This window comes from Neptuniibacter halophilus (assembly GCF_030295765.1).
GTDB classification, from domain to species: Bacteria; Pseudomonadota; Gammaproteobacteria; order Pseudomonadales; family Balneatricaceae; genus Neptuniibacter; species Neptuniibacter halophilus.
Window position 1 is genome coordinate 2419376 of sequence record NZ_AP027292.1, and the last position, 461373, is coordinate 2880748.

General features: G+C 53.6%; 415 protein-coding genes, 11 tRNA genes, 3 rRNA genes, 2 other RNA genes, 2 pseudogenes and 1 riboswitch (1 of these 434 running past the window's edge). Of the genes and pseudogenes, 250 read left to right on the forward strand and 183 right to left on the reverse strand.

All coding sequences use genetic code 11. From position 1 onward, the window contains the following. Together QUD59_RS11265 and QUD59_RS11270 are read right to left on the reverse strand one after the other, a co-directional pair. A protein-coding gene (locus tag QUD59_RS11265) for a MarR family winged helix-turn-helix transcriptional regulator (protein ID WP_286237104.1) crosses the window boundary here: on the reverse strand, positions 1-92 show its 5' end (the start). 394 nt of this gene lie to the left of the window's left edge; the window shows 92 of its 486 coding nt (coding positions 1-92); it begins with the start codon at positions 90-92; the stop codon falls past the left edge of the window. Positions 93-320: 228 nt separating this feature from the next. Then, a riboswitch (cyclic di-GMP riboswitch) is annotated at positions 321-395 on the forward strand. A 10-nt stretch (positions 396-405) separates the two neighbouring features. After that, a complete protein-coding gene (locus QUD59_RS11270; protein ID WP_286237105.1) occupies positions 406-669 on the reverse strand; it encodes a DUF5062 family protein in 264 nt (87 codons plus the stop codon). Positions 670-747: 78 nt separating this feature from the next. Here QUD59_RS11270 and QUD59_RS11275 point away from each other — a divergent pair, with 78 nt between their 5' ends. Both QUD59_RS11275 and QUD59_RS11280 read left to right on the forward strand, forming a co-directional pair. Beyond that, positions 748-1524, forward strand: a complete 777-nt coding sequence (locus QUD59_RS11275) for a CHAD domain-containing protein (protein WP_286237107.1) — start codon at positions 748-750, stop codon at positions 1522-1524. 39 nt (positions 1525-1563) lie between these two features. Then, positions 1564-2193: an MBL fold metallo-hydrolase gene (locus QUD59_RS11280; RefSeq protein ID WP_286237108.1), complete on the forward strand. Its 630-nt coding sequence runs from the start codon at positions 1564-1566 to the stop codon at positions 2191-2193. On the opposite strand, the gene zapE is transcribed toward QUD59_RS11280, so the two are convergent. Together zapE and pfkA are read right to left on the reverse strand one after the other, a co-directional pair. Beyond that, positions 2126-3331 carry a cell division protein ZapE gene (zapE, locus tag QUD59_RS11285; protein ID WP_286237109.1) on the reverse strand — a complete coding sequence of 402 codons (1206 nt, stop codon included), beginning with the start codon at positions 3329-3331 and terminating at the stop codon, positions 2126-2128. The two genes, QUD59_RS11280 and zapE, sit on opposite strands and share 68 nt — an antisense overlap. Positions 3332-3391: 60 nt before the next feature. After that, positions 3392-4399, reverse strand: coding sequence for a 6-phosphofructokinase (gene pfkA, locus QUD59_RS11290; RefSeq protein WP_286237110.1), 1008 nt, complete (start codon positions 4397-4399; stop codon positions 3392-3394). Between the two features lie 140 nt (positions 4400-4539). Between pfkA and aceK the strand changes: the two genes are divergently transcribed. From aceK to QUD59_RS11345, 11 genes are all read left to right on the forward strand, one after another. Next, complete coding sequence (gene aceK, locus QUD59_RS11295) at positions 4540-6273, forward strand: bifunctional isocitrate dehydrogenase kinase/phosphatase (protein WP_286237111.1); 1734 nt, start codon at positions 4540-4542, stop codon at positions 6271-6273. Positions 6274-6462: 189 nt separating this feature from the next. Further along, entirely contained in the window at positions 6463-7443 is a 981-nt protein-coding gene (locus tag QUD59_RS11300) for a TAXI family TRAP transporter solute-binding subunit (RefSeq protein ID WP_286237112.1), read from the forward strand. A 150-nt stretch (positions 7444-7593) separates the two neighbouring features. Further along, entirely contained in the window at positions 7594-10119 is a 2526-nt protein-coding gene (locus QUD59_RS11305) for a TRAP transporter permease (protein ID WP_286241024.1), read from the forward strand. A gap of 11 nt (positions 10120-10130) precedes the next feature. Beyond that, positions 10131-10556 (forward strand): universal stress protein, encoded by a 426-nt coding sequence (locus QUD59_RS11310; protein ID WP_286237114.1) that lies wholly within the window; start codon positions 10131-10133, stop codon positions 10554-10556. A 604-nt stretch (positions 10557-11160) separates the two neighbouring features. Further along, positions 11161-12701, forward strand: a 16S ribosomal RNA gene (locus QUD59_RS11315). Positions 12702-12921: 220 nt separating this feature from the next. Beyond that, a tRNA-Ile gene (locus QUD59_RS11320) sits at positions 12922-12998 on the forward strand. An 89-nt stretch (positions 12999-13087) separates the two neighbouring features. Beyond that, positions 13088-13163, forward strand: a tRNA-Ala gene (locus tag QUD59_RS11325). A gap of 196 nt (positions 13164-13359) precedes the next feature. After that, positions 13360-16244: ribosomal RNA gene (locus QUD59_RS11330) — 23S ribosomal RNA — on the forward strand. Between the two features lie 141 nt (positions 16245-16385). Then, positions 16386-16501: ribosomal RNA gene (rrf, locus tag QUD59_RS11335) — 5S ribosomal RNA — on the forward strand. The 16S, 23S and 5S rRNA genes sit together here with 2 tRNA genes alongside, the layout of an rRNA operon. Before the next feature lie 470 nt (positions 16502-16971). After that, a complete protein-coding gene (locus QUD59_RS11340; RefSeq protein ID WP_286237115.1) occupies positions 16972-17226 on the forward strand; it encodes an FAD assembly factor SdhE in 255 nt (84 codons plus the stop codon). Beyond that, positions 17210-17647, forward strand: a complete 438-nt coding sequence (locus QUD59_RS11345; protein ID WP_286237116.1) for a protein YgfX — start codon at positions 17210-17212, stop codon at positions 17645-17647. Before QUD59_RS11340 ends, QUD59_RS11345 begins: the two co-directional genes overlap by 17 nt. Here QUD59_RS11345 and nadB read toward each other — a convergent pair. Continuing rightward, positions 17644-19239: an L-aspartate oxidase gene (gene nadB, locus QUD59_RS11350; RefSeq protein WP_286237117.1), complete on the reverse strand. Its 1596-nt coding sequence runs from the start codon at positions 19237-19239 to the stop codon at positions 17644-17646. The two genes, QUD59_RS11345 and nadB, sit on opposite strands and share 4 nt — an antisense overlap. Before the next feature lie 283 nt (positions 19240-19522). Between nadB and rpoE the strand changes: the two genes are divergently transcribed. From rpoE to QUD59_RS11420, 14 genes are all read left to right on the forward strand, one after another. Beyond that, positions 19523-20104, forward strand: a complete 582-nt coding sequence (gene rpoE / locus QUD59_RS11355; protein ID WP_286237118.1) for an RNA polymerase sigma factor RpoE — start codon at positions 19523-19525, stop codon at positions 20102-20104. A gap of 30 nt (positions 20105-20134) precedes the next feature. Next, a complete protein-coding gene (locus QUD59_RS11360) occupies positions 20135-20968 on the forward strand; it encodes a MucB/RseB C-terminal domain-containing protein (protein ID WP_286237119.1) in 834 nt (277 codons plus the stop codon). Then, the gene (locus QUD59_RS11365; RefSeq protein WP_286237120.1) at positions 20965-21399 is read left to right on the forward strand and encodes a SoxR reducing system RseC family protein; all 435 of its coding nucleotides are present in this window, start codon (positions 20965-20967) and stop codon (positions 21397-21399) included. The genes QUD59_RS11360 and QUD59_RS11365 overlap by 4 nt, the downstream gene beginning before the upstream one ends. Positions 21400-21432: 33 nt before the next feature. Then, positions 21433-22842 (forward strand): DegQ family serine endoprotease, encoded by a 1410-nt coding sequence (locus tag QUD59_RS11370; protein ID WP_286237121.1) that lies wholly within the window; start codon positions 21433-21435, stop codon positions 22840-22842. A 105-nt stretch (positions 22843-22947) separates the two neighbouring features. Beyond that, complete coding sequence (gene lepA / locus QUD59_RS11375) at positions 22948-24747, forward strand: translation elongation factor 4 (RefSeq protein ID WP_286237122.1); 1800 nt, start codon at positions 22948-22950, stop codon at positions 24745-24747. Between the two features lie 25 nt (positions 24748-24772). Further along, positions 24773-25585 (forward strand): signal peptidase I, encoded by an 813-nt coding sequence (lepB, locus tag QUD59_RS11380; protein ID WP_286237123.1) that lies wholly within the window; start codon positions 24773-24775, stop codon positions 25583-25585. A gap of 12 nt (positions 25586-25597) precedes the next feature. Further along, complete coding sequence (locus tag QUD59_RS11385; RefSeq protein ID WP_286237124.1) at positions 25598-25975, forward strand: DUF4845 domain-containing protein; 378 nt, start codon at positions 25598-25600, stop codon at positions 25973-25975. Then, entirely contained in the window at positions 25972-26652 is a 681-nt protein-coding gene (gene rnc / locus QUD59_RS11390) for a ribonuclease III (RefSeq protein ID WP_286237125.1), read from the forward strand. The genes QUD59_RS11385 and rnc overlap by 4 nt, the downstream gene beginning before the upstream one ends. Before the next feature lie 2 nt (positions 26653-26654). Then, entirely contained in the window at positions 26655-27590 is a 936-nt protein-coding gene (gene era, locus QUD59_RS11395) for a GTPase Era (protein ID WP_286237126.1), read from the forward strand. Positions 27591-27598: 8 nt separating this feature from the next. Then, on the forward strand, positions 27599-28288 hold the full coding sequence (gene recO, locus QUD59_RS11400; protein WP_286237127.1) for a DNA repair protein RecO: 690 nt from the start codon (positions 27599-27601) through the stop codon (positions 28286-28288). A gap of 13 nt (positions 28289-28301) precedes the next feature. Beyond that, the gene (gene pdxJ / locus QUD59_RS11405) at positions 28302-29072 is read left to right on the forward strand and encodes a pyridoxine 5'-phosphate synthase (RefSeq protein WP_286241025.1); all 771 of its coding nucleotides are present in this window, start codon (positions 28302-28304) and stop codon (positions 29070-29072) included. Then, positions 29069-29443 carry a holo-ACP synthase gene (gene acpS / locus QUD59_RS11410; RefSeq protein WP_286237128.1) on the forward strand — a complete coding sequence of 125 codons (375 nt, stop codon included), beginning with the start codon at positions 29069-29071 and terminating at the stop codon, positions 29441-29443. The genes pdxJ and acpS overlap by 4 nt, the downstream gene beginning before the upstream one ends. 14 nt (positions 29444-29457) lie before the next feature. Beyond that, the gene (locus tag QUD59_RS11415) at positions 29458-30186 is read left to right on the forward strand and encodes an SDR family NAD(P)-dependent oxidoreductase (RefSeq protein WP_286237129.1); all 729 of its coding nucleotides are present in this window, start codon (positions 29458-29460) and stop codon (positions 30184-30186) included. Positions 30187-30227: 41 nt separating this feature from the next. Next, entirely contained in the window at positions 30228-31076 is an 849-nt protein-coding gene (locus QUD59_RS11420; RefSeq protein WP_286237130.1) for an amidohydrolase family protein, read from the forward strand. 45 nt (positions 31077-31121) lie between these two features. Here the strand turns inward: QUD59_RS11420 and QUD59_RS11425 are convergent, their stop codons facing one another. From QUD59_RS11425 to QUD59_RS11440, 4 genes are all read right to left on the reverse strand, one after another. Beyond that, entirely contained in the window at positions 31122-32297 is a 1176-nt protein-coding gene (locus QUD59_RS11425) for a mandelate racemase/muconate lactonizing enzyme family protein (protein ID WP_286237131.1), read from the reverse strand. Positions 32298-32331: 34 nt separating this feature from the next. Beyond that, positions 32332-33099 carry a class II aldolase/adducin family protein gene (locus QUD59_RS11430; protein ID WP_286237132.1) on the reverse strand — a complete coding sequence of 256 codons (768 nt, stop codon included), beginning with the start codon at positions 33097-33099 and terminating at the stop codon, positions 32332-32334. Between the two features lie 254 nt (positions 33100-33353). Then, a complete protein-coding gene (locus QUD59_RS11435) occupies positions 33354-34175 on the reverse strand; it encodes a helix-turn-helix transcriptional regulator (protein WP_286237133.1) in 822 nt (273 codons plus the stop codon). A 16-nt stretch (positions 34176-34191) separates the two neighbouring features. Further along, complete coding sequence (locus QUD59_RS11440; RefSeq protein WP_286237134.1) at positions 34192-34791, reverse strand: LysE family translocator; 600 nt, start codon at positions 34789-34791, stop codon at positions 34192-34194. A 214-nt stretch (positions 34792-35005) separates the two neighbouring features. Between QUD59_RS11440 and cysM the strand changes: the two genes are divergently transcribed. The 9 genes from cysM to QUD59_RS11485 all read left to right on the forward strand — a co-directional run bounded on the left by cysM (position 35006) and on the right by QUD59_RS11485 (position 46710). Beyond that, complete coding sequence (gene cysM, locus QUD59_RS11445) at positions 35006-35899, forward strand: cysteine synthase CysM (protein WP_286237135.1); 894 nt, start codon at positions 35006-35008, stop codon at positions 35897-35899. A gap of 238 nt (positions 35900-36137) precedes the next feature. After that, positions 36138-38402 (forward strand): GTP diphosphokinase, encoded by a 2265-nt coding sequence (gene relA / locus QUD59_RS11450; RefSeq protein ID WP_286237136.1) that lies wholly within the window; start codon positions 36138-36140, stop codon positions 38400-38402. 18 nt (positions 38403-38420) lie between these two features. Then, on the forward strand, positions 38421-39242 hold the full coding sequence (gene mazG / locus QUD59_RS11455) for a nucleoside triphosphate pyrophosphohydrolase (RefSeq protein ID WP_286237137.1): 822 nt from the start codon (positions 38421-38423) through the stop codon (positions 39240-39242). Between the two features lie 62 nt (positions 39243-39304). Next, entirely contained in the window at positions 39305-39688 is a 384-nt protein-coding gene (locus QUD59_RS11460) for a hypothetical protein (protein ID WP_286237138.1), read from the forward strand. A 115-nt stretch (positions 39689-39803) separates the two neighbouring features. Beyond that, positions 39804-42413 (forward strand): phosphoenolpyruvate carboxylase, encoded by a 2610-nt coding sequence (gene ppc, locus QUD59_RS11465; RefSeq protein ID WP_286237139.1) that lies wholly within the window; start codon positions 39804-39806, stop codon positions 42411-42413. A gap of 449 nt (positions 42414-42862) precedes the next feature. Further along, complete coding sequence (gene adk, locus QUD59_RS11470) at positions 42863-43522, forward strand: adenylate kinase (RefSeq protein WP_286237140.1); 660 nt, start codon at positions 42863-42865, stop codon at positions 43520-43522. 157 nt (positions 43523-43679) lie between these two features. Continuing rightward, the gene (gene hemH, locus QUD59_RS11475) at positions 43680-44690 is read left to right on the forward strand and encodes a ferrochelatase (protein ID WP_286237141.1); all 1011 of its coding nucleotides are present in this window, start codon (positions 43680-43682) and stop codon (positions 44688-44690) included. Next, complete coding sequence (rlmB, locus tag QUD59_RS11480) at positions 44690-45427, forward strand: 23S rRNA (guanosine(2251)-2'-O)-methyltransferase RlmB (protein WP_286237142.1); 738 nt, start codon at positions 44690-44692, stop codon at positions 45425-45427. Before hemH ends, rlmB begins: the two co-directional genes overlap by 1 nt. A gap of 53 nt (positions 45428-45480) precedes the next feature. Then, positions 45481-46710: a DEAD/DEAH box helicase gene (locus QUD59_RS11485; RefSeq protein WP_286237143.1), complete on the forward strand. Its 1230-nt coding sequence runs from the start codon at positions 45481-45483 to the stop codon at positions 46708-46710. A 48-nt stretch (positions 46711-46758) separates the two neighbouring features. On the opposite strand, the gene QUD59_RS11490 is transcribed toward QUD59_RS11485, so the two are convergent. After that, complete coding sequence (locus tag QUD59_RS11490) at positions 46759-47940, reverse strand: acetate/propionate family kinase (protein ID WP_286237144.1); 1182 nt, start codon at positions 47938-47940, stop codon at positions 46759-46761. A 3-nt stretch (positions 47941-47943) separates the two neighbouring features. After that, on the reverse strand, positions 47944-48915 hold the full coding sequence (locus QUD59_RS11495) for a bifunctional enoyl-CoA hydratase/phosphate acetyltransferase (protein WP_286237145.1): 972 nt from the start codon (positions 48913-48915) through the stop codon (positions 47944-47946). Between the two features lie 281 nt (positions 48916-49196). Between QUD59_RS11495 and QUD59_RS11500 the strand changes: the two genes are divergently transcribed. After that, a complete protein-coding gene (locus QUD59_RS11500; protein ID WP_286237146.1) occupies positions 49197-50672 on the forward strand; it encodes a response regulator in 1476 nt (491 codons plus the stop codon). Between the two features lie 19 nt (positions 50673-50691). Here QUD59_RS11500 and QUD59_RS11505 read toward each other — a convergent pair whose 3' ends face one another. Continuing rightward, positions 50692-53349, reverse strand: coding sequence for a putative bifunctional diguanylate cyclase/phosphodiesterase (locus QUD59_RS11505; RefSeq protein ID WP_286237147.1), 2658 nt, complete (start codon positions 53347-53349; stop codon positions 50692-50694). A gap of 300 nt (positions 53350-53649) precedes the next feature. Between QUD59_RS11505 and QUD59_RS11510 the strand changes: the two genes are divergently transcribed. After that, positions 53650-54684: a DUF2333 family protein gene (locus QUD59_RS11510; RefSeq protein ID WP_286237148.1), complete on the forward strand. Its 1035-nt coding sequence runs from the start codon at positions 53650-53652 to the stop codon at positions 54682-54684. Positions 54685-54836: 152 nt separating this feature from the next. Next, the gene (locus tag QUD59_RS11515; protein ID WP_286237149.1) at positions 54837-55268 is read left to right on the forward strand and encodes a PilZ domain-containing protein; all 432 of its coding nucleotides are present in this window, start codon (positions 54837-54839) and stop codon (positions 55266-55268) included. Between the two features lie 10 nt (positions 55269-55278). On the opposite strand, the gene QUD59_RS11520 is transcribed toward QUD59_RS11515, so the two are convergent. The 9 genes from QUD59_RS11520 to QUD59_RS11560 all read right to left on the reverse strand — a co-directional run bounded on the left by QUD59_RS11520 (position 55279) and on the right by QUD59_RS11560 (position 66571). Then, positions 55279-56781: a L,D-transpeptidase Cds6 family protein gene (locus QUD59_RS11520; protein WP_286237151.1), complete on the reverse strand. Its 1503-nt coding sequence runs from the start codon at positions 56779-56781 to the stop codon at positions 55279-55281. 82 nt (positions 56782-56863) lie between these two features. Beyond that, positions 56864-57235 (reverse strand): histidine triad nucleotide-binding protein, encoded by a 372-nt coding sequence (locus QUD59_RS11525; protein ID WP_286237152.1) that lies wholly within the window; start codon positions 57233-57235, stop codon positions 56864-56866. A gap of 105 nt (positions 57236-57340) precedes the next feature. Next, complete coding sequence (locus tag QUD59_RS11530) at positions 57341-58867, reverse strand: SpoVR family protein (RefSeq protein WP_286237154.1); 1527 nt, start codon at positions 58865-58867, stop codon at positions 57341-57343. Beyond that, complete coding sequence (locus QUD59_RS11535; protein ID WP_286237155.1) at positions 58864-60150, reverse strand: YeaH/YhbH family protein; 1287 nt, start codon at positions 60148-60150, stop codon at positions 58864-58866. Before QUD59_RS11535 ends, QUD59_RS11530 begins: the two co-directional genes overlap by 4 nt. Positions 60151-60246: 96 nt before the next feature. Next, the gene (locus QUD59_RS11540) at positions 60247-62169 is read right to left on the reverse strand and encodes a PrkA family serine protein kinase (RefSeq protein WP_286237156.1); all 1923 of its coding nucleotides are present in this window, start codon (positions 62167-62169) and stop codon (positions 60247-60249) included. 158 nt (positions 62170-62327) lie between these two features. Next, complete coding sequence (locus tag QUD59_RS11545) at positions 62328-63452, reverse strand: dihydrolipoamide acetyltransferase family protein (RefSeq protein WP_286237159.1); 1125 nt, start codon at positions 63450-63452, stop codon at positions 62328-62330. Beyond that, on the reverse strand, positions 63449-64435 hold the full coding sequence (locus QUD59_RS11550; protein WP_286237161.1) for an alpha-ketoacid dehydrogenase subunit beta: 987 nt from the start codon (positions 64433-64435) through the stop codon (positions 63449-63451). The genes QUD59_RS11545 and QUD59_RS11550 overlap by 4 nt, the downstream gene beginning before the upstream one ends. Continuing rightward, positions 64432-65514, reverse strand: coding sequence for a pyruvate dehydrogenase (acetyl-transferring) E1 component subunit alpha (gene pdhA / locus QUD59_RS11555; protein ID WP_286237162.1), 1083 nt, complete (start codon positions 65512-65514; stop codon positions 64432-64434). Before pdhA ends, QUD59_RS11550 begins: the two co-directional genes overlap by 4 nt. Positions 65515-65530: 16 nt before the next feature. Next, a complete protein-coding gene (locus QUD59_RS11560; RefSeq protein WP_286237163.1) occupies positions 65531-66571 on the reverse strand; it encodes a Leu/Phe/Val dehydrogenase in 1041 nt (346 codons plus the stop codon). 404 nt (positions 66572-66975) lie between these two features. On the opposite strand from QUD59_RS11560, the gene QUD59_RS11565 reads away from it, so the two are divergent. Both QUD59_RS11565 and QUD59_RS11570 read left to right on the forward strand, forming a co-directional pair. Then, positions 66976-68184 (forward strand): L,D-transpeptidase family protein, encoded by a 1209-nt coding sequence (locus QUD59_RS11565; RefSeq protein ID WP_286237164.1) that lies wholly within the window; start codon positions 66976-66978, stop codon positions 68182-68184. Between the two features lie 17 nt (positions 68185-68201). Beyond that, positions 68202-69581, forward strand: coding sequence for a L,D-transpeptidase Cds6 family protein (locus QUD59_RS11570; RefSeq protein WP_286237165.1), 1380 nt, complete (start codon positions 68202-68204; stop codon positions 69579-69581). Positions 69582-69693: 112 nt separating this feature from the next. Here QUD59_RS11570 and QUD59_RS11575 read toward each other — a convergent pair whose 3' ends face one another. Beyond that, entirely contained in the window at positions 69694-70974 is a 1281-nt protein-coding gene (locus tag QUD59_RS11575) for a tetratricopeptide repeat protein (RefSeq protein WP_286237166.1), read from the reverse strand. 159 nt (positions 70975-71133) lie between these two features. On the opposite strand from QUD59_RS11575, the gene QUD59_RS11580 reads away from it, so the two are divergent. Both QUD59_RS11580 and QUD59_RS11585 read left to right on the forward strand, forming a co-directional pair. After that, entirely contained in the window at positions 71134-72783 is a 1650-nt protein-coding gene (locus QUD59_RS11580) for a FecR domain-containing protein (RefSeq protein WP_286237167.1), read from the forward strand. Beyond that, positions 72783-73898 carry a CHASE2 domain-containing protein gene (locus QUD59_RS11585; protein WP_286237168.1) on the forward strand — a complete coding sequence of 372 codons (1116 nt, stop codon included), beginning with the start codon at positions 72783-72785 and terminating at the stop codon, positions 73896-73898. The genes QUD59_RS11580 and QUD59_RS11585 overlap by 1 nt, the downstream gene beginning before the upstream one ends. Before the next feature lie 28 nt (positions 73899-73926). Here QUD59_RS11585 and purD read toward each other — a convergent pair whose 3' ends face one another. The 9 genes from purD to aroQ all read right to left on the reverse strand — a co-directional run bounded on the left by purD (position 73927) and on the right by aroQ (position 82618). Beyond that, positions 73927-75213: a phosphoribosylamine--glycine ligase gene (gene purD / locus QUD59_RS11590; RefSeq protein ID WP_286237169.1), complete on the reverse strand. Its 1287-nt coding sequence runs from the start codon at positions 75211-75213 to the stop codon at positions 73927-73929. Positions 75214-75325: 112 nt separating this feature from the next. Further along, the gene (purH, locus tag QUD59_RS11595) at positions 75326-76906 is read right to left on the reverse strand and encodes a bifunctional phosphoribosylaminoimidazolecarboxamide formyltransferase/IMP cyclohydrolase (RefSeq protein ID WP_286237170.1); all 1581 of its coding nucleotides are present in this window, start codon (positions 76904-76906) and stop codon (positions 75326-75328) included. A 35-nt stretch (positions 76907-76941) separates the two neighbouring features. Next, positions 76942-77226 carry a DNA-binding transcriptional regulator Fis gene (fis, locus tag QUD59_RS11600; protein ID WP_286237171.1) on the reverse strand — a complete coding sequence of 95 codons (285 nt, stop codon included), beginning with the start codon at positions 77224-77226 and terminating at the stop codon, positions 76942-76944. A gap of 21 nt (positions 77227-77247) precedes the next feature. After that, positions 77248-78234 carry a tRNA dihydrouridine synthase DusB gene (gene dusB / locus QUD59_RS11605; RefSeq protein WP_286237172.1) on the reverse strand — a complete coding sequence of 329 codons (987 nt, stop codon included), beginning with the start codon at positions 78232-78234 and terminating at the stop codon, positions 77248-77250. A gap of 150 nt (positions 78235-78384) precedes the next feature. Continuing rightward, complete coding sequence (locus QUD59_RS11610) at positions 78385-79278, reverse strand: zinc-ribbon and DUF3426 domain-containing protein (protein ID WP_286237173.1); 894 nt, start codon at positions 79276-79278, stop codon at positions 78385-78387. Next, a complete protein-coding gene (prmA, locus tag QUD59_RS11615; RefSeq protein WP_286237174.1) occupies positions 79278-80174 on the reverse strand; it encodes a 50S ribosomal protein L11 methyltransferase in 897 nt (298 codons plus the stop codon). The genes QUD59_RS11610 and prmA overlap by 1 nt, the downstream gene beginning before the upstream one ends. 132 nt (positions 80175-80306) lie before the next feature. Further along, on the reverse strand, positions 80307-81647 hold the full coding sequence (accC, locus tag QUD59_RS11620) for an acetyl-CoA carboxylase biotin carboxylase subunit (protein ID WP_286237175.1): 1341 nt from the start codon (positions 81645-81647) through the stop codon (positions 80307-80309). 38 nt (positions 81648-81685) lie between these two features. Further along, the gene (accB, locus tag QUD59_RS11625) at positions 81686-82138 is read right to left on the reverse strand and encodes an acetyl-CoA carboxylase biotin carboxyl carrier protein (protein WP_286237176.1); all 453 of its coding nucleotides are present in this window, start codon (positions 82136-82138) and stop codon (positions 81686-81688) included. 39 nt (positions 82139-82177) lie between these two features. Next, a complete protein-coding gene (aroQ, locus tag QUD59_RS11630; protein WP_286237177.1) occupies positions 82178-82618 on the reverse strand; it encodes a type II 3-dehydroquinate dehydratase in 441 nt (146 codons plus the stop codon). A gap of 321 nt (positions 82619-82939) precedes the next feature. Here aroQ and QUD59_RS11635 point away from each other — a divergent pair, with 321 nt between their 5' ends. Then, entirely contained in the window at positions 82940-83707 is a 768-nt protein-coding gene (locus tag QUD59_RS11635; RefSeq protein WP_286241026.1) for a ParA family protein, read from the forward strand. A gap of 278 nt (positions 83708-83985) precedes the next feature. On the opposite strand, the gene QUD59_RS11640 is transcribed toward QUD59_RS11635, so the two are convergent. From QUD59_RS11640 to QUD59_RS11650, 3 genes are all read right to left on the reverse strand, one after another. Next, positions 83986-84471, reverse strand: coding sequence for a hypothetical protein (locus tag QUD59_RS11640; protein ID WP_286237178.1), 486 nt, complete (start codon positions 84469-84471; stop codon positions 83986-83988). 139 nt (positions 84472-84610) lie between these two features. Then, complete coding sequence (gene ppa / locus QUD59_RS11645) at positions 84611-85144, reverse strand: inorganic diphosphatase (protein WP_286237180.1); 534 nt, start codon at positions 85142-85144, stop codon at positions 84611-84613. A gap of 105 nt (positions 85145-85249) precedes the next feature. Next, positions 85250-86251, reverse strand: a complete 1002-nt coding sequence (locus QUD59_RS11650) for a class 1 fructose-bisphosphatase (protein WP_286237181.1) — start codon at positions 86249-86251, stop codon at positions 85250-85252. A 190-nt stretch (positions 86252-86441) separates the two neighbouring features. Between QUD59_RS11650 and mpl the strand changes: the two genes are divergently transcribed. The 5 genes from mpl to QUD59_RS11675 all read left to right on the forward strand — a co-directional run bounded on the left by mpl (position 86442) and on the right by QUD59_RS11675 (position 90877). Further along, entirely contained in the window at positions 86442-87830 is a 1389-nt protein-coding gene (mpl, locus tag QUD59_RS11655; RefSeq protein WP_286237182.1) for a UDP-N-acetylmuramate:L-alanyl-gamma-D-glutamyl-meso-diaminopimelate ligase, read from the forward strand. Between the two features lie 4 nt (positions 87831-87834). Next, positions 87835-88461 (forward strand): flavin prenyltransferase UbiX, encoded by a 627-nt coding sequence (locus QUD59_RS11660; protein ID WP_286237183.1) that lies wholly within the window; start codon positions 87835-87837, stop codon positions 88459-88461. A 114-nt stretch (positions 88462-88575) separates the two neighbouring features. Further along, the gene (gene tsaB, locus QUD59_RS11665; protein WP_286237184.1) at positions 88576-89259 is read left to right on the forward strand and encodes a tRNA (adenosine(37)-N6)-threonylcarbamoyltransferase complex dimerization subunit type 1 TsaB; all 684 of its coding nucleotides are present in this window, start codon (positions 88576-88578) and stop codon (positions 89257-89259) included. Beyond that, positions 89260-90069: an undecaprenyl-diphosphate phosphatase gene (locus tag QUD59_RS11670; protein WP_286237185.1), complete on the forward strand. Its 810-nt coding sequence runs from the start codon at positions 89260-89262 to the stop codon at positions 90067-90069. Positions 90070-90076: 7 nt separating this feature from the next. After that, a complete protein-coding gene (locus QUD59_RS11675; protein ID WP_286237187.1) occupies positions 90077-90877 on the forward strand; it encodes a class I SAM-dependent methyltransferase in 801 nt (266 codons plus the stop codon). 30 nt (positions 90878-90907) lie between these two features. Here QUD59_RS11675 and plsB read toward each other — a convergent pair whose 3' ends face one another. Both plsB and QUD59_RS11685 read right to left on the reverse strand, forming a co-directional pair. Further along, positions 90908-93220 carry a glycerol-3-phosphate 1-O-acyltransferase PlsB gene (plsB, locus tag QUD59_RS11680; RefSeq protein WP_286237188.1) on the reverse strand — a complete coding sequence of 771 codons (2313 nt, stop codon included), beginning with the start codon at positions 93218-93220 and terminating at the stop codon, positions 90908-90910. A 14-nt stretch (positions 93221-93234) separates the two neighbouring features. Then, positions 93235-93447 carry a SlyX family protein gene (locus tag QUD59_RS11685; RefSeq protein ID WP_286237190.1) on the reverse strand — a complete coding sequence of 71 codons (213 nt, stop codon included), beginning with the start codon at positions 93445-93447 and terminating at the stop codon, positions 93235-93237. A 200-nt stretch (positions 93448-93647) separates the two neighbouring features. On the opposite strand from QUD59_RS11685, the gene QUD59_RS11690 reads away from it, so the two are divergent. Further along, a complete protein-coding gene (locus QUD59_RS11690) occupies positions 93648-94094 on the forward strand; it encodes a cold-shock protein (RefSeq protein WP_286237191.1) in 447 nt (148 codons plus the stop codon). A 43-nt stretch (positions 94095-94137) separates the two neighbouring features. Here QUD59_RS11690 and QUD59_RS11695 read toward each other — a convergent pair whose 3' ends face one another. Next, complete coding sequence (locus tag QUD59_RS11695) at positions 94138-94776, reverse strand: DsbA family protein (RefSeq protein ID WP_286237192.1); 639 nt, start codon at positions 94774-94776, stop codon at positions 94138-94140. A gap of 131 nt (positions 94777-94907) precedes the next feature. Here QUD59_RS11695 and QUD59_RS11700 point away from each other — a divergent pair, with 131 nt between their 5' ends. The 4 genes from QUD59_RS11700 (at position 94908) to QUD59_RS11715 (ending at position 99630) form a co-directional block, all read left to right on the forward strand. Then, entirely contained in the window at positions 94908-95795 is an 888-nt protein-coding gene (locus QUD59_RS11700) for a DMT family transporter (RefSeq protein WP_286237193.1), read from the forward strand. A gap of 107 nt (positions 95796-95902) precedes the next feature. Further along, complete coding sequence (locus QUD59_RS11705) at positions 95903-96952, forward strand: NAD(P)H-dependent flavin oxidoreductase (protein ID WP_286237194.1); 1050 nt, start codon at positions 95903-95905, stop codon at positions 96950-96952. A gap of 129 nt (positions 96953-97081) precedes the next feature. Beyond that, entirely contained in the window at positions 97082-97669 is a 588-nt protein-coding gene (locus QUD59_RS11710) for a LemA family protein (protein WP_286237195.1), read from the forward strand. A gap of 20 nt (positions 97670-97689) precedes the next feature. Further along, entirely contained in the window at positions 97690-99630 is a 1941-nt protein-coding gene (locus tag QUD59_RS11715; protein WP_286237196.1) for a M48 family metallopeptidase, read from the forward strand. A gap of 4 nt (positions 99631-99634) precedes the next feature. Here the strand turns inward: QUD59_RS11715 and QUD59_RS11720 are convergent, their stop codons facing one another. Together QUD59_RS11720 and folX are read right to left on the reverse strand one after the other, a co-directional pair. Next, positions 99635-100144 carry a hypothetical protein gene (locus QUD59_RS11720; RefSeq protein ID WP_286237197.1) on the reverse strand — a complete coding sequence of 170 codons (510 nt, stop codon included), beginning with the start codon at positions 100142-100144 and terminating at the stop codon, positions 99635-99637. A gap of 173 nt (positions 100145-100317) precedes the next feature. After that, positions 100318-100695: a dihydroneopterin triphosphate 2'-epimerase gene (folX, locus tag QUD59_RS11725; protein WP_286237198.1), complete on the reverse strand. Its 378-nt coding sequence runs from the start codon at positions 100693-100695 to the stop codon at positions 100318-100320. Positions 100696-100962: 267 nt separating this feature from the next. Between folX and QUD59_RS11730 the strand changes: the two genes are divergently transcribed. Genes QUD59_RS11730 through nosR form a run of 5 tightly spaced genes read left to right on the forward strand, consistent with a single transcriptional unit; the run spans position 100963 to position 106471 of the window. Continuing rightward, the gene (locus QUD59_RS11730; protein WP_286237199.1) at positions 100963-101583 is read left to right on the forward strand and encodes a response regulator; all 621 of its coding nucleotides are present in this window, start codon (positions 100963-100965) and stop codon (positions 101581-101583) included. Next, complete coding sequence (locus QUD59_RS11735; protein WP_286237200.1) at positions 101583-102677, forward strand: HDOD domain-containing protein; 1095 nt, start codon at positions 101583-101585, stop codon at positions 102675-102677. The genes QUD59_RS11730 and QUD59_RS11735 overlap by 1 nt, the downstream gene beginning before the upstream one ends. Before the next feature lie 2 nt (positions 102678-102679). Beyond that, a complete protein-coding gene (locus QUD59_RS11740) occupies positions 102680-103498 on the forward strand; it encodes a phosphate/phosphite/phosphonate ABC transporter substrate-binding protein (RefSeq protein WP_286237201.1) in 819 nt (272 codons plus the stop codon). Between the two features lie 43 nt (positions 103499-103541). Next, on the forward strand, positions 103542-105179 hold the full coding sequence (locus tag QUD59_RS11745; RefSeq protein WP_286237202.1) for a HAMP domain-containing sensor histidine kinase: 1638 nt from the start codon (positions 103542-103544) through the stop codon (positions 105177-105179). A gap of 11 nt (positions 105180-105190) precedes the next feature. Beyond that, entirely contained in the window at positions 105191-106471 is a 1281-nt protein-coding gene (gene nosR / locus QUD59_RS11750; protein WP_286237203.1) for a response regulator c-di-GMP phosphodiesterase, NosR family, read from the forward strand. Between the two features lie 17 nt (positions 106472-106488). Here the strand turns inward: nosR and QUD59_RS11755 are convergent, their stop codons facing one another. Next, entirely contained in the window at positions 106489-107622 is a 1134-nt protein-coding gene (locus QUD59_RS11755) for a beta-ketoacyl-ACP synthase III (protein WP_286237204.1), read from the reverse strand. Between the two features lie 164 nt (positions 107623-107786). Beyond that, positions 107787-108803 (reverse strand): sensor domain-containing diguanylate cyclase, encoded by a 1017-nt coding sequence (locus QUD59_RS11760; protein ID WP_286237206.1) that lies wholly within the window; start codon positions 108801-108803, stop codon positions 107787-107789. A gap of 187 nt (positions 108804-108990) precedes the next feature. Between QUD59_RS11760 and QUD59_RS11765 the strand changes: the two genes are divergently transcribed. Next, positions 108991-109479: a hypothetical protein gene (locus QUD59_RS11765; protein ID WP_286237207.1), complete on the forward strand. Its 489-nt coding sequence runs from the start codon at positions 108991-108993 to the stop codon at positions 109477-109479. Here QUD59_RS11765 and QUD59_RS11770 read toward each other — a convergent pair. Beyond that, positions 109464-109952 carry an Lrp/AsnC family transcriptional regulator gene (locus QUD59_RS11770; RefSeq protein WP_286237208.1) on the reverse strand — a complete coding sequence of 163 codons (489 nt, stop codon included), beginning with the start codon at positions 109950-109952 and terminating at the stop codon, positions 109464-109466. The two genes, QUD59_RS11765 and QUD59_RS11770, sit on opposite strands and share 16 nt — an antisense overlap. Before the next feature lie 349 nt (positions 109953-110301). On the opposite strand from QUD59_RS11770, the gene leuA reads away from it, so the two are divergent. After that, positions 110302-111960: a 2-isopropylmalate synthase gene (gene leuA, locus QUD59_RS11775; protein ID WP_286237209.1), complete on the forward strand. Its 1659-nt coding sequence runs from the start codon at positions 110302-110304 to the stop codon at positions 111958-111960. Positions 111961-112002: 42 nt separating this feature from the next. Here the strand turns inward: leuA and QUD59_RS11780 are convergent, their stop codons facing one another. Continuing rightward, entirely contained in the window at positions 112003-112476 is a 474-nt protein-coding gene (locus QUD59_RS11780; RefSeq protein ID WP_286237210.1) for a LabA-like NYN domain-containing protein, read from the reverse strand. Between the two features lie 169 nt (positions 112477-112645). Between QUD59_RS11780 and QUD59_RS11785 the strand changes: the two genes are divergently transcribed. Beyond that, positions 112646-114055 (forward strand): GGDEF domain-containing protein, encoded by a 1410-nt coding sequence (locus tag QUD59_RS11785; RefSeq protein WP_286237211.1) that lies wholly within the window; start codon positions 112646-112648, stop codon positions 114053-114055. Positions 114056-114127: 72 nt separating this feature from the next. Then, a complete protein-coding gene (locus QUD59_RS11790; protein ID WP_286237212.1) occupies positions 114128-116332 on the forward strand; it encodes a tRNA(Met) cytidine acetyltransferase TmcA in 2205 nt (734 codons plus the stop codon). Here QUD59_RS11790 and QUD59_RS11795 read toward each other — a convergent pair. The 3 genes from QUD59_RS11795 to QUD59_RS11805 form a co-directional block, all read right to left on the reverse strand. Then, positions 116295-116798 (reverse strand): retropepsin-like aspartic protease family protein, encoded by a 504-nt coding sequence (locus QUD59_RS11795; protein ID WP_286237213.1) that lies wholly within the window; start codon positions 116796-116798, stop codon positions 116295-116297. The genes QUD59_RS11790 and QUD59_RS11795 overlap by 38 nt on opposite strands. Positions 116799-116864: 66 nt before the next feature. Next, the gene (locus tag QUD59_RS11800; protein ID WP_286237214.1) at positions 116865-117623 is read right to left on the reverse strand and encodes a hypothetical protein; all 759 of its coding nucleotides are present in this window, start codon (positions 117621-117623) and stop codon (positions 116865-116867) included. Continuing rightward, positions 117620-118777: a methyl-accepting chemotaxis protein gene (locus QUD59_RS11805; protein WP_286237215.1), complete on the reverse strand. Its 1158-nt coding sequence runs from the start codon at positions 118775-118777 to the stop codon at positions 117620-117622. The genes QUD59_RS11800 and QUD59_RS11805 overlap by 4 nt, the downstream gene beginning before the upstream one ends. Before the next feature lie 238 nt (positions 118778-119015). Between QUD59_RS11805 and QUD59_RS11810 the strand changes: the two genes are divergently transcribed. After that, the gene (locus QUD59_RS11810; protein WP_286237216.1) at positions 119016-119465 is read left to right on the forward strand and encodes a YaiI/YqxD family protein; all 450 of its coding nucleotides are present in this window, start codon (positions 119016-119018) and stop codon (positions 119463-119465) included. Positions 119466-119577: 112 nt separating this feature from the next. Further along, positions 119578-119979, forward strand: a complete 402-nt coding sequence (locus tag QUD59_RS11815; RefSeq protein ID WP_286237217.1) for a phasin family protein — start codon at positions 119578-119580, stop codon at positions 119977-119979. Between the two features lie 86 nt (positions 119980-120065). On the opposite strand, the gene QUD59_RS11820 is transcribed toward QUD59_RS11815, so the two are convergent. Beyond that, on the reverse strand, positions 120066-121949 hold the full coding sequence (locus QUD59_RS11820; RefSeq protein WP_286237219.1) for a hybrid-cluster NAD(P)-dependent oxidoreductase: 1884 nt from the start codon (positions 121947-121949) through the stop codon (positions 120066-120068). A gap of 36 nt (positions 121950-121985) precedes the next feature. Further along, positions 121986-122228 (reverse strand): Rho-binding antiterminator, encoded by a 243-nt coding sequence (locus QUD59_RS11825; protein ID WP_286237220.1) that lies wholly within the window; start codon positions 122226-122228, stop codon positions 121986-121988. Between the two features lie 85 nt (positions 122229-122313). Between QUD59_RS11825 and QUD59_RS11830 the strand changes: the two genes are divergently transcribed. The 5 genes from QUD59_RS11830 (at position 122314) to QUD59_RS11850 (ending at position 125036) form a co-directional block, all read left to right on the forward strand. Then, the gene (locus tag QUD59_RS11830; protein ID WP_286241027.1) at positions 122314-122550 is read left to right on the forward strand and encodes a DUF3820 family protein; all 237 of its coding nucleotides are present in this window, start codon (positions 122314-122316) and stop codon (positions 122548-122550) included. A 72-nt stretch (positions 122551-122622) separates the two neighbouring features. Further along, complete coding sequence (locus QUD59_RS11835) at positions 122623-123156, forward strand: lipid-binding SYLF domain-containing protein (RefSeq protein WP_286237223.1); 534 nt, start codon at positions 122623-122625, stop codon at positions 123154-123156. 9 nt (positions 123157-123165) lie between these two features. After that, entirely contained in the window at positions 123166-123756 is a 591-nt protein-coding gene (locus QUD59_RS11840; protein WP_286237225.1) for a hypothetical protein, read from the forward strand. A gap of 80 nt (positions 123757-123836) precedes the next feature. Further along, positions 123837-124310 carry a Cys-tRNA(Pro) deacylase gene (gene ybaK, locus QUD59_RS11845; RefSeq protein WP_286237226.1) on the forward strand — a complete coding sequence of 158 codons (474 nt, stop codon included), beginning with the start codon at positions 123837-123839 and terminating at the stop codon, positions 124308-124310. Positions 124311-124481: 171 nt separating this feature from the next. Continuing rightward, complete coding sequence (locus tag QUD59_RS11850; protein ID WP_286237227.1) at positions 124482-125036, forward strand: 3'-5' exonuclease; 555 nt, start codon at positions 124482-124484, stop codon at positions 125034-125036. Here QUD59_RS11850 and QUD59_RS11855 read toward each other — a convergent pair. From QUD59_RS11855 to gcvA, 6 genes are all read right to left on the reverse strand, one after another. Continuing rightward, the gene (locus tag QUD59_RS11855; RefSeq protein ID WP_286237229.1) at positions 125033-126088 is read right to left on the reverse strand and encodes a DUF3549 family protein; all 1056 of its coding nucleotides are present in this window, start codon (positions 126086-126088) and stop codon (positions 125033-125035) included. The two genes, QUD59_RS11850 and QUD59_RS11855, sit on opposite strands and share 4 nt — an antisense overlap. A 122-nt stretch (positions 126089-126210) precedes the next feature. After that, a complete protein-coding gene (locus tag QUD59_RS11860) occupies positions 126211-126822 on the reverse strand; it encodes a DNA-3-methyladenine glycosylase family protein (RefSeq protein ID WP_286237230.1) in 612 nt (203 codons plus the stop codon). A 100-nt stretch (positions 126823-126922) separates the two neighbouring features. Further along, the gene (locus QUD59_RS11865; protein ID WP_286237231.1) at positions 126923-128206 is read right to left on the reverse strand and encodes a TolC family outer membrane protein; all 1284 of its coding nucleotides are present in this window, start codon (positions 128204-128206) and stop codon (positions 126923-126925) included. 6 nt (positions 128207-128212) lie between these two features. After that, positions 128213-131275 (reverse strand): efflux RND transporter permease subunit, encoded by a 3063-nt coding sequence (locus QUD59_RS11870; protein ID WP_286237232.1) that lies wholly within the window; start codon positions 131273-131275, stop codon positions 128213-128215. A gap of 2 nt (positions 131276-131277) precedes the next feature. Next, a complete protein-coding gene (locus tag QUD59_RS11875) occupies positions 131278-132345 on the reverse strand; it encodes an efflux RND transporter periplasmic adaptor subunit (RefSeq protein ID WP_286237234.1) in 1068 nt (355 codons plus the stop codon). A gap of 149 nt (positions 132346-132494) precedes the next feature. Then, complete coding sequence (gene gcvA / locus QUD59_RS11880) at positions 132495-133421, reverse strand: transcriptional regulator GcvA (RefSeq protein ID WP_286237236.1); 927 nt, start codon at positions 133419-133421, stop codon at positions 132495-132497. 230 nt (positions 133422-133651) lie between these two features. Here gcvA and QUD59_RS11885 point away from each other — a divergent pair, with 230 nt between their 5' ends. Then, positions 133652-133846 carry an RSP_7527 family protein gene (locus tag QUD59_RS11885; RefSeq protein ID WP_286237237.1) on the forward strand — a complete coding sequence of 65 codons (195 nt, stop codon included), beginning with the start codon at positions 133652-133654 and terminating at the stop codon, positions 133844-133846. 69 nt (positions 133847-133915) lie between these two features. On the opposite strand, the gene QUD59_RS11890 is transcribed toward QUD59_RS11885, so the two are convergent. The 3 genes from QUD59_RS11890 to QUD59_RS11900 all read right to left on the reverse strand — a co-directional run bounded on the left by QUD59_RS11890 (position 133916) and on the right by QUD59_RS11900 (position 136280). Beyond that, the gene (locus QUD59_RS11890; protein WP_286237239.1) at positions 133916-134377 is read right to left on the reverse strand and encodes a DUF4442 domain-containing protein; all 462 of its coding nucleotides are present in this window, start codon (positions 134375-134377) and stop codon (positions 133916-133918) included. Between the two features lie 97 nt (positions 134378-134474). Then, positions 134475-134981: a disulfide bond formation protein B gene (locus QUD59_RS11895; protein WP_286237240.1), complete on the reverse strand. Its 507-nt coding sequence runs from the start codon at positions 134979-134981 to the stop codon at positions 134475-134477. 111 nt (positions 134982-135092) lie between these two features. Beyond that, the gene (locus tag QUD59_RS11900; RefSeq protein WP_286237241.1) at positions 135093-136280 is read right to left on the reverse strand and encodes a pyridoxal phosphate-dependent aminotransferase; all 1188 of its coding nucleotides are present in this window, start codon (positions 136278-136280) and stop codon (positions 135093-135095) included. A gap of 392 nt (positions 136281-136672) precedes the next feature. Between QUD59_RS11900 and uvrB the strand changes: the two genes are divergently transcribed. The 4 genes from uvrB to QUD59_RS11920 all read left to right on the forward strand — a co-directional run bounded on the left by uvrB (position 136673) and on the right by QUD59_RS11920 (position 142711). Then, positions 136673-138694, forward strand: a complete 2022-nt coding sequence (gene uvrB / locus QUD59_RS11905) for an excinuclease ABC subunit UvrB (RefSeq protein WP_286237242.1) — start codon at positions 136673-136675, stop codon at positions 138692-138694. A 32-nt stretch (positions 138695-138726) separates the two neighbouring features. Further along, complete coding sequence (locus QUD59_RS11910) at positions 138727-139518, forward strand: FecR family protein (protein WP_286237243.1); 792 nt, start codon at positions 138727-138729, stop codon at positions 139516-139518. Positions 139519-139736: 218 nt separating this feature from the next. Next, positions 139737-141002: a surface lipoprotein assembly modifier gene (locus QUD59_RS11915; protein ID WP_286237244.1), complete on the forward strand. Its 1266-nt coding sequence runs from the start codon at positions 139737-139739 to the stop codon at positions 141000-141002. Positions 141003-141010: 8 nt separating this feature from the next. Further along, complete coding sequence (locus tag QUD59_RS11920; protein ID WP_286237246.1) at positions 141011-142711, forward strand: FecR family protein; 1701 nt, start codon at positions 141011-141013, stop codon at positions 142709-142711. 8 nt (positions 142712-142719) lie between these two features. On the opposite strand, the gene QUD59_RS11925 is transcribed toward QUD59_RS11920, so the two are convergent. Continuing rightward, positions 142720-143478 carry an MBL fold metallo-hydrolase gene (locus QUD59_RS11925; protein ID WP_286237248.1) on the reverse strand — a complete coding sequence of 253 codons (759 nt, stop codon included), beginning with the start codon at positions 143476-143478 and terminating at the stop codon, positions 142720-142722. A gap of 63 nt (positions 143479-143541) precedes the next feature. Here QUD59_RS11925 and QUD59_RS11930 point away from each other — a divergent pair, with 63 nt between their 5' ends. Continuing rightward, on the forward strand, positions 143542-145794 hold the full coding sequence (locus QUD59_RS11930; protein ID WP_286237250.1) for a GspE/PulE family protein: 2253 nt from the start codon (positions 143542-143544) through the stop codon (positions 145792-145794). Positions 145795-145797: 3 nt separating this feature from the next. Continuing rightward, the gene (locus QUD59_RS11935) at positions 145798-147990 is read left to right on the forward strand and encodes a CHASE2 domain-containing protein (RefSeq protein ID WP_286237251.1); all 2193 of its coding nucleotides are present in this window, start codon (positions 145798-145800) and stop codon (positions 147988-147990) included. Positions 147991-148000: 10 nt separating this feature from the next. On the opposite strand, the gene QUD59_RS11940 is transcribed toward QUD59_RS11935, so the two are convergent. The 3 genes from QUD59_RS11940 to QUD59_RS11950 form a co-directional block, all read right to left on the reverse strand. Further along, complete coding sequence (locus QUD59_RS11940; RefSeq protein ID WP_286237252.1) at positions 148001-149593, reverse strand: HD domain-containing phosphohydrolase; 1593 nt, start codon at positions 149591-149593, stop codon at positions 148001-148003. A gap of 88 nt (positions 149594-149681) precedes the next feature. Then, entirely contained in the window at positions 149682-150857 is a 1176-nt protein-coding gene (locus QUD59_RS11945; RefSeq protein ID WP_286241028.1) for a vWA domain-containing protein, read from the reverse strand. Positions 150858-150870: 13 nt separating this feature from the next. Continuing rightward, positions 150871-151716, reverse strand: a complete 846-nt coding sequence (locus tag QUD59_RS11950) for an AAA family ATPase (RefSeq protein WP_286237253.1) — start codon at positions 151714-151716, stop codon at positions 150871-150873. Between the two features lie 273 nt (positions 151717-151989). On the opposite strand from QUD59_RS11950, the gene QUD59_RS11955 reads away from it, so the two are divergent. The 7 genes from QUD59_RS11955 to QUD59_RS11985 all read left to right on the forward strand — a co-directional run bounded on the left by QUD59_RS11955 (position 151990) and on the right by QUD59_RS11985 (position 159029). After that, the gene (locus tag QUD59_RS11955) at positions 151990-152277 is read left to right on the forward strand and encodes an HlyU family transcriptional regulator (protein ID WP_286237255.1); all 288 of its coding nucleotides are present in this window, start codon (positions 151990-151992) and stop codon (positions 152275-152277) included. Between the two features lie 174 nt (positions 152278-152451). After that, entirely contained in the window at positions 152452-153816 is a 1365-nt protein-coding gene (locus tag QUD59_RS11960) for a DegQ family serine endoprotease (protein WP_286237256.1), read from the forward strand. A 618-nt stretch (positions 153817-154434) separates the two neighbouring features. After that, positions 154435-154893, forward strand: a complete 459-nt coding sequence (ectA, locus tag QUD59_RS11965) for a diaminobutyrate acetyltransferase (protein ID WP_286237257.1) — start codon at positions 154435-154437, stop codon at positions 154891-154893. A 41-nt stretch (positions 154894-154934) separates the two neighbouring features. Beyond that, on the forward strand, positions 154935-156248 hold the full coding sequence (ectB, locus tag QUD59_RS11970; protein ID WP_286237259.1) for a diaminobutyrate--2-oxoglutarate transaminase: 1314 nt from the start codon (positions 154935-154937) through the stop codon (positions 156246-156248). Between the two features lie 10 nt (positions 156249-156258). Further along, a complete protein-coding gene (locus QUD59_RS11975) occupies positions 156259-156654 on the forward strand; it encodes an ectoine synthase (RefSeq protein ID WP_286237260.1) in 396 nt (131 codons plus the stop codon). A gap of 18 nt (positions 156655-156672) precedes the next feature. Continuing rightward, on the forward strand, positions 156673-157557 hold the full coding sequence (thpD, locus tag QUD59_RS11980) for an ectoine hydroxylase (protein WP_286237261.1): 885 nt from the start codon (positions 156673-156675) through the stop codon (positions 157555-157557). Positions 157558-157595: 38 nt separating this feature from the next. Continuing rightward, the gene (locus QUD59_RS11985) at positions 157596-159029 is read left to right on the forward strand and encodes an aspartate kinase (protein WP_286237262.1); all 1434 of its coding nucleotides are present in this window, start codon (positions 157596-157598) and stop codon (positions 159027-159029) included. Positions 159030-159321: 292 nt separating this feature from the next. Here QUD59_RS11985 and QUD59_RS11990 read toward each other — a convergent pair whose 3' ends face one another. The 5 genes from QUD59_RS11990 to QUD59_RS12010 form a co-directional block, all read right to left on the reverse strand. Continuing rightward, complete coding sequence (locus tag QUD59_RS11990) at positions 159322-159852, reverse strand: GNAT family N-acetyltransferase (RefSeq protein WP_286237263.1); 531 nt, start codon at positions 159850-159852, stop codon at positions 159322-159324. Between the two features lie 107 nt (positions 159853-159959). Continuing rightward, positions 159960-160472: a hypothetical protein gene (locus QUD59_RS11995; RefSeq protein WP_286237264.1), complete on the reverse strand. Its 513-nt coding sequence runs from the start codon at positions 160470-160472 to the stop codon at positions 159960-159962. 1031 nt (positions 160473-161503) lie between these two features. Next, complete coding sequence (locus QUD59_RS12000; protein ID WP_286237265.1) at positions 161504-162916, reverse strand: sodium-dependent transporter; 1413 nt, start codon at positions 162914-162916, stop codon at positions 161504-161506. Between the two features lie 76 nt (positions 162917-162992). Beyond that, a complete protein-coding gene (locus QUD59_RS12005) occupies positions 162993-164045 on the reverse strand; it encodes a Glu/Leu/Phe/Val dehydrogenase dimerization domain-containing protein (protein ID WP_286237266.1) in 1053 nt (350 codons plus the stop codon). A 14-nt stretch (positions 164046-164059) separates the two neighbouring features. Next, positions 164060-167575 (reverse strand): indolepyruvate ferredoxin oxidoreductase family protein, encoded by a 3516-nt coding sequence (locus QUD59_RS12010; RefSeq protein ID WP_286237268.1) that lies wholly within the window; start codon positions 167573-167575, stop codon positions 164060-164062. A 582-nt stretch (positions 167576-168157) separates the two neighbouring features. Here QUD59_RS12010 and QUD59_RS12015 point away from each other — a divergent pair. Further along, positions 168158-168622, forward strand: coding sequence for a methyltransferase family protein (locus QUD59_RS12015; protein WP_286237269.1), 465 nt, complete (start codon positions 168158-168160; stop codon positions 168620-168622). Between the two features lies 1 nt (position 168623). Here QUD59_RS12015 and QUD59_RS19255 read toward each other — a convergent pair whose 3' ends face one another. Both QUD59_RS19255 and msrA read right to left on the reverse strand, forming a co-directional pair. Beyond that, positions 168624-169127, reverse strand: a complete 504-nt coding sequence (locus tag QUD59_RS19255) for a GNAT family N-acetyltransferase (protein ID WP_350227806.1) — start codon at positions 169125-169127, stop codon at positions 168624-168626. Beyond that, positions 169061-169531, reverse strand: coding sequence for a peptide-methionine (S)-S-oxide reductase MsrA (gene msrA / locus QUD59_RS12020; protein WP_286237270.1), 471 nt, complete (start codon positions 169529-169531; stop codon positions 169061-169063). Before msrA ends, QUD59_RS19255 begins: the two co-directional genes overlap by 67 nt. A 251-nt stretch (positions 169532-169782) precedes the next feature. Here msrA and QUD59_RS12025 point away from each other — a divergent pair, with 251 nt between their 5' ends. Then, positions 169783-170412, forward strand: coding sequence for a TorF family putative porin (locus tag QUD59_RS12025; protein ID WP_286237272.1), 630 nt, complete (start codon positions 169783-169785; stop codon positions 170410-170412). A 102-nt stretch (positions 170413-170514) separates the two neighbouring features. Here QUD59_RS12025 and gatB read toward each other — a convergent pair whose 3' ends face one another. The 3 genes from gatB to gatC are packed head-to-tail and all read right to left on the reverse strand — an operon-like array spanning position 170515 to position 173757. Further along, positions 170515-171966 (reverse strand): Asp-tRNA(Asn)/Glu-tRNA(Gln) amidotransferase subunit GatB, encoded by a 1452-nt coding sequence (gene gatB, locus QUD59_RS12030; protein WP_286237273.1) that lies wholly within the window; start codon positions 171964-171966, stop codon positions 170515-170517. 12 nt (positions 171967-171978) lie between these two features. Next, positions 171979-173430: an Asp-tRNA(Asn)/Glu-tRNA(Gln) amidotransferase subunit GatA gene (gene gatA, locus QUD59_RS12035; protein WP_286237274.1), complete on the reverse strand. Its 1452-nt coding sequence runs from the start codon at positions 173428-173430 to the stop codon at positions 171979-171981. Positions 173431-173469: 39 nt separating this feature from the next. After that, positions 173470-173757 (reverse strand): Asp-tRNA(Asn)/Glu-tRNA(Gln) amidotransferase subunit GatC, encoded by a 288-nt coding sequence (gene gatC / locus QUD59_RS12040; RefSeq protein WP_286237275.1) that lies wholly within the window; start codon positions 173755-173757, stop codon positions 173470-173472. Between the two features lie 222 nt (positions 173758-173979). Between gatC and QUD59_RS12045 the strand changes: the two genes are divergently transcribed. The 7 genes from QUD59_RS12045 to QUD59_RS12075 are packed head-to-tail and all read left to right on the forward strand — an operon-like array spanning position 173980 to position 183254. Beyond that, the gene (locus QUD59_RS12045) at positions 173980-175017 is read left to right on the forward strand and encodes a rod shape-determining protein (RefSeq protein ID WP_286237276.1); all 1038 of its coding nucleotides are present in this window, start codon (positions 173980-173982) and stop codon (positions 175015-175017) included. 49 nt (positions 175018-175066) lie between these two features. Next, the gene (gene mreC / locus QUD59_RS12050) at positions 175067-175954 is read left to right on the forward strand and encodes a rod shape-determining protein MreC (RefSeq protein ID WP_286237277.1); all 888 of its coding nucleotides are present in this window, start codon (positions 175067-175069) and stop codon (positions 175952-175954) included. Next, a complete protein-coding gene (gene mreD / locus QUD59_RS12055; RefSeq protein ID WP_286237278.1) occupies positions 175951-176451 on the forward strand; it encodes a rod shape-determining protein MreD in 501 nt (166 codons plus the stop codon). Before mreC ends, mreD begins: the two co-directional genes overlap by 4 nt. A 15-nt stretch (positions 176452-176466) precedes the next feature. Next, complete coding sequence (locus tag QUD59_RS12060) at positions 176467-177045, forward strand: Maf family protein (protein WP_286237279.1); 579 nt, start codon at positions 176467-176469, stop codon at positions 177043-177045. Between the two features lie 15 nt (positions 177046-177060). Beyond that, positions 177061-178527, forward strand: a complete 1467-nt coding sequence (gene rng / locus QUD59_RS12065) for a ribonuclease G (RefSeq protein ID WP_286237280.1) — start codon at positions 177061-177063, stop codon at positions 178525-178527. Between the two features lie 9 nt (positions 178528-178536). Further along, positions 178537-182427, forward strand: a complete 3891-nt coding sequence (locus QUD59_RS12070; protein ID WP_286237282.1) for a YhdP family protein — start codon at positions 178537-178539, stop codon at positions 182425-182427. Continuing rightward, positions 182427-183254, forward strand: coding sequence for a carbon-nitrogen hydrolase family protein (locus QUD59_RS12075; protein ID WP_286237283.1), 828 nt, complete (start codon positions 182427-182429; stop codon positions 183252-183254). The genes QUD59_RS12070 and QUD59_RS12075 overlap by 1 nt, the downstream gene beginning before the upstream one ends. Here QUD59_RS12075 and yjgA read toward each other — a convergent pair. The 13 genes from yjgA to QUD59_RS12140 all read right to left on the reverse strand — a co-directional run bounded on the left by yjgA (position 183251) and on the right by QUD59_RS12140 (position 193058). Continuing rightward, a complete protein-coding gene (gene yjgA / locus QUD59_RS12080; protein WP_286237285.1) occupies positions 183251-183775 on the reverse strand; it encodes a ribosome biogenesis factor YjgA in 525 nt (174 codons plus the stop codon). The genes QUD59_RS12075 and yjgA overlap by 4 nt on opposite strands. Before the next feature lie 8 nt (positions 183776-183783). After that, positions 183784-185133 (reverse strand): magnesium transporter, encoded by a 1350-nt coding sequence (gene mgtE, locus QUD59_RS12085; protein WP_286237287.1) that lies wholly within the window; start codon positions 185131-185133, stop codon positions 183784-183786. A 117-nt stretch (positions 185134-185250) separates the two neighbouring features. Then, a complete protein-coding gene (locus QUD59_RS12090; RefSeq protein ID WP_286237288.1) occupies positions 185251-185520 on the reverse strand; it encodes an HPr family phosphocarrier protein in 270 nt (89 codons plus the stop codon). 5 nt (positions 185521-185525) lie between these two features. Continuing rightward, positions 185526-186383: an RNase adapter RapZ gene (rapZ, locus tag QUD59_RS12095; protein WP_286237289.1), complete on the reverse strand. Its 858-nt coding sequence runs from the start codon at positions 186381-186383 to the stop codon at positions 185526-185528. 11 nt (positions 186384-186394) lie between these two features. Continuing rightward, positions 186395-186850: a PTS IIA-like nitrogen regulatory protein PtsN gene (gene ptsN, locus QUD59_RS12100; protein ID WP_286237291.1), complete on the reverse strand. Its 456-nt coding sequence runs from the start codon at positions 186848-186850 to the stop codon at positions 186395-186397. A gap of 19 nt (positions 186851-186869) precedes the next feature. Then, positions 186870-187160, reverse strand: a complete 291-nt coding sequence (gene hpf / locus QUD59_RS12105) for a ribosome hibernation-promoting factor, HPF/YfiA family (protein ID WP_286237292.1) — start codon at positions 187158-187160, stop codon at positions 186870-186872. 56 nt (positions 187161-187216) lie between these two features. Next, positions 187217-188719, reverse strand: coding sequence for an RNA polymerase factor sigma-54 (locus QUD59_RS12110; protein ID WP_286237293.1), 1503 nt, complete (start codon positions 188717-188719; stop codon positions 187217-187219). 46 nt (positions 188720-188765) lie between these two features. Next, positions 188766-189491, reverse strand: coding sequence for an LPS export ABC transporter ATP-binding protein (lptB, locus tag QUD59_RS12115; RefSeq protein ID WP_286237294.1), 726 nt, complete (start codon positions 189489-189491; stop codon positions 188766-188768). A gap of 3 nt (positions 189492-189494) precedes the next feature. Then, the gene (gene lptA, locus QUD59_RS12120; RefSeq protein ID WP_286237295.1) at positions 189495-190016 is read right to left on the reverse strand and encodes a lipopolysaccharide transport periplasmic protein LptA; all 522 of its coding nucleotides are present in this window, start codon (positions 190014-190016) and stop codon (positions 189495-189497) included. Continuing rightward, a complete protein-coding gene (gene lptC, locus QUD59_RS12125) occupies positions 190006-190575 on the reverse strand; it encodes an LPS export ABC transporter periplasmic protein LptC (protein WP_286237297.1) in 570 nt (189 codons plus the stop codon). Before lptC ends, lptA begins: the two co-directional genes overlap by 11 nt. Beyond that, the gene (locus tag QUD59_RS12130; protein ID WP_286237299.1) at positions 190575-191111 is read right to left on the reverse strand and encodes a KdsC family phosphatase; all 537 of its coding nucleotides are present in this window, start codon (positions 191109-191111) and stop codon (positions 190575-190577) included. The genes lptC and QUD59_RS12130 overlap by 1 nt, the downstream gene beginning before the upstream one ends. Beyond that, positions 191111-192082 carry a KpsF/GutQ family sugar-phosphate isomerase gene (locus QUD59_RS12135; protein WP_286237300.1) on the reverse strand — a complete coding sequence of 324 codons (972 nt, stop codon included), beginning with the start codon at positions 192080-192082 and terminating at the stop codon, positions 191111-191113. Before QUD59_RS12135 ends, QUD59_RS12130 begins: the two co-directional genes overlap by 1 nt. 16 nt (positions 192083-192098) lie before the next feature. Further along, positions 192099-193058 (reverse strand): calcium/sodium antiporter, encoded by a 960-nt coding sequence (locus QUD59_RS12140; RefSeq protein ID WP_286237302.1) that lies wholly within the window; start codon positions 193056-193058, stop codon positions 192099-192101. Positions 193059-193253: 195 nt separating this feature from the next. Here QUD59_RS12140 and QUD59_RS12145 point away from each other — a divergent pair, with 195 nt between their 5' ends. The 9 genes from QUD59_RS12145 (at position 193254) to hisD (ending at position 199866) form a co-directional block, all read left to right on the forward strand. Further along, positions 193254-194066 (forward strand): ATP-binding cassette domain-containing protein, encoded by an 813-nt coding sequence (locus tag QUD59_RS12145; RefSeq protein WP_286237303.1) that lies wholly within the window; start codon positions 193254-193256, stop codon positions 194064-194066. Beyond that, positions 194066-194845, forward strand: a complete 780-nt coding sequence (gene mlaE, locus QUD59_RS12150; RefSeq protein ID WP_286237305.1) for a lipid asymmetry maintenance ABC transporter permease subunit MlaE — start codon at positions 194066-194068, stop codon at positions 194843-194845. Before QUD59_RS12145 ends, mlaE begins: the two co-directional genes overlap by 1 nt. A 1-nt stretch (position 194846) precedes the next feature. Continuing rightward, on the forward strand, positions 194847-195305 hold the full coding sequence (gene mlaD, locus QUD59_RS12155; protein ID WP_286237306.1) for an outer membrane lipid asymmetry maintenance protein MlaD: 459 nt from the start codon (positions 194847-194849) through the stop codon (positions 195303-195305). Positions 195306-195307: 2 nt separating this feature from the next. Next, positions 195308-195958: an MlaC/ttg2D family ABC transporter substrate-binding protein gene (locus QUD59_RS12160; protein ID WP_286237308.1), complete on the forward strand. Its 651-nt coding sequence runs from the start codon at positions 195308-195310 to the stop codon at positions 195956-195958. Beyond that, on the forward strand, positions 195958-196248 hold the full coding sequence (locus QUD59_RS12165) for an STAS domain-containing protein (RefSeq protein ID WP_286237310.1): 291 nt from the start codon (positions 195958-195960) through the stop codon (positions 196246-196248). The genes QUD59_RS12160 and QUD59_RS12165 overlap by 1 nt, the downstream gene beginning before the upstream one ends. 110 nt (positions 196249-196358) lie before the next feature. Beyond that, the gene (locus QUD59_RS12170) at positions 196359-196601 is read left to right on the forward strand and encodes a BolA family protein (RefSeq protein WP_286237311.1); all 243 of its coding nucleotides are present in this window, start codon (positions 196359-196361) and stop codon (positions 196599-196601) included. Between the two features lie 21 nt (positions 196602-196622). Beyond that, positions 196623-197888, forward strand: coding sequence for a UDP-N-acetylglucosamine 1-carboxyvinyltransferase (gene murA / locus QUD59_RS12175; RefSeq protein ID WP_286237312.1), 1266 nt, complete (start codon positions 196623-196625; stop codon positions 197886-197888). A 20-nt stretch (positions 197889-197908) separates the two neighbouring features. Beyond that, positions 197909-198562: an ATP phosphoribosyltransferase gene (gene hisG, locus QUD59_RS12180; protein ID WP_286237313.1), complete on the forward strand. Its 654-nt coding sequence runs from the start codon at positions 197909-197911 to the stop codon at positions 198560-198562. Further along, complete coding sequence (hisD, locus tag QUD59_RS12185; RefSeq protein ID WP_286237314.1) at positions 198559-199866, forward strand: histidinol dehydrogenase; 1308 nt, start codon at positions 198559-198561, stop codon at positions 199864-199866. The genes hisG and hisD overlap by 4 nt, the downstream gene beginning before the upstream one ends. A gap of 28 nt (positions 199867-199894) precedes the next feature. Here the strand turns inward: hisD and QUD59_RS12190 are convergent, their stop codons facing one another. The 4 genes from QUD59_RS12190 to QUD59_RS12205 all read right to left on the reverse strand — a co-directional run bounded on the left by QUD59_RS12190 (position 199895) and on the right by QUD59_RS12205 (position 203541). After that, on the reverse strand, positions 199895-201247 hold the full coding sequence (locus QUD59_RS12190; RefSeq protein WP_286237315.1) for a diguanylate cyclase domain-containing protein: 1353 nt from the start codon (positions 201245-201247) through the stop codon (positions 199895-199897). A 4-nt stretch (positions 201248-201251) separates the two neighbouring features. Next, complete coding sequence (locus QUD59_RS12195; RefSeq protein ID WP_286237316.1) at positions 201252-201872, reverse strand: chemotaxis protein CheX; 621 nt, start codon at positions 201870-201872, stop codon at positions 201252-201254. Between the two features lie 3 nt (positions 201873-201875). Further along, entirely contained in the window at positions 201876-202235 is a 360-nt protein-coding gene (locus tag QUD59_RS12200; protein ID WP_286237317.1) for a response regulator transcription factor, read from the reverse strand. Between the two features lie 160 nt (positions 202236-202395). Further along, positions 202396-203541, reverse strand: coding sequence for a Do family serine endopeptidase (locus QUD59_RS12205; RefSeq protein ID WP_286237318.1), 1146 nt, complete (start codon positions 203539-203541; stop codon positions 202396-202398). 61 nt (positions 203542-203602) lie between these two features. Between QUD59_RS12205 and QUD59_RS12210 the strand changes: the two genes are divergently transcribed. Continuing rightward, positions 203603-204379, forward strand: coding sequence for a Nif3-like dinuclear metal center hexameric protein (locus QUD59_RS12210; protein WP_286237320.1), 777 nt, complete (start codon positions 203603-203605; stop codon positions 204377-204379). 70 nt (positions 204380-204449) lie between these two features. Here QUD59_RS12210 and QUD59_RS12215 read toward each other — a convergent pair whose 3' ends face one another. Both QUD59_RS12215 and QUD59_RS12220 read right to left on the reverse strand, forming a co-directional pair. Beyond that, positions 204450-204983 carry a Z-ring associated ZapG family protein gene (locus tag QUD59_RS12215; protein ID WP_286237321.1) on the reverse strand — a complete coding sequence of 178 codons (534 nt, stop codon included), beginning with the start codon at positions 204981-204983 and terminating at the stop codon, positions 204450-204452. A 128-nt stretch (positions 204984-205111) separates the two neighbouring features. Then, positions 205112-205852 carry a FadR/GntR family transcriptional regulator gene (locus tag QUD59_RS12220; RefSeq protein WP_286237322.1) on the reverse strand — a complete coding sequence of 247 codons (741 nt, stop codon included), beginning with the start codon at positions 205850-205852 and terminating at the stop codon, positions 205112-205114. Positions 205853-205991: 139 nt separating this feature from the next. Between QUD59_RS12220 and acuI the strand changes: the two genes are divergently transcribed. Further along, positions 205992-206981 (forward strand): acrylyl-CoA reductase (NADPH), encoded by a 990-nt coding sequence (gene acuI, locus QUD59_RS12225; RefSeq protein WP_286237323.1) that lies wholly within the window; start codon positions 205992-205994, stop codon positions 206979-206981. Positions 206982-207020: 39 nt separating this feature from the next. Here acuI and QUD59_RS12230 read toward each other — a convergent pair whose 3' ends face one another. Then, the gene (locus QUD59_RS12230) at positions 207021-208199 is read right to left on the reverse strand and encodes an NnrS family protein (RefSeq protein WP_286237324.1); all 1179 of its coding nucleotides are present in this window, start codon (positions 208197-208199) and stop codon (positions 207021-207023) included. A 129-nt stretch (positions 208200-208328) separates the two neighbouring features. Between QUD59_RS12230 and cobU the strand changes: the two genes are divergently transcribed. From cobU to QUD59_RS12250, 4 genes are read left to right on the forward strand one after another with little or no spacing between them, the layout of a single operon-like run. Further along, complete coding sequence (gene cobU, locus QUD59_RS12235) at positions 208329-208844, forward strand: bifunctional adenosylcobinamide kinase/adenosylcobinamide-phosphate guanylyltransferase (RefSeq protein WP_286237325.1); 516 nt, start codon at positions 208329-208331, stop codon at positions 208842-208844. After that, positions 208844-209905 (forward strand): nicotinate-nucleotide--dimethylbenzimidazole phosphoribosyltransferase, encoded by a 1062-nt coding sequence (gene cobT, locus QUD59_RS12240; RefSeq protein ID WP_286237326.1) that lies wholly within the window; start codon positions 208844-208846, stop codon positions 209903-209905. The genes cobU and cobT overlap by 1 nt, the downstream gene beginning before the upstream one ends. Next, the gene (locus QUD59_RS12245; RefSeq protein WP_286237327.1) at positions 209898-210509 is read left to right on the forward strand and encodes a histidine phosphatase family protein; all 612 of its coding nucleotides are present in this window, start codon (positions 209898-209900) and stop codon (positions 210507-210509) included. Before cobT ends, QUD59_RS12245 begins: the two co-directional genes overlap by 8 nt. A 13-nt stretch (positions 210510-210522) precedes the next feature. Continuing rightward, positions 210523-212070 carry an HDOD domain-containing protein gene (locus QUD59_RS12250; protein WP_286237328.1) on the forward strand — a complete coding sequence of 516 codons (1548 nt, stop codon included), beginning with the start codon at positions 210523-210525 and terminating at the stop codon, positions 212068-212070. A 10-nt stretch (positions 212071-212080) separates the two neighbouring features. Here the strand turns inward: QUD59_RS12250 and QUD59_RS12255 are convergent, their stop codons facing one another. From QUD59_RS12255 to QUD59_RS12265, 3 genes are read right to left on the reverse strand one after another with little or no spacing between them, the layout of a single operon-like run. Continuing rightward, positions 212081-212374, reverse strand: coding sequence for a hypothetical protein (locus QUD59_RS12255; protein ID WP_286237329.1), 294 nt, complete (start codon positions 212372-212374; stop codon positions 212081-212083). A 51-nt stretch (positions 212375-212425) separates the two neighbouring features. Beyond that, on the reverse strand, positions 212426-212992 hold the full coding sequence (locus QUD59_RS12260; protein ID WP_286237331.1) for a cob(I)yrinic acid a,c-diamide adenosyltransferase: 567 nt from the start codon (positions 212990-212992) through the stop codon (positions 212426-212428). A gap of 46 nt (positions 212993-213038) precedes the next feature. Continuing rightward, the gene (locus tag QUD59_RS12265) at positions 213039-213953 is read right to left on the reverse strand and encodes a 2-dehydropantoate 2-reductase (protein ID WP_286237333.1); all 915 of its coding nucleotides are present in this window, start codon (positions 213951-213953) and stop codon (positions 213039-213041) included. A gap of 82 nt (positions 213954-214035) precedes the next feature. Between QUD59_RS12265 and QUD59_RS12270 the strand changes: the two genes are divergently transcribed. Then, positions 214036-214518 carry a YajQ family cyclic di-GMP-binding protein gene (locus QUD59_RS12270; RefSeq protein ID WP_286237334.1) on the forward strand — a complete coding sequence of 161 codons (483 nt, stop codon included), beginning with the start codon at positions 214036-214038 and terminating at the stop codon, positions 214516-214518. Between the two features lie 30 nt (positions 214519-214548). Here the strand turns inward: QUD59_RS12270 and QUD59_RS12275 are convergent, their stop codons facing one another. After that, positions 214549-214764, reverse strand: a complete 216-nt coding sequence (locus QUD59_RS12275) for a PA4570 family protein (RefSeq protein WP_286237335.1) — start codon at positions 214762-214764, stop codon at positions 214549-214551. A 74-nt stretch (positions 214765-214838) separates the two neighbouring features. Further along, positions 214839-216272 (reverse strand): AmpG family muropeptide MFS transporter, encoded by a 1434-nt coding sequence (locus QUD59_RS12280; RefSeq protein ID WP_286241029.1) that lies wholly within the window; start codon positions 216270-216272, stop codon positions 214839-214841. Positions 216273-216467: 195 nt separating this feature from the next. Here QUD59_RS12280 and QUD59_RS12285 point away from each other — a divergent pair, with 195 nt between their 5' ends. Further along, complete coding sequence (locus tag QUD59_RS12285) at positions 216468-218420, forward strand: PhoX family protein (RefSeq protein WP_286237337.1); 1953 nt, start codon at positions 216468-216470, stop codon at positions 218418-218420. Between the two features lie 98 nt (positions 218421-218518). Here QUD59_RS12285 and QUD59_RS12290 read toward each other — a convergent pair whose 3' ends face one another. Continuing rightward, on the reverse strand, positions 218519-219286 hold the full coding sequence (locus QUD59_RS12290; protein WP_286237338.1) for an SDR family oxidoreductase: 768 nt from the start codon (positions 219284-219286) through the stop codon (positions 218519-218521). Between the two features lie 393 nt (positions 219287-219679). On the opposite strand from QUD59_RS12290, the gene QUD59_RS12295 reads away from it, so the two are divergent. The 9 genes from QUD59_RS12295 to QUD59_RS12335 all read left to right on the forward strand — a co-directional run bounded on the left by QUD59_RS12295 (position 219680) and on the right by QUD59_RS12335 (position 228607). Further along, entirely contained in the window at positions 219680-220180 is a 501-nt protein-coding gene (locus QUD59_RS12295) for an FxsA family protein (RefSeq protein WP_286237339.1), read from the forward strand. A 205-nt stretch (positions 220181-220385) separates the two neighbouring features. Further along, positions 220386-220673 (forward strand): co-chaperone GroES, encoded by a 288-nt coding sequence (locus QUD59_RS12300; RefSeq protein ID WP_286237340.1) that lies wholly within the window; start codon positions 220386-220388, stop codon positions 220671-220673. Positions 220674-220736: 63 nt separating this feature from the next. After that, positions 220737-222380, forward strand: a complete 1644-nt coding sequence (groL, locus tag QUD59_RS12305; protein WP_286237341.1) for a chaperonin GroEL — start codon at positions 220737-220739, stop codon at positions 222378-222380. Between the two features lie 103 nt (positions 222381-222483). Continuing rightward, a complete protein-coding gene (locus QUD59_RS12310) occupies positions 222484-223374 on the forward strand; it encodes a coiled-coil domain-containing protein (RefSeq protein WP_286237342.1) in 891 nt (296 codons plus the stop codon). Positions 223375-223477: 103 nt separating this feature from the next. Beyond that, a complete protein-coding gene (thpR, locus tag QUD59_RS12315) occupies positions 223478-224038 on the forward strand; it encodes an RNA 2',3'-cyclic phosphodiesterase (RefSeq protein WP_286237343.1) in 561 nt (186 codons plus the stop codon). A 52-nt stretch (positions 224039-224090) separates the two neighbouring features. Beyond that, complete coding sequence (gene trhP, locus QUD59_RS12320) at positions 224091-225461, forward strand: prephenate-dependent tRNA uridine(34) hydroxylase TrhP (protein ID WP_286237344.1); 1371 nt, start codon at positions 224091-224093, stop codon at positions 225459-225461. A gap of 9 nt (positions 225462-225470) precedes the next feature. Continuing rightward, positions 225471-226316 carry a prenyltransferase gene (locus QUD59_RS12325; RefSeq protein WP_286237346.1) on the forward strand — a complete coding sequence of 282 codons (846 nt, stop codon included), beginning with the start codon at positions 225471-225473 and terminating at the stop codon, positions 226314-226316. Between the two features lie 208 nt (positions 226317-226524). Beyond that, positions 226525-228030, forward strand: a complete 1506-nt coding sequence (locus QUD59_RS12330) for a fumarate hydratase (RefSeq protein ID WP_286237348.1) — start codon at positions 226525-226527, stop codon at positions 228028-228030. A 199-nt stretch (positions 228031-228229) separates the two neighbouring features. Then, a complete protein-coding gene (locus QUD59_RS12335) occupies positions 228230-228607 on the forward strand; it encodes a c-type cytochrome (RefSeq protein WP_286237349.1) in 378 nt (125 codons plus the stop codon). Between the two features lie 64 nt (positions 228608-228671). Here the strand turns inward: QUD59_RS12335 and QUD59_RS12340 are convergent, their stop codons facing one another. Next, positions 228672-228992, reverse strand: coding sequence for a hypothetical protein (locus QUD59_RS12340; protein WP_286237350.1), 321 nt, complete (start codon positions 228990-228992; stop codon positions 228672-228674). Positions 228993-229143: 151 nt separating this feature from the next. On the opposite strand from QUD59_RS12340, the gene QUD59_RS12345 reads away from it, so the two are divergent. Continuing rightward, on the forward strand, positions 229144-229599 hold the full coding sequence (locus QUD59_RS12345; protein ID WP_286237352.1) for a flavodoxin: 456 nt from the start codon (positions 229144-229146) through the stop codon (positions 229597-229599). Here QUD59_RS12345 and QUD59_RS12350 read toward each other — a convergent pair. From QUD59_RS12350 to QUD59_RS12365, 4 genes are all read right to left on the reverse strand, one after another. Further along, positions 229596-231692 (reverse strand): putative bifunctional diguanylate cyclase/phosphodiesterase, encoded by a 2097-nt coding sequence (locus QUD59_RS12350; RefSeq protein ID WP_286237353.1) that lies wholly within the window; start codon positions 231690-231692, stop codon positions 229596-229598. The genes QUD59_RS12345 and QUD59_RS12350 overlap by 4 nt on opposite strands. A 126-nt stretch (positions 231693-231818) precedes the next feature. Beyond that, on the reverse strand, positions 231819-232406 hold the full coding sequence (locus QUD59_RS12355; protein ID WP_286237354.1) for an alpha-ketoglutarate-dependent dioxygenase AlkB family protein: 588 nt from the start codon (positions 232404-232406) through the stop codon (positions 231819-231821). Continuing rightward, on the reverse strand, positions 232403-233281 hold the full coding sequence (locus QUD59_RS12360) for a ribose-phosphate pyrophosphokinase (protein ID WP_286237355.1): 879 nt from the start codon (positions 233279-233281) through the stop codon (positions 232403-232405). The genes QUD59_RS12355 and QUD59_RS12360 overlap by 4 nt, the downstream gene beginning before the upstream one ends. Beyond that, the gene (locus QUD59_RS12365; RefSeq protein WP_286237356.1) at positions 233278-234807 is read right to left on the reverse strand and encodes a thymidine phosphorylase family protein; all 1530 of its coding nucleotides are present in this window, start codon (positions 234805-234807) and stop codon (positions 233278-233280) included. The genes QUD59_RS12360 and QUD59_RS12365 overlap by 4 nt, the downstream gene beginning before the upstream one ends. Positions 234808-234899: 92 nt before the next feature. Here QUD59_RS12365 and QUD59_RS12370 point away from each other — a divergent pair, with 92 nt between their 5' ends. From QUD59_RS12370 to QUD59_RS12390, 5 genes are all read left to right on the forward strand, one after another. Next, positions 234900-235259, forward strand: coding sequence for a 4a-hydroxytetrahydrobiopterin dehydratase (locus tag QUD59_RS12370; RefSeq protein WP_286237357.1), 360 nt, complete (start codon positions 234900-234902; stop codon positions 235257-235259). A gap of 57 nt (positions 235260-235316) precedes the next feature. Then, positions 235317-236171: a formyltetrahydrofolate deformylase gene (purU, locus tag QUD59_RS12375; protein WP_286237358.1), complete on the forward strand. Its 855-nt coding sequence runs from the start codon at positions 235317-235319 to the stop codon at positions 236169-236171. A gap of 142 nt (positions 236172-236313) precedes the next feature. Beyond that, positions 236314-236721, forward strand: coding sequence for a CBS domain-containing protein (locus QUD59_RS12380; RefSeq protein WP_286237359.1), 408 nt, complete (start codon positions 236314-236316; stop codon positions 236719-236721). Positions 236722-236818: 97 nt separating this feature from the next. Then, the gene (locus QUD59_RS12385; protein WP_286237360.1) at positions 236819-237754 is read left to right on the forward strand and encodes a DnaT-like ssDNA-binding domain-containing protein; all 936 of its coding nucleotides are present in this window, start codon (positions 236819-236821) and stop codon (positions 237752-237754) included. Further along, positions 237672-238472 (forward strand): replication protein P, encoded by an 801-nt coding sequence (locus QUD59_RS12390; protein ID WP_286237361.1) that lies wholly within the window; start codon positions 237672-237674, stop codon positions 238470-238472. Before QUD59_RS12385 ends, QUD59_RS12390 begins: the two co-directional genes overlap by 83 nt. A 3-nt stretch (positions 238473-238475) precedes the next feature. On the opposite strand, the gene QUD59_RS12395 is transcribed toward QUD59_RS12390, so the two are convergent. The 5 genes from QUD59_RS12395 to QUD59_RS12415 form a co-directional block, all read right to left on the reverse strand. Continuing rightward, positions 238476-239798 carry a sigma 54-interacting transcriptional regulator gene (locus QUD59_RS12395; protein WP_286237363.1) on the reverse strand — a complete coding sequence of 441 codons (1323 nt, stop codon included), beginning with the start codon at positions 239796-239798 and terminating at the stop codon, positions 238476-238478. Beyond that, the gene (locus QUD59_RS12400) at positions 239795-240307 is read right to left on the reverse strand and encodes a hypothetical protein (protein WP_286237365.1); all 513 of its coding nucleotides are present in this window, start codon (positions 240305-240307) and stop codon (positions 239795-239797) included. Before QUD59_RS12400 ends, QUD59_RS12395 begins: the two co-directional genes overlap by 4 nt. Then, complete coding sequence (locus tag QUD59_RS12405; protein ID WP_286237367.1) at positions 240255-241664, reverse strand: sensor histidine kinase; 1410 nt, start codon at positions 241662-241664, stop codon at positions 240255-240257. The genes QUD59_RS12400 and QUD59_RS12405 overlap by 53 nt, the downstream gene beginning before the upstream one ends. 259 nt (positions 241665-241923) lie before the next feature. Next, complete coding sequence (locus QUD59_RS12410; protein ID WP_286237368.1) at positions 241924-242250, reverse strand: EF-hand domain-containing protein; 327 nt, start codon at positions 242248-242250, stop codon at positions 241924-241926. 468 nt (positions 242251-242718) lie between these two features. Then, positions 242719-243303 carry a TetR/AcrR family transcriptional regulator gene (locus tag QUD59_RS12415; RefSeq protein WP_286237369.1) on the reverse strand — a complete coding sequence of 195 codons (585 nt, stop codon included), beginning with the start codon at positions 243301-243303 and terminating at the stop codon, positions 242719-242721. Positions 243304-243368: 65 nt separating this feature from the next. Here QUD59_RS12415 and QUD59_RS12420 point away from each other — a divergent pair, with 65 nt between their 5' ends. Further along, positions 243369-244379 carry a hypothetical protein gene (locus QUD59_RS12420; protein WP_286237370.1) on the forward strand — a complete coding sequence of 337 codons (1011 nt, stop codon included), beginning with the start codon at positions 243369-243371 and terminating at the stop codon, positions 244377-244379. On the opposite strand, the gene QUD59_RS12425 is transcribed toward QUD59_RS12420, so the two are convergent. Both QUD59_RS12425 and QUD59_RS12430 read right to left on the reverse strand, forming a co-directional pair. Continuing rightward, positions 244366-245028, reverse strand: a complete 663-nt coding sequence (locus tag QUD59_RS12425) for a DnaJ domain-containing protein (protein ID WP_286237371.1) — start codon at positions 245026-245028, stop codon at positions 244366-244368. The two genes, QUD59_RS12420 and QUD59_RS12425, sit on opposite strands and share 14 nt — an antisense overlap. Positions 245029-245131: 103 nt before the next feature. Next, positions 245132-245839, reverse strand: a complete 708-nt coding sequence (locus tag QUD59_RS12430; RefSeq protein ID WP_286237372.1) for a VWA domain-containing protein — start codon at positions 245837-245839, stop codon at positions 245132-245134. Positions 245840-246022: 183 nt separating this feature from the next. Here QUD59_RS12430 and QUD59_RS12435 point away from each other — a divergent pair, with 183 nt between their 5' ends. Together QUD59_RS12435 and QUD59_RS12440 are read left to right on the forward strand one after the other, a co-directional pair. Further along, positions 246023-247771, forward strand: coding sequence for a hypothetical protein (locus tag QUD59_RS12435; protein WP_286237373.1), 1749 nt, complete (start codon positions 246023-246025; stop codon positions 247769-247771). A gap of 109 nt (positions 247772-247880) precedes the next feature. Continuing rightward, positions 247881-248753 carry a type 2 periplasmic-binding domain-containing protein gene (locus QUD59_RS12440; protein ID WP_286237374.1) on the forward strand — a complete coding sequence of 291 codons (873 nt, stop codon included), beginning with the start codon at positions 247881-247883 and terminating at the stop codon, positions 248751-248753. Positions 248754-248784: 31 nt separating this feature from the next. On the opposite strand, the gene olsF is transcribed toward QUD59_RS12440, so the two are convergent. Together olsF and QUD59_RS12450 are read right to left on the reverse strand one after the other, a co-directional pair. Continuing rightward, the gene (olsF, locus tag QUD59_RS12445; protein ID WP_286237375.1) at positions 248785-250563 is read right to left on the reverse strand and encodes a bifunctional ornithine lipid synthase OlsF; all 1779 of its coding nucleotides are present in this window, start codon (positions 250561-250563) and stop codon (positions 248785-248787) included. Positions 250564-250666: 103 nt separating this feature from the next. Beyond that, complete coding sequence (locus tag QUD59_RS12450; protein ID WP_286237378.1) at positions 250667-250852, reverse strand: hypothetical protein; 186 nt, start codon at positions 250850-250852, stop codon at positions 250667-250669. A 262-nt stretch (positions 250853-251114) separates the two neighbouring features. On the opposite strand from QUD59_RS12450, the gene dinB reads away from it, so the two are divergent. The 4 genes from dinB (at position 251115) to QUD59_RS12470 (ending at position 260645) form a co-directional block, all read left to right on the forward strand. After that, positions 251115-252125, forward strand: a complete 1011-nt coding sequence (dinB, locus tag QUD59_RS12455) for a DNA polymerase IV (protein WP_286237380.1) — start codon at positions 251115-251117, stop codon at positions 252123-252125. A 43-nt stretch (positions 252126-252168) separates the two neighbouring features. After that, complete coding sequence (locus tag QUD59_RS12460; protein WP_286237381.1) at positions 252169-252747, forward strand: nucleoside deaminase; 579 nt, start codon at positions 252169-252171, stop codon at positions 252745-252747. An 81-nt stretch (positions 252748-252828) separates the two neighbouring features. Further along, the gene (locus tag QUD59_RS12465) at positions 252829-254382 is read left to right on the forward strand and encodes a SulP family inorganic anion transporter (protein ID WP_286237382.1); all 1554 of its coding nucleotides are present in this window, start codon (positions 252829-252831) and stop codon (positions 254380-254382) included. A 389-nt stretch (positions 254383-254771) separates the two neighbouring features. After that, entirely contained in the window at positions 254772-260645 is a 5874-nt protein-coding gene (locus QUD59_RS12470; RefSeq protein WP_286237383.1) for a retention module-containing protein, read from the forward strand. A 75-nt stretch (positions 260646-260720) separates the two neighbouring features. Here the strand turns inward: QUD59_RS12470 and QUD59_RS12475 are convergent, their stop codons facing one another. Further along, a complete protein-coding gene (locus QUD59_RS12475) occupies positions 260721-261053 on the reverse strand; it encodes a HopJ type III effector protein (RefSeq protein WP_286237384.1) in 333 nt (110 codons plus the stop codon). A 197-nt stretch (positions 261054-261250) separates the two neighbouring features. Between QUD59_RS12475 and QUD59_RS12480 the strand changes: the two genes are divergently transcribed. Beyond that, a complete protein-coding gene (locus QUD59_RS12480; RefSeq protein ID WP_286237385.1) occupies positions 261251-261514 on the forward strand; it encodes a hypothetical protein in 264 nt (87 codons plus the stop codon). Positions 261515-261556: 42 nt separating this feature from the next. On the opposite strand, the gene QUD59_RS12485 is transcribed toward QUD59_RS12480, so the two are convergent. Together QUD59_RS12485 and metG are read right to left on the reverse strand one after the other, a co-directional pair. After that, the gene (locus tag QUD59_RS12485) at positions 261557-261802 is read right to left on the reverse strand and encodes a TIGR02647 family protein (protein WP_286237386.1); all 246 of its coding nucleotides are present in this window, start codon (positions 261800-261802) and stop codon (positions 261557-261559) included. A gap of 449 nt (positions 261803-262251) precedes the next feature. Next, complete coding sequence (gene metG, locus QUD59_RS12490; protein ID WP_286237387.1) at positions 262252-264288, reverse strand: methionine--tRNA ligase; 2037 nt, start codon at positions 264286-264288, stop codon at positions 262252-262254. A 193-nt stretch (positions 264289-264481) separates the two neighbouring features. On the opposite strand from metG, the gene trmA reads away from it, so the two are divergent. The 7 genes from trmA to QUD59_RS12525 all read left to right on the forward strand — a co-directional run bounded on the left by trmA (position 264482) and on the right by QUD59_RS12525 (position 273414). Then, the gene (gene trmA, locus QUD59_RS12495; protein WP_286237388.1) at positions 264482-265570 is read left to right on the forward strand and encodes a tRNA (uridine(54)-C5)-methyltransferase TrmA; all 1089 of its coding nucleotides are present in this window, start codon (positions 264482-264484) and stop codon (positions 265568-265570) included. 269 nt (positions 265571-265839) lie between these two features. After that, a complete protein-coding gene (locus QUD59_RS12500; protein ID WP_286237389.1) occupies positions 265840-269298 on the forward strand; it encodes an acyl-[ACP]--phospholipid O-acyltransferase in 3459 nt (1152 codons plus the stop codon). A gap of 172 nt (positions 269299-269470) precedes the next feature. After that, positions 269471-270565, forward strand: coding sequence for an iron-sulfur cluster carrier protein ApbC (gene apbC, locus QUD59_RS12505; protein WP_286237390.1), 1095 nt, complete (start codon positions 269471-269473; stop codon positions 270563-270565). A gap of 184 nt (positions 270566-270749) precedes the next feature. Continuing rightward, complete coding sequence (locus QUD59_RS12510; protein WP_286237391.1) at positions 270750-270929, forward strand: hypothetical protein; 180 nt, start codon at positions 270750-270752, stop codon at positions 270927-270929. A 144-nt stretch (positions 270930-271073) separates the two neighbouring features. Further along, positions 271074-271640, forward strand: coding sequence for a dCTP deaminase (gene dcd / locus QUD59_RS12515; protein WP_286237393.1), 567 nt, complete (start codon positions 271074-271076; stop codon positions 271638-271640). A gap of 30 nt (positions 271641-271670) precedes the next feature. After that, positions 271671-272315 carry a hypothetical protein gene (locus QUD59_RS12520; RefSeq protein WP_286237394.1) on the forward strand — a complete coding sequence of 215 codons (645 nt, stop codon included), beginning with the start codon at positions 271671-271673 and terminating at the stop codon, positions 272313-272315. A gap of 292 nt (positions 272316-272607) precedes the next feature. Beyond that, positions 272608-273414 (forward strand): hypothetical protein, encoded by an 807-nt coding sequence (locus QUD59_RS12525; protein ID WP_286237396.1) that lies wholly within the window; start codon positions 272608-272610, stop codon positions 273412-273414. Between the two features lie 41 nt (positions 273415-273455). Here the strand turns inward: QUD59_RS12525 and QUD59_RS12530 are convergent, their stop codons facing one another. The 4 genes from QUD59_RS12530 to QUD59_RS12545 form a co-directional block, all read right to left on the reverse strand. Beyond that, positions 273456-274811 (reverse strand): class II 3-deoxy-7-phosphoheptulonate synthase, encoded by a 1356-nt coding sequence (locus tag QUD59_RS12530; protein ID WP_286237397.1) that lies wholly within the window; start codon positions 274809-274811, stop codon positions 273456-273458. Positions 274812-275089: 278 nt separating this feature from the next. Continuing rightward, complete coding sequence (locus QUD59_RS12535; RefSeq protein ID WP_286237399.1) at positions 275090-276004, reverse strand: LysR family transcriptional regulator; 915 nt, start codon at positions 276002-276004, stop codon at positions 275090-275092. Between the two features lie 99 nt (positions 276005-276103). Beyond that, positions 276104-277009, reverse strand: coding sequence for an ornithine carbamoyltransferase (gene argF / locus QUD59_RS12540; RefSeq protein WP_286237400.1), 906 nt, complete (start codon positions 277007-277009; stop codon positions 276104-276106). Beyond that, positions 277006-278244 carry an aspartate aminotransferase family protein gene (locus QUD59_RS12545; protein WP_286237401.1) on the reverse strand — a complete coding sequence of 413 codons (1239 nt, stop codon included), beginning with the start codon at positions 278242-278244 and terminating at the stop codon, positions 277006-277008. The genes argF and QUD59_RS12545 overlap by 4 nt, the downstream gene beginning before the upstream one ends. Positions 278245-278524: 280 nt before the next feature. Here QUD59_RS12545 and grxD point away from each other — a divergent pair, with 280 nt between their 5' ends. Then, a complete protein-coding gene (gene grxD, locus QUD59_RS12550; RefSeq protein WP_286237402.1) occupies positions 278525-278860 on the forward strand; it encodes a Grx4 family monothiol glutaredoxin in 336 nt (111 codons plus the stop codon). A 90-nt stretch (positions 278861-278950) separates the two neighbouring features. Continuing rightward, positions 278951-279553: a peroxiredoxin gene (locus tag QUD59_RS12555; protein WP_286237403.1), complete on the forward strand. Its 603-nt coding sequence runs from the start codon at positions 278951-278953 to the stop codon at positions 279551-279553. 56 nt (positions 279554-279609) lie between these two features. Here the strand turns inward: QUD59_RS12555 and rnt are convergent, their stop codons facing one another. Further along, on the reverse strand, positions 279610-280236 hold the full coding sequence (rnt, locus tag QUD59_RS12560) for a ribonuclease T (RefSeq protein WP_286237404.1): 627 nt from the start codon (positions 280234-280236) through the stop codon (positions 279610-279612). Between the two features lie 176 nt (positions 280237-280412). Here rnt and QUD59_RS12565 point away from each other — a divergent pair, with 176 nt between their 5' ends. The 3 genes from QUD59_RS12565 to QUD59_RS12575 all read left to right on the forward strand — a co-directional run bounded on the left by QUD59_RS12565 (position 280413) and on the right by QUD59_RS12575 (position 284363). Then, the gene (locus QUD59_RS12565) at positions 280413-281273 is read left to right on the forward strand and encodes a flagellar protein MotY (protein WP_286237405.1); all 861 of its coding nucleotides are present in this window, start codon (positions 280413-280415) and stop codon (positions 281271-281273) included. 138 nt (positions 281274-281411) lie between these two features. Continuing rightward, entirely contained in the window at positions 281412-282638 is a 1227-nt protein-coding gene (locus tag QUD59_RS12570) for an argininosuccinate synthase (RefSeq protein ID WP_286237406.1), read from the forward strand. A 129-nt stretch (positions 282639-282767) separates the two neighbouring features. After that, positions 282768-284363 (forward strand): tetratricopeptide repeat protein, encoded by a 1596-nt coding sequence (locus QUD59_RS12575; RefSeq protein ID WP_286237407.1) that lies wholly within the window; start codon positions 282768-282770, stop codon positions 284361-284363. Between the two features lie 24 nt (positions 284364-284387). Here the strand turns inward: QUD59_RS12575 and QUD59_RS12580 are convergent, their stop codons facing one another. After that, a complete protein-coding gene (locus tag QUD59_RS12580) occupies positions 284388-284753 on the reverse strand; it encodes a hypothetical protein (protein WP_286237408.1) in 366 nt (121 codons plus the stop codon). Positions 284754-284842: 89 nt separating this feature from the next. On the opposite strand from QUD59_RS12580, the gene QUD59_RS12585 reads away from it, so the two are divergent. Continuing rightward, positions 284843-286963, forward strand: coding sequence for a type I secretion system permease/ATPase (locus QUD59_RS12585; RefSeq protein ID WP_286237410.1), 2121 nt, complete (start codon positions 284843-284845; stop codon positions 286961-286963). A gap of 8 nt (positions 286964-286971) precedes the next feature. After that, positions 286972-288294 carry an HlyD family type I secretion periplasmic adaptor subunit gene (locus tag QUD59_RS12590; RefSeq protein WP_286237412.1) on the forward strand — a complete coding sequence of 441 codons (1323 nt, stop codon included), beginning with the start codon at positions 286972-286974 and terminating at the stop codon, positions 288292-288294. Positions 288295-288369: 75 nt separating this feature from the next. On the opposite strand, the gene QUD59_RS12595 is transcribed toward QUD59_RS12590, so the two are convergent. After that, complete coding sequence (locus tag QUD59_RS12595; protein WP_286237413.1) at positions 288370-288498, reverse strand: hypothetical protein; 129 nt, start codon at positions 288496-288498, stop codon at positions 288370-288372. Between QUD59_RS12595 and QUD59_RS12600 the strand changes: the two genes are divergently transcribed. The 9 genes from QUD59_RS12600 to QUD59_RS12640 all read left to right on the forward strand — a co-directional run bounded on the left by QUD59_RS12600 (position 288497) and on the right by QUD59_RS12640 (position 299176). Beyond that, on the forward strand, positions 288497-289138 hold the full coding sequence (locus tag QUD59_RS12600) for a response regulator transcription factor (protein WP_286237416.1): 642 nt from the start codon (positions 288497-288499) through the stop codon (positions 289136-289138). The two genes, QUD59_RS12595 and QUD59_RS12600, sit on opposite strands and share 2 nt — an antisense overlap. Positions 289139-289247: 109 nt before the next feature. Beyond that, the gene (locus QUD59_RS12605) at positions 289248-290573 is read left to right on the forward strand and encodes a TolC family outer membrane protein (RefSeq protein WP_286237417.1); all 1326 of its coding nucleotides are present in this window, start codon (positions 289248-289250) and stop codon (positions 290571-290573) included. Between the two features lie 108 nt (positions 290574-290681). Then, positions 290682-291716, forward strand: coding sequence for a hydroxymethylglutaryl-CoA reductase (locus QUD59_RS12610; RefSeq protein WP_286237418.1), 1035 nt, complete (start codon positions 290682-290684; stop codon positions 291714-291716). Continuing rightward, a complete protein-coding gene (gene fni, locus QUD59_RS12615) occupies positions 291716-292744 on the forward strand; it encodes a type 2 isopentenyl-diphosphate Delta-isomerase (RefSeq protein WP_286237420.1) in 1029 nt (342 codons plus the stop codon). Before QUD59_RS12610 ends, fni begins: the two co-directional genes overlap by 1 nt. 13 nt (positions 292745-292757) lie before the next feature. After that, complete coding sequence (locus tag QUD59_RS12620) at positions 292758-293924, forward strand: hydroxymethylglutaryl-CoA synthase (protein WP_286237421.1); 1167 nt, start codon at positions 292758-292760, stop codon at positions 293922-293924. Beyond that, positions 293924-294916, forward strand: coding sequence for a mevalonate kinase family protein (locus QUD59_RS12625; RefSeq protein ID WP_286237422.1), 993 nt, complete (start codon positions 293924-293926; stop codon positions 294914-294916). Before QUD59_RS12620 ends, QUD59_RS12625 begins: the two co-directional genes overlap by 1 nt. Beyond that, complete coding sequence (locus QUD59_RS12630; protein ID WP_286237423.1) at positions 294903-295832, forward strand: mevalonate kinase family protein; 930 nt, start codon at positions 294903-294905, stop codon at positions 295830-295832. The genes QUD59_RS12625 and QUD59_RS12630 overlap by 14 nt, the downstream gene beginning before the upstream one ends. Beyond that, the gene (mvaD, locus tag QUD59_RS12635; RefSeq protein ID WP_286237424.1) at positions 295819-296823 is read left to right on the forward strand and encodes a diphosphomevalonate decarboxylase; all 1005 of its coding nucleotides are present in this window, start codon (positions 295819-295821) and stop codon (positions 296821-296823) included. Before QUD59_RS12630 ends, mvaD begins: the two co-directional genes overlap by 14 nt. A 7-nt stretch (positions 296824-296830) precedes the next feature. Beyond that, on the forward strand, positions 296831-299176 hold the full coding sequence (locus QUD59_RS12640; protein WP_286237426.1) for a DNA polymerase II: 2346 nt from the start codon (positions 296831-296833) through the stop codon (positions 299174-299176). Between the two features lie 14 nt (positions 299177-299190). Here QUD59_RS12640 and QUD59_RS12645 read toward each other — a convergent pair whose 3' ends face one another. The 4 genes from QUD59_RS12645 to QUD59_RS12660 all read right to left on the reverse strand — a co-directional run bounded on the left by QUD59_RS12645 (position 299191) and on the right by QUD59_RS12660 (position 302469). Continuing rightward, a complete protein-coding gene (locus QUD59_RS12645; protein WP_286237428.1) occupies positions 299191-299403 on the reverse strand; it encodes a putative motility protein in 213 nt (70 codons plus the stop codon). Between the two features lie 172 nt (positions 299404-299575). Further along, positions 299576-300244 carry a LutC/YkgG family protein gene (locus QUD59_RS12650; RefSeq protein WP_286237429.1) on the reverse strand — a complete coding sequence of 223 codons (669 nt, stop codon included), beginning with the start codon at positions 300242-300244 and terminating at the stop codon, positions 299576-299578. Between the two features lie 2 nt (positions 300245-300246). Continuing rightward, positions 300247-301659 carry a LutB/LldF family L-lactate oxidation iron-sulfur protein gene (locus QUD59_RS12655; RefSeq protein WP_286237430.1) on the reverse strand — a complete coding sequence of 471 codons (1413 nt, stop codon included), beginning with the start codon at positions 301657-301659 and terminating at the stop codon, positions 300247-300249. Between the two features lie 12 nt (positions 301660-301671). Next, positions 301672-302469, reverse strand: coding sequence for a (Fe-S)-binding protein (locus tag QUD59_RS12660; RefSeq protein ID WP_286237431.1), 798 nt, complete (start codon positions 302467-302469; stop codon positions 301672-301674). A gap of 171 nt (positions 302470-302640) precedes the next feature. On the opposite strand from QUD59_RS12660, the gene QUD59_RS12665 reads away from it, so the two are divergent. Both QUD59_RS12665 and QUD59_RS12670 read left to right on the forward strand, forming a co-directional pair. Next, the gene (locus QUD59_RS12665; RefSeq protein ID WP_286237432.1) at positions 302641-303342 is read left to right on the forward strand and encodes a FadR/GntR family transcriptional regulator; all 702 of its coding nucleotides are present in this window, start codon (positions 302641-302643) and stop codon (positions 303340-303342) included. Between the two features lie 40 nt (positions 303343-303382). Continuing rightward, on the forward strand, positions 303383-306601 hold the full coding sequence (locus tag QUD59_RS12670) for a mechanosensitive ion channel domain-containing protein (RefSeq protein WP_286237433.1): 3219 nt from the start codon (positions 303383-303385) through the stop codon (positions 306599-306601). A 45-nt stretch (positions 306602-306646) separates the two neighbouring features. On the opposite strand, the gene QUD59_RS12675 is transcribed toward QUD59_RS12670, so the two are convergent. Then, positions 306647-306835, reverse strand: a complete 189-nt coding sequence (locus tag QUD59_RS12675) for a YgaP family membrane protein (protein ID WP_286237435.1) — start codon at positions 306833-306835, stop codon at positions 306647-306649. Positions 306836-307133: 298 nt separating this feature from the next. On the opposite strand from QUD59_RS12675, the gene thrS reads away from it, so the two are divergent. The 11 genes from thrS to QUD59_RS12730 all read left to right on the forward strand — a co-directional run bounded on the left by thrS (position 307134) and on the right by QUD59_RS12730 (position 315037). Then, positions 307134-309050, forward strand: a complete 1917-nt coding sequence (gene thrS / locus QUD59_RS12680; RefSeq protein WP_286237436.1) for a threonine--tRNA ligase — start codon at positions 307134-307136, stop codon at positions 309048-309050. Positions 309051-309122: 72 nt separating this feature from the next. Then, positions 309123-309626: a translation initiation factor IF-3 gene (gene infC / locus QUD59_RS12685; protein ID WP_286237437.1), complete on the forward strand. Its 504-nt coding sequence runs from the start codon at positions 309123-309125 to the stop codon at positions 309624-309626. Positions 309627-309730: 104 nt separating this feature from the next. Next, positions 309731-309925 (forward strand): 50S ribosomal protein L35, encoded by a 195-nt coding sequence (gene rpmI, locus QUD59_RS12690; RefSeq protein WP_275816201.1) that lies wholly within the window; start codon positions 309731-309733, stop codon positions 309923-309925. Between the two features lie 38 nt (positions 309926-309963). After that, a complete protein-coding gene (gene rplT / locus QUD59_RS12695; protein ID WP_286237440.1) occupies positions 309964-310320 on the forward strand; it encodes a 50S ribosomal protein L20 in 357 nt (118 codons plus the stop codon). 155 nt (positions 310321-310475) lie between these two features. Then, entirely contained in the window at positions 310476-311459 is a 984-nt protein-coding gene (gene pheS / locus QUD59_RS12700; protein ID WP_286237441.1) for a phenylalanine--tRNA ligase subunit alpha, read from the forward strand. Positions 311460-311508: 49 nt separating this feature from the next. Continuing rightward, a complete protein-coding gene (gene pheT, locus QUD59_RS12705; RefSeq protein ID WP_286237442.1) occupies positions 311509-313905 on the forward strand; it encodes a phenylalanine--tRNA ligase subunit beta in 2397 nt (798 codons plus the stop codon). A 19-nt stretch (positions 313906-313924) separates the two neighbouring features. Beyond that, entirely contained in the window at positions 313925-314230 is a 306-nt protein-coding gene (gene ihfA, locus QUD59_RS12710; RefSeq protein ID WP_286237443.1) for an integration host factor subunit alpha, read from the forward strand. After that, a complete protein-coding gene (locus tag QUD59_RS12715) occupies positions 314208-314564 on the forward strand; it encodes a MerR family transcriptional regulator (protein ID WP_286241030.1) in 357 nt (118 codons plus the stop codon). The genes ihfA and QUD59_RS12715 overlap by 23 nt, the downstream gene beginning before the upstream one ends. 93 nt (positions 314565-314657) lie before the next feature. Continuing rightward, positions 314658-314734 (forward strand) — tRNA-Pro (locus QUD59_RS12720). A gap of 36 nt (positions 314735-314770) precedes the next feature. Beyond that, a non-coding RNA gene (locus tag QUD59_RS12725) (RtT sRNA) lies at positions 314771-314885 on the forward strand. A 37-nt stretch (positions 314886-314922) separates the two neighbouring features. Next, positions 314923-315037: non-coding RNA, RtT sRNA (locus tag QUD59_RS12730), on the forward strand. Positions 315038-315282: 245 nt separating this feature from the next. Here the strand turns inward: QUD59_RS12730 and ubiM are convergent. Then, positions 315283-316611: a 5-demethoxyubiquinol-8 5-hydroxylase UbiM gene (ubiM, locus tag QUD59_RS12735; RefSeq protein WP_286237444.1), complete on the reverse strand. Its 1329-nt coding sequence runs from the start codon at positions 316609-316611 to the stop codon at positions 315283-315285. Positions 316612-316750: 139 nt separating this feature from the next. On the opposite strand from ubiM, the gene QUD59_RS12740 reads away from it, so the two are divergent. Continuing rightward, positions 316751-317392 carry a class I SAM-dependent DNA methyltransferase gene (locus tag QUD59_RS12740; RefSeq protein ID WP_286237445.1) on the forward strand — a complete coding sequence of 214 codons (642 nt, stop codon included), beginning with the start codon at positions 316751-316753 and terminating at the stop codon, positions 317390-317392. A 2-nt stretch (positions 317393-317394) separates the two neighbouring features. Here QUD59_RS12740 and QUD59_RS12745 read toward each other — a convergent pair whose 3' ends face one another. Both QUD59_RS12745 and QUD59_RS12750 read right to left on the reverse strand, forming a co-directional pair. Then, the gene (locus tag QUD59_RS12745) at positions 317395-318735 is read right to left on the reverse strand and encodes a glycosyltransferase family 2 protein (RefSeq protein ID WP_286237446.1); all 1341 of its coding nucleotides are present in this window, start codon (positions 318733-318735) and stop codon (positions 317395-317397) included. A gap of 170 nt (positions 318736-318905) precedes the next feature. Then, entirely contained in the window at positions 318906-320228 is a 1323-nt protein-coding gene (locus QUD59_RS12750) for a Na+/H+ antiporter family protein (RefSeq protein ID WP_286237448.1), read from the reverse strand. Positions 320229-320515: 287 nt separating this feature from the next. On the opposite strand from QUD59_RS12750, the gene QUD59_RS12755 reads away from it, so the two are divergent. Next, positions 320516-320914 carry a response regulator gene (locus QUD59_RS12755; protein WP_286237449.1) on the forward strand — a complete coding sequence of 133 codons (399 nt, stop codon included), beginning with the start codon at positions 320516-320518 and terminating at the stop codon, positions 320912-320914. Positions 320915-320925: 11 nt separating this feature from the next. Further along, positions 320926-321516: a molybdenum cofactor guanylyltransferase MobA gene (gene mobA, locus QUD59_RS12760; protein WP_286237450.1), complete on the forward strand. Its 591-nt coding sequence runs from the start codon at positions 320926-320928 to the stop codon at positions 321514-321516. A gap of 66 nt (positions 321517-321582) precedes the next feature. Here the strand turns inward: mobA and QUD59_RS12765 are convergent, their stop codons facing one another. Then, complete coding sequence (locus tag QUD59_RS12765; protein WP_286237452.1) at positions 321583-322323, reverse strand: hypothetical protein; 741 nt, start codon at positions 322321-322323, stop codon at positions 321583-321585. A gap of 192 nt (positions 322324-322515) precedes the next feature. On the opposite strand from QUD59_RS12765, the gene QUD59_RS12770 reads away from it, so the two are divergent. From QUD59_RS12770 to QUD59_RS12815, 10 genes are all read left to right on the forward strand, one after another. After that, positions 322516-322591 (forward strand) — tRNA-Glu (locus QUD59_RS12770). Between the two features lie 20 nt (positions 322592-322611). Beyond that, positions 322612-322686, forward strand: a tRNA-Gly gene (locus QUD59_RS12775). Between the two features lie 324 nt (positions 322687-323010). After that, positions 323011-323086, forward strand: a tRNA-Glu gene (locus QUD59_RS12780). A 19-nt stretch (positions 323087-323105) separates the two neighbouring features. After that, positions 323106-323180, forward strand: a tRNA-Gly gene (locus QUD59_RS12785). Positions 323181-323207: 27 nt separating this feature from the next. Continuing rightward, positions 323208-323283, forward strand: a tRNA-Glu gene (locus QUD59_RS12790). Positions 323284-323302: 19 nt separating this feature from the next. Further along, positions 323303-323377, forward strand: a tRNA-Gly gene (locus QUD59_RS12795). 27 nt (positions 323378-323404) lie between these two features. Continuing rightward, positions 323405-323480 (forward strand) — tRNA-Glu (locus tag QUD59_RS12800). Between the two features lie 151 nt (positions 323481-323631). After that, positions 323632-324039, forward strand: coding sequence for a type 2 periplasmic-binding domain-containing protein (locus tag QUD59_RS12805; protein ID WP_286237453.1), 408 nt, complete (start codon positions 323632-323634; stop codon positions 324037-324039). Continuing rightward, a complete protein-coding gene (locus QUD59_RS12810; RefSeq protein WP_286237454.1) occupies positions 324014-325198 on the forward strand; it encodes a TonB-dependent receptor in 1185 nt (394 codons plus the stop codon). Before QUD59_RS12805 ends, QUD59_RS12810 begins: the two co-directional genes overlap by 26 nt. 53 nt (positions 325199-325251) lie before the next feature. After that, on the forward strand, positions 325252-328047 hold the full coding sequence (locus QUD59_RS12815; protein ID WP_286237456.1) for a bifunctional diguanylate cyclase/phosphodiesterase: 2796 nt from the start codon (positions 325252-325254) through the stop codon (positions 328045-328047). A 20-nt stretch (positions 328048-328067) separates the two neighbouring features. On the opposite strand, the gene QUD59_RS12820 is transcribed toward QUD59_RS12815, so the two are convergent. Continuing rightward, positions 328068-328463 (reverse strand): PA2817 family protein, encoded by a 396-nt coding sequence (locus QUD59_RS12820; RefSeq protein ID WP_286237457.1) that lies wholly within the window; start codon positions 328461-328463, stop codon positions 328068-328070. Positions 328464-328704: 241 nt separating this feature from the next. Between QUD59_RS12820 and QUD59_RS12825 the strand changes: the two genes are divergently transcribed. From QUD59_RS12825 to QUD59_RS12850, 6 genes are all read left to right on the forward strand, one after another. Then, positions 328705-329637, forward strand: a complete 933-nt coding sequence (locus QUD59_RS12825; RefSeq protein WP_286237458.1) for an ABC transporter ATP-binding protein — start codon at positions 328705-328707, stop codon at positions 329635-329637. After that, positions 329634-330407, forward strand: a complete 774-nt coding sequence (locus QUD59_RS12830; RefSeq protein WP_286237459.1) for an ABC transporter permease — start codon at positions 329634-329636, stop codon at positions 330405-330407. The genes QUD59_RS12825 and QUD59_RS12830 overlap by 4 nt, the downstream gene beginning before the upstream one ends. Next, positions 330407-331231 carry an NADPH-dependent 7-cyano-7-deazaguanine reductase QueF gene (queF, locus tag QUD59_RS12835; protein ID WP_286237460.1) on the forward strand — a complete coding sequence of 275 codons (825 nt, stop codon included), beginning with the start codon at positions 330407-330409 and terminating at the stop codon, positions 331229-331231. Before QUD59_RS12830 ends, queF begins: the two co-directional genes overlap by 1 nt. Before the next feature lie 9 nt (positions 331232-331240). Continuing rightward, complete coding sequence (locus QUD59_RS12840) at positions 331241-331798, forward strand: nitroreductase family protein (RefSeq protein ID WP_286237461.1); 558 nt, start codon at positions 331241-331243, stop codon at positions 331796-331798. A gap of 13 nt (positions 331799-331811) precedes the next feature. Then, positions 331812-332288 (forward strand): YiiD C-terminal domain-containing protein, encoded by a 477-nt coding sequence (locus QUD59_RS12845; RefSeq protein WP_286237462.1) that lies wholly within the window; start codon positions 331812-331814, stop codon positions 332286-332288. 120 nt (positions 332289-332408) lie between these two features. Then, complete coding sequence (locus QUD59_RS12850) at positions 332409-334625, forward strand: heavy metal translocating P-type ATPase (RefSeq protein WP_286237463.1); 2217 nt, start codon at positions 332409-332411, stop codon at positions 334623-334625. Positions 334626-334649: 24 nt separating this feature from the next. Here QUD59_RS12850 and QUD59_RS12855 read toward each other — a convergent pair whose 3' ends face one another. Beyond that, complete coding sequence (locus QUD59_RS12855) at positions 334650-335219, reverse strand: peptidylprolyl isomerase (RefSeq protein ID WP_286237464.1); 570 nt, start codon at positions 335217-335219, stop codon at positions 334650-334652. A gap of 220 nt (positions 335220-335439) precedes the next feature. On the opposite strand from QUD59_RS12855, the gene QUD59_RS12860 reads away from it, so the two are divergent. Both QUD59_RS12860 and QUD59_RS12865 read left to right on the forward strand, forming a co-directional pair. Continuing rightward, on the forward strand, positions 335440-335811 hold the full coding sequence (locus QUD59_RS12860; protein WP_286237466.1) for a VOC family protein: 372 nt from the start codon (positions 335440-335442) through the stop codon (positions 335809-335811). Positions 335812-336060: 249 nt separating this feature from the next. Continuing rightward, complete coding sequence (locus QUD59_RS12865) at positions 336061-337749, forward strand: methyl-accepting chemotaxis protein (protein ID WP_286237467.1); 1689 nt, start codon at positions 336061-336063, stop codon at positions 337747-337749. 77 nt (positions 337750-337826) lie between these two features. On the opposite strand, the gene QUD59_RS12870 is transcribed toward QUD59_RS12865, so the two are convergent. Beyond that, positions 337827-338225 carry a hypothetical protein gene (locus QUD59_RS12870; protein WP_286237468.1) on the reverse strand — a complete coding sequence of 133 codons (399 nt, stop codon included), beginning with the start codon at positions 338223-338225 and terminating at the stop codon, positions 337827-337829. A gap of 229 nt (positions 338226-338454) precedes the next feature. Between QUD59_RS12870 and QUD59_RS12875 the strand changes: the two genes are divergently transcribed. Then, on the forward strand, positions 338455-339873 hold the full coding sequence (locus tag QUD59_RS12875) for an aminotransferase-like domain-containing protein (protein ID WP_286237470.1): 1419 nt from the start codon (positions 338455-338457) through the stop codon (positions 339871-339873). Positions 339874-339925: 52 nt separating this feature from the next. Here QUD59_RS12875 and QUD59_RS12880 read toward each other — a convergent pair whose 3' ends face one another. The 3 genes and pseudogenes from QUD59_RS12880 to QUD59_RS12895 form a co-directional block, all read right to left on the reverse strand. Next, positions 339926-340150, reverse strand: a complete 225-nt coding sequence (locus QUD59_RS12880) for a BrnA antitoxin family protein (protein ID WP_286237472.1) — start codon at positions 340148-340150, stop codon at positions 339926-339928. A 1-nt stretch (position 340151) separates the two neighbouring features. Continuing rightward, positions 340152-340420, reverse strand: a pseudogene (locus tag QUD59_RS19260) (BrnT family toxin). 80 nt (positions 340421-340500) lie between these two features. Then, positions 340501-341247: a spermidine synthase gene (locus tag QUD59_RS12895; protein ID WP_286237475.1), complete on the reverse strand. Its 747-nt coding sequence runs from the start codon at positions 341245-341247 to the stop codon at positions 340501-340503. A 121-nt stretch (positions 341248-341368) separates the two neighbouring features. Between QUD59_RS12895 and QUD59_RS12900 the strand changes: the two genes are divergently transcribed. From QUD59_RS12900 to QUD59_RS12910, 3 genes are all read left to right on the forward strand, one after another. Continuing rightward, a complete protein-coding gene (locus QUD59_RS12900) occupies positions 341369-342688 on the forward strand; it encodes a deoxyguanosinetriphosphate triphosphohydrolase (protein WP_286237476.1) in 1320 nt (439 codons plus the stop codon). 93 nt (positions 342689-342781) lie between these two features. Continuing rightward, the gene (locus QUD59_RS12905) at positions 342782-343156 is read left to right on the forward strand and encodes a translation initiation factor Sui1 (RefSeq protein WP_286237477.1); all 375 of its coding nucleotides are present in this window, start codon (positions 342782-342784) and stop codon (positions 343154-343156) included. Positions 343157-343293: 137 nt separating this feature from the next. After that, entirely contained in the window at positions 343294-344061 is a 768-nt protein-coding gene (locus QUD59_RS12910) for a retropepsin-like aspartic protease (RefSeq protein WP_286237481.1), read from the forward strand. Between the two features lie 18 nt (positions 344062-344079). On the opposite strand, the gene QUD59_RS12915 is transcribed toward QUD59_RS12910, so the two are convergent. From QUD59_RS12915 to QUD59_RS12935, 5 genes are all read right to left on the reverse strand, one after another. Beyond that, a complete protein-coding gene (locus QUD59_RS12915; RefSeq protein ID WP_286237483.1) occupies positions 344080-345288 on the reverse strand; it encodes a TonB-dependent receptor in 1209 nt (402 codons plus the stop codon). Between the two features lies 1 nt (position 345289). Continuing rightward, entirely contained in the window at positions 345290-346087 is a 798-nt protein-coding gene (locus tag QUD59_RS12920) for an outer membrane lipoprotein-sorting protein (RefSeq protein ID WP_286237484.1), read from the reverse strand. Then, a complete protein-coding gene (locus QUD59_RS12925; RefSeq protein WP_286237485.1) occupies positions 346062-348440 on the reverse strand; it encodes an efflux RND transporter permease subunit in 2379 nt (792 codons plus the stop codon). The genes QUD59_RS12920 and QUD59_RS12925 overlap by 26 nt, the downstream gene beginning before the upstream one ends. A 104-nt stretch (positions 348441-348544) precedes the next feature. Then, positions 348545-349285, reverse strand: coding sequence for a TetR/AcrR family transcriptional regulator (locus tag QUD59_RS12930; protein ID WP_286237486.1), 741 nt, complete (start codon positions 349283-349285; stop codon positions 348545-348547). 211 nt (positions 349286-349496) lie between these two features. Continuing rightward, positions 349497-350450 (reverse strand): methylenetetrahydrofolate reductase, encoded by a 954-nt coding sequence (locus tag QUD59_RS12935; protein WP_286237487.1) that lies wholly within the window; start codon positions 350448-350450, stop codon positions 349497-349499. A gap of 143 nt (positions 350451-350593) precedes the next feature. On the opposite strand from QUD59_RS12935, the gene QUD59_RS12940 reads away from it, so the two are divergent. The 4 genes from QUD59_RS12940 (at position 350594) to QUD59_RS12955 (ending at position 355471) form a co-directional block, all read left to right on the forward strand. Beyond that, positions 350594-351163: a DUF1285 domain-containing protein gene (locus QUD59_RS12940; protein ID WP_286237488.1), complete on the forward strand. Its 570-nt coding sequence runs from the start codon at positions 350594-350596 to the stop codon at positions 351161-351163. 163 nt (positions 351164-351326) lie between these two features. Continuing rightward, on the forward strand, positions 351327-353387 hold the full coding sequence (locus QUD59_RS12945) for a TonB-dependent siderophore receptor (RefSeq protein ID WP_286237490.1): 2061 nt from the start codon (positions 351327-351329) through the stop codon (positions 353385-353387). A 73-nt stretch (positions 353388-353460) separates the two neighbouring features. Then, on the forward strand, positions 353461-355176 hold the full coding sequence (locus QUD59_RS12950) for a PepSY-associated TM helix domain-containing protein (RefSeq protein ID WP_286237492.1): 1716 nt from the start codon (positions 353461-353463) through the stop codon (positions 355174-355176). After that, positions 355166-355471, forward strand: coding sequence for a hypothetical protein (locus tag QUD59_RS12955; RefSeq protein WP_286237494.1), 306 nt, complete (start codon positions 355166-355168; stop codon positions 355469-355471). The genes QUD59_RS12950 and QUD59_RS12955 overlap by 11 nt, the downstream gene beginning before the upstream one ends. A 135-nt stretch (positions 355472-355606) precedes the next feature. On the opposite strand, the gene nirD is transcribed toward QUD59_RS12955, so the two are convergent. The 3 genes and pseudogenes from nirD to QUD59_RS12970 form a co-directional block, all read right to left on the reverse strand. Beyond that, entirely contained in the window at positions 355607-355954 is a 348-nt protein-coding gene (nirD, locus tag QUD59_RS12960; RefSeq protein ID WP_286237496.1) for a nitrite reductase small subunit NirD, read from the reverse strand. Between the two features lie 27 nt (positions 355955-355981). Then, positions 355982-358489 (reverse strand): nitrite reductase large subunit NirB, encoded by a 2508-nt coding sequence (gene nirB / locus QUD59_RS12965; RefSeq protein WP_286241032.1) that lies wholly within the window; start codon positions 358487-358489, stop codon positions 355982-355984. A gap of 159 nt (positions 358490-358648) precedes the next feature. Then, a pseudogene (locus QUD59_RS12970) lies at positions 358649-359824 on the reverse strand (NAD(P)/FAD-dependent oxidoreductase); the annotation flags it as partial. A gap of 268 nt (positions 359825-360092) precedes the next feature. On the opposite strand from QUD59_RS12970, the gene QUD59_RS12975 reads away from it, so the two are divergent. After that, entirely contained in the window at positions 360093-360491 is a 399-nt protein-coding gene (locus QUD59_RS12975) for a DUF2750 domain-containing protein (RefSeq protein WP_286237497.1), read from the forward strand. Between the two features lie 13 nt (positions 360492-360504). Further along, entirely contained in the window at positions 360505-360657 is a 153-nt protein-coding gene (locus QUD59_RS12980) for a DUF2986 domain-containing protein (RefSeq protein ID WP_286237498.1), read from the forward strand. A gap of 106 nt (positions 360658-360763) precedes the next feature. Here the strand turns inward: QUD59_RS12980 and QUD59_RS12985 are convergent, their stop codons facing one another. The 9 genes from QUD59_RS12985 to QUD59_RS13025 all read right to left on the reverse strand — a co-directional run bounded on the left by QUD59_RS12985 (position 360764) and on the right by QUD59_RS13025 (position 373575). Beyond that, on the reverse strand, positions 360764-361759 hold the full coding sequence (locus QUD59_RS12985) for a sensor domain-containing diguanylate cyclase (protein WP_286237499.1): 996 nt from the start codon (positions 361757-361759) through the stop codon (positions 360764-360766). Between the two features lie 986 nt (positions 361760-362745). Continuing rightward, a complete protein-coding gene (locus tag QUD59_RS12990) occupies positions 362746-363597 on the reverse strand; it encodes a hypothetical protein (RefSeq protein ID WP_286237500.1) in 852 nt (283 codons plus the stop codon). Between the two features lie 950 nt (positions 363598-364547). Further along, positions 364548-366293: a bifunctional protein-serine/threonine kinase/phosphatase gene (locus QUD59_RS12995; protein WP_286237501.1), complete on the reverse strand. Its 1746-nt coding sequence runs from the start codon at positions 366291-366293 to the stop codon at positions 364548-364550. A 55-nt stretch (positions 366294-366348) separates the two neighbouring features. Then, positions 366349-367818: a NarK family nitrate/nitrite MFS transporter gene (locus tag QUD59_RS13000; RefSeq protein ID WP_286237503.1), complete on the reverse strand. Its 1470-nt coding sequence runs from the start codon at positions 367816-367818 to the stop codon at positions 366349-366351. A 442-nt stretch (positions 367819-368260) separates the two neighbouring features. Beyond that, entirely contained in the window at positions 368261-369145 is an 885-nt protein-coding gene (locus QUD59_RS13005) for an ABC transporter ATP-binding protein (RefSeq protein ID WP_286237504.1), read from the reverse strand. A 48-nt stretch (positions 369146-369193) separates the two neighbouring features. Continuing rightward, complete coding sequence (locus QUD59_RS13010; protein ID WP_286237505.1) at positions 369194-370180, reverse strand: ABC transporter permease; 987 nt, start codon at positions 370178-370180, stop codon at positions 369194-369196. A 67-nt stretch (positions 370181-370247) separates the two neighbouring features. Continuing rightward, on the reverse strand, positions 370248-371627 hold the full coding sequence (locus QUD59_RS13015; protein ID WP_286237506.1) for a CmpA/NrtA family ABC transporter substrate-binding protein: 1380 nt from the start codon (positions 371625-371627) through the stop codon (positions 370248-370250). Between the two features lie 303 nt (positions 371628-371930). After that, entirely contained in the window at positions 371931-372953 is a 1023-nt protein-coding gene (locus QUD59_RS13020; RefSeq protein ID WP_286237507.1) for a CmpA/NrtA family ABC transporter substrate-binding protein, read from the reverse strand. Positions 372954-372969: 16 nt separating this feature from the next. Beyond that, positions 372970-373575, reverse strand: coding sequence for an ANTAR domain-containing response regulator (locus QUD59_RS13025; RefSeq protein ID WP_286237508.1), 606 nt, complete (start codon positions 373573-373575; stop codon positions 372970-372972). Positions 373576-373823: 248 nt separating this feature from the next. Here QUD59_RS13025 and QUD59_RS13030 point away from each other — a divergent pair, with 248 nt between their 5' ends. From QUD59_RS13030 to rlmF, 4 genes are all read left to right on the forward strand, one after another. Then, a complete protein-coding gene (locus QUD59_RS13030) occupies positions 373824-376457 on the forward strand; it encodes a nitrate reductase (protein ID WP_286237510.1) in 2634 nt (877 codons plus the stop codon). Positions 376458-376656: 199 nt separating this feature from the next. Further along, entirely contained in the window at positions 376657-377088 is a 432-nt protein-coding gene (locus QUD59_RS13035; protein ID WP_286237511.1) for a YbaN family protein, read from the forward strand. Positions 377089-377453: 365 nt separating this feature from the next. Further along, positions 377454-378701 carry an HDOD domain-containing protein gene (locus QUD59_RS13040; protein WP_286237512.1) on the forward strand — a complete coding sequence of 416 codons (1248 nt, stop codon included), beginning with the start codon at positions 377454-377456 and terminating at the stop codon, positions 378699-378701. 157 nt (positions 378702-378858) lie between these two features. Further along, positions 378859-379839: a 23S rRNA (adenine(1618)-N(6))-methyltransferase RlmF gene (gene rlmF / locus QUD59_RS13045; protein ID WP_286237513.1), complete on the forward strand. Its 981-nt coding sequence runs from the start codon at positions 378859-378861 to the stop codon at positions 379837-379839. Here the strand turns inward: rlmF and QUD59_RS13050 are convergent. Beyond that, positions 379821-380861 carry a PLP-dependent cysteine synthase family protein gene (locus QUD59_RS13050; RefSeq protein WP_286237514.1) on the reverse strand — a complete coding sequence of 347 codons (1041 nt, stop codon included), beginning with the start codon at positions 380859-380861 and terminating at the stop codon, positions 379821-379823. The two genes, rlmF and QUD59_RS13050, sit on opposite strands and share 19 nt — an antisense overlap. A gap of 134 nt (positions 380862-380995) precedes the next feature. Here QUD59_RS13050 and QUD59_RS13055 point away from each other — a divergent pair, with 134 nt between their 5' ends. Both QUD59_RS13055 and QUD59_RS13060 read left to right on the forward strand, forming a co-directional pair. Then, a complete protein-coding gene (locus QUD59_RS13055; protein WP_286237515.1) occupies positions 380996-381451 on the forward strand; it encodes an Lrp/AsnC family transcriptional regulator in 456 nt (151 codons plus the stop codon). Between the two features lie 85 nt (positions 381452-381536). Further along, on the forward strand, positions 381537-382442 hold the full coding sequence (locus QUD59_RS13060; protein ID WP_286237516.1) for an MBL fold metallo-hydrolase: 906 nt from the start codon (positions 381537-381539) through the stop codon (positions 382440-382442). 9 nt (positions 382443-382451) lie between these two features. Here the strand turns inward: QUD59_RS13060 and QUD59_RS13065 are convergent, their stop codons facing one another. Continuing rightward, a complete protein-coding gene (locus QUD59_RS13065; RefSeq protein WP_286237517.1) occupies positions 382452-383456 on the reverse strand; it encodes an AraC family transcriptional regulator in 1005 nt (334 codons plus the stop codon). A 214-nt stretch (positions 383457-383670) separates the two neighbouring features. Here QUD59_RS13065 and bktB point away from each other — a divergent pair, with 214 nt between their 5' ends. The 5 genes from bktB (at position 383671) to QUD59_RS13090 (ending at position 390436) form a co-directional block, all read left to right on the forward strand. Then, the gene (gene bktB / locus QUD59_RS13070) at positions 383671-384855 is read left to right on the forward strand and encodes a beta-ketothiolase BktB (protein WP_286237518.1); all 1185 of its coding nucleotides are present in this window, start codon (positions 383671-383673) and stop codon (positions 384853-384855) included. A 218-nt stretch (positions 384856-385073) separates the two neighbouring features. Further along, positions 385074-386852: an acyl-CoA dehydrogenase family protein gene (locus QUD59_RS13075; protein ID WP_286237519.1), complete on the forward strand. Its 1779-nt coding sequence runs from the start codon at positions 385074-385076 to the stop codon at positions 386850-386852. A 140-nt stretch (positions 386853-386992) separates the two neighbouring features. Further along, positions 386993-387742, forward strand: a complete 750-nt coding sequence (locus QUD59_RS13080; RefSeq protein WP_286237520.1) for an electron transfer flavoprotein subunit beta/FixA family protein — start codon at positions 386993-386995, stop codon at positions 387740-387742. 11 nt (positions 387743-387753) lie between these two features. Then, entirely contained in the window at positions 387754-388683 is a 930-nt protein-coding gene (locus tag QUD59_RS13085) for an electron transfer flavoprotein subunit alpha/FixB family protein (RefSeq protein ID WP_286237521.1), read from the forward strand. Positions 388684-388783: 100 nt separating this feature from the next. Continuing rightward, positions 388784-390436, forward strand: coding sequence for an electron transfer flavoprotein-ubiquinone oxidoreductase (locus tag QUD59_RS13090; protein ID WP_286237522.1), 1653 nt, complete (start codon positions 388784-388786; stop codon positions 390434-390436). 268 nt (positions 390437-390704) lie between these two features. Here QUD59_RS13090 and QUD59_RS13095 read toward each other — a convergent pair whose 3' ends face one another. Further along, entirely contained in the window at positions 390705-391460 is a 756-nt protein-coding gene (locus QUD59_RS13095; protein ID WP_286237523.1) for an IclR family transcriptional regulator, read from the reverse strand. 607 nt (positions 391461-392067) lie between these two features. After that, complete coding sequence (locus QUD59_RS13100) at positions 392068-392889, reverse strand: fumarylacetoacetate hydrolase family protein (protein ID WP_286237525.1); 822 nt, start codon at positions 392887-392889, stop codon at positions 392068-392070. Between the two features lie 281 nt (positions 392890-393170). Here QUD59_RS13100 and QUD59_RS13105 point away from each other — a divergent pair, with 281 nt between their 5' ends. Then, complete coding sequence (locus tag QUD59_RS13105; RefSeq protein WP_286237526.1) at positions 393171-393821, forward strand: glycine-rich domain-containing protein; 651 nt, start codon at positions 393171-393173, stop codon at positions 393819-393821. Between the two features lie 29 nt (positions 393822-393850). Here QUD59_RS13105 and QUD59_RS13110 read toward each other — a convergent pair whose 3' ends face one another. Then, positions 393851-395191, reverse strand: coding sequence for an aminotransferase-like domain-containing protein (locus QUD59_RS13110; protein ID WP_286237527.1), 1341 nt, complete (start codon positions 395189-395191; stop codon positions 393851-393853). 91 nt (positions 395192-395282) lie between these two features. Here QUD59_RS13110 and QUD59_RS13115 point away from each other — a divergent pair, with 91 nt between their 5' ends. Together QUD59_RS13115 and QUD59_RS13120 are read left to right on the forward strand one after the other, a co-directional pair. Next, a complete protein-coding gene (locus tag QUD59_RS13115) occupies positions 395283-395888 on the forward strand; it encodes a DJ-1/PfpI family protein (RefSeq protein WP_286237528.1) in 606 nt (201 codons plus the stop codon). Between the two features lie 236 nt (positions 395889-396124). Next, positions 396125-396340: a hypothetical protein gene (locus QUD59_RS13120; protein WP_286237529.1), complete on the forward strand. Its 216-nt coding sequence runs from the start codon at positions 396125-396127 to the stop codon at positions 396338-396340. Positions 396341-396429: 89 nt separating this feature from the next. On the opposite strand, the gene QUD59_RS13125 is transcribed toward QUD59_RS13120, so the two are convergent. The 6 genes from QUD59_RS13125 to QUD59_RS13150 form a co-directional block, all read right to left on the reverse strand. Further along, on the reverse strand, positions 396430-397104 hold the full coding sequence (locus tag QUD59_RS13125; protein WP_286237531.1) for a 2OG-Fe(II) oxygenase: 675 nt from the start codon (positions 397102-397104) through the stop codon (positions 396430-396432). A gap of 131 nt (positions 397105-397235) precedes the next feature. Further along, positions 397236-397436 carry a hypothetical protein gene (locus tag QUD59_RS13130; RefSeq protein WP_286237532.1) on the reverse strand — a complete coding sequence of 67 codons (201 nt, stop codon included), beginning with the start codon at positions 397434-397436 and terminating at the stop codon, positions 397236-397238. A gap of 302 nt (positions 397437-397738) precedes the next feature. After that, the gene (locus tag QUD59_RS13135; RefSeq protein WP_286237533.1) at positions 397739-398689 is read right to left on the reverse strand and encodes a porin; all 951 of its coding nucleotides are present in this window, start codon (positions 398687-398689) and stop codon (positions 397739-397741) included. Positions 398690-399046: 357 nt separating this feature from the next. Then, positions 399047-399247, reverse strand: a complete 201-nt coding sequence (locus tag QUD59_RS13140) for a hypothetical protein (RefSeq protein WP_286237535.1) — start codon at positions 399245-399247, stop codon at positions 399047-399049. 252 nt (positions 399248-399499) lie between these two features. Next, positions 399500-401530, reverse strand: coding sequence for a methyl-accepting chemotaxis protein (locus QUD59_RS13145; RefSeq protein ID WP_286237537.1), 2031 nt, complete (start codon positions 401528-401530; stop codon positions 399500-399502). A gap of 215 nt (positions 401531-401745) precedes the next feature. Beyond that, a complete protein-coding gene (locus QUD59_RS13150) occupies positions 401746-403683 on the reverse strand; it encodes a putative bifunctional diguanylate cyclase/phosphodiesterase (RefSeq protein WP_286237538.1) in 1938 nt (645 codons plus the stop codon). A gap of 311 nt (positions 403684-403994) precedes the next feature. Here QUD59_RS13150 and QUD59_RS13155 point away from each other — a divergent pair, with 311 nt between their 5' ends. The 11 genes from QUD59_RS13155 (at position 403995) to QUD59_RS13205 (ending at position 412542) form a co-directional block, all read left to right on the forward strand. Further along, entirely contained in the window at positions 403995-404729 is a 735-nt protein-coding gene (locus QUD59_RS13155; RefSeq protein WP_286237539.1) for a pyridoxine 5'-phosphate synthase, read from the forward strand. A gap of 297 nt (positions 404730-405026) precedes the next feature. Next, entirely contained in the window at positions 405027-406277 is a 1251-nt protein-coding gene (gene phnA, locus QUD59_RS13160) for a phosphonoacetate hydrolase (RefSeq protein ID WP_286237540.1), read from the forward strand. Between the two features lie 22 nt (positions 406278-406299). Further along, on the forward strand, positions 406300-407751 hold the full coding sequence (gene phnY, locus QUD59_RS13165; RefSeq protein WP_286237541.1) for a phosphonoacetaldehyde dehydrogenase: 1452 nt from the start codon (positions 406300-406302) through the stop codon (positions 407749-407751). A gap of 194 nt (positions 407752-407945) precedes the next feature. Beyond that, positions 407946-409091, forward strand: a complete 1146-nt coding sequence (phnW, locus tag QUD59_RS13170) for a 2-aminoethylphosphonate--pyruvate transaminase (RefSeq protein ID WP_286237543.1) — start codon at positions 407946-407948, stop codon at positions 409089-409091. A 68-nt stretch (positions 409092-409159) separates the two neighbouring features. After that, positions 409160-409357 (forward strand): hypothetical protein, encoded by a 198-nt coding sequence (locus tag QUD59_RS13175; RefSeq protein WP_286237545.1) that lies wholly within the window; start codon positions 409160-409162, stop codon positions 409355-409357. A gap of 129 nt (positions 409358-409486) precedes the next feature. Further along, the gene (locus QUD59_RS13180; RefSeq protein WP_286237546.1) at positions 409487-410224 is read left to right on the forward strand and encodes a helix-turn-helix transcriptional regulator; all 738 of its coding nucleotides are present in this window, start codon (positions 409487-409489) and stop codon (positions 410222-410224) included. Positions 410225-410253: 29 nt separating this feature from the next. Continuing rightward, the gene (locus QUD59_RS13185) at positions 410254-410625 is read left to right on the forward strand and encodes a BrnT family toxin (RefSeq protein WP_286237547.1); all 372 of its coding nucleotides are present in this window, start codon (positions 410254-410256) and stop codon (positions 410623-410625) included. Beyond that, positions 410615-410854 (forward strand): type II toxin-antitoxin system BrnA family antitoxin, encoded by a 240-nt coding sequence (gene brnA / locus QUD59_RS13190; protein ID WP_286237548.1) that lies wholly within the window; start codon positions 410615-410617, stop codon positions 410852-410854. The genes QUD59_RS13185 and brnA overlap by 11 nt, the downstream gene beginning before the upstream one ends. A 176-nt stretch (positions 410855-411030) precedes the next feature. After that, entirely contained in the window at positions 411031-411246 is a 216-nt protein-coding gene (locus QUD59_RS13195; RefSeq protein ID WP_286237549.1) for a TIGR02450 family Trp-rich protein, read from the forward strand. A gap of 126 nt (positions 411247-411372) precedes the next feature. Beyond that, the gene (locus QUD59_RS13200) at positions 411373-411780 is read left to right on the forward strand and encodes an OsmC family protein (protein WP_286237550.1); all 408 of its coding nucleotides are present in this window, start codon (positions 411373-411375) and stop codon (positions 411778-411780) included. A 165-nt stretch (positions 411781-411945) separates the two neighbouring features. Next, on the forward strand, positions 411946-412542 hold the full coding sequence (locus QUD59_RS13205) for a 3'-5' exonuclease (protein ID WP_286237551.1): 597 nt from the start codon (positions 411946-411948) through the stop codon (positions 412540-412542). A 148-nt stretch (positions 412543-412690) separates the two neighbouring features. Here QUD59_RS13205 and QUD59_RS13210 read toward each other — a convergent pair whose 3' ends face one another. After that, on the reverse strand, positions 412691-414043 hold the full coding sequence (locus tag QUD59_RS13210) for an MFS transporter (RefSeq protein WP_286237552.1): 1353 nt from the start codon (positions 414041-414043) through the stop codon (positions 412691-412693). Positions 414044-414633: 590 nt separating this feature from the next. Here QUD59_RS13210 and QUD59_RS13215 point away from each other — a divergent pair. From QUD59_RS13215 to QUD59_RS13230, 4 genes are all read left to right on the forward strand, one after another. Further along, on the forward strand, positions 414634-415677 hold the full coding sequence (locus QUD59_RS13215; protein WP_286237553.1) for a putative 2-aminoethylphosphonate ABC transporter substrate-binding protein: 1044 nt from the start codon (positions 414634-414636) through the stop codon (positions 415675-415677). Positions 415678-415751: 74 nt separating this feature from the next. After that, positions 415752-416903: a putative 2-aminoethylphosphonate ABC transporter ATP-binding protein gene (locus tag QUD59_RS13220; RefSeq protein ID WP_286237554.1), complete on the forward strand. Its 1152-nt coding sequence runs from the start codon at positions 415752-415754 to the stop codon at positions 416901-416903. A gap of 27 nt (positions 416904-416930) precedes the next feature. Beyond that, a complete protein-coding gene (locus tag QUD59_RS13225) occupies positions 416931-418649 on the forward strand; it encodes a putative 2-aminoethylphosphonate ABC transporter permease subunit (protein WP_286237555.1) in 1719 nt (572 codons plus the stop codon). Positions 418650-418733: 84 nt separating this feature from the next. Continuing rightward, on the forward strand, positions 418734-419606 hold the full coding sequence (locus tag QUD59_RS13230) for a LysR substrate-binding domain-containing protein (RefSeq protein ID WP_286237556.1): 873 nt from the start codon (positions 418734-418736) through the stop codon (positions 419604-419606). Positions 419607-419646: 40 nt separating this feature from the next. Here QUD59_RS13230 and QUD59_RS13235 read toward each other — a convergent pair whose 3' ends face one another. Both QUD59_RS13235 and QUD59_RS13240 read right to left on the reverse strand, forming a co-directional pair. Beyond that, on the reverse strand, positions 419647-420438 hold the full coding sequence (locus QUD59_RS13235; RefSeq protein WP_286237557.1) for an aminotransferase class III-fold pyridoxal phosphate-dependent enzyme: 792 nt from the start codon (positions 420436-420438) through the stop codon (positions 419647-419649). A gap of 51 nt (positions 420439-420489) precedes the next feature. Continuing rightward, entirely contained in the window at positions 420490-421044 is a 555-nt protein-coding gene (locus QUD59_RS13240; RefSeq protein WP_286237558.1) for an aminotransferase class III-fold pyridoxal phosphate-dependent enzyme, read from the reverse strand. Between the two features lie 210 nt (positions 421045-421254). Here QUD59_RS13240 and QUD59_RS13245 point away from each other — a divergent pair, with 210 nt between their 5' ends. The 3 genes from QUD59_RS13245 to QUD59_RS13255 all read left to right on the forward strand — a co-directional run bounded on the left by QUD59_RS13245 (position 421255) and on the right by QUD59_RS13255 (position 422798). Beyond that, entirely contained in the window at positions 421255-422139 is an 885-nt protein-coding gene (locus QUD59_RS13245) for a LysR substrate-binding domain-containing protein (protein ID WP_286237559.1), read from the forward strand. A 96-nt stretch (positions 422140-422235) separates the two neighbouring features. Further along, positions 422236-422481 carry a type II toxin-antitoxin system CcdA family antitoxin gene (locus tag QUD59_RS13250; protein WP_286237560.1) on the forward strand — a complete coding sequence of 82 codons (246 nt, stop codon included), beginning with the start codon at positions 422236-422238 and terminating at the stop codon, positions 422479-422481. After that, positions 422481-422798: a CcdB family protein gene (locus tag QUD59_RS13255; protein ID WP_286237562.1), complete on the forward strand. Its 318-nt coding sequence runs from the start codon at positions 422481-422483 to the stop codon at positions 422796-422798. Before QUD59_RS13250 ends, QUD59_RS13255 begins: the two co-directional genes overlap by 1 nt. A 66-nt stretch (positions 422799-422864) precedes the next feature. Here the strand turns inward: QUD59_RS13255 and QUD59_RS13260 are convergent, their stop codons facing one another. From QUD59_RS13260 to QUD59_RS13270, 3 genes are all read right to left on the reverse strand, one after another. Beyond that, a complete protein-coding gene (locus QUD59_RS13260; protein ID WP_286237563.1) occupies positions 422865-423221 on the reverse strand; it encodes a cupin domain-containing protein in 357 nt (118 codons plus the stop codon). 45 nt (positions 423222-423266) lie between these two features. Beyond that, on the reverse strand, positions 423267-424673 hold the full coding sequence (locus QUD59_RS13265) for an FAD-dependent oxidoreductase (protein WP_286237564.1): 1407 nt from the start codon (positions 424671-424673) through the stop codon (positions 423267-423269). A gap of 262 nt (positions 424674-424935) precedes the next feature. Then, the gene (locus tag QUD59_RS13270; RefSeq protein ID WP_286237565.1) at positions 424936-425841 is read right to left on the reverse strand and encodes an EamA family transporter; all 906 of its coding nucleotides are present in this window, start codon (positions 425839-425841) and stop codon (positions 424936-424938) included. Positions 425842-426086: 245 nt separating this feature from the next. Between QUD59_RS13270 and QUD59_RS13275 the strand changes: the two genes are divergently transcribed. Further along, positions 426087-426941: a LuxR C-terminal-related transcriptional regulator gene (locus tag QUD59_RS13275; protein WP_286237567.1), complete on the forward strand. Its 855-nt coding sequence runs from the start codon at positions 426087-426089 to the stop codon at positions 426939-426941. Between the two features lie 100 nt (positions 426942-427041). Continuing rightward, positions 427042-428097: an Ldh family oxidoreductase gene (locus QUD59_RS13280; protein ID WP_286237568.1), complete on the forward strand. Its 1056-nt coding sequence runs from the start codon at positions 427042-427044 to the stop codon at positions 428095-428097. 166 nt (positions 428098-428263) lie between these two features. Here QUD59_RS13280 and QUD59_RS13285 read toward each other — a convergent pair whose 3' ends face one another. Both QUD59_RS13285 and gcvP read right to left on the reverse strand, forming a co-directional pair. After that, a complete protein-coding gene (locus QUD59_RS13285; RefSeq protein ID WP_286237569.1) occupies positions 428264-428962 on the reverse strand; it encodes a substrate-binding periplasmic protein in 699 nt (232 codons plus the stop codon). Positions 428963-429175: 213 nt separating this feature from the next. Continuing rightward, complete coding sequence (gcvP, locus tag QUD59_RS13290; protein WP_286237570.1) at positions 429176-432076, reverse strand: aminomethyl-transferring glycine dehydrogenase; 2901 nt, start codon at positions 432074-432076, stop codon at positions 429176-429178. 330 nt (positions 432077-432406) lie between these two features. Here gcvP and QUD59_RS13295 point away from each other — a divergent pair, with 330 nt between their 5' ends. Then, a complete protein-coding gene (locus tag QUD59_RS13295; protein WP_286237572.1) occupies positions 432407-434401 on the forward strand; it encodes a TonB-dependent copper receptor in 1995 nt (664 codons plus the stop codon). Positions 434402-434448: 47 nt separating this feature from the next. On the opposite strand, the gene QUD59_RS13300 is transcribed toward QUD59_RS13295, so the two are convergent. After that, complete coding sequence (locus QUD59_RS13300) at positions 434449-436140, reverse strand: diguanylate cyclase (RefSeq protein ID WP_286237573.1); 1692 nt, start codon at positions 436138-436140, stop codon at positions 434449-434451. Positions 436141-436399: 259 nt separating this feature from the next. On the opposite strand from QUD59_RS13300, the gene QUD59_RS13305 reads away from it, so the two are divergent. After that, complete coding sequence (locus QUD59_RS13305) at positions 436400-438193, forward strand: sensor domain-containing phosphodiesterase (protein WP_286237574.1); 1794 nt, start codon at positions 436400-436402, stop codon at positions 438191-438193. Here the strand turns inward: QUD59_RS13305 and QUD59_RS13310 are convergent, their stop codons facing one another. The 7 genes from QUD59_RS13310 to QUD59_RS13340 form a co-directional block, all read right to left on the reverse strand. Further along, the gene (locus QUD59_RS13310; protein WP_286237575.1) at positions 438194-439243 is read right to left on the reverse strand and encodes a lipid A deacylase LpxR family protein; all 1050 of its coding nucleotides are present in this window, start codon (positions 439241-439243) and stop codon (positions 438194-438196) included. Positions 439244-439307: 64 nt separating this feature from the next. Further along, complete coding sequence (locus QUD59_RS13315; protein ID WP_286237577.1) at positions 439308-439643, reverse strand: YdbL family probable chaperone protein; 336 nt, start codon at positions 439641-439643, stop codon at positions 439308-439310. 13 nt (positions 439644-439656) lie between these two features. After that, a complete protein-coding gene (locus tag QUD59_RS13320; protein WP_286237579.1) occupies positions 439657-439857 on the reverse strand; it encodes a YnbE family lipoprotein in 201 nt (66 codons plus the stop codon). Between the two features lie 30 nt (positions 439858-439887). Then, positions 439888-442203, reverse strand: coding sequence for an intermembrane phospholipid transport YdbH family protein (locus QUD59_RS13325; RefSeq protein ID WP_286237580.1), 2316 nt, complete (start codon positions 442201-442203; stop codon positions 439888-439890). Between the two features lie 28 nt (positions 442204-442231). Next, the gene (locus QUD59_RS13330; RefSeq protein WP_286237583.1) at positions 442232-442636 is read right to left on the reverse strand and encodes a hypothetical protein; all 405 of its coding nucleotides are present in this window, start codon (positions 442634-442636) and stop codon (positions 442232-442234) included. After that, positions 442636-443274: an O-methyltransferase gene (locus tag QUD59_RS13335; RefSeq protein ID WP_286237584.1), complete on the reverse strand. Its 639-nt coding sequence runs from the start codon at positions 443272-443274 to the stop codon at positions 442636-442638. The genes QUD59_RS13330 and QUD59_RS13335 overlap by 1 nt, the downstream gene beginning before the upstream one ends. A 211-nt stretch (positions 443275-443485) precedes the next feature. Beyond that, positions 443486-444532, reverse strand: coding sequence for an ion channel (locus QUD59_RS13340; protein ID WP_286237585.1), 1047 nt, complete (start codon positions 444530-444532; stop codon positions 443486-443488). Positions 444533-444659: 127 nt separating this feature from the next. On the opposite strand from QUD59_RS13340, the gene QUD59_RS13345 reads away from it, so the two are divergent. From QUD59_RS13345 to ftsZ, 5 genes are all read left to right on the forward strand, one after another. Next, complete coding sequence (locus QUD59_RS13345; protein WP_286237586.1) at positions 444660-445019, forward strand: hypothetical protein; 360 nt, start codon at positions 444660-444662, stop codon at positions 445017-445019. A 6-nt stretch (positions 445020-445025) separates the two neighbouring features. After that, positions 445026-446495 carry a DNA recombination protein RmuC gene (locus tag QUD59_RS13350; RefSeq protein WP_286237587.1) on the forward strand — a complete coding sequence of 490 codons (1470 nt, stop codon included), beginning with the start codon at positions 445026-445028 and terminating at the stop codon, positions 446493-446495. Continuing rightward, on the forward strand, positions 446492-447124 hold the full coding sequence (locus QUD59_RS13355; protein WP_286237588.1) for a gamma-glutamylcyclotransferase: 633 nt from the start codon (positions 446492-446494) through the stop codon (positions 447122-447124). Before QUD59_RS13350 ends, QUD59_RS13355 begins: the two co-directional genes overlap by 4 nt. 525 nt (positions 447125-447649) lie before the next feature. Then, a complete protein-coding gene (gene ftsA / locus QUD59_RS13360) occupies positions 447650-448888 on the forward strand; it encodes a cell division protein FtsA (protein WP_286237589.1) in 1239 nt (412 codons plus the stop codon). Positions 448889-448965: 77 nt separating this feature from the next. After that, positions 448966-450186: a cell division protein FtsZ gene (ftsZ, locus tag QUD59_RS13365; protein ID WP_286237590.1), complete on the forward strand. Its 1221-nt coding sequence runs from the start codon at positions 448966-448968 to the stop codon at positions 450184-450186. A 155-nt stretch (positions 450187-450341) separates the two neighbouring features. Here ftsZ and QUD59_RS13370 read toward each other — a convergent pair whose 3' ends face one another. Then, complete coding sequence (locus QUD59_RS13370) at positions 450342-451595, reverse strand: GGDEF domain-containing protein (RefSeq protein ID WP_286237592.1); 1254 nt, start codon at positions 451593-451595, stop codon at positions 450342-450344. Between the two features lie 268 nt (positions 451596-451863). On the opposite strand from QUD59_RS13370, the gene QUD59_RS13375 reads away from it, so the two are divergent. From QUD59_RS13375 to QUD59_RS13405, 7 genes are all read left to right on the forward strand, one after another. Then, positions 451864-451951: transfer RNA gene (locus tag QUD59_RS13375), tRNA-Ser, on the forward strand. A gap of 165 nt (positions 451952-452116) precedes the next feature. Continuing rightward, the gene (locus tag QUD59_RS13380; protein ID WP_286237593.1) at positions 452117-453322 is read left to right on the forward strand and encodes an integrase domain-containing protein; all 1206 of its coding nucleotides are present in this window, start codon (positions 452117-452119) and stop codon (positions 453320-453322) included. Between the two features lie 565 nt (positions 453323-453887). Next, the gene (locus QUD59_RS13385) at positions 453888-454418 is read left to right on the forward strand and encodes a hypothetical protein (protein ID WP_286237594.1); all 531 of its coding nucleotides are present in this window, start codon (positions 453888-453890) and stop codon (positions 454416-454418) included. A gap of 93 nt (positions 454419-454511) precedes the next feature. Next, positions 454512-454718 carry a helix-turn-helix transcriptional regulator gene (locus tag QUD59_RS13390; RefSeq protein ID WP_286237596.1) on the forward strand — a complete coding sequence of 69 codons (207 nt, stop codon included), beginning with the start codon at positions 454512-454514 and terminating at the stop codon, positions 454716-454718. A gap of 279 nt (positions 454719-454997) precedes the next feature. Then, positions 454998-455582 carry a YagK/YfjJ domain-containing protein gene (locus tag QUD59_RS13395; protein WP_286237597.1) on the forward strand — a complete coding sequence of 195 codons (585 nt, stop codon included), beginning with the start codon at positions 454998-455000 and terminating at the stop codon, positions 455580-455582. Between the two features lie 31 nt (positions 455583-455613). Then, positions 455614-456153, forward strand: coding sequence for a hypothetical protein (locus QUD59_RS13400; RefSeq protein WP_286237598.1), 540 nt, complete (start codon positions 455614-455616; stop codon positions 456151-456153). Between the two features lie 16 nt (positions 456154-456169). Then, entirely contained in the window at positions 456170-456412 is a 243-nt protein-coding gene (locus QUD59_RS13405) for a hypothetical protein (protein WP_286237599.1), read from the forward strand. Between the two features lie 4 nt (positions 456413-456416). Here the strand turns inward: QUD59_RS13405 and QUD59_RS13410 are convergent, their stop codons facing one another. Beyond that, complete coding sequence (locus QUD59_RS13410) at positions 456417-457184, reverse strand: NYN domain-containing protein (protein ID WP_286237600.1); 768 nt, start codon at positions 457182-457184, stop codon at positions 456417-456419. A 124-nt stretch (positions 457185-457308) separates the two neighbouring features. Beyond that, positions 457309-457695, reverse strand: a complete 387-nt coding sequence (locus QUD59_RS13415; RefSeq protein WP_286237602.1) for a hypothetical protein — start codon at positions 457693-457695, stop codon at positions 457309-457311. A 253-nt stretch (positions 457696-457948) separates the two neighbouring features. On the opposite strand from QUD59_RS13415, the gene QUD59_RS13420 reads away from it, so the two are divergent. Continuing rightward, positions 457949-458869: a restriction endonuclease gene (locus QUD59_RS13420; protein WP_286237603.1), complete on the forward strand. Its 921-nt coding sequence runs from the start codon at positions 457949-457951 to the stop codon at positions 458867-458869. A gap of 33 nt (positions 458870-458902) precedes the next feature. Beyond that, entirely contained in the window at positions 458903-461326 is a 2424-nt protein-coding gene (hsdR, locus tag QUD59_RS13425) for an EcoAI/FtnUII family type I restriction enzme subunit R (RefSeq protein ID WP_286237604.1), read from the forward strand. Positions 461327-461373: the final 47 nt, after the last annotated feature.

Here is a 461373-nt window from a genome sequence, read left to right on the forward strand (position 1 = left end):
AGAATACGCCGGTGCAGGCGCTCAATCAGGCGCAGGCACTCAAGGAAATCGGTGCGCTGGTTCTGCGCATCGTCAGTGTTATCAAGATCCATTCGTTTCCAGCTCTTTGTAACTTCAGGGCTGCCCCATATTAAGCCTGATAGGATTGAAAAGGGGAAGGGATCTCAGGTCGTTTGAATCGTATTGTTCCTGTAATAACGAATCAATCTATGCCAATCCTGAAAAATGCTGCTACTATTAGTTCTAGGTCTGTTTGAAAAGGGCTCGGCATCGCATGCTGAGCCGCTGATTGAACAGCCTATTCCAGCGAATAGATCCTCTCTCGATAATGGCAAACCTGGAGCAATCCGGGGACGCAAAGTCACAGATCCCCTGTGGATGGCTGGGCTACCGAAGGAGAGACATCTACTTTTTAATCAGAGGATGCCCTTCTGGCAACTGGCGCTCAATCCATAGAGCCAGCTTGTGTTTCATATTGGGCTCGCTGTCCTGATCTTTCGCCAGTGGCTGAATCAACCCGTCCTTCACCAGTAAACGGTAAATCGCTTTGATCTTGTTTGAAGCACTGTCGGTGGGTTCAAACTTTCCGGCTCCCCGTTTCTCAAAGTAGAGAGCTCCGACCCTGAGGGCCTCCTTTACCAACTCAGCTTCATGCTTGTGTTTTTTCATGATTAAAGGCCCACGCGTCTATGCTTAGTTCATTGCCTGAATGGCTTCAGATCTAACATAGCAGGAAACTTCCGGACCATGCAGTTACAAATTGCCCCCTTGCATAAAAAACTGCGGAAACTCCGGCGTCGGCTTCGACGTGGCAAAGGAAGACTGGATGAGGAGTCCATCCATCGCTTGCGCCTTTTGAGTAAACAGGTCAGGGCAGAATGGGTTTTATGGCCAGCGGAGAAGACCCGGTACAAGTCTGGCCGACAGGCTAAAAAGCTCGCGCGTGCTCTGGCGCCTTTGAGGGATTCGCAGGTCCTGCTCAGTACGCTGGAGCAGCTTTTCGCGGGGCGATCTGATAACCCGCAGGTAGAGCGTGTTCGCCGTTATCTGCTTTCCCGGAGCCGGCAACAAGGGCCCTCTCGCAGATGGGTGCTGAAACGTCTGGATAAGCTCGAGGCTGAGCTGGAACCGGCGAATGTGGCCGGCGCCGTGCAGGTGGACATCGTATTAGAGCACAGCAGGCAGGCAGAGCTTGCATCTGCCCGCCTGCTTGATCCGCTGCAAGCGGAAACGTTTCATGACTGGCGCAAGCGGGTGAAGTCGCATCTGTTTATATTAAAACGCCTGAAACCGGATCAGACAGATGAATTGAAACAGACTCGCCATCTCGCAGAGCAGTTGGGTTTGCTGCACGATCTGTGTCTGCTCCGGGAGTGCTTTGATGCGCTTGGTGCCTGTTCAGTTGAGACAGACTCAGTTTTTCAGCAACGGGAGTGTGAGATTCTGCAGCAGGTTCGACGGCGAGGGATAAAAGCGGGGTTGCTGGTATCGGCTGCTGAAGGTTTTCAGGCGGCTGAGGACTGATATAATTCCCGCAATCCCATCTGGCCTGTCGAGAGTCTTATGAAGTACAGAATTATTCCGGTAACCCCGTTTCAGCAAAACTGCTCCCTGATCTGCTGTGAAAAAACCAACAAAGCGGCAGTCGTCGACCCCGGTGGTGATCTGGATAAGATTCTTTCGGTGGTGGCCGAGGAGGGGGTTGAGTTGGAGAAGATTCTGCTGACCCATGCGCATATTGACCACGCCGGCGGTACTTCAGAGTTGGCAGAACGTCAGGGGCTGCCGATTGAGGGGCCACATAAAGGCGATCAATTCTGGATTGATGGTTTGGCTCAGCAGAGCCAGATGTTTAATTTCCCCCCTTGCGAGGTTTTTACCCCGGGCCGCTGGCTTGAAGATGGTGATAAGGTCGTGGTGGGCGAAACTGAGCTGGCGGTTATCCACTGCCCAGGCCATACGCCGGGGCATGTGGTGTTTTATAATCCGGAAGATCAGGTCGCACTGGTTGGCGATGTGTTGTTTAACGGCTCAATCGGCCGAACCGATTTCCCGCAGGGTAATCATCAGGAGCTGATCGACTCGATCAAAAATAAGCTTTTTCCTCTGGGGCCAGATGTGGAGTTTATTCCGGGGCATGGCCCGGGTTCCACGTTTGGTCAGGAGATGCAGTCGAACCCTTATGTTCGCTGAATATGCGCCGGGGTTCGGATTGATACTGCAGTGAGTTCATTTCCTGCAAGCGACTCAGCGTGCGTTGAAAGGGCTGGTTCAGCAGCCGGCCCTGATAAAGTTGATCCGCAGCAACATCAGCGTTGATATACAGGTTAACCCGACAGTCGTAGAGCTCATCGACCAGAGCGATAAAGCGACGTGCTCCGTCATCACTGCGGTTCTGAACAATCGCCCGCATCCCGGTCGGATTAACGCTGCCGGAGCCGTCTTCTGTTCCGCGGGCCTTGATCTGTTCCTGATCGGGCCCCCGAAAGCAGGGCACGCTATCCAGCAGAACATGCTCATAGCGCTCCGCCAGTGCCATGTAGTCAGCAGAACTGCGCGGACCGGCACAGAGTTGTTCAAAGCTGAACCAGATACTGTCGGAGCCTGCCGCGTGACACGGCAGGCGGCGGTTACAGAGGTCAATAAACGTCGCGGAATCCTGATGCAGGGGCTCAAGCTGATGATAGAGCCTGTGCAGGGCGTCCGGCTGATTTACGTGATAGGCCTTGCGCTGGGTCTGCTCCCGCCGACGGTGATCAATCCCTCCATCCAGAGGGTAGATCTCCATGCAGGTTTTAATCATATCTATGGCGGGAATAAAGCGGTCTCTGTGCAGGCCATCTGCATAGAGTTGATCCGGTTCACAATTGGAGGTGCTGACAATTGCAATCTGTTGTTCAAACAGGGCGCGGAAAAGCCGGCCCAGCAGCATCGCATCTCCGATATCCGCCACATAAAATTCATCGAAGCAGATGACCCGGTAGCGTCGCCCCAGTTGTCCGGCGATATGCTTCAGTGGGTCTGGCTGTCCGCTGTGAATAAACAGTTGCTGGTGGATCATGTGCATAAACCGGTGAAAGTGCAGCCGGAGCAGCGTATCGGGCAGAGAGTCGCAAAACAGATCCATCAGCATGGTTTTTCCACGTCCTACTGGTCCCCACAGGTAGAGGCTGCCGGGGGTGGGTTTGCGGCGAAACAGGGAGGGGCGCTGCTGTAATTGATCATGCAGTTGCTGCAATCGATCGACGGCAGCCTGCTGAGCAGGGTCAGGCTGCCAGCCTTCGTGGGTAAGTCTGGCCTGATAGCGGGCCAGCAGTGAGGTTTTTTTCATGGCGCCAGTATAGGTAGTGTCATAGTGGCTGACAATTACCGGCTAAGGCGTTGTTCCGGTTTATTTATGCAGTAACAGAGCCCGCTGAAATAAAGCAGGATCGAGTTGTTTACCCTTTTCAATAACCTGCTGCAGCGGGGTCTCCGTGATTTTTCCCTGACGTACGCCGATCATTATGTCGTTGTAGCCAGCGCACAGGTAATCCACAGCCGATGCGCCAAGGCAGGAAGCCAGGATGCGGTCGTGTCCTGAAGGGCTTCCGCCTCGTTGAATATGCCCCAGAATACACACCTTGGGTTTCTGCTCATGTTGTTCCAGCTGACGCGCAAGGTTATAGGTAAGCCCGGGAACCGGCCCTTCTGCTACGACGATGATGCCGCTGGAACCTTTCCCCTGTGCCCGGTTATTGGCCAGTTGGAAGGAAATTGCATCGACCTGAACTTCATATTCCGGAACCACGATCATCTCTGCGCCGCAGGCGATACCCACATGGGTGGCGATAAAGCCCGAATTGCGCCCCATCACTTCAACCAGAAACAGGCTCTCATGGGAAAGGGCGGTGTCACGAATCTTATCGATCGCTTCCAGTGCGGTATTCACGGCGGTATCAAAGCCGATCGTGTCATCCGTACCGTAAATGTCATTATCGATGGTGCCGGGCAGGCCGAGCACGCGGATATCACTTTCACGGGCCAGCAGGTGAGCCCCGGTCAGTGAGCCATCGCCACCGATGACCAGCAGGGCTTCTATGCCTTTTTCGCGGAGAATCTCTGCTGCCTGATGGCGAACAGCCGGGTCTTTGAAGGCCAGGCAGCGATCGCTTTTAAGCAGGGTGCCGCCGCGCTGAACGATATTGGTGACCGAGGCTGAGTTCATCTCCCACATGTCACCGATGATCAGCCCGCTGTAGCCTTTGTTGATTCCGAATACTTTGATGCCCTGATGCAATGCAGCCCTGACCACACCACGAATCGCCGGGTTCATGCCGGGGGAATCTCCGCCGCTGGTGAGGACGGCTATCGCTGCCGGCTTCTGATAACTGGTATCCAGTGTTGGAATCTCGTACATCTCAGTCGCTTCCCATGCTGCTCACTACACTTACATTAAATATATAGCGGATCGCTGACAATATTGTTTCAACCCATGACCCATGACAGGCCCTGCTGGCTGCCGCATAATGCAGGGTATTCTCAGCTTCCGGTGTATTTATGAGACGTCAGACACATCAACGTATCGCTGCTCAGGTCATGGTGTTTTTTGCCGAGTACCGGCTCAGCTTTCAGGAGATAACTGCCTGCGCTCAGGGCTATTTTGAACAGGCTGAGTGGAGTGAGTTGCAGGCACTGGCAGCGGAGCGCATCGATCTTTATGGTGAAATGGTGGCTGAGACCGCGGCGGCACTGGAGCAGCAGTTAGGCGATGTGGTCTATCAGCCTGCGCTCTGGCATCAGGCAAAGGCTTACTACAGTAAGCTGATTCGGCAGAGGACTGACCCGGAGCTGGCTGAGACCTTCTATAACTCGGTCTACTGTTATCTTTTTCAGCACCATCTGATCGATAACGAAAATATTTTTATCCGCTCAACACGCGCCGGTAAAGAGATCCGTTCCGGCGATGAGACATTCCGCTCTTATTCCTTAAAAGATTCCGGGCTGGTGCAGTTGCTGTCGCGGATGCTGGACGATTTCAGCTTTGCGATTCCCTGGGAAAACAAGCGCCGGGATATCAGGAATCTGGTCAATTACATCCGCAATAAATATCCCCAGTCATTGTTCCGGGAAGAGGATACCCGGGTGGATGTGATCGAAAGCGTGTTTTACCGGAACAAGGCGGCTTATCTGGTGGGGCGGGTTCATCTGGCGAGTGGTAGTCAGCCTTTTGTCTTGCCGATACTGAATAATGAACAGGGTGGGGTCTATATCGATACAGCCCTCAGTGATGAGAGTGACGTTTCGGTGGTGTTTAGCTTTACCCGCTCCTATTTTCTGGTGGATGTGGATGTGCCATCGGAGTTTATTCGCTTCCTGCATACACTGATTCCGCAAAAGTCTCTGGCTGAACTGTACAGCTCAATCGGCTTTTATAAACAGGGAAAAGCTGAATTCTATCGGGATTTTATTGACCATATGGAGAGTGCGAAGGATCAGTTTATCGCCGCACCCGGCGTCAAAGGCATGGTGATGACGGTCTTCACGCTGCCGAGCTACCCTGTGGTCTTTAAAGTGATTAAAGATCGCTTTTCGTCGTCAAAAAATGTGACCCGTGAAGTGGTTAAAGAGAAATACCAGTTAGTTAAAAAACATGATCGGGTCGGGCGTATGGCCGACACTCAGGAGTTCACCAATTTCTCTTTCCCCCGTGAACGCTTTTCAGAAGAGCTGATAACTGAGTTGCTTGCGGTGGCCGGCTCATCCGTTTATCTCTCCGAGCATGAGGTGGTTATTCGTCATCTGTGGATTGAGCGGTACATGACGCCTCTGAATATCCATATCGAACAGGTGCTGGAGAGCAACGATAAGGAGGCGCTGTTTCATGCGATCAATGAATACGGAAAAGCGATCAAACAACTGGCGGCGGCGAATATTTTTGCCGGTGATATGCTGTTTAAGAACTTCGGCATCACCCGTCACGGCAGGGTTGTGTTCTATGACTACGATGAGATTCTCTATCTGACCGAATGCAATTTCCGGAAGATTCCGGAACCCCTCTACCCTGAACAGGAGATGGCCGGAGAGCCCTGGTACTCCGTTGCGGCCAATGATGTCTTTCCGGAGGAGTTCAGTATGCTGACCTCCTGTGATCCACAAATCCGTACATTGTTTAATGAGCTGCATGCGGATCTGCTGGGGGTCGAGTTCTGGCAGGCGATGCAGCAAACCGTATTGAGGGGTGTTGTGGTTGATGTATTTCCTTATCGGAAAATACACCGGTTTCTCCGATAAGACGTGTGTTACCCAGGGGGCAGAAGCCTGCGTAGAACAAATATCCTTTTTATTTCAAAGGGATTGCCCGGTATTTATTACTCCACAAATTTGTAACCTTGCCCTTATTGGGTCTAGTATTCCTTGTGATAACACAAATATTGAGACGATCAGGTTCTCAATAAAATAATAAAGCACAGGGAGTTTACTATGACATTTCGAAAAACCCTTACCTCTGGGTTGTTAGCTGCTGGTGTTGGTATTGCGGCTATGGGAGGCGCAACAACAGCTTCTGCTCAGGACTTCATCACCATTGGTACCGGCGGTGTAACGGGGGTTTATTATCCTACCGGTGGTGCGATCTGCCGTCTGGTAAATAAAAACCGCAAAGAGCACGGTATCCGCTGTTCAGTGGAGTCAACCGGGGGTTCTGTTTACAACCTGAATACCATTCGCGCGGGCGAACTGGACATGGGCGTGGCTCAGTCAGACTGGCAGTTCCATGCCTACAATGGTACGAGCAAATTTGAAGAAGTGGGCGCCAATAAAGATCTGCGCGCGGTCTTCTCTATTCACCCTGAGCCTTTCACGGTAGTTGCCAGAGCCGACAGTGGTATCAAAAACTTTGATGATATCAAAGGCAAGCGAGTCAATATCGGTAACCCGGGATCCGGTCAGCGTGGCACGATGGAAGTGCTGATGGGGGCGATGGGCTGGACGGTTGATGACTTTGCCCTGACTTCAGAGCTGAAAGCCTCTGAGCAGGCCAGTGCCCTGTGTGATAACAAGATCGATGTCATGATCTACACCGTGGGTCACCCCAGTGGTGCAATCAAAGAAGCAACCACCTCATGCGACAGCCAGCTGGTTAATGTGACCGGTGCTGCTGTGGATAAGTTGATTGCAGATAACAGCTATTACCGTACAGCGACGATTCCAGCGGGCATGTACCGTGGCAACGACGCTGACACCACCACATTTGGTGTGGGCGCAACCTTCGTTTCCTCTACTGCAGTACCTGAAAAAGTAGTGTACGAAGTGGTTAAAGCTGTTTTCGAGAACTTTGATACCTTCCGCAAACTGCACCCTGCTTTTGCTAACCTGAAGAAAGAGCAGATGATTAAAGATGGTCTGTCTGCACCACTGCACCCGGGTGCGGCAAAATACTACAAAGAAGCGGGCCTGATGTAATCGGTCTGTACAATGATAACGGGGGCCCAGTGTCCCCGTTTTCGTTGCTGAACAGTTCTCACGTTAATCTCCTCGTAAACATGGAACGGTGATCTTGTGACGGATAATCAACAAAAAACAACCGCCTCGGTTTCACAGGAAGTTCAGGAGATGGTTGCGCAGTCCGATTCGGGGGCGCGTTCGCCACAGGGGTTCCCCGGCAAATTTCTCTGGGGCGTTGCCCTGGCCTGGGCGCTCTTTCAACTGTGGTACGCATCTCCGCTGCCATTTATCCTTAACTTTGCTGTATTTAACGATACCGAAGCCAGAGCTATCCATCTGAGCTTTGCGATCTTTCTGGCTTTTACTGCTTTCCCGGCCTTTAAGTCATCTTCGGTCGATAGCATCCCCTGGCATGACTGGTTATTTGCCCTGTTCGGGGCGTTCAGTGCCAGTTATCTGGTCCTGTTTCACAGTCAGTTGGCTGACCGTGCCGGTGCGCCGATCACCATGGATGTGGTAACGGCCGTATGCGGTATTGTACTGTTGCTGGAAGCAACACGGCGCGCTCTGGGGCCTCCGTTGATGGTGGTCGCAGGTATCTTCCTGCTCTACACCTTCGCCGGGCCATATATGCCGGAGGTAATCTCCCATAAAGGCGCGAGCCTGAACAAGGCGATGTCCCATCAGTGGCTGACGACAGAAGGGGTGTTTGGTGTTGCTCTGGGTGTTTCAACCAGCTTTGTATTCTTGTTTGTGCTGTTTGGCGCGCTTTTGGATAAAGCCGGAGCGGGTAACTACTTCACCCAGGTAGCCTTTTCGCTGCTCGGGCATATGCGCGGCGGACCGGCTAAAGCTGCCGTGGTTTCATCGGGTCTCAGTGGATTGGTATCGGGCTCTTCGATTGCCAATGTCGTGACGACCGGTACGTTTACTATCCCTCTGATGAAGCGTGTTGGTTTTCCCGGCTATAAAGCTGGCGCGGTAGAGGTAGCTGCATCAACCAATGGTCAGTTGACGCCACCCATTATGGGGGCCGCTGCATTTCTGATGGTGGAGTATGTGGGAATCTCCTATATCGAGGTGATCAAGCATGCCATCCTCCCTGCGCTGATTTCGTACATAGCGCTCATCTATATTGTGCATCTGGAAGCGATGAAAGCAGGCATGCAGGGCCTGCCAACCCGGAATAAGGCGACACTGGCGCAAAAGCTATCTGTCTGGGCGATGATTATTGTTGGCGTATGCGTGGTATCTCTGGCTGTTTACTATGGCCTGGGATGGAGTAAGGCCTATATGGGCAATGCTTCCTATATCATTGCCGGTCTGGTCATTCTTGCCGCCTATATTGCTCTGGTGAAATACTCCGCCGGTTATCCTGACCTGCATATGGATGATCCGAATTCAGATATCGTGGTTTTGCCGGAAACGGGGCCAACGGTCAAATCGGGTCTTTACTACCTGCTGCCTGTGGTGGTGCTGGTGTGGTGTCTGACCGTGGAGCGTTTTTCACCGGGTCTGTCAGCTTTCTGGGCAACGGTCTTTATGGTCTTTATTGTGTTAACGCACAAGCCGATTAAAGCGTTTTTCCGTGCAGGTGAAGACTGGGGCGACTGCCTGACGCACGGAGTAGAGGACCTGTTTAACGGCCTGGTTTCCGGTTCGCGCAATATGATTGGTATCGGTGTGGCCACAGCGGCGGCAGGTGTAGTTGTCGGTACCGTGACCCTGACGGGAATCGGACTGGTAATGACCGAATTCGTCGAGTTTATATCCGGTGGCAGTGTGTTGCTGATGTTGCTGTTCACGGCGATTATCAGCCTGATACTTGGGATGGGGCTGCCAACCACAGCAAACTATATCGTAGTGTCTACCTTGATGGCGCCAGTGATAGTCACGCTGGGGGCAGAACACGGACTGATTGTTCCGCTCATTGCGGTGCATCTGTTTGTGTTCTACTTCGGCATTCTGGCTGACGATACACCGCCGGTGGGTCTTGCTGCCTTTGCTGCAGCGGCCATTGCCAGATCGGATCCGATTCGTACAGGTATTCAGGGTTTTACTTACGATATCAGGACTGCGGTATTGCCGTTCATGTTTATCTTTAATACCGAGTTAATCCTTATCGGTATACAGGGTCCTGTACATCTTCTGATGACGATCTTCGGTGCGCTGGTGGCGATGCTGGTGTTTGCTGCGGCAACCCAGGGCTTCTGGCTGGTCAAAAATCGCTGGTATGAAACGGTGTTTCTACTGCTGGTGGCATTCCTGATGTTCCGGCCCGGATTCGTCTGGGACGAGATATTCGAGCCAACTGAATACCTTGAACCGACCCGGATCGAAGCGATTGCTGAGGCCCTGCCTCAGGGGGCACCGCTGCGACTCAGGGTGGCAGGCGAAACGATTGATGGTGATTTTGTAGATAAAACCATTGAACTGACGTTGCCGGCTGAAGGGAGTGGTAGTGAAAAGCTCGAAAGTACAGGCTTAAGCCTGAGACAGGAAGAGAGCAGAGTTATTGTAGATATGGTTGCGTTTGACAGTGAGGCGCAGAAGGCTGGTCTGGATTTTGACTGGGAGATAAAGCAGATCGAGCGCGAAGCGGAGCGACCACCTAAACAGTTGTTGTGGATACCTGTGCTGGCACTGCTGTTCTTCATGGGCATGCTCCAGAAACGACGCAGAGAAGTGAGCTGACAGGAGGGAATATGTTTAAAAAAGTACTCGTACCTATAGACCTTCAGGACCCGGCCGGGGCAAAACGCTCACTGACCACCGTTGCCGAATACAGCAGTGATGATGTAGAGCTTCATCTGATGTCCGTGTTACCGGGGTATCAGATGCCGATGGTTGCATCCTACTTCCCAAAAGAGGCGGTGGCGAAGGCCCTGTCAGCTATGAAGCAGGAGCTGAAAACGCTGGCGGGCAATATATTGGGAGACCGGGAGTTCAGTGTCGAGGTGTGTGAAGGTAAAGCGCATCAGGCAATCGTAAAGCATGCAGGGGAGATCGGAGCTGATCTGATTATCATTGGCGCGCAGAAACACGGTGCGGTTGAAAAAATGATGCTGGGTACGGTCACAGCAAAAGTAACAGAGAGAGCCAAATGCTCGGTACTGGTACTGAAAAGCTGAAATAGCATGGGGTAATCAAAGGCGCCGTCAGGCGCCTTTTCTGTATCTGCCCGCCACAAAACGACCCGTTCTGTACAGATAACGAACAGCGCTGATGGTTTAATGATCAAAAAGAGCCGTGATGGCACTTTTTTACGGTTTTTTTCAGTTTTTTTACGACAGGGTGTTGACCCTTTTTCAGAACGCTGTAGAATTCGCCGTCCTTGCTTAGGGAGGCCGCCGAAACGGGGCTGATTGAACTAAGCAAGGTGCTTAGTAAGTGCTTGAATCCATTGGATTTTGACGGTGCTTACGGAGCAGGATTCAAAGTCCGGTTGCTGAGTAAAAAATTTTACAAAATTGCAAAATAAACGGTTGACTTTGAATGAGCGCAAAGTAGAATATGCGCCTCGCTTGAGACGAAACATCAAGCAACGCTCTTTAACAATTTGATCAGATAATTCGTGTGGGCGCTTGTTGAGACAACGCAACATTTACTTGTCTAGACAAGCAACCAAGTGAATTCATTTAAGCGATTTACAAATAGGTTTAACGTTCTTAAGAATGTTATCCGGTTGTTTAGTACTAGAGCCCGTTACCACATTCCTGGTAACACATATGATTTAAACTGAAGAGTTTGATCATGGCTCAGATTGAACGCTGGCGGCAGGCCTAACACATGCAAGTCGAACGGTAACAGGACTAGCTTGCTAGTTGCTGACGAGTGGCGGACGGGTGAGTAACGCGTAGGAATCTACCAAGTAGTGGGGGATAAGCCAGAGAAATTTGGTCTAATACCGCATACGTCCTTCGGGAGAAAGCAGGGGCTCTTCGGACCTTGTGCTATTTGATGAGCCTGCGTGAGATTAGCTTGTTGGTGAGGTAATGGCTCACCAAGGCAACGATCTCTAGCTGGTCTGAGAGGATGATCAGCCACACTGGGACTGAGACACGGCCCAGACTCCTACGGGAGGCAGCAGTGGGGAATATTGCACAATGGGCGCAAGCCTGATGCAGCCATGCCGCGTGTGTGAAGAAGGCCCTAGGGTTGTAAAGCACTTTCAGCAGTGAGGAAAGGGGTGTAGTTAATACCTGCATCCTGTGACGTTAACTGCAGAAGAAGCACCGGCTAACTCCGTGCCAGCAGCCGCGGTAATACGGAGGGTGCGAGCGTTAATCGGAATTACTGGGCGTAAAGCGCGCGTAGGTGGATTGGTCAGTCAGATGTGAAAGCCCCGGGCTCAACCTGGGAACTGCACCTGATACTGCCAGTCTAGAGTACGGTAGAGGGTAGTGGAATTTCCTGTGTAGCGGTGAAATGCGTAGATATAGGAAGGAACACCAGTGGCGAAGGCGACTACCTGGACCGATACTGACACTGAGGTGCGAAAGCGTGGGGAGCAAACAGGATTAGATACCCTGGTAGTCCACGCCGTAAACGATGTCTACTAGCCGTTGGGGGACTTGATCTTTTAGTGGCGCAGCTAACGCGATAAGTAGACCGCCTGGGGAGTACGGCCGCAAGGTTAAAACTCAAATGAATTGACGGGGGCCCGCACAAGCGGTGGAGCATGTGGTTTAATTCGAAGCAACGCGAAGAACCTTACCAACTCTTGACATCCTGCGAACTTGCTAGAGATAGCTTGGTGCCTTCGGGAACGCAGAGACAGGTGCTGCATGGCTGTCGTCAGCTCGTGTTGTGAAATGTTGGGTTAAGTCCCGTAACGAGCGCAACCCTTGTCCTTATTTGCCAGCACGTAATGGTGGGAACTCTAAGGAGACTGCCGGTGACAAACCGGAGGAAGGTGGGGACGACGTCAAGTCATCATGGCCCTTACGAGTTGGGCTACACACGTGCTACAATGGCCGGTACAGAGGGCCGCGAACCTGCGAGGGTAAGCTAATCTCAGAAAACCGGTCGTAGTCCGGATTGGAGTCTGCAACTCGACTCCATGAAGTCGGAATCGCTAGTAATCGCGAATCAGAATGTCGCGGTGAATACGTTCCCGGGCCTTGTACACACCGCCCGTCACACCATGGGAGTGGATTGCACCAGAAGTAGCTAGCTTAACCTTCGGGAGGGCGGTTACCACGGTGTGGTTCATGACTGGGGTGAAGTCGTAACAAGGTAGCCCTAGGGGAACCTGGGGCTGGATCACCTCCTTAACGAATGCCGCGTCTCGGCAAGCGTTCACACGAATTATCTGATCAGAAAGTGAAGAGAGCGGAAAGGTAGCTACTAAGTCTGTAGGCTAAGTGGTTTATTTGCCTGGATTTTTGCGAAGAGCAAGGCGCGGGCTGAGCGAATGAGGGAGTGTACATAAGTACATGACCGAATGAGCGAAGGCAGCAACGCCGCACTGCGTAAAAAGACACGCAAAGAAATAGGCTTGTAGCTCAGCTGGTTAGAGCGCACCCCTGATAAGGGTGAGGTCGGTGGTTCAAGTCCACTCAGGCCTACCAAATTTCCACAATGCTGCGTTGTGGCACGACTCGCATAGTACACTATGCTTCGCCGTCCCACGCCTTGTCTTGTGAAAATTACGCTGTATGGGGCTATAGCTCAGCTGGGAGAGCGCCTGCTTTGCACGCAGGAGGTCTGCGGTTCGATCCCGCATAGCTCCACCATTACTCTTAAGAGTTTTAAAACATAACGCATACTGATGCCTTATCTTTTAAAGCTTTTGCTTTAAACGCTCTTTAACAATTTGGATTTGATTCATTTGATTTAGATTTGACATGTAGATTTTCTACATGCGCCAATTCGGCGAAATCTATCGTTACTTTTACAAGTTACTGTGATCCAGACGCCTTCGGGTTATATGGTCAAGTGACTAAGCGTGCACGGTGGATGCCTTGGCAGTCAGAGGCGATGAAGGACGTTGTAGCCTGCGATAAGGCTAGGGGAGTCGGCAAACAGGCTTTGATCCTAGCATTTCCGAATGGGGAAACCCACCTGTTTACAGGTATCTTATAGCTGAATACATAGGCTATAGGAGGCGAACCCGGGGAACTGAAACATCTAAGTACCCGGAGGAAAAGAAATCAACCGAGATTCCCTAAGTAGCGGCGAGCGAACGGGGACCAGCCCTTAAGCGGTATTGTAGTTAGCAGAACACTCTGGAAAGTGTGGCCATAGTGGGTGATAGCCCCGTATGCGAAAACTTATATACCGTGAAATCGAGTAGGACGGCGCACGTGAAACGCTGTCTGAATATGGGGGGACCATCCTCCAAGGCTAAATACTCCTGACTGACCGATAGTGAACCAGTACCGTGAGGGAAAGGCGAAAAGAACCCCTGTGAGGGGAGTGAAATAGACCCTGAAACCGTGTACGTACAAGCAGTGGGAGCCGTTTTCGGACGGTGACTGCGTACCTTTTGTATAATGGGTCAGCGACTTACTTTTAGTGGCAAGGTTAAGCGTTTGCGGAGCCGTAGGGAAACCGAGTCTTAATAGGGCGTCCAGTCGCTAGGAGTAGACCCGAAACCGAGTGATCTATCCATGGGCAGGTTGAAGATGCGGTAACACGCATTGGAGGACCGAACCGACTGTCGTTGAAAAGCCAGCGGATGACTTGTGGATAGGAGTGAAAGGCTAATCAAACTCGGAGATAGCTGGTTCTCCTCGAAAACTATTTAGGTAGTGCCTCATGTCTCACCATTGGGGGTAGAGCACTGTTTCGGCTAGGGGGTCATCCCGACTTACCAACCCGATGCAAACTCCGAATACCAATGAGTGCAATCATGGGAGACACACGGCGGGTGCTAACGTCCGTCGTGGAAAGGGAAACAACCCAGACCGCCAGCTAAGGTCCCAAAGTTCATACTAAGTGGGAAACGATGTGGGAAGGCTTAGACAGCTAGGAGGTTGGCTTAGAAGCAGCCACCCTTTAAAGAAAGCGTAATAGCTCACTAGTCGAGTCGGCCCGCGCGGAAGATATAACGGGGCTAAGTATGACACCGAAGCTGCGGATGCCATTTATGGCATGGTAGAGGAGCGTTCTGTAAGCCGTTGAAGCTCAAGCCGTAAGGCAGGGTGGAGGTATCAGAAGTGCGAATGCTGACATGAGTAACGATAAGGGAGGTGAAAACCCTCCCCGCCGGAAGACCAAGGGTTCCTATCCAACGCTATTCGAGGTAGGGTGAGTCGGCCCCTAAGGCGAGGCTGAAGAGCGTAGCCGATGGGAAACAGGTTAATATTCCTGTACTGCTCACAACTGCGATGGGGGGACGGAGAAGGCTAGGCCAGCGCGGCGTTGGTTGTCCGCGTTTAAGGTAGTAGGTTGAGTGCTTAGGTAAATCCGGGCGCTTAAGACCGAGAACTGATGACGAGGTCCCATGTGGACTGAAGTGGTTGATGCCATGCTTCCAGGAAAAGCCTCTAAGCTTCAGGTTGTGACTAACCGTACCCTAAACCGACACAGGTGGTCAGGTAGAGAATACTAAGGCGTATGAGAAAACTCGGGTGAAGGAACTAGGCAAAATGGCACCGTAACTTCGGGAGAAGGTGCGCCGCTGATGGTGATGAGACTTGCTCTCTAAGCTGTTGGCGGTCGAAGATACCAGGTGGCTGCGACTGTTTATTAAAAACATAGCACTCTGCAAACTCGAAAGAGGACGTATAGGGTGTGACGCCTGCCCGGTGCCGGAAGGTTAATTGATGGGGTTAGCGTAAGCGAAGCTCTTGATCGAAGCCCCGGTAAACGGCGGCCGTAACTATAACGGTCCTAAGGTAGCGAAATTCCTTGTCGGGTAAGTTCCGACCTGCACGAATGGCGTAACGATGGCCACACTGTCTCCACCCGAGACTCAGTGAAATTGAAATAGCTGTTAAGATGCAGTTTACCCGCGGCTAGACGGAAAGACCCCGTGAACCTTTACTACAGCTTCACAGTGGACTTTGATATTACTTGTGTAGGATAGCTGGGAGGCTTTGAAACCTTGTCGCCAGATAAGGTGGAGCCAATCTTGAAATACCAGCCTGGTAATATTGAGGTTCTAACCCAGGTCCCTAAGCGGGATCGGGGACATTGTGTGGTGGGTAGTTTGACTGGGGCGGTCTCCTCCCAAAGAGTAACGGAGGAGCACGAAGGTACCCTCAGCATGGTCGGAAATCATGCAATGAGCGCAAGAGTAGAAGGGTGCTTGACTGCGAGACAGACACGTCGAGCAGGTACGAAAGTAGGTTCTAGTGATCCGGTGGTTCTGTATGGAAGGGCCATCGCTCAACGGATAAAAGGTACTCCGGGGATAACAGGCTGATACCGCCCAAGAGTTCACATCGACGGCGGTGTTTGGCACCTCGATGTCGGCTCATCACATCCTGGGGCTGAAGCCGGTCCCAAGGGTATGGCTGTTCGCCATTTAAAGTGGTACGCGAGCTGGGTTTAGAACGTCGTGAGACAGTTCGGTCCCTATCTGCCGTGGGCGTTTGAGATTTGAGAAGAGTTGCTCCTAGTACGAGAGGACCGGAGTGAACGAACCTCTGGTGTTCCGGTTGTGATGCCAATTGCATTGCCGGGTAGCTATGTTCGGACGGGATAACCGCTGAAAGCATCTAAGCGGGAAGCCTCCTTCAAGATGAGATCTCACTGGGACCTTGAGTCCCCTAAAGGGCCGTTTAAGACTAAGACGTTGATAGGCGGGGTGTGGAAGCGCTGTGAGGCGTTGAGCTAACCCGTACTAATTGCCCGTGAGGCTTGACCATATAACGCCCAAGGCGTTTGGCAAGTGACTTGTAAGTGCGAAAGCACGACGATAGAGAGTAACGAATTGACGGTATGTAGAAAGCAGTCAAAACTCTAAATCAAATACTAAGAAGAATCAGATCCGAGTTGTAACAGTTTTGCTTGGCGACCATAGAGTTGTGGAACCACCTGATTCCATCCCGAACTCAGACGTGAAACGCAACATCGCCGATGGTAGTGTGGGGTCTCCCCATGTGAGAGTAGGTCATCGCCAAGCATCTAATTACGAAGAACCCCTATCGCATACGCGGTAGGGGTTTTTTCGTTATTGGCCCGCGTTATCTTCGGTCACGACAACAGGGCCCATGTGACAACCCCCTGTTTCAGCGGAACGGCTGTTGGACGCCGTCTTCGACGGCGCCCGCAGGGTCAGAAACCGCGTTTCTGATCATGGTAGGTCATCACAGGCAGCCGCCTGCAAAACACCGATAGTTAACAGACTCCGTAGGGTGCCAATAGCGAAGCGTATTGCACCGATAACTCCCATTCCTGCCAACGCCACCGACGAAACACCGGGTTACGCTACGCTAACCCAGCCTACGTAGTTAATAGACTCCGTAGGGTGCGAATAGCGAAGCGTATTGCACCGACTGCTGCAGGAAGAATTAATATAAGTCATGGGAATCATGGCGTTTGGCGATATAATTCAGGCATCGATATAGTGACTGCATGGGGAACCCTGATCAGATGTATACAGAAGATGATATCCGCCGTTTGAAGTGGCAAAGTCGCAGAGGCATGCTTGAGTTGGACGTGCTGTTTGTTCCTTTTGTTGAGGAGGCGTTTGCGGATCTGGATCTGGATGATCAGCACCGGTTCGTAAAGTTATTGGATGAAGAGGATCAGGATCTGTTTGTCTGGCTGATGGAGCGTGAAGTGCCACAGGATCCGGATCTGCAGAGAATTGTGAGGATTATTCTGGAGCGTGTTCAGCCTAAGTAATCTGCAGCTAAGACCTTCTAAAGGCCTGTTCTGCACAGGCCTTGCACTTCATTTCATCGCACTCTTGGCTGTGATTTATTGGCCTGTGGATGCTGCTCTCAAGTGGACGCTGGCGCCACTTCTCCTGCTTATCTCTTTCTTTTGCTTTCGGCATCAGGTTCTGCAGCGATCAGCTTTTTCAATTGTGGCACTGAGCTGGGATGCAGATACAGCGCAATTGAAATTGCGGCAGAACAACGGGCAGTGGCTCAGAGTAGAAGCGCTGCGTCAGATCCGGGTATTGCCTTTTCTGCTGGCGCTTCAGTGTCGTGTCCCTGAGCGTTTGTTTACTGTTTCTGTGATTGTTTGTCGTGATAGTTGTGGTGCTGCAGAGTTTCGCCGTTTACGGGTGCTGCTGTTGCATGCCAGGGCAAAACTCTAACCCCAATGGAAGTTCACGGGGGTGAGGATGGTGTCCAGTGGCTCCGGGCCTGGCTCCGGGTAGTCCAATGTATAGTGAAGGCCCCGGCTTTCGTGGCGGAGCATTGCTGAGCGGATGATCAGATCGGCCACTACGGCGAGGTTACGTAACTCAAGAAGGTCATTGCTGATTTTGTAGTTACTGTAGTATTCGGTGATCTCCTGCTGCAGCAGGTCAACCCGATGTTTGGCACGTTGCAGTCGTTTACTGGTACGGACAATGCCCACGTAGTCCCACATAAAACGGCGTATTTCATCCCAGTTATGCGAGATGATCACGTCCTCATCTGAATCTGTTACCTGAGATTCATCCCATGCCGGAATGAGTGAGGGTTCTAATGGTTCCTGAAGTGCCTGAGCAACGTGGCCGGAGGCCGACTTGGCATAAACCAGGCATTCAAGCAGGGAGTTGCTGGCCAGGCGGTTGGCACCGTGAAGTCCTGTAAAGGAGGTTTCCCCTATGGCATACAGCCCGGGTATGTCGGTTCTGCCCTGTTCATCGGTGACGACGCCGCCGCAGGTATAGTGAGCGGCGGGAACAACAGGAATCGGTTCCTGTGTGATATCAATCCCCAGTTTGAGGCAGCGTTTGTAGATGGTCGGGAAGTGGTTTTTGATAAATTCGGCCGGTTTGTGGCTGATGTCGAGAAACAGGCAATCGCAACCGAGCCGCTTCATTTCATGGTCAATCGCACGGGCTACAATATCGCGGGGTGCCAGTTCGCCACGTTCATCAAACTTGTGCATAAAAGGCTTTCCGTTCGGTAGCAGCAGCCTGCCGCCTTCTCCGCGTACCGCTTCGGTAATCAGAAACGATTTTGCCTGAGGGTGATACAGGCAGGTTGGATGAAATTGGTTAAATTCCATGTTTCCGACGCGACACCCGGCGCGCCACGCCATAGCAATACCGTCACCGGTCGCGCCATCGGAGTTGCTGGTGTAGAGATAAGCTTTGGAAGCACCGCCTGTAGCCAGTACAACGTGAGGGGCCTGGAATACTTCCACATGGCCTGTGGATGCGTTGAGTATATAAGCACCAACACAGCGGTTATGGGGCAGACCCAGTTTTCGCCGGGTGATCAGGTCGACGGCAATATGGTGTTCGAACAGGTCAATATTCGGGTTGGCTTCTGCCCGGGCAATCAGGGTTTGTTGCAGTGCTTTACCGGTGGCGTCTGCAGAATGGATGATCCGCCGGTGCGAATGGCCACCCTCTTTTGTCAGATGGTAGTCATCGTGTTCCTGAGTAAAGGGTACGCCCTGTTCAATCAGCCACTCAATACTCTCTTTGCCGTGACTCACGGTAAATTCGACCGCAGACGGGTGGCTGAGATTGCCCCCGGCGGTCATGGTATCTTCGATATGGGCCTGGGTACTGTCTGCGGTATCCAATACTGCAGCAATACCGCCTTGTGCTAACCAGGTGGAGCCACTCTTCAGTTCCCGCTTGCTGAGTACGGCCACCCGGGCATTTTCCGCCAGATGCAGTGCCATGCTGAGGCCAGCAGCGCCACTGCCGATGATCAATGCGTCGTAGTAATGGTGTTGCGTCATTTGAATGCTCTTTCTACTATGCTGATGCCTGAAGCTCACTTCAGTGCTCTGACTCTTGCGAAGGCGGGGCCAAACTGAGAGTGTTGATGTTTTATACCAAAGGCGCAATTTAGCATTTTTTTACAGCCGGAGGGAACTTCGTTGCCGTTGTCTGCTCTTATAAGTGACACGACGCAGCGACTCTGTAAGGTTGCTAACTTCTCCGGGTAAAAGTGCTACGGTGAAAACTTGTACGTTAAGCTGAACGTTTTGTGTGTCGTTGAAAGTATTAAGGAATTTGTGAGTGTCGAACGAAAGCCAGGCAGGAGTTGACCGGCAGCTGGTAGAACGCGTAAAGCAGGGTGATAAAGCTGCGTTCGATCTGTTGGTGAAAAAATACCAGCATAAAATTATCGCCTTGATCGGCCGTTATGTTTATGACGCGCACGAGGCCCAGGATGTGGCTCAGGAAACGTTTATTAAAGCGTACCGGGCTCTGCCCAAGTTCCGTGGCGATAGTGCCTTTTATACCTGGCTTTATCGCATTGCGATCAATACGGCAAAAAATCATCTGGTTGCCCGCGGACGTCGTCCGGCTGATGTGGATGTGGATGATGCGCAGTTTTTTGAAGGTGATAATGAGTTAAAGGATATCGATACTCCGGAGAACCAGCTGTATCGGGACGAGCTGGAATCCGTTATTAAGCGGACACTGAACCGGTTGCCGGAGGATCTGCGGGTTGCCCTTAGCCTGCGCGAATTTGAAGGGATGAGTTATGAAGAGATCGCAGCGGTGATGGACTGTCCGGTGGGAACGGTGCGCTCGAGAATTTTCCGGGCCCGTGAAGCGATCGATAAAGAGATAATGCCCTTGTTGGCAAGCTGATGATGAGAATGATTTTAGAGGTAATACACTATGGCTGAGCGTACTAACGAGTCTGTTTCAGCACTCATGGACGGTGAGGTTGCCGATTTTGAACTGCGGCGTACGTTAGACCGCGTTGAGCAGGAGCCTGAATTGTCCGCTGCATGGCAGCGGTATCATCTGATTCGCTCCTCAATGCGTAACGAAGAACTGTCTGCTGTGGATATCAGCGGACAGGTCATGGCTGCGCTGCAGGATGAGCCTGCTTTTTCTGAGCAGTCTGTTGCTTCTGATGTAGAAAAAGAAACGGAGCCTCACAGCAGTAAATATCTGTTCTGGAAGCCTCTGGCCAGCATGGCTGCGGCGGCATCAGTGACCGCCATGGTAATCCTTGGTGTGCAAAGTGTTAATCAGCAGCCGGATGAGGTGATTGCTGATACCCGACCTAGTTATGTACTGCCGGGTAATCGTGTTTCCAATGATATTGTCCGTGCACAGTTTGGTAATCGCACCGGGTTAGCAGAGCCTGCCTCAGAACCTGAGATCATCAGGCTTTCTCGCGGGGTTGAGCATTATATCGACCAGCACAAGCATATGCTCAATAGTAAAGAGTCGCACTGGCAGGCCGGTTGGCTCCCTGAGGGCTTTGTTGGCCTTAAACGCGATGTGATGGCGCATGCTGAGGTTCAGGTGTTCAGTAATGGGCGTAACTCATTCAGCGTCTGTATTGAGGAGTATGGTCGCCAATCTGTGCCTGAAGGTGTTGCTCAGTCCGGCAATATGGTTGCTGTGGGCAAGCGCATGGGGGATCAGTTTGTCACAGTGGTGGGGGATGTCCCTCTGATGATTGCTGAGCGGATCGCCTCTTCGGTTCAGCGTCGATGATTCAGGAAAACGGTAAAGTTGTTCAGGTCGACGCCCATGGTATCTGGGTGGAGACTCAGCGTCAGAGTGCGTGCGCAAGCTGTGCTGCCCGTAATGGATGTGGTCAGAAACTCCTGGCTTCGGTGGGTGAAGGCAAGCGCTTTATATTCCGGGTGAATAACCCGGAGCAGCTTCAGGTGCGTACTGATGATCAGGTCATGGTAGGTATTGAAGAAGGCGCTTTTATGAAAGCCACGCTGTTTATCTACCTGGTGCCGCTGTTGGCATTGTTTATTGGCGCAGTGGTAGCAGATGCCCTGTTTGGCAATGAACTGGCCATCATCGCAATGGCGTTTGCCTTCTTACTCACGGGATTCCTTTTGGTCAGATACGGCAGTGCAACGTTGTTTCGCTCCTGCCGTTATCAGCCCGTGCTGATGAAAGTCGTTTAATCCAATTCCGTATAGCAAAAGGGTGTTCGTTTTATGAGAGCCATGACTCAACTCATTTTTGCCTGTATAGCCATCCTGGCTCTGCCTGTATCAGCGGCGGATTTGCCGGATTTTAAATCACTGGTGAAGGAGTCTTCTCCGGCTGTTGTTAATATAAGCACGGAACAGAAGGCGGGTAGTCAAAGTGAAGGTGGTCCTTTTACCGGGCCGGGTGGGGAGGAGATTCCGGAAATTTTCCGCCACTTCTTCCGTATGCCCGAGTTTAATCAGGGAGAGCGGCCGCGCAGAAAAGCTCCCCAGTCGCTGGGTTCCGGTTTTATTATCTCGGATGATGGTTACCTGTTAACGAATCATCACGTGATTGCTGATGCGGATAAAGTCTTGGTCAGACTTGCCGACCGTCGTGAGCTGGAAGCAGAGGTGATCGGTTCAGATGAACGATCTGACATTGCATTGCTGAAAATTGATGCGGACCACCTGCCCACGGTCAAGTTGGGTCGATCCCGTGATCTCGAAGTAGGAGAGTGGGTTCTGGCAATCGGTTCCCCATTTGGATTTGATCACAGCGTGACAGCCGGTATTGTCAGTGCCAAGGAAAGGGCTCTGGCTAATGAAACCTATGTGCCGTTTATTCAGACGGATGTGGCGATAAATCCGGGAAACTCAGGTGGCCCGCTGTTTAATCTTGAGGGTGAAGTGGTCGGAATTAACTCTCAAATCTACACCCGCTCCGGTGGCTTTATGGGTTTGTCGTTTGCTATTCCGATTGATGTTGCGATGGATGTGGCGGATCAGTTAAAAACTCAGGGCTTTGTTACCCGGGGGTGGCTGGGTGTCATTATTCAGGAAGTGAACCGGGATCTGGCGGAATCGTTTGGCCTTGATAAACCGGCAGGGGCGCTGGTCGCCAAAGTGCTATCGGGTAGCCCGGCCGCCGATGCAGGTGTACAGGAGGGGGATGTTATTCTCCGTTTTGAAGGTCAGGAGGTGATTCGTTCATCCGATCTGCCGCATTTTGTGGGGCGGGTTAAACCCGGCAAAAAAGCCCGTGTCGAGATTGTACGTGGTGGTGAGAGTAAGACACTGCGGGTTGAGATCGGTGTGTTACCAAAGCAGGATGAGCTGGCTCAGACCGAACGTGCTCAGCCACACGAAGACAAATCGAATCGCCTTGATATAGAGGTGACCGCGCTGGATGCGAAACGTAAGGAAAAATGGCAGGTCAGCTCCGGTGTGGTTGTGCATCGGGTCATGCCGGGGCCCGGTGCGGACGCGGGCTTAATGGTTGGCGATGTCATTACCATGCTTAATGGCGAGCAGGTGGATACCGTTGATGATTTTAATCGTATCAGTGCGCAACTGCCTGAGGCCCGTCCGGTACCGATGAGGATTGTCAGACGGGGAAGTCCGATGTTTATCCCGCTGAAAATTGAAGACAAATAAAGCATCAGGATAAGGGGGCGAAAGTCCCCTTTTTCATAGCCCGAATCCGGCAAATACTGTAAACTTTCGCCTTTTCTTCGTGCATAGAGTGACGGTAGCCAGTACGTGAGCAGCCTAGAACATATTCGTAATTTTTCCATCATTGCCCATATTGACCATGGTAAGTCGACCCTGGCGGATCGATTTATCCAGATGTGTGGTGGGCTCAGTGACCGTGAGATGGCCGCACAGGTACTGGATTCAATGGATCTGGAGCGGGAGCGTGGTATAACCATCAAGGCGCAGAGTGTGACTCTGAATTACACGGCGAAAGATGGTAATACCTACCAGTTGAACTTTATCGACACGCCGGGGCACGTTGACTTTTCCTACGAAGTTTCCCGCTCGCTGGCAGCCTGTGAAGGTGCGCTGCTGGTTGTTGATGCGGCTCAGGGGGTTGAAGCTCAGTCTGTGGCCAACTGTTATACCGCAATCGAGCAGGGGCTCGAAGTGGTACCGATCCTGAACAAGATGGATCTGCCTCAGGCGGAACCTGAGCGTGTCCGGGTTGAGATCGAAGAAGTTATCGGCATTGATGCCACTAACGCGGTGGCCTGTTCGGCGAAAAGCGGAATGGGTGTTGAGGATGTCCTCGAGCAGTTGGTGAAAGATATTCCGCCGCCGCAGGGTAATGTCGATGCGCCGCTGCAGGCACTGATCATCGATTCATGGTTTGATAACTACCTGGGCGTGGTCTCTCTGGTGAGGGTCACGGAAGGTACGCTGCGTAAGAAAGACAAAATCCTGGTTAAATCCACCGGGCAGAACTATCAGGTCGAGTCTGTGGGTATCTTTACTCCGAAACGGACGGAAACCGGGGTTCTGCATGCGGGTGAGGTTGGCTTTATTGTTGCCGGCGTTAAGGATATTCACGGTGCGCCGGTCGGTGACACCCTGACTCACCAGAAAACCCCGGATGTGGACAGCCTGCCGGGGTTCCAGAAGGTTCAGCCGCAGGTTTATTCCGGCTTGTTCCCAACCAATTCTGACGATTACCAGGATTTCCGTGAGGCGCTGGACAAGCTGACGCTGAACGATGCTTCCCTGTTCTTCGAGCCCGAGACCTCCGATGCACTGGGCTTTGGTTTCCGTTGTGGCTTCCTCGGGATGTTGCACATGGAGATTATTCAGGAGCGTCTGGAGCGTGAATACGATCTGGACCTGATCACTACTGCACCAACCGTTATCTACGAACTGGAAATGAATAATGGTGACATTATCCATATCGACAGCCCGTCAAAGCTGCCAGATCCGGGTTCGATCAATGAGATGCGTGAGCCGATCGTAGAAGCCAACATTCTGGTGCCACAGGACTATCTTGGTCAGGTTATCGGCCTCTGCGTCGAGAAGCGTGGTATCCAGAAGCAGATGAATTACGTCGGAAATCAGGTTCAGGTCAGCTATGAACTGCCGATGGCGGAAGTGGTGCTGGACTTCTTTGATCGCCTGAAGTCGGTCAGCCGGGGGTACGCTTCACTGGAGTACAACTTTGTCCGTTTTGAGCCAGCTAAGCTGGTGCGCATGGATATCCTGATTAATGGTGACAAAGTGGATGCACTGGCTGTCATACTGCATCGCGATAATGCGCAGTACCGTGGCCGTCAGCTCTGTGAAAAAATGAAAGAAGTGATCCCGCGGCAGATGTTTGATGTGGCGATTCAGGCGGCACTGGGTGGCAAAATTATCGCCCGGACCACGGTTAAAGCGCTGCGTAAAAATGTACTGGCTAAATGTTATGGCGGTGACGTCAGCCGTAAGAAAAAACTGCTGGCGAAGCAGAAAGAGGGTAAGAAGCGCATGAAGCAGGTGGGCAGCGTTGAGATCCCGCAGGATGCGTTCCTCGCCGTTTTGAAAGTTGATAGTTGAGTTCGACAGGTAAGGATCGGATTAGATGGATTTTGATTTTGCTTTAGTTCTGGTTGGGCTCACACTGGTGGCCGGACTGATCTGGTGTTACGACCGGATCGCTCTCAAACCCCGGCGCGATGAGCGTATGGCTGACGCCCTGGCGCAAACGGCCGGAGAACTGCCCGAGACCGCTCAGCAGGAGATAAATCGGGTCCCCGGCTGGGTCGACACCGGCCGTTCGATGTTCCCGGTACTGTTGGTGGTGCTGGTATTGCGCTCGTTTTTGGTTGAGCCGTTTCAGATCCCATCAGGTTCTATGCTGCCTACTCTGAAAATCGGCGATTTCATTCTGGTTAACAAATACCATTATGGTTTCCGTCTGCCGGTCCTGAACACCAAAGTCATCCCTATGAATGACCCGCAGCGCGGGGATGTGATAGTGTTCAAATATCCGAAAAACCCTACGGTTAACTATATTAAAAGGGTCGTAGGGTTACCGGGTGATCAGATTCGCTATCAGGATAAAGTGCTCTATGTGAACGGCGTGGCGCAGCCGCAGACCCTTCTGGCCCAACTGCCGCCGAACCGCCCTGAGGTTTTACTGGCTCAGGAACAGTTAGGCGGGGTGTCGCACCAGATCTACCGTGATCTGGCCCGGCCTTCAATGAATATGCAGTGGACGGTGCCGCAGGGGCACTATTTTATGGTTGGTGACAACCGTGATAACAGCAACGATAGTCGATACTGGGGTTTTGTCCCGGATGAGCTGATTGTCGGCAAAGCCTTTGCAGTCTGGATGCACTGGCAGAGCTTCTTCAGTCTTCCATCCTTCAGTGATGTTCGCGTGATTGAGTAATGGAGATTACACATGAGATCAACTCGTAAGCAGCAGGCTGGTGCGTCATTTTGGCTGATTCTGTTTTTTCTGGTGGTAGGTGGCGTAGCCTTTTCCATCGGTATGAAACTCTATCCGGCCTATACGGACTATGCGACCGTGGACTCGGTATTGAGTGATATGATCAACAGCCCCGAGGAGCTGAGTAGCGGGCCGATTCTGATGAAAAAACACTTTGTTAAACGAATGACCATTAACCAAGTTCGTTTACCTGAACAGGATTCGGTTACTTTCTCCCAGAAAGAAGGCATGATCCGGATCTCCCTCGAATATGACGTGCGTATCCCGATGTATAAGAATGTGGATGCGCTGGTTTCATTCAAAAATGAATACGAAGCAAAAGCACCTTGATCAAACCAGTATCTGAACTTGCCCGCCGAATCGGCCACGAATTTTCCGATGAGTCTCTGTTTGAATTAGCGCTGACTCATCGCAGTTGCGGCAAAAAAAATAATGAACGACTGGAGTTCCTTGGCGACTCCATTCTCAACTTTGTTATCGCCGACGACCTCTATAAACGGTTCCCTAAAGCGAAAGAGGGTGAGCTGAGTCGTCTGCGCGCACGTATGGTCAAGGGGGTCACGCTCTCTGAGGTGGCCCGCGAACTGGGTCTGGGTGATTACCTGCGACTCGGCAGTGGCGAACTGAAGAGCGGCGGTTACCGGCGTGATTCTATTCTTGCTGATGCCGTGGAAGCGATTATTGGTGCGATCTATCTGGACACCGATATGGAAACCGCCCGCGGATTTATTCTGCGATGGTTTGATCAGCGTCTGGTGGGTCTGGATCTGAATGAAACCCTGAAAGATTCCAAAACCCGGCTGCAGGAGTTCCTGCAATCGCGGCGCCGGGCGTTGCCGGAGTATGCGCTGGCAAAAGTTGAAGGTGAGGCTCATGCTCAGACATTTTATATCGATTGTCGGGTAGAGGGACTCAGCTCGTTAGTACAGGGCGAAGGCAGCAGCCGTCGCCAGGCAGAGCAGGAAGCGGCCAAGAAGGCCCTGATTGCACTTCAGGTGGAGAAATAAAAATGGCTGAAGATCTTATGCACCTGCTTGAACCGCAGAATCCTGATCAGCGTTGTGGCTTTGTGGCCATTGTAGGGCGCCCGAATGTCGGCAAGTCGACGCTGATGAACCATATACTCGGTCAGAAACTGAGTATTACCTCGCGCAAACCGCAGACCACGCGCCATCAGGTAATGGGAATAAAGACCGAAGGTGATCTGCAGGTGATCTATGTGGATACCCCGGGGTTACACAAAGATGACGGTAAAAAGGCGCTGAACCGCTATATGAACAAAGCCGCTTCCGATGCCCTGCGGGATGTCGATCTGGTGGTGTTTATTGTGGACCGTACCGCCTGGACTGAAGAGGACCAGATGGTTCTGGATAAGGTCAAACATGTGCGTTGCCCGGTAATCCTGGCGGTTAACAAAGTGGATATGCTGAAAGACAAAAAGGCACTGCTTCCTCAGATGCAGACCCATGCCGCGCGTCTGGATTTCGCAGAGATGATCCCGTTGTCGGCCAAGCATGGCCATAATATTGAACAACTGGAAGAGGTGATTGCCAAGTATATTCCTAAGGGAATGCACCACTTCCCCGAAGATCAGCTAACCGATAAAAGCTCACGCTTTATGGCAGCAGAGATGGTGCGTGAAAAGCTGATGCGCAATCTGGGCGATGAAGTGCCTTACGGTACCACCGTCGAGATCGAAGAGTTTAAGGAAGACAGTAAAGGCATTTTGCATATCAGTGCCTTGATTCTGGTTGAACGTGATGGCCAGAAACGTATTGTGATTGGCGACAAAGGCGACCGGATCAAAACCATCGGTCGCGATGCCCGTCTTGATATGCAGCGGATGTTTGACAGCAAAGTCATGCTCAACCTCTGGGTTAAAGTTCGCCGTGGCTGGGCGGATGATGAGCGTGCGCTGCGCAGTCTGGGTTATAACGACAACTAAACCTTCGCATGTCAGTGACCGATCAGCAGGCTGCTTATGTACTGCACAGCCGCCCCTACCGGGACACCAGCCTGCTGGTTGATTTCTTTACCCTTGAACAGGGGCGGGTACCCGCCGTGGTTCAGGGGGCCCGACGCCCTAATTCCAAATTGCGTGCCAGCGTTCAGTCGTTTGTCCCGGTACAGATTAGCTGGCGCGGTCGCAATGAACTGAAAACCATTATCCAGGCCGAACCGGCTGCAGCGATGATGTTCCTCAAGGGCAATGGTCTGCTCTGTGGTCTTTATGTCAACGAGCTTCTGCAGCGTCTGCTGCAGCCGTTTGATGCCCATCCCCGGCTCTATGTTTACTATCAGTATGTGCTTAATGAACTGGTCTCCGGGGAAGATATTGAGGGCGCCCTGCGTACCTTTGAGCATCGCCTTCTGGATGAGCTGGGTTACCTGCCTGAGTTGAATCAGGCTGAGCCGGATGGCATCTACCTGCTGCAGCCTGAAGAGGGATTTATCCCCCTGAGTCAGCCGTCTCAACAGCAGAAAGCTTACTGTTTTTATGGCTGGCAACTGTCGGCCATTGCAGCAGATGATTATACTGAGATCCAGACCCGACGCGCGGCTAAGCGGCTGATGCGTCTGATGATTGATCATGTGCTGGGGCACAAACCACTGCGCAGCCGTGAGCTGTTTCAGAAAATGTAAGGAGCATAAGGTGATAGAACCCTCCCGTCTCTTATTAGGTGTCAATATTGACCACGTGGCGACCATTCGTCAGGCCCGGGGTACGCGTTACCCGGATACCGTCCAGGCGGCAGCGCTGGCGGAAGAGGCCGGTGCTGATGGCATCACCATTCACCTCCGCGAAGACCGCCGGCATATTCAGGATCGGGATGTCTATCTGCTGAAAGAGACCCTGCAAACCCGGATGAACTTCGAGATGGCGGTGACAGATGAGATGATCGCTATTGCCGAAGATGTTAAACCGGCGCACTGCTGTCTGGTTCCGGAAAAACGTGAAGAGCTGACCACCGAAGGCGGCCTTGATGTTGCGGGTCAGGAATCGCGGATTGCGGATGCCTGCGCACGTCTGTCTGGGGCTGGCATCGAGGTGTCACTGTTTATTGATCCGGAGATCAGCCAGATCGATGCGACGATTCGTTGCGGCGCGCCGGTGATCGAGCTGCATACCGGGGCTTATGCTGAAGCAGAAACCTCCGCTGAACAGGCGGCTGAACTGGCGCGTATCCGTGAAGCAGCGGCTTACGCTTACCAGAAAGGCCTGATTGTGAATGCGGGTCATGGCCTGCACTATCATAACGTTGAACAGATTGCTGAGATCCCGGAGATGAATGAGCTGAACATTGGCCATGGTATTATCGCCCGGGCGCTCTTTGTCGGCCTGAAAGAAGCGGTATCTGAGATGAAACAGCAGATGCTGCAAACTCAGGCGCGGGTTCAGCCATTACGTGATGCGCTGAAAAAATGATTGTCGGGGTTGGCACTGATATCCTTCAGATCAGTCGTATGCAGCGTTCTCTGCAACGCACGCCGGGTCTGTTAAAACGGATTCTGACGCCAGCCGAACAGTTACAGTGCTCCCGCTCAGCCCGTCCTTATCTGTTTCTTGCCAAGCGCTTTTGTGCCAAGGAAGCGATTGCGAAAGCGCTGGGTACCGGCATTGGCCGCGGTGTTAGCTGGCAGCACCTGCAGATAGATAAAGACGCGAACGGACGTCCACTGGTTCTGCTCAGCGAAGGGGCTGAACAGCGTGCAGCCGAATTAGGTATCAGCCGGATTCAACTCAGCTACAGTGATGAGCGGGAGTATGTCGTTGCTTTTGCCATCGCTGAATCCTGACGGAAAAATTAACTATGAATAAAGTCTGCATTGTCACCGGCGGTTCTGCGGGAATAGGCGCAGCCGTTGTCGAACGACTCCTGCGCGAAGGTTATCAGGTGTTCAATTTTGATCTCGCACCGTCCGGTGAGGGTGAATTTGTTGCCTGTGATATGGCTGATCGTGGTCAGGTGGAGCAGGCCGTTGCAGAGGTCGTGCAACGCTGTGGCCGGATCGATGCGGTGGTGTCTAATGCAGGTATACATTTTTCAGGTACGCTTGAAAACACGACTGAAGCGGATCTGGATCGTGTGTTCTCGATCAATGTGAAAGGCGCATACTACCTGTTGCAGGCAACACTGCCTACGATGCGGGCGCAACGCAGTGGTTCCGTGGTGCTGCTCGGATCAGACCAATCGCTGATCGGCAAGAGCAACTCCTTTGCATATAATCTGAGCAAAGCCGCGCTGGCCTCAATGGCGCGAACCACTGCGCTGGATTATGCCGAATATGGTATTCGCGCCAACGCTGTTTGCCCCGGCACAATCGAGACCCCTCTGTACCATCAGGCGGTACAGCGATACTGCGATCGTAGTGGTGCAGATAAGGCTGAGGTGGATCGTGAAGAGGCTGCGTTGCAGCCGCTGGGCCGTCTCGGCCAGCCGGAAGAGGTCGCTGCGCTGATTGCCCTGCTGGTGGGGGATGAAGCCCGCTTCATCACCGGTAGTCTGCAGGTGATTGATGGCGGTTACACCGCCCGCTAGCAATAAGCAGGGAGCACACCCGCCGGGACAGGGAGCCGTTAATGAAGCGAATCATCGATCCTCATATCCATCTGTTTAATCTGGAAAGCGGGGATTACCAGTGGCTGCAAGCCGGCACAGGGCCTGACTGGCCCGACAAAGTTAACATCCGCCGTTCCTTTCATGAATCTGATCTGCAGCCTGGCGCCGGACATGAGCTGGCTGGCTTTGTTCATATCGAAGCGGGTTTCGATAACCTTAAGCCCTGGCGCGAGCTGGCCTGGCTGGAGCAACATTGCACCTTGCCCTATCGTTCGGTTGCTTTTGCGGCGCTGAACTCTGCGGTTTTTCCACAGCAGTTGCAGCAATTGCAAAGGTACCGTTCTCTGGTCGGCATTCGCTTTATTCTGGATGAGCGCGCGGCCCGCTTGTTAGGTCAGCCTCTGTTTCAACAAAACCTTGCCCTGCTGGCAAAACAGGGGCTGCTGTTTGAAGCCCAGTTATCCCTTTCTGATCAGGAGGGAGTTAACCTGTTAATAGAGCAGATGCAGGCTAACCCCGCTCTTAGTGTGGTGATCAACCATGGTGGATTCCCCCGTCAGCCTGATCAGACGTGGATGACCTCGGTGACCCGGCTTGGTCAGCAGCCGTCATGCAGCATCAAATGTTCTGGCTGGGAGATGTTTGATCGTCACTGGAATCTGGATCAGGTCAGGCCGATGATCAGTTATGCCGTGCGTGAATTTGGCTTGAGCCGGGTCATGCTGGCGAGTAACTTCCCGGTGTCCGAATTAGGCTGCAGCTATGCTGAACTCTGGCGTCGCTATATAGATGAGATGCCCTGGCAGGGGTTTGAGCGGGAGATGCTTTGCTACGACAATGCGCGGCGTATCTATCAGCTCGACCTGTGAAATAAAAAAGGCCCGTCAGGGCCTTTTTACAGCGTAGGTATTCGATTATTTCACTTCGATGCGCGGAGAACGCATCACCACCTCATCGTTCAGCTCGATACCGATACCCGGTGCGTCAGGTGCCTGGAAGAAACCATCCACTGGCTGCGGGTCCTGAATACAAAGCTCACGATTCCACTTTTTGATCGCGTAAGTGTGATGTTCATGAATCAGGAAGTTCGGGATAGCGGTTTCCAGATGCAAAGATGCGGCAGTGGCAACCGGGCCCCCGCAGACGTGAGCCTGAATGCGCACGTCATAGATATCCGCGTAGTCACATACCTTCTTGGTTTCGGTAAAGCCGCCACAGAGGCCAATATCCGGTTGCAGCACGTCGAGGCTCTGGTCTTCAAGGTAAGGTCGCACACCCCAGCGGTTGTAGAGACGTTCACCACCGGCGATCGGTACATTCACCTTATCAGCCACCCGCTTATGCAGCTCGGAGTTCAGGTAGTTAACCGGCTCTTCAAAGTACATGCAGCGGGCTTCTTCCACCAGTTCACCTAACTGAATCGCAGTGGATGCACCCGGCAGGCTGTGACACTCGAAGATAATATCCACGTCGTCACCTACCGCATCGCGGATCGCCATCAGGCGACTGCGGAACAGCTTCATCTCCTGATTGGTGAACAGCTTAGTACGGTCAAAGTGCGTTTCACCTTTGGCGTCATACATAATCGGGTCAACCTTAACGGCATCATAGCCATCAGCGATCGCCTTCTCAGCCGCGCGGGCATACTCCTCGGGTTCAATCAGTTTGGAAAACTCCTCATCCCAGTCGAACTGCAACTGGCTGGCGTAAGTTCGCAGCTTGTCGTTGACCTTACCGCCCAGCAACTGGTAAACCGGAACACCCAGTGCTTTGCCCTTGATATCCCAGAGTGCGGTGTCGATGGCGCTCATGGCCGCGTAGATGATCGGACCGCCGCCCAGCCCCCAGAAACTGCCGCGCAGCATCAGGTTCCACAGGTCTTCCGTCTGGAACGGGTCACGCCCGATCAGCATCTCCTCGGCAAACTCTTTGATCATGTTAGCCGCAGCACTGTGACCCAGATCATAAGCCAGACCCGCTTCACCCACACCGCTGATCCCCTCATCGGTATGAATCCGGACAAAAACCGGATTCCAGACCGGGCGATCCGGGCAGTGGATATCAAAAATCTCTACACGATTAATTTTCATGATTAAACCTTATTTATCTTCAAGTTGCGGGCGATTAGCGGGCAAATCCCGGGTCCAGACGGTAAGCTCGACGCAGCATTGCAGGCCAGGATTTCTGACCACCGGTTGAGCCGGAGTGAACCACATTGGCCTGCCTGAATATACCTTCAACGATCTCATCTGCAACTGGAATCGCTTCCTGACCGGTAGACTGAATCAGCAACTGGATCTCGCAGGCCCGCTGCAGATCATACATCCGCATAAAGGCGTCGCCCACGGTCGGGCCAACGGTCAGGGCGCCATGGTTAGGCAGCAGCAGGTGGTTGTGTGTGCCGAGATCCTGCTTCAGACGTAGTTTCTCATCCTGATTGACCGCCAGTCCTTCGTAGCCGTGTGTGCCCAGAGAGGAGAGGGAGAAACAGGAGTATTGTGACAGTGGCAGAAGACCTTCTTTCAGGGTCGAAACGGCAATGGTTTCGTTGGTATGCAGATGCATCACACAGTGAGCATCATCACGTACTTCGTGAACCGCGCTGTGAATCGTAAAGCCGGCCGGATTGATATCGAAGGGGGTATCGTCCTGAATATTACCCTGCAGGTCGACTTTAACCAGATTGGAAGCGGTGACCTCATCAAAACTCAGACCAAAAGCGTTCACCAGATAAAATTCAGTACCCGGAACTTTGGCAGAAATGTGGGTGTAGATCAGGTCTCCCCAGCCCAGGTCTTCAGCCAGACGGTAACAGGCGGCCAGATCCAGACGGGCCTGCCACTCCTCGGCAGAAACTTTGTCTTTCAGATCAAGTTGAGGAAGTTCGAACATAGCATGTCCCCGCTTACTGATAGGTTTTGGAAAAGCCGGAATTATACAGCGAAAAGCGGTTTAAAGTCTGACCTGAAATCAAAACGCAGACAGGCAGCGGATCTTTACTTTCTATTAAATGCAGGTAATAATGATTCGCATTAACTCAATTGCGACTGGATCTGAAGATGAGCCGATCAACTCTGGAATTCCCGCTGGCTGTTCTGATTGCCGCTGTCCTGCTGGGCATGATGTTACTGCTCTGAAAGGGCGACTTAGCCCTGAAAGAACGATTGATACTGTTTCGGGGTGATTGCCACCCGCTTTTTGAAGTTACGCTGAAAATGGCTCTGATCCGCAAAACCCAGTAACTGGGCGGTATTGGCCAGAGTCTCCCCGCTCTGTAACAGCGTCCGGGCCTTTTTGATTCGCTGATCCAGTTGGTAAGCATGAGGGGTCTGACCGTAATGGTCTTTAAAACTGCGGATCAGGTGATAACGGCTTAATCCGCTTTCGGCACTGAAATCATCCAGAGACCAGTTACTTTCCAGTTGATCCATAATCAACGACCTGACCCGCTGGATATGAAAATTATCCAGTTTTTCGTCGGGACGCCGTGCGCAATAGCCGCGGGCAAACCGGGCATGGAGAAAATTAATCAAAGCCGTCTCTGCGGCCAGTTTTTCCTCGGCTTGCAGCAACAACGGGTAAAGCTGATTAAACCCGGCAAAACTCTGGCTGTCCTGATTGTACAGGGTGGGAAAAGGCAGGTAGTCACTGCCCCCTGTTTTGAAAAATTCGTTCTGTAGTTCTCCGACCCACGCGGTATCTACAAACAGCATCCGGTAGGACCAGGCACCCGCATCCGGATTGCAGGAGTGGGCGTCACCCGGATTGATCGTCACCGTGGTCCCCCGCTGAATCCGGTGAACCTGCTGTTGATTGCGGTAGTCGGCACTGCCGGTGTCGATCACGCCAAAAGAGAACTCATCGTGGGAGTGCGTGTGGTAGCAGGCTGCAGAACGATTGGCCGCACGCAGCTCAACAAAAGGCAGCGCTTCGCTGCGGGTCAGAAAGTGGGTCGGGTCCTGATGCATGGTGTTGGCTCCCGGATTAATGCAGCACGATGGGCAGCACCGTCAGGCTGAGCAGCACTCCCATGAAGCGGTTGAAACTGCGTTGTCTTTCGGGCTGTCGCAGAAAACCGCGGATCAGATGACCGGTGGCTGCCCAGGTGGCGACACCGATAAAGCATAATACAAAAGAGATCAGGCAGAAGGCCAGCAAATAAAACTGTGCATCGTTCTGGCTGAGGACCAATACGCTGACCCCGGACATGGAGACCAGCCAGGCTTTTGGATTCAGGCCCTGACTCAGCGCACCGTGGACAAATCCGGGTGCGGCAGCCTGTTCCTCATGCTGCTCAGTGGTTATCTCAGCAGTGGCAATCTTGTAGGCCATGTAAAGTAAAAATGCACTGCCGGGGTACTTCAGCAGGTCGGTCAGGCTGGGGAGGTCGGCGAGGATCTGATTCAGTCCGGCACCCACGGTAAATACAATCAGGGTGTAACTGACGGTGGCACCGAGCACATGGGGCAGTGTGCGGAGAAAACCGTAACTGGCCCCGGCGCTGGTGGCGATAATATTCACCGGTCCCGGCGTAATCGCCCCGACCAGGGCAAACAGACACATAGAGCCTAAAACGGTCAGCATAATTAATCTCCTGATAACAACAGGCGTTAACTATGCCGACTCTGAGGCGAAGGGTATTGAACAAAATTGCGCTGCGCTGAATCGACCGACCGCGATTTCGATTTCTTGTGCTTTAGTTGAACCATCGGTAAAATTCCGAGTCCTTTAATAGGGTATAAAAGCTGCGTTTCTTATAGCTTATGGTTTTAACTCCCTCCCAAATGGTGATTAACGTATGAGTGTTCAGTTTCCAACGATTGAAGATTATGTTGGCAAAACCCCGTTGGTGCGTCTGCAAAGAATCGGACAGGGTAATGGCAATGTGATTTTGTGTAAGCTGGAGGGTAATAATCCGGCAGGTTCGGTAAAGGACCGTCCGGCACTGAGTATGATTCAGCGCGCTGAAGAGCGTGGTCAGATCAAACCGGGCGATACTCTGATCGAAGCGACCTCTGGGAATACCGGCATTGCGCTGGCGATGGCTGCGGCAATCAAGGGCTATAAAATGAAGCTGATTATGCCGGATAACAGCAGTGCGGAACGCAAAGCGTCTATGACGGCCTATGGCGCCGAGCTGATTCCGGTGACCAAAGAGCAGGGGATGGAAGGTGCCCGTGACCTGGCACTGGAGATGCAGGCCCGGGGAGAGGGGATTGTGCTGGATCAATTCTCTAATCTGGATAATCCCGAAGCGCATTATCGCGGAACCGGCCCGGAAATCTGGGAGCAGACGGCCGGTCAGGTGACCCACTTCGTCAGTTCTATGGGCACTACTGGCACGATCATGGGAACGTCGCGTTACCTGAAAGAGCAGAACCCGGAAGTGCAGATCGTCGGGCTGCAGCCAAGTGAAGGTGCCCAGATTCCGGGTATTCGTCGCTGGCCGCAGGAGTATCTGCCGAAAATTTTTGATGAAAAGCGGGTCGATCAGGTACTGGATATCACACAGGATGAAGCCGAAAACACCATGCGTGCTCTGGCGCAGAAAGAGGGTATTTTCTGCGGCGTTTCTTCCGGCGGAGCGGTCGCGGGGGCTTTGCGGCTGGCGGAACAGGTAGAGAATGCTGTGATTGTCTGCATTATCTGTGACCGGGGTGATCGTTATCTTTCTACCGGGGTCTTTAATTAGCCTGTGTTGAGCCGTAAAAGAAGCCCCTCCGGGGCTTTTTTTGTATGCAGATCAGGTGGTGCTCAGTTTATTCCGATTCAGATTCGCGCTTTGAGCCCTGAAAGCATAGAATATGGCGCCGCAGAGGTCGCTAAATTAGCGTTGCTTGAAAACGGATATCGGGCTTGTACCTCTGTAACCCATAAGAATAAGAAAGACCGGCGGCATCAAGTTTTAATTTCTGGGAGCGGTACAACACATGGTTAAGGTTCGTCAGGATCAGCCCATCCGTGATGATGGGTCAGTCGATCTCGATTTATGGTTAGAGCATCTGCAGGATCTGACCGAAATTCCCGATGTGGAAGAGATCAGACGAGCCTGCGTAATGGCGAAACAGGCTCAGGATAATCCCGAAGAGACTGATGATGTCTGGACCGACAGTAACCAGAGCAGCTTTCGCACGGGCCTTGAGATGGCTCAGATTCTTGCCGACCTGCATCAGGATCAGGAAACCCTGATCGCAGCCATCCTCTACCGTGCGGTTCGTGAACGAAAATTGCCGATTGAACGGGTGCGAAAACAGTTCAGTAAAGATATCGCTCAGTTGATCATGGGCGTTCTGCAGATGGCGGCGATCGGCAGCCGCAAAAACCCGCGTATTGATGACAGTGTTCTGGGTAGTGAAACCACCCAGATGGATAATATCCGTAAGATGCTGGTGGCTATGATCGATGATGTCCGTGTGGCACTGATCAAAATAGCCGAGCGTACCTGTGCAATCAGAGCGGTGAAAGATGGCAGCCGTCGTAAGCGTTATCTGGTGGCCCGTGAAGTCTTCGACATCTACGCGCCACTGGCTCATCGGCTGGGCATCGGCCATATCAAATGGGAGCTTGAAGATCTCTCTTTCCGTTACCTGAAACCCAACGATTACAAACATATTGCCAAGCTGCTGGACGAGAAACGCCTCGACCGGCAGAGCTATATCGATCAGGTGGTTCAGCGTCTGGAAGAGGAACTGGCGCGGGTGGATATCGAAGGTGAGGTCAATGGCCGCGCCAAACATATCTACAGTATCTGGCGCAAAATGCAGCGCAAGAATATTGAATTCAGTCAGGTCTATGACGTACGTGCGGTGCGTATTCTGGTACCTCACAGCCGTGACTGTTATGCGGTGTTGGGTATCGTCCACGGTCTGTGGCGGAATATTCCGCATGAGTTCGATGACTATGTCGCCTCACCAAAACCCAACGGTTACCGCTCGCTGCATACCGCGGTGTTTGGCCCTGAGGGCAAAGTGCTGGAGATCCAGATCCGTACCTTCGATATGCATGAGGAGGCGGAACTCGGGGTTTGTGCCCATCATCTGTATAAAGGCACCGATACCAAATCCAAAAGCGATGCTTACGAAGACAAGATTGCCTGGTTACGTCAGGTGCTTGAATGGCACGATGATCTCGGCGAGAGCGAAGGTTTTGGCGATATGTTGCGTGGCGATGTGGCGCAGGACAGGCTCTACATCTTTACCCCGGATGGTCATGTCATTGATATGCCGAAAGGCGCCACCCCGGTTGATTTTGCTTACCGGGTGCATACCGAGATCGGGCATCGCTGCCGGGGGGCCAAAATTAATGGCCGTATCGTACCGCTGAACCGGCGTTTACAGACCGGTGATCAGGTCGAAATCATGACCGGCAACGAAGAGCGGCCGCGGCGGGACTGGCTCAACACCAACCTGGGATTTGTCACCACCGCCCGGGCCCGGGCCAAAGTCGCGCACTGGTTTAAGCTTCAGGCCAAAGAACAGAATGCCGATGCCGGTCGGGGCATTATCGTCAAAGAGTTTAAACGTCTGGCGATTGATCTGGATGAGCTGGATTTCGACAAGATCAGCGCCGAGGTTAATTACAAAACCATCGAAGATATGTACGCCGCGCTCGGTGCCGGTGATCTGCGCCTGTCGCAGATCATCAATGCGGCTCAGCGTCAGGTACTGCAGGAACCCGAAGAGCAGCTCGACCTTGAGTTCCAGTCCTCAGGCTCTTCCGCGGAATCGAAAGCGGAAGGGGTGCGTATTCGTGGCGTAGGTAACCTGCTGACGACCATGGCGGCCTGCTGTAAACCGGTACTGGGTGACCCGATTGCCGGCTATATAACGCAGGGCCGTGGCATTTCGGTACACCGTGAAGACTGCATCAATATGATTCAGCTACAGGAGAAAGAGCCTGAGCGGGTGATCGAAGTTGACTGGGGCGAAGCCGGCGAAACTACCTACCCTGTGGATATCTACATCGAGGCGTTTGACCGATCCGGTCTGCTGCGCGATGTGATGCTGGTGATGGCGGCGGAAGATCTGAATATTATTGCGGCACACTCGCTGTCTGATAAAAATGAGAATATTGCACGCCTGACCCTGACGGTGGAAATTTCCAGTCTGGATCTGCTGGGGCGGATTATGGACAAGATCAATCAGGTGCCGAATGTGATGGAAGTTCATCGTCAGCGTAGTGGCGTGAGCCTGTAAACAGTACAGGGAGAGATCATGTCAGAATACAGTGTTAACGATCTGCTCTACCTGATGTCGCGCCTGCGTGATCCTGAATTGGGGTGCCCCTGGGATCAGAAGCAGGACTTCGCCAGCATCGTGCCGCACACCATCGAAGAAGCCTATGAGGTGGCCGATACTATTGCCCGCGAAGACTGGCAGCATCTGAATGATGAGCTGGGGGATCTGCTGTTTCAGGTGATCTTCTACGCACAGATGGGGCAGGAGCAGGCGCGCTTTGATTTCTCAACGATTGTTTCCAATCTGGTTAGCAAGCTGATCCGTCGACACCCGCATGTTTTCCCTGAGGGTACACTGGAATCGAAACGCAGTGCTGCAGAGGTCAGTGAAGCAGAGATCAAGCGCAACTGGGAACGGATCAAACAGCAGGAACGAGAAGCTAAAGGCCTTGAAGAGCAGCCGACCCGGGTGCTGGACGATATTCCGCGCACGTTGCCTGCCCTGTCACGGGCCGCAAAACTGCAAAAGCGGGCAGCCTCAGTCGGTTTTGACTGGGATCAGGCTGATCAGGTTCTGGATAAGATCGAAGAGGAACTGGCAGAACTGCGTCAGGCGATCCGTGAGGGTGACCGTGCGGCAGTAGCGGATGAGATGGGCGATATGATCTTCGCTCAGGTCAATCTGGCGCGCCATCTGGGCGTTGACCCAGAGGAAGCGGTGCGCGGTACCAACCAGAAGTTTGAACGCCGTTTCGGTTACGTAGAAGAGCAGGTAACCGCATCGGGAAGGGAGTGGCAGAGCTTTACCCTGGCGGAGCTGGATCAGTTCTGGGATCAGGCCAAGGCGCTGGGGCTTTGATGAACAGTACGCTGAGGCGAACAACACGCTGAGGCTATGAATAAAGAGACGCTGAGGCTCGGATGAAAAAAAAGCTGCTGTTCGCCGGTGCGGTGTTACTGATGCTGGGTCTGAGCCTGTGGAACTGGCAACAGACCAGCGTACAGAAAGCGATGCTTAGTCAGAGCGGGTTTGTTGTCAGCCATGACCTGAAAGGCTCTCCGCAGTTGCTGCTGGATCATAGCGCGCGAAGAGTCGCGGTCATTGCCATCGGCGACACCCGGGAATACGACTATGCTCAGATCAGGCAGGTGCGCTATGAATTTGATTTCAGCGCCAGTGGTGAAGTCAATCATCGTCTGGAGATAGACCTGCAAAATGCACCTTCGGCGCGGGAAACGATCCTTTATCCGGGCGACTTTGAGGCAGAAGCCGCACTGAAACAACTGCTGGAGCTGGCCCGGTAGTCCGCCTTAATTCTCTGTTACACCTCTATTAATCCCCTGATTCGCCAGTATTTTTCTTCCTCCGTATGGGGTAGCATCGAAAACAGTGATGCGAAGTTTTCGTCTGGAGGGATATATGACCGATCTGCATGAAGCTTTACGTGATGATGTACGTATGCTCGGTGCAAGCCTGGGGGAAACCATAAAATCAGACCTTGGTGAGGGCTTTCTCGACAAGATTGAGCTGGTCAGACAACTGGCCAAAAAAGGCCGGACCGATGAACAGCCGGAGCATGAGCAACTGCTCCAGGCTCTGCGGGAACTGAGTGAAGATGATGTGCTGCCGCTGGCGCGGGCTTTCAATCAGTTTCTGAATCTGGCAAATATTGCCGAAGAGCACCATCGGGTTCGTCGCCAGCGCGAAGAGATGGATGTCTGCACCGCCGATTCCATCTGCACATTGTTTGCCCAGTTGCGGAAAAAGGGTTTTTCACCGCAGCAGGTAGCGGAAGCGTTGAGCAAAACGCGGATCGATCTGGTCCTGACCGCACACCCTACCGAAGTTAACCGCCGTACCCTGATCCAGAAATACGATGATATTACCCAGTGCCTTCAGCTTAAGGACCGGGGAGACCCGGATGCGGGACATCGACTGGATGAGCTGATCAGCCAGATCTGGCACACCGACGAGATTCGAAAACAGCGCCCGACACCGGTGGATGAAGCCAAATGGGGCTTTGCCGTAATTGAAAACTCACTCTGGACTGCGGTACCCAAATTTCTGCGCCGGCTGGATGCGCAACTGAATGAGACTCTCGGGGAGCGATTACCTCTGGAATGCTCACCGATTCGCTTTGCCTCCTGGATGGGCGGCGACCGGGATGGCAACCCGAATGTCACCGCGCAGGTCACAGAAGAGGTACTCCTGCTCTCCCGCTGGATGGCGGCAGATCTCTATCTGAGTGATGTGGATGCCCTGCGAGCAGAGCTCTCCATGCATCAGGCCAGTAAAGAGTTGCGCGAACGCGTGGGTGAAGGCGCAGAGCCTTATCGGAAGTTACTGGGAGAGGTCAGAGAGCGGCTCGAAGCCACCAAGCTCTGGGTGGAAAATCAACTGGATGGACAGCCCGGAGATAGCCTCGCCGTTTACCTCAATGACGAAGAGTTGCTGGAACCGCTGCTGCTCTGTCATCGTTCATTACAGCAGTGCGGGATGGAGATCATCGCCGAGAGCGCGCTGGAAGATATTATTCGTCGTATTGCCTGCTTTGGCCTGACACTGGTCAAGCTGGATATACGCCAGAGTTCCGATCGGCATGCTGCGGTCTTTGAGGAACTGTCCCAGTTCTACGGGCTTGGCTCCTACAACGGCTGGAGTGAAGAGGGGCGTCAGAGCTTTCTGCTTAAAGAGCTGCAAAGCCGCCGGCCTCTGCTGCCAAACGACTGGCAACCCTCTGCTGAAGTGCAGGAAGTTATTGATACCTGCCGTGTAGTGGCGAATGCTGAGCAGTCAGCGCTGGGTTCCTATGTCATCTCTATGGCCAGTCAGCCTTCGGATGTGCTGGCGGTGATTCTGCTCCTGCGGGAGATGGGAATTGGCCACAACATGCGTGTAGTGCCTCTGTTTGAGACGCTGAGTGATCTGGATAACGCCCGTGACTGTATTAACGCGCTGCTCAGCGTCGACTGGTACAAGGCGTATACCGGAGGTCATCAGGAGGTGATGATCGGTTATTCAGATTCCTCCAAGGATGCCGGTCAGCTAGCGGCGGCGTGGGGGCAGTTCAAGGCACAGGAGAGCCTGACACAACTCTGTCGTGATCATGGCGTGCACCTGACGCTGTTTCATGGCCGGGGCGGCACCGTGGGTCGTGGGGGCGGTCCGAGCCATACTGCGATTCTGGCCCAGCCGCCCGGGTCGGTGGATCACAGTCTGCGTCTGACCGAGCAGGGCGAGATGATCCGCTTTAAGTACGGTATTCCTGATCTGGCGGTGCGGAATCTTGAGCTGTGTACCGGCGCTGTGCTTCAAGCCACGCTGGACCCGGCGCCGGGCCCGGAAACCTCATGGCGACAGCAGATCGAGAGTATGGCCCAGTGTGGCCTGCGCGAGTATCGTGCCATTGTCCGTGAAGATCCGATGTTTGTGCCTTACTTCCGTGCGGCGACACCCGAGCAGGAGCTGGCTAAGCTGCCACTGGGTTCCCGACCGGCAAAAAGGCGTCAGGATGGTGGGGTCGAAAGCCTCCGCGCGATTCCGTGGATCTTTGCCTGGACCCAGATTCGCCTGATGTTACCTGCCTGGCTGGGCACGGACAAAGCACTGGCCGAGGCCATGGAGGAGCGCAGCGCAGGACTGGTGCGGCAGATGTATCAGCAGTGGCCGTTTTTCCGTGCCACCATCGATATGCTGGAGATGGTGCTGGCAAAGAGCGATCGTAACCTGTCGGCCTACTACGATGAGCGCCTGGTCTCTCAGGAACTGCGTATACTGGGCTCCAGTCTGCGCAGTCGTCTGGGGGATATTATCCAGCTCATTAATGAGGTGAAGCAGCAGGAGGGATTGTTGCAGGAAAGCCCGGTGATTCGTCAGTCCATAGATGTGCGTAACCCCTACATCGATCCCCTGCATTTCCTTCAGGCGGAACTGCTGAACCGGGATCGTAATCAGCCGGATCAGCGTCTCGAACAGGCGTTGATGGTGACCATGGCCGGTATTTCGGCGGGTCTTCGCAACACCGGTTAGGCCAACGGCGGTCTGGTCAGTTAGCGTTTAAAAGCGACTGAAATTGCCCATTTACTCCAGTAAAACGGGCTTTTTCGTCGCTTTTTACCTTATCCGGACTTCCTTCATAAGGTTTTTGCCCAACGGCTGAAAAACCAGCCGGCGCGCTGCATAGTGCAACGCAACAATCAATACTTGAATTATTGTTACGAGATGACGTAGTCTCCAAAGTTCAGAAAATTGTTACGATCCGTTGACCCCCCTCTCTCAGGTGGTGATTCATCGCTTCCATCACCGGACTTAAGTTGAGTTTTGGTAGTCCTAATGTCGAATTGTTCGGCTGGGGGGGCGTGTTATTGTCCGGCATTAGCTTTTTTCTAACCGAATTCAGCTTTTTCGATAGCGAAGACGCATTGGGAAGGCAACAGATTTATTAAATTACAAAACTTACTAAGTGAGGAATTTCCTTTATGCGTATTATTCTGCTGGGCGCACCAGGCGCAGGTAAAGGTACTCAGGCACAATATATTACCGAGAAGTTTGGTATTCCCCAGATCTCTACGGGTGACATGCTGCGTGCTGCGGTTAAAGCCGGTACTCCACTGGGTGTAAAAGCGAAAGCGGTGATGGATGCAGGTCAGCTTGTATCTGACGAGATCATCATTGGTCTGGTTAAAGAGCGTATCGCTGAAGCGGATTGCGAAAAAGGCTTCCTGTTTGATGGTTTCCCACGCACGATTCCACAGGCTGATGCCCTGAAAGATGCAGGCGTAAAGATCGATGCAGTGGTTGAGATCGATGTAGCTGACGAAGAGATCGTTAAGCGTATGGCGGGTCGTCGTGTACACCCGGGTTCCGGTCGTACCTACCACGTTATCTTCAATCCACCTCAGGTTGAAGGTAAGGACGATGTAACCGGTGAAGAACTGGTGCAGCGTGCAGATGATGCAGAAGAGACCGTGCGTGACCGTCTGAAGGTTTACCATGACCAGACTGCCCCTCTGATCAGCTACTATAAAGGCTGGGCGGAAGAAGACGCTGCCACCGCACCCGGTTACATCTACGTACCGGGTGTAGGTTCTGTAGAAGATATCCGCGATAAGGTTTTTGCAGGTCTGGATAACGCCTGATCGGCTGATCTGTCCCGCGAAAAAAGCCGTACCCTTCCGGGTGCGGTTTTTTTATGCCTGTAGCACACCCCGGCAAGCAGATAAATCCGCCCCGCCTATAGGCATTTGACCGCACATTCGCGATAATCTCCCCCCTGACAGAGAAGGAAAATAGTGCATGAACCAAGCAGGAAAAACAGCGGTTGTTCTGGTCAACCTGGGCACCCCGGATAAAGCGGAAAAGGGTGCGGTACGTCGCTATCTAAAAGAGTTTCTGTCGGATCAGCGGGTGGTCGAGGGGAAAGGCCTGCGTCGCCTGCTCTGGTTATCGGTACTGAATGGTATTGTTCTCAATCTGCGCCCCGGCCGGGTAGCTAAGGCTTATGCCAGTATCTGGCAGGAAGATTCACCTATGCGCCTGATTCTGGATAAACAGGTCGCCGAGCTTCAACTCCTGTTACAGCAGAAGTGGGGTGAACATGCACCGGATGTATTCGCGGCGATGACCTATGGCAAGCCCGGGCTGACCATGCGCCTGCGCAAGCTTGCCGAAAGCAATTATGAGCGGGTATTGCTGATTCCGATGTATCCGCAGTATTCGGCGACCACCACCGCGCCGGTTTATGATCAGGTGGCCAGATTCCAGTTGAAGCAGCGTAAGGTTCTGGATATCCGGATTGTAAATTCCTACTTCGCGCACCCCGACTATATTGCTGCTCTGGCCGCGCAGATCGGCGCCTACCGCGATGCCAACGGGGCGGCTGATAAGCTGATTCTCTCCTATCACGGTATCCCCAAAGAGTATGCTGATAAAGGCGACCCTTACCCGCAGCAATGTCATCAGACCTCGGTTCTGCTTGCGCAGGCGATGGGGCTGGCCGATACTCAGTGGATGACTACATTCCAGTCCCGGTTTGGCCCGGCGGAGTGGTTGCAGCCGTATACGGATAAAACCCTTGAGGCTTTACCTGAAGCGGGTGTGAAATCGGTGCAGATGGCATGTCCGGCATTTTCCGCCGATTGCCTTGAAACGCTGGAGGAGATCGCGGTGGAAAACCGCGATACCTATATGGACGCTGGTGGAGAACGTTACGAATACATTCCGGCACTGAATGCCGATCCGAAATTTATCGCCCTGCTGGAAACTCTGGTTAAAGAGCAGGCCGGCGACTGGCTGGGAGCACGCTAATGCAGTTTGAACCTCTGTTCGGTATCCACGCGGTATCCACCGCTCTGAAGCGCGACGCGGAGCGGATTCAGCGTATTCTGGTGATGAAGGGGCGTCATGACAGTAAAATGCAGCGCCTGATTGAAGCTGCGCTGGATCAGGGTATTGAAGTGGAGCAGGCCGGCAAGCGCGATCTCGAAGAGCTGGTCAAAGGTGCGGTTCATCAGGGGATCGTCGCCCTGTGCAAACCGATCCAGACCTATAATGAGAAGTTTCTGGATCAGTTGCTGGATAACCAGCAGGAATCGCCGCTGCTACTGATTCTGGATGGCGTCACCGATCCGCATAATCTGGGGGCCTGTCTGCGTACTGCGGATGCTGCGGGCGTTCAGGCAGTGATTGCACCCAAAGATAAATCCGCACCACTGAACGCGACCGCAGCCAAGGTGGCCTGTGGTGCCGCTGAAGCGATCCCCTATGTGCTGGTGACCAATCTTGCGCGGACTCTGAAAAGCCTTCAGGAACGGGGTATCTGGATTACCGGTACCGCGGGTGAGACCGATCTGGATATCTACAGCGCTAATCTGACCGGGCCAATGGCGCTGGTGATGGGGGCTGAAGGGCAGGGGATGCGTCGCCTGACCCGGGAAAACTGTGATCAGTTGGTTAAAATTCCGATGGCGGGTGAGGTGAGCAGCCTGAATGTGTCTGTCGCTACCGGTATCTGCCTGTTTGAAGCGGTGCGTCAGCGCAGCTAACCTTTTATTTTCAGACGTCAGTCCCGACCGGCGTCTCTCTTACTGGATCGACTATGTTTCCTGATATTGCCCTGCATCCGCAGTTGGAAGCCAACCTCAAGTCCCTGAACTTTACTGAGGCGACTGAGGTTCAGCAGCAAGCCCTGCCTCTGATTCTGGAAGGGGCCGATTTGCTGATCAGCTCCCCAACCGGCAGCGGTAAAACCGCCGCGTACCTGATTCCGTTAATTCAGGAACTGGCCGGCGCTAAATCGGCAGCCCGGGCACCACGGGTTTTATTGCTGGTGCCGGTACGCGAGCTGGCAGAGCAGGTGGTGCAGCAGTTTGATCAACTGGCGGAAGGTCTGGAACTGAAAGCGTTTGCGCTGGTAGGGGGTGAGGACTTCAAGCAGCAGGAGAAGCGTCTGGCTGAGGCTGATCTGGTGGTGGCAACACCGGGCCGTCTGCTGCCACATCTGGAAAACCAGTCACTGAAACTGGATCAGCTTGAGTATCTGGTGCTGGATGAAGCCGACCGGATGCTGGAAACGGGGTTCCGTGAGAGTCTCGATCAGATTGTCACACTGTGTCCGCAAGAGCGACAGACCCTGTTAATTTCCGCGACCCTGCCAACGCCGGTGCGAAAGCTTGCGCAAAGCCTGCTACAGGACGCACAGTGGGTTCGGATTGGTCAGCAGCGGGAAGCCGATGAAAATATCAGGCAGAGCATTCTGTTGTCTGATGATCAGGGCCATAAAGATAAGCAGCTTTGCTGGCTGCTGCATAATGAAAGTTATGACAAAGCGATTGTGTTCTGTAACAGCAAGACACAGGCCCGGCGTCTGGATGGTTTCCTGCGTTATCACAAATTTAAAGCGGCACTGTTGCACGGTGAGGTACAGCAGAAAGGTCGTTTCGCCACGATTGAAGGTTTCCGCAAAGGCACAACCACGGTACTGGTGACCACTGATCTGGCCTCCCGCGGGCTGGATGTTGAAGGGGTGGATCTGGTGATTAATATGGAGATGCCACGTAAGGGGGATCTCTATCTGCACCGTATTGGTCGTACCGGCCGCGGTGGCCAGACAGGTCAGGCGATCTCGCTGATTGATCCGGCGGAGTGGAATCTGATGTCGTCGATTGAGCGCTATCTGAAGACCCGTTTCCGCCGCAAACTGATTGATGAGCTGGTGGGTCACTACAAAGGGCCGAAGAAGCTGAAGGCTTCAGGTAAGGCTGCCGGCAGTAAGAAAAAGAAAAAGCCGTCAACGGCGAAGAAAAAGCCGCTGCGCAAAGCGAAATAGAGCGGAGTCTTTAAGGAAAAGGCCAGACGATTGTCTGGCCTTTTTCGTTCAGGCGGTCAGTTCCAGTACATGACTGGCGATCATCGCCTCTTCGTTGGTCGGGATAATTCTTAGCAGTACCTTTGATGCGTCGGTGCTGATCAGGGCTTCACCCGCGCGGTTGGCGTGATCGTCAAAATCGGCACCCAGCCAGCGACAACGCTGCAGAATCCGGTTGCGCACATCGGCATCATTCTCGCCTACACCCCCGGTGAAAACGATCTGTTCCAGCCCCTGCAGAGCTGCTGTAAGGCGACCGATTTCCAGGGCGGCGCGGTAGCAGAACATCTCAATCGCTTCTTCCGCTTCGGGCTGATCGGCCTGATGCAGCTCCAGCATATCTGAGCTGATCCCGGAAACGCCGAGCCAGCCGCTCTGCTTATAGATCAGCGCTTCGAGATCATCGGCACTCATCTGATGATGGCGTTGCAGGTAGAGCAGTACTCCCGGGTCGATATTGCCGCAGCGGCTGCCCATCGGCAGACCGTCGACTGCGGTAAAGCCCATTGAGGAGGCGATAGACTGGCCTTCGCGGATCGCGCACATGCTGGCACCGGCACCGAGATGGCAGACCACCGTATTCAAACGGCCGCTTCCCAGTTGCTCCAACTGACGCTGAATATACTCGTAGGAGAGGCCGTGGAAGCCGTAGCGGTGGACACCCTCTTCGGTAAAGCGGCGGGGCAGGGCGTAGTTACGCTCCAGATCAGACTGGTGAGCGTGGAACATCGTATCGAAGCAGGCGATCTGAGGCAGGTCCGGGGCCAGATTGCGGCAGGCCTGAATCAGACGCAGGTTATAGGGCTGATGCAGTGGCGCCAGCGGAATAAAGCTTTCCAGACTGCTGAGCAGCGTGTCATCGATCTGCATGGGTGCACTGAAGCGGCCGCCGCCGTGTACCACACGATGTCCGATGGCACACAGCTCACTGCCTGTCACTTCGCTTTGCAGCCATTGCAGAATCAGCTTCAGGCAGGCCTGATGTCGTTGTTCGGCAGGAACCGCCGAGAAATCAGGGCTCGATTCCAGCCGGGTGTTGCCGGCGGCATCTTTAACTCTGAAGCGGGCGCTGTCGTTCAGAATATTGCCCAGTTTAAAGTTAAACAGCAGGTTGGGTTTACCTGCTGTAGTCTCAAACAGGGCGCATTTCAGGCTGGAGGAGCCACCATTGACCGTCAGAATCGTCTGCATGATCTATTTCGCCTGACTGTGATGCACCATATGGGAAGCCAGTGCGCAGGAGGCGAGGCGTCCCAGCGTTTTCTCCGCCCGGCTGGTGAGGATAATCGGCACTTTTGCACCCAGTGCAATCCCGGCTGATTTCGCATCGGCCAGATAGATCAACTGCTTCGCAATCATGTTGGCGGCTTCCAGATCCGGTGCCAGCAGAATATCGGCATCACCCGATACTTCAGAAACAATGTGCTTATCAATTGCGGCCTGTTGTGAGATCGCATTATCAAACGCTAACGGGCCATCGATGATGCCGCCGATGATCTGTTCCCGGTCTGCCATTTTGCAGAGTGCAGCCGCATCGATGGTGCTCTGGATATTCGGTTTTACCTTTTCCACAGCCGACAGAATAGCGACCTTAGGCGTTTCCACCCCAAGTGCGCGGCAGAAGTCGATGGCGTTCTGGGTGATATCTTTCTTGCAGTACAGATCCGGCACGATATTGATCGCCGCATCGGTAATGACCAGAGGCTTGTGGTAATTAGGAACATCAAACACAAACACATGGCTGAGGCGGCGTTCGGTACGGATACCTTTGGTTTTGTGTACCACCGCACGGAGCAGCTCGGAGGTGCCCAGATGGCCCTTCATCAGCGCTTCGGCATCACCGCGCTTGATCACCTCACAGGCCAGTTCTGCGGCGGCATGGCTGTGCTCTGTGTTGATCATCTCGAACTGGCTGATATCCAGGTTCTGCTCTTCAGCAACGGCGCGGATCTTGTTCTCCGGGCCTACCAGGATAGGCACGATCAGGTCGTGCTCAGCCGCTTCAACCGCACCAATCAGGCTGTTGCTGTCTACCGGATGAGCAACGGCGGTGCGGATCGCGCGGGCTTTTTCAGCCTGTTCGATAAAGAATTCTAACTGGTCATGCAGTGGTGGCTTCTCTTGAATCAGCATGGAAACCTCGGGATCCTTGTCGAAAAGTAACATCTTGCTACCCCTCCGGCATTAGTGCAATTGGAGCAGGGTAGCCCTTGTCTGTTACCTGATTATGACGCACTGCAGCATTTTTTCTAACTATTATTTTTCAGGGCAGCTTAACTGCTTGATTCATATCTATATTCAAACGAATGTTCTAAACGGAGTGCAAAATATTCAAGTAGCTGAAGTGCCACTGAGATGCTAGATTTACTCTGATACACGTATTCTGAGGATGGATATTTATTATCTGTTCTGACGCTTAATGTTGTAGCGATCTGGGAGTGGTTAGAATGCAACAGACCATTTTTGTGGTTGACGGCAGTTCAACGATACGGACATTGTACAAAGCGGTACTGGAATCAGCCGGTTACCGGGTGAAATTACACCAGACCGGGGAGAGTTGTTACAAAGCGATCAACTATGAAATCCCTGACCTTATTCTGATGGGCGCAGAGCTGCCGGATACGGAGTGTGTTGCGCTGGCGGGTAAGATCAAAACCCAGCCTGAATTTCTGCTGGTGCCTATTATCGTGGTTTCATCGACCCGTTCTATGGACCTGAAACGAACCTGTTTTCAGGCCGGTGTGACTGACTTTATTCTGAAAAACTGTACTCAGGAATTTCTGTTGCAGCGGGTTCATAACGTGATCCGGCGCCGGGAGACTCTGCAGTTTAATCAGCATCTTTCCGGCCAGCGCTTTACTGTGCTGGTGGCTGAAGACAGTGTGGCCCTGCTGGCACTTTACGGGCAAATGCTGGAACAACTGGGCTGTACACCGGTGCTTTGCAGTAACGGTCGTGAAGCCTGGGAGCGGTTGCAGGCGCAGGACGATATTGACCTGATCCTGACCGACATTGAAATGCCGGAGATGACCGGCACCGAGCTCAATCATCTGGTGCGCTCCTGCTCCGAGTATGATCAGATCCCACTCATTGTGGTGACTCAGTATGATCAGGAGGAGCTGCTCTGTGAGCTGCTGGCAGATGGCGCCAGCGATTACCTGACCAAGCCCTTCCGCCACGAAGAGTTACGCGCCCGAATAGGTGCGCATCTGCGTACCCGGCAACTGTATAAAGAGCAGCAGCGGCTGAACCGGGAGCTGAACGAAGCCAATAATTATCTTGAAGACCGGGTACGGGAGCGGACTCAGGAGCTTTATGAGGCGAATGTTGAGACCATCACTAAACTGGCGATGGTGTGCGATTACAAGGACAAAGACACTGGTAATCATATTAACCGGGTGAAAAGCTACTCCGAAGAGCTGGGGCGGGCGATCGGTCTGGCGCCTGAGGTCGTGCGGCGTCTGGGTTATTCCAGCATGATGCACGATGTAGGTAAGATCACCACACCAGACAGTATTCTGAATAAGCCCGGACCGCTGAATGATGAGGAGTGGCAGACGATGCGTCAGCACTGCCTCGCCGGATCGCGGGTGCTGGGCGGTAGTCCGTTCTTCAACATGGCCCGGGATATCGCCATGTATCACCACGAACGTATTGATGGCACCGGCTATCCGAAAGGGCTGCAGGGGGATGAAATTCCGCTGGCTGCACGGATTGTCGCGGTGGTGGATGTCTTTGATGCGCTGGTCTCAAAGCGCAGTTACAAGGATGCCTGGAGTCTGGATGAGGCGATGGATGAACTGCGGCGGATTGCCGGAACTCATCTGGATCCGCGTCTGGTTGAAATGTTTATTAATATGATTGAGGCGGGGCAACTCGATTACATCCGCCAGCAGTTTCCGGAGGGTGAAGAGGCGAACTGAGTTCGCCTCTCAAAACCGCTTATTCGAGCCCTTTGAACACAGATGAATCAGGCAGGAACTCGGTTTCCAGCAGTGTCTCCATATCCCGCTGCTTCATGGGCTTGCTGAACAGGTAGCCCTGACCGATGTCGCAGCCGTAATCTTTCAGCATCTGCAATTGTTGATGATCTTCAATGCCCTCAGCAACCACCTGCATCTTCAGGGCATGGGCCATTGTGATGATGGTGTGCGTCAGCGTAGCATCATTGCGGTTCGTCGCCATATCTTTGACAAAGGCCCGGTCAACCTTGAGGGTCTTCGCCGGAACGCTGGTCAGGTAACTCAGAGAACTGTAGCCGGTACCGAAATCGTCAATACTCAGGGAGACCCCCAGTGAGAGTAAGCGTTCAAGGCGCGGCAGTAACTGATCCATGCTTTCGGCCAGCAGACTTTCAGTGATCTCTAGTTCCAGTACCGCCGGATCAATCCCGGTTTCGCGGATAACCTGATCCACCATAGTGATCACCTGATCATCATTCAGTTGCTGGATCGAGAGGTTGACCGCCATTTTCAATGGGTGTTCAGCGTAGGTTTGTAGTTGCTTCAGTCCATTACAGGCTTCGCGCAGGGCAAACTCACCAAGCAGAGTGATCATGCCTATATCTTCTGCGATGGGGATGAATTCATCCGGTCCGACTGCGCCAAGCGCTGAGTTGTTCCAGCGCATCAGTGCTTCAAAGCCGATAATCTGACCGCTGTTAATATCGTTCTTGCTCTGGTAAACCATATGGATCTCTTGTTTTTCCAGCGCCTGACGCAACTGCACTTCGACTGTGTGGCGGCGTTTGATGCGTTGGTTGAGATTCTGGTCGAAGAAGCAGTAGCGGTTGCGGCCAAGACGTTTGGATTCGTAGAGGGCGGTATCTGAGAATTTCATCAGCCCTACCACATCATTACTGTCTTCAGGGTAGCGAGAGACCCCGATACTGACGGTAACAAAGATCTGTTTACCCTCAATCATGACCGGGGTTTGCACATCATTGAGAATTTTTCGGGTCAGGTTTTCAATTTCTGCCTGATCGGTGTAGCTGGTGTACACGAGGAACTCGTCCCCGCTGATATGACAGATCTGGGCCCGTTTCCGGCAGATACGCGCCAGCCGTTCAGCAACCAGTTGCAGCAACTGATCACCAATCAGGTGGCCGAAGGTATCATTCACTACCTTGAAATTGTCGATATCCAGATAGAGGACAGCGACGTTGCGTTTCTGTTTCCAGGCTTTCTGCAGCTCGTTGGTCAGGCTCTTATGTGCCCGACGTCGGTTAGGCAGGCCGGTCAGCGGATCAAAGTTCGCCTGTTTATAGAGCTCAGCCTCCGCCAGTTTGCGGCTGCTGATATCCTGAACCAGTGTGACATAGTGGGTAATATCACCGTCAGAATTCAGAATGTGACTGATGGAAAAGGAGTACCATTTTCCATCGAACTCGGTTTTGCGTTCTCCGAACCAGGTACCCCCCAGCGCGATCTCATGGCTGATGGTCTCCAGTTCCGGTGCCAGAATACTGTATGGCGGGAACTCGGTAATATTGTGTCCCGAGGCCTCGCTGCGCATTTTCGACTTGTTATTATTCAGGTCAAAATGGCTGTTGGTGTACTCAATGCTCCAGTTGCTGTCAGTAATCACAACGCTGTTCGGGCTTTGTTCAATTGCCCGGGAGAGTTTTCGTACTGTGCCCTCGGCTTTGGCGCGCTCATCAAATATTTTACGGCTGACTTTAAGCGCAATCCGATAGCCCAGCAGGGCTGCAACAATAAACAGAATGAAGATCACCCCGATGGGTTGCATTCGCTGCAGCCAGAGGGAGAACAGTTGCTTCTGCGGGAACGTGGTCAGGGTGACCAGCTGATATTCAGGCAGGTAGCCGGCAATGGCGAGAACGGATTCCCCTTTCAGCTCCAGCGTCATACCTCCTGCTTCGCTGCGCAGGTTCAGGTTCTGCTTAATCAGCTCCGCAGAATGGGGGGAGAGTTGCCAGCCGAACAGGTCAGAGAGAATCCCCTGAGGAACCGGATAGGTCAGGCGCACCTGACCTTTTTCGCCGAGCAGCCAGAGGGTGTGGTCGGTATCGCTGGCAAAGTTATCGATCAGGGAACGGCTTCCCTGCAGGCGGTAGAAGGCGACCGTCAGGGCGATCACCTGTTTCTCCTGATTCAGAATCGGTACATAGAACGGTAGCATGGGTTCGCCGAGCAGGCCGGAGCGATGCAGATAGCCGATCTGAGCGGTGCGGCTTTCGACGGCTCTGTGGATAATATCCTGACTCTGGCTGGAAACCCGTGGCAGATCCATCTCTCCCTGACTGACAAGAAATTCACCCTCGGGTGAGATCAGGGCAAACAGGGCGGCTTCATTGGTGGCGGAGAGGAGGTAGCTGAAAACATTCTCCAGCGAGCGCTTCTGAATCCCCTCAGAAATAAAACGTGGCTGGACGGTTTTAACAATTAAGCGTGTCTGATGGTCGAAAAATGACCGGCTCTGGGAGATAAGCGTCTGGTTATGTTTGGTCAGCGCTGAAAAGCGCGCTTTCTCCACATCTTTCCAAAGCGCATAACTGAACACAACCAGCGCCACCATCAGAATGACTGAAAGTAGCGAAAAAAGAATCCTGACCCATTTAGTGCCTTCCTGACGGACCATACTGCAGAGAACCTCCCTTACTGCCGGATCGACATTTCTCTTCAAGTCTAGGTCATTTAGCAGAATCTGGCCGCTAAATGCAACCGCCTAAATGGTCGGATGTTGCACTGCAAACAGACCCGTGCTGAATTCTCCCGGTCGATCCCTGACAGGCGCTATCGTCTGTGGCTGCCAGCGGGTAGAATGTGGACAACAGCTAAGGAAGAGTTAAGTTGGTGTCTCAGACAATACTGAGCGGCTGTATACATTCATCTAACGCGGTTCCGCTACAGGGTACGGCGTTCTGGTTGAGGATTGATAATGGGACTTCTGATCGATTGGTTTTTGGATTTTTGGGATAACATGCCCGGCGGCAAGCCCAGCCGGGCGGCATTTGGTGCATTGTTACTGGTTTTACTGATCTCGCTGCCACTGGGGGTCTACTGGAGTATCCCGCCGTCGGCGTTTGATCCGATTGAAGAAGCGCAGGCCGATGCTGCGGCCAGCAATATTAATCCAACCACCGGCTACACGTCGGTGTTCACCCTGCACCGGCTGATGGACACTCTGCTGCACAAACCGGGTGGCTATATCACCAACGATAAAATCCCACCGGGTGTCTGGCTGGATAACATCAGTCACTGGGAGTATGGCGTGTTAGTTCAGTCCCGCGATCTGGTCCGGGCGTTACGCAAAGATTTCAGCCGTTCCCAGTCTCAGTCGGTGGAATACCCTGCCCTGACCGTGGCAGAGCCTCAGTTCCACTTTGATGCCAACAGTTGGCTGCTGCCCTCGTCAGAGTCGCAGTACAAAGAGGGTCTCGAAGCCCTGCATCAATATCAGATGGCACTGGCGGACAGTGGTCAGTCTCAGGCTCAGTTTTTTGCCCGGGCCGATAATCTGAATAACTGGCTGGGCGACGTACAGACCCGGCTTGGCAGTCTCTCCCAGCGACTCAGCGCCAGTGTTGGTCAGCGTCGCCTGAATACCGATCTGGCCGGAGATCCGGCGGCGGAACAGTCCACACGGGGTGTCGCCGATACCGAAGTGAAAACGCCGTGGCTGGATATTGATGATGTCTTTTACGAAGCGCGCGGTTCCGCCTGGGCTCTGCTGCATATCCTGAAGGCAATCGAGCATGATTTTGGTCCGGTACTGGATAAAAAGAATGCCCGGGTAAGCCTGCGCCAGATTGTGCGTGAACTGGAAGCGACTCAGGAAACCGTATGGAGCCCGATTATTCTCAATGGCGGTGGCTTTGGTCTGTTTGCCAATCATTCTCTGGTGATGGCGAACTACATCTCCCGTGCGAATGCGGCGATTATTGATCTGCGCGAACTGCTGGCGAAAGGTTAAGAAGTCAGCGAACGGATTTGTCCGCAGGTTTCCTGACTGACAGGTCGTAAGATTAAAGGGGCTGAGTGCCCCTTTTTTATTGTCGGTGTCAGGGCAGGTCGTTTGTCTGTATTGGGACTAAACTGAAAGGTAGCGGATAGAGGAGGTTTGTTATGCCACGCCGTTTTATCCGACATCCCGCAGCAGTACCCATTCAGATTTGTAACCGGGGGGCTGATCAGGGAACCCATTCACAACAGCGCATGACCCATGATCTCAGTGCGGGTGGGCTCTCTTGTGAGTCGGATCAGTTATTGCAGCCAGGAGAAGCGGTTGAAGTCGAGATCTTTGTTCAGCCTCCGCCGCCGTTTAAGACGGTGGGTCGGGTCGTATGGTGTCAGCGGCAGGGTGATGCCTATCTGGTCGGGATCGGTTTTTCTGATCTGGCGACCGCCTACAGCGTCAGGATGGTGGAGCAGATCTGTTATATAGAGCAGTATCGCCAACGCGTGATGCAGGAGGAGGGGCGCGACCTGAGTTCAGAGGAAGCCGCGCTGGAGTGGATCGAGCAGCACGCTGCAGATTTTCCTCAGAACGTGCATTAAAGCTGCCCGTTCAGTCCAGACGGATCAGCTCTATATTATTCTCTTCCGATATTTTCCAGTGACCATGGCTATTTTGCAGGGTGAGCTGTTTGTGGGTTTTATCCCGGTAGCCGCTGGAAGCGGAATAGGTCAGCCAGAACTCTACCTGCACCTCAGATCGATTACCCCGCAGATTAAAAAACTCCGTTCGTTTCAGTTCGATCCATTCAGCCCTGATCAGAGACCATTTCCGTTTTACCAGCCACTCTTCACGCGTGGCATATTCACCCTGGAAATTATCCGTGTAAGCGGCGGTATAGTTATCCACATCCTGATTTTGCCAGGCAGAGATCCAGCGGGTCACACTCGGTTCTATAAGCTCGGCAAGTGCTTCAGCCTCAAGCGGACGGGCATCATCGGTTTCCTCAACGCTGAAACTGATAGATTCCTCCTCCGTCAGTGAAAACGCATCTTCCGCTGCGGGTTGAAGCTGCGGGCTGAGATCGACCGGGGAGATGAGCTGCAGGTCATCGGCCCGGTAGCTCGGCAGAGCGGAGGGGCGCTTGCTATCAGTTAAACCTGTTCCGGGTTCCGGAGCCGGTGTGGGTTCGCCCCCGGGGATCTGGCTGAGTTGTGGTAACGCAACTTTAACGGCCTGTGCTGCCGGGCTGCCCGGCACAGGTTCCTCTGCAAAGATTGGGGAATCCTCCTCCTGTGCCGGCTCTTCAGCGGCTTCCGGGCTGAATATCAGGTACAGGGCCAGTGCACTGCAACTGAACAGGGTGGCCGCAGTGGTGATCACCGGAAAGCGTTGTTCAAGCTCAACCGGCAATGGTTGAACGCTGTCCGGGGTGAAGACTTCCGGGCTGATCACTTCTTCTGTCAGCAGGGGCTCCAGTAGAGCTTCCAGCCGGGCGATCCGCAGATTGCTGATGTTGGCCAGTTGCAGATCGGCACCCATGGCCAGTTGCGGTGGCGTTAGCCCGTTTCGCGCAGCCAGATAGGCCAGGTAAGCCGATAATTCGTCGCTTTGCAGCGGCCCCAGCTCAATTTCGGTACTGATCCAGTAATCCGGCTCATCATGGTTTTGCCCGGCCAGTGGCAGATTCAGATAGTCTCTGCGAACAAAAAGAAGTTGCAAACCGCTGTCACGATTGTCGTGGCAGAGTTGTCTCAGGGCATGGTGTACTTCAGGGGCCGACTGCCAGGCCAATTGATCAAAAACAATCAGGCAACCGCCGCTGATGGCCTGAACCTGATCCAGATGATCGGGATCAGCAACAGACTGCAGGCAGGGGCTGAGTTGTTGCAGCAGTGCGTTAACAGAACGGATCGGGTAATCGATATACACTGAGCCGTTTTCGCGGGTCTGGCGCTGTACCAGCAGTGCCCGGACCAGCGTCGTTTTACCGCAGCCTTCAGCCCCTTTTAAAATAAGGGACTGACCGGTTTTAAGGGCGCTCAGCAGTGCTTTACTGGCACTGCGGTAAGCCCGGTGGGGGAAGGGAGCCTGAACAGCTAAATCAGAATCCATCGGTTATTAACCAGAAAGGCCTTTTTCGGAGACGGGAATATACAAACGTTCCGGCCCACAGTGGAAGGCCGGAACGAAATGGTTACTGGTCCAGTGGCTTCTTCAGGGTTTCCTGATAGGGAGGCCAGCCCATCGGTTTGCCAGCCAGCAGATGCAGGTGGATGTGGTAAACCGTTTGTCCGCCGTGTTCATTGCAGTTGAATACGGTGCGGTAGCCGTCCTGGTCGAAGCCCATCTGTTCAGCAATCGTGCTGGCGGTTTTTACCATATGTCCTACCAGAGCCGCATCTTCACTGCTGATGTCGTTCAGCGTGGCGATATGTTTCCGCGGAATGATCAGGGCGTGAGTGGGTGCCTGTGGATTAATATCGTTAAAGGCAATCACCTGATCATCTTCATAGATGATGTCGGCAGGAATCTCTTTGTTAATGATTTTGCAAAACAGGCAATCCATGACTATCTCTCAATCAATTCTGGTTTTCCAGCAGTATACCCAGTGTCAGCCGGAGGTAAAACCGCTCGCCCGGTAATACCTCTGGTTAACAGCAAACGGTGGGATTCAGAGCAGTGACTGGGTTTCCCCCTCACAGGCGAGTTCAGGGCAGTGATAGGTTTTACTGACACTGCCATCGGGCAGTACGGATTCCAGTTTGACGTCGAATCCCCACAGGCGATGGATGTGTTTGAGCACTTCTTCTGATGATTCAGCCAGCGGTTGCTGGTTGTGCATAAAATGACGCAGGGTCAGGCTGCGGTCACCACGCACATCGACGTTGTAAACCTGAATGTTGGGCTCGCGGTTGCCCAGATTGTACTGCGCTGCCAGATCTTCCCGGACCTGACGGTAGCCCTGCTCGTTGTGGATGGAAGTGACTTCCAACGTAGGGCGGTTGGCATCATCGACGATGGTAAACAGCTTCAGTTCGCGGATCAGAGAAGGCGACAGGAACTGCAGGATAAAGCTCTCATCCTTGTAGTTTCGCATGGCGTTATCAAGCGTTTCCTGCCAGTTTGAACCGGCAATATCGGGAAACCACTCGCGATCTTCATCGGTCGGGTTTTCACAGATGCGTTTAATATCCTGCATCATGTTGTAACCCAGTGTGTAGGGGTTTATACCGCTGAAATAGGGGCTGTCGAACGGCGGTTGATAGACCACACTGGTGTGAGAGTGGAGAAACTCCACCATAAAACCATCAGTGACCAGACCCTCTTCATGTAACTGGTGCAGCAGGGTGTAATGCCAGAAGCAGGCCCAGCCCTCGTTCATAACCTGAGTCTGTTTCTGGGGATAAAAATACTGTGCAACCTTACGCACGATGCGCACGATCTCCCGTTGCCAGGGCTCAAGGAGCGGTGCGTTTTTTTCAATGAAATAGAGGAGGTTTTCCTCCGGTTCACGGGGGAACCGGGCGACGGCCGGTTCGGCTCCCTCCTCCCGTTTAGGAATCGTATTCCACAAATCATTCAGATGTCGCTGGATATACTCTTCCCGGGCCTGCTGGCGCTCTTTCTCTTCATTGGCGGTCAGCGGTTGCGGCCGTACATAGCGGTTGACCCCATAGTTCATCAGCGCGTGACAGGAATCGAGTAACTCCTCCACCGCATCGACGCCGTGGCGTTCTTCGCAGCGGCTGATATAACTTTTGGCAAACAGCAGGTAATCGATGATCGCTGAGGCATCGGTCCAGGTTTTGAACAGATAGTTGCCTTTAAAGAAGGAGTTGTGGCCGTAACAGGCGTGGGCAATCACCAGCGCCTGCATGGTCATGGTGTTTTCTTCCATCAGGTAGGCGATACAGGGATCGGAGTTAATCACGATCTCGTAGGCCAGCCCCATACGGCCACGCTTATAGTTCTGATGGGTTTCAACAAACTGTTTGCCGAACGACCAGTGGTTATAATTCAGCGGCATGCCGATGGAGGCGTAGGCATCCATCATCTGTTCCGATGTGATGACCTCAATCTGATTCGGGTAGGTGTCGAGGCCGAACTCTCTGGCGATACGACCAATCTCGTGGTCATATTCAGCGATCAGCTCAAAAGTCCATTCTGCTCCGGTGGAGATCGGGCTGCGTTTCTTCATGCGGCTCCCTCCGATTTCTTTTCAAACAGGCTGCGGAACACCGGGAATATGTCGGATGGTTCCCGGATCTGTTGCATCGCGAAGCACTCGCTCCATGAGTTCTGCAGTTTTTCATATTCATGCCAGAGGTTCTGATGAGGGCCTGTGGTGATCTCGACATAGGCGAAATACTGCACTTTCTTCAGGATCTGCTCGCTCAGCACTTTACAGCACTTGCTGGAGTCGCCATCCCAGTTGTCGCCATCGGAAGCCTGAGCTACGTAGATATTCCAGTCTGCCGGTGAATAACGTTTCTGAATAATATCTGCGGTCAGATCCAGCGCACTTGAAACGATGGTGCCGCCGGTCTCCCGGGAGTAGAAAAACTCCTGTTCATCCACCTCTTTCGCGTGGGTGTGGTGGCGAACAAACACCACTTCGATCTGTTTGTAATTTCGTTTCAGGAACAGGTAGAGCAGGATAAAAAAGCGCTTGGCCATATCCTTAATACTCTGGGTCATGGAGCCGGAGACATCCATTACACAAAACATAACGGCTTTGCTGGAAGGTACCGGTACTTTCACCATATTGTTGTATTTGATGTCGAAGTCGTCCAGAAACGGAACCCGTTTGAGGCGTTGGCGCAGGGCTTCAATCTCATCGTTCAGTGCATGAATCTGCAAGCGGGCATCGCTGTCCGGAAGGCGTTTTTCCAGCTCCTCGACCTCGGCTTTGAGCTCGCGTATGCGTCGCCTGTCTTTGCCGGACAGTGCGATACGGCGGGCGTGGGCAGCACGCAGAGAGCGGACAATATGAATTTTATCCGGGCTGCCGGCATTGGTGTAACCGGCGCGCCGGGTTTCATACTGAGTGGCTTGTTTCAGTTGTTTTTTGACCAGATAGGGGAGTTCGAGGCCGTCAAACATGAAATCGAGGAACTCTTCCTGATTGATCTGGAAGGTAAAGTCATCCTCGCCTTCTCCCTGATTGCTGGCTTTGCCCTGACCGGCGCCGCCACCACCGCCTCCCTGAGGGCGCTGAAACTGGTCTCCGACTTCATACTCTTTATTACCGGGAAATACCCGGCTGCGAACACCGCCTTCACCATGATGAAAGATCGGCTCAGAGATATCCCGGCGCGGAATAGTGACACTGCCGCCCTGATCTATATCGGTAATCGAGCGATTGTTAACGGCATCTTCCACAGCATCTTTGATATGCTTTTTATAGCGTTTAAGAAAGCGCTGACGGTTAACCGTGCTCTTGTTCTTTGAGTTGAGTCGGCGATCGATGATGTAGCTCATACTTCATATCCCCGTTGGCGGCCTGCGCGGTCGGTAACGCTGTTGCCGGGCAGGCCTTTGCCCGTATAGTTGGCTTTGGCTGACTCAGTCAGTGAGCTACTGTGACTTTCTCACCCGGATATACCATTCGGAAAGCAGGCGAACCTGTTTCTCGGTGTAGCCCCGTTTAATCATCCGTTTAACAAACTCGCCGTGTTTGGTCTGTTCGTCGCTGGAGGCTTTGGCGTTGAAGGAGATAACCGGCAGCAGATCTTCTGTGTTGGAGAACATTTTCTTCTCGATCACTGTCCGCATCTTCTCATAACCCATCCAGGACGGGTTGTTGCCGTTGTTGTTAGCCCGGGCACGGAGTACAAAGTTAACGATTTCGTGACGGAAATCCTTAGGGTTGCTGATACCAGCGGGTTTTTCGATCTTTTCCAGTTCCTCATTAATTGCCTGACGATCCAGAATGTCACCGGTTTCCGGGTCCCGGTATTCCTGATCCTGAATCCAGAAATCAGCATAGGTGACGTAGCGGTCAAAGATGTTCTGACCGTACTCGGAGTAAGATTCGAGATAGGCGGTCTGAATCTCTTTGCCGAGGAATTCGATATATTTCGGCGCGATGTACTCTTTCAGATAGCCGACATAGCGTTCCTGCAACTCCGCAGGGAACTGCTGCTGTTCGATCTCTTTTTCCAGAACATACAGCAGGTGAACCGGGTTGGCGGCCACCTCTGACGGGTCAAAGTTAAACACCTTGGACAGAATCTTGAACGCGAAACGGGTAGACAGGCCGTCCATCGCCTCATCGACACCTGCGGAGTCTTTGTACTCCTGCATCGATTTAGCTTTTGGATCGGTGTCTTTCAGGTTTTCACCATCATAGATCCGCATTTTTGAGTAGACGCTGGAGTTTTCAGGCGTTTTGATGCGCGACAGCACCGAGAACTGGGCCAGCATATTCAGTGTATCCGGCGCGCAGGGGGAGTTGTTCAGCGAACTGTTCTCCAGCAGTTTTTCGTAGATATGGATCTCTTCAGTCACCCGGCAGCAGTAGGGCACTTTAACGATGTAGATTCGGTCTATAAAGGCTTCGTTGGTTTTGTTGTTCTTGAAGGTCTGCCACTCGGACTCGTTTGAGTGCGCCAGCAAAATACCGTCGTAGGGGATTGCGCCCATACCTTCAGTACTGTTGTAGTTACCCTCCTGGGTGGCGGTCAGCAGTGGATGCAGCACTTTGATGGGTGCTTTAAACATCTCAACAAACTCCATAATACCCTGATTGGCACGGCACAACGCGCCGGAGAAGCTGTAGGCATCCGGGTCGTGTTGCGGGAACTCTTCCAGTTTACGGATATCCACTTTACCCACCAGACTGGAGATATCCTGGTTGTTTTCATCGCCGGGTTCAGTTTTGGCGATACCGACCTGATCCAGAATAGACGGGTAGAGTTTGACCACCCGGAACTTGGAGATATCCCCACCAAATTCATGCATCCGCTTGGCTGCCCAGGGCGACATAATTCCTTTCAGGTAGCGGCGTGGGATTCCGTATTCCTCCTCCAGAATCACGCCATCTTCTTCTGGCTTAAACAGGCCCAATGGTGATTCAAATACGGGCGAGCCTTTGATTGCATAGAATGGAATATGCTCCATAAGGTGCTTGAGGCGTTCTGCCAGTGAGGACTTACCACCGCCGACAGGCCCCAGCAAATAGAGAATCTGTTTACGCTCTTCCAGCCCCTGAGCTGCATGTTTAAAGTAGGAAACAATATTTTCGATCGCATCTTCCATTCCGTAAAACTCACTGAACGCCGGATAGCGTTTAATCAGTTTGTTGGAAAAGATCCGGCTCATACGCGGATCACTGGCGGTGTCGATCAGCTCGGGCTCACCAATGGCCTGCAGCATTCGCTCTGCTGCATCAGCGTAGATTAAAGGATCCTGCTTACAGAGCTGCAGATATTCGTCCAGGCTGTACTCTTCCTGCTGGATTGACTCATATCGGGCTTTGTAGTGGTCAAAGATACTCATATTAATCATCCTCTTTCAGCCAAGACTAGTGATGGATAAAGAAGCGTTTTATGTTTACTTTTCCGGGCCTGTATATAGTCAGTGTAGTTCACATTTTCCGACTGTGAGGAAATGATTGTGCTCTTTGGCTCTTTTTTAATCGCATGATTTATAAGGGGTTATACTTCGGCTTGTTGCAGATCATCCAGCAGTGTCCGCAGGAACCGTGCAGCCTCGCCACCAGTGAGTGCGCGGTGATCAAAAGTTATTGATAAAGGCATAATCCGGTGGACTACCGGCTTGCCTGAGACCGCAACAACCTGCTCGCGAATGACCCCGGCACCGACAATAGCTACCTGGGGCGGAACTACCACCGGGCTGGCATAACGACCGGCGATTGTGCCGAAATTACTCAGGGTGATAGTAGCTCCCTGCAGCTCCTGTGGAGGAATGGTACGTGCCTTCACATCGGCCCGCAGCCGATCAAGGCCAGCACGGATATCGCTGGCAGAACGGTTGCCGATATCCCGTAGTACCGGTACGAACAGTCCCTGCTCGGTATCCACGGCAACGCCCAGATCAATTTTGTCATGCAGCCGTCGGCTCAGTGCAGTGCCGTCGAACCAGGCATTAAAAGCGGGTTCTGCCTGACAGGCGGCGCTGATGGCGTGGATCAGCCGCAGGGTGATGTCGGTACCTGCAGGCCAACTGTGGATATCGGCATCTTCGTTAATGCTGACCGGCACCACCTCGGCATGGGCCCGGCTCATCGCCTGAGCCATATGTTTACGCACCCCGCGCAGAGGTTCTGCTTTACCGTGTTGCTGCTCCAGCCGGGCCGCCTGCTCCACATCCGCAGGCGTGATATTACCGTGCTGGCCGCTGCCCTGTAGCTGGTTCAGATCGATATTCAGGCGTCTGGCCAGAGCCCGCACCGCCGGGGTTGCCCGCAGGCCGGGTGTCTGTGGCAGGCTGCTGGGGGCTGCGCCGATGATAAATTCATCCTGAGCAGCGCTGCTCTGCGCCGCACGGGGAATCTCACCCACCACGGTGCCACTGTCACCGCTCTCCTCTCCGGCGAATTCAAGTAAGGGCTCTCCGGTGTGAATGGTGTCACCGGGTTCACCAAACAGATGGGCGATGACCCCGGTCTGAGGGGAGGGCACTTCAATAATGGCTTTTGCGGTTTCCACGGAAACCAGAATCTGGTCGGTTTTGACCTCGTCCCCTTCACTAACGTGCCACTCCAGAATTTCAGCTTCAGGCAGGCCTTCGCCCAGATCAGGTAATTTGAAATATTTCATACAAACTCCAGGGTCTGAGTAACGGAATCGATGATATCCTGCGTATTCGGCAGGTAATGTTTTTCCAACCGGAAGTAAGGCATTACGGTATCGTAGCCGGTAACGCGGGCAATGGGCGCCTGCAGATCCAGCAGTGCTTTCTCTGCCACACTGGCGGCAATTTCAGCACCCATCGCGGCGGTTCTTGGTGCTTCGTGGATAATCACCAGACGACCGGTTTTACGCACGGATGCGAGGATGGTGTCCAGATCCAACGGGCTGATACTGGCCAGATCGATCACTTCACAACTAACGCCCTGCTGCGCCAGTTGATCGGCGGCCTGCAGAGTCTCGGTGATCATCGCTCCCCAGCTTAGCAGGGTGATGTCGGAACCTTCACGCAGGGTGAAGCAGCGCCCTATAGGCAGGGCTTCGCCGTTATCTTCCACCGTTTGCTGCTGGCTACGGTAGATGCGTTTCGGCTCCAGAAAAATGACCGGGTCCGGATCACGGATCGCCGCGAGTAACAGGCCGTAAGCCCGGGCTGGAGAGGAGGGGATGACGACTTTCAGGCCGGGTATATGGCCAAGCAGGGCCTCGGTGCTTTCTGAATGATGCTCAGGGGCGTGGATGCCGCCACCAAAAGGGGCACGGATCACCAGTGGGCAACTGAGACGGCCGCGGGTTCGGTTACGCAACCGGGCCGCATGGCAGATGATCTGCTCCAGTGCGGGAAAGATAAACCCCATAAATTGCATCTCGGCCACCGGTTTCAGCCCCTGACTGGCCATACCAATTGCCAGACCGGCGATCATATTCTCGGCCAGCGGGGTATCCATCACCCGCTTCAGACCAAACTCATCCCGCAGATTAGCCGTGGCGCGGAAGACACCGCCGTTAACGCCGATATCTTCACCCAGCAGTACCATATCCGGATCACGACGCATCTCGGAGGCCAGTGCCAGATTAACGGCTTCAAGAAGGCATACTGAACTCATGATCATTCTCCCTCCTGATGATGGCTGCCACCGGGCATGGCGCGAACCTCAGCCCAGTCGCGTTGCTCATTCAGATGTGACGGCAGTTCGGCATACATGAAATCGAAGATGGAACTGACCGGTTGTGGTGGAATTGCCAGATAGCTGTCGGCCGCCTGCTGGACTAACTGGGCGATTTCCTGCAACAGGGCCTGCTCCTGATCCTCATCCCAGAAGTTCTGAGAGCGCATGAAATTACGCAGCCGTTTAACCGGCTCCCGCTCCCAGGCTTGTTTCAGCTCATCGTTGGAGCGGTAACGGGTGGCATCGTCGGCGGTGGTATGATCACTGAGGCGGTAGCTGATCGCTTCAATCAGGGTCGCCCCTTTGCCTTCATAGGCGCGTTGCAAGGCTGTTTGCATCGCTTCGTGCATGGCGATCGCATCATTGCCGTCTACCTGAATGCCGGGAATACCTGCACCGATCGCTTTGTCGGCGAGCCTTGTCGCGGCAGACTGGATCTTGCGGGGCACAGAGATTGCCCACTGGTTGTTATTGATGATGAAAACCACAGGCAGTTGCCAAACACCGGCGATATTCAGTGCTTCCATAAAGTCGCCTTTGGAAGTACCGCCATCGCCGATCATAGTGACCGCCGCTCTCTTTTCACCGCGGATCTTGATCGCACTGGCGACGCCACAGGCGTGCAGGCACTGGGTTGCAATGGGCACGGCGTTGGGAAAATCTTTCTGCATCGCCGTTGCCGCGTTACCCCGCTCATCGCCGCCCCAGTAGAGAAAAACCTCTTCCAGTGGCATGCCGCGAATAATCTGGCAGGCGTGATTACGGTAGTAGGGGACCAGAACGTCCTCTTTGCTCATGCTCAGGGCCACGCTGACATCAATCGCTTCAGCGCCCAGCAGCGAGGCATAGGTGCCCAGTTGCCCGGTGCGCTGCAGTGCAATCGCTTTACTGTCGAACTGCCGTGCCAGTTGCATGTAGTGATAACAGCGCTGCAGCCGGTCCGGTGTGTTACACCAGTCCGGTAGTGTCTGTGTCGGCTGGCCTTCACTGTCGAGATATTGCAGAGGTAACTGATCGGTCATTATCCTGTCCTCCTGCTTAGGCTGCCGAGTTGAACTTGGCGGCCTGAATAATCGCTTCGGCCCGCTGATTGGCGATCCGGTGAACCGGTTTCGCACACTGCTGAGCTTCCTGATAGAGCTGGAATAAAGCATCCCCAATACCTGTTACTTTGCGACGGATCTCAGTCGCCGGGCGTTTGGCGTACTGCAGGGCGACAAAAATGAGTCCCCCGGCATTGATCAGGTAATCAGGTGCATAAAGAATATCCCGGGCCAGAAGCTGTTCACCGTGCTGCTCTTCGGCCAGTTGGTTGTTGGCTGAACCCGCCACTACAGCGACCCTGAGCTGCGGGATGGTGTGATCATTGAGGATGGCGCCCAGTCCGCAGGGGCAGAAAATATCCGCGTCGGCTGCGTATATCTCTTCCGCGGCTACGGACCGGGCATTGAAATTCTGTTCACAGAGCTGAACCCGCTGCGGGTCGATATCCGCAACGATAAGACGGGCACCAGCCTGATGTAAAAGACGCGCGACTTCGTAGCCCACGTGGCCCAGTCCCTGAATGCTGACGGTCAGGTCACGCAGGCTGTTACGGTTCAGTTTAAATCGGGCAGAGGCTTTAATCCCTTCGAATACGCCCAGTGCGGTATTGGGTGAGGGATCGCCAATGTCACTGGTACAGGTAACAAACGGAGTACTCTGGTTGATCTGATCCATATCACTGATCTGGGTGCCGCTGTCCATGGCGGTGATATAGTCGCCGCCGAGGGTATCGACAAACCGGCCGAAACTCTGCATCAGCGCAGCCCGGTCGAAATCTTCTTCGGGTTGAATCAGTACCGCTTTAGCGCCGCCGTGGGGCAGGCCGGAGAGGGCTGCTTTGTAACTCATGCCGCGGGCGAGGCGGAGGGCGTCGGTAATTGCATCTTCATCACTTGCATAAGGGATAAAACGGCAGCCGCCAATGGCCGGGCCGCGTACAGTGGAGTGTATGGCAATGATCGCCCGGAGACCGGTGTCGGGGTCATGACAAAAATGCAGGCGTTGTGTAGCGTTGCTTTCCATCTGCTTGAACATCACGGGGTCCTCCGCTCTTTCTACAGGAAAACATCTGTCTGAGCCCGGATTCCGAGGTTACATGGGTCGCATTTTCCGGCGGAACCGAACCCGTTATGGGTATGAGTATCTTTTGGAACTCTACCTTTTGGGATAGCACATGTTTTGGCAAAGCGCTGAGCAAAAGATTCATTTTTTCAGCGAATAAAAAATCCATTTTGCGACTGCGAAATGAGGCTGAGGGCAGGGAAATAACTCAATCTGTTCCGGCTGCGGCCGAAAACATGTTGCAATGAGGCAATTGTCAGATAGCTGTTTGGAAATGGGGCAAAAATAGCTGATTTTTTAGACGCCTGTAGAGTCCCATTATTGTTGAATATGTTTATAATCGATGGATTAAATTTTCTTCGGGGTTGCACAAATAGATGATAAAGGAATGGACCAGTTCACTGTTGTCATTGGCGATGGCAGCCCTGATACCGGTGGCCGTACAGGCGCAAGAAGTGAATCCGTACGGCCTGTCAGAAGGAAATGAAGAGCTGCTTCTCAGCGGTCTTCGCAACCTCAATAGCCACGAGCTGGATTCGGCGCTTTCCGATCTGCAGCAACTGACCGAGCGGCGTCCGGATTTTCGTCTGGCGCAACTGATCTACGCGGATATTCTCGCAGCTCAGGCTCATGGCCAGCCGCTGAGTAATCAGGGGGAAGGGCACAAGCAGAAGATCGATGGTCTGATCTCTGAAGCTAAAGCTCGTCTGCTGATGGCTAAAGAGAAGCCGGGTGCGAATATGCTGCCGGCGGATATGCTGCAACTGTCACCGCAGCAGAAACATATTATCGTGGTCGATACCCGCCTTTCCCGCCTGTTCCTGTTTGAAAACCAGCAAGGTGTTCCGGTGCTGGTTAAGGATTACTACGCCTCATACGGGCGCGGGGGAATCGGTAAAGAGAAGCGGGGGGATCTGAAAACACCACTGGGAGTTTACTTTGTCACCAGTCGCCTGGAAGATGAACAGCTCCCTTCCCGCTACGGTTCAGGCGCGTTGCCACTGAACTACCCTAATGTATGGGATCAGCGTCACGGCCGGACCGGCAGTGGAATCTGGCTGCATGGATCGCCGGTGGAAACTTACAGTCGACCACCGAAAGCCAGTGAAGGCTGCATCTCCCTGACCAATCCTGATTTTATCGAACTGGATAAGCAGATCGATTACCTGAACACTCCGGTGCTGGTGGGGCATAATATCCGCTGGATCGAGAAGTCAGACTGGCTGGCGCAGCGGGATCGTTTCAACAACCTGATCGATCGTTGGGCTGCCGACTGGGAGAGCCGGGATCATCAGCGTTACATCGATAACTATGCGTCCAGTTATCGTGATGGCAAGCGGGATTTTGCTGATTACTCCAGCTACAAGCAGCGGATCAACAGCAGTAAAAAGTTTATCGATATCGGTGTGCGTAATCTGAGCCTTTACCGTTATCCGGATAATCCTGATCTGATGGTTGCCACCTTCCTGCAGGATTACAAGAGTGACAACCTTCAGGGCAGTTCGGTAAAACGTCAGTATTGGGTATACGATCAGGAACGTTGGCGTATCGCTTATGAGGGCAAGCCCTCGCGGGGTAATCCTTAGTCGGCTGGAGAGCGGTATTGAGTGAAGGAATGAGCGCTGCTGAGCTGTTGCTCAGCAATCTGAGTGACCACCGGGTGATTCGCATCGACGGTGGTGATGAGTGGATGTCGCAACTGACCGCTCAGGTAAAACGTGCTCATCCGGATTACCTTGAAATCAGCGGCGCACTGGAGCTGCTGCCACTGATGGCCCGACTGGCCCGTCATCTGAATTGTGCAGCGGAAGATCAGGCCATTCGCGAAGTCCTGAGTCAGCGAAGCTCTCAGGAACAAAGCCTGTTACTGATCGCGCATGTTCAGCAGGTTGATGAAGACGCCCTCCACTATCTGCTAAGTCTGACCGAGCTCCTCGCCGGGGAGCAGCAGGCGGTGACGGTTTTGCTTTGCTCAACCCCGCAACTGGTGCATCTGTTACAGACGGTTCCCGCGTTGGGAGGTCGTCTTGATGGCTATTATCAGGAAGAAACAGCCCCGCCTGAACCGCCGCGAGGAGCCGGTCTGAAACCTGTTTACCTGCTGTGTGCACTGCTACTGATCCTGTTGGTTGCTGTACTGGGTTACAGGGTTGTTGGTACCGGAAGCAGCGGGCCTGAACCGGTCGAAGTGGCTTCTGAGCCAGCACCAGAGCCAGAGCCTGTCAGAGCATCTGAAACCTCCACCCCGACCGGGGTTGTCGGGCAAAACCCTGTCATTGCGGCAGAGCCTGAATTGACCCCGTCTTCCCGGCCGGACACTCCGCCACCGACTCCGCCTGAGCCTGTTGAACCTGAAAGAAGCAATCCGGTAGTGGATAAACAACTACTGACGGAACTGACCGAGGTGGTGAGTCAGGCCCGTCCGCAGGAAGTGTTGCAGGTCGAGGTTTTACCTCAGCCTGAACCAACGCCAACGCCAACGCCAACGCCAACGCCAACGCCGGTAGCTGAGGAGAAGGTTCAGTCAGAGGGCCCGCTCACAGCGCAGCAGCGACCTGTTGGGGCTGAGACTGTAAAGCTTCCTTCTGCGATTGAATCTGCAGAGGCCGTCAGTGATGAAGAGGCTGTGCGTCAGTTAGTTGCTGTCTGGTCTGACGCCTGGCAGAGGCAGGACTGGGATAGCTATATCGCCTGTTACGTACCTGATCAACTGCCGTTCGGTATGAAAATGTCTTTACCGCAGTGGCTTGAGTTCCGTAAGCAGCGCCTGCTTTCTCCGCAGTGGATAAAGCTGAAGATTGGTGAATTGACCCTGACCCGTCTGGATCCGCACTGGTACCGGGTAGAGTTTTATCAGCGCTTCGAAAAGCCCGGCTATGCGGATGAGACCACTAAGCGGCTGGAGCTGAAGCTGACTCCTGATGGCTGGCGAATCGCCACTGAAGCGCCCAGAGGGACTGTGGTACTGAAGCGTGGCCCCTGACAGAGATCACAGTCGCAGGATCTGACCAGCCGGTATTCGGTATTCTGATCTGTCTTTAGAGAAGAGAGCCATCCCCGCTGACAGGGATGGCTGATTAAATATCGGTGACGGGTTAATTAATAATCTGCTGACTTTGTTCCAGGCTGATTTTCCATTCACCGCGGGTTTTCACCAGCACAATACGTTTACGCACCCGGTCTTTATAGGTATCCGATTCATATAGCTGATCGAAATTAGCTTCGGCCAGATGTTCGCTCAGCATATTCACCTGAATCTCACCCAGTTCAATTTTAATGTACTGTGGCTTGCTCAGGCGCAGGGCGCGTTGGGCCACCCACTGATCATGTGTCAGACTCGGGCTTGGGCGGTACTCATCGGTGTAGGCACGAACATAATTCTGATGGTTCTGGTTACGCCAGGCGCTGGCCCAGTTGCGCAGGTGATCGGTAATGGCCGCCTGTGCTGTCTTGGTATTGTCTGCCGCTACCGGAGCCTGTGCCTGAGCCGTAGCGGATGGTTTCTCCGGCTCAGATTCTTGCGTTACTGTGCTAACCACCGTAGCTGGTGCTACCTCAACCACTTCAACCTGTTCCGGCGTTTGTGTCGCCTCAGTGGCGGAGTCTGCAAGCGTTTCTGCCGTGGTGGCTGAGGTCACTTTGGTTGGTTCGGCGGGTGCTGTCTGCGCTGCAACAGCCTGCGGTGTGTGGGCCTGTGCGGGCTGTGCAGTGGCTTCAACTTCAGTGATCATCGCCAGATGAGGGCCGGCAGCGCTCGCCTGCTGCAGATCCAGTGCCTTGCTGTAGGCCTGTGAAGCCATCGTGGCATAGATCTCTTTCAGGTTCTGCTGGACCCGTGCATAACTGGGGTGGGTCATAAACGCCTGTTGCAGGGTGCTTATCGCCCGCGCCAGATCGCCCTCTTCGGCATAGATCAGCGCCAGATTGTTATAGGGTTCCGGCTGATTCGGAAATTGTTGCAGCATTCCTTCCAGAAGCGGTTTGGCTTCAGCGGTAGCGCCCATGTTCTGTAATACGACAGCCTTGAGGAACAGGGAAGGATAATCGTCCGGCTGTGTCTGTAAACGCTGCTCCACCGCCGTCAGTGCCGCCTGATGCTGACCATCCTGACTGAGCTGCAGAATCCCTTTGCTGCTGTCGCCGGCTGCTGTTGCCGAGGAGGGGCGGGCGTTGAGCACGGCCTGAGTTTCCTGTTCCAGCCAGGCACATTCCGTTCCGGGAACGCCATTACAGTCAGTGATCCGGGAGACCTCCTGAGGAGGCTCTGCAGCGGGTTGAACGGGCTGCAGGGTATTGCAGGCTGAGAGCAAAGTTGCAGGTAACAGAACGCCGAATACGCGCAACTCTTTTCTGAGGAATACTTCGGGTTTCAGCATCGATATAAGCATTGAAGTCAGCTAATGGTCGAAAGATTATACGCATATAAGCAGGCCTGTCACAGGGGATAAATGCGTTGCCGCTTGGCTGATAAGTACAATTAATGGGAGAATAGCTGTTTCAAAAACAACCACCCACTGTAAAGGACGCCGGGCCCTGTGAATAAAACCCAACAATGCTTGTTCTCGATGCTGCTGCTTGTTGTTTCGCCCCTGTCGCTGGCGAAGGAAACACCGGACTGGAACTATGTGATGCAGCCCGGAGAGTCGATCTGGAGTATTGCCCATGAGTTGCTCACCGACTGGCGTCACTGGCAGGCACTGGAAAGCTACAATAATGTCCGCAATGACCGTCAGATGCCGCCGGGAACGGTTCTCAGAATCCCGCGAAATCTGATCAGTGAACAAGCCTCCGATATCCGGGTAGTCAATGTCAGTGGTACGGTGACGGCAGAGGTCGATCTGGAGCATGGGGCGCGGGCCCACCTGCCCTTGTTAAGAGGGCGAAATCTGCGTCCGGGGGACCGGATTCGCACTGCCGCACAGTCCAGTGTGTTACTGGAGTTTGCTGATGGCACTCAGGTTCTGATACTGGAAAGCAGTTTGCTGCGGGTAGAGCAGGCCAGTGTTATGGGGCAGCAACGCAAAGTGGTGGATATTCAGGTCTTTCTGGAATCCGGTGAAGCCGAAATCAGGGCTAATCCGAAAAAATTGCCAGGCTCTCGTTTCCTGATCGATACGCCCGCTGCCTTTGCCACGACCAAAGGAACGCAGTACCGGGTCAGGGCTGAGGCAGAGCGAACCGCAGCCGAAGTGACTCAGGGGCTGATCGGCGTGACGAATAGCCGGGGTGATACTCGGGTTGCGGCGGGATATGGCACCTTAGCCCGGGCTGATGAGGCACCCCGGCCGCCGGCTAAACTGCTGCCCGCGCCCGGATTAGAAAATATTCAGCAGCCATTACGCTATCTGCCGGAACAGATCCGCTGGGCGGCTCTGCCCGAAGCTACCGGCTACCGTGTGCAGATCTCACCGGACCCTGAATTCAGTGCACTGGTTGTTGATCAGTCGGTGACCCGGGCGCAGTTTAATCTGCCGGTCCGGCTGCAGGATCAGCCCTACTGGCTGCGGGTCAGCGGAATCAGTTCAGAGGGGTTGCAGGGATTCGCCCAGGTGCAAAAAATCGTGATTGATGCCCGGCCGTTTCCGCCACTGCAGCAGACGCCAGTACAGGGCGCGAGCCTGTATGTGGGGGCGGTGGATTTCAGTTGGTCACAGCCTGAACTGGCGGCCAGCTATCATCTGGAGATCGCCCGTGATGAGGGTTTTACTGACCGGGTCCGCCTGGAGCAGGGTATCAGGGCCGCTCAGTGGCAAGAGACGATCACCCGGCCGGGTGTGTATTTCTGGCGGGTCAACAGTGTTACGGCTTCCGGCGAAGAGGGGCCATCCGGTGTGATCGGGCAGTTTAACGTCATGGCACTGCCGCCGACGCCTGAACTGCAGCAACCGGTTATCGATCAGGAGCAACTGACGTTGCGCTGGCGAGAGGAGCCGGGTGTGGCCCGTTATCAGTTGCAGTTGGCCGGGGAGCCGGAATTTGCGAATCCCGAACTGGATCAGATCACTACCGACTCTGCTCTGAGCGTTGTAAGACCTGCCTCAGGGAATTATTACCTGCGAGTGCGCGGGGTGTATGAAGATGGTGTATCCGGTGGCTGGTCTGAGCCTCAGCAGGTGGTGGTTCCTGTTGAAAGCTGGTGGCCGCTTGCGATACCTGCCTCCACGCTGTTGCTGCTGTTACTCTGATGCTCTCTGTACGTCAGTTTCTGCCGATTCTCGCTGCACTGCTGGTGCTCCTGTTGTTTACCCGGACGTCACAGCAAGCGTGGCTGGATCAGCATGTTTACGATATTGTCGGGCGCTATTATCCGGCGGCCCCGGCGGGGTCTGATCAGGTGGTATTGATCAGTATTGATGCTGACAGTATCAACCAGTTCGGTGGCTGGCCATTGGATCGCGCCCTGCACGCTTCTGCCATTCGCACCCTGACCACTTACGGTGCTGCTTCGATTACCTATAATCTGGCGTTTGCAGAGCGGGGCGCTGCTTCGGCAGACAGTAAGCTGTTGCAGTCAGTTCAGGCCAGTGGGCGGGTCGTGTTACCACTGATTGTGGAGCAGGGGCGGGAGCGACTCCCGCTGGGTCTGATGCAGTTGGCTGGAGCGAGTTATGCGCACGCCGACCTGCCACTGGACAGTGATGGCGTCCTGCGGCGTCATTTTTTATGGGCAGGCGTAGCCTACCCGCGCTGGCCGAGCCTGCCCGTGGCAACCCTGCAGTTATATCCACAAAAATTGATGTCGCACTATCCCGGCCTGCGAACGCCCTACCTGCATATTGGCTTTTCCGGGCGCTGGAGCCGGGATTATGAGTTATTAATGCCGCTGGGGTTAACCCGCCGCAGCGAGGAACTGGTGCGCTTCAGCCTGAAGCAGTTGCTCGGGGGAGAGATCGACCCGGGCATGATTCGTGGCAAGGCAGTGTTTGTCGGCGTCAGTGATGCACGGATCGAAGCTCCGGTCAGGGTAGCGGGGCAGGGCGCTTATTTCAGTACCCGGATACAGGCGCTGATGTTTGATGCCCTGCAACAGGGGCACTATCTGTCACCGACACTGCCGCTCTGGTCAGAACTACTGGGTGCGATGGTGACCTGCAGTCTTGGGTTTCTGCTGTTGCTTAAGCTGCCAGCAGGGCTGATCTGGGTGTGCAGAAGCCTTGTTGTGATGGGTCTTCTATTGCCATTGGGACTGTTGTTGCAGGGGTACTGGTTGAGTATGCTGCCCACGTTTGCGGGAATGCTTGCTGTGCTGTTGACGGTGACGCTCTCAGGCCGCTGGAAAAAACAAAAAAGCCCTGAATGATCAGGGCTTGTTTTGTTGCAGGGCGTGCTTAGCTGTTCTGCTCGCGGGCGATCGCACGGTAAGCGATATCCTTGCGGAAGTAGGCGCCTTCCCAGCTTACCTTAGCCAGCAGTTCGTAAGCGCGTTGCTGAGCTTCAGTAACGGTCTCGCCCAGTGCAGTTACACAGAGTACACGACCTCCTGCCGTCACAACCTGACCCTCTTTCAGGGCGGTGCCGGCGTGGAAGATCTTGGTACCCTCAGGGCACTCAGCCGGGAAGCTGATCACATCGCCTTTACCATAATCACCGGGGTAACCACCGGCAGCCATAACTACGCCGACTGATTTGCGGGAGTCCCACTCTGCTGTGGTCTGGTCCAGTTTACGGTCCAGCGCAGCGTTACACAGCTCAACCAGACTGGACTTCAGGCGCAGCATGATTGGCTGGGTTTCAGGATCACCAAAGCGGCAGTTGTATTCGATCACTTTAGGGGTGCCATCGGCCTGAATCATCAGACCTGCATACAGAAACCCTGTGTATTCATTACCTTCCGCTTTCATACCGCGCACAGTCGGCATGATCACTTCGTCCATGATCCGCTGATCGATCTCTGGCGTGACAACCGGGGCCGGGGAGTAGGCGCCCATACCACCGGTGTTAAGACCGGTATCGCCGTCACCCACGCGTTTGTGGTCCTGGCTGGTTGCCATCGGCAGTACATTGTCGCCGTCGACCATAACGATGTAAGACGCTTCCTCACCTTCGAGGAACTCTTCAATGACCACGCGGCTACCTGCTTCACCGAAGGCATTGCCGGCCAGCATATCGCGGATCGCGTCTTCGGCTTCTTCCAGCGTCATGGCAACGATCACGCCTTTACCGGCAGCCAGACCGTCGGCTTTCACTACGATCGGTGCGCCCTTTTCACGGACATAAGCCAGTGCGGGTTCGATCTCGGTGAAGTTTTCATATTCAGCGGTCGGGATCTTCTGGCGTGCCAGAAAGTCCTTGGTGAAGGCTTTAGAGCCTTCAAGCTGAGCAGCGCCTTCAGTCGGGCCGAAGATACGCAGGCCGTCAGCCTGAAAGCGGTTGACTACGCCGGCAACCAGTGGAGCTTCCGGGCCAACAATTGTCAGACCGATGTTGTTCTCTTTGGCGAAGCTGACCAGAGCTTCCAGATCCATCACGTCGATGGCGACGTTCTGCATTTTGGCTTCCTGAGCGGTTGCAGCGTTGCCCGGTGCGACAAATACCTGTGCTACCTGTGAATCCTGTGCTGCAGACCATGCCAGTGCGTGTTCGCGTCCGCCGGAGCCGATAATCAGTACGTTCATGTGCTAATCCTTGTTAACAGAAAACCCCGCGTCTGACAGAGCTGCCGGACCGGGGTTTTGGGCAATAAGCCGATGGCGTTAAACCTGCTCACAGGCTTATTGCATTAAATGCTTAGTGACGGAAATGACGCATGCCGGTGAAGACCATGGCCATACCGTGTTCATCTGCTGCATCGATCACTTCCTGATCGCGCATGGAACCGCCCGGCTGAATCACTGCTTTGATGCCGGCAGCCGCCGCAGAGTCGATACCGTCACGGAACGGGAAGAACGCGTCAGATGCCATTACAGAACCTTTCACTTCCAGACCTTCGTCAGCGGCTTTGATACCTGCGATTTTTGCACTGTAAACGCGGCTCATCTGGCCTGCGCCGATGCCGATGGTCTGACCATCTTTAGCGTAAACAATCGCGTTGGATTTAACGAATTTAGCCACTTCCCAGCAGAACAGCAGATCACGGATCTCCTGCTCGGTTGGCTGTACCTTGCTGACGACTTTGAGACCGGAAGCATCAACGCGACCCAGATCACGATCCTGTACCAGCAGGCCGCCGTTAACGCGCTTGTAGTCGAAACCGTGAGCGCGGTTAACAGACCATTCGCCGCACTCCAGCAGACGGACATTAGGCTTGGTTGCCACAATATCGGATGCTTCCTGAGTCACGGTGGGTGCGATGATTACTTCAACGAACTGACGATCAACGATCGCCTGAGCGGTAGTCCCGTCCAGTTCCTGGTTGAAAGCAATGATACCGCCGAAGGCGGAGGTCGGGTCAGTCTGGAACGCACGGTTATAGGCTTCCAGAATGTCAGCGCCGACTGCAACGCCACAAGGGTTGGCGTGCTTCACGATGACACAGGCCGGTTCTTTGAATGACTTAACGCACTCCAGCGCAGCATCAGTATCGGCTACGTTGTTGAATGACAGCGCTTTACCCTGCAACTGACGGGCAGTAGAAACAGAGGCTTCAGCAGGCTCAGCTTCAACGTAGAAAGCCGCGCGCTGATGCGGGTTCTCACCGTAACGCATCTCCTGCGCTTTGATGAACTGGGTGTTGAAAGTGCGTGGGAAGTCCGCCGCTTTGTCTTCTTCACCATCCACGATGGCGCCCAGGTAGTTGGCGATCATGCCGTCGTAACCCGCAGTATGTTCGAACGCCTTAACGGCCAGATCGAAACGGGTTTTGTGGGTCAGGCCTTTGTCCTGATCCAGTTCAGCAATGATGCTGTCGTAGTCGGAAGCATTAACAACAATGGCAACATCTTTATGGTTTTTTGCTGCAGAACGAACCATAGTCGGGCCGCCGATATCGATGTTCTCGATCGCCATTGGCAGGTCGCAGTCAGGACGTGCGATGGTTGCAGCAAATGGGTACAGGTTAACCACGACCATATCGATCGGATTGATACCGTGCTCGGACATGATGCCATCGTCCTGGCCGCGACGACCGAGGATGCCACCGTGCACTTTTGGATGCAGGGTTTTAACCCGGCCATCCATCATTTCCGGGAAGCCGGTGTAGTCGGATACTTCAACCGCCGGGATCTCGTTGTCCTTAAGGAGCTTGTAGGTACCGCCGGTGGAAAGGATCTCCACGCCACGGGCGTTCAGTGCCTGTGCAAACTCAACGATACCTGATTTGTCAGATACGCTGATCAGCGCACGACGAACGGGAGTGATGTTCTCTGCCATTGTCTCTGGTTTCCGAGTAGTCAATAAAAAGGGGCTTAAAGCAAACCGTACTGCTTCAGTTTCTTACGCAGGGTGCCGCGGTTCAGTCCCAGCAACTGGGAGGCTTTAGTCTGGTTATCCTTGGTATAGGTCATAACCGTTTCGAACAGCGGTGCTTCAATTTCAGACAGAACCATCTGATAGACATCTGTTACAGGCTGACCGTCAAGCTGACGAAAATAGTTGGTCAGGGACTGCTCTACGTTGTCACGCAGGGTCTGGTTAGTAGCTTCTGCCGGGTTGGAAACTAGGGTCGGTTGCTTAATTTCTTTGTATTCCACAGTACTCAATATCCAATCTAATTAGGCTGCCACGCCATCTGTTGAAGCCTTATCGAAAAATCCCTCGATAGCGGCGGCCTGATCTGCTGCTGTTTCTATCGTATTAAATTGCTTGCGAAAGCTACTTCCGTTGGTCTTGTTCTGCAGGTACCAGCCGACGTGTTTACGGGCGATCCGTACGCCCATATAGTCGCCGTAAAAGCTGTGTAGCTCCTGCAGGTGTGCCAACAGTATTTCCCTGATCTCCTCAAGTGCGGGCGGGGCGAGGATTGTACCGGTTCGCAGATAATGATCAATCTCACGTAGCAACCAGGGTTGTCCCTGAGCGGCACGTCCGATCATCACTGCGGCACATCCGGTGTGTTCCAGTACGGCTGCTGCTTTTTCCGGAGAATCGATATCTCCGTTGGCAAATACCGGAATGGAAACCGAATCGACAATATCGCGGATAGTGTCGTACTCCACTTCGCCTTTATAACCACAACTCCGGGTGCGGCCATGTACGGCCAGCGCCTGAATACCGGCATCTTCTGCAATCCGGGCCACGTTGAGGCCGTTTTTGCTGTTCAGATCCCAGCCGGTACGGATTTTCAGTGTCACTGGAACCTCAACTGCAGCGACTACGGCATTGAGTATGTCACTGACCAGAACTTCATCACGCAGCAGGGCTGATCCGGCGGCTTTGTTGCAGACTTTTTTGGCCGGGCAACCCATGTTGATATCGATGATCTGGGCACCGCGCGCAACATTCATTGCGGCAGCTTCAGCCATCATCTGAGGGTCGCCACCGGCAATCTGTACCGAGCGGGGTTCCGCTTCTCCGGCGTGATTCAGGCGGTAGGAGGATTTACGAGAGTTCCAGAGGCGGGTATCTGAGGTCACCATTTCTGAGACTACCAGACCGGCTCCCATACGTTTGCATAACTGCCGGAAGGGCCGGTCGGTTACGCCTGCCATTGGCGCCAGAATAACCTGACTGTCAATGGTGTATGGACCTATCTGGAACATAATGCGCCTTGAAAATGGTTAAAAAAATACCCGCAGCGTCACGAATGACACTGTTGTTTGAGTGATTAGGGAGGCGAACAATCATACTCTCATGAGTACGCCTCTCCAAGGACTTTTTTGATGATTTTTTGAACAATTTGCCTTGATTTTTCAGAGCGTCGGCGCTAGCAGTTCAAGCTCGTAACTGACCCCGCGAGTGCCGGGAGACATCAGGTCCAGAGAGATCTGAATCGGTTGCTGCGGAGGCATGGCGAGGGGGTCTACCACGGTCGGGTCAAGATAAGATTCAGGTTGCAGAATACGCGCTGCAACCGGGCGCTTTTTCAGGTCGGCGAAGGCGATGCCGAGGGCGGGAAAGGGTTGCCGGAAATCGGCTTCGTTAAGGAGAACCAGATCGATGGTAATCGCGTTTTCTATCTCGTTGTGCGGGCGGACATGGAAGGCCTGACTGCGGATCTTGCTCAGGTCGCTGCGCAGGGGCAGGTGGCAGTCGATGTGTGCACAGATAAAAGTATACAGTGGGCGATAGGTCTGGGTGGTGTACAGGTCGCCGCGGTTAAACCAGAGGTGCTGCACCAGCATAACGCCGAGCGCGAGCAGACAGGCAAAAAACCAGCCGGTGGAGGTCAGGGTATTGGGTTTTTCAGGTTTACTCAGAACTACCGGTTCCGCCTGAATGGTCAGTGTGGGTACGCTGCCCTCCGGGCTGCTAACGGTTTTCAGTAAAGCGGTTGCCGCAGGTTTTGGCTGTTGGTCCGGGGTGCCAGGGCGTACTGGTTCAGGTTGCGATTGCGGCTCTGGATTGCTGGGTTTAGCCTTGGGTGCCTGCGCCCGCCGCGGTTGCTTTGCTTGTGGTCTGGTTTTTTTTGCTGTTTGAGTCTGATGGGAAGCCGGCTCGTCCAGACTGTGCTCGATAGCACTGAAAACCGCCAGGCAGTGTCCGCAGCGGACCTGTCCCTGAGCGATTTTCAATTGCCCGGCGGTCACCCTGAACTGGGTTGAGCACTGCGGACAGCGGGTAATGATATGGCTTCCCTGTATCATCAGTTGTGTTTGCTACCTGTTACCCGGATCCAGCCATCCAGTTCGGCAACCGGATCCAGATCAAACCATTGTGAATAGGTACTGTGAATCTCTTCAGCTTGCGTACTCAGCAGACCTGAGAGGCAGAGTTTTCCACCGGGTTTAACCAGCGCCTGCAGAGTTGGAGCTAAGGCAACCAGAGGTCCGGCCAGAATGTTGGCAACCAGCGTGTCGGCCTGTTCCTGTGGTGTGTTTTCCGGCAGGTAAACCCGCAGCCGGTCATCCGCTAACTGGTTGCGTAGCAGATTGTCCTTACTGGCCTGCAGTGCCTGTGGGTCAATATCTACACCGATAGCCCGTTCGGCACCCAGCAACAAGCCGGCAATGCCGAGAATGCCGGAGCCGCAGCCGTAGTCGATCAGGTACTGGTCATCGAGCGCCTGACCGTCGAGCCATTGCAGGCAGAGCGCGGTGGTCGGGTGAGTACCGGTACCGAAGGCAAGGCCGGGATCCAGCATCAGATTAACCGCGTCAGGTTCCGGGGCCTCACGCCAGCTCGGGCAGACCCAGAGACGACGGCCAAACTGCATGGGGTGGTAGTTATCCATCCACTCCCGTTCCCAGTCTTTATCTTCCAGTATCTCGGCTTTTATCCTGGGTTCCGGCATGCCGGGAAACAGTTGCTGATGCCCCTGACGGATATAGTCCAGAGTGGTTTCCAGATTATGTTCGGCAGCAAACAGGCCTGTTATGGTGGTGTTTTGCCAGAGTGGTGTGGTGCCCAGATCGGGCTCGAAGATAGGTTGATCTTCACTGTCTTCAAAGGTTACGGCTGCACAGCCTGCGCTGAGCAGGAGGTCTTCGTAAGGCTCAGAATGTTCCGGGGTGGTCTGAATTTTTATCTGTAGCCAGGGCATTGCTTTTCTTCCATTACAGCGGGTTAGACAGAATTATAGTATCGACGATAACCGCGGTTATGAACAGAGAGCAGGTTGGAGCAGGCAATAAAAAACCCGCATAAAGCGGGTTTTTCAGGCAGAGATCCGGGATCAGAGTCCCAGTTTCTTCTCCAGGTAGTGGATGTTAACGCCACCTTCCTGGAATTTGGCATCAGCCATAATGTCCTGCTGCAGCGGGATGTTGCTGCGGATACCGTCAACCAGCATCTCGTTCAGGGCGATTCGCATCCGGCGCAGTGCGGTTTCACGATCTTCGCCGTAGCTGATTAGCTTGGCAATCAGTGAATCGTAGTGCGGTGGAACGGTGTAGCCGTTGTACAGGTGAGAATCGACCCGGATGCCATTGCCGCCCGGCGCATGGAAATGCTCAATCTTACCTGGGCTTGGCAGGAAAGTTTTCGGGTCTTCGGCGTTAATACGGCACTCGAAAGAGTGGCCCTGTACTTTGATATCTTCCTGTTTCAGAGAGAGTGGCATGCCGGAGGCGATGCGTAGCTGCTCTTTAACGATATCCACACCGGTGATCATTTCTGTAACCGGGTGTTCAACCTGAACACGGGTGTTCATTTCAATGAAGTAGAAACCACCGTTTTCGTACAGGAATTCGAAAGTACCTGCGCCGCGATAGCCGATCTCGATGCAGGCATCGACACAGGCTTGCAGTACGTTTGCACGGGCTTGCGGATCAAGATGCGGAGCCGGTGCTTCTTCAACCACTTTCTGGTGACGACGCTGCATGGAGCAGTCACGGTCGTACAGGTGAATCGCGTTGCCCTGACCGTCAGCCAGAACCTGAACTTCAACGTGACGTGGGTTCTCAAGGAATTTTTCCATGTAAACCGTGTCGTCGCCGAAGGCAGCGGCAGCTTCAGACTGAGTGACGTGGATCGCGTTGATCAGTGCGGCTTCAGAGTGAACCACACGCATACCGCGTCCACCCCCGCCTGCTGCGGCTTTGATGATGACCGGGTAACCGATACGCTTGGCGATTTTGTGAACCTCTTCCGGATCGGTTGGCAGAGCGCCATCAGAACCGGGTACGGTCGGTACGCCAGCGGCTTTCATCGCTTCAATCGCGGAAACCTTGTCACCCATCAGGCGAATGGTTTCGGCTTTAGGGCCGATGAAGGTGAAACCAGAACGCTCTACCTGTTCGGCGAAATCAGCATTTTCTGCGAGGAAGCCGTAGCCCGGGTGGATACCCACGGCGTCGGTGACTTCGGCTGCGCTGATAATCGCAGGAATGTTCAGGTAACTCTGGGGTGAAGGTGCAGGGCCGATGCAGACGGCTTCGTCTGCCAGGCGCACATGCATCAGATCGCGGTCTGCGGTGGAGTGGATAGCAACGGTCTTGATATCCAGCTCTTTACAGGCGCGAAGTATACGAAGCGCAATCTCGCCTCGGTTCGCAATAACTACTTTATCGAGCATCGAAGGATAATCCTTGCTTGACGTTAAAGGCCGGAAGCTTAAACGATAGTAACCAGTGGCTGGTCGAATTCGACCGGCTGGCCATCTTCAACCAGAATGGCTTCGACCACGCCGGACTTGTCGGCTTCGATCTGGTTCATCATTTTCATCGCTTCCACGATGCAGAGTACGTCACCCGCCTTAACGGTCTGGCCTACTTCAACGAATGCCGGAGAGCTGGGTGATGGTGAACTGTAGAAGGTGCCGACCATCGGTGACTTAACCACATGGCCGTTAGTCACAGGTGCAGCGTCAGCCGGAGCTTCAGCAACGGGTGCAGGTGCAGCGGCAGCCGGTGCAACAGCAGCAACCGGCGCAGCAACAGGTGCTGCTGCAACAACGCTGGAACCACGGCTGATGCGGACAGACTCTTCGCCTTCCTTAATCTCAATCTCGTTGATGTTGGATTCTTCCAGCAGTTCAATCAGCTTTTTGACTTTACGAATGTCCATTCTGATCTATGTCTCTCTAAACTATCAGTAACTAGGTTGTTATTCCGCAACCTTGCCCATGGCAGATTGCAGTGCAAATTCGTATCCCTGAGCGCCAAAACCACAAATAACGCCATCAGCCACATCGGACAGATAAGAATGATGACGGAACGCTTCGCGTGCATGTACATTGGACAGGTGAACTTCACAGAAGGGGATGTTCACGCCCAGCAGCGCGTCACGTATAGCTACACTTGTATGGGTAAAAGCGGCGGGATTTATAATTATGTACGCAACCCCTTCGTCCTGAGCCTGATGAATACGCTCAATCAGGACATACTCCCGGTTGCTCTGGCAATGCAGTAGTTCGTGTCCCTGTGACCGGGCCAGCAGGTCCAGTCTCTGGCAGATATCCTGTAACGTATCGTAGCCATAAACCTCGGGCTCACGTTTGCCCAGAAGGTTCAGGTTCGGACCGTTAAGAAGCAGGATTTTTGCCATTATTATTTCCTGAATTTGACTAGAACTAATGCATAAGCCGGCATAGTTTGCCGTAGTCTTATTAGGTTGTCTATAAGTTAGCAAGTTTTTGCTGTTTTGCCACACATTTGCCGAAAATACCTTCTATATCCCTTCCAAAAATGAATATCAGATTAATTTTTGCTGCTTCTGTGTATGAGTTAAATCTAATATTTAGGATTTTAGTTGGTGTTGGAGCTTTTTGGCGGCAAGATTGTTGACGTTGTTCTCCTAATTATGGATATTGCAATGCAATAGAATTGTCATTGTCAGGCTGTATTCAAGCGAAAGGCGGTAAGCATGATCAAGCGTGTGGTTTTTAACCAGAAAGGTGGTGTGGGTAAATCCAGTATTGCGGTTAACCTTGCGGCGATCAGCGCAGCCCGGGGACAGCGAACACTGGTGATCGATCTTGACCCGCAGTGTAACTCCAGTCACTACCTGCTGGGGGAGGATTATCAGGAGATAACGCCGGATATTCGTGACTTTTTTGAGCAGACGTTGACCTTTCAGCTCAAGCCTAATGGCCCGGAGCATTTCATCCATCAGACCGCTTATGACAATCTCAGCCTGTTACCGGCGAATGGCGAACTCGGTGACCTGCAGTCTAAGCTGGAGTCTAAACATAAGATTTATAAGTTGCGTGATGCGCTGGAGCATCTCAGCGATCAGTTTGATCAGGTCTACATTGACACGCCACCGGCCTTTAATTTCTTTACGCTTTCTGCGCTGGTGGCCGCGGATCGCTGCCTGATCCCGTTCGATTGCGATGAGTTTGCCCGTCAGGCGTTGTACAGCCTGTTGGCGAATGTCCATGAAACCCGCGAGGATCACAACGATAAGCTGGCAGTGGAGGGGATTGTGGTTAACCAGTATCAGCCGCGTGCCAGTCTGCCGCAACGGATTGTGGATGAATTGCTGGCGGATGATCTGCCGGTGCTGAGTACCAAGATTTCCGCTTCAGTGAAGATGCGTGAATCCCATGATGACACCTGTCCGCTGATTCATATGGCGCCGAAGCACAAGCTGACTCAGCAATTTGTGGAGCTGTATGAGGAGTTGTCTCACTGAGGCCGGATTGGAAGAAGGGCGTTACTGCTCTTCCAGCTCATCGGGCTTTCTCAGGCTCATAATCCAGAGGATCAGCAAAGGGATGCTGATTGCCAGGATAATCACTTCGGCCATGTAGCTTCCAGTTAGTTGACGAAATTCCGATTTTAATCAGATTGCACCCGGGAGCAATAGAAAATAATTCACCCAACAGCAATATTTCTGTCATGAGATTTGTGCACAAAAAAGCCGCGTAACAGGACGCGGCTTTTTTTGTTGTGCTGGCTGGTGAGGTGGTTTCAGCAGCCTTTGCTGTTCTGCGCCTGCTTGCTGCAGGCGACCTGAGTTTCCGGTGCAACCACGGCGCTGCCGATCATCAGTTTGCCCTGATGGTCGCCGACGTAGAGTTGTGTGGTGGTGCGCTTGCCTGCGTTGCTGATATACACGATGTTGAGCTGTCCGCTCGGCTCCAGATTCAGTTGGTACGTTTTTCCATCCTGCACGTAGGAAGGGCGGATGCCCGGAGCGATCGGTTCAATGTAGATTCGACGGATCTGACGGCCTTTGAAGCCTGACTTGATAAACTTCTGCAGGGAGCGACGGGATTCTTTGTCGACACCTTCCCAATTGATCAGATTAAACAGCCCCTGCGCATCGCGGCTGGCAAATGAATTCAGAAAGTTCTGTACCAGCAGTTTGTTCTGATCCGCGACGGCGGTGCTGGTTATCAGGAGTGCAAAAACAGCGACAATGGTTTTGCGAAAAATCATGGTTACCTCGGTCAATTGGGAGTTCCTGAGACAGCTTGACCTAGTATAGCGTTTTTTACTCAGACGGGAAGGGTGTAGCAGAGGTGTCTTCACTGGCCGGCTTCAGGGGTACAAAAAAACCCGCCGAAGCGGGTTTTTTTGGGCAGAGGCGTGATTAGTTAGCTTCTGCGTAAGCTTTGGCACCGGCAACGATAGCTGCTTTAGCTGCTTCAGCGTTGGCCCAGCCTTCAACTTTAACCCATTTGCCTTCTTCCAGACCTTTGTAGTTCTCGAAGAAGTGCTTGATGCGGTCCAGCTCAAGCTGTGGCAGGTCTGAGATGTCGTGAACATCTTTGTAGACTTTGGTCAGTTTGTCGTGAGGTACGGCAACCAGTTTCGCGTCTTCGCCTGCTTCATCGGTCATGTTCAGGACGCCAACCGGACGGCAGCGGATTACAGAGCCCGGCACTACCGGATAAGGGGTCAGTACCAGTACGTCCAGCGCGTCGCCGTCGTCAGCCAGAGTGTTGTTGATATAACCGTAGTTCGCTGGATAGAACATCGGTGCAGCCATGAAGCGGTCAACGAAAATCGCGTCTTCTTCCTTTTCGATCTCGTATTTAACCGGAGAGCTTTCTGCCGGAATTTCGATGATTACGTAAAGATCGTTTGGCAGGTCCTTACCTGCAGGTACTTTTGCGAAGCCCATGTTTGTCTTCCTGTCAGCAGTTTTAAAAAGGTTATACCTAAAGTCTGGGGATTATCCCCCAGACTAAACAGGTTATGAATACGACTTAAAGCTGAAAAAGCTCACTCAGCGGTTCAGTTCAGCAGCGCGACCATCGCCGGATTCAGCGTGGTAGGTGAGCAGTGTTTCTACTTCGTTTTTAGAGCCCAGTGCGACTGCGCAGCGCTGGTGAATCTGGCTCGGTTCCAGATCCATGATGTTCTGATAGCAGGTGCTGGACACGCCGCCGGCCTGTTCAATCAGCATGCTCATCGGATTGCCTTCGTACATCAGGCGCAGTTTGCCCGGTTTGTTCGGATCACGGCTGTCCCAGGGGTAGGTGAAGATACCGCCACGGGTCAGAACGCGGTGAACCTCGGCAACCATGGAGGCGATCCAGCGCATATTGAAGTTTTTATCACGGCTGCCTTCGGTGCCCTGCAGCAGATCGCCGATATACTGGCGCATCTCTTCTTCCCAGAAGCGATGGTTCGACATGTTGATGGCGAACTCTTTGGTATCAGCCGGGATCTGAACCTGTTCACGGGTGAGAATGAAGTCACCGGTGTGAGCCAGGGTGAAGAAGTTAACACCGTGGCCTGTGGTCAGGGCGAGGATAGATGACTGACCATAAAGTACGTAGCCCGCAGCGACCTGTTTGCGGCCGCTCTGCAGATACGCCTGCTCCTGACTCGGATCCATACCTTGCGGCAGTTCCAGAATGGAGAAAATTGTACCGACCGATACGTTAATGTCGATATTGGAGGAGCCATCCAGCGGATCGAAGATAACCAGATATTTGCCTTCCGGGTTGCCACCTACCGGGTCATCTTCCTCTTCAGAGGCCAGACCGGCTACCAGCGGGTTGTCGAGAAGGAATTTTTTCAGCAGGTCATTGGCGATAACGTCCATTTTTTTCTGGGTTTCGCCCTGCACATTGGTATTGTCGGTGGAGCCCAGCACGCCTGCTAACTCGCCCTCCCGGAGCTGGATGGCAACTTCTTTACAGGCAAGCATCAGCGTGCCTATCAAGTCGACGAGTTTGTCTTCGGTTTCCTGTTGTTTGAGGAACTGGCTCAGCAGAAGCATTCTGGTATTTTCTCTCTGATCGAGTGGTTAAAAAGGTGGTGCTAAATTTTACGTGAAACTTGGCTGAAATGCATGGTTTTCGGGGAATTTTTGCGTTTCTCGATTCGCTCCGGCAGGGGGGCGCTTTTAACAGCTCACGGCTGCATTAAAGCTGCTATTATAGGGCCCGGTTTTAGAGGGAGAAATTAGCGTGCATATTCATATACTTGGGATCTGTGGCACCTTCATGGGTTCGCTGGCAATCCTGGCGAAACAGTTGGGCCATCGGGTGACCGGATCCGATCAGCATGTCTATCCGCCAATGAGCACTCAGCTTGAGGCGCAGGGCATTGAGCTGATCGAGGGTTACGATCCGGCACAGTTTGAGCCGGAACCTGATCTGGTTGTGGTCGGCAATGCGATGTCCCGGGGTAATCCGGCGGTTGAATATGTACTGAACAAAGGCTTGCGCTACACCTCCGGCCCTCAATGGTTATCTGAGCATCTGCTGCAGGACAAATGGGTGCTGGCCGTGGCCGGTACCCATGGTAAAACCACCACCTCGACGATGCTGGCGTGGATTCTCGATCACGCGGGTATGCAGCCAGGGTTTCTGATTGGTGGCGTGCCTCTGGATTTTGGTGTTTCTGCCCGGGTGGGCGAATCTCCGTTTTTTGTGATCGAGGCGGATGAGTATGACACTGCCTTCTTCGATAAACGTTCTAAGTTTGTTCACTACCATCCGCGCACTCTGATCATGAACAACCTCGAGTATGATCATGCGGATATCTTTCCTGATCTGGCTGCCATTCAGCGTCAGTTCCACCATCTGGTGAGGATTGTGCCGGGGAATGGTCAGGTTATTCTGCCGGACAATGAGCCTGCTCTCGATGCCGTGCTGGAACAGGGGTGCTGGTGTGATATCAGCCGGATCAGTCTGGATGGTGCAGAAGTTGAGTGGCAGGCGCGTCTGCTGAGTGATGACGGCAGTCGTTTTGAGGTGCTGCATCAGGGGCAACCGCAGGGTGTTGTCAGTTGGAGTATGACCGGACGGCATAGTGTCAATAATGGTCTGGTCGCGATCGCTGCCGCACGTAATGTGGGCGTACAGCCGCATCACGCGGTAGAGGCCCTGAACGCCTTTGGCGGCGTTAAGCGGCGGATGGAGCTGCTGGGTGAAGTGGACGGTATCCGTATCTATGACGATTTTGCCCATCACCCGACTGCGATTGCTACCACCCTTGAAGGTATACGTGCTCAGGTGGGCGGTGAAAAAGTGGTTGCCGTGATTGAGCCGCGCTCAAATACCATGCGCCTGGGAACGCATCAGGGATTACTGACCGATTCTGTGAATGCAGCGGATCAGGTTTGCTGGTTTCAGCCACAGGGGATGAACTGGTCGCTGGATCAGGTGGTTGCACAGGGGCAGGTGCCTGCGGTGGTCTATTCTGAAACAGAGGCCCTGATTGAGGCGCTGCTGCCTGAGCTGGAGCCGGGTACCCATGTGGTTATCATGAGTAACGGCGGTTTTGAGGGTATCCATCAACGCTTACTGCAGCGATTGCGTGCCAGTCGGGACCTGCAACAGGCAGAGGGGTAGTTCTGTGGATAAAATTACTCTGGCATTGACCGGTGCTTCCGGTGCTCAGTACGGGCTGCGTTTACTGCAGTGTCTGGTGGCTGCGGATAAGCAGGTATTTGTACTGATCTCCCGCGCGGCGCAGGTGGTTATTAACACGGAAACGGATCTCAAATTACCCGGTACACCCGCCGAACAGGAGCGATATCTGCGTGATTATGTGGGGGCTCGTGAAGGGCAGATCCGGGTATTTGGTCGTGAACAGTGGATGGCACCGGTTGCTTCAGGTTCCGGTGCGCCAAGCCGGATGGTGGTTTGTCCCTGCAGTACGGGTTCCCTCTCTGCGATTGCTACCGGCGCCAGTAATAATCTGATCGAACGGGCCGCTGATGTGGCCCTCAAAGAGCGGCGGCAACTGATTCTTGTGCCTCGCGAAGCGCCTTATTCCGAGATCCATCTGGAGCACATGCTGAAACTCACCCGCATGGGTGTTGTCGTTATTCCTGCCAGTCCGGGGTTTTACAATCGCCCGCAGACTATTGAAGATCTGGTGGACTTTGTGGTGGCGCGCATTCTGAATCAACTGGGCATAGAGCAGGATCTGTTGCCAGCCTGGGGTGATGACCTGATCGGCAACCCGTCCTCTGATTAAGCAGAAAACGATTCCGGCCCTGGCCTGCGGGGTGAAAAGTCATCGCCCCGGGGGTAGAATGCCGCCAGAGATATCACCCAATGGGGTGATCAGCCCATATTAGCGAACGATTTCATGGCCAAAATACTAGCATTTGATACCTCCACCGACGCCTGCTCTGTTGCTGTCTCTCTGGATGGTGAAGTTCAGGAGGATTTTCGTGTAATCCCCCGCCAGCATACCCAGCAGTTACTGCCTATGGTTGAATCGATTCTGGCCAATGCCGGGCTGGCAGTGAATCAGCTTGATGCGATCGCATTTGGCCGCGGGCCGGGCTCCTTTGCTGGTATCCGTATTGCAACCGGTGCGGCGCAGGGGCTGGCGTATGCGGCCGACCTGCCATTGCTGCCGGTATCCACGCTGGAGGCGATGGCGCTGGCAGCAGTGGAACAAACCGGTGCAGAGCAGGTTGTTGCGGCACTGGATGCACGTATGGATGAGATCTACGTTGCCAGTTACCGCTGTAAAGACGGGCTGCTGGTGCCGGAGCTTGCGGAGATGGTTTGTGCACCCGGTGATCTCGAACTGAGCGGTCAGGGCTATCTGGCGGTAGGCAGCGGTTGGGTTTATCTGAATGATATGAGCGAAGCGGTGCGTTCCGTGGTGACGCCGGCTGAGGAAGCCTGTTATCCGGCGGCAGGGCAGATGCTCAAGCTGGCGTTGCGTGACTGGGAAAAGGGGCTGGCCGTTGCTGCAGACAAGGCACTGCCGGTGTATCTGCGTGATGAGGTGGCCTGGAAGAAGAAGGATCAACAGTAGATGGAGCTGTTTCAGGTAGTCATCCTTGCATTGCTGCAGGGGTTGACTGAATTCCTGCCAATCAGCAGCTCGGCTCACCTGATTCTGCCATCGCACCTGCTGGGCTGGCCGGATCAGGGGCTGGCGTTTGATGTAGGGGTTCATGTGGGGACCCTGCTGGCGGTGGTGATCTACTTCCGGCATGACCTGATCCGTTTGTTTATGGCCTGGAACCGAAGTCTGGCCGGTAGTCATTCAACTGACTCGCGGCTGGCCTGGCTGGTGGTGGTAGCGACGTTACCGGCGCTGGTTGCCGGTCTGGTGCTGAATGAACTGATCGATCAGCACCTGCGTTCCACGCTGGTGATCGCTGCGACGACGCTGATCTTTGGTGCTTTGCTGTGCTGGGCTGATCTGTTTCGTAAAGAACAGCGAGATCTGAGTAGCCTTAAGCTGAAAGATGCACTGATTATCGGCTGCTCTCAGGCCGTTGCTCTGATTCCGGGGACGTCGCGCAGCGGCATCACCATTACGGCTGCTCTGATGCTGGGGCTGGAACGTCAGGCTGCGGCACGATACTCCTTTTTGCTGTCCGTGCCGGTTATCCTGGGCGCGGGTCTTATTAAAGGTCTCGATCTTTATGCGCTCGGGGAGAAAGCGCCCTGGGCTATGGTTCTGCTGGGTACCCTGATTGCAGGGGTCAGCGCCTTCAGTTGTATCCATCTGTTTCTGAAGTGGCTTGACCGGATCGGCATGCAGCCCTTTGTCGTCTATCGTCTGGTGCTGGGGGTCTTCCTGCTGGGCCTGTGGTATACCCTGGGTGTGGTGTGAGGGGACAATGAGTACAGAGAATAAGGCTGATCAGGCGGCTGAACTGGTTGTTATTAATCGCGGAGGCTCCTTTGAGCGCGCGCAGAATCTGGCGCAGCGGCTCAATCTGCCGCTTGTGACCCGGATTGATGAGCAGTCGGAAACGCTGCGTCTTGAAGTCACGGCCGAAGATATCCGGCTGCAACCGGGTGGGCGCAAAGCGCCGGGGCCGACGCTGGTCGATTTTGTTTCCGGGGCGGTGGCCCACCGGCGTCAGTTTGGCGGCGGCACAGGGCAGATGATCGCCAAGGCGGTGGGTATTAAAGGAGGTATCAGGCCGGCCGTGCTGGATGCCACCGCAGGGCTGGGTAAAGATGCGTTTGTTCTGGCGACGCTGGGTTGTGAAATGACCCTGCTGGAACGCTCGCCGGTCATACATGCGCTGCTGGAAGATGGTCTCGAACGGGCTGCGCTGGTCATGGATGTCGCGCCGATTGTTGAGCAGATTACCCTGCATCATGCTGACAGTATTCAGTGGATGCAGGAGCAGGCATCAGCCGGTATCGAATATCCGGTGGTCTATCTGGATCCTATGTTCCCGCACAACGATAAAAGCGCGCTGGTAAAGAAAGAGATGCGCGCTTTTCGTCCGGTGGTAGGGGATGATCTGGATGCCGACCAACTGCTGGATGCTGCACTGGCGATTGCGCATAACCGGGTGGTGGTCAAGCGTCCGCGTAAGGCGCCCTTTTTGGCTGACCGGGCCCCGTCATTGCAGTTTCAGGGCAAATCCAGCCGCTATGATATCTATACGCTGAAAAAGCTATAGCCTGCCTCGCCCGACTATAGCTTCCTCTTTTTAATGCTTCAGCTTGCTGTCGATCAGACTGATCATATGCGGTCGCAGAATCTTGCCTGCCTGACGGAACAGTATCGCCGGATCAAAATTCAGCAGTAAACGCCCCTCCTGCTCGTTAATCAGCTCCATGGTCCGCAGTTGTCGGATAAAGGAATCCAGCACCCGCTGGTCTTTATATTCCGGTGTGCTGTAGCCGTACTCCAGATGGATCTGTTCGGCGATCTGCTGGCTGCTGTGGATAAGATCTTCGCGGCTGATCTGGGTATAGCGTTGCAGTACCCGGAGCACAATGTAGTAACGCAGCAGAATCGGCTCCACCGTCAGAATCAGGGTGTTGACCAGAGGGTTGTTGGTGGTTTTCCAGCCCTGCGGGCCGCGTGGCTCCAGCAGGTTCTGCTCCAGCAGTACCTGGCGCATTCGGCGTAACTCTATGGTCAGTTGATCGATGCTGTAGGGGAGAAAGAGTTCAGCTTCGAGAAACGGGTAAACCATACGGATGGTGCGATTGATCGCCTGTGTCGGTCCTTTTTCCAGCCGGTGAGCCAGCAGCAGGTAGAGACCGGGCAAAACCAGCAGGTGCTGAATGTTATTGCGGTAGAAGCTAAGCTCCTGCGCCTGATGATGATCCACCTCCACCAGATTCATGCTGATCTGTAACTGCGCCATCTGCTCAGTCGCTTTGATCCAGTCGGAGGCTTTACCCTGCGGCGTGAGCATGGGGCGGGTGCTTAGTGCCTGCAGAAGATTCAGCAGGCGGTTGCATTTATCACCCAGTTCGGCAACCGATTGCAACTGGCTGCCGGCCAGAATACAGCTTGCCAGCAGGCTGCTCTGAGTCAGGCCTGCGGCCTGATTGATCTCACACATCACCTGATGGCTGATCTGCCTGACCTCCGTGCGTAGCGGGCGCTCCGGATCGGTTGCCTGCTGCAATGGGATCGGCGTGCCAAAACTGAGCAGCGTGGCGCCAAACTTCTCTTTCAGGATGCCAAGGGTCGAGAACAGGTCGCTGACGGACTCGGTCTGCTTCTGTTCACCGGCCAGCTCTTGCTGATAGCTGCGGCTCTCCACCAGACGGTCGTAGCCGATCCAGACCGGGATCAGTGCTACCGGACGCGGGCTGCCCTGACGGAATGATTCAATACTCATTGAAAGCAGGCCGGTTTTTGCCGGCAACAGCCGACCGGTACGGCTGCGGCCACCTTCAATAAAATATTCCAGTGCATGGCCGCGGTGGCTCATCTGTTCCAGATAGGCTTTATAAAGACTGGCATACAGCGGGTCGCCCTGGAATTTGCGGCGCATAAAGATCGCGCCTCCGCGTTTCAGAATCGGGCCGATAAGCGGAATGTTCAGGTTTTCACCTGCGGCCACATGGGGGATCATCAGGCCGTTACGGTACAGTGCCCAGGAGAGCAGCAGATAGTCCATATGGCTGCGGTGACAGGGCAGATAGATCAGTTGATGGGTCTTGGCGATCTCCTGAATCGGCTCAACATTATGCACGCGCACTTCATGGTAAAGGCGCTTCCAGACCCAGTTGAAAATCGGATCGAGAATACGGGCAGTGATCGGACTGAAATTGGCGGCGATGCGGTCCAGAGTTTTAACGCAATGGCGCTCCACTTTATACCGGCTGCAATGCTGCTCCTGTGCCTGCTGATCGATCGCCTGCTGTACTTCCGGGTGCTTAAGAACCAGCGAGATCAGGGTGCGGCGGTGTGACAGGTCAGGGCCGATAATCGACTGGCGGATAATGCTGAAATGGGTACGTAGCACCCGCGCTGCTTTGCGTGCAACGGCCGCGGTGCTTTCCTCTTCTTCGACCAGTTGTTGCAGCTCCAGTGCCTGATCGACCCGCACCAGCGTCTGGCGGCCATTGACCAGTAGCTGCAGGGCACTGCCAAGCGGTCCGGCCCGGTGCCAGGTTTCGGCATACAGCAGATTGAGCCAGGATTTCTCCCTGTGGGGCAGGCGACCATGGAAGATCGATACCGGCACAATCAGGGTGTTGAGCTCCGGATTGCTGCGTTGAGCCTCGACCAGCTCCAGCAGGGTTTCCCGCAGAGGGGCCTGGCCGCTGGAGTGGGCAATCAGGATCTGTTCGGTATCGATCTGTCGTAGCTGCTGGCGCAGAAGATCCTGCAGCAGCAGCTTATGGCTGAGCCGGTTGTGCTCAAGTATGTAGTAAACCCGGGTCATGCTGCCCTGAGCGGGTAACAATTGCTGAGGGTTCACCATCTGTGGGCGGGTTACCAGTCGAATAAACAGGCGACCCAGCGAGTGCATTCCGCGCTCAAACAGTGAAAACATGACCTGAATCTACCTTAATAATGAGGCGGTGGAGGTTCGTCGCCCGGATTGCTGGCTGAGTACTCCATCGGCAGGCTGCGAAGCTGCTGATTGATCAGTTTGACCATCCGGGTGAGGCGCTCAATTTCCAGTTCCTGCCGGGAAACAATTGTGTTCAGTTGATCCAGCGTGTCCTCCTGAAAGGCGACCCGGGACTCAAGTTCAGCAATACGTTCCTGCTCGTTCATATCTGTTTCCGATCAATAACTGCTAGAAATAGCATAGTTTATCAGACCCGGATATTAAACGAACCCGGCTTATTCGCTGGACTGACAATATAAGCTGTTGAAAAAAATCATGAAATTCGATATACCTCTCAGGTTGGAGGGAGCAATCTCTATATTCCTCCGGAACAAGTGCTATTAAAGTGATAAATGACAATAAATAAATGAGGGTTAATCAGTTGATTCGTAGTCTGATTGTGAGTGCTATCGCCGCCGTTGTGGTTCCTGTTCTTTTGGGGCCGGTAGCTGGTGTAGAAGTTGAATTATCCAATATCGCTGCAGTTGCCGTGGTCTTTGTCGTGACCTTTGCGGCAGCGTTTATCGCTGCATCCGGCAGTGCCAACCCGGCTGAAGATTCGCTGGTCAATGGCGCCGCTGAAGAATATGTTGACGAGAATGATGATCGTGAGCAGGGCACCGTTAAATGGTTTAACGTGTCTAAAGGCTTCGGTTTTATCACTCGTGGCGAAGATGATGATGTGTTTGTTCACTTCCGTAACATTCGTGGACGCGGCCACCGCTCTCTGGCGGAAGGACAGAAGGTCCGCTTCTATGTTCGCGAAAGTGATAAGGGACTTCAGGCTGAAGATGTATCTGTCGTTCGCGACTGATTTCAGCACACAGCGGGGTTGAGTCTCAGCCCCGCCCATTGCTTTATCGATTCCGGCCTGCAGTGGCCACCCTCCGCAGAATATCCTCCGCTTTGGCATAGCCGTAACTCAACGCTTCGATTGAACGTTCTGTTTGCAGAAAAAGAGCAGGGAACCCCTGAGCTCCGAGTCTCTGTCCCTGGATGATCTGCTGTTGCAGTTGTTCCTCTGTTTCGGCGCTGTTTAATCTTTGCTCAAAGCGCTCAGGATCGATGCCCAGTTGTTCCGCCAGAGCGCACAGGACTGCCAGATCGGATGGGTTACGCGCCTCAGTGTAGTAAGCCTGCTGGATTGCCAGAATCATATCTCCGGCCGAGCCGGGTAGCAGTGAATCTGCCGTGATAACAGCCCGGCAGGCCGGGTAGGTGCTGCGGCGGGGCGTGTTATTTTTCCAGAAATCGAAGTTGAAGCGGGTGCCGGTGCGTTGCTCAATCTGCTGCCAGACTGAGATCAGTTTTGCCTGCATGGCTTCTGCCATCGGCTCCTCAGAATCCGGCGCCAGACCTCCCATCAGGTAGAGCCACGGGGTCTCAGGATAGCGTTGCTGAAGGGCGGTAATGCTCGGGCGGAAGGCCCAGCACCAACTGCACATCGGGTCCATAACGTAGATAAAACGGCTTATTTCTGCTGGGCTGCTGGTCATAATTCCTGTTCGCCTGGATCGGGCTTTCCGCGATTGTTGATTAAGTGATAGGGTGCAGGCCGAAAAGTTCCCTGCGGTCTGTCGGAGAATACCATGCCAGCCGGGATTCAGGATGAAGAAGAGAGAAGGTAATGATTAAAAATCAAAGAGATGCTGTGCTGTTTGGCTTGGCTGCGGTACTGCTCTGGTCAACCGTAGCGACCGCATTCAAACTGGCGCTGGCGGAGCTGCGCCCGGTGCAGTTAGTGTTTTATGCATCCCTTTTCAGTTGGTTGTTTCTGGGTCTGTTTCTGCTGGTGACAGGCCGCATGGCTGAGGTTTTACCGTGCCTTAAGCGAAACCCTCAGATCTACCTGAAGCTGGGGCTGATTAATCCGTTTCTGTATTATCTTATTCTGTTTCAGGCCTATGATCTGCTGCCGGCACAGCAGGCGCAGGCACTGAATTATACCTGGGCGATCATGCTCAGTTTGCTGGCGGTTCCGTTTCTCGGTCAGCGTTTACGCCGGCAGGATATCATTGCACTGATACTGGCCTACTTTGGTGTGCTGGTGATCTGTACCCGGGGTGACCTCACGCAGCTCGAATTTGACAGCCCGTTGGGGGTTGCGCTGGCAATCGCCAGTACCCTGCTCTGGGCGCTTTACTGGATCTTTAATACCCGGAATCAGGACCCGCCCGTCGTCGGGTTGTTTATCTGTTTCTCGATTAGCCTGCCGTTGATTGCACTGACATTGAGCTGGCAGCAGGCCTGGCTGATTCCCTCGCTTCAGGCGCTGGGGCTGGCGCTGTACGTGGGTCTGTTTGAGATGGGGATCACGTTTGTACTCTGGTTGATGGCGATGAAAAAAGCGGAGAATACCGCAGCGGTGAGTAATCTGATCTTTATCTCGCCATTTCTCTCGCTGATCTTTATTCAGCAGTTCCTTGGTGAAGAGATCCATCAGGCGACACTGCTGGGGCTGGTGCTTATTATCCTGGGGTTGCTGGTGCAGCGGCTGAAAAAACGCCCGGCATGAAGCATCGTTCACTGAAAGTGAATAAACCGTTCTTCAGAATACGTTAGATCAGGGGTCGCTCTGCGAGTAAGCTGTGCGGGTACAGAAACCGAGTCAGGAGAGTGATCATGGATTTAGCGCAGTTGGGGATGGATATTCCGATAATACAGGCCCCTATGGCGGGTGCTCAGGACTGGAGACTGGCGCAGCAGGTTTCTGACAGCGGGGCACTGGGATCGATCCCTTGTGGCATGCTCAGTGTTGCAGGCGTAGTTGAGCAGATTGAGCAGTTTATCCGCCACTCCGACCGGCCCTATAACCTGAACTTCTTCTGTCACAAGATGCCCCGCATCAGCGAGGCTGTGCTGAAGGGCTGGCAGGACCGGCTGGCGCCTTATTATGCCGAGTCGGGTTTGCAGCCAACTGCGGAGCTGGTGGGGCTGCGTCAGCCTTTTTCTGCGGAGGTGGCTGATGCTATTGAACCGTTTGCACCACCGGTTATCAGCTTTCATTTTGGGCTGCCGCCAGCGGAGTTGCTGGCTCGGGTCAAAGCCTGGGGCGGGATTGTGCTCTCCTCTGCGACCACTCTGGAAGAGGGGTTGTGGCTTCAGGAGCATGGCGCGGATCTGGTGATTGCGCAAGGTGTGGAAGCGGGTGGGCATCGCGGAATGTTCCTCAGTGCTGACCTCTCTTCGCAACTGCCGACGGTGACACTGCTGGAGCAGTTGCGGGCTGAGCTGGATATCCCGCTGATCGCTGCCGGTGGGATCGCCAGTGGCTGCGATATCCGCCGGATGCTGAATGCCGGGGCGTCTGCTGTGCAACTGGGCACCAGCTATCTGCTTTGCGAGGAGAGCACAATCAGTGCGCTGCAGCGTGAAGCTTTGCAGGATCAGGAGGCCGATACCGCCCTGACCAACCTCTTTTCCGGTCGCCCGGCCCGGGGTATTCGCAATCGCCTGATGCAGGATCTGGGTGATATTCATCCGGACGCGCCTGCCTTTCCTTACGCTACGCCGGCACTCGTGCCTCTGCGGCAGCATGCCGAAGTGCAGGGACGCACTGATTTTACGCCGCTCTGGTCAGGGACTGATCGCAGTGGTTGCCGTGCGCTGCCCGCCGCCGAGCTGACCCGTCAGCTCTGGCAGGAAGCAGAGGCTGGTGTGCCACCGGAGTGATCCGGTTTCATCCCTGCTGAAACTGATCTATAGTCGCTGTTAGATAAATATTAACAGTCGAGGAGGGGCCCGACAGGCCGGGTTCCTCTCGAATGACCCATTGTGTTGGATCGGTCCAAGGAGCAGGTGATGGATGTAGCAACAATTGTGTTTCTGGTTATTGTGCTGGGCGCCGTTTTTTATGTGGTCAGTATCTACAATACCCTGGTCAAGCTGAAGAACCGCTTTGAGAATGGATTCTCCCAGATCGAGGTTCAGTTGAAGCGGCGTTATGATCTGATTCCTAATCTGGTGGAAGTGGCCAAAGGCTACATGCAGCATGAGCGTGAAACGCTGGAAGCGGTCATTCAGGCGCGTAATGAAGCTTCAGCTCTGTTGCGCGGTGTTGCACCGGGCAGTGGCTCAATGCAGCAACTGGCGGGTGCCGAAAATGCACTGCAGGGGGCGTTGGCGCGGATGAATATTGTGATGGAGGATTACCCGGATCTGAAGGCCAATGAAAATATGCTGCAACTGAGCGAAGAGCTGACCACCACGGAAAACCGGGTGGCGTTTGCCCGTCAGGCCTTCAATGATGCGGTAACCGAATACAACACCTATCGCCAGAGTTTTCCTCCGGTTCTGTTTGCCGGAACCTTCGGCCATCCAACTGATGCTTCTTTGCTGGAGTTTGAGGACAGCGCCCAGATTCAGGCTGCGCCTAAAGTCAGTTTCTGATCAGCTCAGGAGCCGTCGTAATGGATTTCTTTACCCAACAGGACAAGGCGAGGCGTAATACCGGCTGGCTGGTATTTCTGTTTGTGATGGCGGTACTGACACTGGTGCTGCTGACTAATCTGCTGATTGCGCTCACCGTCTGGTTTATGACCCAGGATGATACCCTGAACCGGGGTGTCAGTGTGATCGCGCAAACCGATAGCCGGACAATTGCCAGCCTGTTCTCCTGGAAACTGTTTGGTTTGATCTCTCTGGGTGTGGCCGGCGCGGTGCTGTGCGCAGTGGCGTATAAATGGTTACAACTGGGCAGCGGTGGCAAGGCGGTTGCAGAATCGCTGGGTGGCCGTCAGATCTCGCCGGATACACAAGACCCGAATGAGCGTATGGCGCTGAATGTGGTCGAGGAGATGGCGCTGGCGTCAGGCATGCCGGTGCCGCCGGTCTATCTGCTGGAAGAGGAAGCCGGCATCAACGCTTTTGCCGCCGGAAACAGTCCGGCGGATGCCGTGATCGGCGTAACCGCCGGTTGTATCCGGCATTTTAAGCGGGATGAGTTGCAGGGGGTGATCGCCCATGAGTTCAGTCACATCCTGAATGGTGATATGCGCCTCAATCTGCGCCTGATGGCGCTGCTGCATGGGATTGTTTTTATCGGCCTGGTCGGGGAGCTGCTGGCGCGCGGACACAGCAACCGCCGTTCTGATGGCCGAATTGCCGGCCTCGGACTGGCGTTGATCGCACTGGGCTGGCTGGGGACCTTTTTCGGTAGCCTGATCCGGGCTGCGGTCAGCCGGCAACGTGAGTTTCTTGCCGATGCCAGTGCCGTGCAGTTCACCCGTAATCCAAAAGGTATCGCGAATGCACTGAAACTGATCGGGGCCTACAGCGCCGGCAGTGAGATAGGCAATCAGCGCCGCAGTGAAGTCAGCCACCTGTTTTTCGGTCAGGTGGTCTCGAAAATGTCCTCGTTGTATGCAACTCATCCTCCTCTGGTGGATCGTATCCTGCGTCTGGATCCCAACTGGGACGGAAACTATCTCTATCGCAGTCCGAAAACTCGTGAACAGAAGCAGGCTGAAGATGAGCAGGCGATGGAGGTGAAAAAAGAGGAGATCTTTCAGCAGGCGGTGCTTACCGGAGCGGTTCTCTCGACGGGGAATGATCCCGGCGAAGCCTTTGCCGCCGGTGATCTGGATCAGATCCGGCTGGAGATCGATGAGTTACACCCGACGTTGGCGGAACATGCCCGGAATCCATTGGGAGCAGTGGTTGTATGCTGTGGCCTGTTGATGCACCGGCCGTCGGACCTGCAGCAACAGCAGATTGAGCTGATCCGGCAGAGCGGTTTTCAGGGCGCTGCTGATTCGGTTATGCAGATACTGCCGCTTATCACTACCCTGCAACCGGGTAATCGTCTGCCGCTGATGGAGATGCTGCTGCCAGCGCTGAAAACCATGTCGGCGGCTCAGTATCAGCAGTTCAAGCGCTTGCTGTTACAACTGATTCGGGTAGATAAGCAGACCGAATTATTTGAATGGTGCCTGTTCCAGATTGTGCGGCACTATCTGGCGGCGGATTTTGAACCACAGAAACCACGGCGACCGCGTCATTCCGAACTGGCACAGATCAGCGACAGCTACCGTCTTGTTTTGTCCCTGCTGGCTCACTACGGGCATGATCAGGCGGAGGATGCTGAGCGGGCGTTCAACAGAGGTGCCTCGGCAGCGGGCTTGTATAACATTGAGCTTCTGGCCGAGGCTGAGTGTGATCTGGACAGCTTTATGCAGGCGGTGCGGGAACTGGCCGATGTGTATCCGCTACTGAAACCCCGCCTGCTGACCGGCTTGCGCAAGTGTGCTGAGCATGATGGCCAGATCACCCCGCTGGAGCGGGAGGTCATCACCAGTATCGCGGCAGTGATGGATACACCGCTGCCGCAGTTTGACAGTCTGGTGAGATAGTCTGTCAGATCGCCTGAGAGAAGTTTCCGTGGTGGCGCTGGTACTCTTCGTCAAGGTGTTCAGTGGAGTAGTCGTGATAGCAGCGCCCGGTCACCAGTCGGCTGAGGCTGCGGCCCTCCATGTGTATATAGACCTTGTCGTGTGAGCGGTGAAAATCCAGAACCTCACCGGACTGATCGGGAACAATAGAGCCTGAAGGCAGAATGCGGTCGCGCTGTACCGTCAGAATCTCTTCGCGGGGGCTGTTACGAATAATGGTGGCGGGCAGGCTGCGTCCGTTTTCGAGGATGGTAACACCGTCGCCGATGTTGTAGTTGGCAAACTTATCTTCCGCTCTGCGCTGGAGCAGTTCATCCAGCACATCGACCAGAATGTTGATGACGATCTCATGCACTTCCATTGCACCGAGCAGGTCGCGGCAGAACTGCTTCCGGTCGGGGGCTGCAAGCCAGGCGGCTGCATTCTGATCGTTGACCTCTTGGCGAATTACCCGGTTAAACTGATTGATATCCATAATCTGACCTCTCCCTGAAGTACTACGTCTGTAGGGGACAACACTAGGTCAGATTAGTACGTAAGTAGTAAAACGCAAACATTAAAAGCTGTTTGAAATGAGCGTTTTTCATGGCGCTTTTTTCTCTATAAAAAAGCATAGCAACCGGGTTTAGGCAGTTACCTGATGGCTGTCTATTTCTGTAGCGGATCTTTTTTCCACTCCAGCGACAGAGAAACTGAATCGGCAAATCTCAATGCATGAGGCTTATCGATTGTGACCTTGGCGTAGAGGGTCCAGGGGTGCTCACTGCAGATCTCAAGTACGTCAGAAACCAGCTTTTCCAGAAGCAGAAAACGTCCCGCTTCCACATGCTGAATCACCTGCTTGGTAATGGTTTTGTAGTTCAGGGCCTGATCCACATCATCCTCGCTGAAAGCCTTGTTTGCCGGGTACTGTATCTCGATGTTAATCACTACATCCTGCTGTTTTTCCATCTCTTCCGGATTGAATCCGATAAAAGTTCGCAGACGAAGATTAGTGATATTGATGATTGCGTTACTGAGGGCCATCAGAGTGCTTCCTTTGTTCTGTTTCAGGTCCGGTATCAGCTTCGGGGCTGTACCCTGATCAGGATAACTTAATTGGGCAGATGGTTCCCCTGTTGCAAAGGAAAAAGCGCGTCAGGGAACGCTTGCAGGCGTCATTAAGAGGGCGTTAGGGGTGAAACTAATTATGTGACATTTGTGACATTTGTGATTATTCTGAAACTGGATGTTGTTTGAATTCTTGTTTGAATCTGATGTTTCTGTCGGGCTGGATAGTTGGAGCTGATCGAAATGAAAACGTTTTCGACAGGCGACATTGCAAAGTTCTGCGATGTAAATCTGCGTACGGTGATCCGCTGGATCGAGAAAGGTGAACTCAAGGGGTTTAAGTTGCCCGGACGTGGCAACAACCGGGTCACCGAAGAGGAACTGGTTAAATTCTTCCAGCGCCACCAGATGCCGATACCAAAAGAGGTGTCTGCATCAGCAGATACCGCGCGAACGGTGCTGATTGTGGATGATGATGTGCAGGTTGGCCGGGCGATTCAAAGGGTTTTACGCCGTGCCGGTTATCGTACGCTTCTGGCGGAAGACGGTTTCCGTGCCGGTACCCTTCTGATGAGTGAAAAGCCTGCAATCATGACTCTGGATCTGAGTATGCCGGGGCTTGATGGTTTTGCGGTGATTCGTTTTGTCAGGGAGAGTGCTGAGATCAGAGACACCCGGATATTAGTGATCTCAGCGCTGGATAAACGTCAGTTGCAGGCGGCATTAGCGAGCGGGGCTGATGCCTGTCTGGAAAAACCTTTTGCCAATGAGCAGCTATTGCATCGGGTCAGCCAACTGCTGAAGCCGACTTTTACCGCGACTGACCGCAATGAGTGTCAGGCCATTTCAGGAGAGCCGCATTAATGAAAGATCAGAGCGGAAGCATCATATTTATTGATGATGAAAGTGCGGTGCTGAGTTCATTGCGCCGCGCACTGCGGTCCCGTTTGCGTGACTGGGAGTTGGTGTTTGAACAATCACCTGAGCGGGCGCTGGAGCAGGTCCAGAGTATCCGGCCCTGGGTGGTGGTTGCGGAAAAGCGGATGTTGCCGATGGATGGTGCGGAACTGCTCAGTCGGGTCAAACATCTGCAACCGGATGCGGTGCGGGTCATTCTCAGTGCTGATACCAGCGAGGGTACTGCACTGACGCCACTGGAATCCGCGCATATTCTGTTGCCCAAACCTTTTGATATCGATCTTCTGACGGCCACGATTGAACGGGCAGCCTGCCTGCGGCATTTTGCTTTGTCAGATCAGGTGCGGCGTGAGATAGGTTCTTTGCAGACTCTGCCGGTACTGCCTGCCACCTACCGGCGTCTGGTGGAGTATGTTGAATCGACAGATGACGTGGACAGTGACCGGGTGGCGGCTTTAATCAGTCAGGATGTCGCAGTATTGAGTAAGTTGGTGCAACTGGCAAATTCTCCGTTCTGGGGCTACCGAACTCAGGTATACAGCGCCCGCGATGCGGTGGTCCGGTTGGGGCTGGATCTGGTGCGCAAAGTGGTGCTCAGCGTCGGTCTGTTTGTGACGGATGTGGCCGAAGGGGAGCATGCGGGGCTGCTGACCCGGGCTGAGCGGGTGGCGGAAAAATCACTGCTGCTGGCTCGTGAAAGTGGGCGTAGCCGAGCTCAGGTGGAGCAGGCCTATTTTACCGGCCTGCTGCACAATATAGGAGAGCTGGTCGAACTGGGTGGTAAAACCGGGTTATCGGCGGACACTCTGGGGGCTTTTTTACTCCAGCTATGGGGGTTCGAGCAATCTCTGGTCGACAGCCTGCGTTATCAGTCAGACCCACTGGCGCAACCGCAACCTGCGGTTCAGACCTGCCAGTTATACATCGCCCGACGTTTGCTGGAGGCGGAATCGGGCAATGTGGCGCCTGAGGCGCTGCTGGCTTCGCTGGATCCCGATCTGCTTGAATGTGCTGCACTCCCCTCAGATTACAGGAGCTGATTATGATCAGACAATGGTTGTCCGTTGCGTTGCTTTGCAGCGTATTAAGCCCTCTGGCTCAGGCACAGACGCTCACCCTGGGGATTGTTCCTCAGCAATCTGCTGAGAAGCTGGCGCGGCTGTGGACTCCGGTAGCGGAGTATCTCAGTGCCAAAGCCGGTGTCGATATTATTTTTTCTACCGCTCAGGATATTCCGACGTTCGAACAGCGTCTGCTGGCAGGGGAGTACGATCTGGCGTATATGAACCCCTATCACTTTACGGTATTCAATCAGAAGCCGGGCTACCGGGCGATTGCCCGGCAGAAAGATAAGCGGATCAAAGGCATTATCGTGGTGAAGAAGGACAGCCCGATCCAGTCACTGGCTGAGCTGCAGGCGCAGACACTGGCCTTTCCTTCACCGGCTGCCTTTGCTGCCAGTGTGTTGCCCCGGGCGAAGATAGCGCAGGACGGCATCAGTTTTACCCCGCAATATGTCTCCTCCCATGATTCGGTTTATCTGACGGTTTCCCGTGGGCTGTTTCCGGCCGGGGGCGGTGTGCTGCGTACCTTTAATAACACCGATCCCAAAGTGCGGGAGCAACTGCGCATACTCTGGACGACACCGGGTTATACACCGCATGCCTTTGCTCTCCACCCGCGGATAGATAAGGCGCTGGGAGAGCGGATTCAGGCGGCGCTGCTGAGTATGAATCAGGCACCTGAAGCAACCGCGTTACTCAAGGCGATCAATTTTAAGGGTATAGAGTCCGCCGTTGATGCCGACTGGGATGATGTCCGGGCACTGAATATCCAGCTTCTGCAGTCGATGCTGGACTGATCCGGCGTGAGCAGTACCCGCGTATCGACAAAGGGAGTGAAAGATGTCGTTAAGGCTTAAGACTATCATCGGTGTTGCAGCCATTGAGGCGATTCTGTTGCTTCTGCTGGTCACTATGACTCTGGATTATCTGCGCACGACCAACTACGAAGGGATCAATAAACGCGCTCAGACCACTGCAACCCTGTTTGCAACCACCGCCAAGGACGCCGTGCTGAGTTACGATCTGGCTTCGCTGGAGTCATTTGTGCAGGAGGTGTTGAAAAACCCCGATCTTATCTATGCCCGGGTACTGGGGCCGCAACAACAGGTATTTGCTTCGGCCGGCGATAATGCGGCTCTGAATCGCCCGTTTATTGCTGATGGGGAGGTTGAAGCCGTGCATGATGGCATCTTTGATACCTACGCCGAAATTCGTGAAGGTGGCGTGGTCTACGGTCGTGTGGAGCTGGGTCTGGATATCCATCTGCTGCGCGGCACGATTGAGGAAGCGGAGCGGCGCAGCGTCATGATTGCGGCGCTGGAGATGGGGCTGGTGGCTCTGTTTTCGCTGATACTGGGCACCTATCTGACCCGCCAGCTACAGGTGCTGACCCGGGCCGCTAAAAAGATCTCCTCCGGGGAGCTGGATATCCAGATCCCGGTCAAAGGGCGGGACGAGGTCGCCGATGTAGCGATGGCTTTTAATGCCATGGCCCTCAATCTTAAAGAGGCCAGCCAGCGCAGGGATCAGTACGAGCTGGCATTGCAGGAGCTGAACCGTTCACTGGAGGATCGGGTGCAGAAGCGGACGCGTCAGTTGGAGGAAAAAAACCACGAACTTGAAAGGGCGAACGCCGAGATCAAAAATGCTCAGGCCCGCTTGCTGCAGTCGGAGAAGATGGCGTCTATCGGTGTGCTGGCCGCTGGCGTGGCCCATGAGATCAATAACCCGTTGGGGTTTGTGATGAGTAATCTGGCAACCCTCGATCATTATGTTGTGAACTACCGCACCCTGATTCAGGAGTATGAGACGCTGTCTGCGCTGGAATCCGATGAGGCGCGTCAGGCGCAGCGGGAAAAAATTGCGCTGCTGCGCGACGAGTATGATCTGGAATTTATGAATGAGGATCTGGATGAACTGCTGAAAGATACCCATGAAGGCTCGGTGCGGGTGCGTGAAATTGTTAAAGGGCTCAAGGCATTTTCCCATGTGGATCAATCTGAGGAGCGGCAGTGGGCGGATATCAACGAATGTATTGAAACCACGCTGAAGGTGGCGAATAACGAGCTGAAATATCACTGTGAGGTAGAAACGGATCTTGGCGATATCCCTCAGGTTAATTGCATGCCGGGACATATCAAACAGGTGATCCTGAATATGCTGCTCAATGCCGGGCACGCGATTAAGGAGCGAGGCCTGATCCGGGTGGAGACCTTGCAGCAGGGAGCGCATGTTGCCATCAGAATCCGTGATAACGGCTGTGGTATTGCCGAAGATGAGATGAGCAAGTTGTTTGATCCTTTTTTCACGACCAAAGAGGTGGGAGAGGGGACCGGGCTGGGGCTGGCCATCTCCTACGGCATTATCGTGGAAGACCACGGTGGTGAGATTCAGGTAGAGAGTCAGTTGGGAGAGGGAACCTGTTTCACCCTTTTGCTGCCTGTCGAACCGCAGAACCAGTCTGAGCCGTTGAATTAAGGAGAGCATGAATGGCGGATTATAAGGATTTTTGTCTGATGCTGGTGGACGATGAGAGTGCTGTCCTCAGCGCCCTGAAGCGTCTGTTACGCAGGCTCGGCTGTCAGGTGATCACCTGCAATTCAGGCCGGGAAGCGCTGGAAACGCTGCAAGACACCCGGGTCGATCTGCTGATCAGTGATATGCGGATGCCGGATATGGCAGGGGAAGCGCTGCTTGAGCAGGTGGCTGAAACCTATCCTGACATCGAAAGGATCGCGATCTCTGGGTACGCTGATGTAAACAGCACGATTGATGCGATCAACCGGGGACGGGTCAGCCGTTTTCTGCTCAAACCTTGGGATGATGAGGAGCTGCTGGCACTGGTAGGTAAAACGCTGGATACCTTGTATCTGAAGCAGGAGAACCTGCGTTTGCAGCGGGAGACTGAAGAGAAAAACCTCGCCCTTAAAGAGCTGAATCAGCAGTTAGAAGCCAAAGTTCAGCAGCGCACTCAGCAACTGACACGGGCGAATAAAAAACTGACTGAAAACTACCGGATGGTGGTGCGGATGTTCTCCGTCCTGATCGGCAGGCGTCTTGGTATTAAAGCTTCTGCTGAAAATTTGCAGCTCAACCGGATCCTGCTTCAGGTGGCTGCGCGTGCCGGATTAGAGGGGCAGGAGCTGAAACAGTTGTTCTACGCCTGGCAGCTCCGGCAGATCGGTAAACTGAGCTTTCCTGATGAGTTAATCCGTAAGCCTTATCTGCAACTGAGTGTTGAACAGCAGCGGCTGTTCCAGACCCATCCGGTCATGGCGCAGGCCGCCTGTCTTATGGTGCAGCCGCTCTATCCTGCCGGGAAGATCATTCTGCAACACAAGGAATATCTGGATGGCAGTGGTTATCCGCGGGGCATAAAAGCACAGGATATTAAGTACCGGGCACAGATTCTTGCGGTTCTGAATGACTACGTTGAGCTGATTCGAGGGGTCTATTCCGAACGTCAGCACAGTACGGATGAAGCCCTGAAGTACCTCAGTGAAACGGCTGCGGAGCGCTATAACCAGGCTATTGTTGAGATTCTCAGGGAGGTGATCGGGGCCCTTTCCAAAGACGGTGAAGTGCTCAGTGATAAGATTCTGTTCAGTGATCAGTTGCGGCCGGGGATGGTTCTCAGCCGCGATCTGATCAGTGCTGATGGTATTTTGCTGCTGGGTGCCGAACAGCGTCTCGACGCCACTGCGATTGAACGGGTCCGGGATCTGGAGTTCAATCTTGAAGAGCAGTTTAAAATTTACGTCAGTCAGTAGTCTTATCGCCACCGGGTTCAGCGCTGGCGAATTACCAGACTGCCGATTGAGTAGCCTGCACCAAAGGAGCAGATCACGCCGATATCGCCACTTTGCAGATCATCCCGGTGCAGGTTGAAGGCGATCAGCGAGCCGGCGGATGCGGTGTTGGCGAACTGGTCGAGAATGATCGGCGCTTCCTCCTGAGTGGCATCACGACCGAGCAGCTTGCGCCCGATCAACTGATTCATATTGATATTGGCCTGATGCAGCCACCAGCGTTTTACTTCGCTATTTTCAAACCCCAGTTGTGCCAGTTGGCTGCTGATATGTTCTGCTGCCATAGGGCAGACCTCTTTAAACACTTTACGCCCTTGCTGAATAAAGAACTTATCGGCGCCGAAAGGATCACTGTCATCGGTGTAGGAGAGGTAGCCAAAGTTAGAGCGGATGTTGTTGGAGAACAGGGTAACCGCTTTGGTACTGAGCACCTCATAGGAGGTATCTGAGCGGCAGGTGTCTGCGCGCTCCATCACGGTGGCTACCGATACGTCACCAAAAATAAAGTGACTGTCGCGGTCGCGCCAGTTGTTTTGTGGCGAAGTCAGCTCCGGATTGATCACCAGCACGGCTTTGGCTGTTCCTGCGCTGAGCATCTCGTAAGCCCGTTGCAGGGCAAAGGTGGCGGAGGAGCAGGCGACCAGCATGTCGAAGGCGAAACCCTTAATCCCCAGCGCAGCCTGTACCTCAATTGCGATCGCCGGATAGGCACGCTGGGTGTAGGAGCAGGCGACGATGACTGCATCGATCTCGGCGGCTGGTTTATTGGCGGATTGCAGCGCTTTTTCTGCAGCATTCAGGGCCATTTCGGCCTGGTGTGACAGTTGTTCGTTGCTGCGGGGTTCTATAAACGGGCGCATCCGCTGTGGGTCGAGTGCGCCCTCTTTGCGGTAAACATAGCGGCTTTTGATCCCCGAAGCTTTGGTAATAAATTCTGCACTTGAGAGGGGTTTAGCCTGCAGTTCACCCGCCTCGATAGCGGCTGCATTGTCCTGATTGTAACGCTCTGCGTATTGGTTATAGGCTTGCACCAACTCTTCATTACTGATGCTGTACTCGGGAATCCAGAGACCTGAGCCGCTGATAACGATGGGGTTGGTGTTGTCGGTCATGAACTGTTCTCACTAAAAAATGCATACCCTGCCGTTTACAAAGCACCGTTGAATCGTAAGCGGTGCCGGGCAGGGTGGGTTCGGGGCATAAAAGAGCGTAATTCTCGCTTTTATTCCGCCCCTTGCCAGTAACATTAAGCTTTACAGCGGGGTAACAGATTTGTTCAGGTGCCGGGCATCATCAACCGGACATTATTCCGGTCAGACTCTTTGGCCTGATAAAGCGCCTGATCCATCCGCGCAAATAGTGTGTCACCGGAGTCCAGCTGGTGATACTGGGTAACCCCGAAACTGCAGGTTACCTGAACTTTTCCGTCAGTTTTCTGCCGGGCAATCAACTTGCGCAGGCGCTCTGCCATCTCCAGCGCCATATCTGACAGCGTATTGGGCAGGATAATGGCGAACTCCTCGCCTCCCCAGCGCGCCAGTACGTCACTGTCGCGGATATGCTCACGCAGCAGGCCGGCGACATTTGCCAGCACTTTGTCACCCATCTTGTGGCCGTAGCGATCGTTTATCTCTTTGAACAGATCGATATCCGCCAGAATCACACACATCGGCTGAGAGTAGCGTTGAGCACGCTTGATTTCGATATCGATCAACTGCTCAAACATACGCCGGTTATAGGCACCGGTAAGGGCATCCCGGCTGGCAATGTATTCGATCTCCTCAACTTTCTCGGCCAGGGTCTGGTTCAGTTGTGCCAGCTCGGCGGTACGCTCCCGCACAATATGCTCAAGGTTTTCATACTCACCCTGCAGAATCCGGTTTTGTTGTTCGAGGCGTTTCTGGGTGGTTTTCAGTGCGTGTATATTGGTATGGGCACCGATCATACGTGCCGGTTTGCCGGCTTCGGTCCACTCGACGATCCGGCCGGAGTCTTCGACCCAGAGTGGTTCACCATCCAGACATACGCAACGGTACTGAATCCGGTAGAGAGGTTCTCTGCCCTGCAGGTAGTTTTCAAAATGCTCCATCACCCGGGGCAGATCTTCCGGGTGAATAACGCTTTCCCAGGTCAACACATCCTTGTTGAAACAATCGACATCGTAACCGAGCATCCGGTACCAGCCCGGGCTACGATCCACGTGGCCGCTGAGAATATTCCAGTCCCAGACGCCATCCGCAATAATGTCGAGGACATACTCCAGAGTTTTCTCCGGATTACTGTGTCTACTCATAACATTCCTTGTACTGCATAAGTCAGTGGTCATCTAAACTGCGGTGTGGTTTCAGGTATATTGACCTGTATCTGTCCGGCAGCTTTGAAGGTTCCTTCGCTGAAAGCGTTATTTCATCACCAGACGGCTGCAGTTTATCCATTCAAAAATAGCATGCTAACAGGCAAATGCTACCGGAGTTTTATTCATGCAGGAGAATGCAGACTGGTTGCGTCGGGCCGATGCCACGTTTGCTCAGGCTAAACCAGAGCACTTTACCCGGTTTTGGCATTGCGATGAGTGTGCCGAACATGACCAGACATTATTGCAGTTCGAAGCGGATACGATTGGTCTGGAACAGCTCGGAAATCCGGCCTGGGATCCGATCTGTTTCAGCTCAGTTGAGGGTAAACTGTACTATATGCCGGCGATGATCCGTCTGACGCTGGAAACCATGGATGCTGAGTTTTATCTGGATCAGTGGTTGTTTCACCTGACACTGGACGGGCCGGACAACGAGCTCTGCCGGGCCGCGACGGCTGAGCAGCGGGCGCTGATCTGCGAGCTGCTGGCTTTTATTCTGGAACACTATCCGGATCAGCTTGAGCAGGGCTTTGCGCTGGATGATCTGTTGCGCTGCTATGAAATCTGGTCGGCGGAAGCCACACCTCAGATCATGCCTCAAGCACCAAGGTAATCCAGTGGCATGGATGTGCTGTCGACTACTTTGCGCATAATAAAGGCGGATTTTACCCCGGTGACACCGCGGATCCGGGTGATCTTGCCGAGCAGGATGTCGTGGTAGCGGTCCATATCGGGTACCGCGACTTTTAACTGATAGTCCGCATCATGCCCGGTGATCAGATAACATTCCATCACTTCCGGCAGCGTACTGATCGTACTTTCAAACTCTTCAAACCGTTCCGGGATATGTTTGTCCATGCTGATGTGCAGAATGGCAAACAGGTTCAGGTCGATGGCCCGCTCGTTCAGTCGCACTACGCGGTCACGAATCACGCCGGACTCTTCCAACTGTCTGACCCGGCGAGAGCAGGGGGCCGCAGTGAGACCGACCCGATCGGCCAGATCCTGATTAGACAGGTCGCCATTGTTTTGTAATTCGCGCAATATTTTCAGGTCAAAGCGGTCGATTGAGACAGAAGTTTTCATTATATTTTTCTTTGCGGCAATTTGTTTGTGCTTTTATTTTAATTTGTGAATTATTATTGCGCAAATTTTAAAAAATAGGTTGTATTCGATCGGTAATTGCGCAGCCTCAGGCGTAAACTTGTTTTCATCGGTTGAGGGGTTGTAAATCACATGCCAATCAGTGTGTGAGGGGGCAATCATCACAAGTGAGCGTTACCAGCCCGAGTTGGTTTATCGAACCAGGTACTCGAAAACTGATGCCAAAAGTGTCTGCTGAAAAATTTCCCGCTGCCATCGCACACTGAGTGCACCCGGCAGCGGGTTTTGCATTTTATAGAACAATAATTCAATTGATGAATGGATAAGCCTTATGTTTGATCATCGTAAGTACCGCCGTTTTGAAACGATCCGTCTGACCGACCGTACCTGGCCGGATCAGGAGATTAACCAGGCCCCTGACTGGTGCAGTGTTGATCTACGCGACGGTAACCAGGCGCTGATCAATCCCATGTCAGTTGAGCAGAAAACCCGTATGTTCAAGTTGCTGCTGAAGATCGGCTTCAAAGAGATTGAGGTAGGTTTTCCGTCGGCATCTCAGCCGGATTTTGATTTTGTCCGCAAGCTGATCGAAGAAGATTTGATCCCGGCAGACGTCACCATTCAGGTACTGACTCAGGCGCGGGAAGAGCTGATTTCACGCACATTTGAAGCGCTGGAAGGGGTTAAACGTGCCAATGTGCATGTGTATAACTCTACCTCCGTTGTGCAGCGTGAACAGGTTTTTGCTATGAGCAAAGACGAAATTAAGGGGATCGCGGTGCAGGGTGCGATCTGGGTGCGTGATTATGCGGCACGTTATCCACACACAGAGTGGGAGTTCCAGTATTCCCCGGAGAGTTTTACCGGCACCGAGATGGATTACGCGGTTGAAGTCTGTGATGCGGTCATCGCACAGTGGAAGCCGGAATCCGGTCAGGCCGTAGTGATCAACCTGCCGGCGACCGTTGAGATGTCCAGCCCGAATGTATTTGCCGATCAGATCGAATATTTCTGTCGTCAGTTGCAGCAGCGGGATCAGGTGCGGATCAGCCTGCACACCCATAATGACCGTGGTTGCGGTGTTGCCGCGGCTGAACTGGGTGTCATGGCGGGTGCGGATCGTGTTGAAGGTACCCTGATGGGCAATGGTGAACGTACCGGTAATATGGATATCGTCACCATGGGGATGAACCTCTATTCCCAGGGCGTTGATCCTGAACTGGATTTCTCCGATATCAAAGAGATCATCGAGGTGGTGGAATACTGCAACGAGTTGCCGGTGCCTGCGCGTCACCCCTGGGCGGGGGAGTTGGTGTATACCGCTTTTTCCGGCAGCCATCAGGATGCCATTCGCAAGTCGGTCAACTACCATGAGGCCAACAACAAACCTCATTGGGATGTGGCTTACCTGCCGATCGACCCGCGCGATATCAACCGCGAATATGAAGCGGTGGTGCGGATTAACAGTCAGAGCGGTAAAGGCGGTGTGGCACTGGTTCTGGAGCGTGATTACGGTATCGAACTGCCAAAATGGATGCATGCGCCACTGAGTCGTATCGTTCAGACGGCGGCTGAAGAGCAGGGTATCGAGGTTTCACCGCAGACCATTTATCAGCTCTATCAGGAGCACTTTGTTGCGGTGGCTGAAGAGTGGCAGTTACGCAGTTATGATCTGCATACTGAGGATCATCAGGTCAGCGCCAGCTTCCGTATCGGTGATGCCGGTTTTAAAGGGGAAGGTGCCGGGCTGCTGGAAGCGCTGTGTGATGCATTGACCCGTCATTATCAGTGCAGTATTGAAGTGACCCAGTTTGATCAGCACGCCTTAGGCGGTGGTACTGAGGCTGAGGCGCTGGCGGCAATCGCGCTGCAGTTGGATGGCAATATCCAGTACGCCGTGGCCTGCGATGAAGATACCTCTGCTGCTGCGCTGCAGGCGATGCTGAGCGCCTTTGCCCGTGGCAACCGGGCTGCGGCAGAAGTTGCCTGAAGCGTATCGGGGCCGGTTAAGCAATCGGCCCTGAGCACCTGCTCAGAGCAGCAGGTTGGGCAGAATTGAGTGGAACCGGTCGCTGGCGTCGATCAGTGACCGGGCAGTGAGTGCCTCGACCCCATACACCTCTGTTGTTACCCGGTATTTCTCCCGCACCCGCTTCAGCAGCAGGTCGAAGTCTCCATCGCCGGACAGCAGAATCACCCGATCCACCTCAGCGGCCGTTTCCAGCAGGTCGATGGTGATCCCTACATCCCAATCTCCTTTAGCCGAGCCATCCTGACGCTGAATGAAAGGTTTCAGTTTTACCTCGAAGCCAATATGCCTCAGTGCGTCCTGAAATTTACGCTGGCCCTCATCATCCCGGGCAATGGCGTAAGCATAGGCATGGCTGATCTCACCCTGTTGAGCTACCTGCTGCCAGAAGCGGCGATAGTCGAATGGGCGGCCAAATGCCTGGCGGGTGGTGTAATAGATATTCTGGACGTCAACAAAGATGGCGATTCTGGACAAGGGAGTACGGCTATTTAGTGACTGAGGCCAATAACTATATCAGAAACCGTGTTCTGCCGGGCATTTAGTCGGCATAGTGCTGGAAAAAAGTGGGGCGGTGCACTATCGTTGCAAGAACCGGTAAAAACCTTTTGCCGGTGCTTACTGATTGATTATACGGAGCTTTTTAATGTCCGCGGATGGCGCACCTGAGACCCGGAAAAACAGCCGGAAACGCAGCAACATCGCAATTCTATTTGCGCTTTGCGGTACGTTATTTTCTCTGCTGATCTTTATCTTCATGCTGAAGCAGGAGCGTGAAGCCTCAATCCAGCAGTTTAAGGTGGAGATGAGTCAGGGAGTCGCCTCTTTTCAGCAACGGCTGGAGCGTGAGCTTTACCGGCTTGAAAGTCTGCAACTGGGGCTGGAACTCAACCAGACCCTGCCAACTGAAGCGATTCAGGGCTTTGTTACGCATCTTCGCAGTCAGGAGAGCGCGGTTAACGGACTGATCTACCAGACAGCCGCCGGCGATGCGCAGCGCTTGCCTGTCCGGGCGAACAGCGACATTATCAGTGCCGGTTTTGTAACCACCTATCTTGCCCGACAGAACAGTCACAGCGGGTTGCACTTAGAGGGGCTTAGCGACCCTTCGGGCAGTTGGCTGCTGGCCAGTCATAACCTGCTGCAGGGAGATCGGGTTATCCTCCTGATCAGCCTGCAGGAGCTGGTTGATCAGAGCCCACTGAGCAATATGCTAAACGGGGTCTCACTCGTCTTAACTCAGGCGGATACCCGGCTGCTCGATATCGCCGTGGCTGATCCGGCTGTGGACTCGAGCTACACCCAGCCGCTCAATCTGGCCGGTGGTAACTGGAAGATGACGCTGGTCGCCACCGAGGAACGTCTGAACGCAGGCATGAGTTACACCCCGGCGCTGTTTCTCCTGACCGGTTTATTGTTGTCTGTTCTGCTGGCTTCCTATCTGAAACGCATTGGCGCGATGGTCTCTGCGCAGAAGGCCCGGGCGGAGGGCGATTCCTCTGAAGAGCAGCAGGCGGTGAGCTGGCATGATCCGATGACCGGGCTGGCCAACCGGATTCGCTTTGATGAAGCGCTGGATGTGGAGTGCCGTCGTGCGGTGCGGGAGTTTTCACCGATCAGCATGATGTTGCTGCGGATTGATCATTTTCAGCACTATGGTGACCAGTACGGAGTTACCGAGGCACAGGCGTTGCTGCGCCGGGTTTCCGAACTGCTGCAGTCCCGGGCGGGCCGTCCCGGTGATGTGATTGCACGTCTGGATGACCATCTTTTTGCCTTTATTCTTCCCTCAACCAATGAACAGGTCTCCCTGCTGGCGCAGCGCTGCTGCGATATGGTGCGTGAACAGGCTGTGCCCCACGAAGAGAAACCGGACGGTGAAATCGTCACCCTGAGTATTGGTGTGGTCACCCTGCAACCGAGCCGGGAACTGACCCCGGAGCGGATATTTACTCTGGCTGAGGAACAGATGCAGGCGGCAATCGAAGCTGGTGGTGACCAGTACAAAGCGTTTGCCGAAGGGGGCTTTGAGCCCTCAGCCACCTATTCCGTGTAGTGCTGACGCTATGCCTTGCTTCACAGTTGTTGCCGTCTCTGAGGTCTGCTCCGTGCAACGGAGTGCTGAATCGTGAGTACGCTGCCTGAACTGTTTCAGCGACTGCGAGCCAATGCTGCTGAGCACCATCATCGTCGTCTGTTGCTGATCAGCGGTCGGCGCGACTGGTGTTATGCGCAGGTCAATTTACTGGGGGCTCTGGAAGACAGCGTCTGGATCGGTAGTGATGCGCCCGGCGGCTGGACCCGTTTTAACCCACGTCAGACCCATAAACTCCTCGGACAGAGTTACCGTTATCTGGTCTATGATGCCTGGTCCGGCTTCAACCCTGATAGTTTTGGTCAGGCGAGTGGCACCCTGCGTGGCGGTGGCGTTTTGCTGCTTCTGTGTCCGGATCTGGACCACTGGCCAGAATATGATGACCCTGAACATGAGGGGCTGGTGGCATTTCCCTACCAGAGTGAAGACGCCGGGCGACGTTTTATTTCGCGTATGGTGATGCTGCTGGAGGATGATGCTTACACCCTGCAGTGGCGTGAAGGCAGTGAGCTGGCCGGGGTTGAAATCGAGTTACCGGTTCCGCAGGAGGTTGCCGGTTCGGCCGCAGATGTCGCCTTGCCGAGCAAAACCCGCGATCAGCAGCAGGCGGTGGAACTGATTCTGAATCAATTGCGCCGGGGGCGTCGTCCTGCGGTACTGACCGCCGACCGGGGGCGGGGTAAATCCACTGCACTGGGGATTGCCGCTGCACAACTCTCCGGTCTGGATTACCTGCAGATCCTGATTACGGCACCGGAACAGGCTTCCGCAGAGGAAGCATTCCATATGGCGGGCCAGTTGCTGCCGGATTATCAGCAGAGCAAAGGGTTGCTGGAGAAGGGCGAACACAGTATCCGTTTTCTGGAACCGGAACAGGCCCTGAGTGAGCCGGGCGAGGGCCAGGTCTTGCTGGTCGATGAGGCCGCAGCCATTCCGGTACCGGTGCTCAGTGCCTTGTTACAGCGCTTTCCACGGATTGTATTTGCGTCCACCATCCACGGTTATGAAGGTACCGGTCAGGGCTTCAGCCTGCGTTTTAAAAAGGTGCTCGACAGCACCACGCCAAACTGGAAATCGATCCACCTCAACCAACCCATTCGCTGGGCAGAACAGGACCCGCTGGAGCAGTTGGTCTTTAACCTGTTGCTGCTCAATGCAGAGGCAGCAGACAGCCGTCTGCTCTGTGAAAAAATCCAGCAGCAGGCTGAGCAGAAGATTGAACGACTCGACCGGGATCGGCTGAGTGAGGATTACGAAACACTGAACCAGTTGTTTGGTTTGCTGGTGCTGGCACACTACCGCACCACACCGGGCGATCTGCGTATCTTACTCGACAGCCCCAACCTGCATATCTGGACCCTGCGACTGGATGGACAGATTGCTGCAGCAGCACTGATCTCCGAGGAGGGGCCGATACCGGCGGAACTGGTCGAACCGATCTGGTCTGGTGAGCGTCGCCCCCGGGGTCACCTTCTGCCACAAACCCTGCTTGGTCACGAAGGTGCCCGTGCTGCAGCACCGCTGCGCGCCGGGCGTATTATGCGTATTGCTGTTCATCCGGCGCTGCAGCGGCAGGGGCTGGGCAGTCAGTTGCTGGCGGCCATCAAAGAGGATGCTGCAGGGTTTGGCTGGGACTATCTGGGAGCGAGCTTTGCAGCCAGCGCTTCACTGCAGCAGTTCTGGCGACATGCCGGGTTTAGCACAGTCCGGCTCGGCAGCAGCCGGGACAGTGTCAGCGGCTGTCATGCTGCGCTGGTGATTGCGGCGCGCAGCGAAGCGGCGTCTCGGTTGCAGCAGCAATTAAGTGCGCGTTTCAGCGAACAACTCAGCTATCGCCTGAGTGATGACCTGACAGATCTGGAACCGGATCTGATCTGTGAGCTGCTGCGGGGCAATCAACTGGTCACGGAGCTGAGTGAGCATGATCACAGTGATCTGCAGGCTTTTGCCCGCCATCATCGCAGTTACGAAAGCTGTGCCTATGCGATTCATCGCTTCTGTCTGACCCTGCTCAGCGGGATTGATGAAGCGCGGCTGATGACCCTGTTACAAAACGCTGATTTTTGCCTGTTGCTGGAGCGTAACCTGCAACAGAAAAGCTGGGGTGAACTGGAGCGGCGCGGACAGGGGCGAAAGCAACTGGTTCGGCAACTGCGTCAGGCTCTGATCGAACTCCTGCCGGCGCAGGGTAGCAACGAACTTAATATTTCAGGGTCAGATAATCACCCTTCTGCCTGATCTCCAGATTCTTCATAAAGCTCATCCCCAGCAGGACCGTATCACCGTCCATATGCGGATTGATATGGCCCTGAATCTGGCGCAGGGTGATTCCGCCAAGGGACACGCTGTCCAGTTTCGCCGCGTAGACGTTGATGCTGCCATTCGCCGTGTTTACCTGTTGGCGGATACCCGGCTGTAACTGCAACCGGTCAGCGACAGATTGCGGGATGCTGATGGTGGTGGCGCCGGTATCCAGAAGGAAGTTGACCGGCTGGCCGTTGATCTGGCCCGGTGCCAGATAATGTCCGGCGCGATTCCGTTTCAGGGTGACTTCCTGAGCCGATGTGGCAACCAGATCGCGATTGGGGTTGTATTTCTCTTCTACCTGATCGGCAAAAAACAGGTAAAGCATGGCCAGCAGGAGCACCCAGGCAGCAAACCACATGGCCTGTCCGATACGCTTCGGGGTTTGTTGCGCACTCATCCTTGCCGCTCCCATCACTGACTGAAAACAGTATTGTAGGGGAGGCCGGGAGTGAGGTGAAGTCTGTTAAACCGTCTGGTTGAGCTGTCCGAGGTGATCCCGGGTGATCTGTATCTGATCATCAATCGCCTGGGTCATATGGCTGAAGTACACCCGTGGCTCAATCTGGATCTGCTCGGGTGTCAGGATCTCCTGCTGTACCAGCTCACTGACCTTTTCTAATTCAGCGGTAAACAGCTCCGAGGCTTTAAGGTTCTGTAACTGATACAGAATCTGAACCCGGATATCCGCCGGACAGTGGCCCAGTGCAGCGGCACGGTTACCGAGTGCACGCAGGCGTCCCAGCGTTTCGGCGAAGTAGGGGCGTTGCAACAGGTTCTGCCAGAGTCGCTGGGTGTCGAAGTGTGTATTGTCTGCGGTCAGGGAGCAGGTATCGGCGATCACGGTGAGCTCGTTAAGCAGTTTCTCGATCAGCAGACAGTGAGACATAAAACTATCGGCCGGGTTAGCGCAGATCTGCTGCCAACGCTGATGCTGCAAACGGATCCGGTTGTGATCTCCGTCATAATCAGGGCCGAGCAAGGCGTTCCATAAGGGCTCAATTTCGCTGCTCAGGTTCCGTTGTTCAGTATTATTCTGGCCGTTTAAATTGGCGCAAAGGCCCCGGTGGCGTTGAATCCGCTGGATCAGTTCAAGCAGCCGGGTTAACTGGTCGATACCACGGAGCAGACGGGTGTTGAGGCGCTGGCGCATTTTCTTCCGGTGATAAAGGCTGGCGCCGAGGGTGATAAGGATCAGCACACTGAGGGAGATCAGCTCAATCATAGGGTTACCTCCCTGGCCGTGGCTTTTTCTGCCAGATTTTCCAGATACCCGGTGAGTTCGGTCAAAGCTCCGGCCTGATCGGTGTGATTCTGCAGCAGGGTGCCAATATGACTGAGCTTCTCGCTCAGCTCATTACTCGCATGGGCATGTTCATCAATGGAATGGTTCACTTCACTGATCAGGCTCAGGCTGGTGTTACTGCCGGCTTCCACCTGCTGCAACAGCGCCAGCATCTGCTGGCAGGTTTCGGTGCCACTGTCGAGCACTGTTTCGCATTCCAGAATGCTGCTGCTGACGGCTTCAACCCGGCTCTGCATGGTTTTTACCAACTGACTGATATCGCCGGTTGCCCGCTCGGTGTTACCGGCCAACTGTCGCACCTCGTCGGCCACGACTGCAAAGCCACGTCCGGCTTCGCCCGCCCGGGCTGCTTCGATGGCGGCGTTCAGCGCCAGTAGATTCGTCTGCGCGGCCACGGCTTCAATACTGTTGGCAAACTCCTGAATCGCCTGGGCTTCTTCGGAAAGTTGCTTGATTTTACGGCTGGTTTCGCCGAACTGCTGACGAACTTCGGCCAGAGCGCCGCTGAGGCGCCCGGCCTCATGGCAACCCTGCTGGCTGAGCTGCTGTGAGCTTTTTGCGTTGTCGTGGGTCTGGTGCACATGCTCCCGAATCATCTGCACGGTCTGGCTCATCTCTTCAGAAGCGCTGGCGATGGTTAACAGTTGATTCTGTTGTTCCGAGGCCGCATCCGCGGTGTGACGGGCCAGATTTTCCAGTTCATGGGTGGAGAACTTCATCTCACTGCAGAGCTGGTTGGACAGGTCATTCAGTTGCTCATACTGACGTGAAAGGCTGTACAGTTTCTGGCTGGTCTCCCCCAGCGGTTTATCGGCAAAACTGGAACGGCCACGAAACTGATGCTGTTGCCGGGTAAAGGCTGAGATGATCTCGTTAAGACAGCTCCAGCGCTGCTGGCAAAGGCTGATAAAACTCAGTTGCAGATAGATAAGCGGGATAAGGGCCCAGAGCGCCAGCGGGTAGTTCAGCCAGACTGCGCCGATCAACAGCAACCAGCCGAGCATCAGCAGCATACCGGAGCGCATCAGGGAGGTCAGAGTGATAACCGAATAGCCAAAGGAAAATAGCAACATCTTCTGCTCCTGAAAAATGGTGTGCCAGACGGATAGAGCAAAAGTTAAGCCAAAACCCGGATCAGGTGGAAACTGAAAGACTTAGGGGGGCAGCCTGTCGCCCGCAGGAACCGAAATGGGGCGTCGCCCTGCTGTAGGGAGCTGCCTTGCACTGAATTTGGGCAGTGGCTTTTGGTTGTGCCTGCTGACCTATTTTTGTCATCATATGCCTTTATTATGTTCCTGACTGAGGAGTGATATGCATATCTGGGTTGATGCCGATGCCTGCCCCAAGGTAATCAAAGAGATTCTGTTCCGGGCGGCGGAGCGAAAGCAGGTGCCGTTGACGCTGGTCGCAAACCAGTATCTGAGCACGCCTCCTTCACCATTGATCAATGCGGTGCAGGTGCCTCAGGGATTTGATGTGGCAGATAACCATATCGTAGAGAAACTGAGTCCCGGTGATCTGGTGGTGACTCAGGATATACCTCTGGCGGCAGAGGTGATCGAGAAGCAGGGGATTGCGATTAATCCCCGGGGTGAGCTGTACACCAAAGAGAATATAAAGCAGCGTTTAGGGATGCGGGACTTTATGGAGACCCTGCGAAGTGCAGGTGTTGATACCGGTGGTCCGGCGGCATTCAGCCAGGCGGACCGGCAGTCGTTTGCAAACCAACTGGACCGTTTTCTGGCCAGGCATAAGCGCTGAAAACTTTTTTGTGCACCGCACAAAAAAATTGCTTGACTATAAATTGTTCAGGTTTTACATTAGCTGAAACGGATTGCTGCAATGCAGCAAAGTTAATTTTGGAGACGAAACTATGTACGCTGCTAACAACCCATTTGCTGATTTTTTCAAACCAGAACTGTCTAAAGAGATTGCTGACCTGTTCAAGCCGGTTCAGGATCTGGTAGACGTAAACACTAAAACTGTTGAAACTCTGGTTGCACTGCAGAAAGCCTACGTTGAAGAACTGGCTAACGCTTCTGTTGAACAGTTCAAAACTCTGTGCGAGTGCAAAGACCCTAAAGCGGCTCTGGACCTGCAGGTTAAATTCTACAAGTCTGTAGAGTCTAAAATGACTGAAACTGCTGAGAAAAGCGTTGCAGCTATGACTGTAGCTAAAGATGCTTACCTGGCGACAGTTGAAGAGTCTGCTAAAAAAGCGACTGAAATCGCTGAAGAAACTGCTAAAAAAGTAACTGATCTGAAAGTTGCTTAATCAGTTTTAAGAATACTTAAAAAGCCGGTGCCTCAGGGTACCGGCTTTTTTTATGCCTGTTTGTCAGTAAAACGGCTTTCTGTACTTCAGAACCCGATCTTCAGATCAGACTCCGGCAGGCAACTGCAGGCGAGAATGATATTGCCGGCTTTCTCCTCCTCGCTCAGCGGAATCTCTGAACTGCGCAATACCTGTCCCTCAATTAAGTGCACCTTACAGGAACCACAGACACCAGAACGGCAGCCAGACGGAATACTGATTCCCTGCTGTTCAGCCTGATCCAGCAGGCTGCTCTGATTGTTACCGGTAAACTGCTGACCGTTGATCTCTAAGGTCAGTGAATAGCATTCGGGCTCCGGCTCGACTCCCGGTGGTGCGGCGAAGCTCTCTTCCATCCACTGCGCCTGAGGCAGTCCCAGATTCAGGCTGAACTCTCTGGCATGCTGCATAAAGCCTTCCGGGCCACAGCACATCACCTGACGCTGAGGTAGGTCGGGTACCAGCGTTTGTAGCTGTGCCTGACTGATCCGGCCATGCACGCCCTGCCAGTCCTCTTCAGGCTGGCTCAATGAGAAGATCAGTTTCAGACGTGGATTTTGCCGTGCCAGCCAGAGCAGTTCATCTTCGCAGATCAGGTCGGCTTCTGTGCGGGCCTGATGATAGAAGACGATATCTCTGGGGATTTGCTCGTCGCAGAGCTCACGGGTGATCGACAGCATCGGAGTGATTCCGCTACCTGCCGAAAGTAGCAGCAGCGGCTTGTCGCCGCTGTTTTGCAAATGAAACTCACCCTGAGGCGGCAATGCCTCAATCCGGTCATTAACCTGAAGATGCTGATGCAGCCAGTTGGACACTTCGCCGCCGGTAACGCGCTTCACGGTAATGGCCAGATCTGTCGGCCGGTTCGGTGAGGAGGAGAGGGTATAGCAACGACTCACCGTCTTGCCCTCAAGTGGAATATTCAGGGTCAGGAACTGGCCTGCTGCGTAGCTTGTCTGCACCCCATCGGGCAGGCTAAAGCGGAAGGTGACGACATCCCGGGTCTCCTCAATCCGGTTAGTGCACAACAGTTCAAGCGGTTGGCCATCAGGCCAGAGCTCAGCGGAAGCGTGTGTGGGCTGCGGTTGATCGCGTCGTGGAGGCGCACTGTCGGGATAGTTGGGGGGGGTACGAGTTTGCAGTACCTCGACCGGATCTCCCTGACGGATCAGCCCCTCATTCAGTGCGACAAGGTTCTGACCGAAGTAGACCTGATTATCCTCCAGCCGATAACGGCTGAGGGTACTGATCGGCTCACCGTGGGGAACCTGCTTCGCCGTGAGTGGATCATAGGTTGTCATAACGCAGCGGGAGCAGGGGGCAACCACCTCAAACTCGACCTCGCCAATCCGGATCCGTTGCCAGCTGTCTTCGGCAAAAGGCGTGCTGTTTTTGACCACCAGATTGGTACGGAAGTGTTCCATACCTACCGGGGTGGCACTGCGCTGATTCAGGTCCTGCAGAGAGGCCTCGGAGATCAGCAGCAGTGGATAACCATCGGCAAAGGCAACGGCCTTGTCTGGACGCTGCGAGGTGAAGCGTTCTGACTGCTCGCCAAAGAAAAGTAGCTGTGCCGGGGTATCCAGCTTGCGACTGAACCATTCATCAAACAGCTCACCACAATGCTGGGCATTGATCTCATTTCCCCAGACCCTGACCTGACGGTAGTTGTTGAACAGTTCAGGGTATCGAATGCTGAGGTGTTCACCGTCCGGTGCAATCACCTCAATCCCGTCATCGCGCAGCAGGGTCGTGAACTTTAAAAGCGCCGGGCATTGCCGGGCAGACAGCAGCTCACCCTCCGGGTCGCTGAGCATAAACCGGCGGTCGAAAGCGAGGCCGGCTTCGGCAACAAATGCGCTGGTTAAACTCAGGCCCCCCAGGGACTTAATCGGGAAAATGTTTATCTGGCTGAGTGCTATATCTGACACGTATCGGATCCTTGAACGGTTGGCGGAATATGGGGGTTAGTAGGGAAGCTGACTGCTGATCTGATCCAGCCGGATACGGTAAGCGGTACCTTCACTGTCTTCGGCAATCAGATATTCTCCGTCGGCGCGGTACTCCAGATCGAGGAAGCGCAGCTTCTGCTGGTACTGCTGTTCGCCATCCTGCCAGATCACCAGATGAACCGCGTGGCGCATGCAGGCCAGTTCAAAACCATCATGTATTTCGCAATTAATAGGTTGGTAATGTGACTCGTCTGCCATTAGGCTTACCTCGACATGGGTCGGTAGAGATCAAGAATACTGCCTGACCAGAGAATTGAACAGCCTTCAGGAGGGGAAGGGATTGCTGGATCTGGATAAACAACATCTGTTAAAGCTGGCCAATATGACGATGCCGTTTGGGAAGTATCAGGGGCGTGTGTTGCTTGATCTGCCGGAAGAGTATCTGCTCTGGTTTGCAAAAAAAGGTTTCCCTCACGGTGAGCTGGGCCACCTGCTGGAACTGATGCTGGAGATCCGTATCAATGGTCTGGAATCGGTATTACAGCCCCTGCGTAAGACAAAAAAAGCTCAGAGGGTATAAACTGAACGGAGGCAAACCCACTCAGGAGCCAGCGAATAGGATTTATTCGCAGGTTCCCTTAAGGAGCTGTAAATGATCAGGCAATTATCGTTGTTCATGGTGCTGTCGTTCAGTTTGTTAAGCGGCGGTGTTCAGGCGGCTTCCAGCGCCGAAATCAATGCGAAATCTGCGGAAGCATTAACACAATTTTTTAAGCACAGTCCGGCCGGGAAACGGCTCTATCAACAGGCCAGAGGGGCATTGATCTTCCCTGAGGTCTATAAAGCCGGATTTGGTATCGGCGGTGAATACGGTGAAGGTAAGCTGATTGAAGGTGGGAAAACCACGGGGTATTACAGCATTGCGGCCGCTTCGATAGGTTTTCAGCTCGGAGCTCAGATTAAAACTGAGATCATTCTGTTCATGACCGATAAGGCGTTACGTCAGTTCAAGAACAGTGATGGCTGGGAAGCCGGCGTGGATGGCAGTGTTGCGGTGATCAATCTGGGAGCCGGGGCCGAGATTGATACCAGCAATATCAGGGATCCGATCATCGGCTTTATCTTTTCCAATAAGGGACTGATGTATAACCTGTCGCTGGAAGGCTCAAAAATTACCAGGAAGTAGGAATCTGATATGAAGAAGCTAATACTCGCAGCCTGTCTCGCAGGACTGGCGTTTAACTGTTATGCAGAGAAGCCAGAGTGGGCTGGTAATAAGGGCGGCAAAAATGCGGCCCACGCTGAAAAAAACGATAAAAAGCAGAAAAAAGAGAAGTACAAAGATAAACAGGAGCGTCAGGAACGGGATGATGACGAGCGCAATTTCGTCAGTGACCGGGAGTTACTGGATGATCTGTTTTCAGACCGCCAGCGCGATCTGATCCGGGATTACTACCGCCGCTATCCTGACTCGGGAACCGGTGATTATCGGGGACAGAAAAAGTCCCTGCCATACGGTTTGCAGAAAAAACTCGCCCGTGACGGACAGCTACCGCCGGGCTGGCAGAAGAAACTGACCCGTGGCGAAATTCTTGACGGCGACCTGCTGGATCAGGCCGAACTACTGCCGGATGAGCTGCTCGACCGGCTGCAGGGGCGGGACCTTGCCTCTGAAATTATCCGTCTGAAAGACAAGGTGGTTCGCGTGGGTAAGGGCGAAGGTACGATTATTGATGTGATCGATATCGCTGATATTCTGACTGGACGTCGCAGCGACAATTATTAAAATACTCTCAGCAGCGAAGCCGGCGACAGCCGGCTTTTTTATGCCGTAATTTTTGAAACCCACAGAGACAGGTTCTGCCGATGACCCCAGCTATCAACATGGCGAAGAAAGCGAAAGTAGCGTTCACTGTGCATGAATATGAACATGATCCGTCGGCCGAGTCTTATGGTGAGGAAGCTGCTGATGCGCTGGGGCTGGACCCGGCTCAGGTTTTTAAAACCCTGCTGGTTGCGCAAAACGGTGACAACAAAAAGCTCGCTGTTGGTGTAGTGCCGGTTTCCGGTCAGTTAGATCTGAAAGCAATGGCCAGCGCATTGAAGGTGAAGAAGGTCAGCATGGCGAACCCTCAGGATGCCGAGCGGGCAACCGGCTATGTGGTCGGGGGAATCAGCCCGTTGGGGCAGAAGAAACGTCTGCCACTGGTTCTGGACAGCAGTGCCGGGAATTTTCCCAGTATCTGTATGAGTGCCGGAAGGCGAGGTCTGGAGATCGAAATGAGCGCGGCTGACCTGCTGCGGCTGACGCAGGGCACACTGGCGCCGATCGGCCGCTAAATCTCTGACAGTGATTCTCCGGGGCTGCACAGAGGTCATGCCGCAACCTTTCCCTTTTCGCTGACCGGCGAAATATCTGATAGCAATTGACCCGCCCGGATCACCGCTTATCTCAGGTTTCGTTGTAGTACAGACAAGAAATTTCACTGCTGAATTGATTTAAGTTGTACTATGTGGGACAGCAATTTTCAGGAGATCAGGACCATCGCTGCGCCAGGTAATCCCTATATCATCGACCTTGAAGCGTCAGGGTTTGGTGCCGACAGCTACCCGATTGAGGTGGGGCTGGCGCTGGATCCGGGGGAGCGCTTCTGCAGCCTGATCCGGCCTAAACCGGACTGGACTCACTGGTCTGATGAAGCGCAGCATTACCACGGTATCTGTCGCGACAGCCTGCTCGAACATGGTCGGGAAGCCGAAGAGGTGGCCGCCGGGCTGAACCGTCGTTTGCACAACCTGACGGTATACAGCGATGGCTGGGTGGTGGATCAGAGCTGGCTGATTAAGCTGTTTTACCGGGCGGGTTTACCGATGCAGTTTCGGGTCAGCCCGCTGGAGATGATTCTGAAAGAAGCTCAGATGGAGATCTGGCACGAGGTTAAGGCTCAGGTGCTGGAGGAGCTGAATCTGCAGCGCCACCGAGCCAGCAATGATGCGCTGGTGATCCAGATCACTTATGCCCGGACGCTGGCGCTGAGCGAGTCTGCATCAGCCGTCAGGCCTTAATTGAAGTTGCCACCAAACATCTCGCCGATCGCCTTGCTCAGGGCTTCACTGCGCTGCTGATTACGGAACTGCATCAGAATCAGTGCCCGCATGACCGGCATAAACATCAGGTCGGAAAGTATGCGTGAAAAGCCCGCTTGCCCGGCCTTGTTGATCGCCAGTTTTTCCAGAAACCGTTGCAATATTTCCGGCTCCTGCAGGCTTTCAGTGCAGCGTGTGGCCACCGCGACAATCACTTCCGGCTCAAGCGCGTAGTCGCTTTCCAGAATCTGGCGCATCAGTTGCTGTTTGCGATCACCGTTACGGCCATTGGAGAGACCCCGGGTGATGGCTGCGACATGATTGCTGCTGGCGGTTCCGCGTTGCAGAGTCTGTTCTGCACGCAGGCAGAGCGCGCTGAACAATGTGTGATCCGGCTCAATACTCTCGATGCAGGTGCAGAGCACTTCAAACGGTGCATCCGGCAGCAGTGGGATCGCTTTACTCAGAATCTCACTGTTTTTGCCTTTGCCGTGGCGTACCACCAGATCGGCAATGCCCTGATAGCCAAGCGATTGCCACTGATCGAATCCGATCTGGCCGGCAAAGTACTGCTGGGCGTGTTCATAATATTGTGATGCGGGCTGCGCGGACGCGAGGGTGGAGTAAGCATGAAACAGCGCCATCTTCTCCTGATCCGGTTTGAAGGAGAACGGATTGTCCTTCAGCGCATCTTCCGGCATCTCACCACTTTCTTCATGCTGCAGGATCGCACCTGCATTTTGCAGCAGGCGGTTCAGCAGATCATCGCGCACCGCCTGAATCAGAAAGCCCTGCTCGTCCAGTGGTAACTTAAGGAACCAGGCCACGCCCTGTGTTTTGTTTTTCGGGTTCCACAGCATCAGCGCTATCCAGGCATGCTGCAGATAGGGATATGGGTAAGGTGTCTGCTGATTCTCGATCTTTTCGAACAGCTCGGCAGAGAGTTTCTGGACCCGGCGGCCCATATCAAAAAAACGCACCTGGCCGCCACTCTGGCGAAGTAACTGAGTAAGTGAAGAGAATTCAGACATGATGGGCCCCTGTAAAAACTGGGCGCAATTCTACCAGCTCTGGAATCAGGGGCAATAAGACCAGTGGTCAGGGCCGATTGTTGATATCTGTCCGGGCCGATGCGGCAGTTAAGTAAAACGGTTCAGTTGGGGGCGCCGCGATAGTAATGCCAGAGAAACAATGAACCGACACTGCGCCAGGGGGCCCAATGGGCGGTCAGTTCGCGGGCCAGAGCCGGACGGGGGCGTTGTTCAAGTCCTTTGAGTCGGCCCAGTGCAACCTGAAGAGCCAGATCATCGGCGGGAAATATATCCTCCCGGCGCAGCGAAAACATCAGATAGATCTCGGCGCTCCAGCGACCGAAGCCGCGTAATCTGGTAATCGCGTCGATGGCTGCCTGATCGCTCAGTGCGGGTAGTTGATCGGGGAGGAAATCCCCGCTCTGAATCGCTGCTGCCAGCCCCTGCGCGTACTCCACTTTGCGGTAAGAGAGGCCTGCGCCGCGCAGGGCTTCCCGGTCGAGTTGCAGCAGCGCCTGCGGGGTCAGGTCAGGCAGCAAGGCTCTGACCCGGGTCATAATGGCCCGGGCGACTTCGGTTGAAAGCTGCTGACTGACGATGGTGGAGAGAAAGGTTTCAAATCCGGCCGGGCGCAGTCGTGGAGCTGGTGGGCCTAACAGGGCAACAGCCTGTTGCAGGTCAGGGTCGACCTGGCACAGGTAGTCGATTCCGCTGGCAATCGTTTGCTGATCCATGACTGCGTCCTCACTGCCTGTGGGATTGTGCGCATAAAAAAGGCCGGGCGCAGCGGGTGATCTCTCCGTTGCGCCCGGCCCTGATTCTGAAACAGACGGCTTACTTCAGCCAGCCATCCAGTTCGTTGATATCTTCAGGGCTGAGTGTACCCAGTTGTTGTTTGAAGGTAATCAGGTTCTGTACGTAGTCAAACCGGGCATTGGCATATTCCAGTTTAGCTGCATACAGCTGCTGCTCGGCCTGCAATACATCAACCACGTTACGGGTGCCCACTTTGTAACCCTCTTCTGTCGCCTGCAGGGCTGCTTCTCGGGAGCGGATGCTCTGTTTCAGTGCCTGAACGCTGAGCGAGCCGGTGCGCAGGTCACGCAGCAGACTGCGGGTAGACTGGGTAATCTGGCGCAGAATATCTTCACGGTTGTGATGACTCTGGGTCAGACGCTGCTCCAGCTCACGGGATCTGGAACTGACTGAACCACCGGAGAAGATCGGCATTGACAGGGTCAGCCCGATGGCTGAGGTATCGGAACCGATGTCGTTGCTGACGGTGCCTTCATCGTAATCGTAGCTGGCGCTCAGACTCAGGGTCGGGTAGTGGCCGGCACGTCCGGCCTGTGCCGCACGGCGAGCGGCTTCTGAAGAGTAATCCGCCAGTTTCAGGTTCAGGTTACCCTGCCAGGCTTTTTCCAGCCACGGCTGGGCTGTCGTCGGCGTGGGTTCTTCGATCGGATAGTCTTCAGCCAGCAGGCTGACTGCGCTGAAGTTCTGTCCGGTCAGACGTTCCAGCGCTTCGTAGCTGTTATCCAGCTCGCCTTCCGCACTGATCCGGGCAACCCGGGCGTTGTCGTAGGAAGCCTGGGCTTCCTGCACGTCGGTGTTGGCGATCAGGCCCACTTCAAACTGTGCGTTAACCTGATCAAGACGACGCTTGATGGCACGCTCCTGTGCTTCGGCGGTCTGCAGTGCGCTGCTGGCACGCAGCACCCCGAGGTAGGCCTGTACGGTACGCTGGATCAGGTTTTGCTGTTCCAGATCAAACTGAACCGCAGCCTGTTCGGAGAGCACTTTACCCTGTTTGAAACTGAACCATGCGGCTGCATCGAAAACCGGCTGACTCAGGGAGAGGGTGTAGCCATGGTTATTGAAATCAGCGCTGTCAGTGTCATAGGCCGTGGTGTTGGCGTTCAGGTTGATGCTGGGCAGCAACGCCGCACGGTTCTGTACTTCGATCTCCCGATCCGCATTGTAAGAGGCTTCTGCCGCTTTAAGCTGGGGGTCGTTTGCCAAAGCCAGTTGATAGATGTCTGCCAGTTCTCCTGCCGTGGCTGCGCTGCTGACAGCCAGGGTGAGGTAGGATACATGGAAAAGCTTTTTCAGATTCATTGATGTTTATCCTGCAACCTGTTCCGGTTCTGGTTGTACTTCTTTAAAGGTCCGTTTACCCAGATAACTATAAACTGTCGGGATGACAAACAGTGTCAGTAGTGTACCAAAGGTCATACCGCCGACAATAACCCAGCCGATCTGCTGACGGGATTCTGCACCGGCACCCAGCGCCATCGCCAGTGGTAATGCACCGAGTACGGTTGCCCCGGTAGTCATCAGGATCGGACGCAGACGCAGCGTTGCGGCTTCTGTAATCGCACTGTGCAGATCCCGTCCCTGTTCCTGTAGCTGGTTGGCAAACTCAACGATCAGAATGCCGTGTTTGGTTACCAGACCGATCAGGGTAATCAGGCCGATCTGACTGTAAACGCTGAGTGATCCGCCACTGTAATAGAGGGCACAGAGCGCACCAAAGACGGCCGGCGGTACCGAGAGCAGAATGATCATCGGGTTTTTGAAACTTTCGAACTGTGCCGCCAGTACCAGAAATACGATGATCAGAGCCAGTGCAAATGTTGTCTGCATGCTGCTGCTGGAAGTTTTAAATTCCCGCGACGGGCCTGAGTAATCATAGCTCGCTTTTGGTTCGATCTCCTGCAGGCTTTGCTCAAGGAAGCTGAGGGCTTCGCCAAGGCTGTAACCCGGTGCCAGTTGTGCCTGGATCTTCACCGCCTTCATTTTGTCGAAGTGGTTCAGTTCACGTGGCGCAACGGTTTCCCGTACCTCTACCAGATTGGAGAGCTGGACCATTTCGCCGTTGCTGTTACGCATATACAGGTTGGTCAGATCGCTCGGATCGCGACGCTGCTGGTCATCGACCTTGAGGATAACCTCGTACTGCTCACCGGCCTGCTTGTATCGGGTGACTTCGCGACCGGCCATGTAGCTCTCCAGAGTACGGCCGAGATCATCAACATCGACCCCGCTGGCTGAAAGTTTGTCACGCTTCACATCGATCTGCAGTTCCGGCTTGTTCAGCTTAAGGTCGTTCTCAGGCTGAGCAAAACCCGGGTTAGCGTAGATCTTCGCCATCAACTGGTCGGTGAGTTGCTTAAGGTCATCATAGGTGCCGTTACTCTTGACGATGAACTCCACCGGACGGGAGATAAAGCTCTGGCCCAGTGAGGGCAGGTTGAGCGAGAAGCTCATGATGCCCGGAATACCGCCATAGAGTTTCGGTGTCTGTTCGGCGGAGATTGCCTGCTGTTTACGTTCACGCTCCTCCCAGGGAACCAGCCCCTGAAACACCATCGCATTGGTTTCCGAAGGGAACCCGACTACGGCAAAATAGCGGTTAGTCTCCGGGGTCTGGCTGATGGTGGCTTCGATCTGTCGGGTGTAACGGTCGACGTAATCAACTGAGGAGCCGTCCGGTGCCAGAGCAAAGTTGAGAATTGTGCCGCGATCCTCGTAGGGTGCGAGCTCCTGCGGAAGCTGCGTGTAATAGTACGCCGCACCACCGAGGCTGATGAGCATAATGGCCAGCGTCAGGACACGGGAGCTGAGCAGTTTGTTGAGCAGCTTCTGGTAGCCGTTTGTGATCCCCTGCAGGAAACCTTCAATCAGGTTGAAGATCGCGCTGTGCCGGGTCTCATGTCTGAGCAGGCGTGACGACATCATCGGCGACAGGGTCAGGGCGACAAAAGTCGAGACGATGACCGCGCCTGCCAGTGTCAGGGCAAACTCGGTAAACAGTTTGCCGGTCCGGCCTTCGGAAAAGGCAACCGGGGCGAAAACGGCAACCAGTACAGCGGTGGTGGCGAGTACTGCAAAACCGATCTCCCGTGCTCCCTTAAAGGCAGCCTGAATCGGGTTGAGGCCTTCCTCTACATGACGGTAGATGTTCTCCAGCATAACGATCGCATCGTCCACCACCAGACCGATTGCCAGTACCAGTGCCAGCAGGGTCAGGGTGTTAATACTGAAGCCGAACCAGTACATCATGGCAAACGCCCCCACCAGTGAGAGCGGGATGGTGACAACCGGAATCAGGGTGGCGCGAATGTTACGCAGGAAGAAAAACAGCACCAGTACGACCAGCAGACCTGCCAGTGCCAGTGTGCTGTATACGGATTTGATCGATTCATCGATAAAAATAGAGGAGTCGTATGCGACCTCAACATTCATACCGTCGGGCAGTGTCGGGCGTACAGCGTCCAGTTTATCCCGGATACCCTGAGAGACATCCAGCGGGTTGGCTGTGGACTGTTTAACCACGCCCAGTGCCACCGCGCTTTCACCTTTGAACCGGGTGATTCGGCGGGTGCTTTCCGGGGCAATCTCGACCCGGGCGACATCCTGAATACGTACCGGGTAGCCGGCATCATTACGGATAATCAGGCGTTTAAAGGCTTCGATATCATTGACGTCGGTCTTCGCCAGCAGGGTGAATTCACGCTCCTTACTCTCGATACGACCCGCCGGGATCTCAATATTCTGCTGGTTCAGAGTATCTTCGATATCCTTAGGAATCACCTTATAGGCGGCCATCCGCGCCGGATCCATCCAGATCCGCATAGAGTATTTGCGGTCACCAAAGATCATTACGTTGGCAACACCGGAAACCGTCTGAAGCTGATCTTTAACCTGCTGGTCAGCAATGTCGCTGACCTCCATAATGCTGTGACGATCCGAGTTGAACGCCAGCCAGATGATCGGTTGGGCATCTGCTTCGGTCTTGGCTACCACCGGAGGATCTACATCTTCGGGCAACTGGCCGATGACCCGGCTGACCCGGTCGCGCACATCCGCTGCGGCGTTGTCCGGGTCACGGTCAATCTTAAAGGTGACACTGATCTGAGAACTCTCGGTACGGCTGATCGAATTCATGAAGTCGATCCCCTCGATGCCGGAGAGGGAGTCTTCAATAATCTGCGTGACCTGAGTTTCAATAATGGACGCGCTGGCACCGGGGTAGGTGGTTTCTACCGTTACCACCGGCAGATCAATTTTAGGGTATTCGCGTACGGTCAGGCGGTCATAGGAGATCAGGCCTACCAGAAAAACCAGTATGCTCATCACGATCGCCAGAACCGGGCGCTTAATGCTGATGTCGGATAAAACCATGTTTATTCGCCCTTAGATGCGGCAACGGTTTCGGCAGGCTTTTGCTGACTGCCGTCCGTAAAGATCGGGGTCACCGGCATGCCCGGGAACAGTTTGATCTGGCCTGCGGTAATCAGCACCTGACCTGCGCTCAGGCCTTCGCTGATCTGAACGACGCCGGGACGACGCTGGCCCAGTTTGACCGGATTCATCGCCACCTTGCCCTCTTCAACCGTCATCACGAAGAAGCTGCCATCCTGCGGTACGATCGCCTGCTCAGGAATGACCACACTCTCTTGCTGTTCGATCAGGATCTCCGCCTTAGCGAACAGTCCGGGCCGCAGTCGACCCTCTGTATTCGGGATCGTGGCTCGTACTTCGATGTTATGTGCGTTCTGATCAGAGCTGGGGGAAACCGCCATAATGGTGCCGCTGAGGGGCTCACCCGGCAGGGCGTCAACCTGAACGCGGATTTCACGGCCCGGACGCAGCTCGGCGAGGTAGATTTCCGGTACCCGGAAGTTCATTTTCATGCGGCTGAGATCGGTCAGTTCAACCAGATCTTCGCCCTGATTAACATAGTCGCCGGGGCTGACCAGTCGCAATCCGGTGTAACCGCTGAAAGGCGCTTTAATTGTCATCTTATCGAGCCGGGTCTGCGCCAGTGCTTCCTGCGCCTGATTCACCCGTAACTGAGCCAGACTGCTGTCTCGTTCCTGCTCGGAACCGACGCGCTTCTTCAACAGGCTGCGGGCCCGTTCATAGTCTGTGCGGCTGAGCTGCACCCGTGCCCGGGCTTCCTGCAGTTCAGCGCGGTAGATAGCGCTGTCGAGCTGGAACAGGGTGTCGCCCTGTTTAACCTGCTCGCCTTCGCTGAAGAGAATTTTTTCGATGCGTCCGCTCTGTTCTGGGCGCAACATGATCGACTCATTAGCGCGAAGGGTACCCACCGCGGCGATGGTACGGTCCAGAATCTGGCTCTTTACAGTAATAACTTCGGCAGGCAGGCCCTGAGCCCGGGCAGGTGATACAGCAAAAACCGAAAGGGATGCCAGCATCACGGCGAGATAAGTACTTCTTAGCGCACGCATCGTGTTTACTCGAATGATAATGATAATTATAAAAGGGGAAAGATATTGTAAACTGAACGGTGTACTTAGCAACGGCTTATTATGTCAAGAAATGCAACAATCTGTTGAGAAATAGCGCTGCTACAGGAAGTCTGCGGGGGTTGGGCGATTCAGGCTTCGCTGTCGTCGCCTTTAAGGTTACGCTGCTCGGTTTGCATCTCGTCCAGAATCCAGTCGCGAAAAGCCTGCATGCTTTCGGTCAGCGGGCGGCTCTTCTGGTAGACCAGATAGAAGGCTTTCTGAGTGTTCAGGGTAATGTCCAGCGGGCATATCAGTTGTCCGTATTCCAGTTCGCGCACCGCCAGTCCCCGGTCGGCCAGCGCAATGCCCAGCCCCTCCATCGCCGCTCCAAGTGCCAGCGAGGTGTTAGAAAAGGTCATATTGCGTGCGGTGTCGATCCGGCTGACGCCCTCCTGACGGAGCAGGGATTTCCATTCGGTATCGCGTTTAGATACATGAATCAGGGTGTATTTCAGCAGATCCTCTGCGGTTTTTATGTCCGGTTTGCCTTCAAGTAGTTTAGGGCTGCAGACCGGCACGGAGTGGACGTTACGCAGATGGTGGGTATGCAGATCCGGCCAGTTTCCATCGCCGAAGAACACGGCCATATCCATATCGCTGTAGCGAAAATCGATCTGGCTCATGGATGCCGTGAGGCGCAGCTCTACTTCAGGGTTATGGTTCTGGAAATGGTTAATGCGCGGAACCAGCCAGCGGGTCAGGAAGGCCGGCGCTACGCTCAGGTTGACCACGCCGCTGTTTGGTGTGGTCATTAACCGCCGGGTGGCATCGTCAATTTCATCCAGCGCTGTCTGGACCGATATCAGGTAGCGCTCGCCGGGGGCGGTCAGTTCAACCCGGCGCTTGATCCGTTCGAACAACTGGACACCCAAAAATTCCTCAAGCCCCTTGATCTGATGGCTGACCGCAGAAGGGGTCACAAACAGTTCATCTGCGGCTTTATTAAAACTGCGCAGACGGGCGGCCGCTTCAAAACTGCGCAGCGCATTAAGTGGGGGCAGGCGTCGGATGGTCATTCTCCTGACATTGATTAGATAAATTCATCTTTTAAGTGAAAAACAGTCGTTTGTGCAACTGCTGCATAGACTTTAGTATACGCCTTATCGTTAATCAACAAATGATTGATTTCACAGAATTTACCGATAGTTAGCTTAACTATCAGCCTTCTTTGGATCGTTGATCTGTTTGTTCGAGTGGCGGGACTTCTTTTTTGTTTTAGTTTTTGTTGATTTTAATTGGTGTGTGAATGAACGAAGAACGGTTTGATGATGTGCGTCTTGATGCCTTCGGAAATGTAGATACTGCTTACTATATCGCGCAGGCTAAGCAGCAGCGTGGCGAGGTGTTTGCAGCGATCTTCCGGGGTCTGGTGAAAGCCGTCAAGTCTCCATTATCTGCCTTCAGCTTTGTTCGTCAGGTTCGCCCTGCATACAGCAACTAATCCTCGACTTTGTAACATCCTGTTATTTTGCCCGCTCCCTGAGCGGGCTTTTTTATGTCTGCAGGAAGCTCAGGCCGAGGGTTTGAGGGCTTTGCGAACATAGAGAGTCTTCTTAACCCGGGCGATCAGGGTCTGGTCGCTGTCATAGAGCAATACTTCGAACTCCGGCAGGTACTTTTCGCCGTTGGCGGTCTGCCTTCGGATCTCATCGATCTGCTGCTGGCTGAGGCTGATTCGGGCGGTGAGGGGCTTGCGTGTGGCTTTAATATAGTCGATCTCGGCAGCCTGATCCCAGACCCGGTAGTCCTTGCCGAGCCTGTTCATCAGCATCAGCATGAGGTGGGGATCGATCATGGAGTAGATGCTGCCGCCAAAATGGGTGCCAACCGCGTTTCGGTTGTACCAGCGAACCTTGAGGCTGACCACCGCCTCACTCCAGTCACTACTGATCTGTTTCACCCGTATGCCTGCGCCGAGGTAGGGCGGATAGAGGTTAAGCAGGCGTTTCATGGTATTGGCTGAGAGGTTCATAAGATGCTGCACGTTTGTTTATTCAGGAAGCAACATCATTACCTCTGCAGCCTGAACTGTCAGTGACAGATCAGGCTGTTATTGCTGGCGATATCGATCAGTGGCGGCGGAATTGTAAAGCCGAAAACAGAAGGCTGGCGATACAAAGCGCAACGGAGAAGGCGACCAGACCCTCTGCCATCGTAATCCGGAACAGTAATTCCGGGGTATATCCGCAGGGTTCCCATGGCTCAAAAACAGCGGGCAGCCAACTGTCCAGAGCAAACCAGTCCGGCAGGCCGCTATCCATGCTGCAGCTATCAATGACCCAGCCACGTTCCACGGCGAGGGTCTGCCAGGATCGCTCCAGCAGGCCGATCCCGGTGACCAGCGTCAGCAGATGAGTTAGCTTGCTCAGGCCGGAATGCTTACGTCCGAACAGGCCGGGAATTGCGACCAGCAGCAGGCCGAAGATCCAGATCCGGATATGGATACAGAGTACACAGGGGCCGTAATCCAGTACGTACTGATAATAAAGGGCAATGGCTTCCATTCCTGCAGCCAGCAGAATCAGTGTCAACCAGTACCAGGCTGACCGGCTCAGACAGGTGAGTTTATCCAGCATTAAATGCTCTCCATGAAATGAGGGTATCCCTCTGATTACTGAATTGGAGTCAGGTTCCTTCAGTTGAAAAAAAACCGGGCAGGAGGCCCGGTTTTTTTCGCTGCTGGAAGATTAGCCTTCCAGTGCGTTGCGAATCCGGCCCAGAGCGTCTTCCAGCACTTCCATGCTGGTTGCAAAGGAGAGACGCATGTTGCCCGGTGCACCGAATGCGGAGCCGGGAACCAGTGCTACGCCCGCTTCGTTAAGCAGGAACTCCGCCAGTTCGATATCATCGCTGAAGCGCGGGTCGTTATCGATCGCTTCCTGGAAGCTCGGGAACGCGTAGAAGGTACCGTCAGCCGGGATGCAGTTCACCCCCTTAATGCTGTTCAGGGTCTCAACTACGTACTCATGGCGTGCTTTGAACGCGACAACCATTTCAGCGACGCAATCCTGAGAGTTTTCCAGTGCCGCCTGCGCCGCCACCTGAGCAATAGAGGTCGGGTTGGAGGTGCTCTGAGACTGGATCTTCTTCATTGCGCCGATTAACTGCGCAGGACCTGCGGCATAGCCGATACGCCATCCGGTCATGGAGTAGGCTTTGGAGACACCGTTGAGAACGATCGTACGTTCATACAGTTCCGGGCAGGCGTTGAGAATGTTGACGAACGGTGCATCGTTAAAACGGATGTGCTCGTACATGTCGTCAGTCGCTACCAGTATCTGAGGGTGCTGCTGCAGTACTTCAGCCAGCGCTTTCAGTTCATCCAGTGTGTAAGCAACGCCAGTCGGGTTAGACGGGCTGTTCAGCACGACCAGACGGGTTTTATCGGTGATCGCTGCCTGCAATTGAGCGGCAGTCATCTTGAAGCGCTGTTCCTGCGTAGTGCTGACAATCACCGGAGTGGCATCAGCCATCTTGACCATGTCCGGGTAGGATACCCAGTAAGGTGCCGGGATGATCACTTCATCGCCTTCGTTCAGCAGGGCCAGAGACAGGTTAAAGAAGCTCTGTTTACCGCCGCAGGAAACCAGAATCTGGTTCGCTTCGTAGTCCAGACCGTTATCGGTCTTGAACTTGCTGATAATTGCTTTCTTTAATGCCGGCGTGCCATCTACAGCGGTGTATTTGGTGAAACCTTCGTTTAGCGCCTGGATGGCAGCCTGTTTGATGTGATCCGGAGTATCAAAGTCGGGCTCGCCAGCACCCAGGCCAATAATGTTCTTACCTGCCGCGCGCAGTTCTGCCGCACGGTTAGTTACCGCCAGCGTTGGAGAAGGTTTGATGTTGTTAACGCGGTCTGAAAGTTGAACGTTCAAGCCTAAGTTCCTCGATTTAGCAGATCCGCAAGCGGCGGATCGCGACATTAAATCAGCAGAAAAGCCTGTTTTGCTCAGAGTTGGCAGGGCTTTTCCAAACCTGACAATGATACAGCAAAGAAATGCCCGCATGAATCCTGTTTCGAGCAAAAGTTGCCTTTTATGATCAATAAATTGCCTATTGGAAACTTTTTGTCGGATCAGCCCTGACAGCCTGCGATTAAACCCGCTCCGCACACTGGCTTCTGTGATGATTCACGATCAGGTAAGTCCTGTGCAGTCATATTGAGGTCATGTAAAAAGCAGCGCCGCGGGTTTGCGTGGTTTCGGCAGCAGGTCAAATTCCCCGTGACTGGGTTATAATGGCGGTTTTTCTCCGGTTTGGATGGGTTATGAAAGAGCGCTTTAAGGTTCACTCTCCGTTCTCCCCTGCAGGTGATCAGCCGCAGGCGATTCGTGAGCTGGTAGAGGGTATAGAATCCGGTCTGGCGGCCCAGACGCTGCTCGGCGTTACCGGTTCGGGTAAGACCTTTACCGTGGCTAATGTGATTGCTCAGGTGCAGCGCCCGACCATTATTATGGCGCACAACAAAACACTGGCTGCCCAGCTTTACGGTGAGTTTAAAGAGTTCTTCCCGAATAACGCCGTGGAATACTTCGTTTCCTACTATGACTATTACCAGCCGGAAGCTTACGTTCCCTCCTCTGATACCTTTATCGAGAAGGATGCTTCGATAAACGATCATATTGAACAGATGCGTCTGTCAGCGACCAAGGCGCTGCTGGAACGGGAAGATGCGATTATCGTGGCCACCGTTTCTGCCATCTATGGTCTGGGTGATCCTAAGTCCTATCTGGGCATGATGCTGCACGTTGATCGTGGCGATATTATCGATCAGCGCGGGATTTTGCGCCGCCTGGCGGAACTGCAGTACACCCGTAATGATGTGGAACTGCATCGTGGTACTTACCGGGTGCGCGGCGATGTGATCGATATATTCCCGGCGGAGTCCGAGAAAGAGGCGATCCGCTTAGAACTGTTTGATGAAGAGATCGAAGAGATCAGTAGCTTTGATCCGCTGACCGGTGAAGTCCTGAAACGAATGCCCCGGGCAAGCATCTACCCTAAAACTCACTACGTAACCCCCCGGGAAACCCTGCTGCAGGCGGTGGAAAAAATTAAGGATGAGCTGCATGGCCGACTGCAGCAACTGCGCGAAAACAACAAACTGGTTGAGGCGCAGCGTCTGGAGCAACGCACCCTGTACGATATGGAGATGATCATGGAGCTGGGTTACTGCTCCGGGATCGAGAACTACTCCCGTTATCTTTCCGGGCGCCAGCCGGGAGAGGCACCGCCAACCCTGTTCGAGTATCTGCCGGATAATGCCCTGCTGGTGATCGATGAATCCCATGTCACGGTGCCGCAGATCGGCGCCATGTATCGTGGTGACCGTTCGCGTAAGGAAACGCTGGTGGAGTATGGCTTCCGTCTGCCGTCGGCGCTGGATAACCGGCCGATGAAGTTTGAGGAGTGGGAGCGGGAATCGCCGCAGATGATTTTTGTCTCGGCCACCCCGAGCCGTTACGAAGCGGAAAATCAACAGCAGGTGGTGGAGCAGGTAGTTCGGCCGACGGGTCTGGTTGACCCGGTGGTGGAGGTGCGCCCTGCGACGACTCAGGTGGATGATCTGCTGTCTGAAATTCAGAAAACTGTGGCGAAAAAAGAGCGCGTGGTGGTCACTGTGCTGACCAAGCGAATGGCTGAAGATCTGACCGAGTATCTGGATGAGCATGGCGTTCGGGTACGTTACCTGCATTCGGATATTGATACGGTAGAGCGGGTAGAGATTATCCGTGATCTGCGTATCGGTGAATTTGATGTGCTGGTGGGGATCAACCTGTTGCGTGAGGGGATCGATATGCCGGAGGTGTCTCTGGTGGCGATTCTGGATGCGGATAAAGAGGGCTTCCTGCGTTCAGATACCTCGATGATCCAGACCATCGGCCGGGCCGCGCGAAATGTGAACGGTAAGGCTATCCTTTATGCAGACCGGGTGACCGGGTCGATGCAGCGGGCGATGGATGAAACCGAAAGGCGCCGGCGTAAGCAGATCGAGTTTAATGAGGCTAACGGCATTGTGCCGAAGGGCATCAGTAAGTCGGTGGCGGATATTATGGAAGGTGCCAGCACCATTCCGGGCCGTAAGGCGAATAAGAGCAGCCGTAAGGTGGCTGAACCGGCTACAGAGTATCAGACCGATCCGGCGCAGATGTCGGCCAAAGAGCTGGCTCGCCTGATGACTCAGATGGAAGACAAAATGTACGAAGCGGCCAAAAATCTGGAATTTGAACAGGCGGCGAAATACCGGGATGAGCTGGAGAGTCTGAAACAGCACAGTTTTATTAACTAGTGAGGCCCGCAGGGGGCTCTGGAGTCAGTTGAGTGTTAAACCGATGGTTATGCCTGTTGACCCTGATGATACCCGTGGGGTTACAGGCCGCGGAACAGGCGGGTAAGGTCGTGCTCAGTGTAGGTAAAAACACTGCGCAACTGGATGCGCAGCCGCCACGCGCGTTGAAGCGCAACGGCCCGGTTTATGTGCGAGACCAGATCAGCACCGGCGAGCGTGGTCAGTTGCAGTTGCGTCTGAGCGATGGTTCCCGGGTGTCTCTGGAAAACAATACCCTGTTTACCCTTGAGCAGCACCGTTATCCGGAGGATAGCCCGCAGCAGGGGCGTGCGGTTTATCAACTGATTAAGGGTGGTTTACGCACCATCACCGGGGCGATCAGCGCAGCGGAGCCGGATAATTACGCACTCAAGACACCGATCGCGACGATCGGTGTGCGCGGTACCCATTACAGTCTGTTCTTCTGCGACCAGAGTTGTTCTGAGAGCAGTGGTCGTCCGCGCGGACTCTGGGGGCAGGTGCTGGAAGGCACCATCGTTGTTAAGGTTGCGGAGCATCAGAGCGATGTGCCGGCAGGCAAACATTTCTTTCTTGAAGCCGGCCAGCGTCAGCCTCTGATTCAGTCTGAGTCGTTTACCGCTGAACAGTTGCAGTCCCGGACTGCGGTACTGGATACAGTGCCCGACGCTGCGCTGCCGGATCTTGACCGCCAGCCGCTGTCACTGGAGCAGGAAGTACAGCGGATTACTATCGACCCCGATCTGAAAATGGATCGTGTGCCGGCACAGACAAGTCCGCTGGATGCCAGCCCGAACAACTATTAGCCGACGGCTGGCGCTGCTATCACAGTAAGCTCTGTTGCGGTTGACCGATCAGGGAATAATCGTTTTAAACGCCACCTAATTCCCCTTTTAGGCGTAAGGGCTAAGTTCTGGATTGGCAGTTCAGCAAAAGGCTGTTAAGTTGCATTAATCAGGACTGAGGAATATGTACAAGGGGAGTTGCATTGAAAACCCTGACCCGATGTTGTCTAGTAGGGCTGATGAGTGTTGCGCCGTGGGTGCAGGCGGATCCGGTAACGGATATTCAGGCATTACTTGATCAGGCAGAATACAGCCGCGCCTATCAGGTTGCGCTACAGCACCTGGATCAGTATGAGGGGGATCCGGCGTTTGATCTGCCCTATGCCGTTGCGGCCATCGACAGTGGCCACCCGAGTGAGGGGATCTTTGCTCTGGAGCGGGTGTTATTCCTGCAACCCAACCATCAGTTGGCACGCCTTGAACTGGCACGGGCTTACTTCCTGCTCGGGCAGATGGCTCAGGCGCGCAGTCTGTTTGAACAGGTCAGACAAAGCCAGCCGCCCGCCAACGTCATCAGCCGTATTGATCTTTTTCTTGCCCGCATAGATAACCGGGAACGTGCCTCACAGACACGTTTCAGCGGGTTTGCAGAGCTCTGGGCGGGCTACGACAGTAATATCAACTCCGGCCCGGGTGGGCAGACCCAACTGGTTACCCTCAGTGATAGTGCACTGGGCCGTGATGATCAGTTTAATCTGCTGCGTCTGGGCGGTCGGGTCGAGCATCATTACTCAAAGCGCGGTGCGCTGCAATTTGATGCCAGCAGTGATCTGCGTTACTACCACACGGAGCCGGAACAGGATTACAAACGTTTTCGCGTCTCCGGAGGTCACCTCTGGAAAAACTCTCACTCGCAGTACCTGCTTCAGTTCAGTTACGACAAATACCAGTTGGATCGTGAAGATTACCGGGATCAGGTCGGGGCCAAACTGGTCTGGAGTCAGCAATTGACGGGCCGCTCGGTGATCAAGAGTTTCGCTGCAATCAACGGGCTGGATTACGTCGATAACAACTGGAAAGACGCAACGCTGTACACCCTGGGCAGTAATTACTTTTATGCTGCTGATGGTGGCTGGAAACCACTCTATTTCATGGGTGGTTTTATCGGTGCCCAGAAACCGGAAAATGGCGGTATTCTCGCCGACGGGCAGGTTGATCAGACCTTTTACGGCGTGAGTGCCGGGGCGCAGTTCAGCCCGTCTGAAAGCCTTCGGTTTACTCCTGCACTGACCTACCAGAGCAGTGACTATCAGGGTGAAGACTGGCTCTACGGAATTAAACGCAGCGATGATTTCCTGCTTCTGAACCTGAATATGGAGTGGCGATTTAATCCATCCTGGAGTCTGCAGGCGAACTACAGTTTCACGGATGTCGACTCCAATATTGAACTTTATGAATATGATCGTCAGCAGGTGATGCTGGGTCTGCGCTACAACTTTCAGTGAGGTCTGAGATGATTCTACGTTTTACAACTGCCTCCCTGTTGCTGATTCTGACCACACTGGTTCAGGCGGCCCCGGAGAGTATCGGCAAAGTAATCCTCAGCTTCGGTCAGAATATGGCGGTGGCGGCTGATGGTTCAGAGCGGGAGCTGAAGCGCCAGTCTGAGCTCTATGCGGAAGATCTGCTTAAGACCGGCGCGAAAGGCCGGCTTCAGGTGCGTTTCAGCGACGGCTCGCGGCTCTCCCTGAAACCCGGCACCGAGTTCAAAATCGAGCAATACCAGTTTGCCAGCGAAAACCCGGAAGAGGGAAAAGCGCTGTATAAGTTGCTGAAAGGCGGGATGAGAACGCTCTCCGGCCAGATCGGCAAATCCGATCCCGAAGCCTATCAACTGGATGCCGTCGTGGCGACGATCGGTATTCGTGGCACCGATTTCAGCATTACCCGTCGGGGTGACAAGCTCAGCGGTTCGGTGACGGATGGGCGGATTAATGTTCAGCCACGTCAGGGTGATGACCGGGATATTCCTGCGGGCCGATCCTTTGAGCTGCTCGGTGCGGCCGGCAGTATCAGAGTATTTGATACCCCGGTGAGTGCGCAGGGTTCTGATGAATCCGGCGATGAAGAAACCGATGAAACGCAGAATGAAGAAGAGGAAGAGAGCACCGATGCCGACGAATCTCAGGCAGAGGAGGAACCTTCAGCCTCTGATGAATCCTCTGCCTCTGAAGAACCTTCAATATCTGAACAATCTTCAACGTCCGAATCAGGCGCTACCGCTGTAACCCAGCTCACCGCAGAGAACACCACGCTGACCACGTCAGTGGACAGTACTACCGACAGTGCGCTGGTCCCGACCACTGATCCGGTTACAGGTGGTACGGTCAGCGAGTCAACAACCGCACCCAACCCTACCGGCACCGGTACGGTGGCAGCCAGAGGTACCGTAGCGGGTGTCGCCTTTTTCGACAAAGACAGTCTGCTTGGGCTGAAGGCGAACAGCGGTTCACTGATGCCGGACGGCCAGACCCAGTTGGTGCTGGATAACAACAGTCTGACCGGGATCTATTTTGTCGAGACCCAGACCAATGGCGGTGACTGTAATCCCTGTACCTTCTCGGCAGAAAATGCCTCGCTGAAAGACAATGGCAGTTTTGCTACCTCAGACAACGCCAATATCTACTGGGGACGCTGGGATGGCGATTTCCAGTTGCTTGAGAATGGCGTGCTGCAGGATACCGATCAGTCCTTCCTGTTTATCTACAGTGACCGCCTGACCCCGCTCAGCGTGCTGCAGAACAAAACCGGTACATATACGTATTCTGCTGTCAGTGGCAAAGGCTCAGTGCAGACCGAAAGTGGTCTCTACGGCAGTATCGATTATTTCTCCACGATCAGCGTGGACTGGAACAATCAGAAAGTTACTTCTGCCAGTCTGGATCTGAACGGCTTCTCCGATTCGCGCAGTTATGACCTGAACAGCGCGGAAGCGATGGGAATTGAGGAGCTGTATAACGGTAAAGAGCTGAATATTACCGGCAGTTGCAGCGGCGGAGGCTGTATTGGTTCCTCAGAGCTGGAAGGGCATATGTCGGTGAACTTTGTGGGTGATTCCGCAAACAGCATCATCAGCAGCTTCAGTGCCTCGGAGAAGGGTGTCGCGGGCGCGGTGTCGGATGTGGGTGTCACCGGGACGGCGGTATTCCAGTAACGGCTTGTTCAGAGCTGGATCAGATCGCCGTGGTGCAGCCGGTCGATCTGCCATTGGGGCAGAATCTGCCGGCACTGCTGCATGATCAGATCTTCAAACCCGGGCTTGAGGTGAGTGATCATGATCCGGGTGGGGTGTTGTAACAGGCTTAGCTGTTGCGCCAGATGGCTGGGGGTCAGGTGACCGCTGAGACGGGCCAGTTCATCGACTTCATCGGTAAAGGAAACGTCGATGATAAGCAGATCGGGCTGATGCTGGTTGAGGATCGGCCACAGCGGATCATTAATACCGTTGTCACCGGTAAATGCAAAAGAGCTGTTCTGGTCAGCAATCAGATAACCCGCCGTTGGCGTTGGGTGGCTGGCGGGCAGAACCCGGATCTGTTTACCCTGCAGGCTCAGTTCGTCGCCAACCTGAACCTTGTGCAGGCGAATGATCGGCTCTGCCTCGGGCAGGCAGGTGTAGTCCGGCCAGACCGTCCAGTTAAAAATATGACTCTGCAGAGCGTCGATGACTTCAGGCAGAGCATAAACATCAATCGGGTGGCGGTGCTGGTCGTAGATGGTTGCCAGCATCAGGGGTAATCCGGCGATGTGGTCGATGTGTGCGTGGGTGATCAGCACATCACGGATCTGCAGCATCTGCTCCATTTTCAGCAATTCAACGCCGGTGCCGGCGTCCAGCAGAAGGGTTTCGTCCAGAAGGAAAGTCGTTGTTTTCAGGCCGTGGCCGATGCCACCGCTACAACCAAGAATTTCGATTTTCACTTCTCACCCCGGCGGACGCTATCTAAAATCAGAATCGTAACAGGTACATTATGGTAGTTGTGCATGACAAAATCGACTGAGAGCGAAACCCAGCAGTTCTACTCCGGGCTGACCAAAGTCCTGAGTAAAATCCATCAGGCCCGCAGTTTTGAGCAGGCTTATCCACTGGTTGAAAAAGCCTTGCTTGCCCTGTTCCATGCGCAACGTATGACCGTATATCAACGTAACCGCAGTAGCAAGGATATTGTCTCCCGCTTCAAAACCGGTGATGACCTGACCGAAATCCGAGTCCCGGTCAGCGCAGGTTCGATTGCCGGTTATGTGGCCCTGAGTCGGCAGCCTTTGATCATCGCGGATGTGCATAATGCTGAGGAGCTGAAAAAGATCCATCCGGAACTGCGCTTTAACGGTTCTTTTGAAAAAGATATCGAGTTTAAAAGCCGGTCAATGCTGGTGCTGCCGATTCTGTTTAACGAAGTATTGCTGGGTGTGATTCAGATTATCAATCGCCGCGATGGTCAGCCTTTCACCGATTCAGATCTGAAGCGCGGCGAACAGTTTGCCGAGTTACTCGGGCAAAAATTCCGCTACGATTTCGGCTGCACTGAAGGCCCCTATGATTACCTGCTGCAGCAGAACCTGATCGATGAAAAACGTTTTCAGCAACTAGAGCAGCGGGCGGATGCGAGAACGCCGTTAAGTCGCCTGCTGCGAGAACAGGCCCGGCTCAGCAGCAGTCAGATAGGCGAGTCTCTGGAGTGTTACTATCAGGTACCGTTTGTCGCTTACAATCCGGAAAAATACTATCTGCATCCCATTTGCGAACAGGTGAATAAAGCCTACCTGCGGAACAACAATGTTGTGCTGCTGGCGGAGCAGGGCGGAGATAATCTGCTGATCCTGATCGATGATCCGAACGACAGTCAGCGCCTGATGGAGATTAAAAACGTAGCCTCCGGTCAGGAGACGCAGATCTGTGTCGGTTTGCTGGATGATATCCATCAGTATCTGGGGGTCAGCGTCGGTAGTGTGCAGCAGGAAGGTGCGAATCTCAGCTCTCTGCTGGATGAGCTGGAGGATGCTCAGGAACTGGACGCGGATGAGGTGGCTGAAGGCGATGAGGTCTCCGAAGAGGATTCCACCGTGGTGCGGCTGGTTAACCGGGTGCTGCTGGATGCCAAGCGCTTAAGGGCTTCGGATGTGCATATCGAACCGGGTAAGGGGCGTACACCCACCAGCGTCAGGATGCGTATTGACGGGGTCTGTCAGGAGATTATTCAGATACCGGCGAGTCATGCCCGGGCAACCGTCTCCCGGATCAAAATCATGTCGCGGCTGGATATCGCCGAAAAACGCCTGCCGCAGGACGGCAAGTTTGCCGTGCGTCTGCAGGGGCAGCCGCTGGAGGTGAGGGTGGCGACCATCCCGACCGTGAATGGTGAAGGGGTGGTGATGCGTCTGTTGCAGAGCGGCGAGCCGGTACCTTTTGAGCAACTGAATTTTTCCTCACGAAATAAAAAACAGACGGAAGCGTTGTTGCAGAACCCGCACGGTATTTTGCTGGTGGTCGGGCCGACCGGTTCAGGTAAAACCACCACCCTGCATGCTTTGCTGGCTACCCTGAACACGCCCGATCGAAAGATCTGGACCGCAGAGGATCCGGTTGAGATTACTCAGCCCGGGCTGCAGCAGGTGCAGATTCAGCCCAAAACCGGCTTTACCTTCGCCGCTGCGTTGCGGGCATTCCTGCGTGCTGACCCGGATGTGATTCTGATCGGTGAGATGCGTGATCAGGAAACGGCGCATGCGGCGGTCGAGGCCTCGTTAACCGGCCACCTGGTGCTCTCAACCCTGCATACTAACTCGGCCCCGGAAACCATTACCCGGTTGCTGGATCTGGGGATAGACCCGGTGAGCTTTGCCGATGCCCTGCTCGGCATACTGGCGCAACGTCTGGTCCGTACGCTCTGTCCGAGTTGTCGTAAGCCCTATCGTGCCAGCGAAGAGGAGGCCGCTTTTCTCCAGCGCCGTTATGGGCAGCGCGCGGCCGAGCTGAAGTGGGATAAGCTGAAGCTTTATCGTGCTGAAGGCTGCGAAGAGTGCAACCAGACCGGGTATCGGGGCCGGACCGGTATCCATGAACTGCTGGTTTCCACACCGGCCCTGTGTGAACAGATTAACCGCGGCGGCTCGATTGCTGAGATCCGTGCTCAGGCGGAGAAGGATGGCATGCGCAGTCTGCAGCAGGATGGCATCTACAAAGTGCTGAAAGGGGATATCGATTTTGATCAGTTACGTCGCGTGGTGTCGGAATAAGCGATGAAACAGAGACGGATTCGCACCCTGCTCGGATTAGTGCTGAGCCTGCTGATGATGCTGCCCCTGTTTCAGGGGGAGCGACTGGCACTGCTGGACCGGTTCGAATATGACCTCTATGACCTGCGTCTGAGACACTTTGCGCGCTATGCCCAGGATCCGCGGATTGTGATCGTAGATATCGATGAAAAGAGTCTGGCGGAGGAGGGACGCTGGCCGTGGAGCCGGGATCGGCTGGCACTGATGCTGGATCAGCTTTTTGATAATTACGGCGTGGCCATTGTCGGCTTTGATATGGTCTTCTCTGAAGCGGATCGCAGTGTCGATCTGCAGCGGCTTCAGGCTTTAAGGTTGCAGCAGCAGGAGGCTGATCTGGATAGCCTGCTGGCGCAACTGGACTCCGATCAGCTTTTCGCACAGGCATTGACTGATCGCCCGGTGGTACTGGGTTACCTGTTTGACCGCAGTGCAAAGCAGCTACAGGTGGGTGATCCGGGTATACCTGTACTGGAGGCGTCCGGGGTGCTGCAGCGGCTGCCCATCCCTCAGGCCAGCGGTATTATCTCCAGTCTGGACCAGTTGCACAGTGCCAGTGTCTGGAACGGTTTCTTTGATAATCCGATGGTAGACCCCGACGGTGTCTACCGCAGGGTTCCGTTGCTGCAACGCTACCAGAGTAATTACTACCCCTCGCTCTCCCTGTCGATGCTGCTGGCACTGTTTGGCGAGCAGGAAGTGCAGCCGGTTCTGGAAAGTGATGCCACCGGAGAGCGTCAGGCGCTGGTGGCTGTTGAGGCAGCCGGGATTCGAATTCCTGTGGATCAGTACGGGGCTGTGCTGGTGCCTTATCGCGGCCCGCAGGGCAGTTTTCCCTACGTTTCGGCCAGTGATGTGATCTCGGGGCGGGCTGACCCGGCACAACTGGAAGGAACCGTGGTTCTGGTCGGCACCAGTGCGGCGGGGCTGCTTGATCTGCGGGTAACGCCGATGAGCAACCGCTATTCAGGGGTTGAGGTGCACGCCAATATTCTCTCCGGAATGCTGGATGAACGGATTCTGCATCAGCCGGATTACACGCAGGGGGTTGAACTGGTGCAGCTTCTGATCAGTGGTCTGTTGCTCTCGCTGCTGATTCCCCGGGTGTCGGCACTGACTTCGACGCTGATTACCCTGGGCTGGATTGGTCTGTTGCTGGCTTTCAATCTTTATGCCTGGGAGCATCTGCTGTGGGTGATACCGATCGGTTATACCCTGGTCACGGTGATGCTGCTCTATCTGTTTCAGCAGACCACCGGTTATTTCTTTGAAACCCGCAATATTACTCAACTGGCCGGCCAGTTCGGCCAGTATATCCCGCCGGAAGTGGTGGCGGAGCTGAGCCGGCAGAATCAGTCGGTGCAGCTGAGTGGGGAAAACCGCGAGATGAGCGTGTTTTTCTCGGATATCCGTGGTTTTACCAGTTTATCGGAGCAGCTTAATCCGCAGCAGCTTACCCGGTTGATGAATATCTACCTGACCGGGATGACCCGGGTGATTCACGAGCAGCGGGGCACGGTGGATAAGTACATCGGTGATGCGGTGATGGCCTTCTGGGGGGCACCTCTGGAAGATCCGCAGCATGCACGGCATGCGTTGCTGGCGGCGATGGAGATGCTACGGGTACTGCCGGAACTGAATCAAACCCTTCGGGATGAAAATCTGCCTGAAGTTCAGGTGGGGATGGGGATCAACTGCGGCCCGATGAATGTGGGTAACATGGGGTCTTCATTCCGTATGACTTACACGGTGATGGGCGATGCGGTGAACCTCGCTTCCCGGCTGGAGGGGCTGACCAAGTATTACGATACCCCGTTACTGGTGAGTGGTGAGCTGGTGGCTGAAGTCCCGGATTTCCTGTTCCGGCATCTGGATCGGGTTCAGGTTAAGGGGCGCAGTGAGCCTGTGGATATCTATCAGCCGTTGCTGCCGCTGGATCAGGCCAGCGCAGAACAAAAGCGTGATGTGCAACAGTTCGGGCAGGCGATTGCGCTCTATGCCGGGCAGCAATGGACGGAGGCAGATGCGCTCTTTGCCGGGTATCTGCAGCGCCACCCGGGGGACCGGATGGCGCAGATCTATCGTCAGCGAATTGCAGAATTTACCTTGCAGGCGCCTGCCGACGACTGGTGCGGCGTGTTCAGCCACACCTCCAAGTAACGGGCCTGAGTCAGTTCAGGCCGGGCAGGCTGGCCGGGTCAAACTGGTCGATCTGGCGTGGGGTCATGTGTTGCTGCGCATAGGCCAGATAGGTGCCGCTTTCGACAAACAGACGGAACAGGTCGGCATCCAGATGATTATCCTCAACCATCCGCCCGAGGATGGTCATCGCCTGAGAGAGCAGCATCCCTTTCTTGTAGGGACGGTCCGGTGAAGTCAGGGCTTCAAAGACATCGGCAATACACATAATCCGGGCCCGCGTTGACAGGTCGTCTGCTTTCAGTCCGCGGGGATAGCCGCTGCCATCCATATGTTCGTGGTGATTACAGGCGATCTCCGGTACCTGACGCAGTTGGCGTGGGTAGTTGAGGGATTCCAGCATGTCGATCGATACTTTGATATGGTCACGCATCACCTGCCGTTCTGCATCGGTCAGGGTGCCTTTGCTGATGCAGAGGTTGTCGATCTCATCCTGTGTCAGCAGGTGACGGCTTTCACCGGTGTCATTGATCCAGCTAATTTCACCAATCGCCATGATTCTGGCTTTATCCTCTTCGGCCATAAATTCTGAACCGGTATTGCTGCGGCGGATAAAAGCCAGTTCTTCATCCAGCCGTACAATCTGCTGTTGCAGCGCGTTCTGTGCCTTGTGCATCGCATCCGCGTCCAGTTCCCGGTGGCGGCGCAGCAGTTCCAGCTCAAGGTGTTGTTTGTATTCATAGAATCGCGCTTCCACCAGATCGATCCGGTCAAACATGGTGTGCAGTTTGGTGGCTTTGTCGATGATGTATTCAGGCGTGGTGATCTTGCCGCAGTCATGCAGCCAGGCTGCGATTTTCAGCTCATATAGCTCCTGTTCACTGAAACCCATCTCAGCAAACTGCCCCTCTTCGGCCTGATTGACGGCTCCGGCCAGCAGCATAGCGATCTCAGGCACCTGCTCACAGTGTTTGCCGGTGACGGGGGATTTATGGTCAATCGCGCGGCCGATCAACTTGATGAAAGACTCAAACAGCAGGCGCTGTGAATCGATCAGGCGGCGTTTGGTGAGTACCGTCGCAGCCAGTGATGCCAGTGATTCGACCAGATGCTGCATGGTATCGGTAAAGGTGATGATGTTGCCCTGATCATCCTGACAGTTGATTAACTGCAGCACCCCGATGACTTCCCCTTCATGGTCCTGAAGCGGAACGCAGAGGAAAGATTTGGAACGATAACTGAGCTGCTTATCAAACTTGCGGGTACCGGAAAAATCAAACTCCTCACAGGCGTATGCGTCTGGGATGTTGATGGTCTCCTGCTGAACAAATGTTTGCACAACCACCAGTTTGGAGGATTGTTGCTGTGCATTGAAAATCTCAATGCAGGAGAGCTCGCGCGGTTTGCTGTGCATTCCCAGTGACCGGTTGTGGAGAATGGTGAACAGCAGTTCGTTCTCATTCTCTTCGTTCAGGGTATACAGGGTTCCGCCGTCGGCATTGGTCAGGTACATACAGCCCTGAATAATCCGGTCAAGCAGTTGAATATGATCGCGCTCAGAGGTCAGGGCGCCGGTCAGGTCGGCCAGTTGTCTGACAACTTCCTGGGTGTCTAAATGGCTCATGATGATCCCGGTAATACAGTGTCTGTAGATACTGTGGTCAGAAGCCGGGAGGGTGTCAAGAAAAATGCCCCCCGGGAGGGGCATTGAATTACTTCGAAAGGTAGCGGATCGCCTGTTCCATGCCTTCCAGCGTCAGCGGATACATATGCCCGTCGAGCTGTTCGCGGATTGCCACGGTGCTCTGGGTATACTCCCAGGAGCGGGTGTGACTCGGGTTAAGCCAGATCGCCTTATCCCAGGTATCGAGTACCCGTTGCAGCCAGACCTGACCCGTCTCCTCGTTCATATGCTCAACACTGCCGTAGCGGCTGAACAGTTCGTAGGGAGACATGGCGGCATCGCCGATAAAAATTACCCGGTAATCTTTGCCGTAGGTATGAAGTACATCCAGTGTGGAGACTGCTTCATCAAAGCGGCGGCGGTTATCTTTCCACAGCTTCTCGTAGATGCAGTTGTGAAAGTAGTAGTACTCCAGGTGCTTGAATTCGCTGCGCGCTGCGGAAAACAACTGTTCGCAAAGATGGATATAAGGGTCCATGGAGCCGCCGATGTCGAGAAACAGCAGCACTTTAGCGGCATTATGCCGCTCCGGAACCATTTTAATATCGAGCAGGCCGGCGTTGTCTGCGGTAGAGCGGATGGTGTCGTTAAGATCCAGCTCTTCCGCTGATCCGGTGCGGGCAAATTTACGCAGTTTGCGCAGTGCAACCTTCATGTTGCGGGTGCCCAGCTCAACCTGATCGTCGAGATTTTTGAATTGCCGCTTCTCCCAGGCCTTAACCGCACGTTTGTGCTTGCTCTCGCCGCCGATGCGGATCCCTTCCGGGTTGTAACCGCTGTGGCCGAAGGGGGAGGTGCCGCCGGTACCGATCCACTTGTTGCCGCCGGCATGCCGGTCATGTTGCTCTTTGAGCCGGTCATTGAGGGTTTCCAGCAGTTTATCCAGACCGCCCAGTGCCTCGATCTGAGCTTTCTCCTCGTCAGTCAGGTTTTTCAGAAACTCGGCCCGGAGCCAGTCCTCGGGTATCTGGTCATCGGGGAACAGTTTGAGGTCTTCGAGGCCTTTGAAATAATGGCCGAAAGCACGATCAAAGCGATCAAAGAATTTTTCGTCCTTGACCAGACAGAGCCGGGCCAGCAGGTAAAAGTCATCCAGACTGGCAAAAGCAACTTTGGCCTGCAGGGCTTCCAGCAGAGTCAGTAGTTCTTTGAGGGTAACCGGAACCTGGGCTTTGCGCAGGGTGGTAAAGAAATCGATCAGCATTGTCTGACAGGCCTCAACGCTGGGCGCGGCGAGCCATAAATGCCAGTCGCTCGAGCATGTGTACATCCTGCTCGTTCTTCAGTAGTGCACCATGCAGCAGTGGAACGGCGTCATTACTGTCGCTGTCACGCAGCACTTCGGCCGGAATATTGTCAGCCATCAGCAGCTTCAGCCAGTCGATCAGCTCAGAGGTGGAAGGCTTTTTCTTCAGACCGTTGACCGAGCGGACCTCGAAGAAAATCTCCAGTGCTTCCTTAACCAGCGACTGTTGCAGGTCAGGGTAGTGCACCTTGACGATATCCAGCATGGTCTCGCGGTCCGGGAACTGGATGTAGTGGAAGAAGCAGCGGCGCAGGAAGGCATCCGGCAGCTCTTTTTCGTTGTTGGAGGTGATGATAATGATCGGACGGTGTCTGGCTTTAACCTGCTCACCGGTTTCGTAAACGCTGAACTCCATCTTATCCAGCTCAACCAGCAGGTCGTTAGGGAATTCGATATCCGCTTTGTCGATCTCATCGATCAGCAATACTACCTGTTCATCCGCTTCAAAGGCCTGCCACAGCATCCCTTTTTTGATGTAGTTGGCGATATCGTGAACCCGCTCCTCGCCCAGTTGCGAGTCGCGCAGCCGGGAAACGGCATCGTATTCGTAAAGGCCCTGCTGGGCTTTGGTGGTGGATTTGATGTGCCAGCAGAGCAGCTTCTTGCCCAGTGCAGAGGCGACCTCTTCTGCGAGCATGGTCTTACCCGTGCCCGGTTCGCCTTTGATCAGCAGAGGACGTTGTAGGGTGATGGCGGCATTGACGGCCATACGAAGGTCATCGGTGGCAACGTAATTATCGGTACCTTGAAACTGCATTGGGTGCTCCTGTTGAAACCTGGCTCCGGCGGAGGATCGCCGCTGAATTGGCGGGTGCCGGAGTGAAAATCAGTATTTACCCTAATTTAAGCGAAATGAGCCGTGCTGAATAGTGACGATTTTGTTCAGATTATCTGTTAAAGCCTGTTTCAGGGCCCTGGGCCCTGTTTTTCCGGCTTTGATTGTGGTCGGGCCTGACATCGCTTAGAGTGGCGATTGGCCGGAGGTTGATGCCGGCAGAGATGGTTTTTATTGATTTAATCAGGGTAGGTTATGGTGTTTTCAAAACTGATGGGTGCGCTGTTTGGTAAGGGCGGCGAAAGTAAGCAGAGCGCTGTGGAGATGGAGTCTGTTGAGTATCAGGGGTATACCATCACTCCGGCGCCGATGCCTGATGCCGGTGGCTACCGAATTAACGGCACGATCACTCGGGGTGAGCGCAGTCACCAGTTTATCCGCGCGGATATCCTGCCCGGCAGTCAGAGTTGCGCTGATGAGATGATTCGCAAAGCGAAGCAACTGATCGATCAACAGGGGGCGGGCGAGGGCAGTTTCTGGTAAGTCAGGTTCTTCAGCGGATGGCGGGAACTTGAACGTCTGATTCAGGTCATTAGCACGGATCTTCCTGTGGCTGTTTTTACAGCGGCAGGTGTGCTTGTCTGATATCGCTTTTGGTCAGGCTGTCTGTTGCCGGCAGGTTCCGGCTGACAGCCGTGATGTGAACAGGAGTTGCTTATGTTTTCTTGCCGATCTTTCCGTTATCTGACGGTCCTGCTTTTATTGCTTCTGGCGCCGCTCAGCAGGGCTGCGCTTCCTGCTCAGCTACCCGGTCAGCAACCGTTACCCTCGTTGGCGCCGATGCTCGAGCAGGTCAATCCTGCGGTGGTGAATATTGCCACCTATTCAACGACTCAGAGTCGCTATAATCCACTTTTTAACGATCCCTTCTTTCGTCGCTTCTTTAATATTCCTGAGCAGGAACTGCCGCGTAAAGCTGAGCGTAAGCGCCAGCAAAGCGCCGGTTCAGGCGTTATTGTGGATGCCTCTGAAGGGATAGTGATGACTAACTATCATGTGGTGAAAGGTGCTGATGAAGTGCGCGTAGGTCTGGTTGATGGCCGCGGTTTTGATGCCCGCATTATCGGCACTGATCCGGCATTGGATATCGCGATTCTGAAGGTCGAAGCCGATGGCCTGACTGAGGTGAAAATGGCCGATTCATCTCAGCTTCGGGTGGGTGATTTTGTCGTGGCGATTGGTAATCCGTTCTCTCTGGGACAAACCGTCACCACAGGGATTGTCAGTGCTCTGGGACGCAGTGGTCTGGGGATAGAAGGCTATGAAAACTTTATCCAGACCGATGCATCGATTAATCCCGGTAACTCCGGTGGGGCGCTGGTGAATCTGCGTGGCGAGCTGGTGGGGATCAATACTGCGATCATCGCACCGGCGGGTGGTAACGTCGGTATCGGTTTTGCGATTCCTGTGAATATGGCTCGTGCCAGCCTGCAGCAGATTTTACAGCACGGTGAGGTTAAGCGTGGCCAGATTGGCGTGTCGATTCAGGATATCAGTGCAGATCTGCGCGAAGCCTTTAATCTTGAAAACGGTCAGAAAGGGGTGCTGCTGACCCGGATCGAGGACGCTTCGTCTGCGGATCGGGCCGGGCTGGTACCGGGTGATATCGTTATCCGTGTGAATGATCAGAACACCCTGTCTGCAGCGCAACTGCGCAGCCAGATTGCAATGATACCTCCCGGAGAGGAGGTGTCGCTGACCATTCTCCGTGAGGGGACTGAGATGCAGTTCAGGCTTCTGGTTGAAGAGATTGATCAGAGCGTACAAACCACCAGCATGCATCCTCTGCTTGAGGGCGCTGTTTTTGCCGATCACGAGGCGGGTGGTGTGGTTCTGGCGGCCCTGAAACCGGATAGCCGGGCAGCCTACAGTGGGCTGCGCCCGGGCGATCTGATCGTAAGCGCCAACAAGGTCAGGGTGACTGATCTGCGGGCCTTTCGCGAGGTTCTGAAACGTAGCCGGTCCTCTATTTTGCTGCAGATTCAACGCGGTAATATGACGTTGTATCTGGTGATACGTTAGGGAGGCTGTGAATAAATCCTGTTAGTGCTCTCTATTTTCTGAAGCTGTCAGAGAAAGGGTACAGTTCGCTGTTAATGGCTCTGGCCCTTTACATGCGCTTTTCTTCGCGCGCACTTTTCTTCGAGCTCGGGGGAGGCTGTCTGAGTCTATTCAGGCGGCTCTCTCTCCTCTCTCCTCTCTCTCTCTCTCTCTCTCCTCTCTCTCTCTCTCTCTCTCTCTCTCTCTCTCCTCTCTCCTCTCTCTTCTGTGTTCCTGTCTGGAATATAACCCTCTTTCACCGGCCTTTCTGGCGGGCTCTGTCGTAGCTGCCCCCGGATTTTCTCTGCATGTTTCGTTGACTGTACGTTGCAGGTATCGGGGTGTCTGCGGGGCTGAGCGCATCAGGCAGGCGTTAGTTATTTAGTATTACTAAAAATATTTTTATTTGTAACTCAAAGTAAATATTGGTGCATTTCGGGGTAATGAAACCGTGTTTTGCTGCTTTTTTGCGCAAAAGCGGTTGTTTTTGCTCCGATTAAATGCTTTATAATATATAGCGTTACTAAAGATTAGTAAGGCTAAATTTTATTTGTTATGAGTATAAACTACAGGAAACCCCTAGTTTCTGACGGCAGAGCGGTGTCAGCGCTGATCAGGCGTTGTCCGCCTCTGGATACCAATTCGCTCTACTGCAACCTGCTGCAGTGCCGGGATTTCAGTGAGACCTCAATTCTGGCTGAAGGTCCTGATGGACAGGCGGTAGGTTTTATCTCTGGTTATATCCCTCCGGCGCGGCCGGATACGTTGTTTATCTGGCAGGTTGCGCTCGACAGCAACTGGCGTGGGCAGGGGATTGCGCGAACCATGCTAAGTGAGTTGTTTCAACGGGTGGAGCAGGCTAAGTATCTGGAAACCACCATCTCACCAAGCAACGCCGCCTCCCGGAAGTTGTTCACCGGCTTCTTCAGCGAGCACTTTATGGAGTATGAGACCAGCCTTCTGTTCGAACGGGGTGATCACCTCGATGCCGATCATGAAGATGAGGTGCTCTACCGGGCAGGCCCCGCCATCAGCTTCAAACCGATGATGGCCAGTTGAGCGACGTTTTCTTTTTTTAATTTCAATTCAGAGTCTTTGTTATGAAAATTTTTGATCAGATTGAATCTGAGGTTCAGTCCTATGCCCGCTCGTTTCCGCGGATCTTCAACCGCGCGCAGGGTGAATTCCTTTACGATGAAGAGGGAAACCAGTATCTGGATTTCCTCGCCGGTGCAGGCACCCTGAACTACGGCCACAACAACCCGTTGTTCAAATCACTGCTGCTTGATTACATCCAGGCTGACGGGATCACTCATGGTCTGGATATGCATACCCGCGCCAAAGGCGAGTTTCTTGAAGCGTTCAACGAGAAGATTCTTAAGCCGCGTAACCTTGAATATGTGATGCAGTTTACCGGCCCGACCGGAACCAACGCGGTAGAAGCGGCGCTCAAGCTGGCACGTAACGTGACCGGACGTGAGAACATCATCTCCTTCACGAACGGTTTCCATGGGGTCAGCCTGGGATCGCTGGCTGCGACCGGTAATTCGCACCATCGCGGTGCAGCAGGGGCCAGCCTCAGCGGTGTCAGCCGAATGCCCTATGATGGTTATCTCGGTGATGAGGTCGACACGACGGAATACCTCGATAAAGTGCTGTGCGATTCAAGCAGTGGTGTGGATCTGCCGGCCGCCGTTGTTGTGGAAACAGTGCAGGGCGAGGGCGGTATCAATGCCGCCAGCTTTGAGTGGTTACGCAATCTGGAAAAGGTCTGCCGTAAACATGAAGTACTGCTGATTGTTGACGATATTCAGGCGGGCTGCGGTCGTACCGGCACCTATTTCAGTTTCGAAGAAGCGGGTATCACCCCGGATATCGTAACGCTGTCTAAATCTCTGGGTGGCTATGGTCTGCCTTTCGCTGTGGTGCTGTTCCGTCCGGAGCTGGACCAGTGGAAGCCGGGTGAGCACAACGGCACCTTCCGTGGTAATAACTTCGCTTTCGTTACAGCTAAAGCGGCGATCGATCACTACTGGTCTGATGATCAGTTCTCTAAAGAGATCAAGCGCAAAGGTCAGTACGTTTCAGAACGTCTGGAGAAAATCGTAGAACTCTATGGCGATGGAAACTTCTCTACCCGTGGTCGTGGCATGTTCCAGGGGATCAACTGTGTCAACGGTGAGATTGCTTCCAAGATTACCAGCGCCTGCTTTAAGCAGGGTCTGATTATTGAGACCAGTGGTGCTGATGATCAGGTTGTGAAATTCCTCTGTCCGCTGGTTATCAGTGATGAAAGTCTGGCGAAAGGGATCGATATCGTTGAGCAGGCGATAAAAGAGGTCTGCGCTTCTGAAAATGAGATCCCTGAAGATAACTGCTATTTCGACACTGTTTACCTTTCTGAAGCGAGTTGAGAAGAGAATTATGATTGTACGTACCCTGCAAGAAGCCGAAAAATCCGATCGTCGTGTTGTGTCCCCGGATAAGCACTGGGAGAGCACCCGATTGCTGCTGAAAGAAGACCAGATGGGGTTTTCATTCCATATCACCACGATCTATGCGGACACCGAAACCCATATCTGGTATCAGAACCATCTGGAATCGGTTTACTGCATCAGCGGTGAAGGTGAGATTGAAACGCTGGATGATGCCGCTATCTACCCGATTAAACCGGGCACCATCTACATTCTGGATAAAAATGACGAGCACCTGCTGCGGGCTAAAACCGAGCTGAAACTCGCCTGCGTTTTCAATCCGCCTCTTAATGGTAAAGAGGTGCATGATGAGAACGGTGTCTATCCACTCGAAGAAACAGCCTGAGGGAGGATTCGGATCAGTATGCAACAGGATAAGTATCCATCCCGGGTGAATCCGGAGCCGCAGGTACTGCCCCGGCTGGACCCGGTTATCTATCCTTCGTCGATTCGTGCCACGCATCTGACTGACGCACACCTGGAAAGCTTTGAGCGCAATGGCTACCTGCTGTTGCCGGGGTTGTTCAGTGCAGAGGAGGTCAGACAGTTCAGCGCAGAACTTCAGCGGATGCAGGTGGATTCTGAGTTGCTGGCGTCACCGCAGGCTATTACAGAGCCCGACAGTGGAGAGTTGCGTTCGGTTTTTCAGATCCATCGAAACCACCCGCAGTTCTCTGAGCTGGCGGCGGATCCGCGCATTGCAGACGTGGCGCGGACGATTCTCGGTGGGGATGTGTATATCCATCAGTCCCGGCTGAATTTTAAGCCGGGCTATCGCGGACGTGAGTTTTACTGGCATTCGGATTTTGAAACCTGGCACACCGAAGATGGCATGTCACAGATGCGGGCGATTAGCTGTTCCATTCTGCTGACCGATAACGATGCGAAAAATGGTGCGCTGATGCTGATGCCCGGCTCTCATAAAGAGTACATCACCTGTGTCGGTGAAACGCCGGAGAATCACTACCTCTCTTCGCTGAAAAAGCAGGAGTATGGTGTACCCGGTGATGAAAGCCTGAAATACCTGAGTGATCGCTATGGCATTGATTGTGCCGAAGCGAAGGCGGGCTCCGTGTTGTTCTTCGACTGCAACGTGATGCACGGTTCTAACAGTAATATCACCCCGGAGCCGCGCTCCAACCTGTTCTACGTCTACAACCATATCGATAACCGGGTTGTTGAACCGTTTTGCGGGCAAGCACCGCGTCCGGAGTTTATCTGCTCCCGGGAAACCATAGAAACCCTTTGATTAAACAGTGCCCGGGCAACCGGGCACTGAATACTGATATGACTCATAGTGTTGAAAAGATTGGCGGCACTTCCATGAGCCGCTTTGAAGAAGTTCTGAATAATATCTGGATGCGTCCGCAGGATGGCTCCATCTACAACCGGATCTTTGTGGTTTCTGCTTACGGCGGGATCACGGATCTGCTGCTGGAGCATAAAAAAACCGGCGAAGCCGGGGTCTATAGCTGCTTTGCTGAAGCGGAACAGGAGGACGCCTGGAAGCAGCGGCTGCAGGAGGTCGAGCAGAAACTGCTGGCGATCAATGCCGAGATGTTTTCTGGCCCTGTGCTGCAGCAGGCAAACCGTTTTATCCGTCAGCGGATCAGTGGTGCCGAAGCCTGTATGAACAGCCTGCACAATCTGTGCAGTTATGGCCATTTTCAGATGCAGCAGCATCTGGCGACGGTACGGGAGATGCTGGCTTCAATTGGCGAGGCGCACAGTGCCTTTAACTCGGTGCTGCTGTTGCAGCAGCACGGCGTAAAGGCGCGTTTTGTCGACCTGACCGGATGGAAAATGGAGCAGCCGTTACCACTCGATGAGATGATCAATGAAGCATTTGACGGTCTTGATCCGGCAGCAGAGATGCTGATTGTGACCGGTTATACCCAGTGCGAAGAGCAACTGATGCGGACATTTGATCGGGGTTACAGCGAGATGACCTTCTCGAAGATCGCTTCAATCACTCAGGCAGAAGAGGCGGTTATCCACAAGGAGTTCCATCTGAGTAGTGCTGATCCGCGTATTGTGGGCGAGGAGCAGGTGGTGCCGATTGGTATGACCAACTTTGATGTGGCAGATCAGCTCTCGAATCTGGGCATGGAAGCGATCCATCCTAAAGCTGCACAGGGGATTCGTAATGCAGGCATCCGCATTCGGGTGAAAAACACCTTTGAGCCGGAGCATATCGGCACCATTATCGATGCTGACTACTGTAATCCGCGCCCCTGTGTGGAGATTATTGCCGGACGGCGTGATCTGTTTGCGATTGAAGTGTTTGACCAGGAGATGCTCGGTTCGCCGGAGTATGACATCAACATCAGCCGGCTGATCAAAGAGCTGAAACTGCCGCTGGTGAACAAAGAGTCAGATGCCAACAGTATTACCTTCTATCTGGCAGGGAATCGCAAGAAGGTGAACCGTCTGGTACGCCTGATCGAGACCCAGTACCCGAGTGCGGCGGTAGAGCTGCACAAAGTAGCGATGGTGTCAGCGGTGGGCTCCGATCTGAAAGTGCAGGGTATTCTGGCGCGGGCGGTATCGGCACTGTCGGATGCGGGGATCAATGTATTGGCCCTGCATCAGACTATCCGTCAGGTCGAGATGCAGTGCATCGTTGCCGAAACCGATTATGAGGCGGCCATACGTGCCTGGCATAAGGCGTTGGTAGAAGATGAAAACCACGGTGCAGTGATCCGTCGCTGCGCGGCCTGAGCCGGCAAGGCTACCGCTGTAAATCACCTCCTTTGAAGGTGATTTCGTTTAGTTGAGGCTCAGCCGAAGAGTGCGGTGCTGATTCCTGCGACGGGTTTCGCTTTGTTGGCGGGTTTTATAAATATACCGCCCCCGTGTTGCTGTTTCGTATAAGTAATGAAACAGCGTTCCATATAAAGTGAACCGAAATAATAAAGCAGCCTTAGGGCTGCTTTTTTATTGGGCGTAGCTTTAGGGTATCCGGCGCACTGACAGGGGCATCCGGTGGAGGTCGCCATAACGGAACGAACTACTAAAACTTGTTATGTAATGACCAGTCGTTGCGCGTCATTCGATATGCCCGCACAGAACGGCCATGGAACGCTTGGTGTGTGTAGTCTGCGAACCCGACTTTCTCCGTCACCCTAACCGAGGCAGTGTGTTCCGGCTCGATAATAACAATTACCGACCTGCAGTGTTTTTGGTCGAAAGCGTACTGGAGAACACCCTTGACAGCTTCTGTCGCATACCCCTGATGCCAGAACTTGCGTGCCAGTCGATAACCCAGGTTGATTTCTTCAACATCGTCAACCAATTCAGGCCCAACACCGCAGAAGCCGATAAGATGCCCAGATTCCTTCTTGCATATTGCCCACGGTCCTATGCCTTGAGAGGCGTAACACTCAAGGCACCAGTCAACAAACTGGCGGGTAGCATCATCGTTGCAAACTCCACGAACAGAAAACTTCATGACTTCCGGATCACTGAGCATTTTGGTCAGCACTGGAACGTCTTGGTGGGATAGTTGTCTGGCAACCAATCTCTCTGTTTCAAATAATGGCACCTATCTCTCCCTGTGAATAACTTTAAGCGAAGCGGCGCATTTACATGGGGCATAATGACGAAGTCGCCCGGTGTAAATGAATCTGAATGACAGAAGGGAGCGTCTTGTTATATTTCCTTACAACTGTCGTCATTTAAATCCTCTACTTTAGAGTTGAACGCTTCTAGAAGATGTTTGAATTCTGGTGATGGTAAAATGTCGGACCTGAACACTTTTCTTAATTTGTCCCCATCCTCATGTTTAAGTGCGGTTCTAAACGAATCAACTTTTTCTAGAGCCTTTTTGAATTCCAGGTGTTTCTGACTTAGGTCTTCCTTTATCGCAGAGCTCAAAGTAACCCACTGGTTGATTGGTCTTTCTTTTTGGATTTTTTCAGGGGCAACCTTTAAGTAGATACTAAAGGCAGCAAACCTCTGTTGTATGAGAGCCAATTGGTGTTTTTGGTAGAGTACAGCAACATCACTTAGTTCTGGATATTTAGAAGTAACAAGGTCGGTAGAATCGTTTTGCCATTGAGTTTGAAGATTGGTGTAAGTTTTAAATTTATGCTGTAAACACTCACTACCAAATACTTGTGTGGTGCAAAAAAAAGAAGTAATTAATAAAACCCAACTTTTCATACGATCCTCAAAGAAATATAACGCCTGCATAAGCGGTAAATCTGCAGTGTGAAGCAGGGGGAATTTTATGTACCGAAGAACACGGAAGTAGCAAAATCAACTCGGTCGTTTGGCGAGCGCAATGCGGCAAAAGAAAGGAAAAGACTTAGGGAGCATGGTCATCATCCTGATACATATCCGCCTGAACTTCCTGCACTGTGCGGGTGATCGAAATCACCGACTTTTTTCGGGTACTCCGGTTACCCAGCGCCTAGAACTATATCCCCCTCACGGATTGATTGCTACAGCGTCTCGATTCACTCAAGCTTTTCAAAGTGCGTATTGGATGAAGCCGAATCGTGAAAGGATTTCTAAAAAGCCATCTATTCAGGGGCGGTATAGTTAACTGAGTCAGTTGGCAGTGAGGTTTAAGTGGCACCCCCTTACCCTTCTGTGCAGCCGTGCATTTCAGATTTCAAATGAGAAAGCGCGAGCACTGTTTGAGGTCGCTTGCGACCGAGTTTACTGACGCTGTGCGTCGGCCCTACGGGCCAGCTAAAGCTGTTCAAGCAGAGCTTGTCGCAGCGCCATTTGAAAACTGAAACGCGCAGGGAAGTGGGCGCAGCCAACCAAACAGCAGGGGCGGTTTTGGGTTGTCAGGGTATTTGGGAGTCCAAATACCCTGACTCGCCAGCAAGGCGAAAAGCGGAATCGTAAGTTAAAACCTCGCTCTACAGGCAAAGCCTCGACAAAACGATCACCACTTCCACAGAAGCTGTTTAAGGCTGCACTACTCCGAATTAGGCAAGTCCGCTTCTGGCACATAGCACTCCCTAAGTCCTTTTCTTAATTCGTTTCACTATGTATGAGATTGCATGTCATTCGTTTCGCCTAGAATGAGATGTGCGCCTTCTGAAATGAGAGGGCAAAGCGAAACGGCACGCAGTGACGGGGGCTTCTATTTCATTAATTTTGAGAAGGGATACATCAGAGGGAGTACAACGCAAAGCCACCTGCGATGCAGGTGGCTTTATAATTTTTGCTTTTACCGATCAGGCCAGGTTGTAGATAAATACCACCAGAACCGCAGCCGGCGTGATGTAACGCAGGACAAACATAAACAGCCTGTAGCCTGCACCGTTGCCCAGATCCAGCTCATTTTCACCGGCCTGTTTCGACATAAACCAGCCGACAAACAGGGCGATAGCCAGACCGCCGAGCGGCATCATCAGGTTGGCGGTGACATAGTCGAACAGATCAAAGAAGGTTTTACCTTCAAAGCGCTCAAACATGCCCAGCGGGTAAACATCAGACCACTGGTTCAGGGAGAGGATCGTCAGAATACCCAGTGCCCAGATACTGATGCCGCCGATCAGCGTACCGCCGAAACGACTGATCCCTTTCTGTTCTTCCAGCCACTCCACAACCGGTTCCAGCAGTGAGATCGCTGAGGTTACAGCGGCCACAACAAGCAGAGCGAAGAACAGGCTGCCGAACAGCACACCGCCGGACATCTGGCCGAATGCCAGCGGCAGGGTCTGGAAGATAAGGCCGGGGCCTGCACCCGCTTCAAGACCGTTGGCGAAGACCAGCGGGAAGATCGCCAGACCTGCAAGCAGAGCGACCGCGGTGTCGACCACAGATACGGTGACGGCGGTTTTAACGATGGATACTTTTTTCGGCAGATAGGAGCCATAAGCCATCATCACGCCCATTCCCAGACTCAGGGTGAAGAAGGCGTGGCCCAGTGCAGTGAGTACCCCTTCGGTGGTGAGTTTGCTGAAGTCAGGTTGGAACAGGAAGCTGAAGCCCTGAGCGAAGTTGCCGGTGTTCATGGCGTATCCCACCATCACCAGCAGCAGGACAAACAGCAGTGGCATCAGGATATTGATCGCTTTTTCCATACCGGAACTCAGGCCACGGGCGACGATAATGATCACCAGCAGCATAAATACGGAATGCCACAGCAGGAGGGCAATCGGATCAGCCAGCAGGCCACCGAACATGGCGCCGATGGTATCGCTGTCAGCACCTACAAAGGCACCCTGTGCGGCATTGCCCACATAGGAGAGGGCCCAGCCACCAATGACTGAATAGAATGAGAGAATCAGGAAGGAGGCAAGCATGCCCATACCGCCGATCCAGACCCAGCGTTTAGAGAGTCCGTCCCGCTGAGCCAGTTGGCGCATGCTGTTAATCGGGCTGCGACCACCGCGACGACCGATCGCAACTTCGGCGATCATGATCGGGATGCCAATCAGGGCAATACACAGAAGGTAAACCAGAACGAAAGCGCCGCCACCGTTTTCACCGGTGATGTAGGGGAACTTCCAGATATTTCCCAGGCCTACGGCAGAGCCGCTGGCAGCCAGAATAAAGGCGAGGCGTGAGGACCACATCGGGTGGTCTTTGCGGCTGCTGTCTGCAGCCAGGTCTCCGGCTGCATTCTGAACCAGATCAGTCATGACAATTCTCCAGATCTTATTTTTATGTGGCAGAGAAAAACTGCCCGCAGCACTGAACTGCGGGCGGGATGGTGATTTATTTCATAAAGCGTTCTTCGGCCAGTTCGTTGGCGACTTCGCCGGTCGGGCGATCCTGAGCATCGGCGCGGCGGAAGATCTCGCCCAGCGTGTCGGCGATGGTCTCGATATGGGCACGGACTTTAGTGTGCTCATGGCCGATCCGTTCATAGAAGATATCGATAATGCCGCCGGCATTAATGGCGTAATCCGGCGCGTAAAGAATGCCTCGTTCACGCAGCATCAGATCATGGCGCTGCGATGCCAGTTGATTGTTGGCGGCACCGGCAATGACGCCGGCTTTAATGAGCGGGATCGATTCGTCGTTGAGTACGGCACCCAGTGCGCAGGGGGCAAGTACATCCACATCCAGTGACAGAATCTCGTTCTGGCTGACGGCGGTGGCGCCCAGTTCGCGCACCGCGCGTTCCACCTGTTCAGGATGGATGTCGGTCACAAACAGTTCTGCACCGGCATTGTGCAGCAGCTCGGCGAGACGGTAGCCGACGTTGCCGACTCCCTGAATCGCGACTTTGAGGCCGTTCAGGTCGGTACGGTCCAGTTTGTACTGAACGGCGGCTTTGAGGCCGACAAAAGTGCCGTAAGCGGTTGCCGGTGAGGGGTCGCCGTTACAGGGCTGGCCGTCTATGCCGGTGCGCTCGGTAATCCCGGCGACGTTGTTGGTGTGCTGATGCATCACTTTCAGATCCGGTACTGAGGTGCCGGAGTCTTCAGCAGCAATATACTGGTTCCCTGTACGTTCGAGGAAACGCCCCATGGCTTCCAGCAGCTCCGGGGTTTTATGTTTGCGCGGGTCGCCGATAATCACCGATTTACCGCCACCCAGATCCAGATTGGCGAGGGCGGATTTGTAGGTCATCCCCTTTGACAGGCGCAGTACGTCGTTGAGTGCTTCTTCGTCGCTGGCATAGTGCCACATGCGGCAGCCGCCCAGCGCCGGGCCGCGGTTGGTGTTGTGTATGGCGATAATCGCCTTGAGTCCGGTTTCCTGATCATGGCAGAACACCAACTGTTCGTGGTTATCAAATTCGGAATGGCTGAATACAGACATAGTGGTTTCCTGAATCAAAGAGTCTGGGCAGTGGCCTGATCGTTAGCAGGCTGTGCTTCTTGAATACGGGCCAGCAACTGCTGGCGTTTCTGTTCGGCTTTAGCGTGGGCGGCATCTTTAACCGGGCCATAACCCCGGATGCTCGCGGGCAGGCTGAGCAGTTCGATGGCATCCGCCAGGTTTTCCCGGTTAAGCTGGCTGCACACGAGTTGTACATCCTGCTCGTACTCGCGGATCAGGCGGCGTTCGAGGCGACGGTCGGCGCTGTATCCGAAAGGGTCCAGCGGGGTGCCGCGCAGGCCGCGGAGTTTGCTCAGGGTGCGGAACAGCGGTAGTACCTTTTCGCTGAATTTACGCTTCTGCGGACGGCCGGTAGCCGGGTTAATCTTTGAGATCAGCGGCGGCGCGAGATTGAATTCCAGCTCAAAGTTGCCTTCGAACTGCTGTTCAAGCTGGGCACGGAATCGCTCAGAACTAAGCTGGCGCGCCACTTCATATTCGTCTTTATAAGCCAGCAGGCGGCTGTAGTTTTCAGCCACTGCCATGCTCAGGCGAGTACCGCCCACTGTTTTTTCTGCGTTCTGCATCTGGCTTACCAGCGCATGGTAACGCTCCGCCAGCGATGCGTTCTGGTACTCGCTCAGGTGTGCTTTCTCGCGACTGATTACTTCGTTCAGGCCAGGCATCAGTTGCAGTGTCTGAACCTCAGGTTCAGCCTGAGGCAGGGCGATCTGGCTAACCTGTTGCAGGTCATGTGCAGCCCGTCGTCCCCAGAGGAAAGCCTCTTTGTTGGCGTTAACGGATACGCCGTTCAGCTCAATCGCCTGTTCGATCGAACTGCGCTGCAAAGGAATCAGCCCCTGTTGCCAGGCGAAACCGATGCAGAACAGGTTGACCGCCATGCCGTCACCGAGCAGGTTGGTGGCCAGTGTGGTGGCATCGAGAGAGAAGGTTTTATCCTCTTTGGCGGTTGCGCGGATTACCGCTTCCATCTCGGCAGATGGAACCTGCAGGTCCGGGTCGCGGGTAAACGCCGCTGGCATGGTTTCGTGGTTATTAATCACGACCTGACTGCGATTTCGATCCAGTTTACCGAGGGCTTCCTCGCTGGCGCCGACCATCAGGTCAAAGCCGATCATCAGATCGGTTTCGCCGGCGGGAATGCGCACGGTGTGGATCTGTTCCTGAGTGTTGGCAACGCGGATATGGCTCATTACGGCGCCAAATTTCTGCGCCAGACCGATCTGATCAAGTACGCCAGCCCCTTTGCCCTCAATATGGGCAGCCATGCCGAGCAGGGCGCTGACCGTGACAACACCGGTACCGCCTACGCCGGTGAGCATAATGTTGTATGGGGTCTCGCAGGTTGGCAGTTGTGGTTCAGGAAGTGTCTGGAACTGGCTGCTCTGGCCCAGTGCCTCTGGTTTGCGCAGTTTACCGCCTTTGACGGTGACAAAGCTTGGACAGAAGCCGCGAACGCAACTGAAATCCTTATTGCAGGCAGACTGGTCGATCTCTCTTTTACGGCCGCGGCTGGTCTCTTTGGGCAGCAGTGACAGGCAGTTGGACTGTACGCCACAGTCGCCACAGCCCTCACACACTTCGCTGTTGATCACAACGCGCTGATCCGGGTCATGCATCTGGCCACGTTTGCGGCGGCGACGTTTCTCTGCCGCGCAGGTCTGGTCATAGATCATGGCTGTACAGCCCGGAATTTCGCGTAGTTCGAGCTGAACTGCCTGCAGGTCATCACGATGATGGAAGGTCACGCCGTCGGCAAAATCGGCCCGGCTCGGGTATTTGTCCGGTTCGTCACTGACCAGTGCGATGCGGCGGATCCCTTCACCATAGAGCTGGTGGGTGATCTGCTGGACGGTCAACTGACCATCGATCGGCTGGCCGCCGGTCATGGCTACGGCATCGTTGTAGAGCACTTTGTAGGTGATATTGCTGCCTGCTGCGACCGCAGCACGGATCGCCAGCAGGCCGGAGTGGAAGTAGGTGCCGTCGCCGAGGTTCTGGAAAACGTGGTTGTTATCGGTAAAGGGTTGCTGGCCGATCCAGGTTGCGCCTTCTCCTCCCATCTGGGTAAAGGTGTCGGTGCCCCGGTCCATCCAGGTGGCCATATAATGACAACCGATGCCGCCGAGCGCACGACTGCCTTCCGGCACAACGGTTGAACTGTTGTGCGGGCAACCGGAACAGAAGTGTGGGGTGCGTTCCAGCAGGGCGCGGGGCTGTTCCAGCTCGGCTTCTTTGTTGCTGAGAAAGTTGAGGCGGTGTGTGATCTGATCGCTGCTGTGGAACGGCGCGATACGTGCGGCAATCGCCCGGGCGATCATCGCCGGTGTCAGTTCGCTGAGGCTGGTCAGTAGTTCACGCCCCTGTTCATCGCGTTTGCCGACGATGCGTGGGTGCTGACCGCGACGATCCTGCCAGCTATACAGTTGTTCTTTCACCTGATCTTCGATCAGACCGCGTTTCTCTTCGATGACGAGAATTTCGTCCAGATCGGTGGCAAATTCATACAGACCTTCCGGTTCCAGTGGCCATGGCATGGCGACTTTATACAGGCGGATACCCAGATCTGCAGCCTGCTGGTGGCTGATACCCAGATCTTCCAGCGCCTGCAGAACATCCAGATAAGACTTGCCGGTAGTGACAATGCCGAATCGGGGAGCGCTTGGCTGGATAATGATCTTATCGAGACGGTTAGTCCGGCAAAAAGCCTGCGCCGCGCGGATTTTGTAGCGGTGCAGACGTTCTTCCTGCTGCAGCGGTTTATCGGGCCAGCGTGCGTTGAGGCCATCGGCGGGCAGGTCGAAATCTTCAGGCAGGAGGATCTGCAGGCGTTGCTGATTAATGTCGGCGGAGATTGCAGAATCCATCACTTCGGCCAGTGCCTTCATTCCGACCCAGCAACCGCTGAAACGGGACATCGCCCAGCCATACAGGCCGAAGTCGAGCATCTCCTGAATCCCGGAGGGGTAAAGCACCGGCATCATCGCATCCATAAATGCGTAGTCGCTCTGATGCGGTAGGGTTGATGATTTGCTGGCATGGTCGTCACCGGCGATGGCGAGCACACCGCCGTAGGGCGTGGTGCCAAAAGCGTTGGCGTGTTTGAATACGTCGCCAGTACGGTCAACGCCGGGGCCTTTGCCATACCAGAGGCCGAACACACCATCGTATTTTGCGCCTTCAAACAGGTTGACCTGCTGCGATCCCCAGACGGCGGTCGCACCCAGATCTTCGTTGACACCGGGCTGAAATTTAATGTTGTAACGGCTCAGGTAATCCCGGATCTGCCACAGGGTTTTGTCAAAATTCCCCAGCGGCGAACCGCGGTAACCGGAGATAAAACCTGCGGTATTGAGGCCAGCGCGCTGGTCTCGCTCAGCCTGCAGCATGGGCAGGCGTGCCAGGGCCTGACTGCCGGTGATGTAAACCCGGCCAGACTGTTTTTCCCACTTATCGTTGAGTGAGATCGGATCGGCAGCCTGGGTTGTTGGCGTTGAACGCTTAGTCATCTCTATCGCTCCTGGTTCTGAACGGCACAGCATTTCACTCCGGTTCAGAACGAATCAGAAAAAGGGCTGGCTGTTGGAATCAGCAGTCGGTAATCGGTTGGAAACAGATACGGGTGACAGAGAACGGATCTGGAGAGAGCCGGGGGCTCAGAGTGAAGTGTGTCATTGCGCATTACCTTTGCCGCAGTTGGATCTCAACCGGGCTTTCTCTTGTTGTTATTGTGCCGACAGGTAAGTCGGAGTCGTTATGCCGGTTACCCCTTGTGAGGGTAAGCGGAATCCACATTAGTCCTGTGCTTTTACCAAGTCAACAGGGGTTATGGCTGGCTATAAGCTGTCGAGTTATTTTTTCAACTGAGTTGGTGTGCTTTTGTAGAATTAACCACTGCCGGGTTTGTTTGGTTAAAAACTGTGCAGTCCGCATCATTTATGGCCTGATCAGGTTAAACGAGCAGATATTGATTAGGGGAAAACCCTGAGAGAAGAATAAAAAAAATGGATTTCCTTTTTTCTGCGCGGTTGCGCAGCTTCAGGGCAGTCATTAGGCTGAACCTGTCTTTGGTAATACCGCAGGGTGAGAAAATGAGCAGCGATAAGGGGCCGGGTGTTCGGCTGCCACCTCCGTTAATTTTTATTTTCTTTATAGCCTTGGGGCTGCTTCTGGATCGTTACTGGCCGCTGCTCAAAGGCTGGCCCGCGTCAGGGCATATTCCGGTACTGGTGTTGCTGATCTGTGGCCTCGGTTTGCTGGCAGCGTCGTTATATCAGTTCTGGCGCCACAAAACCCACGTTGAGCCCTGGCAGCCGGCGAGCTCACTGATTTGTAATGGTATCTTTGCTTACAGCCGCAACCCGATCTATCTGGGGTTTATTCTGCTGACGCTGGCGCTTGGGGGCTGGCTGGAGAGCGTCTGGGTCTGTCTCAGTAGTCTGCCCTCAACACTGACGCTGTACCGCTATGTGATTGTTCGTGAGGAGGCGTATCTGGAGCGGCGATTTGGCCAGCCTTATCTTGATTATAAGCAGCGGGTCAGACGCTGGCTTTGAATCATCTCTGCCGAAGCTGCATCAGGTGAGTAGGGTTGCCCCGCTGATGGTAGTTACGCCAGCGCCGGTAAAGGGGTTCGGGGCACTCATCCTGCGTGCAACGGGTAAAGCCAAGCCCGGTATAAAAATCTCTGCTGGCGGAATAGGACAGGCAATAAAGGCCTTGGGGAGAGCCTGAATGCAGCGTCAGAACCGACGTCATCAGTTGTTTCCCCAGCCCGTTACCGCGCAGGTTTTTATCGACCCATACGCCTCTGAGTAAAGCGTAACCCTGCTCCGGATATTCGCTGATTCTGGCGGCTGCGATGATGTTTCCTTCTGCATCGCTTAACCAGAAACAGCGGTCGTCCGGCTGAATTTTGCCTTTGTGTCCATTGCGTTTGTAGAAGCGGCCCAGTGCCGGGGTTGTCAGTTCAGCTCCCGGGCCGTAGTGAAATGTCAGATCCCGCAGCTTCCCATACCTCGTTTCTGCAGATATTTCTGGTGATACTCCTCCGCTGGCCAGAAGGTAGCGGCGGGAATGATCTGGGTGACGATCGGGTTGGCGAAAACGCCGTTTTTCTCGAGTACGGCTTTGCTGGCTTCAGCCAGTTGATGTTGCAGTTCGTCATGGTAGAAGACGGCAGAACGGTACTGAGTGCCTACATCCGGGCCCTGCCGGTTGAGGGTGGTTGGATCGTGCATCGACCAGAACTGATTGAGCAGTACTTCATAGTCGATTAGCTGTTCATCATATTCCACCTGCACGACTTCGGCATGGTAGGTATCACCTCGGCAGACCTGCTCATAGCTGGGCTGATCCGTAGTACCGCCCATATAGCCTACTGCGGTGGCCGTGACACCTTCCATTTGTGAGAATTTCAGTTCAATTCCCCAAAAACAGCCTGCGGCAAATGTCGCTTTTTTCATCGGTTTTTCACTCCGGCAGATCTTTTCGGGTGAGCAGTGTCGTAAAACTGTCACCTCCTGGTCATCTTTTGTGCATGTGCACAAAAATGTGTTCAGAAGCGGTGCGTCGCTCCGTTTTTATCTGACTAAAAGAGTAGACTATAAATTCAATTTTTTATTAGTGCATTGTTTTTATTAGTTATTTTCTCATATGGCATAAGCTATGCAGTGTACCCCTCAATGAGTTATTTCATTCTTTGAAGGGGTATAAGATGATGAAATCAATGACTAAATCTCTGCTTGCTGCAGGTCTGCTGTCTGCTTCCGTCATGGCTGAAGCGGGTTTGTCCGCCAATATCGGTGCGATGAGTGACTACTATTTCCGTGGTGTTGATCAGGGCGTGAGCGGTGCCAGCATGATGGGGGGCGTCGACTATGAGGCGGATAACGGCCTTTCAGTGGGTACCTGGGCGGCTTCTCTGAACAATGGTGAGATCGAGTACGATCTGTACGGCGGTTACTCCGGTGAGTTCAGCGACTTCTCATACTATGTAGGTTACGCAGGCTACTTCTATACCGAAGACGGGGCTACCGACTTCCATGAGATCAACTTTAACCTGGGTTACGGTCCGATCAGCTTTGAATATACCGTGGGTACTGAAGATGCAGAAGCGGGTGTTGAAGAGCTGGATTATACGTTTGCAGCCATTACCGGTGAATATGAAGGTGCTTACCTGACTTATGGTAGCTACGGCAACGATTATGACGGTGAATACTGGGAGATCGGTTACAACACCTCCTATGAAGGTCTGGATATGGGAGTCGCTTATGTTGATCCTGACAGTGAGATCGGCAGCGAAGAAACCGTGACCTTCTATATCAGCAAGACATTTGAATTCTGATTCATTTCCATTGATGTACTAGTGCCTGGCCCGTCGCTGACGGGTCTTTTTACAGGCATGAAAAAGCCGCCTAATCTGGCGGCTTTTTGCGTTAGTTCGGGTTTAGCAGAGTGAATCCAGTTTCTGCTTCAGGACACCCTGAACCTGTCCCGGATTGGCTTTGCCCTGGGAGGCTTTCATCACCTGACCCATAAAGTAGCCGATCATCTTGCCGCGCTTGTCTGGCTCAGCATTGATGTACTGCTCTACCTGAGGGCCACTGTTGGCGATCACATCATCAACGATCTTTTCGATGGCACCGCTGTCGGTTACCTGTTTCAGACCTTTGGCTTCGATGATCTCGTCCGCGCTGCCGCCTTCGGCCCACATCACTTCGAACACCTGCTTGGCAATTTTGCCGGAGATGGTGTTGTCTTTGATCCGTTCCAGAAGACCGCCCAACTGTTCTGCTGTAACCGGACTCTGTTTGATATCCAGATCATTCTGGTTGAGCAGTTTGGACAGCTCGCCCATGACCCAGTTAGCCGCCATTTTGGCGTCTTTGGCCGCTTTAGCCACGGTCTCAAAGTAGTCCGCCATCGGCAGGTATGCTGAGAGTACGCCGGCATCGTAATCCGACAGTTGATACTCTTCGGCAAAGCGGGTTCTGCGCGCATCCGGCAGCTCCGGCAGTTCGCTACGAATCGCTTCGATGTAGCTGTCGTCAATCTCTACTGGCAACAGGTCAGGACAAGGGAAGTAACGGTAGTCGTTGGCTTCCTCTTTGCTGCGCATGGAGCGGGTTTCGTTCTTGTCCGGGTCGTACAGGCGGGTTTCCTGAACGACAGTACCGCCATCTTCGATCAGGTCGATCTGGCGTGCCACTTCAGTGTTGATTGCACGTTCGATAAAGCGAAAGGAGTTGATGTTTTTCAGCTCAGTACGGGTGCCGAGTTTCTCTTCGCCTTTAGGGCGGATAGAGACGTTACAGTCACAACGCATGGAGCCTTCGGCCATGTTGCCGTCGCAGATTCCCAGCGTGGTCACGATGGCGTGAATCTTACGGGCATATTCGGCCGCTTCCTTCGCTGTACGCATATCCGGTTCAGAAACGATCTCGACCAGCGGCGTGCCGGCACGGTTCAGATCGATACCTGACATGCCGTGGAAGTCTTCATGCAGGGATTTACCTGCATCTTCTTCGAGGTGGGCGTGGTGGATTCGCACGCGGCGGGTTTCGCCGTCATCTGTGCTGATATCTACGTGGCCCGGGCCGACAATGGGCTGTTCCAGCTGAGTGGTCTGATAACCTTTTGGCAGGTCCGGATAAAAATAGTTTTTACGTTCAAACACTGAGCGCTTACCGATCTCAGCATCGATCGCCAGACCGAATTTGACCGCCATGCGCAGGGCGTTTTCGTTAAAGACCGGCAGGGTGCCCGGCAGCGCCAGGTCGACCGCACAGGCCTGAGTATTCGGTTCGGCACCGAAGGCAGTGCTGGCACCGGAGAAAATCTTAGTGGCGGTGGAGAGCTGTACGTGAATCTCCAGGCCGATAACTGTTTCCCATTCCATCATCTATTCCTCTCAGATACCTTGTGGAGCCTGTTTGTGCCAGTCGGTTGCCAACTGGAACTGGTGGGCCACGTTCAGCAGTTTCTGCTCGGCGAAATAGTCGCCGATGATCTGCAGGCCGGTCGGCAGACCGTTCGCAAAACCACAAGGGATCGACATGCCCGGCAGGCCAGCCAGGTTCAGGGAGATGGTGAAGATATCTTCCATATACATCGCCACCGGGTCGGAGGTTTTCTCGCCCAGTTTAAACGCCGGATGGGGTGTGGTCGGGCCCATAATGACATCAACGTCTGCCAGCGCAGCGGCAAAGTCATCACGGATCAGACGACGGATCTGCTGGGCTTTTTTGTAGTAGGCATCGTAGTAACCCGCAGACAGGGCATAAGCACCAATCATGATGCGGCGCTTCACCTCGGTGCCAAAACCTTCGCCACGGCTGCGCTTGTACATATCTTCCAGATCGACCGGGTCCTCACAGCGGTAGCCGTAGCGCACGCCGTCAAAACGAGACAGGTTGGAAGACGCCTCAGCCGGCGCGATGATGTAGTAAGCCGGAATCGACAGGGCGGTATTCGGCAGACTGATCTCTTTAACGGTGGCCCCGAGTTTTTCAAACTCTTTGATCGCAGCCTGTGTCTGGCTGGCGATCTCCGGGTTGATGTCGTCAGAGAAGAACTCTTTTGGCAGACCGATCTTCAGACCGCTGAGCGGCTGGTTCAGTTCTGCGCTGTAATCGGGCACATCGCGCTCTACCGAAGTGGAGTCACGCTGATCAAAACCGGCCATGACGTTCAGCATCAGTGCTGCGTCTTCTGCGGTTTTGGTCATCGGGCCGCCCTGATCCAGAGAGGAGGCAAAGGCGATCATGCCGTAACGGGACACCCGGCCGTAGGTTGGCTTCAGCCCGGTGATACCGCAGAGTGCCGCCGGCTGACGAATCGAACCGCCGGTGTCTGTGCCGGTGGCTGCCGGGGCCAGTTGCGCTGCGACTGCAGCGGCAGAACCACCGGAGGAACCGCCGGGTACACACTCGGTGTTCCAGGGGTTTTTCGCGGCGCCATAAAAGCTGCTTTCGTTGGATGAGCCCATAGCGAACTCATCCATGTTGGTTTTACCCAGCATCACGGCACCAGCGGCGTTGAACTTTTCAACCACGGTCGCGTTGTAGGGAGAGATAAAGTTGTCCAGCATCTTCGACGCACAACTGGTGCGGACACCCTGAGTACAAAAGATATCTTTGTGGGCGATCGGCAGGCCGGTGAAGACGCCTGCGCTGCCGCTGGCAATGGCTTCATCGGCGGCTTTCGCCTGAGTCAGCGCCTGCTCTTCGGTCAGGGTAATGTAGCTGTTGTATTTGCTGTCTTCAGCCTTAATTCTGTTCAGGTAGGCCTGGGTCAGCTCGACACTGCTGAATTCACCCGACTTCAGCCCCTGAGCCAGTTCGGCTAGTGTTTTCTCAAACATGGATGCGTATCCTTTTAAATATTCCGGCGCGGGGTGCGATCACTCAATTACTTTGGGTACCAGGAACAGGCCGTCTTCGACCTCAGGTGCCGCAGCCTGCAATTGCTCACGCTGATTTTCTTCGCTGATTACATCGCCGCGCAGGCGCTGTACTGCATCCAGCGGATGAGCCATAGGGGAAACATCGGTGGTGTCGATCGCCTGCATCTGATTGACCAGATCCAGAATATTTGACAGATTTTGCGCGTATTCAGGAGCGTCCTGTTCTTCAATTTGAAGGCGCGCCAGATGGGCTATTTTATCCACATCAGAGCGATCCAGAGACATAATTTACTCTCGCTTGTTGGAGTGACTTTTCAGTAAAGTCGAAAGGGAAAAAACCAAGAGCTGTAAGGTATCACATCGGCACTCTATGCAGAAGGTCATTTGCGGGCGTTATTTCACTGGTTTTGCCTATTTACGCCTTGCCGAAACCGCTGGCCGTTGTTAGAGTTACGTGTTTTCAGGATATAGCGGCTATACCTGCAGATTTCTTAGGACTCCCTGTACATGCTCAAGAAAATTCGTGGCCTTTTTTCCAGCGATCTGTCCATTGACCTGGGCACTGCGAACACCCTTATTTATGTCCGCGATAAGGATATTGTTCTGGATGAACCTTCGGTTGTGGCGATCCGCCAGACCGGCAACCAGAAATCCGTCGCAGCAGTAGGCGCTGACGCCAAACGTATGCTGGGACGTACCCCCGGTTCTATTACCGCCATCCGCCCGATGAAGGATGGTGTAATTGCAGATTTCCATGTGACGGAAAAGATGCTGCAATACTTTATCAGCAAAGTGCATGACACAAACTTTCTGACTCCAAGTCCGCGAGTGCTGGTCTGTGTGCCTTGTAAATCCACGCAGGTTGAGCGTCGTGCGATTAAAGAGTCGGCGATGGGTGCCGGTGCGCGTGAGGTTTACCTGATCGATGAGCCGATGGCGGCTGCAATCGGTGCCGGCCTGCCGGTAGATGAAGCCAGTGGTTCCATGGTTGTGGATATCGGTGGTGGTACTACCGAGATTGCGGTGATCTCTCTGAACGGTATCGTGTACGCAGATTCTGTGCGTATTGGCGGTGACCGTTTCGATGAGTACATCGTGACTTATGTGCGCCGTAACTACGGCAGCCTGATCGGTGATTCGACTGCAGAGCGCATCAAACAGGAGATCGGTACAGCGTACCCGTCAACTGAGATGCACGAAATCGACGTGCGCGGTCGTAATCTGGCTGAGGGTATTCCACGTAGCTTTACCCTGAACAGCAATGAAATTCTGGAAGCGCTGCAGGAGCCTCTTTCTGCGATTGTTCAGGCGGTGAAGAGCGCTCTGGAACAGTGCCCGCCGGAACTGGCCTCTGATATTGCTGAGCGTGGTATCGTGCTGACCGGTGGTGGGGCGTTGCTGCGAAATATCGACCGACTGATGAGCGAAGAGACCGGCCTGCCGGTGATCGTCGCTGAAGATCCTCTGACCTGTGTAGCCCGCGGTGGCGGTCGTGCGCTGGAGTTGCTCGACAAGAATGGTTTTGAGCTGGTAAGCCATGACTAAACCATGTCAGATCTCAATGTTGAAATAATCCCCGGTACCTCCTCTGGGTATGCTTCGGCATACCGGGAGGTGCAGTATTAAAACTATCTTTCGTGGCCGATCTTCCGGCCGCTTCTTCTTTTTCCTGCTGATTCTGGCGTTCCTGCTGATGGCGGCTGATCTGTACTCCGCTAAAGTGCGTGAAGGCCGTGCTTATCTTTCCCTGTTACTGACACCGCTGCAGTGGGTCGTGGATGTACCGAGCCGTTTAGCCGGTGAGGTGTCGGATGTGGTGGTTGATCGTAGCCTGCTGCTGAAAGAGAACGCCAAACTGAAATCCGAAGCGCTGCAACTGGAGCGCAAAGCCCAGCAGAATGCCGCGCTGCGAGAAGAAAATGACCGCCTGCGCCTGCTGTTGCAGGGCAGTAAACGGGTAGATGAAGAGGTGGTTCTGGTCGAGCTGATCGGCGTTAACCCCGATCCTTTCCAGCACCAGGTTATCATCAATCAGGGCAGCGAAAATCAGGTGAAACTGGGGCTGCCACTACTTGATGCCGGTGGTGTGATGGGGCAGATTACTGAGGTCTCGCATTACACCAGTCGGGCAATGCTGATCACAGATGCGCGGCATGCTTTGCCGGTTGAGATCAATCGTAACGGTTTCCGCTCTATTGCCCTGGGTAAAGGTGAGCTGGAAGAGCTTGAGCTTGAGCATGTGCCGGATACCGCCGATGTGCAGGAGGGTGATCTGGTGATTACTTCCGGGCTGGGTGGGCGTTTCCCCCGTGGTTATCCGGTGGCGGTAGTTTCGGAAGTGATCCGGGACCCGGGGCAGCCGTTTACGCAGGTTAAGATCAAGCCCTCTGCGCTGCTGAATAAATCCCGCCATCTGCTGTTGGTGAAGATGCCTGAAGCTCCCCGTGAGCCTGAGCCGGTGGTTGCTGAGGTGGCGGAGTGAACAGCGGTTCACCGGTCACTCCGGGTGGTGGCGGCTTTATCATCTTTGCGACGTTTCTGGTTGGCCTGATGCTCAGTCAGGTGCCGCTGCCCTACATGATCGAATGGGCGCGTCCTGAATGGGTGGCGATGATCCTGATCTACTGGGTTATGGCGCTGCCGCATCGGGTTGGCATGGGCATGGCGTTCTGTCTTGGGCTATTTCTCGATGTGATCAAAGGCAGTGTCCTCGGCCTGAATGCGCTGTCCCTGACGATTATCGCTTTCCTGACCCTGTTGTTGCACCAGCGTCTGCGTATGTTCCCATTGGTTCAGCAGGCGTTTATGGTGATGGTTTTGGTAGGGATCAACCAATTGCTGTTCCACTGGATGCAGGCATTTACCGGCTATACCGGTGACAGCCTGATCTTTCTATTGCCCTGTCTCGTGAGTGCGCTGTTCTGGCCCTGGCTGTTCGTTATACTGCGAGGCATCCGGCGAATGTTTCGTATTCGCTGATAGCGGAGACCTCCTGTGAATCTGATTCTTGCTTCTGCATCTCCCCGGCGTAAAGAGCTTCTGCGCCAGATCGGAGTGCAATTTAATGTAAAGCCGGTTGATATTTGTGAAGATCTGCAGGAAGGTGAGGAAGCTGAGGCTTATGTCCGGCGGCTGGCACTGGAGAAAGCGGAAGCCGGGCTGGCGCATTGCGGCTCTGATGTGACGGTGCTGGGTTCTGATACTACGGTTGTTGTAGATGGTGAAGTGATGGGCAAGCCCCTTGACCGGGACGATGCCGTCGCCACGTTACAGCGGTTGTCGGGGCGGAGTCATCAGGTGATGACCGCCGTTGCGCTGGTCAGCGCTGAACAAAGTCAGGTGGTTGTAGTCAAAACCGATGTCTGTTTTCGTCAACTGGATACGCAGGAGTGTCTCGATTACTGGGAGACCGGTGAACCTGCGGATAAAGCAGGTGCCTACGGTATTCAGGGGATGGGTGCGGTTTTTGTGGAAAAGATAAAGGGTAGTTATTCAGCGGTTGTTGGATTGCCTTTAGCCGAGACAGCGGCGCTGCTTAAGCAGGCAGGTATACCAATCTGGCATTCTGAGTAGATTTAAGGAAAAGTCATGGGCGAAGAGATACTGATCAACTTTACACCAATGGAAACCCGGGTGGCGGTGATTGAGAACGGAATGCCGCAGGAAGTATATGTTGAGCGGGTTCATCGCCGGGGTATCGTCGGTAACATTTATCAGGGCAAAGTGGTCCGGGTGCTGCCGGGCATGCAGGCAGCATTTGTGGATATCGGTCTGGAGCGTGCTGCGTTCATCCATGTTGAAGACGTTCTGCCGCAGAGTGCGACCCACGAAGAGAAAAATAACACCTCGATTTCGCAGGTGCTGCGGGAAGGGCAGTCGCTGCTGGTGCAGGTGACCAAAGACCCGATCGGGACGAAAGGCGCCCGTCTGACGACTCACCTCTCTCTGCCTTCCCGATATCTGGTCTGCATGCCGGGTAACAGCCATGTGGGCGTTTCTCAGCGGATTGAAGATGTGGAAGAGCGTGACCGTTTGCGCTCGATCATTCAGGATCTGGTTGGAGAGTCCGAAGATGAGCCCTCCGGTTTTATTCTGCGCACCGTCGCGGAAGGTGCCGCAGAAGCGGAACTGAAAGCCGATATCCAGTTTCTTCGCCGGCTCTGGAGTTCCATTAAAAGCAGGATCTCTACCGCCAAAGCGCCGAGTGTGATCTATGAAGACCTGCCCCTGAATATGCGCGCGCTGCGCGATATGGCGCACAGTGGTCTGGAACGGATCCGGATCGATTCCCGTGAAACTTTTCAGAAGGCTGAGGCGTTTGTCCGGGATCTGGTACCTGAAGTGGCGGATACGCTGGAGTATTATCCGGGTGAGCGGCCTATCTTCGATCTGTTTAATGTCGAAGAGGAGATCCAGAAAGCGCTGGGGCGTAAGGTTGAACTCAAGTCCGGCGGTTACCTGATCTTTGACCAGACCGAAGCGATGACCACCGTGGATGTGAATACGGGGGCTTTTGTCGGTCATCGTAATCTGGAAGAAACGATCTTCAAAACCAACCTTGAAGCGGCTACGGCGATCGGTCGGCAGCTTCGGTTGCGTAATCTGGGCGGCATTATCATTATCGATTTTATCGATATGGAAGATCCGGATCACCAGCGTCAGGTGCTGCGCACGCTGGAGCGGGTGCTCGAGCGTGATCACGCTAAGTGTAAGGTCACCGGTGTTTCTGATCTTGGGTTGGTTGAGATGACGCGCAAGCGTACCCGTGAAAGCCTCGAGCAGGTGCTTTGCGATGTTTGCAGCGAGTGTCAGGGGCGGGGGTCTATTAAAACGCCGGAAACCGTCTGTTACGAAATTTTCCGGGAAATTCTGCGTCAGCATCGTGCCTACGATACGGACAGTTATCTGGTACTTGCGGCCCAGCCCGTGGTGGATTATCTGCTGGACGACGCTTCCAACCATGTGGCAGAACTTGAAGCCTTCATCGGTAAAACCATCCGTTTTCAGGTTGAGCCGATGTATAACGCTGAAAGCTTTGACGTTGTGCTGCGTTAGGAAATCACCGTGAAACGTCATGCCCATTCGTTTGTCTGGTTCCTGTTCTGGGGACTGGCGCTGCTGGCTGCACTCTGCGCGGCTGGCCTGCTTGGCTTAAAGCTGCTGATCAATGACCTGTCGAGCTATCGTACTGATATAGAAACCCGTCTGTCGCAAGCGCTGAATGCCGAGGTGCGTATCGCTGAAATTCAGGGGGGCTGGCAGGGTTGGCAGCCGGAGATTCGGCTTCGTGGGCTCTCAGTTACAGGGATTGAGGAGGCTGAAGGGGCGGCGCTGGCGTTGCTGGACGCGGATATGGCGGTTGATCCACAGGCGTCACTAAAGGCGGGTACGCTGGTTTTTTCCCGGTTTGATCTCGATGGGCTTAAATTACGTTACATCCTGCCCGGATCACCTGAATCTGAATCGGCAGAACCGGCACCGGGCAAAGCGCAGGATCATGCTGCCAGCCAGGCTGGCAGCAACCTGCTGGCATTTCTGTTGCAACAGCGTGCACTGAATATTCGCAATACCCGCTTCGAACTGCAGCAGCCGGATGGCGAGACCGTTTCGGTGTCTCCTGTGCAGTTGCAGTTGCAGAATGATGGCTTTATGCGACAGATGAAGATCGGTGCCGAACTGGTGACTGATCGGGGCCGGGCAACGATCAGCTTTGTCGCTGAAGTGGAGGGTAATCCGAGTGAAGATCCGGTTAATTTTTATCTCCAACTCAACGGGCTGGACCAGCAACTGCTGAATCCCTGGTTGGGGCTGGCCGATATTGAGTTGGAGCGGTTTCAGGGCGAGCAGCAGATTTGGGGACGTTCCTATCGGGGTAAACTGGTCTATCTGAACGGTATTACCAGTATCGAGGGTTTCCGCTTTCGTGACTATTCGCTGGATCAGGCGCAATTGCATACCGCTCTGGTGCGCCGTGATCGTGGCTATCAACTGCAGTTGACGGACCTGCGTCTGGATGCTGAGCAGCAGGCTATTGAGCTGCCGCGTATCAGCCTTGATCTGATCCGGCAGGGGCGCAGGATTCAGCCGCTTAAGCTGATGGTAGAGCAACTTGATCTGGATAAGCTCAGCGACTGGCTGGTCCAGCAGCCGGCGATGCCGCCAAAGGTCGCAGAGATTGTGAAGACCCTGTCGCCTCAGGGAGCTTTGCAGAATCTGGCGATAAGCTGGTCTGAGTCCGCTGCGCTGAAAGATTTTAAACTCGAAGCAGATCTCCATGATGTAGGCATTAAGGCCTGGGACGATGTGCCGGAAATTGAAGGCATCAATGGCCTGCTTCAGGCCGATAGCGAGGGTGGACAGATTCATCTGGTCAGCCAGCGCTTTGCGATGCACTACCCGACCCTGTTTGATTACAAATGGCAGTATCAACAGGCAGATGGGGTGATTGGCTGGCGGATGGAGGAGAAAGGGGTTGTGGTTGCCTCACAGCTGCTGCACCTGAAAGATCCGCATGTATCGGCCTCAGGACGTTTCAGCATTTACCTGCCGTTCAGTCGGGATGAGCAGCCGTTGCTGAATCTGCAGATCGGGATGCAGCAGAGCGATGGTCTGCAGGCGAAATACTATATTCCACCGAAAGAGGTCGGTCAGGGAACATACGACTGGCTGGTCAGGGCGATTCAGGGCGGCCGGATCAGGCAGGCCGGGTTTATTCTTAACGGTGTGACCCGTTCACGACTGGATGATTACCAGCTACCTGCGGTACAGATGTTTTTCAATCTGGAACAGGCCAGCTTCGAGTATCAGCCGGGATGGCCGGCGGTGAAGGGGGCGGATGCGTTTGTCTTCTTCCGCAATGGTGAACTGGTGGCAGAAGCAACAGGTGGAAAGCTGTATGACTCGGGTATCGACTTTGCCTGGGTGCACCTGCCGCAGAAAGCTGATCGTTTACTGGTTGCCGGAGCGACCCGCGGTAATGCAGCAGATCTGCAGCGCCTGTTAAGCGAGAGCCCCCTGCGGGAAGAGGTGGGGGATGATCTCAATGTCTGGCAGATGGCGGGAAGCGCCACGACCTTGCTGGATCTGAAGTTACCGCTCTATACCGGGAATATTCAGCCCCGGGTTAAAGTGACCTCGGTGATTCGGGATGGTCGGTTCCGTTCCGAAGTGGACCGGATCGATTTCACTGGAGTGACCGGTCAGGTTAACTTTGATTCGGCCACCGGTTTGTCAGCGGATAAGCTCAGCGCGCGGCTGTTTGAGCAGCCTGTCAGTGCATCGATCAATACCCGGGATAGGAAAACGCAGGTTTATATCGATGGCAGCGTGGAAGCGGATTATCTGCGGCGCTGGCTCGATCTTGAGCTGCTGCGCATTGCATCCGGTCATTTGCCATTTCAGGCGCGTCTCGATCTTTGTCCGGGTAAAACCTGTAACCAACTGGTGATCAACAGCCAGTTGCAGGGTGTTGCGCTGCAGGCCCCGGCGCCTTTGGGCAAAACAGCGAACGAGACCATGGAGTTTTCGCTGGTCAGTGATCTTGGCCGGCAATTCGCCGACAATCGCAGTGCGATACGGCTGAATCTGGGCGGACAGTTACGCGGTGTGCTGGTAACTGAAGGGCAGGCGGTTGAAAGAGCGCGCTTTACCCTCGGCGGCGAGCGCCCGGACCTGCCGGAAGAGCCGGGTATCTGGCTGGATGGTCGTCTGGCAGAGCTGGAGTATGAGCAGCTACAGCAGTTTCTGGTGGGTGCAGGTTTTGTTGCGGCTGAAGGTAAGTCTGATGCACAGTCTACGGATACCGCAGATAGCGGATTAGTTAAACAGATCGATCTGGATATTGGTCGTTTCCGTTTCGGCGATTTCGCGGTTGAGGGCGTCACGGCGTCACTGGCTCCCTTTAACCGGGACTGGTTACTGAGCCTGAAGAGTCAGCAGGTTGTCGGAACTTTATTGTTGCCCGCTGATGATCAGCAGGCTTATCGGGCGGATCTGGCTTATCTGCGCCTGCAAACCCGTGAGGACACAGAGGATACGGCCGCTGAGCCGGCAGAGTCCGGGGAACGGCTGCTGGAGCCTGAGTCTCTGCCGAAGCTGGATTTCAGCGTTAAACGGCTGCAGTACAACGGCAAGCCCATGGGGCAGTGGCAGTTTCAGCTCCGTCCCGGTGAGAGCGGTGCTGAGGTCAGGGATATAAAGGCCGATATCGAAGGCTCAAAGCTGCTGGGGCAGATACGCTGGGATACGCGTGAGCAGGAGCAGTCGGAGCTGACCCTGAAGCTGACCGGGGACGATTTTGGTCGGGTTCTGGATCTGTGGGGAATATCGGACACACTGGAAACTAAAAGTCTGGATGCCTATCTGCAACTGGCATGGCCCGGTGCACCCTGGCAGTTCGGGCTGTCCGGTGCGGCTGGAGAGCTCCAGTTTACCGCGGGGCAGGGGCGTCTGCTGGATGTGGGCAATTCCGGTAACTTCCTCAGGGTGTTTGGTATTCTCAATCTATCATCACTGGGGCGTCGCCTGAAACTGGATTTCAGCGACCTGCTGAAAACCGGTGTCGCGTTCGACCAGATGAAAGCCAGTTATAACATCAGTAAAGGGATCGCCCGAACCCGTGATGATTTCGTTATGACCGGGCCCTCTGCCAACCTTGTGATGCGCGGGTCTCTGGATCTGGTGAACGAAACGGTAGATAAAGATATCGAGGTGGCCTTGCCGGTTACCGGCAATATTCCTCTGGTCAGTGTACTGCTGGGGGCGCCTCAGGTAGCCGGAGCGGTGTTCCTGTTTGATAAGCTGGTGGGGGATCCGCTGGCGAAATTTACCACGGTGAAATATCACCTCTCAGGGGATTGGGGCAATCCGGAAGTGGAGCTGTTCAGTGACAAGGCTAAAAGCAAAACTGAAACAGCGAAACCATCGAATCTTCTTGATCAGGAGATCAATCAGTAATGGCGAAAGTAGCGGTTGCACAGATGCTCTCGGGTACCGATCTGGCGCAGAATCTGGCTCAGGTACGTGAGTTAACGGAGGCGGCGAGTGTTGCTGGTGCCTCAATGGTCTTGCTGCCGGAGAATCTGGCAATGCTCGATTCCCGGGCGCTGATTGGATTGGCCCGGGATGAGTCCCGTCAGCCAAAGGTCACCGCAACGCTTTCGGCGCTGGCCGCCGAGTTCGGTATCTGGCTGGTGGCGGGCAGTGTGCCACTGCTATGTCAGCGCGACGGCTGTGAAGATAAAGTGTTTGCCAGTTGTCTGGTATATGACGATCAGGGTCGGGAGCAGGCCCGTTATGACAAAATTCATCTGTTTGATGTGGATGTGGCCGATGCTCATGCCGCTTACCGTGAATCAGATTTTATCCAGCACGGTGATACGCTGAAAGTAGTGGATACCCCCTTGGGGCGGCTTGGCCTGACAATTTGCTACGATCTGCGTTTTCCTGAACAGTTTCAGCGCTTACGTGAGATGGGTGCCGAGTTGATCAGCGTTCCGGCCGCTTTTACTTATGTGACAGGTGAAGCCCACTGGGAGGTACTGTTACGTGCGCGGGCGATCGAAACCCAATGCTATCTGCTGGCACCGAATCAGGGAGGCGAGCATACGCCGACCCGTTCAAGCTGGGGCCATTCTATGATTGTTGATGCCTGGGGAGAGGTGCTGGCAGAGCGATCTGAAGCGGGGCCGGGACTGGTCTTTGCGGAGATCGACCTGAAGGCGCTCGAGCGGCGCCGTCAGGCGATGCCGGTGCAGCTGCACCGGCAGCAAGCCGGGTTTTAAACCTCAGCGATATCGCGCAGATATTTAAACAATTTGCGCGCGGAAGCCGGTGGTTTCTCCTGCTGTTGCTCCTTCTGTGCGTTTCGGATCAACTGGCGCAGGTGCTGGACATCGGCACTCGGGTGCTCGTTTATATAGGCCTGCAGGGCGCTGTTTCCCTCGTTGATCAGGCGGTCACGCCATTGTTCGAGACGGTGGAATACCTGTGTGTGGGCCTGATGACCGGCCTCAAACAGGCCTATTCCCTGTTCGATCTGTTCCGCATCTTCGTTACGCATGACCTTGCCGATATACTGCAGATGGCGTTTACGCGCACCGTTGGATTTGATCCGGTGAAACTCTTCAATTGCGTTATGCAGCGTATCGCTGAGTTCCAGTTTACCTAGTTGATCTTTGTTCAGCCGGGTCAGTCGCTCACCCAGTTCCTGCAGGGCGTGCATCTGCCGCTTTACTTCGGTTTTGCTGGGCCAGTGTTCATCAAACCCTTCCGGGTTGCTGTCAAATTCTTCGTTATTGCTCATGTGCTGCCTCAGGCATAAAAAATGGTGGCCAGGCCGAGAAAGGCAAAGAAGCCGACCACATCAGTAATCGTTGTCAAAAGTACGCTGCCGGCCAGTGCCGGATCGATGCCCATGGATTTCAGGCTGATCGGCAGCAGGGTGCCGGCTATAGCGCCCGCAACCAGATTGATCACTATCGCCAGGGCGATAATGATGCCGATGTTCATATCCTGGAACCAGATAACCGCGACTACGGCGATGACCAGAGCCCAGAGCAGGCCGTTCATGGCGCCGACGATGATCTCACGGTTCAGCAGCCAGCCGGCGTTAGATTTTTCTACATGGCCCAGAGCCTGCCCCCTGATAACCAGCGTCAGGGTCTGGGAGCCGGCAATGCCGCCCATCGAGGCGACGATCGGCATCAGAACCGCCAGTGCCACGACTTTTTCGATGGTCTCCTCAAACAGGCCAATGACAGCGGATGCGATAAAGGCTGTCAGCAGGTTGATCCCGAGCCAGAGTGCCCGGCGGCGGGTGGTTTTCATGACCGGGGCAAAGGTATCTTCATCTTCGTCCAGACCGGCCATGCTCATCAGTGAGTGGTCGGCATCTTCACGGATCACATCAACCACGTCATCGATGGTGATACGGCCGAGCAGTTTGCCCTTGTTATCGACCACCGGGGCGGAGACCAGGTCGTGCTCTTCAAACAGCTTTGCCACTTCATCATCGGGCATGCTGGCGTTGATCGGCTCGATATCGGTATTCATGATCTCGCGGATGGTGATCGCAGGATCGGAGACCAGAAGTTTAGTCAGCGGTAGCAGGCCGATATAGGAATCTTTACGACTTACCACCACCAGACTGTCGGTCATCTCCGGAATCTCATTATGACGGCGGATATAACGCAGTGTTGTCTCAACGGTGATGTCAGGACGGATGGTGGTGGTATCCGTGTTCATCAGACCGCCGGCGGTATCTTCCGGGTAGGACAGCAGTTTCTCGACCCGACGCCGGTTCTGCTTGTCCATGATCCGCAGGGTTTCTTTCATCACCCGGTTAGGCAATTGCTGCAGAACGTCGACCATATCATCCGAATCGAGGGATTCGGTCAGGGCGAGTACCTCTTCTGAGTTCATCCGGCTGAGGATGTCAGCCTGAATGTCATCGGCCAGGTGTTGCAGTACCTCCGCTTCCAGATCGTGCGAGATAAGGTTCCACAGAATCTGACGCTCTTTTGGCGGTGACTTCTCTATCAGCCGGGCCACTTCTGTTGGACGCAGGGTATGGTTGAGGGTGAAGCGGATCTGGCGGAACTCACCGCTGTCCAGTGCTTCACTCAGCTTATCCAGATGTGATTTGGTCTCTGTCTGCGCCATAGCGTGCGTCACATGTACGATTGGAGGGGTGGAGTGCCGGAAATGCGCCGGCGGGTCGACAGGTCAATTATAGCGAATTGTCAGGTCTGGGATAACCCGATGATAAGTAATAATTATTTACTCATCTTCGTCGAAGCGGTTGTTGATAAGCTGTTCGATCGCGTCCAGAGCGGCCTGTTCATCGCTACCGTCGGCGCGAATGGTCAGGCTGGTACCTTTGCTGGCGGCCAGCATCATCACCGACATAATGCTTTTACCGTCCACCTCGCGACCATCTTTACCCAGCGTGATGGCTGAGGAGAAACGGGAGGTAACACCAATGAGTTTGGCGGCTGCGCGAGCGTGCAGACCCAGTTTGTTGATGATGAGTAGTTCTTTTTCCTGCATCCTGATTAACTCAGCTCCCGGTGACGTACCTGAACATTATCCATATGTTTGGAGAAATGAGAAGCTAACTGTTCACAGATAAAGACTGAGCGGTGCTGACCACCAGTGCAGCCGATGCCGATGGTGATATAGCTGCGGTTATTTTCGCCGAAGCGGGGCAGCCAGCGCTCCAGAAAGGTGGTGATATCTGCGATCATTTCGCCAACCTCAGGCGAGTTGCCCAGGAACTCCTGAATCGGCTTTTCGCGACCGGTGAACCGGCGCAGTTCCGGGATCCAGTGCGGATTGGGCAGCGCACGGACATCGTAGACAAAATCCACATCCAGCGGCACGCCGTGCTTAAAACCGAAAGATTCAAACTGCACCGAAAGGGTCTGTTCTTTGCGTTGAGCGACCCTGAGTTTAACCGTATCCCGCAGTTCGTAGAGTGACAGCCGTGTAGTGTCAATGCGGATGTCGGCCATACTGGCGATCGGTTCCAGCAGCTCCGATTCGGACTGAATCGATTGCTGCAGGTTTTTATTCTCATCTGAAAGGGGGTGTTTGCGCCGGGTCGAACTGTAGCGTTTAATCAGGGTGGCTTCAGAGGAATCCAGATAGATCACCTCATAATCCGCCCAGTGTTCAGCTCTGAGTTGTTGCAGTATCTCAGGAAATCGCGACAGGTTACTCAGCAGATTGCGGGCATCAATACTGACCGCAATCTGATTCGGATGGCTGGGGTCGCTGCTCATCTGCTGCACCAGATCGGGCAGCAGCATTGCTGGCAGGTTATCAATACAGTAGAAGCCGATATCTTCTAAAGCTTGCAGTGCGGTACTTTTACCCGAGCCCGATCGGCCACTTATCACAACCAGCTTCATGACATCTGCCCCTAACTGCTGAGTCGGTTAACGGTCTCAAACAGGTCCTTGTCGTTCTGAACCTCGCGCAATGCTGCGCGAACCTCTTCCTGACTGAACAGCTCGGCGATGGAGGCCAGTGTCTGCAGGTGTTCGGAGGTGGCATCCTCCGGCACAACCAGTGCAAACAACAGGTCAACCGGCTTGCTGTCGATCGCATCAAAATCAACCGCTGCATCCAGCTTAATCAGGAAGCCGATGGCATCCTGACAGTCAGCAAGGCGACAGTGGGGGATAGCAACGCCATCACCAATACCGGTACTGCCCAGCTTTTCACGGCCGTGCAATCCATTGAATATACTGCTGCTATCCAGCTCCGGATGCTGCTCAGCGATCTGCTCAGCGATGACTTCCAGAATACGTTTTTTACTGCCGCCCTCAAGACCGCAAAGGGTGCTTGAGGGGGTCAGGAGTTCATTGACCTGCATAGTGTGTTAAAGCGTGGGCCTATTTGTGGGTTTTCATTTTTTCTTTATGCTTGATCACCTGACGGTCGAGCTTATCAGTCAGGCCGTCGATCGCCGCATACATATCTTCGTGCTCGTGAGTGGCAAACAGCTGTGCGCCGGAGACGTGCATCTCAGCTTCAGCTTTCTGACGCTGCTTTTCTACGCTGAGAGTTACCTGAACGTTGGTGATGTTGTCAAAATGGCGTTCGATCTTCTGCAGCTTTTCAAGCACATAGTTCTGCATGGAATCGGTCAGTTCAACATGGTGTCCGGTGATATTGATCTGCATAGGTCTCTCCTACTGAATGCTGACGAGACTTAGTCAGCGTGCATGTGTTGTTATTATTAAACCAGACGCTTTCGCTCATTAGAAGGTGGTATGCCCATCGCTTCTCGATATTTTGCGATCGTACGTCTGGCGACTTTAAAGCCCTGTTCATCCAGGAACTGGGCGATCTTGTTATCACTCAACGGCTTGGCGGCATTTTCAGAGGCCACCATTTTCTTAATCAGCGCACGGATGGCGGTCGAAGAGGCCGCTCCACCGGTGGCTGTACTGATATGGCTGGAGAAGAAGTACTTCAGCTCAAAGATACCCCGGGGGGTGTGCATAAATTTCTGCGTGGTAACGCGGGAGATGGTGGATTCATGCATCTCGACCGCTTCGGCAATATCGTGCAACACCATGGGTTTCATACCCTCTTCACCGTGATCCAGAAAGCCGGACTGACGTCGGACAATCTCATTGGAAACCTTGAGCAGGGTTTCATTCCGGCTCTGCAGGCTTTTGATGAACCAGCGGGCTTCCTGCAAGTGATTTTTCAGATAGGTGTTGTCGGAGCTGTTATCTGCGCGTTTTACCAGACCGGCGTAACCGGCGTTGATCCGCAGTTTAGGAGATACTTCCGGATTCAGGTTGACTGTCCAGACGCCCCGTTCCTTAGTGACGATAACATCAGGAATGACATATTCTGCAGTGCTCTGGCTGATACTGGCGCCGGGTTTCGGATTCAGCCCCTGAATCAGTTGAATAACCTGCTGCAACTGGGGTTCACGCAAACGGGTTTTGCGCATCAACTGGCGGTAGTCGTGGGTGCCCAGCAGTTTGATATATTGCTGGGCGACTTTGATCGCTTCATTGCGCCACGGGGTTTCAGCCGGTAGCTGGCTCAGTTGAATGCTGAGGCATTCGCTGAGATCGCGACAGGCAACACCGGCGGGATCGAATTGCTGGATACGGTGCAGTACCGCTTCCACTTCATCCAGTTCCAGCTCGGCGAACTGCTCATCCTCTTCGGTCTGGAAGTGTTCGAGAATCTCTTCAAGACTGATGGTCAGGTAACCGTCGGGATCGATGCCATCGATGATGCTGGTGGCGATCAGACGATCCATGTCACTCATGGGCGTGAGGTTGAGCTGCCAGTGCAGATGATCCTGCAGGGTCTCTTCGGCGGTGTCATTGGATTCGAAACTGTCGAGATCCTCTTTGCTCAGGCTGGGCGTGGAGGACTGGAAGGTGTCTTCCCAACTGCTGTCTGTAGAGAGTTCATCCGGGATGCTCTCGTTCCAGTTATCTTCGGCAGCCGGACTGTCGTCATAGTCATTATCGCTGTTACTGCTTTCCCCGGCACTGATCTCAGTGGTCTCAGTCTGGTTGTCGGATTCGTTGTTGCTTGTATCCTGTCCATGATCTTCATCGGATACATCCAGCATGGGGTTGCTTTCAAGCGCTTCCTGAATCTCCTGCTGAAGGTCCAGCGTGGATAGCTGCAACAGACGGATTGCCTGCTGAAGCTGAGGGGTCATGGTGAGCTGTTGCCCAATTTTTAGATGGAGCGCTTGTTTCATAATACGACGGTCTTAACTCCTGATAGCCAGATAGATTATGGCCGGGTTACAGGGAAAACTGTTCGCCAAGATAGGCGTTCTTAACAGCCTGATTGGCCAAAATCTCGTTCGGCTTGCCTGTGGCAAGTATAGTGCCTTCACTGACGATATAGGCTCTTTCGCAAATATCCAAGGTCTCGCGCACATTATGATCGGTAATCAGAATGCCGATGCCACGGGATTGCAGGTGGCGAATGGTCTGCTTGATGTCGTTAACCGAAATCGGGTCGACCCCGGCAAACGGCTCATCCAGCAAAATAAAGTCAGGCTCGGTGGCCAGTGCGCGGGCGATCTCTACCCGGCGTCGTTCACCGCCGGAGAGGCTCATACCCAGACTGTCACGGATGTGGGTGATATGAAACTCTTCCAGCAATTCCTGCATCTTTTCAGTTGCACCGGCCTTGTCGAGATCCGCTCGGGTTTCGAGAATAGCCAGCAGATTATCTTTGACCGACATCTTGCGGAAGATGGAGGCCTCCTGAGGCAGGTAGCCGATTCCCTGGCGCGCGCGGCCATGCATCGGCAGTGATGTAATATCCTGATCGCCAATGCTGACGCGCCCGCGATCGGCCTGTACCAGCCCGACAATCATGTAAAAACAGGTCGTTTTGCCGGCACCGTTGGGCCCCAGCAGGCCTACGATTTCGCCATTGTTGATCTGCAGGGAAACATCTTTAACAACCTCGCGCCCTTTATAGCGCTTAGCCAGGTTATGGGCTTCTAGTAAGCTCATCTATCAGTTGGCCTTATTCTTTTTCTTTGGCTGGATCACCATGTTAACCCGGCCGGAACTCTGTTCGTTACTGTCCTGACTGCCGAAAGCGTTAACGATAGAGCGGGTCAGGTCGTAGATGATCTTTTCGCCGGTAAAGGTATCCTGCTCCTGAATCACTTTAGCCTGCTGGGTGATGGTCAGTTTTTCAATATCGACTTCGTAAACCATGTGCAGGCCCCAGGCGTCACTGTAAGGGTCTTCGGCGGTAGGTTTCTGGCGGAAGTGCGCAGGGGCGCCTTTGGCGATCAGTTTGTCGATGCCCTCGTCACCGCGGTACATATCAACATGGTCGGCTTCGATCAGCATCGTGCCCTGAGTGATGACCACATCGCCGATATAGGTCGTAATACCGGTTTTGTCATCAATCCGTGCTTTGTTGGCTGTGATGTGAATAGGCTGGTCACGGTCTTCCGGCAGCGCGGAGGCCTGGAACGCAGTCAGGGTCAGCAGAGCGGTCAGCGCGGTGGCGAATTTAGTTAGCATTGTTGTGAGTTCCTTCTACCTGAGAGTGCAGATTCATGACGCGGCTGTTGAACTCCACGTCCATGCCTACACCCTGGAGAATACTGTTTGCCGATTCTATGGTCACGGGGAGATCGGTTTCGGCCCGGTCCAACTGGTGGAAAATAGCCAGTTGCTCGGTTTTCAGGATCGTTGCCGTGGGCGTATCCGGATTATCATGAACTCTGACATCGCCTGCAAGGTCTGTGCGGCTGTTATCATCCAGGCTGACCCCTTTGTTGGCAGTGACGCGTACCCGGCTGCCATCCTCTCGGTAACTGAGGGTTTTCGGTTGTTGCAGATGGCTGGCCTGTTCCGCAGGGTAGTGCTCCAGACGGATGGTGCTGAGCTGGCGTTGCAGTTGCCCTTCGCTCTGCCATTCGCGCAGTTTGCCCTGATCGATGAAGTAGTCCATCTGGTCGGTCAGGGGAGCGCGGCTGACGCTTTCCTGAGGGCTGTCCGAAATCCCCCAGTAAAGCAGTACCGGCACCAGTATCAGCGCGGCGAGAATCAGTCGGAGGCGGTTGGCTAAATCAAACATCAGAGGTACTGACTATGCAGTGCTTCGAGTTTGTTCTGCGCTGCCAGAATGGCTTCGCAGAATTCACGGCCCGCACCTTCACCGCCACGGCGCTCAGTGCACCAGTCTGCGTGCTCTTTTACCAGCGGGTGGCCATTGGGTACGCAGGCGCCAAAGGCGCAGTGGCGGATTGCTGCCAGATCGGGCAGGTCATCGCCGATATAAGCGGTCGTTTCAGCGTGGTGGGAGGTTTGCTCCCACAGCTCCTGCAGGGCTGTGAGTTTGTCTTCACGGCCCTGATAGAGGTAAGTAATGCCGAGGGATTTGGCCCGCAGCGCAACCTGGTTAGAACTGCGTCCGGTAATGATAGCGGTTTCGATACCGGCTTCATGCAGAAGTTTGATGCCCAGCCCGTCGAGGGTGTTGAATTGTTTCACCTCCTGCCCGTTGGGCAGGAACAGCAGTTGTCCGCTGGTGAGGATGCCATCAACATCGAACACCGCCAGGCTGATTTTTTGCATGCGTCGCGCCAGTGACGCGGTTACAGGGATATTCATCAGATGACTCCGGCTTTCAGCAGGTCATGCATATTCAGTGCGCCGACCGGACGATTATCGGCGTCTGTCACGATCAGGGCGTTAATTTTCCGGCTTTCCATGATCTGCAGGCATTCTGCTGCCAGCATATCGCCGGTTACGGTGGTCCCGTTTGGCGTCATAACGCTGTCGATCACGGTGTTCTGCAGATCCAGATTCTGATCCAGTGAACGACGCAGGTCACCGTCGGTAAAGATCCCCAGCAGGCAACCCCGGTTATCAACGATGGTGGTCATGCCGAGCCGCTTGCGTGTTACTTCCAGCAGGGCATCTTTCAGCAGGGTGCCACTTTCGACCCGGGGTACTTCGCTGTCTGCATGCATGATATCGCTGACTTTGAGCAGCAGACGGCGACCCAGACTGCCGCCGGGATGTGAAAAAGCGAAATCTTCGGCGCTGAAGCCGCGGGCTTCCAGCAGGGCAATGGCCAGCGCATCGCCCAGTACCAGTTGTGCGGTGGTGCTGGAGGTGGGCGCCAGACCCAGTGGGCAGGCTTCCCGTTCGATGGCGATATGCAGGTCGGCATCAGCGGCCTGAGACAGGGTCGAGCCGGCATTTGCGGTGATGCTGATCAGTGGTGTTTTCATCCGCTTCAGCAGCGGAATAATGGTCACCACCTCTGAGGTTTCGCCGGAGTTGGAGAGGGCGATCACCACATCTTGTGGGGTGATCATGCCCAGATCGCCATGGCTGGCTTCCCCCGGATGAACAAAAAACGAAGGGGTGCCGGTGCTGGCCAGTGTGGCGGCGATTTTCTTGCCGATATGACCTGATTTACCCATGCCGGTAACGATGACGCGGCCACTGCAGTTAAGCATCAGTTGGCAGGCGTCGGTAAAACTCTGGTTCAGATGTTGCAGAAGTTCTGCAACCGCCTCCGCTTCCAGTTGAATGGTGCGTCGGGCTGAGCTGAGGAAATCCGGGTTTGTCATAAGAGAATCGGTGCCTTCAGTTTGACAGAGTCATAGTGTATAGCAGGAACAGATAGGCTGCATAGGCAAGGGCCAGCAGCGATCCTTCAAAGCGGTCAATGGCCGGGGGCTTGCGCCACAGGGCAAAGCCGAGCAGTGCCAGAGTCAGACCGAGCATCACCATGTAGTCACGCTGCAGTACGATTGCTTCCATACCGATCGGTGAGATCAGACCGGGCAGGGCCATCACGGCAACCAGGTTGAATATGTTTGAGCCAACCACGTTACCAATAGCGATGTCGTGGTGGTTTTTCATAGCGCTGGCAACCGAAGCGGCCAGTTCCGGCAGGCTGGTGCCAATGGCGACGATGGTCAGGCCGATGACCAGTTTGCTGACACCCATTGCCAGAGCAATCTCGGTTGCGCCCCAGACCAGCATCCGGGAGCTGATGGCGAGGATGACCAGACCGGCAAGCAGCCAGAAGATCGCCTTGCGGGTTGCGAGATTGGGAAGCTCCTCTTCCTCTTCGGCCAGTTCATCCTGCGGCGCGTTCTTCTGGAAACGGTTAAACAGGTAAAGGCAGACGATGAGAGCGCAGAGCAGGATTACGCCATCAACCCGGCTCAGCTCCAGATTAAACAGCAGCAGGCCGGCCAGCAGGGTCACCCCCAACAGCAAAGGCAGCTCTTTTTTGAGTACGCCGGATTTAACCGGCAGTGGTGCGATCAGGGCAGTAATGCCCAGTACCAGAGCGATATTGGCAATATTGGAGCCCAGCGCATTGCCGATGGCGAGATCACCGGCTCCGGAGGTGGCAGCCATAATGGAAACAAGGATTTCAGGTGCAGAGGTGCCAAATGAAACGATGGTCAGGCCAATCAGCATAGGTGACATGCCGAAATTTTTGGCGGTGGCAGCGGCACCGATAACAAAGCGGTCGGCGCTCCAGACTAATAAAATCAAGCCTGCAACGAGTGCCAGAATCGGATAAAGCATAGAGTTAATATGTTCCTGTTTATGAGAAGCCCGCTATTAAAGCAGAATGCGGGTTGTGTTTGAATCAGGGAGTGCTGTGAAGAGGGAAATATTCCTGTTTTTAGATCGAAATGGTATAGTTGCCCCCCCTGAATCGGGCTGACCCTGTTTAGGGGTATGGATTGGGCCTGTTTACTCTTCGAGAAATGGAATCTTATGAATCATTTTGATGATGTTGTCATCGATATTCAGCAACTGAGCTTTTATCGTGGTGATCGTCCTATCTATAAGGACGTCGACATCAAGATCCCACGCGGAAAAATTACCGCCATTATGGGGCCTTCGGGTACCGGTAAGACCACGCTGCTGAAGCTGATTGGTGGTCAGTTGCGCCCTGAGGCGGGTTCCATTCTGGTGGATGGCAGTGATATTCCGACCCTGGGCCGGAGTGAACTGTTCAGTATTCGCGAACGTATGGGCATGTTGTTCCAGAGTGGTGCGCTGTTTACTGACATGAGCGTGTTTGAAAATGTTGCGTTTCCGATCCGGGTTCACACCGAACTGCCGGAAGATATGATCCGCGATATTGTCCTGATGAAGCTTCACGCAGTGGGTCTGCGTGGTGCGCATAAGCTGATGCCAAGTGAGCTGTCCGGTGGTATGGCGCGACGTGTGGCGCTGGCCAGAGCGATCGCGCTGGATCCTGATATTGTGATGTATGATGAGCCGTTTACCGGTCAGGATCCTATCGCCATGGGCGTCCTGGTTAATCTGATTAAACTTCTCAATACCTCGCTGGGTCATACCAGTATTATCGTCTCCCATGATATTCAGGAAACACTGGGTATCGCGGATTACATCTATCTGATCGCCGACTCAAAAGTGATTGCCCATGGTACACCGCAGGAGTTGCGCGAGGTGGAGTCAGCGCAGGTGAAACAGTTTATGCACGGTCTGCCGGATGGTCCGGTGCCGTTCCATTTTCCTGCCGGAAACTATGTAGATGACCTGCTTCAGGGGGGTGTTTAGTGGATAAGCTTGCCTTACTGGGGCGTCTGGGTCTGGATAAGCTGGGGGCGTTTGGTCGCTCCGGTATGATTTTGTTCCAGTCGCTGGTGGCGAAGCCGCAGCCGCTGGTGATGCTGCCGCTACTGGTTCAGCAGATCTATTTCGTCGGTGTCCTGTCACTGATTATTATTGTGGTTTCGGGCCTGTTTATCGGCATGGTGCTGGGATTGCAGGGTTATACCATTCTGGTGGACTATGGTTCTGAGCAGGCGGTGGGCCAGATGGTGGCTTTGAGTCTGGTCAGGGAGCTGGCGCCGGTGGTCACGGCGCTGCTGTTTGCCGGGCGGGCCGGTTCTGCCTTGACCGCAGAGATTGGATTGATGAAGGCAACTGAGCAGTTGTCGAGTCTGGAGATGATCGGTGTCGATCCGTTGCGACGGATTATTGCGCCACGATTCTGGGCTGGCTTTATCTGTTTGCCGGTGCTTTCGGCCGTTTTTGCCATGGTGGGTATATACGGCGGTGCGCTGGTCAGTATCGACTGGCTGGGAATCTATGAGGGTTCCTTCTGGGCGAATATGCAGAATTCAGTAGACTTTGCTGATGATGTGATGAACGGCCTGATAAAAGCCGTGGTGTTTGGTTTTGTCGTGACCTGGATTGCCGTATTCCAGGGCTATGACTGTATTCCGACCTCAGAGGGGATCAGCCAGGCAACGACCAAAACCGTGGTCTACTCGTCTCTGGCGGTGTTAGGTCTGGATTTCATTCTTACAGCTGTAATGTTTGGAGAGCTTTAATATGCGTATGCGGGTCTTGGAGATCAGCGTAGGTGCCTTTATTCTGGCAGGGATTCTGGCGTTGATCGGTCTGGCACTGAATGTCAGTGGCTTGAGTATGTCCTCAGGAGGCAATACCTATACGGTATACGCACGTTTTGAGAATATCGGTGGTCTGACACCGCGAGCGAAAGTGACGATGTCCGGCGTGACCATCGGTCAGGTGACCAGTATTGAGCTGGACCATAACCAGTTGGTCGCCCGGGTGGCGATGGATATTAACAGTGATGTTGATTTTCTCTCCACTGACAGCTCTGCTGCTATTCTGACCGCGGGTCTGCTGGGTGAGCAGTATATCGGTGTGACGGTAGGTGCTGAGGAAGAGTACCTGCAGAACGGCGATTACATTGAGGATACGCAGTCAGCGCTGGTACTGGAGGAGCTGATTGGCAAATTCCTGTTTAATGAGGTGAGCGAATGATGATGGCGACAATAGCAAAGCGCAGTGGTCACTGGTTGCTGGCGCTGACGATGTTGCTGGTACCGGTTGCGCAGGCTGATGAGTCTAAGGGCTGGAATGAAGCCAGTGCTGTAATCGAGGGGGCAACCCGCGATGTTATTCAGTTAATGGAAGATAAAACCCTGCTGGAAGAGTCGGCTGAAGACCTGCTGATTGCTGAGGTTGATAAAGTGCTGTCACCGGTAGTGGACTTCAGCTACATCGCCAAGGGTGTGATGGGCAAATACTACCGTAAGGCAAATGATGCCGAGCGTGAGCGCTTTGCTGAAGTATTTAAAACCACGCTGCTGAAAACCTACGCCAAGGCGCTGGTCGGCTTTAAGATTGAAAAGTACGCGCTGGTGCCGCCACGGGGTGAGAGCCCGCACGAAGACAAGCAGATCGTCAGTGTTGATGTGTTTGCTGCGGATGGCTCCAAATACACGCTGATCTACTACATGCGTAAGCAGGAACAGAGCTGGATGCTGGTGAATGCGGTACTGGATGGCAGTATCAATATCCGTCTCAGCTTCAAGAACCAGTTTGCGGAGATGATGCAGGAGCATCGCGGTGATGTTTCTAAAGTGATTGCCAGTTGGAAAGATAAGGTCGATCCGGGTAAGGAGAGTGCCTGATGGCCAGCGTCCGGCTTGAAGCAGAGCAGACGATCCGTCTTGATGGTGAGCTTAAATTCCCGGTGATCGTCGCTGTGCGTAAACAGGTAGAGCAGATGCTGTCAGGCCTTGATGGCGATGTGAATCTGGACTTTGCTGGAGTGACCGCGGCGGATAGTTCCGCGCTCTCTTTCTGGCTCTGTTGCCTGCGTTTTGCTAACGGTAATGGCACCCGCCTGCATGCACTGAACTTGTCTGAAGAATTGCGCGGCATTGTCCGTCTGGTCGGGCTTGAGAAACAGATTGCGTAAATTAACGCGGATCTGCTAATAAGGCGATGCTTGGCATCGCCTTTTTTGTCTCGATCCGTTATTATTTCCGCCTTATTTTTTATCTTGAAGTGTTCGATCAGGAGCTTTGAATGCAGGCTGAACAGGTTAAGCAGATTCTGGAGTCGCAACTGGAAAATTGTACAGTGACTACCGCTGGGGAAGGTTGTGATTTTCAGGTCACCGTTGTCGGTGAACTTTTTGAAGGGCTGCGCCCGGTTAAGTGCCAGCAACTGGTTTACTCTTGCCTGAATGAGTATATCGCCGACGGAAGTATTCACGCCCTGACCATCAAGACATACACGCCCGCGCAGTGGCAAGCCGCGCAGAACTGATCACATCTGACTGGATTGACCATGGATAAACTGATTATTACGGGCGGCGAGCAGCTCCGGGGTGAAGTGCGTATCTCCGGTGCAAAAAACTCTGCGCTGCCGATTCTGGCTGCAACACTGCTTGCATCTGAGCCGGTTACCGTCTGTAACCTGCCGCATCTGCACGATATCACCACCATGCTGGAACTGCTTCGTCGTATGGGCGTGGAGCTGGTGATCGATGAAAAACTCAATGTTGAGATCGATGCGGGAACGATTAAAAAGCTGGTCGCACCTTATGAACTGGTGAAAACCATGCGTGCTTCCATCCTCGTGCTGGGGCCAATGGTTGCGCACTTTGGTGAAGCTGAAGTCTCTCTGCCCGGGGGTTGTGCGATCGGTTCACGACCGGTTGATCTGCATATTCAGGGTCTGCAGGCGATGGGGGCTGAAGTTGTGGTTGAAAACGGCTATATCCGTGCAACCACCAATGGCGGTCGCCTGAAAGGTGCCCGGGTGTTCTTTGATACCGTGACTGTGACCGGTACCGAAAACATTCTGATGGCAGCGACTCTGGCTGATGGTCAGAGCATCATTGAAAACGCCGCACGTGAACCTGAAGTTGTCGATCTGGCGGAGTGCCTGATCGCCATGGGCGCGGATATCAGTGGTCATGGTACCGATACGATTGTCGTTAACGGTGTCGAAAAACTGCATGGCTGCACCTTCCCGGTTGTGGCTGACCGTATTGAAACCGGCACCTTCCTGACGGCCGTGGCGGCGACCCGTGGCAAGGTTAAAGTGAAGAACACTTCACCGGCGATTCTTGATGCCGTGCTGAAAAAGCTGGAAGAGGCTGGCGCGCATATCACTACCGGTGATGACTGGATCGAGCTGGATATGAAAGGCCAGCGGCCGAAAGCGGTGAATATTACCACCGCCCCTTATCCGGCTTTCCCGACTGATATGCAGGCTCAGTTCTCTGCGATGAACGCCGTTTCGGAAGGGGTCAGTATCCTTAAGGAAACGATTTTTGAAAACCGTTTTATGCACATGCAGGAGATGATCCGCATGGGCGCCAAGATCAATATCGATGGCAACACCGCAGTGGTTGAAGGCGTTGAGCGCCTGCAGGCTGCACCGGTTATGGCAACAGACCTGCGTGCTTCTGCCAGCCTGGTGATTGCGGCGCTGGTGGCCGACGGTGATACCGTAATCGATCGTATCTACCATATCGATCGTGGTTATGAATGTATTGAAGAAAAACTACAGTTATTGGGCGCGCGCATTAAGCGTGTACCAGGTTAAACAACGGGTGTAAAAACGCTATGAAGCAGCAACTTACGATTGCACTGTCTAAAGGACGTATCCTCAAAGAAACTCTGCCACTGCTGGCTGAGGCGGACATTGTTCCGGCTGAGGATATTCATAGCAGCCGTAAACTGATCTTCGATACCAACCATGACAACATCAAACTGGTAGTGATTCGTGCTACCGATGTGCCGACCTACGTTGAGTACGGTGGTGCGGATATGGGTATCGCAGGTAAGGATGTTCTGCTTGAGCATGGTTCAGCGGGTCTGTATGAACCGCTGGATCTGAAAATCTCCAAGTGCCGGCTGATGGTGGCCGGGCCGAAAGATGCACAGCCGGTTGAAGGGCGAATGAAAGTCGCGAGTAAATTCGTCAATGTGACCCGCGACTACTTTGCCAAGCAGGGCTGTCAGGTCGATATCATTAAACTCTACGGCGCAATGGAGCTGGCACCGCTGATGGGGCTGGCTGACCGGATTGTGGATATCGTTGATACCGGTAATACCCTGCGCGCCAACGGTCTTGAGCCGATGGAAGAGATTGCAGATATCAGCTCCCGTCTGGTGGTGGGTCAACCATCCATGAAAATGAAGTATCGTCAGATCCAGCCGATTCTGGACAAGCTGGCGGCAGCAGTAGCGCGCCGTGAAGCGGAGGTGTCAGCATGAGTGAAGTAACCATTACCCGTCTGGATAAAGCGCAGGCGGATTTCAGTGAGAAGCTGGATAAGCTGCTGGCATGGGAATCGGTATCCGACGATAAGGTTAACCAGATCGTCAATGAGATCCTGCAGCGGGTACGCAGCGAAGGTGATGCGGCGCTGATCGAATACACCAACCGTTTTGATCACACTCAGGTTGAGTCGATGGCTCAGCTTGAGATGAGCCGTGAGCGTTTGCAACAGGCGCTGGATAATCTGCCTCAGGCACAGCGTGATGCGCTGGAAGTAGCGGCACAGCGTGTTCGTAGCTACCACGAGCGGCAGAAGGGTGAATCCTGGCAGTACACTGAAGCCGATGGCACGATGCTGGGCCAGAAGGTAACGCCAATGGACCGTGTTGGTCTGTATGTACCGGGCGGTAAGGCTGCTTACCCTTCATCTGTACTGATGAATGCGATGCCGGCCAAAGTGGCGGGTGTAGGTGAAATCATTATGGTTGTGCCAACGCCGGGTGGTGAGGTCAACGAGCTGGTACTGGCGGCAGCCTGTCTGGCGGGTGTTGACCGGGTCTTCTGCGTAGGTGGTGCTCAGGCGGTTGCCGCGCTGGCTTACGGGACAGAAACCGTACCTCAGGTGGATAAGATTGTCGGCCCGGGTAATATCTTTGTTGCCACGGCGAAGCGTGCCGTATTTGGTGCAGTTGGCATCGATATGATCGCTGGCCCTTCCGAGATTCTGGTTGTCTGTGATGGCGATACTGACCCGGACTGGGTGGCGATGGACCTGTTCTCTCAGGCAGAGCATGACGAAGATGCGCAGTCGATTCTGGTCTCTCCGGATGCGGAGTTCATCGACGCGGTGGATGCCAGTATTCAGAAGTTGCTGCCAACCATGGAGCGTAAAGAGATTATTGAGACGTCGCTGCGTCTGCGTGCTGCACTGATCAAGGTAGCGGATATGGATGAGGCGGCTGAAGTTGCTAACCGGATTGCACCTGAGCACCTTGAATTGTCGGTTGCTGATCCGGAAGCGATGTTGCCGAAGATCCGTCATGCCGGTGCGATCTTTATGGGCCGCTACACGGCTGAAGCGCTGGGTGATTACTGTGCCGGGCCTAACCACGTGCTGCCGACTTCCGGCACTGCACGTTTCTCATCACCGCTGGGTGTGTATGATTTCCAGAAGCGCTCATCCCTGATTATGTTCTCGGCTGACGGCGCTTCAGAGATGGGTAAAGTCGCATCTGTGCTGGCACGGGGTGAGAGTCTCACGGCCCACGCCCGCTCTGCTGAGTACCGGATTAAAGACTAAGCGGGCCACCGGCCTGCCGCAGGGCCTGTTACCTCTGGGTGGCAGGCCCCATACCTTCCTCATAAAAGACGCAACCGCCTTTACCTTTCTGCTTCGCCTGATACATTGCAATATCTGCGTGGCGTACCATTTCATCCGCATCCAGACTACTGCTGACGGCAACACCGATACTGGCGCTCGGGATCACCTCTTCGCTGTTGATCAGCATCGGCTGGCGGATCTGCTCGAGCAGGCGCTGTGTAATACGGTGCATATCAGGCAGTGAGTGTTCGGTGGATTCAGAGATAATGATGGTAAACTCATCGCCGCCGATCCGGGCGACCAGATCAGTATCGCGCAGGGATAGCTGAAGCCGTTGAGCGACCTCACGTAACAGCAGGTCACCACCACGGTGGCCGAAGCGGTCATTGACCGGTTTCAGGTTATCCAGATCGATAAAGATCAGAGCAACTTCAAGGTCATAACGCTGCGCTTTCTTCAGGGTGTAGTCGAGCCGGTCATTAAAGGTGGAGCGGTTAGCCAGCCCAGTCAGGGAATCGAAATGGGCCAGTTGTGTCAGTCGCTTCTCGGTGGCTTTGCTCTCAGAGATATCCCGGCAGATGACGCTGAAAGATGAGTTGCCGCCCTGACGGGTTTTCAGCACACTGATCTTAACCGGGAAACTGCGTCCGCTGAGTGATACCCCGGTCAGATACAGGTTGTCAGCAACATGGTCTTTCGTGCCGGCGAAAAACTGATCTTCAAACAGCTTGTTGCTGTCCATCTCTTCAATTAACTGAAGGAAGTTATACAGATCCGGGTAGTCATAGATCTCAAACATCCGCTCCGCTGCGGCGTTGAGTTTTTGTAGCTGACCGTGGCTGTCGAGGATCATGATCCCTTCAGGTGACAGCTCAAAGATTGACAGTATCTGTTCTTCGGCCTGGCTCAGTTCGCGGACGGTGCGTTGTAGTTTACGTGCCTGACGTTTCAGTGAATTCTCCCGGCGCAGGATCTCCGAAACATCGTAGACATGAATCAGACAGTAATGTTTGCCCTCTGCGCTGAGGCGCGAAAGGATCAGTTTCTGTTCGATATATTCATGTTTCCGTTCCAGCGAAAACAGCGGCAGGGGATGACGATGAATGGTGTTTGAGAGAATCGAGGAGAGGCCCATCTCCACGGTTTGCCGTGCACGGCTGATCAGATAACTTTCCGGTTTCAGATTGAGTGCGTCGAACAGGGTTTGTCCGCTGATCTGCTGAAACGGAATGCCGCTGTGCTGGGCCATCCAGTCATTCCAGAAACAGACATTCAACTGATCATCCAGCAAGATCACACCGGCTTGCAGCTTATCCAGTACCTGATCCAGAATCGGGAGGGGTGGGGCTTGTGTACTCATCCGCTTACACCATCTGGTTGTAAAAATTATCCAGCTCGGCGGCGAGCATGCGTGCCGAGTCAGCGGTCATAACATAGGTGATACTGCCGTTTACCTGACCTGCGGGCAGGGAGAAGGTAACCTGCATAATCAGGGCGACCGGATCATCCTCAGAACTGACCCGGGCCAGATCCAGTACTTGCTCGCAGGTGCCGGTGACCATCTTCGGGATACCGCTTTCCAGTGTGGAGCCCAGCATGTCAGAGATAGAACCAAAGCAGGCGTTGAGGATGATATTAGCCACCTCTTTCAGCGCATCCTGTTCCATCTCGGTGAGTTCATCGAGCGGTATATTGCTGCCCAGCAGGCGCTGAACCAGCTCGAAACTGCTGCGCTCACTGAAAACCAGAAAGGAGACGCCGGAGAAGCGCCCGGTGAAGACCTGTTCAACCGCCTCAACCTTTTCTGCGGTAAAACGCTGCAGGCTGGCTGCAGCCTCGTCAAACTTGCTGCAGCTAATTTTGGGAACGCACAGGTCGACCTCTTCGTTGACCATTTCGCTGAGTACCGAAGCGGCTTTACCGACGCCGATATTGAACAGTTCGGTCAGGGTATCGAGCTGAGTTGGGGTCAGTTGCTGGCTCATCCTTTACTCCTGGAAAAAGGCCATCACCTTCTCTTCGTTAAGCGGTTTCGCGATAAATTGCAGGCCAATACTTTCGGATTTTTCCTGAGTGCTTTTCTGCACGTTGGCGGTGAACAGGCCGATCTGCGCGTCGGGCTGGATTTCACGAATCTGAGGGTAAGCTTCAATGCCAGTCATGCCGGGCATATTGTGATCGAGAGTGATGTAGTCGAATAGTTGCTCTGTGCACAGCTCCAGAGCCTGATCCGCGTTTTCGGCTTCACTGATCAGCCAGTTGCTGTGATGGGTAGAGATAATCTTGGAGATCATCATTCTGGAAAGACGACTGTCGTCGACAACAAGGACGCTGCGTACTGGGTCCATACAAGTACCTGTCTCTGAACTTCGGCCACACCGTGAGGCCGTGCTACAAATAATAGCAGTGTTGGCGGGTTAGTGTGAGAAAATGTGCTAAAGCCCACCTTACTGTGGGGTTAATGGCGAAGATTATAACCGACAGCCGGCGTGCCGCTAAGTTTAATTTTTAACCACCGCTTTTCGGTCTTTCACCGATCTGAGTGGGGAATGTCAGCTCGCGTCCGTCACGTAATACACTCACCTGTACCGTTTCACCGGGGCGGTAACGGGCAATCTGAGACATCGATTTGCGGCCGTCCATAATGGCCTGATCATTAATGGCCAGCATGATATCACCGGGCTGCAGTCCGGCGCGGTGGGCCGGGCCATCGCGAAATACGCCGGCAATAATCAGCCCCTGCATTTTGTTCAGTCCGAAGGATTCCGCCAGCCGGGGAGTAAGTTCCTGAATCTCTATCCCCAGCCAGCCGCGAATAACACGGCCGTGTCTGATCAGATCCTCCATTACCTGACGGGTCAGGTCTGACGGGATGGCAAAGCCAATACCCTGAGAACCACCAGATTTGGAGAAGATGGCGGTATTAATACCGATCAGGTTGCCGTAGGCATCGACCAGAGCGCCGCCGGAGTTGCCCGGATTAATCGCAGCATCGGTCTGAATGAAGTCTTCATAGGTATTCAGGCCGACGCTGTTCCGCCCGGTGGCACTGATAATCCCCATGGTGACGGTCTGCCCGACGCCGAACGGATTGCCGATGGCCAGTACAACGTCGCCGACCTGATGGCCTTCTGACTGACTCAGCGTGATGCTGGGCAGATCATTGAGGTCGACTTTAAGCACCGCCAGATCGGTGTCAGGATCGCTGCCGATGACTTCGGCCATTGCTTCGCGGCCATCTTTCAGAGCGACGACGATGCTGTCAGCGCCGCTGATGACGTGATTATTGGTAACGATGTATCCCTGAGCGCTGAGAATAACACCGGAACCGAGGCTGGACTGAATCCGTTCCCGCTGCGGAATACTTTCTGAATCGAAAAAGTTGCGAAAGAACGGGTCGTTGAAAAGCGGATGGACCTGCTGTCTGACCACGGTGCGGGTATAGATATTGACGACAGCCGGAGCTGCGATCTCAACGGCCCGGGCGTAAGAAACCGGGCCTTCTCCCAGACCGCGGTTCAGAGGGCGGCTGGATTCACGGAACTCAATGGTCGGGTTCTGTGAATTGAGCAGATCGGGGAACAACTGCAGTAGCAGAATGGCGACCAGAACACCGGACAGTACCGGCCAGAAAAGAAAACTTAATTTACGCATCGATGTGTAGTCGCTCCGCTTGATCCAGCATAGAATTATACGATGTATGCAGCCTTTGTGAATGGATAAGAAAACAATGTCGGTAAAACTTTCAGACCTTATGAGCTATCTCGATCAGCGACTGACGCCGGAGCGGTTTCGTGACTACTGCCCGAATGGTTTGCAGATCGAAGGTAAAGCGGAAGTCAGCCGCCTGATCAGTGGTGTTACCGCCTCACAGGACCTGCTGGATGCTGCGGTGGAGCAGGGCGCCGATGCGATTCTGGTGCACCATGGTTTTTTCTGGAAGGGTGAGAATAGCTGTATCAGCGGGATTAAAAAGAAGCGGATAAAAACCCTGCTTGAGCACGATATCAGCCTGATTGCCTATCACCTTCCGCTGGATGCGCATCCGGAAGTGGGCAATAACGCGCAGTTGGCTAAGCTGCTTGGTATTACTGTTCAGGGTGGGCTGGAGCCGGACAACCCGCTGAGTGTCGGGAATGTGGGTGAGCTGGCGGAGGCGGTCAGTGCAGCAGAGCTGGCACAGCGGATCGCTTCGGCTCTGCAGCGCGAGCCGTTGCATATCAGCGGGGGCGAACATCTGATTAAGCGGCTGGCCTGGTGTACCGGCGGGGCGCAGGGGTACATTGAAAAAGCGGTGGAGCTGGGTGTGGATGCTTACCTGTCTGGTGAGATATCGGAGCCGACCTATCACAGCGCCCGTGAGAACGGGATTCACTATTTTGCAGCGGGTCATCATGCGACTGAGCGCTATGGGGCTAAAGCGTTGGGTGAAGAGCTGGCGCAGACGTTTAATCTGCAGCACCAGTTTATTGATATCGACAATCCGGTTTGATTTGCATAATCCTCAGGCCGTGTGAATACACAGCCTGATGGTCGCGAGTGCTGCGATGTGCGTTTGCCGCTCAGGAGGCCGCAGCGCTCTCTTTCTTTTCGGTTGCTGTACTGTCGGCCGGAGTGTCTGACGCGGTGTCTGCATCGGCGTCTTCAGCCTTCTCTTTGAGACCAAAGGTTTCAGACAGTGTGCCTTCCTCCTCCGGTGCCTTAGGTGCGTAGTCCCGCGGCGGTTCTGCGCCGCTCTCTTCCGTTTTCTCGGTTTCGGCAGGGGCAGGTTCAGTTGCACCTTCTTCCAGTTTCGGAGTCATGGCCGGCTCCAGTGCCATATCGATTGCGCCCGGCTGGCAAAGGCCCTGAGCGCCGCTTGCCAGGTGTTCATGCACCTCTTTGTAGCTCTGAGTCAGACCGTTAACCAGTTGCGCTGTTTTTTCAAAATGTCCGGTCACTTCAGACCGGTAGCTTTCCAGTTCCCGCTTCGCGTCTTCCAACTGCTCGGCCAGTTCCGCCTGACGGCCGCTGCCGCCTCCCGAGCGCCCTAACAGGTAGCCGATTACAGCACCTACTACCAACGCCACAATGCTGATAAGCCAGATATTTTCCACAGAGACTCCTTAATCGTTATAGCCAGGGAGGATTACCGGGCTACAAGCATAAAACAAATAGGATTATCTGCCTATGCCTTATCGACAGGGCAGCATTTTATCAGGCGCTGGATCAGGAAACGGGCTGATTAGCTGGTGCTGGTGTTGCGGTTATTCTGCACGGCGAGTTGGAGCTGATTAAGGTAATCAATCTGTTCCTTAAGGATGGCGCGGGCTGTCTGACTGTCGCGCTGCTCGATGGCCTGCAGCAGACGCTGGTGCTGATCGATAATCACTTCTCGCTGGCGAAACCGGTAAGTGATCATATTGGCGACCGGCTGCAGGGCTTCGATCTGGGTATACATAATGAAACTCAGCATCGGATTGTGACTGGCATCGGCCAGAGCCCGGTGAAGTTCGACATCGGCAGCACAGAACTGCTCCGGACTGATACCGGAGTCCAGTTGGGTGGCAAGTGCCTGCTGCATTTTCTGCAGATCTTCATCCGTGCGTTGTGCACAGGCGAGGTCGGCGCAAATCGCTTCCAGTTCATACCGGGCGCGGCTCAGATCGTCCATCTCAATCTGATTCATGCTGACAAACAGTGTGGCCGCGGTGGTGAGCTGATCGCTCAGTTCATCGGCCCCGAGGTGGTTTACAAAGGTGCCGCCGCTGGGGCCACGGCGTGAACGGATAAGATTTTTAGCCGCGAGCCTTTTTAGTGCCTCACGTATGGTGGGTCTGGAAACCTGAAACCTTTTGGCCAGCTCATCTTCGGTCGGCAGGCGGTCGTCCGCTTTCAGGCTGCCTTCAAGTATGGCTTCCTGTAACTGGTCTGCTACCTGTTTCGACAGGCTGGAACGGTTGATCGGTTCTAGTTCGAGGCTCACTGCGGCTCCTGAATAAGATGGGTCTGAAATACTGGTCTATTCTACTCTAAACCCTAATTCAGCATAAGAGATTGCACTGTTATTTAGAGTATCATATATTTGTATGACAAATTAACAAATAAGTCGAGTGGTTACGCAGATGGGTACGTTCAAAGCACTGGTACTGAATCAGGAAGAGGGTCAAACAAGCGCAGAGGTGAAGGAGCTTACGCTGAATGAGCTGCCTGCCGAGGAAGTTCTGATTAAGGTTGATTACTCCTCTCTGAACTATAAAGATGGCCTGGCGGTAACAGGCAAGGGCAAGATCATCCGCAATTTTCCGATGGTGCCGGGGATCGATCTGGTGGGCACTGTCGAAGAGAGTGCCGATCAGCGTTACAGCGCAGGCGACCGAGTGATCCTGACCGGCTGGGGAGTCGGTGAAAACTACTGGGGCGGCTATGCTCAGTATGCGCGCCTGAAGGCGGACTGGCTGGTGCCACTTCCAGCTGAAATGGATGCGCTGCGCAGCATGCAGATCGGCACCGCTGGTCTGACAGCGATGCTCTGTGTGATGGGGCTGGAAGAGGGGGGCGTAACCCCGGATAAAGGACCTGTGATTGTCAGCGGCGCGGCAGGCGGTGTCGGCAGTGTTGCGGTATCAATTCTGGCGGGGCTTGGGTATCAGGTGACTGCGATTACCGGCCGCCCGGAAACTGAAGCTTATTTACGTGAGCTCGGTGCCAGTGAGGTAATCAGCCGGGCAGAGATGGCGGAACCGGCCAGACCTCTTGAGAAACAGCGTTGGGCCGGTGCGGTTGATACGGTGGGTGATACCATTCTGGCGCGAATTCTGGCAGAAACGGATTACAACGGTGTCGTCACCGCGTGCGGTCTGGCCGCTGGTTTCAAGCTGCCAACCACGGTTATGCCGTTTATTCTGCGTAATGTGCGTCTGCAGGGTATCGATTCAGTTATGTGCCCTTATGAGCGCAGGCAGCAGGCCTGGCAGCGTTTGCTGACCCAACTGCCGGAAAACGCGCTGGGCGAGATCGCCCAGCTGATCAGCCTGGATCAGGTTCCTGATTACGCTGAGCGGATCACCAACGGTCAGGTGAAAGGCCGTGTGGTGGTTGATCTGAACCGCTGACAGTCCCGGGCTAAAGGTTCCTGCCCGGTGCAGGGGCCTTTAGCCATAGACTCCGTCAGTGCGTGGCCGAATCAGAATCGGCGTGTAGTGCAGCAGAAACAGTAGCCAGGCGAGAATCCACAGGCTGCCTGAGAGGTGCAGTGTGGCCAGATAGGGTAGTGGCAACAGGCTGATACTGATTCGCAGCAGGGCGGAAAGCAACAGCAGGATAAAAGCACTGACCACCATGGGCCCGATAACCAGAGAGCGGCCGGTGTGCCCCAGTGAGACCCGCGCCATCATTCCCAGTGTCAGGCAGCCTATGCCTCCGGCGGCAAACGCATGAAAACCGATGGAGCGCGATACCAGCGCCCACTCACTGAGTCCGTACAGGGCAAAGCCCACTCCGATAAACAGATACCCCAGTTGCAGAATCCAGACCAGTGGGGTGGAAAATATCCGCAGGTCGAACCAGCCCGCCAGGCGCAGAAGATGGACGGCGGCGAGCAACAGGCTCAGCGCAGCGATCAGGTCCTTGTAGGGGCTCAGGCTGATCAGGGCCCAGCTCAGTGTCAGAGGGATAATGGCCTTTTCCAGAAGACTGAACTTTCGACAGCGGACGCCTGTTACGCCGCGTTCAGTAAAAAACGGGATGACCCGGCCGCCAAGAATACTGATTACCACCACAACCAGAAACAGTGCCAGTTGAATACCGCTGTCGGCACTCTGCCCGGTAATCCCCAGGAGCTGCAGATGGATCATCAGGTTGGCGGCAAAGAACCCGAGCATAATCACCACAAACACCAGATTCCGGTAGTTACGGCTGCGCAGGATCGGCCAGGCCAGGCTGAGTGTCAGCAGGGGCAGGAAACTCAGATCGATCAGTGCAACCCATTCTATGCTGACAGCGGGGAAAAATGGCAGCAACCGGGCGCTCAGCCAGAGCAGAAACAGAGCGCCAAGGGGCCAGCCATGCAGAGTCTGAACCTGTGTCCAGTTGCGTACAGCGGTCAGAAGAAAACCGGCGATCACCGCCAGCGTATAGCCGAACAGCATTTCATGGGCGTGCCAGTAGACTGCGTAGCGGTAGTAGTGGGGCTGATACCCGCTGCTGTAGAACACTAACCAGCAGCCGATCAGCACTGCTGCGGCAATGGCTGAGCCCAGAAAGAACGGGCGAAACCCAAGATTAAACAACGAGAAGGGAGGTGGGGATTTACGCTCCTGAAGCTGGATCATCGGATTCTCCTCTGCTGGTTCAGCGATGATATACTGTGTGCCGGAAATTATATTATGTATAAAAAATACATCTTAATAAATGGGGTTGGCCGATTTTTCTGTCCGAACCCCCTTTAACTGGAGATATCAGTGCGACAACTTATCCTTGGTGGGGCGCGTTCCGGTAAGAGCCGGATAGCTCAGGAACGGGCGGCTGCAACCACCAGTCCGGTGATTTATATTGCTACCGCCCGGGTCGGAGATACTGAGATGGAACAACGTATTGAGTTGCACCGTCAGAACCGTCCTGCTGAGTGGCAGGTGCTCGAAGTACCTGAGGCGCTGCCTGCTGAGTTGAAGCGTCTCAGTGGGCAGGGCTGCACCGTGCTGGTGGACTGTCTGACCCTCTGGTTGACCAATCTGCTGTTACAGAGCGAACAGACCATGCAACAGGGCATGGCTGAACTGACCGGGGCGGTTGCGCAGTTTCAGGGGGATTTGATTCTGGTGTCTAACGAAGTGGGCTGGGGGATCGTGCCGATGGGCGAGCTGAGTCGTCAGTTTCAGGATAATACCGGGCGTTTGCATCAGGATCTGGCTGCGCTGGTTGAACGGGTGACGCTGAGTGTTGCCGGTATAGCGTTAGAGGTTAAAGGGGGAGAGTGATGCCAGCCACAAACTGGAGCGGGATTAAGGCTAAGCCATTGAATGCAGAAATCAGGGCTGCTGCGCTGCAGCGTCAGCAGAATCTGACCAAGCCGCCGGGCTCTCTGGGTCAGCTTGAATCGCTGGCTGTTTCTCTGGCAGCCATGCAGGGGCGGGAGTGTCCGCGCTGTGATCGTATCGCGATTCGCATTTTTGCCGCAGATCATGGCGTTGCCGCCAGTGGAGTGTCTGCGTTTCCTCAGGAAGTCACCGCACAGATGGTATTGAATTTTGCGGCAGGTGGCGCTGCGGTGGCGGTTCTGGCCCGGTCATTACAGGCCGATTTTGCGGTGATTAATCTCGGAACCGTGGTGCCGGTGCAGGCGTCGGGTGTGGTGGATCGGGTTATTGCACCACAAACCGCCAATATGACAGAAAGCCCTGCGATGAGCCCGGAACAGCTCGAACAGGCTCTGGCTGTGGGCCGGGAAGCGCTGCTGGATGTTGCATCAGGCGGAGCAGAGTTATTTATCGCCGGGGAGATGGGGATTGCCAATACCACCGCCGCCTCAGCCTTAACGGCGCATGCGCTGAAGCTTCGCGGCAGTGATGTTGCGGGCCCGGGTACCGGCGTGGCCGGTGAAACCCTGCAACATAAAGCCAGCGTGATTGATCAGGCACTGCAACTGCATGCAGCGGAGATCGATTCACCTCTGCAGCGCTTACGCTGTCTGGGGGGATTTGAGATTGCCGCCATGGTCGGGGCCTATCTGAGTGCTGCTGAACAGGGCATCGCTGTGCTGGTGGATGGTTTTATCAGTACCGTTGCCGCTTATATCGCCTGTGAAGTTTGTCCACAGGCGCGGAACTGGATGATATTTGGTCACTGTTCTGCAGAGCCTTTCCATCAACAGTTGCTGCAACAGTTACAGGCTGAGCCGTTGCTGGATCTGCAGATGCGTCTGGGAGAAGGCAGCGGCGCTGCAGTAGCAGCAGGGCTCCTGAGAACGGCCTGTGAGCTGCACGGCGGCATGGCGACCTTCGCCGATGCGGGTGTCAGTGAGGGCGGATCGGGTGCATAAAATTGTTGATCTTCTGCGTCACGGCGAGCCTGAGCTGCAAGGGGTTTATCTGGGGCGCACGGATTCACCACTGAGCGAGCATGGACGACAAACGAGTGCTGAAGCGATGCAGAGCGGTGACTGGGATCTGGTGATCAGCTCTCCGCTGCAACGTTGCCGGGAGAGCGCTTCGTGCTGGGCAGAGTGTCACGACAGGCCGTTGCTGTTGCTGGAATCGTTACAGGAATATGATTTCGGTGAATGGGATGGAGAGCCCTGTGACCGGGTCTACGCGCAGTACCCCGAAGCAGTGGAACATTTCTGGCGTGATCCGCTAAACTATCCGCCCCCTGCGGCTGAGCCGCTGGCTGACTTTTGCGCCCGGCTGGACGCGGTTCAACGCTTTATCCACAGCCGGGAGGAACAACGTATTCTGGTTGTGACCCACGGCGGGGTCATTCGCGGGCTGATTGCAGCAGTGCTGGGGGTGGCTCCGGCAAACTGGAGCAGGATAAAAGTGGACTATTCTCGCCTGACTCGTCTAAGGTTTGATTATGACTCAGAGCAGGTTTGGCCTCAGTTACTCCACTGCAACGTGAAAGCGCTCTCTGACGACACGCCATAATTAAGGGCATTGAATGAAGTACACCGAAACGCTGAAGAACATCCACCGTAGCCTTGATCGGCTGGGCGATCTGCCCGTGTTCAGTGCCACCGTTAACCGCATCCAGCAGATCAGCGCTTCAGAAGAGAGCGACGCCATGGCGCTGGCCATGGCGATTATGAAGGACGCCAGTCTTTCTGCCCGGTTATTGAAACTCGCTAACTCACCGGTTTACAAAAGGGGGCAGGGCAATATCTCTGTCGTCTCCCGCGCGGTGGTGCTGATGGGGTTCAATCAGATCAAGAATATCTGTCTCACCCTGAAACTGATCGAGAGCTTCCATGACGAACATCCTGATCTGGATGTGCCGGGCATGATGATGCGTCAATTTCTCAGTGCCAACATCGCCAAAGAGCTGGCGATGCGCGGGCGGCAGAATGTTGATCCTGAGGAAGCCTACATCGGAGCGCTATTGTTTGGTCTGGGTGAAATCATGGTGGCCTGCACGTTGCCGGATCAGTACCGCAAGATGCTGCGCCTGAAACAACAGGGAGAAAAAAAGTGGCCGCTGATTCAGGCAGAGGTGCTGGGCATCAGTTTCTGCGAACTGGGCCGGGAGATGGCTGCTGGCTGGGGCTATCCTAAGCAGGTGCTGAGCATCATGTCGCCGGTGGATATACAGCATCTGGATGAACGCAGTGATATGCTCTCCTGCCTACCGTTTCTGAGTAATGGTCTGGTCCAGCAGATCTACGGACAGGATCCGCAGAATGAGCAGCCATTCGATCAACTGGTGGATGCTATCTCCAATGTAGGCAATATCCCCCATGATGATGTGGCCGAAGTCACCCTGCAGTGTTTCCGTCAGGTGGCTAAGGTCAGTCGTACTTATGGCCTGAAAACCAAAGCGCTGATCCCTGAGTTTTCAGAGAGTGGTAACGTAGCCAAGGACGATATCGTCCGTCAGTTGGCGTTTCTTGCCCGCAGTGAAGCCGAAGAGATTGAGGCGGAGTCTGAGCCGGAGCCGGTGATGGAAGATCACAGTGCGGGCCAGCGCAGTGCGGAGCAACTGGATTACCTTAACCGTCTGACCGCGCTGATAGCTTCTGAGGGCAAGATCCATGAAGTGTTTAAACTGGTGGTGGAGGCGATTCGTCATTGCAGCCAGTTCGATCGCAGTATGCTCTGCCTGCTGGATAAATCACGCATGAAACTGTCGGTTAAAATGCTTGAGGGAGAGTCTACCGAGCCGTTGCAAACTTACTTTGAGCGAAGCAAAAACGGCAGGGCTGATGATCTGTTCTTCCGGGTTCTGGATAAGCAGGTCACGCTGCTGGTAAATGATCTGGACGAGGAGGGCTGGCGCAAACGTCTGCCTGAGCAGTTTGTTAAATCCGTGGGCTGTCAGGGTTTTGTACTGATTCCCCTGACCATGGGCAAGCGGGTTATCGGTATGTTGTATGCGGATCGTCTGGCCACTCATGGGCCGATCTCCGAAGAGGACTTTAACACTTTCAGTCACTTTGCCACCCAGACCCGACTGGCGTTGATGTACGCCGACAGCAAAACCCGTCAGGTCTGAGTTAACGAAATTACTCTGTCATACCCCGGACGAAGGATTTGGTGTCTTCCCAGGCCTCTTTACTGACTTCGACACCTGAATCGATCACTTCACCCCCGGTTTCGACCACGGTTTTTGCACCGGATTCGGTGGAGCAGACTGCGCGCTGCGCCATGCATTTTGATTTACAGCCCATTGCGGCTGCGTCGTCGTTAAAGTGCAGTACAGAGCATTTGGCCTCGCACAGGCTTTGCTCCGAAGCGCAGTCGGCCAGGGCGACAGGTGATAGCAGCAGGACCAGAACGGCGAACAAAGGTCTTAACATCGGGTTCTCCAGCGTTGTGCTGCCTCCGAGCAGGACAACGGTTTACTTTGGTTAACGTTTGTCTTTCGGCCGCCAGAGAATCTCCTGGCAGCCCTGTTGTTTAACAATCAGCCGGCTGGCTACGAACAGCAGATCGGACAGCCGGTTGAGGTAAGCCAGAATCAGCGGGCTGAGGTCCGTATCGCGCTGTTGTGCCAGAGCCAGACAGTGGCGCTCTGCCCGTCGGCAGATACAGCGGGCCATATGGCAATGACTGGCTGCTATGCAGCCCCCGGGAAGAATAAACTCCTGTAAGGGCTCAAGCGATGCGTTCCACTGATCCAGGCGGGATTCCAGAAAGTCGATCTCTGATTGCTCAATTACCCGATAGCCGGGATCAGCGATGGCCACCTCGCCACCCAGATCAAAAAGCTGATGCTGAATGCCGGCAAGTGTTTCCGCGACCGGTCCGCTCGATTCAAGACTGCTGATGACCAGACCAATGGCACTGTTCAGTTCATCGACCTCGCCAATCAGATGAATTCGGGGCTCGGTTTTAGCGATTCTCTGACCATTACCGAGAGAGGTAGTTCCCTGATCCCCGCGGCGGGTATAGATTTTACTCAGACGATTACTCATAACTGGATCCGTTGATCATAGTGGCTGGCTCAGGCTTTATACCAGCTTAAGTTTGAGCAGTAGAGCTGTTTTTCGCTTGCTGCAACCGGTGTATCCGGTTCAGATAGCGGCGGCTGACGGGTACGTTGATCTGCTGTTGCTCGGCCAGATCACAGATGTAGCCGGTGATGTAATCGATCTCGGTAGTGCGGCCGTGGCGAATATCCTGATGCATGGAGGAGTAATTGTTGGCCGTCATCTCAGCAACCTGACAAGCCTGCTCTACCAGCGGGGCTTCGAACAGCTCGATGTTCAGGGCTTCTGCCACGGCCTCAACCTCATGGCAGATGGCTATCATCTCACTGAGGTAGTCCGGGTTAGTGATCAGCTCACCATTACTGCACTGGAATACTGCGGTCAGAGGGTTGATTGCGCAGTTGATGGCCAGTTTACGCCACAGGGTGTTGCGAATCTCCGGGTCAATCTCCAGTTGAAGAAAGCCACCCTGCAGTTCTGTTAACCAGGGCATCAGTTGCTGCGCTGAACCGATCCGGGTGATACCCCGACCGGCATGGACCACCTCGAACGGTGTTTGTAGCCAGGCACCTTCGGTCGTGGATGCCCAGGCGACCTCGGCGTTAGGAAGCTGATCAGAGACCCATTGATGGCTGCCCATACCATTTTGCAGAACGATGATTTTTGGCCGGGCAGTCAGTCGATGAAGTATGCTGTTGAAGGCAAGTTCAGTGTCCGGTGCTTTGGTACAGATCAGTAGCTGACTGACAGGTGTCTCTGCTGTGGCCAGCTCCGCGCTCGCAGGAAAGCACTGCTGATCGAGCCGGATCCCCGCGCCTTCAGAAAATTGCCCGAGACGTTGCGGCGTGCGCAGGATCAACCGGGCCTGAAAACCCAGATCGATCAGGTTGCAGGCCCAGAGGTTGCCAATCGCCCCTGCACCCAGGATGTGCCACATTTTTTCCATCAGATCCTCCGGTCAGCATATTCTGACGTGAAAAGGGGTGAGCGGTCAGCTAAAATCGGCAAAAATTATCAGGAGAGAAAGAATGCCATCGTTCGATATTGTATCCGAATTGGATATGCATGAGGTGACAAATGCGGTCGATCAGGCCCGGCGTGAGCTGGATATGCGCTATGACTTCAAAGGTGTTGAAGCCAGTTTTGAACTGAATGACAGTGCGGTGGTAATGCAGGCCGAGGTGGACTTTCAGTTACAGCAGATGCTTGAAGTGCTGCGTACCAAGATGACCGGACGCAAGATCGATGTCCGTTGTCTGGAAATAAAACCGGCAGAAAAGGCGAATATGCGTGCGCGTCAGGAAGTGATTCTGCGCCAGGGACTGGACCAGCCGCTGGCGAAGAAAATAGTTAAACTGATCAAAGATAAGAAACTGAAAGTTCAGTCGCAGATTCAGGGCGAGCAGGTCCGGGTGACCGGCAAAAAGCGTGATGATCTGCAGAGCGTCATGGCGATGCTGCGCGAAGCTGAACTGGAACTGCCGTTACAGTTCAACAACTTCCGCGACTAAACATGCCCTGGCCTGATGTGGGTCTTCGCATCAGGCTTCCCGTTCCAGACAATCCAGCAGGAACAGCTCCCTGACCAGCTCCTGAGAGGGTGGCTGCGCCAGATCCTCCACACAGATTGCGCCGTTTTGCAGTTTCTTATGCAGGGTTTCGCCCTGCCAGTTAACGACCGGAACGCCGGTGGGGCGGTGAATAATGCGCAGGTAAGGGTTCTGGCGTTCGAGCCAGGCATCAATCAAATAAGTCATTTTGTGCTCCCTGACGATTAGATGATCAGAGAATACCGGCTATTTTGATAAATGTAAATGATAATGATTATTATTTAATTCGTGGTGCGTTTGGTTTGTAGCTGATGGGTTGTTGTATCTGTATCGTTGCCGGCCGCCCGGTTTGCCCCGGCTGCCAGCCAGACCAGTATCAGTACCGGTAGCCCCAGCAGGGCAACGCCGGTAAAGAACACCGGGTAGTCATACTGATCGACAAAACCGCCTGAGAACCCGCCGAGAAACTTCGGAAAGAGCAGCATCACTGAGCTGAACAGGGCGTACTGGGTAGCGGAGTACTGTATGTTGGTCAGGCTCGACAGGTAGGCAACAAAGGCCGCCGTGGCAATTCCGCCGCTGAGGTTATCCAGCGAGATAACCAGCGTCAGGGCCGCAGTGTTATTCCCCAGCGTCGCTAACCAGGCAAACAGCAGATTGGTCAGGGCGACCAGCAGCGCACCGATAAACATAATCCGCATCACCCCGAAGCGGTTAACCAGAATACCGCCCAGTCCGGCGCCAACAATGGTCATGATTACGCCGTAGATCTTGATGATCTGTGCAATCTCCTCTTTGCTGAACCCCATATCCACATAAAAAACGTTAGCGATGATTCCGAGCATGACATCAGAGATGCGGTAAGTACCGATCAGGGCGAGAATAATCAGGGCATGGGAGCCATAACGGCGGATGAAATCGATAAAGGGGCAGAGAATAGCTACGTAGCCCCAGCCGATGAAACGTGCCAGCAGGTCGGGCAGATGTGCGTAGCGTTCACTGAAACCGATGATCCGCGCCTGCTGCTCACGGGTTTCCTCATCCATCTCCACGCTGTCCGGTTCGTTCACGATCAGGGTGGTGATCAGACCGACCAGCATCAGGCCTGCCATCACCAGATAAGCAACCCGCCAGGCCTGCAGATTGTAAACGGCGGAATCGGTTGAAGCCCAGGCTGCCAGCGCCAGCGCTCCGGCGCCGGCGACAATCATCGCCAGCCGGTAGCCTGCCATATACGTGGCCGCCATCGCGGCCTGCAGGCGCTCTGCGGCGGATTCGATCCGGTAGGCATCAATAACGATATCCTGTGTCGCGGAGCAGAATGCAACTACCAGAGCGAGAATCGCCATGAGCCGGAGATTAGCGTGTGGGTCGGAGAACGCCAGCCCGGCCAGGCCTGCAGCCAGCCCCAGTTGCGACAGCAGCAACCAGCTACGCCGTCTGCCCAGTGTTTTGCTCAGCAGTGGCAGGGGCAGCCGGTCAACCAGTGGCGCCCATAGCCATTTAAAGCCGTAGGCGAGACCGACCCAGGAAAAATAGGTGATCAGGCTGCGCTCAACCCCGGCTTCGCGAAGCCAGAACGAGAGCGTGCCGAAGACCAGCAGCAGGGGTAGCCCGGAGGAGAAACCAAAAAACAGCAGGGTGAGCGCGCGTGGATGGGTATAAACCTTGATGGCGTTAAGCCATGATTCCTGCTTGGGATCTACCGGGGACATATCAACAAAAACGCCTTCCATGAAGTAAGGGGTCATTGTCCCCTGATGCAGGAAAATAGGCAATGGCACGGGACCTGTGGCTGTCTCGAAGATGTCGCTGATTGATCATTTTTCTGTCATACGGATGTCACAACAGAGCTCTAGTTTTTGCACACTACAATTATTTATTGCGGCAAGCATGCCGGGTCATCGGAGATGGCCTTTACACATCTGGGTGAGGAAAACATGAGCTACAACAATTCACATGATCTGTGCAGTAATCTGAATCAGGAGCAGGATTCAGACTTTACCCGTATGACCGATAAAGCGGTGAGCCGCCGTGGTTTTCTGGCCGGCGCCGGGGCTTTAAGTATCGGGGCTTTTCTGGGGCTTTCACCACTGGCAAAATCGGTTCAGGCTGCGATGGGGACCGAGGTAAAAAGCCGTCTGATGGGTTTTAAACCGATTGCTGCCAGCACTGCGGATACGGTGATTGTTCCAGAGGGTTATCAGGTTACTAACCTGATCTCATGGGGCGATCCACTGTTTGCCAATGCACCTGAATTTGACCCGTCCGGCAAAGCTCCGGCGTCTTCTCAGGCTTTGCAGTTTGGTGATAATACCGATGGGATGAGTCTGTTCCCGCTGACCGAAGATCGTGCGGTTATGGCGATCAACAACGAGTACACCAACTATGATCTGCTGTTTGATCACAAAGGCGAGCAGATGACCGCTGATGATGTGAAGAAAGCGCAGAACGCTCATGGTGTATCCGTTTTTGAGATCCGCAAAACCGGCAACGGCTGGCAGGTAGACCGTAATGGTAAGCTGAACCGCCGGATTACTGCGAATACGCCGATGCAACTGACCGGGCCGGCTGCCGGTCATGATCTGCTGAAAACAGCCGCTGATCCGAGCGGTACTGAAGTGCTGGGCACCTTTAATAACTGTGCCAACGGTGAAACCCCCTGGGGAACTTACCTGACCTGTGAAGAGAACTTCCACGGTTACTTTGGCAGCACCGATGATGCGTATGAGGTACCGGCTTCCCAGAAACGCTACGGCATTAAAAACGAAGACAAGCGTTATCAGTGGAGCAAATTTGACTCACGCTTTGATTTGTCGAAAAACCCGAACGAACCGCACCGCCACGGCTGGGTGGTGGAGATTGATCCGCTGAACCCGAACGCCAAACCGCTCAAGCGCACGGCGCTTGGCCGCTTCAAACATGAAAATGCGGCGCTGATGATCGACAACAGCGGTCATGTGGTGGTGTATCTGGGCGATGATGAGCGCGGCGAGCACCTGTATAAGTTTGTCTCCAAAGGTAAATTTGATCCGGCCAATCCAACGGCTAACCGTGACCTGCTGGTGGAAGGGACGCTTTTCGTTGCACGTTTCGATGCGGCTGAAGGTGAACTGAAGGGGCAGGGTGAGTGGATCGAACTGACCTTTGGTAAGCACGGGCTGACACCTGAAAACGGCTTTAACAGTCAGGCAGAAGTGCTGATCCATACCCGTCAGGCAGCAACGCAGGTGGGCGGTACGACGATGGATCGTCCGGAGTGGGTTGCGGTGCACCCGAATAAACAGAGTGCGTTCTGTACCCTGACCAACAACAAAAACCGCGGCAAGAAAGACAATCAGCCGGTAGGGGGACCGAATCCACGTGAAGCGAACCCTTATGGCCAGATCGTGCGCTGGATGCCGCATCAGGCTGACCATACTGCCGCGAAATTTGACTGGGATCTGTACGTGATTGCCGGCAATCCGAGCGTGCATACTGAAGGTCTGATGGCAGGCAGCAGCAATGTCAGTGCCGAAAATATGTTCAACAGCCCCGATGGTCTGGGATTTGATCAGGCCGGACGTCTCTGGATCATGACCGACGGTAAATACTCCAACAAGGATAACTTTGCCGGTATGGGGAATAACCAGATGCTGTGTGGTGATCCGGAAACCGGTGAAATTCACCGCTTCCTGACAGGGCCAATTGCCTGTGAAGTAACCGGCCTGACCTTCAGCCCGGATTACAAAACCATGTTTGTGGGTATCCAGCATCCGGGTGAAAAAGGCAAACCTTCACACTTCCCGGCGGGCGGCGACAGCAAGCCGCGTTCCACGGTAGTGGCGATCACCCGAACCGATGGTGGCGTGATTGGCGCGTGACTGATTCCGCAACCGGGCTGCTTCTGCGGCCCGGCCTGCGGCTTTCAGGCAATAAAAAACCGGCCTAGGGCCGGTTTTTTTAATGGATGGGGGTCGCTTTAGATACGCAGGCCGCCATCGATCTCGAAGCAACGACCGCTTACATAGTCGTTTTCGAGGATAAACGTCACGGTTTTCGCGATCTCTTCAGGTTTACCCAGACGCTTGGCCGGGATGCCTGCAGCGATTTTGTCCAGTGCTTCAGGTTTCATGCTCATCACCATCTCGGTGCCGATGTAACCCGGAGCGATGGACGCTGCACGTATACCGTAGCGAGCCAGCTCTTTCGCCCAGGTAACAGCCATCGCTTCAACACCTGCTTTGGTCGCAGTGTAGTTGGTCTGGCCCATGTTGCCGGAGCGGGAGATAGAAGAGATATTGATGATACAACCCTGAGTGCCCAGATCGATCATCTGTGCAGCCGCTTCACGCGCACAGAGGAACGTACCTGTCAGGTTAACATCCATCACCAGATTCCACTGGTCCATGGACATTTTCTTGGCAACTTTGCCGGTTTCGCGGTCAACTTTCAGGAACAGGCCATCACGGGTGATGCCTGCATTGTTTACCAGACCGTGCAGAGCGCCGAAATCGGAGACTACATCGGAAAACAGTTTTTCTACATCTTCTTCTTTGGCGACGTTACAAAGGTAAGCGCGGGCAACAATGCCCTTTTCCATGCAAAGACCAACTGTTGTGTCCAGATCTTCCTGGCTGAGATCAGCCAGTGCCAGTTGAGCACCCTGTTCAGCAAGTTCCAGTGCCATAGCACGGCCAAGGCCACGGCCACCGCCGGTAATAACAATTACTTTATCTTTAAGTTCCATTGAGGATTACCTTACTTCGGTTTTCTCGTTTTTATTGTGCGTTGCGTCATTGTGCGTGAAATAAACTTATCCCGCTTTTGCAAAAATGTCTACTTCTCACTCAATGCAATCATTTACCAAAAAGTTCTATAGACCTTTGCAGGAGATAACGGATGTTCTGCTGCGCCTGCTAACTCGCTGTTTTTGAGTGTTAATTTTGCAGTGCGCAAAAATGGTGCGAAGCAGTATTAATTTTTTTCTACAGCTAAAAGAGGAGGGCAGCAGGACCATAGTCGGATGAAAAGTTAGCGCCTGAGGTTGAAAAGACCCTGCCGTGCCCATAGGAATAGAGGGATAAGCAGCCAGCTCAGGTATCCGGGTGGCTGTACGGAATGAATCAACCCGAGGCGCTGCATGAAATTCCTTTTTCTGCTTTTCATTATTGTTCCCATTATAGAAATTACGGTGCTGATCAATGTTGGTGAAGCGATCGGGGCCTGGAATACCGTAGGTCTGGTTCTGCTTTCAGCATTCATTGGTGTCAACATGCTGCGTTATCAGGGGCTCTCCACTCTGGCCCGGGCGCAGCAGAGAGCCAGTCAGGGTGAGATCCCCGGTCAGGAGATGGTCGAAGGCATTGTGCTGGCGGTAGGTGGAGCGTTGCTGGTTACGCCCGGTTTTGTTACGGATGTGATCGGTTTTAGCTGTCTGCTGCCTTATACCCGCAAAGCCTTTGCGAAAGGCCTGATGTCCCGTTTTACAGTGATTGCATCCCAGCAGCAGGGGCAGGGCGCTCAGTTTTACAGCCACGAAGAGTTTCACAATTCCGGATTTGAACGTCGTCCTCCCCATCAGCGCGACCCGCGCGTGCAGGGTGGAGATGTGATCGACGGCGAGTATGAGCGAAAGGACTGAAGATCCCGGGAGTCAGTCGTGCAGAGCACGACCAGAACTTATTTCGCAGATTTTCTGAATAAAGAAAAAAATTTTAGGTTGCGGTGTTGAATTCATTTTTAATGCCCCAACCTAGCAATTCAAAGGGCAAGATGGTCACTTGCGGGCCTGCCCTCAAACAAAAACATGTTGATTTTGGTCAGACAAAGATCAGGAGAAAATACAGATGAAAATTCGTCCACTTCACGACCGTGTAGTTGTTCGTCGTAACGAAGAAGAAGCTACTACTGCTAGTGGTATCGTGCTGCCTGGTTCTGCTCAGGAAAAGCCAAACCAGGGTAAAGTTATCGCAGTAGGCGAAGGTCGTATTCTGAACAACGGTGAGCGTCAGGCGCTGACTGTTCAGGTTGGGGATACTGTTCTGTTCGGTGGTTACGCGAACACAGTTAAAGTCGGCGGTGAAGAGCTGCTGATTCTGAGCGAAAACGAAATTTACGGTGTGCTGGAAGACTAATTCCGGTTTGACTTTTCGTTCATCGAACACGCTTTAAAGAATTTTAAGACAGGATTTTTGACAATGGCTAAAGACGTACTTTTTGGAAACGACGCGCGTAAGCGCATGCTGGACGGTGTAAACATTCTGGCTGATGCGGTTAAAACCACTCTGGGCCCTAAAGGCCGTAACGTTGTACTGGACAAGTCCTTCGGTGCACCAACCGTAACTAAAGACGGTGTATCTGTTGCCAAAGAGATCGAGCTGGAAGACAAGTTCGAGAACATGGGCGCACAGATGGTTAAAGAAGTTGCTTCCCAGGCTAACGACGTAGCGGGTGACGGTACGACAACTGCGACCGTACTGGCTCAGGCAATCGTTAACGAAGGTCTGAAATCCGTTGCTGCGGGCATGAACCCGATGGATCTGAAACGCGGTATCGACAAAGCGGCGGCTGCCGTGGTTGAGCAGATCAAGGCGATGGCTGTGCCATGTGCTGACAGCAAAGCGATTGCTCAGGTTGGTACTATCTCTGCGAACTCTGACACCCAGGTGGGTGAGATCATCGCTGAAGCGATGGACAAAGTGGGTAAAGAGGGCGTTATCACTGTTGAAGAAGGTTCAGCACTGGAAAACGAACTGGATGTTGTAGAAGGTATGCAGTTCGACCGTGGTTACCTGTCACCATACTTCATCAACAACCAGGACAACATGTCTGCTGAAATCGAGCAGCCGTTCATCCTGCTGGTTGACAAGAAAATCTCCAATATCCGTGAGCTGCTGCCAGTTCTGGAACACGTAGCTAAAGCTTCCCGTCCTCTGCTGATCATTGCTGAAGACGTAGAAGGCGAAGCGCTGGCTACTCTGGTTGTGAACAACATGCGCGGTATCGTTAAAGTTGCTGCGGTTAAAGCACCAGGTTTCGGTGATCGTCGTAAGGCGATGCTGGAAGATATCGCTATCCTGACCGGCGGTACTGTGATCTCCGAAGAGGTAGGTCTGACGCTGGAAGAAGCGACTCTGGAACAGCTGGGCCAGGCGAAGCGTGTATCTATCACTAAAGAAAACACCACGATCGTTGACGGTATCGGTGCGGCTGAAAACATCGAAGCACGTGTTAACCAGATCCGTGCGCAGATGGAAGAAACTTCTTCTGACTACGACCGTGAAAAACTGCAGGAGCGTGTTGCTAAGCTGGCAGGCGGTGTAGCGGTAATCAAAGTGGGTGCGGCTACCGAAGTTGAGATGAAAGAGAAGAAAGCCCGCGTTGAAGATGCACTGCACGCGACCCGTGCTGCGGTAGAAGAAGGCGTAGTACCGGGTGGTGGTGTTGCTCTGATTCGTGCGCTGGCTTCTGTAGGCGAACTGAAGGGTGAAAACCACGATCAGTCTGTCGGTGTTGAGCTGGCATTCCGTGCTATGGAAGCGCCTCTGCGTCAGATCGTAGGTAACGCAGGTGAAGAAGGTTCCGTGATCGTTTCTAAAGTACGTGAAGGTGAAGGTAACTTCGGCTTCAATGCTGCAAACGGTGAGTACGGCGACATGCTGGAAATGGGTATCCTGGATCCGGCTAAAGTTACCCGTTCTGCACTGCAGGCTGCGGCATCTGTAGCAGGTCTGATGATCACTACTGAAGCTATGGTTGCTGATAAACCATCTGAAGGTGGTGCTGGCATGCCTGATATGGGCGGCATGGGTGGCATGGGTGGCATGGGCGGTATGATGTAATCGCCTGCTAACCCCGCTTGATAAATGAGCCCCGCATTTTGCGGGGCTTTTTTTTTCTGCGTAGAATAGTCCGATCTAATTTCTGAAGAGTGAATGACCAGCGATGAACCGTGACGACGATATTGATGTGCCAAACCTGGGCCCGGCAGAACCTGCGGGAGAGGCGAGGCAGACGGTGGTTGCATCTGGCGGGCAAACCCGTGCCCGTGCCGAAGAAGAAGTATCGACAAGCGGTGGCGGGATCAGCCTGATTCAGTCGCTGGTGATCATTATTCTGATTACAGCGGTGTGCGCGCTGGGTTATTTCGGTTTTGATATGTATCAGGCCCAGCAACAGCGGGCGGTTACCTTCCAGCAGGCGCAGGATCAGATTGAACAGTTGAAAGAGCTGCTGAAACAGGCAGAGCAGGGCGCCGCAGCTTCGGGTGAAGCGCTGCAGGGCAATGTCTCTACACTGGAGAGCTCGCTTAAAGAGAAAGATAAACAGCTCGATTCTGAAATTGCCAAGCTTTGGGTTATTGCTCATCAGCGCAATAAACCGGCGCTGGAAAAGCAGGCGAGCCAACTGGCGAGTCTGGAGAAGTCTCTGGCGGCTCAGGAGAAACAGATCAAAGCGCTGAGTGCTGACCTGCAGAAGCAGGAGAAGCAGTTGAAAGCTGCGGCGGCACGGGAAAAAGAGATCGCTCAGCTTAAGAAATCGATCACTGCGGAAGTTGCCCAGCTCAGCAAGCAGGTCAGCCGGGTTGAGACTGATGTTCGCACCGCAGCAGAACTGACTCAGGAACAGCTTGATGAGTTGCTGCAGTCGCAACGTAGTCTGACCGACCGCGTGGTTAAGCTCGAAGGTCGCAGCACCGGTGATCTGGAGCGTCGGGTAAAACTGAATGAGCAGGCGGTTCGTGCCTTCGACAGTACCCGTCGTCAGTTAAATCAGGAACTGCTCAGTGTGAAGCAGAGGCTGAATAATATGCAGCTTCAGTTGGAACAGCGCTAGTCTGTATAAAAAATAGCCAGAATGGTGCCTTCCGGGTTTGCTATGTCAGCGCCGTGAAGGCACAATACACGATTCTTCAGAGACCGGGATTTTTTTACCCTTTATGGACATCCGTGCTTTCTTTGCACTAACGCTACCAGATTCAGTCGTTCGTTGGTTAGCGGATCATGCTGACACCCTGTGTGAGTATGACCGAAAGACGGAGGTTAACTGGGTTGATTCCGATCGGTATCACTTAACTCTATGTTTTTTAGGCGATATTCAGCTTGATCAGGTGGATGATCTGGAGCGGTGCGCGCGCGAACGACTGGCGAACTTCAGCTCTTTTCAGGTCCACATTAATAAAGCGGAATACTATCGGGTCAGTAAAAAACTGGCTCTGATCGCGGCGCTGCCTGATCTGCAGGAGGAGCTTCTTGCTCTGCATCAGATCATGCTGACCGTAGCCGGGGACGCCGGTGTTGAGTACGAAGAGGATGATTTTAAGCCCCATATCACCCTGGGGCGCCTTCCGGGTAAAAACAAGTTCAAAAAGCCAGAGAGCTGGCCGGGTATTGATATCTACAGCCTGGCCGACTCGGTGGTGCTCTTCCAGAGCAAACCCGGAGAAGACGGATCTATCTATACGCCGCTATTTGAGATCCCGCTTGAGGATCTGTCCTGATCTGAAATCAGCAGATAGCAAATTTAGACTCTTAAGTAGCCATCTCACTATTATGCTTAATCCAGAACTTTTGTCCCCAGCCGGGACACTGAAGAACATGAAGTACGCGTTTGCCTATGGTGCGGACGCTGTATATGCCGGTCAGCCACGTTACAGCCTGCGGGTGCGTAACAATGACTTCAATATGGACAATCTGGCGGAAGGGATCGACCTGGCTCATCAACTGGGCAAGAAGTTCTTCCTGGCCAGTAACATTCTGCCGCACAACAGCAAGCTGAAAACCTACATCGATGACCTGCGTCCGGTGATCGCGATGGGGCCGGATGCGCTGATTATGTCGGATCCCGGCCTGATCTATCTGGTTAAAGAGCATTTCCCGGATATGCCAATCCATCTGTCCGTACAGGCAAACACCATGAACTGGGCGTCAGTTAAATTCTGGCACCAGATGGGGGTTGAGCGTGTCATCCTGTCCCGCGAGCTGTCGCTGGATGAGGTGGCAGAGATCCGTCAGTTGTGCCCTGAGATGGAAATTGAAGTATTCGTTCATGGTGCACTCTGTATTGCCTACTCCGGTCGCTGTCTGCTGTCCGGTTATATCAACAAGCGTGACCCGAATCAGGGGACCTGCACTAACACCTGTCGCTGGAAGTATGATGCCCATGAAGCGGAGCAGAATGAATCCGGTGATGTGGTCGCTGTTGAGCAGTTTGATCCTGCTACTGAGCAGGCTGCAGAAGCGCCGCAGCCTGATCTGGGCGTAGGTAAACCGACCGACCGTATCTTCCTGCTGCAGGAAGAGACCCGTCCGGGCGAATATATGCCGGCGTTTGAAGATGAGCATGGCACCTACATCATGAACTCCAAAGACCTGCGTGCCATCCAGCATGTGCATCGTCTGGCGGAGATCGGTGTGGATTCCCTGAAGATCGAAGGCCGCACCAAGTCCCACTACTACGTGGCACGTACCGCTCAGGCGTACCGCAAGGCGATCGATGATGCGGTCGCTGGTAAGCCGTTTGATATGAGTCTGATGGATGAGCTGGAAAATCTGGCGAGCCGTGGTTATACCGAAGGTTTCTACCGTCGTCATGTCCACGATGAGTATCAGAACTACGAAACCGGTAACTCCGTTGGCGTTCACCAGCAGTTTGTCGGTGAAGTGCTGGGTTACGAAAATGGGATGCTCGAAGTTGATGTGCGTAACCGCTTCCTCAAGGGCGATACCCTGGAGCTGATGACGCCGCAGGGCAACCATAAATTTAAACTCGATGAGATGATCGATAAAAAGGGCAAGCCGGCCGACGTAGCGCCGGGTTCCGGTCATGTGATGAAGATTCCGATGAATCTGGATGCTGATCCCGAATACGCTCTGATTATGCGTGATCTGCCAAACGCTCCCGGGTACAGCAGTCAGCAGTAAAGGCCCTTTATGGTTGTAGGTAAGTACCAGTTCTGGCGCGCACTGCGACCTTTCTCTTTCAGTGTCGCCCTGGTGGTCTGTCTGACCGGGGTGCTGGCCGCCTTTCAGGATGGCTTTGCTGATTATGTTCTGGCGGCACTGGTACTCAGCGCTGGCCTGCTGTTGCAGGCTGGCGTTAATCTCATCAATGATTACTCCGATCTTGACCTTCCGGGTCTGGATGCCTGTCAACACAAACTGATCCGGCGAAATTTTTCGCTGGGGTTGGTCTGCTTTCTGCTGGCGGCCGGTATCGGGCTGTATCTGATCAGTGCCTCTGGTCTTGTGTTGCTCTGGCTCTCTCTGACAGGCCTGATTGGCGCGCTTGGCTACACTTTGGAGCCGATCAACTATAAGCGACGAGGGTTGGCTGTTGCGCTGGTATTCTGGTTGATGGGGGTACTGATGGTGCTGGGGTCATATTACGCACTCAGTGCTCAGCTCAGTTGGCGGGCATTTTATCTCTCGCTGCCGGTGAGCCTGTTTACCTCCCTGCTGTTGCTCAGCAATGAGCTGCGGGATTATGAGTCCGACCGGGATCATGGCATTGCAACCCTGAGCGTAAGGCTTGGGTTCGTTCGTGCGGCCTGGCTCTACCGTTCGGGGCTGGTCATGCTGGTTGTGCTGGTTCTCTGGTTAACAGCATCTGATATTCTGCCGACGGCCTACTGGACTCTGCTCAGTCTGCCGGTGGTGGTATTGCCTCTGCGTCATCTGCAAAAAGCAGCACCTGAGCGGGTCGCGCTGACACCCGAAACCGGTCGTGCTTTTCTCTGTTTCGGGCTCTGTTACTGTTCGGCACTGATCCTCGGCTAGGGTTTTTATACAAGACTCCGGTCGCAGAAACCGGGCTGAATAATACCAATGCCCGACACCGACATCGGTGGCTTTTGGTGTATACTCTTGCTCCTGTTGAAGCTCTCCGGCAGAGAGAGTGGATAAAAGGTGTGCCTTGCCCCTCGTCCGTGGGCCACTGACAGGCCGCCTCAGACCTTTGACAAGAAGCTTTACTGGGAGTTACCGAATGAGCGTTATCCGTCAAGACGACTTAATCAGCAGCGTTGCTGATGCGTTGCAGTTCATCTCTTATTACCACCCGCTGGATTTTGTCCAGGGCGTTCACGAAGCCTATCTGAAGGAAGAAAACCCTGCGGCTAAAGATGCGATGGCGCAGATCCTGATTAACTCCCGTATGTGTGCTGAAGGCCACCGCCCGATCTGTCAGGATACCGGTATTGTGACCGTGTTCCTGAAAGTGGGTATGAACGTACAGTGGGACGCAACCATGAGCGTGACCGATATGGTTAACGAAGGCGTGCGTCGTGCTTACCTGCATCCGGATAACGTTCTGCGTGCTTCTATTCTGGCGGATCCTGCGGGCAAGCGTCAGAACACTAAAGACAACACACCGGCAGTGATTCATTACGAAATCGTTGAAGGTGACGAAGTGGAAGTTCACGTTGCTGCAAAAGGCGGCGGTTCTGAAAACAAATCCAAGATGGTCATGCTGAACCCGTCTGACAGCATCGTCGACTGGGTTGTAAAAACCGTACCGACCATGGGTGCTGGCTGGTGTCCGCCGGGCATGCTGGGTATTGGTATCGGTGGTACGGCTGAAAAAGCAGCGGTTATGGCGAAAGAGTCCCTGATGGACCCGATCGACATTCACGAGCTGCGTGAGCGCGGGCCACAGAACCGGGTTGAGGAGCTGCGTCTGGAGATTATGGATGCGGTTAACAATCTGGGTATCGGTGCGCAGGGCCTGGGCGGTCTGACCACCGTACTCGACGTTAAGATTATGGATTGCCCGACCCACGCGGCTTCTCTGCCGGTATGCATGATCCCTAACTGTGCTGCGACCCGTCACACGCACTTTAAACTGAACGGTTCCGGCCCGGCAGTACTGACGCCGCCAAGTCTGGATGACTGGCCAGAAGTGACTTTCGAAGTGGGTGCTAATACCCGTCGGGTTAATCTGGATGAGATCACTCCGGAAGCGGTTAAAGAGTGGAAAGTCGGTGAAACCGTTCTCCTGAACGGCAAAATGCTGACCGGCCGTGATGCAGCTCACAAGAAAATGGTTGAGATGCTGAACAACGGTGAAGAGCTGCCGGTAGACCTGAAAGGTCGTTTCATCTACTACGTAGGTCCGGTTGATCCGGTACGGGACGAAGTGGTGGGGCCTGCAGGCCCAACAACCTCTACCCGTATGGATAAGTTCACCCGCCAGATTCTGGAAACCACCGGTCTTTTGGGCATGATCGGTAAATCCGAGCGTGGCCCGATTGCGATTGATGCGATCAAGGACAATCAGGCGGTTTATCTGATGGCTGTAGGTGGTGCGGCGTATCTGGTATCCAAAGCGATTACCAATGCCGACGTGCTGGCCTTCCCTGAGCTGGGAATGGAAGCGATCTATGAGTTTGAAGTGAAGGATATGCCGGTTACTGTTGCGGTAGATACCTCCGGTGAGTCGGTTCACACCACCGGCCCTGCGAAGTGGAAAGATATTATTGCTCACCAGGCATAACCACTTCCCGATAGAACAAGGCGTGACTCCGGTCGCGCCTTTTTTTTGTACACTCATCTGCAAAAAATCTCATTGGCCTAAAGTTGCATAACCTAGTTCTTTAGGTCTGTTTCCCGCGAAACCTGCGCAAGATCAACGCCTTGTCATGCCCGGGGTATAGACTCAGAGAAAATACTGTTCATCTGAGAGGGGAAGAACAATGAGAACTAAAATCATAAGTGCTGTTGTGTTGGGTCTGGGTATCTCTTCTGCGGCGGTTGCCGATACGGAAGCGATGATGCAGGCGGCGGGTGCTGAGCTGTTTAATAAATGTACTGCCTGCCACACCACGGATACCAGTAAAAATGCTTTCGGCCCAAGTCTGGTAGGGGTGGTTGGTCGTGAAGCGGCTTCGCTGCCACGTTTCGCTTATTCTGATGCGCTGAAAAATTCCGGCATCACCTGGACTGAAGAAAATCTGCGTAAGTGGATTGCGGGTAATGACCAGTTTGTACCGGGCACCCGGATGCGTCACGTAGAGATTACCGATAAGGCAGAGCAGGATTACCTGCTGGCTTACCTGAAATCTCTGAAGTAATGACGCTGTTGATCAGACAAAAAACCGCTGCCTGAGTCAGCGGTTTTTTTATCCTTTAACGGCGTTATGAGGCTTCAAGCAGTTTTTTCTGCTCCGCCAGATAGCGGGGCATCGGGCCGGCATCCTCGTAGATCTCTTCCCCGTCTTCGATGCGGATCACCTTATTCCCCTGAACATAGGGCATTTTCGCTTCCAGCTCGTTGATCGCTTCATGAATCAGCGTCGCAATCACATCCTCTTTCGGTAGTTTGTACATCCGTGCCAGGGCTTCCAGTTTGATGGAATCATCCTTGTAGATCGACAGGGTCTCCTCCTGTCGGGTTCTCACTTTACGCGCCCGGCCTTCCCATTCGTTCAAGAGTTTGGAAAGACTTTCATTACCCATGGTATTTAGTTCCCCTTCTGCAGCTTACCTATTTAGTGTAGGTGGTGGCTGAGGTAATGCCAGCACGGCAGAAAAAAACGCGCCGATGGCTCAGTAAGGCTGTTTTCGGGTTAAAATATCGCGCTGATAACGGTGAAGGATAGGGATGCTGATGGCACATATTAAAATTTTGCTTGGAACGGTGTACGGCAATGCGCAGGAGGTTGCTGAATCTGCACAGACGTTGCTGCAAGCGCTGGGGCATCAGGTTCAGGTGCTGCGTCAGCCTGCTTATGCCGAAGTGGTCACGGAGGATGCAGACGTGTTGCTGGTGTGCACATCAACCACCGGGCAGGGCGAGTTACCGGATAGTCTGCTGCCTCTCTATGTGGAGCTGCGGGATCGATTCCCGCTGTTACCTGACGTACGTTTTGGTCTGATCGGGCTGGGAGACTCTTCCTATGATGAGTTTGCCGGCGGTGGCCGACTGATGCTGGAACTGCTTCAGGAGTTGCAGCTAAAACAGGTTGGTGAGCCGTTGTGGATCGATGCCTGTGAAACCATGAACCCCTGGGAAGAGGCTGAGCCCTGGTTGCAGGGCTGGTCTGAACAGCTTCGCAGCGCTTAGCAGGCTAAGGGCGGAAGCTGTTCTTTCAGCAGGAGCGCCCGGAAACTCCGGGCATCAAGTGGCTTGCTGAACAGATACCCCTGTAACTGATCACAACCCTGTTCTGTCAGGAACGCCTGCTGCTCAGGGTTTTCAACCCCTTCTGCACAGGTGGTCAGGCCCAGCGTATGGCTGAGTAGAATGACGGCTCTGGCGATCGCCTCATCATCTGAATCCAGCGGGATATCCCGCACCAGCGAGCGGTCCATCTTGACCTTGGTCAGCGGCAGCTTTTTCAGGTAGCTGAGTGCGGAGTAGCCGGTTCCGAAATCATCCAGTGCGAGTTCCACACCCAACTGACGTAAGCGGCTGAAAGTCAGGGTGGCTGCCTGTTCATGCTCCATCAGAAAGGTTTCGAGGATTTCCAGCTCCAGTTGTTGCGGCGGTATCTGGTAGGTTTTCAACAGGCCAGCAACCCGGTCGGGAAGTTCCGGGCCGGTGATTTGTGCACTGGCCAGATTCACCGACACTTTTAAGTCGCTATACCCCTGAGCTCTCCATTCAGCCAGTTGCTTAAGGGCTTCCTCTAAAACCCAGTCGCCGAGCCTCTGCATCAGGCCAATCTCTTCAGCAATCGGCAGGAACTGGTCGGGCATGATCAGCCCCTGTTCCGGGTGCTGCCAGCGGACCAGCGCTTCGGCACCGGTAATCCGTCCGGTTCTGCTTTCGATCTGCGGCTGGTAGTGGAGTCTGAGCTGACCTTCATCCAGTGCTCTGCGCAGCGCCGGTTCCAGTTCGACCCAGGCTTCCAGGCGGGCACACTGTTCCGGCTGGAAAAAGGCGTAGTGATTGCGTCCGCTGGCTTTCACCTGATTCAGCGCGATATCGGCATGTTTGCTCAGGGTTTCCAGATCTTCTCCATGTTCCGGTGCGGTGGCAATACCGATACTGGCGCTGGAGAAAAACTCCTTTTCACCCAGACGGAAAGGCTGCTCAAGTGCGCTGCCTATTTCGCGGGCTATGCGGGCGGCTTCGGGGTTATTGCTGAGCAAGATGGCAAATTCATCACCGCCGAGACGGGCCAGCGTATCCTGAGGCCGCAGAATCCGGTTGAGGCGTTCACTGACCTGCAGCAGCAGGTCATCGCCATAACGATGACCGAGACTGTCGTTAATGTGATTAAACCGATCCAGATCCAGATGCAGGATCTGAATCTGCTCATCAGGCTGGCGTTGCTCCAGAGCGTGTTCCAGGCGGATGGCAAATAGCAGCCGGTTAGGCAGGCCGGTCAGGGGGTCATGGTGAGCCAGATGGGAGAGCCGGGCTTCTGAGGCTTTAATGTTGCTCAGGTCAGCGATCACATTGACGAAGTGGGTGAGCTCGGTGCTGACCGGATCAAAGACCGCGTTGATGTTGACCCAGTGCGGTACCACCTCGCCATTTTTTCGCCGGTTCCAGATCTCACCCTGCCAGTGGCCATGTTGCTCCAGCGCCTGCCAGATTGACTGGAAGAACGCTTCATCGTGCCGATCAGAACGCAGCAGCGCAGGGGTCTGGCCAATCAGCTCTTCCCGGCTATAGCCGCTAATCCGGCTGTAGGCCCGGTTGATATCAATAATCTGGTTATGGCGGTCTGCAATCAGAATACCCTCACTGGTACTGGAGAAGGCGATCCCCGCCAGTCGCAGTTGCTCTATGGTCGCTTTTTCGGGGGTGATATCCAGCAGAACGCCATTCCATATCGGGTTCTGTTGTAAGGGTTGTTCCGGCATAGATGAGCCGCGAATCCAGCGAAGTTCGCCATTTCGATGAAACAGACGAAATTCATAGTGCCAGGCTACGCTGTGCTGGCTGGCGTGGATAATACTGGCCCAGAAACCGGCCTGATCCTCCGGGTGTATCTGTTTCAGAAACAGGCCAAAGTCGCGGGTAGCATCTTTTGCGTGAATACCGGAAATCTGTTCGATACCGGGACTAATGTAGGTAAAGTGCTGGCTCAGATCGGGTTGAAGGCGGTACTGGTAGACAGCGCCGGGCATACCCTGAGTGATACTTTGCAGCAGGTGCTCGGCAGGCAGTGTGTCTGGCAGCCGGGGTTCTGGGTTACTCAGCATGGATCTTATTTTTTATTTTATTTTATTGTTGTTTTGATTAGTGCTCAGGGCACCGAGTATAGCGTTGTGGGCCAGCCACTGACCATTCGAACTTAGTTGAAGAATCACCCCTCTTTGGTAGGGCTATTAACTGTTTACAACCTGACGGAAGGTCAGGTTAATCCGGGGCATATTACAGCGCCGGGTTTTCGGTATGCTGTGTTGCCACTGCTGCTGGATACCCCGGCCCATCCACAGCAGTGAGCCACCGGTCAGCGTCAACTCCAGACGGCGCTGATCACCCTGATGGCGCAGCAGAAAACGTCTGCTGGCACCCAGAGAGAGGCTGGCGATCACAGGGTCTTTGCCAAGCTCGGGTTCATTGTCCCGGTGCCAGCCCATACTGTCCTGACCATCCCGGTAGAGATTGAGGAGCACTGCGTTGAATTCAGTGCCCGTGGCCTGAAGTAAACGCTGGCGGTAATGTTCGACTACCGGGTGCCAGCCGCTGGCCTCAAGGGTAAGCCCGGAGTAGCGGTAATGGATACCGGGGGCGCCCATGAAGGCCTGCAGTCTCGGGATTAGCTGTTCCCGGCCGAACAGGCGGATTTTGTCCTGATGCCAGTTGATCTCCTGACTGAGCCGCGCTAGCTGTGCTTCCTGATCGGAGGCTGGCAGAAAGTCCGGTTCAAGCCAGCAGTCGATATCTGCAGCCGGATAGATACGCGGATTCATACCAGCTTCAACGCCGCTTCGCTCAGAGGCGTGCAGATATCTATACGGTTGCTGCGGTGAGGTACGCTGTTACAGGTGACGACTTCAGCCACATCGCTGAGCTGCTGGTAAGCGGAATCGGAGAACAGGCCATGAACACCAATGCAGCAGGGTTTCGGTAACCCGGCCCGCTGCAGGTGAGCGACCGTTTCGAGCATGGTTTTGCCGCTGGAGATGATGTCATCCACCAGTACCGGGGTGTGCTCACGCCAGCGCTCCACCTCCGGCAGAGAGACCTCTACATCGTAATCACCGTGGCGTATTTTGCTGAGTACCTGAAACGGGGCCGAGGCGAGTTCTGCAACCTGTGATACCCACTGTTCACTCTCGCTGTCCGGTCCGATCAGCAGGGGCTGGTGGATATTTTCCCGGATCCAGCGGGCGATCATGGCGGCGGCATGCACCACTTCGCCACGCAGACTGTAGATCTGATCCAGCGAGTGGTAGCGATGCAGGTGGGGATCGAGTGTCACCATCCAGTCCAGCCGTTGCGAAAGGAGCCGGGCAAAGGGGCGTGACGAAACGCACTCACCCGGCTGAAAGCGCTTGTCCTGCCGCATATAAGCGAGGTACGGCGTGATCAGACCAACCCGGCTGGCACCGAGTTCGAGCAATGTATCTGCCAGAAAATAGAGATCGAGAAACTTTTGGTTGGGCTGGTAGAGGTTGCAGAAAATGATAGTTGAACGGTCTTTACAATCGCTCAGCACCCGCAGGTAACTTTCACCATCAGGGAAGCGGCGCAGACTCAGTTCGCCTGCTTCTGCTGCGATCTGTTCAGTCAGCTCTGCCGCGAGAGGGTTGTCGTTTTCCAGATTAAACAGCAGCGGTTTCATGCGGATTTCTGCTCCTTAGTCAGCACGATAATGTCCTGATGATCTTCGAGAAATTCCACGGCGTAGCTCAGCTCGCCGGAGCTTTCGGCGTGAATGGTCAGTAATATCTGATTCGGCTCGACCAGACTGCCCAACTGGCAGTGCATATCGACACCCGCCGCCAGATCCGCCGGAGCCCCCGCCAGTTTGGCAACTTTGGCCAGTTTGCGGTTATCAATGCTGCTGACCCGACCGCTGCCGTGGGCGATCAGTTCGTAGCGATAGGGCGCGATAGGGGGCTTTTTCAGGCCTCCCTGAGCCGCACAGATCGCCTGAAATTTTCCCCAGGCAGCCCCCGAATCAAGCAGCTCAAGCGCCTGATTACAGCCTTCGCCGGAGGGCAGGTCATTGACCATTTCCAGCATGGCTCCGGCTACTTCGGCGGCGCGCTTACGCAGATCCATGGGTTGTTGCGGATCATTCTGCAATACCTGAAGAATGTCCCGGGCTTCCAGCGCGGGGCCGATCCCCCGGCCGACCGGCTGGCTACCATCGGTAAACAGGGTCGTAATCTGCAGGTTAAGGGTTTCGGCAACCGCCTTGAAATTAGCGGCCAGCTTTTCGGCGGCTTCCTGACTGCGCACTTTGGCGGTCGGGCCAACCGGAATATCGATAACCACATGGGTCGCGCCGGCGGCGATCTTTTTCGACAGTACTGAGGCGATCAACTGACCTTCACTGTCAATATCCAGCGCCCGTTCGACCTGAATCAGCAGATCGTCGGACGGGGAGAGGCGAACCGAGCCGCCCCAGGCCAGACATCCCCCTTCCTGTTCAACCACGGCCCGCATCTGTTCCAGACTGAGGCTGACTTCTGTGAGGCTCTCCATTGTATCGGCAGTACCCGCCGGTGAGGTGATCGCCCGTGATGAGGTCTTCGGCATGGTCAGCCCGGCTGCGGTCAGGATAGAGACGATGATCGGCGTGGTCCGGTTTCCGGGTAAGCCGCCGACACAGTGCTTATCTACTACCACGGGCAAGCCCCATTCAATCCGGCTGCCGGAATCGACCATCGCCCGGGTCAGGTCGGTGATCTCCCGGGTATTCAGCTTGTCATCACCACAGGCGGTAATAAACGCAGCCAGATGGACATCGGCATAACGTCCGGCGACGATGTCGTCGATGATTTCGCGTAGCTGTGCGGCGCTGAGTTCATTGCCATAGACTTTGGCCCGGATGTAGGCGTGGGAGTGAACCGGTTTCGGGTGGGAAAGCCAGATGGAATCGCCCTCTTCCAGTTGCAGACGGTTCCAGGCCGATTCGGAAAAACCGACATGGCCGGTCTGCAGAAGGTCGCCTGTCACCATATTCAGGGTGGCAATAAGGTGATCTTTTTCGGTCCTGATCAGCACCCGGGAGAGCGCGGAAAACCCCTCCGAGCGGCAGACTGGACTATCCTGACGTAGGTAAACGGTAGGCTCCTGATGGGTATCCAGACCAAGACGGCAGGCGCTCAGCGGGGTCATGCGTTCAGGTACATAATTCATCTGTATCTCTCCCTAATCTCATCAGTATAAGAGCCTTTGAGATTTGGGAAAACCGGAGTGAGCAACTCAGTACAGAGTTTTGCGGAGGGCCTATGAGTCAGAAAGAATCACTACTGCAGGAAAACTGCGAAGCATGCCGCGCGGGTGTTCCTGCGCTGAGCCCGGAGGAAGCCAGTCAGCTCTTACAGCAACTGCCCGACTGGGAGATTAAACAGCAGGGGGCGGTGATGCAGTTATATCGGGCCTATACCTTTAAGGACTTTGCCGGGGCGCTGGCGTTTACCAACCGGGTGGGAGCGATGGCGGAAGCGTTGCAGCATCACCCGGATATTCTGACAGCCTGGGGGCGGGTCGAGCTGATCTGGTATACCCATAAGATCGGCGGACTGCATCGCAATGATTTCCGCTGTGCGGCACGCAGCGATCAGCTTTATGTTGCTGATTCCAAATAGCGGATCGCTGCTGCTAGAATAGGCCCTCGATATTTTTTGCTGCGGAGTGTTAGCTAGATGGAACGTAGATTCAGGTTGGTTCTGGCCTGCCCGGACCGGGTAGGGATTGTGGCGATGGTGAGTAATTTTATCTCCAGCCACGGCGGCTCAATTTCAGATGCTAACCAGCACACCGACGGTACCACCGGCTGGTTCTTTATGCGGGTGGAGATCAGCGCCAAAACCCTGCCATTCTCATTAGAGGAACTGAAAGAGGCGTTTTCGCCGATCGCCCAGTCGTTCAATATGGATTGGGATATGACCGATTCTGCGCAGCCGAAAAAGGTGATTCTGATGGCCAGCCGTCAGTCTCACTGTCTGGCGGATCTGCTGTACCGCTACCATGAAGGTGAGCTGGACTGCGAGATCCCCTGTGTGATCTCCAACCACGATGACCTGCGCAGTATGGTGGAGTGGCATAATATTCCTTACCACCACGTACCGGTAGATAAGGAAAATAAAGAGCCACACTTTGCTGAAGTCAGCCGGCTGATTCGTGAGCACAAAGCGGATACCGTGGTACTGGCGCGTTATATGCAAATTCTGCCGACCGATATCTGTGCGGAATACGCCCACCGGATTATCAATATTCATCACAGTTTCCTGCCATCCTTCGCCGGAGCCAAACCCTATCATCAGGCACATGAGCGCGGCGTAAAGCTGATCGGTGCGACCTGCCACTATGTGACGGAAGAGCTGGATGCCGGCCCGATTATCGATCAGGATGTGATCCGTATCAGCCACCGCGATATGCCGGATGAGATGGTACGTCTGGGCCGGGATGTGGAAAAAACCGTACTCTCCCGTGGTCTGCGCTGGCATCTGGAAGACCGGATTCTGGTACAGGGAAACAAAACAGTCGTATTTAACTGATCCGCGTCAGGCTCCTTATATTGCGGTCAGCGTGGAAGGGTGCAACTATAGGCTATCACCGGGTGAATGACCGTTCTGGTCGGAACAGATTCCCGGCAGAGCAGATGCCAGCAGACGCGCTGCATGGTATGGAGGAGCGGTAATGTTACGATCTGTTAAAGCTCAGGACTACATGTGTAAGGACCTGATTACCTTTACCCCGGAAACTGATCTGTTTGAAGCGATCAACAAATTGGTAAACCATCAGATTACCGGAGCCCCGGTTGTGGACAGCAGTGGTAATCTGGTCGGCCTGATGTCTGAGGTGGACTGCCTGAAGGCGATTCTGACGCTGACCTATCACGAAGAGGAGATGGGCGGAATAGTCGGCACCTATATGTCTGAAGAGGTTCATACGATCAACTATGATGCGGACATCATCAAGGTGGCCGAGGAGTTTATCCACAACCGCCGGCGTCGTCTTCCGGTAGTAAAAGATGGTAGACTGATCGGCCAGATAAGCCGTCGCGATGTGCTGCGTGCGGTAGCCCGTTTTGCGGAAGACGGTTGATCGTTCCGGATACTGAGAAGCCGCAGTTCTGACTGCGGCTTTTTTATTTCTGGGGTATGATTAGTCAGTCCCTGCTTTTTACTGCTGAATCGAGTTGATGAGTTATACCTTTCCCGAAACACCTGTTTTGCTTTATCCCTCCATGGCCAGAGAACTGGGGGTAGAAGCGGCTGTACTGCTCAGTCTCTATCATCAGCAGGCTGAACGGCTGCCGGGCTTCCCGGCCGAAGAGCCCGAACTGATCTTTTCCCACGCTCAGTGGCTGACGCTGGGGCAGTTCTGGGAGGAAGAGCAACTGGCGCAACTGACAAATGTTCTGGTTGAAGCCGGAATTATTGAAGCCGCCTTTATGCACGATGGCCGGGTCCAGATCCGTTTTGTTGCTGATGGTGCAGTCACTGAAGCAGAACCGGAAACAGAGCTGGAGATGGTGAGCCGGTTACCGGTTGTTGAAGCGGTTCCGTCAGCGCCACCACCACCGCCTCCCGTGGCTGAGCCTGCGACCTATACTCAGGAGGCTTATCCCGAACTGCAGGATACGCCCTATTACCCGGATACAGCACCGGTTCAGCCGGCGCAGTCTGCACCCCGTCCGGGCCCTGCGCCTACCTTTGGTGGCAGCATCGGCTGGGCGCGCAGAACCCGTCAGGGGGATGAGCTGCAGGCCTTGTTCCGTCAGCATGAGCAGCGCAACAAACAGATGCATCCGATGGAGCTGGGCTGGCAACCATCAGAGAACTTTTATGCATTGCTACCGCGGCATAATATCTCGCCACAGTTTGCGCAGACCTGCCTCGATGAGTTTGTGCTTTACTGGTTAGATAAGGACCGTAAAGAAACCAACTGGGATCAGAAATTCCTTGGTTGGGTTAAGAGAGAGTGGGTGAAGAAGCAGACCCAGGAGGGGCGTCAGCAACGCCTCAGTCAAGAACAGCAAGCAGGTTTCAGTCATGAAAACCCCCGCAGAGATACTCGCGAAAAACGCCAACGGGTTACCGCAGCCATCATGGACATCAAGGACACCGACTGGTGAAGACGCTGCGCACTCGGAAGCCTCGCCCAACGAGCTGAGTGTGCAGACCAAAACGCTGGTGAACATGATTTTTGCCCGGTTTATGGCGATCTACGGGCATAAGTTCAAAAGCTGCTTTGAAACTCAGGATGAGATTCGTATTGCCAAGCGTGAGTGGGCGCTGAGTCTGGGTGACTACAGTGAACCGGAGCTGGTGGCGGCGATCGATTACTGTAAAGAACACAGTGCCTGGATGCCGACCATCTCTGAATTTCTCAAGGTGCTGCGTAACCTGACCGGTGATTACGGTTTGCCCCCGGCGAAAGCCGCGTATGAGGAAGCAGCCCTGCATGCTGAGCACGCCTCAACCCATCACTGGACTCATCCGGCTATCTATCACGCGGCTAAAGCGACCGGCTGGTTTCGGATACGCTCTGAGGATCAGGTCGATGTGTTTCCTGATTTTCGCTACAACTATGAGGTGATCTGCCGTCGGGTGCGGGCGGGTGAATCACTCGATCTGCCGGTGCCGGTAGCCCTGCCGGATAAAAGCGACAGCGGTCTGTTCGAATTTATCCAGCGCTGGGGCGAAGAGCATCAGCTCAGGCCGGAAGTGGCCAGCAAGTGGCTCTACTATCTGACCAAGCCGAAGGGTACTCAGATTCGGCAGCGGTTCCGTCAGCAGGCGCAGGTTGAAGCCAGCGCCATGGGCATTCAGCTCCCTGACGACTACCAGTAAGTTTTATTCCTGTTTATACAGCGCTGCGGCGATGTCGTGGCGCTTAAGCAGTTTGTAGAAGTCGGTGCGGTTACGGCCGGCAATCTTCGCCGCCTGACTCACATTGCCCTCGGTTATCTGCAACACCTTACGCAGATAGCGCGCTTCGAACTCCGCACGGGCATCGTTAAAGTTGGGTATCACCTGCTCCTGATTGGCCAGTGCACGGCTGACTGCGCTGTCGGAGATCACCGGGGTGGTGCTCAGGGCGATGACCCGTTCAATCACATTTTCCAGTTGTCGTACATTGCCCGGCCAGGCCGACTGGGCCAGCAGTTGCAGGGCAGCACTGGAGATGCTTTTAACTTTCGGATTGTGACGTTTAGCCGCCTGTTCCACAAAGTAACGCGCCAGTGGGGGGATATCTTCCGGCCGTTCCGACAAGGGGGGCAGGTGCAGATTCACTACATTCAGACGGTAAAACAGGTCTTCACGGAACTGATTTTCCTGCATAGCCTGCTCCAGATTGCGATGGGTTGCCGAGATCAGGCGGACATCTACCGGAATGGTTTCGGTACTGCCCACCGGCCTGATCTGGCGCTCCTGCAACACCCGTAACAGTTTTACCTGCAGCGGTTGTGGCATATCACCAATCTCATCGAGAAACAGGCTGCCACCGTCAGCCGCCTGAAACAATCCTTCATGTTTATTCACTGCGCCGGTGAACGCCCCTTTAGCATGACCAAACAGTTCGGATTCGAGCAGTTGTTCCGGCAGGGCACCGCAGTTAATGGCGATAAAGGGTTGGTCCCGGCGTGGGCTGGCGCGGTGGATCGCATTGGCCATCAGTTCCTTACCACTGCCGCTGGGGCCGGTAATCAGCACGCTGACATCGGAGGCCGCAATCTGTTCCGCTTCCAGCAGGAGACTCTCCATCACCGGGCTGCGGCTGATAATCCGGCTGCGCCAGTCTTCCGGAGTACGGCTGGTGCTCGCCAGCGCGGCTTCGATGGTTTTCAGTAACTGATCGCGGTCGATCGGTTTGGTGAGAAAGCCAAATACCCCCTGTTGGGTGGCGGTAACTGCCTCCGGTATCGAACCGTGGGCGGTGATGATGACCACCGGTAACTGAGGGTAAAGGCGCTGCACCTGAGCAAACAGGCCCATGCCGTCCATGCCCTCCATACGCAGGTCGGTAATCAGCAGATCGACCTGTTCATCAAGCATGGTCAGTGCCTGTTCAGCACTTTCAGCGCAACTGACCCGGTACCCGCTGGCTTCAAGTCGCAGTGACAGCAGTTTCAGCAGCGAGGGGTCATCGTCAACCAGTAACAGATGCGGGGTCATTCCTGCGCCTCCCGCTGTCTGCTGAGGTCGGATTCGATCTGGGTCAGGGCATCAATCTTCAGTTTCAGTGCCTGATTGGCGGCTTCCAGATTGTCCTGTTCGGCACGCATCCACATCAGGCTGGAAGTGAGCTGGTTGCGCATATCCAGATAGCGATCGCCGGGGCAGGTCGGCGCCTGACTGAGGTCGAGCCGGGCAAAATGCCGTCGGGCCTGCTGTAGCTGGTCGGTCGAAGAGAGCGGCGTTGCGAGTATCAGTGCAAGCAGCTCGTTGTCCTTGTCGCGAATGGCGCGCTGCATAATCCCGCTGCGCGCTTCCGGCTGGCTGAGGAAACGCTTTTCAGTCTCCTGCAGGCTGGCCAGCCGCTGTGGACTGATCTTGCAGCTCTGTTCCTGCGTTTGCAGTGCCTGAGGCTGCAACTGACAGCCCTGCAGGAATAGAATCAGCAGCCAGTACTTAGGCATCAGAGCCAGTTGCCGGAGTCGGCAGACAGACGCGGAAACAGACATAGTTATCCTCATTGGTTATCAGTGTGACATGGGCGCCGAGTGAATCGGCGGCGTCACGTACAATACTCAGGCCAATCCCTGACCCTTTGACCGGGCCTGAACGCCGGTTCTGACCCTGATAGAAGGGCTCGAACAGGTGGGGAAGATCCTCTTCAGGTATCACCGGACCTGCGTTGCCCACTTCGACAAGTAACTCTCCCTCTTCGACAGCGAGGCTGATACTCAACAGGCCCTGCTGGGTGCCATACAGGGCAGCGTTGGAGATCAGGTTGCCGAGAATTCTCAGCAGCATCGCCCGGTCGGTGTACCAGTCGATATTCTGCTCCGGCAGGTGAACTGTGATCTGCTTCTGTTCCAGCAGTAGTTTATAGGGTTCAACCGCTTCTTCAATCAACGGCAGCAACGCGGCCTGCTGCAGACTGAGTGGTTCATTCTGACTGAGGCGGCTGTAATCCAGCAGTTGCTCAATCAGGGACTGTAACTGCCTTGAGTTACTCTGCAGGAGGTTGGCGATCTCCATCTGGTTGGGGTTCAGGCTGCCGGTAATCTGGTCGGCCAGCAGGTCAGACCCTTCGCGCAGGGTGGTCAGAGGGGTTTTCAGTTCATGGGACATATGCCGCAGGAACCGTTGTTTCTCATGCTCAACTTCCGCCAGCCGGCGGCTCAGCCAGTCCAGTTGCTGATCCAGTTCAACCAGTTCATCCGGTCCGCCTACCTGTTCAACCTGATATTCCTGACCGGTGCCCATTGCCTGTATCCGCGCGGCAATCCGACGTACCGGGCGGATAATATTCAGGCTTAAGAACAGAATCAGCAGCGCTTCTATGCCTAGCAGAATAAAGGTCTGGGTGCTGAGCCGGGCCTGGGTTTGTTGTGCGGTCTGGTTTAATGCCTGCAATCGCTGATCCAGTACCCTGTCGATCTGCCGGTTTATCTCGCCGGTCAGTGGAAGCAGCGAAGGGGCTTCGCTGGCATGATCGCTTTCAATACGATCCAGAAGCTGGTTGATCTGCTGCAATGTATCCGGCTGTTGCAGCGTTAAGCTGTGGATATTCAGTTGTTGCCGGTATTCCGTCAGGAACTGGTCAAGCCGTTGTCTGATTTCCGGTTTGGCAAGAATCTGATATTGCCGGGCGGAACGGGTTATGTCTTCGGCCAGTCGTTCCAGTTGTTGCCCGCGTCGGGTGACTTCCAGCGCCTGCTGTGCCAGCACACGCCCTTCGGTGGATTGTTCTACCAGTGCGTCTGTCGCCAGATAGATGAGGATGCCAAATGGAGTGACGACCACCAGAAAGGAGAGCAGAACCAGTTGTTTGAGTGAACTTAAGCGCCAGGCGGGGCGACTGTGCTTGGTCATGGAGTGTTTTACCAGAACCGGAAGGGTTGTTAACGGTGAATTTAGCTTATGATACCGCACTCCGTGGGACTCTGCTTGTCTGTGTAGATAAAAAGGGGAAAAGCCGGATACCTGAGTACCCGGCCCCGTCAAATCAGAGCGGGCGGCTAGTGTGGACTAAGGATGCTCTGAATTAACTGTTACCGGAAAAGGGCGGACGTCTGAGGCTGTCTCGGAATCAGAACTGACTCCCTTAACCGGTGAACCTGTGCCTGCGTAATTAAACGATCAGGGCGATTGCATTGCCGGCAGGTACGGCTTTGACCTGAAGCTGGGCGAATTCATCCTGACTCAGGAAGCCGTCTTTGTTGCTGTCGATCTTTTCAAAACTTTTAACCAGAGCAGGAGAAACCTGTGCTTCCTGCGGGCTGATTTTACCGTCGGCGTTCTGGTCCAGTTTGGAAAAGATGTTTTCAGACTGTGGCTGCTCTTTAACGACTTCAGACTGTACGGCAGGTTTAACTTCTTCAGTGCTGGTTTCAGCGGCAGTTACAGATACAGAGGCCAGTGCCAGAGCAGAACTGAGAGCGATTGCGGTAAATTTCATGTTTATCTCCTAAAACATCATTAAAACAAAACGGTTATGAAGTAAGTTTCGCAGGAGATATATCAAGTGCTGTGCCAGTTTTTAAAAATTCATTTAAATCAATTGGTTGCAGGTTGTTTTGGGTTTTTGGAAAGAGGGCCCGTGATTTTGGCCTGATTTTTAGGTGGAAACTGTCGCCATTAAGAGACAGGTAGTTGTTTAAAAAGCATACTTGTTTATTAAAATCAGTAAGTTATGTGAGTTGCAAATGGCGACACGTCATTCTGCCGGGTGACGGTTATGCGGAGTGAAACCCCGGTCTGGGTTGGTTTCAGTAACGGTTTAAGAAAAAAACAGAACGAAAACGCCGGGGTTTGCTGAGCGCTGTTAGCAGCGTGTTTAGGGAAGTAAGTGTTTAATTCGGGGTATTCAACTGCCGGCGCGATCGCTACAGAGTGATGCTTTCGCGCGTTGCAATAAGGTAGATAATCAGGCGTTCAGAGAACGTAATGTGTTGGTGATGATTGCGTTGTACTTATCCCGCGACGGGCGTTTACTGCTGAGTACGCGAAGCCCCCAGATGGTGGTCATCAGTGATGTTGCCAGATCTTCTGCCGATAATGTCCGGGTGATCTCGCCCTGTTGCTGTCCTTCGCTGATAGCTTGCAGGAAGTGCTGTTCAACCTGATTCAGGTAATCACTCACCTGCAACCGGATATCATCGTCTTCTGTTGCCAGTTCCAGCATGGTGTTGACCATCAGGCATCCTTTGCCGATCTCGTCATTTGCCAGGTCGTTACAGAAACGGTTAAAGAACAGTTCGATCCCATTAACCGGGGATGTTGCTTCCTCAAATGCGCTTGTTACCCGATGCAGGCTTTTGGCTGCGTAGGTATCAATCACCTCAACAAACAGTTCGCGTTTGCTTTTGAATGCACCATACAGTGAACCGGGTTTCAGACTGGTTGCATCCACCAGATCCGTAACGGATGTTGCGTTATAGCCGGTTCTCCAGAACACGTGCATAGCCTTTTCGAGTACCTCAGTACGATCAAATTCCGCTGGCCTTGCCATAATTTTGCCCTCCATGATCAATTGACATATTATCGATTTTCATTTCTTTCCTAGCAATACTTAATATGAAAATCCTTGGTCGCAGGTTGCTCAGATGGACCGCAGGCAGCGTAGCTGGCCTCTCCGTACTGACCGGATGTCAGTCTATACCCGACGGGCTGGGCGGCGATGCCGGGCCTCTTTTCCGCCGCGGTATAGTTACTCAGACCGCGCAGGGGCTGAGTTTTTCACCCTGTTATGTGAGTAATACCGAGCAAATCAGCGATCACACCGGGCGTTTGTCTGACCGCTTGCAGGATTCGGTGGAGCCTGCGGTATATGCTGAGCTCAGTGGCGATCATTTTGCACCGGGGGAGACCTGGCAGGTGTATCAGGTGCATCTGATCGGCGGCGGTCAGTCGACCTGTAATTACGAACTTTCCGGTAATGAGTTCCGGGCGGCCGGTGATCGCCCCCTGTGGATCGCAGATCTGCGTGATGATGGTATCTATGTCCATAACTACGACCGTATGGCTCAGTTGATCTTTCCCCGTAATGAACCGATTAATCTGGGCAATGGCTGGGAGTGGAACAGCCGTGTTTCCGGGCTGGGTGATCACCGGCTTGCTTTGCGCATACAGAAGCTTTCCTGCCGTGACCGGCATGGTATTGAGTATGAGTACCAGGCAGAGATGGTGCTGGATGGTAAACCCTATGTCGGCTGTGCCCGGGAAGGTCAGCTCGATATCCGCACCCTGCCGGGTTTATACACTGCAGAGATAAAGGGCCTGCGTGGTGTGGGGCGTTTTATCACACTGGACATGGCGGGAGATGGCACGGTGGTGCTGTCTCAGGATTACCGGAACCGTCAGCCGTTGATCGTGCAGAAGGGTAACTGGCAGTGGCTGGGTAATGGCAGGCTGGTGGTGCATCTGACCGAACTGGATGGTCGCGAAGAAAATGAGGTGCTGGTGTTTCAGCGTGACCGCTATGGTGCGTTAGTGCTCAAAGGTTACAGTGCGACCTACGGTAAGGCCGGCTTGCGCCTGGAGCGTGCCGGCCCGGAGAGAATCTTCCGTAAATTTAATCGTCAGTGAGCAGGTCTTTCGCCTGATTGATTTTCGCTGCCAGATAATCACTGCCGCCCCGGTCCGGGTGATATTTCTGCATCAGCCGGCGATGGGCTGTGATTATTTCTTCCCGGCTGCAGCCCGGTTGTAAACCCAGAATTTCATAGGCTTCCGCCTTGCTCATATCACCGCTGGACTCTGCGTTGTGGTGCGTCTGCTGCTGATCATCGGCCCGCCAGCTATCGCCAAAGCGTTTATCCAGATAGGTTTCCAGTAATCGGGTTGAATCGGCGTCCTGCTGGCGACAGTAGTTCAGCAGTTGCAGGAACTCCTGTTCGCTGAGCTCGCCCAGCACCCGGCCCTGTAACGGACCTTCGTTGACACTGCCATACATGACACCGGAGTCGTGATCCAGCGTCATGCTGAGAATACGGGTGGTGACTTCTGATCGATTACCAGAAGCTTGCTGACTCCCCTGGCGGCGTTTGTACCAGTGATTAATAAACGGCAGCATCCGGATCAGCAGCGGCAGCAGTTGTCGGGCAAAGGGCAGCAGGCCTGCAAACAGAGCGGCAATCCAGTGTAACCGGCCGGTGAGTGCCATCAATAGCACAAACAGAGCAACCACGGTGAGCAGGATCAGAGCGATCGCTCTGCGGCGTTTTTTCGGTGACATCGATTTTAGCCAGAAAAATACGCCAAAACCGATGGCGGCGAGAAGCACAAGGCTGACGGGATTCAAACACTACCCTCTATTCAAGACGAAAAACAACATTCAGTTATTTCAACTGTTCCAGTAACCGGTTTACGGAGGGGCCCTGCCCGGCGGCAAAGTGCTGTAACGCTTTTCTCCCTCCGCTGGCATAGACAGCAACGGCCAGCAGAAGTTGCTTCAGCAGACCTGAACTGTGCCCGTCGAAGCTATGGTAAGCCCCGCCGGAGAGTCTGGCAATCTCCCGCATGCCGCGTTTGGCGACAGGGTCAGCGCCCTCCTGAAACAGGAAAACCGGCGTGTTCAGAAGCCCCAGTTCTCCGGCTTTCTTGCACAGCGGGTCAAGCTTTTCCTCCAGACAGTCGCCAATGTAGATCACCGCCTGTACCGGTTGCTGGCGGGTTTCGCTGAGTGCCAGGTGCAATACGTTACCGATCTGGGTATGGCCGGCTGCACAGTGAACCTGATTCATGGTGCGGGTCAGTGCGTCAGCATTATCCAGCCAGCGACTTTGCTGAAACTCGTTATAGCCCCGAAAATAACAGAGTTTCAGCTCCAGCCCTCCCAGCGAAGCGGCCTGATGAAACATCTCATTCTGCAGATGGGAGGCGTGATCCCAGGTTGGCTGGCGACTGGCGGTGGCGTCCAGCGCAAACAGAATACGTCCCCGCCGGCCATGATCAACCACGGCCGGGGCGCGGTTTAACTGCTCGATAAACGCATCAATCTCCTGACGGCTGGACTGACTGACAACGGGTTGCCGGGATTTAGCCATAATCGCTCTGTTTCCTGAGTTTACTCTGAGTATAGCGTTTGATCGGGAGCGGCTGAATGACAGAGGCGCCGGTGGCGCATCAATAAAGCGCCGGAATATCTTCTGAATTCAGAGAACCTTAACGACACTGCCGCTGAGTTTAGTTAGTATCAGTCAAAACAAGTGAAAATGGAGTTTGCTACGTTGCGTAATCTACTCATTGCCGGTGCTGTTGCGGTTGCCGGAGCCGCAGGCTATATGCTGATACAACCGCAATCCCAGGATGGAGCCGGAGTCTCCCCGCTGGCTTATGTTCCCGCTGATACGGTGTTTTATTCCGGGCAGTTGGAGCCTTTCCCGCTGAAGGATTATCTGCGTGCGACCACTTTCGCATCGCCGCAGATGTCGCAGGATCTGCTTGAAGAGTTTGACGATCAGAGTTCAGCTCAGCATCGTTTTCTTGGCAGTCTGGTCAAAGCTTATTTTATCGCAGCCGAGTCGGAGGAGCGCTTTCAGCAGACTTTCGCGCTGCCGGATCAGGTTAAGGGGCTCTCTTATGCGGTGGGTCTGATGCCGGTCATTCGCTATCAGGTGACGGATGAAGCGGCATTCTGGGCATTGTTTAATCAGGCTGAACAGGAGAGCGGTTTCCAGCACCGTGCGGGCACCGCAGGCGAGCAGGCTTACCGCGCTTATCGCTTCAGTGATGAGAAAAGCGGCCGCAGTATTGAGCTGATTCTGGCCTATGCCGATGGCTGGGCGACCTGGACACTGAACTCTGCATTGAACGAGCCGGCCGATCTTGAGGTTGCGCTGTTGCAGAGTGCGCCCGCTGATTCGCTGGAGTCTGCTGGTGTCTTGGCCGGTATCGCAAAACAGCATGGTTTCCAGTCGCAGGCGCTTTCCTATCTTGATCACCGCCAGATTGTGACGGGTTTGACCAGCACGGATGGCAACCGCCTGGCGAAAATGCTCTCCCGTGCACAGGACCAGAACAACGCGGGCCGTGGTTTAGAGCAACTGAGAACACCGGAGTGTCAGTCTGAGTTCGGTGCGATGGCCGCAAACTGGCCGAGAACCGTCGCCGGAATTCGCAATAAAGACGATATGCAGATTACCCCAGAGCGTAGTTTCATGCGGATGTCGATGGTCGTCGAGAGCAACAATAAGGTTGTGATGGATGCCCTGACTTCAATGCAGGGTTATATCCCCGAATATTTACAGAAAGCCCAGTTGTTCGGTATAGGACTGGGGATTGATATGAATAATTTCAGTCCGGCACTCGGCGCTATCTGGAACGATATGCTGGAACCGGCTTATCAGTGTCAGCCATTGCGTCAGATGCAAACAGCGGTGCGACAGTCCAATCCGGCGGCTTTGGCGATGTTTACCGGTATGGCTCAGGGATTGAAGGGCATAGGTCTGGGTGTGCAGGACTTTACGCTGGATATGTCGGGGCCGGCACCTGTGATGACTGCACTGCAGGGTGTCGTATCAGTGAGCGCGGATAATCCGATGGTACTGTTTAATATTGCTCAGGGTTTTGTGCCTCAACTGGCCCAACTTCAGTTACCTGCGGACGGTTCGGCGCTGGATCTGAGCGATATGCTCCCGCTGCCGCCGGAACTGGATGTTCAGCCCATGCTGGCCCTGAAAGGTAAGCATCTGGTGCTTTATGCCGGAGAACAGGGTGAACAGGCTGCGAACCAGTTAGCAACGGTGGAACCGGTCAGTAACGGTATCCTCAATTTCTCGGTGGATTATAAAAAGATGCTGACCCCGCTGCTGCCGGTTATTGAAATGGCTGCAGAGCCTGAGGTAGCTGCGGAGCTGGCAGTGCTGAAACAGCTCGATATGCAGGTTCAGGTCGATCTGGGTACCAATCCTCAGGGCATTGAGATTCGCAGCGAAGCGAACATCCGTCCCCCCGCGCAGCAAACCGCCGCTCAGTGATACCAGACCATGACTCTTCTGTGTTTAAGCACGGGAGAGTCATGCTGCTTACTCTGTTTGAGATATTGTCTAGACTTAGGGTTTAAGACACTCTTTCGGTGTGGTTGTAATGCGCATACTTCTCTCCCTGCTGCTGTTTATATTCCCTGCCATGCTTTCGGCGCAGGGTGTGATTCGAACAATCCCGCCGCAATCTGAAGATGATGTCAGTCACAGCTATTTTACGACGCTGCTGACGATGGCGCTGCGTCAAACCGAAGCTGAATATGGGGTGAGCCGGGTAGCGTATACAACTCAGATGGAACAGGGACGCGCGGTAGAGGAGTTAGCCCGTGGCCGAACGCTGGATGTATATTGGGCCGGAACTTCCATCTCCCGGGAGAAAAAGCTGAAACCGGTTCGGTTGCCTCTGCTTAAAGGTCTGCTGGGGTTTCGGGTCAGCCTGATCCGGCGGGACCGGCAAACTGAGTTTGACCGGGTTGAAACCCTGCAGAAGTTACAGACACTGGTCGCCTGTCAGGGAAAGCACTGGCCGGATTCTGACGTACTGGAAGCCGCCGGTATTCAGGTTCAGCGGGGGGCTATCTATGAGCTGATGTTTCGGCAGCTTAATGCCGGACGTTGTGATTTTTTTCCTCGGGGTGTGCATGAGGGGGTTGCTGAAATGGCGGCCCGGCAGGGTAAATACCCAGAGATGATGCTTTACCCTGAGCTGATCATCTATTACCCGTTTCCCATGTATTTTTTTGTCGCGCCGGGAAATCTGAAACTGGCTCAGCGTCTGGAGCTGGGGCTGAACCGTATGATCGACAGTGGTGAGTTCAGTCGCCACCTGAGGGAGCATCCGGCGACGGCGCACCTGTTTCCGCTGGATAAATGGATAGAGAAACGGGTGATAAGCCTGCCTAACCCTTTGTTGCCGCCGGATACACCAGTAACAGAAGCCCGTTACTGGATTCAGCCCTACGACCACAGCAGGTAATCTCCCCTCCAGACCGCTGAAGGGGCCTTGCTCAGTCTCCAGCCGGCGTATCAGCAGCGCGTTCTTCACCCATATAGCGCTTGCGCTTTTTCGGCTTCACGTGATGAATATCGACCAGTACCAGACCGTCGATACAGTAGTTAAAGTCGGCATCCACCCCGAAATCAAGGAAGCGCACACCCCCCTCTTCGCAGAGCTCACTGTACTGTTTGTATAGCGTAGGTACGCTGACGCCGAGAAACTCCAGTTGCTCTTTGAGGATACGGAAGTCTGCCTTGTAGTTGTCGCCACTGAACATCCGCTGCAGATTGTTCTGAGCGTCGGCATCCAGATGATAAGGCGAGAAGGAGTGACCGAGGTTTTCTGTATCACCAAAATAGTGGCGGTAAAACCAGATCAGCATATCCTTGGCAACTTTCGGGTAGCTGTTGCTCAGGCTCACCGGCCCGAACATGTAACGGACCTCCGGGTGTTTCCGCAGGTAGGCACCGATGCCGTACCAGAGGTAATCGAGGCTGCGTTTGCCCCAGTATTTCGGCTGAACGAAACTGCGTCCCAGCTCGATTCCCTGATCGAAATAAGGTTGCATCTGTTCGCTGTAGCGGAACAGGGTAGAGCTGTAGAGTGGTTGTTCCGGGTTCTCAGCCAGTTTCCAGGCTTCCGCCAGGCGGTAAGCACCGGCAATTTCCAGCTCATCTTCGTCCCAGAGGATCAGATGACGGTAATAGGGGTCATACTGGTCCAGATCTTTCTTATCCCCGGTGCCTTCACCGACACAGCGGAACGCGATTTCACGCAGGCGGCCCACTTCCTGGATGACCGCGGAATCCGGTTTATAGTCAAACAGGAAGATTTTTTTACCATCGGCGGTTTCCCCGAGCAGCTCAGATTCACGCAACTCCTGTTTCAGCGTTTGCCGGCTTTGCGGATGGGCGATGGTTTTTTCAGTAATAAACAGGGGCTTTCTGTCTTTAGCGATCCGGTACAGATGCTTTTTCAGCAGTTTGGTTTTTTCCGTGGTGGAAACCGGTACGGCATCAATCTGACTGAACGGAATCGGTTCACCGACTTTCATCGGGATGGTGACGGAGTGTTTGTTAAACATCTCACGCGCCAGCATCATGGTGGACAGCGCCTTGTTGATGTAGGAAACGCTGTAAAACAATGAGGAGTTTTTACCGCCGATGAAGATCGGTAATACCGGTGCATTGGCTTTGCGGGCAAAGCGGATGAAACCGCTGTTCCATTTGTCATCTTTAATGCCGGTGAGTCCTGCGCGCGAAACTTCACCGGCAGGGAATACAATCACGGCCTGCTCCTGATGCAGGGCGTCGACAATTCTCTCGATATCGCGTTTGCGGGTGTTTTTCCCCAGATTATCTACCGGCAGAAACAGGTTTTTGATGGGATCAAAGTTCATCAGCACGTCATTGGCGATGATTTTCACATCGCGGCGGACCTCACCCACCATTTTCAGCAGTGACAGGCCGTCCAGTGCCCCCAGAGGGTGGTTGGCAATGATCACCACCCGTCCGGAGGAGGGGATGTTATCCCGGTCCCGGTTGCTGATGCTGTAGCCGAAATTGAAGTATTCCAGCACCCGATCGATAAATTCAAAGCCGCTGGCGTCGCGGTTCAGGTCGAGAAAGGAGTTAATCTCGCTTTCATGCACCAGTTTGCGCAGCATATAGAGCGCAGAACGACGAAAGGGCGCCGGTTTATCGGTAAAGGCCGGATATTTACTGACCAGAGCCTTCTCTACGTTAATAGCCGGCTCGGTGACGATGAGAGTATTTTCACGTGTGTTCATAACGTGAAAAATATATGAGTATTTTGTGTCTAAGCTTTGACGAAAACTTTACGTTTTGGTGACAGGGGAGTCGAGGCTCCCCCGGTGTGGTTCTGGTTTCGGGTTAGTTCCCCGCGCTGTCAGTGCCGTCCAGCGCTTTGTGCCAGATGTCATTATCGCCCTGACGACGACCATTACTTTTACGCCGATCGGCCTTGCCGGGTTCGAAACGTATATCTTCTCTGCGGTCTTTATTCTGTCTGCGGTCTTTACCGGAGCGTCTTTCCCTGACCCGTGGTTCTTCTGACATCTTATTATTATCTCCCAGCTTCTGACTTCTTAAAGGACGTTCCGGGCCGGGGTAGAGAAAGAGAGAGTGGCCCGGAACGTCTTGAGCCTGTTATTGAATTGTTGTTATCAAGGTGTTGCTATTAAGGTTCAGCATAGCAAACATTTTCTCATTGGCAGAGCAAAAAAAATCCATATACTGTATGGATGGACAGTATTTGGGTTGAGTTATGCAGCGCAAGATAATTCATTGTGATTGCGATTGTTTTTTTGCCGCGGTGGAGATGCGTGATAATCCGGCTCTGCGCGATCTGCCACTGGCTATTGGTGGCAGCCGTGAGCGCAGAGGCGTGATCTCAACCTGTAACTATCTGGCACGGGAATATGGGATTCGCTCCGCAATGCCTACCGCTCAGGCACTTAAACTCTGTCCGGATCTGACCCTGATACCCGGCAGCATACAGAAATACAAGGCGGTTTCGCAGCAGATTATGGCGATCTTCCAGAGCGTGACTGAGCGTATTGAGCCACTTTCGCTGGATGAGGCTTATCTGGATGTTACCGGTGTGGAACATTGTCAGGGCAGTGCGACCCTGATTGCCGAGGAGTTACGGCGCCGGGTTCGTGAGGAGGTAGGCATCACTATCTCGGCCGGGGTGGCACCGAATAAGTTTCTGGCTAAAGTCGCCAGCGACTGGAACAAACCCGATGGCCTGTTTGTGGTTCTGCCTCAGGATGTGGATCCGTTTGTTGCGGCACTGCCGGTTAAGCGTCTCTCCGGCGTGGGTGAGAAAACCGCAGAGAAGTTACACACCCTGGGAGTCGAGACTTGTCTGGATTTAAGGCAGATACCCCTGTCACGTCTGATTGAGCGATTCGGGCGGTTTGGTCAGCGGCTGTTTGAACTGGCCCGGGGCATTGATGAACGGCCGGTTAAAGTCAGCCGTGAGCGTAAATCGGTCAGTGTGGAGCATACCTATCCCCGCGATCTGCCCGATCTGCCCAGTTGTCTGGAGCAGTTACCGCAGTTGATGGAATCATTGCAACAGCGCTATGCACGGCTTGACCCACCACGTCAGATCGCCGGTGCCGTGGTTAAAATCAAGTTTTTTGATTTTATTCAGACCACGGCCGAATATAGTGTTAAACAACCTGAGCTGAGCCATTTCCGGCAACTGTTGAGTGATGCCTATCTGCGTGGCGGCCGCCCGGTACGTTTGATCGGCGTGGGTTACCGACTGCAGCCAGCCAGTTCTGATCAGCCCCGGCAACTCAGTTTATTGGCAGGCGAGTAACCCTTAACTGACGCGTCGCTGTAACCGGAGGGGAGAAATCAGTTTGACCAGACATGATCCGAACGCGCTTCAGGCGCTGCAGTTGCGACTGGCAACTTATCAGGCCGAGTATGGCTGTGGCGAAGAAAAGTGGGCGTTGCGCTGTTGTGAACTGGCGATGGAGGCCCTGCTGCGCGGTGATTATGGCGTTGGTGCGGTGCTTCTTAATCCGCAGGGTGAGTGTTTGCTGGAGCAGAGCAATCGGGTGTTCAGCCGTGGATATGATTCGGCGGGCCATGCTGAGATGCGTTTGCTCGATCAGTTTGAAGAGCAGTGCGCCGACTTTCCCTCACGGCAACAGCTCACCCTGATGGTCTCTCTGGAACCCTGCCCGATGTGCAGCAGCAGGATTCTGGCGGCCGGTATTGGCCGGGTTTGCTATCTGGCCGCAGACCCGGACGGTGGTATGTTAAGTCGATTAGCCCATCTGCCCCCCGCCTGGCAGAATCTGGGGCAGCTTTTACAGGTGAGCCGATTTCCGCAAGCACATGAACTGGCACGGCTGGCCAAAGAGATTGCGGCTTATGGCAGTGCACAAAGAAGAGCGAACCTGCTCGGTATTATTCGCCCTGAACGCCTGTAATTGCCCCCTCTATTTGCTATACTCGCGCACTTTTTACGCAGCCTGATCAAAAAAAGAGCAGGTAACTCCCTGGGGTGATAAATGATTCAATTGCTTGTGTCGCGAACACAATCGCTGAAAAGTGATCTATTGTCGGGTCTGACCGTTGCGCTGGCGCTGGTGCCAGAGGCGGTTGCCTTTGCCTTTGTGGCCGGGGTTGAGCCGCTGGTAGGTCTCTACGCCGCCTTTATGGTTGGTTTGATTACCGCCGCAATCGGTGGGCGTCCGGGTATGATCTCCGGGGCAACCGGTGCACTGGCCGTGGTAATGGTGAGCCTGGTGGCGCAGCACGGGGTAGAATATCTGTTCGCCACTGTGGTGCTGATGGGGATCTTCCAGATTCTGGCCGGAGTGTTCCGGCTCGGTAAGTTTATCCGTCTGGTGCCCCACCCGGTTATGCTGGGCTTTGTGAATGGTCTGGCGATTGTGATCTTCCTGGCGCAGATGAAACAGTTCCAGTTCTCCGATGCTGATGGCGTGTTGCAGTGGTTGCAGGGTGAGCAGATGATGCTGATGCTGGGGCTGGTAGCGCTGACCATGGCTATTATCCACTTCCTGCCAAAGCTGACCCGGGCGATCCCATCGTCACTCGCTGCGATCCTCACAGTCAGCCTGCTGGTGATCGGTCTGGATCTGGATGCGCGTACTGTTCAGGACGTGCTGGTGGATATGACCGGTAATCCGGCTGCTACCATTGCCGGTGGTCTGCCGGAATTCCATATTCCCATGGTACCTCTGAATGCTGAAACCCTGCGGATCATTGTGCCTTACGCGCTGATTCTGGCGGCGATTGGCCTGATTGAATCCCTGCTGACTCTGACTCTGATCGATGAGATCACTGAGACCCGTGGGCGAGGCAATAAAGAGTGTATCGGTCAGGGCGTTGCAAACGTAGCGACCGGCTTCTTTGGGGGTATGGGCGGCTGCGCCATGATTGGCCAGAGCATGATTAACATCAACTCAGGCGGTTTTGGCCGGGCTTCCGGTATCTCCGCTGCGTTGTTCCTGCTGACCTTTATTCTGGTGGGTTCTCAGTGGATCGAAATGATTCCGGTTGCGGCGCTGGTCGGGGTAATGTTTATCGTGGTCATTGGCACCTTTGAGTGGGCGAGTCTGCGCCTGTGGGGCAAAATTCCACGCTCAGATATGCTGGTAGTGATTGCCGTAACTGCGGTGACCGTATGGCAGGATCTGGCGATTGCGGTGATTGTCGGTGTGATTATCTCGGCACTGGTGTTCGCCTGGAAGCATGCCAGCAACATGTCCTTTGAGGTTCGTGATGAGTACGACACTAAGGTATACAAGCCAAACGGCCCGCTGTTTTTTGCATCTGTGCAGGCATTTCGTGATCAGTTCAACCCGAAGATGGACCCGCCTGAAGTGATTGTTGATTTCGCTAACTGCCGGGTAATGGATCACTCGGGTATCGAAGCCATCGACTCTCTGGCAGAACGTTATGAAAAAGCGGGTAAAGAACTGCACCTGCGCCACCTCAGCCCGGAGTGTCAGGGTCTGTTGAAGAAAGCGGGCAAGCTGGTGGAAGTGAACATCATCGAAGATCCGAAATATAAAGTAGCGGACGACAGCCTCGCCTGATCATCGTTATTCTTTGATCGATCGTTAAAAAACTCCGGCCTCTGCCGGAGTTTTTTTTGCCTGATATAAGTCGTGTAATTAGTTGCAGTGTTATCTGGCAGTAAAAATACAGCCAGCAACAAAATTAAATCCTTTCTATTTAAAAAGGTTATTTTGATTGAATTTTTATATTAGAGATAACTGATTGATTATTAACAATTGATTAAAAAACATTCAACTGACTGTACTTCAGTACAGTAGGTAAAACGCACCTCTGTGACTAGCTTTTAATCAGATTGATAGGCGGGATGCGATCCTGCGCTATCAAGATCACCACACCAGCCTCTCTTCCCGCAGTAAATCGGGTACCTGAGGTCATGATGGATTATGAGTAGTAGGAGTGCATCAAAATGAACGTCATTGGTTCTGTAGTACAAATCATCGGGAAAGTGGTTGCGATCAAGCCTGATGGATCAGAGCGTCTTCTCGCATTAGGCGATCCGGTTTATGCGGATGAGGTGATTAAGGCATCGCCGGGGGCGAGCGTAGAGCTGTCTATGGCCGATGGCGCGGTTGTGGCACTGGAGGGTGGCGAGACCTGGCTGCTCTCTTCTGAAACCTACGCAACGGCAGAGTCTTTTGATAGCAGTGAAGCCGCCGCTGACGGTCAATCTATTCAGGCTGCGATTACCGGTGGAGAGCCGGGTACTGATGCCGAGATTGACGCCATTCAGGCTGCCATCCTGGCGGGTGCTGACCCTACTGAGGTAGGTGAAGCAACTGCTGCCGGTGGAGCCCCTGCTGCCGGGGGTGGTCAGGGTAACGAAGGTTCCTCAACGGTTAACATTCTGCGTACCGCCGAAGAGGTTGACCCGACAGCCGGCTACGACACCATTGGCTATGAAGAAACCTTTATCCAGCCGGAAGAAGAGCTGGTTATTGTGCCAGAGCCACTGCCGGTAGTGAGTGTTTCTGTTGAGGTGAGCCTGGAAACACCGACCGACCCTTCCGACCCGGATGTGCCTGATACGCCTACCCCTGAATATCCGGTACTGGTTAGCGGTAATGCGGTCAGTATTCTTGAAGGTTCCGATATGGAATCTGATAAAACAGTCACTTTTAATCTGGTTCTGGATAAAGCTTTTGATCAGGATGTGACGGTTACTTATCAACTGTATGAAGGTACTGCACTCTATGGTGAGGACTGGAGTGATGGGCCCGATCCTGACCATATCTATACCGTTGTGATTCCTGCGGGCACGACTGAAATTCCGGTAACCGTTTACATTGTGCAGGATAAGCTGGACGAGGGTAATGAAACCCTGGGTATCCGTATTCTCAGTGCAGAAAATGCCACCGTTAACCCTGCCTCCGATTCCGGCACCATTACCATCTATGACGACGATACCACACCTGTTGCACAGGACGATTTCAACAGCGTGATGGAAGACACCTACAACTACCAGGAGGAAGAGGAATACCCCTCTACTTCCGGTAATGTCATCAGCGGTGTGCATGATGACAGCAGCCTCACTCCGGCTGAACAGGAAGATACCGATGCTGATGGTGATTCAATTGTTGTGGTCTCCTTCAGTGACGCTGATGAAACCGCCGCACCGGGTGAAACCATCACCGGAGATTACGGTACTCTGACCCTCTATGCTGACGGTTCGTACACCTATGTACTTACCTCCAACGGTGAAGATGCAATTCAGGGACTGAGCGAAGGCGAAACTCTGGAAGATGTCTTCAGCTACGTCATTACCGATACCTACAACGCAGAGCAGACAGCCGATCTGACCATCACCATCGAAGGTAAGGATGACGGTGTTGAGCTGTTTGGTCTGAGCGGTGAAGGTGCCGAAGAGGTTGTTTACGAAAATGATCTGGAAGAGGGCTCCTCTCCGGATGCGCCTTCTCTGACACAGGATGGCGATTTCAGCTTCGATTCTCCGGATGGACTGGCCACAATCACCATTGGTGGTCAGGCATTTACACTGGCACAACTGCAGGCACTGAACGGCAGCAGTGTCACCATCAGCAGTGACTACGGTGATCTGGAACTGAATGGTTTCAGCGGCGATGAGTTTGGCGGCATCATCAGCTACAGCTACACCCTGACCGATAACGTCGATAACGACTCTCAGGCCGGCGCCACCGATGGCGGCTACACCGATAGCTTTGCTGTAGAACTGGAAGATGACGATGGTTCTTACACCAGCGCGAGCCTCGATATTGATATTGTCGACGACACCCCAACTGCGGCAGATGACGGCCCAAGTGGCGTGACCGAAGATGGCACCAGCATGGTCTCCGGTAACGTACTGGATAATGACGATGCGAATGCCGACCAGAGTGCAGTGTTCGTCGACTGGAGCGGTGCGGACAATACCGCCGCGCTGGATGCACTGGCAACCTACGGTACCCTGACCCTGAACGGCGATGGCACCTGGGACTACACCCTGGACAACAGTCTGGCGGCTACCCAGGCACTGACCTCCGGTGACAACCTGAGCTACGACATCTACTACACCATGGCCGATGCCGACGGTGATGAAGATGTAGCGAAACTGAACATCACCATCACCGGTGCGGATGACAACGCCAGCGTGGATGCCGGTGCCGGCGAGACCGTGTACGAAGCCGGACTGCCTGATGGCTCCGCGAACGATGACAGCGATCTGGTGATTGATGGCAGCCTGAGCGTCTCCGCGAGCGATGGCATCTCCACAGTGACCATCGGTGGCACCGTGTTTACACTGGCCGACCTGCAGAGTCTGGACGGCAGCGATACGGTGAACACCGGACAGGGTATCCTGACCATCAAGAGCTACAGCGGTACTGATTTCAGCGGCACCATCACCTACGACTACGCCCTGAGTGCGACCATCGACAACGACAGTGCAGCTCCGAGTGCACCGGAAACCGTGGACGGCAGCAGCTATCTGGATGTGGTCGCGGTCGAAGTTGACGGTGTGGGTGGCTCCAACGGCAGCGACAACCTGGAGATCAGCATTGTCGATGACACCCCAACTGCGGCAGATGACGGCCCAAGTGGCGTGACCGAAGATGGCACCAGCATGGTCTCCGGTAATGTACTGGATAATGACGATGCGAATGCCGACCAGAGTGCAGTGTTCGTCGACTGGAGCGGTGCGGACAATACCGCCGCGCTGGATGCACTGGCAACCTACGGTACCCTGACCCTGAACGGCGATGGCACCTGGGACTACACCCTGGACAACAGTCTGGCGGCTACCCAGGCACTGACCTCCGGTGACAACCTGAGCTACGACATCTACTACACCATGGCCGATGCCGACGGTGATGAAGATGTAGCGAAACTGAACATCACCATCACCGGTGCGGATGACAACGCCAGCGTGGATGCCGGTGCCGGCGAGACCGTGTACGAAGCCGGACTGCCTGATGGCTCCGCGAACGATGACAGCGATCTGGTGATTGATGGCAGCCTGAGCGTCTCCGCGAGCGATGGCATCTCCACAGTGACCATCGGTGGCACCGTGTTTACACTGGCCGACCTGCAGAGTCTGGACGGCAGCGATACGGTGAACACCGGACAGGGTATCCTGACCATCAAGAGCTACAGCGGTACTGATTTCAGCGGCACCATCACCTACGACTACGCCCTGAGTGCGACCATCGACAACGACAGTGCAGCTCCGAGTGCACCGGAAACCGTGGACGGCAGCAGCTATCTGGATGTGGTCGCGGTCGAAGTTGACGGTGTGGGTGGCTCCAACGGCAGCGACAACCTGGAGATCAGCATTGTCGATGACACCCCAACTGCGGCAGATGACGGCCCAAGTGGCGTGACCGAAGATGGCACCAGCATGGTCTCCGGTAATGTACTGGATAATGACGATGCGAATGCCGACCAGAGTGCAGTGTTCGTCGACTGGAGCGGTGCGGACAATACCGCCGCGCTGGATGCACTGGCAACCTACGGTACCCTGACCCTGAACGGCGATGGCACCTGGGACTACACCCTGGACAACAGTCTGGCGGCTACCCAGGCACTGACCTCCGGTGACAACCTGAGCTACGACATCTACTACACCATGGCCGATGCCGACGGTGATGAAGATGTAGCGAAACTGAACATCACCATCACCGGTGCGGATGACAACGCCAGCGTGGATGCCGGTGCCGGCGAGACCGTGTACGAAGCCGGACTGCCTGATGGCTCCGCGAACGATGACAGCGATCTGGTGATTGATGGCAGCCTGAGCGTCTCCGCGAGCGATGGCATCTCCACAGTGACCATCGGTGGCACCGTGTTTACACTGGCCGACCTGCAGAGTCTGGACGGCAGCGATACGGTGAACACCGGACAGGGTATCCTGACCATCAAGAGCTACAGCGGTACTGATTTCAGCGGCACCATCACCTACGACTACGCCCTGAGTGCGACCATCGACAACGACAGTGCAGCTCCGAGTGCACCGGAAACCGTGGATGGCAGCAGCTATCTGGATGTGGTCGCGGTCGAAGTGGACGGTGTGGGTGGCTCCAACGGCAGCGACAACCTGGAGATCAGCATTGTCGATGACACCCCTCAGGTTATCGATCCAGAAACCGCCTTTGTGATCAACACCACTGGTTCAGCAGGTTCCACAACGGGCTCTCTGGATATTGATGGCAATATTGATGACAACGTTGGAGCGGATCAGCTAGGCACACTGAGCTTTGCTACTACTAATGGCTCTGACAGTGGGTTTACCAGCGGGGGCCTCACTATTTACCTGTATGTTTCCAGCGATGGTCAGACGTTGGTTGGTTCAACAACTGAACCTGACGGCGTACTGGACGGGGATGATAGTGGTGTAACTGATAATCAGGTCTTCACGGTTGATCTGAATACCGATGGTGATGCTGCACTGAGTAATGATAATTACGACTTTACGCTTTATCAGCAGGTCGATGGGGGTCTGACTACGTTCAGCGTATCGGATGCCGGTTTCGACTTCTACGGTGGTAATGATCCGTATTCATACTTTGATGACACTATCACTAACGATGCCAACGGTGAACAGGATATTCTCCTGACTCCAATGATCAATGGTGTCGATGGAGGTACGACAAATACCAGTAATATTGCCGGTGGTGTTGGCAGTGGTAACAGTGTTGGCCCAACTGAGGGTGTGCGGGTCGACTTTGTGTATGGCCTGACCGGAAATCCGGCGAAAAATATTTCTGATGCGGACTACAGTAACCTGATTAACCAGGATCATGAATTTGATGGTCACAACATGGTGAACGGTGCCAGTGCGACTTTTACCGGTATCAGTGGTGGGATAGGTACTTCGGATATCACTATTACCGCGTTTGATGACTTCGATGGAGATAATGTTGTTGGTGACTCTACGGACAAGGATGTAATTACATCTGTCCAAATCACCTATAACGGAGAAACCAAAACTGTTGCCAGAGATACTTCCATGGTTACCGTCGCGGGAATACTCTACACGCTTGACTGGGATGATGATTATAGTGTCACAGTTGAGGGCGTTGTCTCTGACACGTCTGTTGCCGTGTATAGCAGTGATGGCGGGTTTTCCTCAGTAGAGTACACATGGTCCGGAGGTGAAACATTTAAAATCGGTGGCTTCGGTGCTGGTGTGCCAACACCGGGTGAAGTGATTGAGATGAGCTTTGATCTGCAACTGGTCGATGCCGATGGAGATACCGTTGTGATGAACGATGGTATCCAGGTGGTACTCAGTCCTGAAAACCATGCACTCTTGGTTTCCGGTGAGGATGGCCTTGGGGAAAATATCGATGCCAGCGCCTCTCTGCAAGCTGTCACCATTGTGGGCTCATCAGGTAATAATATCCTGATTGGCTCTGAGGGCGACGATATTCTGGTGGGCCTCGGTGGCGATGATACGTTGACAGGTGGGGATGGTTTAGACCGCTTCAAATTCGTTGAAGAGGATATCAATGACGGTAGTGTGGGAATGGATACGATTACCGACTTTGATACATCAGAAGGCGATATCCTTGATGTGGCTGACCTGCTTGGCGGTATTACCGAGGATGCGGCTACGTTGGATGGCTATCTGCACTTTGAGTTGGTAGGTGGAGATACAGTAATCCATCTTAATAAAGACGGTGATTACACTTCTGATACCAACGAAGTGGGTAAGGATGAGCATACCATTGTATTGCAGGGGGTTGATCTGACCGCAGGTGAAACTCTCAGTGACGCAGAGATCCTGACTAATCTGCTAGCGAGCAATAATCTGGATACTGATGTGTAATAAACCCATAACCTAAACTTCGCTGGAATAAAAAAGCACCCTTCGGGGTGCTTTTCTTTTACTTAATGCGTCGGATCAGCTCAGGGCCTGACCTTCGAAGCTGATACCTTCCCAGCCGCTCTGCATAAAGTTGCGGATGTTGCCGTGATCGGTGCCTTGCGGTGTGTTCAGTACATCCTGATAAAACCGGCCGAAACAGGCCAGGGTCTGGGCCTGATCCAGACCGTTTAGTTGAGCAAATGCGAAGATCTTGCAGCTACCTTCGTTCTGGCCTGCTTCGTTCTTCAGCTCGCCATTGGTAAAAGCAACAGGCGTGTAGCTGTAGTTATCGCTGATCACCTGAATACAGTCTTCAAAGTCCAGTGCCGGATTGCTGCCGATCTGCTGCAGAAACTCTTCTTTTGTCATGGGGCTGCCCTGTTGGCTGAGAATTAAAGTGTCCGTGATATTAGTGACACGGTGAATTATTGCAAGCATTTGACAGGGATCAGTTGAAGGCCTGTTTTCTTTGCGGATTCACCGCTGATGGCTATGGTCTGGCTAGACTTAAAACAGGCAAGGGAATGATAACCCGCGCCGCATAACAAGATCAGGAGGGTAGAGCCATGTTAACTTACAACGAATGCCTCGAACTCAGTGGCCTGACCGTTGGTGAAGTTAATGCGATTGCAGAGCATGAGCATATGGAACCGATGATCGCCGTGGCGCTGGGTAACTATCTGGTGGAACATGAGGGCGAACAGAAGATCAGAAAGATTATTCTTGAGGATATCGCTAAAGCGGAACGTAATGGTGATTATCCACATGCTAATCTGCTGAACCGGGTGCTGGAGCACTTTCTCGCCACCCACCCCGATGCTGCAAAGTAAGCTAAGTAAAGGGCCGCAACAGGCCCTTTACTTTATCTCTGTTCAGAGTCGGCTTTCGGTATTCAGTATGGTCAGCAGGACCTGGCTGCTCTCGGCAGCATCATGCCCCAGCGGGGTCAGATAACCACCGTCTTTCTGGGTAATCAGCCCTTTATCAAATAAACGCTCAGTGGCTGAGATCAGTTCTGGCTTGGCTGAAGAGTGGACCTTGATTCCTTCCTGCGTGGTATCCAGATTAAACAGATTAAGTACGTTGAGTTCCTGCATAAGGTCTTGATTGTATGGCATGTAAACTCCTTACTATGCGGCTGGAACTGCAATGCAGAGTCAGTCGTTGGGACTGTGAAATGCATGCAGTGAAGAGGGGCGGGTTGTTATTTTCTCCACCTCTGTCCAAAACAGCATAGATGGAGATGACACGAAAGGGAAAACAAATCTCTGTTAACTTCAGAACCCCAAGTGGCGGCAGGCTTTCTCGGCGTGAGACACACCTCCTGCCGTGCAGGTCTGAAAGGTAGGAGCGCCGTCCCGGCGCGAAGGCTGGGTGATGGGGTTCAGAGAGATGTCTCGGCGTGAGACACACCTCCTACCGGGCAATGTGGTAGGAGCGCGGTCCCCGCGCGATGTCTGGTGCGACAGAGTCTCGGTGTGAGACACGCTTCCTGATTTGGGGCTTAGGGTAGCAGAGTCAGATAGACAAAAAAGGCAGCCAGTTGGCTGCCTTTTGAATTGTGTAGTTAGCTAATGCGCATGCCCGGCTGGGCACCTTCGTCCGGGTTAAGGATCCAGATGTCTTTTCCACCCGGGCCGGCTGCGAGAACCATGCCTTCTGATACACCAAACTTCATTTTGCGTGGTGCCAGATTCGCCACCATCACGGTCAGTTTGCCTTCCAGATCTTCCGGCTGGTAAGCGGATTTGATCCCGGCGAATACATTACGGGTCTCGCCGCCCAGATCCAGCGTCAGTTGCAGCAGTTTATCTGCGCCTTTAACGTGTTCCGCTTTGGCAATACGGACAACCCGCAGGTCGACCTTGGCAAAATCCGGGAACTCGATGGTATCGGCAATCGGCTCATCCGCCAGAGGACCGGTAGCAGCAGGCTGAGCGGCAGCAGCGGCCTCGGCCAGCGCCAGTTTGGTGTCTTCGATAATGGCGTTGATCTTGTCTTCTTCAACCCGCTGCATCAGTGGCTTGAACTTGTTGATGGTGTGGCTCAGCAGTGGCTGCTGAACGGAATCCCAGTTCAGGTTATCCACCGCGAGGAAGGTTTTCGCTTCTTCGGCCATCTCCGGCAATACCGGGGCCAGGTAGGTGAGGATGACCCGGAACAGGTTGATACCCATAGAGCAGCAATCCTGCACCGCTTTTTCCTGACCTTCCTGTTTAGCCAGTACCCAGGGTTCTGCCGCGTCGATGTACTGGTTAGCCTTGTCAGCCAACTGCATGATCTCGCGCATAGCGCGACCGTATTCACGCTTCTCGTAAGCCGCTGCAATGCTTTCTCCTGCCGCCACAGCCTCAGCATACAGCGCGGGTTCGGCCAGTTCTGCCGCCAGTTCGCCGTTGGACTTTTTCTTGATAAAGCCGGCGCAGCGGGAGGCGATATTGACTACTTTGTTAACCAGATCCGCGTTAACACGCATGCGGAAGTCTTCCAGATTCAGATCGATATCGTCGATACCGGAGCTGAGTTTGGCCGCAAAGTAGTAACGCAGGTATTCCGGGCGCAGGTGCTTGAGGTAGGTTTCCGCCATGATAAAGGTGCCGCGGGACTTGGACATCTTCTGGCCGTCTACGGTCAGGAAGCCATGACAGAACACACCGGTTGGCTTGCGGAAGCCCGCGCCTTCCAGCATGGCTGGCCAGAACAGGGTGTGGAAGTAGGCGATATCTTTACCGATAAAGTGGTACAGCTCGGTTTCGGAAGATTCGTTCCAGTACTCGTCGAAATCGACGCCGTTTTTATCGCACCAGTTTTTGAAGCTGGCCATGTAACCGATGGGCGCATCCAGCCAGACGTAGAAATATTTGCCCGGCGCATCCGGGATTTCAAAGCCCCAGTACGGCGCATCACGGGAGATATCCCAGTTCTGCAGGCCGGCCTCAAACCACTCGTTCAGTTTGTGGATCATCTGTTCCTGAACGTGGTTATCAACCCAGTTGCGCAGGAAGTTTTCAAAATTACCCAGCTTGAAGAAGTAGTGTTCAGATTCTTTTTCAATCGGCTTGGCACCGGATACCGCAGAGTACGCGTTTTTCAGCTCAACCGGGCTGTAGGTGGCACCGCACTTCTCGCAGGAATCGCCATACTGATCCGGCTCGTTACATTTCGGGCAGTCGCCTTTAACGAAACGGTCCGGCAGGAACATCTCTTTTTCAGGGTCGTAGGCCTGAGTGATGGTCTTTTTGGCGATATGACCACCATCGCGCAGCGCAGTATAGATCTGTGAGGCGAATGCTTTGTTCTCTTCCGAATGGGTAGAGTAGTAGTTATCAAACCCTACCATGAAGCCAGCGAAATCGCGCTGATGCTCGGCGCTGACTTGATCGATCAGCGCCTGAGGGCTCAGTCCCAACTGGTCAGCCTTAAGCATGATCGGCGTGCCGTGGGCATCGTCGGCACAGACATAGGTGCACTGATGGCCGCGCTGCTTCTGGAAGCGCACCCAGATATCGGTCTGGATATACTCAACCAGGTGGCCCAGATGGATGGGGCCGTTGGCATAGGGAAGCGCACTGGTAACGAGAATCTTGCGTTTGCTGTCAGTCATGTTCTGCCTGATAACCTGAATCGTTGAAATTAGAGCGCAGATTTTACGCTGTTTGCGCGGTTTTATGAACCGTTAATCATCGTCCCGATAAGGTCGGTTGCTGGTTTTTCTGCCGCTCGCATCCTGTTAAAATGCGCGCTCCGTGGAGGGACTCCACCACGGCTGCAGTTAATCCCATCCTGTCGAGGCATGAATGTCCATCTCTGTTGTTGAACCTGAAAAGTACGAAGCGCAGCTCAGCGCTAAAAAAGCGACCACTGCTGAGCAGTTTGCCCGTTTTGATCTGCCTGAGATCGAAGTGTTCGAATCTCCGCGCAGTCACTATCGCATGCGCTGTGAGTTCCGGGTCTGGCATGAGGATGACGACCTTTACTATGTGATGTTTGAGAAGGGTAACAAGCATGCCCGCATTCGTATCGACCACTGCCCGATGGTGGCGGAGCGGATCCATGAGGTAATGTTTGAACTGCTGGAGGAGATCCGGCCGTCAGAAACCCTGCGCCGTAAACTGTTTCAGGTTGATTTTCTCAGCACCCTCAGCGGTGAGCTGCTGGTTACCCTGCTTTACCACCGTCCTATTGATGAAGCCTGGGCGGAGGAGGCGAAACGCCTCAAGGAAAAATTCAATATTCAGATTATCGGCCGGTCACGCAAAAACCGGATTCTGCTGGATCAGGATTTTGTGACCGAGCAGCTCGATATCAATGGCCGGGTTTACAGCTATAAGCAGGTTGAGAACAGTTTCTCTCAGCCTAACGCTGAAGTCTGCCGGCATATGATTCAGTGGGCACTGGATGCGAGCCGCGATGCCGGTGGCGATATGGTTGAGCTGTACTGTGGTAACGGTAACTTTACCCTGCCGCTGGCGCAGAATTTCCGCCGTGTGGTGGCGACTGAGATCTCGAAAACCTCAGTACGTGCAGCACAATACAATATCGAAGCGAATCAGATCGATAATGTGGATGTCGTGCGGATCAGTTCTGAGGAGTTTTCTCAGGTGCTGAGCGGGGCGGTGGAGAAGCGACGCACCCGTGATCTGGGGTTGAAGGAGTGTAACTTTACCACGGTGCTGGTCGATCCTCCCCGTTCCGGTCTGGATGATGACACCGTGAAACAGGTTCAGTGTTACGACAACATTCTCTACATCTCCTGTAACCCGGAAACGCTGCAGGCGAATCTGGAACAGATCTGCCAGACTCACAAGCTGGAACGGTTTGCCATTTTTGATCAGTTCCCCTACACCGACCATCTGGAGTGTGGTGTTTTCCTCAGTCGTCGTTAGTCGGCGACTGAGCGCAGTTCTCTGACCTGAGCTTCGCTTTGCAGCTACCCGGGCTGTTCCGGGCGAGGTTCAGTGACAGAATCCCCCAGGGCGGTTTTCATTACGCAGGCAAACCGTCCATTCGGACTGTATGGTATTACCTGCTGATACTTTTATGGCCTGTGCTGTGCTGGTCAGTGGCTTCAGGTAGCTTTTCATCTCCAGACTGTTATACCCGAACCTAAGGTTGTAATCTTTCTTCAGGGATTACAGCCGGCCCGGAGGCCCTGATGAAAGAGCTACTGAAAATAAAAGGATTTACTGCCTTTATCTGCGTTGCATTTATTAATGCTTTTGTGGATCTGGGGCACAAAATCATCATCCAGAATACCCTGTTTAAAGCGTATGACGGCGATATACAGATTCTCCTGACGGCTGTGGTTAACGGCCTGATCCTGCTACCTTTTATTCTGCTGTTTACCCCTTCCGGTTATCTTGCTGATAAATACCCTAAAAACCGGGTGATGAGGTTTTCTGCCTGGGGCGCGGTGCTGATCACGTTGTTGATTACCGGTTGTTATTATCTGGGCTGGTTTATCCCGGCGTTCGCCCTGACCTTTGTTCTGGCACTGCAAAGCGCTTTCTACTCGCCGGCCAAATATGGCTACATCAAAGAGCTGGTCGGCACGAATAATCTGAGTGAGGGGAATGGCTGGGTTCAGGCGGTCACCATGATCGCTATTCTATCCGGTATTGTGGTGTTCTCCCTGCTGTTCGAGCTGCGCTTGCAGGGTATTACCGAAATCACACCGAGCGAAAGCCTGAGTCGAAATGCACCGCTGGGCTGGTTGCTGGTTGCCGGCGCTCTGACAGAGCTGTATATGGCTTATCGCCTGCCGCAATTACAGGATGAAGACAAGGGAGCCCGGTTCGATAAGAAAGCGTACCTCAGGGGGAAAACCCTGAAACAGAATCTCAACTTATTGCGCGGTAAGCGGCCGGTCTGGCTGGCGATCATCGGTCTGTCGCTTTTCTGGTCGATCAGTCAGGTGATGCTGGCGGTGTTCCCGGCTTTTGCGGAGGACCATCTGGGTCAAAGCAATACCTTTGTGATTCAGGGGGTTATGGCGCTGGCCGGGATCGGCATTATGTTTGGCTCGATGCTGGCGGGGCGTTTCTCTAAACACTATATCAATGTCGGCCTGATTCCTGTGGGGGCTGTGGGGGTTGCTACGGGGCTGATCCTGTTACCGCAGCTGGATTCGATGAGCTTACAGGCAGGCGTGTTTCTGTGGATAGGCCTGTTCGGTGCGCTGATGTGTGTACCTTTGAATGCTCTGATTCAGTTCCATGCCACTGAATCTGAAACCGGTCGGGTTCTGGCGGGCAGTAACTTTATCCAGAACCTGATGATGCTCAGCTTTCTCGCCCTGACTGTGGCGTTCGCCTGGGCCAGTATTGATGGTCTGGTGTTGCTGATACTGCTGGGTCTGATCGCCGTTGCGGGGGCTGTTTTTGCGATTCTAACCCTGCCACAGGCGTTTATCCGTCTGCTGGTGATAACGCTGTTCCGACAGAAATACCGGATGCAGGTACTGGGATTTGAACACCTGCCGGAAGCGGGTAAGGGCACTCTGCTGCTGGGTAACCATATCAGTTGGCTGGACTGGGCTATTTTGCAGATTGCCTGTCCGCGACATATCCACTTTGTGATGGAGCGGAGTATCTACGAGCGTTGGTATCTGCGCTGGTTCCTTGACCTGTATAAAGTGATCCCGATCTCCAGAGGCAGCAGTCGTCAGGCGCTGGAACAGGTACGTGATCTGCTCAATGCCGGGGAGGTGGTCTGTCTGTTTCCTGAAGGTGCGATCAGCCATCTGGGACAACTGGGTGAATTTAAACGAGGTTTTGAGCGCGCCTGTGTTGATGCCGAGGGGGTGATCGTACCTTTCTATCTGCGGGGATTGTGGGGCAGTCGTTTCTCCCGTTCGACTGACAAAATGAAACTGATTCGCCGTTATGGCCGTCGTCGTGATCTGATTGTTGCATTCGGTGCGCCGATGCCGATCCGCAGTAACGCGGTAGAGGTTAAGAAAAAAGTATTCGAGCTGTCGATTCATGCCTGGGAGCGTTATACCCAGACACTGGATACCCTGCCGGCCTCGTTTATCCATAGTATGAAGCGGGCGCGTTCCGGGTTTGCGGTAGCCGATGTTGAGGGCGGGCCGATCAGTCATAATCGCCTTCTGACCGCCTGTGCCCTGTTCCGTAAGCGCTTGCTGAAAACGCCGGGGCAGAATATCGGTCTGATGCTGCCGACTTCCAGTGCCGGGGTGATTGCGAATATGGCCAGCCTGATGGCGGGAAAAACGCTGGTTAACCTTAATTTTACTGCGCCGATGGCGACGGTAAATAATGCACTGGAACAGGCAGGAGTCGAGACGATTCTGACCGCACACCGCTTTGTTAAAAAACTCAAAGCCCGGGGGATTGATCCGGAACCTCTGTTCGAGGGCCGTCAGGTACTCTACATGGAAGAGATTAAGGATCAGATCAGTCGTGTGGAAGGGCTGTTTACACTGGCGCTGGTCTCGCTGTTGCCGGCTGCGTTTCTGCAACTGTGGTTATGCCGGCCGGGTAATCTGGAGAGTACGGCCGCGATTCTGTTCTCCTCCGGCAGTGAGGGAGCACCGAAAGGCGTGATGCTCAGCCACCGCAATATTATGGGTAACCTGCGACAGACAGCGGATGTCCTTAATGTTCAGGAACAGGATTGCATCATGGCCACACTGCCACTGTTCCACGCGTTTGGCCTGACCGTGACCTGTTTTATGCCCCTGATCGAGGATATGCCGCTGGTTTGTCATCCTGATCCGACCGATGCAGTGGCTATCGGTAAAGGTGTGGCACGTTACAAGGCAACACTGATGTGTGCCACCTCAACCTTCCTTCGTTTGTACAGCCGGAATAAACGCCTGCATCCGCTGATGTTCAGTTCACTGCGTGCGGTGGTGGCCGGGGCTGAAAAGCTGGATCTGAGTGTCAGTGAACAGTTTCAGCGTAAGTTCCACGTGCCGGTGATTGAAGGGTACGGTTCAACGGAAACCACGCCGGTGGCCAGTACCAATCTGCCAGACTCGCTGGATACCGACTGGTGGAGCATTCAGGTCGGTACCAAACCCGGAACCGTAGGTATGGCGCTGCCGGGCAGTACGTTTCGTATTGTTGATCCGGACACGTTGCAGGAGCTGCCCGTGGGTGAGGAGGGGCTGGTATTAATTGGTGGTACCCAGATTATGCAGGGCTACCTGAAAAATCCTGAGAAAACCGCTCAGGTGATGCTGCAGCAGGATGGGTTACGCTGGTACAGGAGCGGTGATAAAGGGCGTCTGGATGAAGACGGGTTCCTGACGATTGTTGATCGTTACAGCCGTTTTGCCAAACTGGGCGGTGAGATGATCAGCCTCAGTGCGGTTGAGGCACAGGTGAGGTCTATACTGCAGTTGCCGGATCTGCCACTGCTGGCGGTTAATCTGCCGGATGCGAAAAAAGGTGAGAAGATCGTTTTACTGGTTGAAGGTGAAGTTGATCCTGCTGCAATACGTCAACGTCTGATCGCCGCAGAAATGGCCCCTCTGAGCCTGCCTGCCGGGATCTATCCGGTTGAAGCATTGCCTGTGCTGGGCAGTGGTAAAGCCGATTTTGCCACCGCTAAACAGCGTGCAGCAGAACTGAGTGAAGCGGGCTGAAAGTCTGATTGTGCAGGCCGGTGGAGTAGCCGATGATGCTGGTATAAGACGGGATTGTGCGGATTCTGCTGGACACTCACACGGGGAGTATGCACAATCCCTACTAAATTAGTTGGTTATTTATTGAGTTTTCTCGTAGTAACTTTCTCGTAGACATTAAGCGAGGCGTAAAGTGAGCACAATCGAAGTACAAGTTAAAGAGATACTGGGTCACTTAAATGATCCACTCGTTCAGACGGATCTGGTATCTGCGGGTTTTGTTAAAGAGCTTCAGGTTGAACAGGGTCAGGTGCGGATTAAACTGGAGCTGAACTATCCTTCAACCGGTGTGGCTGAGATGCTGAAGAGTGATATCAGCAACCGGCTGTCTGAGGTTGAGGGTGTGGATAAGGTCACTGTCGAAGTCAGCCATCAGGTTCTGGCGAGCCAGAGCCGCCAGAGCATTCCGGCGATGAGTGGCGTTAAAAATGTGATTGCAGTGGCTTCTGGTAAAGGTGGTGTGGGTAAATCCACCACCACGGTTAATCTGGCGCTGGCGATGGCGGCAGAAGGTGCCAAAGTGGGCATCCTTGATGCGGATATCTATGGGCCGAGTCAGGGGATGATGCTCGGGGTAGATGAAGGTGTACGACCACAGCCTTTTGATGAGAAAACCTTCAACCCGGTTATCGCACATGGCCTGCAGTCGATGTCGATGAGCTACCTGATCGAAGAAAACACCGCTATGGTCTGGCGTGGGCCGATGGCTGCCGGTGCACTGCAGCAGTTGCTGACCCAGACACGCTGGCAGGATCTGGATTATCTGTTTATCGATATGCCGCCGGGCACTGGTGATATTCAGTTAACGCTGTCGCAGAAAGTGCCGGTTTCCGGCGCGGTGATTGTGACCACGCCACAGGATATAGCCCTGCTGGATGCGAAGAAAGGGATCGAAATGTTCCGCAAAGTGGATATTCCGGTGCTGGGTGTTGTTGAGAATATGAGTACGCATATCTGCAGCAATTGTGGTCATAACGAAGCGGTATTTGGTGATGGCGGCGGTGCAGAGATCGCTGAGCTTTATGAAACCGAACTGCTGGGCCAGTTACCACTGTCGATGACCATCCGTCAGCAGGTTGATTCGGGGGAGCCAAGTGTTGCGGCCGACCCGGAAGGTGAATACGCCATGATCTACCGTGAAGTGGCGCGCAAGCTGGCAGGCCGTCTGGCGCAGCGTAACGCCGCACCGGCCCAGGTGATTCCCTCCATCGTGGTGGAAGAGGACTGATCAGCCCGGCCCTGCATAACTGGTTAAGGCCCTCCGTTGTGAGGGCTTTTTTTGTCTGCTTCTCGCTGTCTGGCGGTGCTGATGGAATGTTTTTCATCATTTCGTCACTGAATGCTGTCTACACTTAATAAGGCGCTGCGGTATTGCAGCCATAATAAAAATAAAGAGTTTGAGGGATGAAGAGATGGATTATCGAGCAACAGCCAGCGTTAAAAAGCCGGAATCTGATACGCAGGCTCCTTCACGTCAGGCCATGGCGCTTGAGTTGAAGCGCCAGGCAAATATTCTTCGTGATGAAGGGAAAACCGCCGCAGAATTCTGGCTCGCCGACCAATATGAAAAAACCGCCAACCTGTTGAATTAACAGCCGCTTTAACACGTTTTATAAATAGCCTCTTTTTGAGGCTATTTTTTTCCTGCCCGGCTGTGCTTTGTTTTTGTCGAAATGCCCGAAAAAAGGTACAATTCCCGCCTCGATATTTTTGACTACGGATGTGGAAAGGCCAATATGGGCATTAAAGCAGATAGCTGGATTCGCCGGATGGCGGAAGAGAAAGAGATGATTTCACCGTTTGAACCGGGTCAGGTTCGGGAAGTGAATGGCTCTCGGATTGTATCCTACGGTACTTCCAGTTACGGCTACGATGTTCGTTGTGCCAACGAGTTCAAAATCTTCACTAACATCAACTCCTCAGTGGTTGACCCGAAAGATTTTGATGAAGGCAGCTTTGTCGATATTGAGTCGGATGTGTGCATTATTCCGCCGAACTCTTTCGCGCTGGCCCGCACCGTAGAATACTTCAAGATTCCCCGTGATGTGCTGACCATCTGTCTGGGGAAAAGCACCTATGCCCGTTGTGGCATCATCGTCAATGTAACGCCTCTGGAACCTGAGTGGGAAGGGCACGTTACACTGGAGTTCTCCAATACCACTCCGCTGCCAGCGAAGATCTATGCCAACGAAGGTGTGGCGCAGATGCTGTTCCTGCAGGGCGATGAGATCTGTGAAACCTCTTATAAAGACCGAAATGGTAAGTATCAGGGCCAGACTGGCGTCGTTGTACCCCGTACCTGATCCGAACCGGCGAGATATACACCCGTTTTGATGATTCTAGACAGAAACCAGATCCGTTCCTTCTGGGAGCAGTTGCAGGAAACTATTGAGCAGTTGCTTTCCAGCCGGAGTGACGACCGTTTTGAAGCTGAGCCCCTGCTGAAACAGTATCGGGAGCAGTTGCAGAAGATCGACCGTAACCTGACCTTTCATTTCCAGAGCGATGCCGATAATGATGGCTCGGTGGAGATGGTGTTCGGCTGCGACGGCTTTCCGGAGTCAATTCATGCAGTGCTAAGCCTGATCGGCGCAGCACCGGAATTGTCTGGTATCGAATTCAAGGCGTTTAATAACCGCTATGACCCGGTACCGTTGTCGGTAAATATTGGCGATGAGTATTGTGAGATCGGAGATTTCTGGTGTCGTCTGGTGGTGGTTAACAAGCACCTGCATCTTGAGGTCTATCTGGAAGATGCGCCTACCGTGCTGGATATGGACCCCCGTGTAGAAGCGGTGATGATCTACCTCGATGCCCTGATCGGTGAGTATGAACTGATGACGAAAGTCTGGGCGCTGGACTGGTTTGAACTGCCGCCATCACCGGAAGATCACGGCCTGACCCGACTACTCGATCTGCGCGAAGGTTTTGATGAAATCAAAACTCAGGTCAATCCGATAGGGCTGACGCTGCATTGATAAAGCAGGCCGCTGCTGTGGTGGCCTCAGCCTGCTTGCTTCGTAGCCGACCGCAGTGCGGTCGGACGAGATTCCCGATCAGCAGTTGATCAGGTTCTGGGTTTAGTTATCAGAAAGCACGTAGATACTGCCTTCTTCCTCTTCTCTGGGTTTATCGTCTTTATCCTTGGATTGCATTTTTCTCCCCCTTCCTGGCGTTTTTAGTTGCTTCCTTGGTTACAATCGACCATTGTCGTAGTTATCTTAGTTATTTATGACAAATTTTCCCGTCAGATCAGCCATAGGACCCTTTATGAGTGGATTGCTCACCGCGCTGCTGGAAGATATACGTATTGAATATATTGCACGTATGCAGGCCAACGGCTGCACGGAACCCTACCTCACCGCAGAAAGGCTCTGCCATGAAAAGCTGTTTCTGGAGACGGATCGGCTGGCAGAGATCATTCAGCAGGATCCGACATTGCTGGCAGCCCGTGCCGGTGAGCTGATTATGAACCGGCAGGAGAGTGAAAACCCGTCTGTGGGTGTGATTATCTGCAGCAATATTCTCGCTGCCGCACTGGAGGGATTGATGGCAGTGGCTGTGGAACAGGACTGGCTCGATGTGGATGAAGAGGGCAATGTGCTGGTGGATGACGAGGAACTTGCTCAGGATGCGCAATATATCATCGAGGCGGATTACAGCCGTTCCGAGCACGCGAAGCAGGTGATTGCTCAGGGCGGAGTCAGCCAGTTGAGCCAGATCTTTTCTGCTGCCGAAGCGGCGTTTCTGGATCTGTTACGAGAGAATACCCGGGAGCGGGATGCCTACCAACTGGCGTTGGATATCTCCTCTGACTATTCCGTTTTTGCCCCGGAAGATATTGCACCTCTGATCGCTGAGAATCCGCTGTTGCTGGGATTGCGGCCAGAAGATCTGATTGATGAAGAACTGTTTGACGGTGATCCGCCTGCGGGGCTGATTATCAGTGCGCACCTGACCCGGATGATGTTACATCAGATGCTGGAGCTGGGTGTGGAGCAGGGTGTATTGATGCTCGACAGCAGCGGTCATATTGTGGTCCCGGATCAGCCGGAAGAGCCCCCGACGCTGCATTAAAAAACAGTAACAGCCTGCCCCAGCGGGGCAGGCTGAACCCATCAGCAGCGGGCAGCTTTCAGGGTGTCGGCAATCAGAAACGCCAGTTCCAGTGCCTGTTCACCATTCAGACGTGGGTCGCAATGAGTGTGGTAGCGATCTGCCAGATCCTGTTCGCTGATCATGTAGGCGCCACCGATACATTCCGTTACGTTCTGGCCGGTCATTTCGAAGTGAACACCACCGGCGTGAGTGCCTTCCGCTTTGTGTACTTCGAAGAAGCCTTTCATTTCGCGCAGAATGGCATCCACACTGCGGGTTTTATAACCGCTTGAGGCTTTAATGGTATTGCCGTGCATCGGGTCTGAACTCCACACAACCTGCTGACCAGAGGCTTTCACAGCACGTACCAGTGGTGGCAGGAATTCAGTGATCTTCTCAGCGCCCATGCGCGCGATCAGGGTAATCCGACCGGCTTCGTTTTTCGGGTTCAGAATCGCCAGCAGGCGTTCCAGATCATCGATTTTGGTGCTTGGGCCTACTTTGATCCCCACCGGGTTTTCGACACCGCGCAGGAATTCCACGTGTGCATGATCGGGCTGACGGGTCCGGTCACCGATCCAGAGCATGTGGGCGGAACAGTCATACCAGTTACCGGAGAGGCTGTCCTGACGGGTCAGTGCTTCTTCGTAGCCGAGTAGCAGTGCCTCGTGAGAGGTGTACAGCGATGTTTCATGCAACTGTGGCGTGTTCTTTGAATTGATGCCGCAGGCCGCCATGAAACGCAGGGTCTGATCGATCTGATCAGCCAGGTCCTGGTATTTATTGCTCAGCGGGCTGTTGGTAACAAAGCTCTGGTTCCAGGCGTGTACCTGATGCAGGTCGGCAAAACCGCCTCGTGCAAAGGCGCGTAGCAGATTGAGTGTGGAAGCGGCCTGATGGTAAGCAGTTACCAATCGTTCCGGGTCGGCTTCACGGGCTGCCGGGTTGAAGTTGATATCGTTAATAATATCACCGCGGTAGCTGGGCAGTTCGACACCGTCGATGGTTTCCATATCGGCGGAGCGGGGCTTGGCATACTGACCGGCAATACGACCGACTTTAACCACAGGGCAACTGGCAGAGAACGTCATCACGACTGCCATCTGCATCAATACCTTGAATGTATCGCGAATCTTGTTGGCATTGAATTCGCTGAAGCTTTCGGCGCAGTCGCCACCCTGCAACAGAAACGCCTTGCCTTTAGCAACGTTGGCCAGATCGGTTTTCAGTTGATTGATCTCGCCTGCAAAGACCAGTGGTGGCATCTTGCTGAGCTTGTCTTCGGCTTCATGCAGGGCGGCCTGGTTCGGGTAGCTTGGCTGCTGGACAATCGGTTTCTCTCTCCAGCTCTGAGGGGTCCAAATCGAAGTTGTCATCTTAATCTTCCTGATAATCTGCAGTCTGTCTGCTGCAGTGATAAATCTAAATAGGGTCGCTAGGTGTGCAAGCTGAACTTGCGGGTATACGGATGAGGGGCGGCCTGTCAATTTTGTGCAGGTAGCACAAAACCCACAGACCTAGATAAAGTAGGAGTGAGAATAAAAAGCCAGTGCAGCGGAGTCCGCTGAACATTGTTTGTTGAAGCTTAAGGTATTGCTTTTCACTGCTCTGTTCTTGATCGATATGGCGATTGATACACCGAGTATACGGTTATTTAAGCGGTCTTGATACCCGTCAGATTACGGAAGGATACATCTTTTGCGGTATTAAGGAAATCGACCATAAATTCAGCGTCTTTCTGATCATCCCGGATCGCTGCATAAAGGGTGCACCAGACCCCTTTTTCGCCGAGTGGGCGCGAGGCGATATAGTCGCGCTGAATGTACTCATGCAGTGCCCAGTTTGGAAGGGCGGCGACACCCCGGCCGCTGGCGACCAGTTGCAGCATCATCACGGTCAGTTCTGCGGTGCGGATCGTTGCCGGTTCAACATCCGCTGCATCCAGAAAATGGTTGAAGATGTCGAGTCGCTGGTGTTCAACCGGGTAGGTGATCAGGGTTTCCTGAGCCAGATCTTCCGGGTGAATATAGCGTCGTGCCATCAGCCGGTGCTGTTTGCTGATGGCCAGACGGGATTCGTAAGTGAACAGCGGAATATAGGTGATGCCGGTACGGGCTTCAGGGTCAGAGGTGATCACCAGATCAAGATCGCCGCGGGCAAGCGCCGGCAGGGGTTGAAAGCTGAAGCCGCTGGACAGATCCAGCTCCACTTCAGGCCAGTGCTGACGGAAGTGGTCAATGGTGGGCATCAGCCAGTCAAAACAGCTATGGCACTCAATGCAGAGGTTCAGGCGCCCGGCTTCACCGCCAGCCAGACGGGCGATATCCCGTTCGGTATTGCGGATCATCGGCAGAATTTCATCGGCCAGAGTCAGCAGGCGCTGGCCGGCACTGGTAAAGCAGATTGGTTTGGTCTTACGGATAAACAGCGAGCAGCTAAGCCGGTCTTCCAGATCTTTAATCTGATGTGAAAGGGCTGACTGGGTGAGATGAACGCGCTCTGCAGCCTCAACCAGACTGCCTGCATCCCGTAGGGCTGACAACGTTTTAAGGTGGCGCAGCTCAATCATTCATCCTCTCCGCTGATCGTCGATTGTCGCAGGGTATAGGCAGTATAGTACGGCCAGACAATAAGGGCAGGCAATCCCCGAAGAATTGCCTGCCCCGTATTATTTGACGAGCAGGAACTCCAGCAGCGCTTTCTGCGCATGCAGGCGATTTTCCGCTTCGTCGTACACCACTGAGCGCGGGTCATCCAGCATATCTTCACTGACCTCTTCACCACGGTGCGCCGGCAGGCAGTGCATAAACAGTGCGTCCGGGTTGGCTTTGTCCATCAGCGCCGGGGAAACCTGGAAGTTGGCAAATTGAGCTTCGCGCTCTTTCTGCTCCTCTTCCTGGCCCATTGAGGCCCAGACATCCGTCACGACCAGATCGCTGCCACTGACGGCTTCTTCAGGGGAGTTGGTAATGAACAGGCGATCACCGTGCTCTTCAATCAGCGCTGCATCGGGCTCAAACCCTTCAGGACAGGCGATGTTGAGTTTGAAATCGAACTGATGCGCCGCGTTGATGTAAGAGTGGCACATATTATTGCCATCGCCGATCCAGGTGACGGTTTTGCCCTGAATATCACCGCGATGCTCGAAGTAGGTCTGCATATCGGCCAGTAACTGGCATGGGTGATACTCATCGGTCAGTGCGTTGATTACCGGGACCTTGGAGTTGGCGGCAAACTCTTCTACCAGCTCGTGGCTGAAGGTGCGGATCATTACCACATCGACCATGCTCGAGATCACCCGGGCGCTGTCGCTGATCGGCTCGCCGCGACCCAACTGGGTATCGCGCGGAGAGAGGAACATGGCGTGACCACCAAACTGTGCCATGCCTGCTTCAAAGGAGACACGGGTACGGGTTGATGATTTTTCAAAGATCATCGCCATTACTTTGTTTTTCAGCGGTTCATAAACTTCGTTGCGGTTACGAATCGCCTTAAGCTCGCTGGCACGGCGAACGAGCTGGCGCAGCTCGTCGGTGCTCAGGTCACGCAATGTCAGGAAGTGTCTGATACTCATTTTACTCTTCGTTCTGCTGCGGGAGTGCTGTCATCTCCTTCGGAGATACGCTCATCCGCGGCATAAACGCGGATAATCTGCGACAGGGTGTTAACCAGTAGGTCGGCTTCGTTATCGGTCATCGTCAGGGGTGGCAACATACGTACGACTTTGCCGCCGCCGGTGACATTGAGCAGAATGCCTTTAACTTTCGCCAGAACAGCCAGTTCAGTGCCGGCTTCGTTCAGCTCGATAGCGACCAGCAGGCCCTTGTGACGGATCTCTTTGATGTAATCGGCATGGCCGAGCTGTTCGCGGAAACCGGCAACGATTTTGTCGCCCAGTTCTGCTGCGCGCTCACACAGATTTTCATCCATGATCGTGTTGACTACAGCCAGTGCGGCGGCACAGCTCAACGGGTTGCCGCCATAGGTGGAGCCGTGGGTACCAGCGGTCAGAACCTCAGCGGCTTTGCCTTTAGCCAGGCAGGCGCCAATAGGTACGCCGTTGCCTAGGCCTTTTGCGGTAGTGACTACGTCCGGCATGATGCCGTTATGCTGGTAGGCAAAGTATTTACCGGACCGGCCGTTGCCGCTCTGTACTTCATCCAGCATCAGCAGCATATCAAACTCGTCACAGAGATCGCGTAGCTGATTCAGGTAATTGTCTGCAGGAATACGGATGCCCGATTCGCCCTGAATCGGTTCGACCAGTACGGCCACCACATTAGGGTTGCTCTCAGCGATTTTACGAACCGCATCAACATCATCGTAGGGTGCGCGGACAAAACCGCTGACCAGTGGTTCAAAACCTGCCTGGGCTGATCGGTTGCCTGTTGCGCTCAGGGTTGCCAGCGTACGGCCGTGGAAGGAGTTTTCCATCACAATGATCGCAGGATTATCCAGATTGCGAACTTTGTGACCGTAGCGGCGGGCCAGTTTAATTGCTGCTTCGTTCGCTTCCGCGCCGGAGTTTCCGAAGAAGACGTTATCCATACCGGAAATCTGAGTCAGGCGCTCGGCCAACTGCTGCTGGTTCGGAATAGTGTACAGGTTGGAGGTGTGTAGCACTTTGCCGGCCTGTTCGCAGATAGCGTGCGTAACAGCGGGGTGAGCGTGACCCAGACCGCAGACAGCGATACCGCAGAGCGCATCCAGGTATTTATTACCATCAGTATCATACAGCCAGCTGCCTTCGCCGCGTTCAAACGCGACAGAGAGCCGGTTGTAGGTGGACATAATCGATTCTACAGCCATGTTTTTTTGTTCCCTAAACGCAAAAAGGCAGCCAAGGCTGCCAGATCAGAGGGCAAATAATAGGCAGCTTTATGTCGTTTGGCAAGGGTGAAACGCGGAGGGAGGATGGCTGTGGATAAAAAAACACACTCTATCGGGAGGGCTAATTAATTTTATTTATAAAGGTGATTAATAAAAGCAAATGTACATTGTCAGAGTAAAATGGTCGGATATGTGGTACATTGTCCGCCACGGCACGCACTCGAGTGTGCGACTGACATATGATGATATAGGTGTATGAATGAGCGTAATTGATACCATCAAAGAGCAGATTGAAAACAACGATATTCTGCTTTATATGAAAGGGACGCCACGTTTTCCGCAGTGCGGTTTTTCCTCACGTGCGTCTGAAGCGGTTATGGCTTGTGGCGAACGTTTTGCTTTTGTAAATATTCTTGAAAATCCTGAAATCCGTGCTGAACTACCAAAATATGCTAACTGGCCAACTTTCCCGCAGTTGTGGGTGAAAGGCGAGCTGATCGGCGGTTGCGATATTATCTGCGAAATGGCTGAGAGCGGCGAGCTGGCTCAGGTCATTAAAGAAGCGGCTGGTCCGGCTGAGCAGGGCGCGGAATAATTTCTGCCAGGTCGCTGCTTGATTTTATCGCGACCTTTTTTATCATAAAAACCTTAAACGCTAGAAAGCACTTAATGGAGAAATAGCAAAATGGGCGTACTTGTAGGCAAACAGGCTCCTGACTTTACAGCACCAGCGGTACTGGGTACTGGTGAAATCGTTGATACTTTCACACTGTCAGAAGCCACTAAAGGCAAGAAAGCAGTAGTATTCTTCTACCCACTGGACTTCACTTTTGTTTGCCCTTCTGAGCTGCTGGCATTCGATCACCGTATCGAAGAGTTCAAGAAGCGTAACGTTGAAGTGATCGGTGTATCTATCGATTCCCACTTCTCTCACAACGCTTGGCGTAACACTCCGGTTAACGAAGGCGGTATCGGCCCTGTTAACTACACGCTGGTAGCGGATATGACTCACAGCATCTGCCAGTCTTACGACGTTGAGTCTGAAGGTGGTGTTGCTTTCCGTGGTTCTTTCCTGATCGACGAAGACGGTCTGGTTCGTCACCAGGTTGTTAACGATCTGCCACTGGGTCGTAACGTTGATGAAATGCTGCGTATGGTTGACGCGCTGGCGTTCCACCAGGAACACGGTGAAGTTTGTCCGGCAGGCTGGAACCAGGGCGATAAAGGTATGGTTGCATCTCCTGAAGGTGTTGCATCTTACCTGTCTGAAGAAGCTGACAAGCTGTAATTCGGGCTTAGCTCATAAAAAAACCGCCATCTGGCGGTTTTTTTGTGTCTGGATGATTACTCTTCGTCGGTGATCGGATCGACCAGATCCCAGCCGCCCAGCTCTTTCCAGCGATTGACGATGATGCAGAACAGTTCTGCGGTCTTCATGGTGTCGTACAGCGCCGAGTGGGCCTGTTTGCCGTCGAACTCTATGCCTGCTGCCTGACAGGCTTTGGCCAGTACGGTCTGGCCGAAGGCCAGTCCGGCCAGTGTGGCTGTGTCGAAAGTGGAAAACGGGTGAAACGGGTTGCGCTTGATATCTGAGCGGTTCGCCGCTGCATTGACAAAGCCCTGATCAAAAGAAGCGTTGTGGCCTACAAGCACTGCGCGTTTGCAATCGTGCGCTTTAATCGCTTTGCGGACCGGCTTGAAGATCTCTTCCATGGCTTCGCGTTCCGGCACGGCTTCGCGCTCAGGATCGAATGGATCGATGCCGGTAAATTCCAGGGCTGATCGTTCCAGATTGGCGCCTTCAAAGGGTTCTACCTGCGCTTCGAAACTTTGATCAATAATCAGAAAACCATTTTCATCCATGGTCAGGGTGACGGCGGCGATCTCGAGCAGGGCATCGGTACGGGCATTGAAGCCGGCTGTTTCAACGTCTACGACTACAGGCAGGAAACCGCGGAAACGGTTTGCCATCGGGTGTTTGCTATCGTTATGGTGTGTCAAGAGTTGCCCTTACTTGGCAGAGGGTTTCCGTTTAATATGCGGGGTATTCTAGCAGCGTAACAGCGGTCACTCAAAATGTGCTCTCAAGAATCTGGGCTTTTAGCCGAACTATCATTAGATCATCTGATTTTTAACAGGCAGCATTAATGGTACGTGTTCGTTTTCTTCTCGCTATTATCTTCAGTCTCATGGGGTTATCGCTTCAGGCTGCGACCTTCAGAAGCTCTATTGATGATTCCCGGTGGCAGTTGGAAGCGTCAAAGTTCAGTTGTACGCTGAGTCAGGTGATCCCTTCGTTTGGTTCGGCTGTGTTTCTGCATGAAGCTGGCGAACGGGTGCACTTTGTTTTGCGGCCAACTGAGAATATCCATTTTAGTCAGGGGGCCAGTCTGGTGGCTGAAGCGGCGCCCTGGCAGCCGGGAATCGCGCCTCGTCCAATCGGCCGGATAAAGCCTGAAGAGCGTACCGGTTATCTCGAAGTGGCGCCGGAGCAGACGCAGAATATGCTGGCGGCGCTGTATAAGGGGCTGATGCCTACTTTTACCGGTGCCGCCTGGTACGGTACCGAAGAGTCATTGCGGGTTTCAGTCTCCGCGGTGAATTTCCAGTCGGCATACAGCGATTATGTGGCCTGTACGGCGGGCTTGCTGCCGGTTAATTTTCGTCAGGTGGCGCGTACTGCTATTTTGTTTCCGTCATCTCAGTGGCGTTTGTCCGATGCTTCCCGCGAACGTCTTGATCTGATTGCGCTCTACGTGAAAAACGATGAGGCTGTCTCGGGGGTTTATGTGGATGGCCACTCAGATAATCTCGGTCGTCGTCTGATGAACCGGGATATCTCTAAACGACGGGCTGAGGAGGTGACGGCTTACCTGATCAGCCTTGGTCTGGATCCGGCCATGATCACCACCCGCTACCACGGTGAGCGATATCCGGTGGTTGAGAATAACAGTAAAAAGAACCGGGATCGTAACCGACGGGTCACTATCCGCCTGGAGCGTGACTGAATTTAAACCCGTTTGACAAATTCTTGTCGGGCGGATGTGTGTCAATCCGGTTATCTGCTATAATGCCGCGCTTAATTTGAAATTCCTTTCTGCCTCGCCTTACGCGGGGCGAAATTGTTCGCAAGTTGGAGCTTGAGAATGTCCGAGATCAAAAAGGTCGTTCTGGCCTACTCCGGTGGACTGGATACGTCGGTTATCGTTCGCTGGTTACAAGATGAATACAATGCAGAAGTGGTTACCTTTACTGCCGATCTGGGGCAGGGTGAAGAGGTAGAGCCAGCGCGTGCCAAAGCAGAAGCTCTGGGCGTTAAAGAGATCTATATCGAAGATCTGCGCGAAGAGTTTGTCCGCGATTACGTCTTCCCGATGTTCCGTGCGAACACCATTTATGAGGGTGAGTACCTGCTGGGTACCTCCATTGCCCGTCCGCTGATCGCTAAGCGTCTGATTGAGATCGCTAACGAGACCGGTGCGGATGCTATCTCCCACGGTGCGACCGGTAAAGGTAATGACCAGGTTCGTTTCGAACTGGGCGCTTACGCCCTGAAACCGGGTGTACACGTGATTGCACCATGGCGTGAGTGGGATCTGAACTCCCGCGAAAAACTGATGCAGTATTGTGAAGATCACAATATCGAAGTTGATTTCGCCAAGAACAAGAAAAAGTCTCCGTACTCTATGGATGCTAACCTGCTGCACATCTCTTACGAAGGCGGCATTCTGGAAGATCCGTGGGCGGAAGCTGAAGAAGATATGTGGCGCTGGTCTGTATCTCCTGAGCAGGCGCCGGATGAAGCGACCTATCTGGAACTGACCTACGAAAAAGGTGATATCGTTGCCATCAACGGTGAGCAGATGTCTCCGGCCACCGTGCTTGAGTATCTGAACAAGGTGGGTGGCGCTAACGGCGTTGGCCGTCTGGACATCGTTGAGAACCGTTTTGTGGGTATGAAGTCCCGCGGTTGTTACGAAACACCGGGTGGCACCATTATGCTCAAGGCGCATCGTGCGATTGAGTCCATCACTCTGGACCGTGAAGCCGCGCATCTGAAAGATGAGCTGATGCCACGCTACGCTAAAGTAATCTACAACGGTTTCTGGTGGTCTGAAGAGCGTAAGATGATGCAGCAGCTGATCGATTACTCTCAGCGCAATGTGAACGGCGATGTACGGGTTAAACTGTATAAAGGTTCTGTTGATGTTGTGGGTCGTCGTTCTGAAGAAAGTCTGTTTGACGAGAGTATCGCTACATTTGAAGATGATGCGGGTTCTTACGATCAGAAAGACGCGGCTGGCTTTATTAAGCTGAACGCACTGCGGATGCGCATTGCAGCCAGCAAAGGGCGCAGTTTGCTGGAAGACTGATCCCTGATGATCGAAAAAAAACCCTGCAGATTGTCTGTGGGGTTTTTTATTGCTCCAAGCTTGTCCTAAACTTTGATAATGGCCTGATTTATATGCTACTTTTGCCGTTATCTTATCAGTACAGCGCCTATGGAAATCAACTATTCAGGAAAGTCGGCTCTCATTGTAGACAGCAAGCTCGAAGACCTTGGGGCGTTACGACAAATCCTGAGTCGCTTGGGTGTGGGGCAAGTTCAGGCCGCGGCTTCCGTGAATATGGCCCTGACGCTGATGCGGGAGTTTACGTTTGATCTCTGTTTTGCCTCTTATGATATGGGCAGGGATGAGAAAAACGGCCTGCAGCTCCTGCAGGAGGCGAATGCTGAAAAAATTATCCCCAAAGCCAGCTCCTATTTTCTGATTGTTGATCCTGAAAGCTCTGAACTGCTCTTCGGCTCTCTGGAAAACTCCCCCGATACCTATATCTCCAAGCCTTTTGATGAAGCGAAAGTGCGCCACCGGCTGGAAAAGCAGCTAAGAATCAAAGAGGCTGTGCGTCCAATCGAGAAGCTGGTGGACTCCCGTCAGTATGAAGCGGTGCTTGATCAGGCACGTGATCTGGCCACTCATTTCCCCGGACTGAGTATCGTTTTGCAGCGCCTCAGTGGTATTGCATTGCTGCGGATGAAACGGTTTACCCAGGCTAAAGAGCTGTTTGTGCAATTAACCAATAACCGGGATCTGCCCTGGGCAGAGGTGGGTAAGGGGGTTGCTCACTTTAATCTGGGCGAATACGAAGATGCGCTTAAGTGCCTCAACCGGATTGTTGATCAGCAGCATATCTGTGTAGAGGCCTACACCTGGCTGGCGCGTATCTATCGGGTGCGTGGCGAACTGGGGCCGGCGGTTACGCTGATGCGAAAGGCGGTGATGATTCAGCCCACTGTGCCTGCGCTGCAAAGTGAGCTGGCCGATCTGGCGTGTCAGACCGGTGAGTGGGCGATTGCCTGTTCTGCGTATCAGCAGGCGGTACGCTACGCCCGCTACTCTTCATTTCAGGATCCGGTGCATTACTTTGGCCTCGCCAGAGCATTGATTATCTCCAATAAGGATAAAATCGCTTCAGTGGAAACAGAGGTGCTGCGTGTTCTGGAAGATGTGGTGCTGGACCACCCGGATGATCCTGAGGTGATGTTTAAGGCCAAGCTGGTGAATTGTGACCTGTATCGACAGGATGCGACGCAGCAACGGCTTGAGCAGATGATGCAGCAGACTTACAACTTCTTTATGCGTATGACTCCCGGGCAGCAGTGTAAGTGGCTCGATGTCATGCTGGATGCCGCTAAAGGCTCTTCAGTTGAATCCGAAGTCAAAGCACGCTGGAAAGAGTTGCATAAAACCATGGTCGCCAGTGAGTGGGGTAAAGCCAACTACACGGCGATGACCAGTTTCCGTAATCGTGATCTGGATAAGGCCTTTATGATGTTCGGACGCGCCAATGAGTTGTTGCCGGCGCATACCGGAATTGCGCTGAATCTGGTGCAGAGTGGTATTGAAAAGGCTAAGCGTGGTGAAAATGCCCTGTGGATTTTGTTGTCGGTGCGGGATGTGCTGGCTACTATTCCTTTTGGGGCGTTATCTGAAAAGCAGCAGCAGCGATACCGGACACTGGCCGAGCGTTACGCAGAGATGTACCGGCAGTTGAATCATTACGGCGATGAGGATGCCGCTTCTTCTGCCGGTTAGCAGGGGGGGAGGCTGACGGCAGCGTCAGAACACCTCATCATCTTCAATCAGGAAGGAGTGGCCGTTCTCAGGCTGCTGTACTGCATCGGTATCATCGCGGCCAATGTTACGCGCCAGTTTACGGCTAAGCAGCTTTTTCTGTGCCATCTCTGGCAGGTCGGTGAACATGATCAGGTTTTTGGCAATCAATACATCCACCAGATCCTCAAAAATTCGGGCGACTGCCATATCGGACCGGGCGAGAAATTCTTCAGGGGAGAACTCCTCATCATTGATGGAGAGAAAATCCAGTACTTCCCGGTTTTTTATGTCGACGGGCTCAGCTCCGGGTTGCAGTGTCTCCGAGAGGCTGACGATGCGTCCTTCATCATTACGTATGGCGTATAACATATTGATTTGCTACATTGGATTAGTTTTTGGCCTGCGTTCAGCAGGTGTCAATTGAGTATCTCTCTCATATAAGGTTAAGGTCAAGGTTCATGGAAGCGGTTAAAGACCCTCTGCTCGGTTGCCTGGTGCATCTCAGCAAGCAAAATCACAAGCCTTTCTCTCCGGAGGTGTTATGTGATGGACTGCCTCTTGAAGACAATAAACTGACACCGAAGCTGTTTATCCGGGCAGCTAAACGTGCCGGTTTTGCTGCGCAGATCCTGCGTCGGGATCTGAAAGATATCTCCCCTTTAGTCCTGCCGGCCGTGATGATTCTGGAAAATGGTCAGGCCTGTATTCTGCAGGAGATCGATCACAAAAATGGTGAAGCGCTGATTATTCAGCCGGAGAGCGGCGGTGAACATCGTCTCAGTTGTGATCGGCTTAAAGCGTCCTATACCGGATACGCCATTTTTGTACGCCTTGAATACCGCTTTCAGGAGCAGGTGTCCAAACTGCTTGAGGGGCATAAAGGGCATTGGTTCTGGGGAACCATCAGGCGTTCCGCTTCAATCTACCGGGATGTGCTGATTGCCTCGTTTCTGATCAACCTGTTTGTGATTGCCAACCCTCTGTTTGTTATGAATGTCTATGACCGGGTGGTGCCCAATAATGCGATTGAAACGCTGTGGGTGCTGGCGATCGGCGTGTTTGTGGTTTATCTGTTCGATTTCGGCCTGAAAATGTTAAGGGCCTACTTTATCGAGGTGGCGGGGAAAAAGGGCGATGTGATGCTCTCGGCGCTGCTGTTCGAGAAAGTGCTGTCGCTTAAGTACAGTGCCTTGCCGACTTCGGTCGGGTCCTTTGCCAGTAACCTGCGAGAGTTCGACAGTATCAAGGGCTTTCTCAGTTCGACGACCAACGTGGTACTGATTGATCTGCCGTTTGCGGTGCTGTTCCTGTTGGTGATCAGTTACATCGGTGGCCCCATTGTACTGGTGCCGATTGCCGTTATTCCGTTAATTATTCTGTTCTCTTTTGCTGTGCGTCCGTTTCTCCGTGAAGCGGTTGAGAAAACCTTTGCTTCCAACGCACAGAAAAGCTCTACGCTGATTGAAAGCCTGACGGCCATGGAAACCGTTAAGACCCAGCGGGCCAGCTCATCGTTGCAGCTCAGTTGGGAGCAGGCGGTGGGTTATATTGCCAAGTGGAGCCTTAAATCACGGATCCTGTCTGCTTCCGTGGTCAATTTTGCTTCGTTTGCTCAGCAACTGGCCTCGGTGGGTATTGTGATTGTCGGTGTCTATCTGATTACCGAACGGGAACTGACCATGGGGGCGCTGGTCGCTTGTGTGATGTTGTCCGGGCGTGCGATTGCGCCAATGAGTCAGGTGGCGAATCTGGTGATCAGCTTTCATCAGGCATCTACGGCCCTTAAAGGTCTGAACGAGATCATGGCACTGCCATCCGAGCGTGGTGATGATCAGCAGTTCGTGCACCGGGATAAGTTTAAGGGGGCGATTGAGTTTAAAAATGTCAGCTTTGCGTACCCGGGTGAGCAGCATCCGGCCTTAGATCGGGTCAGCTTCAGCGTTAAGCCGGGTGAGCGTGTCGCGCTGATCGGTCGGATTGGTTCCGGCAAAACCACCATCGAAAAATTATTGCTTGGACTGTACGCGCCTACCGAGGGTTCGGTAAGGATCGACGGAATCGATATCAATCAGATTGATCCGGTCGATCTGCGGCGTAACCTGGGCTATGTGCCGCAGGATATTATGCTGTTCGCCGGCAGTGTACGCGACAATATTGTTATCGGTTCGCCCCAGACCGAAGATGCCAAGCTGGTTCAGGTAGCTAACATGACCGGCGTTGGGGATATGGTTAACCGTCATCCGCAGGGATTCGATATGCAGGTGGGTGAGCGAGGTGCGGCGTTGTCCGGAGGGCAGCGACAATCGGTAGCGATTGCCCGGACCCTGATCCACGACCCGCAGGTGCTGGTTCTGGATGAGCCAACCGCGTCGATGGATAACGCATCTGAGGAACAGATTAAGAAAATGCTGAAGGATTATGCAGTTGATAAAACCATGCTGGTGGTGACCCATAAGATGTCTCTGCTTTCGCTGGTGGAGCGAATTCTGGTTCTGGACGGTGGTCGTGTTATTGCTGATGGTCCTAAGGATGCGGTGTTGGATGCTCTCAAGCAGGGCCGTTTGCAGGTTCAGAGGTAATCAGGCTCATGAAAAAAGATCTACAGTATATGTCCAGCGTCAGTGAGGCGATTGCCGAGCAGACACCGACCAGTGCCAGAGCGTTACTCTGGGCGATGCTGCTTTTCATACTGATCGCTATCTACTGGGCGAACTGGGCTGAACTGGATGAAATTACCCGGGGTGATGGTGAGATCATCCCCTCTAAACAGTTACAGGTTGTCGAAACTCTGGAGGGCGGGGCGGTCTCAGAAATTCTGGTGCATGAAGGTGATCTGGTTGAAAAAGGTCAGGTGTTGCTGCGAATTGATGATGTGCGTTTCTCCAGTTCGATGAAAGAGAATCAGGTACGGCAGTACGAACTGCTGGCCAAAGCGGCACGTTTACGCGCTGAGTCTAACGGCTCGGCATTTGTCGAGCCGGATGATTTTCCGGATGAGTATCGCAGCATGCTGGCGCAGGAACAGGCGCTGTATCTGACCCGCAGTGCCGAACTCAAAGCACTGCTGGGTGGTCTCGAGCAGCAGATTGCGCAGAAAGTTCAGGAACTGAAGGCTGCCGAATCTCAGGAGAAACAGTTGCAGCGCAGCTATGGTCTGCTGAAACGCGAGATGGATATCACCCGGCCGCTGCTGGCAGAAGGGGTGATTTCCGAAGTTGAGTTTCTGCGCTTACGGCGACAGCTAAACGATCTGGCGGGTGAACTGTCAGGTGTACGTCTTAATATTCCCCGTATTGAATCGGCGTTGCAGGAATCCCGGGACAAACTGGATGAAGCTAAGCTTCAGTTTCGTGGGGTGGCCAGCCGGGAGCTGAATGAGGTTCTGGCTGAAAGTGCGCGTATCCAGCAGGCGCTGACCGGGATGAATGACCGGATTAACCGTGCTGAAGTCAGGGCGCCGGTTAAAGGTACGGTAAAACAATTATTGGTTAATACCGTCGAGGGTGTGGTACAGCCGGGTGATGAATTGCTCAACCTGGTGCCGTGGGAAGATACGCTGTTGGTTGAGGCCCGCATTCGTCCTGCAGATATCGCCACTATCATGCCGGGGTTGCCTGCGGTGATCAAAGTATCAGCCTATGATTTCTCAATCTATGGCGGGGTTGATGCTGAGGTTGTGTTTGTCAGCCCCAGTACCATCCTCGATGAAGAGGGCGATAGCTACTATCTGGTGCGTTTGAAAACAGCGCAGCCTTATATTGGCTCTTTGGTTACGGGCGGTAAAGGTAACCTTCCGTTAATGGCGGGGATGACGGTCAGTGTCGATATTCTGACCGGCAAAAAAACCGTGATGGACTATCTGTTGAAGCCGGTTCTGAAAGCCAGAAGCCGGGCAATGACAGAAAGATAATGGCTTATTATTAATACTTTGGTATTGTTTTTGGATCGTATCTATATGATTTATCGGCATATATAATGCGGTCTTTTAAGTGGTACTGCCAATGGCGCTATCGTAAAGTTTGGTATAGCCTTTAGTGTGCAGTAGATTAAAGGAATTGCTGTAATAGCGCTGCTGTGTATCCAACTCAGTCGGTTGCTGGGATGTATAATTCATGAAGTTGTTCTTCGTCGGGAACCGCGAAAAAGTTTTGGAACGCTGGCGACACTGCTTACAGAGCGAGTGGCAGGTTGATCAGATTGAATCCGGTCTTCTGGCTGAATGGGATAGCCCCCGGGGGGTGCTGCTTGTTCATCTCAGTTCTATTTCAGCGGAGCAGAAGCAAGCGGTGTTCAGTTATAAACAGCGCTGTCCCGAGGGGATCCTGATCTGCTGTACTGATCTACCAAATGAAACAGAAGGAATGGAGGTTTTACAAACCGGAGCGAATGCATATACCAACACCTATGTTACAGCTTCATTGCTTACTGAAGTGATGAAAACTGTGCTCCGTGGTGATATCTGGGCAGGCCCCGAGCTGTTGCAAAAGCTGCTTAAGCGTCTTTTGCGGACAATGCCAGTTACAGATAACAAAGTGGACACTGCAGAGTATATAAATTGTTTTGATGGATTAAGTAGTCGTGAGCGAGAGGTTCTTGCGGTTCTGGTAACAGGCGCAAGTAATAAGGAGATTGCCCGTGAACTCGATATTACTGAGCGAACAGTCAAGGCGCATCTGAGTTCTATATTTCAGAAAACAGGTGCTACGGATCGGATTTCGCTGGTGCTTATGTCGAGGCAGGTTCCGGCCCTTTAGCTTGCTGCTCAGGCACATTCATGGCTACAAACTATTTATAATAAAGGCGGATAATTTTATGTTAAGGTCAATTATTGCTGGTGTTCTTATCGGGGCGGTAAGTCCTTCTGTGCTGTCAGCTTCCCTTGAGGAAGTGGTCGCGCAGGGCTTGTCAGATAATCCTGAAGTGCAGCGTGCAATCAATGCACGTAACGCAGTTTATCAGGAGCTGCGACAGGCTCGTGCAGGCTACTATCCTACCCTCGATTTTGCTGCAGGTATCGGTTACGAGTGGACCAATAACTCCACCACCCGAAGTGGTGGCAATGATGATGTTGAACTCACCCGTGGTGAAGCCAGCCTCAGCCTGCGTCAGATGATTTTTGACGGTTTTGGTACTTCCAGTGAAGTCGACCGTCAGACTGCACGTTCACAATCTGCAGATAAGCGAGTTATCGAGACTGCAGAATCCTATGCTCTGGAAGCCGCACGTGCTTATATTGAGCTGAATCGCCGTAAAGAGCTGTTGCAGCAGGCGAAAGAAACCCTCTACAACCACGTTAAAGTCTACGATCAGATCAAGCGTCGTTCTGAATCCGGTCTGGGTGCCCTGGCTTCTATTCAGCAGGCTGAAGGTCGTCTGGCGCTGGCCGAGGTTAACGTACTGGCTGCCGAGAACAACCTGTTGGATGCTCAGGCAACTTACCAGCGTGTGACCGGTATGCCGGCACCGGCTCTGGAAGATCTGGTTTATCCGGAGATGGTTAATGTTACGCTGCCTGAAACGCTGAATGATGCAACGGAAGTGGCGCTCAGCAACCATCCTACCCTGCAGGTAGCAGAGGCGGATACGCTGGCAGCGGTGGCGCAGTACAATGCGGCACGTCGTAACTACTACCCACGTGTGCATTTCGAGGTTGACCGTACCTGGAATAACGATATCGATGGTGTGGACGGGACTAACGAAGACCTGACCGCCATGTTCCGTCTGCGTTATAACCTGTACAACGGTGGTGCGGATAAAGCACGGGTTCGTCAGACCCAGCATCAGATTGAAGAAGCTAAAGCAATCCAGAGCAATGCCCTGCGTGAAGTGCTGCAGAGCATGGAGTTGTCATGGAATGCTGTGACGATTCTGGATATGCAGTTACCTTATCTGGAGCAGCACGTTTCCTCCTCTCAGGAGACGCGTGATTCTTACCACAAGCAGTTCGATATCGGTCAGCGTTCTTTGCTTGACCTGCTCGATACCGAGAACGAAGTGTTCTCCTCCAAGAATGACCTGACCAACGCACTGCACGATCAACTGGTCGCTCAGTACCGTGTAGTTAATGGTATGGGGACTCTGCTGGATACGCTGAATCTGTCACTGCCGGAGCCTAATCTGGGTGATGTGGAGCCAGCAGAAACGGCAGACGCTGTTGCTGAAGAGGGTGAGGAAGCGAATCCATCCTAATTTGGTAATTGAAAAGAGGCGGCTAAGTTCATTAGAATTGTCGCCTTCAACCTTATCTGGAAAAGGGTTGCCGCTGGCAGCCCTTTTTTCTTTGTACGAAGAAGCAGCATGAAATCGCATAAAATCAGTCAGGCACCAATCCCGATGCGTAATGTCGGTCCGATTAAAATCACCGGACCGGTACTGGATGAAAAGATCAGTGTACCGCTGGCGACCTATGAAACCCCGTTGTGGCCCTCGGTGGGTCGTGGCGCACGGGTTTCGACCCTGACTGACGGGATAAAAACGACAGTGGTCGATGAGCGGATGAGCCGCTCGATTCTGCTGGAGGCCGATGATGCCCATGAAGCGATGCTGGCGCTGAACTCAATTCAGTCGCGCAAAGACGATTTGAATAGTGTGGTGGCACAGAGTAGTCGCTTTGCCAAACTGATCGATATGCACAGTCAGATCGTAGCCAATATGATCTACCTGCGCTTTGAGTTCACCACCGGAGATGCGTCCGGCCATAATATGGTGACCAATGCTGCCGACAAGCTGATTCCGTGGATTCTTCGGGAGTACCCGCAACTGCGTTATTCCTCAATCTCCGGTAACTACTGTTCAGATAAAAAAGCCACCGCGGTTAACGGTATTCTGGGGCGTGGTAAGTACGTGGTAACAGAGATACTGATCCCACGGGATATCTGCGAGCGCCGGCTTAAAACCACACCGGAAAAAGTGGTCGATCTGAATATTAAGAAGAACCTGATCGGTACCATGGTGGCGGGTGGTCTGCGCAGTGCCAATGCGCACTACGCCAATATGCTACTGGCGTTCTATCTGGCGACCGGACAGGATGCGGCGAATATCATTGAGGGATCGCAGGGGATTGTTCATGCCGAAGTGCGTGATGGCGATCTCTATTTTTCCTGCACGTTGCCTAACCTGATTATGGGGTCTGTGGGTAATGGCAAAGGGATTGACTTTGTTGAGGAAAACCTCGCGGCGCTGGGCTGCAAAGAGGATCGGGATCCGGGTGAAAATGCCCGCCGTCTGGCAGCAATCTGTGCAGCTACGGTGCTCTGTGGCGAATTGTCCCTTCTGGCAGCGCAGACCAATCCCGGTGAGTTGATGGAAGCTCACCTGAAACTGGAGCGGTAATGTCTGATCAGACTAACGAACGTAAACTGGAACATATCCGGGCTATCGAGCGCGATCCGCTGACTGATCGGGCGGCGGGCCACTTTGATCGTATCCGGTTGATCCATCGTGCGTTGCCGGAACTTGATCTGGCTGAAATCGACAGCGGTTGTGAATTTTTAGGTTATCGCCTGAGTTTTCCGATGATGATATCGTCCATGACCGGCGGTGATCATCAGGTGGTGCGCAAGATTAACCGCAATCTGGCGCTGGCTGCTGAACGAACCGGCGTTGCCATGGCGGTAGGTTCGCAGCGGGTGATCTTCTCGGCCCCTGAGGCGCGGGAAAGCTTCCGGCTGCGACAATTTGCACCGAATGTGCCACTGATTGGCAATATCGGTGCGGTGCAGCTCAATTACGGTGTTGAGCTCGCCCAGGCGCAGGAGGCGATTGATCTGCTGAATGCTGACGGGCTTTATCTGCACCTCAATCCGCTGCAGGAAGCGGTACAACCTGAGGGGGATACCAACTTTGCCGGGCTGGCTGATAAAATCAGTCGCTTAGTGTCGGAGCTGGAGTCTCCGGTACTGCTGAAAGAGGTCGGCAGTGGCCTGATGCCTGCGGATATCGAACTGGGCCTGAAAGCCGGTGTGACATGCTTTGATCTGGCGGGCACCGGGGGAACATCGTGGAGCCGGATTGAGCATCATCGTCGTGATGATGACAGTGATCTGGGACTCCGTTTTCAGGACTGGGGGGTGCCGACACCCACCGCACTGAAATTAGCCAACCCTTATCTGGACCGGGCCACAATCATCGCAAGTGGCGGCTTAAGAGATGGGATTGATATAGCGAAATCTGTTATACTCGGCGCCTCCTTATGTGGCATGGCTGCCCCGTTGCTCAAACCTGCTATGGAATCAGCTGACGCAGTTGTCGCAGAGATTGAAAAAATCAAAACAGAATTCAGAACAGCCATGTTTCTATTAGGGGTCCCGGATGTTGCTTCTATGTTCAACAACCGCGCCCTTATTTTAGATGAGTGTTAATCGAGACCAAAGAATGTCAGTTGGTATTGACGAAATTAGTTTCTATACATCCAATTACTATCTGGATTTACGGACTCTGGCGGACGTTCAGCAGATCGAATCAGAAAAGTATTATCAGGGGATTGGCCAGGAAAAAATGTCCATGGCCGCACCTGATGAAGATGTGGTAACTATGGGGGCGAATGCCGCCCAGCCATTGATCGAACGGGTCGGCACGGATGCGATCAGTACCCTGATGTTTGCCACCGAAACCGCAGTGGATCAGTCGAAAGCGGCGGGCGTTTATGTGCACCGGCTGCTGGGGCTGAACGCCAACTGTCGCGTAGTTGAGCTAAAGCAGGCCTGTTACAGTGCGACGGCGGCTATTCAGATGGCCTGTGCGCTGGTGGCCAGACAGCCGGAAAAAAAGGTGCTGGTGATTGCCTCCGATATCGCCCGTTATGACCTGGATACCTCAGGTGAGGCGACACAGGGGTGCGGTGCTGTCGCGGTACTGATCTCAGCGAATCCGCGGCTGATTGAAATCGATCCTGAAGTGGGTAACTACACCGAAGACGTGATGGACTTCTGGCGGCCTAATTACCGCTCTACTGCACTGGTGGATGGTAAGTATTCTACCAAGATCTATCTTAAGTCCCTGAAGAAAGCCTGGGAAAATTTTACCGAAGTCAGCTCGCTGGCGTTCAGTGATTTTTCGCATTTTTGCTACCATCTGCCGTTCAGCCGGATGGCTGAAAAAGCGCATAAGCATCTGGCCAAGATCAATCAGGCCGGGCTGTCGCTGGAGCAGATCGAACAGCAGATTGAAGATACCCTGCATTACAACCGGATTATTGGTAACAGCTACACTGCGTCCATGTATATCGGCCTGACCTCGCTGCTGGAAAACTGTAAGCAGAGCCTGGCCGGTAACCGGGTGGGTTTCTTCAGTTATGGTTCGGGCTGCGTGGCGGAGTTTTTCTCCGGTACCGTTGTTGCGGGTTATGAACAATGCCTGCATACTCTGAATCACCGTAAGATGCTGGATGCCCGTCAGGAAGTCAGTTACGACGAATACCTGAAACTGTACCGTCATCCGGATCCGCGTGACGGTGAGCATCATGATATTCCTGCCGGTACTACGGGTCGTTTCCGACTGGCTGCGATCAGCGGTCACAAGCGGGAATACGTTATCTGCTGATGAAGGCTAAAGCCCCGGGAAAGATGATCCTGAGTGGTGAACACTCGGTGGTTTACGGGGCGCCGGCCATTGCCGTGGCGGTCGATCAATCGGTGACCGCCCGTTTTACCCCATCCACAGGCTCCACTCTGGAGTTACGCTCATCTCTTGGCGAGTATTCGCAGCCCCTGACAGAACTTGAGTCATTAAGCGATCAGCTTGACTCGCGCTATGACGCATTTCTGCAACATCGCCTCGGTATCCGTGAAGTATTGCAGCACCCGCTGGAGCTGATCAGCTATACCCTGGCGCAGGCCGGGTTCTCGTCAGCCGGGGTAATCGATATTAACAGTACGATTCCGGCCGGTGCAGGCATGGGCTCTTCGGCCGCACTGATTGCTGCGTTGCTGAAATTGGCTCAGGGAAATCATGAAGAAGATTCAGATCCGGAACGCTTTTTCCGAACGGTTCGCTATTGTGAGCGGTTACAGCATGGACGCGGCAGTGCTATTGATGCGGCGGCAGTGACCTATGGTGGTCTGATCAGGGTCTGTGCTGATGAGGTCACTCCTTTGCCATACACGCTGGGCAGGGACTGGTATATCTGGAACAGCGGTAGCCCTCAATCCAGTACCGGAGAAACCGTAGCTGCCGTGCGTGCTGAGTTTGAAGGAGCGCCGGTCTGGAGTGCTTTCAGTGCCGTGACAGAAGCGCTGCAACAGGCACTGCAGAACGCTGATCAGAGTGCTTTGCCTGATCTGATTCGCAGTAATCAACTGTTACTGGAGCAAATTGGCGTGGTACCTGAGCCGGTTGCTGAGACCATTCGGCAGGTGGTGGCACTGGGTGGAGCGGGCAAGGTCTGCGGTGCGGGCTCACTGGGTGGCAAGGCTGCCGGGCAGGTATTGTTTTATCTGCCGGGCATGGATGTTCAGAGTATCAGTCAGTGGCTGCGTATTGACCTGCAGCCTCTGCGACAGGTTAATCAGGGAGCTTGTTTTGAAGCCTATTAAGGTGACGGTACCGGGCAGTATTATGCTGCTGGGTGAGCATGCGGTGCTATTCGGTGAGAAGGCGCTTGCCTGTGCTGTGGATAAATATATCCATCTGCAGCTGACCCCACGAAGCGATCGTAAAGTACGTATCGATTCCGCACTGGCGCAGTATGAATCGGATCTGGATCAGCTTGCGGCGGAACCTCGTCTCAGCTTTGTGCTCGCTGCTGTACGCCGTTTTGCGCCTGCGCTGGTCTGCGGTTTTGAGCTGAGCATTCGCTCGGAGTTTTCCCATACCGTGGGTCTGGGCTCTTCCGCAGCCGTAACTGCCGGCACGGTTGCGGCACTGGCGGCTTATTCAGGCCAGTCTACAGAGCCTGCCGCTTTATTTGACCACGCGCTGGCAGTGGTGCACGAGGTGCAGGATGGGCGCGGGTCGGGTACCGATCTGGTTGCCAGTATCTATGGCTCGATTGTCTCTTACCGGGTCGAGCCGAGGCAGGTTGTTTCCCTGCAGGGCTTGCCTGACATTTCGCTCTATTATGCGGGTTATAAAACACCTACCCCGGAGGTGCTTAAGCGCATTGAGCATCAGAGCCAGTTTCAGCCGATGTTTTATCAGCAGTTATACCGTCTGATGGGAGAGCTGACCGAGTCAGCCGAAGCCGCCGTTGCAGCAGCAGACTGGGCGGGGCTTGGGCGTATCATGAATCATTATCAGGGGTTGATGGATGCGCTGGGGGTGGCTGATCTGACCCTCTGTGACATTATCTACCGCTTGCGCCAGAGTTCTCGTATTCTGGGCGCTAAAATATCAGGCTCTGGTCTGGGGGATTGTGTGCTGGCGCTGGGAGCTGATCCGGCGCTGGCGTTGAATTATGAGCAGATCCCGGTCGCAGTATCGGAACAAGGAGTCAGCATTGAGCATCACTAAGCAGCAGGTAATCGAGCGTTTTCTTCCGGATACTCCGTTACCGGGAACCACCGCAGACGCTTTTGCTCCGAGCAATATTGCGCTGTGTAAATACTGGGGTAAACGTGATGCTGAGCTGAATCTGCCAATCAATGCCTCCCTCTCGGTATCATTGGGCGAGTTAGGCAGCCGTACCTCAATTACGCCGGTCGATGCAGACAGTGATCAGGTTTTTCTCAATGGCGAGCTGTTAGCCGCTGACAGTAGTTTTGCCCGGAAGGTGATCCGCTTTGTCGATCTGTTTCGACGTGATCTCAGACAACCGCTGTCGATCCGTACTGAAAATAATATTCCTACGGCTGCAGGGTTAGCTTCATCTGCCTCGGGTTTCGCTGCGCTGATGTTGGCGCTCGATCAGTTCTATCAGCTCGGTCTGGAGCCGGCCCGACTCTCTGCTTTTGCCCGGATGGGCAGTGGCAGTGCTTCGCGTTCGATCTTCGATGGTTTTGTCGAATGGCATAAGGGAAGCCGGGAAGATGGTATGGACAGTTGCGCCGAGCGCCTCGATATTGAATGGCCCGGGTTTCGTATCGGCTTACTGAAAGTGGCCACCGGCGTGAAAAAAGTTGATTCGCGTTCCGGCATGCAGCGCACGGTTGAGTCGGCGGCACTTTATGCATCCTGGCCGCAGCAGGCCGGGCGGGATCTGGCGACCATCAAACGGGCGCTGGCTGATCGGGATTTTGAATTGCTCGGCGCTACGGCAGAGCAGAATGCGTTGTCGATGCATGCGACGATGATCGCTTCCTGGCCGCCGTTACTCTACTGGCAGCCGGAATCTGTGGCAGCGATGCATCGGGTCTGGGAACTGCGTTCGCTGGGCGTAGAGGTCTACCTGACTATGGATGCCGGGCCCAACCTTAAACTGCTCTATCAGACGGCTGACGAAGCGGCGGTGCTGGATGCATTTCCTGAGCTGAGTGATCTCGATCTGGTAGCGCCGTTCGGCTGAACCTGAGATGGGCAAGCCCGGGCCTGATAAGGTCGGCTTTATTCTGACCCGACAGCAGCAGGATGAACGTTCCGGAATCAGCCTGACCTACTGGCTTTGTCACGATCAGGGCTGCAGCCCGGTCACTCTGCAGGGGCAGGAAGCGGTACTGTTCGTTCTGGATCAGCAGGTTGAAGCTCTGAACCGCTTGCTCGCTCATCTGCGTGGCTGGCGACTGGCCAAAGTGAATATGACTGACCTTAAGGGTCGCGGTGTTCACGCCCTCTACAGTCAAAGCCTGAAAACGTATCGCCAGATTCAGGAGCTGTGTCAGGTGCACGGTATCGCAATGATGGAGGAGGATATCCGTCACGCAGACCGTTATCTGATGGAACGCTTTATTCAGGGCGGCGCCGGTGTTTTGCAGCGCGGTTCCCGGGTGCGGCTGCAACCGGCCGATTATGCCCCGCGTTTCCGTATTCTCTCTATCGATCTCGAAACCACTATGCGTGCGGATAAAATCCTCTCAGCGGCCTTCTATGCTGAAGACTTTCAGCGGGTTTTGATGCAGGGAGAGGGGGAGGACACGGATCAGGTTCGTTACTACCCCGATGAGCGCTCATTGCTGCAGGCATTTATACAGGTTGTAGATGAATATGATCCGGATATTTTTATCGGCTGGAATGTAATCGGTTTTGACTTTCGGGTGCTTTACAACCGGGCACAGGCTCTGCGTATTCCGCTGCGGCTTGGACGCGATCAGCAGCCGCTGCAGTTGCATGAGTCCGGTCAGGGTAAATTGTTTGTGCGGATGGGTGGCCGGATTGTACTGGATGGTATCGATACCCTGCGTGGCGCCACTTATCAATTTGAGAGCTTTTCACTGGAAAATGTCGCCCGGGAGTTTCTCGATCGGGGTAAGCTGATCGAGCATGTGGACGATCGTGGTGGCGAGATCCAGCGCCTGTTCCGCGAAGATAAGCAGGCGCTTGCGCGCTATAACCTGGAAGACTGCAAACTGGTCTGGGATATCTTCCTCAAAGCAGATCTCATCAATTACCTGATTGAGCGGGCCCGCCTGACAGGGTTGCCACTGGATAAAGTCGGCGGTTCTGCCGCCGCCTTCGATAACCAGTATCTGCCGCTTTTGCATCGGGCGGGTTATGTAGCACCTGAGTATGCCTCCGGTATGTCCGGTCTGAGTGCACCGGGCGGTTATGTGATGGATTCCCGGCCGGGGCTCTATCGTCAGGTGCTGGTGCTGGATTTTAAGAGTCTGTACCCGAGTATTATCCGTACCTTCAAAATTGACCCTTACGGGCTGGCTGAAGGTTTAAAAGAGGGGGCGGATGAAGAGGATCTGCTGCCCGGATTTAACCATGCGATTTTTTCCCGCAGTAAAACGATTCTGCCCGCGCTGATTGAGCGCCTGTGGGGCGCGCGGGATCAGGCCAAAGCGTCAAATAATGCGGCACTCTCCCAGGCGATTAAGATCATTATGAACTCCTATTACGGGGTGCTGGGTTCAAATGTCTGCCGTTTTTTTGATCAGCGACTTTCCAGCTCAATTACCCTGCGTGGACATGAAATCCTTACCCGGACACGGGACGTCATCGAGGAGCAGTTTGGCTTTCAGGTGATCTACGGTGACACCGACTCAGTGTTTGTCTGGCTTGGAGATGATTTTCCTGAGGCTGATGCCAACAGCAAAGGGCGTGAACTGGCTGAGTTTCTTAATCAATGGTGGCAGGCCGATCTGGAGAAGCGGTTTCAGCTTCAGAGCCAACTGGAAATTGAGTACGAAACCCATTACAGCCGGTTTCTGATGCCCACCATGCGACACTCCGATAAAGGCACCAAGAAACGCTATGCGGGGCTGAAGCGTCAGCCCGATGGCAGCACGTCGATGGTGTTTAAAGGCCTGGAAAACGTAAGGACTGACTGGACCCCGCTGGCGCGCTGGCTGCAGGAACAGCTCTATTCGCGGATCTTTTATGGTCAGGAATGGAAGCCTATGCTGGAGAAGACGGTGGCGGATATGCTGGCCGGGGAACTGGACCAGCGTCTGGTTTACCGTAAGCGGATACGCCAGCCTCTGGGGCAGTATCAGAAGAATAAACCGCCGCATGTTCAGGCCGGGCTTAAGGCGGAACTGATGTATCAGCAGCGTCAGCAACCAAGCCCTTATACCGCGGGGAGTTACATCGAATACCTGTGGACGGTTAACGGGCCGGAGCCGCTGGAGTTTGTGCGTTCGCCGATTGACTATCAGCACTATCTGGAAAAGCAGCTACAGCCGGTGTGTGAGTCAATTCTGCTGTTTATCGGGGAGAGTTTCACTGATCTGACAGCGCCTCAGGGTAAGCTATTCTGAGGCGGCATACAGATTCAGGCTTTAACGTCGATCTGGGTTCCCAGAGGGCTGAGGGGGTCGACGCGAAGTTTGCCCGGTGCGGTCACTTCCAGAAGTTGCATAATCTGATCGCCGGTTTGTTCTATCTGGTCTTTGGCCATCTCGGCTGACTTTACTGCATGACTGCTCTGCAACTGCTGATTACTCGCCGTTGTTGCGGCTGCTGCAATATCATTTCCATCCATCATTCAAAACCTTCAGTTGATTACGTGGCGTGGCTGTAATCCCTGACAGCGCTTTTCAAATAGGGTTACCGGTTTATCGGCGAAGCAGGCGGGAACTTGAGGGGTTCGTGAACGTGGGGGGTGAAAAAATGGAGCGTGGGCAGGCCGCCATGGTGATCGGCGGCCTGCGGCAGGATCAGACGTCCCTGAGGATAAAAATCACCAGCACACAGGGGCCATGCGCGCCCATCTGCAGCTTCTGTCCGATGTCAGCGCTGCGAGAAGGGCCGGTAATCATATTCACTGTGCGTGGCATGGAGTTCGGGTGCTTCTCACGCAGCCGGTTCCAGGCGTCCTCGTAACTGCCGACAATATCTGACTCTTTGAGCAAAACCAGATGGCAGTCTGGCAGGAAGTTCAGGGTGGTCGGGCTTTCTGGTCGGGAGTAGAGCATCAGGGTGCCGGTTTCTGCGATTCCGGCCATGCTGGTGGTCAGGCTGGCCAGATCGCCGGAGCGGGCGACGCGTTGCTCACGGTTGATCTCACCCAGTGCACTCCAGTCCAGTTGATTCAGACACTCATCGCTGGCGCTGACCAGCGTTTTAAACTGATGCTGGTTCAGCCACGCAGCAACAGCGGACGGTAGCTGGTTGAGGCTCTGAATATCGATCAGCTCAGCGGCTGCGGCTGAAGCCATCTCACGGAACAACTGAATCTGCCCGGGCTGATCCAGTTGTGAGCGTTTTGGGATGATCGTCGGTTTGTGAGCCCGGATTCGTTCCAGTGTGGCTTCACGCTGTGCCTCAGTAGCTGCGCCCCGTTTCAGACCGTGGCGGATATTAGCCAGAATTTCTGCTTTGCTCATGGTTATTCTCCCGCCTTCTGTTTAGCTTGCCACTGATCCATAAAGGTTTTTCCCTGAGGGGCGGGCATATCCCGCCAGTCGGTCCAGCCGCCCGCCAGTGGCAGTTTGTTGATACGGCCTTTCTTTCCGGCCATTTTCTGCATAAACCAGGCGGAGCTGCGTGCCAGCCAGCGATAGAGTGCCGGGCGTTTGGCAAAGTAAGCCCAGCCCGCGATACCGAAGCGTACCGCTTTCGGGGTCAGGTGTTTCTCAAATTCTTTCTCGCGCCAGTGACGCATCATTTTCGGTAGCGGGATACGCACCGGGCAGACCTCTTCACACTTGCCGCAGGAGGTTGAGGCGTTAGGTAGATGTGCGGCTTTGTCTATACCGATCATCTTCGGTGTCAGCACCGAGCCCATAGGGCCCGGGTAAACCCAGCCGTAGGAGTGGCCGCCAACTGCGCCGTAAACCGGGCAGTGGTTCATACAGGATGAACAGCGGATACAGCGCAGCATCTCCTGAAACTCTGTGCCGACCATCTCGCTGCGGCCGTTGTCGACCAGTACAACATGGAAGTTTTCCGGGCCGTCCTGATCCTCTGCACGGCGCGGGCCGCTGGAGAGGGTATTGTAAACCGTGAACTCCTGCCCGGTGGCAGAACGTGCCAGCAGGCGCAGGAACAGGCTCATATCTTCCAGCGTGGGCACCACTTTTTCGATCGAGGTGATCACAATGTGGGTTTTCGGCAGGGTCTGGGTCAGATCGCCGTTGCCCTCGTTGGTAACAATAATGGTGGAGCCGGTTTCTGCTACCAGAAAGTTGGCTCCGGTGATGCCCACATCAGCACTGACAAACTGTTTGCGCAGTACCTCGCGGGCCTCTTTCATCAGCGCCTGAGGATCTCCTGTTTTCGGGCGCTTGTGGTGAGTGTGGAAGGCTTCCGATACATCTTCCACATTCAGATGAATGGCGGGAGCAATGATGTGACTCGGGTGATCACCGCGCAGTTGCAGGATATATTCACCCAGATCGGTTTCAACCGGTTGCACACCATTGGCTTCGAGATAATCATTCAGGTTGATCTCCTCCGAGACCATGGATTTGCCCTTGGTCACGGTCTTTGCATCGACCTGCTTGCAGATGTCGAGAATGGTTTTATTGGCGTCTTCTGCCGTACGACACCAGTGGACGTGGCCACCGTTCTCGATCACCTTGCTTTCAAATTGTTCCAGATAGATATCCAGATTCTGGATGATATGGTTCTTCAGGTCGCGACCCGCATCGCGCAGGTCATCAAACTCCGGCAGGCGTTTGATGGCATTAGCGCGGTTGACCGGAAAACCGTGTTTGAACTGACCCAGCGCTTCCTGCAGTTCTACATTGTGCAGGGCGATACGGGCATTTTCTTTAAATTGTGGGCTCTTAATCTGCATCTCTGATCCGCCTTATAGCGCTTTCGCCAGTTCGTATTCTGCTTCGCCGATGGCGGGGGTATCGGTCATGCCCGCGAGGATCTCCACCACATGCCGGGCCTGAATCGACTTGCCTTCCCGTTTCAGCTTCCCGGCCATGTTCAGCAGGCAACCCAGATCGCCCCCGACCAGCGTGTCGGCCCCGGAGTCACTGATGTACTGGGTTTTATTGGACACCATGCGATTGGAAATATCCGGATACTTAACGCAGAAGGTGCCGCCAAAGCCACAGCAGGTCTCGGCTTCTTCCATCTCGTTAAGGGTCAGGTTATCCACTTTGGACAACAACTGACGGGGCTGCTGCTTAACACCCAGTTGGCGCAGGCCGGAGCAGGAATCGTGGTATGTAATCGTCCCCTCATACTGCGCCACGATCTGATCAAAGTTAACAATGTCGGTGAGGAACTGAGTGATCTCAAAGGCACGGGCCTTCAGATCCAGCGCGCGAATTTTCCAGGGATCATTCTGTTCGAACAGATCCGGGTAGTAGTGCAGCATACCGATACAGGAGCCAGACGGGCCGACCACGTATTCGTAGCCGTCAAAGGCTTCGATAGTCTGACGGGCGATCTCGGCGGTCGTCGCTCTGTCGCCGGAGTTATAGGCGGGCTGACCGCAGCAGGTCTGCTTCTCGGGCACTTCCACTTGGCAGCCTGCGGCTTCGAGCAGCTTTACCGTGGCAAAGGCTACACTGGGACGGAACATGTCCGCCAGACAGGTCACAAATAGACCGACTTTCGGGTGGTTGGACTGATCAGGCATCGTTGTCATCGCTATCTTCAGGCAGTGCCGGGTAAAGGGCGGCTGCACTGTTTATTATGTTAACTGTCCCGCAGGACAATCGATTTATCAGTCAAAAGATAGTTAAGAGCGGGAACAAAAGAAATGCTAGACTGTCAACTGGTCTGACCAAGAGAGTCAATGTTGATGAGGGAGAAGGCTGTGTCCCAGGGAAAACCGAGCCTGAGTCAGGCGCTGAGTCATACATTGCAGCAGCAGATACTGTTCGGGGATATCTGTCCGGGGCAGAAACTGCCCTCCCAGCGGCGTTTGTCTGAGGCGTATCAGTTATCCCGCGCCACCGTGCGTGAAGCGATCAAAGATCTGGAACTGAAACAGATGGTGGAGACCCGCCATGGTGGTGGATCCCATTGCCGCAATCTGCTGGCGCCGCATTTTGATATGCCGGTGGAGGGGATCGGCGATAACTTTGAATTTCAGTTACAGGTGCTGGAGATGCGTGCCGCCCTTGAGGGGGAAGCGGCTTATTATGCTGCGCTGCGCGCCACCGACCAGCAAATGGAATCGATTGCTGAAGAGTATCGGGCCATGCAGCAACGCAGCAGTGGCCATACCACCCTTGCCAAAGCCAAGGCTGATCTGCGTTTTCATATGATGATTGCTGAGGCCAGTCACCATCTGCTGGTGGTCTGCTTCAGCCAGATTTTTTACAGCCGCTATTTTAATGCCATCTACGGTGTTCTCGACCGCACGCTGAAACGTCATGGACGTTATCCGGATGGAATCAGCGCTCAGCATACTCAGATCTATCAGGCGCTGCGTAACCGGCAGCCGGATCTGGCACGTAAGGTGGCCGTTGAACATATAGAATACACCCGGCGCCAGCTCGAAGAGACTGAGTAAGGCCCGCAGCGGCAGGTTATTGATAAAAGTGAGGTTTCAGATGGATTTATCCTTGCGTTGGCTGGCCCTGGCAGGGCTTGTTCTGTTCTGGCTGGCCGGTCCTTTAAAAGCGGACAGTGCTGCAGAGATTGAGCAATACCAGCAGCAGATCGAACAGTTATCTGCCAGTGAAGCAGCGGTGGATATCAGTCGTCGTCAATTGCTGCAGCGACTGGTCAGTACCCTGCAGGGTGAAATTCAGCAGAGCGAGCGGATCGAAAGCCTGCAGCAGGAGCTGGACCAGCAGCCGGCATTACAGAGTGAATTACAGGATCGTCTGCTGACTCCGTTGCAACCTGAACCAGAGCTGGAACCGGAGATCAGTGATAAGGCTCTGGATAAACTGATCACCGATATCAACCTTAACCTGTTGGAGATCAAGCGGCGACAGGCGCAGTATAAGCAAACCGAAGGTCAGGCTCTGCAGCGGCAGCAAAGTATCCGGGAGCAGTTGTCTGATCTCAAAGTGACCGGGGAACTGGCTGACAGAAGTGCTGATCCTGAAAACAGCGAGCTACTGGAGCGTTTGCGGAATGCCCGCTTCAGCGAACATAGCCTGAGGGTGCAGGCGCTGGAACTTGAGTTGCTGGTGCTGCCGCGGCGAACGGAAATCGCCAAGATGCAATGGCAGATTGCTGAACAGGAACGCCTGCGGCAGGTGGCGCGTCTGGATCAACTGGTGGTTCTGAAGCAGGAGCGGCAGCGGCAGCAGGCAGAAAAGACCCTGAAGGATCTGGAATACGGCAGTGAAGAGGGCAGTGCCTCGCCACTGCTGGTCATGGAGCGGGACAAAAACCGTCTGTTATCCGCAGCGCTGAGAACCGTATTGCAGGCGATCGACAGTCGTGAGCAGGAACGCAAGGCGCTGCAGGAGAGGCTGACCCTGTTGAACAGCGCTTTCAGCGTGATTTCGCAGCAACTGGAGCTTGAAACCAGTCAGATCACTCCGGATCAGATCCAGTTTATGTTTGCTAACCGGACCCCGCTGGAGACCGGTCAGACCATTAATCGTATTGCCCGTCTGCAACTGGATGGCAATCAACTGGAACAGCAGAGCAGTGAACTGAGTCAGCGGTTGAATGATGCGGAACCACTCCCGGGAGTGGAGCTGAGTGCGGCTCAGGAACGCGTGCTGCTGGAGATCCGTACCAACCGTCTGCGGCTGTTAAATCAGAGTGTCGAAGCGCATCAGCAACTGGTTGATACCCTGAGTCAGGTGTTAAGCCTGCAGCGTCAGATCAATCAGAAGATCGAAGGCAGCCGCGAGCTGATCAGCCGTCATCTGTTATGGAACCCGGTTACCGGGCCTGTCAGCGGCAAGTGGTTGCAGGAGATCGCGGTCTCGGTGAAACAGTTGCATGGCCACTGGCTGAAAAGCCTGTCTGAACCGCTGCTGATAATGGGTGAGCGTTTCAATATTCAGGTGATTCTTGCCGGATTGCTCTGCGCCGGTCTGCTCTGGTTGCGTGCTTATACCAACCGGCATCAGCAGCGCTGGGCGCAGCAGATAGGCAATGTGGTGGATGATCGGTTCCATCACAGTTTGCAGAGCTTTTTGCTGATGCCGATACTGGCAGCAGCGGTACCGTTATTTGTCTGGGTTGTAGGCATTAACCTGATCAACCCGGGCCACCCTGAAGCGGAGATCTGGACATCCATGCTGCAGGCTACGGTGACTCTGACCTGGATCATCCTGACGCTGAGGGCGTGGTTAAAACGGCCGTATGGCCTGTTTATGGCGCACTTTGGTCTGAACCCTGTCCTTGCCGGAGGTTTCAGAAAACGTCTGGCCTGGGTTTATCCGCTGGCGCTCCCCGCGATTCTGTTACAGCTCTACTGCTGGAATATTGATACTGATGAGATGCGCTCCGGTCTGGTGCGTTTGACTCAGGTGGGCCTGCTGCTATGGGTGGGGCTGGTGCTGTTCAGTGTTCTGAGGCTGCAACCGGCCGGCGACGATCAGGAACAGGATATGCCCGTATGGTGGATGCGGGTCGAACACTGGACGCTGGGTATTCTTTTCTTCGGCCTGTTGATGTTAGTGCTGAATGTGATGGGCTATCTGTTTACCGCTAACTTTCTGATCTTTGCGCTGGCCCAGTTACTGACGGTGTTCCTGCTTACCTATATCTTCTTTAAGCTGGGTATGCGTCTGGTGCTGATATCAAAGCGCCGTCTCGAGTTTGACCGGGTCCGGGAGCGCCGTGCTGAAATGCTTGAGCAGCGGAAAAATCCGGACGAAGATCAGCCGCCTCCGCTGGAGACCAATTTTCTGAATCTGAAAACCATTTCAGATCATTCCAAAACATTGCTGAAAACCTCTGCGGTACTGGTGTTTGTATCGCTGCTGTGGCTGACCATGGCTGATTATTTCACCTTCTTTGGCGCACTGGATAATGTGGAGCTGTGGAGTACGGTAAGCGCTGATGGCAGTGCGGCAGCGGTGACGCTGAAATCGGTTCTGTTTGGTGTTGTGATCCTCAGCCTCTGTTTACTGGCTGCTTACAATTTGCCCGGGTTATTACAGCTATTGGTGCTGCGAAATCTCGAGCTGGCTCCGGGTACCGGCTATGCGATCAGCTCGCTGATCAAATATGTGCTGATTCTGGTGGGGGTGCTGGGGGCGTTCTCCAGTTTCGGACTGGAGTGGGGCAAGCTGCAATGGCTGGTGGCGGCGCTGGGTGTTGGTCTGGGCTTTGGTTTACAGGAGATTGTAGCCAACTTTGTATCGGGTTTGATTATTCTCTTTGAAAAGCCGGTAAGAATCGGTGACACGGTGACGATTGATGGACTGACCGGCACTGTCACCCGTATCCAGATTCGTGCCACTACGATTATCGACTGGGACCGTAAAGAGGTGATAATCCCGAATAAAACCTTCATTACTCAGCAGTTGATTAACTGGTCGCTGACGGATTCTACCACCCGTATTGTGATTCCGGTTGGTGTGGCTTATGGCTCAGATACTGAGCTGGCGCGGGGGCTGATGCTGGAAGCGGCAGCGGAAGAGGAGAGGGTGTTGCAGGATCCGAAACCGGAAGCGTTCTTTACCGGCTTTGGCGACAGCACGTTGAACCTGGAGCTGCGTTTGTTTGTCAGTGCGATGGCCGACCGGCTGGAGATGACGCATCGGGTGAACACCAGTATCGATCGTAAGTTCAAGCAGGCAGGGCTGGAGATCGCGTTCCCGCAGCTGGATGTGCACATTAAACGGAACTGACGCCAGAGGGCGGGCCTGACAGCCCGCCCTTTATCTGTGCCTGACTCAGTCTGGCTTTTTGCAACTTGAGAAGCCAAAAGGCAGATAGGCCGGGCACCAGCCAATCAACGCAGTCCCCAGCGGGATCAGGCCAATCAGGCCCAGCCAGGAACCATACAGGTAACCTGCCAGCATGATACACAGGCCGATAATTATGCGAATAATCCGATCTGTTTTACCTACATTGCACTGCATCGTATTTTCCCTTCCCTATGTGTCTGCTCAACCTTAAGGCTGGCAGTGCTGAGTAAAATTAGCTTGCGCTAATATAATGACGCTAATCTGCCGGGGTTACAAGCTGTTTTCCATGATTATTGTGGGGCTTTGTCCGGGGGCAATTACCGCTTATTGATGCAGGATAGTCTCGCTACCGAAGACGCTTTGCCCTATAATCCACAGCCCCGCAGCGTACCTGGTTTGTACGGGATCGGGATGTACCAGATTAATGAAGTGGCCTTACGTATGGGTCACCACTGAAACTTAAGGAAATAACATGCCTGTAATTACCCTGCCTGACGGTAGCAAACGTGAATTTGCTAATCCGGTAACTGTATTTGAAGTGGCTGCCGATATCGGCGCTGGCCTGGCGAAAGCCGCACTGGCCGGTAAAGTTGACGGCAAGCCGGTTGATACCTCCTTCACCATTGAAAATGATGCTGACCTGGCGATCATCACTGCGCGTGATGAAGAGGGTCTGGAAGTCATTCGCCACTCTACGGCGCATCTGATGGCGATGGCGGTACAGGAACTGTTCCCGGGGGCTCAGGTCACCATCGGGCCTGTTATTGAAGATGGTTTCTACTACGATTTTGCCTACGAACGTCCATTCACTCCGGAAGATCTGGAGAAGATTGAGAAGAAAATGGCGGAACTGGCTAAGCAGAACCTGCCGGTCAGCCGTTCTCTGATGAGTCGTGATGAAGCGACCAAAATGTTCGATGAGATGGGCGAGAAGTATAAGGTTGAACTGCTGCAGGCAGTGCCGGATGCAGAAGATCTCTCATTTTACTCACAGGGCGACTTTATCGACCTCTGCCGTGGCCCGCACGTTCCGTCTACCGGGCATATTAAAGCGTTCAAGCTGATGAAAGTGGCGGGTGCGTACTGGCGTGGTGATTCCAGCAACGAGATGCTGCAGCGTATCTACGGTACTGCCTGGGGTGACAAAAAAGAGCTTAAGGCTTATCTGCATCGCCTTGAAGAAGCGGAAAAGCGTGACCACCGTAAGCTGGGCAAACAGTTGAATATGTTCCACCTGCAGGAAGAAGCTCCGGGTATGGTGTTCTGGCACCCTAATGGCTGGACTCTGTATCAGCAGATCGAACAGTACATGCGTCAGAAGCAGCGTCAGCATGGTTATGATGAGATCAAAACCCCGCAGGTTGTGGAACGTACACTGTGGGAAAAATCCGGTCACTGGGATAAGTTCTCTGACGAGATGTTTACTACTCACTCAGAGAACCACGATTTTGCCATCAAGCCGATGAACTGCCCGTGTCACGTACAGGTCTTCAATCAGGGGATCCGTTCTTACCGTGACCTGCCACTGCGTCTGGCTGAGTTTGGTTGCTGTCACCGTAATGAACCGTCCGGCGCCCTGCACGGGATTATGCGTGTACGTGGTTTTGTTCAGGATGATGCTCATATCTTCTGTGCTGAAGATTCCATTCAGTCTGAAGTAGCGCGTTTTATCGAATTTCTTGATGAAGTCTACGCAGACTTTGGTTTCACTGAGGTGATCTACAAGCTGTCTACCCGTCCGGAGCAGCGCGTAGGTTCTGATGAAGTCTGGGATAAAGCTGAGAAAGCACTGGCGGATGCGCTGGATGCTGCGGGCCTTGAATGGCAGGAACTGCCGGGTGAGGGTGCGTTCTATGGTCCTAAGATTGAGTTCTCTCTGAAAGACTGTCTGGGTCGTGTATGGCAGTGCGGTACCATTCAGGTGGACTTCTCGATGCCAGGTCGCCTGGGTGCTCAGTTTGTTAACGAACAGGGTGAACGTGAAACACCGGTGATGTTGCATCGTGCTATCCTGGGTTCATTCGAGCGCTTTATCGGTATTCTGATCGAAAACTTTGCCGGTGCACTGCCGACCTGGCTGTCCCCGGTACAGGCTGTGGTGATGAATATTACCGACAAACAGGCTGATTATTGTGAAAAAGTTGTCCAAAATCTTGAAAATAAAGGTTTCAGGGCAGAGTCGGACTTGAGAAATGAGAAGATCGGCTTTAAAATTCGCGAGCGTACTTTACAGAAGGTTCCATACCTCCTTGTAATTGGCGATAAAGAAGTAGAGGCAGGCGCGGTTGCCGTGCGTACCCGTACAGGTGAAGACCTGGGATCTATGCCTCTTGAAGAATTTGTAAACCTTCTTGGCAGTGATGTCGCCAGGAAAGGTCGTCAGGACTAATAAGTCTAAATAGAGTCAGGAGATACGACTATCAGGCGTGATAACAGAAGGGGCGCTCGCAGAGAGGAGCCCATGATCAATGAGAATCTACTGAAAGTAACTAAACAGTGCAGGCTTATTGGTCCAGACGGAACACAGATTGGCATCGTACCGGTAAATGACGCTCTTGAGGCAGCTCAGGAAGCGGGACTTGATCTGGTGAAAATCTCTGAAGCTGACCCCATCGTTTGTAAAGTGATGGACTATGGCAAGCATCTTTATGAAATGAAGAAGCAGAAAAATGAAGCCAAGAAAAAGCAGCATCAGGTCCAGATTAAGGAAGTGAAATTCCGTCCTAATACGGAAGAAGGTGATTATCAGGTAAAACTACGCAACCTGATACGTTTCCTTGAAGCAGGAGACAAAGCCAAGATAACCCTGCGTTATCGAGGCCGTGAGATGGCCCATCAGGAACTGGGTATGCAGCTCCTCCAACGTATTGAAAAAGAGTTGGAAGAGATGAGTACCGTAGAACAGCGTCCGAAGATGGAAGGCCGTCAACTGGTCATGGTGCTGGCTCCGAAGAAGAAAAAGTAACTCGTTACTTTCACTGACCCGTGACTGACTTGAATAAAGTCAGCTACGGGTTTTGTTGTTTGTTTCGGGTGAAAAAATTAAACGAATGCGTGGAGATTTATGTAATGCCTAAGATTAAATCTTGCCGTGGCGCGGCAAAGCGTTTCAAGAAAACCGCTAACGGTTTCAAACACAAGCAGTCTTTCACTAGTCACATTCTGACTAAGAAATCTACTAAGCGTAAGCGTCAGCTTCGCCCAATGCTGCAGGTTCATGCTGCAGACAAGGCGCTGGTTCGTCGCATGCTGCCTTATATTTGATCGATTTTTTAGTTAACAGAATTTAGAGGAAGAAAGACATGGCTCGTGTAAAACGTGGTGTGATTGCCCGTCGTCGTCATAAGAAGGTCCTGAAGAAAGCAAAAGGTTACTACGGTGCTCGTAGCCGAGTATTCCGCGTTGCTAAACAGGCGGTTATCAAAGCTGGTCAGTACGCATACCGCGACCGTCGTCAGCGTAAGCGTCAGTTCCGCGCTCTGTGGATTGCACGTATCAACGCTGGTGCGCGCCTGAACGGTCTGTCTTACAGCCGTTTCATCGCTGGTCTGAAAAAAGCTGACATCGAGATCGACCGTAAGGTTCTGGCGGACCTGGCTGTTCACGAAGCTGGCGCATTTACTGCCATCGTAGAGAAAGCGAAAGCTGCTCTGGCGTAAGGCACCCAGTGTCGTGTAAACGACCACTTTTAAAATAGGGGAAGGGTGCAAGCTCTTCCCCTATTTTTTCGGTTTTTTTGCCCAGCTTGCAGCGTGTTAGCTCGGCAAAGTGACTGAATTGAAACAGATTATCTCCTGATAGTTGGAGCCGGATAATGGAAAACATTCAAAGCCTTTTGGCAGCAGGCAGCGAAGCTGTTGCCAAGGCAACCTCAACCCAGACCCTGGACGAGGTTCGTGTTCAGTACCTGGGTAAAAAAGGTGAACTGACAGCCCTGCTGAAAGGTCTGGGTAAACTCTCTGCTGAAGAGCGCCCGCAGGCAGGTGCCAAAATCAATGAAGCCAAACAGGCGCTGCAGGAAGAGATCAATGCCCGTAAAGCGGTGCTGGAATCTGCTGCGCTCGAAGCCAAACTGGCTGCGGAGACGATTGATGTGACCCTGCCGGGTCGTGGTCAGGAGCTGGGTGGTCTGCACCCGGTGACCAAGACCATGGAGCGGATCGAGGAGTTTTTTGCTTCCATTGGCTACAGCGTTGAGGAAGGCCCGGAGATTGAAGATGATTATCACAACTTCGAGGCCCTGAATATTCCGTCGCACCATCCGGCACGTGCGATGCACGATACCTTCTATTTCAATGCCAACACCCTGCTGCGTACCCACACCTCCGGTGTTCAGGTGCGGACCATGGAAACCCAGCAGCCGCCGTTGCGGATTATCTGCCCGGGTCGTGTTTACCGTTGCGATTATGATCAGACCCACTCGCCGATGTTCCATCAGGTGGAAGGACTGATTGTGGATAAAGATATCAGTTTTGCTGACCTGAAAGGCACGCTGGAACAGTTCCTGCGCGCTTTCTTTGAAGAAGATGTACGGGTTCGTTTCCGCCCATCTTACTTTCCGTTTACTGAGCCATCCATCGAGGTGGATATCGATCGTGGTGACGGCAAATGGCTTGAGGTTCTGGGCTGCGGTATGGTCCACCCTAAAGTGTTTGAGTACTCCGGCATTGATCCTGAAGAGTACACCGGCTTTGCTTTCGGTATGGGGGTCGAGCGTCTGGCGATGCTGCGCTACGGCGTAAATGACCTGCGTCTGTTCTTTGAAAACGACCTGCGTTTCCTGAATCAGTTCAACTGATCAGCAGAAACATGTCAGCGGTAATAAACAGAATTTTCGGGAAAGCAAAATGAAATTCAGTGAAAGTTGGTTACGTGAACTGGTCAATCCGGCAGTAGATACTCAGGGGATTGTTGATCAGATCACTATGGCAGGTCTGGAAGTAGATGAAGTAGAACCTGCAGCAAAAGATTTCAGTAACGTGGTTGTGGGCGAGATCCTCACGGCGGAACAGCATCCGAATGCAGATAAGCTGCAGGTTTGCACGGTCAGCGATGGCAGTGAAGAGTTTCAGGTGGTCTGCGGTGCGCCGAACGCCCGCGCCGGACTGAAAACTGCCTACGCAAAAGTGGGTGCGGTCCTGCCAACGCCGGACGGAAAAGAATTTAAGATCAAAAAGGCGAAACTGCGTCAGGTCGAATCCTTCGGCATGCTTTGCGCTGAAGATGAGCTGGGTATTTCTGACGACCACGGCGGCATTATGGAACTGCCTGCGGATGCGCCGGTAGGTAGCTGTATCCGTGAATACCTGAGCCTGAACGATCAGATTATCGATGTGGATCTGACACCTAACCGGGGTGACTGCCTGAGTATTACCGGTCTGGCACGTGAAGTAGGTGTGCTGAACAAAGCACCGGTCACCTTTGTTGCGGATAACGAAACTGCGCCGGTTATTGATGACACTTTCCCGGTTGAGCTCAAAGATGCGGCGGATTGCCCGCGATATGTGGGTCGTGTGATCCGCAATATCAATCCACAGGCGGAAACACCGTTGTGGATGAAGCAGAAACTGGAACGTTCCGGTGTGCGCAGTATCGATCCGGTGGTTGATGTAACCAACTACGTGTTGCTCGAACTGGGTCAGCCGATGCATGCATTTGATCTGGACAAACTGTCCGGGGAGATCGTTGTACGTCGTGCTGTACAGGGTGAGAAGCTGACGCTGCTGGATGGTCAGGAGATCGAACTGAATGCAGATACACTGGCGATTACCGATGCTTCCGGCCCTGTTGCAATGGCCGGTATCATGGGCGGCGAGCCGACCAGTGTGACCGAAGAAACGCGGAACATCTTCCTCGAAAGCGCGTTCTTTAATCCAATCTCTATCGCGGGACGTGCCCGTTCCTACGGTCTGCATACAGACTCTTCGCACCGCTTCGAGCGGGGCGTGGACTGGCAGCTACAGAGCCGTGCAATCAACCGTGCCAGCGAGCTGCTGCTGGAGATCGTGGGTGGTGAAGCCGGTCCTGTGGTTGAAACCGTGAATGAAGATGAGCTGCCTGCGGCGCGTCAGGTGTTCCTGCGTCACAGCAAGGTAAACAGCATGCTGGCTTTTGAAATGCCGGCGGCTGAAATTGAAGAGATTCTGACACGTCTCGGTCTGGGTGTAGAGAAAACATCCACCGAGGGTGAGTGGCATGTGGCGGTTCCGTCTTACCGTTTTGATATCGCCATCGAAGTGGATCTGATCGAAGAGCTGGCGCGTGTATACGGGTATAACAACCTGCCTGTTCGCACCCCTACGGCGTCGATGCCGATTAAAGAGCGAGATGAAACTCAGGTGTCGATCCAGCAGGTGCGCCGTGCGCTGATCGCACTGGGCTATCAGGAAGCGATTACTTACAGCTTTATCGAAGCGGGTCTGGCAAAACAGTTCGACGACCAGTATGACGCGATTGCACTGGCTAACCCGATCTCTGCTGAGATGGCTGTTATGCGTACGACAATCTGGCCGGGTCTGGTTAAAGCACTGCAGTATAACCAGAACCGTCAGCAGAGCCGTGTGCGTCTGTTTGAGAGCGGTCAGCGCTTCCTGCCGACCTCTGGTGACGAGATCGTTCAGGAGAACGTGGTTGCAGGCCTACTGGCGGGTAGTCGTGTGCCTGAAGGCTGGCAGGGCGGTAAAGATCAGGTTGATTTTTATGATATGAAGGGCGATCTGGAAAGCCTGCTGGCACTGGGTGGTGCGGCTGAAGAGTTCAGCTTCGTTGCCGGTCAGCACGTTGCGCTGCACCCGGGTCAGACCGCGCAGATCCTGCGTAATGGTGAAGCGGTCGGTTATGTGGGTGCTCTGCATCCGAACCTGATTAAAGCACTGGGCCTGAATGCTCCTGTCTACCTGTTTGAAATTAATCAGGCAGCCCTGTGTCGTGGCAGCCTCTCTTCCTATGCCGAAATTTCAAAATTCCCGGAGTCCCGTCGTGACCTGGCGTTGATCGTGGATGAGAAAACTGCGTTCGATGAGATCCGCAAGCTGGTACAAAAGCAGGCCGGTGAATTTATCAAACAGGTTACACTGTTTGACGTTTATCAGGGGCAAGGTATTGAATCAGGAAGAAAAAGTCTTGCTCTGGGCTTGACGTGGCAGCATCCTTCGCGCACTCTTAATGATGAAGAAATAAACAACGCAATCGATGCGGTTGTTACTGCACTGGCCAGTGAGTTTGGTGCCTCATTGCGAGAGTAAGCAGCAAAGGTGATAGATCATGGGCTCGTTAACAAAAGCTGAAATGGCTGAACGCCTGAATGAAGAGCTGGGTTTGAATAAACGTGAAGCCAAGGAGATGGTGGAGTCGTTCTTTGATGAGATCCGCGCTTGCTTAGCGAGTAACGAGCAGGTAAAGCTGTCTGGTTTTGGGAACTTTGATCTTCGAGATAAGCGCCAGAGGCCAGGCAGAAACCCGAAAACCGGGGAGGAAGTACCGATCTCGGCGCGCCGGGTGGTGACTTTTCGACCCGGTCAGAAACTGAAGGACCGTGTCGAAACCTATGCTGGAGACGGAGCAGAGTAACGACTCCAACCCGATCCCGGGTAAGCGTTATTTCACCATTGGCGAAGTGGCTAAACTTTGTGACCTTAAAGCGCATGTGCTGCGCTACTGGGAGAAGGAGTTCAGCCAGATTTCGCCGGTCAAGCGCAACAATCGCCGTTATTATCAGCGGCAGGATGTGTTGCTGATCAGACAGATTAAAAGCCTTTTGCACGATCAGGGTTACACTCTGAGCGGGGCCAAGCAGTACCTCTCCGGTGAGAACAATGAAGAGGATCAGACTCAGTACAAGCAACTGCTGAGGCAGACCATTGCTGAACTTGAGGAAATACTTGAAACCCTCAGGAGGGATTAACCGGTAACCTTCGGTGGCGGTGAAAAAGCTTCACAACATCAAATGGTTAGGATAGTATACCGGTCCGCTGAATGAGAATGTTCAGCTCAGTGTCGGTGTGTAGCGCAGCCTGGTAGCGCATCGTCATGGGGTGGCGAGGGTCGGAGGTTCGAATCCTCTCACACCGACCAATTTAATAAAGAAACCGACCTTGTGTCGGTTTTTTATTAAATAAAATCAGCAGAGGATTCGTTCGAGCCGAGCGGAGCGAGACAACGCTGCGTCAGCAGCGGCCCGGAGGGCGAGGCGCAGTTTAGCCGAGTTATTCCTCTCACACCGACCAATTTAATAAAGAAACCGACCTTGTGTCGGTTTTTTATTAAATAAAATCAGCAGAGGATTCGTTCGAGCCGAGCGGAGCGAGACAACGCTGCGCCAGCAGCGGCCCGGAGGGCGAGGCGTAGTTTAGCCGAGTTATTCCTCTCACACCGACCAATTTAATAAAGAAACCGACCTTGTGTCGGTTTTTTATTGCCTGTTGGCTTGAGATGGATTATTCCCGGATTGTGCTTTTTCTGTGGGAAGCTGCCTCCAGCACGAAGGCATTGTGCAGATCAGTTCAGGAACGGTCGGCGTGAGACACGCCTCTTACAAGGGTATCAATGGTGGTGGGAGCGCCGTCCCGGCACGAAGGCATAGCTAAGAGCCGGGAACGACTGGCGTGAAATGCGCTACCTGCCTAGTGCAGCCCCAGAAAACGACCGGGTTTCAACCTGTCAGGAATCATCCTTTCGATCTTTTTACGTGCCTCCTGCAAGGGTGGGGCAGATGGCAGGGGAGGCAGGTGGGCTCTGATCTCCTCCAGCGGCGAAGGGCTGTCCGGGTTTTGCTCGGTCAGTGAGTGGGTAATCAGTTGCTTGAGCGGTTGAATATTGTTGGCCAGCCGCAGTGTTGCTTTACGCGCCAGCTTGGCCGCCAGACTTTCATTGGTAAACAATCCCACTACCAGATTAGTGCCGTGGTACAGCACGCGGGTGGTACGCATCTGTTCCCGTTCATAGGCCTGCAGGATCGCCTCACCGGCGAAGTCTTCACCTTCAGCAACGGCATTCATGATCTGTTTTGCCAGTGTCGCCTGACCTTTCAGGCCCAGATTAAAACCGTGGGCTGTGACCGGGTGCATCCCTACTGCGGCATCGCCGATCAGGGCGAAGCGGCGGGATACAAACTGATTGGCATGCACCGCAACCAGCGGGTAAACGTGACGCTTTCCGAGGAGCTTCATCTCACCCAGCAGGCCATCCAGTTGCTGTTCGATGGTCTGGTTAAATTCTGTGTCACTCATGTCTGCATAGCTTTGAGCGTCGCGGCTATTCACGGTAACCACGATGGATGAACGGTTTCCATTCATCGGAAGAATCGCGGTGGTGCGGCCGTAGTGGAAGCATTCAAACGCGGTCTGCTGGTGTGGCTGGCTATGCTCCATACGGCAGACGATAGCGCTGCGGGAGAAGTCGCGCATGGTGGCGGACAAGCCCATCTTGCGGCGCATTTCAGAAAAGCGGGTGTCAGCGGCCACAATCAGACGGGCATGCAGAGTCTGACCATTATTCAGGCCCACCGACCCCCACTCCTGATCGGTGCTGATCTGTTCCACTGCGGTTTCGCTGATCAGCTCTACCGATGGATGCGCACAGAGTTCTTCATAACAGGCCTTGCGGATATGGTGATTGGGTACCAGATAACCCAGTGCATCCAGCCCCGGCTGGTTGTTATCGAAATTCAGGCTGTAGCTGGAGCCTCCATCAAATACCTTCGCCGCCTCGATAGGGGAGATGGCTTCCGCGGGTAGTCGCTGCCAGACGCCACTGGTTTTCATCAATTCGACAGACTGATGGGTCAGGGCGATCTCGCGGCCATCTTCTGCCGGGTCGGCGAGGGTTGCAGCAGAGCTGCGTTCGATAATACCGACCCGGAGTGGCAGTTCAGCCAGAGAGCGGGCAAAACTGAGGCCTGCCGGGCCCGCGCCGATAATCAAAATGTCGTAGTGGGAGCTTGTGTCTGTCACCGCAGTCGCCCTCTTGCTCGAGCTTAAATAAAGCCTCCACTCTACCTTTTCTGCTATGAATGACATGGATATAAATCAACGAATTGCTGTTAATCTGTCATAAGTGAGCAAACCAAAGCGATGGGTTCAGGAGCAGAAAGTGTCAATCGAAAATGACTCACCACAGGATATGGCAATGCAGGAGGCTGCAGAGCGTTCCACATTAGCGCATTATGATCAGGTAGCTGAGCAGTTCTGGTTGGGGACCCGTGAGCATGATGTGAGTCAGAATATAGCAGCGTTACTCAGCGCACTGCCTGCTGAGCGACCTCTGAAAATACTGGATCTGGGCTGTGGCCCGGGTCGGGATCTTATTCAGTTTACAGCGCTGGGGCATCATGCGGTGGGGCTTGATGGCAGTGAGTCATTTTGTCAGATGGCGCGGGAAAATAGCGGCTGCACGGTATTGAAACAGTCCTTTCTGGAGCTGGATCTGGGAGAGGCTGAATATGATGGCATTTTCGCCAATGCTTCGCTGTTTCATGTGCCTCGTCCTGCGTTGCCGGAGGTGTTGAGGCACTGTCACCGCAGTTTGGTGGAAGGCGGGGTATTGTTCAGCTCTAACCCCCGCGGCAACCGCGAAGGCTGGAATGGTCAGCGCTATGGTAACTACATGGAATATGATGAGAGTGCTGAGCGGTTACACCAGGCCGGTTTTGAGATCATTGAGCATTACTACAGGCCCGCGGGTTTACCCCGGTCGCAGCAGCCCTGGCTGGCCATTGTAGCGCGTAAGTGCTGACCTCAGCCGTCGATCCCTTTTCTTACCCAGGTTTGCCATTTCAGTTCTTCATTGCGGATCAGGCGTTTGATACTGCGAATCAGAGCCTGAAACTCCACTGCGTCAACCAGATACCAGATCAACCAGGCAACCGGTGCAAATAACAGCAGGCGCTGGTGGTATCTGGGCTGATAATCGTAGCTGGCCTGAAAGCTGATCAGGAGCGAAATAAGGCAGATGGCCAGCCCCAGACTGAGGTAGTCGCCGGTGATGGCGACGTAGGCAAAAAATGCTGTCAGCAACGGCAGTTCCAGAAACAGCAGTATCTCAGCATAGAGAGCCGTGGGAAGAAGTAGCCAGGAGAGATAGCGGTTGCGGCTCTGGCTGCTGTTGAAAAACAGTGAACGGTGTTTATAAAACGTCTGAAAGCGGCCGTATTTCCAGCGCAGGCGTTGATTGCATAACCCTTTCAGATCGGAGGGGCCTTCAGTGTAGATGATCGCGTTGGGTGCATAGCGGCATTTATAACCCCGTGCCAGTAGTCGGGTCGAAAGCTCGATATCCTCAGTGATAATGGAGTGATCAAAGCCACCTTCCTGACGCAGGATGTCGGTGCGGTAGGCTGCTGCAGCACCGCCGATGATATACACCGCATTAAACACTGAATCGGCGCGTTTCATAAAGAACCCGCACAGGTACTCCAGTTGCTGGATCAGGCCCAGCCCGGCGTAACGGTTACCGATAGCAACGTTACCGGCAGCGGCTGCAACCTCCGGGTCGGCAAAAGGGCGTACCAGATTTTCAATCGCTTTCGGGTGCATCAGGCTGTCGGCATCAATGGTAATAATAATCTCACCACTGGCCAGTGGCAGCGCCTGGTTCAGGGCGTTAGCCTTGCCGCCATTCTCCAGAGGCAGATAGCGAACCCGGGCCTCTCCACTGGCAGGCTGCCCGGCGAGAAAATCGGTAATCAGCGAATGTGTATTATCGGTTGAACCATCGTTGATAACGATCACTTCAAGCCCGGGGTAGTGGGTTGCCAGTACCGATTCGATCGTACGGATAATACCGACTTCCTCATTCCATGCCGGAATCAGAACCGTCACGCTGGGTGTGCTTTGCACCGGGAAGCGGCGTGTGCGCAGCCAGTCGACTACGCCTGAAAAGGGAGAGACCGCTAACTGGATCAGGAATTTGATCAGGACAGGCAGCAACAGAACGCCAATAACGATCCTCAGCAGAGACATCATCTCTGAAGGTTGTCCTTGCTGGGTAAACGCCAGCATAACGATGATGGCGGTGATGGCGTAAGCGATTAAGGTGTTGCAGACTGCGCGATTTGACAGGCGTCCGGTGGTTGGCATTTTGATCTCTCAGAGGTAAAAAGCCTCAGCGCTTGAGGCGCAAGGATTATGCGCTTAGTTGGTTTCTGAATAAAGCATTATTTGCAGCCGCAAGAGGGCCGGGAATGGGGCGTATTGAAGAGGGGGAAAGTGCCTCCGGCGCCCGCTAACGGGCGCCGAAAACCTGTTGATCAGAGTGTAACTGCTGCAAACCAGCCAAACACCAGTAATGGCAGGTTGTAGTGCAGGAATGTGGGTACCACAGAGTCCCAGATGTGGTTATGTTGCCCGTCTACGTTCAGACCTGCTGTGGGGCCCAGAGTAGAGTCGGATGCAGGTGAGCCGGCATCACCCAGTGCAGCGGCAGTGCCTACGAGGGCGACAATGGCCAGCGGGCTGAAGCCGAGTTGCATGGCCAGTGGCACATAGATCGCGGCAATAATCGGGATGGTCGAAAAAGAAGAGCCGATGCCCATGGTAATCAGCAGGCCAACCAGCAACATGAGGAAGGCAGCCAGCGGCTTATTATTGCCAATCAGGTCGACCGAGCTGCTGACCAGCGTTGCGATCTCGCCGGTCTCTTTCAGTACCTGTGCAAAACCTGCAGCAGCAATCATGATAAAACCGATGGTGGCCATCATCTTCATTCCGTCGGTGAGCAGGCCGTCTGATTCATTCCAGCGCACAACACCGGTAACCGAAAACAGAAGAAAGCCAAGCAGTGCGCCCATCACCATTGAGTCGGTATAAAGCTGGGTGACAAAGGCAACGCTGATAGAAGCGATGGCGATCAGGATATTTTTTCTGCTCTGCGGCTGGGTACTCTCTTCAACCGCAGCAATCTTTTCGATGTTGTAGCGCCGCTTACCCCGGTAGCTGATAAATACAGCAATCAGCAGGCCAAAGATCATTCCGGCAGCGGGAATGCTCATCGCTTCCACAACAGAAATCCCGCTGATATCCAGACCACCGTTACTGATATTTTTCAGCAGAATCTCATTCAGGAAGATGCCACCAAAGCCCACCGGCAGGAACATATAGGGTGTCACCAGGCCGAAGGTCAGAACGCAGGCGATCAGGCGGCGGTCGATCTGCATTTTACTCATGGCCAGCAGAAGCGGCGGAACCAGCAGTGGAATAAATGCAATATGGATCGGCATGATGTTCTGAGAGGAGATCGCTACCAGCAGAATCACCAGCAGCAGGGCGTTTTTGACCCACTTAACCCGTGCCGGGTCCGGGTTCTGTCCCAGCAATGTGACCACCCGGCCCGCGAGGGCGTGGGGCAGACCTGACTGAGCAATGGCTACGGCAAAGCCACCGAGCAGGGCATAGCTCAGGGCAACGCTGGCGCCGCCACCGATTCCCGAGTTAAATGCATCGATCGTTGCCTGCAGGCTGAGGCCACCGCTCAGGCCGCCGGCCAGTGCGCCGATCAGCAAAGCGATCACGACATGAGTGCGTAGTAGGCTGAGAATCAGCATAACCAGTACGGCGATAATGACTGCGTTCATAAGGTAACGGTCCACTCCCGATTAGAAAAAAAGGCCGCACAATGGGCTAAAGTCCCGGTCAGGTCAATATTCGCTAAAGCAAAAAGTGAGTCTTGCGGAATAGCGTTGCAGGGGCGGCTGAATCTGATACTCCGGGTGGGTTTATCAGGAGAAAATACTGCACTGAATCGGTTAAATAATGGCCTCTCGACAGCCACCCCCGGCTCAGACAAAAAACAGTTATCCCTGTTTTTCAGCGAAGCATGTATGCTTTAGGTTGTCTGTATAACGCGAAGTTGGAGTAACAGATGGATTCCCGGAAGATCATTATTCTTGATGATGAAGAGATGATGTTGCGCAGTCTCGAGCGGCGTTTCAAAACCGAAGCCCGTAACTACGATGTACACTGCTTTACCTCAGTAAAAGCGGCGCTGGCTGAGCTGGAACAGGGCGAGTGTTATGCCTTTATCAGTGATGTGAAAATGCCTCTGCTCAGCGGTGATCAGGTGATTACCTATATCAGTCAGAAATATCCTGAGCAGGCCTGTCTGGTGATTACCGGTCAGGCAGAACGGGAAGAGATACGGCGGATTGTGCAGGCGGGTAACGTGGGCAGTATTCTGCTGAAACCACTGGAGTTTGATAAGTTGCTGGAGGCACTTGAGAATATCTCAGCGCCTGCAGCAGAGCCGGATGCAGAAGGTTAAAGGTGTCACATATGCCCAGTAGTGCACAGGATCGGTTCAGATTTGCCGCGGTGATTCTTGCAGGAGGAGAGGGCGCGCGGATGGAAGGGCGTGACAAAGGGCTGGTGGATTTTCACAATCAGCCGATGATTAGCTGGACTCTGAGCAAGGTCGCACCGCTGACCGATCGGGTGCTGATCAGTTGTAATCGAAACAGATCCGCTTACGCGCGTTTCGGCTTTCCTCTGGTGAATGATCTGGTGAGCGGTTTTCAGGGGCCGTTAGCCGGCGTGCAGGCAGCCATGGCTGAGCTGGATTCGAGCTATACGCACCTGTTACTCCTGCCCTGTGACACCCCGCTGCTGGAAGCGGCTCAGATCAGTTTCCTGTTGCAGCAGGCGGAAGAGAATCCCAGATCAATCACGTTGTTAGCCAATGGTGACCAGCCACAGTTTCTGCATGCCGTGATTCCGTTGTGTTATCGGGACAATCTGACGCGCTGGCTGGGACGTGGTGAACGGGCGGTTTACCGCTGGTATCGCCAGTTTCCGATGCATCAGCTTGATCTGGGTGAGGAGAGCCCGCAATTGCGAAACTTTAACACCCTGAGCGATCTGGACTGACGTCATCCGGCTGAGTGCATCTGTTTCTATTAAGGGCAGGGTAATGGCTAATGTATAAAGGAAGGATCAGAAGTTGAACTTCTTGCCGCTGTCTTTTTCCTGCTCCTCGGCCACCCGTTTTTCTTCATTCAGCCTGTCGATCTCTTCGGCCAGTTGGGTCAGGTGAGTTCTGATCTCATAGAGCTGCCGGTCGAGAGACTGGTTATGGTTCAGGTTCTGTAATTTGCTGAAGCAACTACGGTAATGGTGGATCACCACTTCCGGACCGCGCTGTTGCTCGGTCTCTATCGCGCTCATCAGGTCAATATCCACTTCCACCCGTGCATAGAGACGACGGGCTTCTTTGGTCAGTTTGTCGGCCACATCGCCTTTGATCTCGCCTTTATTCTTCAGTTCAGCAATAAACTGGGCGAACTCTTTTATAACCCCAAGCGCACGTGAGGCTTCAATAGAGGTAGGGAACACCGTCATGGAACCGCTCGGATGGCTGACGGCATCCTGAATACTGCTGGCTGCGGCTTTGAATGCGGCCTGTTGAGAGCGGTTGCTCTCGCTGCCGTCCAGCTCGACTACCGCATCCCAGCGCACCTCAAGATATTTCACCAGCAGTGCGCGGATATCGCTGGTCATCAGAATGGGGGGGAACGACTCAAACAGATGTGAGGCCCGGCGAATGGCTGTTTTGAGACCGATCAGGCGCAGGTTACGCTCGCGTTTCTTGTTTTCGATATCCTGAACAGCAAAACCGATCCCTGCCATCACGGCAACACCAAGCAGAATGATTAAAGCAATATAGGTCGGGCTCATTGAGGCTGGGATCCTGATTCAGCAGCTTACTTTGCGCAGCCAGTGGGCGTTGCATTCGGGGTAACCTGTACAAAGTTTAACACTATCTAAAAAGCTGTTGATTTTGTACATAAAAAAATAAAAAAAGTACTTGAACTCAAAAATGGCTGTCAGTACTATATGCCCCGCTTTGAGGCGATGCCTCAGCTCAGCGTCCCATTCGTCTAGTGGTCTAGGACACCGCCCTTTCACGGCGGTAACAGGGGTTCGAACCCCCTATGGGACGCCATTCTCTCTTTTTGAGAATATGCGGGAATAGCTCAGTGGTAGAGCACAACCTTGCCAAGGTTGGGGTCGCGAGTTCGAACCTCGTTTCCCGCTCCAGAACTTGTTTCCTGAGAAGCCAGCAACTGCTGGTTTTTTTGTGCCTGAAATCCGCCTTCTCAGCACTTTTCGTAAGCGGGGCAGGAGAGCGGCTTACACGCCTTCACCTCTGCACTGACCGTTCCGTCTACCCTTCTCTTAATTCGCTTAATTACCAACGAGTTAGGATAAAAAATAAGCAGCTTTCTGAATCGTGTGTGAGATTTAACCGGCGCCGGGAAAAGTGTCATTTTTTCTTAAAAATAGGCTTGACCCTCAGGAATCAGTTCTTTAATATACGCGCCTCCTCACAAGGGAACACGTTCTCAGGTAAGGAAATACAGCGTCCCATTCGTCTAGTGGTCTAGGACACCGCCCTTTCACGGCGGTAACAGGGGTTCGAACCCCCTATGGGACGCCATTCTCTCTTTTGAGAATATGCGGGAATAGCTCAGTGGTAGAGCACAACCTTGCCAAGGTTGGGGTCGCGAGTTCGAACCTCGTTTCCCGCTCCAGACTCTGCGAGTCTTACAATTTGTTGCGTCCCATTCGTCTAGTGGTCTAGGACACCGCCCTTTCACGGCGGTAACAGGGGTTCGAACCCCCTATGGGACGCCATTCTCTCTTTTGAGAATATGCGGGAATAGCTCAGTGGTAGAGCACAACCTTGCCAAGGTTGGGGTCGCGAGTTCGAACCTCGTTTCCCGCTCCAGACTCTCCGGGTCTTACAATTTGTTGCGTCCCATTCGTCTAGTGGTCTAGGACACCGCCCTTTCACGGCGGTAACAGGGGTTCGAACCCCCTATGGGACGCCATTTCTCTCCTGCCTTTTTTTCCTGTTAAGATTATCCACAAGATAAGCAGTTTTATTCTGTTTAGGCTAAGCTGAATTGAAGTTTATGGTCACCTGTTATCGGTTTCACCGCTGACCGGGGCCTCGTCACAGGATGTGGTTGGCTGCATAGTATGATCAGAGTACTGGTTTTATTACTGCTGTTGTTGCCAAAAATGGCTCTCTCAGAGGTGATCGTTAATCGAAGCGTACAGCTGGATACGGTCAGTCAGCAGTACTTACTTTCAATTTTCTCCATGCGAACGCGCATCTGGCCCGATGGTCAGCCTGTGCACGTGTTTATTCTCGCCCCTGAACGTAACGAACATAAAACGTTTGTGAAGCAGGAGCTGGGTATTTTCCCCTATAAACTACTGAATATCTGGGATCGGGCGTTGTTCTCCGGCTCCGGGCAATCCCCTGTGGTGGTAGAAACTGAAACGGAAATGTTGCAACGGGTTGCCGCTACGCAGGGTGCCATCGGTTATATGAGCAGTAATGAGGGAGGTGGACCGGATGTTAAATCCCTGCGGGTTGATTAGATTATTGTTACTGCTGGTGACTGGTTTTTCTACCGTCTTATGGGCGGATGAGGTGGAAGTGAACGGGTTTATCACTCAGGGCTACTTTTATACCAGTGATAATCAGTTTAACGGCAACAGTGAGTCCGGCAGTTTCGATTTCCGCGAGCTGGCACTGAATGCCTCCTGGCGGATTTCGGATGAATTGCTGTTAACCGGTCAGGTGATGTCGCGCCGGGCCGGTGAGGTGGATGATGGTGATCTGGCGGTGGATTATGCGATGCTGGATTATCGTTTTTTTGAAGGGCAGCGCAGCTCTCTGGGGATCGGGGTTGGCCGGATTAAGCATCCCTTTGGTTTCTACAATAAAACCCGGGATGTGGCTTTTACCCGGCCTTCTATTGTCCTGCCCCAGTCGATCTATTTCGATAAAGCCCGAAATCTCGAGCTTTCTGCTGATGGTGTACGGCTTTATGGTCAGCACCTTTTCGATACTGGTGTACTGGAGTCAGAACTGGTGGTGGGCTGGCCAAAGCGGGATGTTAATGTCGAATACGCTTATCTCGGCCAGGACTGGCCCGGACGCTTTGAAGACAGTGCCGGTTTAGTGTGGAACACTCAGCTCAGCAGCAGTGATTATGCCTGGATTGGAGGCCTGACACTGGGCAGGCTGAACCTGGAATATGACAGCCCGTCACCTGCGCCGGGCGCACCGGGCAGCGGTGATCTGGATATCAATCTGGCGGTGCTGTCGTTGCAATATAATCTGGAGGACTGGAGTTTTACCGGTGAATACTTCCGCCAGGATGTTGACTGGACCGGTCTCGGCGGTGTGTTTGCCCTGATCGGGGAGAACGAAAGCGAGTCTTTTTATCTGCAGGTGGAGCACCGCCTGAGTGATCAGCTGAGCGTGTTTTTGCGGCGGGATATGCTCTACCTTAACCGGAATGACCGGGATGGCAAAACCGCATCTGCACTGCTTGGCATTCCTGCTCATACTCAGTATGCCTTTGACTGGACGCTTGGTGTTGGCTGGCAGCCATCGCGTAACTGGTTGTTCAGGGCTGAATGGCACCGGGTAGAGGGGAGCGGCTGGCTTGCCTCTCAGGAAAACCCTGATCTGTCCTCATTGGAAGAGGATTGGGATATGTTCACCCTACAGGCCACTTACAGGTTTTAATCATGCCTCCGATAAAGTCTATGGACAGATCTTTTTTCAGTTTGCGGTGGAAAGTGTTTATCAATCTGCTGCTGGTGTTGGCCGTGGTGCACTTGCTGTATGGCTATTTCTCCTATTGGCAGATGAATCAGCGAGCGGCTTCAGATCGGGAGGTCGCGTTCGAACGTGACCTGTTCTCCCTGCAGGGGTTGCTGGAGTCATCTTATAATCGTTTGCAGGAACTGGGGGAGATGATTCCGCTGGTGGTGGAATCCGGCTCAGAGCGGGAACCGGGCGCGGAGAATTTTATGCGTTCGGTGCGGCGCTTTTTCCCGGATCTGTTACTCAGTGGTTCTGTCGATGCCCTCTACCTTTATGATGCCGCCGGTGTGATCTATGAGCGGCAGGGCATTACGGTCAGTTTTCCGGAGCAGGTGGTGCTCGACGTGATCCGCGATGAAGCGCCGGTTAAATATTTTCATTGCCGTGAAGCCTGTCTGCGCTTTGTCGCGCTTCCGGTGCAACTGGATCAGGGACAAACCGGAGTACTGGTGGTCGGCCGCGAAATGCGTGACGTGATCATCGATTTCAAACGTCTGCGCGGTCGTGATATCGGGCTGGCGCTGCAGCCCTCGGGCATGGGTGAGTCAGACCGGTTGTGGAAACTTGAGCTGAAGTATCTGACCGAGAAGCAGGAGAATATCAACCTGCTGGAAAATCTGGTGCGGCAGTATTCGATTCCGGCGGACGGTGGCATGTATGAGCTTGAAGCCAATGACCGGATCTATCAGGTGATGCTGAAAACACCCACCGGCGCCCGGCCGGGCCAGGCATACTGGATCCTGATTGAGGATAATACCGACAGCTATCTGGCAGCGCGAAACGATCTGATTCAGCGTTTTCTGATCGCCGGTGCGGGGTTATTCCTGGCTTCTCTGTTCCAACTGGCGGTGCTCAGATCACCTTTGCGGATGCTGTCTGAGATCTCGGCATTGCTGCCTTTGCTCGCCCACAGTGCTTATGAAGAGATTCGTGAGCGGCTTGGTATTATCAAGCGGCGCAGTTACTACCGCGATGAGCTGGACCTTCTGGGGGACAGTACACAGGAGCTGTCTTACAAGCTGGAACAACTGGAAACGTCGCTGATGGAGCGGGCGCAGAACCTGTCGGAGCGCTCCGTACAGTTGGAAGCGGAAAGGGATTTTGTCACCAACCTGCTGGATACCGCGGAAACCATCATTCTCACGCTGGACAGTCAGGGCAAAATTATGACCCTGAACCGTTTTGGTCAGGAACTGCTCGGATTAACCGCCGCGGAGGCAAAAGCGCTGACGTTCCTTGACCTGAACCATGAGCCTAAAAAACGTGAATTGCATCGTGATTCACTGGAAGACCTGCTGAATCACCACCAGCAGCGGGTACAGATCGAGTCCGGGATACGCTCCAGCACGGGCAAAATGTTGCAGGTCTCCTGGTTTCACTCCATCCTCAATTCGCCGGACAGTGAATCACGGGTATTGTCGATCGGGCTCGATTTTACCGAACGTCTGCAGGCGGAAAAACGGCTGGTATGGATGGCCAACCACGACCCGCTGACAGCGCTGCCCAATCGCCTTTTATTTAACGAAAAAGTCTCTCAGGCGATCAGCCGGGCTGATGAAAGCAGTGATCTGATCGCGGTGCTGTTCTGTGATCTGGACTCTTTTAAGGATGTGAATGACTCGCTGGGTCATCCGGTTGGTGATGAGCTGCTGCAACAGGCTGCTGAGCGGATTCAGCATGTGATTCGTAATCAGGGGGTGCTGGCCCGGCTGGGTGGAGATGAGTTCACTGTTCTGCTAGAGGGCTACACGCAGGTGCAGGAGATTGAGAGGATCGCACAGCAGATTCTGAAGATCTTCCGCCAGTCCTTTATTATCGATGGCTATGAGATTTTCAGTACGATCAGTATCGGTATCTCGCTGTTCCCGGAGCACGGTCGTGATGTGATCAGCCTGATTCAGTGCGCCGACGTGGCCATGTTTGACGCCAAAGAAAACGGCAAAAGTCAGATGCGCTTCTATCACGATGAACAGGGTAGCCAGCGCTATGAACGCTTCTCACTGGTTAACGACCTGCGCAAGGCGCTGGATAAAGGCGAGTTTCGTCTGTTCTATCAGCCTCAGGTCGATGCCCGCAGCGGAAATGTGATGGGGGTCGAGGCGTTGTTGCGCTGGGAGCACAGTGAGGCCGGTATGATCTCACCCGCCAAATTTATCCCGCTGGCCGAGGAGCAGGGGCTGATTGTGCCTATCGGTGAATGGGTGTTGGAGGAGGCCTGCCGGAATGCTAAATCATGGCACGATCAGGGTATGGATATCCGGGTTGGGGTTAATATCGCCGGCCAGCAGATTATGCATGAAAGCCTGTTGCCGACTGTGCGCAGAGTCATTCGTGATACCGGGATCGATCCGGGGCTGCTGGATCTGGAGGTAACGGAGAATTTCCTCTTACGTCAGTCTGAGGTGACGATTCCTAAGCTGCATAAGTTCCGGGAGATGGGCGTATCCCTGTCGATGGATGATTTCGGTACCGGCTTTTCATCGCTCAGTTACCTGAAAAAACTGCCCCTGAACACCCTGAAGATCGATCAGAGTTTTGTGCGTGATATCGGGGTCGATCCGGAAGGCGAGGCGATCGTTAAAGCGATTATCGTACTGGCCAAGAGCCTCGGTCTTGAGGCTCTTGCTGAGGGGGTCGAAACCAGTGAGCAGCTTTCCTATCTGCGGATTCATGGCTGCCACCTGATTCAGGGTTTCTACTTCAGTCGCCCTCTGCCATCAGAGGAGCTGCCGGAGTTTATAATGAGTCAGGCGGTGGAGATCAGCTAGGTTCTTCAGGTACAGGCTGCTTAGTTCTGGCCGAAAATGGCGGCGCGTTTGTTGATATAGTCGAACGTCTCGCCCTGTTCTTCGGCGGCGAAGCGCATCTCATCAAGCTGCTGGAAGTTATCGATTTCGTAGTCGGTCATATTGTGCAGGTTGTTGCCGCCAAAATACCACAGCAGATCGCGGGCGATCAGATGGGCCAGTTCCGGGTAGCGACGGAATGCTTTATCAATAAAGTCCTCGCCCTGTTCATGAACACCGGCTTTTTCGGCTTCAAAATCTTCGATTAACTGGCGAAACTCTTCGATAAAATCGAGATCGTCCTGAGCCGGTTCGTCACTGGTAAACGGTTTACGGTTAATGAAGTTGTTGTAAGCAATTTTTAAAAAATTCAGATGATGAATTTGGTAAGATGTCATTCCGGTCTCCGCTTTGAGGTCGCGGCTATTCTATAAGCTTGAGCCTGAACCGGCCAGCTTTCCGCCCGCTTCCCGGTATTGTAGCGGTTTCAACAAAACTATGTTGCAGCCCGTGTCGCTTGAAATTGCCGAAGTGACCCTTATTTTAGAGGCTGTGCATATACTTCCGGGCGGAAACGCCCCGACCGGTATACAGCATCCGATAATAAACCTGACAGCCAATAACTCCCGGGAATGGTAGATGACCCAAGCCTTATCAATAGAAAAACTGCATAAAGTTTACGGCAACGGCTTTGAAGCGCTCAAAGAGATCAGCTTCAGTGTCAGCGAGGGGGATTTTTTCGCCCTGCTGGGGCCGAACGGTGCCGGTAAATCCACCACGTTGGGCATCGTCTCCTCTCTGGTGAACAAAACCTCCGGTAAGGTATCGATCTTTGGTATTGATCTGGATAAAAACCTGACCAGAGCGAAGATGAATCTGGGCGTCGTGCCGCAGGAGTTCAACTTCAATATGTTTGAGAATGTCCGCGACATACTGGTGACCCAGGCGGGTTATTACGGCATCTCCCGACCTGCTGCGACTGAGCGGGCCGATTATTACCTGAAAAAACTCGGGCTCTGGGAGAAGCGTAATGGCCCGGCGCGGATGCTCTCCGGTGGCATGAAACGCCGCCTGATGATCGCCCGGGCATTGATGCATGATCCCAAACTGCTGATTCTGGATGAGCCGACAGCGGGGGTAGATATCGAGCTGCGTCGTTCGATGTGGGAGTTCCTGCAGGAGATCAACCGTGCCGGAACCACCATCATCCTCACCACCCACTATCTGGAGGAGGCTGAGAGCCTGTGTCGCAATATTGCGATTATTGACCACGGCCAGATCATCAAGAACACCAGTATGCGGGAGCTGCTGCAGCAACTGAATACTGAGACTTTTATTCTCGATCTGGAGCAGCCGCTGCAGAACCTGCCGGAGCTGCCCGGCTACACCCTTCGTCAGTTGGATGACGGGGTGCTGGAAGTGGATGTTTTCAAGGAGCAGGGGCTGAATGCGCTGTTCAAAGAGCTGGATAATCTGGGCATTGCGGTCAGCAGTATGCGCAACAAGTCCAACCGTCTGGAAGAGCTGTTTGTCTCTCTGGTAGATAAGAATCTGAAACAGGAAACTGCATGAACACCCAAGCCCTATTTGTAGCCTTCTGGACGATCGTTCGTCGCGAAGTCAGACGTTTTACCCGGATCTGGGCGCAGACGCTGCTGCCGCCGGCGATCACCATGACGCTTTATTTTATTATCTTCGGTAACCTGATCGGCAGCCGGATCGGTGAGATGGGCGGTTTCGACTATATGGAGTATATCGTGCCGGGCCTGATCATGATGTCGGTGATCACTAACTCCTACAGCAACGTGGTTTCTTCTTTCTACAGCACCAAGTTTCAGCGCAACATCGAAGAGCTGCTGGTGTCACCGGTACCGAACTGGGTGATACTGAGTGGTTTTGTGCTGGGGGGCGTTGCCCGCGGTCTGGGCGTTGGTTTTATTGTCACCTTGCTGTCGCTGTTCTTTACTGACCTTCAGGTTCAGCATCTGGGGGTGACCATTGTGGTGGTATTCCTGACCTCGGTTCTGTTCTCTCTGGGGGGCTTTATCAACGCGGTGTTTGCCAACTCATTTGATGATATCAGCATTATCCCGACCTTCGTTCTGACGCCACTGACCTACCTCGGCGGGGTGTTTTACTCGATTCAGTTACTGCCGGAGTTCTGGCAGGGCGTGTCTCAGTTGAACCCGATCCTTTATATGGTGAACACCTTCAGGTACGGTATCCTTGGTATCAGTGATATTAATGTGGGTTTTGCCTTCACAATGATCCTGCTGTTTATTGCCGGGTTATTCTCTTATGCCCTCTATCTGCTCCGCAATGGTAAAGGTATTCGCAGTTAATGAAACAAGATGACATCATCACGCAGTCTCCGCTGGGTCAGGAGACGGCTTACGTCAACACCTATGATCCCTCTCAGCTATACCCGATCGCACGGGATATCAACTGGAAGCAACAGGGCGTGGAGCGGTCTGAGCTGCCGTTTTCCGGCGTCGATATCTGGAACGCCTACGAGCTCTCCTGGCTGAATATGCGTGGCAAGCCGGAGGTGCGTCTGGCGGAGTTCCGTCTGTATGCCGATTCCGAGAATATTATCGAGTCCAAATCGTTCAAGCTTTATCTTAACTCCTTTAACCTGAGTCGTTTCGAGTCAGAAGCGGAGGTCAGAGCGCGTCTGCTGGAAGATCTTGGCAAGGCGGCGGGTGGCCGGGTCGATGTCCGTATCTACCATCCGGATCAGGCACCTGAATTTGGTCAGTTTACGGGTTTCTGTATCGACAATCAGGATGTGGAAATTGAACACTACAGCCCTGCGCCGGAGCTCCTGACCACCGGAGAAGATAAAGTGGAAGAGGTGCTATACAGCCACCTGCTCAAATCCAACTGTCCGGTCACCGGTCAGCCCGACTGGGCAACACTGGGTATCTGTTACAGCGGTATCGAAATTGAGCGTGAAGGTTTACTTAAGTACATCATCTCCTACCGCGAGCATGGCGATTTCCACGAGCAGTGTGTCGAAAAAATCTTCATGGATATCTGGCAGCGCTGCCAGCCGGAAAGTCTGAGTGTCTATGCGCGTTATGTACGCCGTGGTGGTCTGGATATCAATCCGTTCCGCAGCAGTGATTCCGAAGATATCGACAACCTGCGCCTGAGCCGCCAGTAAGGAGCCAAAATGGACGCGTTAGACCTGTTACATAACCGGGTATCCTGCCCGGTCCTGTCTGAACCCGGCCCGACAGAAGAACAACTGGAGGCCATGTTTCAGGCAGCCCTGCGGGCACCGGACCACGGTGCAATTCGCCCCTGGCGTTTTCTCACCATTGCGGGGGAGCAGCGACACAAGCTGGGTGAACTGTTTTTACAGGCGGCCCTGCAGGATGATCCGGATCTGGCGCCAGAGCGCCGCGAAAAAATTCTCAATATGCCGTTGCGGGCACCCACCCTGATTGTGGTGATCGCTGCGGTACGTGAACACCCGAAGGTGCCGCTGCTGGAGCAGGAAGTGTCTGCGGGTTGTGCGGCACAGAACATCATTCTGGCAGCCCATGCCCAGGGCGTCGGCGCCATGTGGCGTACCGGCGATATGGCTTACCATTCTCAGGTACGTCAGGGGCTGGGCGTAGCCGACGCGGAAACCATTATCGGCTATATCTACCTCGGCACTGCTGCCAAAATGCGCCGCGCGCCGCAGCATGATCTGAGTGATTACGTGGCCTCCTGGCCGGTTTAAGGGGGGAAACGCCATGGACAGACAGCAGCAGGCGGATCAGTTTCTGGAGTGGCTCCGGGGGCAGATCCCGCTGATTAACCATATGGGCTTTCAGCCGCTGCGCTGGGATGGCCATGAACTGCAGATGGGGGCTGAACTGGCGCCTAATGTGAATGATAAGGGCACCGGTTTTGGTGGTTCTCTGGCGACCGTGGCGACGCTTTGTGGCTGGAGTATTATCACCCTCTACCTGCGCGAGCAGGGGCGCAACGATGATGTGGTGATCCGCGACAGTCATCTCGAATATTTTCTTCCGGTCACCCGTGATTTTACGGCAGTGACCCAACTGCCGGCCCCTGAAACCCTGAGCGGTTTTGATGCCAGAATGGCAGATAAGGGACGTGCCCGGATGGATCTGGTGATCGAAATCAGACAGGACGACAAGCTGGCGCTGCGTCTCAGTGGCAGTTATGTGGCACTGGAAAAGAAAGCGCCATCCTCGCCTGAATAAATGCCTGCGGAGTGCTTCTGTTCAGAGGCACTCATCATTTTTGGAAAAATCACTTGAGTCTGGAGTAAGCTTCAGGGTTTATGCTGTCAGCATATTCAGTAAAAGCTTAAGGTTTTTCCTATGATCTATCGTTTTTCTCTCCAGGGTATCACGTGTGCCGGTTGTGTCCGCTCACTGGAGCGGGGGCTGCAGGGCGCGCCGGTTATCGAAGATTATTCTGTTAATTTTGCCGATCGGGGCCTGAGCGTCTCGACCTCCGGATCTGCTGCGGAGGTGATTGCCGTGGTTGAAGCGGCGGGTTATGGCGCCATCGAACTCAATGATGAAGACGGACTGGCTCAGGCGGAAGCCGCGGAGCAGGCCCATTATCTGCGAGCATTGCAGCGCAGTTTTATCGGCCTTGGTTTTGGTGCGCTGCTGATGATTCAGGCCTGGTTTGGGCTAATGCCGGATATTACTACATCGGGTGGTCAGTTGCTGGGGGCCGTCACCGGGCTGGCCGCGCTGTTGCTGATGGGCTTCTGTGCCGGGCATATCTACCGTGGCGCGCTGAGTTCGGCTCGCCGCCTGAATTTTAATATGGATACCCTGATCGCACTGGGTACCGGTGCGGCCTGGATCTATTCCTCGGGGATTCTGTTACTGGCGGCTGCCGGGGCGAACCTGCCGGATGTAGCGCGTCACCTTTATTATGAGGCGGCCGTGATGATTCTCGGTTTTATTCTGCTGGGTCAGGCTCTGGAAGCCCGGGCACGGAAAAAAACCGGCGATTCTATCCGCAGTCTGATGAACCTGCAGCCAGCAATCGCGCTGCGGATCCGGCAGGGTGAGGAGAAGGAGGTCGCGGTAGCGCTGCTGGCACCGGGCGATCAGGTACGTATCCGACCGGGCGAACGGGTGCCGGTGGATGGCGAGGTGGCCTCCGGAGACAGTTATCTGGATGAATCCATGCTCACCGGGGAATCGGTGCCTGTGCATAAGTTTGCCGGCGAGAAGCTGGTGGGGGGCACACTTAACGGTTCCGGCAGCCTGTTGATGAATGTTGAGCAGGTGGGCTCGCAGACGGTTCTGGCGCAGATTATTGAAGCGGTGCGTGAAGCGCAGAACTGTAAGCCGGAGCTGGGACGTCTGGCAGACAGAATCGCTGCGGTCTTTGTTCCGGTTGTGGTTGGCATTGCCCTGCTGACCGCACTGATCTGGTGGATCTGGGGTCCGGCACCGCAGTACAGCTACGCCATTATCACCATGATGACGGTGCTGATTATCGCTTGCCCCTGCGCTCTGGGACTGGCGACACCCATGTCGGTGATGGTCGCTGTCGGGCGTGCAGCGCAGGGGGGGATTCTGATCCGCAATGCCGATGCTCTGCAACTGGCTGAAACGCTGAGCACCATCGTACTGGATAAAACCGGCACCCTGACGCTGGGTAAGCCGCAACTGACCGATCAGCACTATCTGCTGCCGGAGTCGGAACAGGCACAGGTCAAGGCGGTGGTGGCGGCGCTGGAATCACACTCAGAGCACCCGCTGGCGCAGGCGCTGGTGAGGGATCTGGAGGTGCCGGAGAAGGCAGAAGTCAGTGATTTTTCCAGCCAGCCGGGTTCAGGCGTCAGTGCCACGTATGAAGGTCAGCGCTGGCTGGCGGGTAACCGTCACTGGCTGGAGCAGAATCAGGTTGATTGTTCCGCGCTGGAGTCGGAGATTGCCGTCTGGAGTCAACAGGCGCGTTCTCTGGTGTTTGTGGCCCGTGATCAGGAGCTGGTGGCGCTCTACGGCGTGGCTGATCCGCTCAAATCTGATTCAGCCGCGGCAGTAAAAGCGCTACAGGAGGCGGGTTTACAGGTCGTGCTGCTGTCGGGGGATAACCGGCAGACGGCAGAAGCGGTTGCCGCCCAGGTGGGTATTACCGAGGTGATTGCTGATGTCCGGCCAGAGCAGAAACAGGAGGTGATCAGTCAACTGCAGCAGCAGGGCGAAACCGTAGCGATGGTCGGGGATGGCGTGAATGATGCACCGGCGCTGGCGCAGGCGGATCTCGGTTATGCCATTGGCAGTGGGTCTGATATTGCCATCGCCTGTGCTGATGTGACCCTGATGTCGGGATCCCTGCATGGGGTTAGCCGGGCAATCAATCTGTCACGGGCCACGGTGCGGAATATACGTCAGAACCTGTTTGGCGCGTTCATTTATAATGCACTGGCGATTCCGGTAGCGGCGGGTGCACTCTATCCGCTGGCGGGTATGTTGCTGAATCCGGCCATAGCCGGTGCGGCTATGGCCATGTCTTCAGTCACTGTGGTCAGTAACGCCAATCGTCTGCGTTGGCTTAAACTCTAAGCCCACGTTGCGCTGATTTGGCCGTTAAGGCGCAGGGATCCGGCTGATTTTCTGAATAATAACCGGCTTTCTGGGAACATCCCGGTGGCCGGCTTGTGCTTCGGTTGGCGTCCGGCTGATTTTTAGCACCAGTTGCAGCCCGTCAGTGACCCGACCAAACACAGCATAGCCAAACCGGCCACCTGTTGCGTCCAGATTACGGTTGTTCACCGCGTTGATAAAAAACTGCGAGGTAGCACTGTGCGGGTCGCGGGTGCGTGCCATGGAGATCGTGCCCTGCAGGTTGCTCAGACCGTTAGTGGATTCATTCTGAATCGGTGCAGCGGTTTCTTTGCGCTGCATCTGCTGATCAAAGCCGCCGCCCTGAATCATAAAGCCGGCGATGGTGCGATGAAAAATAGTCCCTTCATAGAAGCCATTATCGACATAGCTGAGAAAGTTTTTCACGGTTTCCGGCGCCTGCTCTGGAAACAATTCCAGTTTGATCTCTCCCAGATTGGTCTGCATCAATACCATCGGGTTGTTCTCATCGGCATGGGCCTGACCGGAGAGGGCGAGTGTCAGTACGATAAAGCTCAGTATGCGTTGCAACATGTTTAAATCCTGTTATTCAGTTGACCTGCTGGCATAGTACGGTTTTTCCTTACGGGGGTCATCCGGTTTGCGCCATCTGCGTGCCGCTGTGACTAAAGTGGTGCAGCAATGTACTGATATTACGAGGGTTTTGCTTAGCGAGTGTATTACTTCTATAGTAGTAGGGGTAAGTTGCCTGAGGCTGGCAGGAACCGTTTGCTGGCCTTGTCCGGGAGTTGCCATGCAGTTTTCAATTCAACAGTTGGATCACATCGTGATCAATACGCAGGATCTGGACAGCAGCCTTGCGTTCTACACCGATATTCTCGGTTGCGAACTGGTCAGGGTGATTCAGGAGCCAGCGTTATATCAGTTGCGAGCCGGTTCAGCGCTGATCGATATACAGCCGGTGACAGAAGTCGCACGGCCGGGAAATATGGATCATTTCTGTCTGCAGATTAAACCTTTTGAGCCGGATGCTTTGCTCGCTTATATGCGTGAGCACGGAGTGCCCTGTGGCCAGCCTGAGGAGCGCTATGGTGCAACCGGTTTCGGCCAGTCGGTTTATATCGAAGATCCGGAAGGAAACCGGATCGAATTGAAATCAGCTTGACCCCGGTCAAGCGCATGGTAAAACCGGGCTGGATACAATTTATAGTTGTATATAAGTGGCCGCTAATAACAATAACGAAAACTATAATTTGAGGAGTGGGCCAAACCCGTCATAACGCTTGCCGGCAGTGCAGTGCTGTTGTCGCCGTTGTGGCAGAGAGTCTGACTCCCGATAACGAATAAAATAAACGCGTACGCCGCTGTCTGATTTGTAAGCCGGATAGTGGCACCCGAGTGGAGTGCATTTTCAATGGGCAAGATGACCTTAAAGCAGAAAATTCTGCTGCTGACCCTGATACCACTGATTGCCGTGCTGGCGGTAGTGATGTTTGTGGTCAACATACAACTGCGGGATCTCGGTGAGAGAGAGATCGACCTGTTGCGTGAGGAGTTAATGGCCTCCAAACAGGAGGCTCTGAAGAGTTATATTGACCTTGCGGTCTCCTCGGTTGAGCACATCTACAAGAACGCTGCGCCGGGTGATCAGGCTGCGGAAGATGCAGCACTGGAGATTATTACCAACCTTATCTACGGGGAAAAAGGTGATGGTTATGTCTTCGTTTACAAATATGACGGTACTAACCTGGCAACCCGTCCCAAGCCGGATCTGAAGGGCAAAAACCTGATGGGCCTGAAGGACTCCAACGGTGTGCTGATTGTTAAAGAGCTGATCGATGCGGCGAAGAGTGGAGGTGGCTATCTCACATATGTGTGGATAAAACCGTCCAAAAATGCCGAGGTTGATAAGCTCAGTTATGCCGTAGGTCTGGAAAAGTGGCAGTGGATGGTCGGTACCGGTTTTTATATCGATGATATCGACGATCAGGTTGCTGAGGCGACGGCTGCTCTGGAGGAGGATATCCGCAGCACCATGCTGTTTATCCTTCTGATCGGCGGTGGTTTTGTGCTGGTCTTCGGCTTTGTTGCCATCGTCTTTGCCAGCAGCATTGCCAACCCGCTGGCCGCGGCAGCGGCAGCGCTTAAAGATATCGGTGAAGGTGAGGGCGATCTGAGCCGCCGCCTGGATACCAATGCCAAAGGTGAGGTGGGTGAACTGGCTCACGGCTTTAACTCCTTTGCGGCGAAGATTCAGGCGTTGATTGTTGAGGTGCAGAGTGCCATCAGTGATCTGACCCAGTCCACATCGCGGATGACTGAAGTAGTTGACCATACCCGTCGTGAGGTGGATGAACAGCGCCGCGAAACCGAACAGGTGGCTGCTGCTATTCATGAGATGGCGGCTGCGGTGCAGGAAGTTTCTACCAATGCCACCAGTGCATCTCACTCCGCTCAGGCGGCAGATGAAAGCGCGCAGGGCGGTCAGCAGGTGGTCAATGAAACCATTAATTCGATTCAGTCCCTGCAGGGCGGGGTTAATGCGGCTGCGGATGTGATTGCCCAACTGGATCGTGATTCAGAGCATATCGGTACCGTGGTTAACGTGATCAAAGAGATTGCTGATCAGACTAACCTGTTGGCGCTGAACGCCGCGATCGAGGCGGCCCGTGCCGGCGAACAGGGACGTGGTTTCTCGGTAGTTGCCGATGAAGTGCGTACACTGGCAAACCGGACCCAGCAGAGCACCGATGAGATTCAGGGGATGATCGAGAAACTGCAGAGTGGCGCCCGTCAGGCAGTACAGGAGATGGAGCGCAGCCGGGAGCAGACCGATCAGACTGTGGAAAAGGCCAGCCATACGGGTGATCAGTTGGGTAATATTACCAATTCAGTCAGCGAGATCAGTGGTATGAGTACTCAGATCGCTACGGCAGCCGAAGAACAGACGGCCGTTGCAGATGAGCTGAGCCGGAGCATTCAGCATATTGCTGATATCTCTGAACGCGCCAGTGGTAATGCAGATCGTCTGGCGGCAACTACGGCGGAGATGGCGCAACTGGAACAGAGACTGACAACACTGATCAGTCAGTTCAAAGCCTGATCTTACATTGCAGAGAAATAAAAACGGGCCAACGGCCCGTTTTTTTGTGCTGCTTTGTCTGACATAGCGCTCATCAGTTACATCCCCCGGCAGCCCTGGGTGCATGGAAGCTCAGGTTGTGGCAACTGATGCTCGGCCAGCAACTGATCAGATTCCTGCACCTGACGGTTCAGTCCCAGACCCGGTGTCAGACAGTGCAGCCGGCCACTGAGTTTAGCGTCCTGCAGGGGATGCAGGCTGTGATGGTAGGCGCCGCCCCGGCACAGTTCCCGGGCGGTGTGATGCCACATTACATTCAGGTCTTCAGCCCGGGATGTCGCCAGCCCCTGATAATGCAGGGTGTACTGCGCAGTGCCTTCAGGCTCAAAGCTGAACCCGGACTGGCCGTTATAGGGGTGATAGCTGCTGTCGCATCCCGCCAGCAGGAGGCTGCTCAAACCAAGCAGTGCAGCGGATAGTGCAGTAACTCTGTTCATGGTCATCTTCCTTATGCTGAACCTGAATCTTTAATTCAGTTGTATAAAAATAATTTTTATTCAGTACAGTTTGTGGTTAATCTGTGGTGTATAAATTTACATTGCGGTCATAAAGCATTACAGATTTAGAAAAAATATAGTTTTGCATTACAGATTGCTGTTTTCTTAGCTGTGTTCCTTTTTGCAGATAAATCTGTACTGGTGAATGGCATTGTGCTGGTGATTAGTTATGAAACTGTATGAAGCGTTACTTGAGTCTCTGGTGTGCCGGGTTGAGCAGGGCTTTTATCCGGTGGGTAGTAAGCTGCCGTCGATCCGGGCACTGAGCAAAGAGCGTGAGGTGAGTATCTCCACGGTACAGGAGGCGTATCAGAGACTCGAAGAGAGCGGTTACGCAGAGGTCCGGCCGAAATCAGGGTATTACGTGCGTAGCCGGGGCAGTGACGTGGAGCTGCCGGATCTGAGCCGCCCGGCGCAGCGCCCGCTGGAAGTGACGCACTGGGATCAGATTTATCACCTGCTCAGCAGTAGTAAGAAAGACGGTTATAAGGCCTTTGGTACGGCCATGCCGGAAACCAATACACCGACCCTGAAACCGCTGACGAAAATCCTTTCCCGTATTGCGGCAAACAGTGTGGGAGATTTTCTCAATACCAGCGAGATTCAGGGCTCTGCCGCACTGCGTAAGCAGATTGCCCGGCTGGCACTGGACTCCGGTTGTCAACTGCATCCGGACGATATCATCATCACCAGTGGCTGCCAGGAAGCACTGGTTTGCAGCTTGCGTGCGGTCACCAGCCCCGGTGATGTGGTCGCCACCGATTCACCCAGCTTTTATGGTTCTACACAGGCGATTAAAGCGCTGGGCCTGAAAGCACTCGAGATACCGACGCATGCCGAAACGGGGATCAGCCTGGAAGCACTGGAGATGGCGTTGGATCAGTGGCCAATCAAGGCTATTCAGGTGACGCCGACCTGTAATAATCCGCTGGGTTACACCATGCCCGAAGAGCGGCGTAAAGCCCTGCTGCGTCTGGCCCAGCAGTATGATCTGCCCATTATTGAAGATGATATATATGGTGACCTTTACTATCGTTCTCCCCGGCCTAAGACGATCAAGGCGTTCGATGAAGAGGGGCGGGTGTTGCTCTGTTCCTCTTTTTCGAAAACCATTGCTTATGGTCTGCGTGTGGGCTGGGTGGCTCCGGGGCAGTGTACTGACCGGGTGCTGCATAAGAAATTTATCTCAACGGTCAGCTCCCCTCCGCTGCAGCAGGAGGCGATCGCCGAGTTTATTGAAAAAGGGTTTTATGAGCGTCATTTGCGGCGTATGCGGGCTCAATACCGGCTGAACCGGGACCGGATGATTGATCTGGTCAAACGTACAGCGCCCGAAGGCACCCGAATCAGTTACCCGGAAGGCAGCTACCTGCTCTGGGTAGAGTTTCCACCAGAAGTGGACAGCGTCAAACTGGGTAAGCGGATGGAGCAGAAGGGGGTCAGTATTGCGCCCGGGGTGTTGTTCTCAGCTTCCGGTAAGTACCGCAATTTTATTCGCCTTAACTTTGCACAGGTCCCGGACAGCCAGACCGAAGCGACTTTCCGCCAGATCTGTGAAGAGGTCAGGCAGTTGATAGCGGAAGCGTAGGGGTCTATGACAGGCAGGCAAGGCCTGGTTCAGTTCATCAGGCTGTGACAGGTCAGGGCTTCCCGCGCCAGGAGATATCAATTGTCCTGTGTTGTGCCGTGCAATCTCTCAGATACAGGTTAATGAGGCTCTGATAGGGAACGCCTGTATCTTCAGCCATTGCTTTGAAATAGGTGATGACGTCTTCATCCAGCCTGATCGTTACAGGCTTTTTAAGTTTGGATGCGTAAGGATTTTTGCGTGATTTCATTTTTGAGAAATCATATTCGTCTTTCATCTTATTCACCCTCGTAGTACTTACGTTCATGTTTGGTTGCTCTACGAGCTGAGATAATGCGGATGGTCTCGCCGTCACCTCTTTCGCAGTGACAGACCACCAGAATGCGAGATTCATTGCTCATTCCGAGCATGAAAAACGGTCTTCGGATGCCGAATGCTCTGCGTCGAAAAATTGAATCGCGAATTCGTCATAAAACACCGTTTTTGCTTCAGAAAAAGAAATCTGGTGTTTTTTGAGGTTGGATGCGGCTTTGGCAGAGTTCCAGATAAACTATATCATATGTACAGTGTATGTACGAAGTGCGATATGTCAACCGGCAGGTCGTCGTTGGCAGGGGATTAACTGAGTTAATCCGTATAACACTTTAACCGGTTCAGAAGGCTGTTAAGGGAGAACCCGAGCTGTTGACTTAAGGCCCGTGCGCGTTGCTTAAGCTGTTTGCTGCTGTCCTGCACAGGCGCATTACTGGCGAAAACTATCCAGTTGCCGCAGGGGGTATTGCAGCCCCATACCTGCGTGAAAAGTGTCTGCAACAGTTCCAGGGCATGCCCGCTCTGATGTTCACGCCAGCAGTTCAGTACCAGCCAGCCATGGGCTTTCAGGCGGTTCTCTGTGAGGTTGAGATACTGTTCAGAGAGCTGTTGTTCATCGAGCCCTTCGGCGCTGTAAATATCACTCAGAACCAGATCAACCCGGGGCGAATCGTCGCAGCAGAGGAATTCGAAAGCGTCCTGATTGATCACCTGCAGGCGTTTACTGCGCGGGAACTGAAAGTATTTATAGGCGGCCTGAATCACACCCGGACGTAGTTCGACCACCTGCTGTTTGAGGCCGGGAAAGTGATGGTGCAGGCAACTGTTGATACAGCCCGAGCCCAGCCCCAGTGTCAGGGCGCGTTTCGGTTCGACAAACAGCAGAGAGAGCAACATCGCCCGGCTGTATTCATGCTGTGGCACCAGCGGTTCACTCTTCAGCCAGCAGCTTTGTTCGTCATTATCGCCAAACGCCAGATAGCGTTTATTGCCATCATCAAAAATCCGGATCGGGCCAAACTCATCATAACTGCGGTTTATCTCTTTTCCGGGGATGGACATCAGCTTATGCTCTCAAACAAAGAGCGCTATTTTATAAGACCGACGCCCCGGGATTCCACTTCAGATGACCCTGAATCGGCCGATTAGCTCTATTTACCCTTCTCAGCGATGGAGAGAATCGATGGAGATGCAGTGGCAACGTTTGTTAACCACTAAACGCTATGGACACGCCGAACTGACCGAAGAGGAGATAGGTCGCAGTCATTTCCACAAAGATCAGGACCGAATTATCTTCTCCAGTGCATTTCGACGACTGGGGCGTAAGACTCAGGTTCACCCTATGTCGCTCAACGATCATATCCACACCCGGCTGACCCATTCGATTGAGGTCGGCAGCCTGGGCCGGAGCCTTGGTATTCGGGTAGGTGAACTGATTCAGTCGCAACTGCCGGAGTGGGCCAGTGCCTATGACATCGGCATGATCGTACAGTCTGCCTGCCTGGCTCATGATATTGGTAATCCTCCTTTCGGCCACGCCGGAGAGTATGCCATTCGGGACTGGTTTAAACGTCAGCAGAACAGTCCTCTGCTGGATAACCTGAGTGCGGCAGAACGGCTCGATCTGATGACCTTTGAGGGCAATGCTCAGGGATTCAGGGTGGTGACCCGCATAGAAAACCATCTGTTTGATGGCGGTCTGCGCCTGACCTATCCGACGCTGGGTGCGTTGCTGAAATACCCCTGGAGTGCCGCGCATGCGGGTGAAAAAGGCAAGTTCAGTGCGTATCAGACCGAGCTGGAGATACTTAATAAACTGGGGCGGGAGCTGGGGCTGGTCGCCTCCGGGGAGGATCGCTGGTGCCGACACCCGCTGACCTATCTGATGGAGGCGGCAGATGATATCTGTTACGCCATTCTCGATCTGGAAGATGCGATCGAGTTGAATATTCTCAGCTTTGATGAAATCAAACCGATCCTTCTGCAGCTCTGTGGAGATGCCAGTTTTGATGATGATATCTTCACTTCGCAGGCTTCTGCACGGCGTAAAATTTCGGCCATGCGCGGCAGGGCGATGGAGTTTATGGTGGGTTCTGCAGTGCAGGCGTATATGCAGAATCAGCCAGCCATTATGCGTGGTGAGTACCGGGGCGAGCTGCTGGCAGACGGTGAGACGGATGTGCGCGATGGCCTGCGCCGGGCGAAGTCACTGGCCCGGGAGCGGGTTTTTCCGGATACCCGCAAGACCGAGCTGGAGGTCGGGGCTTACACCACGCTTGGTGTGTTACTCGAAGCGTTTTGTAATGCGGTCTACGATAACCACCATCTGCGGGGTGACGGGTTGAGTTACCGGAGTGAGCGGATCATCAGCCTGATGGGTATTCATGCACCTGATCCGGCGTTGCCGCTCTACAAAGCTTATATGCGGGCACTGGATTTTATCAGCGGTATGACCGACAACTATGCCACCTATCTGGCACGTCAGATCGGTGGTCTGAGTTAGGTCCCGGGTGTAGCCGGTGAGGCAGAAGTTGTTTAGAGCCGCAGCGAAAACTCCCTTATACTATGCTTTTCCCTAAGATAAAGAGAGAAGCAAGTGGCATCCCTGAAAGATCAACTCAGCGGTCTGGTTTACTCTACTGAAAAAGGGCAGCTCTGCCCCGGTTGTGGCGAAGCGATCGACGCCTGTATCTGTGCCGAACTGGAAGATCAGCAGCGCCTGCAGGGGCTGGATGGTATAGTCCGCATCCGTCGTGAAACCTCCGGTCGTAAAGGCAAAGGGGTCACCACCATCTCCGGGGTTCCGGTGGCAGAGGCAGAGCTCAAAGCACTGCTGAAAAAGTTGAAAAAGAGTTGCGGTACCGGCGGTGCGCTGAAGGATGGCACCATTGAGATTCAGGGTGATCACCGTGAAAAGCTGAAAGCGGCGCTGGAAAAAGAGGGCTTCAAAGTGAAGCTGGCGGGGGGCTGATATGGCAGGCAAGAAAAGCTGTACTCGCTGCTGGCTGATCCGTTTTGCACTGGGCTTTATGTTCATTGTGCTGATATTTATGTTCAAAGGATTGAGCGGTTTCCTCGGCTGAGCGGGGAGCATAACCGGGAGGATGGATGATGTTGCGACACACGTTGATCGGTCTGCTGCTGAGCGGGTTGTTAATCTCTCCTGCTCAGGCCCGGATCTACCAGTATGTGGATGATTCCGGCAGGAAGATATTTGTTGACCGGCTGAACAAGGTGCCGGCGCGTTATCGCGATCAGTTGGAGGTGCGTGAGGAGGAGCGGGATCAGCTCTCCCCGGAGTTGCTCAACCAGCGCAAGCAGCAACGTCAGACTGACCAGTTCCGACTCCGGGTTTCCCGGCAGCGCAATCAGATTAAAGAGGCGATGCAGCAGTGGGTCACTCCCTACCGTTTTGTTGCTAACCGTATCAGTTTGCCCGTAAAGCTGGTTTATGGCGCCCGCTCGGTCGAGCTGGAACTGGTGATGGATACCGGTGCCTCCTACACGGTCGTGCATAAGCATGCGATCAGCTCTCTGGGTGCGCAGCTCAGGCCGGGCGCTGCGGCACGGATTGCAGATGGCAGTGTGGTGCAGACCAGCGAGGTGATATTCGATCGGGTTGAGATCGGCCCCTATAAAGCAAAAAATGTCCGTGCCGGGGTGATCGATTTTCAGGGCGGGGGTGTTGCCAGTCAGGGCTTACTGGGGATGGATTTTCTGCTCAATGCCCGGTATCAGCTAGATCGGGAAAGTCAGCAGATTATCTGGGACCCGGAGAAGTACCAGCAGTTGCAGGCACAACTGCTGGAGCTGGAGACGCTGGAACAGCAGCTTCGGGATGCCCCTGCTGCTGCGGATGAAACATCAGCTAACTGATATAGCAACACACCTTTCTCAGAAATAGCGTTCCAGCGTTAACTGCAGATGATCATCCTGACGGATCTGATAGCTCAGATCCCGGCTGTCATCAGCAGAGAAAAAGCGCCCGTCCAGACTTAACTTCCAGTTGTCGCCGTAACGGCGGCTCGCCTCCACAATCAGACTGTGACTATGATAATCCAGATCGTGACTGATTCCCGCCAGTAGCTCACTGCTGGCAGCATCGTTGAGGGTCAGCCGTGCACCCATAAACAGGTCGTTCTGGATCGCGGCATCCGCGTCAGTGCCACGCTGGTCCCAGCCATATTCCAGCAAAACGCCGAGATCGGCAGCCGATTCATTCAGACCGTAGAAGGTGTACTCGAAACCGCCCTGAGCGGCCCAGAAGCTCTCCCGGCTGCTGTCCCGGTGAATGGTTTCCAGTTTCCACAGCCAACTGTCGATGGTGGCCTGCAGATCCAGCCCCACCTGATCAATCTGCTCATAATAGGGGGTCAGCCGGGTCGTGCCATCGACCATGCGTGCCTGCAGCAACGGATCGCGGTTGGTACCGTGGAACCAGTAGGCGCCCAGATCGAAATCACCCAGGGTATGGCTCCAGCGGATTGCGGTGTCGAGATGTTTCTGCCCGGCAGCGGATTCATATTCTGCACGGTCCGTATCAACCACCAGACCGCTGCGCAGGCGTCCGTTTTCACCGGCGAAGGTGCGTTCACGGAACCCCGGCAGCAGGAACAGATCGACAATACCCCAATCCCTGACCAGAGACAGATTGAGCATCGGCTGGCCGAGTTTATCCTCGCCGTCAAAGTCTTCGACCCCGTCGGTCTGGTTGATGACATCCACCAGATGATTGAACTCGGTGACGCCCCAGAACACTTTGCGCAGCCCAAGGCGCAGCTCCCACTCATCTTCCACGTGGATCCAGCTCAGTTCACGGATATCGGCGTGGGTTCGTTCACTGTCCTGCTCATCAATACGCAGAAACGGGGAAAACGTCAGGCTGTCGTTGCCGTCGTTCCACTCCCAGAAAAACTCCGGTTCAATGCTGAACGACAGGTTGGTGTCATAATCCTGATGGGGGAACTGCGCATCCTGCGTGAAGGCACGCAGTTCGCCGCTGACTTTACCTGAGAGTTCATAATAGGTTTCTGCCTGAACGGGCAGGGCGGGGATGATCCCCGCCGCAGCCAGCAGACAGGTTGTTAGTGTCCGCTTACTCATATCAACGGGCCCGTTTCAGGGTGTTCTTGTTAAAGTCTGCATCGCTCAGGCCGGTTTTAAACTCATAGGCCTGATAGGTCAGGTCAGTGCTTTTTCCGGTCTGGTGGTTGACCATTTTCATCAGCGCCGGGCGCCAGTGTTTACCTTCGTACTCGGTGTAATCATGGTAGGTCAGCGTTTTCAGCGGTGAGTCTTTGCGGTCATAGAAATCCACCTTCCACGGGCGGTACTCCGCCTGATCGAGCCAGACCACACGACGGGTATAACCGGAGTTTTTATCCACCGGGTATTGTTCAACCACGTAGCAGGTGCCGCCTTCACAGGCTTCATCGCGGAGAAATTTGTAGCTGTATTTTTCCACCTCAAAGGAGGAGAGATCCTCATAGGCAAATTCAGAGCCCATAAACGGGCCGGATTTGTTGCGCGAGGCGATCCGCTTAACCCGTTTCAGAGCTGGCAGGTAGAGCCACTGATCATCGGCACCCACCGGGTGAGAGAAGCTCAGGAACGCAGTCCCTTTTACATCCCGTGGCTGGTCAAATACCGAGAGGCTTTTGTCGCCGTCGTTTTCGACCTCAAGCGATTTCATGCGGATCTCACGCAGGCTCTCCTGACCCTGCTTGTTGCGCAGGATCATATTCATCTGTGCCTGCATATCCTGCCAGCCCAGATCACTGGCCTTGGCTTCTTCGGCGATACGCAGACCTTTCTCTTCCGCAGTTTCAGCCAGCGCCAGCCCGGGCAGGGCGATCAGGCCGGCGATAATCAGGGCATTAAGCGGTTTGGTTAACAGTGTCATTATTCTCTCCTTTTGAATCGGTAACCGTCTGCGTCGGTAATGGCTGGTTTTCCGGCTGGTGGGCCGGTTTACTGTGTTTATCGAGCTTCATCAGCAACGGGGGCAGGAACAGGAAGTCCACGATCAGAGCGATCAGAATGGTCAGGCCGGTCAGCAGCCCCATATCTGCATTCACCTTAAAGCTGGACTGGGCCAGTACCAGGAAGCCGGCGACCAGAACAAAGGTCGTAATCCACAGGGCACGGCCCACGCTGGCAAAGGCGTAGCCAACCGCCTCACGCGGATCTTTGCCACGCTCACGCCGGGCGTGCAGGTATTTGCTGAGGAAGTGAACCGTATCATCCACCACGATACCCAGCGTCATTCCGGCCACGACCGACAGGGCCAGACCCACCTGACCATCGATCAGATACCAGGCGCCGAAGCCCATGGCTGCCGGTGCAAGGTTAGGAATCAGGCTGATAAAACCGAAGCGGACGGAGCGCAGGGCAAAGCCGAGCAGGACCGAAATCAGAACCAGTGCCAGTGCGGTGCCGATCAGCATGCTGTAGATATTACGCTGGCCGATGTGAGCAAACATCAGGCTCGGGCTGGCTATCTGGGCCTGATACTGCGGTGCATTGTCGCTGAACCACTGGTAGATACGCGCTTCCAGTTCCAGTTGCTCGGTACTGGTCAGGTTGTTAAAGGTGGCAATCACCCGGGTGGAAGATTTATCCACGTTGAGCTGGTTGTTCAGATCCAGACCGTAAGGCAGGGACATCTCGTAGAGCAGCAGATACTGGGCTGACAGCTCCCGGTCCTCGGGCAGACGGTAATACTCAGGATCATCACTGTGCATGTTTTTATTCAGGCGCTTAATGATATCGCTGAGGCTGTTAACGTGATCAGTTTCCGGCTGTGCACGTAACCAGTCGGTCAGATCGCCGAGGGTTTTCAGGAAGGTCGGGGTGTTGATACCGCTGGCTTCACCGGCATCCACAGAGATCTCCATGGTGGTCATACCGGACAGGTTGTCCTGCATGTAGTCGGTGGCCTGACGGAACGGCACACTCTGGTCAAAATATTTCACAAAGTCGTCGTTGAGCTGGTTCATCGGCAGCAGCAGAATCACCGCCACCATCAGCAGCGACATACCCGGCAACAGCGCACGGCGTTTAGAAATCACAAACTCTGACAGGCGGTGCATCAGGTCGTTACGTTCAACATCGGACTCTTGTTTAACGCGGATCGGCAGAATACGCAGCAGGGCAGGGAACAGCGTGACGGAGAAGAGAAACGCCAGCATGACCCCTGCTGCCACCATGTTGCCCAGATCCCGGAACGGTGGTGAGTCAGAGAAGTTCAGGCTGAGGAAACCAATCGCAGTGGTCGCGCTGGTCAGGAAGATCGGCTGCAGATTAATACGCAGACTGTCCTCAATCGCTTTACGTTTATCCACGCCCTGTCGCATCTCGTAGAACATGGTGGTGAGGATATGGATACAGTCGGCCACTGCCAGCGTCAGGACCATAATCGGTGCACTGGAAGAGGGGCCGGTCAGGAAAAAGCCGCTCCAGCCTGCCAGCCCCATGGTGCTGACAATGGAGAAGATGATCACCAGCAGAGTGGCAAAGGTACCGCTGAACGCCCGTAGCAGAAGCATCATACCGATAATGACGACCAGAAACATCAGTGGAACCAGAGTGGCGTTATCGTTGATGGAAGCTTCGGCAAAGCTGTTATTCATCATCACCATACCGGAGAGGTGCACCTGAAGGTTGGGGTGTGCACTGCTGAAATCATCCCGCATCTGGCGGACTTTCTGCACCACCTGCGGCACTTCCACTACCGGATTTTCTCCGGGTAGCTGGACGGTGATATTCACCACGGTCACGTGGGCTCTGGCAGAGATCAGCTTATTCACCAGCAGCGGTTCGCTGAGGGCGATCTGCTTCAGGCGTGGCATATCCTCAGGGGTCAGCGTCCCGGGATCCAGTACCAGATCCTCGACGATCATGTCGTCCTCTTCCGACCAGGTGTGCTGATAGTTCGTAATCGAGTCTACCCGGGTTGAGTAGGGCACCTGCCAGGCTTCAGTGGTGATCTCCTGAATTGCGGCGAGGGTCTCGGGGGTGAACACCTCACCATTTTCCGGGGAGATGATAAAGGCCACATTGTCGCTCTTGCTGTAGATCTTCTGCATCGATTCAAATGCGGTTAATTGTGGATTTTCTTCACTGAAGAAGACCCGGTAATCACTCTTGAATACGAGGTTTTTAGCGCCGTAAGCGGCACTGAAAACAAAGATCAGGCTTAGCAGAAGCACCCAGACAGGGTGGTTCAGTACGCTTCTGAATAAACGGTCACGCATTTTACTGCTCCATGAGCCCTTGTGGGGCTGGGTTCCGCAGAACCAGGGTTAGTTATTATTGGGTGTCAGGCCTCCGGTTTCCCGCCGGTAACCTGAGGTTTTACTTATTCTGTTGTGGTACTTAAGGCGGCGATCTCGGTAGCAAACAGTTCCCGGTCAAACCGCGCCAGTGATGCTTCCCAGTCATGTCTGCTACTGTCCGGGCTCCAGCCGAGGCCATCGAGCATCAGATGGCAGTTATTCATCAGCTCCCGTTTTACCTGCATATCCTGTCGCACATTGCAGCGGTCGAGGCTTTCGTGCAGCAGCGCAATGGTGCCGAAACTCATCGACCAGAGAGAAAAAGCGATCTGTTGTGAGTTCAGGTGGGCAGGGGCTTTGAGCTCGCCACTGAGCTGCGCCCGGTGGATGATATCCAGCAGGCTGCTGAGCAGGCGGTTTTCCAGTTCCAGATGCGTTTCCTGACGCTCGCTGGAGGACTTCTCTTTAACCGCCGGCGTCTTGGCGGAGATCACCAGCATAAATTCGACCGGATAGAGCATGGCATGCAACAGGTAGGCATAGCCCACCGCCAGCATCTGTTCCCGGGTGTTTCCTGAAAACCGTCCGGCCCGTTCAAACAGTTCGATCAGTTTTTTCAGACTGCGGTTGCAGACTCCGGTCAGCAGGTCCTCTTTGCAACTGAAGTGGTTGTAGACGGTACCTTTAGAGAAGGGCAGGCGGGCGACCACTTTATCAATGGTGACACCGGCTACGCCCTGTTCAGCCATCAGCACCAGTACCTGCTGCATGATGGCTTCTTCGCGGGCTTCAATCTCTGCTCTGTCAACGAGTTTGGGACTCATAATCTTGTCGGATCCGGTATAAATGACGATTCGTCAAAAATAGCGCTGATCTGATCATTAAACAACCGGTACTTTGGAACAGGTTGTTGGCAAATTGACAACAAACAGAGAGTTTTGAGTAGATTGAGAGAAGAAATTGCAACAAAAAAAGGCCGCTGATCAGGCGGCCCAGGTGGGGATATCTTGTTGAATGATCGGCTTCAGCCGGTTACTACAGGTCGGCTTCGGCCAGTTTCAGGTCAACAATAGATTTCAGCAGCTTGAACAAGCGGATGGAGGCATCGATCTCCTCTTTACGGTTGGTCAGGCTTTCGATATTCAGGCCAATCGGGATATCCAGCGGCATTACCGCTTCCAGAATCTGCTCAAGGTTATTCCGGCAGATGCGAATCGATTCCTGCAGCGGGCTGTGCGCATCCATAATCCGGAAGCGGGTCGCTTCAGGTACGGAGATACCCAGCCACTCCATAAACTCCAGTGTTTTGGTGCTGCCGCACGGGGTGAAGGTCAGGATCACGCGTTTTGGTGCAACGCCGTCTTCACGGCATTTGCGGGCGTAGCTGCTGAGCATGTCGATTGTCGCCTGAGCGTTATACACCGCCTGAGAGACGAAGAACTCACAACCCTGCGCGGTTTTGCTGATCAGACGCTCATGTTCATTTCCTTTGCTGGCATGGCGTTCGGCAATGGTGACACCGCCCAGTTGGAACTGTGCCGGATGCTCGGCCAGTGCTGCGTACGCATGATTCAGGCTAAGCTGAACCTCGCCCTCTGATGACGGGCTGCCCACCAGTACCGTGTCGCGTACACCGTACTCGTTCCAGGCTTCATCCAGCCAGTCGATAAAGGCGGCTTTATCGCGCTGAGATACACTCTTATAAGTGATCACCGGCTTGTCGGCTTTCTCCCGGATCAGTCGGGAATAGGCGCGAGGATCCAGCGTTTCCATATAGGGAAACGGACGTGGTTTGTCGATACGGCTGGTTTCGTCCTGAATGTCATAAACGATCAGGCCGTCATATTCCACATGCTGCAGACGTTGCAGCAGTTTATCGGCGATCTCCGCAGCGGCGTCTTCAGAGGTACTCTGTTTCGGTGGCGTGGTGCCAAACAGATAGACGCCACGGCTGCTATCGCTAAACTTGGTTGTAAGATCCGGTTTCATGGTATTGGTGTGCGCTTTCTGAACTTTAATTGCTGAACATTCTAACAATTAATATTATTCATGTGTTTAGGTTATAAGATGAAAGTTTTTAAGTCACAGTTGAGCAATATTAATAGGCTTTCAAAAATCACGCAGGAGCAGCTATGAGTAAGCAAGGTTTTGATCTGGGCAAAGCCAGTCAGGCGATCAGCCAGACGGGGGAGGGAATTCCGCCGCTGGAGAAATGGAATCCTGATTTCTGCGGCGATATCGATATGCGGATTGCCCGGGACGGGCGCTGGTTTTATATGGGTACGCCGATTGGCCGGCAGGCGATGGTCAATCTGTTTTCCCGGGTGCTGTGGCTGGAAGAGGGGCGTTACTTTCTGAAAACGCCGGTGGAGAAGGTGGGTATAGAGGTTGAAGATGCGCCTTTTCTTTTCACTCAGTTGGAACAGGCTGAGGGTGAGTCCGGCCCGGAACTGATCTTTGTCAGCACAACCGGCGACCGTATCACCGCGGGGCCGGAGCAGCGCCTCTGGGTGGAAACCTGTCCGCAAAGCGGCGAGCCATCGCCCTATCTTGAGGTTCGCTTTGGCATGAAGGGGTTGATCCACCGCAATCTGTTCTATCAGTTAGTAGAGATGGCTGAGCCTTGCGCTGTCGATGGTCGTGAAGTGCTGGCCATCGAGAGCTGCGGTGAGCGGTTTATTCTCGGTGCTCTGGATGACTGATAAGCCGGTGCCGGATTGTGCAGGCCCTGCGTGAGGGGTGGGTTAACGAGTCCAGATTATTTACAAAATTTACATTCAAGAATAATTCTCATTTAGTGTTGTTTTTGATAATCATTATCAAGTATATTTCGGCTCTCTTAATTATCAGTTTCAGGAGAGTCAGATGGTTCAGCGGAGATATCTCACCCTCTGTGTAGCAGCGGCATCGCTCAGCACAGCATCGGTTTTTGTTCAGGCAGCCGGTGAAGAGATTCATCACAGCGATAAAGTCACCATTGTCGGTCAGGAATCAGAGGTGGCCCTGTCTCCGTTGGAGCAAGCCCCGAAGGTAAGCAAGCTGGGTGTACCGCTTGAAGAACTGCCCTATTCGGTAGCGATTATTGACCAGTCCTTTATGCAAGACACCGGGGCGAAAAATATTCAGGACGCCCTGCTGTATACCTCGGGTATCTATGCCGGTGCTTTCGGTATCGATACCCGAATCGATTCGGCGCAGGTACGTGGCGTATCTCCGCTGCAATATCTGGATGGCCTGCGTGCTCTCTATGGTTCCTACAATAACGTGCGTCCCAGCGCTTATGCACTGGAACAGGTCGAGGTGCTGAAAGGGCCGTCATCGGTGCTCTATGGACAGGGTTCCGTGGGTGGCATTGTTAACTCCGTAACCAAACGTCCGCAGGCAGAAACCCAGGGCGAAATCTGGGCTCAGGCAGGTTCCTTCGGCCGTAAGCAACTGGCGGCAGACTGGACCGGCGCGCTGGATGACGAGGGCCGCTTCCTCTTCCGTATGGTGGGTCTGGCACGTAAAAGCGGCACTCAGGTCGATCATGTGGATGATGATGAACTGCTGATCAACCCCTCTCTGACCTGGCTGATCAGTGATGCTACTAAGCTGACACTGATGGCGAACTATCAGAAGAACGAAGGTGGAATCACCGCGCAGTTCCTGCCGACTCAGGGCACCCTGATCGAGGGGCCTAAGGGTTTTCTTGATCCTTCCACCTACATTGGTGAGCCGGGCTGGGATAAATACGATCGCGAACAGTCTGCGTTAACCGCTGAAATCGATCACCGTTTTAATGACCAGTGGAGCTTCTTTGCGGTGGCACGTTACGTGGATGCGGAAACCAGTACCCGCGAGCACTGGGCCAACATCGGTGTGGCGCCGGATGCGGATGGCAATATCGGCCGTACCTATTACGCGATTGAGAAAAGCACTCAGGGCCTGAACTGGGATGCACGCCTGAAAGGTGACCTGAACTGGGGGCCGACCCGGCATCAGTTGATCATCGGTGTGGATCAGCAGGATATCGAGATCGATGAATGGGGCCGCTTCAGCGGCGCAGGCACAACCATTAATGCGTATGACCCGGTTTACGGCAGTGAACCCACACTGGTTGGCAGCGGTACCGATAACCCTTCGGTTACGACCGAACAACTGGGGTTGTATGTAGCGGATCATATCAACTGGGGACCGGTTGTCCTGACCGCAGCGCTGCGACATGACAATGTTAAAACCACTCAGCAGGGCTCGCCCGCGGCAGAGTCCAGCGCGCTGACCGGTCAGGCCGGACTGATGTATCAGTTTGAATCCGGTTTCTCGCCGTATATCAGTTACTCTGAGTCGTTCCAGGCCAATACCGGCAGTGATGGCCTTGGCGGCATTCTTGAGCCGACTGAAGGTGAACAGGTGGAATACGGTATCAAATATCTGTCGGATGATGGCAATACCGCCGTAACGCTGGCGCAATTTGATATAGAGCAGCTCAACCGTGTAACCAACGGCCTCACGCCGGGTGGTCTGCAGCAGGTCGGTGCCACAATCGATGGCTGGGAGCTGGAAGTGCGCCGCAAATGGGGTCGCCTGAGCACGCTGGTTAACCTTTCGGGTATCAATGCCAAAGACGGCGATGGCGGTCCTCTGCCCTATGTTGCTGAGAAGCAGGCCTCCCTGTGGAGCACCTACAACCTGAGCGACCACTGGCGGGTGGGTGTCGGTGTCCGTCGTGTTGGCTCCAATGTTGGTTGGGGCGGCGCGCCGGAAGTATCGGGTGTAACCCTGTATGACGCGATGGTTGGCTTCGAAACCGGCGATTGGGAATTCACCGCCGATGTGAAAAACCTGACCGATGAGACCTATGTTTCCTGGTGTCGTTCCAATGGCACGGACTGTGGTTTTGGCGAGAAGCTGAACGCGACTCTGAACGCCCGCTATAAGTTCTGATCACGGGTCCACGCCCGGCCTCTGCCACCCCCTTCTGGCAGAGGCCGGGCTTATTTATTTCTGGAAAATTATTATGACCACGGCCACTACCGATCCGCGTACTGCCAGTGTGGCAAAGAAAAAGAAACGCTATTCAAAGCAGTATCTGGCGTATCTGGTTCACAGTTTTGTGGGCCTGAAATTAACCCTGTTACTGACGGTCGTGCTGCTCACCGGAGCGCTGGCGGTATTTCAGCAGGAACTGGACTGGCTGATTCACCCTGAAATGCGTGCCGAAGTGCAGGAAGAACGTCTGAATGCGGGGGAGCTGCTGGACAGACTGCAGGCGGCGTACCCTGACAACGGTATGTTTTTCTTCCGCAGCAGTGAAAACCACCCCTATCTCAACGCCTATGCCCGTTACATTGATGCAGACGGTGGTTATCGTCATGCCTGGATAGACCCTTACTCCGGCGAAGTGAAAGGCGATACGGTGCTGCTTTCGCTGGGGCAGTTTCTTGGCTTTCTTCATGCCACGCTGTTTCTGCCTGCCATAGGCAACAGTCTGGTTAACGGGCTGGGATTGCTGGTGCTGATCTCCCTGATCAGCGGGCTGATTGCCGTACCTAAGTTCTGGCGTTACTTCTTTAAACTGCCCCGGTGCGGCAATCTGCGTGTTCTGCTGGCCGATCTGCACCGGCTGGTGGGTCTGTGGAGTCTCTGGCTGGTGCTGATCATCGGTGTTACGGGCAGTTGGTGGTTTTATGAAGATCCCTTTGTGAAATACTTTGGTGCACCGGAGCTGGTGGAACCGATGCCGCGTAAGCCATTGCTCAGCTACGAAGATCTGGAACAGTTTCAGAATGGTGTCACACCGCAGATGATCTCTGCGCAGGAGGCCGTACAACGGGTACTGTCCAGATACCCCGACTGGCAGGTGGATGTGATCAATCCGCCGGAGCATAACTCCGATCCCTATGAGGTGATCGCCAGTGGTGATAACTGGTTGCTGAGTGAGTGGCGCGGTAACCGGGTGATGGTACACCCGTTCAGCGGAGAGATTCTGGAGACTCATGCTGTGAACGATCTGAGTGCTATGCAGCGCACAGATCTGGCCATGCGTCCGCTGCACTACGGTACCTGGGCGGTGACCGGGGGGCCGGATCTGCTGGTGAAAACCCTCTACTTTATCGGTGGGCTGGGCATGACCTTTCTGGCGATGAGTGGCCTGCTGATCAGTTACAAGCGCACCCGCAAAGCGGCGCGTAAGGCAGCGGTTCGTTCCGGGTTGAGCCGTAAACTTCGCACGCTGGTGCAATGGGTTAAACCCTGGGGCGGCCCGATGGGGGTCTTCAAATACCTGAACATTCTGGCTCTGGTCGGGATTATTATGGGCACCGGAATTGCGCTCTCCCTGAGCAGTGAAGGCACCAAAAACAGTGGCTTTATCTACAGCGAAAAGGCGATCGGCCCGTGGCGGGTGTCGATGAACGCGTTTGCCGGGCTGCTGGAAAAGAACATGTCACCGATCCGTCCGGGTGGTAAAACCAACCTCAATGTTCAGATCGATGCGCAAGCGCTGAAGGCGATTAAATTTCTCTATGTACGGGTGGGCAAGCCCCGGACTCTGAGGGCGCCGGGTACGTTAATTCACGGGCCCATCGGCGCCAAGCATGTGCACCTTCAGTTACCTAAACAGATCGATCAGCAGAGTCAGCTCTGGCTGACCGCTATCACCTGGCAGGGCGAGGCTTATCAGACCGCCTGGAGCCTGCTGCCGGACGCAGAGGAGACCATCGATGCGCGTTAATGTAGTTGTTGCTTTACTGTTTGGTTTTTGCGCCAGCCATGCCAGTGCTCATAGCTTGTTTATGGAGTGCCGGGAAGCGGATACCGATATTCACTGTCAGGCGGGTTTTTCTGATGGCAGTTCCGCTAAAGATCTGCCCTTTGAGGTGATCTCATATGCGGATCAGCTACTCACAAGTGGCGAGGCGAAGGCTGAAGGGTTCAGTTTTCCGCTGCCGCAAACCGACTATTTCATTTTGCTCGATGCAGGGCCGGGTCATGTGGTCGAGGTGGATATGGGTGAGGTGAGCCGCTAAAAAAAAGACCGCAGACAACTGTCTGCGGTTAAAAATCCCGATCTCAATTTCGGGGGAAAAACTGCAAGAACTATGGGTATAGGATTCCTGCAGCCGACATCACTCTTCCCTGAGCCTATGCACAGTCAAACAGGTTCAGGCCTGAAGAATTTCTACCTGCTCGCCGTTGAGGCGTACCGGCCAGACCGGAACCCGGGTTTCCGGATCTTCCAGACACTGGCCGGAACTCAGCGAGAAGTGTTGTTTGTAGAGAGGGGAGGCGACCATAATTTCGCCACCCAGATCACCGATCAGGCCTCGGGCCAGCACGTTGGCCCCACTGAACGGGTCCTGATTACCGATGGCGTAAACCTCCTCCTGGTAACCGGGGATGTAAAACAGAGCGACCTGCTGCCCTTCATAGAGAGCGGCCACTCCCGAATGCTGTACCAGATCGGTTTTATTGCAGAGACGGGTCCAGTTGGCGTTAGGATTTGCAGTCATTTTCGTTCTCCTTGCTCTGAGTCTGGGTTAAACCGGGCGGATCTGATCACGCTCGATAATATGCACAATCTGAGGATCCGCCTGCTCTTCGCTGTTAACGAAGGTACGGAACCGCTTCAGTTTCTCTTCATCCTCAAGCGTGCTCTTCCATTCACACTGGTAGGTGGAGATAACGTGTGCCATCTGTGATTCCAGTTCGGCACCGATTTCCAGTTTGTCGTCGATAACAACCGACTTCAGGTACTCCAGACCCCCTTCCAGATTCTCCATCCAGACCGAGGTGCGCTGCAGTCGGTCGCCGGTTTTGACGTAGAACATCAGTACCCGGTCGATGTAACGGATCAGGGTTTCATCATCCAGATCGGTGGCAAACAGGTCGGCGTGGCGCGGTTTCATACCGCCGTTACCGCAAACGTAGAGGTTCCAGCCGTTCTCGGTGGCAATAACGCCGATATCCTTACTCTGGGCTTCGGCACACTCACGGGTACAGCCAGAAACCGCAAACTTGATCTTGTGTGGTGAGCGCAGTCCCTTGTAGCGGTTCTCCAGCCTGATCGCCATGCCTGCGCTGTCGTTCACCCCATAGCGGCACCAGGTGCTGCCAACACAAGACTTCACGGTACGCAGGGATTTGCCGTAGGCGTGGCCAGTTTCAAAGCCGGCATCGACCAGTTCCTTCCAGATCAGTGGCAGCTCATGCAGTTGAGCACCAAACAGATCGACGCGCTGACCACCGGTGATCTTGGTATAGAGGTTATATTTTTTCGCCACCTGACCGAGCACGATCAGTTTATCCGGGGTGATTTCACCGCCAGCCACGCGGGGAACGATGGAGTAGGTACCGTTCTTCTGCATGTTGGCCATAAAGGTATCGTTGGTGTCCTGCAGGCTGACCAGCGGTTCCTCCATAATGTGATCGTTCCAGCAGGAAGCGAGAATGGAGCCCGCAGTCGGTTTACAGATCTCACAGCCGAGGCCTTTGCCGTGTTTCTCCAGCAGCTCGCTGAAGCTGCGAATGCCTTCAACCCGGATGATGTGATACAGCTCTTCGCGGGTGTAGGCAAAGTGTTCGCAGAGGTCGGTATTGACTTCCATACCGCGTTTGCCCAGTTCATGGTCGACCAGATTTTTCAGCATTGCCGCACAACCACCGCAGCCGCTGGCCGCTTTAGTTGCATCTTTGACATCGGCCACGGAGGTGGCGCCCTCGTCAATGGAGCAGCAGATCTGACCTTTGGTGACATTCAGGCAGGAGCAGATTGTCGCTTCGTCCGGCAGGGCATCAGGGCCAAGGGTTGGCGCGGCAGCACCATCCAGAGAGGGCAGGATCAGGCTCTGCGGTTTCTCAGGCAGATCGATACCGTTCAGCGCGTACTGCAGCAGGGTATCGTATTTGCTGTTATCGCCGACCAGTACAGCGCCCAGCAGTTTTTTCCGGTCTTCAGAGACCACAATACGGTAGTAGACCTGACTGTCTTCATCCAGATAACGGTAGCTGACACTGCCCGGAGTTTTGCCGTGGGCATCACCGATGGAGCCCACATCAACGCCCAGCAGTTTCAGTTTGGTACTCATATCGGCACCGGTAAATGCGGCGTCTTCGCCGGCGATGGCGGCTACAGCCGTTTTCGCCATGGTGTAGCCGGGAGCGACCAGACCGAAAATCTGGTTGTTCCACAGCGCACATTCACCAATGGCATAAATATCGGCATCGGAAGTCTGACACTGATCATTCACCAGAATCCCGCCGCGCTCGCCCAGTGACAGATCACTGCTGCGTGCCAGCGTATCCTGTGGCCGGATACCGGCAGAGAACAGGATCAGGTCGGTTTCCAGATAACTGCCATCACTGAAGTTCATGCGGTAGGTGTGTTCTTCACCGGCAACGATTTCGTTGGTGGCTTTCTCGCAGTGCACCTCAACATCCAGATCTTCGATCTTACGTTTCAGCAGCGCGCCGCCATCTTCATCCAACTGAACCGGCATCAGGCGCGGAGCAAACTCCACGACATGGGCTTTCAGGCCCAGAGATTTCAGAGCATTGGCAGCTTCAAGGCCGAGCAGGCCGCCACCGACTACCACACCCACGCTGGCATTTTGTGCACAGGCCTGAATCTTATCCAGATCTTCAAGGGTGCGATAAACAAAGCAGGCCTCACCATCATTACCCGGAATTGGGGGCACAAACGGGTAGGAACCGGTGGCAAGAACGAGGGTATCGTAGGGGTATGCTGCCTCGGCGGTAATGACCTGCTTTGCATCGCGATCGATCTGCGTAGCACCTTCACTGAGGTGAAGCTGCACGCCATGTTGTTCATACAGATTATCTTCGACCAGACAGAGATCTTCGTAGCTGGAGCCACTGAAGTACTCGGAGAGATGAACCCGGTCATAAGCGGCACGGGACTCTTCTGCCAGAATATGGATCTCGTAATCAGCCGCAACCGGGCTGTTTACAAAATTTTCGACAAAGTGGTGTCCGACCATGCCGTTACCGACCACCACCAACTGACGTTTACCTGAATTCGTAGCCATAGACTCTGTACCCATATTGTTTGTCTGAGTGTCCTGAGCGCACAGCGGGCTGCCGAACAGCAACTGCTGTCTGCAGGCACTCAGATCGTTGTTGTGTTTGAGTTGATCGAAATACCACTGGCCTTCGCGGACATCGCCGTAGAGGACTGCGCCCACAAGGCGGTTATCCTTCAGCCACAGTTTGCGGTATTCACGTTGCTGGATATCGCGGTAGACCAGAGTTTCCAGCCCCTCCGCGTCTTCCAGTGTTCCGCAGGAGAACAGTTCGACGCCGCTGATCTTGAGCTGTGTCGCAACGGCCTGCTCCTGATACTGTTGTTCTTCGCCGAGCAGGGTAGCGGCGAGGACTTCGGCCTGCTGCCAGATCGGCGCAACCAGACCGTAGGTGTAATTCTGAAACTGGCAGCACTCGCCCAGCGCAAAGATAGCCGGGTCACTGCTGCGCATCTGCTCATCAACCAAAATGCCGCGATCGGTATTCAGGCCTGCATCCAGGCCGAGGAATTTGTTCGGGGTGATGCCGATCGCAGTGACTACCAGATCCGCCGGGATCACCTCGCCGTTGCGCAACTGGACCGATTCCACACGCTGCTCACCGTTGATGCAGGCAGTATCTGCATTCAGGCGGAAACGCAGACCGCGCGCCTGCAAAGTTTGTAGCAAGAGTTCAGCGGCGTTGGCATCGAGCTGTTTATTCAGCAGATACTCTGCACGGTGCAGCAGGGTCACATCCATACCCAGGCGGCGCAGGCCCTCAGCGGCCTCCAGCCCGAGGAAACCACCACCAATCACCACCGCATGCTGTTTTTCCCCCGCCAGTGTCTGCATTGCCTGAACATCGTAGAGGGTGCGGAAATTCATCACGCCCTCCAGCTCGGCCCCGCTGATGGGAACCGGAGTCGGGTAAGACCCGGTGGCGATAACGAGCTGGTCATAATCGACAATGCGTTTCTGACTGCTGATCACCTGTTTTTTTTCAGGGTCGATCTGGATCACCTGATCTTCAGCGTGCAGGGTAATCCCCTGTGCTGCATACCAGTCCAGAGGGAGTGTCAGCACGCTGTCGTATGCCAGCTCTTTACCCAGCAGCGGGGAAAGTAGTACCCGGTTATAACTACCGCCGGGTTCCTCGCCAAAAACGGTGATCTCAAAGCGACCCGCAGCCTGCTCACTGAGCAACTGCAGCAGGCGGCCTGTGGCCATACCGTTTCCTATGATTACCAGACGCTGTTTCATGCTGTTTCTGAATCCCAAAAAATAAAAAAGGCGTTCGCATCTGGCACTGTAAAAGTACCGATGCAGAACGCCTTTGTTCTCAGAGCTTGTTGTTGCCATCTGACAACGCTGTCAGATTTGCTGTAAATACAATGCAGGCCCCGTGCCACTCTTTGCGATTTTAATTAAATCAGTAGGTTAGAGAAATTCAGTGGCTTGCGAGTGCCGTTTAAGGGCGGTTTTCTGGCCTGATTTTGATGCATTGCAACAGAGGGTGAACCAGTTTGGTGCAGGTTTTTGCGCTTCGAGCCGGCAATTATTCCGCCTAAACAGGGACTATTCAGGGTGTTTGCTTTATCCTTACGCTTTTACCGATACAGGTCCTGCCATGTCTGGCTCAGAGCACTCTCCGGAATACTTAAAAATTCTGCAAGCGGATAACGAACAGCGCTATAGCTTCTTTATCAATGAAGCAGCCACTCAGCGCGAAATCTGGATTCTGACCGATCAATACGGTTGCGTCATGCTGAATACCGAAGATGAGGATTGCGTACCTGTATGGCCCGATCAGGCCACGGCAGAAGCCTGGGCAACCGATGAATGGTCTGAGTGTAAAGCGGAAGCGATCTCACTTGCTGTGTGGCATAACCGCTGGACCGCAGGTCTGGAAGAGGACGGTTTTGCGGTAGTCGTATTTCCTATCGAAGGTCAGGATGGTCTGGTGGTGTACCCTGAAGATCTGGATAAAGCCCTGACCAAACGCACCCGCAAACTGAACAGCAAATAGGCCTTATCTCCCGATGAATCGTAAGAAAAAGATCAAACAGATTCTGAGCAAGAAACTGAAAAAAGCCAAAGCGAAAGCCGCGCCGCCGAGCAATAAACCACGTTATATCGCCAAGGCTGACCGGGAGGAAAACACACCCGATCCGGCAGGCTCTGAGCAAACATAAAGTGACAGCGGGTTATTTCACTCAGACCCGGGTCAGTGACGGTAATGGCTGATATCTACGGTTATTTCTTGTGCACTCCGGGTTCCCTGACGATCTGTTTTGACCATTAACGCTCGCACTGCGCGCGTTTGTTGCTATACATCTTCTGATCAGCTTTTTTGAGCAGGTCAGCCGGCGTTTCTCCATCCTCAGGATAAAATGCGTAGCCAAAACTCGCACTGCTTGTCAGCCTGAGTTGCTCGATCTGGAAGTCAGGTTGGAACACAGTATCAATTCGGTCAATCAATGAGTTCACGCTTTCAGCCCCCTCAATGCAAGGCATCAGGATAACAAACTCATCACCCCCGATACGCGCTAAGGTATCTGAATCTCTGACCTGTTTGTTAAGGCGAGCTGACACTTCCCTGAGAAGCTGATCGCCAACATCGTGACCATAGGTGTCATTAACCTGCTTGAACCCATTCAAATCAATAAATATAACAGCCAGCGGCTTACCTGAACGGCGAGCCTGAGCGATGGAATATTCCAGCCTCTGCCGGAACACATATCGATTGGGTAAGTTAGTCAGGCTATCGTGATGGGCGAGAAACTGAACCGCTTCCTCTGCGGCCTTTCGGGCACTAATGTCAGTGACTACGTTAAGTGTTGCCGGCTTGTTTCTCCAGTTGATCAGTACACCTGTAATTTCAATCGGATAGATGGTGCCATCGCGCTTTAAAAACAGGCTTTCATAACGGCTGGGTGAAGCTTTGCCCTCCAAACGGCGCAAATGATTTTCCAGCATGATTTCGCGGGCGCTGGGAGCAATCAGCGGTAAAAATGTATCCAAAGCTAACAGTGCAGACTCATCGTAGCCTGTCATTTCACTCATGCGCTGGTTTACATACACAAGCCGCTTGTTCTGCACGATGACAATACCATCATGGGCATTGTCTACCAGGTACCGGTAGGATTCCTCACTCTCCTTCAGCTCCTCACTCTGAACCCTTAAACGAACCGTCAACTGACGGTTTCTCCATAATAAAGAAACGATAAGCAAAAGAAGTAACAGAACCAGCCCGGGCATTATCCATTGAGGCAGGTTCTCACTGAAATCCACCATATTTCCCCAAAGTCCGTATGCTGTAATCGACCCATTCACTCTGTAAATCACTCCCGTCCCTGCAGTGAACAATCAGCCATCAGGTATATCCATCTTCATGCTCAACTGGTACGCATGCCCTGTCTGAACGAACATACCATCCCAGTCAGGCCGTGAGCTATAGTCGAAGCCAATATGGCACGCTAAACAGCGAATATCACTCCAGAAATAATCTATAGTAAACGCGGAGGTGCTGTGCGTTGAGAGCTAAAGGCTTCGTTCTTATTTTTCCATTTTTTTTGTTTGTTGGGTGCATAAACCCCGATGCTAATGTCGTGTCGCCTGAATTATCGGGCGTTGTGCATACCCAATACTGGTATGCACGACCAACAGAGATTTCTATATCTGCCGGTAATGAGGAGGCATGTTCAGATTATGTAGTTAATCAGCCTTTGAAAAGAGATGGCACTTTTCACATTCCAGTCAAAAAAAATTATAACTATTTTGTCTGGCCTATTCATACTGAGTGTATTTTAGAACTTGGTATCTGTGTGACATATGAGACTGGCTATCAACTCCAATGGTATGGCGAATCTAAGTATGCTTATCTATGCTCCCTCCTTCCAGAACGCCTCACTATCGAATGTAATGATTATACCGATTCGCTGGAATGTGTAGTGGAATAGTCAATTCAGTTGCAGGTTTACCCGGATGGTTGAACGCCGGCGCAGTATCCGGAATCAGCTTTGAAAGACGGCTGAAAAGGTGGGGTAATGTCGTTTCTCATAAGTAATGAAACGGCGTCTCATTAAAAGTGAAACGGAAATGAAAAAGCAGCCTTAGGGCTGCTTTCTTATTGGTGCGTAGCTTTCGAGTGTCAGGAACACTTAATCCTTGTGCCAACTATGGAGAGCAGTTAAAGAGCATGAAGTCTGTTTCCGACACTTAGCGGTCATTAACGCCAGGGCGCACCGGCGCACTTTAGTGCGTCCGAGTGACGCGAATTGTTAAGCCAGACCATAGAACTCTGGCTCCCAAAACTCCAATGGCAGTTTTCCTTCAATAGTCTCTATCTCATTGATCAGCTTGAAGATAACATCTCTTTTCGATAGCTTTCCTGCACACCATATAATATACCCAAGCTCATTGATCGAATCCGCAGACCTTGCTGTTGTTAATATGAACTCGTCAGCTACGTCTCGCCCTGCTGCGATACTTGCAGAGAGAAATGAAACCGGGCTCTCTTCTTTAATGAAACTAACCCGGCTAAAATCAAAACGCGCTACTCTCTTGAGAGCCTGATTTTTAATATAAAATTTAATGTTATCCGAAGCCCATATTTCTTTGAAATGATCAACTATCTTTCCAGTTGACCCAACCTTAACCAAGACGGATACAGAACCTTCATCACCAAAGCCTTTCCACGCTTCGACCAGTAAGTTCTCAACATCTTCGTTGTAGCACATCTCTGATATATGATAAGCCCGTTTTCTATCAGAGATTCCTTCTGAAAACACTTGCCAGCGGAAAAAAATTCTTAGATTGTCTGAGGTGTAGTAGTTACACAGCTCCTTTATGGCTGTGCCGAGCGATATTCGGCGACGCCCTACGGCCGAAGAGAATTCACTCAATAGCTTTTCAAGAAACCAAGAAGGAATATTGCCATCTCCACTCTGAGCTCTATTTTTTATATGGCGAAGAAGCTTGTTTCGAATATCAGTGTTCGGCAGATACTCAAAAAAATTTTTGCATAGATCTTCGGGGCTCATCGCTAAATAGAATGCATACTCGATTCGATCTAGGCTTCTTGCTGAGCAGCCATCTAGCTTTTTGTAAAAATTATCAATGCTATCTTCCATACTTCACCGATAGGGGCTTAACAATTTAGTAGTCGGACCCTGTAAGCTTTACTACCTTGCAAGCTTCCAGATTCTTTAATCAAGGATGGATAAATGTTATGTACCGAAGAATACGGAAGCACCAGGATCAAGTCGATGTAATGGCAAGAACGCAGGCGGCAAAAGAAAGGAATAGACTTAAGAAGTGTGGTCATCATCCTGATACATCTGCCTGAACTACCTGCACCTCGCAGGGTAATCGAAATCACAGACTTTGATTCGGGTACTCCGATTACCCATCGCCTTGCACTATATCGCCCTCGCGGATTGATTGCTACAGCGTCTCGATCCACTCAAACTTTTCAAAGTGCGTATTGGATGAAGCCGAATCGTGAAAGGATTTCTAAAAAGCCATCGATTCAGGGGCGGTATAGTTAACTGAGTCAGTTGGCAGAGAAATTAAAGTGGCACCCCATTCCCCCTTCTGTGCAGCCGAGCATTTCAGATTTCAAATGAAAAAGCGCGAGCACTGTTTGAGGTCGCTTGCGACCGAGTTGCGCAGCGCCATTTGAAAACTGAAACGCGCAGGGAAGTTGGCGTAGCCAACCAAACAGCAGGGGCGGTTTTGGGTTGTCAGGGTATTTGGGCGCCCAAATACCCTGACTCGCCAGCAAGGCGAAAGCGGAATCGAAAATAAGACCTCGCTCTACAGGAAGCGCCTCGACTAAATGAGCACCTCCTCCACAGGAGCTTTTTAAGTCTGGTTGCTCCGGCTGCTATTGGCACATTGCGGTCGTCTCTGTTCTGTCTCTCAATTCGTTTCACTCTATATGAGATTGATGAAACGACCCGCAGTTACAGGGGCTTTCATTGCATTACTTATGAGAAACGACAGGTAACCCGGCAACTGACAGCGGGCTAGCAGTTACACAAGCCGTTATGGCAAACGTAGTGATGACAAGGGCGAGCCGTCACAAACCGATAAACTGCACAATATTCAGCAGTAACAGGATCGTTGCGATAAGTTTCCAGACCAGCAGGGGGTTCCGCTCAAGCATTGGCTGGTGCTGGATTTTGGCTTCCAGGCTCTGGTTGGGTTGGGTCAGGTCCTGCAGAAATTCAGAGAAGGCGTCGTAGCGGAAGCGCGGGTTGGGCTGCAGCGCTTTGCGCAGACAGCCTTCCACCCACAACGGCAGATCGCGGCGCTGTTGCAGCGCCGGGGTGTAATCGAGATCGGCGTAGTTGTTGAGATGCGCGCTGTGAGCTGACATCTCTTTATAGGGCAGCTTGCCGGTAATCATCTCGTAGACAATAACGGCCAGTGAAAACAGATCTGATTTGAAACTGCCGGGTTCACCCAACAGGTATTCCGGCGCTACATAGTTAACTGAACCCTGAGGTACCGATTTATCCAGTGGCGAGTTCAGTTCCTCGATGCCGGCGATTTTTACGGTGCCGAAATCCAGAATCTTCACCCGACCATCCTGATTGATCATGATGTTTTCCGGTTTCAGATCCTGATGCACCATATCGGCCCGCTGTAACGCCCGCAGGCCCTGAATAATCTGTTTGGTGAGGCTGCGTACTGCTTCCAGCGGCGGGTTGGGGTTATCGTTCATCCACTCGCGCAGGTTCATCCCTTCAATATGCTCGCCAAGATAGTAGAGGAACTGTTTTGGCTGCAGGGGCGGGTAGGTTTTCATCACATTGGGGTGATCAATCAGCTGACCGACCCACTCTTCACGGATAAAGCCATCCAGATAGAGGGCATCATCGGCGAAGTTAAGTGAGGGGGTTTTAAGCACGAAGTGCTTCGGGCTTTGACCGGCCTTGCTGCTCTGGCTATCGCACTCTTTGACCCGGTACATATGGCTGCGGGTACCGCTGAAAATAATATCCAGTACTTCGTATCCGTCGATCTTGTTGCCTACGGCGAGCACGGGGGGGATGGGCAGCTGGCTCAGGCGCTGATGGCTTTCATTCAGGGTTTCCTGAGGCAGTTGGTCAACACAGGTAATCAGAGCGGTGAGGTTATCATCGCTGCCCTGGGCCAGTGCTGTTTCTACCATCCTGGCGGCGGTTTGTTCCGGTGTATTGAAGCCCTCTTTGAGCATTTTTTTCAGGGCTGCGTGGCTGACAAACTCGTGCACGCCGTCGCTGGTCAGCAGCAGCATGTCGCCGGTTTTGAGGTTACAGGTGCCGTAATCCACTTCCAGATGACGGTCGCCGCCCAGAGCGCGGGCAAGGTAGGTTTTGCCCCCGGATTTGCGGGTATGGTCCTGAGTCAGCTGGATCAACTCGCCATCCTGATAGAGACAGATGCGTGAGTCGCCCACATGGAACCAGTGCAGGGTGTTGGATTTGATCACCGCGGCGGAGAAGGTGCACAGCATGCTGTCCTTCTCGCGCTGGCTCTGGCCATTCTCTTTGTGCAGCCAACTGTTAAGGCCAGTCAGCACCCGCGACACCGAATTGCGGACACTCCAGCTGTGTGGGGTGCTGTAGTAGTCCTGCATAAAGCTGGTGACACTGGTCTGACTGGCAATATGGGAGTCGGCACAACTGCTGACGCCATCGGCAATCACCGCCGCGCCGCCCTTGAATTCAAGGTCAGCAGCCAGGTCTGGAAGATGCGCGGCAAAGGCGTCCTGATTGGCAGGCTTGTGTCCAGCCACCGATTGGCCGCCAAAGCGTAAAGCGAGTGTTGTCTGACTCATAATTTCAGGGCGCCAGCGGATGATTCAGCCTTGTCCATTGGCGCAGCGGTTCTCCTCAACTGACCTTGATCAGCTCGACGGTGCCATCTTCGTTAACTTCAGCCATATGACCTTTAGGTTCCTCAAGGAACAGCAGGGTAACAAAGCCAAGTACTGCAGTGGCTGCGATCACGGTAAAGAATGTTGAGTAGTCTACCATGGACAGCACAGTCAGATAGAAGACCGCGCCAACGTTACCGTAGGCACCGGTCATGCCGGCAATCTGCCCGGTAAGGCGACGTTTGATCAGCGGTACTACTGCAAACACGGCACCTTCACCGGCCTGCACAAAGAAAGAGCAGGCCATCGCGGCGGCCACTGCCAGAAACAGCGGCCAGCTACTGTCGATCATTGACATCGTGGCATAACCGGCTGCCAGACCGGCAGTCAGAATCAGCAGGGTTTTCTTGCGTCCGCAGCGGTCGCTGATCCAGCCGCCACCGGGGCGTGACATCAGGTTCATAAAGGCATAGGCCGAGGCCAGCAGGCCTGCATAAACCATGTCCAGTTCAAATACTTCGGCGAAGAACAGTGGCAGCATTGAAACCACTGCCAGTTCAGAACCGAAGGTTGCAAAATAGAGCACGTTGAGTACGGCCACCTGCTTGAACTTGTACTGCTCTACCTCGGGCACCGGGGTTGTGAAAATTTCTTTATTGACCCGGTAGGCGCTGTAGCAGTCGTAAATAAAGATCAGAGCCAGGGCAATGTAGATCATTACTGCCGCCGCGTCAGACAGGATTGAAACGCCTGCCGGTGAGAGCTTCCAGGTGAGCAGAGAAAGGGCCGCGTACATCGGTAGTTTCATGATCAGAAGGAAGTAGAAATCGGCACGGCTGGTCACTTCCATACCGCCGATCTTCTTCGGCTTGAAGTAGGTGGAGCCTTTAGGCGTATCGGAGACATTTTTGTACCAGATGACACTGAATACCAGACTCAGTGCGCCGGTCAGGCCCACGGCATAACGCCAGCCATTTTCACCGCCAAAAATCAGGGCCAGGGTTGGCAGCAGCATGGCGCCGGCTGCCGAACCAAAGTTGCCCCAGCCACCGTAGATGCCTTCTGCAGTACCCAGTTCGTTAGCCGGGAACCACTCGCTGACCATACGGATACCAATCACAAAACCGGCTCCGATAAAGCCCAGCAGGAAGCGGGATATGGCTGCCTGGGCAAAGTCGGTGGAGAGGGCAAACAAAAAGCAGGGAAAACTGGCGATAAACAGCAACGCGGCGTAGGTGATCCGCGGCCCGTACTTATCAGTCAGCATACCTATAATGATGCGCGCCGGAATGGTCAGCGCTACGTTGAGGATCAGCAGGGTTTTGACTTCGGCTTTGCTCAGGCCCAGCGATTCGGCAATCGAGCCGAGCAGGGGGGCGTGGTTGAACCAGACAAAGAATGTGATGAAGAAGGCGATCCAGCTCATGTGCAGGATCTTCATTTTGCCGCTGAATGAGAACAGATTCAGCTTATCGCTGTGACTCATGGGGTTGGCCTCTCATAATAGTTATAAAGTTGTGCCAACGAAAAAAGGCGTTCAACGCTTCCTGTCCGAAAACAGAAAGTTTGAACGCCTTTGTTCATTGTGGGTATTCGTTTGGCAAAGCGGAAGCGGAGGGCTGTTTGTAACCCGGTATTGCTCCCTTATGGTGCGCCCTGTTACAAAATAGGGCTCAGTTAATTCTCCTGGCCGGGCATGCTGGGTATTATCGCCTTTGAAAACAACCAGTTAGCCATCAGACCGCTTTTTGTTCGCCTGTTGTTGTTTTACATTGCACTTCTTGTGCCAGTTCTCTTTAGCAGAGGGGGAGTCTTTTTAACGTAACCGCTTTAACCCGTTGTAAATATTTAACTTTCAGTACGTTACCGACAAAAAAAGCCCGGCTTTGCAGGCCGGGCTATGGGGGAGCAGCAGATCGGTGCAGGGATCAGGCTGCTTGTTCCTGACTATCGGTAGCAGGGGTTTCTTTAACCGCTTCAGGCTTTTTTTCTTCCGCCTTAGCAGGCTGATCAGCCTCGTCCGGCTTGCGCTGTTTTTCGTAAAGGAAGGTCAGCACTTCATGTCGGTAGTGGTTGTACTGTGGATCGTCCGCCAGGGCGATACGGTCTCGCGGGCGGGGAAGTTCAATATCCAGAATCTCGCCGACGGTTGCCGCCGGGCCGTTGGTCATCATCACAATCCGATCGGAGAGCAGTACTGCTTCATCCACATCGTGGGTGATCATGATCACGGTGTTGTTGAGGTCTTTCTGGATCTCCATCAGTGAGTCCTGCAGATGCGCCCGGGTCAGGGCATCCAGTGCGCCGAAAGGTTCGTCCATCAGCAGTACGCTGGGTTCCATTGCCAGAGCACGGGCGATACCGACGCGCTGCTTCATACCGCCGGAGATTTCATCCGGACGTTTGTGCATGGCGTGGTCCATGTGCACCAGTGACAGGTTGTGTTCAATCCACTCTTTCACTTCAGCTTTGGATTTGCTGCGGCCAAACACCTGCTTAACGGCCAGCTCAACGTTTTCATACGCGGTCAGCCAGGGCAGTAGCGAGTGGTTCTGAAAAACCACGGCGCGCTCGGGGCCGGGTTCATTAACCTCTTTACCGTCCAGCAGACAGCCGCCTTTGGTGGCCTGGTAGAGGCCGGCAACAATGTTCAGTACGGTGGATTTACCGCAACCGGAGTGGCCGATCAGAGAGACGAACTCACCCTTGTTGATGGTCAGATTAACATCCTGCAGGGCTTTAAAAGGGCCATTTGGGGTTGGAAAGTCGATATCAACCCCGGTCAGTTCTAGGTGCTTTGGAGGCTGTGCCATCTTGGTTCTCCTGCCGGGGAGATCCCCGGACTAATAATTCTGAATCGGTTAGCGAAGTACGGCGGTTTTATCCCAGGATACTTTCCGCTGCAGGAACAACATGCTGCGGTCGAGCATGAAACCGATCATGCCGATTACCAGTACGGCTACCATAATCCGGCCGAGTGAGCTGGAGCTGCCGTTTTGGAACTCATCCCAGACAAATTTGCCGAGGCCGGGGTTCTGCGCCAGCATTTCGGCGGCGATCAGTACCATCCAGGCGATACCCAGCGACAGACGCAGGCCGGTAAACATCATCGGAATGGAGGCCGGCAGTACAATTTTGCGTACATGGGTGAACCAGTTCAGGCGCAGGACCTGAGAGACGTTCTGCAGATCTTTACTGATGCCGGATACGCCCACGGCGGTGTTAAGCAGGGTGGGCCACAGGCTGCACAGAGAAACGGTGATCAGCGAGGTGATAAAGGATTTAGCGAACATCGGATCATCGCTGACGTAGACCGCACTCACCACCATGGTCACCAGTGGCAGCCAGGCCAGCGGTGACACCGGCTTGAAGAGCTGGATCAACGGGTTAAATGCCGAGTACAGGGTGTTATTCAGACCGATAACAATACCTGCCGGAATGGCGATCAGAGAAGCCATCACAAACCCGCTGAGTACGGTGATCAGACTGGTACCGATCTGGTCGAAAAAGGTGGGAGCACCGGTATAAGGGCGGATTTTCACCTCAGCATCCGGGTTCTTTTCCAGTTTCTTGGCGTTACGTTTTTCCTGACGCTCATAAAACGCGGCTTCTTTATCCCGTGCAGCGTTATGTTCGTTGATCAGGTTGACTGTCTGTTCGTATACCGCAACCGGGCCGGGGAAGGCACCCAGTGAGGTGTTGATATTTTTGGCACCAATCTCCCAGACAAAGAGAAAAGCGATCAGGCCAATCAGAGGTACCAGCAGGCATTTTGCCAGATTGCCCAGATTGGCTTTGGGGTTCTCGAAGAGGCCGCTGAGGCCGGATAGTAGAGTTGCATTACTCATGGCTACTTTCTCTCCCGATGTTTAGAGGCCCCCTCCGCAGAGGGGGATTCGGGTTGGTGTCTGTCGCTTAAATTTTCTGTTCAGGTTTCAGACCGATCTGGAATTTTTTCAGATAGGCGTTTGGCTGTTTACCGTCATAGGTGATGCCGTCGATAAAGTGGGTCTGTGGCTCACGGAATCCATCTTCAGTGTTGAAGTCCGGGAACATATCGGCGCTCATCTTACCCTCTGCGATCAGCTCTTTTGCTGCTTCAGCGTAGATGTCAGGACGGTATACTTTCTTCGCAATATCCATAAACCAGTCGTCAGATTTAGGCTCGGCAATCTGGCCCCAGCGACGCATCTGAGTCAGGTACCAGATCGCATCGGAGTAGTAAGGGTAGGTTGCGTTGTAGCGGAAGAAGACGTTGAAATCCGGTACTGCACGCTTATCGCCTTTCTCATACTCGAAGGTACCGGTCATGGAGTTAGCGATGACTTTCTCATCGGCACCGACGTAGTTTGGCTGGGAGAGGATCTTCACTGCTTCCGGACGGTTGCTGTTGTTGTTGTCATCCAGCCATTTCGCCGCACGGATCATCGCTTTTACGACACGCAGGTGTGTGTTCGGATTCTCGTCAGCCCAGGATTTAGACACGCCGAATACTTTCTCCGGGTTGTCTTTCCAGATCTCGTAATCGGTTACAACCGGTACACCAATACCTTTGAATACAGCCTGCTGGTTCCATGGCTCACCTACGCAGTAGCCGTAGATGGTGCCGGCTTCCATTGTCGCGGGCATCTGCGGCGGTGGGGTTACAGAGAGCAGTGCGTCGGCATCGATGGTGCCGGAGGTATCGCCTTTATGTGGCGCATAGTAGCCCGGGTGAATACCACCCGCTGCCAGCCAGTAGCGCAGCTCATAGTTGTGGGTGGATACCGGGAACACCATGCCCATATTGAACGGCTTGCCTTCTGACTTGTACTTCTCTACAACCGGCTTCAGCGCATCGGCTTTGATCGGATGAACCGGTTTGCCGTCTGCCTGTTTCGGAATGTTAGGTTTCATCTGATCCCAGATGTCGTTGGAAACGGTGATCGCGTTACCGTTCAGGTCCATGCTGAAAGCGGTGATGATATGCGACTGAGTACCAAAACCGATGGTGGCTCCCAGTGGCTGACCGGCCAGCATGTGTGCGCCATCCAACTGACCATCGATAACCCGGTCGAGAAGAACTTTCCAGTTTGCCTGCGCTTCCAGTGTCACGTACAGGCCTTCGTCCTCGAAGAACCCTTTTTCATAGGCGATGGCCAGAGGTGCCATATCAGTCAGCTTAATAAAGCCGAACTTCAGGTCCTCTTTCTCAGGCTCGCCGATCTCCGCCCAGGCTGGCAGTGTGACCAGAGAGGCCGCCAGAACTGCACCGCTGATTACTTTACTGAGTAGAGCCGTCTTCTTCTTGAGCATGGATCGTTCCTCCAAATTAAAAAACAAAAAGGCGCCTGACATAATCACTGAGTAGTGATCTGTAAGGCGCCTTTGCCGTTAATCATTTCGCTATTTGGGTAGCGATGAATATTTGTTGTCTCACCGCCATTGGTGAGTGGGTTAATGTGTATTTAGCATGTGCTGTGCCAAACATTAAAACCCATTGTTTTTCAGTTAGTTAATTTGGTTATGGTGCCTTTTAGTGTTATTTTTCTGGTTTTGCGCTGCACAATTTTGCAGCTTTCCCGGTCATTTCGCCTTGTTTGGGTGCACAGTTTTTGCTCAGTCGCACCACTGTGTATAAAGGTCGCTGCGGAAAACCTGCGCAGCTATTCCGGCCAGATCCTGTTCGGTTTCTTTCAACTGCGAACAGGCCTGCATCTGCAGCAGCAGGAACTCACCCTGTTTCCGGTCGGGCTGGTTAACGTCGGTTCCGGCGAAACGCTGTCCCATGACACAGGGAGGGCTGAACCCTTCCAGCGCTTCGGCTGCTTTATCCAGATAGGGCGGCAGCGCCAGCAGTTGCAACATTTCGGTCTGATTAGCCGGATCGGCACACCACTGACAGGCATTGTAGATTGCCCTGACCAGCGCCTGATGGGTGTGCGGGTGGTTGTCAGCCCAGCTTTGGGTGACACCCAGTACTTTCTCCATATGAGGCCCCCAGATCTGGTAGCCGGTGGTCAGTAAACCGCCGGTCTGGCGGATCAGCGCCAGACTGTTCCAGGGCTCGCCCACGCAGTAACCGTCAATCAGACCGCTGGCCAGATTGTCCAGCATTTTGGTGGGCGGCACCGCGACCAGTTCAATATCTTTGCCGGTGTCGATCTGATGCTGATTCAGCCAGTAGCGTAACTGGTAATGGTGGTTGGAGTAGGGGTAGACAGTGGCGATCACCGGTTTCCGGCTCAGCCCGGCCAGCAGTTGCTTAAACTGACGTCCCAGTTCCTTATCATCCTGCCAGTTCTCAACCTGCTGGGTCAGGCTGACGTACAGCTCTTTCGAGAGGGTGATTGCTGTGCCGTTCTGACTCAGGGTCAGGGCGGTGAGCATTGGTGTAGGGTTACCATTCAGTCCCAGTGTCGCGGCCAGGGGCATGGGTGCCAGCATCTGAGCACCATCGAGCAGGCCAAAGCTGACCTTGTCGCGGATCGAAGCCCAGGAACTTTCTTTTTGCAGAATCACATTCAGACCCTGTTGCTGGAAAAAGCCTTTCTCCCTTGCCACCACCAGGGGAGCGCAGTCCAGCAGCGCGACAAAGCCAAGGCTCAGATCGCGTTTTTCCGGTAGCTGTGTTGCCGTCATACCTGTTCCTCTATCTCTACTTGCTCAGGCCGTTGCTCAGACTCAGAACGTCCACTACGCTGGCGGCCACGTCCGGAAGCTTCTGCCCCCGGTCCATGGCCAGCTTGCGCAGGGTTTTGTAGGCCTGGTCTTCATCACAACCCTGATGTTTCATCAGCATTCCCTTGGCTTTTTCTATGATCTTGCGATCCGCGAGCTGAGTCCGTGTTTTTTCCAGCTCTTCGCGCAGTGCGGAGTGCGCGTCAAAATGGGCGATCGCTGTATCCATAATTGCCCGCACCCTGTCGGGTTGCAGGCCGTCGGCTATATAAGCACTGACACCGGCATTAATCGCATCGGCCATTGTCCGGCGGTCATTCTGTTGTTCGGCAAAGAACACGATCGGTCGTGGATTGTTCTGGCTCATGGTGGCCATACTTTCCATGGTGTCGCGATCCGGGGAGTCCATATCAATAATCACGATATCCGGGTGGAAATCACCGACGTATTGATTCAGGTCCGTAGTGTCGGGCAACTGGCAGACAACGTGATGACCCAGTTGGTGCAGCGCTTGTTTCAGCGCGTTAACCCGTTCCGGTTCATCATCGACCAGCAGCACATTGAGGCGTTTTAAATTACTCATGATCCAGTTCCAGCATTGGATATGCCCGATTATTCAGCAATAACTGTTCCAAAATTGAGCAGAAGCTGGCACGGGGGTTGCTTTTACCTTGTATAAGAAGCGGATCGGCTATGAGAGCAGGTCTGCAAATCGAATACACGCAACGGGGCGTACTTATCTGGCGTAAGCTTAGGTAGGCGCCCTGTTTTGTTATGGGCGGCAGCAGATAAGTACCCCGGCAAAGCGAGTTAGATTGTGTGGAGGTCAGAATGCACAAATTGACGACCTGTCCCTACTGCGGTGTGGGATGCGGTGTTGACGCGGAACTACTGGATCAGACGGTGAGCCAGGTAAAAGGGGATCGGGAACATCCATCCAATTTTGGCCGTTTATGCGTAAAGGGTTCCTCATTGCATGAGGTACTCGGCAGTGAGGGGCGCTTGCTTAAACCCCTGTTGGACGGTCAGCCTGCTGAGTGGAATGATGCGCTAAATCAGGTCGCCGAGCGACTTTTGTGCACCATTAAAGAGCACGGCCCTGACTCGGTGGCGTTCTATCTGTCGGGTCAGTTACTGACAGAGGATTATTATGTAGCGAATAAGCTGATGAAGGGCTACATCGGCAGCGCCAATGTGGATACCAACTCCCGGCTCTGTATGTCATCGGCTGTTGCGGGCTATAAGCGGGCGTTCGGCAGTGACACCGTGCCCTGCTGTTATGAGGATCTGGAGCAGACCGATCTGCTGGTGCTGGTGGGGAGTAATACCGCCTGGAACCATCCGGTTCTGTTTCAGCGGATGCAGGCCGCGAAGAAAGCCAATCCGGAGCTGCGTGTGGTGGTGATTGATCCCCGGCGTACCGCGACCTGTGATCTGGCGGATCTGCATCTGGCCCTGAAGCCGGGCACCGACAGTGAACTGTTTTCCGGGTTGCTCTGTTTTCTGGCGGAATCCGGAGATCTGGATACGGATTATATCGCGGCCCACACCGAGGGGTTCGATCAGGCGCTTGCCGCGGCTCAGTCACAGTTTTCCGGCCTCAGTGAGTTAGCAGAATACTGTGATCTGGATGAAGCACAACTGCGGGCTTTCTATGAGCTGTTTGCTGCTACATCCCGAGTGGTTACCTTTTATTCTCAGGGTGTGAATCAGTCTTCCAGCGGCACTGACAACTCCAATGCGATTATCAACTGTCATCTGGCCACCGGGCGCCTTGGTGTTGCCGGTGCGGGGCCTTTCTCGATTACCGGGCAGCCTAATGCGATGGGTGGTCGCGAGGTTGGGGGGCTCTCTAACCAACTGGCGGCGCATATGGACTTTTCATCGGAGGCTTCCATCGATCGGGTGCAGCGTTTCTGGCAGGCACCCAATATTGCGCGCAAAGAGGGACTCAAAGCGGTTGATCTGTTTGCGGCGGTGGACAGTGGCCGGATTAAAGCGGTCTGGATTATGGGAACCAATCCGGTGGTCAGCCTGCCGGACAGCGAGAGGGTAAGGCGTGCGCTTGAGCAGTGCCCGCTGGTGATCGTCTCCGAATGTATGGCCAGTACAGATACCCTGAAATGCGCGGATATTGCATTGCCGGCCACCGGCTGGAGTGAGAAAAACGGTACCGTTACAAACGCGGAACGACGTATTTCCAGACAGCGCGGGTTATTGCCACCCAGCGGTGAGGCGAAGCACGACTGGTGGATTGTTTGCGAGGTGGCTAAGCGGATGGGCTTTGCTGAGGGCTTCAGCTTCAGTCATCAGGCTGAGATTTTCGCGGAGCATGCTGCCTTGTCCGGGTTTGAAAATCAGGGCAGCCGCGATTTTGATATCAGCCTGTTTGCGGATATCGATATCGCTACCTACGATGCGTTGAAGCCTGTGCAGTGGCCGGTTACGGCGACATCACCTTACGGCACAGCGCGTCTGTTTGCCGATGGCCAGTTTTATACCGAGTCAGGCAAGGCCCGGTTTATTCCTCTGCAGAGCAGCGCGCCTAAGCAGCAGCCGGTGCCTGAACTACCTTATATTCTGAATACCGGGCGAATTCGCGATCAGTGGCATACCATGGCCGTCACCGGTCGGGCACCCCGGTTGTTTCAGCACCGGGATGAACCTTTCGTCGAGATGGCGTTAGTGGATGCAGTTTCAAATAGCATCGAGGAGGGGGATCTGGTGCGGCTTGGTCATCCTCAGGGGGAGTTTATCGGCCGTGCCCGGATAAGTGATGGGCAGCGCCGGGGCGAGTTGTTTGTTCCTATGCACTGGAATGGTGAGTTCAGCTCCCGGGCGAGAATGGGGGCTCTGCTGGAGCCGGTGACCGATCCGATCTCCGGACAACCGGAATCTAAGCATGGTCGGGTCAGCATGCAGCCTTACCGACCGTTATGGCAGGGTTGGCTGATCTGTCGCAAAGAACTGAAACCGCAGTTGCCGGTAGAATACTGGTCGCGGGTACCTAAGGGCGAGGTGGACTTTTATTATCTGGCCGATGGTAATGCGCTGGAAGATCCGCTGGCCTGGTGTCGCGATGAGCTGGGTGAAGCTGATCTCTGGCTGGAGGATAAAGGCGAGCATAGTTTCAGAGCTGCCGGCCTGGATGGGGAGCAGCTATCATGGTGCTTCTTCCAGATGCCCTATGCGCGCATTCCCTCCACCCAGTGGCTGGAGGAGATGTTTCGCGAGGCGGAGTTAAGTCAGGATCAGCGGCGTTTTCTGCTCAGCGTTACGGGCTGTGAACTGGAAGACCCGGGCGCCATCATCTGTAGCTGTTATCAGGTGGGCAGCCATGCGATAGAGGATGCCATCAGTCAGGGCTGTGGCAGTGTGGAGGCGTTGGGTGAGCGATTACGTTGCGGTACCAACTGCGGTTCCTGTATACCTGAGCTGAACGAGATGTTGTGTAAGACATTGTAAAAGAGATAACGACAACCAGAAAAAGGCCGTAACTCAGCGACTGTTTATTGTGTTGAGTTGAGCCTTTCCAGAGTAGAGAAGACTCAAGGCATCCAAGGATGCCTTTTTTTTTCGCCGGGGTGCAGTTACCGCAGAATGGTTTCCAATCGGCTGTTTTCCCCCTAATATTATCGGTACCTATCTTTTTCCGGGAGTCGGTGTGAGGAAAACAGTTATCCGCACGCTTTATCTGATCGCAGGCAGCCTCTGTGTCATTTTGGGGCTGATCGGTGTGCTCCTGCCCCTGTTACCCACTACCCCTTTTATGCTGCTGGCCGCGTTCTGCTTTTCCCGCAGTTCGGAGCGGTTGCATCAGGCACTTCTGAATAACCGTATTGTTGGCAAAATCATTCGTGACTGGGAGGAGAACGGGGTGATTCCCCTGAAAGCGAAGATCCTGGCCAGCAGTATGATGCTGTTGATGGTCAGTTATCCGCTGATTTTCAGAACCTTCCATATCGGCCTGAAGGCGATGGTGGTGGTAACGATAATTATTGCTCTGGGCTATATCTGGTCACGGCCTTCTGTGCCACAGCCGAAATCCCCGGCGGGTTCTGTGGCGGGATTTGCGCTACCGAATAAGCGTGTCTGAACGCTGATCCGGGTCGGTTTAGCAGATTGCTTTGCCGGTTTTATAACGGATTTTTTCCTCTGCCGGGCAGCTTTTTTTCCCCTGTTTTAACCTCTCCAACCTGAAAGTTTCTCATTCAATTTTAGCTAAAATTTTAATAAAAACTCTTTCGATTTCTCTGAAGCCCAATATTCATGGGCTATGCGGGTTTTTTCAAACACCTGTATTCCGGCAGAAAAATATAGATAAAATTTTAATAAAAAGCGGCTTTTTTTATTGAATTTCGGCTCTAGCATAAACTTACAAGTAAGGGCTTTAAGCCACTTTAAAGCACTTGAAACTGGTTCTGCAGTAATGATTAACCCAAGAATACGCAGGTAAAGGTCATGGGTACCGAAGCAAAAAATTCGTCATATCAATATAAAGTAGCGATGCTGGATCGGGAGGGCACTTATGCCCGCTGGAGCCAGGAGATCGCGAAGGCGGGTCTTTACTGGAAGTTTGTCCGCTTCGATACAACTGACAGCCTGATCGATAATCTGGAGCATCAGGTTTTTGATGTGGTCATTATTCCCTGCTCTATGCAGGCGCTGATCGATATCGAAAACATGGCGCGGGTTACTCAGCTTCAGCCGCAGTCAATTCGGGTGTTCTTTGGTTCTGAATTCTGGAATCCGGGTTATAAAGCGAAAGCGGCTGAAGTGGCACACCGGATCTACCCGACCACTACCACATTGCAAGAGATCGGTGAGCAACTGGATTATCAGGTTAAGCTGGTACGCCTGCTGAATCGTTCCTCGCTGCAGACTTATGTTTCCAATGTCGGTTGTCTGCCGTCACCGCCGCAGATGTATAAACAGCTTACTGATGCAATCAACTCCGATGTGGCAGATCTGCGGACTATTGGTGAGATTGTGGCGCAGGACCCGGCAGTCACTGCGCGGATCATGAAACAGGTGAACTCGGCGTTCTTTGGTTTCAGTCGTGAGATCTCTGATCTGACTGAGGCGATCTCTATGCTCGGCGTGCGTAACCTGCGCAGCATGGCGCTCAGCAGCCAGTTGCAGCAGCAGTTCCGTCCTGACAATGACTGGAAACAGTTCTCGTTTGATAAGCTGGCAGAACGGTCACTGCTGGTAGGGCGGCTGGCTCAGGCGATCAGTCGTCGGGCAGGTGCCAGTAAAGCGATACAGGATCAGGCGTTTCTTGCCGGTCTGCTGCACGATCTGGGTGTGTTGATCATGGCTTCACATGATCCGGATCAGTATAAAAAGATTCTCAACTACTCGGCGAAAAAGCAGAAGCCAATCTATCTGGTGGAAAAAGCGGCGTTTGGCTTCTTCCATGGCGAAGTGGCCGGAGCCCTGCTGGCATTGTGGAATCTGCCGCCGCAGGTGGTAGAAGCGGTAATGCTGCACCATGTGCCGCATCTCAGCGAGAACAAAGAGTTTACAGCGCTGACCGCAGTGCATGTGGCTGATGCGATGCTGCCGTCAATCGATACCGTAGGAAATTGCGATCTGGCCAGTGGCCTGTCGCTGCGATACCTGGATCAGGTGGGCGTTATGGAAGAGGTCCCACAATGGCGTATTGCCGCCAACGAATACCGTCTGCGTATGGTTTCGAATTCATAAACGAGAGGATCTCATAATTCGCTGGAAAGTTCGCCGGGCCCTGTGGGGAGCATACGTTGGGGTCTGTAACTGATAGGGCCCGGCACTCTTTTCATTCATTTCTTCTGTGCTTTGCTGCCTGTTACAATGGGCGTTTTCCTATTTTGCAGGCACCCCCGTGGCGAAAACCAGCCCAGCCAATTCCCGCAGCCGTAACGGCCTTCACCCACGCAACCCGCACCGGTCGGCCTATGATCTGGACCAGCTCTGTCAGTTGCAGCCGGAACTGTCGCAGTTCCTGCGCCTGAACCCCCGTGGCGAGAAAACGCTGGATTTTTCTGAACCGCTGGCGGTTAAGCGACTGAACCAGGCGCTGCTGGAGCAGCAATACGCAATCCGCTTCTGGGATCTGCCGGAGAACAGTCTTTGTCCGCCGGTACCCGGCCGGGCTGATTATATCCACCATCTTGCAGATCTGCTGGCAGAGCTGAATCAACAACGGGTACCGGTGGGTAATCGGGTACGGGGGCTGGATATAGGTACCGGTGCCAGTTGCATCTACCCGATTCTTGGCAGCCAGAGTTATGGCTGGCGTTTTGTTGCAACCGATATCAATGCGGTATCCCTCGCCGCTTCCGGTCAGATTGTGGCCGCTAACCCGGTTTTAAAAGGCAAAGTGGAATGCCGCCAGCAGCCGGATGCGAAGCACATTTTCCATCAGGTGATCCGGCCGGATGATCTGTTTGACTTCACGCTTTGTAACCCGCCGTTTCATGCTTCTGCTGCTGAGGCGGCATCGGGGAGCCTGCGAAAACAGCGCAACCTTCAGCGCAACCAGCCGGGGTCAGGCAGCAAAGCGCCGCAACTGAATTTTGCCGGGCAGGGAGCTGAGCTCTGGTGTGAAGGCGGCGAGCTGGGTTTTCTGCGCCGGATGATCAAAGAAAGTTCGGCTTATGCGCAGCAGTGTCTCTGGTTTACCAGTCTGGTTTCAAAGAAAGATAATCTATCCGCGCTGCGTCAGGCACTTAAGCAGGCCCGCGCCCGACAGGTCAGGGTGGTCGATATGGCTCAGGGGCAGAAACAGAGTCGCTTTATTGCCTGGAGTTTTCTCAGTACCACAGAGCAGCAAGCCTTCGCCGATCAGCGCTGGAAGCGCTGATCTAACTGCTGTCGGTAAGGGCTGATATCGCCGATCTCACGCGCGATCCACTGTGCATTGTAATAGCTGTCCAGATAGCGCTCACCGCTGTCGCACATCAGGGTGACGATTGAACCCGCTGTTCCAGCAGCTTCCATCGCTTCGGCTACCTGCAGTGCACCCCACAGATTGGTGCCGGTTGATGCGCCGGCCTTACGCCCGATAATCCCCTCAAGCCAGTGAATACAGGCGATGCTGGCTGCATCCGGCACCTGGAACATCTCGTCAATGACATCCGGTTGAAAGGAGGCTTCGAGTTGAGGCCGGCCAATTCCCTCGATCCGGCTCGGACGGATATCGGTCAGGCTCCGCCCCTGGTATCCCGGATAAAACGCAGAAAACTCCGGATCAACCACCAGTAAACGGGTGTTATGTCCTTTGTAACGGATGTAGCGGCCGAGGGTGGCAGAGGTGCCGCCGGTTCCGGCACTCATCACCAGTGTATGAGGGATCGGATGCGGCTCGGCGGCCATCTGCTGAAAAATGCTTTCGGCAATATTGTTGTTGCCGCGCCAGTCAGTTGCCCGCTCAGCGTAGGTGAACTGATCCATAAAATGCCCCTGATGCTGCCGGGCCAGCTCAACAGCACTGCTGTGCATCCGGGTCGGGCAGTCGACAAAATGGCACTGGCCACCATGAAACTCAATCTGGCGTATCTTGCTGCGTGCGGTGGTGCGTGGCATCACCGCAATAAAGGGGACGCCGATCATTCGCGCAAAGTAGGCTTCGGACACTGCGGTACTGCCGGAAGAGGCTTCGATAACCGGCGTACCTTCGCGGATTTTGCCGTTACACAGGGCATAGAGAAACAGAGAGCGGGCCAGACGATGTTTGAGGCTCCCGGTAGGGTGGGTGCTTTCATCCTTCAGGTAGATATCCACAGAGCGGAGCTGTGGCAGGTCCAGCCGGATCAGGTGAGTATCGGCAGAGCGCTGGTAGTCGGCCTGAATTTTCTCGATCGCGTTTTTTACCCATTGAGTCATAGCAGTAATCCATATTCTGAAGCAATGGTGAAAATTTTAGAGAGAGAGGCGGGAAAATATTGTGCTATTTTGTACTGATTAACGCCTTAGTGTGAAAATATTTTCTACAAGATTTGTTTTTTGGGAAAAATCTTATGGATTCGATAGACAGGCAGATTCTTAACCTCCTGCAGGCAGACGCTTCACTCTCGGTGACTGAGCTGGCGGAGCGGGTCAATCTCTCAACGACACCCTGCTGGAAACGGATTAAGCGGCTGGAAGAAACGGGCATTATTAAAGCGCGGGTGGCTCTGCTCGACAGTCAGAAGCTCCGGCTGGGGGTTTCAGTATTCGTGCATATTAAAACCCAGCATCACGATACACAGTGGTTAGAACATTTTGCTGCGGTGATCGCAGGGTTTGACGAAGTGATGGAATGCTACCGTATGGCGGGCGAGTGGGATTACCTGCTACGGGTTGCGGTTGAGGATATCGCAGCGTTTGATCGTTTCTATAAACAGTTGGTCAAGCAACTGCCGGGACTTTCAGATGTGACTTCCAGCTTTGCCATGGAAGAGATTAAGTACAGCACCCGTTTACCGCTTGGATAACTGGCAAAAAACGACTTCCGGATAAATACTGAATCGGATCAACTTGTCTTTCAGCCAGATTGCCGTCTTCAACAGGAGGTATGCCATGTCTTTGCTCCGTCGTATTTTCACACCGCTGCTTATGGGGGTTGTGCTGCACAGTCCGGCCTATGCTGAGGAACATCATCAGCAGAGTGCCAGTTTCAAAGCGAAGTCATTGACCGGGCAGATTACTATGCTGCAGGGAAAGGGCGGCAATATCGGGATTCTCAGTGGTGAGCAGGGCGTACTGATGATCGATGATGATTATCAGCATATGACGCCGGCGTTGCAGCAGGCGCTCACAGAATTCGGTGGCGAGGATAAGCTGACCTATATTATCAACACCCACTGGCATGGCGATCATACTCAGGGAAACCTGCATTTTGGTAAGCATGCCCAGATTATCGCGCATGATAATGTGCGTCACCGTCTCCTGACCAGTCAGGAGGTCAAACTGTTTAATATGAAGACCGAGCCCTACCCGGAACATGCACTGCCTTCCATTACCTATCAGAAAGCCCTGACATTACATATGAACGGTGAGACGGTGGAAATCGTGCATCTGCCGGGCGGCCACACCGACGGAGACTCAGTGGTATTTTTCCGGCAGGCGAACGTGGTGCATATGGGGGATCACTTCTTTAACGGTTTCTTCCCGTTTGTGGATGTCCAGAATGGTGGCAATGTCAGCCGGATGGCCAAAAACGTGGGCACCGTGCTCGACATGATTGATGACAAAACGATCGTGATTCCAGGCCATGGGCCGGTTTCAAATAAAGCAGAACTGGCGGCTTTTAAAGCGATGTTGGAAGGTACTCTGGCAGAGGTGAAGGCGATGCGGGTGGCGGGCATGAATCTTGGTCAGATGCAGGTCAAAGGACTATCGTCTGAGTGGGACGACTGGACCGATGGCTTCCTCTCCAGTCAGGTCTGGATTGGCATCCTCAACAGCAGTCTGGAAAAGCCGTGAGCCGATGATTCAGGATCTGCGATAGAGGCTGGGGGAGACGCCGGTCCAGTTTTTAAAGGCGCGGGTAAAGGCGTTGGGCTCAGAAAATCCCAGTTGTTGTGAGATCTGTGAGATCGGAATGGCTGGCTGGCTGAGGTAATGGATAGCAGCATCCCGGCGGACTTCATCCTTCAGTGCCTGAAAGCTGGTGCCTTCCTCTCCCAGTTTACGGCGCAGGGTGCGGGTGGTCAGGTGCAGCGCTTCTGCAACATGCTCCATGCTGGCTTCGGCGAGATTCTGATTCTGTTCAAAAAAGTCCATCACCCGGCGGGTATAGGTCTGGTAATAAGCCTGACGTTTGAACCAGTCCAGCGGGGCCCTGCGCAGATAAGCGCTGAGGGTGCGGGGTGTCTGTACCACCGGCTCATCCAGCAGTTCGGTACCAAATACTAGTGCGCAGCGGCTTTGGTTGTAATCAACCCGGCAGGGGTACATCAGGCGATGTTCTGCCTGATTAACCGGTTCTGCAAAATTCACACTGACAGATTTAAGCGGCACTAACTGACCGATCAGCCAACTGGGGAAGCGGTGCCAGAGCAATAACAGAAATTCGCGAAGGATGTTATCCGGATCCTGCGAGGGATCGGTCAGATCCATATAAAAGCGTACTTCATCCTCGGTTATCTCCAGTTCCAGATTGATCGCCTCTGCCACCAGATTATAGAAATGCTGCAGATGGTGATAAACCTGACGCAGATTGCGACAGCGCACCGCCTGCTTGGCCATCAGAGTGAAGACACCGTGCCGTGATGGTCGGCTGCCCATACACATAAATTCATCGTCTGATTGCTGCCACATCGCCTGCATCATCCGGCTTAACTGATCCGGGGTGATGCGCAGTCCCGGATTTTCCAGCATCTGCTCATTCAGCCCTGCATGGCGTAACAGCGGCTGAGGGTCCAGACCATGGCGGTTGGCCGCTGCAACCAGCGTACGGGCAAAGTGAATGGAGATGGAATAGTGTTCCAGATTCATGGAGTGTCCGTTAATGAGCGTTTTGTTAGCCTAAATCAGCCTTAATGCAGCTTAGTTTAATTTATATGTCCGATTATGTTAAGCATCGGGCTGTTTTCGTTATTGTGAGCCTGGGTTGCTAAGGCCAAACTAAGGGCATAGCAGGTCGCGGTGAATAAAACCTCAGCGGCATTCATCGGCTAAGCCAGGTAACCCTAAGGAAAGCGAGAATTCCATGCAGAAACGTGAAGTGGTCGTAGTAAGCGGTGTACGTACAGCCATCGGCAGTTATGGTGGCAGTCTGAAAAATCATGCGCCGGGTGATCTGGCGGGCATGCTGGTCGCCGAAGCGGTGAAGCGTGCCGGGGTTGAGGCTGAGCGTGTAAAGCAGTGTGTTTTTGGTAACGTGATTCATTCAGAAGCCGCCGATATGTACATGGCCCGTGTGGCAGCGATCAAAGGCGGCCTGTCGGAAGAAACATCGGCGCTGACGGTCAACCGCTTGTGTGGCAGTGGCTTGCAGGCGGTGCTGAGTGCGGCACAACAGATCCAGTTGGGCATCTGCGATACCGTTATCGCAGGTGGTGCGGAATCCATGACCCGCGCACCCTACCATATTCCGACTGCCCGTTTTGGACAGCGCATGGGGGATGGTGAGCTGATCGACCCGATGGTAGCTGCACTGCATTGTCCGTTTAACCACATTCATATGGGCATGACAGCAGAAAACGTGGCTGAGAAATATGCCATCAGCCGTGAACAGCAGGATCAACTGGCAGCCCTCAGCCATAACCGTGCACAGAATGCGATTGAGCAGGGTTACTTCAAAGAACAGATTGTGCCGGTGGCTCTGAAGAGTCGTAAAGGCGAAACCCTGTTCGATACCGATGAACATGTACGTTACAACTGCAAGCCGGAAGAGATGGCAGGGTTGCGTCCTGTCTTCAAGAAAGATGGCACAGTGACTGCGGGTAACGCTTCCGGCCTGAATGATGCAGCGGCAGCGCTGTTGATGATGGATAAAGAAGCCGCTGAAGCGCAGGGTATTAAGGCGATGGCCCGTCTGGTGGACTACTCCGTGGTGGGGGTTGATCCGAAGATTATGGGAATCGGGCCGGTGCCTGCGATCCGTGAGGTGCTGGAGCGGAACAACCTGAATGTTAACGATATTGATGTTTACGAAGTTAACGAAGCGTTTGCCGCACAGGCACTGGCCGTGGTGCAGCAACTGGATCTTCCTGCAGAGCGGGTTAACCCGAATGGCAGCGGAATCTCTCTGGGCCACCCGATTGGTGCCACCGGTGCCGTAGTGACGGTAAAGGCATTGCATGAGCTGAACCGTATTCAGGGCCGCTATGCGATGGTCAGTCTGTGTATTGGCGGTGGTCAGGGTATTGCCGCGCTGTTTGAGCGAGTTTGACCGGTCTTGATGCCCCTTCTGCCAGGGAAGGCAGCTTTTTAGAACTGAATTAGCAATCTCCGCTGGTTTTGCACGCTGTAGGACGAGTGTCCGTTAGGGCCAGAAATGGCCCCTTTTTTTCAGCGAGCGTAGTCCGGGCGGAGTACCAATCCAACATCGAATAATAAGAGTGTCAGCCGTTGGTACATAAAAAACCGGCTGCCAGGAGTGCAAAAAAGATGAGTGATTACAAACACCCTTACCGCGATACCGAGTTCGTGCTGAATGAACTGGTTAACTTTGATGGTCTCTGTGCCGATCTGGGTATGGACGAGATCAATAATGAACTGGCTTCTGTGATTCTGACAGAAGCGGGCAAACTGGGCAGTGATGTACTGGCGCCTCTGAACACGGTAGGTGATACCCAGCACCCAAAACTCGGTGAGCAGGGCGTTGAGGAAACCGCCGGTTTTGCCGATGCCTACCAGCAGTTTATTGAAGGTGGCTGGCTATCGCTGACCCCGGCAGAAGCCTATGGCGGACAGGCGCTGCCGAATGTCCTGGGCACAGCGGTCAATGAGATCTGGCAGTCCTCGAATCTGGCGTTTGCGCTGTGTCCGCTGCTGACTCAGGGGGCGATCGAATCCATCTCTCATCATGGCTCCGACGAGCTGAAAGAGACCTACCTGCCCAAAATGGTCAGTGGTGAATGGACCGGTACCATGAACCTCACAGAACCGGATGCAGGTACGGATCTGGCTGCTGTGAAAACCAAAGCGGTACCGAACGGTGACCATTACCTGATCTCCGGGCAGAAAATCTTTATCACCTGGGGTGACCATCAGATGACCGACAACGTGGTACATCTGGTACTGGCCCGTTTGCCGGATGCGCCGGCGGGCGTGAAAGGGATCTCTCTGTTTGTGGTGCCAAAATTCCTGCTGGATGAAAACGGCAACCCGGGCCAGCGCAATGATGCCCACTGTGTTTCTCTGGAGCATAAACTGGGGATTCACGGCAGCCCGACCTGTGTGATGAGCTTTGGTGATAACGGTGGCGCAGTCGGTTATCTGGTCGGTGAGGCCAATAAAGGTCTGGCCTACATGTTTACCATGATGAACCATGCCCGTCAGGGCGTAGGCCTGCAGGGTCTGGCAATCTCTGAGCGTTCCTACCAGCAGGCGCTGGAATACGCCAAAGAACGCCTTCAGGGTACTAACCGTGATGGCAGTCGCTTTGCGATTATTAAGTTCCCGGATGTACGACGCATGCTGATGCAGATGAAATCCTCAACGGAAGCGATGCGTGGACTGGCGCTGATTGCCGCCGCCGAGATCGATCGGGCCGGAAATAGTGCAGACCCGGCTGTGGCAGCACAGCATGCTGCCCGGGTTGAGCTGTTAACGCCGATCGTTAAAGGCTGGCTGACCGAACTGGCACAAGAGGTCACTTATCTGGGGACTCAGGTGCATGGTGGTATGGGCTTTATCGAAGAGACGGGTTCTGCTCAGCACTACCGTGATGCGCGGATTCTGACGATCTATGAAGGTACAACCGGTATTCAGGCGCTGGATCTGGTTGGCCGTAAAACGCTGATGAACCAGGGCGAACATCTGGCAGTGTTGATGCAGGATATTGCTGTAACCGTTGAAGAGCTGCAGGCCAGTGAACAGTTTAAAGCTCAGGGTATGGCATTAGCCGAAGCCCTTGAAATGGCACAGACGGCGCGTCAGTGGTTGCTGGATAATGCTGCGGCCGATGAGCATGCCGCGGGCAGTGTCAGCGTTAACTTTATGATGCTGTTCGGCTATCTCTGTGGTGGCTGGGTCATGGGTCAGTCGGCACTGAAAGCACAGCAACTGCTGGATCAGGGAGAAGGGGATCCTGAGTACCTGACTGCCAAGCTGCAAACCGCTGCTTTCTTCAGTCAGCATCTGTTACCTCGGGTTAAGGCCAATCTGGCATCAATCCAGGCGGGCAGCGAAAGCATTATGGCGCTGGATGAAGCGCTGTTCTGAAATTGATCAATATATCGGGTCTGATGCCTCCCCGGGGGTAGTGCAAACGTCATAGCGCTGTGATTTTATGGGTGCTGGCTCGATATAAACAATAATTTACCTGCCGGCGAAGTACCGGCAGGTTAGCGAGAGAGGTCACTATGAAAGTTCTGGTAACCGTTAAACGTGTTATCGACTACAACGTCAAAGTGCGTGTGAAGTCGGACAATACCGATGTGGATCTGGCCAACGTAAAAATGGCCCTGAACCCGTTTTGTGAAATCGCGGTAGAAGAGGCGGTGCGCCTGAAAGAAGCCGGCACGGCCACTGAAGTCGTGGTTGTTTCGATTGGCCCTAAAGCCTGTCAGGAGCAGATCCGCACTGCACTGGCACTGGGTGCCGACCGCGGTATTCAGATCGAGACCGAAGATATGCCTGAGTCCCTCAACGTGGCCAAACTGCTGGCGAAAGTCGTTGCAGAGGAACAGCCGGGTCTGGTGATCATGGGTAAACAGGCGATCGACAGCGATAACAACCAGACCGGCCAGATGCTGGCGGCGCTGACCGATATGCCACAGGGTACCTTTGCTTCTGAAGTGAAGATCGATGGCGACAAAGTGAATGTCACCCGTGAGGTAGACGGCGGTCTGCAGACCGTAGCCCTGAACCTGCCGGCCATCGTGACCACCGACCTGCGCCTCAACGAGCCACGCTATGCCTCTCTGCCAAACATCATGAAGGCGAAGAAGAAGCCGCTGGATGTGAAAACCCCGGCGGATCTGGGTGTTGAGCTGAAAGCGCACAGCAAACTGCTGAAAGTGACGCCGCCGGCGGAACGTCAGGCCGGTATCAAAGTGGCCAGCGTTGATGAGCTGGTCGAAAAACTGAAAAACGAAGCGAAAGTTATTTAAGGGGTGATGAGATGGCTATTCTGGTAATTGCAGAACATGACAACAGCACCCTGAAGGGCGCGACCCTGAATGCGGTGACAGCCGCAACGCAGATTGGCGGTGACGTTCACCTGCTGGTGGCGGGCGCTAACTGCGCTGCAGTAGCGGATCAGGCGGCAGCGGTTGCAGGCGTATCTAAAGTGCTGCTGGCAGACAACGCAGCCTACGAACACCAACTGGCGGAGAACCTCTCCAAACTGGTGGCAGAACTGGGTCGTGACTACAGCCACGTGCTGTCGCCGGCAACCACTACCGGTAAAAACTTCCTGCCACGGGTTGCCGCACTGCTGGATGTCGCGCAGATCTCCGACATTACGGCGGTGGAATCTGAGAACACCTTCCAGCGTCCGATCTATGCAGGTAACGCGATTGCGACCGTTGAGTCACTGGACCCGATCAAAGTGATCACCGTGCGTGGCACGGCGTTTGATCCGGCGGCGGCTGAAGGCGGTTCTGCCGCAATCGAAACCGTTGCCAGCGCACACGATGCCGGTCAGTCCAGCTTCGTTGGCGAAGAGATGGCGAAATCGGATCGTCCTGAACTGACCGCAGCGAAAGTGATCATCTCCGGTGGTCGTGGTATGGGTAACGGCGAGAACTTCTCTATGCTGGAAGCGATCGCAGACAAACTGGGCGCTGCGGTAGGTGCCTCCCGTGCAGCGGTGGATGCGGGCTTTGTGCCGAACGATATGCAGGTCGGTCAGACCGGTAAGATCGTTGCGCCTGAACTGTACATTGCGGTGGGTATCTCCGGTGCGATCCAGCATCTGGCCGGTATGAAAGACTCCAAGATCATTGTTGCGATCAACAAGGATGAGGAAGCACCGATCTTCCAGGTGGCCGACTATGGCCTGGTAGCAGACCTGTTCGAGGCTGTACCGGAACTGGAAGGCAAGCTGTAAGCGAGTCTGTCTGTACTGAACAAGCCCGTCGTCCAGTGACGGGCTTTTTTCTATCTGATTATCTGTTCGCAGTCTCCCTGAGACTGTCGGAGGAAACACAATGCGCGAATCCATGGAATTCGATGTTGTTATCGTAGGCGCAGGCCCGGCGGGCCTGTCCACTGCCTGCCGTCTGGCGCAACTGGCGCAGGAAAAAGAGCAGGAGCTGACCGTCTGCGTGGTGGAGAAAGGCTCTGAAGTCGGTGCTCATATTCTTTCCGGCGCGGTAATCGAGAGCCGCGCGCTGGATGAACTCTTCCCGGACTGGAAAGAGAAAGGCGCACCGCTGAACACCCCGGTGACAGAAGATGAAGTCTTCCTGCTGAAAGATGCTGAGAGCGGCCGCAAGATCCCCAACGGTCTGGTGCCGAAAACCATGCACAACAACGGCAACTACATTGTCAGTCTGGGTAACGTCTGCCGCTGGCTGGCGGAGCAGGCCGAAGCACTGGGTGTGGAGATCTTCCCCGGCTTTGCCGCCGCAGAAGTCCTCTATAACGACGATGGCAGCGTCAAAGGGATCGCCACCGGCGATATGGGCGTGACCGCCGAAGGCGAACAGGGCCCGAACTACATGCCGGGCATGGAGCTGCACGCCAAATACACCGTGTTCTCCGAAGGCTGCCGTGGTCATCTGGGTAAAGAGCTGATCGAACGCTTTGATCTTGCCTCCGATGCGGATGCCCAGCACTACGGCATCGGTATCAAAGAGCTGTGGGATATCCCGGCTGAACAGCACAAACCCGGTCTGGTGGTGCACGGCTCCGGCTGGCCGCTGGATAAAGGTACCAGCGGTGGTTTCTTCCTCTACCACACCGACAACAATCAGGTCGTCGTGGGTCTGATTATCGACCTCAACTACGCCAACCCTTACCTCAGCCCGTTCGATGAGTTCCAGCGTCTGAAGCATCATCCGGTGCTGAAGCAGCATCTGGACGGCGGCACCCGGGTCTCCTACGGTGCCCGTGCGATCACCAAAGGCGGATTTAACTCCCTGCCGAAGATGAGCTTCCCGGGCGGTCTGGTCGTGGGCTGTAACGCCGGTACCCTGAACTTCTCCAAGATCAAAGGTACACACACTGCGATGAAATCCGGCATGCTCGGTGCCGAAGCGATCTTTGAAGCGCTCAGCTCAGGCTGTGAGGGTGGTAAAGAGCTGAGCCGTTATGCGGAACTGTTCGAAAACTCCTGGCTGCACGACGAGTTGTTCCGCTCGCGCAACTTTGGCCCGGCGATGCATAAATTCGGCGCGATCATGGGCGGTGCGTTCAACTTTATCGACCAGAACATCTTTGGCGGCAAGATCCCGGTGACCCTGCACGACGATCACGAAGACTACGCCCAGATGCAACCGGCAAGCAACTTCCAGCCGATCGACTACCCGAAACCGGATGGCAAACTCAGCTTCGACAAACTCTCCTCGGTGTTCCTGTCGAACACCAACCATGAGGAAGATCAGCCCTGCCACCTGCAACTGAAAGATGCCTCGATCCCGCTGGCGAAAAACCTGCCGACCTACGCAGAGCCTGCACAGCGCTACTGCCCGGCCGGTGTCTATGAAGTGGTTACCGATGAAGAGAACGGCGGCGAACGCTTCCAGATCAACAGCCAGAACTGTCTGCACTGCAAAACCTGCGACATCAAAGACCCGGCCCAGAACATCCGCTGGGTCACCCCCGAAGGCATGGGCGGCCCGAACTACCCGAATATGTAATCGGCCCGCTTAACCGCGTTCTGAAATCCGCAGCTCCTGAAAAGGGGATGCGGATTTTTTTATGCGCACCGTAGCAGAATTTTGGGGTGGTGAGGCCTGAGTTAAGATTGTTGGATTACGCTGCGCTAATCCAACCTACGCCAGCTCTCTGTTCCGAATGTAGGGTGCAATAACGCAGTGTATTGCACCGTTTACCGTATTGCACCGTCAGCTTAGGCATATTGCACCGTTAACTGATGGGTTTTGCAGGTTGCGCAAGGGAAAAGTTTTACTGGCCGATACCGAGCTGCTCGGAGATGCTTCGGGTGCTGGTGAAAAGGGCCTTCTTAGCCTGCGCTTTGGCTTCACGGTTGTTTTCCTGAAGTTTATTCACAAACGGAATGCTCAGTGCTGCGACGATTTTACCGGAGTGATCGAGTACCGGTGCGCTCAGATCCCAGACTCCTTTGACATGCCGGCTGGGTTCCTCACAAAACGCTTTGTCTTTGATCTCATGGAGCTCTTCAAGCAGATCCGGGGTCAGATCGATGATCTCTGAACTGGCCAGTTTTTCCAGTTCTTCCTGACTGAGGTAGGCCATGATAATGCGCCCGGCGGAGGTATCATGGAAATTGAGGCGGGAGCCAAGGCGTACACTGAAACTGATGCTGCCCGGGCCATCTACCTGAGCCACGACGACCAGATTCTGGTTGTGCTGCACCACCAGATGGCAGGATTGATCTACCTCGTATGCCAGACGTTCCATAATCGGGACAGAGCGGGAAACCAGACGTTTAATGGGGGAGTGCTGATGGGACAGTTCGAACATTTTCAGGGAGAGTTCAAACCGGTCACTGCCTTCTGTCTGGGTGATATAACCGCGGTTTTTCAGGCAGACCAGCATGCGGAATATCTCATTCACACTGCGACCCAGCGCCTGAGCGATCTCCTTCTGGTTGAGGCCGACCGCCTGAGCCGAAAGAAGCTCCAGAATATCCAGCCCTTTCTCCAGAGCGGGCGCTTTATACTGTGATTGGTCGGTCATCTTTTGTCCCTGGTAAGCAGTTTAACTCGAGGTACAGAATTTCCTCTTTAAACTTGAGCGCGAGCAAAAGCTGAGGTCAGTGCTGTGAAAGGTAGCCTTGATTAATCTGTTACTGATGGATTGTAAAACCTTATTCCGACAGATGCATGTGGTTGTGTTTAAAAGCCATGCAATAATTGCGAATTCACAGCAGACCGTAATTCAGGCGCTGATCTGTCCCGGCGGGCTCTGAACTGGAAAGATAACTGAGCCGGCGCGGGCGAGAATAACTGAGCACAGGAGCAGAAGAGGGCTCAGTCGTTCACAACGGTTCAGATAACCTGATAATAAGTCCTTTTCATGCTTCGCCCTCCCTGGGTCAGTCGTTATAAGGCGATGATCGCCGTGAATGGTTGTTGTTCTCAACCGGATCTGCAGCCGCGCAGATCCGGGCGGCAGGAGATGAGATGACCCTTCTGATGCAGCTAAAGGGCTGATTCGCCGATCCATATTCGCTGTCAGTAATGGGTTAAGGGCCCGGACGCCTGCAACGTATTTCCCCGATTGTGAATCATCACAAGGGCCAGGGCGCCGGCGCGCTCTGTGCGCAGGCGCCCTGAAGGGTTGATCAGATGAATTCCTGACAGGCCATCATCTCCAGTATGTGGTTATCCATGCTCAAGTGGAATCCGGGGAGGCAGGGGGTATCTTCATCTCCCTGCAGGTCGATTCTGGAGATCTTACCCACAGAGATCAGATCACCCGGACGCAGCGTCATATGGTAACTCAGGTAACTGATGACTTTAGCCACAGTGAGTTGCATCGATTCACAGATCTGTTGATGCCGGTTGGCAAATTCAAGTGACACCTCCAGTTGTTGTGGTTCGATCAGCTCATCGGTAGTTACCAGACAGGGGCCAACCGTTGAATGCCCGTAGTGAATTTTTGTCTCCTGCCATGCCGGTTCCGGCTCATCAGCATCTGCTGTGTTGCTCAGGGTGCAGTAGCCTGCGATATGTTCAAGTGCAAACTGCTCGGCTATATAACGCCCCGCCCTGCCGATCACTACTGCCAGATCGGTTTCCCATGTTTCAGTGAATGATCGGGTCAATAACAGAGGACAGTCGATTCCCGCTTCTGCGTTTGAATAGGGATTAAATACCACCGGTTCAATGGGAGTGATGTAGGGCTTGTCTGCCTGCCTGACATTGTTGCTGAGACCTATGCATATGAACTTCTTAAGCTGACTGACACAAGGGCCCAGACGGGGGCTGCCAAGCACCTGTGGCTGACGCTTCAGGTCCGTATTGCGTATCTCGTTGAGTACCGCTGGAGTCAGCGTTTTACCAGTAATTCTGGCAGTAATCGAGGAGATATCACGGAGGATTCCATCCTGGTCGATAACACCCGGCTTTTCCTTTCCTGCAGGGCCATATTGTACTAGCTTCATGACTTGGCCTATTTATAAAAGTGATTTTCATATATGAGTTTATGGCAGGTTAGTGGAATTCTCAAATATAAATACGTTTTTTGTATATGGTTTATTTTCATGTTTGAAACTGTGTGTTATCTGCTTGTCTGATCCGGGTAGTTGGCTGCAGAGGTCACAGAACAGCAGAAAGGGTGTATGGTCAGGGCTGAACAGCAGCTTTACTCAGCCTAAACAGATCGCAAGCAGGGCCTGTGGAAGGCATGCAAGTGGACGCAGAAGCGTGTCAGGGAGTTTTACAGATGACGTTTTTCTTCGCAGCGGTAGCGATTATTGCGGGTTTATATCTGGTGAATCGGCAGCGTCGCTCACGGCAACGCCGGTTTATTGAGCGTTACCGGTTTAATTCAGCCATAACCGGCCGGGTACAGAAACACTACCCACATCTGACTGAAGAACAGCTTGATCAGGTGATGGAAGGGTTACGTGAATATTTTTATATCTGTCATCAGGCTCGCCGCCGTATGGTGGCGATGCCATCACAGGTGGTGGATGTCGCCTGGCACGAATTTATTCTGTTTACCCGCCCTTATGAGCAGTTCTGTCATAAAGCCTTTGGCCGTTTCCTGCACCATACGCCAACCGAAATGATGCGCTCGCCAACCATCGCGCAGGAGGGAATTAAACGCGCCTGGAGGCTGGCCTGTGCACGGCATCAGATCAATCCGGCGGAACCGGCTGCACTGCCCCTGCTGTTTGCGATTGATGGCCTGCTCAACATCGAGGATGGCTTTACCTACGTGCTCGACTGCAAAGATAAAAGTTCTCCCCATTACGGCAGCGGTTACTGCGCAGGTCACATCAGTTGCACATCCGGGTGCAGTGGAGATTCAGGTGGCCCGTCCTGTGGGGGGAGTTCCGGCTGCGGTTCAGGTTGTGGCGGCGGTGATTAATTTGCTATGACAGATCCACATCAATCCTGTTACAGCCCGTAAGCCTGCTGCTCGATCACCCGGCGCACGGTCTCCAGTGCTACCCGCAATGTGGCCAGATCCACAGAGCCCAGTGCCAGTCGCAGGGCATGAGGAACGTGCGGGCTGACGGCGTAAGGTTCTGCAGTAGAAACTGAAATGCCGGTTTGCTGTAACTCGGCGGCCACCTGATCGGCACGTACCTCTTCGGGCAGGGTGAGCCATATAAAATAGGCGTTCGGGTGGCTGCGGTAGTTCAGCCCCCTGAGAATCTCTCTGGCCAGAGCCTGCCGTGTTTGAGCATCCTTACGTTTTTCGTGTTCCAGCCGGGCTACTGTGCCATCTTCAATCCATTGGCAACCCAGCGCTGTCAGCAGGCCCGGTGTATTCCAGGTGGTAGCGCGTATGCTGCGTTCAAGCTGCCCGACCTGGTGTGGCGGCGCAACCAGAAAACCCAGCCGCAAACCGGTGGCGACACTTTTGGACAGACCTGAACAGTACAGGGTGCGTTCCGGGGCGAGGGCGGCCAGCGGTGCGGGTGCATCGTCTTCAAGATAGGCATAGGCTGCATCTTCAATAATCAGCAGATCGTAAGTTCTGGCCAGTTGTACCAGATGTTCACGCTGCTCCAGCGGCATCACCCAGCCCAGAGGGTTATGCAGCGTCGGCATGGTGTAGATCGCCTTCAGATTGCGTTGCTGGCAGAGCTGTTCAAGCTGATCAAGATCCGGGCCCTGCTGTGCCGGGTTCAGCGCAGTGATCTGCAGATGGCAGGCTTCGCACACTGCTTTAAAACCGGGGTAGATCAGACTGTCACAAGCAATCAGTTCGCCCGGCTGTAGCAGCGTCATGGCGCTCAGAGCCAGCGCATGCTGGGCGCCGCTGACCAGAAGTACCTGATCGGCAGAGGGGCTGAGCCCTCGTTGTCTGAGGTGGCTGGCAACTATCGCCCTTTCATGGTCGCGGCCAGCATGGGGTTGATAGTGTAACAGGGCCTCCAGATCGCCACCGCTGATTAACCGGCGTAACCCGTCGCGCAAAAGCTCAGTCTGTTCTGGTAACGCCGGTGAGTTGAAATTCAGGTCGATGCTACCGGCGATATTGGCATGCTGGTCGATACCGTGAGTAAGGGGCAGGGAACGATCACGCACAAAGGTTCCGCGACCGGTTTCGCTGCTGACTAAGCCAATTTTTTCCAGCTCAGCGTAGGCACGGGAAGCGGTAACCAGCGCGACCCCCTGATCTGTTGCGAGTTGGCGATGAGTGGGTAAGCGGCTGCCGGGAGGTCTCTCTCCGCTGCGGATCTGTTCTGCCAGTTGCTCAACGATGGCCTGATAGCGGCGGTTTCCCATAGTTTCATTGTATCCATGACAATTTTTTTATTGTCATAATTCTAAGCCATAGAATGGTACGCATCCATTTCATTTATACCGGAGCACGCTGATGCATATTGCCATTCTTACGTTTGATCAGTTTAACGAACTGGATTCGCTGATCGCACTGGGGGTCCTGAATCGGATCAAACAACCGGGCTGGCGGGTTTCCATCGCCAGCCCTGAGCCTCAGATCTGCTCGATGAACGGGGTTGTGATGCAGCGGCATATCTCTCTGGAAGAGGCGAGCAGGGCCGATGCTGTGATCGCCGGTAGCGGTATGAAGACCCGGGAGATAGTGGAAGACCCGGGCATTATGCAGCAGTTGCAACTGGACCCGACACGCCAGTTAATCGCCGGGCAGTGTTCCGGTACGCTGCTGCTGGCCAGGTTGGGGCTCCTTGGGCAGGTACCTGCCTGTACGGATCTGACCACGCGTCCGTGGGTAGAGGAGGGAGGGGTAGAGGTTCTTAACCAGCCGTTTTTTGCAGCAGGTAATCTGGCAACGGCCGGAGGTTGTCTGGCATCCAAGTATCTGGCCTTCTGGCTGATTGCCCGTCTTGTGGGCCGGACTCAGGCAGAGGAGGCACTGCACTATGTGGCGCCGGTGGGCGAAAAGGAGGCATATGTCAGCAGGGCGCTGCACCAGGTTGGCCCGTACCTGGAGCGGGCTTAATAAACCTGAGCTCAGTTCAGGTTTTTGCTGCGCCGCCAAAAATCGCAATTTTTTGGCTGAATGCCCTGTTATTATTGGCTTTTTCAGGGGTTTGTGTGGTCTTTGAATAGGTGAAATTAATTCACTAATATGAATAGAATAGCTCGTTTGTTAGACAAAGGTATAAGCACTAAAATGGCGCACATCAACTGCCAAAACAAACAAGGGGTAGTTAAATTTTTTTGAGGGTAAACATTATGCACATCCGTGATCCGTACTACATCATTCCATCATTCAGAGTTTCTGTACGTGAAACCGAAGCTCAGTATTTTGAGCGTCTGGTGCGTGAGCAGGCTGAAATGAAAAAAGCTGAAGCACGTAAGCAGCGTTACCAGCGAGTAGTGAGGTTTCTGGAGAACACGGGTAAAAAGCTGCGTAATGATGCTAACCCTTTCTACTCTAAGTGCGCCTGAAACCCAGACCTCTCAGTGTAGAGATTAAAAAAGGCGAACTCAGGTTCGCCTTTTTTGTGTCCGCAATATACCCCCGCACGGGGTGAAGGTTATAGCGGCGGGTCTACCCGATCAGTTACCGAACCGTTAATACGGAACCAGCCTGCGATAGAGTAGCGGTCACGTCTGGCGGGAAGGACTTCATGGGGAAACTCTTCACTGAGAAAGACGGCAATGGTGCCCATTAAAGGAACCACTTTAATGCCTTCGCGGTCGTTGTCATCCCGGTAGAGCACCAGCTCGCCATTATCCTGTTCGGTCCAGCCCGGATTCAGGTAGACCACCAGAGAAAGCACCCGGTTTGCCTGACCTTTAAACGCATCGTAATGGCGTTTGTAGTAATCGCCCGGGCGATAGTGGGCAAAGTGGCTTTCAAATGAAAACAGGCCGAGAAACAGGCGCCGGTTAAGGTAGCGCTGCAGAGCGCCTGTCCAGTTCAGCCAGTCGCGTCCGGCTTCAGATTCACCGTTAATCCAGCAGATCTCATCGGTGCGCACAAAATCGTTCTTGATGAAATTATCGCCGCGACCGATACCGGCATCGACAAACATCGATTCATCCATTGCGCGTTGATGCAGATGCAGAGAGTTAGTCAGCTTTTCCGGCAGAGCGGCGGGAAGTATAGAGAAACCTTGTTGTTCCATATCCTGTGCGATACGGGCAAACAGGGTTTCATCGACGGTATTATCGTTATCAAACGACAATAATGACTTAGCTGTGGCCAAGCGCGTGTCCTTTAAAATGGTTAACGCCGCATAGTAAACCTTTGTCGGGCCACCGGATAGAAAAATTTATCCTGAAACGCTTATATCAGCCTGAGGTTATCATCTCGGGCGACTAAGGATAGGGGAGCAGGTCAAACTGAGCATTTGTTGCTCTGAAGGGCGAGCAGATTGCTCAGGGTGCCGGCAACAATTTCATTGATAATCGGATGCTCATGTTGCAGTCCCAGCAGGTCTGAGCAGAATTCCAGTTTATCTTCAGCCCGGTCCCAGGCGCTGGCGTTGGTAGCATTAACCAGAGGCCGGATAACCCGGGAGTACTTAACAACATTCATTGAAAATCTCCATTGAACGACATGTTGTGCAGGGCATTCTAGGTCGGGAGGCTGGCATCGGCTATAGGAAAAATTCCTATTTTTACAACTCGGGATGGCCTGGTGTCGTGGGGTGTGAGGAAGGCGATGATACGTTGGGATATAAATATATTAATTGTTCCGGAAATAAATAAAGATCGTTCGGTAAATTAATATAAATAAAAGTCGGTTTTTTTATTTAGAAAGTACGTTTCCTATTATTTAAATAATAGGAAATTATGCCCGGCCCTGAAGGGGGGAGGCCAGGCATAATCCAGCGGCGATTAGAATTTAATCTGCAGGCCGGTCATATAACCCAGACTGACGTCTGTTTCATCGGTATCTGCAATTTCAGCAAACAGAGAAACATTTTTCTGTCCGGCAAAGGTGTAGGTGGCATTGGCATACCATTCCTGAGCATCGTTGTTGCCTTCTTCGCTCCAGACAACACCAACGGAAGTTTTAACCTGATCACTGAACTTGTAGCTCGCTACCAGGTTGGTGACTTCGGCATCCTGACTGCCGGTGTCTGTGGTACTGTAATCCGCTGCCAGTTTCAGGCTGCCAAAGTTGTAAGCTGCACTGACACCCCAGGTCTGCTGATCTTCGGAACCCGGCAGGTTGTCATTATAGTTCTGATACGCGGCTGCCAGTTTGAGGCCGGAAAGATCGGTGCTGGCAAACAGATCGATCGCTTCACCAGCGGCGTTGTTGCTGGTTTCTGCTCCGACCAGCGCGGAACCGATCAGGGTGACCTGTCCCAGTTGGGTTTCAACGCGGATCACGTCGTCGCCTTTGTCGGCTACCTGTTCAAAGCGGTCTTCAGCAGTATGGGTTTCATACGCGGCTTCTACACCGAACTCGTCGCCTGCCAGATTCTGGCGGCCGATGGAGACCCGGGTACCGTCAAAGTCCAGACCTACATAAGCTTCTTCAAGCTTAGAGCTGTCTTTGGACTGGTCGTTACCTTCGGAGTCAAAGCTGAAGTCAAGCTGGCCGAACGCGCTTAGCTGTTCATCAATCTTGTAAACAATGGAGTTTTTCAGTTCCAGATCGTCGAATTCAACATCCAGTTTCTGATCGTTACCGGCTTTTTTTCTGAGCTGAATCTGGAAGTCACCCTTTACGTTGTAAGTGACTTTATCGTTGGAATAAATCGTAGCGGCGTTGGTCTGAGCGGCGATGCTGCATGCCAGTACAGCCAGTGCAAGAGAAGACTTTCTCGCAAATGTCATATTCGGTTCCTTAATTTTATAGTTTTGTTTAGGGGCAGATATTCGAATAACGTCAATTGACAGCGGAAACGAAAATAACACTCTGGTTTTGGTTTTTAACTAATTTGAAAATAATAAACTTTAAGAACATATTGTTTATATTGTTGATAAAGTTTACGAAAAATTAGATTTTTATTAATTAGCTTTGTCTGAGGTATAAAGCGGGATTTGTAAACTGTAAGGGTTAATAGTTGAGAGAAAATCTGGCAGTTTCGGAAGGGCAGCAGGATTAAAACCAGTCAGCGGCCAACAGGCATGAAAGATAAAGCTGACTGGTCTTGCTAAGGGGGGATCTGATCAGAAGAGGGATCAGGGGATTCAGGCAATCGGATTGCTGTAGCGATGTGAAAGCAGGTTATTAAGCGTGCCGGAGACAATCTCCTGAATAATCGGATGTTCCTGCTGCATATCCAGAAGTTTGTTGCAAAAATCCTGTTTATTCCGGGCCTTGTACCAGGCCATTGCATTGTGCTGATTCACCAGTACACGGAGTACGGTTGAGTATTTACCAACATCCATATTTATCGACATACCTTCTATAGAGCATTGTTTCAGAGCGCGGCATTCTAGCACCCTGAAATATTACAGAAATAAGAAAGTTTCCGGGTTTCAGGTGGATAGTTGTTGTATCTGATCTGGGTCAATAAAAGTGAGCCGGCCGCACCGGTGCTGCTACATGGGGGAAACAGGCGAGGGTAGCGGCTGGCCTGTAGCGGGTGCGGGGGTGGAGAAGCCCCTGACCGGTCTGGTTCAGGGGCCGGGCAGGTTATATCAGACCTGAAACTGGGTCAGGATCGAACGCAGTTGTAATGCCTGATTCTCAAGGTGCTGGCTGATGTCGCTGCTGCTGCGTGCTTTATCAGCGGTTTCCAGTGCAGCACCGCCGATACGCTGCAGGTTATCCCGGGTCAGGCTGGTGACCTGAGCCTGCTCCTCGGTTGCGGTAGCGATCAGCAGGTTTAACTGGTTTATCTGGTCGATCTCCTGCGAGACCCTGGCGATCAGTTGATGCACCTGTTCCGACAGGCTGACATTTTCCCCGGCGAGGGTTTGTCCCTGCTGCATGGCGGTAACGGCAAGATCAGCTTTGGCTTTCAGGGTATCCAGCAGCACTTTTATCTCCTCTGTCGCCTGCTGGGTACTGTGAGATAGGGCACGGACTTCATCGGCAACGACCGCAAAACCACGTCCCTGATCCCCGGCGCGGGCTGCCTCGATGGCGGCATTCAGGGCGAGCAGGTTGGTCTGTTCAGCAATGCCCTGAATGACGCTGATAATACTGCTGACTTTCGAGCTCTCTTCCGCCAGATTCGCAATCACCGCCGTGGCAGACTGAATCTCTTCTGATAACCGTTCGGTCGCCAGACGGTTTTGCTCAACGATGCGGCAGCCTTCATCTGCACTCTGTTTGACCTCTTCACTGCAGCGCGCGGCCTGACTCGCATTTCCGGCGATATCATTAACCGTGGTATTGATCTCGACCATGGCCGTGACTGCCCGGTCACACTCCTGATTCTGAGTTTCTACTGCGGTCTGCGTAGTAGAGGAGTTAGCCTTTAATGTTTCTGAGGTGTGGGCCAGACTGGCGGCATTTTCCGCAACGGCAGAGACCGTTCCGCCGATCTTTTCGACAAAGCGGTTAAAGTTGCCGGCGAGTTCGGCTATTTCATCCCCACCTTTAACCGGCAGGCGTACCCGCAGATCGCCTTCGCCGTAAGCGATATCCGCCATCTGTGCACTGGCCTGTTTTACCGGGCTGATCACCATACGGTAACTGAGCCAGATCGCCAGCAGGGTCAGCGCTATCCCCAGAGGCAGGCTTGATGCCAGTGTTGTACTGAGAAATCCGGCGTCTTTTACCGCTACAGCGGTCTGGTTCTGTACCTGTTGCTTGATACGGCTGCTGAGGGCTGCGGTATGTTTTTCCAGTGCATCGGAGAGCGCCAGAAGCTGATCGCGGGTGGCAATAAACGCCTGCTGTAACTGCTGAACTTTCTCAACCCCGGCCCGGTGTCGTTGCAGCATCGCTTTTGAGGCATCGGCGTAGGAACGTCCCTTCCATTCGCCTGCGGTAATGTTGCTTTTAGCCAGTGGAGAGCTGATGATCTCTGAGAGATGATCGGAGAGGTTTTCCAGTGAGCCAGCCACTTTCTCCGCAACGTTTTCCGGGGCGGAGGAGCGCAGTTGCTGTTGCAGCGCGACCACCGTATTCCCCAGCGCGATCTGGGAACTGTAGATACTGATCACCAGTTCCCATTTGTCCTCGATATCGCCACTCCATGAGGTGACCTGATTACGCTGGAATGCATCTTCCAGACTGGAGATCTGGTAGTTGGCATAAAAGCCGAGCCGTTTCATCAGTTTCTCAAACGAGAGGACATGCTGATCTGCCTGTTGAATGGCTGCAGTAAAGTCGCTGTGTTGCTCAAGTACTTGCTGCTTCTGTGCCTGCAACTGCGTCATCATCGCTTTCAGGGCGATGCTCTCTGACTGATATTCGCTTTGCTCCAGTTGCTGCAGCGCACTCAGAGAGTGTTGCAGGTGGCCGTCGATCCGCGACAGGGCCTGCTCCGGGATCGGTTCCTGAAACAGCAGACTGCTGTTCAGCAACTGGGTGCTCTGGCTTACATTCAGGCTCAGGCTACCGGAGCTTTCTGAACTGCTCCAGGCTTCGCCGGCGATATATTCCAGAGAATCGCGGATGGTGGTGATGCCTGTCAGGGAGAACAGGCTGACAAGCATAAGAACGATAAAGGTCAGGGCGAAACAGGCCCCCATCTTCAGGCCGATTGTCAATTTCATGATGCACTCTGCTGGTTTGTTATTTTAGTGGATAACAGTTCAGCAAAAATGAAGCCAAGAGTGCTGCAATGGGAGTAAATACCTGAGACTTAAGTCGCATAAGGGCTGTGGGGATATGTCTGATTTGAACGACTATTCAAAATGTGTGGAAACTGACCCATTCGCCCCGAAAAGATGGGTGTAAAACGGGACAAAGGTCCCGTGGTTAATCGTATTTATCGGCCGGGAATCGGCGGAAGCGAATTCAGGTTCTGCGGATTGACCTCAAAACCGTGTGCTTCATACTCGCTGATAAAACTGAGCAGATCATCCCAGTGCAGTGGACGTGACAGGTAATACCCCTGTACCCAGTCGCAGCCGATCTCCTGCAGATATTCAAGCTGGGCCTGAGTTTCTACGCCTTCTGCGATCACTTTGATCTGATAAAGACGGGCCAGGTTCTCGATGATGCCGACCATGTTGTGCCGTGATTTATCCGTTGAGAACAGATCACTGACAAAAGTGCGGTCTATTTTCAGTGAGTCGGCAGGGTAATGAATCAACTGGTTGAAGGCCGTAAAACCGGTGCCAAAATCATCCAGTGCCAGAGAAACACCCAGCTCTCTGAGCTCCTGAAGAATCGTTCTGCTGCGGTCATCGTTGAGCACAAATGCGGTTTCGGTAATCTCAAACTCAATAGATTCGGGCGCAACACCGTAACGGTCGATACTCTGTTTCACCTGCGTCGTAAACTGCTCGTTGCTTAGTTCTACGCCGGAGATATTGATACAAAACAGACCACTGAAACCGGTTTCCTGTTGCAGGCGAAGTAGCTGTTTCAGCGCATTATCGATCACCCACAGGTCAATCTCTTTAATCAGGTTGGTTTTCTCCGCCACCGGAATAAAACGCTCAGGGCCGATACCATCCATCTGCAGGTTTTCGGCTCGCAGCAGCACCTCCACCCCGACAATCGACATTGAGTGGCAATCGAAGATAGGCATATAAACCAGCGAAAACAGGTTTTCACGCAGCGCCAGCCGCAGACGGTTTTCGATCTGTTCCTGATCGCGCAGTTCGCGGGCCAGCTCAGCAGAGTAATATTCATAGCGATTGCGGCCGCCGTCTTTAGCCTGATACATCGCCAGATCGGCTCTGTGAATCAGATCCCCGGCGGAGTTGGCGTGTTCCGGGTAGAGTGCGATACCGATACTGGCGAAGACGGAGTGGTTAATATTCTCAACCTCCAGACCGTCTTTAAAGAGCCGCAGAATCTGTTCGGCCATCTCGATCGACCGGGCGCTGTGATCGGGCGCATCAATGACGACGACAAACTCATCCCCGGCCATGCGCGCCAGTTCTATACGCGAGGGTTTGGGGAAGTTCTGCGCCAGTTGCTGGAGCTTGTTGCTGAAGATGGTTAACAGCTTGTCTCCCATATCATGGCCATAGTTATCGTTAACCTTCTTGAAGTTATCCAGATCGATATACAGCAGGCCGATGTTACGGGGTTTTTTCCGGGCTTTTTTAACCAGCAGGGTGAGCCGGTTTTTAATATTCCAGCGGTTGGGCAGCCCGGTCAGGGTGTCGAAAAACGCCATCTTATGCATATCATCATCATGCATTTTGATCAGCAAATTGTTAGCCAGCTCCTCAGAATTCAGGGTAGCCAGACAGATCAGGTACAGTGCCAGCAGGGTGAACTCAATGCGCAGTGCTTCGGTGAAGGAATAACTGGCAACCATCAGTTCAGAGAGGGGTGTCAGCAGCAACAGGGCACAGACAATCAGAAAGCCGCCGTAGAGTATGACGGCTTGCCAGAACCGGTTAATAAAGATATTGATCGCTAGAATGGGGTAGATCCAGTAAACCCCCGTGTTTTCCCGCCCGCCGGTCACCAGCAGGGTAAGCGAGAGGAAGATACTCACCGTGTTCAGGACTCTGACCGCAAAGCGGGAATTATGATGCTGAATAAGTTGATGCAGAGCGATGCAGCAACCCAGCATACAGCTCATCAGTACACCGCCGAGCAGATATTTCTCATCCAGCAGGGAAAGGCCACCGAATATCAGCAGAAAGACAATGCCTATAATCAACAGCAGCTTACACAAGCGGTTATAGCGGTTTGTGCGTACGGCTAAAAATTCATCGCTGTTCTGGGCGGGATAGATCATTTAACGCTTCCGTAAGAGTTCAGGCGGATAGCCATAGTCTCGTCCTTAGTGCGACGGCTCTGCCGGGGTGATCTTTTCCCCAACAATCTGAGTGCCACTGATTGCTAAGTATAAAGGAGTTCTGCGGCTTTAGGACCCGAACAGGCGGAAAATCAGCAGATTGGCGTGATTGAGCAAAAAGTGAACGATTTCTGGCAGGTCATAATCGGGGTTGATTTCATCCTGATAAGACTGTTGGTCTATACCAGATTTGTTTCGCTCGTTATGATAAACCGCAGAAAACAGCGAGAGCGACATACAGAGAGCGATTTATGACCCGATTGAGTGTAAACCTGAACAAAGTAGCACTGATGAGAAATGCCCGGCTCTCCGGTACGCCCAGTGTACTGGAGCTGGCGAAGATTGCGGTGCTGGCCGGTGCCGATGGCATTACCGTGCATCCCCGCCCCGATCAACGGCACATCCGGCCAGAAGACTGTTATCAACTGGCGGCGATGCTCGATGTTGAATTCAATATTGAGGGTAATCCGTTTGAAACCGAACTGGCCGGTTACCCCGGCTTTATGAATCTGGTTCGCAAGGCCCGTCCGCAGCAGTGCACACTGGTACCGGACAGCCCCGATCAGCTCACCTCCGATCACGGCTGGAACCTGACAGCAGACGGCGAACGGCTCAGACCGGTGATTGCGGAGCTGAAGGCACTGGGCTGCCGGGTCAGCCTGTTTATGGATGCAGATTCAGAACAGATCGCCAGAGCTGCCGAGTTGGGGGCCGACCGGATTGAGCTTTACACCGAGTCCTATGCCGACGCTTTTGGCACCGGGCAGGAGGCAGAGGTCTTTACTCGCTTCCGCAAGGCGGCGGAAACCGCACGAGAGGCCGGGCTGGGCGTCAATGCCGGGCACGATCTGAATCTTAAAAATCTGGCCACAATGGCCACGCTGCCCGGGCTGGAAGAGGTATCGATTGGCCATGCACTGATCGCCGATGCACTGGTGATGGGGCTGGAGAGAACCGTTAAAGCCTACAAAGCCCAATTGAGCTGACCGTTTCAGTTACACGTCTGCACCCCGGCTTCTGTATCATTGGAGCCGGAAGATTCCCCCGCACAGATTCATCGCGCTCGTCTGCTCTCATTTTTTATATAAATCAGCCGCACGCTTTTCTGCTTTGGTGTTCAGCGACCCCAGACCTGATCAGACGTCAGATATTCATATAGATTTTGCCTATATTACAAATAAAAACTATCGAATTGTTCGAGATATTGGCCGCGTATATAAAGTCCTTACTGACCTTCTGGATCAGCTTACATCCAGCCATCTTAACAATGTGAGAGTTCAACGATGACCGAACAAAAAAAGACTATCAGTGTTAACGGACGTACCTACAAATGGCCACAGTGTCCTGTCGTTGCCGTGTGTGTAGACGGTTCACAGCCTGAGTATATCGAAGAGGCGATTAAAGCCGGTGTCATGCCCTGGACTGCCAAAGTCGTGGCTGAGCAGGGCAGTGACCTGCGTGCGGATTGTGTGGTACCGAGCTTCACCAACCCGAACAACATCTCCATTGTGACCGGCGTGCCACCGCGTGTTCACGGTATCTGCGGTAACTTCTACTACGACCGCGAAAACGACAAAGAGGTGATGATGAATGAACCCTCTCTGCTGCGTACCGACACCATCTTCAAAGCGTTTCAGGATGCCGGTGCCAAAATCGCAATTGTCACGGCAAAAGACAAACTGCGCCGCCTGCTGGGTAACGGCCTGACCTACGGAAAAGAGGGTGCGATCTGCTTCTCTTCCGAAAAAGCGGATCAGGTGACCTACGAAGAACACGGCATCGAAGGCGTACTGGATATGGTTGGCATGGAAGTGCCTTCGGTTTACAGCGGCGAGCTGTCTGAGTTTATCTTCGCGGCCGGTGTGAAACTGATGGAGCGTGAGCGTCCGGACATCATGTACCTGTCGACCACCGACTACATTCAGCACAAGTTTGCACCGGGCTCTGAAGGGGCTAATAAGTTCTACGCCATGATGGATAAATACTGGGCACAGTTGGATGCACTGGGGGCGATTGTCGCTCTGACTGCCGACCACGGTATGAACGCCAAACACCACAACGATGGCACGCCGGACGTGATCTTCCTGCAGAGCCTGCTGGATGAGAAATTCGGTGCCGGTAACACCCGCGTAATCCTGCCGATTACCGACCCTTACGTAGTTCACCACGGCGCGCTGGGCTCCTTCGCGACCATCTATCTGGATGAAGCGATGAAAGGCCCAGTGCTGGATTACCTGACTACGGTTCCTGGTCTTGAGGAAGTACTGACTAACGCGCAGGCCTGCGACAAGTTTGGTCTGGCACCGGATCGCACCGGCGACATCATTGTTGTCTCTGATCAGCAGAAAGTGCTGGGAACGACCGAAGAGCGCCATGACCTGTCTGGTCTGGAAGTGCCTCTGCGCTCCCACGGTGGCATCACCGAGCAGTGCGTACCGCTGATCGTCAGCCAGCCTGTAGGTGGGGTTGATCCGGCCCGTCGTCTGCGCAATTTCGATATCTACGACATCGCGCTCAACCACACCGCCGCGTAATCGCCTGAACGGGAGACGAAGCATGAATATGCCTGAAAATGCCCTGCAGCAGCGCCATGAGCTGATGCGTATTGCCGGCAAAAAGGTTGATGGTGCCACCGGTAAACGGATCGAAGTGATCTACCCTTACACCGGTCAGGTGATCGGTACAGTGCCCCGCGCCAGCAAAGAACAGGCGGCGGAAGCATTTAAGATTGCTGCGGAGTACGAACCCACGCTGACGCGCTATGAGCGTCAGCAGATTCTCAGCAAAACCGCCGCGCTGATCAATGAAAGACGTGAACAACTGTCCGAGCTGATCACGCTGGAAACCGGTCTGTCGAAGAAGGACTCTCTGTATGAGTGTGGTCGTGCCTTTGACGTTTACACCCTGGCCGCGGCGATGTGTCTGCATGACGACGGAGAAGTTTTCTCCTGCGACCTGACCCCGCACGGTCAGAAGCGCAAGATCTTCACCCAGCGTCATCCGCTGCGGGCGATCTCAGCGATTACCCCGTTCAACCACCCGTTGAACATGGTCTCGCACAAGATCGCACCGGCGATTGCCACCAACAACTGCGTGGTGTGTAAGCCGACCGAGCTGACCCCGCTGACCGCACTGGCGCTGGCTGACATCCTCTATGAGGCCGGTCTGCCACCGGAGATGCTGTCGATGATCACCGGCCTGCCGGAGGATCTGGGGGATGAGATGATCACCAACGATCATATCGATCTGGTGACCTTTACCGGCAGCGTCCGGGTGGGCAAATACATCGCCAACACCTGCGGTTACCGGCGCAAAATTCTCGAGCTGGGGGGCAATGCTCCGCTGATCGTTATGGAAGATGCGGATCTGGAACGGGCGGCCACCCTCGCGGTAACCGGCGCGACTAAAAACTCCGGTCAGCGCTGTACCGCCGTGAAGCGAATCCTCTGTGTCGAATCCGTGGCCGATGAGTTTGCCGATCTGGTCGCCAGCAAAGCCCGCGAGATTCGCTACGGCGATCCGATGGACCCGGAAACCGACCTCGGTACGGTGATCCACGAAGAGGCGGCGAAGCAGTTCCAGACCCGGGTGGAAGATGCGATCTCGAAAGGCGCAAAACTGCTCTACGGCAACGAGCGCAAGGGCGCGCTGTATTCGCCAACCGTGCTCGATCATGTGCCTTTTGATTGCGAACTGGTACGTGAGGAGACCTTCGGGCCGCCGATTCCGATCATCCGGGTGAAGGATATCAATGACGCGATCCGGGTATCTAACTCGACCGCCTTTGGTCTCTCCTCCGGTATCTGTACCTATCGGATGGATTACATCACCCGTTTTATCAACGAGCTGCAGACCGGCACGGTGAATATCTGGGAAGTACCGGGCTACCGGATCGAGATGTCCCCGTTCGGCGGCATCAAAGATTCCGGCCTGGGTGATAAAGAGGGCGTGATCGAAGCGATGAAGGGTTACACCTACGTGAAAACCTTCTCACTGCCCTGGCAGTAGTCGCGCTATCGCAACCCACCGGCGGGGGTAACCCCGCCGACATTCCAACACCCGGCAGAGCGCCAGAGGCGAACGCCGGAACCAGAACAACAGAATCGGTACTTTATTAGTGGGCAGAGCAGCCCGGTACCGGACCCAAGACAGCGCGTGCGAATTTTTGGCCTGACGGGCGCATGCAAACCAGGAGTAAAGTCATGACAACAACAATTACACTGCCTGAAAACCCATACCTTCTGTTAACCCCCGGTCCACTGAGCACCTCGCACAGCGTCAAGGCGGCGATGCTCAAAGACTGGTGCACCTGGGACGATGACTACAACAACATCGTTCAGGATGTACGTCAGCAACTGGTCAGACTGGCGACGCCATCTGAAGGCTACACCTCCATCCTGATGCAGGGCAGCGGCACGGCCAGCGTTGAATCCGTCATCGGCTCAGTAATCCCTGAAACGGGCAAACTGGCGGTACTGACCAACGGTGTTTACGGTAATCGTATCGTCGAGATTGCTGAATACCTGAAGATTCCGGTCGTCACCGTCGACAGTGGCGAGCTGGGGGCTTCCGACCTGACCGCGCTGTCGGCCAAACTGGAATCCGACCCGGCGATTACCCACGTTGCCGTGGTTCACTGCGAAACCACCACCGGCATGCTCAACCCCATTGAAGCGGTCAGCAAGGTGGTTAAAGCGCACAATAAAGTCTTTATCGTTGATGCCATGAGCAGCTTCGCCGGTGTAGAGATGGATATGGCCGCACTGGATATCGACTACCTGATCAGCAGCGCCAACAAATGTATTCAGGGTGTGCCGGGCTTTGGTTTTGTGATCGCTAAACGCAGCCGTATGGAAGAGATTAAAGGCTTTGCCCGCTCGTTGAGCCTCGACCTTTATGACCAGTGGCACTGCATGGAAGCGAACAACGGCAAATGGCGTTTCACCTCGCCAACTCACGTAGTACGTGCCTTTGCGCAGGCCCTGACCGAGTTGCAGGAGGAGGGCGGTGTTGCCGCACGTGCAGAGCGTTACCGTATTAACCAGCGCACGCTGGTGGCCGGTATGCGCGAGCTGGGCTTTGAAACCCTGCTGACCGATGCCAATCAGTCACCGATTATCACCTCCTTCTACAGCCCGGATGATGCGAAATACAACTTTAAACAGTTCTATGCCCTGTTGAAGAGCAAAGGTTTCGTGATCTATCCGGGTAAGGTCTCCAAAGCAGACTGCTTCCGTATCGGTAATATCGGTGAGGTCTATCCGCAGGATATGCAGGCACTGGTGAAAGCGATCGGCGAGTCGATGTACTGGACAGACGAAACTGTAAACAGCGAAGCGGTAGCCTGATGGCCGGGGCAGGCCGGTAACCAACCCGGTCTGCCCGACGTTTTGCACAGCGTGATTCAGGAGCCACCATGTACCACATAACCTGTCCCAGTTGCGGCCGTTTAACCACCCGAAGCAGTTGCCCGGAATGGTGGAATCAGAATGTTCGTGCCCGTTGCACCGCCAGGCTCAGCAGCGGTCCGGGTTATCAGAAAGGCTGTGGCTACGAGCAGGCCAGCCTGCAGGAACGAAAGCAGGCCGACCGCTTTATTAACAGCGCCCGTTAGCCGGTGTAGCGAAAATGAGAGCCCGCCGCCTGATCACCGATCTGGCTGGCACTTTTCTACAATTGCTGCTGCATCGTTACCGGAACGCCTGAATAGCCCGACTGATAAAAAAACGCAGGACCAACTGCTATGTGCCGCCCCGCCGAAGCCCAGCACTCCCCACGTGCGAATCGATACCGCTATCCGTTTAAGGTCGACGTGGAAGTCACACAGCGTTGCAAGAGGGTGGCGATCATCGGTGCACAACCACCACTGCGCGAGGTGGTTGCCAGACTTTGCCAGCAAAACCAGACGCGGGTGCAGGTCACGCAGTTTACTGACCTGAACGAGTTTCAGAGCAAAGCGAAAGGCGGGGCCTACCCACTCACAGTGATCTTTCGCCATGTGAATGAGCTGACTTTTCATCAGCAACTGCAATCACTTTTGCAAGATCGCTCTCTTAACAACGGTGGCCGAATACTGATCCTCTCCGAACTGCTGGGCGAGCAGGATCGGGCATACCTGCGACAGCATCAGGCAGACCTGTTACTGCCCATGAAAACCGAACCGGTATTACTTAAAGGTTTACTCCGCGAACTGCTGCAATCAGGCGCGGTACTCCCCAGCCACTGGCACCGCTGGACCGACCGTCTGCAACCGCAGTTTCAACCAGACCTCAGCGAGTGCTGCCCGCGGGATCTGAGATTGCTGACTCTCCTGCAACAGGGCCTCGCCAATAAACAGATCGCGTACCGCATGAACCTCTCCGAATCCACCGTAAAGCAACATCTGGGTGCTTTGTTCAGGCGCTGGAACATCAAAGGCCGGTTGCAACTGGCACTACTGGCCAGGTATCAGGCCGGGGGGATTTCAGATCGGCTCCGGTAACGATACGGGAACGAAAAACGTACAGCGAAATGTTAGATGAAAAAGGGCTGTGCTTCCTCGGGAAGGAAGCCAGGGATTATGAGCCATTGTCATGTGTTTATATTGCTAAAGGTATAATAAAGGTATGTTTTTGGTGTATGAATGGTTTTGAATATGACCCTAAAAAGAGCCAAAGTAATCTGGATAAGCACGGTATTGATTTCGAAACCGCTCAGGGAATTTGGCAAGATGCAGATTTGATTGAGGTTGCTGTAAATACCCCGGATGAGCCAATATCTTTAGTGATTGGCAAAATAGGCAATAAGCACTGGTCCGCTGTCATCACGCACAGAACTCCAAATATCCGCATCATTTCTGTTCGACGGTCTCGCAAAGCGGAGGTGGCCTTATATGAAAGCTAAAGATTTTGATCAAAAATTCGATGCCAATGAAGAAGATATTATTAATGATCTTGACCTCACAACCGCCCGGCGAGTGAATCAGGAACAGAAAAGGGTGAATGTCGACTTCCCTGTTTGGATGATCGAGTCTCTGGATAAAGAAGCCTCCAGATTGGGTGTGACACGCCAGTCGATTATCAAAGTTTGGCTGGCCGAGCGTCTGGAAAAACAACAATCGCATCAGGCTTAGCTGCTAACAAGGTGTCGCGCAGCAGAGGAGGTTCTTCCGGGGAGCCTGCGCTTTAGTCCCGTCTTCTGAGCTGTTTTGCTGATAACGTCACTACTCAATCCATCTGATCCTCAGACAGGGAAGTTTCGTACAACCGGGAGTTATTCACAGGCAATCAGTAAACTCACGGAACTTCCATGAACCGTATTAACCCTGCAAAATTACACAACAGTAAATGGACCGCCGTAAAACCGCTGAACCGGGAAAAGCATTTTCTGGTTACAGAGATGGATTTCGATGAGGAGGGGGTGGTACTTTCCTGTGTGATAGAAGCGGTGCTGACCCGGAAGGAGTACCCGATTGACTGGACGGAACTGAAGAACAGTGAGCAGTGGATTCAGGGCTGGAAGTAGCCGTGGCGCTGGGAAGCCGTTCAGCCTCTCACTTAATCAACCGCGTTTTTAACTTTGGCCTGTCCCGGCCAACCCATTCTTAAGCTTATCCATATGTCCGATCTGTCCGGACCTGAGTGAGTGTTAATGAGTATCCAGGTGAAGTGGAACGGTGACTGCCGTTTTAAGGTAACAACTGAGCAGGGTTTCAGTTTCGATATTGATTCCACAAGTGAGCAGGCTCCCTGTCCAACCGAAGTGCTGCTGTCTGCGCTGGGTGGCTGCAGTGCAACCGATGTGGTTTTAATCCTTCAGGAGCAGGGATTCGAGGTCACCGGTTTAGAAAACAGCGTGACGTTTACCCTGACCGAAACCGAGCCACGTTTATACCAGTCAGCTAATCTGCATTTTGTGGTTGAGGGGCGTGGCTTTTCAGCAGCAGACGTTCTGGTTGCTGCCCGGGAAGCGGTGGCGAAACACTGCCATGTTTGTCTTATGTTGAGTCCGGCTATGGATATTACCTGCACAGCGGCGTTTCTTGAGGCAGGTATTTAACCCGTTCAGCAGAGGAAGGATAACCGCTGGCGCAGCTTCCCTCTGTGGTGTGGCGTTGCTATTCTCTTTTGCCTGAAGGGGCTGTATACCCATTACCGATTGAAGCCATTAGCGCCTTCGCCTGAAATTTAACCTGAGCGGGTTTATTGCCAGAGGTAAGGGTCATTGGAAAGACCAACAAAAGAACAGATTAATGAACTCCCTCTGTTTGAGGGTATGGCGTTAGACAATATAAAACTGGTGACCAATCCTGAAGAGTCGGCTGCCGCCGTTGCTGAACTGACTCAGTGTGCTGTCGTTGGGTTCGATACGGAAAGTAAACCTGTTTTTAAGAAAGGCGAGGTCAGTGATGGCCCGCATCTGATTCAGTTCTCAAACAGCGAAAAAGCGTTTCTGTTTCCTACGCAGTTTACTTCTACCCTTGCGGATATCGAGCGGTTGCTCAGTGATCCGGATCTGAAGAAAGTCGGCTTTGGGTTATCTGACGACAAAAAGGTGCTGCAACGGAAGTTTGCTATCAAAATCGCTAATGCAGAAGAGCTTTCCACCCGGGTTAAGCACTTTACCGGGGTGAAGCAAAACGTGGGTGCCAGAGCGGCGGTTGCGATGTTGCTCAATCAGCGCCTGTCTAAAGGGGCGCAACGATCAAACTGGTCGAAACTGCCGTTGCAGCCTCATCAGCTAAAGTATGCAGCTAATGATGCCTACTCTGCTCTGCTGGTCTATATGAAGCTCGAACAGGGCGAATCATCGCTGTCTTGAAAAAGAGCTGGCAGCAATCAGACGAAAAAAAACGAGGGTACCGAAAGGTAGCCTCGTTAAAATCTGCTCGACAGAGTAGAAAGTGGGTCGCAGCCCGCCTTGTGGGCCGGCTGTGCTTTCTTAAGCAGATCGCCTCACATTAGTACGGTTAAGCTATAGCCGCTTCAGGCTGGGTTTGTTTCTCGCCCCGGTCGTCGTTTTTGTCATTAGAGCCGGGTGTCAGGTTCCAGAATGGCAGCAGGAGCAGGCCGGCAATAAAGGTCGCCATGGCAAAGCCCATGAATACGGTTTCAGAGTCGAAGTAACCGGGCAGCAGACCGCCAAGTACCGCACCCACCGAACCACAGCCATTGACAAAACCGGTCGCGGTGCCGGCACCTTTACGGGTACCGAAGTCAACGGCGGCAGAGCCGGAGAGCATGGAGTCAGGGCCATACAGGGTCAGGCCGATCAGAAACAGCATGCCAACCACCATATAGACATTGCCGCTGTGAACCACCGGTATAAAGCCGGCGAGGACTACGGTCAGAATCAGCAGGCTGAGGGCACAGACCGGCATACGCTTGGCCTTAAACATCTTGTCGGAGGCAAAACCGAGAATAATCGGGCCAAACAGGCCGGCAAACTCAAAGGCCGCCGGAATGATCACTGCTTCTGCCTTAGAGATACCGGTCATCTCTTTGTAGACGATGTACGGGCCCCAGAGCAGAATGGCATATCGGGCAGGTTTCAGCAGGAAGTAGAGCGCACCCAGCAGCAGAACCACTTTGTTTTTCAGTACCGCCTTACTCTCTTTCCAGCCATGGCCTTCGCCGCGTTCGGCGATCTCATCATCGAGACTTGCCAGCAGGGTCTCTTTCTCCTCACCGTGATATTGCTCGATCGGTTCCAGACCGACACAGCCCGGTGTATTGCGTTGCAGGATAAAGAACAGCAGCCAGACTACGGCGACCACCACGGCGGTGGCGAAGAAAGCGATGCGCCAGTCGTTGAACACATCGTAGGCCATCCAGCCGGCAAACGGCGAAGCGACCAGACCACCAAACGCATAGTTAGTGCTCCACATGCCCATAACACGCCCACGTTCGTTGCGGGAGAAAAAGTTACCGACGTTTTTACACAGGGCCGACCAGCCGGTGGACTGGCCCAGTCCCTGTATAAAGATAAAGATCATAAAGATGGCCGCGCCATGGAACAGGCCCATGGATACGGCTGCGACAACCGAGGCCAGCAGACCACTGAGAATCATCACCCGGGTACCGAATCGGTCAGCAAACATCCCCCACATAAACTGGCCGATCGCGTATGCGATCAGATAGGCCGCATCCATATTCGCCATCATCTCGGTGGTGATGGAGAAGTTCGGGTCCTCTTCCATACCCACTTTAGCCACAGCAAAAGCCTTGCGGGTGAAATAGAAAGACGCGTATGCGAGCCAGGTGATGCCGAATATCTGCCAGCGCCAGCGCTCATAACGCGGATTCTTGATCATAGTTGTCATTTAACAGCCTCATTTTTATTTATGTTTATTTTGTTTGGGCCCGTATCGATCATAGAGAAATTTGAATGATAACTACAATTCGATAGTTCTTATCTTAAATATAGGTTGAGTCTATGCACTGGCTGTACCAGTCAGAGCGTCTGTCTGGCGGGGCTATGACCGCTTTGTTCCCCGCTAAGTGACTGTTTATCCCACGTATTGCTTAAGATCCCGAGCGGTTACTTCTTTATAACGGCTTCTGTCTCAAACGGCAGTGAGTGCGCTCTTCTCCGGGAAAAGCGCTTTGGGCTGTTGTCTGCACCCGCTGCGTGCGGGCAAAAGTTGATTGTTTTCTGATCAGGCTGTTTTGCTTTTGCCGCAGGTTTGCCCCGGAATTGGCGGGATTTCTGCGCCTTTAAAGTGCGCGCTGAACCCTGATAGTGCAGGCATTTTACTAATAGTCTCAACCTATGTTTGGTATTTGATATATCGATTTGTTGCGGGTTTGGGGCGGGTATATAACGAATGGGCACACCTGAAAAGTTCTTATCCATCCAGCCTGTGAAGACTGGTTCTCTCTTTGACCTAATAACGACAAAAAGGGGCGCAAGATGAAGAAACAAGGTTTTGTCCGATCAGTAAAAATCACCGTCCAGACACTGACCCTCAGTGCACTCTCGATGGCGGTACTCAATGCCGGTGCGGCGACTGAACTCACCGTGTATACCGGCCTTGAGGCCAATGATCTGAAAAAGTATGCCGAGCGGTTTAATGAAGATTACCCGGATATCAAGCTCAACTGGGTACGTGACTCGACCGGTGTTATTACGGCGAAGTTGCTGGCGGAGAAGGAAAACCCACGGGCGGATGTGGTCTGGGGGCTGGCGGGTACCAGCCTGTTGCTGCTGGATAAAGAAGGGATGCTGGAGCCTTATGCTCCGGTGGGTGTCGAGAAGCTGAGTAAGGGCTTCCGGGATGTGAATAACCCGCCCACCTGGACCGGCATGAACGCCTGGGTTGCCTCCATCTGTTTTAATACCTACGAAGCCGAAAAATATAACCTGCCTAAACCCACCTCCTGGAAAGACCTTCACAATCCGATTTATCAGGGCCATCTGGTGATGCCGAATCCGGGCTCCTCCGGCACCGGTTATCTGGATGTTTCCAGTTGGTTGCAGATGTTCGGCACTGAAGGGGGCTGGGCCTATATGGATGGCCTGCACAAGAATATCAGCCGCTATACCCACTCCGGTTCCAAACCCTGCAAGCTCGCTGCCGCAGGTGAGATTCCGATCGGCATCTCCTATGCCTATCGTGCCGCCAAGCTGAAAAACAAAGGTGCACCCCTGGATGTGATTGTACCGGCAGAAGGCGTCGGCTGGGAGCTGGAGGCGGGCGGCATCATCAAAGGCACGCCGAAGATGGACGCGGCGAAAAAACTGATGGACTGGTCGGTCACCCATAAAGCCAACACCCTCTACAACGAGAGCTTTGCGGTGGTTGCGATGCCCGGTGTCGCGAAACCGGTGAAGAACTTCCCGGCTGAGATTACACAGCGGATGATCGATAACGATCTGGCCTGGGCGGCTGCAAACCGGGCAGAGATTCTGAAGGAGTGGAACAACCGGTACAACTCAAAATCGGACCCGAAATAAGAGCGCGGGTCAGGCTTCGTTGTTGAGCACAGCGAAGCCTTTTTGAGCATGAAAATAATAAGAGTGAGGTTGCTATGGGCGATTTAGCGAAGAAACGCTTTGGCCATGAGTCATTGCACCGGGTGGATGGCAAGGGGCGTAAGGTTACTGAAGTCAGACCGCAGAAGAAGTATCTGGAAATAAAAGACGTTATCAAAGAGTACGGCAATTTCACCGCGTTGAAGGGGATCTCTCTGGATATTAACGAGGGCGAATTTATCAGTTTCCTCGGTCCTTCCGGGTGCGGTAAAACCACGTTGCTGCGGGCAATCGCCGGGCTGGATATTCAGACCTCCGGTACCGTGCTGCAGGGCGGTGAGGATATCTCGGCGCTGCCGCCGAATATGCGTGACTTCGGCATAGTGTTTCAGTCCTATGCGCTGTTCCCCAATCTGACGGTGGCGCAGAACGTGGCGTATGGTCTGGAGAGCCGCAAAACCGAAAAAGATGAGATTGCACGGATTATCTCCGGCCTGCTGGTTACGGTGGGTCTGCCGGGATCGCAGCATAAATACCCTTCCCAGCTTTCTGGTGGTCAGCAGCAGCGTGTGGCACTGGCCCGTGCTCTGGCAACCTCGCCGGGCTTACTGCTGCTGGATGAGCCGCTCTCGGCACTGGATGCTCAGGTACGCATTCACCTGCGTAAGGAGATCAAAGCGCTGCAGCACAAGCTGGGGGTAACCACCATTATGGTGACCCATGATCAGGAGGAGGCGATGACCATGGCCGACCGGATTGTGGTGATGAATCACGGGGTGATCGAGCAGGTGGGTACGCCCCAGGAGATCTACCAGCGTCCGGCCAGTGCCTTTGTGGCGAACTTTGTCGGCACCATCAATCTGATGCCGTGCTTTGCCAGCAGCGAGGACTCGATCGATATGATCGGTGTGCAGCTTAAGTGTCAGTGTGATGCCGGGCTGGTGGGGCAGAAAGCGGTGGTGGCGATCCGGCCGGAAGATGTGGTGATCCGTAATGTAGCAGACGGGGACACCAACAGTCTGGATGTGGTGATTGATGAGCTTGAGTTCCTCGGCTCGTTTGCCCGCGCGACCCTGAGCCATGGGCGCGGTATGTCACTGATCGCCGAGTTCTCGATGAACGTGATGCGGGATTTCAGCATTCAGGTGGGCAAGGCGGTTAAGATCGCGCTGCCGGTTGAGCATCTGCGCTTATTCCCGGAACAGTAATCGGCTAATGCGTGACAGGAGTTTTCTATGCAATCGGTAATTCCAGGCGCTGCTGCGCCGATCGTCCGGGTTAAACCCAAACTCAGTGCTGATGACTGGACCATGCGGGTTCTGATCGTAATCGCCGTGCTTGGCCTGACCGTGGCCATTGTGCTGCCACTCTACAGCATGCTGATCAAGAGTGTTCAGAGTGCCTTAGGTGAGTTTGTCGGTTTTGCTAACTTTGTCGCTTACTTTGAGAGCCCGACCCTGTTCAGGTCGATCTGGCACTCGCTGTTTGTCGCCGCAACCGCGACCCTGATCGCACTGACGCTGGCGTTTCTCTATGCTTATGGCCTGACGCGAACCTGCATGCCGCTGAAGGGCGTGTTCAAAATCGTTGCGCTGATTCCGCTGCTGGCACCTTCACTGCTGCCGGCAATCAGCCTGGTATATATCTTCGGCAGTCAGGGCGTCGCCAAAGAGCTGCTGATGGGGCACAGTATCTACGGCCCGATCGGGATCATTATGGGGCTGGTGATCTGGGTATTTCCTCCCTCGTTGATGATTCTGCGCACCTCCCTGCAGATGACCGATGCCCGGTTGTATGAGGCGGCGGATGTACTTCGCTCTAACCCGCTGCGTACCTTCTTTGTGGTGACCCTGCCGGGGATTAAGTACGGCCTGATCAGCGCCTTCTTTGTGGTCTTTACCCTGACGGTAACGGATTTCGGTGTAGCCAAGGTAATTGGCGGACAGTACAGCGTACTGGCAACCGACCTGTTCAAGCAGGTGATTGGCCAGCAGAACTTCCAGATGGGCGCGGTGGTTGGTCTGGTGCTGCTGATTCCGGCGGTGGTGGCGTTTGCCGTGGATCGTATCGTACAGCGTAAACAGGTCTCAATGCTGAATGCACGCTCAGTGCCATATACCCCGAAGCCCAATCCGCTGAAGGACAGTCTGTTCTTTATCTACTGCTGTCTGGTCGCGGCGGTGCTGATCGGTATGCTGGGGATGGCGGCCTATGCATCCTTTGTAACATTCTGGCCTTATGATCAGACGTTGTCGTTGAACAACTATCAGTTTGACCAGATGGATGGCGGTGGCTGGGAGGCGTTTTTCAACTCCCTGCGTATGGCGCTGTATACCGCACTGTTCGGCACGATCTTTATCTTTATCACCGCATATGTGAATGAAAAGTGTCGTGGTTTCGAACGGGTGCGCAGCCTGATTCAGATGCTGACCCTGCTGCCGATGGCGGTGCCGGGTATGGTGCTGGGCCTTTCCTACATCTTCTTCTTTAACGATCCGGGTAATCCGCTCAACGCCCTCTACGGCGGGATGGCGATTATGGTGGTTTGTACCGTGGTGCACTTTTACACCGTGAGTCATATCACGGCGGTGACCGCGCTGAAGCAGATGGATCCTGAGTATGAATCGGTGGGCGCATCCCTTAAGGTGCCTGTGTATAAAACCTTCTTCCGGGTGACTCTGCCGGTGTGTCTGCCAGCGGTACTGGATATCTCGACCTACCTGTTTACCACCGCAATGACCACGGTATCGGCCGTAATATTCCTCTACTCCACCGATACCAAGCTGGCTGCGGTGGCGGTGCTGAACATGGAAGGGGCCGGCGATATTGCTCCGGCAGCGGCGATGGCGATGGTGATTGTGGCAACCTCCACAACGGTGCGTCTGTTGCACTGGTTCCTGACCCGCAGGCTCAGGGCGCGGGTGTTGAGCTGGCGCCGGGGAGCAGCGTCGTGATCTGAAAGCACGGCACCAGACAACCTGTAACACAGCCCTCAGTTTACTGAGGGCTTTTCTGTTGACGGAATTGATGAGCACAACATGAAACATAAGCAACTCAAGGCGTTTGATGCCGTGGCCCGTGAGGGGAGCTTCTCCCGTGCGGCGCAGCGTCTTTGCGTAACCCAGCCCGCGCTGACGGTACAGGTAAAAAGTCTGGAGAAAGATTACGGGGTACAAATGTTTATCCGCTCGGCCCAGGGGGTGCGACTGACCCGTGAGGGAGAGCGTTTGTTCCGGCTGACCCGGCAGCTTTTCTCGGTGGAGGAGGAGATCAGGGATGTACTGGACAGCAACTACCAGCAACTCACCGGTGATCTGAAACTGGGTGTGGATAACCCGCTGGTGGCGATGCCGCTGGTAAAAGCCTACCGCGAGCGGTACCCCGGTGTGCGCCTTGATCTGGTGGCGGGTAACAGTCAGGGGGTCTGGCTGGATCTGATCGAACAGCGGGTGGATATGGCGATGGTTACCAATCCGGATGATGATCCCCGGCTGAAGTTTGTGCCACTGTACGAAACCCGCCTGCTGATTGCCGTGTCCCGGAATCACCTCTGGGCCGGGCGGCAGAGTCTGGGATTGGCTGAGTTGCAGGATCAACCGCTGATCAGCCGCGAAGACGGGTCTAACACCCAGCGTTTTATTGAGGAGGTGCTGGCAGAGCAGGGCGGATGCTTTGATCGCAGTCTGAGAGTGGGCAGCCGCGAGATGATGAAAGAAGCGGTAGCGGCGGGCCTCGGTGTTGGTTTTGTGATGTCCGGCGAGTGCGGTGATGATCCAAGGCTGCATCTGCTTGAGGTGGAGGGGGTCAGCCGCCGCAGTATCGACACCCTGATCTATCAGCACAGTCAGGTGCAGCGCCGGGTGGTGAGTGGCTTTCTTGAACTGGTTAAGGAAACGCTTCATCTGGTATAAGGCTGACACGGCGGGCCATAACGACCCGCATCGGCAGGAGTCAGATCAGGCCCAGTTCCTGTTCCACTTCGGTGAGCGATTCATCGATGATCGCCAGGGCGCGATCCATCTCTTCACGTCCGGCGATCAGCGGTGGTGTAAAGGTCAGGACATTGCCCATAGTGGTTTTAAAACTCAGCCCCCGGCTGAGGGCTTTATACAGCACCCGGTCGGCCGCTTCAGTGGCGGGTTCGCGGCTCTCCCGATCCATCACCAGCTCGGCCCCGAACAACATGCCCCGGCCGCGGACATCGCCGATCAGAGGGTGATGTCTCTGTAATGCCTCCAGCCCGGTCAGCGCCTGCTGGCCGACTCTGGCGGCATTCTCGACCAGCCCTTCCTCTTCAATAATCTGAATCGTGGTCAGGGCGGCGCGGCTGGTTACCGGGTTTTTCTCATGGGTGTAGTGCCCGATGGCGAAATGCCCGGCTACATTCAGCTCCGGCTGACAGACCACCGCCGAGATCGGCAGCATGCCACCCCCAAGGGCTTTGCCCAGCACCAGAATATCCGGCACCACTTCATCATGGTTGCAGGAGAACATCTGCCCGGTTTTACCCAGCCCGGTGGGGATCTCATCAAAAATCAGCAGCGCGCCGTGCTGATTACAGAGTTCGCGAACCCGCTTCCAGAACCCCGGAGCGGCAATGTAAGGCACGGCACGGCTGGGCTCGGCGATTACCGCACCGATATCACCCTCTTTTTCCAGCAGGTAACGGATCTGGTTCAGGCACAGCTCGTCACTGCCTTCCGTCACACCCCAGGCGTTACGGTAGTCACCAAAGGGCGGCACGTGCAGCGCACCGGCCAGCGGGGCATGGCGCTCGTTTTGTGACGTGCGCTGTTACTTGTTCCCCCGTGGCCGCTCGGTGCCGCGGGCAACGGCGCCGAGCCCGGGACATGAAGCCGGGAAGGAGAGGGTTTTAAAGCGACCGGTCGCGATACGGGCGATCTTCATGGCGATCTCCACCGCATCGGAGCCGCCGGTGGCGAACAGTACCCGGCTCAGGTTGCCGGGAGTGATATCGGCCAGCTTTTCTGCCAGTTCTACGGCGACATCACAGGCATAACGGCGCGGGGCAAACGGCAGGTCATGCATCTGCCGGGTGACCGCTTCGATCAGGCGCGGGTGGCCATGGCCGATGTGGTGGACGTTATTACCGTGGAAATCCATATAGCGTTTGCCGGCGGTATCTTCAATCCACAAGCCTTCCACTTTGCGCACGCCCATCAGACAGGGGGTGGATACGGACTGATGCAGAAAACTGTCGGCATCGCGTTGCAGCAACTGCCGAGAAGCCGGGTCCAGATGTTGCTGCTGCCAGTGCTGACGGTTGCTGGAGTGGTTAACATCCCCTTCGGCTCCGGAAGGGACTGTGTTGTAGGCACTTTTAAGCATGGTTATTTCTCAATCCAGTGGGTTTTTCGGCATCTTAGGTGGTGTTGGTTACCTCCGGCCAATCACTTAAATTATTTTTTTTCAGGCAAAAATTTATAGCCCTGCGAGGGCCTGTAAATAAAGGCCTGAAACACTTTATTCAGGACTTTATCCGGGCGTGGGTTATCCAGTAAGATGCTATATATAAAACCAATAAAATAGGTTTAATCTATGAATCATGCGCAGATCCGGGCCTTTCATGCGGTGGCCAGCCAGGGTAGTTACACCAAGGCTGCACAGACCCTGCATGTCAGCCAGCCTACCCTTTCCGACCATGTAAAAGCACTCGAAGAACGTTACGGGGTGAAGCTGTTCAAGCGTCAGGGCAGGGGTGTGGCACTGACCAGTCTGGGGCATGCGTTGCTGGAGATCACCCGGCGTAAGTTCAGTCTCGAAGCCGAAGCGGAGCAGTTGCTCTCCATGGCTAAGGGGATGATGAGCGGTAAACTGCGGGTGGCTGCGGATGGCCCCTATCTGGTGGTACCGCTACTGGGCGCATTCTGCCGCCGCTATCCGGGGATTAATATCTCGATGAACTTCGGTAACACCGAACGGGTGTTGCAGGACCTGCTGGAGATGCGTGCAGATATCGCGGTGCTGCCTGACTTTAATAACGATGAGCGGATGTTTGCGCTGGCTTACCGTACTACAAAGCTGGTGGTGATTGTGAACCGTGAGCATGAGTGGAGCCGGCGGCGCAGTATCAAGCTCAGCGAGCTGTCTGAGCAGAGGCTGGTCTCGCGAGAGCAGGGCTCGGTGACCCGTTCTCAGTTTGAGCAGGCATTGCGGCAGAAGCGTGTCACGCCGGCCTCAGTGCTGGAGATCGGCAGCCGTGAGGGGGTGCGTGAAGCGGTGGCCGCGGGGTTGGGGATAGGCGTTATCGCGGAATCCGAACTCGGCAACGATGATCGGCTGGTACCGCTGGACGTAAAAGATGCAGAACTGAACGTAACCGAGTATCTGACCTGTCTTAAGGAGGCTCGTCCCATCCCGGTGGTGCAGGCTTTTTTTGAGCTTTTTGGTAACCCTCAGGGGCCGATGCTGACTGAGCTTTGAGGTTGGTTTTGCGACAGGTGCAGTGTTATCCGTGATTTGTGCTTTACGCTGCGTATATGCATGCGCATAATCAGAGGTGTAGTTCAGGAGGTTATGATGGAACCTATTTTTGATGTTAATGCACCTAAAAAAGCCACAAATCTGAGTATTAACAGTGACTTGCTGATCAAGTGCCGTGCAATGAAAGTCAATCTGTCAGCGACTCTGGAGAAGGCATTGGCCGAAAAGCTGGCTCAGACGGAAGCTGAAAAATGGGCTCAAGAGAACAAACATGCGATCAAAGCTTATAACGAGTTTGTAGAAGAGCATGGTTGCTTCGGAGATGAATTCAGGGAGTTTTAATGGCTCAGTTTGATGTGTACTCAAATCCCCGCCGTACAACTCAGAAGATTTTTCCCTACCTTGTTGATATTCAGAATCCTGTTATTGAGCATCTGGCCACGCGGATTGTGATCCCCTTGGGCATGCTCGATCGATTTAAACATCAGACCCTAAAAGGCTTAGCCCCTGAAATCGATTACAAAGGCGTTAAGTATATTCTGCTGGTACCTCAGTTAGCCTCTATTCCTGCAAAGAGTTTGAAAAATCCCATAGGTTCATTGAGCCATCTGAGAGATGAAATTATTGCTTCTCTCGACTTTGCTATTACCGGTATCTGACGTGATGACTTTAGCGTAAATCCCCGGTCGGTTATCCGGACCGGGGGGGAGTTTGGCAGGCGGGTTTTATTCGTAGATCACATACTGCTTTCTTACTTTGCCGATAGATTCCCAGACACCGTCAAAACCCGGTGCGATCACAAACGCATCTCCCGCTTTGAACAGGCTGCTGTTGCCGGTATTGTCGGTCAGCCGGACCTCACCTTCCAGCAGGTGGACGAACTCCACTTTGTCCGGGCTCTGCTTTATCTTGCGGTAGGGCTCACACTCCCAGAAACCGACACTCAGCTTGCTGTCGGTACTGGTAAAGACCGGCCAGGTCGTGGTTTCCGGGTTACCTTCCAGCATCACCTCTGCGGAGGCTGCACTGCGGATACCCGTGGACAGGGGAATGCTGTCAAAGGCGACGACGTGACTTACCATGGTTTAGTTCCTTTGTTATTTCTTGAATAAGGGGAGCAGCAGGGACTAGCCTTTATCGGATTTGCCCGCCGCATTGGCAAATTTGGCCAGTTGCTTATCGATCCACCAGGGTTTATTACCCGCATCTTCAGCGTTTTCCTTACGCCGGATTGCGTTGCGCACGGTCATGGCACCGAGCCAGCGAATCGGCTCAGGCGGGAAGGTGGCCAGCGGGCCTTTGACCAGACCGCTGCGGGTCCACTCGTTATCCAGCCCCAGCACCAGCGAAGCGAGAATTTCTCCGCCCATATAGCTCTGGCAGACACCATTGCCGGAGTAGCCCAGACCGTAAAAGATATTGCTCTGGTTATTCAGCCGGCCAAAAAACGGAAAGCCGGTGGCCGAGCGGTCCGAAGGGCCGGTCCAGGTGCGCTCGATCGGAGTGTCTTTCAGGTAGGGGAAAAATTTGTTCAGTGCACCCTGAAGCTGGGTCTGATAGCGACTTGGCTGGTCAAACGCCGGATAAACCTGATTGTTAAAGGCAAACATATTGCCGCCTTTACCCAGCATCAGGCGGCCGTCCGGTGTGGTGCGGTAGTAGTGGACAAAGATACGTGAATCGACCACGGCTTTACCATCGTCCAGCCCGGCGGCGGCCAGCTTTTCTGGCACCGGTTCAGTGATCGCCATATCTGAGGAGACCAGTACCACCGTGTTGTTGAACTGGGGGTACTTCTTCGGTGTCCAGGCGTTGATGGCGAGCACCACCTGGCGTGCTTTGACCTCGCCATGCGGGGTTTTAACCCGTGCCGGATGGCCCTCTTCAATGGAATCCATCGCGGTGTTTTCGTAGATCCGCACGCCCATCGCTTCGGCAACCCGCTTCATGCCACGTACCAGCAGGCCGGGTTGCAGGCTTCCGGCCGCCGGGGAGTAGTAGCCATCAATATGCTGCTGTGACCCGGCTGCCTGCTTAACCTGCTCCGGTGACCAGTGCATCCAACTGTTGAGGCGGCGTTCAGTCAGGGCCTTGATGGTGGGTTCCATGCCGCCCAGTTGGGCTTCGTTGGTTGAGGTATAGAGTGTGCCGTCGAGCCGGACCTGAGCATCGATATTGTGTTCGCGGCAGAAGTTACGGATCTGGTAGGGCGCTTCTTCGGAGGCGCGCACCAGTCGGCAGGCTTCCTCCTCGCCAAACAGACGTCGCAGGGAGAAATACTTAGTGGACCAGGTCAGCATGCAACCGCCGTTACGGCCAGAGGCGCCACTGCCACACAACCCCTTGTCGATAATGACGATCTCCATTTCAGGTTTCTGCTGTTTTAGTTTTATGGCAGTCCATAATCCGGTGTAGCCACCACCGATAATGCAGAGGTCAGCAGAGCAATCGCCGGACAGAGGCTGCGGCGTGCTGTCCGCTTCCTGTGACAGCGCTTCGGAATACCAGAAAGGTTGGTAATAGGGTTTTGACACGTGGTTGTCTCCCTCTATGGGGTCAGCCCCACAGATCTGAATTTATAAGCGGGCAGGGCCGCCGGTTTTTCCGTTATCCAGAGGTTGTTTACTGCGCTGTAACTGCCGCAACCTCTCCATAAGCAGGTACAGTAACGGTCTGTTATTATTCGAACAAATCGATAGATTCTATTTTTTATATCGGTTTGGTCTATTTGATATGGAGGCCAGCAGAGCTCATCCGGGGTTATCCATTTAGCCAATGCCGGCGCCGAGAGGGATCTTAGAGGCTGATCATGACAATACCGGTAAAGGTGGCCGCGGTACCGATCAGTTTGAAGGGGCTTCGGTATTCGTTAAACAGGTAGATGCCCAGCAGCACCGCAATCGGGATACTCAGTTGGCGAAAGCCCACCACATAACTGACGTTGTCGACATAGGCCATGCTGATCAGTACCAGATAGTAGGTGGCGATCATCGCCAGTCCGGTAATGGTAGTAGTCCCCGGCTGAACGCTGATTACCTGACGCAGGTCGGTTTTGCCGTTCGCTTCGGTCAGAACAAACATCAGTAACCAGAGTGAGCAACTGATACTTTCCAGCAGCAGGTAGAGCAGACTGAGCTCTGCCGTGCTCAGCCCCGATTCCTGAGTATTCCGCAACAGTGCCAGTGCCCGGTCATCGGTGAGGGTGTAACCGACAGTGCCTGCTGCACTGATCAGCGCGAACAGACAGGAGCGATTTACAAAGGTCGATACCTGAATATGTCGCAACGTGGGTATCGGAATCAGAAAACAACCGCTGGCAATCAGCAGCATGCCGAAGCAGGTACTCAGGCTCAGTTCGCTGCCCTGATTCAGCATTGATGCGAAGAGGGCGACAAACAGAATGGGCAGTGAGCGCAGCAGCGGATAGGCAACAGAGATTGCGCCATGCCGGTAAGCGCCTGCCAGCCCCCACATATACACCGCCTGAAATGCCCCGGTGAGCAGAATTAACCACCAGACCTCAAACGGAAAGTCAGCAAAGCTGGGGTAATAGATCAGCAGTAGCGGACTGACGGCCAGACAGGCAGCGCTGTTCGCCAGCAGAAAGAACGCGGTAGAAGGCTGAACCTTTTTCCCCAGCAGATTCCAGCCGGCATGCAGCAATGCAGAGACGGTCAGTAACAGCGCAGCTAACAGACTCATGCGGGTTGGCCGAGGGGTTTAAGGGATAAAGTCGTGCTGAGCGGGGGCATAGTTATTCGCCGTGTACAGAAAGCTTCCGGGATATGGATTTTGGTATAGACCAGATTGCGATGCAATAACTATCTGTGGAATCTGGGGTTTAGGTTGTCTCAGTGACTGGCCTGTCACAGATAATATCCTGCTTACCTGAAGGTAATTTTAGTGGGACTTTTCGGCGATAACGCCTGTGTATAATGAGTAGTTCAATGAACTACACGGCTCCTGAAGCGGGGCAGGAAACCGGGTTGAAGGGAGGTGCCTTAATGTTTAATCCGCCGGTGGAAGAATCATGTGCGGGCCTTTCCGAATTGATCCATCACATTCGTCTGCAGAGCTTTCCCCGGGTTCTGGCTGAGTACCTGTATTCCCTTTGTCGCTATGATGATGTCACGATGCTGGCTTGTTCTGCCGGGAAAAAGCCCAATCTGGTTTACCCTCAGGGCAGCGAAAATCACTCCCCCTGCTTCAATAATTACCTTCTGGAAGAATACCTGTTAGATCTCTCGCTGCATGAAGAGGTGACTGCCGGGAAAAAGGTCTTCCGCTACTCCGAGCTGCTTAACGGCGCGATTACTGAGACCGAGTATTACCAGCGTTATTACCGATTCCTGGCGTTTGTGGATGAGGTGGTGATCCGGATTCAGGTGTCTGAGGAGATTGCTTTCTTTATCGGTCTGGGACGTCGGGAAGAGCTGGGTGAAGTCTATCGGGAGGAGATGAGCCGGCTGCAGCAGATGTTTCCGCTGATTGAAGCGTTGTGTCAGCAGTTCTGGATCAGTCAGGGTGAACATTATATCCCCACCACTGCCCGACATGGTCTGCTGGACAGCGCCATGGGCTCATTTGGTCATGGCATCCTCACCCCTCGGGAGCAGGAGATTGCGGCCATGTTGTTGCAGGGCTACAGCTCCAAAATGATCGCTCAGGAGCTGAGCATCAGTGTGGCTACCGTGAAAGTGCATCGTAAGCATATCAACGCCCGGTTAAACACCTCGACCCACTTCGGTCTGTTTAATGCGTTCCTGAACTATCTGGATGATTATCTGACCCGGGCCGCCTGAGAAGATCGCAGGTTTATACAGAGGGCGCTGATGTGTCTGGTTTGATTAGCCTCTTACCTTCGGGGTGTGTAGCATCAGGGCAGAATCAGTTGGAGAGCCTATGACAACGTATCGATACGAAGATCTACTGGCGTTTGCCACCCGTTTGCTCGAGCAGACCGGATTAAACCGGGAGCGTGCCGGAGTGCTCGCTGAAGTATTTCTGGAAGCAGACTTGCTGGGTTTCAGTACCCACGGGCTGAACCGGATAAAGAGCAATATAGACTGGTTGTTAAGTGGCGAAACCCGCTGTGACGGAGAGCCCGAGGTGCTGGTGGACCGGGGTGCGGTTATAAGCTGGGACGGGAACAATTTACCGGGGCCCTATCTGGTCAGGTCTGCACTCAGCCTCGCCTGCGAGCGTGCAAAACAGTTTGGTCAGGTGAGTATGGTGATCCGCCATGCCCAGCACATTGCCTGCCTTGCTGCCTACCTCTTGCAGGCGGTGGAGCAGGGGTTGGTGGTGCAGATGATCTGTTCTTCGCCGGGGGATCGGTGTGTCTCACCGCATGGGAGCCATGAGCCGGTGTTCTCGCCAAACCCGTTCGCCTTTGCTGCACCGACGAAGGGGCTGCCGATCCTGATCGATATGAGTCTGTCAGTGGTAGCCGAAGGCAAAGTGGCTCAGGCACAGCGTGACGGGGTGCTGCTGGATGAGGCGATTCTCAAGGATGCCGCCGGAAACCCCAGCCGTGATCCGGCGGCATACTGGTCAGACCCCAAAGGGGCGATTATGCCGCTGGGTGGTTTGGGGCATGGCTATAAGGGATATGGGTTATGCCTCTGGAGTGAGGTAATGACGATGGCTCTGGCTAATTATGGCCGGGCCGATAACCCGGATTACAGCGAAGAAAACTCGGTGTTTATTCAGGTATGGGACCCGGCGGCCTTTGGCAGCCTCGAAGGCTTTATACGTGAATCTGAAAAATTGGTATCGCTCTGTCGTCGGGCTGAGGTTGCGGAATCCGACCCGCCAGTGAGAGTACCCGGAGAGCAGGCTATGCAAAGGCGTGAGCGCCAGTTGCAGGAAGGATTAACGCTTAAGCCAGCCATTATTGAGGATTTGATCGCACTGGCGGATCAACTGAAGGTGGATCACCCCTTCAGGGCTGGCTGAAATCGGCTTTGAATTCAGAGCGTTTTAAAAGGTAGTTATCTCGATACGTTGGATACTCGGGTGGTTTAACCAGATGCGTGGACAGCGTTTTACGCCAGAACCTCAGTCCAGCAGCCCATAGCTAAAGTGCGAGATTCTACTAACTCTTTACAGCGACTTCGTAGTGTTAATGAGGTTTAAGCACTGCTTCTTCTTTATGAATCTCTTTAATCGCTTGATCGATGACCGGGAAAAGCTTTTCATATTTCTTATTAAGGTAGTGATACAGCACGCCCTCGAAAAGTACCTTGCCATTGGCATATATCCCACTTCCGGCAAAATCACGCTTCAGCAGCTCTTCAGCTATATCAGACTCTGTAATCGCGTAATCAATTCGTCCAGCTATCAATAGCTTAAACAAATGCACATTATCATGTGCGGTGATGATTGTGTTTACCCTGTTTTCCACGCCTTTTTTAGAATAAATGACCCCGCGCACAATCCCTACATGGTAGTCATGCAGATCGGCCCACTGGTTGATTTCGGGCAGTTCAGGCCGGAGAGAAAAAGCGCGCCCTCTTATGTAGAAGACGGGTGTAGGAAGCGGGACTAAATTCGGGTATTCCTTGTCAATGCCGGCGACCCGGCCCACATCGCCCGCTAAGGTTCCCCGGTTTGCTGAAGATAAAGAACGGCGTACAGGCACCTCAATGAAGGTCACAGGAATCTCCGCACGTCCATATACCCTGGTTAAGAACTTAACCATTTTTTGACTTGTTCGGTTGTCCTTTAAAAATCCAATCTCAAGAACAGGCATATCATCGCCGTGCGCATTCATCATCAGAAGCGCCAGCAAAAAAGGTATGTTCTTTATAAGTTTAAACATTGAATAGAACCCAAAGCGGCAGAGATGCTCCATGCAACTCCCAAATGTGGCTATCCATGCCTTTACAGTTTATACCGGTTCGGAGCGGGCGTGAGATTTTCCACCGCTGGAGGTGTAAAGCACGTTGATATAGCCTGTGAACAAAAAACGGGCCATCAGGCCCGTTTGTGCGTTTTGTCAGAACTTTTATTCTAAGTCGACAAGAATGCGGAATTACTCCCCGTACTCCTCAACCGGAATGCAGGAGCAGAACAGGTTGCGGTCGCCGTAGACGTTGTCGATACGGTTCACCGTTGGCCACACCTTACTTTCTTTAAGGCGGGCAACCGGGAATGCACCCTGAGCAACGCTGTATGGGCGATCCCATGCCGGGTCGATCAGGTCGGCCAGGGTGTGCGGAGCGTGTTTCAGTGGGTTGTTTTCCGGATCGATATCGCCGTCTTCAACCTGACCGATCTCTTCGCGGATCTGGGCCATCGCTTCGATAAAGCGATCCAGTTCAGCTTTGGATTCAGACTCCGTTGGTTCGATCATCAAAGTGCCGGCTACCGGGAAGGACATGGTGGGCGCATGGAAACCAAAGTCCATCAGACGCTTGGCCACATCTTCTTCGGTGATGCCGGAGGTTTCTTTCAGCGGGCGAATGTCGATGATGCACTCATGGGCAACACGGTCGTTACGGCCGGTGTAGAGCACCGGGAAGTGTTCGCCCAGTTTCTTCGCCATGTAGTTGGCATTCAGAATCGCCAGCTCAGTCGCTTTACGCAGGCCATTTCCTCCCATCAGGGCGATGTAAACCCAGGAGATTGGCAGGATAGAAGCGCTGCCCCAGGGTGCTGCAGATACCGCGCCGTTTTCCGGGTCAGGGCCTTCGATGCTCTGTACCGGGTGGTTGGCAACAAAGGGTGCCAGATGGGCTTTTATGCCGATCGGGCCCATGCCCGGGCCGCCGCCACCGTGCGGGATACAGAAGGTTTTGTGCAGGTTCATATGAGAGACGTCAGCACCAATCGCGGCAGGCTGGCTGATCGCCACCTGAGCGTTGAGGTTGGCGCCGTCCATGTATACCTGACCGCCGTTATCGTGAACGATCTGGCAGATCTCTTTAATGCTCTCTTCATACACACCGTGGGTAGACGGGTAGGTGATCATCAGGCAGGACAGCTCATCTTTGTGCTGTTCGGCTTTCTCTTTCAGATCGGCTACGTCAACGTTACCTTTGCTGTCGCAGGCAACCAGAACCACTTTCATATCCGCCAGTGCCGCAGACGCCGGGTTGGTGCCGTGGGCGGAGGTCGGGATCAGGCAGATATTACGATGTGCATCGCCACGGGACTGGTGATACTTACGGATCGCCAGCAGGCCCGCGTACTCGCCCTGTGCGCCGGAGTTTGGCTGCATGCAGACGGCGTCGAAACCGGTGATCGCTTTGAGCTGTTCTTCCAGCTCATCGATCAGTTGTTTGTAGCCCTGAGCCTGATCGATCGGCGCGAAGGGGTGTAACTGACCAAACTCAGGCCAGGTCACCGGGATCATCTCGGCGGTAGCGTTGAGCTTCATGGTGCAGGAGCCCAGCGCGATCATGCTGTGGGTCAGGGAGATATCTTTGTTTTCCAGACGCTTCAGGTAGCGCAGCATTTCGGTTTCGCTGTGGTAGCTGTTGAAAACCGGGTGCTGCAGGATCTCGCTTTCGCGGATCAAAGATGCGGGGTAGCTGGTTTCGCCGGACGCGGCGATCTCTGCATCGATCTGGTCCAGATCAAGGCCATGGCCTGCGCCCAGAATCAGATCCCAGAGCTGGTTGATGGTGTCGCGGCTGGTGCACTCGTCACAGGTCATGCCCAGTTGTTTGTCGTCGATCCGGCGCAGGTTGATGCCCGCATCCAGCGCAGCCTGATAGACCGCGTCGGCGTTATCCAGTTGGATGCTCAGGGTATCGAACCAGCTTTCATTAACCAGCTCTACGCCTTTCGCCTGCAGGCCTTTAGCCAGAATTGTGGTCAGACGGTTGATACGACCGGCGATGGTCTTCAGGCCTTGCGGCCCATGATAAACCGCGTAGAAACCGGCCATGTTCGCCAGCAGTACCTGCGCAGTACAGATGTTGGAGGTCGCTTTTTCACGGCGGATATGCTGCTCACGGGTCTGCATCGCCATACGCAGGGCTTTGTTGCCGCGGGTATCTACAGAAACACCGATGATACGACCCGGTACGGAGCGCTTATAAGCATCGCGGGTAGCAAAGAAAGCCGCGTGCGGGCCGCCGTAACCCATGGGTACACCAAAGCGTTGCGCTGAGCCGAATACGATATCGGCACCCAGCTCACCCGGTGATTTCAGTTGTACCAGACTCATAATGTCAGCGGCGGCACAGAACAGGGCTTTCTTGTCGTGTACTTTGTTGATCAGCTCGGCGTAGTCGTTTACATCGCCGTAAGTGCCCGGGTACTGAACCAGTACACCGAAGACTTCGTGCTGGTCGAGCAGCTCGGTCACATCGCCAACCACAACCTCGTAACCGAGGGGTTCCGCGCGGGTCTGGATCACGCTGATGTTCTGTGGGTGAACGTTTTTATCAACCAGGAAGGTGTTGGCTTTTTTCGCTTTAGCCATACGCTTACACAGGGTCATGGCTTCGGCTGCTGCGGTGGACTCATCCAGCAGTGAGGCGTTGGCCAGATCCAGACCGGTCAGGTCGAGGATCATGGTCTGAAAGTTCAGGATCGCTTCCAGACGTCCCTGAGAAACTTCCGGCTGGTAAGGGGTGTAAGCGGTGTACCAGCCCGGGTTTTCCAGCACATTACGCAGGATAACATTCGGCACGATGGTATCGGTGTAACCCATGCCGATCATGGAGGTGTTGATCTTGTTCTTAGCGGCAACAGCTTTAAGGTAAGCGAGCACTTCATCTTCAGAGCGGCTGTCAGCCAGATCGATCGGCTGTTTTACCTGAATCGCACCGGGTACGGTCTGTTCAATCAAAGTGTCCAGGTCAGCTACGCCGAGTTCCGCCAGCATAGCCTGTTGTTCCGATTCGGAAGGACCGATATGGCGCGCGACAAACGCATCCTTTTGCTCAAGTACAGAGAGAGGAGCCTGATTCTGTGAAGGCATCTTAGTGTTACCTGTATATTTTCAGACCGTCTTCGTGCTGCGCGACAGCATCGCTGCGGTCCTGGTTATCAATGGTGTGCTTTAGGTGTTCAAAAAAGAGCCTAATGATACCGGTTTTTTGACGTTTTTGTGATAGAAAATAGTCAAAAGTTTATTTTAGGAAACTGTTATTTCTTATCGTGCGCTTTTGTGCGTTGCCGTTTGAATGTGCCAACCGGCATGGCCTCCTTGCGACGACTTGTCGCGCGTCACTGTGTCACATCCCGTTCTGCTGGCCCGGCCATTAGAATCTGCGCCCATTCAGTTTTAGCTTATTGATGGAGGGTGTGCATGAACAGGCAGATACTTTCCCTCGCCGTGGCAGCAGTGGTTTCGGATGTTGCTCTGGCGGAGGTGGATACGGATCACTCAATGGTGATTGAGATCAACCGGGGCTTACCCTATCTGGAAACTGCAGTCCGCGAACGCACAACCGGGGTCAAGGCAGCACCGGTGGCCGATGGGGGAGAGCTGCTGCAGAGCCTGACCGGTGTTTCCGCAGTGCGTATGGGGGGGCGGGCGCTGGATCCGGTGATTCGCGGTCAGAGCCAGACCCAGTTAAACATTCTGCTGGATGGCGGCTATATCCATGGCGGATGCCCCAACCGGATGGACCCGCCGACGGCCTATACCTCAGTGGACAGTTATGACCGGGTAACCGTGATTAAAGGCAACCGCACGGTGGTTTATGGGGGCGGTGGTTCCGGCGGCACGGTGTTGTTTGAACGCGACTGGCTGATGATCGATGAAAAGGGCTACAACGCGGAACTGGCAGGCAGTTACCGCGCCAACGGCGAGCAGTGGGAGCTGGGCGCTGACCTGATGCTGGGCGGTGATCAGGGCTATCTGCGGTTTATCGCCCACGAAGGGGAATCGGAAAACTACAAAGACGGCGATGGAAATGAGGTCAACTCGAAGTATGACAGCCAGTCGAATGCGTTGTTAGCCGGTATCCGGCTGGGTGCGAACACCACCCTGCAGGCCAGTTTTGAAAAAGCCGATGAAGAGGATGTACTGTTTCCCGGTGCGGCGATGGACAGCCCTTACGCCGATGCAGAAAACACGCGAATAAAACTGGAGCATCAGTTTACCCGGAGCAGCCTGCGTCAGCTCAGAGTGGAAGCCTATCAGTCGGATGTGGTTCACCTGATGGAGAACGCGATGATGACCTCTCCGTCGAGTTCTGACACAGAAGGGATGCGGATTGTTGTGGATGCACATGCGGCCGATATCGACTGGACTTTTGGGGCCGATCTGCAGAATAACGATCGCACGGCTGTGGCTTATAGTACCTCTTCCGGGATGGCGGCATTTTCCCAGTGGCCGGGGGTTGAGATCGATCAGACCGGATTCTTTGTTGAGGGCGAGAAAGCCCTGAATCAGAACAATGTGCTCAAGGCCGGAATGCGCTACGACCGGGTTGAAGCCAGCGCTTCACGTGCCTCAGAGACCTTTGGCGGTTCGACGCCCCTGAGCCGCTACACCCACTTTTATGGCGTTACTGAAACCGCCAGTGATGAGAACAATCTGGGCGGGTTCGCTACATGGACCCACCGCCTGAATCCGCAGTACACCCTCGAGACCACATTATCCCGCAGCGTGCGGACAGCAGATGCGACCGAACGGTATATCGCCAAAGCGCCGATGATGGGGGCTAAGTGGATCGGTAATCCGCAGTTGGAGCCGGAGAAACACCATCAACTGGAACTGGTACTGGCCACTCAGCGGGAGCAACTCAACGGCTCCCTGAGCGTCTGGTATAACCGGGTGGATGACTACATTCTGCGCTACCGCTCGGCGGGCAATGACCTCTACCGTAATGTGGAGGCTACCCTTTATGGGATTGAAGCCGAAATCAGCTATCAGTTGAGCCCGGTCTGGACGCTGGGCAGTGCACTGGTGTGGATGGAGGGTGAGAACAGCGATACTGATCAGCCTCTGTCACGGATCTCGCCGCTGGAACTGACCACCTCACTGGATTATCAGCGCGCTCAATGGAAGGCCGGAGTGGAATGGAAGCTGGTCGCCGGGCAAAACTCGGTGTGTCTGAGTTCAGATCCTGAGTGCGGCGGTCAGGATGTGCGCAAAACACCGGGTTACGGTCTGGTAAATCTGCATACCGAGTATCAGGCCAGTAGTGGCCTGATCGTAGCGCTGGGCGTGGATAACCTGTTCGACCGCGCCTATAGCCTGCATGAGAGCCGTGATTACCTGCTTGATCCGGATCCGGTTCAGGTGCGTGAGCCGGGGCAGAATATCTGGCTGCGTCTCAGTGGCCGGTTCTGATGAGAACAGAAGGCGGAATAGCGGTGTGCTCCGGTAGCGCTGTGCTGTCAGTGGGCACTGGTTTCGCCGATTGGGCTGCGGAACCAGTGGATTCTGCCCGGTGAGAGCGCCGAGGAGAGGGTGAGTTTGTTCTCCTTCAGCCAGTGGACAATATCCTGACCCTGATCAGGATATTGTCCCGCGTCACAACCGGTAGTGGCTTCAAGACCGATCCAGGTGTTGCGGCCACTGTATTTGGCGGCATACAGGGCGATATCCGCCACCCTGAGCATCTTCGGCCAGTGTTGTATGCCATATGCCTTGTCGGCAACCGGCAGGCTGAAGAAACCTATTGAACAGGTCACCTGAATACTGTTGTCGGGGCCGAAACGGAAGCTTTCGACTCGCTTGAGCAGCCTTTCGGCAATGTTTTCTGCGGTTGAAAGGTTGGTGTGCTGACAGATAATAGTGAACTCTTCCCCACCGCTGCGCACCAGAATATCGGTTTCCCGGAACTCCTTGCGCAGCAGTGCAGCAAACTGCTGCAGGGTAACATCGCCCACATCGTGACCGTACTGGTCGTTGATCTGCTTGAAGAGATCCAGATCCAGCATAAAGAATGACCAGGTGGTATTGCGCTCCCATGTGCGGTCGGCGCTCATGTACTCCTCAAGGTAGCGGCGATTGTGCAGCCCGGTGAGAGGGTCGGTGTTACTCGCGACTTCCAGATCGTTACGTTCTTTCTGCAATTGATGCACATGGTGTGAAAGCTCGGTTGCCATATTTGCGAAAGAGGCTGAGAGGTCACCTAACTCATCATGCCGGCGCAGGATCTGGAAGTTCTGATGGCGGTGGTTGTGATTTCTGAACTGCTCGGCCTGTTTCTGCAGACGCTGAATCGGGTCGATCAGCAGGTGGTGCAACAGCAGGTAGGTGATAAGGCAACCCAGCAGACCGATGACGAGTACGGTCAGCATCGAATAGCGTATTGCCAGCAAAGCCTGCTGGTAGAACGGACGTTCCTGACGAATATCGATCTGCAGGGTCAGCTCATCACTGTTGGCAAAAGGCAGTATGTCCCGGGTATGAATCTGCGTCGGAGATATAAACCTGACCTGAGGTTCAGCGAGGTGTGCCTGCGAACTGCTCAGGGAGAACGGGATCTCCAGTTGTATGGCCGTTTTTTCGGTCATGGCCTGACTCAGCAGGCGGCCAAAAAAGATGGTGCCCCGACGGGGGCCCTCCGCATTGCTGGTCAGAATTGGACTGCCCGCGAGCAACAGAGGCCCCTGGCGGGTATGCACAATACCCTCAAATTTTGCTTCCGACGCGGGACGGGCCAGTATGTGGTCGGGCGGGAGTTGCAGTGAGCGGGTCAGTTCAAGCTGGTTCAGATCACCCATCTGCTCTGTGGCCATACGCCAGATAACACGGTTCTGTTGATTGACGATCAGCAGCAGGTCGGTCTGGTTAAATTCGAGCGTTGAGGGGGTAAGGTTTGAGCTTTCATACTCAGGGTAGGGGGTCTGCGCATACTGGAAGGTGTCGTCCCAGTGCCCCCAGTCCTTTGCCAGCAGGCCGAGGTTGATCAATTGATTATTCAGGCTGTTTGTGACCCTGTGAATATCCCCGATCTGGTTATCACGCTCGATTTTACGTACCTCCGGCAAACCCAGCGTGACCACGGTCGCGGCTACGCCGCCCATCAGGAGGACGATAAAGATGGCCTGAACTACCAGAAGTTTGTTTGAAAGTTTCACCTGCCCCGCCTGGCTATATACAGAGGTACGTCTTATGTTAATTAGATTCTAGCTAAGAGTAGGAGCTTTTACAGCGGAAAAGGCAAGGGTATTTCTGTTTTACTTATACCTGTTCTAAACTTTAAATAACCCTATCGGTTATAAGTGAAAAACAGTGCTACAATTCCGTGGCAGGGAGTTGTATGTACGTTGTGCGTTTATGTAGTCGGGAGCAGTCATGGCGTCAGATGAAAAGTTAATCAATTTACATCAGTCCTTGATGTCACTGATTCACAGCCATGGCTTTATTGATTATCCGCGTCGCGCCAAACTGAAACGCATTGCCCGTGCCTGTGCCCAGCAGCTAAAGATCTCCCGGGTAGGGATCTGGAAACTCGACCCGGATCATCAGCGGATTCAATGTGAGCTGCTCTACCTGCTCGATAAAGATCAGTTTCTGCGTGGCACTGAGCTCTTCCGTGAAGATTACCCCGCCTACTTTAAAGCCATTACGGAAGACCGGATCATCCGGGTGGATGATGCCCGGACTGACCCACGAACATCTGAATTTACCCCGGATTACCTGACGCCCAATAATATCTACTCCATGCTCGATGCACCGATTTTTGCAGCGGGCAAATTACAGGGGGTGATCTGTCTTGAGCAGGTGGGGGAGAAGCGCACCTGGGATATGGCGGAGATGTCTTATGTGGCATCGCTGGCGGACTGCATCTCGATGCTGAATGAGCAGGAAACCTGGCTTAAAGACCGCGAACAGTTGGAGTTTCTTGAACAATGTGACCCGCTGACCGGTCTGGAAAAACGGCCCTATTTTCAGAAACGTCTCGATTTTGATCTGCAGGACTCCCCGGATCCTGACCGGGTCAGGGCACTGATTCTGACCGGGCTCGACTTCTTTGCTTCCATCAATGATGACTACGGGCATAAGGTGGCGGATACGCTGCTCAAAGTAGTGGCCGAGGAGTTGATTAAACGAACAAATCCGAGCACCTGCCGCTTGTCCCGTCTGGGCGGGGATAATTTTGCGATCTGGTTTCCTGAGCTTGAAAGTCGCCGGCAATTAAACGATCTGCTGGAAAAACTGAAACAGATCGGGGAAAAACCTCTCAACGTTGCAGAAGGCGCCGAAATCAAGGTCAGCTTCAGTACCGGTGTGGTTGTCTATCCGATGGACTCGGTCACACTGGGTAGTCCGATGCGTTGCGCAGAACTGGCAATGTACCGGGCTAAACAGGAAGACCGGGGTGGTGTTAAATATTTCTCGGCAGAGTGGCTGGATCAGATGCAGATACGCCGCTCACTGGAAAGTGAGCTGATTGCCGCGCTCGATAGCGATCAGTTAGTGGCGCACTACCAGCCCATTTATGCTTCTGAATCTCTGCAGGTGATAGGTCTGGAAGCGCTGGTACGCTGGGCGCATCCGGAGAAAGGTTGTATCCCGCCTGCCCATTTTTTGCCGCTGGCGAAGAAACTCGGGCTGATGGGACGGCTTGGCCATTACATGCTGCATCAGGCCTGCCGGGATATAAAAAGTATCCGAGAGACCCACCCCGGTGTTAAATGGGTTTCGGTGAATATCTCCTCCGAACAGTTGTACGATCCGGCTCTGAGCGAAGAGATCCAGTGCATTTTGCAGGAGTATCAGTTACCCGCAGAGTCTCTGGAGCTGGAGATTGTCGAAGAGCTGATCAGTCAGGATTCGGCGCTGGTGCGTTCGCAACTGGAATCCCTGTCTGATCTGGGTATCCGGCTGGCGATTGATGACTTTGGTACCGGCTATTCCTCGCTCTCACGCCTCAAACATATGCCGGTGACCAAGCTGAAAATCGATAAATCTTTTGTCGATGGCCTGCCGGATTCCGAGGATGACCGCTGCATTACCCAGTCGATTATGGGTCTGGCAAAAGGTTTGCAGTTGGAGCTGGTGGCGGAAGGCGTTGAGACGGAGCGTCAGGCGGAATATCTGCGACAGGCCGGTTGTGAATATATGCAGGGCTTCCTCTTCGCCCGGCCGATGCCGCTCAGTAAACTGTTAAAACAGCTTGGAACCTGATTAATAAGAATAACTCAGGCTGAGTGAGCCAAAGGTGTGACCTTCCTCCTGCCCGGCATACTCGCGGCTGCGGTGGACCCGTGCGAATGAGATCTTCCAGCCGTGGTAAAGGGCAGCGATGCCAATCGCGGTTTCGCCAACCAGCGACTCTTTGTCGATGGAATGGCTGTCACGAAAAGTATTTCCATCCAGAAAAATGTCCCGCAGCACCCAGCGGCCGTCGGCAGAGATAAATCCGTGCAGACCCAGATTACTGTTACGGCTGCCTCGCTGATAGCGACCATCACCGATCCCCGGTGCACTGTTATCACCACCGCTGCGCAGTGCTGAGGTACCAAAATCCTGCGGCAGGTTCCAGCCAAGCCGCAGCTCCGCACCCGCATTGAGGTAAGTGGCCACATTACCCAGACTGCCACCGCCGTGGAGTATCAGGTCATAGGCCAGCAACGGCGTGAGTCGGCCTTTATTGATCCGGTTTTTGTGTTCATACAGCAGTTGGATGCCGGGTTCGTTCTTCAACTGGTTATCCCAGCCGTTAAATTTCTTAAAGCCACGAATATCGTGGATAAGATCCTGCGCTTCTTCACCCAGTGCCCAGGGGCCGACAATGCCCAGATTAAGCACCGCACTGTTCATCTGATTGCGGGTACGGCTGTGGTAGGCGACGCCGCCATAGAGCCAGCCTGCGTAAGGGCGGTCGTCGGGATCGACCGTGGCCCGGTCGATATCCTGCGGGGTATAAATCTGTTGCCCCAATGTGACAACGACATTTCTCAGGACCGGATCGTCACTGCTTGAGGGCGGGTCAAACAGTGGCAGGGAATCAGAGAGTTCGCCAACCCAGGAGGGCAGGCGTTCATCCTCAAGGTAGCTTTCCACATTGGGCGAGACCCAGGAAACCCGGACGCCGTTGGTATAATTCTGGTCGGTTTCGGCAAACAGGTCGTTTTCAAAGTAGAGATTGAAGGTCCAGGGCGCGTCATCCTGAGTGGCTGCCTGGCTGTGACTGCTGATGAGTATACCGGCTATCAGTGGCAGGGTTCGGAACACAGTATCATCCTTTATAAAGTGACGGCAGCCTCAGCCGGCTGCCGTAGACCGATTCGGGGCTGGATTATTTGCGCTGCCAGTTACCATTTTGCAGTTGGATATACTGGCCCGGAGGTACCCGGTCCTGCAGGCGCTGACCCATGCGTATCTCAAAGACATTGCGTTCTACGCCGGCATTTTTTGCGCCTTTGTTATAGGCTGCGCGACGTTTATTGTTGATCGCTTCAACCATGGCCCGGACGCTGCTGCTGGGGCTTTTAACATAACCGAGGTAACCATTTACCTGTTCCCCGATCAGGCCCTTTGCCTTTGCGTCATCCATGCTGATCGCCCATGCGGGCACTGAGAACAGGGAGAACGCCAGGGCAAATACGGTCAGAATTTTGCGTAGTTTTGTCATGGTGTATACCCCGTCAGAAGATGTCGCTGTTTTCAGAGAGCAGGTCGTCGATCTCGCGATCCACTTTAACCAGAATCTCATGTTCAATTTTAACATTCAGGTTGATGGTGATGGGCTCGTTTGGCACCGCCACCTCCACGCGCGGTGAACAACCGCTTACAACCGTCAGCACTGAGAGCAGGGCTGCGGTGGGAAGTAACTGGTTCAGATTCATGGGTTGTTCCTCGGTTTAAGCACATTACGTTTAACGGTAACGCTTCTCGATTGTCTTCGTCAATTTATCCGCAAACTGTAGCGTTTTTATTAACTTAGGTATGTTTTCTTCAATATTCACTGTGAAATCCACCGGGTGGCCGTTGTGCCAGTCCGGGTTGCTGCCTTTCAGCCGGGTATTCAGCAGGGCTGTACCATCGGCGAGGTAATTCAGGCGGATCTCAAGCTGTTCATAGTGAAAATTCCGCAGGGCCTCAATAGCCATCGCGAGGCCGCGATTGGCGGCGGCGTAAGCCTGCACGGTTGCGGTCGGTTCAAACAGAATCCGTCCGCCGGGCGCATCGCCATTCAGCAGGCCGTCGCTGACGGTAAACTCACCTGCGCTATAGCGCAGCGGGAAGCTGCCACTGAGCTTGCCCTCGCCCGACAGGCCCTGCTGCCGTTCAAGTTTCAGGATTTCGCCCAGATCCAGTGCTTCAATCTGCACCTCGGTGCGGATATCCGGCTCCTGCAGTGAGAAGGTCAGATCGGCAAAACGAACCTTACCCAGTAACAGTTCAGCTTCACTCTGTTCCAGAGTTAACTGGCTTTTTCCCTGCCGCTGACTGAATCGGTAACGACTGCTCAGTTTGGTAGCCTCGATTCCATTTGTAACCCGGTGCAGCTTAATACTGCCTGTATCCCGGATACTGCCGTCGGCACTAATACGGGTTACTGAATCCAGATTCAGCCCTTCCAGTGGCGTTTCATCCCAGGCCAGATCCGCCGCGCGGATGCTGTTATCGAGGCGGGCCGTGAAACCGGACGGGTCGATCTGCCCGTTGCCCCGGTGAAACAGGCTGCCGGATTGCAGGCTGAGTTCAGGGGGGAGTTTGAAATAGGGTTTTAACCCCGGCACCAGTTCGGTCAGTTTTAAGGGCTTGAGCTGCCAGTTTAAACGGGTCTGGTGCTTGTTTATGTCGGTTTGCCCGCTGCCATTGAGGCGGACAGGCAGGTCAGGCATGGTCAGCGAAAACTGCTGCTTCAATAAGTTGCTCTTAAGCTGAAACTGACTGCTGGCCTGAAATGGCGGGAGCGGCTGTCCGGGTTTTTGTAACTGAACCGGTGCGGTAATCAGGGTGCCATGGAGGTTTTGGTTGAGCAGATCTATCTCGCTCAGCGACAGTTCTGCGGACAGTGGTTCGATGATCAGTCCATCCTGTAGTGCCACGCTGCTACTGCTGAGGCTGAATTGCAGGGCAGACAACTCAGGTTCAAGTGGTGCTTCGGCGAGCAACGGGCTGAGGTCTGTTTGGAGGCTGGCAGGTGCTTGCAGCGTGATGCGGATGCTGTCTACCGGCTTGCTCAGGCTGGAGTGTTGCAGCCCGGTGATTTCAAACTGTGTTGTCTCCGCCAGATTCAGGTCTAACTGGCGTAGTGAAAAGTTGAGGTCACCCTGTAGCTGAAGTTTCAGATCGGCAAGGGAAGGCTGCTGACTGTAAACCGTACCGCTGATCTGCTGCTGGCTTTGAATGCTCTGCAGCAGGGCATCGGGAGAGAACGTGCTGCGCAGGGGGAACTGACTGACCGCTTCACTTTTCAGTTCGCCGGAAAGGGCCGGCAGCGTCATGCCTGAGAGTTTCTCCTGCCAGTGGCTGAGGCCCTGCAGATTGATCCGCTGGCGTGAGCTGAGGGTCAGACCTGATTGGTAATCCAGTTCCCCCTCCATACGCAGGAAGGGTGTGCCCTGATCCAGCATCTGCAGGCTGATCCGGTTGTTGTGATCCAGCGTGAGGTCGGCCCAGCCCAGATCGGTCTGTTCACGCTGAAAGTGAACCCGGCTGCTGAGCTCATCAGCGGTGAGCAGCAGGGCGCCGCTGAGGAACCAGTCACTGTCGCCTTCAGGGGCATCCAGCTTCAGATTCAGCTCGCCAATACGCAGGGTATCTACCGGTAGTTTGCCGAACCAGCGTTCGGGCAGATAGTGGCTCAGATCCAGTATGCTGGTGTTATCGGTCTCATCGCTGATCGGTTGCAGGTAACGGATAGTGATATCAGACCGGGGAAGCAGCAGTTGCTCGACCCGCTGGTTAAGGAACAGTTCGACGGGGTTGTAGCTGAGGAGGATCTGGCCCGACTCAATCCGCACTTCACGGTGCTGATCGGTTTTGCTCAGCGCCAGTCGCTCGATGTGAAGCCGGTTCCAGGAGGGCGGCTGCATCTCCAGCTCAACCGCAGAAAACTGCTGTTCCTCCAGCCAGTATTGCAGGCTTTTCTGGGCCAGAAAAGGGGAGAGCAGGTAGAGTGCGGCTGGCAGAATCAACAGCAGGAGAGCGAGTATTCCGGGTATCCAGCGGCGTTTTTGCATGCTCTCTGCTGTCCTTATTTCAGAGGAGTTATTCCAGTTCCAGATCGTAGAGTCGTTCTACGGCGTCCTTCAGATGAAAGATCAGGTCTCCATACTGGTCGCTGTCGTTCTCGATATCAATATCGCCGAGCCGGTCGGCGGTTTCTTCCAGTGATTCACCGCGGTTATCCACCGCATAATCTTCCATTAGCCAGTACATAAGACCATAAACTTCGGCTACGGTTTCAACCTGATCCAGATCTTCCTGCAGTTGCTGCCGAATCCGGGTCAGCAGCGGCATCAGCGGTGACTGTGCCTCGCAGGCCAGATACAGTTGCAGCAACTGATCTGCGGTGTGAATCAGACGCTGGTCGCCTGCCAGTCTGGCCGGAGCCTGATCTGGAAATGTCAGTGTGGGTTCCGGCGTGTCGATCGCACTGAGCAGGGCAGGCATCAACGGATCTTCCGGACCACATTCATACCGTCACGCACGGTGAGGAAGATGTTTTCTACCCGTGGGTCAGCGGCAATCTCCTTGTTCAGATCGACCAGTACGTCGTCGATTTCGGACTCAGGTTGCAGTACTTTGCCGGACCAGAGCATATTGTCGAGGATGATCAGGCCCCCCGGACGGGTCATCTCCAGCACCTTGTGATAGTAGTTCAGGTAGTTGCGCTTATCGGCATCGATAAAGGTCAGGTCCAGCTCCATATCCAGCGTTTCCAGTGTGTCGATGGCGCGGCCGAAGATCACTTCGATCTTGTGGCCGTGGGGGCTGCGATCAAAAAAAGTCTGGGCAAACTCGATGGCCCGCGGATTGGTCTCGCAGCAGATGATCTTGCCATCTTCCGGCATGCCCTCGGCAATTGAGAGCGCGGAGTAGCCGGTAAACATGCCGATCTCGAGCACATTTTTTGGCTGGTGCAGCTGAGTCAGGAATTTAAGGGTTCGCCCCACCAGTCGGCCAGACAGCTTCTGTGGCCAGCCCATGTTTTTGTTGGTTTCGTCGATCAGTTCCTGCAACAGCTCAGGTTCAGGTGAGGTGCTGAGAAAGGCGTAGTCTTCGACCGCTTCGTTTACCAGAAATTCCACGTACAGATTCTCTAAATTCAGGGCCGGTGGTTAAGGACCAGCGGCGATTATATCAGGTCAGGCGCCCGTGTAGCCCGGATACCTTTACGGGTTCCGGGCCGGGGGGCAAATCAGCCGCGTATCATAGCATTTTCCGGACGCTGACGGATAACTGCTTTCGCTTTGAACGGCCTCTTAGCGGGCAGCGCCAGGGTTGAGATTAGTGACAGGCTCAGCGGCGTGCCAGATTGGCCCAGTCCAGATCCTTAAGGCGTTTGTCTGCAATATAGTAGAGTGTGCAGCCCGGTTTTACCCGCTGATCAAGAGAGGGGTTGATTTCCGGTTTGCCATCACTGTCCAGATCCACGGCGATCAGCGTGGCGGCATAGTATTCCTTCAGCGGGATATATAGGTCGCGTACTGAGATCTCCGGCATGTTTTCAGGCATCACCACGGAATACTGAGTCATACCGGTGCTGGCATTGAGTAACTCATGGTGCAGCAGGCTGGAACCCGGATCCATGGCTGATTTGACCATCATTTCGGTAGAGACCGAAGGGGTACATTCAATGGTGGGGCAGTGTTGTTTCAGCAGCTTGCTCAGGTTTTCATCGCGGAAGTAGGCGATGATATGGGCGGATGGATTCAGATTGAAAATGTTCAGCGCTGCGCTCAGGGTCTGATCATCCTGCTGACAGTCGATGATAATGGTAGAGGCAGAACCAATCTCGGCGCGGAGCAGCCCGTTTTCATCGTTGAGTGAGAGGGCACGGACAAATTCGATGATACCGGGCATCGGGTTTTCCATCTCCTCGGCGACACAGAGGCAGATATCCCGGTTCATATGCTGGCGCGCTTCGGTTTTCAGCAGTTGTAACAGGGGCAGGGTGCGCTGTTCGTTCCAGCCGACGACGATAATATGGTTATTAAGTGTGAGTTGTTTCAGACCCATGATTCCTTTTCTCCACTGAAAAGCGCTGAATGCGGCAAATTTACCTACGGTGAGGGCAAACAGACCAAGCCCGGCAGGAATAATATAGAAGGCGACCAGAGCCTTACCTTCGGCTGTCGTCGGGGAGAGATCCCCATAACCGACGGTCGAGGCAGTAACGACCAGCCAGTACAGAAAATCCGGCCCGGTCAGGGCTTCTTCACCGGCAAGGCTGAGCAGTTGCCAGCAGCTCAGGCCGTAGAGCAGGAGTAACGCCAGCAGTGCCTGCCATTTCATCTCCTTGAAATGACGATAGACCAGCTTGCGTAAGCTTTTAAACAGCAGCATACAAATCCGTTAGTCTCAGGGTTTGGCAGATTCTAACGTGCTTTCCTGAGCACAGCTAACCCTTTAACAGAACAGGGTAAAAGCCGTACAATGCCGACTTTATCTTGTGTATTTGTGGAGATTGCGTGTGCCGAGTATCGACCCTCTGATTATTTTTCTGTTAACCGGTATGGTTTCAATGTCTGCAGCGCTGAGTGCCGGAGCGCTGAATAAGCTGCCTGAAGAGGATAAACCTGAGTCTTTGCGCAGCCGCAACGGAATGGTCAAGGTGATTATGGCGGGTAACCTGGCAGCCGTAACCCTGTTGTTTTCCATGGCGTATGGTTTCAGTAATCTGGATTGGTGGATTCCGCTGCTGTGTATGTTTATCACCTTCCCGGTGATTCATGTGGTGGTGATTCAGCGGATGCTCGGCGATCTTAAAGCCGTGTGGCTGATGTTTCCGCTGGTGCTGCTCTCCATGCCTGTTCTCTACCTCTACTGGTAAGCTCGCTTGCAGACCCTGTTGGACGCTCCGATTCCCCTGCTGCTGGCCGCACTGGCCGGTGCGGCGCTGGCCGTGTTACTGAGCTCCATCCTGATGGCCGGACAGAAGCGTCGGCTGGAGGATGAGCAGGAACGGTTGATCAGTCAGTTACAGCAACTGGAACAAACCCAGACTGAAACCGAAGGGCAACTGGCGCATCTGCGTGAGCAGCTTCAGCATCAGCAAGCTGAACAGCATCAGTTAGATCTGCAACGTACCCGCCTCGAAGAGCGGCTGCATAGTCTGGAACCGCTCTTTAGCACCACCCTGAATGAAAAACGTCAGTTAGAAAAGAAACTGGAGCAGAGTGCATTTCAACTGGCGGATCGCTGTGAAGTGGTTGCCGAGCTGGAAACCCGGCTTGAAGCGGAACAGACAGCGCATGCCGACAAACTGAAAACGCTGGAACAGGCGCGGGAGCAACTGCGGCAGGAGTTTCAGAATCTGGCGAACCGGATCTTTGAAGAGAAATCCCAGCGTTTCTCTGAAACCAATAAAGAAAATATGGGGCACCTGATCAATCCGTTGCGCGAGCAACTGGGTGAATTCAAGCGCCGGGTAGAAGATGTCTACGATAAAGAGGCCAAAGACCGCCGGGCTTTGTATGAGCAGATTGGCCAACTGAAAAAGCTCAATCAGCAGATGAGCGAAGATGCAATTAACCTGACCCAGGCCTTAAAAGGTGAGAACAAAACCCAGGGTAACTGGGGTGAAATCGTGCTGGAACGCGCGCTGGAAGCGTCGGGTCTGCGTAAGGGGCATGAGTTTGAGTTGCAGGTTTCTCTGTCACAGCAGGAGCGTCGATATCAGCCCGATGCGCTGATCCGCCTGCCGGATGGTAAAGATGTCATTGTTGATGCCAAGGCCTCCCTCACCGCTTATGAAAGATACTGTTCGGCAGAGACTGCGCAGGAGCAGGAGCGTTTTCTGCGCGAGCATCTGCTGTCTGTACGCGGCCATATAAAAGGGCTGAGCAGTAAAGCCTATGAATCGCTGGAAGGGGTGCGTTCTCTCGACTTCGTACTGATGTTTATTCCGGTTGAAGGGGCTTTTCTGCTGGCACTGGAAAGGGAGCCGGGTCTGTTCCGGGAAGCCTTTGACCGTAACATTATGCTGGTCAGCCCGGCAACGCTGATGGTTACGCTGCGCACGATCCACAATATCTGGCGCTATGAACACCAGAATCAGAACGCCAAAGAGATCGCCCGGCGTGGTGGTGAGCTGCATGATAAGTTTGTTGGCTTTGTGGAAGCGGTGGATGAGATCGGTCGCAATATCGAACGCACTCAGCAAGCCTATGAACGGGCGCATAAGCGTCTGGTCAGCGGACGCGGTAATCTGGTCAGTCAGGTCAGTATGCTGCAACGGCTGGGGGCTGATGCGAAGAAAAAGCTGCCCAACGAACTGCTGGAGCAGGCGCAGGAGAGTGATCAGTGATCTCAGTGCTGGGCTACGGCTCACTTTTATCTGAGCGCTCAGCCCGGGAGACCGTGCCGGGGCTGAAGAACTTTCGTCTGGTCAGGGTGCCCGGCTACCGCCGTATCTTTAATAAAGTCGGTGTGGTTTTTCTCAGCCGTCATGGTGCCGACCCAGAGGCACGGCAAATTGCTTCCTGTGCCACTCAGGCGCACCCGGAAGCGGAGATTATCTGCTCGCAGTTTGAGTGCAGCGATGCTGAGTTTGCACAGCTCTATGAGCGTGAGCACCGTTTTCAGTGGGTTGAAGTAGAAAGTGTGGATGCCGAAGGCCAGCGTGCCCGGGGGCGGATCTGTACCGAATCCAGTGATGATTACTATCGTCGGCAGAAGTGCCGTAATGAGGCTGAATACCAGCAGCGGGTGGGCCAGTACTATACGGGTAAACTCTGGCGCAATGATATTCTGCCTTTCCCCCGGTATCTCGCTTTCTGCCTGCAGGCTGCCGAAGGCCATGGCGCGGCGGTTCTGGATAACTTTCTTGATCAGAGCTTCCTTGCCGACGGTTGTACCAGCCTGCGTTGCTACCTCACAGACCATCCTGAACTGACCAACTGGCGTCAGATCGACTGCGGCTACAGCTACCGCTGAACAACGGCTCGTTGCACCTCCTCTTGCCCTGTTGCTGATCAAACTGAAGCGGATTCATACACCGCTGCTGGCTTTTTTGGGCCTGAAAAAAGTCAGCAGGAAAATCAAAAATAAGAAATGAAGTTTTGGTGAAAAATCAAAACTAGATATTGAATTGTTCGCTATTATTCAAAATTAAGTTTTGATATTTTGTGGATTATTCAAAATTAAGTTTTGATTTATAATAAAATAATCAAAATTAAGTTTTGAATATTGGCTGTTTTTTAAGCTGTTGAATACGTGGATGATATTTTTGCTTTGCTTTGCGAAAGGTTTTTGAGGTGGCGCTAGGCTACTGAAATTTCTGAACATTTTTTCTCAAAAAAAATGGAAACTTGCCGACTACTTAAACAGTTGAGTTTTCGACCTGACCTTTTGTCTGATTAAAAAGTATTCAGTATTTAAAAAAATCATCGAAAAAAAGGTTGGTTTGTTAATAGCATTTAGTAAAATTAAGATAATGTTGAAAACACCCGGCAAATAGATATGACTGCTCACTCTAATATGATCGTTGCGCTAGACATTGGAACTTCCAAGGTGGTTTGCCTTGTGGGAGAGATCGGTGTCGATGGTGCAATCGATATTGTCGGGATTGGCTCACATCCGTCCAACGGCCTCAAAAAGGGCGTGGTGGTGAATATTGAGTCGACGGTGAGCTCTATTCAGCGCGCCGTAGAAGAAGCCGAGCTGATGGCCGGCTGTAAGATTCACTCGGTGACCGTGGGTATAGCCGGCAGTCATATCAGCAGTCTGAATTCACACGGTATTGTTGCCGTGCGAGAGCGGGAAGTAACCGAGTACGATCTGGAGCGGGTGATTGATGCAGCCCGCGCGGTGGCGATCCCGGCCGACCAGAAAATCCTGCATATCCTTCCACAGGAGTACGAAATCGATAACTCCGAAGGCATTCGCGAACCACTGGGTATGTCGGGTGTGCGTCTGGAAGCGAAGGTGCATCTGGTGACCGGTTCGGTGAACGCTGCACAGAACATTGAAAAGTGTGTACGCCGGTGTGGTCTGGAAGTTGATAATCTGGTTCTGGAGCAGTTGGCATCCAGCTACTCGGTTCTGACCGAAGATGAGAAAGAGCTGGGTGTATGCATGGTGGATATCGGTGGTGGCACCTCAGATATCTCCATCTTTACCGGTGGCGCTATTCGTCATACGGCTGTGATTCCGATCGCCGGAGATCAGGTGACTAATGATATCGCCATGGCCCTGCGAACACCGATGCAGCACGCAGAAGAGATCAAAATTAAGTATGCCTGCGCTCTGGCACAACTGGCCGGCCCGGATGAAACCATTAAGGTTCCCGGCGTAGGCGACCGTCCATCGCGGACATTATCGCGACAGGCTCTGGCTGAGGTGGTTGAGCCTCGCTATGAGGAACTGTTCAACCTGGTTCAGGCGGAGCTGCGCCGCAGCGGATTTGAGGATCTTGTGGCAGCGGGCATTGTCCTTACCGGGGGAACCTCGAAAATGGAAGGTGCCGTCGAGCTGGCGGAAGAGATATTCCACATGCCGGTGCGTCTGGCAGCACCGACCGGTGTGCGTGGAATGGAAGATATTTTGGGCAATCCGATCTTTGCAACAGGGATGGGATTGCTGCAGTACGCCCATGAAGATCAGGGCGGCGAGCCGGCACAGGAGCTGGCGGAAGTAGAGCTGGTGGAACAGGCCAGCGTACTGAACAGAATGAAAACCTGGTTTCAGGGAAATTTCTGAAACCGGGCAATCAATGGAATAGAACATAATAATGCGCTGGTCTGATAACAAAGCGCAGAATCTGGAAGGAGATCGGTATGTTTGAGTTAGCGGATAGCATTCCTCAAAGCGCCGTAATTAAAGTTGTAGGTGTAGGTGGCGGCGGTGGTAACGCCGTGCAGCATATGGTCAGCAGCGAAGTCGATGGTGTCGAGTTTATCTGCGCCAACACCGATGCGCAGGCGCTGGATCACATGCGTTCTAAAACCGTTATTCAGATCGGTGGTGAACTGACCAAAGGTCTGGGTGCCGGTGCTAACCCTGAAGTGGGCCGTCAGGCTGCGCTGGAAGACCGTGAGCGTCTGGCTGAAATGCTGGAAGGTGCAGATATGGTTTTCATCACTGCAGGTATGGGTGGCGGAACCGGCACAGGTGCGGCACCTATTGTGGCTGAGGTAGCGAAGGATCTGGGTATCCTGACCGTTGCGGTAGTGACTAAACCGTTTACCTTTGAGGGCCGTAAGCGTCTGAAAATTGCGGATGAGGGTATCAGAGAGCTGAAAGACAATGTCGACTCCCTGATTATTATTCCTAACGAAAAACTGTTGCCGGTACTGGGCAAAAATACCAGTTTGATTAATGCCTTCAATACAGCCAACGATGTATTGAAGGGTGCGGTGCAGGGGATCGCTGATCTGATTATCCGTCCGGGTATGATCAACGTTGACTTTGCAGACGTGCGCACCGTCATGTCCGAAATGGGTATGGCGATGATGGGTAGCGGTAGTGGCCGTGGCGAGGATCGAGCGACTGAAGCGACCGAAGCTGCGATTAACAGCCCATTGCTTGAAGATGTAGACCTGAAGGGGGCGAGTGGTATTTTGGTAAATATCACCGCTGGTCTGGATCTCAGCCTGGGCGAGTTCTCAGAAGTGGGTAACATTGTTGAAGAGTACGCTTCTGAGAACGCCACTATCGTCGTTGGAACTGTAATTGATCCTGAGCTGACTGATGAGCTGACCGTAACGGTTGTTGCGACCGGGCTGGGGCGCGCTGAAGAGCAACGGGTTGAAGTGGTTAACACCGGTACGGGTCGTGCTTCAGCCGTAGGCACCTCTGCGGGTGCGGCGACTGACTTTGATCAGTTGGAGTTGCCATCGGTGATGCGTAATGCGCGTGCGGAGCAGCCGAAAGAGCGAGCTAAGCCCGTTGAGATCCATCGCGAAGTAGAATCTGAACAGCCTGTGATGCAAAAAACCGGCACTGATGATCTGGAGTTTCTGGATATTCCGGCCTTCCTGCGTCGTCAGGCTGATTAAAACTTTCTTTATACCTTCCAGGTATTACTTGACCCGGTCACTGACCGGGTTTTTTTTCTTCTGAAGAAGTGGGCGGGGCTGTCAGCTCTGCAGCGGCTTGCACAGGCAGGTTGCGTCGGGGTGTCTGTGCCTGCGCGTTTAGAAAAGTCCGCTCCTTAAAGGGCGGCTTCCTTACGAGCCTTCTTTTCTTTATACATGCGCTCATCGGCGAGCTGGATCAGATCCATCCCTTCAATGGTATGTGCCTCTGCGGGAAACTCGGATGCCCCGATGCAGAACTCAACCTTAAGCTCCTGTCCTTTATACAGATAAGGATGCGTAGCGAAATACTCACCTATGCGTTGCAGGAGGTTTTCTGCGCCGGAGCGAGGGCAATCCGGTAGCAGGGCGATAAACTCATCGCCGCCATAGCGGATCAGTTTGTCGGTTGTTCTCAGTTTATCCAGAAGTACCTTGCAGAAATAAGTCAGCACTTCATCACCGGCTTTATGACCGAGGCGATCATTGATCTGTTTAAAGTTGTTCAGATCAATCATCACGATACTCAGAGGGTCCTGGCTGCGGGCTGAGCGCTGGGTTTCTTCCTGCATCAGACGGTCAAGCTGATGGCGGTTGTAGGCATGGGTCAGTTGATCAAAAATCGAGATATCTTCCACCTTATGGAACGCTTCACGTAGCAGTGATTGCTGTGCGTTAAAGGAATGCTCAATACTGATAATCTCCTTCAACTGAGAGTGCATCTCCAGATGTTGATCCAGATCGTGATGGCCTTCGGTTTTGCGCAGTTTTCTTTCCAGCTTCTGTAGTGGCGTGATCATGTGTGACAACAGGTCGGTTGTCAGAGCCAGGTAGGACGAGATGATAGTGATGGAGAACACCAGAAACATCCCCATCAGCACTTCATAAATCGGAATCCTTACCCGCTGTGCCGGGAACTGCACATCGAGAACACCCGCCAGATCACCGGCCTTTACCTCAGCGTGGCAACTGAGGCATTGCTCCTGAAAGCGGATATTGCGGAAGTAGTGGATTTTACTCAGGGACTCAACGTGGGTGGCATCCTCATTGTTACCCAGGTGGCCAAGAATCTCTTCAGTCAGTGCCCGCCCGCTGCCAAACTGCTGCTGGATGGCGGAAGAGCGATACATCTGATAGTTGATGGCCGGGCTATTCTGATTCAGCTCCTGCAGCAACTGATCCATCTCTTCAAAACTGGCGCCCTGATTCATCTTCTGGCGCAGTTCTTTAAAAACCAACTGACCCAGATAATGCCCCTCCTGACGCAGATCCTTCTCAATAGAAAGGAAAATAAGCACTGTGACTATCAGCAGAGCAAAGGCTGCACTGATCAGAGAGGATCGAAAAAGTGAATTGTAGAGGGTGTTCTTCAGGCTATTGGCTGGCCGCATATCGGTTGCTATCCCGCAGCATTTATTCTTATTTAAATTTAGTAGATCGGGCTGATAAATGATAACACGTTCAAAAAGTAAGCGATTCAGCCGTAGTTTGATTCAGAAAAATCTAAATTACAAATTTACCGGATTTTTTTTCTTAAATCTCTTGCGGTTAGGTAAGGCTATGCTACAATGCGCGCCTCGTTGTTAAGGAGCTTTTATGGCTCTCAGCAACGCAAGAGACCGTCTGAAATATTCAGTATTAAAGGTCTCACATTAGAGTGGTCAGGTGTCCGAGTGGCCGAAGGAGCACGCCTGGAAAGTGTGTATACGGAAACGTATCGAGGGTTCGAATCCCTCCCTGACCGCCATCTCTATGTCTAATAGAGATTATATAGTCCACTAACGTATTGAGAATCAACGACTTAGCGTCTTGTTATGTCTTATATAGTCCAATACGGTCTTGTAACATCCACTCTTTTAAGTAACACTGAATGTAACATCGGTACATTTTTCTATTATGCAGTGTTACATCAATGGCCAGAAAAACATTACCTCTTACAAACACCCAGGTTAAGAACGCTAAACCAGCAGACAAGGAATATAACCTTTCTGATGGTGAAGGCCTTGCTCTCAGGGTTAAGCCTAATGGGTCCAAAATTTGGATCTTCAATTATACACGCCCTCATATTCAGAAAAGAGCCAACATCTCGTTTGGAACATATCCTGAAGTGTCTATAGCGGATGCCCGTAAAAAGCGTTTTGAGGCTCGCGCTTTACTAGCCGAAAAGATCGATCCACAGCAAAAGCGTGATGCGGATCGTCAGGAGCAAATGTTCAAGCAGGTAAACACGCTAACGGCTGTTGTTGAATCTTGGTTTGAGCTTAAGAAAAACACGATTAGCACTGATTACGCAGATGACATTATCAACTCCTTGAAAAATCACGTCCTACCAAAGCTTGGTAACTATCCCGTTGCAGATATAACTGCTCCTCTAGTCATTGATGTTTTGAAGCCTTTAGCTGGGTCTGGAAAATTGGAGATGACCAAGCGTATATGCTCCCGCCTTAATCAAGTCATGACCTTTGCGACAAATACTGGTTTGGTGCAATCCAACCCGCTAGTGGGTATTAAGCAGGCTTTCAAATCGCCGACGGTTACTAACAACCCAACACTTAAGCCCGATGAGCTACCTTTGCTTATGTCTCAGGTTGCTGATGCAAATATTCGGCTTGTTACCAGGCTGCTGATTCGCTGGCAACTTCACACCATGACAAGACCGGGTGAGGCAGCAGGTGCTAAGTGGGATGAGATAGATCTTGAAAAAGGTGTTTGGGTTATTCCTGCTGAGCGGATGAAAAAACGAAGAGAGCACATCGTTCCATTAACTAGCCAAACGATATCAATTCTAGAAAAGCTAAGGCTGTATCAGTCGAATAGCCCCTATCTTTTTCCAAGTGATCTTTCTATCCGTAAGCCAATAAATGCTTCAACAGCTAATGTGGCTCTGAAGCGTATGGGCTTTAAAGATCGTTTGACTGCGCATGGCATGAGGTCGATTGCTAGTACTGCATTGAATGAGCAAGGCTTTGATCCTGACTTGATTGAGGCAGCATTGGCCCATACGGATAAAAATCAGGTACGCGCAACATACAACAGGGCTAGTTATCTTGAGCGCCGAAAAGAAATGATGCAGTGGTGGTCTGATCAAATTACTAAAGCTCAATCGGAGGGTTTATAGTCCGCTATTGGGTAAATGCCTTTAGAGGCTTATTGTTGCTTGTATTTAATGGGCACTATTCCATAACCATTTATCATTAACGTGAAGGATATTCCGTTGATCTTATGTGAGCCTTTCTAAACTGATACGTTTCCTATCATTCTGATTTATTTGATCTTACTTTGGCGTGTTCTATGTCGTTATGTAATGCTCTATATCGTTACGTAATGCTCTATATCGTTCTATATCGATATGTCATGTTATATGTCGTTATGTCATGTTCTATATCGTTACGTAATGCTCTATATCGGTATGTCATGTTCTATATCGTTACGTAATGTTCTATATCGATATAAACCGTTTCCAAATGATCTGACGATCCTTGGTGTATATGTGACCTTTTCAACCTGCTCGCTTAGTTGTTTTGAAAGGTTAACTATTTGTTTTATAGGCTTTATTTTTTTAATAATTTCTGTAGGGTTTAATGTCGGCTTGGTTAGCAAGCCAGTTTTATTGGCATATTAAACTAGACGGATTCTTGTAATAGGCCAGACCATCCATTTATGTAGTATGGGAGTCTGACACTATGTCTAACATCTTCTTTTACGATTTCTTCGAAGCTGCTTACCGTGATGCTAAGCGAGCATATCCTGATCTTTGTCATGAGCATGAAAAAGCTTGGGAATCACCAGTGATAGCTGATCCTCTGCCAGAGTATTTGTATGACTTGGAATTAATTAAGTCATTTTTTAAGTCCCCGGATGAGTATATTTCTCATTGTTCAAAGGAGGGGGTAGCTATTCATCCAGTTGTTGCAGTCCCTATAGCGGTTGGGTGTATTCCAAAAAACGTTGGTTATCTGAGATTCGGTTTTCAAGAAATGTCAGAGGTTAGAGGGCGCGATACTGATATATCTGTTCGGGAAATTTATGGTCGGATGTTCTATGAATACGAATTGGCCCGTGAAGAATGTTCGCCTCGTGATAAAGACTTCACGGTTGCGGTTGAGTTTCTAGATTCACTGCCAGAAGTCGACCGCCCCAAAATAAAGCCTGAAACCCTTATCAGATATCGAAATCTTTGGGTAGAGCAGCTGGATCGGAAAAAATTGGATTAGTTTTTTCCTATTAAATCCAGCGACTCTAATAGCGATTTATTCTCCTATTGGGACAATGAAGTCTCATATCGTCCATTAGAGGAGAATTACCTAATGAAAGAATACGATCCACTTCCATCGCTTGGGTTTGTGCGTTTGCCGCAGATTCTTGAGGTGTATCCCATTTCTAAAAGTCACTGGTGGGCGGGGGTTAAAGCTGGTCGCCTGCCCCCTCCTGTTCGTCTTGGTCCCCGTACTACTGTTTGGAAAGTAGAAGATATTCGCGAGTTGCTAGAGGAGGCTGGAAATAAGATTCACTAGTGGTGGATCTGAAATTGTATCAGCGGTTTTTATGCGTCAGAGCTGTCTACAGCAATGATGATATAAGGCCTGAGAGTGTGGCCCGCAACAAAGAACACACTCGGTTATTAATATTATTGTAATCCTCTACAGAGGATTACTGAATTTATCTTCGGATAATGCTGCGAAGCATAATGAGGAAGTATGAAGTTAATAATTAGTAACAAACATCATTTAATCAATGGCGGTCAATCGCTAAGTTCAATCATAAGTAATGCTGTGAAGCATGACGGAGTAGCAATGAAATCAATTATCTACAGCGGTGATTACCGCGTTCTTAATCACACATTTCACATTACCCCTTGGAAGCAGGGGGAACCCTATTATCACGATATTCTGGAGCGTACGTCTCAGCAGCTTGAGGCTATGCTTAGCTATCATTCCAAGGTTCATGTAATTCGCTACGACCTCCACGTGCAGGAATACACAGAAACTAGTGAGGACCTATCTAAGTTTATTCGAGCGCTTAGGCAGAGACTAAAGCGCAAATATGGGCATGCGCGGTTGGGGTATGTATGGTGCAGGGAGCAAAACTTGAGTAACAAGCAACATTACCATATCGCTCTTATGATTAACGGTAATCTGTTCAAGTCTTCGCACACGATATCAGCCATAGTCGATGAGCTCTGGACTCGTTTGGGGCATTCGGTCACTTTTAAGCCTGAAAATCACATCTATAAGATCCAGCGTGGTGATGAGAGCGTCGCACTTGCAGCTTTTAAGCGTATGGCTTATTTGGCGAAGGTACGTACCAAAGGGAAGCGCAAAGGAATGGCTAATGATTATTCGACTAGTCGCCTGAAGCCAAAGCTGCTTTTGCACTAGTTTGTTAATTATTTCGGTTGAGAGAGACTAAATGAAAGGTGTAGGGCGCGGTAAATGGTATCGGATTGGAACTAAGCCATGCTTGGAAGATTATCCTCGTTTGGCGATTAAGGACCTTAAGGAAATGGGTATTTTTAAAAAGCCAATTTCTGGTGTTCTGACCTGGGGAGAAAAGGAAAATCCTTGGTTTTCTGTTCGCTTCGCTTCTACACTTGCGAGTTTGTCTATCTCTTCTAAAACACTGGGGCTTACTGAGCCCCAGTTTATCGACATTGATAAGACCCACTGTAATTTTGGTGGTTACAGAATGTGGTTCATATGCCCAGGCTGTGATAAGCGTTGTGCCTTTATCTATTCAACGGGACATAAATTCTTATGCAGAGAGTGTCAGGGGCTTAGCTACCGCTCTCAGCGCATGACAGCGACTCAGCGTCGTTATACTAAGCTCAATAAGCTGGAGAAGAGACTCTTTGAGTTGAGGGGTAATCTCAGAGTGAAGCCTAAAGGTATGCACTGGAGAAAGTTTGCTGAGCTGCATAAGGTTTACTTACAATTAAGTGGTCAGCTTTAACTAAAAGGGATTTTTTATGGGGTTAATCATCAATGGTAAAACTGTAGAAGAGCACTTGAACTCCAGCTACCCTGGGCCAGAGGGTGCTCCGCATGAACAGAAAGCTTATGAGGCCGTTTACAACCCTCCGCAAGTTGCATCTGACGACCCTATCATCAGCGAGTACGGAACATGCTTTATCAAGTTTACTTTGCCTAAAGAGATAACTGAAAGGCGCAGTTCGGTACTGACTAAATTATTAAGTTTTTTTACTAAGTAATTGACTAGCCTTTAGGGTCTTTCACGTAAACAACGTGAAGATGTGATTTCCCGGATGGTTTCTTATCCACTTCGAATAACTCAGTTGCTTCAATTAGTTTTGTAAGCGTGGAATATCCATAGGTGCGAGGGTCAAAATCAGGGTGCTGACGCTTTATAAGGCCGCCGCTGACTGATAATAATGCCCACCCTTCATCATCTGCATATTCCCGAATAGCTTTCCTGAGCATGTTGAGTAGACGTGTGTCACAGCAAAGGTCTTGTCTGCTTAAAGGGGCTGGTGAACTAGGCGATTTGCTTATTTGTTCTATGTCATCGTCCTGTTCAACATCGCGAAGAACTTCTGTCTGTATAAAGTCATCACAGGCATTTCGAAATGCGATTGGGGTTTTAGCTTCGCCTACACCAAATACATAAATTTCTGACTCTCTGAGGCGTGATGCTAATTTGGTAAAGTCGCTATCACTTGTAACAAGGGCAAATGCATCGAATTTATCCGAATAAAGTAGGTCCATCGCATCAATAATCATTGCAGCGTCAGAAGAGTTTTTCCCTGAGGTGTACGAGAACTGCTGCACCGGTGAAATCGCAAGCTCATTTAGCGGTGTTTTCCAATTGCTAAGATAGGATGAGCTCCAATCGCCGTAAGCTTTTTTAACCAGTATATGGCCATGCTTGGACAGTTCTCCTAATACAGCACTGAGGACTGAATGCTGGGCGTTTTCTGCATCAATTAAAACGGCGATTTTTTTCGTATTATCTAGATCTTTCATTTTACATCCTTGTTGGGGCCGCTTCTTTACTTTATCTGTGCCGAAGCTGCTCTTATAAAATGTTGCCGGTTCACCTTCTCACAGGTTTGATTCAGAAGGTTGGGCCTTTCTTACGCTGAATAGATTAGGTTTTACTTGAATCCATCTCATTCCACATAACCCATTTAATTTGTGGGTCGTCGCAAATTCTGGAGTCATCTTGTGAGGCTAGGACTTGGCCCCGGTTCAGTAGCAGTAGGGTTCTTTTTAGTCCAGTGTATGCGCCCATTCTGTTCTTGGCGTTTGCTTCAATGCATACCAACCAGCCTTGCTTGAAATAAAGATGGCCTTGAATAGGGGTTGAGTGAGCTACATCACGCATAGAATAGGGGTCAAAGTAGTGTTTTTTCACATAGCTTTTTAATGTTTCTGTATAGCCATATGGGTAAGGGCCAATTTGATCCTGATCTGGTTTAACCATGCACCCTGTAAGTAAGACGCTTATGAGTGCTGGGTATATTGCCTTCTTCATATCTTTTCCTTGTTATGAAACTACGTAGCAATTCAGTTTATTAATCCTTAGGTTTTAAGGTTGACTTGCTTTACTAATCCAATATGGGGTTTCTTCAGTAAAACCATATAAAAAATAATATGTTGCGCAGATGCTATCGAATAAATTGAATCTTGCAAATAGATTTAATTCCTTTAGTTGAAAGTCATAGCAGCGACAGGCCATAATGCGATCTGTATAAGCATTTTCCCTCTACGCTACATGGAGTTAGTGCGTGGCTATTCCTGACTTTCAATCTTGCATGCGTCCTTTGTTAGTGGCTGTTGAAGACCAACAAGTACATGAATTCAAAGATGCGATCCAGTTCGTTTGTAATTACCTTGAGCTTTCCGAAGAGGATATCAGGGAAGTTCTACCATCAGGGCGTCAAACTTATATAAAGAACCGCTTGGCTTGGGCCCGGACCTATATGAACAAGGCTGGGTTAACTAAAGCACCAGGGCGCGGGCAGATTCAAATAACAGATAGGGGCCTGCAGGCGTTAAAAGATTGTTCTCAAAGAGTCGATGTTCGATACCTGCGCCAGTACCCAGAATTTGTTGAGTTTCACAGGGTTAAAACTAAAGCTTCTGACAGTCAGCAGGAAAATACAAAGGTAGATAGTAACGCTGAAGATACAGATCCTCAGGAGCGACTCGAAGAAGCCTACGCTGAAATCCAAGGCAGCTTAGCAGATGAGTTACTGGATACAGTTAAACAGCAATCACCGGACTTTCTAGAGCGCTTGGTCGTACAGCTTTTACAAGCCATGGGTTATGGTGGATGGAGCGAAAGCTCTGGAGCTGCAACCCAATACACCTTAGATGGCGGTATTGATGGTGTTATCAATGAAGACCCTTTAGGTTTAGATACCATCTACTTGCAAGCCAAACGCTATACCGATAGCAGTGTTGGTCGCCCAGATATCCAAGCTTTTGTTGGTGCGTTAGAAATGAAGCGTGCCCGTAAAGGTGTGTTTATTACAACAAGCCAGTTCAGTCGAGAAGCACGTGAATATTGCTCTCTGATTGAAAAGAGAGTCGTACTGATTGATGGCCGAAAATTGGCAGAGTTGATGATCCAGTATGGTTTGGGTGTATCGACTAAGCAGGTTTACGATGTAAAAGCGATCGATAGTGATTTTTTCAATGACTAACTGAAATAGTCATTGAAGGTAAGGATGAGTGGCATGGACAAAAAGCAGCTTAGCGAAACGGATATCATCACGAAGTTTATTCTACCTGCGGTAGAACAAGCTGGATGGGATTCAATGACTCAGGTCCGTCAGGAGGTAAAACTCCGAGATGGTAAGGTTATTGTCCGTGGTCACATGGGTGTCCGCAAAACCGTTAAGTCTGCTGATATCGTCCTCTATCACAAGCCAAACATGCCTCTGGCTGTGATTGAAGCAAAAGCTAATAAGCATGAAATCGGTAAAGGTATGCAGCAGGGTATGGATTACGCCCAACTGCTAGATGTGCCTTTCATCTTTGCCAGCAACGGTGATGGTTTTATCTTCCACGATAAAACCAACCCGCAGCAGTTGGAATCTGAAATATCACTAGAAGACTTTCCAACAGCTGAAACACTCTGGCAGAAGTACTGCCAGTGGAAAGGCTTCAGTGAAGCTCAGTTACCGATAATCACACAAGATTACTACGATGACGGTAGCGGTAAGTCACCTCGCTATTATCAACTTCAAGCGATTAATAAGACCATAGAAGCGGTCTCCGCAGGGCAAGACCGTGTGTTGTTGGTTATGGCAACGGGAACGGGTAAGACCTACACTGCATTCCAGATCATCTGGAGATTGTGGAAGGCACGTCAAAAGAAACGCATCCTGTTCTTAGCTGACCGAAATATTCTGATAGACCAAACCCGCATTAATGATTTCCAGCCATTCGGTCAGGTGATGACTAAAATCACAGGCCGTACAGTTGATCCGGCTTACGAGATTCACCTCGCACTGTACCAAGCTCTGACAGGCCCTGAGGAGTCTCAGAAGGCTTACAAACAGGTTGATCCTGACTTCTTCGATCTGATTGTTATAGATGAGTGCCATCGTGGCAGTGCTGCAGAAGACAGTGCGTGGCGTGAGATTCTGGAATACTTCAACAGTGCCACCCAGATCGGTCTGACTGCTACCCCTAAGGAAACCGACACGGTATCCAATACTGACTACTTCGGTGACCCTGTTTACACATACTCTCTGAAAGAGGGTATTGAGGATGGATTCCTAGCACCCTACAAAGTGGTGCGTGTCGATCTCAATATTGATCTGCAAGGCTGGCGGCCTGAGAAAGGGCAACTGGATAAGAACGGCCAGCAGATTGATGACCGTATCTACAATATTAAAGATTTTGATCGAACCATCGTTATCGATGAGCGTACACAGCTGGTGGCTGAGACAATCACGGCTTACCTGAAACGCACTGATCCGATGGCTAAAACTATCGTGTTCTGTAATGACATCGATCATGCGGAGAGAATGCGAAGAGCCTTAGTCAATCTGAATCCAGAGCAGGTCGCCAAGAATGACAAGTACGTGATGAAAATCACCGGTGATGATGAAGTGGGTAAATCTCAGTTAGATAACTTCATCAATCCGAAAAAGCCTTACCCTGTCATCGCTACAACTTCAGAGCTGATGACAACCGGTGTTGATGCTAAGACCTGTAAGCTGGTGGTGCTGGATCAGAATATCCAATCCATGACCAAGTTTAAGCAGATCATTGGGCGCGGCACTCGTATCGATGATCGTTACAACAAACTCTGGTTCACTATCCTGGACTTCAAGAAAGCTACAGAACTTTTCGCTGATGAGCGGTTTGATGGTATCCCGGAGAAGGTTCTGGTGACACCGCCTGAAGACATTATTGATGAAGAAAATGAAGAGTTCATCGATGAGCTGAATAGCGTAGAAGAGGATGAGAATCCTGAGGGTGAATCTGGTGTAGAGGAAGAGCCCGGTGGCTACGATGCTGGTGGTGAACCAGATTGGGGTGAAGGTGATACCGGCAGTGAAGAAGGCGGTTTCATCAAGTACCAAGTATCTGGCGTTACCGTTAAGAAGCTAGATGAACGTGTTCAGTATTACGATGCTGACGGTAAGCTGGTAACTGAATCCTTCAACGATTACACCCGTAAAACCGTGAAGAAGCACTTTGCCTCACTGGATGATTTTGTCCGTAAGTGGAAAGATACAGAGCGGAAGCAAATTATCATTGATGAACTGGCGAGCGAAGGGGTTATCTGGGAAGCCTTTGCTGAAGATGTCGGTAAAGACTTAGATCCATTCGATCTGATCTGTCATGTGGTATACGATCAGCCGCCACTGACACGTAAAGAACGTGCTAATAACGTCAAGAAGCGTAACTACTTCACCAAATACTCTGATACTGCTCAGAAGGTTCTGGACGCGCTGCTGGATAAATATGCTGATGCAGGCGTACAGGAAATTGAGAATGTGAATGTGCTCAAGGTGAAACCATTAGATCAGATCGGTTCACCCTTAGAGATCGTGAAGAAAGGCTTCGGTGGCAAACCTGCTTACCAACAAGCCATCAGCGAATTGGAAGATGAGTTGTATCGGGACGATTCGCAGAGTGCGTGAAGTAAAACAATCCTAAGCATAAATAATCAGGCAGAACCCCTCTCATA

Excerpts from the sequence above, each read along its gene's own strand:
- phnY (WP_286237541.1), top strand. The coding sequence starts at position 406,300 with ATGAATATGCCTGAAAATGCCCTGCAGCAGCGCCATGAGCTGATGCGT.
- QUD59_RS12805 (WP_286237453.1), top strand. The coding sequence starts at position 323,632 with ATGATCAGAGTACTGGTTTTATTACTGCTGTTGTTGCCAAAAATGGCT.
- thpD (WP_286237261.1), top strand. The coding sequence starts at position 156,673 with ATGCAACAGGATAAGTATCCATCCCGGGTGAATCCGGAGCCGCAGGTA.
- QUD59_RS12915 (WP_286237483.1), bottom strand. The coding sequence starts at position 345,288 with ATGAGTAAGCGGACACTAACAACCTGTCTGCTGGCTGCGGCGGGGATC.
- ftsA (WP_286237589.1), top strand. The coding sequence starts at position 447,650 with ATGACTGCTCACTCTAATATGATCGTTGCGCTAGACATTGGAACTTCC.
- QUD59_RS12425 (WP_286237371.1), bottom strand. The coding sequence starts at position 245,028 with ATGTCACCGAAAAAACGCCGCAGAGCGATCGCTCTGATCCTGCTCACC.
- QUD59_RS13030 (WP_286237510.1), top strand. The coding sequence starts at position 373,824 with ATGCACAAATTGACGACCTGTCCCTACTGCGGTGTGGGATGCGGTGTT.
- QUD59_RS11500 (WP_286237146.1), top strand. The coding sequence starts at position 49,197 with ATGCAACAGACCATTTTTGTGGTTGACGGCAGTTCAACGATACGGACA.
- QUD59_RS13185 (WP_286237547.1), top strand. The coding sequence starts at position 410,254 with ATGTTAGATGAAAAAGGGCTGTGCTTCCTCGGGAAGGAAGCCAGGGAT.
- QUD59_RS11420 (WP_286237130.1), top strand. The coding sequence starts at position 30,228 with ATGAAGCGAATCATCGATCCTCATATCCATCTGTTTAATCTGGAAAGC.
- QUD59_RS13270 (WP_286237565.1), bottom strand. The coding sequence starts at position 425,841 with ATGAGTCTGTTAGCTGCGCTGTTACTGACCGTCTCTGCATTGCTGCAT.
- QUD59_RS12165 (WP_286237310.1), top strand. The coding sequence starts at position 195,958 with ATGGCCAGCGTCCGGCTTGAAGCAGAGCAGACGATCCGTCTTGATGGT.
- QUD59_RS11785 (WP_286237211.1), top strand. The coding sequence starts at position 112,646 with ATGTCCGCGGATGGCGCACCTGAGACCCGGAAAAACAGCCGGAAACGC.
- ectB (WP_286237259.1), top strand. The coding sequence starts at position 154,935 with ATGAAAATTTTTGATCAGATTGAATCTGAGGTTCAGTCCTATGCCCGC.
- ybaK (WP_286237226.1), top strand. The coding sequence starts at position 123,837 with ATGACCCCAGCTATCAACATGGCGAAGAAAGCGAAAGTAGCGTTCACT.
- QUD59_RS11270 (WP_286237105.1), bottom strand. The coding sequence starts at position 669 with ATGAAAAAACACAAGCATGAAGCTGAGTTGGTAAAGGAGGCCCTCAGG.
- QUD59_RS11975 (WP_286237260.1), top strand. The coding sequence starts at position 156,259 with ATGATTGTACGTACCCTGCAAGAAGCCGAAAAATCCGATCGTCGTGTT.
- QUD59_RS11275 (WP_286237107.1), top strand. The coding sequence starts at position 748 with ATGCAGTTACAAATTGCCCCCTTGCATAAAAAACTGCGGAAACTCCGG.
- rpmI (WP_275816201.1), top strand. The coding sequence starts at position 309,731 with ATGCCTAAGATTAAATCTTGCCGTGGCGCGGCAAAGCGTTTCAAGAAA.
- QUD59_RS13280 (WP_286237568.1), top strand. The coding sequence starts at position 427,042 with ATGACAACGTATCGATACGAAGATCTACTGGCGTTTGCCACCCGTTTG.
- QUD59_RS11705 (WP_286237194.1), top strand. The coding sequence starts at position 95,903 with ATGGATTTAGCGCAGTTGGGGATGGATATTCCGATAATACAGGCCCCT.
- QUD59_RS12200 (WP_286237317.1), bottom strand. The coding sequence starts at position 202,235 with ATGGACCCAGTACGCAGCGTCCTTGTTGTCGACGACAGTCGTCTTTCC.
- phnW (WP_286237543.1), top strand. The coding sequence starts at position 407,946 with ATGACAACAACAATTACACTGCCTGAAAACCCATACCTTCTGTTAACC.
- QUD59_RS12520 (WP_286237394.1), top strand. The coding sequence starts at position 271,671 with ATGATTCTAGACAGAAACCAGATCCGTTCCTTCTGGGAGCAGTTGCAG.
- QUD59_RS13395 (WP_286237597.1), top strand. The coding sequence starts at position 454,998 with ATGAAATCAATTATCTACAGCGGTGATTACCGCGTTCTTAATCACACA.
- QUD59_RS11365 (WP_286237120.1), top strand. The coding sequence starts at position 20,965 with ATGATTCAGGAAAACGGTAAAGTTGTTCAGGTCGACGCCCATGGTATC.
- QUD59_RS12565 (WP_286237405.1), top strand. The coding sequence starts at position 280,413 with ATGGTACGTGTTCGTTTTCTTCTCGCTATTATCTTCAGTCTCATGGGG.
- QUD59_RS13405 (WP_286237599.1), top strand. The coding sequence starts at position 456,170 with ATGGGGTTAATCATCAATGGTAAAACTGTAGAAGAGCACTTGAACTCC.
- QUD59_RS11305 (WP_286241024.1), top strand. The coding sequence starts at position 7,594 with ATGGTTGCGCAGTCCGATTCGGGGGCGCGTTCGCCACAGGGGTTCCCC.
- QUD59_RS11565 (WP_286237164.1), top strand. The coding sequence starts at position 66,976 with ATGATAAAGGAATGGACCAGTTCACTGTTGTCATTGGCGATGGCAGCC.
- QUD59_RS12535 (WP_286237399.1), bottom strand. The coding sequence starts at position 276,004 with ATGATTGAGCTGCGCCACCTTAAAACGTTGTCAGCCCTACGGGATGCA.
- QUD59_RS12205 (WP_286237318.1), bottom strand. The coding sequence starts at position 203,541 with ATGCGTAAATTAAGTTTTCTTTTCTGGCCGGTACTGTCCGGTGTTCTG.
- grxD (WP_286237402.1), top strand. The coding sequence starts at position 278,525 with ATGAGCGTAATTGATACCATCAAAGAGCAGATTGAAAACAACGATATT.
- nirB (WP_286241032.1), bottom strand. The coding sequence starts at position 358,489 with ATGGCTACGAATTCAGGTAAACGTCAGTTGGTGGTGGTCGGTAACGGC.
- QUD59_RS11415 (WP_286237129.1), top strand. The coding sequence starts at position 29,458 with ATGAATAAAGTCTGCATTGTCACCGGCGGTTCTGCGGGAATAGGCGCA.
- QUD59_RS11760 (WP_286237206.1), bottom strand. The coding sequence starts at position 108,803 with ATGAGTAGACACAGTAATCCGGAGAAAACTCTGGAGTATGTCCTCGAC.
- QUD59_RS12300 (WP_286237340.1), top strand. The coding sequence starts at position 220,386 with ATGAAAATTCGTCCACTTCACGACCGTGTAGTTGTTCGTCGTAACGAA.
- lepB (WP_286237123.1), top strand. The coding sequence starts at position 24,773 with ATGGATTTTGATTTTGCTTTAGTTCTGGTTGGGCTCACACTGGTGGCC.
- accB (WP_286237176.1), bottom strand. The coding sequence starts at position 82,138 with ATGGACATTCGTAAAGTCAAAAAGCTGATTGAACTGCTGGAAGAATCC.
- QUD59_RS13390 (WP_286237596.1), top strand. The coding sequence starts at position 454,512 with ATGAAAGAATACGATCCACTTCCATCGCTTGGGTTTGTGCGTTTGCCG.
- QUD59_RS12290 (WP_286237338.1), bottom strand. The coding sequence starts at position 219,286 with ATGGAACTTAAAGATAAAGTAATTGTTATTACCGGCGGTGGCCGTGGC.
- QUD59_RS11795 (WP_286237213.1), bottom strand. The coding sequence starts at position 116,798 with ATGAGTGCGCAACAAACCCCGAAGCGTATCGGACAGGCCATGTGGTTT.
- ppc (WP_286237139.1), top strand. The coding sequence starts at position 39,804 with ATGACCGATCTGCATGAAGCTTTACGTGATGATGTACGTATGCTCGGT.
- QUD59_RS13245 (WP_286237559.1), top strand. The coding sequence starts at position 421,255 with ATGAATCATGCGCAGATCCGGGCCTTTCATGCGGTGGCCAGCCAGGGT.
- QUD59_RS12765 (WP_286237452.1), bottom strand. The coding sequence starts at position 322,323 with ATGAGCCCGACCTATATTGCTTTAATCATTCTGCTTGGTGTTGCCGTG.
- QUD59_RS11710 (WP_286237195.1), top strand. The coding sequence starts at position 97,082 with ATGGATGTAGCAACAATTGTGTTTCTGGTTATTGTGCTGGGCGCCGTT.
- QUD59_RS12195 (WP_286237316.1), bottom strand. The coding sequence starts at position 201,872 with ATGAGCCAGCAACTGACCCCAACTCAGCTCGATACCCTGACCGAACTG.
- brnA (WP_286237548.1), top strand. The coding sequence starts at position 410,615 with ATGAAAGCTAAAGATTTTGATCAAAAATTCGATGCCAATGAAGAAGAT.
- QUD59_RS13075 (WP_286237519.1), top strand. The coding sequence starts at position 385,074 with ATGAGTGATTACAAACACCCTTACCGCGATACCGAGTTCGTGCTGAAT.
- QUD59_RS13305 (WP_286237574.1), top strand. The coding sequence starts at position 436,400 with ATGTCACTGATTCACAGCCATGGCTTTATTGATTATCCGCGTCGCGCC.
- QUD59_RS13285 (WP_286237569.1), bottom strand. The coding sequence starts at position 428,962 with ATGTTTAAACTTATAAAGAACATACCTTTTTTGCTGGCGCTTCTGATG.
- QUD59_RS11360 (WP_286237119.1), top strand. The coding sequence starts at position 20,135 with ATGGCTGAGCGTACTAACGAGTCTGTTTCAGCACTCATGGACGGTGAG.
- QUD59_RS11695 (WP_286237192.1), bottom strand. The coding sequence starts at position 94,776 with ATGACCAGCAGCCCAGCAGAAATAAGCCGTTTTATCTACGTTATGGAC.
- trhP (WP_286237344.1), top strand. The coding sequence starts at position 224,091 with ATGCTTAATCCAGAACTTTTGTCCCCAGCCGGGACACTGAAGAACATG.
- mazG (WP_286237137.1), top strand. The coding sequence starts at position 38,421 with ATGTCAGAATACAGTGTTAACGATCTGCTCTACCTGATGTCGCGCCTG.
- QUD59_RS11505 (WP_286237147.1), bottom strand. The coding sequence starts at position 53,349 with ATGGTCCGTCAGGAAGGCACTAAATGGGTCAGGATTCTTTTTTCGCTA.
- gatB (WP_286237273.1), bottom strand. The coding sequence starts at position 171,966 with ATGGAATGGGAAACAGTTATCGGCCTGGAGATTCACGTACAGCTCTCC.
- QUD59_RS11460 (WP_286237138.1), top strand. The coding sequence starts at position 39,305 with ATGAAAAAAAAGCTGCTGTTCGCCGGTGCGGTGTTACTGATGCTGGGT.
- hpf (WP_286237292.1), bottom strand. The coding sequence starts at position 187,160 with ATGCAGATCAATATCACCGGACACCATGTTGAACTGACCGATTCCATG.
- QUD59_RS13415 (WP_286237602.1), bottom strand. The coding sequence starts at position 457,695 with ATGAAGAAGGCAATATACCCAGCACTCATAAGCGTCTTACTTACAGGG.
- QUD59_RS13095 (WP_286237523.1), bottom strand. The coding sequence starts at position 391,460 with ATGACCGACCAATCACAGTATAAAGCGCCCGCTCTGGAGAAAGGGCTG.
- QUD59_RS13135 (WP_286237533.1), bottom strand. The coding sequence starts at position 398,689 with ATGACATTTGCGAGAAAGTCTTCTCTTGCACTGGCTGTACTGGCATGC.
- QUD59_RS12545 (WP_286237401.1), bottom strand. The coding sequence starts at position 278,244 with ATGGCTGTAGAATCGATTATGTCCACCTACAACCGGCTCTCTGTCGCG.
- QUD59_RS12365 (WP_286237356.1), bottom strand. The coding sequence starts at position 234,807 with ATGAATTATGTACCTGAACGCATGACCCCGCTGAGCGCCTGCCGTCTT.
- zapE (WP_286237109.1), bottom strand. The coding sequence starts at position 3,331 with ATGAAAAAAACCTCACTGCTGGCCCGCTATCAGGCCAGACTTACCCAC.
- QUD59_RS11340 (WP_286237115.1), top strand. The coding sequence starts at position 16,972 with ATGTATACAGAAGATGATATCCGCCGTTTGAAGTGGCAAAGTCGCAGA.
- accC (WP_286237175.1), bottom strand. The coding sequence starts at position 81,647 with ATGCTCGATAAAGTAGTTATTGCGAACCGAGGCGAGATTGCGCTTCGT.
- yjgA (WP_286237285.1), bottom strand. The coding sequence starts at position 183,775 with ATGAGCAATAACGAAGAATTTGACAGCAACCCGGAAGGGTTTGATGAA.
- QUD59_RS13005 (WP_286237504.1), bottom strand. The coding sequence starts at position 369,145 with ATGGCACAGCCTCCAAAGCACCTAGAACTGACCGGGGTTGATATCGAC.
- QUD59_RS12340 (WP_286237350.1), bottom strand. The coding sequence starts at position 228,992 with ATGGGTAATGAAAGTCTTTCCAAACTCTTGAACGAATGGGAAGGCCGG.
- QUD59_RS12810 (WP_286237454.1), top strand. The coding sequence starts at position 324,014 with ATGTTAAATCCCTGCGGGTTGATTAGATTATTGTTACTGCTGGTGACT.
- folX (WP_286237198.1), bottom strand. The coding sequence starts at position 100,695 with ATGGCCCTCAGTAACGCAATCATCAATATCACTAATCTTCGTCTGCGA.
- QUD59_RS11510 (WP_286237148.1), top strand. The coding sequence starts at position 53,650 with ATGGGACTTCTGATCGATTGGTTTTTGGATTTTTGGGATAACATGCCC.
- QUD59_RS12510 (WP_286237391.1), top strand. The coding sequence starts at position 270,750 with ATGGATTATCGAGCAACAGCCAGCGTTAAAAAGCCGGAATCTGATACG.
- QUD59_RS12470 (WP_286237383.1), top strand. The coding sequence starts at position 254,772 with ATGAACGTCATTGGTTCTGTAGTACAAATCATCGGGAAAGTGGTTGCG.
- QUD59_RS13325 (WP_286237580.1), bottom strand. The coding sequence starts at position 442,203 with ATGCAAAAACGCCGCTGGATACCCGGAATACTCGCTCTCCTGCTGTTG.
- QUD59_RS12570 (WP_286237406.1), top strand. The coding sequence starts at position 281,412 with ATGTCCGAGATCAAAAAGGTCGTTCTGGCCTACTCCGGTGGACTGGAT.
- ftsZ (WP_286237590.1), top strand. The coding sequence starts at position 448,966 with ATGTTTGAGTTAGCGGATAGCATTCCTCAAAGCGCCGTAATTAAAGTT.
- QUD59_RS11940 (WP_286237252.1), bottom strand. The coding sequence starts at position 149,593 with ATGAGCCATTTAGACACCCAGGAAGTTGTCAGACAACTGGCCGACCTG.
- QUD59_RS12265 (WP_286237333.1), bottom strand. The coding sequence starts at position 213,953 with ATGGAAAAAATGTGGCACATCCTGGGTGCAGGGGCGATTGGCAACCTC.
- QUD59_RS11430 (WP_286237132.1), bottom strand. The coding sequence starts at position 33,099 with ATGTTCGAACTTCCTCAACTTGATCTGAAAGACAAAGTTTCTGCCGAG.
- QUD59_RS12675 (WP_286237435.1), bottom strand. The coding sequence starts at position 306,835 with ATGCAGTGCAATGTAGGTAAAACAGATCGGATTATTCGCATAATTATC.
- rng (WP_286237280.1), top strand. The coding sequence starts at position 177,061 with ATGGGCGAAGAGATACTGATCAACTTTACACCAATGGAAACCCGGGTG.
- QUD59_RS12275 (WP_286237335.1), bottom strand. The coding sequence starts at position 214,764 with ATGACTTATTTGATTGATGCCTGGCTCGAACGCCAGAACCCTTACCTG.
- QUD59_RS13085 (WP_286237521.1), top strand. The coding sequence starts at position 387,754 with ATGGCTATTCTGGTAATTGCAGAACATGACAACAGCACCCTGAAGGGC.
- acuI (WP_286237323.1), top strand. The coding sequence starts at position 205,992 with ATGGGTACGTTCAAAGCACTGGTACTGAATCAGGAAGAGGGTCAAACA.
- QUD59_RS12090 (WP_286237288.1), bottom strand. The coding sequence starts at position 185,520 with ATGCAGGAAAAAGAACTACTCATCATCAACAAACTGGGTCTGCACGCT.
- QUD59_RS11915 (WP_286237244.1), top strand. The coding sequence starts at position 139,737 with ATGAGTGTTGCGCCGTGGGTGCAGGCGGATCCGGTAACGGATATTCAG.
- purU (WP_286237358.1), top strand. The coding sequence starts at position 235,317 with ATGGAACGTAGATTCAGGTTGGTTCTGGCCTGCCCGGACCGGGTAGGG.
- mreC (WP_286237277.1), top strand. The coding sequence starts at position 175,067 with ATGCTTCGGCATACCGGGAGGTGCAGTATTAAAACTATCTTTCGTGGC.
- QUD59_RS12585 (WP_286237410.1), top strand. The coding sequence starts at position 284,843 with ATGGAAGCGGTTAAAGACCCTCTGCTCGGTTGCCTGGTGCATCTCAGC.
- QUD59_RS11825 (WP_286237220.1), bottom strand. The coding sequence starts at position 122,228 with ATGGCAGACGAGTCACATTACCAACCTATTAATTGCGAAATACATGAT.
- QUD59_RS12640 (WP_286237426.1), top strand. The coding sequence starts at position 296,831 with ATGGGCAAGCCCGGGCCTGATAAGGTCGGCTTTATTCTGACCCGACAG.
- aceK (WP_286237111.1), top strand. The coding sequence starts at position 4,540 with ATGAGACGTCAGACACATCAACGTATCGCTGCTCAGGTCATGGTGTTT.
- QUD59_RS12860 (WP_286237466.1), top strand. The coding sequence starts at position 335,440 with ATGCAGTTTTCAATTCAACAGTTGGATCACATCGTGATCAATACGCAG.
- ppa (WP_286237180.1), bottom strand. The coding sequence starts at position 85,144 with ATGGGCTTCGCAAAAGTACCTGCAGGTAAGGACCTGCCAAACGATCTT.
- ptsN (WP_286237291.1), bottom strand. The coding sequence starts at position 186,850 with ATGCAGGTCAATGAACTCCTGACCCCCTCAAGCACCCTTTGCGGTCTT.
- QUD59_RS13315 (WP_286237577.1), bottom strand. The coding sequence starts at position 439,643 with ATGACAAAACTACGCAAAATTCTGACCGTATTTGCCCTGGCGTTCTCC.
- QUD59_RS12160 (WP_286237308.1), top strand. The coding sequence starts at position 195,308 with ATGGCGACAATAGCAAAGCGCAGTGGTCACTGGTTGCTGGCGCTGACG.
- QUD59_RS13060 (WP_286237516.1), top strand. The coding sequence starts at position 381,537 with ATGTCTTTGCTCCGTCGTATTTTCACACCGCTGCTTATGGGGGTTGTG.
- infC (WP_286237437.1), top strand. The coding sequence starts at position 309,123 with ATGATCAATGAGAATCTACTGAAAGTAACTAAACAGTGCAGGCTTATT.
- QUD59_RS12590 (WP_286237412.1), top strand. The coding sequence starts at position 286,972 with ATGAAAAAAGATCTACAGTATATGTCCAGCGTCAGTGAGGCGATTGCC.
- QUD59_RS13370 (WP_286237592.1), bottom strand. The coding sequence starts at position 451,595 with ATGCGGCCAGCCAATAGCCTGAAGAACACCCTCTACAATTCACTTTTT.
- phnA (WP_286237540.1), top strand. The coding sequence starts at position 405,027 with ATGACCGAACAAAAAAAGACTATCAGTGTTAACGGACGTACCTACAAA.
- argF (WP_286237400.1), bottom strand. The coding sequence starts at position 277,009 with ATGAGTATCAGACACTTCCTGACATTGCGTGACCTGAGCACCGACGAG.
- QUD59_RS12980 (WP_286237498.1), top strand. The coding sequence starts at position 360,505 with ATGAATCGTAAGAAAAAGATCAAACAGATTCTGAGCAAGAAACTGAAA.
- QUD59_RS12580 (WP_286237408.1), bottom strand. The coding sequence starts at position 284,753 with ATGTTATACGCCATACGTAATGATGAAGGACGCATCGTCAGCCTCTCG.
- QUD59_RS13055 (WP_286237515.1), top strand. The coding sequence starts at position 380,996 with ATGGATTCGATAGACAGGCAGATTCTTAACCTCCTGCAGGCAGACGCT.
- QUD59_RS11300 (WP_286237112.1), top strand. The coding sequence starts at position 6,463 with ATGACATTTCGAAAAACCCTTACCTCTGGGTTGTTAGCTGCTGGTGTT.
- QUD59_RS11745 (WP_286237202.1), top strand. The coding sequence starts at position 103,542 with ATGTCGTTAAGGCTTAAGACTATCATCGGTGTTGCAGCCATTGAGGCG.
- rapZ (WP_286237289.1), bottom strand. The coding sequence starts at position 186,383 with ATGAAGCTGGTTGTGATAAGTGGCCGATCGGGCTCGGGTAAAAGTACC.
- mgtE (WP_286237287.1), bottom strand. The coding sequence starts at position 185,133 with ATGGCGCAGACAGAGACCAAATCACATCTGGATAAGCTGAGTGAAGCA.
- QUD59_RS12280 (WP_286241029.1), bottom strand. The coding sequence starts at position 216,272 with ATGTCCCCGGTAGATCCCAAGCAGGAATCATGGCTTAACGCCATCAAG.
- QUD59_RS11895 (WP_286237240.1), bottom strand. The coding sequence starts at position 134,981 with ATGCTGGATAAACTCACCTGTCTGAGCCGGTCAGCCTGGTACTGGTTG.
- ihfA (WP_286237443.1), top strand. The coding sequence starts at position 313,925 with ATGGGCTCGTTAACAAAAGCTGAAATGGCTGAACGCCTGAATGAAGAG.
- gatC (WP_286237275.1), bottom strand. The coding sequence starts at position 173,757 with ATGTCTCTGGATCGCTCTGATGTGGATAAAATAGCCCATCTGGCGCGC.
- QUD59_RS11530 (WP_286237154.1), bottom strand. The coding sequence starts at position 58,867 with ATGAAGAAACGCAGCCCGATCTCCACCGGAGCAGAATGGACTTTTGAG.
- QUD59_RS13295 (WP_286237572.1), top strand. The coding sequence starts at position 432,407 with ATGAACAGGCAGATACTTTCCCTCGCCGTGGCAGCAGTGGTTTCGGAT.
- QUD59_RS12645 (WP_286237428.1), bottom strand. The coding sequence starts at position 299,403 with ATGATGGATGGAAATGATATTGCAGCAGCCGCAACAACGGCGAGTAAT.
- QUD59_RS12880 (WP_286237472.1), bottom strand. The coding sequence starts at position 340,150 with ATGAAAGACGAATATGATTTCTCAAAAATGAAATCACGCAAAAATCCT.
- QUD59_RS12075 (WP_286237283.1), top strand. The coding sequence starts at position 182,427 with ATGGCGAAAGTAGCGGTTGCACAGATGCTCTCGGGTACCGATCTGGCG.
- QUD59_RS12000 (WP_286237265.1), bottom strand. The coding sequence starts at position 162,916 with ATGACTGATCTGGTTCAGAATGCAGCCGGAGACCTGGCTGCAGACAGC.
- acpS (WP_286237128.1), top strand. The coding sequence starts at position 29,069 with ATGATTGTCGGGGTTGGCACTGATATCCTTCAGATCAGTCGTATGCAG.
- QUD59_RS12355 (WP_286237354.1), bottom strand. The coding sequence starts at position 232,406 with ATGAATCCGCGTATCTATCCGGCTGCAGATATCGACTGCTGGCTTGAA.
- QUD59_RS13330 (WP_286237583.1), bottom strand. The coding sequence starts at position 442,636 with ATGCCTGCCCTGCTCAGTGCGATCGACACGCCGGAACCCACACTGACA.
- QUD59_RS12500 (WP_286237389.1), top strand. The coding sequence starts at position 265,840 with ATGAAAGAGCTACTGAAAATAAAAGGATTTACTGCCTTTATCTGCGTT.
- QUD59_RS12485 (WP_286237386.1), bottom strand. The coding sequence starts at position 261,802 with ATGCCATACAATCAAGACCTTATGCAGGAACTCAACGTACTTAATCTG.
- QUD59_RS13175 (WP_286237545.1), top strand. The coding sequence starts at position 409,160 with ATGTACCACATAACCTGTCCCAGTTGCGGCCGTTTAACCACCCGAAGC.
- QUD59_RS12875 (WP_286237470.1), top strand. The coding sequence starts at position 338,455 with ATGAAACTGTATGAAGCGTTACTTGAGTCTCTGGTGTGCCGGGTTGAG.
- QUD59_RS13195 (WP_286237549.1), top strand. The coding sequence starts at position 411,031 with ATGAACCGTATTAACCCTGCAAAATTACACAACAGTAAATGGACCGCC.
- QUD59_RS12350 (WP_286237353.1), bottom strand. The coding sequence starts at position 231,692 with ATGCTGAGTAACCCAGAACCCCGGCTGCCAGACACACTGCCTGCCGAG.
- QUD59_RS12930 (WP_286237486.1), bottom strand. The coding sequence starts at position 349,285 with ATGAGTCCCAAACTCGTTGACAGAGCAGAGATTGAAGCCCGCGAAGAA.
- QUD59_RS12410 (WP_286237368.1), bottom strand. The coding sequence starts at position 242,250 with ATGAAATTTACCGCAATCGCTCTCAGTTCTGCTCTGGCACTGGCCTCT.
- rlmB (WP_286237142.1), top strand. The coding sequence starts at position 44,690 with ATGCAGTTTGAACCTCTGTTCGGTATCCACGCGGTATCCACCGCTCTG.
- QUD59_RS13080 (WP_286237520.1), top strand. The coding sequence starts at position 386,993 with ATGAAAGTTCTGGTAACCGTTAAACGTGTTATCGACTACAACGTCAAA.
- QUD59_RS12845 (WP_286237462.1), top strand. The coding sequence starts at position 331,812 with ATGGACAGACAGCAGCAGGCGGATCAGTTTCTGGAGTGGCTCCGGGGG.
- thpR (WP_286237343.1), top strand. The coding sequence starts at position 223,478 with ATGGACATCCGTGCTTTCTTTGCACTAACGCTACCAGATTCAGTCGTT.
- QUD59_RS13145 (WP_286237537.1), bottom strand. The coding sequence starts at position 401,530 with ATGAAATTGACAATCGGCCTGAAGATGGGGGCCTGTTTCGCCCTGACC.
- dcd (WP_286237393.1), top strand. The coding sequence starts at position 271,074 with ATGGGCATTAAAGCAGATAGCTGGATTCGCCGGATGGCGGAAGAGAAA.
- QUD59_RS12130 (WP_286237299.1), bottom strand. The coding sequence starts at position 191,111 with ATGAATATCCCTGTAACCGCGTCACTGGCGCGACGCATGCAAAAAATC.
- lptB (WP_286237294.1), bottom strand. The coding sequence starts at position 189,491 with ATGAGCTTACTAGAAGCCCATAACCTGGCTAAGCGCTATAAAGGGCGC.
- QUD59_RS12010 (WP_286237268.1), bottom strand. The coding sequence starts at position 167,575 with ATGACTAAGCGTTCAACGCCAACAACCCAGGCTGCCGATCCGATCTCA.
- QUD59_RS11890 (WP_286237239.1), bottom strand. The coding sequence starts at position 134,377 with ATGAACCTCTCAGCCAATACCATGAAACGCCTGCTTAACCTCTATCCG.
- thrS (WP_286237436.1), top strand. The coding sequence starts at position 307,134 with ATGCCTGTAATTACCCTGCCTGACGGTAGCAAACGTGAATTTGCTAAT.
- lptC (WP_286237297.1), bottom strand. The coding sequence starts at position 190,575 with ATGTTTGATTTAGCCAACCGCCTCCGACTGATTCTCGCCGCGCTGATA.
- QUD59_RS12575 (WP_286237407.1), top strand. The coding sequence starts at position 282,768 with ATGGAAATCAACTATTCAGGAAAGTCGGCTCTCATTGTAGACAGCAAG.
- QUD59_RS12450 (WP_286237378.1), bottom strand. The coding sequence starts at position 250,852 with ATGTCAGAAGAACCACGGGTCAGGGAAAGACGCTCCGGTAAAGACCGC.
- QUD59_RS11930 (WP_286237250.1), top strand. The coding sequence starts at position 143,542 with ATGACAAAATCGACTGAGAGCGAAACCCAGCAGTTCTACTCCGGGCTG.
- bktB (WP_286237518.1), top strand. The coding sequence starts at position 383,671 with ATGCAGAAACGTGAAGTGGTCGTAGTAAGCGGTGTACGTACAGCCATC.
- QUD59_RS12475 (WP_286237384.1), bottom strand. The coding sequence starts at position 261,053 with ATGACAAAAGAAGAGTTTCTGCAGCAGATCGGCAGCAATCCGGCACTG.
- QUD59_RS11700 (WP_286237193.1), top strand. The coding sequence starts at position 94,908 with ATGATTAAAAATCAAAGAGATGCTGTGCTGTTTGGCTTGGCTGCGGTA.
- QUD59_RS12260 (WP_286237331.1), bottom strand. The coding sequence starts at position 212,992 with ATGAGTAATCGTCTGAGTAAAATCTATACCCGCCGCGGGGATCAGGGA.
- QUD59_RS12045 (WP_286237276.1), top strand. The coding sequence starts at position 173,980 with ATGCTCAAGAAAATTCGTGGCCTTTTTTCCAGCGATCTGTCCATTGAC.
- murA (WP_286237312.1), top strand. The coding sequence starts at position 196,623 with ATGGATAAACTGATTATTACGGGCGGCGAGCAGCTCCGGGGTGAAGTG.
- QUD59_RS11960 (WP_286237256.1), top strand. The coding sequence starts at position 152,452 with ATGTTTTCTTGCCGATCTTTCCGTTATCTGACGGTCCTGCTTTTATTG.
- QUD59_RS13020 (WP_286237507.1), bottom strand. The coding sequence starts at position 372,953 with ATGACGGCAACACAGCTACCGGAAAAACGCGATCTGAGCCTTGGCTTT.
- QUD59_RS13230 (WP_286237556.1), top strand. The coding sequence starts at position 418,734 with ATGAAACATAAGCAACTCAAGGCGTTTGATGCCGTGGCCCGTGAGGGG.
- QUD59_RS12715 (WP_286241030.1), top strand. The coding sequence starts at position 314,208 with ATGCTGGAGACGGAGCAGAGTAACGACTCCAACCCGATCCCGGGTAAG.
- QUD59_RS12610 (WP_286237418.1), top strand. The coding sequence starts at position 290,682 with ATGAAATCGCATAAAATCAGTCAGGCACCAATCCCGATGCGTAATGTC.
- QUD59_RS11720 (WP_286237197.1), bottom strand. The coding sequence starts at position 100,144 with ATGGATATCAATCAGTTTAACCGGGTAATTCGCCAAGAGGTCAACGAT.
- QUD59_RS12925 (WP_286237485.1), bottom strand. The coding sequence starts at position 348,440 with ATGCGTGACCGTTTATTCAGAAGCGTACTGAACCACCCTGTCTGGGTG.
- QUD59_RS12380 (WP_286237359.1), top strand. The coding sequence starts at position 236,314 with ATGTTACGATCTGTTAAAGCTCAGGACTACATGTGTAAGGACCTGATT.
- QUD59_RS11985 (WP_286237262.1), top strand. The coding sequence starts at position 157,596 with ATGACTCATAGTGTTGAAAAGATTGGCGGCACTTCCATGAGCCGCTTT.
- QUD59_RS13050 (WP_286237514.1), bottom strand. The coding sequence starts at position 380,861 with ATGACTCAATGGGTAAAAAACGCGATCGAGAAAATTCAGGCCGACTAC.
- QUD59_RS12655 (WP_286237430.1), bottom strand. The coding sequence starts at position 301,659 with ATGCAGATTAAGAGCCCACAATTTAAAGAAAATGCCCGTATCGCCCTG.
- QUD59_RS12465 (WP_286237382.1), top strand. The coding sequence starts at position 252,829 with ATGATTCAATTGCTTGTGTCGCGAACACAATCGCTGAAAAGTGATCTA.
- msrA (WP_286237270.1), bottom strand. The coding sequence starts at position 169,531 with ATGAAAAAAGCGACATTTGCCGCAGGCTGTTTTTGGGGAATTGAACTG.
- gcvA (WP_286237236.1), bottom strand. The coding sequence starts at position 133,421 with ATGACCATCCGACGCCTGCCCCCACTTAATGCGCTGCGCAGTTTTGAA.
- QUD59_RS11485 (WP_286237143.1), top strand. The coding sequence starts at position 45,481 with ATGTTTCCTGATATTGCCCTGCATCCGCAGTTGGAAGCCAACCTCAAG.
- pheT (WP_286237442.1), top strand. The coding sequence starts at position 311,509 with ATGAAATTCAGTGAAAGTTGGTTACGTGAACTGGTCAATCCGGCAGTA.
- QUD59_RS12135 (WP_286237300.1), bottom strand. The coding sequence starts at position 192,082 with ATGACAAACCCGGATTTCCTCAGCTCAGCCCGACGCACCATTCAACTG.
- QUD59_RS13275 (WP_286237567.1), top strand. The coding sequence starts at position 426,087 with ATGAACTACACGGCTCCTGAAGCGGGGCAGGAAACCGGGTTGAAGGGA.
- QUD59_RS12555 (WP_286237403.1), top strand. The coding sequence starts at position 278,951 with ATGGGCGTACTTGTAGGCAAACAGGCTCCTGACTTTACAGCACCAGCG.
- nadB (WP_286237117.1), bottom strand. The coding sequence starts at position 19,239 with ATGACGCAACACCATTACTACGACGCATTGATCATCGGCAGTGGCGCT.
- aroQ (WP_286237177.1), bottom strand. The coding sequence starts at position 82,618 with ATGGCAAAAATCCTGCTTCTTAACGGTCCGAACCTGAACCTTCTGGGC.
- QUD59_RS12850 (WP_286237463.1), top strand. The coding sequence starts at position 332,409 with ATGATCTATCGTTTTTCTCTCCAGGGTATCACGTGTGCCGGTTGTGTC.
- QUD59_RS12170 (WP_286237311.1), top strand. The coding sequence starts at position 196,359 with ATGCAGGCTGAACAGGTTAAGCAGATTCTGGAGTCGCAACTGGAAAAT.
- nosR (WP_286237203.1), top strand. The coding sequence starts at position 105,191 with ATGGCGGATTATAAGGATTTTTGTCTGATGCTGGTGGACGATGAGAGT.
- QUD59_RS13340 (WP_286237585.1), bottom strand. The coding sequence starts at position 444,532 with ATGCTGCTGTTTAAAAGCTTACGCAAGCTGGTCTATCGTCATTTCAAG.
- QUD59_RS12210 (WP_286237320.1), top strand. The coding sequence starts at position 203,603 with ATGGATAAGAAAACAATGTCGGTAAAACTTTCAGACCTTATGAGCTAT.
- QUD59_RS12230 (WP_286237324.1), bottom strand. The coding sequence starts at position 208,199 with ATGATCCAGCTTCAGGAGCGTAAATCCCCACCTCCCTTCTCGTTGTTT.
- QUD59_RS11610 (WP_286237173.1), bottom strand. The coding sequence starts at position 79,278 with ATGATACAGGGAAGCCATATCATTACCCGCTGTCCGCAGTGCTCAACC.
- hsdR (WP_286237604.1), top strand. The coding sequence starts at position 458,903 with ATGGACAAAAAGCAGCTTAGCGAAACGGATATCATCACGAAGTTTATT.
- QUD59_RS12660 (WP_286237431.1), bottom strand. The coding sequence starts at position 302,469 with ATGACAACGATGCCTGATCAGTCCAACCACCCGAAAGTCGGTCTATTT.
- QUD59_RS12750 (WP_286237448.1), bottom strand. The coding sequence starts at position 320,228 with ATGAACGCAGTCATTATCGCCGTACTGGTTATGCTGATTCTCAGCCTA.
- QUD59_RS13320 (WP_286237579.1), bottom strand. The coding sequence starts at position 439,857 with ATGAATCTGAACCAGTTACTTCCCACCGCAGCCCTGCTCTCAGTGCTG.
- prmA (WP_286237174.1), bottom strand. The coding sequence starts at position 80,174 with ATGCCCTGGCTACAGATAAAAATTCAGACCACCCCGGAACATTCTGAG.
- QUD59_RS12390 (WP_286237361.1), top strand. The coding sequence starts at position 237,672 with ATGAAAACCCCCGCAGAGATACTCGCGAAAAACGCCAACGGGTTACCG.
- QUD59_RS12420 (WP_286237370.1), top strand. The coding sequence starts at position 243,369 with ATGAAAATCCTTGGTCGCAGGTTGCTCAGATGGACCGCAGGCAGCGTA.
- QUD59_RS11540 (WP_286237156.1), bottom strand. The coding sequence starts at position 62,169 with ATGAGTATCTTTGACCACTACAAAGCCCGATATGAGTCAATCCAGCAG.
- QUD59_RS11690 (WP_286237191.1), top strand. The coding sequence starts at position 93,648 with ATGAGGGTTAATCAGTTGATTCGTAGTCTGATTGTGAGTGCTATCGCC.
- QUD59_RS11865 (WP_286237231.1), bottom strand. The coding sequence starts at position 128,206 with ATGAATCTGAAAAAGCTTTTCCATGTATCCTACCTCACCCTGGCTGTC.
- QUD59_RS13400 (WP_286237598.1), top strand. The coding sequence starts at position 455,614 with ATGAAAGGTGTAGGGCGCGGTAAATGGTATCGGATTGGAACTAAGCCA.
- leuA (WP_286237209.1), top strand. The coding sequence starts at position 110,302 with ATGTTTGATCATCGTAAGTACCGCCGTTTTGAAACGATCCGTCTGACC.
- rplT (WP_286237440.1), top strand. The coding sequence starts at position 309,964 with ATGGCTCGTGTAAAACGTGGTGTGATTGCCCGTCGTCGTCATAAGAAG.
- QUD59_RS12985 (WP_286237499.1), bottom strand. The coding sequence starts at position 361,759 with ATGGTGGATTTCAGTGAGAACCTGCCTCAATGGATAATGCCCGGGCTG.
- era (WP_286237126.1), top strand. The coding sequence starts at position 26,655 with ATGGCTGAAGATCTTATGCACCTGCTTGAACCGCAGAATCCTGATCAG.
- gcvP (WP_286237570.1), bottom strand. The coding sequence starts at position 432,076 with ATGCCTTCACAGAATCAGGCTCCTCTCTCTGTACTTGAGCAAAAGGAT.
- QUD59_RS11740 (WP_286237201.1), top strand. The coding sequence starts at position 102,680 with ATGATCAGACAATGGTTGTCCGTTGCGTTGCTTTGCAGCGTATTAAGC.
- QUD59_RS12900 (WP_286237476.1), top strand. The coding sequence starts at position 341,369 with ATGGAGATGCAGTGGCAACGTTTGTTAACCACTAAACGCTATGGACAC.
- QUD59_RS12530 (WP_286237397.1), bottom strand. The coding sequence starts at position 274,811 with ATGACAACTTCGATTTGGACCCCTCAGAGCTGGAGAGAGAAACCGATT.
- QUD59_RS11560 (WP_286237163.1), bottom strand. The coding sequence starts at position 66,571 with ATGTTCAAGCAGATGGAAAGCAACGCTACACAACGCCTGCATTTTTGT.
- QUD59_RS12820 (WP_286237457.1), bottom strand. The coding sequence starts at position 328,463 with ATGACATCTTACCAAATTCATCATCTGAATTTTTTAAAAATTGCTTAC.
- QUD59_RS13380 (WP_286237593.1), top strand. The coding sequence starts at position 452,117 with ATGGCCAGAAAAACATTACCTCTTACAAACACCCAGGTTAAGAACGCT.
- QUD59_RS11920 (WP_286237246.1), top strand. The coding sequence starts at position 141,011 with ATGATTCTACGTTTTACAACTGCCTCCCTGTTGCTGATTCTGACCACA.
- QUD59_RS12385 (WP_286237360.1), top strand. The coding sequence starts at position 236,819 with ATGAGTTATACCTTTCCCGAAACACCTGTTTTGCTTTATCCCTCCATG.
- adk (WP_286237140.1), top strand. The coding sequence starts at position 42,863 with ATGCGTATTATTCTGCTGGGCGCACCAGGCGCAGGTAAAGGTACTCAG.
- QUD59_RS11950 (WP_286237253.1), bottom strand. The coding sequence starts at position 151,716 with ATGCAGTTTCAAGGTACCGATAATTACGTTGCCACCGATGACCTTCGT.
- QUD59_RS12310 (WP_286237342.1), top strand. The coding sequence starts at position 222,484 with ATGAACCGTGACGACGATATTGATGTGCCAAACCTGGGCCCGGCAGAA.
- QUD59_RS11370 (WP_286237121.1), top strand. The coding sequence starts at position 21,433 with ATGAGAGCCATGACTCAACTCATTTTTGCCTGTATAGCCATCCTGGCT.
- QUD59_RS11550 (WP_286237161.1), bottom strand. The coding sequence starts at position 64,435 with ATGATCATGAGTTCAGTATGCCTTCTTGAAGCCGTTAATCTGGCACTG.
- QUD59_RS13155 (WP_286237539.1), top strand. The coding sequence starts at position 403,995 with ATGACCCGATTGAGTGTAAACCTGAACAAAGTAGCACTGATGAGAAAT.
- QUD59_RS11955 (WP_286237255.1), top strand. The coding sequence starts at position 151,990 with ATGGTGTTTTCAAAACTGATGGGTGCGCTGTTTGGTAAGGGCGGCGAA.
- QUD59_RS11310 (WP_286237114.1), top strand. The coding sequence starts at position 10,131 with ATGTTTAAAAAAGTACTCGTACCTATAGACCTTCAGGACCCGGCCGGG.
- QUD59_RS11715 (WP_286237196.1), top strand. The coding sequence starts at position 97,690 with ATGGATTTCTTTACCCAACAGGACAAGGCGAGGCGTAATACCGGCTGG.
- gatA (WP_286237274.1), bottom strand. The coding sequence starts at position 173,430 with ATGTTTGAGAAAACACTAGCCGAACTGGCTCAGGGGCTGAAGTCGGGT.
- groL (WP_286237341.1), top strand. The coding sequence starts at position 220,737 with ATGGCTAAAGACGTACTTTTTGGAAACGACGCGCGTAAGCGCATGCTG.
- QUD59_RS13025 (WP_286237508.1), bottom strand. The coding sequence starts at position 373,575 with ATGAGTAATTTAAAACGCCTCAATGTGCTGCTGGTCGATGATGAACCG.
- QUD59_RS11520 (WP_286237151.1), bottom strand. The coding sequence starts at position 56,781 with ATGGATTCTGATTTAGCTGTTCAGGCTCCCTTCCCCCACCGGGCTTAC.
- QUD59_RS13220 (WP_286237554.1), top strand. The coding sequence starts at position 415,752 with ATGGGCGATTTAGCGAAGAAACGCTTTGGCCATGAGTCATTGCACCGG.
- QUD59_RS12480 (WP_286237385.1), top strand. The coding sequence starts at position 261,251 with ATGTTAACTTACAACGAATGCCTCGAACTCAGTGGCCTGACCGTTGGT.
- QUD59_RS12620 (WP_286237421.1), top strand. The coding sequence starts at position 292,758 with ATGTCAGTTGGTATTGACGAAATTAGTTTCTATACATCCAATTACTAT.
- QUD59_RS12400 (WP_286237365.1), bottom strand. The coding sequence starts at position 240,307 with ATGTCTGTTTCCGCGTCTGTCTGCCGACTCCGGCAACTGGCTCTGATG.
- QUD59_RS12190 (WP_286237315.1), bottom strand. The coding sequence starts at position 201,247 with ATGAGTACACAAGCCCCACCCCTCCCGATTCTGGATCAGGTACTGGAT.
- metG (WP_286237387.1), bottom strand. The coding sequence starts at position 264,288 with ATGACTGACAGCAAACGCAAGATTCTCGTTACCAGTGCGCTTCCCTAT.
- QUD59_RS12755 (WP_286237449.1), top strand. The coding sequence starts at position 320,516 with ATGGATTCCCGGAAGATCATTATTCTTGATGATGAAGAGATGATGTTG.
- QUD59_RS11755 (WP_286237204.1), bottom strand. The coding sequence starts at position 107,622 with ATGACCGACAACACCAACCCCATCGTTATCAGCGGCTCAGGTCTCTGG.
- QUD59_RS11515 (WP_286237149.1), top strand. The coding sequence starts at position 54,837 with ATGCCACGCCGTTTTATCCGACATCCCGCAGCAGTACCCATTCAGATT.
- QUD59_RS13015 (WP_286237506.1), bottom strand. The coding sequence starts at position 371,627 with ATGCTCAAGAAGAAGACGGCTCTACTCAGTAAAGTAATCAGCGGTGCA.
- QUD59_RS11545 (WP_286237159.1), bottom strand. The coding sequence starts at position 63,452 with ATGAAATATTTCAAATTACCTGATCTGGGCGAAGGCCTGCCTGAAGCT.
- queF (WP_286237460.1), top strand. The coding sequence starts at position 330,407 with ATGAAACAAGATGACATCATCACGCAGTCTCCGCTGGGTCAGGAGACG.
- QUD59_RS12745 (WP_286237446.1), bottom strand. The coding sequence starts at position 318,735 with ATGCCAACCACCGGACGCCTGTCAAATCGCGCAGTCTGCAACACCTTA.
- QUD59_RS12250 (WP_286237328.1), top strand. The coding sequence starts at position 210,523 with ATGAAGTACACCGAAACGCTGAAGAACATCCACCGTAGCCTTGATCGG.
- QUD59_RS12865 (WP_286237467.1), top strand. The coding sequence starts at position 336,061 with ATGGGCAAGATGACCTTAAAGCAGAAAATTCTGCTGCTGACCCTGATA.
- pfkA (WP_286237110.1), bottom strand. The coding sequence starts at position 4,399 with ATGTACGAGATTCCAACACTGGATACCAGTTATCAGAAGCCGGCAGCG.
- QUD59_RS11650 (WP_286237181.1), bottom strand. The coding sequence starts at position 86,251 with ATGCTTCTGCTGAGCCAGTTCCTCAAACAACAGGAAACCGAAGACAAA.
- QUD59_RS13200 (WP_286237550.1), top strand. The coding sequence starts at position 411,373 with ATGAGTATCCAGGTGAAGTGGAACGGTGACTGCCGTTTTAAGGTAACA.
- QUD59_RS11800 (WP_286237214.1), bottom strand. The coding sequence starts at position 117,623 with ATGATTGAGCTGATCTCCCTCAGTGTGCTGATCCTTATCACCCTCGGC.
- dinB (WP_286237380.1), top strand. The coding sequence starts at position 251,115 with ATGCGTGATAATCCGGCTCTGCGCGATCTGCCACTGGCTATTGGTGGC.
- QUD59_RS13000 (WP_286237503.1), bottom strand. The coding sequence starts at position 367,818 with ATGAGTCACAGCGATAAGCTGAATCTGTTCTCATTCAGCGGCAAAATG.
- QUD59_RS12335 (WP_286237349.1), top strand. The coding sequence starts at position 228,230 with ATGAGAACTAAAATCATAAGTGCTGTTGTGTTGGGTCTGGGTATCTCT.
- QUD59_RS12650 (WP_286237429.1), bottom strand. The coding sequence starts at position 300,244 with ATGAGCAAAGCAGAAATTCTGGCTAATATCCGCCACGGTCTGAAACGG.
- QUD59_RS13100 (WP_286237525.1), bottom strand. The coding sequence starts at position 392,889 with ATGAAGCTAGTACAATATGGCCCTGCAGGAAAGGAAAAGCCGGGTGTT.
- pheS (WP_286237441.1), top strand. The coding sequence starts at position 310,476 with ATGGAAAACATTCAAAGCCTTTTGGCAGCAGGCAGCGAAGCTGTTGCC.
- QUD59_RS12295 (WP_286237339.1), top strand. The coding sequence starts at position 219,680 with ATGAAATTCCTTTTTCTGCTTTTCATTATTGTTCCCATTATAGAAATT.
- QUD59_RS11870 (WP_286237232.1), bottom strand. The coding sequence starts at position 131,275 with ATGGTTTTATCCGACATCAGCATTAAGCGCCCGGTTCTGGCGATCGTG.
- nirD (WP_286237496.1), bottom strand. The coding sequence starts at position 355,954 with ATGACTGCAAATCCTAACGCCAACTGGACCCGTCTCTGCAATAAAACC.
- fni (WP_286237420.1), top strand. The coding sequence starts at position 291,716 with ATGTCTGATCAGACTAACGAACGTAAACTGGAACATATCCGGGCTATC.
- trmA (WP_286237388.1), top strand. The coding sequence starts at position 264,482 with ATGTCCATCTCTGTTGTTGAACCTGAAAAGTACGAAGCGCAGCTCAGC.
- QUD59_RS11535 (WP_286237155.1), bottom strand. The coding sequence starts at position 60,150 with ATGAGCTACATCATCGATCGCCGACTCAACTCAAAGAACAAGAGCACG.
- QUD59_RS11885 (WP_286237237.1), top strand. The coding sequence starts at position 133,652 with ATGAACGAAGAACGGTTTGATGATGTGCGTCTTGATGCCTTCGGAAAT.
- QUD59_RS11815 (WP_286237217.1), top strand. The coding sequence starts at position 119,578 with ATGTACGCTGCTAACAACCCATTTGCTGATTTTTTCAAACCAGAACTG.
- QUD59_RS12935 (WP_286237487.1), bottom strand. The coding sequence starts at position 350,450 with ATGAAACCGGATCTTACAACCAAGTTTAGCGATAGCAGCCGTGGCGTC.
- QUD59_RS11945 (WP_286241028.1), bottom strand. The coding sequence starts at position 150,857 with ATGCTGATCGATTTCTTTACCACCCTGCGCAAAGCCCAGGTTCCGGTT.
- hisG (WP_286237313.1), top strand. The coding sequence starts at position 197,909 with ATGAAGCAGCAACTTACGATTGCACTGTCTAAAGGACGTATCCTCAAA.
- QUD59_RS13385 (WP_286237594.1), top strand. The coding sequence starts at position 453,888 with ATGTCTAACATCTTCTTTTACGATTTCTTCGAAGCTGCTTACCGTGAT.
- QUD59_RS12600 (WP_286237416.1), top strand. The coding sequence starts at position 288,497 with ATGAAGTTGTTCTTCGTCGGGAACCGCGAAAAAGTTTTGGAACGCTGG.
- QUD59_RS12895 (WP_286237475.1), bottom strand. The coding sequence starts at position 341,247 with ATGTCCATCCCCGGAAAAGAGATAAACCGCAGTTATGATGAGTTTGGC.
- QUD59_RS12440 (WP_286237374.1), top strand. The coding sequence starts at position 247,881 with ATGCGCATACTTCTCTCCCTGCTGCTGTTTATATTCCCTGCCATGCTT.
- QUD59_RS12975 (WP_286237497.1), top strand. The coding sequence starts at position 360,093 with ATGTCTGGCTCAGAGCACTCTCCGGAATACTTAAAAATTCTGCAAGCG.
- QUD59_RS13180 (WP_286237546.1), top strand. The coding sequence starts at position 409,487 with ATGTGCCGCCCCGCCGAAGCCCAGCACTCCCCACGTGCGAATCGATAC.
- QUD59_RS11850 (WP_286237227.1), top strand. The coding sequence starts at position 124,482 with ATGTGGGACAGCAATTTTCAGGAGATCAGGACCATCGCTGCGCCAGGT.
- QUD59_RS11835 (WP_286237223.1), top strand. The coding sequence starts at position 122,623 with ATGATCAGGCAATTATCGTTGTTCATGGTGCTGTCGTTCAGTTTGTTA.
- QUD59_RS12255 (WP_286237329.1), bottom strand. The coding sequence starts at position 212,374 with ATGTTAAGACCTTTGTTCGCCGTTCTGGTCCTGCTGCTATCACCTGTC.
- QUD59_RS11840 (WP_286237225.1), top strand. The coding sequence starts at position 123,166 with ATGAAGAAGCTAATACTCGCAGCCTGTCTCGCAGGACTGGCGTTTAAC.
- QUD59_RS12415 (WP_286237369.1), bottom strand. The coding sequence starts at position 243,303 with ATGGCAAGGCCAGCGGAATTTGATCGTACTGAGGTACTCGAAAAGGCT.
- QUD59_RS13240 (WP_286237558.1), bottom strand. The coding sequence starts at position 421,044 with ATGCTTAAAAGTGCCTACAACACAGTCCCTTCCGGAGCCGAAGGGGAT.
- QUD59_RS12140 (WP_286237302.1), bottom strand. The coding sequence starts at position 193,058 with ATGCTTTATCCGATTCTGGCACTCGTTGCAGGCTTGATTTTATTAGTC.
- QUD59_RS11435 (WP_286237133.1), bottom strand. The coding sequence starts at position 34,175 with ATGCATCAGGACCCGACCCACTTTCTGACCCGCAGCGAAGCGCTGCCT.
- QUD59_RS12145 (WP_286237303.1), top strand. The coding sequence starts at position 193,254 with ATGAATCATTTTGATGATGTTGTCATCGATATTCAGCAACTGAGCTTT.
- QUD59_RS11490 (WP_286237144.1), bottom strand. The coding sequence starts at position 47,940 with ATGCAGACGATTCTGACGGTCAATGGTGGCTCCTCCAGCCTGAAATGC.
- QUD59_RS12950 (WP_286237492.1), top strand. The coding sequence starts at position 353,461 with ATGACCACGGCCACTACCGATCCGCGTACTGCCAGTGTGGCAAAGAAA.
- QUD59_RS11385 (WP_286237124.1), top strand. The coding sequence starts at position 25,598 with ATGAGATCAACTCGTAAGCAGCAGGCTGGTGCGTCATTTTGGCTGATT.
- QUD59_RS13040 (WP_286237512.1), top strand. The coding sequence starts at position 377,454 with ATGGGTACCGAAGCAAAAAATTCGTCATATCAATATAAAGTAGCGATG.
- QUD59_RS13120 (WP_286237529.1), top strand. The coding sequence starts at position 396,125 with ATGCACATCCGTGATCCGTACTACATCATTCCATCATTCAGAGTTTCT.
- QUD59_RS13105 (WP_286237526.1), top strand. The coding sequence starts at position 393,171 with ATGACGTTTTTCTTCGCAGCGGTAGCGATTATTGCGGGTTTATATCTG.
- rnt (WP_286237404.1), bottom strand. The coding sequence starts at position 280,236 with ATGGCAAACCGTTTCCGCGGTTTCCTGCCTGTAGTCGTAGACGTTGAA.
- QUD59_RS13150 (WP_286237538.1), bottom strand. The coding sequence starts at position 403,683 with ATGATCTATCCCGCCCAGAACAGCGATGAATTTTTAGCCGTACGCACA.
- QUD59_RS11805 (WP_286237215.1), bottom strand. The coding sequence starts at position 118,777 with ATGTTGCTATTTTCCTTTGGCTATTCGGTTATCACTCTGACCTCCCTG.
- QUD59_RS12920 (WP_286237484.1), bottom strand. The coding sequence starts at position 346,087 with ATGACACTGTTAACCAAACCGCTTAATGCCCTGATTATCGCCGGCCTG.
- QUD59_RS12405 (WP_286237367.1), bottom strand. The coding sequence starts at position 241,664 with ATGACCAAGCACAGTCGCCCCGCCTGGCGCTTAAGTTCACTCAAACAA.
- QUD59_RS12995 (WP_286237501.1), bottom strand. The coding sequence starts at position 366,293 with ATGAGTCAGACAACACTCGCTTTACGCTTTGGCGGCCAATCGGTGGCT.
- QUD59_RS12430 (WP_286237372.1), bottom strand. The coding sequence starts at position 245,839 with ATGGCTAAATCCCGGCAACCCGTTGTCAGTCAGTCCAGCCGTCAGGAG.
- QUD59_RS11860 (WP_286237230.1), bottom strand. The coding sequence starts at position 126,822 with ATGGATCAGCAAACGATTGCCAGCGGAATCGACTACCTGTGCCAGGTC.
- QUD59_RS11685 (WP_286237190.1), bottom strand. The coding sequence starts at position 93,447 with ATGAACGAGCAGGAACGTATTGCTGAACTTGAGTCCCGGGTCGCCTTT.
- QUD59_RS12825 (WP_286237458.1), top strand. The coding sequence starts at position 328,705 with ATGACCCAAGCCTTATCAATAGAAAAACTGCATAAAGTTTACGGCAAC.
- QUD59_RS12110 (WP_286237293.1), bottom strand. The coding sequence starts at position 188,719 with ATGAAACAAGCGCTCCATCTAAAAATTGGGCAACAGCTCACCATGACC.
- QUD59_RS13090 (WP_286237522.1), top strand. The coding sequence starts at position 388,784 with ATGCGCGAATCCATGGAATTCGATGTTGTTATCGTAGGCGCAGGCCCG.
- QUD59_RS11770 (WP_286237208.1), bottom strand. The coding sequence starts at position 109,952 with ATGAAAACTTCTGTCTCAATCGACCGCTTTGACCTGAAAATATTGCGC.
- QUD59_RS12940 (WP_286237488.1), top strand. The coding sequence starts at position 350,594 with ATGAGTAAGCAAGGTTTTGATCTGGGCAAAGCCAGTCAGGCGATCAGC.
- QUD59_RS11585 (WP_286237168.1), top strand. The coding sequence starts at position 72,783 with ATGCTCTCTGTACGTCAGTTTCTGCCGATTCTCGCTGCACTGCTGGTG.
- QUD59_RS12830 (WP_286237459.1), top strand. The coding sequence starts at position 329,634 with ATGAACACCCAAGCCCTATTTGTAGCCTTCTGGACGATCGTTCGTCGC.
- QUD59_RS12285 (WP_286237337.1), top strand. The coding sequence starts at position 216,468 with ATGGCCTTTACACATCTGGGTGAGGAAAACATGAGCTACAACAATTCA.
- mlaD (WP_286237306.1), top strand. The coding sequence starts at position 194,847 with ATGCGTATGCGGGTCTTGGAGATCAGCGTAGGTGCCTTTATTCTGGCA.
- QUD59_RS13065 (WP_286237517.1), bottom strand. The coding sequence starts at position 383,456 with ATGAATCTGGAACACTATTCCATCTCCATTCACTTTGCCCGTACGCTG.
- QUD59_RS12015 (WP_286237269.1), top strand. The coding sequence starts at position 168,158 with ATGAGCAGCGATAAGGGGCCGGGTGTTCGGCTGCCACCTCCGTTAATT.
- QUD59_RS13250 (WP_286237560.1), top strand. The coding sequence starts at position 422,236 with ATGGAACCTATTTTTGATGTTAATGCACCTAAAAAAGCCACAAATCTG.
- recO (WP_286237127.1), top strand. The coding sequence starts at position 27,599 with ATGTCAGTGACCGATCAGCAGGCTGCTTATGTACTGCACAGCCGCCCC.
- QUD59_RS12025 (WP_286237272.1), top strand. The coding sequence starts at position 169,783 with ATGATGAAATCAATGACTAAATCTCTGCTTGCTGCAGGTCTGCTGTCT.
- QUD59_RS12360 (WP_286237355.1), bottom strand. The coding sequence starts at position 233,281 with ATGAAACCGCTGCTGTTTAATCTGGAAAACGACAACCCTCTCGCGGCA.
- pdhA (WP_286237162.1), bottom strand. The coding sequence starts at position 65,514 with ATGACCGATCAGTTACCTCTGCAATATCTCGACAGTGAAGGCCAGCCG.
- cysM (WP_286237135.1), top strand. The coding sequence starts at position 35,006 with ATGAGTGTTCAGTTTCCAACGATTGAAGATTATGTTGGCAAAACCCCG.
- QUD59_RS11810 (WP_286237216.1), top strand. The coding sequence starts at position 119,016 with ATGCATATCTGGGTTGATGCCGATGCCTGCCCCAAGGTAATCAAAGAG.
- QUD59_RS12270 (WP_286237334.1), top strand. The coding sequence starts at position 214,036 with ATGCCATCGTTCGATATTGTATCCGAATTGGATATGCATGAGGTGACA.
- QUD59_RS11765 (WP_286237207.1), top strand. The coding sequence starts at position 108,991 with ATGCAGGAGAATGCAGACTGGTTGCGTCGGGCCGATGCCACGTTTGCT.
- relA (WP_286237136.1), top strand. The coding sequence starts at position 36,138 with ATGGTTAAGGTTCGTCAGGATCAGCCCATCCGTGATGATGGGTCAGTC.
- QUD59_RS13140 (WP_286237535.1), bottom strand. The coding sequence starts at position 399,247 with ATGGATGTTGGTAAATACTCAACCGTACTCCGTGTACTGGTGAATCAG.
- purD (WP_286237169.1), bottom strand. The coding sequence starts at position 75,213 with ATGAACGTACTGATTATCGGCTCCGGCGGACGCGAACACGCACTGGCA.
- QUD59_RS13225 (WP_286237555.1), top strand. The coding sequence starts at position 416,931 with ATGCAATCGGTAATTCCAGGCGCTGCTGCGCCGATCGTCCGGGTTAAA.
- QUD59_RS11935 (WP_286237251.1), top strand. The coding sequence starts at position 145,798 with ATGAAACAGAGACGGATTCGCACCCTGCTCGGATTAGTGCTGAGCCTG.
- QUD59_RS12670 (WP_286237433.1), top strand. The coding sequence starts at position 303,383 with ATGGATTTATCCTTGCGTTGGCTGGCCCTGGCAGGGCTTGTTCTGTTC.
- QUD59_RS11525 (WP_286237152.1), bottom strand. The coding sequence starts at position 57,235 with ATGGATTGCCTGTTTTGCAAAATCATTAACAAAGAGATTCCTGCCGAC.
- QUD59_RS11855 (WP_286237229.1), bottom strand. The coding sequence starts at position 126,088 with ATGTCTGAATTCTCTTCACTTACTCAGTTACTTCGCCAGAGTGGCGGC.
- QUD59_RS12840 (WP_286237461.1), top strand. The coding sequence starts at position 331,241 with ATGGACGCGTTAGACCTGTTACATAACCGGGTATCCTGCCCGGTCCTG.
- QUD59_RS11425 (WP_286237131.1), bottom strand. The coding sequence starts at position 32,297 with ATGAAAATTAATCGTGTAGAGATTTTTGATATCCACTGCCCGGATCGC.
- QUD59_RS12005 (WP_286237266.1), bottom strand. The coding sequence starts at position 164,045 with ATGTCTGTATTCAGCCATTCCGAATTTGATAACCACGAACAGTTGGTG.
- QUD59_RS12955 (WP_286237494.1), top strand. The coding sequence starts at position 355,166 with ATGCGCGTTAATGTAGTTGTTGCTTTACTGTTTGGTTTTTGCGCCAGC.
- QUD59_RS11440 (WP_286237134.1), bottom strand. The coding sequence starts at position 34,791 with ATGCTGACCGTTTTAGGCTCTATGTGTCTGTTTGCCCTGGTCGGGGCG.
- QUD59_RS11730 (WP_286237199.1), top strand. The coding sequence starts at position 100,963 with ATGAAAACGTTTTCGACAGGCGACATTGCAAAGTTCTGCGATGTAAAT.
- QUD59_RS13210 (WP_286237552.1), bottom strand. The coding sequence starts at position 414,043 with ATGACAACTATGATCAAGAATCCGCGTTATGAGCGCTGGCGCTGGCAG.
- QUD59_RS11280 (WP_286237108.1), top strand. The coding sequence starts at position 1,564 with ATGAAGTACAGAATTATTCCGGTAACCCCGTTTCAGCAAAACTGCTCC.
- mobA (WP_286237450.1), top strand. The coding sequence starts at position 320,926 with ATGCCCAGTAGTGCACAGGATCGGTTCAGATTTGCCGCGGTGATTCTT.
- QUD59_RS11675 (WP_286237187.1), top strand. The coding sequence starts at position 90,077 with ATGAGTACAGAGAATAAGGCTGATCAGGCGGCTGAACTGGTTGTTATT.
- dusB (WP_286237172.1), bottom strand. The coding sequence starts at position 78,234 with ATGTTCCAGATAGGTCCATACACCATTGACAGTCAGGTTATTCTGGCG.
- olsF (WP_286237375.1), bottom strand. The coding sequence starts at position 250,563 with ATGAACACACGTGAAAATACTCTCATCGTCACCGAGCCGGCTATTAAC.
- QUD59_RS13255 (WP_286237562.1), top strand. The coding sequence starts at position 422,481 with ATGGCTCAGTTTGATGTGTACTCAAATCCCCGCCGTACAACTCAGAAG.
- QUD59_RS13010 (WP_286237505.1), bottom strand. The coding sequence starts at position 370,180 with ATGAGTAATGCAACTCTACTATCCGGCCTCAGCGGCCTCTTCGAGAAC.
- QUD59_RS11575 (WP_286237166.1), bottom strand. The coding sequence starts at position 70,974 with ATGCTGAAACCCGAAGTATTCCTCAGAAAAGAGTTGCGCGTATTCGGC.
- QUD59_RS12395 (WP_286237363.1), bottom strand. The coding sequence starts at position 239,798 with ATGACCCCGCATCTGTTACTGGTTGACGATGACCCCTCGCTGCTGAAA.
- QUD59_RS12525 (WP_286237396.1), top strand. The coding sequence starts at position 272,608 with ATGAGTGGATTGCTCACCGCGCTGCTGGAAGATATACGTATTGAATAT.
- plsB (WP_286237188.1), bottom strand. The coding sequence starts at position 93,220 with ATGTTTTCACTGTTTGAGCGCGGAATGCACTCGCTGGGTCGCCTGTTT.
- QUD59_RS11995 (WP_286237264.1), bottom strand. The coding sequence starts at position 160,472 with ATGAAAAGTTGGGTTTTATTAATTACTTCTTTTTTTTGCACCACACAA.
- QUD59_RS11670 (WP_286237185.1), top strand. The coding sequence starts at position 89,260 with ATGGAGCTGTTTCAGGTAGTCATCCTTGCATTGCTGCAGGGGTTGACT.
- QUD59_RS13115 (WP_286237528.1), top strand. The coding sequence starts at position 395,283 with ATGCATATTGCCATTCTTACGTTTGATCAGTTTAACGAACTGGATTCG.
- QUD59_RS12945 (WP_286237490.1), top strand. The coding sequence starts at position 351,327 with ATGGTTCAGCGGAGATATCTCACCCTCTGTGTAGCAGCGGCATCGCTC.
- QUD59_RS13110 (WP_286237527.1), bottom strand. The coding sequence starts at position 395,191 with ATGGGAAACCGCCGCTATCAGGCCATCGTTGAGCAACTGGCAGAACAG.
- QUD59_RS12625 (WP_286237422.1), top strand. The coding sequence starts at position 293,924 with ATGAAGGCTAAAGCCCCGGGAAAGATGATCCTGAGTGGTGAACACTCG.
- uvrB (WP_286237242.1), top strand. The coding sequence starts at position 136,673 with ATGAAAGAGCGCTTTAAGGTTCACTCTCCGTTCTCCCCTGCAGGTGAT.
- QUD59_RS12870 (WP_286237468.1), bottom strand. The coding sequence starts at position 338,225 with ATGAACAGAGTTACTGCACTATCCGCTGCACTGCTTGGTTTGAGCAGC.
- purH (WP_286237170.1), bottom strand. The coding sequence starts at position 76,906 with ATGGCAGAGAACATCACTCCCGTTCGTCGTGCGCTGATCAGCGTATCT.
- QUD59_RS12855 (WP_286237464.1), bottom strand. The coding sequence starts at position 335,219 with ATGTTGCAACGCATACTGAGCTTTATCGTACTGACACTCGCCCTCTCC.
- QUD59_RS12370 (WP_286237357.1), top strand. The coding sequence starts at position 234,900 with ATGAGTCAGAAAGAATCACTACTGCAGGAAAACTGCGAAGCATGCCGC.
- QUD59_RS13410 (WP_286237600.1), bottom strand. The coding sequence starts at position 457,184 with ATGAAAGATCTAGATAATACGAAAAAAATCGCCGTTTTAATTGATGCA.
- QUD59_RS13130 (WP_286237532.1), bottom strand. The coding sequence starts at position 397,436 with ATGAATGTTGTTAAGTACTCCCGGGTTATCCGGCCTCTGGTTAATGCT.
- QUD59_RS12330 (WP_286237348.1), top strand. The coding sequence starts at position 226,525 with ATGAGCGTTATCCGTCAAGACGACTTAATCAGCAGCGTTGCTGATGCG.
- cobT (WP_286237326.1), top strand. The coding sequence starts at position 208,844 with ATGCCAGCCACAAACTGGAGCGGGATTAAGGCTAAGCCATTGAATGCA.
- QUD59_RS13215 (WP_286237553.1), top strand. The coding sequence starts at position 414,634 with ATGAAGAAACAAGGTTTTGTCCGATCAGTAAAAATCACCGTCCAGACA.
- hemH (WP_286237141.1), top strand. The coding sequence starts at position 43,680 with ATGAACCAAGCAGGAAAAACAGCGGTTGTTCTGGTCAACCTGGGCACC.
- QUD59_RS13260 (WP_286237563.1), bottom strand. The coding sequence starts at position 423,221 with ATGGTAAGTCACGTCGTCGCCTTTGACAGCATTCCCCTGTCCACGGGT.
- QUD59_RS12345 (WP_286237352.1), top strand. The coding sequence starts at position 229,144 with ATGGCACATATTAAAATTTTGCTTGGAACGGTGTACGGCAATGCGCAG.
- hisD (WP_286237314.1), top strand. The coding sequence starts at position 198,559 with ATGAGTGAAGTAACCATTACCCGTCTGGATAAAGCGCAGGCGGATTTC.
- tsaB (WP_286237184.1), top strand. The coding sequence starts at position 88,576 with ATGGCCAAAATACTAGCATTTGATACCTCCACCGACGCCTGCTCTGTT.
- QUD59_RS11735 (WP_286237200.1), top strand. The coding sequence starts at position 101,583 with ATGAAAGATCAGAGCGGAAGCATCATATTTATTGATGATGAAAGTGCG.
- QUD59_RS12325 (WP_286237346.1), top strand. The coding sequence starts at position 225,471 with ATGGTTGTAGGTAAGTACCAGTTCTGGCGCGCACTGCGACCTTTCTCT.
- QUD59_RS12990 (WP_286237500.1), bottom strand. The coding sequence starts at position 363,597 with ATGGAAGATAGCATTGATAATTTTTACAAAAAGCTAGATGGCTGCTCA.
- QUD59_RS11495 (WP_286237145.1), bottom strand. The coding sequence starts at position 48,915 with ATGTTACTTTTCGACAAGGATCCCGAGGTTTCCATGCTGATTCAAGAG.
- QUD59_RS12595 (WP_286237413.1), bottom strand. The coding sequence starts at position 288,498 with ATGAATTATACATCCCAGCAACCGACTGAGTTGGATACACAGCAGCGC.
- QUD59_RS11875 (WP_286237234.1), bottom strand. The coding sequence starts at position 132,345 with ATGCGTGCGCTAAGAAGTACTTATCTCGCCGTGATGCTGGCATCCCTT.
- QUD59_RS12910 (WP_286237481.1), top strand. The coding sequence starts at position 343,294 with ATGATGTTGCGACACACGTTGATCGGTCTGCTGCTGAGCGGGTTGTTA.
- lptA (WP_286237295.1), bottom strand. The coding sequence starts at position 190,016 with ATGCTAACTAAATTCGCCACCGCGCTGACCGCTCTGCTGACCCTGACT.